General features: G+C 45.6%; 393 protein-coding genes, 7 tRNA genes, 1 other RNA gene, 1 pseudogene and 1 riboswitch (2 of these 403 only partly in view). Of the genes and pseudogenes, 242 read left to right on the forward strand and 160 right to left on the reverse strand.

The annotated features are described in order from the left end of the window. Positions 1-1,141, forward strand: partial view of a proline dehydrogenase family protein gene (locus NIASO_RS02335; protein WP_008583842.1) — the 3' portion only. 92 nt of this gene lie to the left of the window's left edge; the window shows 1,141 of its 1,233 coding nt (coding positions 93-1,233); its start codon lies off the left edge, out of view; the stop codon is at positions 1,139-1,141. Positions 1,142-1,914: 773 nt separating this feature from the next. Continuing rightward, positions 1,915-3,594 (forward strand): GMC oxidoreductase, encoded by a 1,680-nt coding sequence (locus NIASO_RS02345; protein WP_025298639.1) that lies wholly within the window; start codon positions 1,915-1,917, stop codon positions 3,592-3,594. Between the two features lie 12 nt (positions 3,595-3,606). Here NIASO_RS02345 and NIASO_RS02350 read toward each other — a convergent pair whose 3' ends face one another. Together NIASO_RS02350 and NIASO_RS02355 are read right to left on the reverse strand one after the other, a co-directional pair. Then, positions 3,607-4,044, reverse strand: coding sequence for a DUF6526 family protein (locus NIASO_RS02350; protein ID WP_008583839.1), 438 nt, complete (start codon positions 4,042-4,044; stop codon positions 3,607-3,609). A 145-nt stretch (positions 4,045-4,189) separates the two neighbouring features. Continuing rightward, positions 4,190-5,086, reverse strand: coding sequence for a LysR family transcriptional regulator (locus tag NIASO_RS02355; protein ID WP_008583836.1), 897 nt, complete (start codon positions 5,084-5,086; stop codon positions 4,190-4,192). A 100-nt stretch (positions 5,087-5,186) separates the two neighbouring features. On the opposite strand from NIASO_RS02355, the gene NIASO_RS02360 reads away from it, so the two are divergent. The 3 genes from NIASO_RS02360 to NIASO_RS02370 all read left to right on the forward strand — a co-directional run bounded on the left by NIASO_RS02360 (position 5,187) and on the right by NIASO_RS02370 (position 7,417). Next, a complete protein-coding gene (locus NIASO_RS02360) occupies positions 5,187-5,804 on the forward strand; it encodes an NAD(P)H-dependent oxidoreductase (protein ID WP_008583834.1) in 618 nt (205 codons plus the stop codon). Between the two features lie 101 nt (positions 5,805-5,905). After that, positions 5,906-6,892, forward strand: a complete 987-nt coding sequence (locus NIASO_RS02365) for an aldo/keto reductase (RefSeq protein ID WP_008583833.1) — start codon at positions 5,906-5,908, stop codon at positions 6,890-6,892. A gap of 33 nt (positions 6,893-6,925) precedes the next feature. Next, a complete protein-coding gene (locus NIASO_RS02370) occupies positions 6,926-7,417 on the forward strand; it encodes a VOC family protein (protein WP_008583831.1) in 492 nt (163 codons plus the stop codon). 328 nt (positions 7,418-7,745) lie between these two features. Here the strand turns inward: NIASO_RS02370 and NIASO_RS02375 are convergent, their stop codons facing one another. Next, positions 7,746-8,357 (reverse strand): superoxide dismutase family protein, encoded by a 612-nt coding sequence (locus NIASO_RS02375; RefSeq protein WP_008583829.1) that lies wholly within the window; start codon positions 8,355-8,357, stop codon positions 7,746-7,748. A 124-nt stretch (positions 8,358-8,481) separates the two neighbouring features. On the opposite strand from NIASO_RS02375, the gene NIASO_RS02380 reads away from it, so the two are divergent. The 3 genes from NIASO_RS02380 to rlmB all read left to right on the forward strand — a co-directional run bounded on the left by NIASO_RS02380 (position 8,482) and on the right by rlmB (position 10,344). Further along, entirely contained in the window at positions 8,482-9,045 is a 564-nt protein-coding gene (locus tag NIASO_RS02380) for an NUDIX domain-containing protein (protein WP_008583827.1), read from the forward strand. A gap of 10 nt (positions 9,046-9,055) precedes the next feature. Further along, positions 9,056-9,550, forward strand: coding sequence for a DUF4112 domain-containing protein (locus NIASO_RS02385; RefSeq protein ID WP_008583825.1), 495 nt, complete (start codon positions 9,056-9,058; stop codon positions 9,548-9,550). Positions 9,551-9,618: 68 nt separating this feature from the next. Beyond that, positions 9,619-10,344 carry a 23S rRNA (guanosine(2251)-2'-O)-methyltransferase RlmB gene (gene rlmB / locus NIASO_RS02390; protein WP_008583823.1) on the forward strand — a complete coding sequence of 242 codons (726 nt, stop codon included), beginning with the start codon at positions 9,619-9,621 and terminating at the stop codon, positions 10,342-10,344. A 218-nt stretch (positions 10,345-10,562) separates the two neighbouring features. Here rlmB and NIASO_RS02395 read toward each other — a convergent pair whose 3' ends face one another. Continuing rightward, on the reverse strand, positions 10,563-11,168 hold the full coding sequence (locus tag NIASO_RS02395; RefSeq protein WP_025298641.1) for a DNA-3-methyladenine glycosylase family protein: 606 nt from the start codon (positions 11,166-11,168) through the stop codon (positions 10,563-10,565). A gap of 264 nt (positions 11,169-11,432) precedes the next feature. On the opposite strand from NIASO_RS02395, the gene NIASO_RS02400 reads away from it, so the two are divergent. The 3 genes from NIASO_RS02400 to NIASO_RS02410 all read left to right on the forward strand — a co-directional run bounded on the left by NIASO_RS02400 (position 11,433) and on the right by NIASO_RS02410 (position 13,764). After that, positions 11,433-11,807: a hypothetical protein gene (locus tag NIASO_RS02400; protein ID WP_008583817.1), complete on the forward strand. Its 375-nt coding sequence runs from the start codon at positions 11,433-11,435 to the stop codon at positions 11,805-11,807. Between the two features lie 27 nt (positions 11,808-11,834). Then, a complete protein-coding gene (locus tag NIASO_RS02405) occupies positions 11,835-12,830 on the forward strand; it encodes a GSCFA domain-containing protein (RefSeq protein ID WP_245605214.1) in 996 nt (331 codons plus the stop codon). A gap of 94 nt (positions 12,831-12,924) precedes the next feature. Beyond that, on the forward strand, positions 12,925-13,764 hold the full coding sequence (locus NIASO_RS02410; RefSeq protein ID WP_008583812.1) for a mechanosensitive ion channel family protein: 840 nt from the start codon (positions 12,925-12,927) through the stop codon (positions 13,762-13,764). Here the strand turns inward: NIASO_RS02410 and NIASO_RS02415 are convergent. From NIASO_RS02415 to NIASO_RS02440, 6 genes are all read right to left on the reverse strand, one after another. After that, positions 13,761-13,976: a hypothetical protein gene (locus NIASO_RS02415; RefSeq protein WP_008583810.1), complete on the reverse strand. Its 216-nt coding sequence runs from the start codon at positions 13,974-13,976 to the stop codon at positions 13,761-13,763. The two genes, NIASO_RS02410 and NIASO_RS02415, sit on opposite strands and share 4 nt — an antisense overlap. A gap of 99 nt (positions 13,977-14,075) precedes the next feature. Beyond that, the gene (locus tag NIASO_RS02420; RefSeq protein WP_008583808.1) at positions 14,076-14,996 is read right to left on the reverse strand and encodes an NADP-dependent oxidoreductase; all 921 of its coding nucleotides are present in this window, start codon (positions 14,994-14,996) and stop codon (positions 14,076-14,078) included. A 79-nt stretch (positions 14,997-15,075) separates the two neighbouring features. Continuing rightward, positions 15,076-16,311, reverse strand: coding sequence for an RNA polymerase sigma factor (locus tag NIASO_RS02425; RefSeq protein WP_008583807.1), 1,236 nt, complete (start codon positions 16,309-16,311; stop codon positions 15,076-15,078). A 14-nt stretch (positions 16,312-16,325) separates the two neighbouring features. Further along, positions 16,326-16,667, reverse strand: coding sequence for a YciI family protein (locus tag NIASO_RS02430; RefSeq protein WP_008583805.1), 342 nt, complete (start codon positions 16,665-16,667; stop codon positions 16,326-16,328). A 42-nt stretch (positions 16,668-16,709) separates the two neighbouring features. Next, on the reverse strand, positions 16,710-17,171 hold the full coding sequence (locus tag NIASO_RS02435) for a carboxymuconolactone decarboxylase family protein (RefSeq protein WP_008583803.1): 462 nt from the start codon (positions 17,169-17,171) through the stop codon (positions 16,710-16,712). 295 nt (positions 17,172-17,466) lie between these two features. Beyond that, positions 17,467-18,441, reverse strand: coding sequence for a Gfo/Idh/MocA family protein (locus tag NIASO_RS02440; protein WP_008583801.1), 975 nt, complete (start codon positions 18,439-18,441; stop codon positions 17,467-17,469). Positions 18,442-18,613: 172 nt separating this feature from the next. Between NIASO_RS02440 and NIASO_RS20145 the strand changes: the two genes are divergently transcribed. Both NIASO_RS20145 and NIASO_RS02445 read left to right on the forward strand, forming a co-directional pair. Next, complete coding sequence (locus NIASO_RS20145; protein WP_157547181.1) at positions 18,614-18,778, forward strand: hypothetical protein; 165 nt, start codon at positions 18,614-18,616, stop codon at positions 18,776-18,778. Between the two features lie 17 nt (positions 18,779-18,795). Beyond that, entirely contained in the window at positions 18,796-19,182 is a 387-nt protein-coding gene (locus NIASO_RS02445) for a DUF5053 domain-containing protein (RefSeq protein WP_025298642.1), read from the forward strand. Positions 19,183-19,313: 131 nt separating this feature from the next. Here the strand turns inward: NIASO_RS02445 and NIASO_RS02450 are convergent. Further along, a tRNA-Gln gene (locus NIASO_RS02450) sits at positions 19,314-19,384 on the reverse strand. A gap of 193 nt (positions 19,385-19,577) precedes the next feature. On the opposite strand from NIASO_RS02450, the gene mdh reads away from it, so the two are divergent. From mdh to NIASO_RS02465, 3 genes are all read left to right on the forward strand, one after another. Continuing rightward, positions 19,578-20,507 (forward strand): malate dehydrogenase, encoded by a 930-nt coding sequence (mdh, locus tag NIASO_RS02455; protein WP_008583797.1) that lies wholly within the window; start codon positions 19,578-19,580, stop codon positions 20,505-20,507. A 390-nt stretch (positions 20,508-20,897) separates the two neighbouring features. Further along, positions 20,898-21,995, forward strand: coding sequence for a lipase family protein (locus tag NIASO_RS02460; RefSeq protein WP_008583795.1), 1,098 nt, complete (start codon positions 20,898-20,900; stop codon positions 21,993-21,995). Between the two features lie 68 nt (positions 21,996-22,063). Continuing rightward, positions 22,064-22,786 (forward strand): hypothetical protein, encoded by a 723-nt coding sequence (locus tag NIASO_RS02465; protein WP_008583793.1) that lies wholly within the window; start codon positions 22,064-22,066, stop codon positions 22,784-22,786. 47 nt (positions 22,787-22,833) lie between these two features. Here the strand turns inward: NIASO_RS02465 and NIASO_RS02470 are convergent, their stop codons facing one another. Beyond that, positions 22,834-23,778, reverse strand: a complete 945-nt coding sequence (locus NIASO_RS02470) for a class I SAM-dependent methyltransferase (RefSeq protein ID WP_157547184.1) — start codon at positions 23,776-23,778, stop codon at positions 22,834-22,836. A gap of 35 nt (positions 23,779-23,813) precedes the next feature. Between NIASO_RS02470 and NIASO_RS02475 the strand changes: the two genes are divergently transcribed. Together NIASO_RS02475 and NIASO_RS02480 are read left to right on the forward strand one after the other, a co-directional pair. After that, complete coding sequence (locus NIASO_RS02475) at positions 23,814-25,193, forward strand: exonuclease domain-containing protein (RefSeq protein ID WP_008583791.1); 1,380 nt, start codon at positions 23,814-23,816, stop codon at positions 25,191-25,193. A 9-nt stretch (positions 25,194-25,202) separates the two neighbouring features. Then, positions 25,203-25,877 (forward strand): SGNH/GDSL hydrolase family protein, encoded by a 675-nt coding sequence (locus NIASO_RS02480; protein WP_008583790.1) that lies wholly within the window; start codon positions 25,203-25,205, stop codon positions 25,875-25,877. Positions 25,878-26,095: 218 nt separating this feature from the next. On the opposite strand, the gene tyrS is transcribed toward NIASO_RS02480, so the two are convergent. Further along, positions 26,096-27,373, reverse strand: coding sequence for a tyrosine--tRNA ligase (gene tyrS, locus NIASO_RS02485; protein ID WP_008583789.1), 1,278 nt, complete (start codon positions 27,371-27,373; stop codon positions 26,096-26,098). A gap of 180 nt (positions 27,374-27,553) precedes the next feature. After that, positions 27,554-28,144, reverse strand: a complete 591-nt coding sequence (locus NIASO_RS02490; RefSeq protein ID WP_008583788.1) for a riboflavin synthase — start codon at positions 28,142-28,144, stop codon at positions 27,554-27,556. 168 nt (positions 28,145-28,312) lie between these two features. Here NIASO_RS02490 and rpsU point away from each other — a divergent pair, with 168 nt between their 5' ends. The 5 genes from rpsU to NIASO_RS02515 all read left to right on the forward strand — a co-directional run bounded on the left by rpsU (position 28,313) and on the right by NIASO_RS02515 (position 31,523). Next, a complete protein-coding gene (rpsU, locus tag NIASO_RS02495) occupies positions 28,313-28,600 on the forward strand; it encodes a 30S ribosomal protein S21 (protein ID WP_245605215.1) in 288 nt (95 codons plus the stop codon). A 54-nt stretch (positions 28,601-28,654) separates the two neighbouring features. Further along, complete coding sequence (locus NIASO_RS02500) at positions 28,655-29,557, forward strand: tyrosine-type recombinase/integrase (RefSeq protein WP_008583786.1); 903 nt, start codon at positions 28,655-28,657, stop codon at positions 29,555-29,557. A gap of 138 nt (positions 29,558-29,695) precedes the next feature. Next, a complete protein-coding gene (locus tag NIASO_RS02505) occupies positions 29,696-29,995 on the forward strand; it encodes an HPF/RaiA family ribosome-associated protein (protein WP_008583785.1) in 300 nt (99 codons plus the stop codon). 286 nt (positions 29,996-30,281) lie between these two features. Continuing rightward, complete coding sequence (locus NIASO_RS02510) at positions 30,282-30,815, forward strand: glycine zipper family protein (protein ID WP_008583784.1); 534 nt, start codon at positions 30,282-30,284, stop codon at positions 30,813-30,815. Positions 30,816-30,935: 120 nt separating this feature from the next. Then, the gene (locus NIASO_RS02515) at positions 30,936-31,523 is read left to right on the forward strand and encodes a DUF6799 domain-containing protein (RefSeq protein WP_008583783.1); all 588 of its coding nucleotides are present in this window, start codon (positions 30,936-30,938) and stop codon (positions 31,521-31,523) included. A 160-nt stretch (positions 31,524-31,683) separates the two neighbouring features. On the opposite strand, the gene NIASO_RS02520 is transcribed toward NIASO_RS02515, so the two are convergent. Further along, the gene (locus NIASO_RS02520; RefSeq protein ID WP_008583782.1) at positions 31,684-32,673 is read right to left on the reverse strand and encodes a WD40/YVTN/BNR-like repeat-containing protein; all 990 of its coding nucleotides are present in this window, start codon (positions 32,671-32,673) and stop codon (positions 31,684-31,686) included. A gap of 216 nt (positions 32,674-32,889) precedes the next feature. Continuing rightward, positions 32,890-33,588 (reverse strand): outer membrane beta-barrel protein, encoded by a 699-nt coding sequence (locus NIASO_RS02525; protein ID WP_008583781.1) that lies wholly within the window; start codon positions 33,586-33,588, stop codon positions 32,890-32,892. Positions 33,589-33,796: 208 nt separating this feature from the next. On the opposite strand from NIASO_RS02525, the gene thrS reads away from it, so the two are divergent. The 4 genes from thrS (at position 33,797) to NIASO_RS02545 (ending at position 38,089) form a co-directional block, all read left to right on the forward strand. Next, positions 33,797-35,737: a threonine--tRNA ligase gene (gene thrS, locus NIASO_RS02530; RefSeq protein ID WP_008583779.1), complete on the forward strand. Its 1,941-nt coding sequence runs from the start codon at positions 33,797-33,799 to the stop codon at positions 35,735-35,737. A gap of 84 nt (positions 35,738-35,821) precedes the next feature. Further along, the gene (der, locus tag NIASO_RS02535; protein WP_025298644.1) at positions 35,822-37,135 is read left to right on the forward strand and encodes a ribosome biogenesis GTPase Der; all 1,314 of its coding nucleotides are present in this window, start codon (positions 35,822-35,824) and stop codon (positions 37,133-37,135) included. Between the two features lie 54 nt (positions 37,136-37,189). Next, entirely contained in the window at positions 37,190-37,576 is a 387-nt protein-coding gene (locus tag NIASO_RS02540) for a hypothetical protein (protein WP_008583775.1), read from the forward strand. A 129-nt stretch (positions 37,577-37,705) separates the two neighbouring features. Further along, positions 37,706-38,089, forward strand: coding sequence for a hypothetical protein (locus tag NIASO_RS02545; protein ID WP_008583771.1), 384 nt, complete (start codon positions 37,706-37,708; stop codon positions 38,087-38,089). A gap of 96 nt (positions 38,090-38,185) precedes the next feature. On the opposite strand, the gene NIASO_RS02550 is transcribed toward NIASO_RS02545, so the two are convergent. Continuing rightward, positions 38,186-38,470 carry a hypothetical protein gene (locus tag NIASO_RS02550; RefSeq protein ID WP_008583769.1) on the reverse strand — a complete coding sequence of 95 codons (285 nt, stop codon included), beginning with the start codon at positions 38,468-38,470 and terminating at the stop codon, positions 38,186-38,188. 19 nt (positions 38,471-38,489) lie between these two features. Next, positions 38,490-39,584, reverse strand: coding sequence for a M4 family metallopeptidase (locus NIASO_RS02555; RefSeq protein ID WP_008583768.1), 1,095 nt, complete (start codon positions 39,582-39,584; stop codon positions 38,490-38,492). A 592-nt stretch (positions 39,585-40,176) separates the two neighbouring features. Here NIASO_RS02555 and NIASO_RS02560 point away from each other — a divergent pair. Continuing rightward, a complete protein-coding gene (locus NIASO_RS02560) occupies positions 40,177-40,536 on the forward strand; it encodes a transposase (RefSeq protein WP_008583765.1) in 360 nt (119 codons plus the stop codon). An 883-nt stretch (positions 40,537-41,419) separates the two neighbouring features. Here NIASO_RS02560 and NIASO_RS20485 read toward each other — a convergent pair. Continuing rightward, positions 41,420-42,346, reverse strand: a complete 927-nt coding sequence (locus NIASO_RS20485) for an SRPBCC family protein (RefSeq protein ID WP_008583762.1) — start codon at positions 42,344-42,346, stop codon at positions 41,420-41,422. Positions 42,347-42,528: 182 nt separating this feature from the next. On the opposite strand from NIASO_RS20485, the gene NIASO_RS02575 reads away from it, so the two are divergent. From NIASO_RS02575 to NIASO_RS02620, 10 genes are all read left to right on the forward strand, one after another. Beyond that, positions 42,529-44,247, forward strand: coding sequence for a GH39 family glycosyl hydrolase (locus NIASO_RS02575; RefSeq protein ID WP_008583761.1), 1,719 nt, complete (start codon positions 42,529-42,531; stop codon positions 44,245-44,247). A 138-nt stretch (positions 44,248-44,385) separates the two neighbouring features. Then, the gene (locus NIASO_RS02580; protein ID WP_008583758.1) at positions 44,386-45,210 is read left to right on the forward strand and encodes a glycoside hydrolase family 16 protein; all 825 of its coding nucleotides are present in this window, start codon (positions 44,386-44,388) and stop codon (positions 45,208-45,210) included. 140 nt (positions 45,211-45,350) lie between these two features. Further along, positions 45,351-46,571 (forward strand): DUF2264 domain-containing protein, encoded by a 1,221-nt coding sequence (locus NIASO_RS02585; protein ID WP_008583757.1) that lies wholly within the window; start codon positions 45,351-45,353, stop codon positions 46,569-46,571. 108 nt (positions 46,572-46,679) lie between these two features. Beyond that, positions 46,680-48,014 carry a glycoside hydrolase family 27 protein gene (locus NIASO_RS02590; protein ID WP_008583755.1) on the forward strand — a complete coding sequence of 445 codons (1,335 nt, stop codon included), beginning with the start codon at positions 46,680-46,682 and terminating at the stop codon, positions 48,012-48,014. Between the two features lie 130 nt (positions 48,015-48,144). Further along, complete coding sequence (locus tag NIASO_RS02595; RefSeq protein WP_008583753.1) at positions 48,145-50,109, forward strand: alpha-L-arabinofuranosidase C-terminal domain-containing protein; 1,965 nt, start codon at positions 48,145-48,147, stop codon at positions 50,107-50,109. Between the two features lie 14 nt (positions 50,110-50,123). Then, positions 50,124-52,283 (forward strand): family 43 glycosylhydrolase, encoded by a 2,160-nt coding sequence (locus tag NIASO_RS02600; protein WP_008583751.1) that lies wholly within the window; start codon positions 50,124-50,126, stop codon positions 52,281-52,283. Positions 52,284-52,288: 5 nt separating this feature from the next. After that, the gene (locus NIASO_RS02605) at positions 52,289-54,769 is read left to right on the forward strand and encodes an alpha-L-arabinofuranosidase C-terminal domain-containing protein (protein ID WP_008583750.1); all 2,481 of its coding nucleotides are present in this window, start codon (positions 52,289-52,291) and stop codon (positions 54,767-54,769) included. A 124-nt stretch (positions 54,770-54,893) separates the two neighbouring features. Further along, positions 54,894-56,450 carry a DNA recombination protein RmuC gene (rmuC, locus tag NIASO_RS02610; protein ID WP_008583748.1) on the forward strand — a complete coding sequence of 519 codons (1,557 nt, stop codon included), beginning with the start codon at positions 54,894-54,896 and terminating at the stop codon, positions 56,448-56,450. A 227-nt stretch (positions 56,451-56,677) separates the two neighbouring features. Further along, a complete protein-coding gene (locus tag NIASO_RS19565; protein ID WP_008583746.1) occupies positions 56,678-58,624 on the forward strand; it encodes a PAS domain-containing sensor histidine kinase in 1,947 nt (648 codons plus the stop codon). A 5-nt stretch (positions 58,625-58,629) separates the two neighbouring features. After that, entirely contained in the window at positions 58,630-59,010 is a 381-nt protein-coding gene (locus NIASO_RS02620) for a response regulator (RefSeq protein ID WP_008583744.1), read from the forward strand. Positions 59,011-59,092: 82 nt separating this feature from the next. On the opposite strand, the gene NIASO_RS02625 is transcribed toward NIASO_RS02620, so the two are convergent. Next, entirely contained in the window at positions 59,093-59,935 is an 843-nt protein-coding gene (locus NIASO_RS02625; protein ID WP_008583742.1) for a universal stress protein, read from the reverse strand. A gap of 509 nt (positions 59,936-60,444) precedes the next feature. Here NIASO_RS02625 and NIASO_RS02635 point away from each other — a divergent pair. Continuing rightward, positions 60,445-61,473, forward strand: coding sequence for a dipeptide epimerase (locus tag NIASO_RS02635; protein WP_008583739.1), 1,029 nt, complete (start codon positions 60,445-60,447; stop codon positions 61,471-61,473). 153 nt (positions 61,474-61,626) lie between these two features. Beyond that, the gene (locus tag NIASO_RS02640) at positions 61,627-63,561 is read left to right on the forward strand and encodes a menaquinone biosynthesis decarboxylase (RefSeq protein WP_008583736.1); all 1,935 of its coding nucleotides are present in this window, start codon (positions 61,627-61,629) and stop codon (positions 63,559-63,561) included. Between the two features lie 123 nt (positions 63,562-63,684). On the opposite strand, the gene coaE is transcribed toward NIASO_RS02640, so the two are convergent. The 4 genes from coaE to nusB all read right to left on the reverse strand — a co-directional run bounded on the left by coaE (position 63,685) and on the right by nusB (position 66,186). Continuing rightward, positions 63,685-64,278, reverse strand: a complete 594-nt coding sequence (gene coaE / locus NIASO_RS02645; protein WP_008583734.1) for a dephospho-CoA kinase — start codon at positions 64,276-64,278, stop codon at positions 63,685-63,687. Between the two features lie 140 nt (positions 64,279-64,418). Continuing rightward, a complete protein-coding gene (yajC, locus tag NIASO_RS02650; RefSeq protein ID WP_008583732.1) occupies positions 64,419-64,757 on the reverse strand; it encodes a preprotein translocase subunit YajC in 339 nt (112 codons plus the stop codon). Between the two features lie 20 nt (positions 64,758-64,777). Next, positions 64,778-65,224 carry a DUF1573 domain-containing protein gene (locus NIASO_RS02655; protein ID WP_008583731.1) on the reverse strand — a complete coding sequence of 149 codons (447 nt, stop codon included), beginning with the start codon at positions 65,222-65,224 and terminating at the stop codon, positions 64,778-64,780. A gap of 32 nt (positions 65,225-65,256) precedes the next feature. Then, positions 65,257-66,186, reverse strand: coding sequence for a transcription antitermination factor NusB (nusB, locus tag NIASO_RS02660; RefSeq protein WP_025298648.1), 930 nt, complete (start codon positions 66,184-66,186; stop codon positions 65,257-65,259). 237 nt (positions 66,187-66,423) lie between these two features. On the opposite strand from nusB, the gene NIASO_RS02665 reads away from it, so the two are divergent. From NIASO_RS02665 to NIASO_RS02685, 4 genes are all read left to right on the forward strand, one after another. Further along, complete coding sequence (locus NIASO_RS02665; RefSeq protein WP_008583726.1) at positions 66,424-66,705, forward strand: co-chaperone GroES; 282 nt, start codon at positions 66,424-66,426, stop codon at positions 66,703-66,705. A 126-nt stretch (positions 66,706-66,831) separates the two neighbouring features. After that, complete coding sequence (gene groL, locus NIASO_RS02670) at positions 66,832-68,472, forward strand: chaperonin GroEL (RefSeq protein ID WP_008583723.1); 1,641 nt, start codon at positions 66,832-66,834, stop codon at positions 68,470-68,472. An 809-nt stretch (positions 68,473-69,281) separates the two neighbouring features. Beyond that, the gene (locus NIASO_RS02680; protein ID WP_008583721.1) at positions 69,282-70,907 is read left to right on the forward strand and encodes an ABC-F family ATP-binding cassette domain-containing protein; all 1,626 of its coding nucleotides are present in this window, start codon (positions 69,282-69,284) and stop codon (positions 70,905-70,907) included. Positions 70,908-71,191: 284 nt separating this feature from the next. Further along, the gene (locus tag NIASO_RS02685) at positions 71,192-72,391 is read left to right on the forward strand and encodes a C1 family peptidase (protein WP_008583719.1); all 1,200 of its coding nucleotides are present in this window, start codon (positions 71,192-71,194) and stop codon (positions 72,389-72,391) included. Between the two features lie 711 nt (positions 72,392-73,102). On the opposite strand, the gene NIASO_RS19570 is transcribed toward NIASO_RS02685, so the two are convergent. From NIASO_RS19570 to NIASO_RS02695, 3 genes are all read right to left on the reverse strand, one after another. Continuing rightward, the gene (locus NIASO_RS19570; RefSeq protein ID WP_008583717.1) at positions 73,103-73,378 is read right to left on the reverse strand and encodes a hypothetical protein; all 276 of its coding nucleotides are present in this window, start codon (positions 73,376-73,378) and stop codon (positions 73,103-73,105) included. Positions 73,379-73,386: 8 nt separating this feature from the next. Beyond that, complete coding sequence (locus NIASO_RS02690) at positions 73,387-75,480, reverse strand: hypothetical protein (protein ID WP_008583715.1); 2,094 nt, start codon at positions 75,478-75,480, stop codon at positions 73,387-73,389. Between the two features lie 272 nt (positions 75,481-75,752). Continuing rightward, a complete protein-coding gene (locus tag NIASO_RS02695; protein ID WP_008583713.1) occupies positions 75,753-78,149 on the reverse strand; it encodes a hypothetical protein in 2,397 nt (798 codons plus the stop codon). A gap of 201 nt (positions 78,150-78,350) precedes the next feature. Between NIASO_RS02695 and NIASO_RS02700 the strand changes: the two genes are divergently transcribed. From NIASO_RS02700 to NIASO_RS02720, 5 genes are all read left to right on the forward strand, one after another. After that, a complete protein-coding gene (locus NIASO_RS02700; protein WP_008583712.1) occupies positions 78,351-78,905 on the forward strand; it encodes a nucleotide exchange factor GrpE in 555 nt (184 codons plus the stop codon). A gap of 1 nt (position 78,906) precedes the next feature. Continuing rightward, positions 78,907-80,064, forward strand: coding sequence for a molecular chaperone DnaJ (dnaJ, locus tag NIASO_RS02705; protein WP_008583710.1), 1,158 nt, complete (start codon positions 78,907-78,909; stop codon positions 80,062-80,064). Positions 80,065-80,286: 222 nt separating this feature from the next. After that, positions 80,287-81,138, forward strand: a complete 852-nt coding sequence (locus tag NIASO_RS02710; RefSeq protein ID WP_008583708.1) for a DUF1835 domain-containing protein — start codon at positions 80,287-80,289, stop codon at positions 81,136-81,138. 32 nt (positions 81,139-81,170) lie between these two features. Beyond that, positions 81,171-81,539 carry a DUF4260 domain-containing protein gene (locus tag NIASO_RS02715; protein ID WP_008583706.1) on the forward strand — a complete coding sequence of 123 codons (369 nt, stop codon included), beginning with the start codon at positions 81,171-81,173 and terminating at the stop codon, positions 81,537-81,539. Next, positions 81,526-84,051 carry a DNA gyrase/topoisomerase IV subunit A gene (locus NIASO_RS02720; protein WP_008583703.1) on the forward strand — a complete coding sequence of 842 codons (2,526 nt, stop codon included), beginning with the start codon at positions 81,526-81,528 and terminating at the stop codon, positions 84,049-84,051. Before NIASO_RS02715 ends, NIASO_RS02720 begins: the two co-directional genes overlap by 14 nt. Positions 84,052-84,310: 259 nt before the next feature. On the opposite strand, the gene smpB is transcribed toward NIASO_RS02720, so the two are convergent. The 4 genes from smpB to NIASO_RS02740 form a co-directional block, all read right to left on the reverse strand. Continuing rightward, positions 84,311-84,757 (reverse strand): SsrA-binding protein SmpB, encoded by a 447-nt coding sequence (gene smpB, locus NIASO_RS02725; RefSeq protein ID WP_008583701.1) that lies wholly within the window; start codon positions 84,755-84,757, stop codon positions 84,311-84,313. A gap of 92 nt (positions 84,758-84,849) precedes the next feature. After that, the gene (accD, locus tag NIASO_RS02730) at positions 84,850-85,758 is read right to left on the reverse strand and encodes an acetyl-CoA carboxylase, carboxyltransferase subunit beta (RefSeq protein ID WP_008583700.1); all 909 of its coding nucleotides are present in this window, start codon (positions 85,756-85,758) and stop codon (positions 84,850-84,852) included. 113 nt (positions 85,759-85,871) lie between these two features. Then, a complete protein-coding gene (locus NIASO_RS02735) occupies positions 85,872-86,381 on the reverse strand; it encodes a hypothetical protein (RefSeq protein WP_008583698.1) in 510 nt (169 codons plus the stop codon). A gap of 91 nt (positions 86,382-86,472) precedes the next feature. Further along, the gene (locus NIASO_RS02740; protein ID WP_008583696.1) at positions 86,473-87,252 is read right to left on the reverse strand and encodes a (Fe-S)-binding protein; all 780 of its coding nucleotides are present in this window, start codon (positions 87,250-87,252) and stop codon (positions 86,473-86,475) included. A 76-nt stretch (positions 87,253-87,328) separates the two neighbouring features. Between NIASO_RS02740 and NIASO_RS02745 the strand changes: the two genes are divergently transcribed. Further along, entirely contained in the window at positions 87,329-88,372 is a 1,044-nt protein-coding gene (locus NIASO_RS02745; RefSeq protein ID WP_008583694.1) for an ATP-grasp domain-containing protein, read from the forward strand. A gap of 99 nt (positions 88,373-88,471) precedes the next feature. On the opposite strand, the gene NIASO_RS20290 is transcribed toward NIASO_RS02745, so the two are convergent. Genes NIASO_RS20290 through NIASO_RS02755 form a run of 3 tightly spaced genes read right to left on the reverse strand, consistent with a single transcriptional unit; the run spans position 88,472 to position 90,386 of the window. Continuing rightward, a complete protein-coding gene (locus NIASO_RS20290; protein WP_008583692.1) occupies positions 88,472-88,624 on the reverse strand; it encodes a hypothetical protein in 153 nt (50 codons plus the stop codon). 30 nt (positions 88,625-88,654) lie between these two features. Continuing rightward, the gene (locus tag NIASO_RS02750) at positions 88,655-89,119 is read right to left on the reverse strand and encodes a GNAT family N-acetyltransferase (RefSeq protein WP_008583690.1); all 465 of its coding nucleotides are present in this window, start codon (positions 89,117-89,119) and stop codon (positions 88,655-88,657) included. A 40-nt stretch (positions 89,120-89,159) separates the two neighbouring features. Continuing rightward, the gene (locus tag NIASO_RS02755; protein WP_008583687.1) at positions 89,160-90,386 is read right to left on the reverse strand and encodes an ROK family protein; all 1,227 of its coding nucleotides are present in this window, start codon (positions 90,384-90,386) and stop codon (positions 89,160-89,162) included. Between the two features lie 256 nt (positions 90,387-90,642). On the opposite strand from NIASO_RS02755, the gene NIASO_RS02760 reads away from it, so the two are divergent. From NIASO_RS02760 to NIASO_RS02800, 9 genes are all read left to right on the forward strand, one after another. Continuing rightward, positions 90,643-93,921, forward strand: a complete 3,279-nt coding sequence (locus NIASO_RS02760; protein WP_008583685.1) for a SusC/RagA family TonB-linked outer membrane protein — start codon at positions 90,643-90,645, stop codon at positions 93,919-93,921. Positions 93,922-93,956: 35 nt separating this feature from the next. After that, positions 93,957-95,768, forward strand: a complete 1,812-nt coding sequence (locus tag NIASO_RS02765; protein ID WP_008583684.1) for a RagB/SusD family nutrient uptake outer membrane protein — start codon at positions 93,957-93,959, stop codon at positions 95,766-95,768. Between the two features lie 147 nt (positions 95,769-95,915). Continuing rightward, entirely contained in the window at positions 95,916-96,905 is a 990-nt protein-coding gene (locus NIASO_RS02770) for a 3-keto-disaccharide hydrolase (protein ID WP_008583682.1), read from the forward strand. 289 nt (positions 96,906-97,194) lie between these two features. Next, positions 97,195-98,271, forward strand: coding sequence for a Gfo/Idh/MocA family protein (locus NIASO_RS02775; RefSeq protein WP_008583680.1), 1,077 nt, complete (start codon positions 97,195-97,197; stop codon positions 98,269-98,271). A gap of 162 nt (positions 98,272-98,433) precedes the next feature. Continuing rightward, a complete protein-coding gene (locus tag NIASO_RS02780) occupies positions 98,434-98,997 on the forward strand; it encodes a hypothetical protein (RefSeq protein WP_008583679.1) in 564 nt (187 codons plus the stop codon). Positions 98,998-99,122: 125 nt separating this feature from the next. Next, on the forward strand, positions 99,123-99,869 hold the full coding sequence (locus NIASO_RS02785) for a CDP-alcohol phosphatidyltransferase family protein (protein WP_008583677.1): 747 nt from the start codon (positions 99,123-99,125) through the stop codon (positions 99,867-99,869). Beyond that, positions 99,866-100,111, forward strand: coding sequence for a phosphoribosylformylglycinamidine synthase subunit PurS (gene purS / locus NIASO_RS02790; protein ID WP_008583675.1), 246 nt, complete (start codon positions 99,866-99,868; stop codon positions 100,109-100,111). Before NIASO_RS02785 ends, purS begins: the two co-directional genes overlap by 4 nt. 54 nt (positions 100,112-100,165) lie before the next feature. Continuing rightward, the gene (gene rsmI, locus NIASO_RS02795) at positions 100,166-100,852 is read left to right on the forward strand and encodes a 16S rRNA (cytidine(1402)-2'-O)-methyltransferase (protein WP_008583673.1); all 687 of its coding nucleotides are present in this window, start codon (positions 100,166-100,168) and stop codon (positions 100,850-100,852) included. Positions 100,853-101,129: 277 nt separating this feature from the next. Next, positions 101,130-103,952 carry a M16 family metallopeptidase gene (locus tag NIASO_RS02800; RefSeq protein WP_008583671.1) on the forward strand — a complete coding sequence of 941 codons (2,823 nt, stop codon included), beginning with the start codon at positions 101,130-101,132 and terminating at the stop codon, positions 103,950-103,952. A gap of 540 nt (positions 103,953-104,492) precedes the next feature. Here NIASO_RS02800 and NIASO_RS02805 read toward each other — a convergent pair. The 4 genes from NIASO_RS02805 to NIASO_RS02820 all read right to left on the reverse strand — a co-directional run bounded on the left by NIASO_RS02805 (position 104,493) and on the right by NIASO_RS02820 (position 112,036). Further along, positions 104,493-106,322, reverse strand: a complete 1,830-nt coding sequence (locus tag NIASO_RS02805; RefSeq protein ID WP_008583669.1) for a glycoside hydrolase family 2 protein — start codon at positions 106,320-106,322, stop codon at positions 104,493-104,495. A 245-nt stretch (positions 106,323-106,567) separates the two neighbouring features. Beyond that, on the reverse strand, positions 106,568-107,155 hold the full coding sequence (locus NIASO_RS02810) for a rhodanese-like domain-containing protein (RefSeq protein ID WP_008583667.1): 588 nt from the start codon (positions 107,153-107,155) through the stop codon (positions 106,568-106,570). A gap of 123 nt (positions 107,156-107,278) precedes the next feature. Then, positions 107,279-107,833: a GNAT family N-acetyltransferase gene (locus NIASO_RS02815; RefSeq protein WP_008583665.1), complete on the reverse strand. Its 555-nt coding sequence runs from the start codon at positions 107,831-107,833 to the stop codon at positions 107,279-107,281. A 144-nt stretch (positions 107,834-107,977) separates the two neighbouring features. Next, complete coding sequence (locus NIASO_RS02820) at positions 107,978-112,036, reverse strand: hybrid sensor histidine kinase/response regulator transcription factor (protein WP_008583664.1); 4,059 nt, start codon at positions 112,034-112,036, stop codon at positions 107,978-107,980. A 235-nt stretch (positions 112,037-112,271) separates the two neighbouring features. Here NIASO_RS02820 and NIASO_RS02825 point away from each other — a divergent pair, with 235 nt between their 5' ends. From NIASO_RS02825 to NIASO_RS02850, 6 genes are all read left to right on the forward strand, one after another. Next, positions 112,272-115,433 carry a SusC/RagA family TonB-linked outer membrane protein gene (locus NIASO_RS02825; protein ID WP_008583662.1) on the forward strand — a complete coding sequence of 1,054 codons (3,162 nt, stop codon included), beginning with the start codon at positions 112,272-112,274 and terminating at the stop codon, positions 115,431-115,433. Between the two features lie 142 nt (positions 115,434-115,575). After that, positions 115,576-117,312, forward strand: a complete 1,737-nt coding sequence (locus tag NIASO_RS02830) for a RagB/SusD family nutrient uptake outer membrane protein (protein WP_168128480.1) — start codon at positions 115,576-115,578, stop codon at positions 117,310-117,312. A 263-nt stretch (positions 117,313-117,575) separates the two neighbouring features. After that, a complete protein-coding gene (locus tag NIASO_RS02835) occupies positions 117,576-119,495 on the forward strand; it encodes a heparinase II/III domain-containing protein (RefSeq protein ID WP_008583657.1) in 1,920 nt (639 codons plus the stop codon). A gap of 17 nt (positions 119,496-119,512) precedes the next feature. Further along, on the forward strand, positions 119,513-120,769 hold the full coding sequence (locus NIASO_RS02840; protein ID WP_008583655.1) for a glycoside hydrolase family 88 protein: 1,257 nt from the start codon (positions 119,513-119,515) through the stop codon (positions 120,767-120,769). Between the two features lie 150 nt (positions 120,770-120,919). Next, positions 120,920-122,191, forward strand: a complete 1,272-nt coding sequence (locus NIASO_RS02845; RefSeq protein WP_008583654.1) for a DUF2264 domain-containing protein — start codon at positions 120,920-120,922, stop codon at positions 122,189-122,191. A gap of 364 nt (positions 122,192-122,555) precedes the next feature. Then, a riboswitch (Fluoride riboswitch) is annotated at positions 122,556-122,628 on the forward strand. Between the two features lie 34 nt (positions 122,629-122,662). After that, positions 122,663-123,952 (forward strand): voltage-gated chloride channel family protein, encoded by a 1,290-nt coding sequence (locus tag NIASO_RS02850; RefSeq protein ID WP_008583648.1) that lies wholly within the window; start codon positions 122,663-122,665, stop codon positions 123,950-123,952. Between the two features lie 548 nt (positions 123,953-124,500). Here the strand turns inward: NIASO_RS02850 and NIASO_RS02855 are convergent. Further along, positions 124,501-125,733: an isocitrate dehydrogenase (NADP(+)) gene (locus tag NIASO_RS02855; RefSeq protein ID WP_008583645.1), complete on the reverse strand. Its 1,233-nt coding sequence runs from the start codon at positions 125,731-125,733 to the stop codon at positions 124,501-124,503. Positions 125,734-125,851: 118 nt separating this feature from the next. Between NIASO_RS02855 and NIASO_RS02860 the strand changes: the two genes are divergently transcribed. Together NIASO_RS02860 and NIASO_RS02865 are read left to right on the forward strand one after the other, a co-directional pair. Beyond that, a complete protein-coding gene (locus tag NIASO_RS02860) occupies positions 125,852-126,451 on the forward strand; it encodes a Crp/Fnr family transcriptional regulator (protein ID WP_008583644.1) in 600 nt (199 codons plus the stop codon). 398 nt (positions 126,452-126,849) lie between these two features. Beyond that, positions 126,850-127,248, forward strand: coding sequence for a septal ring lytic transglycosylase RlpA family protein (locus tag NIASO_RS02865; protein ID WP_008583642.1), 399 nt, complete (start codon positions 126,850-126,852; stop codon positions 127,246-127,248). 251 nt (positions 127,249-127,499) lie between these two features. On the opposite strand, the gene NIASO_RS02870 is transcribed toward NIASO_RS02865, so the two are convergent. The 6 genes from NIASO_RS02870 to radC form a co-directional block, all read right to left on the reverse strand. Further along, positions 127,500-128,522: an LLM class flavin-dependent oxidoreductase gene (locus NIASO_RS02870; protein WP_008583641.1), complete on the reverse strand. Its 1,023-nt coding sequence runs from the start codon at positions 128,520-128,522 to the stop codon at positions 127,500-127,502. Positions 128,523-128,828: 306 nt separating this feature from the next. Next, positions 128,829-129,899, reverse strand: a complete 1,071-nt coding sequence (gene fbaA, locus NIASO_RS02875) for a class II fructose-bisphosphate aldolase (protein WP_008583639.1) — start codon at positions 129,897-129,899, stop codon at positions 128,829-128,831. A gap of 266 nt (positions 129,900-130,165) precedes the next feature. Beyond that, positions 130,166-131,284, reverse strand: coding sequence for a hypothetical protein (locus tag NIASO_RS02880; RefSeq protein ID WP_008583636.1), 1,119 nt, complete (start codon positions 131,282-131,284; stop codon positions 130,166-130,168). Between the two features lie 256 nt (positions 131,285-131,540). Beyond that, complete coding sequence (locus NIASO_RS02890) at positions 131,541-132,977, reverse strand: DUF4403 family protein (protein ID WP_008583634.1); 1,437 nt, start codon at positions 132,975-132,977, stop codon at positions 131,541-131,543. Positions 132,978-133,206: 229 nt separating this feature from the next. Next, the gene (locus NIASO_RS02895) at positions 133,207-134,868 is read right to left on the reverse strand and encodes an FMN-binding glutamate synthase family protein (RefSeq protein ID WP_008583633.1); all 1,662 of its coding nucleotides are present in this window, start codon (positions 134,866-134,868) and stop codon (positions 133,207-133,209) included. A 236-nt stretch (positions 134,869-135,104) separates the two neighbouring features. Further along, a complete protein-coding gene (gene radC, locus NIASO_RS02900) occupies positions 135,105-135,794 on the reverse strand; it encodes a RadC family protein (protein ID WP_008583631.1) in 690 nt (229 codons plus the stop codon). Between the two features lie 119 nt (positions 135,795-135,913). Between radC and NIASO_RS02905 the strand changes: the two genes are divergently transcribed. The 9 genes from NIASO_RS02905 (at position 135,914) to NIASO_RS02945 (ending at position 144,693) form a co-directional block, all read left to right on the forward strand. Continuing rightward, complete coding sequence (locus NIASO_RS02905) at positions 135,914-136,867, forward strand: ribose-phosphate diphosphokinase (RefSeq protein WP_025298654.1); 954 nt, start codon at positions 135,914-135,916, stop codon at positions 136,865-136,867. Between the two features lie 22 nt (positions 136,868-136,889). Beyond that, positions 136,890-137,465: a 50S ribosomal protein L25 gene (locus NIASO_RS02910; RefSeq protein WP_008583628.1), complete on the forward strand. Its 576-nt coding sequence runs from the start codon at positions 136,890-136,892 to the stop codon at positions 137,463-137,465. 78 nt (positions 137,466-137,543) lie between these two features. Beyond that, complete coding sequence (gene pth, locus NIASO_RS02915) at positions 137,544-138,119, forward strand: aminoacyl-tRNA hydrolase (protein ID WP_008583626.1); 576 nt, start codon at positions 137,544-137,546, stop codon at positions 138,117-138,119. A gap of 27 nt (positions 138,120-138,146) precedes the next feature. Next, positions 138,147-138,758 (forward strand): fumarylacetoacetate hydrolase family protein, encoded by a 612-nt coding sequence (locus tag NIASO_RS02920; protein WP_008583624.1) that lies wholly within the window; start codon positions 138,147-138,149, stop codon positions 138,756-138,758. A 252-nt stretch (positions 138,759-139,010) separates the two neighbouring features. Beyond that, positions 139,011-139,346, forward strand: a complete 336-nt coding sequence (locus NIASO_RS02925; protein ID WP_025298655.1) for a hypothetical protein — start codon at positions 139,011-139,013, stop codon at positions 139,344-139,346. A gap of 73 nt (positions 139,347-139,419) precedes the next feature. Next, positions 139,420-141,807, forward strand: a complete 2,388-nt coding sequence (locus NIASO_RS02930) for a TonB-dependent receptor (RefSeq protein ID WP_044046265.1) — start codon at positions 139,420-139,422, stop codon at positions 141,805-141,807. A gap of 205 nt (positions 141,808-142,012) precedes the next feature. Beyond that, a complete protein-coding gene (locus tag NIASO_RS02935; protein ID WP_008583622.1) occupies positions 142,013-142,507 on the forward strand; it encodes a thioredoxin family protein in 495 nt (164 codons plus the stop codon). An 18-nt stretch (positions 142,508-142,525) separates the two neighbouring features. After that, positions 142,526-143,017: a DUF4442 domain-containing protein gene (locus NIASO_RS02940; RefSeq protein WP_008583621.1), complete on the forward strand. Its 492-nt coding sequence runs from the start codon at positions 142,526-142,528 to the stop codon at positions 143,015-143,017. Positions 143,018-143,289: 272 nt separating this feature from the next. After that, the gene (locus NIASO_RS02945; protein ID WP_008583620.1) at positions 143,290-144,693 is read left to right on the forward strand and encodes an MBL fold metallo-hydrolase RNA specificity domain-containing protein; all 1,404 of its coding nucleotides are present in this window, start codon (positions 143,290-143,292) and stop codon (positions 144,691-144,693) included. A gap of 523 nt (positions 144,694-145,216) precedes the next feature. Here NIASO_RS02945 and NIASO_RS02950 read toward each other — a convergent pair. Together NIASO_RS02950 and NIASO_RS02955 are read right to left on the reverse strand one after the other, a co-directional pair. Beyond that, positions 145,217-148,621, reverse strand: coding sequence for a DUF1080 domain-containing protein (locus NIASO_RS02950; protein WP_008583619.1), 3,405 nt, complete (start codon positions 148,619-148,621; stop codon positions 145,217-145,219). Positions 148,622-148,690: 69 nt separating this feature from the next. Next, positions 148,691-149,944 carry a Gfo/Idh/MocA family oxidoreductase gene (locus NIASO_RS02955; protein WP_008583618.1) on the reverse strand — a complete coding sequence of 418 codons (1,254 nt, stop codon included), beginning with the start codon at positions 149,942-149,944 and terminating at the stop codon, positions 148,691-148,693. Positions 149,945-150,210: 266 nt separating this feature from the next. Here NIASO_RS02955 and NIASO_RS02960 point away from each other — a divergent pair, with 266 nt between their 5' ends. Beyond that, positions 150,211-151,755 carry an alpha-N-arabinofuranosidase gene (locus tag NIASO_RS02960; RefSeq protein ID WP_025298656.1) on the forward strand — a complete coding sequence of 515 codons (1,545 nt, stop codon included), beginning with the start codon at positions 150,211-150,213 and terminating at the stop codon, positions 151,753-151,755. On the opposite strand, the gene NIASO_RS02965 is transcribed toward NIASO_RS02960, so the two are convergent. Further along, a complete protein-coding gene (locus tag NIASO_RS02965) occupies positions 151,756-151,941 on the reverse strand; it encodes a hypothetical protein (protein WP_008583616.1) in 186 nt (61 codons plus the stop codon). A 191-nt stretch (positions 151,942-152,132) separates the two neighbouring features. Here NIASO_RS02965 and NIASO_RS02970 point away from each other — a divergent pair, with 191 nt between their 5' ends. After that, positions 152,133-152,672: a type 1 glutamine amidotransferase domain-containing protein gene (locus NIASO_RS02970; protein WP_008583615.1), complete on the forward strand. Its 540-nt coding sequence runs from the start codon at positions 152,133-152,135 to the stop codon at positions 152,670-152,672. On the opposite strand, the gene NIASO_RS02975 is transcribed toward NIASO_RS02970, so the two are convergent. The 6 genes from NIASO_RS02975 to NIASO_RS03000 form a co-directional block, all read right to left on the reverse strand. After that, on the reverse strand, positions 152,673-154,466 hold the full coding sequence (locus NIASO_RS02975) for a cytochrome c oxidase subunit I (RefSeq protein ID WP_025298657.1): 1,794 nt from the start codon (positions 154,464-154,466) through the stop codon (positions 152,673-152,675). It lies immediately after the preceding gene. Between the two features lie 432 nt (positions 154,467-154,898). After that, positions 154,899-155,081: a hypothetical protein gene (locus NIASO_RS02980; RefSeq protein ID WP_008583612.1), complete on the reverse strand. Its 183-nt coding sequence runs from the start codon at positions 155,079-155,081 to the stop codon at positions 154,899-154,901. A 32-nt stretch (positions 155,082-155,113) separates the two neighbouring features. Beyond that, on the reverse strand, positions 155,114-155,341 hold the full coding sequence (locus NIASO_RS02985; protein WP_008583610.1) for a hypothetical protein: 228 nt from the start codon (positions 155,339-155,341) through the stop codon (positions 155,114-155,116). A gap of 179 nt (positions 155,342-155,520) precedes the next feature. Then, the gene (dinB, locus tag NIASO_RS02990) at positions 155,521-156,594 is read right to left on the reverse strand and encodes a DNA polymerase IV (RefSeq protein ID WP_044046266.1); all 1,074 of its coding nucleotides are present in this window, start codon (positions 156,592-156,594) and stop codon (positions 155,521-155,523) included. A gap of 284 nt (positions 156,595-156,878) precedes the next feature. Further along, complete coding sequence (locus NIASO_RS02995; protein ID WP_008583606.1) at positions 156,879-158,312, reverse strand: arabinose isomerase; 1,434 nt, start codon at positions 158,310-158,312, stop codon at positions 156,879-156,881. 54 nt (positions 158,313-158,366) lie between these two features. Further along, on the reverse strand, positions 158,367-159,887 hold the full coding sequence (locus NIASO_RS03000) for a hypothetical protein (protein ID WP_008583604.1): 1,521 nt from the start codon (positions 159,885-159,887) through the stop codon (positions 158,367-158,369). A 128-nt stretch (positions 159,888-160,015) separates the two neighbouring features. Here NIASO_RS03000 and NIASO_RS03005 point away from each other — a divergent pair, with 128 nt between their 5' ends. The 4 genes from NIASO_RS03005 to NIASO_RS03020 all read left to right on the forward strand — a co-directional run bounded on the left by NIASO_RS03005 (position 160,016) and on the right by NIASO_RS03020 (position 165,034). Further along, positions 160,016-160,897 (forward strand): AraC family transcriptional regulator, encoded by an 882-nt coding sequence (locus NIASO_RS03005; protein WP_008583602.1) that lies wholly within the window; start codon positions 160,016-160,018, stop codon positions 160,895-160,897. Positions 160,898-161,039: 142 nt separating this feature from the next. Then, positions 161,040-162,050, forward strand: a complete 1,011-nt coding sequence (locus NIASO_RS03010) for a hypothetical protein (RefSeq protein ID WP_025298659.1) — start codon at positions 161,040-161,042, stop codon at positions 162,048-162,050. 149 nt (positions 162,051-162,199) lie between these two features. Then, entirely contained in the window at positions 162,200-163,570 is a 1,371-nt protein-coding gene (locus NIASO_RS03015; protein ID WP_008583598.1) for an NAD-dependent succinate-semialdehyde dehydrogenase, read from the forward strand. A 270-nt stretch (positions 163,571-163,840) separates the two neighbouring features. Beyond that, a complete protein-coding gene (locus tag NIASO_RS03020) occupies positions 163,841-165,034 on the forward strand; it encodes a heparan-alpha-glucosaminide N-acetyltransferase domain-containing protein (protein ID WP_008583597.1) in 1,194 nt (397 codons plus the stop codon). Positions 165,035-165,612: 578 nt separating this feature from the next. Here NIASO_RS03020 and NIASO_RS03030 read toward each other — a convergent pair. The 4 genes from NIASO_RS03030 to NIASO_RS20150 all read right to left on the reverse strand — a co-directional run bounded on the left by NIASO_RS03030 (position 165,613) and on the right by NIASO_RS20150 (position 169,963). After that, a complete protein-coding gene (locus tag NIASO_RS03030) occupies positions 165,613-166,305 on the reverse strand; it encodes an SGNH/GDSL hydrolase family protein (RefSeq protein WP_008583594.1) in 693 nt (230 codons plus the stop codon). Positions 166,306-166,357: 52 nt separating this feature from the next. After that, on the reverse strand, positions 166,358-168,484 hold the full coding sequence (locus NIASO_RS03035; protein WP_008583592.1) for a hypothetical protein: 2,127 nt from the start codon (positions 168,482-168,484) through the stop codon (positions 166,358-166,360). A 143-nt stretch (positions 168,485-168,627) separates the two neighbouring features. Further along, entirely contained in the window at positions 168,628-169,479 is an 852-nt protein-coding gene (locus NIASO_RS03040; RefSeq protein WP_025298661.1) for an N-acetylglucosamine kinase, read from the reverse strand. 292 nt (positions 169,480-169,771) lie between these two features. After that, positions 169,772-169,963 (reverse strand): hypothetical protein, encoded by a 192-nt coding sequence (locus NIASO_RS20150; protein ID WP_008583589.1) that lies wholly within the window; start codon positions 169,961-169,963, stop codon positions 169,772-169,774. A gap of 31 nt (positions 169,964-169,994) precedes the next feature. On the opposite strand from NIASO_RS20150, the gene NIASO_RS03045 reads away from it, so the two are divergent. From NIASO_RS03045 to NIASO_RS03055, 3 genes are read left to right on the forward strand one after another with little or no spacing between them, the layout of a single operon-like run. Beyond that, positions 169,995-172,160 (forward strand): PVC-type heme-binding CxxCH protein, encoded by a 2,166-nt coding sequence (locus NIASO_RS03045; protein ID WP_008583588.1) that lies wholly within the window; start codon positions 169,995-169,997, stop codon positions 172,158-172,160. Beyond that, on the forward strand, positions 172,147-174,072 hold the full coding sequence (locus tag NIASO_RS03050; RefSeq protein WP_008583586.1) for a hypothetical protein: 1,926 nt from the start codon (positions 172,147-172,149) through the stop codon (positions 174,070-174,072). The genes NIASO_RS03045 and NIASO_RS03050 overlap by 14 nt, the downstream gene beginning before the upstream one ends. Before the next feature lie 12 nt (positions 174,073-174,084). Continuing rightward, positions 174,085-174,468: a high-potential iron-sulfur protein gene (locus NIASO_RS03055; RefSeq protein WP_008583584.1), complete on the forward strand. Its 384-nt coding sequence runs from the start codon at positions 174,085-174,087 to the stop codon at positions 174,466-174,468. A gap of 5 nt (positions 174,469-174,473) precedes the next feature. Here the strand turns inward: NIASO_RS03055 and NIASO_RS03060 are convergent, their stop codons facing one another. The 13 genes from NIASO_RS03060 to NIASO_RS03120 all read right to left on the reverse strand — a co-directional run bounded on the left by NIASO_RS03060 (position 174,474) and on the right by NIASO_RS03120 (position 189,389). Further along, positions 174,474-175,823, reverse strand: a complete 1,350-nt coding sequence (locus NIASO_RS03060) for an alkaline phosphatase family protein (protein ID WP_008583583.1) — start codon at positions 175,821-175,823, stop codon at positions 174,474-174,476. Positions 175,824-175,825: 2 nt separating this feature from the next. Continuing rightward, positions 175,826-177,037, reverse strand: coding sequence for a metabolite traffic protein EboE (eboE, locus tag NIASO_RS03065; protein ID WP_008583581.1), 1,212 nt, complete (start codon positions 177,035-177,037; stop codon positions 175,826-175,828). Positions 177,038-177,042: 5 nt separating this feature from the next. After that, positions 177,043-178,197, reverse strand: a complete 1,155-nt coding sequence (locus tag NIASO_RS03070) for a 3-dehydroquinate synthase (RefSeq protein WP_008583579.1) — start codon at positions 178,195-178,197, stop codon at positions 177,043-177,045. 8 nt (positions 178,198-178,205) lie between these two features. Next, on the reverse strand, positions 178,206-179,093 hold the full coding sequence (eboC, locus tag NIASO_RS03075) for a UbiA-like protein EboC (protein ID WP_025298662.1): 888 nt from the start codon (positions 179,091-179,093) through the stop codon (positions 178,206-178,208). A 4-nt stretch (positions 179,094-179,097) separates the two neighbouring features. Beyond that, positions 179,098-180,078, reverse strand: a complete 981-nt coding sequence (locus NIASO_RS03080) for a TatD family hydrolase (RefSeq protein WP_008583576.1) — start codon at positions 180,076-180,078, stop codon at positions 179,098-179,100. A gap of 7 nt (positions 180,079-180,085) precedes the next feature. Further along, positions 180,086-180,805 carry an EboA domain-containing protein gene (locus NIASO_RS03085; protein WP_008583574.1) on the reverse strand — a complete coding sequence of 240 codons (720 nt, stop codon included), beginning with the start codon at positions 180,803-180,805 and terminating at the stop codon, positions 180,086-180,088. Between the two features lie 11 nt (positions 180,806-180,816). Continuing rightward, complete coding sequence (locus tag NIASO_RS03090) at positions 180,817-181,185, reverse strand: transmembrane 220 family protein (protein WP_008583572.1); 369 nt, start codon at positions 181,183-181,185, stop codon at positions 180,817-180,819. Between the two features lie 97 nt (positions 181,186-181,282). Continuing rightward, positions 181,283-182,479, reverse strand: coding sequence for a M20 metallopeptidase family protein (locus tag NIASO_RS03095; RefSeq protein WP_008583570.1), 1,197 nt, complete (start codon positions 182,477-182,479; stop codon positions 181,283-181,285). A gap of 13 nt (positions 182,480-182,492) precedes the next feature. Continuing rightward, the gene (locus tag NIASO_RS03100) at positions 182,493-183,473 is read right to left on the reverse strand and encodes an amidohydrolase family protein (protein WP_008583568.1); all 981 of its coding nucleotides are present in this window, start codon (positions 183,471-183,473) and stop codon (positions 182,493-182,495) included. Positions 183,474-183,475: 2 nt separating this feature from the next. Continuing rightward, positions 183,476-184,828 (reverse strand): DegT/DnrJ/EryC1/StrS family aminotransferase, encoded by a 1,353-nt coding sequence (locus NIASO_RS03105; RefSeq protein ID WP_008583567.1) that lies wholly within the window; start codon positions 184,826-184,828, stop codon positions 183,476-183,478. 21 nt (positions 184,829-184,849) lie between these two features. After that, a complete protein-coding gene (locus NIASO_RS03110; RefSeq protein ID WP_008583564.1) occupies positions 184,850-186,586 on the reverse strand; it encodes a hypothetical protein in 1,737 nt (578 codons plus the stop codon). 10 nt (positions 186,587-186,596) lie between these two features. Beyond that, entirely contained in the window at positions 186,597-187,415 is an 819-nt protein-coding gene (locus NIASO_RS03115; RefSeq protein ID WP_008583562.1) for an N-acetylmuramic acid 6-phosphate etherase, read from the reverse strand. 108 nt (positions 187,416-187,523) lie between these two features. Then, complete coding sequence (locus NIASO_RS03120) at positions 187,524-189,389, reverse strand: beta-N-acetylhexosaminidase (protein ID WP_008583561.1); 1,866 nt, start codon at positions 189,387-189,389, stop codon at positions 187,524-187,526. A 176-nt stretch (positions 189,390-189,565) separates the two neighbouring features. On the opposite strand from NIASO_RS03120, the gene NIASO_RS03125 reads away from it, so the two are divergent. The 8 genes from NIASO_RS03125 to NIASO_RS03160 all read left to right on the forward strand — a co-directional run bounded on the left by NIASO_RS03125 (position 189,566) and on the right by NIASO_RS03160 (position 200,728). Continuing rightward, positions 189,566-190,792 carry an Nramp family divalent metal transporter gene (locus NIASO_RS03125; protein WP_008583559.1) on the forward strand — a complete coding sequence of 409 codons (1,227 nt, stop codon included), beginning with the start codon at positions 189,566-189,568 and terminating at the stop codon, positions 190,790-190,792. A gap of 67 nt (positions 190,793-190,859) precedes the next feature. Further along, on the forward strand, positions 190,860-191,876 hold the full coding sequence (locus NIASO_RS03130) for an NAD-dependent epimerase/dehydratase family protein (RefSeq protein WP_008583558.1): 1,017 nt from the start codon (positions 190,860-190,862) through the stop codon (positions 191,874-191,876). Between the two features lie 10 nt (positions 191,877-191,886). Next, on the forward strand, positions 191,887-192,942 hold the full coding sequence (locus tag NIASO_RS03135; protein WP_008583556.1) for a dihydrodipicolinate synthase family protein: 1,056 nt from the start codon (positions 191,887-191,889) through the stop codon (positions 192,940-192,942). 254 nt (positions 192,943-193,196) lie between these two features. Next, positions 193,197-194,579: an enolase-like domain-containing protein gene (locus NIASO_RS03140; protein ID WP_008583553.1), complete on the forward strand. Its 1,383-nt coding sequence runs from the start codon at positions 193,197-193,199 to the stop codon at positions 194,577-194,579. 9 nt (positions 194,580-194,588) lie between these two features. Further along, positions 194,589-195,524, forward strand: coding sequence for an amidohydrolase family protein (locus NIASO_RS03145; RefSeq protein WP_008583552.1), 936 nt, complete (start codon positions 194,589-194,591; stop codon positions 195,522-195,524). Further along, positions 195,514-196,320, forward strand: a complete 807-nt coding sequence (locus NIASO_RS03150) for an amidohydrolase family protein (RefSeq protein WP_008583551.1) — start codon at positions 195,514-195,516, stop codon at positions 196,318-196,320. The genes NIASO_RS03145 and NIASO_RS03150 overlap by 11 nt, the downstream gene beginning before the upstream one ends. A gap of 56 nt (positions 196,321-196,376) precedes the next feature. Next, positions 196,377-199,364 carry a heparinase II/III domain-containing protein gene (locus NIASO_RS03155; RefSeq protein ID WP_052356476.1) on the forward strand — a complete coding sequence of 996 codons (2,988 nt, stop codon included), beginning with the start codon at positions 196,377-196,379 and terminating at the stop codon, positions 199,362-199,364. A gap of 17 nt (positions 199,365-199,381) precedes the next feature. Further along, entirely contained in the window at positions 199,382-200,728 is a 1,347-nt protein-coding gene (locus NIASO_RS03160) for a DegT/DnrJ/EryC1/StrS family aminotransferase (RefSeq protein WP_008583549.1), read from the forward strand. 259 nt (positions 200,729-200,987) lie between these two features. On the opposite strand, the gene tnpA is transcribed toward NIASO_RS03160, so the two are convergent. Both tnpA and NIASO_RS03170 read right to left on the reverse strand, forming a co-directional pair. After that, entirely contained in the window at positions 200,988-201,470 is a 483-nt protein-coding gene (gene tnpA / locus NIASO_RS03165) for an IS200/IS605 family transposase (protein ID WP_008583548.1), read from the reverse strand. A 176-nt stretch (positions 201,471-201,646) separates the two neighbouring features. Further along, entirely contained in the window at positions 201,647-202,396 is a 750-nt protein-coding gene (locus NIASO_RS03170; protein ID WP_008583547.1) for a DeoR/GlpR family DNA-binding transcription regulator, read from the reverse strand. Between the two features lie 424 nt (positions 202,397-202,820). Here NIASO_RS03170 and NIASO_RS03175 point away from each other — a divergent pair, with 424 nt between their 5' ends. The 14 genes from NIASO_RS03175 to NIASO_RS03245 all read left to right on the forward strand — a co-directional run bounded on the left by NIASO_RS03175 (position 202,821) and on the right by NIASO_RS03245 (position 224,742). Further along, positions 202,821-203,411: an RNA polymerase sigma factor gene (locus NIASO_RS03175; protein ID WP_008583546.1), complete on the forward strand. Its 591-nt coding sequence runs from the start codon at positions 202,821-202,823 to the stop codon at positions 203,409-203,411. A gap of 50 nt (positions 203,412-203,461) precedes the next feature. Continuing rightward, complete coding sequence (locus NIASO_RS03180; RefSeq protein ID WP_008583545.1) at positions 203,462-204,655, forward strand: FecR family protein; 1,194 nt, start codon at positions 203,462-203,464, stop codon at positions 204,653-204,655. A gap of 179 nt (positions 204,656-204,834) precedes the next feature. Continuing rightward, entirely contained in the window at positions 204,835-208,233 is a 3,399-nt protein-coding gene (locus tag NIASO_RS03185; RefSeq protein WP_245605216.1) for a TonB-dependent receptor, read from the forward strand. A 22-nt stretch (positions 208,234-208,255) separates the two neighbouring features. Next, positions 208,256-210,241: a RagB/SusD family nutrient uptake outer membrane protein gene (locus tag NIASO_RS03190; protein ID WP_008583543.1), complete on the forward strand. Its 1,986-nt coding sequence runs from the start codon at positions 208,256-208,258 to the stop codon at positions 210,239-210,241. Between the two features lie 41 nt (positions 210,242-210,282). Beyond that, complete coding sequence (locus NIASO_RS03195; protein ID WP_008583542.1) at positions 210,283-211,584, forward strand: DUF4959 domain-containing protein; 1,302 nt, start codon at positions 210,283-210,285, stop codon at positions 211,582-211,584. 135 nt (positions 211,585-211,719) lie between these two features. Beyond that, entirely contained in the window at positions 211,720-213,048 is a 1,329-nt protein-coding gene (locus NIASO_RS03200; RefSeq protein ID WP_245605217.1) for a DUF4998 domain-containing protein, read from the forward strand. 257 nt (positions 213,049-213,305) lie between these two features. After that, entirely contained in the window at positions 213,306-215,219 is a 1,914-nt protein-coding gene (locus NIASO_RS03205; protein ID WP_025298665.1) for an NHL repeat-containing protein, read from the forward strand. 84 nt (positions 215,220-215,303) lie between these two features. Next, the gene (locus tag NIASO_RS03210; protein ID WP_008583539.1) at positions 215,304-216,653 is read left to right on the forward strand and encodes a DegT/DnrJ/EryC1/StrS family aminotransferase; all 1,350 of its coding nucleotides are present in this window, start codon (positions 215,304-215,306) and stop codon (positions 216,651-216,653) included. A 200-nt stretch (positions 216,654-216,853) separates the two neighbouring features. Next, entirely contained in the window at positions 216,854-218,728 is a 1,875-nt protein-coding gene (locus NIASO_RS03215; protein WP_008583538.1) for a carbohydrate-binding protein, read from the forward strand. A gap of 287 nt (positions 218,729-219,015) precedes the next feature. Next, entirely contained in the window at positions 219,016-220,524 is a 1,509-nt protein-coding gene (locus tag NIASO_RS03225) for a hypothetical protein (protein WP_008583537.1), read from the forward strand. A 65-nt stretch (positions 220,525-220,589) separates the two neighbouring features. Then, entirely contained in the window at positions 220,590-221,513 is a 924-nt protein-coding gene (locus NIASO_RS03230; RefSeq protein ID WP_008583536.1) for an amidohydrolase family protein, read from the forward strand. Beyond that, entirely contained in the window at positions 221,503-222,288 is a 786-nt protein-coding gene (locus NIASO_RS03235; RefSeq protein WP_008583535.1) for an amidohydrolase family protein, read from the forward strand. Before NIASO_RS03230 ends, NIASO_RS03235 begins: the two co-directional genes overlap by 11 nt. A 391-nt stretch (positions 222,289-222,679) precedes the next feature. Next, positions 222,680-223,624: an amidohydrolase family protein gene (locus NIASO_RS03240; protein ID WP_008583534.1), complete on the forward strand. Its 945-nt coding sequence runs from the start codon at positions 222,680-222,682 to the stop codon at positions 223,622-223,624. Positions 223,625-223,650: 26 nt separating this feature from the next. Next, positions 223,651-224,742, forward strand: a complete 1,092-nt coding sequence (locus tag NIASO_RS03245) for an alpha/beta hydrolase (protein WP_008583533.1) — start codon at positions 223,651-223,653, stop codon at positions 224,740-224,742. 3 nt (positions 224,743-224,745) lie between these two features. Here NIASO_RS03245 and NIASO_RS03250 read toward each other — a convergent pair whose 3' ends face one another. Further along, a complete protein-coding gene (locus NIASO_RS03250) occupies positions 224,746-225,750 on the reverse strand; it encodes a Gfo/Idh/MocA family protein (RefSeq protein WP_008583532.1) in 1,005 nt (334 codons plus the stop codon). 478 nt (positions 225,751-226,228) lie between these two features. Between NIASO_RS03250 and NIASO_RS03255 the strand changes: the two genes are divergently transcribed. From NIASO_RS03255 to gluP, 6 genes are all read left to right on the forward strand, one after another. Further along, the gene (locus NIASO_RS03255) at positions 226,229-229,384 is read left to right on the forward strand and encodes a SusC/RagA family TonB-linked outer membrane protein (protein WP_008583531.1); all 3,156 of its coding nucleotides are present in this window, start codon (positions 226,229-226,231) and stop codon (positions 229,382-229,384) included. Between the two features lie 19 nt (positions 229,385-229,403). Next, entirely contained in the window at positions 229,404-231,254 is a 1,851-nt protein-coding gene (locus NIASO_RS03260; RefSeq protein WP_008583529.1) for a RagB/SusD family nutrient uptake outer membrane protein, read from the forward strand. A gap of 27 nt (positions 231,255-231,281) precedes the next feature. Next, a complete protein-coding gene (locus tag NIASO_RS03265) occupies positions 231,282-232,364 on the forward strand; it encodes a DUF5017 domain-containing protein (RefSeq protein ID WP_008583527.1) in 1,083 nt (360 codons plus the stop codon). Between the two features lie 230 nt (positions 232,365-232,594). Beyond that, on the forward strand, positions 232,595-234,451 hold the full coding sequence (locus NIASO_RS03270) for an alpha-galactosidase (protein WP_157547186.1): 1,857 nt from the start codon (positions 232,595-232,597) through the stop codon (positions 234,449-234,451). A gap of 108 nt (positions 234,452-234,559) precedes the next feature. Continuing rightward, a complete protein-coding gene (locus NIASO_RS20490) occupies positions 234,560-234,799 on the forward strand; it encodes a hypothetical protein (RefSeq protein WP_008583523.1) in 240 nt (79 codons plus the stop codon). Beyond that, entirely contained in the window at positions 234,787-235,824 is a 1,038-nt protein-coding gene (gene gluP, locus NIASO_RS03275; protein ID WP_008583521.1) for a glucose/galactose MFS transporter, read from the forward strand. The genes NIASO_RS20490 and gluP overlap by 13 nt, the downstream gene beginning before the upstream one ends. A gap of 460 nt (positions 235,825-236,284) precedes the next feature. Here gluP and NIASO_RS03280 read toward each other — a convergent pair. From NIASO_RS03280 to NIASO_RS03300, 5 genes are all read right to left on the reverse strand, one after another. Further along, positions 236,285-236,370 (reverse strand) — tRNA-Leu (locus tag NIASO_RS03280). Positions 236,371-236,472: 102 nt separating this feature from the next. Next, positions 236,473-236,545 (reverse strand) — tRNA-Gly (locus NIASO_RS03285). A gap of 209 nt (positions 236,546-236,754) precedes the next feature. Next, positions 236,755-236,997, reverse strand: a complete 243-nt coding sequence (locus tag NIASO_RS03290; RefSeq protein WP_008583519.1) for a hypothetical protein — start codon at positions 236,995-236,997, stop codon at positions 236,755-236,757. A 31-nt stretch (positions 236,998-237,028) separates the two neighbouring features. After that, entirely contained in the window at positions 237,029-238,084 is a 1,056-nt protein-coding gene (locus NIASO_RS03295) for a glycosyltransferase family 2 protein (protein ID WP_025298667.1), read from the reverse strand. Between the two features lie 39 nt (positions 238,085-238,123). Next, complete coding sequence (locus NIASO_RS03300) at positions 238,124-238,345, reverse strand: hypothetical protein (protein ID WP_008583515.1); 222 nt, start codon at positions 238,343-238,345, stop codon at positions 238,124-238,126. 154 nt (positions 238,346-238,499) lie between these two features. On the opposite strand from NIASO_RS03300, the pseudogene NIASO_RS20615 reads away from it, so the two are divergent. From NIASO_RS20615 to NIASO_RS03315, 4 genes and pseudogenes are all read left to right on the forward strand, one after another. Then, positions 238,500-238,601, forward strand: a pseudogene (locus tag NIASO_RS20615) (SPOR domain-containing protein); the annotation flags it as partial. A 72-nt stretch (positions 238,602-238,673) separates the two neighbouring features. Next, positions 238,674-238,928, forward strand: coding sequence for an SPOR domain-containing protein (locus NIASO_RS20620; protein ID WP_394332356.1), 255 nt, complete (start codon positions 238,674-238,676; stop codon positions 238,926-238,928). Positions 238,929-239,173: 245 nt separating this feature from the next. Further along, on the forward strand, positions 239,174-240,367 hold the full coding sequence (locus NIASO_RS03310; protein ID WP_008583510.1) for a M20 metallopeptidase family protein: 1,194 nt from the start codon (positions 239,174-239,176) through the stop codon (positions 240,365-240,367). A 37-nt stretch (positions 240,368-240,404) separates the two neighbouring features. After that, on the forward strand, positions 240,405-240,716 hold the full coding sequence (locus tag NIASO_RS03315; protein WP_044046269.1) for a hypothetical protein: 312 nt from the start codon (positions 240,405-240,407) through the stop codon (positions 240,714-240,716). 562 nt (positions 240,717-241,278) lie between these two features. Here the strand turns inward: NIASO_RS03315 and NIASO_RS19575 are convergent. Beyond that, complete coding sequence (locus NIASO_RS19575) at positions 241,279-242,952, reverse strand: S41 family peptidase (RefSeq protein ID WP_008583507.1); 1,674 nt, start codon at positions 242,950-242,952, stop codon at positions 241,279-241,281. Between the two features lie 279 nt (positions 242,953-243,231). Between NIASO_RS19575 and rfaE1 the strand changes: the two genes are divergently transcribed. The 3 genes from rfaE1 (at position 243,232) to NIASO_RS03335 (ending at position 245,875) form a co-directional block, all read left to right on the forward strand. Next, complete coding sequence (rfaE1, locus tag NIASO_RS03325) at positions 243,232-244,236, forward strand: D-glycero-beta-D-manno-heptose-7-phosphate kinase (RefSeq protein WP_008583505.1); 1,005 nt, start codon at positions 243,232-243,234, stop codon at positions 244,234-244,236. A gap of 142 nt (positions 244,237-244,378) precedes the next feature. Next, positions 244,379-244,885 (forward strand): D-glycero-beta-D-manno-heptose 1-phosphate adenylyltransferase, encoded by a 507-nt coding sequence (gene rfaE2 / locus NIASO_RS03330; protein ID WP_008583502.1) that lies wholly within the window; start codon positions 244,379-244,381, stop codon positions 244,883-244,885. Continuing rightward, a complete protein-coding gene (locus NIASO_RS03335; protein WP_008583500.1) occupies positions 244,886-245,875 on the forward strand; it encodes a glycosyltransferase family 9 protein in 990 nt (329 codons plus the stop codon). Here the strand turns inward: NIASO_RS03335 and NIASO_RS20395 are convergent. Both NIASO_RS20395 and NIASO_RS20400 read right to left on the reverse strand, forming a co-directional pair. After that, positions 245,868-246,221 carry a LysR substrate-binding domain-containing protein gene (locus tag NIASO_RS20395; protein ID WP_211139927.1) on the reverse strand — a complete coding sequence of 118 codons (354 nt, stop codon included), beginning with the start codon at positions 246,219-246,221 and terminating at the stop codon, positions 245,868-245,870. The two genes, NIASO_RS03335 and NIASO_RS20395, sit on opposite strands and share 8 nt — an antisense overlap. Continuing rightward, positions 246,211-246,762: a LysR family transcriptional regulator gene (locus NIASO_RS20400; RefSeq protein ID WP_008583499.1), complete on the reverse strand. Its 552-nt coding sequence runs from the start codon at positions 246,760-246,762 to the stop codon at positions 246,211-246,213. The genes NIASO_RS20395 and NIASO_RS20400 overlap by 11 nt, the downstream gene beginning before the upstream one ends. A gap of 621 nt (positions 246,763-247,383) precedes the next feature. Between NIASO_RS20400 and NIASO_RS03345 the strand changes: the two genes are divergently transcribed. The 16 genes from NIASO_RS03345 to NIASO_RS03420 all read left to right on the forward strand — a co-directional run bounded on the left by NIASO_RS03345 (position 247,384) and on the right by NIASO_RS03420 (position 260,260). After that, positions 247,384-248,796 carry an FAD-binding oxidoreductase gene (locus NIASO_RS03345; RefSeq protein ID WP_025298670.1) on the forward strand — a complete coding sequence of 471 codons (1,413 nt, stop codon included), beginning with the start codon at positions 247,384-247,386 and terminating at the stop codon, positions 248,794-248,796. Then, the gene (nhaA, locus tag NIASO_RS03350; RefSeq protein WP_008583495.1) at positions 248,793-249,962 is read left to right on the forward strand and encodes a Na+/H+ antiporter NhaA; all 1,170 of its coding nucleotides are present in this window, start codon (positions 248,793-248,795) and stop codon (positions 249,960-249,962) included. The genes NIASO_RS03345 and nhaA overlap by 4 nt, the downstream gene beginning before the upstream one ends. Before the next feature lie 325 nt (positions 249,963-250,287). Then, the gene (locus NIASO_RS03355; RefSeq protein WP_008583492.1) at positions 250,288-250,665 is read left to right on the forward strand and encodes a group III truncated hemoglobin; all 378 of its coding nucleotides are present in this window, start codon (positions 250,288-250,290) and stop codon (positions 250,663-250,665) included. Beyond that, the gene (locus NIASO_RS03360; RefSeq protein ID WP_008581738.1) at positions 250,662-251,357 is read left to right on the forward strand and encodes a type 1 glutamine amidotransferase; all 696 of its coding nucleotides are present in this window, start codon (positions 250,662-250,664) and stop codon (positions 251,355-251,357) included. The genes NIASO_RS03355 and NIASO_RS03360 overlap by 4 nt, the downstream gene beginning before the upstream one ends. Before the next feature lie 888 nt (positions 251,358-252,245). Continuing rightward, complete coding sequence (locus NIASO_RS03365) at positions 252,246-252,941, forward strand: SMUG2 DNA glycosylase family protein (protein WP_008583490.1); 696 nt, start codon at positions 252,246-252,248, stop codon at positions 252,939-252,941. 66 nt (positions 252,942-253,007) lie between these two features. Beyond that, positions 253,008-253,391: a hypothetical protein gene (locus tag NIASO_RS03370; RefSeq protein ID WP_008583489.1), complete on the forward strand. Its 384-nt coding sequence runs from the start codon at positions 253,008-253,010 to the stop codon at positions 253,389-253,391. Between the two features lie 3 nt (positions 253,392-253,394). Then, complete coding sequence (locus tag NIASO_RS03375; RefSeq protein WP_008583488.1) at positions 253,395-254,045, forward strand: sigma-70 family RNA polymerase sigma factor; 651 nt, start codon at positions 253,395-253,397, stop codon at positions 254,043-254,045. Beyond that, positions 254,035-254,700, forward strand: coding sequence for a GTP cyclohydrolase I FolE (gene folE, locus NIASO_RS03380; RefSeq protein WP_008583487.1), 666 nt, complete (start codon positions 254,035-254,037; stop codon positions 254,698-254,700). Before NIASO_RS03375 ends, folE begins: the two co-directional genes overlap by 11 nt. Positions 254,701-254,706: 6 nt before the next feature. Then, a complete protein-coding gene (locus NIASO_RS03385) occupies positions 254,707-255,375 on the forward strand; it encodes an FAD-binding oxidoreductase (RefSeq protein WP_008583486.1) in 669 nt (222 codons plus the stop codon). Between the two features lie 63 nt (positions 255,376-255,438). Continuing rightward, positions 255,439-255,840 (forward strand): Rrf2 family transcriptional regulator, encoded by a 402-nt coding sequence (locus NIASO_RS03390; protein ID WP_008583485.1) that lies wholly within the window; start codon positions 255,439-255,441, stop codon positions 255,838-255,840. A gap of 57 nt (positions 255,841-255,897) precedes the next feature. Beyond that, the gene (locus NIASO_RS03395) at positions 255,898-256,548 is read left to right on the forward strand and encodes an NAD(P)-dependent oxidoreductase (RefSeq protein WP_008583484.1); all 651 of its coding nucleotides are present in this window, start codon (positions 255,898-255,900) and stop codon (positions 256,546-256,548) included. 65 nt (positions 256,549-256,613) lie between these two features. Continuing rightward, positions 256,614-257,573 carry a tetratricopeptide repeat protein gene (locus tag NIASO_RS03400; RefSeq protein ID WP_008583483.1) on the forward strand — a complete coding sequence of 320 codons (960 nt, stop codon included), beginning with the start codon at positions 256,614-256,616 and terminating at the stop codon, positions 257,571-257,573. Between the two features lie 68 nt (positions 257,574-257,641). After that, positions 257,642-258,454 (forward strand): thymidylate synthase, encoded by an 813-nt coding sequence (locus tag NIASO_RS03405; RefSeq protein WP_008583482.1) that lies wholly within the window; start codon positions 257,642-257,644, stop codon positions 258,452-258,454. 210 nt (positions 258,455-258,664) lie between these two features. Next, positions 258,665-258,835, forward strand: coding sequence for a four helix bundle protein (locus NIASO_RS03410; RefSeq protein ID WP_084568265.1), 171 nt, complete (start codon positions 258,665-258,667; stop codon positions 258,833-258,835). 34 nt (positions 258,836-258,869) lie between these two features. Next, positions 258,870-259,361 (forward strand): dihydrofolate reductase, encoded by a 492-nt coding sequence (locus NIASO_RS03415; protein ID WP_008583481.1) that lies wholly within the window; start codon positions 258,870-258,872, stop codon positions 259,359-259,361. A gap of 98 nt (positions 259,362-259,459) precedes the next feature. Continuing rightward, positions 259,460-260,260 (forward strand): O-methyltransferase, encoded by an 801-nt coding sequence (locus NIASO_RS03420; protein ID WP_044046270.1) that lies wholly within the window; start codon positions 259,460-259,462, stop codon positions 260,258-260,260. A 44-nt stretch (positions 260,261-260,304) separates the two neighbouring features. On the opposite strand, the gene NIASO_RS03425 is transcribed toward NIASO_RS03420, so the two are convergent. Continuing rightward, positions 260,305-260,895 (reverse strand): TMEM175 family protein, encoded by a 591-nt coding sequence (locus NIASO_RS03425; protein WP_025298674.1) that lies wholly within the window; start codon positions 260,893-260,895, stop codon positions 260,305-260,307. A 148-nt stretch (positions 260,896-261,043) separates the two neighbouring features. Further along, the gene (gene tpx / locus NIASO_RS03430) at positions 261,044-261,541 is read right to left on the reverse strand and encodes a thiol peroxidase (protein ID WP_008583477.1); all 498 of its coding nucleotides are present in this window, start codon (positions 261,539-261,541) and stop codon (positions 261,044-261,046) included. Between the two features lie 440 nt (positions 261,542-261,981). On the opposite strand from tpx, the gene NIASO_RS03435 reads away from it, so the two are divergent. The 3 genes from NIASO_RS03435 to NIASO_RS03445 are packed head-to-tail and all read left to right on the forward strand — an operon-like array spanning position 261,982 to position 266,278. Beyond that, positions 261,982-263,367, forward strand: coding sequence for a methyltransferase RsmF C-terminal domain-like protein (locus NIASO_RS03435; protein WP_008583476.1), 1,386 nt, complete (start codon positions 261,982-261,984; stop codon positions 263,365-263,367). Between the two features lie 36 nt (positions 263,368-263,403). Next, the gene (locus tag NIASO_RS03440) at positions 263,404-264,495 is read left to right on the forward strand and encodes an AI-2E family transporter (RefSeq protein ID WP_008583474.1); all 1,092 of its coding nucleotides are present in this window, start codon (positions 263,404-263,406) and stop codon (positions 264,493-264,495) included. Between the two features lie 52 nt (positions 264,496-264,547). Next, positions 264,548-266,278, forward strand: a complete 1,731-nt coding sequence (locus tag NIASO_RS03445; RefSeq protein ID WP_008583472.1) for a DUF4091 domain-containing protein — start codon at positions 264,548-264,550, stop codon at positions 266,276-266,278. Positions 266,279-266,656: 378 nt separating this feature from the next. Here NIASO_RS03445 and NIASO_RS03450 read toward each other — a convergent pair whose 3' ends face one another. The 3 genes from NIASO_RS03450 to NIASO_RS03460 form a co-directional block, all read right to left on the reverse strand. After that, a complete protein-coding gene (locus NIASO_RS03450; protein WP_008583470.1) occupies positions 266,657-267,694 on the reverse strand; it encodes a sterol desaturase family protein in 1,038 nt (345 codons plus the stop codon). A 90-nt stretch (positions 267,695-267,784) separates the two neighbouring features. Next, positions 267,785-269,377 (reverse strand): peptide chain release factor 3, encoded by a 1,593-nt coding sequence (locus tag NIASO_RS03455; protein WP_008583469.1) that lies wholly within the window; start codon positions 269,375-269,377, stop codon positions 267,785-267,787. After that, positions 269,374-269,586, reverse strand: coding sequence for a hypothetical protein (locus NIASO_RS03460; RefSeq protein WP_025298675.1), 213 nt, complete (start codon positions 269,584-269,586; stop codon positions 269,374-269,376). The genes NIASO_RS03455 and NIASO_RS03460 overlap by 4 nt, the downstream gene beginning before the upstream one ends. Positions 269,587-269,908: 322 nt before the next feature. Between NIASO_RS03460 and NIASO_RS03470 the strand changes: the two genes are divergently transcribed. The 3 genes from NIASO_RS03470 (at position 269,909) to NIASO_RS03480 (ending at position 270,899) form a co-directional block, all read left to right on the forward strand. Next, positions 269,909-270,325, forward strand: a complete 417-nt coding sequence (locus NIASO_RS03470; protein ID WP_008583467.1) for a helix-turn-helix domain-containing protein — start codon at positions 269,909-269,911, stop codon at positions 270,323-270,325. Beyond that, positions 270,325-270,705, forward strand: a complete 381-nt coding sequence (locus tag NIASO_RS03475; protein WP_008583465.1) for a hypothetical protein — start codon at positions 270,325-270,327, stop codon at positions 270,703-270,705. The genes NIASO_RS03470 and NIASO_RS03475 overlap by 1 nt, the downstream gene beginning before the upstream one ends. Positions 270,706-270,825: 120 nt before the next feature. Then, positions 270,826-270,899 (forward strand) — tRNA-Pro (locus NIASO_RS03480). A 110-nt stretch (positions 270,900-271,009) separates the two neighbouring features. On the opposite strand, the gene NIASO_RS03485 is transcribed toward NIASO_RS03480, so the two are convergent. Continuing rightward, entirely contained in the window at positions 271,010-272,065 is a 1,056-nt protein-coding gene (locus NIASO_RS03485; protein ID WP_008583463.1) for a phosphotransferase enzyme family protein, read from the reverse strand. A 78-nt stretch (positions 272,066-272,143) separates the two neighbouring features. Then, entirely contained in the window at positions 272,144-273,166 is a 1,023-nt protein-coding gene (locus tag NIASO_RS03490) for a LacI family DNA-binding transcriptional regulator (protein ID WP_008583461.1), read from the reverse strand. A gap of 196 nt (positions 273,167-273,362) precedes the next feature. On the opposite strand from NIASO_RS03490, the gene NIASO_RS03495 reads away from it, so the two are divergent. The 8 genes from NIASO_RS03495 to NIASO_RS03530 all read left to right on the forward strand — a co-directional run bounded on the left by NIASO_RS03495 (position 273,363) and on the right by NIASO_RS03530 (position 284,099). After that, positions 273,363-274,196 carry an aminoglycoside phosphotransferase family protein gene (locus NIASO_RS03495; protein WP_008583459.1) on the forward strand — a complete coding sequence of 278 codons (834 nt, stop codon included), beginning with the start codon at positions 273,363-273,365 and terminating at the stop codon, positions 274,194-274,196. 139 nt (positions 274,197-274,335) lie between these two features. After that, complete coding sequence (locus tag NIASO_RS03500; RefSeq protein WP_168128481.1) at positions 274,336-274,980, forward strand: RNA polymerase sigma factor; 645 nt, start codon at positions 274,336-274,338, stop codon at positions 274,978-274,980. A 58-nt stretch (positions 274,981-275,038) separates the two neighbouring features. Then, entirely contained in the window at positions 275,039-276,265 is a 1,227-nt protein-coding gene (locus tag NIASO_RS03505) for a FecR family protein (RefSeq protein WP_008583455.1), read from the forward strand. 422 nt (positions 276,266-276,687) lie between these two features. After that, complete coding sequence (locus tag NIASO_RS03510; protein WP_394332357.1) at positions 276,688-279,957, forward strand: TonB-dependent receptor; 3,270 nt, start codon at positions 276,688-276,690, stop codon at positions 279,955-279,957. 5 nt (positions 279,958-279,962) lie between these two features. After that, complete coding sequence (locus NIASO_RS03515) at positions 279,963-281,477, forward strand: RagB/SusD family nutrient uptake outer membrane protein (protein WP_008583451.1); 1,515 nt, start codon at positions 279,963-279,965, stop codon at positions 281,475-281,477. 35 nt (positions 281,478-281,512) lie between these two features. Beyond that, positions 281,513-282,142 carry a BACON domain-containing protein gene (locus NIASO_RS03520; protein ID WP_008583450.1) on the forward strand — a complete coding sequence of 210 codons (630 nt, stop codon included), beginning with the start codon at positions 281,513-281,515 and terminating at the stop codon, positions 282,140-282,142. Positions 282,143-282,154: 12 nt separating this feature from the next. Beyond that, positions 282,155-283,246: an SGNH/GDSL hydrolase family protein gene (locus tag NIASO_RS03525; protein ID WP_008583448.1), complete on the forward strand. Its 1,092-nt coding sequence runs from the start codon at positions 282,155-282,157 to the stop codon at positions 283,244-283,246. 10 nt (positions 283,247-283,256) lie between these two features. Then, positions 283,257-284,099, forward strand: a complete 843-nt coding sequence (locus NIASO_RS03530; protein WP_008583445.1) for an exonuclease/endonuclease/phosphatase family protein — start codon at positions 283,257-283,259, stop codon at positions 284,097-284,099. Between the two features lie 119 nt (positions 284,100-284,218). Here the strand turns inward: NIASO_RS03530 and NIASO_RS03535 are convergent, their stop codons facing one another. Continuing rightward, positions 284,219-285,553 carry a dihydrolipoamide acetyltransferase family protein gene (locus NIASO_RS03535; RefSeq protein ID WP_008583443.1) on the reverse strand — a complete coding sequence of 445 codons (1,335 nt, stop codon included), beginning with the start codon at positions 285,551-285,553 and terminating at the stop codon, positions 284,219-284,221. A 352-nt stretch (positions 285,554-285,905) separates the two neighbouring features. Between NIASO_RS03535 and NIASO_RS03540 the strand changes: the two genes are divergently transcribed. Then, positions 285,906-286,532: a 4'-phosphopantetheinyl transferase family protein gene (locus tag NIASO_RS03540; RefSeq protein WP_008583441.1), complete on the forward strand. Its 627-nt coding sequence runs from the start codon at positions 285,906-285,908 to the stop codon at positions 286,530-286,532. A gap of 56 nt (positions 286,533-286,588) precedes the next feature. Here the strand turns inward: NIASO_RS03540 and recN are convergent, their stop codons facing one another. The 6 genes from recN to NIASO_RS03570 form a co-directional block, all read right to left on the reverse strand. After that, entirely contained in the window at positions 286,589-288,247 is a 1,659-nt protein-coding gene (gene recN / locus NIASO_RS03545) for a DNA repair protein RecN (RefSeq protein WP_008583439.1), read from the reverse strand. 167 nt (positions 288,248-288,414) lie between these two features. Then, the gene (locus NIASO_RS03550) at positions 288,415-289,170 is read right to left on the reverse strand and encodes a zinc ribbon domain-containing protein (protein ID WP_008583438.1); all 756 of its coding nucleotides are present in this window, start codon (positions 289,168-289,170) and stop codon (positions 288,415-288,417) included. Positions 289,171-289,203: 33 nt separating this feature from the next. Continuing rightward, the gene (locus NIASO_RS03555; RefSeq protein ID WP_008583436.1) at positions 289,204-290,298 is read right to left on the reverse strand and encodes a Nif3-like dinuclear metal center hexameric protein; all 1,095 of its coding nucleotides are present in this window, start codon (positions 290,296-290,298) and stop codon (positions 289,204-289,206) included. Positions 290,299-290,716: 418 nt separating this feature from the next. Beyond that, a complete protein-coding gene (locus NIASO_RS03560; protein ID WP_008583434.1) occupies positions 290,717-291,256 on the reverse strand; it encodes an NADPH-dependent FMN reductase in 540 nt (179 codons plus the stop codon). A gap of 173 nt (positions 291,257-291,429) precedes the next feature. Then, entirely contained in the window at positions 291,430-292,245 is an 816-nt protein-coding gene (locus tag NIASO_RS03565) for a patatin-like phospholipase family protein (RefSeq protein WP_008583432.1), read from the reverse strand. Between the two features lie 38 nt (positions 292,246-292,283). Then, positions 292,284-293,477 carry a hypothetical protein gene (locus tag NIASO_RS03570; RefSeq protein ID WP_008583430.1) on the reverse strand — a complete coding sequence of 398 codons (1,194 nt, stop codon included), beginning with the start codon at positions 293,475-293,477 and terminating at the stop codon, positions 292,284-292,286. A 171-nt stretch (positions 293,478-293,648) separates the two neighbouring features. Here NIASO_RS03570 and NIASO_RS03575 point away from each other — a divergent pair, with 171 nt between their 5' ends. Together NIASO_RS03575 and NIASO_RS03580 are read left to right on the forward strand one after the other, a co-directional pair. Further along, complete coding sequence (locus NIASO_RS03575; protein WP_008583429.1) at positions 293,649-295,493, forward strand: ABC transporter ATP-binding protein; 1,845 nt, start codon at positions 293,649-293,651, stop codon at positions 295,491-295,493. A 147-nt stretch (positions 295,494-295,640) separates the two neighbouring features. Beyond that, on the forward strand, positions 295,641-296,138 hold the full coding sequence (locus NIASO_RS03580; protein ID WP_008583427.1) for a DUF3276 family protein: 498 nt from the start codon (positions 295,641-295,643) through the stop codon (positions 296,136-296,138). A gap of 29 nt (positions 296,139-296,167) precedes the next feature. Here NIASO_RS03580 and NIASO_RS03585 read toward each other — a convergent pair whose 3' ends face one another. The 5 genes from NIASO_RS03585 to NIASO_RS03610 all read right to left on the reverse strand — a co-directional run bounded on the left by NIASO_RS03585 (position 296,168) and on the right by NIASO_RS03610 (position 302,295). After that, positions 296,168-297,844 carry a metallopeptidase TldD-related protein gene (locus NIASO_RS03585; RefSeq protein ID WP_008583425.1) on the reverse strand — a complete coding sequence of 559 codons (1,677 nt, stop codon included), beginning with the start codon at positions 297,842-297,844 and terminating at the stop codon, positions 296,168-296,170. A 160-nt stretch (positions 297,845-298,004) separates the two neighbouring features. Then, a complete protein-coding gene (locus NIASO_RS03590) occupies positions 298,005-299,675 on the reverse strand; it encodes a metallopeptidase TldD-related protein (RefSeq protein WP_008583424.1) in 1,671 nt (556 codons plus the stop codon). A 234-nt stretch (positions 299,676-299,909) separates the two neighbouring features. After that, a complete protein-coding gene (locus NIASO_RS03600) occupies positions 299,910-300,332 on the reverse strand; it encodes a hypothetical protein (protein ID WP_008583420.1) in 423 nt (140 codons plus the stop codon). Positions 300,333-300,495: 163 nt separating this feature from the next. Beyond that, a complete protein-coding gene (locus NIASO_RS03605) occupies positions 300,496-301,458 on the reverse strand; it encodes an electron transfer flavoprotein subunit alpha/FixB family protein (protein ID WP_008583418.1) in 963 nt (320 codons plus the stop codon). A gap of 93 nt (positions 301,459-301,551) precedes the next feature. After that, on the reverse strand, positions 301,552-302,295 hold the full coding sequence (locus NIASO_RS03610; protein ID WP_008583417.1) for an electron transfer flavoprotein subunit beta/FixA family protein: 744 nt from the start codon (positions 302,293-302,295) through the stop codon (positions 301,552-301,554). Between the two features lie 79 nt (positions 302,296-302,374). Here NIASO_RS03610 and NIASO_RS03615 point away from each other — a divergent pair, with 79 nt between their 5' ends. From NIASO_RS03615 to NIASO_RS03630, 4 genes are all read left to right on the forward strand, one after another. Beyond that, a complete protein-coding gene (locus NIASO_RS03615; RefSeq protein WP_008583415.1) occupies positions 302,375-302,686 on the forward strand; it encodes a tetratricopeptide repeat protein in 312 nt (103 codons plus the stop codon). Between the two features lie 299 nt (positions 302,687-302,985). Further along, a complete protein-coding gene (gene tilS / locus NIASO_RS03620; protein WP_008583414.1) occupies positions 302,986-304,314 on the forward strand; it encodes a tRNA lysidine(34) synthetase TilS in 1,329 nt (442 codons plus the stop codon). Between the two features lie 139 nt (positions 304,315-304,453). Continuing rightward, positions 304,454-305,494, forward strand: a complete 1,041-nt coding sequence (mltG, locus tag NIASO_RS03625) for an endolytic transglycosylase MltG (protein ID WP_008583413.1) — start codon at positions 304,454-304,456, stop codon at positions 305,492-305,494. Then, positions 305,491-306,465, forward strand: a complete 975-nt coding sequence (locus NIASO_RS03630; RefSeq protein WP_008583411.1) for a YihY/virulence factor BrkB family protein — start codon at positions 305,491-305,493, stop codon at positions 306,463-306,465. Before mltG ends, NIASO_RS03630 begins: the two co-directional genes overlap by 4 nt. A gap of 123 nt (positions 306,466-306,588) precedes the next feature. Here NIASO_RS03630 and NIASO_RS03635 read toward each other — a convergent pair whose 3' ends face one another. Both NIASO_RS03635 and NIASO_RS03640 read right to left on the reverse strand, forming a co-directional pair. Beyond that, positions 306,589-307,254, reverse strand: coding sequence for a DUF1003 domain-containing protein (locus NIASO_RS03635; protein ID WP_008583409.1), 666 nt, complete (start codon positions 307,252-307,254; stop codon positions 306,589-306,591). 26 nt (positions 307,255-307,280) lie between these two features. Continuing rightward, entirely contained in the window at positions 307,281-308,060 is a 780-nt protein-coding gene (locus NIASO_RS03640) for a phosphatase PAP2 family protein (protein ID WP_025298679.1), read from the reverse strand. Positions 308,061-308,266: 206 nt separating this feature from the next. Here NIASO_RS03640 and NIASO_RS03645 point away from each other — a divergent pair, with 206 nt between their 5' ends. Further along, on the forward strand, positions 308,267-309,304 hold the full coding sequence (locus NIASO_RS03645; protein WP_008583405.1) for an Atu2307/SP_0267 family LLM class monooxygenase: 1,038 nt from the start codon (positions 308,267-308,269) through the stop codon (positions 309,302-309,304). A 115-nt stretch (positions 309,305-309,419) separates the two neighbouring features. Here the strand turns inward: NIASO_RS03645 and secG are convergent, their stop codons facing one another. The 7 genes from secG to NIASO_RS03680 all read right to left on the reverse strand — a co-directional run bounded on the left by secG (position 309,420) and on the right by NIASO_RS03680 (position 315,764). After that, positions 309,420-309,845, reverse strand: a complete 426-nt coding sequence (secG, locus tag NIASO_RS03650) for a preprotein translocase subunit SecG (protein ID WP_008583404.1) — start codon at positions 309,843-309,845, stop codon at positions 309,420-309,422. A 3-nt stretch (positions 309,846-309,848) separates the two neighbouring features. Further along, positions 309,849-310,661: a hypothetical protein gene (locus NIASO_RS03655; protein WP_008583402.1), complete on the reverse strand. Its 813-nt coding sequence runs from the start codon at positions 310,659-310,661 to the stop codon at positions 309,849-309,851. A 5-nt stretch (positions 310,662-310,666) separates the two neighbouring features. Then, the gene (gene lptE, locus NIASO_RS03660; RefSeq protein WP_008583401.1) at positions 310,667-311,194 is read right to left on the reverse strand and encodes an LPS assembly lipoprotein LptE; all 528 of its coding nucleotides are present in this window, start codon (positions 311,192-311,194) and stop codon (positions 310,667-310,669) included. Next, positions 311,175-312,431 carry a sigma-54 interaction domain-containing protein gene (locus NIASO_RS03665; protein WP_008583399.1) on the reverse strand — a complete coding sequence of 419 codons (1,257 nt, stop codon included), beginning with the start codon at positions 312,429-312,431 and terminating at the stop codon, positions 311,175-311,177. The genes lptE and NIASO_RS03665 overlap by 20 nt, the downstream gene beginning before the upstream one ends. Before the next feature lie 107 nt (positions 312,432-312,538). Next, on the reverse strand, positions 312,539-313,969 hold the full coding sequence (gene miaB / locus NIASO_RS03670; protein WP_008583397.1) for a tRNA (N6-isopentenyl adenosine(37)-C2)-methylthiotransferase MiaB: 1,431 nt from the start codon (positions 313,967-313,969) through the stop codon (positions 312,539-312,541). A gap of 178 nt (positions 313,970-314,147) precedes the next feature. After that, positions 314,148-314,825, reverse strand: a complete 678-nt coding sequence (locus tag NIASO_RS03675) for a hypothetical protein (RefSeq protein ID WP_008583395.1) — start codon at positions 314,823-314,825, stop codon at positions 314,148-314,150. 63 nt (positions 314,826-314,888) lie between these two features. Beyond that, positions 314,889-315,764: a 1-aminocyclopropane-1-carboxylate deaminase/D-cysteine desulfhydrase gene (locus NIASO_RS03680; RefSeq protein ID WP_008583393.1), complete on the reverse strand. Its 876-nt coding sequence runs from the start codon at positions 315,762-315,764 to the stop codon at positions 314,889-314,891. A gap of 65 nt (positions 315,765-315,829) precedes the next feature. On the opposite strand from NIASO_RS03680, the gene NIASO_RS03685 reads away from it, so the two are divergent. The 5 genes from NIASO_RS03685 (at position 315,830) to coaD (ending at position 319,018) form a co-directional block, all read left to right on the forward strand. Further along, entirely contained in the window at positions 315,830-316,726 is an 897-nt protein-coding gene (locus tag NIASO_RS03685; protein ID WP_008583392.1) for a nucleotidyltransferase family protein, read from the forward strand. Positions 316,727-316,845: 119 nt separating this feature from the next. Beyond that, positions 316,846-317,268, forward strand: a complete 423-nt coding sequence (locus tag NIASO_RS03690) for a VOC family protein (protein WP_008583390.1) — start codon at positions 316,846-316,848, stop codon at positions 317,266-317,268. A 57-nt stretch (positions 317,269-317,325) separates the two neighbouring features. Continuing rightward, positions 317,326-317,398, forward strand: a tRNA-Gly gene (locus NIASO_RS03695). Positions 317,399-317,602: 204 nt separating this feature from the next. Continuing rightward, positions 317,603-318,529 carry an aspartate carbamoyltransferase catalytic subunit gene (locus NIASO_RS03700; RefSeq protein WP_008583388.1) on the forward strand — a complete coding sequence of 309 codons (927 nt, stop codon included), beginning with the start codon at positions 317,603-317,605 and terminating at the stop codon, positions 318,527-318,529. A 15-nt stretch (positions 318,530-318,544) separates the two neighbouring features. Next, positions 318,545-319,018: a pantetheine-phosphate adenylyltransferase gene (gene coaD / locus NIASO_RS03705; RefSeq protein WP_008583386.1), complete on the forward strand. Its 474-nt coding sequence runs from the start codon at positions 318,545-318,547 to the stop codon at positions 319,016-319,018. A gap of 30 nt (positions 319,019-319,048) precedes the next feature. On the opposite strand, the gene NIASO_RS03710 is transcribed toward coaD, so the two are convergent. From NIASO_RS03710 to ggt, 5 genes are all read right to left on the reverse strand, one after another. Then, positions 319,049-319,312: an acylphosphatase gene (locus NIASO_RS03710; RefSeq protein ID WP_008583384.1), complete on the reverse strand. Its 264-nt coding sequence runs from the start codon at positions 319,310-319,312 to the stop codon at positions 319,049-319,051. A 227-nt stretch (positions 319,313-319,539) separates the two neighbouring features. Beyond that, the gene (locus tag NIASO_RS03715; protein WP_008583383.1) at positions 319,540-319,812 is read right to left on the reverse strand and encodes an acylphosphatase; all 273 of its coding nucleotides are present in this window, start codon (positions 319,810-319,812) and stop codon (positions 319,540-319,542) included. A gap of 20 nt (positions 319,813-319,832) precedes the next feature. After that, the gene (locus tag NIASO_RS03720; RefSeq protein WP_008583381.1) at positions 319,833-320,306 is read right to left on the reverse strand and encodes a GAF domain-containing protein; all 474 of its coding nucleotides are present in this window, start codon (positions 320,304-320,306) and stop codon (positions 319,833-319,835) included. After that, positions 320,306-320,830: a DUF1572 family protein gene (locus tag NIASO_RS03725; protein WP_008583379.1), complete on the reverse strand. Its 525-nt coding sequence runs from the start codon at positions 320,828-320,830 to the stop codon at positions 320,306-320,308. Before NIASO_RS03725 ends, NIASO_RS03720 begins: the two co-directional genes overlap by 1 nt. Positions 320,831-321,035: 205 nt before the next feature. Then, on the reverse strand, positions 321,036-322,751 hold the full coding sequence (ggt, locus tag NIASO_RS03730; RefSeq protein ID WP_008583378.1) for a gamma-glutamyltransferase: 1,716 nt from the start codon (positions 322,749-322,751) through the stop codon (positions 321,036-321,038). A gap of 52 nt (positions 322,752-322,803) precedes the next feature. On the opposite strand from ggt, the gene NIASO_RS03735 reads away from it, so the two are divergent. The 4 genes from NIASO_RS03735 to NIASO_RS20300 all read left to right on the forward strand — a co-directional run bounded on the left by NIASO_RS03735 (position 322,804) and on the right by NIASO_RS20300 (position 328,640). Next, complete coding sequence (locus NIASO_RS03735) at positions 322,804-325,290, forward strand: PIG-L family deacetylase (protein ID WP_008583376.1); 2,487 nt, start codon at positions 322,804-322,806, stop codon at positions 325,288-325,290. Beyond that, positions 325,280-325,456 (forward strand): hypothetical protein, encoded by a 177-nt coding sequence (locus NIASO_RS20295; protein ID WP_008583374.1) that lies wholly within the window; start codon positions 325,280-325,282, stop codon positions 325,454-325,456. Before NIASO_RS03735 ends, NIASO_RS20295 begins: the two co-directional genes overlap by 11 nt. Before the next feature lie 961 nt (positions 325,457-326,417). Next, positions 326,418-328,124, forward strand: a complete 1,707-nt coding sequence (locus NIASO_RS03740) for a sodium:solute symporter (RefSeq protein WP_008583372.1) — start codon at positions 326,418-326,420, stop codon at positions 328,122-328,124. Between the two features lie 294 nt (positions 328,125-328,418). After that, the gene (locus tag NIASO_RS20300) at positions 328,419-328,640 is read left to right on the forward strand and encodes a hypothetical protein (protein WP_168128482.1); all 222 of its coding nucleotides are present in this window, start codon (positions 328,419-328,421) and stop codon (positions 328,638-328,640) included. A 141-nt stretch (positions 328,641-328,781) separates the two neighbouring features. Here NIASO_RS20300 and NIASO_RS03750 read toward each other — a convergent pair whose 3' ends face one another. Continuing rightward, positions 328,782-329,948 carry a multiheme c-type cytochrome gene (locus NIASO_RS03750; RefSeq protein ID WP_008583369.1) on the reverse strand — a complete coding sequence of 389 codons (1,167 nt, stop codon included), beginning with the start codon at positions 329,946-329,948 and terminating at the stop codon, positions 328,782-328,784. A 49-nt stretch (positions 329,949-329,997) separates the two neighbouring features. Continuing rightward, on the reverse strand, positions 329,998-331,284 hold the full coding sequence (locus NIASO_RS03755) for an HAD-IB family phosphatase (protein ID WP_008583368.1): 1,287 nt from the start codon (positions 331,282-331,284) through the stop codon (positions 329,998-330,000). Positions 331,285-331,723: 439 nt separating this feature from the next. On the opposite strand from NIASO_RS03755, the gene NIASO_RS03760 reads away from it, so the two are divergent. From NIASO_RS03760 to NIASO_RS03810, 11 genes are all read left to right on the forward strand, one after another. Then, entirely contained in the window at positions 331,724-332,290 is a 567-nt protein-coding gene (locus NIASO_RS03760) for an RNA polymerase sigma factor (RefSeq protein WP_008583366.1), read from the forward strand. Between the two features lie 45 nt (positions 332,291-332,335). After that, the gene (locus NIASO_RS03765) at positions 332,336-333,370 is read left to right on the forward strand and encodes a FecR family protein (protein WP_008583364.1); all 1,035 of its coding nucleotides are present in this window, start codon (positions 332,336-332,338) and stop codon (positions 333,368-333,370) included. A 25-nt stretch (positions 333,371-333,395) separates the two neighbouring features. Then, entirely contained in the window at positions 333,396-336,764 is a 3,369-nt protein-coding gene (locus tag NIASO_RS03770) for a SusC/RagA family TonB-linked outer membrane protein (RefSeq protein WP_008583362.1), read from the forward strand. A gap of 19 nt (positions 336,765-336,783) precedes the next feature. After that, a complete protein-coding gene (locus NIASO_RS03775) occupies positions 336,784-338,574 on the forward strand; it encodes a RagB/SusD family nutrient uptake outer membrane protein (protein WP_008583361.1) in 1,791 nt (596 codons plus the stop codon). Between the two features lie 21 nt (positions 338,575-338,595). Further along, complete coding sequence (locus NIASO_RS03780) at positions 338,596-341,727, forward strand: glycosyl hydrolase (RefSeq protein ID WP_008583359.1); 3,132 nt, start codon at positions 338,596-338,598, stop codon at positions 341,725-341,727. Between the two features lie 15 nt (positions 341,728-341,742). Next, the gene (locus NIASO_RS03785) at positions 341,743-344,028 is read left to right on the forward strand and encodes an alpha-L-rhamnosidase-related protein (protein ID WP_008583358.1); all 2,286 of its coding nucleotides are present in this window, start codon (positions 341,743-341,745) and stop codon (positions 344,026-344,028) included. A 114-nt stretch (positions 344,029-344,142) separates the two neighbouring features. Next, complete coding sequence (locus NIASO_RS03790) at positions 344,143-345,531, forward strand: sugar porter family MFS transporter (protein ID WP_008583357.1); 1,389 nt, start codon at positions 344,143-344,145, stop codon at positions 345,529-345,531. Positions 345,532-345,537: 6 nt separating this feature from the next. Continuing rightward, positions 345,538-346,572, forward strand: coding sequence for a family 43 glycosylhydrolase (locus NIASO_RS03795; protein WP_211139883.1), 1,035 nt, complete (start codon positions 345,538-345,540; stop codon positions 346,570-346,572). Positions 346,573-346,662: 90 nt separating this feature from the next. Then, entirely contained in the window at positions 346,663-347,157 is a 495-nt protein-coding gene (locus NIASO_RS03800; RefSeq protein ID WP_008583353.1) for a hypothetical protein, read from the forward strand. A 74-nt stretch (positions 347,158-347,231) separates the two neighbouring features. Continuing rightward, the gene (locus NIASO_RS03805; protein ID WP_008583352.1) at positions 347,232-347,906 is read left to right on the forward strand and encodes a response regulator transcription factor; all 675 of its coding nucleotides are present in this window, start codon (positions 347,232-347,234) and stop codon (positions 347,904-347,906) included. Positions 347,907-347,946: 40 nt separating this feature from the next. Then, positions 347,947-348,300: a DNA/RNA non-specific endonuclease gene (locus NIASO_RS03810; RefSeq protein WP_008583350.1), complete on the forward strand. Its 354-nt coding sequence runs from the start codon at positions 347,947-347,949 to the stop codon at positions 348,298-348,300. A gap of 222 nt (positions 348,301-348,522) precedes the next feature. On the opposite strand, the gene NIASO_RS03815 is transcribed toward NIASO_RS03810, so the two are convergent. The 8 genes from NIASO_RS03815 to NIASO_RS03850 are packed head-to-tail and all read right to left on the reverse strand — an operon-like array spanning position 348,523 to position 362,326. Then, a complete protein-coding gene (locus NIASO_RS03815; RefSeq protein WP_025298682.1) occupies positions 348,523-350,448 on the reverse strand; it encodes a beta-N-acetylhexosaminidase in 1,926 nt (641 codons plus the stop codon). Next, on the reverse strand, positions 350,441-351,622 hold the full coding sequence (locus NIASO_RS03820; protein WP_008583348.1) for an AGE family epimerase/isomerase: 1,182 nt from the start codon (positions 351,620-351,622) through the stop codon (positions 350,441-350,443). The genes NIASO_RS03815 and NIASO_RS03820 overlap by 8 nt, the downstream gene beginning before the upstream one ends. Before the next feature lie 6 nt (positions 351,623-351,628). Further along, entirely contained in the window at positions 351,629-353,704 is a 2,076-nt protein-coding gene (locus tag NIASO_RS03825; RefSeq protein WP_008583346.1) for a GDSL-type esterase/lipase family protein, read from the reverse strand. A gap of 12 nt (positions 353,705-353,716) precedes the next feature. Then, positions 353,717-355,270 (reverse strand): sialidase family protein, encoded by a 1,554-nt coding sequence (locus tag NIASO_RS03830; protein ID WP_008583344.1) that lies wholly within the window; start codon positions 355,268-355,270, stop codon positions 353,717-353,719. 17 nt (positions 355,271-355,287) lie between these two features. Continuing rightward, positions 355,288-356,535: an MFS transporter gene (locus NIASO_RS03835; protein WP_025298683.1), complete on the reverse strand. Its 1,248-nt coding sequence runs from the start codon at positions 356,533-356,535 to the stop codon at positions 355,288-355,290. A 6-nt stretch (positions 356,536-356,541) separates the two neighbouring features. After that, positions 356,542-357,468 (reverse strand): dihydrodipicolinate synthase family protein, encoded by a 927-nt coding sequence (locus NIASO_RS03840; protein ID WP_008583340.1) that lies wholly within the window; start codon positions 357,466-357,468, stop codon positions 356,542-356,544. Positions 357,469-357,496: 28 nt separating this feature from the next. After that, entirely contained in the window at positions 357,497-359,029 is a 1,533-nt protein-coding gene (gene nanU, locus NIASO_RS03845) for a SusD family outer membrane lipoprotein NanU (RefSeq protein ID WP_008583338.1), read from the reverse strand. A 27-nt stretch (positions 359,030-359,056) separates the two neighbouring features. Continuing rightward, positions 359,057-362,326: a SusC/RagA family TonB-linked outer membrane protein gene (locus tag NIASO_RS03850; RefSeq protein WP_211139885.1), complete on the reverse strand. Its 3,270-nt coding sequence runs from the start codon at positions 362,324-362,326 to the stop codon at positions 359,057-359,059. A gap of 149 nt (positions 362,327-362,475) precedes the next feature. On the opposite strand from NIASO_RS03850, the gene NIASO_RS03855 reads away from it, so the two are divergent. Further along, positions 362,476-363,168, forward strand: a complete 693-nt coding sequence (locus tag NIASO_RS03855) for a FadR/GntR family transcriptional regulator (protein WP_008583334.1) — start codon at positions 362,476-362,478, stop codon at positions 363,166-363,168. Here the strand turns inward: NIASO_RS03855 and NIASO_RS03860 are convergent. Then, on the reverse strand, positions 363,165-364,358 hold the full coding sequence (locus NIASO_RS03860) for a sialidase family protein (RefSeq protein WP_008583333.1): 1,194 nt from the start codon (positions 364,356-364,358) through the stop codon (positions 363,165-363,167). The two genes, NIASO_RS03855 and NIASO_RS03860, sit on opposite strands and share 4 nt — an antisense overlap. Positions 364,359-364,370: 12 nt before the next feature. Then, positions 364,371-365,123, reverse strand: coding sequence for a FadR/GntR family transcriptional regulator (locus tag NIASO_RS03865; protein ID WP_008583332.1), 753 nt, complete (start codon positions 365,121-365,123; stop codon positions 364,371-364,373). A 179-nt stretch (positions 365,124-365,302) separates the two neighbouring features. Between NIASO_RS03865 and NIASO_RS03870 the strand changes: the two genes are divergently transcribed. The 14 genes from NIASO_RS03870 to NIASO_RS03935 all read left to right on the forward strand — a co-directional run bounded on the left by NIASO_RS03870 (position 365,303) and on the right by NIASO_RS03935 (position 379,110). Continuing rightward, the gene (locus tag NIASO_RS03870) at positions 365,303-366,205 is read left to right on the forward strand and encodes a dihydrodipicolinate synthase family protein (protein ID WP_008583331.1); all 903 of its coding nucleotides are present in this window, start codon (positions 365,303-365,305) and stop codon (positions 366,203-366,205) included. Between the two features lie 105 nt (positions 366,206-366,310). Continuing rightward, positions 366,311-367,405, forward strand: coding sequence for a sialidase family protein (locus NIASO_RS03875; protein ID WP_157547192.1), 1,095 nt, complete (start codon positions 366,311-366,313; stop codon positions 367,403-367,405). An 8-nt stretch (positions 367,406-367,413) separates the two neighbouring features. After that, positions 367,414-368,202 (forward strand): SGNH/GDSL hydrolase family protein, encoded by a 789-nt coding sequence (locus NIASO_RS03880; RefSeq protein WP_008583329.1) that lies wholly within the window; start codon positions 367,414-367,416, stop codon positions 368,200-368,202. Next, complete coding sequence (locus NIASO_RS03885; protein ID WP_025298685.1) at positions 368,183-369,094, forward strand: succinylglutamate desuccinylase/aspartoacylase family protein; 912 nt, start codon at positions 368,183-368,185, stop codon at positions 369,092-369,094. Before NIASO_RS03880 ends, NIASO_RS03885 begins: the two co-directional genes overlap by 20 nt. 14 nt (positions 369,095-369,108) lie before the next feature. Then, positions 369,109-369,924: an SDR family NAD(P)-dependent oxidoreductase gene (locus tag NIASO_RS03890; protein ID WP_008583327.1), complete on the forward strand. Its 816-nt coding sequence runs from the start codon at positions 369,109-369,111 to the stop codon at positions 369,922-369,924. Continuing rightward, positions 369,921-371,039: a pyridoxal-phosphate dependent enzyme gene (locus NIASO_RS03895; protein ID WP_008583326.1), complete on the forward strand. Its 1,119-nt coding sequence runs from the start codon at positions 369,921-369,923 to the stop codon at positions 371,037-371,039. Before NIASO_RS03890 ends, NIASO_RS03895 begins: the two co-directional genes overlap by 4 nt. 2 nt (positions 371,040-371,041) lie before the next feature. Continuing rightward, on the forward strand, positions 371,042-371,416 hold the full coding sequence (locus NIASO_RS03900; protein WP_008583325.1) for a RidA family protein: 375 nt from the start codon (positions 371,042-371,044) through the stop codon (positions 371,414-371,416). Next, positions 371,413-372,885 (forward strand): M81 family metallopeptidase, encoded by a 1,473-nt coding sequence (locus NIASO_RS03905; RefSeq protein WP_008583324.1) that lies wholly within the window; start codon positions 371,413-371,415, stop codon positions 372,883-372,885. Before NIASO_RS03900 ends, NIASO_RS03905 begins: the two co-directional genes overlap by 4 nt. Next, a complete protein-coding gene (locus NIASO_RS03910; protein WP_211139887.1) occupies positions 372,863-373,711 on the forward strand; it encodes an SMP-30/gluconolactonase/LRE family protein in 849 nt (282 codons plus the stop codon). Before NIASO_RS03905 ends, NIASO_RS03910 begins: the two co-directional genes overlap by 23 nt. Continuing rightward, positions 373,708-374,637: an aldo/keto reductase gene (locus NIASO_RS03915; RefSeq protein ID WP_008583322.1), complete on the forward strand. Its 930-nt coding sequence runs from the start codon at positions 373,708-373,710 to the stop codon at positions 374,635-374,637. The genes NIASO_RS03910 and NIASO_RS03915 overlap by 4 nt, the downstream gene beginning before the upstream one ends. Positions 374,638-374,640: 3 nt before the next feature. Then, entirely contained in the window at positions 374,641-375,432 is a 792-nt protein-coding gene (locus NIASO_RS03920; protein ID WP_008583321.1) for an SDR family oxidoreductase, read from the forward strand. A 9-nt stretch (positions 375,433-375,441) separates the two neighbouring features. Then, positions 375,442-376,509: a Kelch repeat-containing protein gene (locus NIASO_RS03925; RefSeq protein WP_025298686.1), complete on the forward strand. Its 1,068-nt coding sequence runs from the start codon at positions 375,442-375,444 to the stop codon at positions 376,507-376,509. Positions 376,510-376,560: 51 nt separating this feature from the next. Then, the gene (locus tag NIASO_RS03930; RefSeq protein WP_008583318.1) at positions 376,561-377,859 is read left to right on the forward strand and encodes an aspartate aminotransferase family protein; all 1,299 of its coding nucleotides are present in this window, start codon (positions 376,561-376,563) and stop codon (positions 377,857-377,859) included. A gap of 30 nt (positions 377,860-377,889) precedes the next feature. Then, a complete protein-coding gene (locus NIASO_RS03935; RefSeq protein WP_044046441.1) occupies positions 377,890-379,110 on the forward strand; it encodes a spinster family MFS transporter in 1,221 nt (406 codons plus the stop codon). 260 nt (positions 379,111-379,370) lie between these two features. Here NIASO_RS03935 and NIASO_RS03940 read toward each other — a convergent pair whose 3' ends face one another. The 6 genes from NIASO_RS03940 to NIASO_RS03965 all read right to left on the reverse strand — a co-directional run bounded on the left by NIASO_RS03940 (position 379,371) and on the right by NIASO_RS03965 (position 384,322). After that, positions 379,371-380,552 carry an alpha/beta hydrolase-fold protein gene (locus NIASO_RS03940; protein WP_008583315.1) on the reverse strand — a complete coding sequence of 394 codons (1,182 nt, stop codon included), beginning with the start codon at positions 380,550-380,552 and terminating at the stop codon, positions 379,371-379,373. A gap of 410 nt (positions 380,553-380,962) precedes the next feature. Further along, positions 380,963-381,262 (reverse strand): GIY-YIG nuclease family protein, encoded by a 300-nt coding sequence (locus NIASO_RS03945; protein WP_008583312.1) that lies wholly within the window; start codon positions 381,260-381,262, stop codon positions 380,963-380,965. Continuing rightward, positions 381,238-381,311 (reverse strand) — tRNA-Met (locus tag NIASO_RS03950). The genes NIASO_RS03945 and NIASO_RS03950 overlap by 25 nt, the downstream gene beginning before the upstream one ends. 154 nt (positions 381,312-381,465) lie before the next feature. Further along, entirely contained in the window at positions 381,466-381,795 is a 330-nt protein-coding gene (gene ytxJ / locus NIASO_RS03955) for a bacillithiol system redox-active protein YtxJ (protein ID WP_008583310.1), read from the reverse strand. Positions 381,796-381,806: 11 nt separating this feature from the next. Then, complete coding sequence (locus NIASO_RS03960) at positions 381,807-382,529, reverse strand: YebC/PmpR family DNA-binding transcriptional regulator (RefSeq protein WP_025298689.1); 723 nt, start codon at positions 382,527-382,529, stop codon at positions 381,807-381,809. Positions 382,530-382,648: 119 nt separating this feature from the next. After that, entirely contained in the window at positions 382,649-384,322 is a 1,674-nt protein-coding gene (locus tag NIASO_RS03965) for an amino acid permease (protein WP_008583306.1), read from the reverse strand. Positions 384,323-384,484: 162 nt separating this feature from the next. Between NIASO_RS03965 and NIASO_RS03970 the strand changes: the two genes are divergently transcribed. Then, entirely contained in the window at positions 384,485-385,954 is a 1,470-nt protein-coding gene (locus NIASO_RS03970) for a dicarboxylate/amino acid:cation symporter (RefSeq protein ID WP_025298690.1), read from the forward strand. Between the two features lie 13 nt (positions 385,955-385,967). Continuing rightward, positions 385,968-386,735, forward strand: coding sequence for a DedA family protein (locus tag NIASO_RS03975; protein ID WP_008583300.1), 768 nt, complete (start codon positions 385,968-385,970; stop codon positions 386,733-386,735). 159 nt (positions 386,736-386,894) lie between these two features. On the opposite strand, the gene NIASO_RS03980 is transcribed toward NIASO_RS03975, so the two are convergent. Both NIASO_RS03980 and panD read right to left on the reverse strand, forming a co-directional pair. After that, on the reverse strand, positions 386,895-387,155 hold the full coding sequence (locus tag NIASO_RS03980) for a hypothetical protein (RefSeq protein WP_008583299.1): 261 nt from the start codon (positions 387,153-387,155) through the stop codon (positions 386,895-386,897). A gap of 385 nt (positions 387,156-387,540) precedes the next feature. Beyond that, positions 387,541-387,885: an aspartate 1-decarboxylase gene (gene panD / locus NIASO_RS03985; protein ID WP_008583298.1), complete on the reverse strand. Its 345-nt coding sequence runs from the start codon at positions 387,883-387,885 to the stop codon at positions 387,541-387,543. A 145-nt stretch (positions 387,886-388,030) separates the two neighbouring features. On the opposite strand from panD, the gene NIASO_RS03990 reads away from it, so the two are divergent. The 3 genes from NIASO_RS03990 (at position 388,031) to NIASO_RS04000 (ending at position 390,847) form a co-directional block, all read left to right on the forward strand. Continuing rightward, positions 388,031-389,860: an SH3 domain-containing protein gene (locus NIASO_RS03990; protein ID WP_008583295.1), complete on the forward strand. Its 1,830-nt coding sequence runs from the start codon at positions 388,031-388,033 to the stop codon at positions 389,858-389,860. A gap of 283 nt (positions 389,861-390,143) precedes the next feature. Continuing rightward, a complete protein-coding gene (locus tag NIASO_RS03995; RefSeq protein WP_008583294.1) occupies positions 390,144-390,404 on the forward strand; it encodes a DUF6364 family protein in 261 nt (86 codons plus the stop codon). Between the two features lie 8 nt (positions 390,405-390,412). After that, positions 390,413-390,847, forward strand: a complete 435-nt coding sequence (locus NIASO_RS04000; RefSeq protein WP_008583292.1) for a type II toxin-antitoxin system VapC family toxin — start codon at positions 390,413-390,415, stop codon at positions 390,845-390,847. Between the two features lie 21 nt (positions 390,848-390,868). Here NIASO_RS04000 and fmt read toward each other — a convergent pair whose 3' ends face one another. Then, a complete protein-coding gene (gene fmt / locus NIASO_RS04005) occupies positions 390,869-391,813 on the reverse strand; it encodes a methionyl-tRNA formyltransferase (protein ID WP_044046444.1) in 945 nt (314 codons plus the stop codon). Between the two features lie 86 nt (positions 391,814-391,899). Here fmt and NIASO_RS04010 point away from each other — a divergent pair, with 86 nt between their 5' ends. The 4 genes from NIASO_RS04010 (at position 391,900) to NIASO_RS04025 (ending at position 395,443) form a co-directional block, all read left to right on the forward strand. After that, a complete protein-coding gene (locus NIASO_RS04010) occupies positions 391,900-392,508 on the forward strand; it encodes a DinB family protein (protein ID WP_008583289.1) in 609 nt (202 codons plus the stop codon). Between the two features lie 64 nt (positions 392,509-392,572). Next, positions 392,573-393,028 carry an FKBP-type peptidyl-prolyl cis-trans isomerase gene (locus tag NIASO_RS04015; RefSeq protein ID WP_008583287.1) on the forward strand — a complete coding sequence of 152 codons (456 nt, stop codon included), beginning with the start codon at positions 392,573-392,575 and terminating at the stop codon, positions 393,026-393,028. Between the two features lie 89 nt (positions 393,029-393,117). Next, the gene (pepT, locus tag NIASO_RS04020) at positions 393,118-394,386 is read left to right on the forward strand and encodes a peptidase T (RefSeq protein WP_008583286.1); all 1,269 of its coding nucleotides are present in this window, start codon (positions 393,118-393,120) and stop codon (positions 394,384-394,386) included. Between the two features lie 109 nt (positions 394,387-394,495). Further along, positions 394,496-395,443, forward strand: a complete 948-nt coding sequence (locus NIASO_RS04025) for an SPFH domain-containing protein (protein WP_008583284.1) — start codon at positions 394,496-394,498, stop codon at positions 395,441-395,443. Positions 395,444-395,478: 35 nt separating this feature from the next. Here the strand turns inward: NIASO_RS04025 and prmC are convergent, their stop codons facing one another. Further along, positions 395,479-396,330 carry a peptide chain release factor N(5)-glutamine methyltransferase gene (prmC, locus tag NIASO_RS04030; protein ID WP_008583282.1) on the reverse strand — a complete coding sequence of 284 codons (852 nt, stop codon included), beginning with the start codon at positions 396,328-396,330 and terminating at the stop codon, positions 395,479-395,481. A 32-nt stretch (positions 396,331-396,362) separates the two neighbouring features. Here prmC and ribD point away from each other — a divergent pair, with 32 nt between their 5' ends. From ribD to NIASO_RS04045, 3 genes are all read left to right on the forward strand, one after another. Next, a complete protein-coding gene (gene ribD, locus NIASO_RS04035) occupies positions 396,363-397,433 on the forward strand; it encodes a bifunctional diaminohydroxyphosphoribosylaminopyrimidine deaminase/5-amino-6-(5-phosphoribosylamino)uracil reductase RibD (RefSeq protein WP_008583281.1) in 1,071 nt (356 codons plus the stop codon). Beyond that, positions 397,426-398,043, forward strand: a complete 618-nt coding sequence (locus NIASO_RS04040; RefSeq protein WP_008583279.1) for an IMPACT family protein — start codon at positions 397,426-397,428, stop codon at positions 398,041-398,043. Before ribD ends, NIASO_RS04040 begins: the two co-directional genes overlap by 8 nt. A 107-nt stretch (positions 398,044-398,150) precedes the next feature. Beyond that, positions 398,151-398,438 carry a hypothetical protein gene (locus NIASO_RS04045; protein ID WP_008583277.1) on the forward strand — a complete coding sequence of 96 codons (288 nt, stop codon included), beginning with the start codon at positions 398,151-398,153 and terminating at the stop codon, positions 398,436-398,438. Positions 398,439-398,451: 13 nt separating this feature from the next. Here NIASO_RS04045 and chrA read toward each other — a convergent pair whose 3' ends face one another. Continuing rightward, a complete protein-coding gene (gene chrA, locus NIASO_RS04050; RefSeq protein ID WP_008583276.1) occupies positions 398,452-399,606 on the reverse strand; it encodes a chromate efflux transporter in 1,155 nt (384 codons plus the stop codon). A 284-nt stretch (positions 399,607-399,890) separates the two neighbouring features. Continuing rightward, positions 399,891-400,982, reverse strand: coding sequence for a flavin monoamine oxidase family protein (locus NIASO_RS04055; RefSeq protein ID WP_008583274.1), 1,092 nt, complete (start codon positions 400,980-400,982; stop codon positions 399,891-399,893). A 65-nt stretch (positions 400,983-401,047) separates the two neighbouring features. On the opposite strand from NIASO_RS04055, the gene NIASO_RS04060 reads away from it, so the two are divergent. After that, positions 401,048-401,974 carry an AraC family transcriptional regulator gene (locus NIASO_RS04060; protein WP_008583272.1) on the forward strand — a complete coding sequence of 309 codons (927 nt, stop codon included), beginning with the start codon at positions 401,048-401,050 and terminating at the stop codon, positions 401,972-401,974. 89 nt (positions 401,975-402,063) lie between these two features. On the opposite strand, the gene NIASO_RS04065 is transcribed toward NIASO_RS04060, so the two are convergent. Beyond that, complete coding sequence (locus tag NIASO_RS04065) at positions 402,064-402,453, reverse strand: VOC family protein (RefSeq protein WP_008583271.1); 390 nt, start codon at positions 402,451-402,453, stop codon at positions 402,064-402,066. Positions 402,454-402,637: 184 nt separating this feature from the next. Between NIASO_RS04065 and NIASO_RS04070 the strand changes: the two genes are divergently transcribed. Continuing rightward, the gene (locus NIASO_RS04070; protein ID WP_008583269.1) at positions 402,638-403,663 is read left to right on the forward strand and encodes a hypothetical protein; all 1,026 of its coding nucleotides are present in this window, start codon (positions 402,638-402,640) and stop codon (positions 403,661-403,663) included. Here NIASO_RS04070 and NIASO_RS04075 read toward each other — a convergent pair whose 3' ends face one another. From NIASO_RS04075 to NIASO_RS04115, 7 genes are all read right to left on the reverse strand, one after another. Next, positions 403,664-404,563, reverse strand: a complete 900-nt coding sequence (locus tag NIASO_RS04075; protein ID WP_008583267.1) for a serine hydrolase — start codon at positions 404,561-404,563, stop codon at positions 403,664-403,666. 399 nt (positions 404,564-404,962) lie between these two features. Further along, positions 404,963-406,003, reverse strand: a complete 1,041-nt coding sequence (gene selD / locus NIASO_RS04085; RefSeq protein WP_008583266.1) for a selenide, water dikinase SelD — start codon at positions 406,001-406,003, stop codon at positions 404,963-404,965. 19 nt (positions 406,004-406,022) lie between these two features. Beyond that, entirely contained in the window at positions 406,023-407,054 is a 1,032-nt protein-coding gene (mnmH, locus tag NIASO_RS04090) for a tRNA 2-selenouridine(34) synthase MnmH (protein ID WP_025298693.1), read from the reverse strand. 917 nt (positions 407,055-407,971) lie between these two features. Then, positions 407,972-408,991, reverse strand: coding sequence for an efflux RND transporter periplasmic adaptor subunit (locus NIASO_RS04100; RefSeq protein WP_008583263.1), 1,020 nt, complete (start codon positions 408,989-408,991; stop codon positions 407,972-407,974). Positions 408,992-409,144: 153 nt separating this feature from the next. Next, positions 409,145-410,335: a TolC family protein gene (locus NIASO_RS04105; RefSeq protein ID WP_008583262.1), complete on the reverse strand. Its 1,191-nt coding sequence runs from the start codon at positions 410,333-410,335 to the stop codon at positions 409,145-409,147. A 116-nt stretch (positions 410,336-410,451) separates the two neighbouring features. Then, a complete protein-coding gene (locus tag NIASO_RS04110; RefSeq protein ID WP_008583260.1) occupies positions 410,452-413,577 on the reverse strand; it encodes an efflux RND transporter permease subunit in 3,126 nt (1,041 codons plus the stop codon). A 75-nt stretch (positions 413,578-413,652) separates the two neighbouring features. Next, the gene (locus NIASO_RS04115) at positions 413,653-413,970 is read right to left on the reverse strand and encodes a DUF6660 family protein (RefSeq protein WP_008583258.1); all 318 of its coding nucleotides are present in this window, start codon (positions 413,968-413,970) and stop codon (positions 413,653-413,655) included. 160 nt (positions 413,971-414,130) lie between these two features. On the opposite strand from NIASO_RS04115, the gene NIASO_RS04120 reads away from it, so the two are divergent. Next, positions 414,131-414,955, forward strand: a complete 825-nt coding sequence (locus tag NIASO_RS04120; protein WP_008583256.1) for an alpha/beta hydrolase — start codon at positions 414,131-414,133, stop codon at positions 414,953-414,955. Positions 414,956-415,033: 78 nt separating this feature from the next. Further along, the gene (locus NIASO_RS04125) at positions 415,034-415,318 is read left to right on the forward strand and encodes a hypothetical protein (RefSeq protein WP_025298695.1); all 285 of its coding nucleotides are present in this window, start codon (positions 415,034-415,036) and stop codon (positions 415,316-415,318) included. Here NIASO_RS04125 and NIASO_RS04130 read toward each other — a convergent pair. Further along, positions 415,315-418,032, reverse strand: coding sequence for a bifunctional YncE family protein/alkaline phosphatase family protein (locus NIASO_RS04130; RefSeq protein ID WP_008583253.1), 2,718 nt, complete (start codon positions 418,030-418,032; stop codon positions 415,315-415,317). The two genes, NIASO_RS04125 and NIASO_RS04130, sit on opposite strands and share 4 nt — an antisense overlap. A gap of 486 nt (positions 418,033-418,518) precedes the next feature. On the opposite strand from NIASO_RS04130, the gene NIASO_RS04135 reads away from it, so the two are divergent. Further along, positions 418,519-418,604 (forward strand) — tRNA-Leu (locus NIASO_RS04135). Positions 418,605-418,677: 73 nt separating this feature from the next. After that, positions 418,678-419,964 carry a bifunctional folylpolyglutamate synthase/dihydrofolate synthase gene (locus NIASO_RS04140; protein ID WP_008583251.1) on the forward strand — a complete coding sequence of 429 codons (1,287 nt, stop codon included), beginning with the start codon at positions 418,678-418,680 and terminating at the stop codon, positions 419,962-419,964. Positions 419,965-420,066: 102 nt separating this feature from the next. On the opposite strand, the gene NIASO_RS04145 is transcribed toward NIASO_RS04140, so the two are convergent. Continuing rightward, entirely contained in the window at positions 420,067-421,254 is a 1,188-nt protein-coding gene (locus NIASO_RS04145) for a sigma-54-dependent transcriptional regulator (RefSeq protein ID WP_008583249.1), read from the reverse strand. Between the two features lie 57 nt (positions 421,255-421,311). Continuing rightward, complete coding sequence (locus NIASO_RS04150; RefSeq protein ID WP_008583247.1) at positions 421,312-422,301, reverse strand: pyruvate dehydrogenase complex E1 component subunit beta; 990 nt, start codon at positions 422,299-422,301, stop codon at positions 421,312-421,314. Between the two features lie 152 nt (positions 422,302-422,453). On the opposite strand from NIASO_RS04150, the gene NIASO_RS04155 reads away from it, so the two are divergent. Both NIASO_RS04155 and NIASO_RS04160 read left to right on the forward strand, forming a co-directional pair. Then, positions 422,454-423,356 carry a cation diffusion facilitator family transporter gene (locus tag NIASO_RS04155; RefSeq protein ID WP_008583245.1) on the forward strand — a complete coding sequence of 301 codons (903 nt, stop codon included), beginning with the start codon at positions 422,454-422,456 and terminating at the stop codon, positions 423,354-423,356. Between the two features lie 147 nt (positions 423,357-423,503). Further along, complete coding sequence (locus tag NIASO_RS04160; RefSeq protein WP_008583244.1) at positions 423,504-424,469, forward strand: YpdA family putative bacillithiol disulfide reductase; 966 nt, start codon at positions 423,504-423,506, stop codon at positions 424,467-424,469. Between the two features lie 198 nt (positions 424,470-424,667). Here NIASO_RS04160 and NIASO_RS04165 read toward each other — a convergent pair whose 3' ends face one another. From NIASO_RS04165 to NIASO_RS20495, 3 genes are all read right to left on the reverse strand, one after another. After that, positions 424,668-425,876, reverse strand: a complete 1,209-nt coding sequence (locus NIASO_RS04165) for an acetyl-CoA C-acyltransferase (protein ID WP_008583243.1) — start codon at positions 425,874-425,876, stop codon at positions 424,668-424,670. Between the two features lie 76 nt (positions 425,877-425,952). After that, a complete protein-coding gene (locus tag NIASO_RS20305) occupies positions 425,953-426,513 on the reverse strand; it encodes a putative polyvalent protein kinase domain-containing protein (RefSeq protein ID WP_316929400.1) in 561 nt (186 codons plus the stop codon). Next, complete coding sequence (locus NIASO_RS20495) at positions 426,477-426,719, reverse strand: hypothetical protein (RefSeq protein ID WP_008583241.1); 243 nt, start codon at positions 426,717-426,719, stop codon at positions 426,477-426,479. Before NIASO_RS20495 ends, NIASO_RS20305 begins: the two co-directional genes overlap by 37 nt. A 217-nt stretch (positions 426,720-426,936) precedes the next feature. Here NIASO_RS20495 and NIASO_RS04180 point away from each other — a divergent pair, with 217 nt between their 5' ends. From NIASO_RS04180 to NIASO_RS04255, 16 genes are all read left to right on the forward strand, one after another. Further along, positions 426,937-428,169 carry an exo-beta-N-acetylmuramidase NamZ family protein gene (locus NIASO_RS04180; protein WP_008583239.1) on the forward strand — a complete coding sequence of 411 codons (1,233 nt, stop codon included), beginning with the start codon at positions 426,937-426,939 and terminating at the stop codon, positions 428,167-428,169. A 276-nt stretch (positions 428,170-428,445) separates the two neighbouring features. After that, a complete protein-coding gene (locus NIASO_RS04185) occupies positions 428,446-429,249 on the forward strand; it encodes a DUF3822 family protein (RefSeq protein WP_008583238.1) in 804 nt (267 codons plus the stop codon). After that, the gene (locus NIASO_RS04190; protein ID WP_008583237.1) at positions 429,237-429,776 is read left to right on the forward strand and encodes an RsmD family RNA methyltransferase; all 540 of its coding nucleotides are present in this window, start codon (positions 429,237-429,239) and stop codon (positions 429,774-429,776) included. The genes NIASO_RS04185 and NIASO_RS04190 overlap by 13 nt, the downstream gene beginning before the upstream one ends. Before the next feature lie 364 nt (positions 429,777-430,140). Next, entirely contained in the window at positions 430,141-430,710 is a 570-nt protein-coding gene (locus NIASO_RS04195) for a 5-formyltetrahydrofolate cyclo-ligase (protein WP_008583236.1), read from the forward strand. Continuing rightward, positions 430,700-431,767, forward strand: a complete 1,068-nt coding sequence (lpxK, locus tag NIASO_RS04200) for a tetraacyldisaccharide 4'-kinase (RefSeq protein ID WP_008583235.1) — start codon at positions 430,700-430,702, stop codon at positions 431,765-431,767. Before NIASO_RS04195 ends, lpxK begins: the two co-directional genes overlap by 11 nt. Positions 431,768-431,775: 8 nt before the next feature. After that, positions 431,776-433,770 (forward strand): ribonuclease R, encoded by a 1,995-nt coding sequence (rnr, locus tag NIASO_RS04205; protein WP_008583234.1) that lies wholly within the window; start codon positions 431,776-431,778, stop codon positions 433,768-433,770. Between the two features lie 245 nt (positions 433,771-434,015). Next, positions 434,016-434,981, forward strand: a complete 966-nt coding sequence (locus NIASO_RS04215; RefSeq protein WP_008583233.1) for a polyprenyl synthetase family protein — start codon at positions 434,016-434,018, stop codon at positions 434,979-434,981. Positions 434,982-435,003: 22 nt separating this feature from the next. Continuing rightward, positions 435,004-436,716 carry an amino acid permease gene (locus tag NIASO_RS04220; protein ID WP_008583232.1) on the forward strand — a complete coding sequence of 571 codons (1,713 nt, stop codon included), beginning with the start codon at positions 435,004-435,006 and terminating at the stop codon, positions 436,714-436,716. Then, a complete protein-coding gene (locus tag NIASO_RS04225) occupies positions 436,694-437,719 on the forward strand; it encodes a Smr/MutS family protein (protein WP_008583231.1) in 1,026 nt (341 codons plus the stop codon). The genes NIASO_RS04220 and NIASO_RS04225 overlap by 23 nt, the downstream gene beginning before the upstream one ends. Before the next feature lie 104 nt (positions 437,720-437,823). Then, an RNA gene (rnpB, locus tag NIASO_RS19850) (RNase P RNA component class A) lies at positions 437,824-438,245 on the forward strand. 270 nt (positions 438,246-438,515) lie between these two features. Beyond that, positions 438,516-439,610 carry an esterase-like activity of phytase family protein gene (locus NIASO_RS04230; RefSeq protein WP_245605220.1) on the forward strand — a complete coding sequence of 365 codons (1,095 nt, stop codon included), beginning with the start codon at positions 438,516-438,518 and terminating at the stop codon, positions 439,608-439,610. A gap of 3 nt (positions 439,611-439,613) precedes the next feature. Further along, positions 439,614-440,438, forward strand: a complete 825-nt coding sequence (locus NIASO_RS04235) for an SGNH/GDSL hydrolase family protein (protein ID WP_008583226.1) — start codon at positions 439,614-439,616, stop codon at positions 440,436-440,438. A gap of 180 nt (positions 440,439-440,618) precedes the next feature. Beyond that, positions 440,619-441,482 (forward strand): SPFH domain-containing protein, encoded by an 864-nt coding sequence (locus NIASO_RS04240; protein WP_008583224.1) that lies wholly within the window; start codon positions 440,619-440,621, stop codon positions 441,480-441,482. Positions 441,483-441,494: 12 nt separating this feature from the next. Next, entirely contained in the window at positions 441,495-441,689 is a 195-nt protein-coding gene (locus NIASO_RS04245) for a hypothetical protein (RefSeq protein WP_008583223.1), read from the forward strand. Between the two features lie 25 nt (positions 441,690-441,714). Further along, entirely contained in the window at positions 441,715-444,165 is a 2,451-nt protein-coding gene (locus NIASO_RS04250; protein ID WP_008583221.1) for a penicillin acylase family protein, read from the forward strand. 114 nt (positions 444,166-444,279) lie between these two features. Beyond that, positions 444,280-444,633: a hypothetical protein gene (locus NIASO_RS04255; protein ID WP_008583220.1), complete on the forward strand. Its 354-nt coding sequence runs from the start codon at positions 444,280-444,282 to the stop codon at positions 444,631-444,633. 1 nt (position 444,634) lies between these two features. Here NIASO_RS04255 and NIASO_RS20500 read toward each other — a convergent pair whose 3' ends face one another. After that, positions 444,635-446,101: a M56 family metallopeptidase gene (locus tag NIASO_RS20500; protein ID WP_008583218.1), complete on the reverse strand. Its 1,467-nt coding sequence runs from the start codon at positions 446,099-446,101 to the stop codon at positions 444,635-444,637. Positions 446,102-446,105: 4 nt separating this feature from the next. Then, positions 446,106-446,477, reverse strand: a complete 372-nt coding sequence (locus NIASO_RS04265) for a BlaI/MecI/CopY family transcriptional regulator (protein ID WP_008583216.1) — start codon at positions 446,475-446,477, stop codon at positions 446,106-446,108. 276 nt (positions 446,478-446,753) lie between these two features. Between NIASO_RS04265 and trhO the strand changes: the two genes are divergently transcribed. Both trhO and NIASO_RS20155 read left to right on the forward strand, forming a co-directional pair. Next, positions 446,754-447,785, forward strand: a complete 1,032-nt coding sequence (gene trhO, locus NIASO_RS04270) for an oxygen-dependent tRNA uridine(34) hydroxylase TrhO (protein ID WP_008583214.1) — start codon at positions 446,754-446,756, stop codon at positions 447,783-447,785. 88 nt (positions 447,786-447,873) lie between these two features. Then, positions 447,874-448,050: a hypothetical protein gene (locus NIASO_RS20155; protein WP_008583213.1), complete on the forward strand. Its 177-nt coding sequence runs from the start codon at positions 447,874-447,876 to the stop codon at positions 448,048-448,050. Between the two features lie 73 nt (positions 448,051-448,123). Here the strand turns inward: NIASO_RS20155 and NIASO_RS04275 are convergent, their stop codons facing one another. Then, entirely contained in the window at positions 448,124-448,540 is a 417-nt protein-coding gene (locus NIASO_RS04275; protein ID WP_008583210.1) for a nucleoside-diphosphate kinase, read from the reverse strand. Between the two features lie 83 nt (positions 448,541-448,623). Between NIASO_RS04275 and NIASO_RS04280 the strand changes: the two genes are divergently transcribed. The 4 genes from NIASO_RS04280 to trxA all read left to right on the forward strand — a co-directional run bounded on the left by NIASO_RS04280 (position 448,624) and on the right by trxA (position 452,067). Next, entirely contained in the window at positions 448,624-449,631 is a 1,008-nt protein-coding gene (locus NIASO_RS04280) for a DHH family phosphoesterase (protein ID WP_025298699.1), read from the forward strand. Positions 449,632-449,654: 23 nt separating this feature from the next. Next, positions 449,655-450,662, forward strand: coding sequence for an FKBP-type peptidyl-prolyl cis-trans isomerase (locus tag NIASO_RS04285; protein WP_008583206.1), 1,008 nt, complete (start codon positions 449,655-449,657; stop codon positions 450,660-450,662). A 6-nt stretch (positions 450,663-450,668) separates the two neighbouring features. Then, complete coding sequence (locus tag NIASO_RS04290) at positions 450,669-451,634, forward strand: FKBP-type peptidyl-prolyl cis-trans isomerase (RefSeq protein ID WP_245605221.1); 966 nt, start codon at positions 450,669-450,671, stop codon at positions 451,632-451,634. Positions 451,635-451,758: 124 nt separating this feature from the next. Continuing rightward, positions 451,759-452,067, forward strand: a complete 309-nt coding sequence (gene trxA, locus NIASO_RS04295; RefSeq protein ID WP_008583202.1) for a thioredoxin — start codon at positions 451,759-451,761, stop codon at positions 452,065-452,067. Positions 452,068-452,207: 140 nt separating this feature from the next. Here trxA and folP read toward each other — a convergent pair whose 3' ends face one another. Further along, entirely contained in the window at positions 452,208-453,029 is an 822-nt protein-coding gene (folP, locus tag NIASO_RS04300) for a dihydropteroate synthase (RefSeq protein ID WP_025298700.1), read from the reverse strand. A 50-nt stretch (positions 453,030-453,079) separates the two neighbouring features. Between folP and NIASO_RS04305 the strand changes: the two genes are divergently transcribed. From NIASO_RS04305 to NIASO_RS04315, 3 genes are read left to right on the forward strand one after another with little or no spacing between them, the layout of a single operon-like run. After that, positions 453,080-453,631 carry a DUF1599 domain-containing protein gene (locus NIASO_RS04305; protein ID WP_008583198.1) on the forward strand — a complete coding sequence of 184 codons (552 nt, stop codon included), beginning with the start codon at positions 453,080-453,082 and terminating at the stop codon, positions 453,629-453,631. 7 nt (positions 453,632-453,638) lie between these two features. After that, a complete protein-coding gene (locus NIASO_RS04310; protein ID WP_008583196.1) occupies positions 453,639-454,820 on the forward strand; it encodes a BT_3928 family protein in 1,182 nt (393 codons plus the stop codon). Positions 454,821-454,826: 6 nt separating this feature from the next. Beyond that, the gene (locus tag NIASO_RS04315) at positions 454,827-455,876 is read left to right on the forward strand and encodes an ABC transporter permease (RefSeq protein ID WP_008583195.1); all 1,050 of its coding nucleotides are present in this window, start codon (positions 454,827-454,829) and stop codon (positions 455,874-455,876) included. 61 nt (positions 455,877-455,937) lie between these two features. On the opposite strand, the gene NIASO_RS04320 is transcribed toward NIASO_RS04315, so the two are convergent. Then, positions 455,938-456,237, reverse strand: a complete 300-nt coding sequence (locus NIASO_RS04320) for a DUF721 domain-containing protein (protein WP_245605222.1) — start codon at positions 456,235-456,237, stop codon at positions 455,938-455,940. A 138-nt stretch (positions 456,238-456,375) separates the two neighbouring features. Here NIASO_RS04320 and NIASO_RS04325 point away from each other — a divergent pair, with 138 nt between their 5' ends. The 4 genes from NIASO_RS04325 to NIASO_RS04340 all read left to right on the forward strand — a co-directional run bounded on the left by NIASO_RS04325 (position 456,376) and on the right by NIASO_RS04340 (position 459,658). Next, positions 456,376-457,731 carry a S41 family peptidase gene (locus NIASO_RS04325; protein WP_044046275.1) on the forward strand — a complete coding sequence of 452 codons (1,356 nt, stop codon included), beginning with the start codon at positions 456,376-456,378 and terminating at the stop codon, positions 457,729-457,731. Positions 457,732-457,848: 117 nt separating this feature from the next. Beyond that, positions 457,849-458,817, forward strand: a complete 969-nt coding sequence (locus tag NIASO_RS04330; protein WP_008583189.1) for a DUF3887 domain-containing protein — start codon at positions 457,849-457,851, stop codon at positions 458,815-458,817. Between the two features lie 253 nt (positions 458,818-459,070). Continuing rightward, positions 459,071-459,370: a type II toxin-antitoxin system RelE/ParE family toxin gene (locus tag NIASO_RS04335; protein WP_025298701.1), complete on the forward strand. Its 300-nt coding sequence runs from the start codon at positions 459,071-459,073 to the stop codon at positions 459,368-459,370. A 3-nt stretch (positions 459,371-459,373) separates the two neighbouring features. Then, on the forward strand, positions 459,374-459,658 hold the full coding sequence (locus tag NIASO_RS04340) for an addiction module antidote protein (protein ID WP_008583186.1): 285 nt from the start codon (positions 459,374-459,376) through the stop codon (positions 459,656-459,658). Positions 459,659-459,696: 38 nt separating this feature from the next. Here the strand turns inward: NIASO_RS04340 and NIASO_RS04345 are convergent, their stop codons facing one another. After that, complete coding sequence (locus tag NIASO_RS04345; RefSeq protein WP_008583184.1) at positions 459,697-460,824, reverse strand: acyltransferase family protein; 1,128 nt, start codon at positions 460,822-460,824, stop codon at positions 459,697-459,699. Positions 460,825-460,880: 56 nt separating this feature from the next. Beyond that, positions 460,881-461,373 carry the final stretch of a DNA replication/repair protein RecF gene (gene recF, locus NIASO_RS04350; protein WP_008583183.1) on the reverse strand. 680 nt of this gene lie beyond the right edge of the window, so only the last 493 of its 1,173 coding nucleotides appear in the window; the start codon falls outside the window, past its right edge; it ends in the stop codon at positions 460,881-460,883.

Genomic DNA, 461,373 nt, shown 5'->3' on the forward strand with positions numbered 1-461,373 from the left:
GTTTGCCCTAATGGGCCAGCCGGCATTGGTGCAGGTGGGTACAAGGTTGACCCCCTGGGCGATAAAAAACAAGCTGCCCATAAAAGGAATGGTACGGAATACCATTTTCAAACAATTTGTTGGCGGCGAAACATTGGAAGAAACTGCAAAAGTGGCTCAAAAACTGGGGCAGTACAACGTAAAAGTAATCCTGGATTATGGCGTGGAAGGTGGGGAAGACGGCGACCGCGAATATGATCATGCGGCAGATGAGTTTATAAAAGTGATCGATTATGCGGCCACACAGCCCAATATCCCTTTTATGAGCGTAAAAGTTACGGGGTTCTCCCGTTTTTCTTTGCTGGAAAAAATTGACCGGGAAATGAATAGGGCTACCGGCACGCTGATCAAACGTTATCTGTATGTGCTGGAACAGTTAAATAAAGAAGAAAAAGAAGAATGGCACAGGGTGCGTTTACGGCTGTTGCGTATTTGCGAACGGGCTGCTGAGAAAAATGTGGGCGTGCTGATCGATGCCGAAGAAACCTGGATCCAGGATCCCGTAGATGCGTTAACGATTCTGATGTCGGATTCTTTTAATAAAACCAAAGCAGTCATTTATAATACAGTGCAATTGTACCGGCACGATCGCCTGCAGTTTTTAAAAGATTGTTATGAGGCCGCAGCGGAGCGGGGCTTTATACTGGCGGTAAAGCTGGTACGAGGTGCTTATATGGAAAAAGAACGCGCGCGCGCACAGGCCCAGGGATATCCCTCACCCATTCAGCCGGATAAACAAACTACGGATAAAGACTATGATACCGGTATAAGATTCTGCCTGGAACGACTGGATCGCATTGCATTGATCGTTGCCAGCCATAATGAAAAAAGTAATCTTGAAGCGGTAATGTTCCTTTATAAAAATAATCTTCCACTGAACCATCCGCACGTACATTTCAGTCAGCTTTATGGCATGAGCGATAACATTACCTTTAATCTCGCTACCGCCGGTTGCAGTGTAAGCAAATACCTGCCTTTCGGACCTATTGATGATGTGGTGCCTTACCTGATGCGGCGCGCGCAGGAAAATACATCTGTTAAAGGACAAACAGGGCGGGAGCTGGGACTGATCCAGACCGAGCTTAAAAGACGGAGAGGATGATTCAAAAAGCTGGCCGGGAAGATTTGCCGGTATATTTCCCGCGGACCTGCGCAGATTCTTTTCTTAGATATCCGTTGATTCCTTTTATTTTGAAGGTAACCCGCGTTATCGGCAACATCTGTACTTAAATAAGTATGCTTATAGTGAACGGGAATCAATTTTATTAAAATACTTGCGATTCTGATTGACAAATGGTATCATTACAGCGTCAATTTATAGGCCGAGCCGCTGGCTCTCCGCTTTTAGTTGCGCACCCTTAACAAGGAACTAAAGTCCCTTGTTGACCCATTAAACCGGGGCTACGCTTCTTCAACGTTCCCCGACTGGAAATTTCTACTGATTCAACACTATGTCAAATGCAACTGAAAGCCAGAGGCTTGCGTTCTTCAGCTAACTTCGGAATTTATTCCGGAGTGATGAGCCAAATATAAAGGATCGAGTATCATCGGTACGACCCATTTCGAAAGCAATCCTGGGGCCTGCAATTCCTCTCAGCTAATGAGCACGTTGCCTGCTTTGATTACGATGAAGCAGCATCGGTAAGTCCATCGTGGTAATTTTGATACCGAGATCATTATTAGAATCGTTAACCGAACGATATAACGGAAAATAAAAGAATCTGTGTAAATCCGGAAAATCTGTGAGAAAATAAAATAGTACCTGCTTTATGTAATCGATTGCATTTGTTTTAAAAAATGGTATATTCGTTTCAAATAACAGCGAATTGTTTGCAACGGCAACATCCCGGCAGTTTTTAAAAAAAATCAATGATTATGGCGGATACTACTTATGATGCAATAGTGATCGGCTCCGGTATCAGTGGCGGATGGGCCGCGAAAGAGCTTTGTGAAAAAGGACTGAAAGTGCTGCTGCTGGAACGCGGCAAGGATATAAAGCATATAACCGATTATGTTAATGCCGGTAAGGGCCCCTGGGAATTTGAGCACCGGGGCAGCATGACCCGGGCGCAAAAAGAACACAACCCCAATCGTATCCGCGGGTTTGGTCCCAGTGAGGTTAATCTCGACTGGTGGGCTAATGACGCAGAAACACCTTACACGGAAATAAAGCAATTCAATTGGTTTCGGGGTTACCAGGTAGGCGGTCGCTCGTTGTTATGGGGCAAACAAACCTATCGCTGGAGCGATATTGATTATGAAGCCAACGCGAAAGAAGGAATTGGCATCGACTGGCCGGTGCGCTATAAGGAAATTGCGCCCTGGTACGATCATGTGGAGCGCTTTATAGGGGTAAGTGGTAGCATGGAAAACTTACCGCAGTTACCGGACGGACAGTTTTTGCCGCCCATGGATATGAATATTGTGGAAAAAGATGTGGCAGCCCGTATTAAGACGGCTTACAACAATCAGCGGCGGATGATCATCGGGCGCTGCGCGCATCTTACAGAAGCATTGCCCGGTCGTAACAAATGCCAGTATCGTAATAAATGCGGATTGGGATGTCCGTATGGCGGCTATTTCAGCACTCAATCGTCCACATTGCCTGCGGCCATAAAAACGGGCAACCTTACCCTGCGTCCCTGGAGTATTGTGACAAAAATTTTGTACGATAAGGATAAGGAACGCGCAACAGGCGTGGAAGTACTGGATGCGGAAACTAATAAAACGTATGAATATAAGTCAAAGATCGTTTTCCTGAACGCCTCCACACTCAATAGTACCTGGGTATTACTGCATTCCGCAACGGAGGTATGGCCGGGCGGGTTAGGCAGCAGCAGCGGTGAGCTGGGGCATAATCTTATGGATCATCATTTGGGATCGGGGGCAGGTGGCCGGATGGAAGGCTACGAAGACAAATATACGTATGGGCGCAGGCCCAACGGCGTGTATATTCCCCGCTACCGGAACCTGAACGGAGAAAAACGGGACTATATCCGCGGTTTTGGTTACCAGGGCGGCGCGGGTCGGGGCCGGGGCACACAGGCGGCGGAGGAATTGGCGGTTGGGGTGGCGCTGAAGGAAGCCCTTTGCGAACCCGGAGGCTGGAACGTTTGGATCGGAGGTTTTGGCGAAGTACTGCCTTATCATGATAACCTGGTAGGCCTGGATAAGAACCGGAAAGATAAATGGGGACTGAATGTACTGGCAATTGATGCGGAATTGAGAGATAATGAATATAAAATGCGCAAGGAGATCATTAGTGACGGAAAGGAAATGCTGGAAAAAGCAGGGGTAAAAGAGGTGTATGGTTTCGACAATGATAGCATAATGGGGCAGGGCATTCATGAAATGGGTACGGCGCGGATGGGGGCTGATCCCAGGACCTCCGTGTTGAACAGGTGGAACCAGGTATGGGACGCTCCGAATGTATTTGTGACCGATGGCTCGTTCATGACATCGGCGGGTTGTGTAAATCCTTCTTTAACCTATATGGCTTTTACAGCCCGTGCAGTGGAGCATGCAGTAAGCGAATTAAAAAAGCAAAATCTGTAGCCGGTAAGGGCCTCAAACCCTCATGGCATCTGCTTTCCAGCGCTGGATAAGCGTTTTGATCGTTCGTGGCGAAAGATGTTCCTGAATAGCTTTTGCAACCAATGCTTCCAGTTCTTCATCGGGTGCAAAACGCAGCGCCGCTATTTGTCCGAATGATATTTTTGCTTCCAGTGGTTCGAAGTCTTTCCCGGTCAATACAAAATATTTGTGCCGCATTTCCAGTCGAACCAGCCGATCCTGCAAGGTTAACGCGTAATGTTGACGCAACATATATGAGAGCCATCCGGTCAAAAGCAATAGAATGGCAATAAAGATCCAGATCTCCCTAAGGGCCACATCAGTAAAAACCCGGTAAACAGCAAAAGATACCAGCACCATCAGCACCGGGTAAAAAATGAAATGATGCGGCGCATAGAAACGGATATGGTTCTTAAAAGATTGAGGTTGCATCTTTCAATTAATTTTTTGATGAACAATTGCTATATTGTTTGCTAAAGATAAATATCTTATAATAAAGCGGTATTCAAAGGCAAAAAGCAGGCATGTAAATTTCCTTGTTAGGGGTTAGCGCTTTTCTAAACGGGTTCATACTAACCTACTTCATCACCTTTCTAAACAAACTTTTGATCAGCTCAATTTCTTTAGCGTGGGTAGTGTTTTTCCGGCAGGCGAAATAAAGCGTATTCTTTAGCTGTTTATGCCCTTTCCATACCAGCTTTACCTGCCCGCTTTCAATTTCTTTATGACATAAAAAGTCCGGGATCACCGCCAGTCCTTTACCGCTGCTCAGGCACCGGACGATGGAGTTCAGATTGGGTACAATATAATTTGGCCGAAAATCAGGCGTGTTGCCAAAGTTGAGTTGCCAGAAACGGAACAGGTGCTCCATGTCGCCCGTAGTGCCATACCATTTTTGTTGTTTTAGCCAGTCTTCCGCCGCCGCATATTTTTTCTGTTTTACCAGTTTTTGAAAAGGAGCATCCTCCAGCTCTTTACCGGCCACCAACACGATTGTTTCCGATGAAAACGGCTGGTGCTCAATTTTTGCAGAACTGCCTTTATGCGGCGTTATGATCAGGTCCAGGATCCCCTTATCCAGGTTGTCCGACATTTCATGATAATCGCCAAAACGGATGATGACATTAAAGTTCAGGGTAGAAATATATTGCTCCAGTGTGATCTGGAAGGTTTCAAAACACATACCGATGCTGATGGTGGGCGTATGTTTTTCGGTACTGCGTTGAAAATTTTTTTCCGCATCCTCCAATGTGGAAAGACTTTCTGATACTGCATTGTACAGGATCTTGCCCCGCTCTGTAGGCACCATTTTACGACCAGCGCGTTCAAACAATTTATACCCTACATAGCTTTCCAGCGAGCTCAGATGCAGGCTCACGCCCGGCTGGGAAATAAACAGGCTCTCCGCTGCTCCGGTAAGCGTGCCGCTTTGATAAATGGCTTTAAAAGTGCGGTACCATTCCAGGTTGACCATAATTAATTATCATTTTTATAATACAAATCTATAAATTATATTATTTCCCTGATAATTATTTCCATAATAATTTTGTGTTGTCAATTTAAAAAAGAGATATATGAAAAAGATATTGATCATTAACGCAGGGCAACATTTCGGGCATTCCGGTGGCCGGTTTAATAATACAGTAACAGCCGAAACCGTGGCATTTTTCAACGATCAATCGGGTGTGGAAGTCCGCCAAACTATAATTGCCGATGGCTATGATCCCGCTGAAGAAGTGGAAAAGTTTGTATGGGCAGATACGATCATTTATCATACGCCCATCTGGTGGTTCCAGTTGCCTCATGGGTTTAAGCAATACATTGATGAAGTGTTTACCGCGGGGCACCGCAAGGGCATTTACCGCAGCGACGGCCGGTCTTCAGAAAATCCGGATATCAATTATGGAACCGGTGGAATGCTGCATGATAAAACTTATATGCTGACCACCAGTTGGAATGCGCCCGAAACGGCGTTTACATTGCCCGGTGAGTTTTTTAAAGAACGCAGCGTAGATGATGGCCCGTTATTTGGATTTCACCGGATGAACGCTTTTGCAGGTATGCAGCCCTTAATAAGCTTTCACTTCCACGACATCGAAAAAAATGCAGACGTGGTGCGGGATATGGAACGTTACAGGGTGCATTTATCAAAAGTATTTGAGACAGTGATAACACCACAAATAGCAGCCTAAGGTTTCCCGCAGAACGGCGCAGACAGAGCATAGAATAGGATCATCCGCGCAAATCAGCGGGAAATAATAAAACCAATTTAAAAATTAAAAACATTCAAATTATGGAATACAGAAAATTAGGAGCAACCGATCTGGAACTCTCCGTTATTGCACACGGCGCCTTTGCCCTTGGCGGTACGATGTGGGGCGGCAATGAAAAACAGGATTCCATCAACTCCATCCACGCTTCCTTAGATCATGGTGTAACCTCAATAGACACGGCACCCTTTTACGGATTTGGATTAAGCGAAGAATTGGTGGGTGAAGCTATTAAAGGAAAAGACCGCTCCAAAATCCAGTTGCTGACAAAATTCGGACTGGTATGGGATGGAAGTAATAAGGGGAAGGGTGAATTTTTCTTTGATGCTGCAGACAATGGAAAGACCATTCCGGTTTATAAATATGCCTCCAGAGAAAATGTAATTAAAGAAATAGAAGAAAGCTTAAAGCGCCTCGGTACAGATTATGTTGACCTGTTGCAACTCCACTGGCCGGATGCCACCACATCCATCAGCGAAACCATGGAAGCCCTGGAACTGCTGATTCAACAGGGGAAAATACGCGCTGCCGGTGTAAGCAATTACAGCGTGGCTCAACTACAGCAAGCTGCTCAAACCCTGAAACCCGCGAGTGACCAGGTGCCCTACAGTATGCTCAATCGCAGCATTGAAAAAGACCTGGTATCTTACGCATCAGCAACGCATACCGGTATTATTGTGTATAGCCCCATGGAGCGCGGTTTGCTTGCCGGCAAATATTTTAAAGAAGGTAGTTTAAAAAGTGACGACCACCGCAATGGTTATTTTACACAATTTAACCTGGACAAAGTAAAAACCCTGCTGCAATCCATCGAGCCCATTGCAACAGACAAAGGGGTCACGTTGGCTCAATTAGTATTACGCTGGACCACGCTGCAACCGGGCATCAGCGTAGTGCTGGCCGGAGCACGCAATGCGGCGCAGGCCATTGCCAATGCAGAGGCCATGAGCCTGGAACTGACCACAGAAGAACTGCAATTTATTAACCTACAGCTTGCAGGTTTGCAATAGTGCAGTACCTGCCGGAAATAAAAAATAAACACAATGGAAAAGAATACGCAAACAAAAGGCTTTAGCCGCGCCAACCATGTAGGGATTACGGTAAAGGATTTGGAGAAATCGATTCAATTCTATGAAGCGTTAACCGGCATCAAAATATCCAACCGGGACGAGATCGGCGGTAAACGAATGGCCCAGGTACAAGGGTTAAAAGATACCCGGATCCGCTACGCCAACCTGCACCTGGATAATTTGAACATGGATATACTGGAGTACGTAATTCCTGAGGCAGAAAAGGCTTCTTACAGAAACAACCAGATCAGCGCCATGCACCTTTGTTTTGAAGTAGATGATATGGAGGCAGCCCTTAAACGCTTAAAAGAGATAGAAGTGGAACCGGAAGGAGAGCCCATCGTATTCCAGGAGGAAGACGGATTAAAATCCGGCTTTGGCACGGCGGTGGTTTATTTCCGGGATCCCGATGGCACTAACCTGGAACTGATCGCTCCACAAGGTCCGTTTAAGCGGAAAGGATAGTAGTAAGGTAGCGTCAATGATGAGCCAGACGCAGCCCGCCCGGACGACGGTCGAACGGGGAGGGCGAAGAGAACTTTTTCACCGAAGGTAAATTTCATCGTTAAAGAACGGGATTGCTCCGATCGCTTCTCCCGGCTTCGCCCCGACAAAAGCCGGGGTTCGTTCCGATAAAACGACGGCACTATTAATGATTGGTTTTCATAATTTAAAAACATACCTCATTGGCTGTATTCAATTTACATTGTAAAATCAATGTGTTATTCGCGCCGCTGGTAATAAAAAAAGGCTGCAATAAATGTTGCAGCCTTTTTTGAAGTTAAATTTCGTCTTACATTTTAGTAATAACCCCACATCCCACACGCGGGCCGCTGTTGCCGCTTGGCTGGGTTTTATAATCATCTGTACCGCCATGCACGATAACCGCTTTGCCGATAATATCTTTGTTACCTGCATCTACGCTCCACAGGTCGGTGGTAACGCTTTTAGTGCCGTGACCGGTGGCGTCTAATTTAATATTGCCGATGTCGCCGGCATGGAAGGAGGCTGAGCCCCATTCGCCATGTTTAGCATTGGTAGGGTTCCAGTGCCCGTGTGAGTTTTCGCCTTTCATACCACAATCTCCATGCTCATGAAAATGCACGGCCACATTGCTGTCTTTTCTTTCCGGCATATTGATTTCTATATCCAGTCTTATTTTGCCGTCTGCCAGTTTGTAAAATTTGGCGGTTCCCAGGTTTTTGGTGCTGTCCGTTGTCGATTGAAGATTGGCCATTGCCACCTGGGTCCCTTCCGCAGCCGGGGCTGCCGCCGGTGTTGCAGTTGAATCAACGGTGGCTGCGGTTGCGGTGGAGTCGGAATTTGCTTTTTCTGATGAACCATTTCCGCAGGAAGCCAACATCATCAGCGAAGCGACGCCTGCAGCGAAGAAAATCTGTTTCATAATTTTTGATTTTAAAGTGTTGCGTACAATCAATATACAAATCTAAACGATTTATCTTTATAAATATTGTATAACTGTTTGTGGAACAATAATTGTTATTTTTATAACACAAAAAAAGTACCAAATGAGTGTTACGGAAAATCCCTGGACGGTTTTGGATAAAAATGAAGTATATGATAATCCATGGATCAAAGTAACCGCCTATAATGTAATTAACCCTTCAGGAGGTAAGGGGATCTATGGTAAAGTGCATTTTAAAAATATTGCGATCGGGATTGTGGCGTTAGATGAGCAGGAGAATACCTATCTGATCGGGCAGTTCCGCTTTGTTATTGATGCATACACCTGGGAGCTGCCCGAAGGAGGCTGTCCGGAAGGAAGTGATCCGTTAGAAAGCGCTAAACGCGAATTGCTGGAAGAGGCCGGACTGGAAGCGGACAACTGGAAGGAATTGCTGCGGATGCATTTGTCCAATTCTGTGTCGGACGAACTGGCAATCGTTTACCTTGCCTCAGGCCTTATACAAAAGATCCCACAGCCGGAAGATACCGAGCAACTGCAGATAAAGAAGCTTCCTTTAAAAGAGGCTTTTAAAATGGTGGAAACAGGGCAGATAACGGATTCTATATCTGTTGCCGCCTTACAAAAAACAGAACTGTTGTTATTGCAAGGTCATCGATTATTCTAAAATGCACGTTATGCCACAACCTCCCGCTTCGCAAAATACCGATCCCCGTTTAAAAACAGTACAGCGTATCAGTAAGCTGATGGACGAGCAGTTTGCGGTGGGCGGATTCCGGTTCGGGCTGGACCCCTTACTGAACCTCATACCGGTAGTAGGCGACATCAGTGGTTATTTTATTTCGATTGGGTTAATAATAACGATGCTGCAATACGGCGCTTCGGGAAAGCTGGTCACGAAAATGATCATCAACGCTTCGCTGGATGCCCTGGTGGGCGCCATACCGGTACTGGGCTGGTTCTTTGATTTTGCTTATAAGGCGAATGTGAAAAATGTTAAGCTGCTTACAGAGCATTATACAGAGGGAAAACATAAGGGAAGCGCTAAATCTGTGATACTACCGGTCTTATTGATAGCGGGAGTTGTGCTGGTACTGGTGATTTTTATTTCTGTAAAAGTCCTTCAGTGGTTTATCCGTTGGGGCGATAATGCTATTGGTGTGAAAATATAGTTAAGTTTCCGTTTCTTTGCTCTGTGAAAGATTTTAGAAAAAAACCACAGCGACCCAAAAAATCAAGTTTGGTTTATGGCAGGACGGCTATTGTAACGGCGCTCAAAGAGGGCGCGGGCCTGGATCGCATTTATATTGATCAGAAAGCGAATGATCCTGCTATAGGCGAGATCAGGCGGTTGGCCGCCACCCGGAATGTACCATTGAATTATGTACCCAAAGCGAAGCTTGATTTTTTTAATGTGGGGGAACACGAAGGAGTGATAGCGCAGAAGTCGCGTATCGTTTATCAGGAGTTACAGGATGTTATTTCTTTTGTTACGGAAACAGGCGCGGTACCCTTATTTTTGATTCTTGACGGCATCACAGATATACGGAACATTGGCGGGATTGCCCGCACCGCCTGGTGCTGCGGGGTACATGCAATCATTATCCCGGATAAAGGAGTGGGGGCGTTGAATGAAGATGCCATATTAACTTCTGCCGGGGCTTTGGAGGAAATACCGGTTTGCAGAGTGAACAGTCTTATGAAAACGGTTGATGAACTGCATTTGAACGGGATCCGGGTTTTTGCGGCGGCCATGGAAGGGGCTAAAAAAGTTTCTGAGGCCGACCTTACGATCCCTACAGCGATTGTAATGGGCAGCGAGGAGAAGGGTATTTATCCGGCGCTGTTGAAAATATGCGATGAAAATATCCGAATAGCCATGAAGAATGATTTTGAGAGTTTGAATGTTTCGGTGGCAACGGGAATGATCCTATACGAGGCGATGGAGCAGCGGAGCAGAGGCTGAATGCTAAACGCAGAACGCGCAATGCAGAACGCTTAATGCTGGCATGAATGGATGTTAAACCTCGTTGGTGAATAGTCAATGGTTAATAGACAGTAACGCGTTAGGGAAAAAACGAAATCTTTGCCGTGAGACGTCAAATATCAAATCTTTCAAACATAGAAAGCGTTTTCAACTGAAGAACGGGATCGAAAATCAGAGATCAGAAATCAAAAATTGATCTATTCCGGTACTGCATCAAGTGAACGCCATAAGTACAAGCAAGCATAGGTACGGTACGGCTTCCAGTTTTCGGCCACGGCGATTATTTTTGCCTCATATTCTTTTTTGTTTGTAAAAGGGATATTGTATAGCTGGCTCACGGCTTTTTGAAGGCCCAGGTCCCCGATCGAAAAAACATCTTCACGCCCCAATGAAAACATCAGCAGCATTTCAGCGGTCCATTTGCCTACTCCTTTTATTTGCGTGATCAGGGCGATAAAGGCGTCATTTTCCATTTCGTGGATCTTTTTGTCGGTGAGTTTATTATCGATAAAAAAACGGCATACATTTTTGATGTATTGCGCCTTTGCGTTGGAGAGCCCGATGCTGCGCAGCGTTTCATGCGGGATGGCCAGGATTTTCCGGGCGGTAGGCTTTTTCCCTTTAAACAATTGCAAAAAACGTCCTTTCAATACAGCGGCCACTTTGGTGCTTAACTGCTGGCCCAGGATGGAAGTACATATTTTCAGCAGGATGTTCTCCTGCAACTCAAGCGTATAATCGCCGTGCCGGCGGATCAGTTGTTTTAATACTTTGTCTTTTGATAAATGCTTTTTATAGTGCATAAAGTTCGTGTATATGACGGTATAAGAACGGCTCACAGAATACACAGAAGGGCTTAAAAATCTGTGTAAATCTGAGGGATCTGTGAGAAAAATACATGATGAGATTTAAGTTGTTTATAAATGGGTCACAGATTGCACGGATCTTCACAGAAGGTTTTAAAAATCTGTGTGGATCTTAGAAAATCTGAGAATACAAAAATATTACACATTCGTTTTAGCGCAATCTCCGCTACTAAATTAATAAAATTGTAATTTTAAAAAAATATGTTTAGCCGCGATTATCTTTTGGCAAAAGTGAGCCTTTTTTTTGAGGCGATCGCTAAAGCAAAAAAAGCTTTGGGGGACAAGCAGTACGAGGTATTGTCGGCCATTCTGAATGAAAACCTTGATGAGCCTGCAATTACAGCGTACATTAATGGGGATGACCGGCAATTGCCTGATGAAGCCTATCAATACCTGTTGTTTCAGGCGGAATTACTTTTTCTGCAACTGCAATTCCTGAAGGCAACAGGAGCCGCGTTTGAAATGACCCAAGAGCGTTACCTGCACTATTCCCTGAAATTATTAAAAGCAGATGCCCGTAATTTTAATTTCGCCTTACATCAGAAAATACTATTGGTGCAGCAAAATGCTTTTTAAATTCCGGATATTTGCAGGATGGATTTTATGGCGCCCATACAGATAGAAAAATTGACTCCCCCTGTAAAATATGGTGATAAGATCTTGTTGATCGGTTCCTGCTTTACAGAACATATTGGCAATGCATTGGCTGATCATAAGTTTGATATCCTCCAAAACCCGCATGGGATCCTGTTTGATCCCGCCAGTGTCTATCATGGTCTGGTCCGGTATATTGAACAAACGCCCTACACTGAAGAGGATCTGTTTTATCTGAATGAGGTCTGGCAATCCTGGCACCATCATTCGCGTTTTTCGGGGATGGATAAGCAGCAGGTATTAACCCAGATGAATGCGGCTTTAAATGAGGCGCACCATTTTTTAAAACAAACGGAATGGGTGATCATTACTCTGGGCTCTTCTTTTTCTTATCGTTTGAACGAAAAAGCTCCAGGGGACCATCAGGCCGGACTAAAAGTAGCCAATTGCCACCGGGCGCCGGGGCAATGGTTTGATAAGAAAATGCTGGAGATTGATGAAACAGTGGCAATGCTGGATAATCTTTACCACCGGCTGCGAATCTTCAATCCTAATGCGAAAATTATTTTTACCATAAGCCCCGTGCGGCATCTGCGTGATGGGGCTGTTGCCAATAACCGCAGCAAAGCACGTTTGCTGGAAGCTGTGCACCATATTGTAAATAAATTCCCCCATCATTATTATTTTCCTGCCTATGAGCTGGTTATTGATGTGCTGCGCGATTACCGTTTTTATGATGTGGATCTGGCGCATCCCAATTATCCGGCTACCGAATTTGTGCTGGAACACTTTACACAGGCCTGTATTGACGAGGCTTCCCGCCAGTTGATGCAGGAGATCCGTTCCGTTGTTATTGCACGCAAGCACAAACCCTTTCATCCTGATACACAGGCGCATCAAACCTTCCTGAGCACACAATATAAAAAAGCGCTGCGCTTATCTCAGCAATATCCGTTTTTGGATCTCAAAGAAGAAATGGCTTTTTTCAAAGACGCCATGACTTAAGAAAATGATAAAATTCCGGCCTTGAGGGGTTCTTTTTTGAGAGTTTATTTATGTTCGCATCGTTGATCATAAATCGAACCCTAAAAGAAAATCTATGTTATTACAGGTTGAAAATGTAGTGGCAACAAGTGCTACATGGCTGTCAAAGATCAGGGATATGGCGCTGGAATATGCACCCAAGCTGATCGGGGCTATTATTTTATATGTTGTGGGAACCTGGGTGATCAATAAGATCGCCGCTTTGTTGAGAAATTTATTTAGCAAACGACACTTTGATAAGTCCCTGCAAACCTTTCTGATCTCGGTGCTGAAAGCCACTTTGTTGCTGTTGCTGTTTCTTGCAATCGTGGGTATGCTGGGTGTGCCGATTACCGGCTTTGCAGCGCTTTTGGCAGGCGCAGGTTTAGCTATTGGTGCGGCTTTAAACGGGTCGCTCGGAAACCTGGCGGGTGGTGTAATGATCATGATCTTTAAACCCTTCAAAGTGGGAGAGGTGATAGAAGCCCAGGGCCATACGGGAAAGGTATTGGAGATTGGTATTTTTAACACTTCTATTTTATCGGGAGAGAATAAAGTGGTTATTTTGCCCAATGGGGGATTATCAACTGGTGTTATTTCCAATTATAATACGCACGGCAATTTGCGGGTGGATATTTTGCTGACGGTTGCAGGCAGCCAGGACATTGAAACCGCGCGGCGGATAGCGCTGGAAACGGTTTCAAAGAATCCTTTGGTGTTAGAAGATCCGGCTCCTGAGGTAAAAGTGCTCAAGATCGATGGCAACGGATTGCAATTGGGGATCAGACCATACACTACCCAGGAAAATTATTGGAAAGTTTATTTTGCCGAAATCGAAAATATAAAAAATGCTTTTGATGCCAATGGCGTTCAATGGCCAGTGCCTACACAGATCAGTATTAACAAATCGGCTTAAGTGCCCATATAATCGTAGAGCCACGCCATCAGCCATAATCCGGCCGACAATATGCCGCCCAGCGCAAGGAATAAAAGCAACCCGAAACCTATGATCCCCGCCCTGGTGCTGGCATTTAGTAATTTGTTATTGAGATAACGATATACGTAAAGCCCGCTTAAGACAGTAAGCGGAAAGATCGCTATGGTGAGGATGATCTGTAAACCTGGCATTACCCTTCTTTTTGAAATTACTTGTGCGAGGTAAGAAGATAAATGTAACCTTTTAAGTTTTCACTTTCGACATATCACGCTTCACTTAACAGGAATAGCTCAGGGGCGCAGCAATATTTTGCCCGAGGGATGCGCCTGTTTTACTGCCTTTAATGCAGCTACGGCATCCGATAAAGCAAATACCCGATCAACCGGAGCTTTTATTTTACCACCGGCAGCATCCAGTAATATTTGTTCAAGCCGGTTGGCATTTGGGCCACCGTAAACTACCTTGGCATGTACTTTATATTGAGTGGCTAACTCTTTCGACGGCGCTTCAATCAGGCTGATCAGGTAACCACCTTCTTTCAGCACCTTAAAAGAATCTGTCTGCATCTTACCGCCAACAGTGTCCAGCACTACATCCACTTCTTTAACAGCAGTTGAAAAATCCTGTTTTGTATAATCGATAAATACATCGGCGCCCAGCGCTTTAACCCGTTGTTCATTTTTTCCTGAACCGGTTGCAATAACATAAGCACCGGCCTGTTTTGCTTCCTGAACCGCCATCCCGCCCACGTTTCCTGAAGCGCCGTGGATGAGTACCTTTTGCCCGGCGGTGAGTTTACCCTCGTCAAAGAGCGCCTTCCACGCTATTAAGGACGCGACCGGGATAGCCGCTGCGGTTTCAAAAGAAAGTGAAGCGGGCTTTTTCGCCATCCAATCCTGATGGGTAGTGATATATTGGGCAAAGCCGCCGCCAAACCGGCCTGGGTTACCGCAGACTGCATCTCCTTCCTTAAATTTTGTTACGCCTTCACCCGTCGCCACCACGACCCCCGAAAGCTCCGAACCGGGGATAACGGGCAGGCTAACGCCGGATTGTTCTTTATAAACCTCAATTACTTTCAGATCGTAGGGGTTGACCGCTGCATTTTCAATTTTTATCAATAATTCCCCGGCGCCTGCTACAGGTACCGGTACTTCTTTGAGCTGGAGATTATCAATGCTACCAAATTGATCCAGAACGATTGCTTTCATTGTATACAAGGTTTATTGAAGACTTTGGTGCATCAAGTTAAAACCTTGCAGCAACAAAAACAATAAAATCTCGTATCCCTTAGTTTTGGACGGTTAGCTGATCGATCTTTTTTTGGATTAAATGCCTGTCAGCGGCTGATTGGGCCAGGATATGAGCCCGTTCAAAACAGGTCTGGGCCGTTTTATTGTCTTTGCCGGTATAAAGCGTTCCCAGCAGTACAAAATAAAAGTGATTGTTCTCAAGCCTGAGCTTTTCAGCCTCAATAATGGCAGCCTCCACGCCGTTGGCTTTGGCCAGTGCAAAGGTCCGGTTCAATGCGGCTACCGGCGAATACTCCAGTAGCAGCAACTGGTTGTATAATTGAAGAATTGCTTCCCATTTTTCTTTGGAGTCACCCGGGTGGGTATGCCAATACGCGATGCCGGCTTCCAGGTGATATTTGGTGAGCAGGGAGCCCTGCGCTGCCTGATTCAGATAGAAACTGCCTTTTTCAATTAATGCCTGATCCCAGAGGGAAACGTCCTGATCGTTGTAAAGCACCAGGTCTTCAGTTTGGTTCGTCCGTGCTTCAAAGCGGGATGCATGGAAACACATCAGTGCCATCAGGGCATTGGTGGCCGGCAGGTTGGTACGTTCATTCTCGAGCAGCAATAAGGTTAGCCGCATTGCCTCACTGCAACATTCCTTTTTTAAAGGGTGTTCACCAGACACCGAATAATAGCCTTCATTAAAAAGAAGGTAAAGAGTTATCAAAACGGACTCCATCCGTCGGGGTAGTATGTCTGCCCCGGGAATGGCGATATCGATTTTTGCTTCTCTTAGTTTTTCCTTTGCACGTTGGATGCGTTTGTAGATAGTGTCTTTGCCGGTCAAAAAGGCTGTCGCAATTTCTTGTACGCCAAAACCACAAAGCAGGTTTAATGCCAGTGCGATCTGTGCTTCTGTGGCAATGAGGGGATCGGATATGGTGAAGATCATCGCCAAAACACTGTCGGCAATGCCGGTTTCCGTAAGGTCTATTTCAGCATTTAAGGAAGCGGTTTGTTTTATTTCAGGTGCAATTTTTTTTGTAAATAAAGTATGCCGCTTCAGGTGATTTTTCGTTTTATTTTTTGCAACCGTGTACAGCCAGGCGGCCGGATTTTCAGGAACACCTTTCAACCCCCACAACTCTGTTGCTGTCAGAAAAGTATCGCTGGCAATATCTTCGGCCGTTTCAATATGATCAATACCAAAATGCGCACAGAGTACAGCAACAATTTTGCTGTACTCTGTACGAAATAAATGGGGAATTAATTCAGTTGCTGATCGCATTCAATACTCTTGGATTACATTTTACTGATTTCCCTTACTTCAACGGATCCCCCGATTGTATAAACCGGGCAGCCTTTGGCTAATGCAACGGCCTCTTCAATAGTATCAACCCTCACCAGTGAATAACCGCCCAGGCTCTCTTTGATCTCGCAGTAGGGGCCATCTGTTACTACATTATTTGGTTTCACCACCCGGCCATCATTTTCCAGGCGATTGCCCGGGTCTGCCAGTTTATTTTGCGCGGCAATGCTGCCGATCCAGTCCATCCATTTTTTGGTGATGGATTGCAATTCCTCAGGGGAGCGCTTTGCATAGGCGCTGTAGTCGGCTCTGTATAAGAATAAAAAATCTTTCATTGTTATTGTTTTAGATATGATTAATAAATGTTGAACGGTAGCTTACTTGAACATGCCAACCTGATAAGTACCTACAGGTGCGCCGAAAGCAATATTAATGCGATTATAGGAATTAATTGCGATTACGCCCATTGTGAGGTCCATTAATTCTTCATCAGTAAACTGTTTTTTTGCTTCTTCGTAAATTTCATCGGGCACCAATGTCGATTTTAGCTTTGTCAGCGCTTCGGCCCAGGCAAGAGCGGCGCGCTCCCGGTCGCTGTAAAAAGGGGCTTCCCTCCAGGCGTCTAACACATAAAGCCGCTGCTCAGTTTCTCCGGCTGCTCTCAGATCCTTCGAGTGCATGTCCAGGCAAAAAGCACAGCCATTGATCTGCGATACCCTGTAATAGATCAGGTGCAGCAGTTGCTGTTCAATAGTGGATTGCGCCAGGTATTTACCCAACGGATAAAGAGATGCTAAAGCTTTTTTTCCTACTTCCTGTACATTTAAACGTGGTTCCATAATTGTTGTTTTTGTCCCCTATTTGCGGGGGTTATTAAATGTTGTTTGCTTTAATAACAACCGACTTCAGGGAAATTGGACAACCGATGAAATTATTTTTAAAAAAAGTAGATATTTTTATCGTGAACTTAATTTCAACTACATAGATTCATAGAAAAAGATGCTTTGATCTACAACGAAAACTTAGTGAAACATAGTGTTTTCATCGTCGATGAAAACCTTTGAGACCCTATTTCTCTGCCTATGCAAAAAAACTATGAGCCTATGTGGTTTAGTCTAAAAATTCAGACAATTACTATGATTTAATGGTTGCGTTCCCGATCTTTTCCAGGATCTGGTGGGCTACGTCCATGGCTTTCAAACCGTCAATTTCAGAAACTACCGTCTGGGTATTGTTAACGATCGCATCCCTGAATTCTTCCAGTTCGCGCTTAATGGCGTTTACTTCAGGGATCAGCGGGTTGGCTACCGCAATGGTCTTTTTGCCTGCAGAGGTATCAATATCAAAAGCAAAAACATTTTCATCGGCAGCTTCCTTTAATTTGATGATCTCCGTTTTTTTATTTAAAAAGTCGATGCCGATATAGGCGTCTTTCTGAAAGAGGCGCATCTTCCGCATTTTCTTCATAGAGATGCGACTGGAAGTAAGGTTGGCCACGCAGCCGTTATCAAACTCGATGCGTACATTGGCGATATCCGGCGTTTCTGTCAATACGGCTACACCGCTTGCAGAGATGCGCTTCACATCGCTCTTGACGATGCTTAAAATAATATCGATGTCGTGGATCATCAGGTCCAGGATCACGCTCACCTCTGTGCCACGGGGATTGAATTGCGCCAGGCGGTGCACTTCAATAAACATGGGTTTTAAGGTAACGTTTTTCAGGGAAAGAAAAGCGGGATTAAACCGTTCCACATGTCCTACCTGCAATTTGATGCTTGATTCTTTGGCGAGCTTTACCAGTTCGCGCGCTTCCTCCATTGTATCGGCAAAGGGCTTTTCCACAAATACATGGCGCCCCATTTTTATGGCTTTTTCGCACCATTGATAATGGTAGGTAGTGGGGGTTACAATATCAATGGCATCGCAGAGGCCCAGGAATGCATCCGCATTGGTAAACCGGCGGATCTTGTATTTTTCAATAACTTCCGCTGCCGTGGCATCGTTCGGTTCGTAAAATCCTACCACTTCCACATTGTCGATTTCCAGCCAGTTATTTAAGTGAAACTTTCCCAGATGGCCTACGCCTACAATCCCTATTTTTAGCATATCAGTATTTAAAAATTCAAAGATAACTATTGAAATCAGGGCAGGCGATTTTTTTTACTATTCTGGCTGTACTCAATAGAATATGAATGGGATAGTCAGGAAGTCGGTTTAATAAACTAAAGTTTATTATCTTTACCCTCGAATAACACCTCAGCCATGGATAAAGATCAAATTGAAAAAAGAATTAGAGGCTGAAAAGCTAAACCTGGCAGCGTTCTTAAAGATGGCTGCGCGTTTTGGCTTATCAGACGATGAAACCGAGATGCAGATTGATTTTTATCTTGAAAAGATCGCTACATTAAAAAAGCAATTAGATAACCAAAATCCTCCCGGATGAGGGCTTAAAGTTTTTGTATGAATAAAGAATTAAATAAATTGATGCAACTGGCCGGAACTGCCCAGTTTGATGCAGCGCTGGACCAGCTGTATGAAAAATATAAAGATGATGCGGCTGCAAAAAGAGCCATTGCGGCCTACATAAAAAAAGGTGTTGCGGCGTCCGGAGAAAGAATAAATGGCGTTGCTGTTAAGATGCAGCTTGCGGAAGTATCAGAGATCATAAGCCTGTCTTATATTGCGAAGACTTACTTTAATAAAACCAAGTCCTGGCTTTCACAACGGGTAAACGGGCACACCGTTAATGGGAAAGCGGCCCTGTTTACATCAGAAGAAATGAAAACACTGAATTTTGCATTAAAGGATGTTGGCAAAAAAATTGGCTCTACCAGCGTGCATCTTTGAGATGCTGTTGAGTGTAGTACAGGTGTGCAAGAGTGCGATCCCGCTTTCGGCGGGACAGGCTCCAAGTAAAGTTGCCATCTGCACTGCAGTTTGGTCCATAAAAAAAGAGCGTTTCAATGAACGCTCTTTTGTTGACCCATAAGGATTCGAACCTTAACTGACTGAACCAAAATCAGTAGTGCTACCGTTACACCATGGGTCAATCCGCCCTTTTTTCTGACCATTGTCAGATTTGGGATTGCAAAAATAGGGAAATCCTTCGTTGTAGCAAAGGCTTTTAAAAATATTTTTGTGATTTTTCAATTTAACGTCCGATTTTGATTTTTGGTTAGTTTGGTGAGTATTAAACAGTTAAATTTGTTACCATTCAATTCATCTTTAAAAACGATTATTCAATGAAAGTTACTGTAGTAGGAGCCGGAGCGGTGGGAGCTACCTGTGCTGACAATATTGCCAGAAAAGAATTAGCATCAGAATTGGTTTTGCTGGATATTAAAGAGGGTGTGGCCGAAGGCAAATCCATCGATATGATGCAGACAGCGGCCCTCCTGGGTTTTGATACAAAAATAAAAGGCGTTACGAACGACTATGCCGCTACTGCGGATTCCGATGTGGTGGTGATCACTTCCGGACTGCCCCGCAAACCGGGGATGACGCGCGAGGAGCTGATAGGGGTGAACGCCGGCATTGTAAAAAGTGTAACGGAAAATATTTTAAAATATTCGCCGGACACGATCCTGATCGTGGTGTCGAACCCGATGGATACGATGAATTACCTCACGCTGCAAACCTCCGGACTGCCGAAGCACCGGGTATTGGGAATGGGTGGTGCGCTGGATTCGGCCCGCTTCCGGTATTACCTGAGCCAGGAACTGGGCTGCTCACCGGCTGATCTGAATGCCGTTGTGGTGGGTGGTCATGGCGATACTACCATGATCCCTTTGATCAAACACGCTACCTGGGGCAGCACACCGGTGACCAATTTTCTGTCGGACGAACAGCAGGCCAAAATTGTTGCCGATACCATGGTGGGCGGCGCTACGTTGACAAAGCTGATCGGTACTTCCGCCTGGTATGCGCCGGGCGCGGGAACGGCGGCGATGGTGGAAAGTATTCTGCGGGATGAAAAGAAAATAATTTCCTGTGGCGTGGCGCTGGATGGGGAATACGGGCAAAAAGATATTTCGCTGGTAGTGCCTGTTACCCTGGGCCGGAAGGGTTGGGAAAAGATCATCGATTTTAAACTGTCGGAGACGGAGCAGGCGGCCTTTAACAAAAGTGCCGATGCCGTGCGCACCATGAACGACGTTTTAAAGACCTTATAATTTTTCATGATTGTTTGTTTTTCCCGGTTCATTGAATGGACCGGGATTTTTATTTCTGCAGCTAGTTTTAACGGAGGACGCTATGCGAAGCGTCCTTGCTTCGCATTTTTATTCCGCTATAAGTTTCCCGCAGATTCGCGCTAATGTGGACAGAAAAAGATCAGCAGAGATCAGCGAGGCAAACTAATTCGAAATAGTTATTCCGCAGGTTTTCGCAGAAAAAAGAAGTGTGATCCGCACTTCGTCAAAGACGAAGATCTGCGCCGATCTGCGGGAAATAATTGAGCATGAAATCGGGAATGAGGCAGGGTTTGTTTTTTTATCGCGATATTCTACAAAGACTTTTTTTACATCAATATAGCTATTTTTGAATATCCTAAATACCAACTTATGAAGCGAAAACTATTTTTTCTTTCCTTTTTTTTGATTGTTGTACAGATTGTTATTGCCCAACAGTTTCAACCCGTTTTTAATCCGAAGGAATACACTGCATTTCTGTCTATGATGCATTTTGAAAGCAGTATTCCGGATAAAGCACAAAGAGGAAAGGAAAAAGACCCCTATCAGCTGGTCTATAAATCACCTGAACTGGGAATGAAAAATCTGTGGTGGTTGTACACCAATGATTATAGTCAGGGAGTAATTGTTATTCGCGGAACGGTTGGGGATAAAGCCAGTTGGCTGGAGAATTATTATTGCCCGATGATACCGGCTACTGGAACCTTACAATTAGATGCCACAACAAAATTTGATTATAAACTGGCGGAACGGAGCGATGCTTATGTGCATGCCGGCTGGACGATCGGGATGGCTTATCTCGTTAGGGATATGCTGCCAAAGATTAAAGAGTTATACCAGAAGGGAGTAAAAGATTTCTTTGTATTTGGCCACAGCCAGGGAGGCGTATTGGCCTACCTGGTCAGCTCTTATTTATATTATCAGCGGCAGGCGGGAAACCTGCCGGCAGACATACGGTTTAAGACCTATACCAGTGCCGCGCCGAAACCGGGCAATGTGCAATATGCTTATGATTTTGAAAGCATCAATAAAGGGGGCTGGACGTATTCAGTAGTGAACAGCGCCGACTGGGTGCCGGAGACGCCCTATACCATTCAGCGGGTATCAGATATGAATGCGGTGAATCCGTTGGTAGATATTCCCAAAGTTTTAAAGAAACAAAAATTCTTGCTGCGGGTAGTGGGCAATCTTTATTACGGCAAGCTGGACCGCAAGACGAGGAAAGCGCAAACTACTTATGCGAATATTTTAGGGCATAAACTATATAAGCTGGCTATTAAAAAAATATTGCCCGGGCTCAAAGAGCCTGCCTATGCGCCTTCTATGAATTATATGCGCGCCGGCACACCCGTGGTGCTAATGCCGGATGCGGAGTATTATAAAAAATTTGGGCTGGATAAGGAAGATAAATTTGCTAATCATCATTTTGAACCGTATTATTATCTGATGCAGCAGCAGTATGGGAAGTAGGGTTTTTTTGTTCAGAAACTTTAATATTGTGCCAGACTGCTTTAAATAAAACTTGCTTAAAACTGTTTATGAATATTCTTCGATTGGCATATCTGGGCGATGGAGCCAGTGGATTGTCTTTTAAGGCGAACCAAATATTCTTCTTCATTTTGATATTGCTAAGTAGTAGTGCAGTGGCCCAAAGAGACTCGGTACAATATTTTAGCAAAGACGTTTATCCCATGAGTTCTTTGTGCTCGAAATCTCTTGTTTTAGACACCAATGGAATGTTTTTTCAGGAACGAGGGTGTGAAGGAAGTTCGACTGTATCTTTTGGAAAATATACGCTTGATAAAAATGGCTTGACCAGTTTTCATTTTATTCCATTTGATTCCGTTCGCCTGGTAAAAACCGTTTTATTCAAACCCGGTAGTACTGATAAGACAATTGATACCGTCAAGTTGGTTACACTGGAAGGCGACACACTTAGGTCCGTTCTTATTGATCTTGGTGGGTTTACAGATTCTGCGTCTAACGAAATGCGGCGATGGTTTTTAAAAATCGGGAATCGCCAGGATACGATTGGTATTAACTATAGTAAGCTGAAAGAATTTTATAAGGAAGAATATTCAAAGGAATTGCAAGGTCTTTACAATGGAAATACAATTATTGTACAAGTAAATATTCCACGAATTTTTTTTTATTATGAACAATGGAGTATTGAGTTACCTGACGATTTTCAACTGGTTCGCCGACCGTTTGGATTATATAGCGAGGATGGGCTGCATCGGGTTTACACACTGATCCACTAATCTGCTCAAAGAAATATGGCAGAGGAGCTGTCTGCGTAATCAGCGGGCTATTTTTCAATCTTATAACACCATCTAAATAACTTCCCTTCAAAATCAAAAGGGGTGGTAGCTTTAGTGATGTCTTTTATTTTATCGGTGTGTATCTTTTCTTTTTCCAGAATAAATTTTCGCGCATTAGTGCTGAAATATAACACACCGCCGGGCGATAACACCCGCAAACATTCATTGATCAGAAAAACATGATCGCGCTGAATATCCAGGATCGCTTCCATTTTTTTGCTGTTGCTAAAAGTGGGCGGGTCCATTATGATCAGGTCGTAACTGTTGGCGGACAGTTCCGCTACATATTGCAGCACATCGGCCTGGACAAAAGTATAACCTGGGGAAGCAAATTTATTTAGTGTCATATTCCGCTTTGCCCATTCGGTATAGGTGTTGGAAAGGTCAACCGTAGTCACAGCAGCTGCCTTCCCGGCAGCGGCGTAAACGGAGAAGGAACCCGTATAGGCAAATAAATTCAGGACCCGTTTTCCTTCGCTTTCCTCCCGAACCATTTTGCGGGTATTACGATGATCTAAGAAAAGTCCGGTATCTAAATAGTCGGCCAGGTTAACAATGAAATGCAGCCCGTTTTCCTGTACCTCAAATTCATTTTTTGTTGAATCGGTTTTCTGGTATTGTCCCTGCCGCCCGGTTTTCCGTTGCCGGAGTTTGGTGTAGATATGGGTTGCGGGAACAGACAATACTTCAGCAATAATAGCGGCCGTCTGCTCCATCCAGCGGTTGTGCTCCGTGTCCTCCATTCCGTGTTTGCGTTTGTATTCCGCCACATATATATGGTCCTCATAACGTTCGATGCAAACAGGAAATTCCGGCAGGTCATGGTCGTAAACCCGGTAACAGGTAATACCGGCGTTGCGGGCCTGCCGCGAGAGGTGCCGGTACACTTTTGTTAAGCGATTGCGGAACATGCTGAATTTTTCTTCGTTCAAGTTTGAATTTTTTGCGAAATTAGCCCTTTGTAAGCATGCAATATGCAATTGTAGATATTGAAACGACCGGATCCTACGCAGCAGCGAGCGGCATTACCGAAATAAGCATCCAGGTATTGGATGCGGAGGGTATTGTGGTGGATCGTTTTGAGAGCCTGGTGAACCCGGTGCAGCAGATTCCTTCTTATATTCAGGCATTGACGGGCATTAGTAATGCCATGGTGGCGGATGCGCCCTTGTTTGAGGCCATTGCGGAACAGGTTTATAAGCTGCTGCAGGATAAAATTTTTGTGGCCCATAGCGTCAATTTCGATTATTCGTTTGTGAAAAGCCAGTTGGCCTATTGCGGCTATGAGCTACATACGAATAAACTGTGCACGGTGCGGTTGAGCAGGAAAATTATTCCCGGGCATGCCTCGTATAGTCTGGGTAAATTATGCGAAGCGCTGGATATTCCTCACGTAAATAAACATAGGGCAGGAGGTGATACTGATGCTACAGTGGCATTGTTTCAACTGCTGCTGCTGAAAGATGCGGACGGGCATATTGCTAAAAGTTTAAAACGCACCTCTAAAGAGCAGGTGCTGCCGCCGAATGTGCCCAAGACCGATTTTGATCAGCTGCCCTACACGCCCGGCGTATATTATTTTCATGATGAAAAAGGGAAGATCGTTTATGTGGGAAAGGCGAAAAACATCCGCTACCGGGTCAGCAGTCACTTTAGCAATAATTCCACCACCCGCCAGCGCCAGAATTTTATGCGCCATATACACCACATCAGTTTTGAAGAATGCGGTACCGAACTGATGGCCGCGGTAAAAGAATCCACAGAAATAAAAAGATTATGGCCCAGATTTAATTCGGCTCAAAAAAGGAGAGAGGAGCTGTACGGGATCATTTCCTATGAAGATCAAAACGGCTACCTGCGGCTGGGGATCGAGAAGATGAGCCGTGGTATGTTGTTGTTAAATTCTTATCATCATCTTGAGGGGGCTAAAGCATCATTACGACAACTGGTGCATGATTTTGATCTTTGCCCGCGGCTCTGTTTTATTGGAGCGGCATTGGTTGATGAAAAAATGCACCGGGTATTGTGCAAAGGCGCCTGCGAAAAAAAGGAACCGGCTGAAAGCTATAACCAGCGGGCGCTGGAGGCGATCCGCCATTTAAAGAACCTGCCTTCTTTTGCCATTATTGACAAAGGAGTGCAGCAGGATGAACGATCCTGTATCCTGGTTTGGAAAGGCAGTTTTTACGGAATGGGATTTATTTCAGAGGAACTGCAACTGGAGCAACCCGAACAGTTTCGCGATTTTGTAACCCCATATAAAGAAAACAGCACCATTACCAATATGCTATTCGCCTATGCAAAACGCTATCCATCAAAAATCATTCAATTCAATCATATCGTTTAAATTAAAATCATGATCAAAAAGTTAGCATTGCTATTTCCATTGGCGGTATTGTTATTTGCTTTTATGCCCGTTAAAAAAAAGAAAGTCATTTTTTTTGGTGATTCTATTACGCAGCAGGGTGCCCAGCCGGGTGGATATATTACGCGTATTGAAGACCTGTGTAAGAAGGACGGCCTCTCGGATCAATTTGATTTTGTTGGGAAAGGAGTTGGCGGAAATAAAGTGACCGATCTTTTTTTGAGATTTCAGCCGGACGTGCTGGATCAGCATCCGGATATCGTTGTGGTTTATGTGGGAATCAATGATGTATGGCATAAGACCTCTTCGGGCACCGGAACGGATTTTGATAAATTCGGAAAATTTTATGATGCGATCATTTCCACATTAAAGAAACAGGGGATCCAGCCCATTATCTGCACCCCATCGGTAATAGGGGAGCGCAACGATTTTACGAACCAGCAGGACGGCGACCTGAACCTGTATGCAAAATGGATCCGCGAGTATGCGGCAAAAAATAATGTGCCGCTGGTGGATCTGCGTAACCTGTTTTTAGACTACCTGCGGCAGAATAATCCTACAAATGCCGAGAAGGGGATCTTAACGGTAGATCGCGTGCATCTGAACGAAAAAGGCAATCAGCTGGTGTCGGAAGCAATGTGGAAAGCGATCAAGCAGTTTAAATAAGCGATCGCCAGCCGGGAAGTCGGGAAAACGGGAAATCTTGGGCCTTACTTCTGGTTTCCGCCTTGCCACAAGGCTATGCGAGGCCCGTCCGTACCGGCCCAGGCGGACGTCCTTCGCCTCGCATCCTTATTTTATCGCCTCCGGCGATTTTGGTGAAAGCGGGAAGGGTTGGTTAATCACTTCCCGCCTTATCGTCTTCCCGGCTACCAAAGGTTCTCTTATAGCGCTTCAATAAGGTAATAATTCTTCTTCCCTTTTTGCAGCAGGATGTATTTTTCGTGTAATAAATGAGCGGTAGTCAACTGTTGCTGTGCCTCATTTATTTTTTCGCGGTTTACACTGATGCCGCCGCCCTGCACCAGTTTGCGGGCTTCGCCTTTGCTGGGCGCAATTTTGGTATCCGCCAGCAGCGTAACAATATCAATCCCTTTTTCCAGCTCTGTTTTTGCAAGGGTTGCTTTCACCACGCCTTCCATTCCCTCCAGGTCTTCAATGCTCATTTCGGAAGCAGGTTTGCTCTGGTTGGCAAAAAGTTTTTCTGTAGTGACGATTGCTTTTTCATACTCGGCAGCGCCATGCACAAAACTGGTGATTTCCTTTGCCAGCGTTTTTTGCAAGAGCCGCTCCGCGGGATTTTGCTGATGTTTTGTAATGAGCTCTTCAATGATGGGCGCCTCTAGGAAGGTGAATATTTTAATCCATGTAACCGCATCTTCATCGCTGGTATTCAGCCAGAACTGGTAGAACTGGTAAGGCGAGGTCTTTTCCGGATCCAGCCAAATATTTCCCTTTTCTGTTTTGCCGAATTTCGCCCCGTCCGCCTTGCGGATCAGCGGGCAGGTAAAGGCAAAAGCTTCTTTTGATGCTTTACGGCGAATAAACTCAGTTCCCGTGGTAATGTTGCCCCACTGGTCGCTGCCGCCCATTTGTAATTTTACATCCTGCTGGGTAAACAGATGATAAAAATCAAAACCCTGCATGAGTTGGTAGGCAAACTCGGTGTAGCTGATGCCCACTTCCCCTTCAAACCGCTTTTTCACACTGTCCTTTGCCATCATATAGTTAACGGTAATATGCTTGCCGGCATCTCTTAAAAACTCCAGGAAACTGATGCCTTTGAACCAGTCATAGTTGTTTACCATTATAGCCCCATTGGAGCGGGAGGGGGTAAAGTCGAGGTATTGTTCCAGTTGTTTTTTTATGCCTGCGATATTTGCGGCCAGGGTGGTTTCGTCCAACAGGTTGCGTTCTTCGCTTTTGCCGCTGGGGTCGCCGATCATGCCGGTAGCACCACCCACGAGCACCACGGGTTTATGTCCCGCCTTTTGCAAATGCACCAATAAGAGAATAGGAACCAAACTGCCAATGTGCAGACTGGTGGCAGTGGGATCAAAACCGATATAGCCGGCGGTCATCTCCTTATTTAGCTGTTCCTCCGTACCCGGAATCATATCCTGGATCATCCCTCTCCAACGCAGTTCTGCAATAACATTCATAGTAAACATTTTTTAAAGGCGGCAAATTTAAGCGATTCCACCCTTTCTCATTTCCAATTTCTTATTTCGGGTTCCTCTTTCCGCCTGCACGAGTTCCCTCCCCAGCTTCGCAGGCGTCGGGATGACGCGTTTTATTAGTTTAATATTCTCTCATTTCCACATCTTCACATTTCCACATTCTCACATTTTCAAATTTGCATTCCTCGAAATATATTTCCCGATCACATCAAACTCCAGATTCACCTTGTCGCCCGTTTTCAGTTGCCGCATATTGGTATGGTCAATAGTGTAGGGGATGATGGCCACGGTAAAAGTAGTTGCTGTAACATTGAATACAGTCAGACTGATCCCGTTCAGGCATATTGATCCTTTTTCAATAACCAGTGGTGCAAATGATTCATCGAACGCAAAGGTAAACTCCGTGCTACCGTTTTTTTCAACAACGGCGGCACAGGTACCGATGCCATCAACATGGCCCTGGACGATATGGCCATCGATCCGCCCATTCAGGATCATGCACCGTTCCAGGTTTACCAGGGTGCCCGGCTGCCAGGCCTCCAGGTTGGTAACGCTCAATGTTTCGGCAATGGCCGTTACCTGGTGCGTACTGCCTGCTATGTTCTCAACGGTCAGGCACACACCATTATGACTAATGCTCTGATCAACTTTTAACTCCTGGGAAATGGCACTTTCGATTTGAAAAGTGACATTAGTTCCATTGGTTTCCCTGCTTTTTACCGTACCCACGGCTTCAATTATACCTGTAAACATGCCCAAATTTCCGTTACGGAAAGCAAGCAGCCAAATATGAGGGCAAATTGTTAGCCGGGAACCCGGAAAAGCAGAAAGCTTTTGTTTTAACGGCTTTTGACTTACCGTCTTTGATTTCTTACCGGCAATTCATCGCGGTGCAGCGTCTTTGCGGTTAAGAAGGAGCCATTGAAGAAAAAAGATATCAGAAAGAATGAATTATATATTTTTCCCGTATCTTTGCAACCTCAAATTCTTAAAGGAGGTATAAATTATTTTATGTTAATTATTGATTCTAAAGACTGCGAAAACATTGACAAGGCTTTAAAGAAGTATAAGAAGAAATTCGAAAAGTCAAAAACTTTGTTGCAATTACGTGAGCGTCAGCATTTTACAAAATCTTCAGTAAAAAGCCGTACACAACGTTTAAAAGCCATTTATCGCCAGCAGATCGCAAGCGGAAAAATAGAATTATAAAATATTTTATATTTTGTATAATATTGTAACCTCAGGTTTTCCTGGGGTTTTTTTATGGATTCAACGCTTTCTGACCATATAAAGGCCTTTGTTGGCTATTTGCAATTCGAAAAACGGTATTCGAAACATACCATTATCGCTTATAATACTGATCTAGAGGAATTTTCGGCTTTCGTTACAAAGGTATTTGATGCGCCTCCGTTAGCAGAAATTACCTACCAGATCGTGCGCAGTTGGCTGGCCGGGTTAATGGACCACGAGATCACCCCACGAACAATTAACCGTAAGATCTCCACTCTTAAATCATTCTTCAAATACCAGATAAAAATGGGGATGATTCGTGAGAATCCTATGTTTAAAGTAGTGGCGCCCAAAGTAAGTAAGCGGTTGCCTTCTTTTATTAATGAGCAGGATATAAGTAATTTGAACGAAACCCTGTCGCACGCCACGGAAGACTGGAAAAGCCTGAATGCCAAAATGCTGATTGAACTGTTTTATGGAACAGGTATGCGTTTAAGCGAACTACTGCAGTTGAAAATGAACCAGGTCGATTTTTCACGCAAACAGGTAAAAGTGCTGGGTAAAGGAAATAAGGAACGGATCATTCCGCTGAACCAAACGCTCCTGGAGGCAATTCTCAATTACGCGGAACTTAAAAAAAAGCATTTTGAAGGCCCGCCGGAAGAGCTGCTGATTACCGAAAAAGGTAAAAAGATGTACCCCAAATATGCATACCTGCTGGTGCGAAAATATCTTTCAACGATCCCAACCCTTGATAAAAAGAGCCCCCATGTGCTGCGGCACAGTTTTGCGACCCATTTGATGAATAACGGCGCCGAAATAAAAGCGGTAAAAGACCTGCTGGGACATGCCAGTCTGGCCGCCACCCAGATTTATACCCATAACAGCATCGAAAAGCTGAAAGATGTATACAAGAATGCTCATCCCAAGGCCTAGCAGGCGGGTTAAAAATATCAACTAAAAATTAGCAAATATTTTTAGGTATCGTTTTCATTTTTGATTAACTTTAATCGGAGTATTTCAGGTCTTTGAAATAGGAAAAATTTAGATTATTCACTTTTAAATTCAACTATCATGAATGTGAACATTCAAACAGTTAATTTTAACGCGGACAGGAAACTGCTGGACGTAATCGACCGTAAAATGGAAAAACTCGGTACGTTTCATGATCGGATTATCGGTTCAGTGGTGTATTTAAAATTAGACAATGTAGTGCATAATATTAAAGACAAGATTGTGGAGATCAGGGTACAGGTACCCCGACATAGTTTCTTCGTTAAAACAACCAGCAAATCCTTTGAAGAATCTTTTGAAAGTGCATTTGATTCTTTAGTTAACCAGGTAAAGCGGCGGAAGGAAAAAATGATAGCGTAACCCAATCAAACAACATATTTATTAAGGCCCCGTCTGTAATGCAGACGGGGCTTTTTTGTGCATTTATCATTCGGCTAACAATGTTTTAACTGATTCTTGGGCCTCTTTGGAGTTGTGTTTGCCGTCTGATATAAGAAGTATGAAATTTCATAGAAAGATTGCAGAAAAGGTTTATTAAAGAAATTTAGAATATAAAGACAGTTTATTTAATACATTTGAACACTTTGGCATAGTTTTATCTGTTATACAATTCAGATTTTTAATTCGAACTTTAAAACGTATGATTATGAAAAAAATAGTACCATTTATTGCGATCGTAGTTATGTTAATTGCCGTTTCATGTCGCAATACAAAAAAAGAAGATACCACGGGTACCATTTCCACTCAGGATACCCTTGGTTTAGCTGAATACCAGAAATGGAAAATGGAAAATGAGGTGCGCAACCGTATACAGCAGGAAGAAATGCAAAATCAGAATGCAGCCGCTTCTGCTCCTGCAGCCACTTCCCGCTCCAGTTCACGCAGCAGTAGCAGCCGTAGCCGCAGTTATAGCAGCGGCGGTGGCTCAGGCTCCAATGGCGGTGGCTATTCATCAGCTCCTGTAGCCCAGGCGCCGGCCCCTGCTCCGCAAAGAAAGAAAATGAGTCATACTGCGAAAGGCGCTATAGTTGGTGCTGCATCCGGTGCTATTATTGGCGCTGTTGCTAACAGGCGTAACCGTTTAGGCGGTGGCGTGGTGGGGGGCATTATTGGTGCGGCTACCGGTGCCGGCGTGGGTGCTATCGTAGATAAAAAACAACGGCAAAACAACGGCTATTAAGCAGTTTGAAAAAGTGTTAAAATAAAAGTGGCAATTATCGCCACTTTTTTTGTTGCAGGCAATACTTGGCAAAGTATTTGATTTTAAGTTACTTATTAAATAATTAAAGAACTTTAAATTATGAAAAAAATTCTAGGTTTAGCTGTGTTGGCCGCGGCTTTTATAGCTTGCAATAGTTCAGAAACAAAGACAGGCGACGCTACCGCGGATTCTGCCGGCACCCCCGCTAACGTTGTCGTGGATTCCACACCTGCTGCTCCGCCCCCCGTCCAATATACAGAGGGTGATATTATAAAAAAGGATGACGGAAAAGTATATGTTTATACCAATGGCAACTGGGTAGTGGCTGATAAAGAAATTAAGCTGGATAACGGAACAGTTATTAAGCCCAATGGGGAAGTAAAGAATAAAGAAGGAAAAACCATTGTATTGGAAGACGGCGAATACGTAAACCGCTCAGGAAACTTTTTTGATAAAACAGGTGCGGCGGTTAGCAATGCCTGGGATAAAACAAAAGAGGGTGTATCCGACGCTGCCACTGCTACCAAAAAAGGAGTAGAAAAAGCGGCTGATAAAACGGGGGAAGCAATTGAAAAAGGAGTGGATGCCACTAAAGACGCTGCTCACAAAACAGGAGAAGCAATTAAGACGGGAGCCAAAAAAGTGGGTGAAAAAACCAAAGATGTTATAAACGATATAAAGAAATAACGGACAATTTTTTGATTATGTTTTGATAATGGGGCCTGGTTTACCGGGTCCCATTTCTTTTACACTGGCCGCGAATCAGGAACGGTTTTACCATCTGACGATTACTTGCCGTTTTATCGCTTTCCCAGCTCCCAAGAATTGTTTATTTCTGCCCCATTTGTCAAAAATCAATACGCCCGACCTTGCCTCTTGGGCCAGCCAGGAACACTATCCGGCGGGGTCTGTCAATACAAAGTGCATTAAAGCCTTCTGTAGAGACCGCCTGCCAGGTTTTGCCGCCATCCTTAGAAATATCCACGCCCGTTAATCCGCAGGTAATCCATGTATTTTCATCGATCGCGCCGACTGCGCTCCGGTAACCGGCGGGCGCTATTTCGGGCAGCTTCCATGTTTTGCCTTCATCTTCGCTGTAAATAAGGGCACTATCCTTCTTTGCCGGCTGCGAAAAATCGCCACCGGCGATCATTATTTTTTTGTTTAAGATGCCCATACCATTGGCACCGGCGGTTGGCGTGCCTTGCGCAATGGGAAGTGCAGTGGTTTTTCCGGCCGCGAATAATCTTGACTGGGTTCCGCCGCTGGCAAGGAGCACCTGCCTGCCTTCAACTGCAATATTGGTTCCGCTTGCGGCAAAAAAAGCTTCTCCTTTTGCTAATGCCGGAAAATTAAATCGATTGGATGCTTCCCAGGAATCGCCTGCATTATGGGTGGCAGCAATAAACAAATGCCCTTTGACCGGGTCGCCTATCACATAACCGTGCTTATTATCTGCAAAAGCCATTGCGTCCAGGAACATGGCAGTGTCTTTATTTTCATAAACTTTTTTCCAGCTTTTGCCGGCGTCTGTTGTTTTTAAAATATAGGCCGGGCTTGCGATCGCCATTATCAGGGCTGTATGCTCATTGAGCACCTGGATATCACGGAAATCGTTGGCTTCATATCCTGGAACCTGCTGCCACTGCCAGGTCGCTCCGTTATCAGCCGACCGGCCGGTATACCCGCTGCTTCCGCTAAGCCAGATCACATTTTTATAAATGCCGATGCCGCGCGGGTTGGTGGAAGTACCTTGCGACAATATTTTAAGGGTTTGACTTTTTGCGGCATAAGTGGAAAAAATAAGGAGCAGCGCGATCGTTACTTGCCGAAACATACATGGGAGGTTTTGATGTAAAGGTACAAGGGTTCAGAGCTATTGGTGGTAGTGATTGTCTCACAGATTCCGCAGCTTTACACAGATTTTAGAAGCCTTCTGTGAAAATCCGTGAGATCTGTGAGCTCCTAACTTTCTAATCGCTACGCCCTTGCGTGAAATTTAACTGCGAAGAGGAGGCAGGCATCTGTTCCAATCCGAGAACGGCTCAATTAATTAATCTCTTCCCATTTTATGATGCTGCATCATTTTATTCTTCCATTTTTTCATAGCCTGTCCGTTGATCTGCATGCCCATACTTAAATAGAGTCCGCGGTTGGTGTAGGAGGGGCTTTCGGTGGCGTTATTAGGCTTTTGTTCCACAAAACCATGGTAGTAATTGACGTCGTTGTTAATATAAAAACCATCACACACCCGTACGCTGAAACCCAGCGAGGCATTGGCTCCGGCATCGATTTTCGTATTCATGGCCTTTTTGGTGTACACTCCGGCAAAAACATCGTCACTGTTCCTTACAAAAGTTTTGCCCCCTACGAGGAATTGGACGGAAGGCCCGATGGTAAACCGTGGACGGACCCTGCTTGCGGCATCTCCAAAAGTAAAATTGGCAAAAACAGGAATTTTAATATAATTGGCGCGTTCTATGACTTTGCTATTATCCTGCAGTTCATAGGTGCCGCCCTGGCTGCTGAAATAGGTGCCGAAGCCAACGCCTGTGTTGTTATTGAAATTATAGGTGGCTGAACGCCCCAATTCATAAGAGAGGTGGAATTTCCGGTCGCTGTTGTCCGGCCGGTTCCCTACCATCCAGCTATGCCCGATCGCGGCACGGTCGCCAATATTCCACCCGTTTTGTGCCCGGGCGGAAAAAACTCCGGTCGTAATTACTATCAATCCCAAAACAATCTTTTTCATTTTAAAATAGTTTAGTATGTATAAAACCCGGCAAAACTATGCCAGAAACCCTTTTTACCTGCAAAATATCCTGCAGGTAACTGCTGTTATAAAAAAACGGGCAAGAATACCCCCTTGGGTCCCAGGATTAAAATGCTCATTTATGCGTTTTGTGTACTGGGGATAGTTTGCTAATTTTGCAACCTTATTTTATTGAATTTTAATGAATATGATTACTATAACCTTCCCGGATGGAGCTAAGCGTACATATGATAGCGGGATAACTGCGTTGGAGATCGCCAAATCGATTTCTGAAGGATTGGCAAGAAAAGTGATTGCTGCAACCGTTAACGGTGAAACCTGGGATGCAACGCGCCCCATCCATGAGGATAGCACTGTGGTTTTACTAACCTGGAATGATGCGGATGGGAAAAAAGCCTTCTGGCATTCTACCGCGCACCTGATGGCAGAAGCGGTAGAAGCGGGTTTTCCCGGCGTAAAATTTTGGGTAGGTCCCCCGCTGGAGACCGGCGGCTTTTATTATGATATGGACCTGGGTGATCGCAAATTGTCTGAAGAGGACCTGAGCGCCCTTGAAAAGAAAATGAATGAACTGGCGAAGCAGAATAATCCTTATGTACGTAAAGAAGTGCCGAAAGCAGAAGCCATTCAATATTTTACAGAAAAAGGCGATGAATACAAGCTGGACCTGCTTAGCAACCTGGAAGACGGTAATATCACTTTTTATACACAAGGTGCGTTTACCGATCTGTGCCGCGGACCACACATCCCGGCTACCGGCATTCTGAAAGCGATTAAGCTGACCAGCGTGGCAGGCGCTTACTGGAAGGGCGATGAAAAGAATAAAATGCTGACCCGCGTGTATGGGATCAGTTTTCCCAGTCAGAAAGAGCTGGATGAATACCTGCAAATGCTGGAAGAAGCGAAGAAACGCGATCACCGGAAATTAGGCAAAGAGCTGGGCATTTTCACTATGGATGATGATGTGGGCCAGGGCCTGCCTTTGTGGTTGCCCAACGGAACCGTTGTTATTGAAGAGCTGGAAAGACTGGCAAAAGAAACGGAAGAAGACGCGGACTATAAAAGAGTGGTGACCCCGCATATTGCAAAAGAAAGCATGTATTTAACCAGCGGGCACCTGCCGTACTATGAAGATAGCATGTACCCGCCGATGATCGTGGACGGACAAAAATATTACCTGAAGGCGATGAACTGTCCGCACCATCATAAAATATTTGCGGCGGAGCCGAAGAGCTATAAGGACCTTCCGTTGCGCCTGGCGGAATATGGTACCTGTTATCGTTATGAGCAGAGCGGTGAACTGTTCGGTTTGATGCGGGTGCGCTGCCTGCATATGAACGATGCGCATATTTATTGCACCAAAGAGCAATTTGCACAGGAGTTCCGCGCGGTAAACGATATGTACCTGAAGTATTTCAAAATATTTGGTATTGACCGTTACGTGATGCGGTTATCGCTGCACGATCCTGAAAAACTGGGCCAGAAATATATTAACGAGCCCGAGCTTTGGTTAGAAACCGAAGCGTTGGTACGTAAGGTATTGGTAGAATCCAATATTCCTTTTGTGGAAGTAAAAGGAGAGGGGGCGTTTTACGGACCCAAGATCGATGTGCAGATCTGGAGCGCCATTGGGCGTGAATTTACACTGGCCACTAACCAGGTGGATTTTGCACAGGGACGGCGGTTTAAGCTTGAATTTACTACAGCCGATAACGGCCATGATGTGCCGCTGATCATTCACCGGGCGCCTTTGGGAACCCACGAGCGTTTTATCGGATTTTTGCTGGAACATTATGCAGGGAAGTTCCCGGTATGGCTGGCGCCGGTGCAGGTGAAGCTGCTGCCCATCAGTGATAAATTTTTCGATTATACAAAGGAAGTGTATAAGGCCTTACGTAAAGCGGGTATCCGCGTGGAGATCGATGAGCGCAATGAAAAAATTGGTAAGAAAATCCGCGATACGGAATTAATGAAAGTGCCTTATATGCTGGTGATCGGTGAAAAAGAAGTGAACGACCGGCGTGTGGCCATCCGCCGCCAGGGCAAAGGAGACGCAGGCATCAAAACCATCGAGGAGTTTATTGCAGGCGTTAAAAATGAAATTGAAAACAGGGCAGACCAACTGTAAGGGCGAAATATTTTTCGCACCTACAATTCGTTTCAATATTACGGGCGAAAATTTTTTCGCCCCGCGATGATATAAAATAAAAAAATGAATTTTACCGTAGCCATAGTAGGAAGGCCCAATGTGGGAAAGAGCACGCTCTTTAATCGTTTGCTGGAGCAGAAGAAAGCCATTGTGGATGATGTGAGCGGCGTTACGCGCGACCGCCAATACGGCATCAGTGAATGGAACGGCAAAACCTTTAACGTGATCGATACCGGCGGGTTTGTGCACGGCAGTGATGATATTTTTGAGAAGGAGATCGCCAAACAAGTATTGGTGGCGGTTGAAGAAGCCAGCGTGATCCTTTTTATGGTGGATGCGGCAACGGGCATTACAGACCTGGATGATTCGATGGCGCGCGTGCTGCGCCGGAGCACCAAACCTGTTTTCCTGGTGGTAAACAAGGTAGATAATAATGAACGCCTGCTGGAAGCTTCCGAGTTTTACAGCATGGGGTTTGACCAGGTGTTTTTCATCGCGTCAGCCAGCGGAAGTGGTACGGGGGAATTGCTGGATGCGGTGACGGAACTGATGACCGAAGACGTTAATATCGACGAGCATATTGCAGGGCTTCCCAAGTTTGCAATTATCGGTCAGCCCAATGTGGGAAAGTCCTCATTGCTGAATGCATTGATCGGCGAAGAGCGTAGCATTGTAAGCGATATTGCCGGCACCACACGTGATACCATTCATACGCATTATAATTTATTTCAGAAAGAATTTGTGTTGATCGATACCGCGGGCATCCGGCGGAAAGCCAAGGTGCATGAGGATCTGGAGTTCTATTCTGTGATCCGCGCTATTAAAGCAATGGATGAGGCGGATGTCTGTTTGCTATTGTTAGATGCAGAAAAAGGCATTACGGCGCAGGACCTGAACATCTTCAGCCTGGCTGCAAAAAAAGGCAAGGGTATTGTATTGCTGGTGAACAAATGGGACCTGGTAAAAAATAAACAAACCAATACGGCCAAAGAATATGAAGATCAGCTAAAGAAACGCCTGGCGCCCTTTAGCGATGTGCCGGTATTATTTATTTCCGCGACGGAAAAAACCAGGATCTTTAAAGCCATTGAGCTGGCGCTGGAAGTATATGAGAACCGTCAGCGTCGAATTCCCACCAGCAAGCTGAATGAGGTAATGCTGAAGGCGGTGGCCACTCATCACGCGCCGGTTGTAAGAGGGCATGCAGTAAAGATCAAGTTTGTAACACAGTTGCCAACAGCCGTTCCTTCCTTTGCTTTTTTCTGTAATTTTCCTGACGATATTAAGACGCCTTACCGGAATTATCTTGAAAATCAGCTTCGGAAAAACTTTAATTTTAGCGGCGTGTCCATGAGGCTCTTTTTTAGAAAAAAATAACGACTGGCTGGGGTTACTTTATCTGTATTGATGCATTATAAATAAAGACTTTATATGAAGAAAATAATTGGAATTTCAGCATTGGGGATGCTCTTGTTTTCGACCTCGTGCGGGTTAAGCTCCGGGGGGGCAAAAACAGATAAGGATTCGCTGACTTCAGACTCGTTAAGTAAGCTAACGGACAGTACTGCAAAAGCTGCATCGGATAGCGTTACTGCAGCAGGGAAAGGGGCAGATAGTTCGCTCCGTAGCCTTGGCGATTCAATAAAAGCCGATCTTAAAGATGCGGCACACAAAGTAAAAGAAGGATCGGAAGCATTAGGAGACAAAGCAAAAGAAAAAGCAACCCAGGGGATTGATGCGGTAAAAGATGGTGCAAAAAAAGTAGGTAATGCGGCTAAGGCGGGTTATGAAGCGGGTAAAGATGCATTAAAAAAATAAGGTTATTTTTTTATTTTCTGTTTGGCATCCGGCATATTATGGCTGGATGTTTTCTTTTGGAACAGATTTTGATCCGCCAGGGTGTTGATAGTAATAAAACGCATTCCGTAATTCTTTAATTGAGGTTTTATGAAAACTTTTTTATTCCCCGCTGCTATTATAGCACTTTTGATACTGGGTTCCTGTACGGGAACGGATACCGGCGCGCGACAAGGCGATGTGGATGCGCAGCGCGCTGATTCTATGTGGAAAGTACATATTGCGGACAGTGTTAACCGTGAACGGAGTGTGGTGAAGGACGTTGTTGCGGATACCGGCTCTGTTGGGGTGGAAGCGGTCACCCGTGAAATGAAAGAAGGATTGAATACGGTACAACGCGGTCTTGATAAAGCAAAGAAGATAACCGAAGCGGGATCTAAAAGTGCCAAAGGGATTGCTGATGGTATCCAAAAAACATCCGATGCTGTTCATAAAACGGTTAATGAGGCTAAAAAAACGATCGAGGGAGAATAAAACATTTTGTTTGAGTTATTGATAGCCAAAAAGGATTTATCCGAATGGATGTAGCGGCGCCAGCAGATTTGCTGCCGGAGGTTCATTCACAAAGAATCAGTAATGCAATTGGGCTTTGAGTTTACTGATCAGTCGCGTAAATTCAATATTATTTTCCAATACCTCCAGGGGAAGCTGCTTATTATCAAATTCAACAAAGTACCGGAATGAGTCGGGGTACGGTACCGGTTTAGCAGGCGAGGACCGATTGGCGGCCTTATCCATGTTTGAAAAAGCGGTTTTAACAAACTGGATTAAAGTTGCCGGATACTTTGACAGATCATCCTCGGCTGTCATGGGCTTTCCTGCAAAACCACCTGCCTGTATTAATTTCAATTTCATAATGCATTACAAGGGGTTACTAAACGCCCACATTTTTCCAGGCATCAGCGATCTCTTTGGTAACACTGTTATCCTTACCAAAAAGAATCCCGGATGTATTGATGGTAGCTTCTTTAAATTGCTCAAAGGTAGCATTAGGAGGAACCAGTTCTTTATTGGTCATTGCCTTATACCAGACCATACCCACCTTCTCCCAGGCGTATCCGCCCACATTATAGGCTGCCAGATAAAAAGCGTGGTTAGGGATGCCTGAATTGAGGTGTACGCCGCCATTGTCCATTGGATCGTCTGTATAATCCTTCATATGGGCCGGCTGCGGATCGCTGCCCAACTGGGGGTGATTCCTGTAAGCTTCGCCCGGAGCCTTCATTGACCGGATGGCATATTGCTCGCCTATCAGCGTATTTTCCCCTATCAGCCAGTCGGAGGTTTTGGCATCCTGCTTTAATGCATATTGCTTTATCATGATCCCAAATACATCCGCAAGCGATTCATTCAGTGCACCGCTCTGATCCCTGTACTCCAGGTTGGTTTCGTATTGTTGTACGCCGTGGGTCAACTCATGCCCGATGACATCAATATCGGATGTGAACGAAGCAAAGATCTTCCCGTCTCCGTCTCCATATACCATTTGTTTCCCGTCCCAAAAAGCATTCTGATAGCTTTTGCCATAGTGAACGGACTGGATCAGTTTCATTCCTTCGTTATCAATGGAATTCCTCCCGAAATGGGAAAAATAAAAAGTCCAGGTATAGCCGGCGCCGTCATAAGCCCTGTTAACGTCCTGATCCGTTGAGCTGGCTGCTCCTTCTTTGCGGACCAACTTGCCCGGAAGGCGCTCCTGGTTGCTTGAAGTGTACACTTCCCGGTAGGGCCTCGTGGCGGCTTGTTTTTTGCGAAAACCTTTCTTTGCGATCGCCATCCGCGCCTTGTTGCTCAGTTTGGAAAAAGCGATCCTTCTGCCTCTTAGCGTTTCATCAATCGTAAATTGATTTGCCTGTGCAGCAAATGTTGTTGCTTCTTTGCCTTCATCGTATGCCTCCATTAACTTCACCCGCATATAAGGCGGTATAATACAATGTTCTGAATGGAAATGCTGTTTGGACTGACACATAGTAACGTGGATTTACAAAATTTGTAAAAAAATAATTGAGGTTTAATGGTACGGGTATAGGCCCGGAAACGGGCTTTTAAAGAAATGACTTCCCCTTTTCAGGGCCAAAAATAATACCAAGATATAAATGCCTGCGGTAAAATATCCTTAATCTTAGCACACCAACGGGGGGCTGGCCTGATAAGAGAATGGTATTGAAAAGAGTAGCTGATAACAGGAAGACTCTTGCCGGGTAAAGTATCCTGAATTTTTAAAAAATGATTGTTTCATTTTGCGCAGGTTACCTGTTTGAATAGGCTGAATAAACACGCGGCCGGAGCCAATCTAACCATGTTCAACCTTGTTATAAACACGATGCTCCTAGCGATGGTATTTGCGTTGAAATTATCGACTCTGGTATCTATGATCGCGCCGTCTGGCGCTATGTGTTTTTAGAAAAAGTATTACATTAGTATTCCGGCTCCAGCGGAGTCGCGTAAACTTTAGACATATGGCTAACACCTTTTCACAAATCTATCTTCAATTTGTATTTGCAGTTCAGGGAAGACTGAATCTGATTCCTCCACGGCATAAAGAGTAGCTACATAAATATATGACTGCGCTTGTACAGGCCCGAAAGGCCAAAATGCTCGCTGTTCACTGTATGCCGGACCATATTCATTTGTTTGTTGGTTTTAAGCCTTCCGTCTTAATATCCGATTTTGTGAGGGAAATTAAAGTACAAAGCAATGAATTCATCCGAAATAAGAAATGGATACGGAGCGCCTTTAACTGGCAGGAAGGGTATGGTGTGTTCTCCTACGGGCACTCGCAGATTGATGCTGTTTGCAAGTATGTGCTGAACCAGGAACAACATCATCAAAGAAAAACTTTCAGAGAAGAGTACCTTGAGGTTTTAGAAAAGTTCGCTATCCCGTTTGAGGAACGTTATTTATTTAACTGGAATGAATAGACACGGGGCGTCCTACGGAGCCCGATCCTCCATGCTAATTTGTGCTATAAACACGATGCTCCTAACGGAGCAATGGTATCCGTGTTGAAATTGCCGACTTGGGTATCAATGATCGGGCTGTTGGTTACAACCTGTTTATCGAAAAATGCTGAATGTATATTCCGGCTTTGCTGGCGCCATTCTGCCTATGTTAAATTATGTTATAAACACAATGTTCCCGACGGTGCAAGGGTGCCTGTGTTGAAATTGCCGACTTGGGTATCAATGATCGGGCTGTTGGTTACAACCTGTTTATCGAAAAATACTGAGCGTATATTCCGGCTTTGCCGGCGCCATTCTGCCTATGTTAAATTATGTTATAAACACAATGTTCCCGACGGTGCAAGGGTGTCCGTGTTGAAATTGGAGACTCTGGTATCAATGATCGGGCTGTTGGTTACAACCTGTTTATCGAAAAATGCTGAATGTATATTCCGGCTTTGCCGGCGCCATTCTGCCTATGCTAAATTATGTTATAAACACAATGTTCCCGACGGTGCAAGGGTGCCTGTGTTGAAATTGCCGACTTGGGTATCAATGATCGGGCTGTTGGTTACAACCTGTTTATCGAAAAATGATGAACGTATATTCTGGCTTTGCTGGCGCCATTCTGCCTATGTTAAATTATGTTATAAACACGATGTTCCCGACGGAGCAATGGTATCCGCATTAAAATTATTGGCGCTATGATCGCGCCGTCAGGCGCTGCGTGTTTATAGGAAAAATGCTACATTAGTATCACGGCTCCTCTGGAGCCGCGTAAATCTTACAGATATGGCTAATGCCTTTTTTCAGATTTATCTTCACTTTGTATTTGTCGTACAGGCGAGCGAAAATACCCTCCTTATTTATTAAAATCAGGGTAAGGAAATCCCTTGCCGGTTTCGCAAAGAAACTTCAGGCTCCGGAAGAAAAGCCCCCAGTCATGGGTGCAGGAAGCGAATTCCGGCGTATATGCTTTCCACCCGTCATGATGAAAGAACAGCACGGTTCCTTTTTTATGAGGTTCTAATTCAAAGGTAAGTGTGGTACCCACCCAATCTTCGAAGGCTTTTAAACAGCGCCACTGAACTTTGCTATAAGGCTCGAGCGTTTCTATTTTCATCTCTTTAAAATAGTCGGGGCCAAAGGCAAATCGCGCAATACTTCCCACCTCAGGTTTTGCTTTTGTATCAGGTGTCCACCATCCTGCAAGGCCTTTTTCTGTTGTAAGCGCTTCATATACTTTTTCCGCCGGCGCTTCAATAAGCAGCCGGTGACAAATACTTTTGGTGGTTGCTGCGTTGAGATCATTTAGCGAGGAAGTGAGAACGGATGCTGCAACGGCCTCTTGAGGCGTGGGCCGGCCTTTGCCCGTTTCAATAAGTTCCTTTAAGCTATCTTGTATGTAATGCGTCCAGGCGTCATGGCACACTTTAAAACACTCGTATTCGGGTACGAGTCCGATGTGTGTAAACCTTATGCCGGTCTTACCCTCTTTTTCAAAAATTTCAAACTGAATATGCGTGTTTTTCCATTCCGTTTTATCGGTGGTAAATTTAAAATAGTTATCCAGCACCTGCCAAACCACTTTTTTACCGGGCACCGATTCAATGATTTTTATTTTTGCGCGATGTACATCCTGGTAATGATATAAGAATGTGCTGTTAAGCTTATCGGTATCGCCGTCGATGTTTTCGGACCACCAGCCCCGCACATTATTAATAGCATCAAAAACCTTTTGAGGGGTGGCGTCAACGAGGATGGTTGTTGTGAAATCTTCTTTTTTCATAAATCTATATTTTTATTAAAAACAAATGCGCCTGTTATTGGCTGTCTTCAGATTCAAAATTACCAATAGCTGCAAATGATGTGCCGGTGTGAAATGGACTTTCTATCTGGGCAATTTAGACAATATAAATACCGGTATATCTGCATTTAAAGAAGTATATTGGCTGATATAATACCGCTGTTATGAACAAACGATGGGACTTGCGTACTAAATTGTTTTTTAGTGTTTGTTTTTTTTGTTGTGCGATGGGAAGTGTTTTGCTTGAGGCGCAGCCGGTCGCTAACCCGGATAAGGCTTCTATAAGTGTAGCGCTTAAAGAAGTCATTGGGCCAATGCGACCGGTATGGGCCTGGTTTGGCTATGATGAACCCAATTACACCTATATGAAAGATGGGAAGCAACTACTCTCCGAACTGGCGGCTTTGTCGCCTGTGCCGGTCTATGTGCGGTGTCATAGTTTGCTGGTGACAGGAGACGGAACTGCTGCATTAAAATGGGGATCAACGAATGCTTATACCGAAGATGCGCGGGGCAACCCGGTTTATCACTGGGCGATCATTGACAGCATTTTTGATACCTATATAAAAAGAGGAATGAGGCCGCTTGCGCAAATTGGTTTTATGCCGGAGGCCTTGTCAATACACCCCGAACCTTACCGGCATCATTGGAAACCCGGAGATCCTTATGAAGACATCATGACCGGCTGGGCCTATCCCCCGAAGGATTACAATAAATGGGAGCAACTGGTGTACGAGTGGGTTAAACATTGTGTTGCCCGTTACGGTGCAAAAGAGGTGGCCTCCTGGTATTGGGAAGTATGGAACGAACCCAATGGTTACTGGAAGGGAACAATGGAAGAGTATTTTAAATTGTATGATTATACTGTTGCGGCGGTGAAACGGGCGTTGCCTGAAGCCAAAATTGGAGGGATAGATATTGCGGGAACAGCCAGTGCCAACGCGCAAAAATGGTTGCAGGCTTTTGTTAAACATTGCCTTTACGAAACAAATTATGCAACAGGAAAAACGGGCACACCTGTTGATGCTATTCTGTTTCACGCAAAAGGAGCGCCAAAGCTGGTGGATGGACATGTGCGGATGAACATGGGCACCCAGTTGCGGGATATTGAAGCGGGATTCAAATTTGTTGCGGCTTACCCACAATTAAGGGGCCTGCCGGTTATAATAGGAGAGTCTGACCCGGAGGGCTGCGCTGCCTGCGGTATGCATACGAACCCCGAGAACGCCTACCGGAACGGCACTATGTATTCAAGCTACACCGCAGCTTCCTTTGCGCGGGAATACCTGCTGGCGGATCTGTATAAAATTAATTTTAAAGGGGCGGTTTCCTGGGCATTCGAGTTTGAGGAGCAGCCCTGGTTCTGGGGATTCCGGGACCTTGCCACCAATGGAGTGGATAAACCCGTATTAAATGTATTCCGGATGTTTGGAATGATGAAGGGGGCACGGGTTGCCGTTAGTTCAGATCATTCCTATAGTTTAAGAACGGCTATCGATTCCAGTTTCAGAAAGACTTACACCGATATTGATGCGCTGGCCTGCAGTAGTGAACGTGAAGCAACGGTGTTAGTATGGAATTATCATGACGATGATATCCGGACGCCTGCAGCAACTGTAACGGTGAAAGTTAAGGGGCTGCCTGCAAAGGGCGTGCGACTGCAACAATATCAGATTGATGACACCCATAGCAACGCTTACGAAGTATGGAAGAAAATAGGAGCGCCGCAACATCCATCACAGGCGCAAATTGCAACGCTTAAGCGTTCGGCCGGCTTGCAGTTATTGAGCCCCGGGCGCTCCGTTCGGGTAACCAATGGGCAGACCGCGGTTGTCTTTCAGCTTCCGCGGCAGGGAGTAGCGCTTCTCAGGTTCGCCTGGTAGGAAAATAATATGAGGGGGTAGAGAATAATTGAAATTTGAACATAATTTTATCCATTAACAATAACGAAAGTGAAATTGAATGTTAAATCCTTTCCGGCCCGGGCATGAAAAACATAGTAGTCTCTTATAAATAAAAAAATGCAAAAATCTATATCTTTTTTTATCGGGGTCCTGGGTTTGTTTCCAGGAATGTTATATGGTCAGCCGGCCGGCTATAGCCTCGTTTGGGCCGATGAATTCAATAAAAATGGCGCACCGGATACCACGGCCTGGCGCTTTGAAAACGGCTTTGAAAGAAATAATGAATTACAATGGTACCAGCCGCAAAACGCCTGGTGCCACAAAGGGTATCTTATCATCGAAGCCCGGAGGGAACGGCGGCCGAATCCACTATATCAGGCAGGAAGCAGCGATTGGCGCAAGCGCCGGAGCACAATAGATTATACGTCGGCAAGCCTTAATACCCGTAATACCCAAAGCTGGAAATATGGCCGGTTTGTAATGCGCGCAAAAATTACAACGGCAGATGGGCTCTGGCCGGCATTTTGGACACTCGGTATTAAAAAAGAGTGGCCCTCTAACGGGGAGATCGATATTATGGAATATTACCGGGGAATGCTGCTGGCGAATATTGCGTGCGGCACCGGCGAACGTTATAAGGCAAAATGGTTTTCTGTAAAGAAACCGTTGGCTTCTTTTGCGGATAAAAACTGGAGCAACCGGTTCCATATCTGGCGGATGGACTGGGATGAAACAGCTATCAAATTATATGTGGACGATAAGTTGCTGGGCCAGGTGCAACTGGATGCATTGACGAACCCGGATGGTTTCAATCCTTTTAAACAGCCGCATTATATTTTACTAAATCTTGCCATCGGCGGTGACAATGGCGGTGATCCTTCAGGGACGCGGTTCCCCCGCCGGTACCTGGTAGATTATGTGCGGGTGTATCAAAAAAAATAATCCTATCTTAACCGCCGGAATGCTTCTGATTGCGGTGCGGAATCCGATCGTTTATTTACCGGATATTTATAATATGCACCATGCATAAAGGCGCTTTGCAATAACACCATCAATAGGTAAAAAAGAACTAAAAATAAAAAATGAAAAGAATAGTTTGCTTCATTGTTTTCGTATTTGTGCTGAACCATTCGTATAGCCAGCCGCAAAGCGATAACGGACGGGCACAATGGGTATCAAGGCTGGATAAGATCGTACGGCCGGTATTTGAAAACCTTTCCCGGAACACCCTGCACAGCAATATGCCGAAAGATATATCACCGGTCAGCGACAATCCCAAAGAAAGAATTAAGGCACAATACCTCGAGGCCCTCGGACGTGCCTTAAGCGGCATAGGACCCTGGCTGAACGGGGAAGGCGGTGCAAAAGAAGAAGTGCGCCTGCGCGATCAATACCGCCAATGGGTGCTGGTGGCAATAAAAAATGCAACCGACAGTACACAGGCAGATTATGTATTATGGAAAGGCGGGCAGCCATTGGTGGACGCTTCTTTTTTCGCCTTAGGATTAATACGGGCTCCCTGGATCTGGCAGCACTTGGATGAATCAACCAAAAAAAATGTGGTTAGTTGCCTGAAACAAACCCGCAACACCGTTCCCGGTTATAATAATTGGATCCTGTTTTCGGGAATGATTGAAGCCTTCTTCCTGAAATATGGATACGATTATAATCCCATGACCATTGAATACGGCGTGCGCACTTTTATGTATCAATGGTATGTGGGCGATGGGATGTTTAGCGATGGCGATCATTTTCATAACGACTATTATAACAGTTATGTGATCCAGCCTTACCTGAAAGAGATCATTGCTATCGCTAATGAGAAAACGGGGCGTTATAAAGCAGAACAGGAACGGCTTGCTAAAATAAACGACCGCTATGCTGAGATCCAGGAGCGCTCGATCAATGCGGATGGAAGTTTCCCAGCCTACGGGCGTTCTATTGTATACCGCTCCGGCGTATTTCATCATTTGGCTAATATGAGTTATAAAGAGCAATTGCCCCGCTCCATAGCCCCGGCACAGGTACGGGAAGCTTTATATGCCGTTATCCAAAAAACATTGGCGCCGGCCGGCACCTATGACAAAAACGGATGGATGGTCATTGGACTCAACGGGAAACAATACGGATTGGCAGACAGCTACAACAACCAGGGCAGCCTGTACCTGTGCACAGAAGTGTTTCTCCCGTTGGGGCTTCCGGCCAGTGCACCGTTCTGGAAAGATGCGCCGAAACCCTGGTCTTCAAAAGCTATATGGAACGGACAGGATTTTCACGGGGATCATGCAGTTGATTTGAAATAATGTAAAACAGAGGGGGCTGATTTCGCAGTAAAATTGTGTATATTCGATAAATAATTGTACAAATTACAATTAAAATATTGCTTGATCGATCATCTAAATTTGCCAACGATGTGCCGGATTTATAAATGGATTGTTGTACTGCTTTGTTTGTCGCACCAGCTCTATGCGCAGTCTTTTAAAAACTGGGCGTTAACACCACCCATGGGATGGAATAGTTGGGATTGTTACGGGCCCACGGTAACAGAACCGGAAGTAAAGGCCAATGCCGATTACATGGCAGCGCACCTGAAATCCTACGGCTGGCAATACATTATTGTTGATATCCGCTGGTATGTTGAAAACGATAAAGCCGGCGGGTATAATCAAACGGATCCGCGCTATGTGCTGGATCAATATGGGAGATACCTGCCTGCAGTTAACAGGTTCCCCTCAGCGGCCAATGGCAAGGGCTTTAAAGCGTTGGCAGATTCTATACACGCAAAGGGACTTAAATTCGGCATCCACATCATGCGGGGTATACCCCGGGAAGCGGTTGCGAAAAAAATGCCGGTGAAAGGAACCTCTGTTACAGCAGACCAGCTCTATACTACTGCGGAGCAATGCCAGTGGCTAAAAGATAATTATACAGTGGCGGCCAACCGGCCGGGCGCCCAGGCGTACTACAATTCATTAATGGAGCTCTATGCCGCCTGGGGCGTGGATTTTATAAAGGTAGATGATCTTTCCCGGCCGTATCACCAGGAGGAGATAGAGCTGATCCGAAAGGCCATTGACCATGCCGGGCGACCAATTGTGTTAAGCACGTCTCCCGGTGAAACACCTATTGATAAAGCCGCTCATGTGCAAACACATGCAAATATGTGGCGTATGGTGGATGATGTATGGGATACCTGGCCGCATTTTACACACCTGATAAAAGTGGCTGCGCAATGGTATCCTTATATAAAACCCGGCGGCTGGCCCGATTGTGATATGATCCCGCTGGGCAGGATCTCGATCCGGGGAGAACGCGGCGCCGACCGGCCAACCCGCCTCACAAAAGATGAACAATATTCTTTAATGACCTTCTTTACCATTTTTCGCTCCCCGTTGATGTTTGGAGGGGATTTGCCCAGTATGGACCTGTTCACCTTAAGTCTGCTGACCAATAAAGCCGTATTAAAAATGCACCGGGAGAGTACCGGCACCCGCCAGTTATTTTCCCGGAATGGGCAGGTAGCTGTAACGGCGCGCAATCCCCGGACGGGCGAACGGTACCTGGCATTGTTCAATCTGTCGGATGACGCGGCCCCGGCGACCATTTCCGTAAACCTCACTGAACTGGGTATAAAAAACGGTGCGGGTATAAAGAATCTATGGACCGGGCAGTTTGAGGGGAAGGTCCGTGGTAATTTTTCCGTCAGTTTACGCCCGCACGCTTCGGGTCTTTATATAATTAAATAGACAAATATTTTTTTTGGGAATCTATAAGGATATATTAAATTTGATTATTAATTGTAGTTATGACAATTAATTGTTGCTCACGACCGTTGTGTGGAAACGAAATTGAAAACAGATTGCTTTTAGCTGGTATATGAAACAAAATGTAACCTTTTTTATTTTTCTTTTATTGTCGCTCGGGGCCATTGCTCAAAACAAAACTTTTGTAGTGGGTGTAAACCGGCCTGGCGCGGCGGTTTCACCCACAATGTACGGTGTTTTTTTTGAGGATATCAATATGGGCGCAGACGGAGGTATTTATGCGGAACTGGTGAAGAATCGGTCTTTTGAGTTTTTTAAACCGCTGATGGGATGGAAAGTGGAACAACACAACTTCCGTGAAGGTGCCGTATTAGTGCTCAATCGCAAAGAAAAGAATACGGCAAACCCACGCTTCCTGCAGATTACCCTGGATCATAACAGCAAAGAAGATCTTTCGCTGACCAATGAAGGGTTCCGGGGGATGGGCATCAAAAAGGGATTACGTTACGACTTTTCTTTTTTGTATGCCACTGCCGCCCCGGGCATTAAGCTTTATGTTGAATTATTGGATCGGGATAATAAAATAATGGGTGCTACGACCGTAACCCTCTCCGCCAGCGGTACTGTATGGAAAAAACGAGCGGTCAGCTTTGTGGCTACGCAAACAGAAGAAAAAGGCCGGCTGCGGATCTCTTTTGAAGGCGATGGGAAAATCGACCTCGATATGATCTCGTTGTTTCCTTCAGATACCTGGAAGGGCCGGAAAGGAGGGATGCGTGCCGATATGGTACAACTACTGGCAGACATGAAACCAGGCTTTATCCGTTTCCCGGGAGGCTGTATCGTGGAGGGATTCGATCTGTCGCAACGCTACCAATGGAAGAAAACAATTGGCCCGGTAGAAGAGCGGCAATTAATTATTAATCGCTGGAATTTCGAATTCCCGCAGCGTGCAGCGCCGGATTATTTTCAAACTTTCGGGTTGGGTTTTTTTGAATATTTTCAACTGGCCGAAGATATCGGCGCCGAGCCGTTACCGATATTGAATTGCGGAATGGCCTGTCAATTCAATTCAGCAGAGCTGGTACCGTTAGATCAGTTAGATCCCTATATCCAGGACGCCCTCGACCTTATTGAATTTGCCAATGGACCGGCTACATCAAAATGGGGAAAAATACGGGCGGATATGGGGCATCCGCAGCCCTTTCATTTAAAAATGATGGGGGTGGGCAACGAGAACTGGGGCCCGCAGTATTTAGCGCGGTTACGACTTTTTCAAAAGGCAATAAAAGCCCGCTACCCGGAATTTAAGATTATCGCCAGTTCGGGAACAGATCCTGATGGCAAGCGGTTTGAATACCTGAATGACAGTCTTCGAAAACTAAAAGTAGATTTTATCGACGAGCACTATTACCGCCCGCCACAATGGTTTTTCAGCAATGCGGCGCGTTATGATCAGTACCCGCGCACCCAAACAAAAGTGTTCGCCGGAGAATATGCCTCGCACCCGAAGGTAGCGCCCGAAAAAAAGAATAACTGGCTGGCAGCCTTGTCTGAAGCGGCCTTCCTTACCGGGCTGGAACGCAATGCCGATGTAGTGGGTATGGCTTCCTATGCGCCTTTATTTGCGCACGTGGATGGCTGGCAATGGGCGCCGGACCTCATTTGGGTAGATAACCTGAATGTTTTTGGCACACCGGATTATTACGTGCAAAAACTGTTTTCATTAAATAAGGGCACAAAAATAATTCCGCTTACAATGGATCATAAACCCGTTACAGGCCAGGATAGTTTGTATGCGTCGGCGGTATGGGATGAACCGGCCAAAGAGCTTGTTATAAAAGTGGTCAATGCCCTACCAAAGACCCAAACGGTTGCCCTCTCGCTGGAAGGATTAAAAAAACAGCGGATCACCGGCAAGGTTACCCGTTTACAAAGTGATGATCTTTATCGGACCAACTCGATAAAAACTCCAAGGGCTGTTTATCCCGTAGAAACGCAATTGGAGCTGTCTGGCAAACAACCGGCATTGCAATTGGCCCCGTATTCATTTAATATAATAAGAATCCCGTATTAACTAAATCGTATTTGATGAAGTGGCTATTGCTTTTACTTGCAGGATTGACGGTCAATAGTGCCGGTAGGCTCCATGCACAAGCCGGAAAGACGGCCGGTATTGTTTCAAAATACAGCGCCTACCTGTTTGTATATTTTACCGGGAATCAAAAAAAAGAAGAAGCCATCCGGTTTGCGTTAAGCAATGACGGCTACCACTTCCGGGCATTAAATAATAATGAACCCGTTATTGCTTCCGAGCAGATCAGTTCCACCGGCGGGGTTCGGGATCCGCATATCCTGCGTGGGGCGGAAGGTAAGACCTTTTATATGGTAGCCACAGATATGGTATCGGCCAACGGTTGGAACTCGAACCGGGCAATGGTATTACTGCAGTCAAAGGACCTCATCCACTGGACGTCAGCCATTGTAAATATCCCCGGGCGATTTAAACAATTTAGGAATGTGAACCGGGTATGGGCGCCGCAAACGATTTATGATCCCACCACAAAAAAATATATGATCTATTGGTCCATGCGCGCGGGTAACGATCCGGATGTAATATACTATGCCTATGCCAATAAAGATTTTACCGGGCTGGAAACCGAACCGAAACAACTTTTTTTTAATCCGGGTGGTACTCCCTGCATAGACGGAGATATTGTTTTCAAAAATGGCCAATATTATCTTTTCTTCAAAACAGAGGGAAATGGCAACGGAATAAAAATTGCCGTTTCAGATAAACTCACGGGAGGATACCAGTTGCGCGACGCGTATGTACAGCAAACCAAAGACCCGGTGGAAGGGGCGGGCACTTTTGCCCTGAACGATGGAAGCGGCTATATTTTAATGTATGATGTGTATACCAAAGGCCGCTATCAGTTTACCAAAACAACGGATCTTAGAAATTTTAAAGTAGTAGATAATGCCGTTTCGATGAATTTTCATCCGCGCCACGGAACCGTGATGCCAGTTACCCGGGAAGAAGCAGCGCGCCTGGTGCGCCAATGGTACACCCCGGAATCGGTTATGACATCGGCTCAATCTGCCCTAATAAAAAAGAACAATATTGTTTTGGATACTGCCGCAAGAAAACTATACCTGCCGGTGCTGCCGGGCACACCGTTAAGAAATTTCGATCCGCAGTTCATTAAATTTCCCGGCGTTACTATTGTGCCGGCGCGAGGTGGCTTTTCCAAAGGACCGGTTTCTTATACCGTAACAGTGAACGGTCATAATCCTGAAACCTTTACTGCTACTGTATTGCAGGATCATAACCCGGTACTTAATGGTTATTACGCTGATCCTGAAATTCTTTATTCAAAAAAAAAGAATCGATTTTATATCTATCCCACCAGCGATGGGTTTAACAACTGGTCGGGAAACTATTTCAAAGTATTTTCATCGCCCGATCTTGTGGGATGGAAGGATGAAGGGGTGATCCTCGATTTACCCAGGCAGGTGCAATGGGCAAATCGCAACGCCTGGGCGCCTGCTATCAGCGAAAAGAAAATTAACGGCCGGTGCAAATATTTTTATTATTTCTGCGCGGCGCAGCGAATAGGAGTGGCCGTGGCCGACAATCCTGCCGGTCCTTTTGTGGATTCCGGAAAGCCCCTGATCGCTGCCAAACCAGAAGGAATAAAGAACGGACAGGAAATTGATCCGGCGGTGTTCACCGATCCGCAAACGCGCAAAAGCTATCTGTATTGGGGAAATAATTATATGGCCGGTGCTGAACTAAATGATGACATGACTTCGCTAAAACCCGGAACAACAAAGCTACTCACTCCGGATAAAACTTTTCGTGAAGGAACCTATGTGTTTTACCGGAAGGGGCGTTATTATTTTATGTGGAGTGAAAATGATACCCGCAGTCCGGACTACCGGGTGCGTTATGGCACTGCAATAACGCCGCTGGGTAAAATAACGGTGCCGGCAAATAATATCGTCATCGAAAAAGATCCGGTCCTGGGCATTTACGGAACGGGGCATAATTCTGTACTACAGATCCCCGGAACCGACGAATGGTATATTGTGTACCACCGGTTTACCTACCCCAATGGAATTAAGATGGGGAGCGCAGCGGGATATAACCGCGAGGTTTGTATTGATAAAATGGAGTTTAATGCAGATGGGAGCATCCGCAAGGTGGCGCCCACCCATGCGGGTATTGCTCCGGTTCAATTAAAATAATTGCCATGAGAAAATATGGGTTATTTATTCTTGCTGTTGTTTTTATTTGTTTTAATGTAAAAGCCGGTACTGTTGACTCTGCGTATCTTTTTGCCTATGCAACAAAAGCAAATGAAGGCAGAAGCGGGTTGCATTTCGCCTGGAGCCGGGATAAAGCGCACTGGCAGGCGATAGGGCAGGAGTACGGCTTTTTAAAATCGGATTATGGCCGCTGGGGAAGCGAAAAACGCATGATCAACCCCGTACTTTTTTTTGATAAGGATCATCGCTGGCATTGTGTATGGAGTCTCAACAATAAAGACGGTGCCATCGCTTATACGGAGTCTGAAGACCTGCTGCATTGGAAGCCTCAGTCTTATTACGTGAATGAAAAGGAGTTGGTATATGTGAGTGCGGGGAAGTTAAAAGTGCAGCGGAGTAAATGGCAACAGGTGACCATCGCAGAAAAGGCTGAAACCGGCAGCCTGGTAAAACTACCCTGGTCGCTTATTGACGGGTTAATCAAACAGGTAGCCTTCTCAAAACACCGTAACCAGCTATGGGCAGAAACTACCGGAGAAGATCCGGTTCGTTTTGCGTCCTTAAAACCGGTTGCGATTACTGTGCATCCGGATTTTTCCAAAACCAAAAAGATCAGTAACCTGCTGTTTGGTGCCTTCTTCGAGGACATTAATTATGCGGCGGACGGCGGGCTGTATGCAGAGTTGATCCAGAACAGGGATTTTGAATATGATCCCGCGGATAAAGAGGGGAAAGATGCCGGCTGGAACAATAAAAAAGCCTGGAGCACTTCAGGAGACGGTATTGGTTTTACAATAGACAGTCTTGCGCCCATTCATCCAAATAACAAACATTACGCCGTACTCAGCATCAGCAAACCCGGCGCCAGCCTGATCAACGGAGGTTTTGATGGTATTGCGTTGAAAGCAGGCGCAAAATATAAGGTGTCTTTATTTGCACGGATACTGACCGGCGGCAAAGGAACTATAACGGTGCGACTTACGGATGGAAGAGGAACCGTTTACGGAGCAGCAGTTATAAACGCGCTCACCACTTCATGGCAAAAATCGGATGCAGTGATAACAGTAAATGAATCGATCTCCAACGCCCGGCTGGAGATCATTCCAATGATCAATGGGGTCCTTGCGCTGGACATGATCTCGCTTTTTCCACAGCAAACATTTAAAGGACGCACCAATGGTATGCGTGCCGATCTGGCGCAAACGATCGCTGAGCTGCATCCGCGGTTTATCCGCTTCCCCGGTGGTTGTGTGGCACATGGCGACGGTATTGGGAATATCTATCACTGGAAAAATACGATCGGTCCGCTGGAGTCCCGCAAACCGCAACGCAATCTTTGGGGCTACCATCAAAGTATGGGATTGGGTTATTATGAGTATTTCCAGTTTTGCGAAGATATAGGCGCTGCGCCGCTTCCGGTAGTAGCTGCAGGCGTGCCCTGTCAGAATTCAGGAAAGCATGGGCATCCCCTGGGCGGCCAGCAGTGTGGTATTCCCTTGTCGGATATGAATGATTACATTCAGGAAATACTGGATTTGGTGGAATGGGCTAATGGCGCGGCTACTACCAAATGGGGCAAACTGAGGGCCGCTGCAGGGCATCCGGAGCCTTTCAGTTTAAAATATATCGGCATTGGTAATGAGGACCTGATCTCTGAGGTGTTTAAAGAGCGGTTCAGGATGATCTATAACGCGGTAAAAAAGAAATACCCGGAGATCACGGTAATCGGAACCGTAGGTCCTTTTTTTGAAGGATCAGATTATAGCGAAGGCTGGAAGTTTGCTACGCAACTAAAAGTGCCGATGGTAGATGAGCATTATTATGTTCCCCCGGGCTGGTTTATTTATAACCAGGATTTTTACGACAAATATGATCGCGCCAAATCGAAAGTATACGTGGGTGAATATGCTGCACATTTGCCCGGAAGACCCAGCAACCTTGAGACGGCTTTGGCTGAGGCGGTGCATCTTACGGCCCTGGAACGCAATGGTGACGTGGTGCATATGTCGTCCTACGCCCCCTTACTGGCTAAAGAAGGGCATACGCAATGGCGGCCCGACCTGATCTATTTCAATAATACGGAGATAAAGCCCACCACGGATTATTATGTGCAGCAACTTTTTGGACAGAACGCAGGAGATGAATACATTCCTGGCAATATCGTCTGCTCCGATAATGATCCCAGGGTGAAAAACAGAATTGCCTTGTCGATCGTCAAAGATTCAGCAACCAATGATGTGGTCATAAAGCTCGTGAACCTGCTGCCCGTAAGGGTTACAGCTTCGCTTGATCTTGATTCTTTCAAAGTTGCTACCAGCGCGGTTACAAAAATAATACTGGCAGGCCGGCCGGACGCCGGTGAGCTGAAACCGGATCGAACACAAGGCTTGTCTTTAAAAGATATTGAAAAAATAATTCTTTCACCGTATTCTTTTACGGTGCTGCGGATAAGCGGGAAAAGATAATGCCCCACGTAATATAAACCATAAAGAAGCTGAGAATATTAAGAAAAAAACAGCGGTGCAGGGCCGTAGCCTGTTATTAAGATTTTCTAAGTAACTTGAATGTTATTTAAGACAGGATATTATTATGACAGGCATTTATATTTTAATTGGAGGAGCGATTGGTGCCCTTGCGGGATATTTTATTGCAAGATGGAATTTGCTGGCGGCCTTTGTTCCCAAACAGGAAACAGACCAGCTAAGGGAACAGATCCGTTTGCTGGAACAGGAAAATGCAGCGCGTTTGCCAAAAGAAGAAATTGAAAGGAACTATGTACACCGGGAGCTTGCCGGACATTATCTTACAAACATACAGGAGCTGCAGGAGCGGTTAAAAGACGCAGAATGGGCCGGGCGGCAGCAGCAGGAAGAACTGCTGCGATTGACGCGCGAGTCGGAACAAAAAGTGCCTAAATCGATAGCAGCGCAAAAGGATCAGGAGCTTTTGCAGCTACAGACGGCACTTACTGCTGCCAATGCAAAAGAAACGGCACTTAATGAAAAGCTGGAATTATTTCATAAGGAGCTGGACAAACTGCACCAGTTTTCGCAGGAACGTTTTAAAACATTGGCCACCGAAATCCTCGAACAAAAAAAGCAGGTCTTTATTAGTGAAAATAAAAAAGAAATAGCTTCGATACTCGACCCCTTAAAGACAGATCTGCACCAGTTTAAAGAAAAAATAGAGGCAACGAGGAAAGAAGATATCCAGGACCTTACCTCGTTAAAAAAAGAAATAGATTCTTTACAGCAGTTAAATGTTCAATTAAGTGATGATGCTAAAAACCTGGCTACCGCTTTAAAGGCGGAAGTGAAAATGCAGGGGAGTTGGGGAGAAGACCGCCTGAATATGATCCTGGAAGCGGAAGGCCTGCAAAAATACATCGATTATACGCGGGAAGAGGTGTTGCTGGACCAGGAGGAAGACCGGGTACGCCGGCCCGATTTTATCTTAAAGCTTCCCAACGGCCGGCACCTTGTTATAGACAGCAAAGTGTCGCTGACTGCCTATGTGAATTATTTCAATGCCGGGGATACAGAACAAAAACAACAGTTTTTAAAACAACATCTCAAAAGTGTTGCAGATCATATCGAACATCTCGCCAGCAAAAATTACCAGTCATTGGCGGGATTAAATACACCCGACTATGTGTTTCTGTTTACACCGGTGGAATCAGCGCTCACGCTGGCATTGAACCAGAGTCCGGATCTGTTCAGTCAGGCATTAAAGAGAAAGATCGTGCTTATAACGCCAACGACGTTGGTTGCTACGCTCAAAATTGTAAAATTGCTTTGGCAAAAAGAACTCCAGGTGAAAAACGTGGAAGAGCTGTTTCGTCAGTGCGGGGAACTCTACGATAAGTTTGCCCGTTTTGTAGATGAAATGGATCGTATGGAAGACGCGCTGCTGCAGGCTTCCCGCGCCCATCGTGATGCCATGAATCACCTGAAGGACGGAGCGAGAAAAGGGCATACGATTATGGGCCGCTTTGAAAAGATCAAAAACCTGGGGGCGCGTACCAACAGGCAGCTTCCTGAAAAATATCTGAAAGAACTGGAAGGGCTTCCCGATGCAGATACAGCACCCGCCCGCACTTCCCCAAACGGTAAAGCAGCACCGGAAGAGGACGATTTAAAAGCCTGATTACCGATAAAAAGCAGTAAGTTTATCTTATGGTTATACTTAAACGATTAAACTGAAGGTTCTCGCCCTCGTTTTCGACACAAAAGTGTAGTATATGAAAAGTAATCTTTCAAAAAGATGCTTTTTGAACCGGATTAATTAATATTGTGACCAGAAATATCAAAACTTAAGGAAAAAGAGTTGTTTAGGAGCCGATAGCTTTAAATAACAATACAATCGATCGTTTTTTGAAAGCTGCCGATATATATAAAGTTATAGTTGAGAATAGCCGCGACGGGATCGCTGTTATTGATAACGCCACTGGATTTTTTATTGAGGCGAACAAGACTTTTTGTGCCATTACCGACAAGGAAAAGAATTTTCTTTTGTCTGGTAAAACTGTTTCCAGTATTCTTCCGGATTCAGTGCCTGAGGCCGATTATAAGGCGTATCAAAAAGTGCTTGCAGGTAACGCGGATCTTTTTTTGCGCTACTATCACTTTCAACAAAGCACCGGTGGCGCATTATATTTAAAAGTGCAGGTAACCCGTGTTGCTGCAAAGGGTGAGGGGTGTTCGGTGCTCCTTTTAGAGGATATTACCGAATCAAGCTATTCGAATAAAAAATGGAAAGAATCAGAGCTGCATTTCCGGCATCTTTTTGAATCTTCCCCGGTGGGATTATGGGAAGAAGACTTTTCGGCAGCGGCAACCTACCTGGAATCGCTAAAGCTGATCGGACTTCCACGGGCCGAAGCCCAAACCTTCCTGGAACAACATCCCGATGTGATACTGCAATGCATGTCCCTCGTAAAAATTGTCGATGTGAATCAGGTAGTGCTGGAACAATACCGGGTTACGGATAAAGCTCATTTTCTGAAGCATGCCTCCGAGATCATTTTTACGGAAGAAAGCGTGGTGGCGGCGAAGAGTTTCCTCGCTGCAATTTGTTCCAATGCGGATGCAGATATGTTTGAAGTGGCGGGAACTGCGGTTACGGGGGAGAAGATTTATTTGCAGTTAAAATGGAATGTGACGCCCGGTACGGGAGAATATAAATATAAACGGGTTATTCTGGCAAGCATTGATATTACAGAAAGTAAGAAGACTCAAAAAGCGCTGGAACAGGCTTCGGCGCGGCTGGAGACCATTGTGGATACGATCGACGGGATCGTTTGGACGGCTCATCCGGAAACGCTTAACCTTAATTTTATCAGTAAAAGTGTGCAGGACATCACCGGTTACTCCAGCGACCAGTTTCTCGGCAGGGAAATGTATAAATTCAACTTTGACTTTTATGCGGATCAGAAACAGATGGACCGTTTCCGCAGGAAAATCATGAAGGGGATTCCGGGGACGCTTGAATATCCCATTAAAACAAAAAGTGGCGAAGAGAAATGGCTCCAGGTTAACGTCAGTTTTATAAAGGAAGGTGAAGCGGTTCAGCTAATACTGGGAATTGTTATTGATATAACGATGCTCAAAAAATCCAAGAATGAGCTGAATCAATCGATGAAGGTCCTTTCTGACCAAAACAAACGACTGCTGAATTTTTCATACATTGTTTCCCATAACCTGCGCTCGCATTCAAGTAATATTCTTTCGCTTTGCGAGCTCATTAACCATACAAAAGACGCGGAGGAAAAGGAAGGGCTTATCCGTTTGCTGGGGGAAGTGGCAAAATTGCTGCATAATACCATGGAGGGATTAAACGAGGTAGCGGGCATCCAGTCATCAGTAGCTATACCAAAGGAAGCGTTAAATTTGCGTGATTATATCGACAATTGCTATTATGTATTATCCGATCGGATCACCCTGAAAAAAATTCGGTTTATAAATAATGTAGCGCCCTCCGTGATGGTAAGTTATAACCGGGCCTACCTTGAAAGTGTCCTTCAAAACGTTATCGCTAATGCTATTAAGTTCAGTCATCCCGACCGGGTTCCCGAAATTAGTCTGGATTTTTATAATACAGGCAAGGAAAAGCTATTGGCAATTACGGACAATGGCATAGGTATTGATCTTAAAAAAAAGGGAAAACGGTTGTTCAGTTTGTTTAAAAATTTTTCGGTGGATGAAAAATCCAGGGGAATTGGGTTGTATATTGTGAAAAACCAGGTGGAAGCGATGGGAGGAAACGTAACCGTGGAAAGTAAACCAGGAGAAGGAAGCTGTTTTAAAATTTTTTTTAAATAAGGCAAATGAAAGTGTTTGTTGTAGATGATGATCCTGTATATAAGCTGATTGTGCAGAGAATGTTCAGCGAGATCGGCAATGGTCTTTCGATAAGTTTTTTCAGCGATGGAAAAGAAGCGATGGACGTGTTGGAAGAAGGGGGCGATGGCGCTTTCCCGGATATTATAATGCTTGATATCGAAATGCCCGAGATGGATGGCTGGGCATTTATGGATGCTTTCCGCAGGTTGCCGGCGGCTGCCAGGGCCACTACGAAAATCTATATCATTACCTCTTCAATAGCAAATGAAGATATCCAAAGAGCCAGTCAGTATCCCGAAATTATTAATTATATCCCCAAGCCGGTAACTCAGAAAATACTGAAGCGCATCATCGGTCAATCGTAAAGCCAGGGACTTATATTCCAATCATTGGCAAGTGCTCATCGGTTGTCAAACCTGTAACCCATAATCCGCAACCAGCATCCGTTTACATATGCAATACCAGCAGGGGAAGGTTGCAGCGCCATGCCAGGCTCTTGGTAACGCTTTTATGAAAAAGGCCGGCAATGAACCCCCGCATTTTGTGAATGGAGATAACAAGGGCAGGCGTGTTGGAATCAGCATAATTATTAATGGCTGTGGGCAGATCCTCCACCTCCTTAATTATATGAACCTGGCAATTATAATTTTGCAACTGTATTTGTAATGCTGTGGCGTTGCGGGATTCCTTTTCATTCAACTCTCCTTTTAAGCAGCGATGGATGGCAGTTACCTTGCCATTAAAACGATGCAAAAATTTATGCAGTTTAATTTGAATGGATTGCGTCAGCGGTTCGCGGAAGGGTGCAGCAAGGATAACATTTTGCGGAACAGCAATGGATACACATTTTGGGAGCAATAATACAGGATAATTGATCTGGTCCACGGCTTTTTGAATGGTGCTTCCCAGGAAAAGCGCTTCCAGGTTGTCCTGGGGCTTAACGCCGATGATCACCATATCAATACCTTCCTCTTTACAAACCTGGTTCACGGCATTGGGCAGGGCATCGTTAATAATAAGCGGAACCAGTGAAGTGGTGTCGTGTAGCTGAACCGAAATACGCTGTTGCAGCAATTTGAAGGATTCAATGCGGGATTGTTCCAGCTCATCTGCTTCCTGCATGGATAATGCCAGTGAACCGGCTTCTCCCGAATCATATACCGGCACATTTTCGTAAGTGTTCAGCAGGAAAAGATGTTCTATATTCAGTTTGTTGGCCAGATTACAGGCATAATCAACCGCGTGATCGGCTATTGCTGAAAAGTCAGTAACAACTAGTACTCTTCTCATATTACACCATTTTATCCTCCGTAATTTACAAAATTTCCGATGGATAATAAAATAAAGTGTTGCCTCCGGTAAGAGCATAAATCTGGTGGCTGCCACAAATCCTCCAGAGGCGGACACAGTTCCATCGTTCTGCATTGCAGCATGATTTAAGGGTACAACCAAACTGATCCCGGCAGATCAGCGGGTCAAAGGTTGCCCGCATTCCGATAAATCGGAAGCAGACTTTCGCAGAAGAAGGAAGTATGATCTGCGCCGCGCCGTCGGCTCCCGATTTATCGGGATGCGTGAATCTGCGGGGCCAAAAAAAACTTTTTTGTAATCTCTTATCCATCTTCCTTAAACGATTAATTTATGCTGTGCCTATATTGCTAAAAATCAGTTCAATCGACTTTGTTGTACAGAATGCACGAATGAGGCATCTTGCCTGACTTTTCAGTGTTTCAGTGGCGGAAAAACAGCGGTTCTCTCATTCAGTCTCTTTGGCTTACATTTGCCAAAATCTTAAAGGAGTGCAGTTTAATTATTACCCGTTTCGTTTAAAATTCAGACATCCTTTTACTATTTCGAAAGGTACCAAAACGCATCAGCCCACGTTAATTGTAGAACTGGAGCATTTTGGTGTTAGGGGTTACGGCGAAGCTCCGGCTATAACGTATTATAATATAACGGTGGAAGAGATGATCCGCGACCTGGAGGCTAAGCGGCCCATGCTGGAAAAATTTGCATTTACAGAGCCGGACCGTTACTGGCATTTTTTGCACCATTTATTGCCCAATAATCCTTTCCTGGTATGTGCGCTGGATATGGCGGCCTGGGATATCTGGGGTAAACTGAACAATAAACCTCTGTACAAAATGTGGAACGGGGATATAACAAAAAACCCGCTGGGCGATTTTACCATCGGTATTGATACCGTTGATAAAATGGTAGCCAAGTTAAATGAGTTTCCCTGGCCCATTTATAAAGTGAAGGTAGGTACGGCGGATGATATTGCGATCGTAAAAGCCCTAAGGGGGGCAACAGACGCCCCCTTGCGGGTAGATGCCAATGCCGGCTGGGAGTTGGAAACGGCCCTGCAGCTTATTCCTCAATTAAAAGAATTAGGAGTGGAGTATGTAGAGCAGCCCCTGGCGAGGGATAACTGGGAGGGGATGCAGGCGCTTTATAAAGAATCGGCATTGCCCCTGTACGCCGATGAGGCCTGCGTATTTGAATCTGATGTGGAAAAATGTGCCGGTTGTTTTCATGGTATCAATATCAAGTTAACCAAATGCAGCGGCATTACGCCGGCATTGCGCATGATCGATAAAGCCCGGGAGCTGGGATTGAAAATTATGGTAGGTTGTATGAATGAAAGCACGGTAGGGTCCGCCGCTATTGCGCAACTGGCGCCGTTTATTGATCACCTGGATGTGGATGGCCCTTTATTACAAACGGAAGATGTGGCTACAGGATTGGGGTTTGATTACGGGAAATTAATTTATAGTAACGAGCCGGGGCTGGGCATTACGTATACCGGTTTGTTTGAGAAAAAGTGAAGGAGCAATGGTGAATGGTGTATTGTGAATAGGAAGTAGGAAGTTGCAAGTAGGGTGCAAACCCGCAAATACTCTGTGAACCGGAAACCTGAAACAGGCATTAAGCATCATGCGTTCAGCATTGAACCACAAACGATAAACGATAAATAAGAGATGGCCTACAAGAATCAACAGGAATTTATACAGGCGATAGAAGCAGCGGGGGAACTGGTGCGGGTAAAAACCTATGTGGATCCTAAGCTGGAAATTGCGGAGATTACGGATAGAATGAGTAAAGAGCCCGGTGGGGGAAAAGCTATTCTTTTTGAAAATACGGGCTATGATTTTCCGGTATTAATGAACGCCTATGGCAGTGAAAAACGCATGTGCCTGGCCTTGGGTGTACAGCAACTGGACGATGTGGCGCGGGATATTGAGGAACTTTTTAAATTGTTGTCTTCTCCTAAAGACGGCATTATTGATAAGCTGAAATTGTTGCCGAAGCTGGGCGCGTTTGCTTCCTGGATGCCGAAAGTAAAAAAGGGCAGAGGGGCCTGCCAGGAGGTGGTTATAACCGACGCGCCTGATATTACCAAGCTCCCTGTGATCACCTGCTGGCCGCAGGATGGAGGCCCTTTTGTAACCCTGCCCATCATCAATACAAAAGATCCCAACACGCATATCCGTAATGTAGGCATGTACCGGATGCAGGTATTTGGCCCGCAGTTAACAGCCATGCACTGGCATAAACATAAAGTATCAGCGAAGCATTTTAATGAGTATAAAAAGCTGAATAAAAGAATGCCGGTGGCGGTGGCATTGGGTGGCGATCCGGCCTATGCTTATTCCGCAACAGCGCCCCTGCCGGAAAATGTAGATGAGTATATGCTCGCTGGTTTCCTCCGTAAAAAGAAAGTGGAATTGGTAAAATGTATTACACAGCCTGATATTGAAGTGCCTGCTGATGCGGATTTTATTATTGAAGGATATGTAGATCCGAATGACGACCTGCTTTGGGAAGGCCCCTTCGGAGACCATACCGGTTATTATTCATTGCCCGATTGGTATCCTAAATTTCATATTACTGCCATCACTCATAAAAAGGATCCGGTTTACCCGGCAACGATTGTGGGCATCCCGCCACAGGAAGATGCCTGGCTGGGTAAGGCAACGGAACGTATTTTCCTGGCCCCGATAAAAATGACACTGGTGCCGGAGATCGAAGATATGGAAATGCCGGTGGAAGGTGTTTTCCATAACCTGGTGAATACGAGGATCCAAAAAGATTATGCCGGCCAGGGACAAAAAGTGATGAACGCCATGTGGGGTGCGGGGCAAATGATGTTTAACAAGATACTGGTGCTGACCTCCCAGACGCGGGAAGAGAAAAAGGTCCCATTAACAGATTATAAAGCAGCGGCAAGGGAAGTGTTTAAAAACCTGAACCCCGCAACAGACGTGTATTTCAGCCAGGGGCCGATGGATGTACTCGACCACAGTTGCAGCAAGCTGGGCTTCGGCGGAAAAATGTGCATCGACGGTACCCTGAAGTTCGAGGAGGAAACAAGGGAAGGGTATCTGTATGAATTGCCGGATGACGGCACGACCCCCGTTGCTGCCATCCGGGAAGGGTTTACAGAAGTACACCAGGTGAATGATCGGTTATTCAATAACGGCATCCCCGTGCTGATTATTTCCATACGGAAGAACCGCAAAGGGCATGTAAAAGCGTTGCACGAGGCCATCGTTCAGTTGCCGGGAATGGAACGGATAAAAATGATTTTGTATGTAGAACATACTGTAAATGCCAACGACCTGCCGCTGGCCCTTTGGCGTTTTTGCAACAACCTGGATCCCGCAAGGGACCATTTGCTGTCCGCCACCTCCAAAGAAGCATATTTCTGCCTCGGACTCGACGGTACGATTAAAACAAAAGCATTTGATGATTTTCAGCGCGACTGGCCGAATATCATTGTTGCTGATGACGCCACTATAAAAAGCGTGGATGAAAAATGGAACGCACTGGGTATAGGCAAATTCATTCCATCGCCTTCCCTGAAATACAAGGATCAGATGTATGGACAGGAGGCGGTGGCCAATGTAGAATAAGGGATATCAGATCACGGCTGCCCGGTAAAAACAGAAAACAGGCGTTTTCGTTATTGAAACGCAGATTGGGTTGTGCGTAGGATCGGAGTTATGCCGAAAGCTTAAAGAAACGACATTAATTGCTCATTTCCCGCCGGCGCGCTCTAAAAGGGCGGTATGAACATTCAGCACTTGTTCTATCAATGAAACTCCGCCATTATTATCAATAACAAAATCACAAAGCGCCATTTTCTCGCCTTCATCCATTTGCTTGCTCATGCGCTCCCGTACCTGGGCCTCGGATAAATGGCTGCGTTCCATCGTGCGCCGGATGCGCAGCGTTTCGGCAGCGGTTACGCCAATCACATAGTCCACAAATTGATCGCTGCCACTTTCAAACAGGATGGCTGCTTCTTTAATAGAGTAGGGCGCCTTTTGTTTTTGGAACCAGGCTTCACTGTGGCGGATAGTTGCCGGATGTACAATGCTGTTGAGCAATTGGCGCCTGGTATCATCGCCAAAGATCTGCGCAGCAATATAAGCCCGGTCCAGCTCTCCTGAAACATAGGCTGCCTCCCCAAACATTTTTATTATCTGGTTGTGAATTGCTGTATCGGTATTCATCAGTTGCTTTGCGGCTGCATCTGCGTCATAAACGGGAATGCCCAGTGTTTTAAAAAGGGAGGCCACCAGTGTTTTGCCACTGCCGATACCGCCGGTTATACCTACTTTCAGCATTTGTATTAAAGTAAAAACACGACAAAGATAGATTTCTGTCGTGTTTATTGTTAAGAGTTACAGGTTACTGGTCTTACGCCTGCCTGACCGGATGGGCAGGTTTGACGTCTCACGGTTCCTATTGCCCATTCACCTCATCATTATTTCGCCGGGGCCGCGGTCCCTTTGTTCAACTGCGTGGTCCAGTCCATGCTGATCGCTGATTTTTCGATCTTAATATAGTTGCCCGGGCTTACTTCGATATTCAGCGTTGCATCTTCATTGATCTGACTTATTTTACCATGGATGCCCGCAATGGTTACAATTTTATCGCCCTTTTGGAGGTCTTCAATAAATTTTTTCTGATTTTTCGCCCTTTTTGCCTGCGGACGAATAAAGAACAGCCAAAATACTACGATCATTCCGATCATAAAAACCATTGTCGTCATGGAACCGAAAGGTCCGGGGGCTGCTTGTGCTTGAAGGAGTACTTGTGTCATTCTGATTGTTTATACTTTAATTAATTAACTACGTTTACTTTAAAATTTAAAACCGTTTCGGTAAAAGGCTTTGTATTAGCGTGAACCACCATATTCTTGGTATGTGCTCCTTCGCTCTGCCCTTCACTGTTAAACTTGGCTACTATTTTACCTTCCTTTCCGGGTAAAACAGGTGCTTCGGGTTTTTCTGCCAGGGTGCATCCGCATCCGGGCTGAACGGAAGCAATAACTAATGGCTTATCGCCCGTATTTTTTACCGTAAAAGGAATTTCAACGATCTGTCCTTTTTTTACGTTGCCAACGTCTTTAAAGGTAGAATCTGCCCAGGCTACGGTGGTGAAATTTGCAGAATCTTTTAATGCGGTTTCTTTTTGCTCGCTTGAAATTTTGTCGCCGGGCCTGCCTGAAGTGCTGTTACAGGCGACAAAAAGAGCCGCAATGATAAAAGGAAACAGTATTTTTTTCATGCTTGTTTATTTGAAGAAGTAAAATTACAGCATCAGGCCTTTTTATAATCAGTTTTCTTAAGGCGGCCTTGTTGTACCAGTTCTTTATGAATATTATCGAGAATACCGTTTACAAAATGCCCGCTTTGAGCCGTACTGTATTCTTTGGCAAGATCGATGTATTCATTAATGGTCACTTTTGGGGGAATCGTTTCAAAATACAGGAATTCTGCCACACCCATCTTCATGATCACCATATCCAGCAAAGCGATCCTTTCGGGATCCCAGTTTTTCAGCCGGGGGGTTATAAATTCCAGCAGGTATTCGTTTTTGTCAATTACAGTAGCCAGCAATTGTTGGGCAAACTGCAATTTATCTGCACTTATGATTTCACTGAACTTCACAGTGCCGGGTTTATAAATATAGTTCTGTAGCAGTTGCGCCACCATTTCCCCGTCATCGTTCCAGTTGGAAAACAGCTCTTCAATATGGGCGATAAAATCTTCATTCCCCAACATATAATCGTTCAGGATAAATTCAAAGATCTTCCGGTCTTCCTGTTTGCTTTGCTGGTTGATTGATATATAATGATGATATTCAGATGTTTTTACAAGTTGATTATATATTTTCTTTACTAATTCTTCATCGATCTGATGCTCCGGTTTATCCTTTTTAAATTGTTCTTCCAACTGCTTGTCTTCCAGCATTTGCCAAAGCAGGTTGCTGCCGGCCAGTTTGGTATTTACATTCAGGTCGGTTGCAGAAGGGATATATTTACTGGCCTTTTTGTGCGCATCTTTTTCTGCATAGCGCGCTACCTGGGTAAGGAAATAGATCTGGTAAACGAATAAGCTCCGGGTCTGACTAAAATGCTGGTCTAAAACTTTTGATGGGGAAGGGATCTTGCTATTTTCCGCGGACTCCGCACTCCAGGCATATAAGGTTTGCATTACCTTTACCCGTATGTTTCTTCTGCTAATCATTGATTGAATGAACTGTTTTTTGCGGGGGCGAAGATAGATGATTTCCGGCGTACTATATAAAAAACAATGGGTAAATGCTATTTTGACATGCCGCGGGCCTATTTTTTTAAAAATGAGCATTAAAACTGAAAAATTTTCACACAGAGGCTGCGTGGCATATTATTTATGCTACATTAGCCGGCCATATTAAAATACATTTTGGCACTTTAAATTAAAAAATTTAAAAACAATACGACTATGTCTAAAAAATCGACCGTTACCCCATTACACGACCGGGTAATTGTAAAACCAGCAGCAGCAGAAGAAAAAACTGCCGGCGGAATTATTATTCCTGATACCGCTAAAGAAAAACCACAACGCGGTACTGTTGTAGCCGCAGGCCCTGGTAAAAAAGATGAACCAGTAAGCGTAAAACCCGGCGATACCGTTTTATATGGTAAATATGCAGGAACTGAGATCCAGATCGGCGGCCAGGACCTGTTAATTATGAGAGAAAGCGATATTCTCGCAATTATTTAACTAATGTGTGAATGTGCTGATGTGAAAAATGACACATCAGTTATCAGACTTTTTAATAAAAATGGAATTATGCTTTAAAAGCATTTTCACATTTCCCACATTTTCAAATTTTCAAATTAAATAAAAATGGCAAAACAACTTTACTTCAACGTTGAAGCAAGAAATAAAATGAAAAAAGGCGTTGACTCTCTGGCCAACGCAGTAAAAGTAACATTAGGTCCCAAAGGTCGTAATGTGGTATTAGAGAAAAAATTTGGCGCACCTGCTATCACTAAAGACGGTGTTACCGTGGCAAAAGAAATTGAGCTGGAAGATGTGGTAGAGAACATGGGCGCACAAATGGTAAAAGAAGTAGCTTCCAAAACTGCAGATATCGCAGGTGATGGTACTACAACGGCTACTGTTTTAGCACAGGCTATTATTGGCGAAGGACTGCGCATGGTTGCTGCAGGCGCGAACCCGATGGATCTGAAACGCGGTATCGATAAAGCAGTTTCTCTGGTAGTGGAAAGCCTGAAGGCGCAAAGCCAGACCGTTGGTAACGACAGCAAAAAAATTAAACAAGTGGCTACTATTTCTGCAAACAATGACGAGCAGATCGGTGACCTGATCGCTCAGGCATTTGGTAAAGTAGGTAAAGAAGGCGTGATCACTGTTGAAGAAGCAAAAGGTACTGATACTACCGTTGATGTGGTAGAAGGAATGCAGTTCGACCGCGGTTATATTTCTCCCTACTTCGTTACCAACAGCGAAAAAATGGAAGCCGAATTACAGAATCCTTACATCCTGATCTACGACAAAAAGATCAGCACCATGAAGGATATCCTGGGCATCCTGGAAAAAGTAGCGCAAAGCGGCCGCCCGCTGGTGATCATTGCTGAAGACCTGGAAGGCGAAGCATTGGCTACATTAGTAGTAAACAAACTGCGTGGCACCCTGAAAGTGGCTGCTGTAAAGGCTCCTGGCTTTGGCGACCGCAGAAAAGAAATGCTGACTGATATCGCTATCTTAACCGGCGGTACCGTAATTTCTGAAGAGCTGGGCCATAAACTGGAAGGTGCTGAACTGAACGCTTTAGGGCAGGCTTCTTCTATCACTATCGACAAAGACAATACTATTGTTGTAGGTGGTAAAGGTAAAAAAGCAGACATTACCGGTCGTGTAAATCAAATTAAAGCACAAATTGAAAATACAACCTCTGACTACGATCGCGAAAAATTACAGGAGCGCCTGGCTAAATTAAGCGGTGGTGTGGCAGTATTGTATGTAGGTGCGGCTACTGAAGTAGAAATGAAAGAAAAGAAAGATCGTGTGGATGACGCGTTACACGCTACAAGAGCAGCCGTTGAAGAAGGTATCGTTCCTGGTGGTGGTGTGGCTTACATTCGCGCAGTAGACAGCCTTGGCGTAAAAGTAAAAGGACAGCTTGAAGACGAAGCAACCGGTATGGCGATCGTAAAACGCGCACTGGAAGCTCCGATCCGCACCCTGACTGACAATGCAGGTATCGATGGTTCTATCGTGGTGCAGAAAATTAAAGAAGGTAAGGCTGATTTCGGTTTCAACGCCAGAACAGAAACCTACGAAAATCTGTTCAAAGCAGGTGTTATCGATCCTACAAAAGTAAGCCGCGTAGCTTTAGAGAACGCCGCTTCTATTGCAGGTATGTTGTTGACAACTGAATGCGTAATTGCCGATAAACCCGAACCCAAAGCTGCGGCTCCTGCTATGCCAGGCGGTCCTGACATGGGTGGCATGGGTTATTAATTCACTGAATAGTCAATGGTCAATAGTTAATCGGTTGGCCGTTCAATAAAAAGGTCCCGCTTCAAAAGAGGCGGGATTTTTTTTATGGACTGTCAGCAGTGGTGCAGGTCCCGGCAGCGGTCCCGGCTATCCGCTGTACCTCCGCTTCGCTCCGCTGCCGCTGCTATCCGGCAGCCCCTGGGCAGCAGGATAGAGCTCCCACAGACGGCGCAGACTTGCGCAGATTCATTCTTACGGCGGAATTACTTTTGAGACAGCTTCACGAATCATCCCACCCCATCGGGGCGGCCGGTCGGTAGGTAACAGATAGTGTAAGAGGGCGCGGCCTGTAGGGCCGCAATGCCAGGCTTAATTTATTAGCTATCGACCTGCCCAGATGGGCAATCGGTTGCGTAAGGATTTGTGCGCTCCGTCAGGAGCAGCCTGTTTATAGTTCTGTTGAATGACACGGATTTTGGGCTCCGTAGGCGCCCCGTGTTTACGCGGCGTCCTACGGAGCCGATCCCTCGGGTTGCACCTATTCTATAAACACGAGGCTCCTTTGGAACCGCTTCGCCACCGGCTAATAACTGCATATTTCACGAAGCTGCAGACGCAGTTGGCATTCGTGCTTGTCCGGCCCCTCCGTTCAATGCCAGCAGCGGCGTTAGGGATTTTCCCGCATCTCCGCCTTCCCGGCGAGCCATTGGTGTTCGACGCTAAAATTTTCAGTGGTTCAGTGCTTCCTGTGGCAAAAAACTCCCTGATTTTAAATTGCTCCACCTGTCAACTTTGCGTTACCTTTGCAGCAATTTTTAAAAGCATATTGCATGATTAGTGTAAAGGATCTGAAGCTGGCCTATGGCAAGCGTGTTTTATTCGAGGAGGTAAACGTAAACTTTACCAAGGGTAATTGTTACGGGGTTATTGGCGCCAACGGAGCCGGTAAATCTACCTTTTTAAAGATATTAAGTGGAGAAATAGAGCCTAATAAAGGTACTATAAGCATTACACCCGGGGAGCGTATGGCCGTGTTAAAGCAGAACCATTTTGAGTTTGATAACGAAACCGTTTTGAATACCGTGCTAATGGGGCATAAGAAAATGTGGGATGTAATGACCAAACGGGATGCCATCTACGCCAATCCGGATGCTACCGAAGACGATTACATGAAGGCCAGCGAACTGGAAGCGGAATATGGGGAGATGGGAGGCTATGAGTCGGAAAGCGATGCGGCGGCTTTTTTAAACGGCCTGGGCGTGCATGATGAAATGCACCAGCTATTAATGAAAGATATTCCTTCCAATATGAAAGTGCGGGTGTTGCTGGCACAGGCGCTTTTTGGAAACCCGGATATCCTGCTGCTGGATGAGCCTACCAACGGATTGGACATAGAAACCATCGGCTGGCTGGAAAATTTCCTTGCCGATTATGAAAATATCGTATTGGTGGTGAGCCACGACCGTCACTTCCTGGATGCGGTTTGTACCCATGTGGCCGACGTGGATCGTCAGAAAATAAAAGTATTTACCGGTAACTATAGCTTCTGGTACGAAAGCTCGCAACTAATGGCGCGCCAGATCTCCGATAAGAACAAGAAAATGGAGGAAAAGCGTAAGGACCTGCTGGACTTTATCGCCCGTTTTAGCGCCAATGCTTCTAAGAGCAAACAGGCTACCAGCCGTAAAAAGGCATTAGAAAAGCTGACCATTGAAGAAATTGAGCCCAGCTACCGTAAATACCCCGGCATTATTTTTCAACCCCTGCGGGAAGTGGGTAACCAGATACTGAATGTTGAGAAGCTGAAAAGCGTAGTAGAAGGGCGTACCCTTTTTGATAATGTTACGTTTAGTGTAAATAAAGGCGATAAGATCGCGGTGGTAAGCAAGGACCCGTTGGCGGTTACCAGTTTCTTTAATATTATTAACGGGGATGCCAAAGCCGATGGCGGAAAATTTGAATGGGGAACAACCGTTACCGCTGCTTATTTGCCCGTTGATAACAGCCGCTTTTTTACACAGGATCTGAACCTGATGGATTGGCTGCGTCAGTTTGTGCCCCCGCATGTTACGGATGTGGACGAGCCCTTCCTGCGGGGCTTCCTGGGTAAAATGTTGTTTAGTGGGGAAGAAGTGCTGAAGAAGACCACGGTATTGAGTGGGGGAGAAAAAGTGCGTTGTATGCTCAGTAAAATGATGCTGCAGAACCCTAATGTTATCGTTTTAGATCAGCCCACGAACCACCTGGACCTGGAAAGTATCCAGAGTTTTAACGAACAGTGTACGGTTTACAACGGCGTGGTATTGCTCACCAGTCATGACCATACCTTTATGCAAACGGTGGCCAACCGGATCATTGAGCTGACTCCTTCCGGCATCATTGACCGCCTGAGTACTTTTGATGAATATCTGGAAGACGAACGGGTAAAAGTGCTGAAAGAGGAGCTGTACGCGTAATGCTCAATGCATAACGCGCAAGGCTCACGCTGCATTGGGATAAACCCCGAACAGTTTGCAGGTATCACAACTATTCAGGGGCTATACGTTCACGCCGGTTAAAAAATATCAAAAAAGCAGGAACACCGAATGTTACTGGAATAAGGCCCCTTTTACATTTCTTATTCAATATTTCTTATTCTACATTCTCCGTGGTAACCGTTCATCAAAAAAATAATGCTAATTACCGTTAGTGTCTTTTCTTTGCAGGGGCATAGTATTGCTTTGTTAAAATTAATATCAAAATGATTAAAAACTATTTTCTTGCAACAGCCCTTGCTGTTGCCTTTGCTAACTGTGGCGTTTTACATGCTCAGGATGATCTTATAAAGAAGATCAGCTCTAATAAAACTGAAGGTAAGGCGGGTTTTACCTTCACCCGCATCATTGACCTCGCAAGCACACCTATCGAAAATCAGGGCTCTTCGGGAACCTGCTGGAGCTATTCGGCTAATTCGTTCCTGGAATCGGAAATGATCAAGGCCGGCAAAAAGCCGTTGCCTTTGGCGAAGATCTTTACGGCCAGGTGCTCTTACATGGATAAGGCTGATAATTTCGTGCGGATGAACGGCGCCGTGAGCTGGGGCGATGGAGGAGAACCGCATGATGTTATCAATATGTATGCAAAATATGGGATACTGCCTGAAGCAAATTATACCGGGCTGATAAATGGCGCTACTAAAAATAACTTCGGCGCCATGCAAAAAAGCCTCAAGGGAATGCTGGATTCCATTATTAAGAATCCCAACGGCGCGCTGGACCTTTCCTGGAAAAAGCATTTTGCCGATACGTTAGATGCTTACCTGGGTACCGTTCCGCCGATGTTTACCTATGATGGCAAACAATACACTCCCAAAAGTTTTGCCAAGGAAGTGGTAGGCTTAAACCCAGATGATTATGTTGAATTTATATCCCAGACCAATACGCCTTACTGGCAAAAAGCAATGATGATGGTGCCGGATAACTGGGCCTTTCAATGGGATTGGAATATTCCTGCAACTGCGTTCACTGAAATTATTGATAACGCGTTAAAAAAAGGCTATACCGTTGCCTGGGGCGCCGATGTTTCAGAGCCTTATTTCAGTTGGCCAAACGGGGTGGCTTTTGTTCCGGAACATCCTGAACAATATAAAAAAGGAGTAACCCTTGAACAGAAAAAAGCGCTGTTTAACGGCCCGAAGCCCGAGCCGGCGATCACACCCGAAATGCGGCAGCAAGCCCTGGAAGATCTATTGACAACCGATGATCATGGAATGCATATTGTAGGGTTGGCAAAAGATCAGAATGGCAAGGAATATTACCTGGTGAAAAATTCCTGGGGCGCCAGCAATGATTACAAAGGTTATTTGTATGTATCCAAAGCCTATGTACAATATAAGACCACCGGGCTGCTGGTAAATAAAAAAGGAGTGCCTAAATCGGTTGCCTCTAAAATAGCATTATAATATCAGCGAAAAAATAGTTCGCATCATTAGTAAAGAGACAGTGTTAAAAGTCGTCTTTTCGAGTTATTTATTTGCGCTGCCTGTTCGATCTGCGATCATTCAAGCCGGCAAAAACAATGAGGCGATGACATAATATTCTTTCGTCACCCTGACCGCAGCGGAGCGGAAGGGTCTCTCTATTCCAGGGCAGTTTGGCATCACAGGGATGCCTCGGTTCCATTGCATTGCGCTCGGCACGACGAAATGCATAATTGGTTTTCAATACATAATGTAATCTGTCATTGGCAGCTCCATCCCGAAAGCCTTCGGGATGGAGCCGAGAAATCTCAACAAATATTTACTATTGATTATGAGATATCTCCTTTCGATGGCTATCGCATGCACGTCAAGCTAAGCACGACATTCAATCTGCCAGAACTGCCACTACACCAGTATTTGAGCTATTTTTGCTCCGTTAGGAGCGTTGTGTTTATAGCAATCGCAATGGTATTTGTTCGGGCTGTTTACACGGTCCCGCTGAGGCGGGAGAGCCGATGCGTTGCGTAGATGATGATGAATACTATAAACACGTGGCGCTTACAGCGCCTGAATCGTGTTCCTTATCTTGACGCATATGCGATTGCTATTGGGGACCACTGGGCCACAGTCGATATGACGACTTTCTTTTTTTGATACAGCGGCTTTTATTTGGCCTCGCTCACCCGGGAATCCCTAATTTCCGGCTTCCACATACCGTTCTATCATCAATAATTTTCCGGTACTGGTAATGCCTTCGGCTACTACTTTAAATTTCTTTGTGCGGTCGTTGTTGTAGAAAGATATGGGCAATACAGGTTTTTTGCCGGAAATAAAGAGCTCGGGTTTCCAATCCAGGGTCAGCCGGTAATCGGTATATTGATTTTCCGCACCGGTAGAATAATCAGGTGCATAGAATTCTTTCAAAATACTGTAGCCTTCATAATCGACCGTCGTTACAGCTGATTCCATAGCGTCATTCAGATCGTTTCCCGTTTGGTATACACCGCAAGCACACCATTGGCGCCACCTCCGGGTGCACCAATGAATGTAGGAAACAACTTCACCAATGCAATATCATTGGGGTTTAGCGATGCAATCATGCCCGGGTCGGTGGGCATTTCATCCAGGTATAGCTGCATAGGCCGCCTTAATCCTCCCTGGCGGTAGTACAATTGGTAATCGCCGAATTGGCCGCCTCTCATTATGGTAAGCCCTGCAACGCGTCCCTGGAGATAGTCAAAAATATTCTGGTTGGGTATAAATTCCCGGGTCAGGTCAATCGTCCTGGCATCGATGCCTCCTGCAAACAGCCCGCTCATATAAATGTCTTCCAGTTGCCGCAGCCGGTTGCGTACGCCCAATACCGTTACACTATCCAGCATCACACCTTCTCCGCGGGTATAGTCGAACCAGGCGTTGTTCATTTTGTTAGCGATGCCGGTATGGGTGAAAGGCTTATAGGGCAACAATAACGGTGGAATGGAAAAGGACTTTATAAGGGAATCGGAATTGAGTTTTACAGTGAGTTGCTTACTCTTTTTCCCATGAATATCGCTAAACAGGATCTTCGCCTTATTAAAAAAGATCAGGGAGTCCATTTTAAAATGACCGACGGCATCTGTTTTTACGGTCTGTAACCGGCGATCGGAATCCGTAGCTACCCAAACCAGTAAATCCTTATCTGCAAAGGATTTACGGGAGCCTGCTATGTTTACTCTGCCCGAAAGACTAATAAAGCCGGGGTCTTTGTGAACGGGAGGCGGTAACCGGTTGGCTACTGCGTCTTTCCATAAAAAACGGCGCCAGCCGTTAGTAAGCATTACTAATTCCACATCTTCAGCCGCGTTCGGACTATCCGAAAAATAATACGCCGGATGATAAACATAGCCGGGAATATCACTGGTAAGCAAAAAAGAGGAATAGATATTTCCCGGGCGATCGGTTGCCGGCTCATAGTCGGCATCAGTAACCGCAACCGAAAAATTCCCAACTATGCTGTCAGCAAATGCAATACTAAAATGATTTTTCTTTCTTGTGCCGGTATTTAACGTGTCTGCCCTGAAGGTAGTGGTCAAGCGATATTCTTTGTTGTCTATAAAGGTAAGTCGTTCCGCCAGCGGCAGTCCGTCTTTATTAAAAATGGTGATCTGTAAAACACCCGATGGCATATTGCCGGTTTGCAACACGCCATTGATAGTACCGTTATTGGGTTTTACCGGCAGCGCCTGTTTAATAAATACCTGATGCTGCATTTGCCCGATAAGGTAGGCGGGTACTTGTTTTTCGCCCCTGTAATTTATGGCGAATGTTTTGCCCTTCTGTGTATTTTTGATCATTAACGCCACACCTTCATTGGTTACCTCGGGAAGGGATGCTTTCTGGTTATTATCCAATAACGCCTGGTAATGACCACCCGTTGCAGGAACAAGGGCAAATTGCCCCATGCCATCGTGCTGTGTTGAAAACGAAGCCACGGTTTTGTTTTCCTGGTCAATGATCCTGCCAGAAACCGTTGCCGGCAGGCCCTGCTGATCCGTTGCTTTGAAAGCAATATTGTTCTTAAAGCCGGTAACGAGGTTACCTCCTTCAGGATAAAAATGGAGGGTAACCGGTGTGGCGGGTATTGCACCGGCTTTTAGCTTATTGTTTCCAAACACCTCAACGCGCCGGGAGAAAAGATAGCTTTTGTCAAAATTCAGCATCAGCGGGGTATAGGCTCGTAGCTGGTACGATCCGGTGGCAAGTGTATTGGGTAAGTCGATCTGGCCGTAGGACAATGCCCCGAAAACCGGCAGTACTTTCTTTATCAGCGGATGCGATTTGTTGTCCAGCAGTTCCACAAACAAAGTGGAGTTGGCAGAAGAGGGCAGAAAATCTGCCATAAAATAAGCTTTGAACCAAATCGTCTGTCCGGCGAAATAGGTGGCCCTGTCTAACTGCAGGTAGGTCTTTTGGATCGGATCCGCTTTGCCCCATTTATCCAGGTTGTTCACAAATTCCTGGCTATGGATCTGATTGATTAAGCACCACATTCCCAGAAACGGGAGCAGAAAGAATTTGTAAATACGCATCGTTCGCACCATTTACTTTAAAGGTTACAAAAAAAACTGCAATTTGTTTTAAATACTGCGGCTTATTTTGAAGATGCACGATCGCTAAAAATTACATAAATGCCACTGAGCTCAGAACCGCTGATGGATCTGCCCCGGTGGAAGATTCGCACAGAAGAACAAAGACTGAGTTCATCCCGTTGCGAGCAAAATCCCGAACGAATAATTAGCCGGGAATCCTGAAAGACGGGAAGGTCTTATTTAATAGTCTTCCGTCTTTCCGGCAAAAAATACTAATTCCCGTTCTCAATTGTTTTTTCCAGCATCAGCATGCGCCCATCGTTAGTAAGCCCTTCCACCACTATTTTGAATCGTTTGGTGCGGTCGTTATTGTAAAATACGATCGGCACCTTGGGATTGATATTAGCAAGATACATATCCGGGGTCCAGGACAGGGTAAGGCGATTGTCTGCTTTTGCGTTGTCGCCGGTTCTTAAATCATAATTCGGCTGATAAAATTGTTTGATTATTGAATAGCCTTTGTAGGTAATGATATCAGTTGATGATTCAATTGCTGCGCTTAAATCGGCGCCTTTTTTTGTATAGATCGCCAGTGCGCCGCCACCGCCGGGTGCTCCCACAAAAGTTCCCATTAGTTTTATGAACGCGATCTGGCTTATGGGTATTCCCTCGATCATCGTGGCATCCGTATGCATTTCATCAAGGTACAGCGACAGTTTGCCATTGCCAAAGCCGCCGTCCCGGTAGCGTACCACATATTGTCCTTCAGTATCCCGGCTAACGGTAACGCCCGGAAGCCGCCCCTGTATATAATCGAATATGTTCGCCGCTACGGGGTTTTCATTTCTGAGGTCCAATATCCGCGAGTTAATGCCGCCTGAAAAAAGCCCACTGGTATATTCGCTTTCCAGTTTTTCCTGATCCGTTTTCTGACGGGCTTTTACCGTTACGTTTGCCAATGTCTTTCCTTCGGCCCTCAGGTAATCATTATAGGCTCCCTGCATTTTGTTTTCAGCAGTCAGGTCCAAAGAGTCATTGACCTGGAAAGGCGACATTTCCATGTGGTAATTACGATTCAGCGAATCCGCATCCATTTTGACGCGGATGAATTTGCTCTTTTTGCCTTTTATATCGGAAAAGAGAATGCGGGTATTGTCATAAAATATCAAAGTGTCCAGGTGGAACCGTCCACTGGAATCCGTTTTTATCATTTTCATCAGGCCGCCCTTGCCCTGGGTCGAATCTACGGGCGTTGTCATAACCAAAAGGTCTTTATTGGCAAAGGGCTTACGGGTGCCTTCGATATTTACCGTTCCTTTTAAATTAATATACAGCGGGTCTATGTATTGCGGCGCAGGAAGCTTATTTTGGACAACATCCTTCCATTTAAACCGGGTCCAGCCATTGGTCATCATCACCAGGTCCAGGTCTTCTTTTACCGCGCTGGCGTCTGAACGGAAGTAATAGGCGGGATCGTTAATATAGCCCTTCAGGTCGCTGCTTAAAAGGAAATAGGAATATATATTCAGCGGGCGATAGTCCGTCGTTTCGTAGTCTGCATCGGTAACAGAAATGCTGAAATGCCCTATGACCGTATCTTTTAAATTAAGCGTGAAACGGTTTTTCTGGTGCGCCGTGTTATTAAACGTATCTACACTGATGGTGCCCGGTAAAATATATTCTTTGCTGTCTACAAACGTAAGCCGTTCCGCCAGGGGCATATCGTCCTTATTAAATACGGTTACCTGCAAAATACCCGATAAAAGATTGGCTGTTTGTATAACCCCCCCCAACTGATCTTTATCCTGTTTCAGCGGCTGTTTAAAAATTACCTGGTTTTGCATTTGCCCGATCATATAAGCAGGGCGGAAGGCTTCGGGCGCGTCAGCGGTGCGCTCTATTTTAAATTGCTTGCCTTTAGCGGAATTCGTAATGCTGAATGTAATCCCTTTGTTAGTAGCTGCCGGCAGGGGGTACTGCTTCGCCGGGTTGTTGTCGAGTGCAACGTAGTATGCTTCTCCTGCCTGTGGCACCAACGCAAAACGTCCCATGCCGTCATGCTTCGATGCCAATGTGGTAATCTCCTCACCTTTACTGTTTTTTAGTTTGCCCGCAATAGTTACCGGGTAACCATTCTGATCAACCGCCTTAAAAGCAACGGTATTCAGCAGGGTGGTAACCAGATTGCCCCCTTCGGGAAAGAACTGTAAATCGATGGACGGGGCTTTCTTTTTGGATGCTTCTTTTGCCGTTGCTCCAAAAACGGTAATCTCCTTATGATACATAAAGCCCGGCTGGTTCAGCATAAGGGGAGAATAAGCTCTTACCTGGTAGGCGCCGGAAGCAAGGGTTTCGGGCAACTCGATCTGGCCCAGGGTGACGCCCAGGTAAGCAGGAAATATTTTTCTGGAAATAAGTTGCGACCTGCTGTTGAGGAGCTCCACATAAATAGTCGAATTATGAGTGCTTATCGTGTAATCAGACATGCAATAAGCTTTCAGCCAAATGGTTTGCCCGGAGATATAAGACTCTCTGTCAAGATGCAGATAGATTTTCTCAATAGGGTTGCGTTGGTTCCAGTTATCCAGTTTTTGTTCAGGCGTTTGGGCGCACATCCATTGCAAGCATAAAATTCCGGCGGTGAGGAGGAATAGTTTTTTCAGAATCATTTGGGTTATATTACTTTTGCGATATGAAGCTACTGATTTTTTGACTGACCAAAGCTCTAAAAGCTTAAAACAGAAGCAGTTTTTCATAAAAAAAGTTTCGGATGGCTGAAAACTGCAGGAATGACCGCCATTTTGTCTTTATAAAGGTATTGGCAGCATTCTTGAAAGCATAAGAATTGCCAACTAAATGAATAAATAGTTATGAATAAAAAACAACATCTTCCTGAAGAAGAGACTAATGGTTTGAATATCAATGCGGATGAAAATGTAAGCGGAACGGAGCACCTGACAGACCCGTTGGAGGAATCTGACCAGGATCAGTTGGAAGCTGAACTTCAGGAAAGTAAGGATAAATATATACGCCTCGCGGCTGAATTTGATAATTTCAGGAAAAGAACGGCTAAAGAACGGGTTGAATTATTCCAGACCGCCGGAAAGGACGTGATCGTTGCTTTGCTGGATGTGCTAGACGATGCAGACAGGGCCCAGGCCGAGCTGGAGAAATCCGAGAACAATGCAGCCTCAAAAGAAGGTATATTACTGGTGTTTAATAAACTCCGGAACACGCTTCAATCCAAAGGATTAAAAGCAATGGAGGCGATCGGTAAAGAATTTGATCCTGATTTATATGATGCGATCACCGAAATCCCTGCCCCTACCGAAGCATTAAAAGGCAAAGTGGTGGACGAAATAACAAAAGGCTACTATCTGAATGATAAACTGATCCGTCACGCAAAAGTTGTAGTAGGAAAATAAAATGTCAAAAAGAGATTATTACGAGGTAATTGGAGTATCCAAATCTGCTTCACAGGAAGAGATAAAGAAGGCTTACCGTAAAGTGGCCATGCAATACCATCCCGACAGAAACCCGGGAGATAAAGCTGCCGAGGAAAAGTTTAAGGAGGCTGCTGAAGCGTATGAGATATTGAGCGATACGGATAAACGCGCGCAATACGATCGTTTCGGGCATGCCGGTATAAGCGGTAATGGACGAGGGTTTGGCGGCGGCATGAACATGGAGGACATCTTCAGTCAGTTTGGAGATGTATTTGGCGATGACCTGTTTGGAAGTTTCTTTGGCGGCGGGCGCTCCACCCGGGGCAGCCAAAGAGCCCGTGGCGCCCGGGGAAGCAACCTGCGCGTGAAGCTGAAACTCAACTATGAAGAGATCGCCAGGGGCGTAACGAAGAATATCAAAGTAAAAAAATACGTTAGCTGCGCTACCTGTAACGGAAGCGGTGCCCGGGATAAAGGCAGTGTGCAAACCTGTGTTACCTGTCAGGGATCCGGCCAGGTAAGGAAAGTACAAAACACTTTTCTGGGCCAGATGCAGACCGTAACCACTTGTCCAACCTGTAATGGTGAAGGAACCACCATTACCGCAAAATGCGGCAGTTGTAAGGGCGAAGGGCGCGTTTATGCGGAAGAGACCATCACTATTGAAGTGCCTGCAGGTGTACAGGCCGGTATGCAGTTAAATGTGAGCGGTAAGGGTAACGCCGGCGAAAGAGGCGGAATGGCAGGTGACCTGATCGTATTAATTGAAGAAGAAACACATAAAGAATTACACCGGGAAGGGCTGAACGTGGCGTATGACCTGCATATTTCCTTTACCGATGCGGTTTTTGGAACCAGCCTTGAAGTGCCTACTATCGATGGACGCGCGAAAATAAAGGTTCCTCCCGGCACTCAAAGCGGTAAAATATTCCGGTTAAAAGGGAAAGGATTTCCTAATGTGCATTCCAGCTACGACCGGGGCGACCAGTTGATACAGGTGAATGTATGGACACCGCAGCAGCTTACGGACGAAGAGAAATCCGCATTGGAGCAACTTGCGGATTCGCCCAACCTGAAACCACAGCCCGAAAAAACGGAAAAGGGCTTTTTTGAAAAGATAAAAGATCTGTTTAGCTAGGTGCTTTCCTATGGGGGACCATCTTTAAGAAATATAGGATGCAGGGTTTCGGCCCTGCATTATTTTTTAGGTATAATGGCATTTCACGCACAAAGGATAATTATCAATATAGCCTATGTGGTTAAAAAGTGTAATGAACGTAAATACCAACACATGTGAAAAACCTGCTTTGCGCATAAAACCGTTTTGTTTTAGATTTGCGATCGCTATAAAATTATAATAATGATTCATATTGTATTTAACCAGGTTGAAGTGGAACTAATGAAAAGGGTGATAGACCTGGATAATGACCTGCAGGGCAGTGTGGTGCAAATAAAAGATGATTTTGCGGTAGGACCTTTGTCGGAGCTGGATACAGAAGAAGGCTGGAACGCAAGGGTAGACTGGTGGAAGCAGATAAGCGCCGGATCCCCTTACTCAATGGATACTGCCGATGGTTTTGATGACCGCAAGATGGTTGCTGCGCTTGTAGAACAACTAAAAAACGATCCCGAAGAATCCATTTGGATCTGGATGGGACAAAACCAGCATGATGTATGCGGCTATTACTGGCTGATTCCGCAATTGAAAGCTTTTCAGGGACGCATAATGGTACTGTACCTTAATAATCTTCCCTTCATTAACGAAAAAGGCCAGATCTTTTACCCTTCCTGGCTTTGGGAAATACAGCCTAAAGAATTTTTAAAAGCAAAGAAACTGGCGCGCCCGGTGACCCTGAGCGAATTTGAAATTGATCCCGATGAATGGAACAAGCTCGTGCAGGAAAATTCATTAGTGCGTATGCTGGAAGGCGGTAAAAAACTGGCAGGAAAAGACGAAACATTTTACGACGCTGAATTATTAAAGAACATTACGGGGGAATGGCAAAAGGCGTCCCGCGTTTTATCCAATACCTTAAACCGGATGAAAATAAAAACAGGTGATGTTTTTATCATGTGGCGGCTGAAAGAACTGATCCGGGCAGGGAAGGTAAGTGCTGAAGGAACGATCGATAGAGACTGGAAGAGTTTTGATGTGAAGAACAACAGTGCAAAAGAAGCGGTGCCCGCGGAGGCAGATGAGATCACAGAATAACTACCGCTGAATAAATTGAATCAATACCCAGGATGAAACGGCTGATCCGTATAGAAGAGTTGGTTATGGCCCTGCTAAGTTGCTTCGGGTTGTACCATTTTCAGGCGCCCTGGTGGTGCTACCTGCTGTTACTGCTGGGGCCAGACATAAGTATGCTGGGATATTTGATCAATAATAAAGCAGGCGCGTTGCTGTATAATTTTTTTCATCATAAAGGTGTTGCAGGCATTATCTTTATGGCCGGTGTATTGATGGAGGAGCGACTGTTGCTGATAACGGGATTGATATGGTTCGGGCATGCTTCCCTGGACCGCGGGTTCGGCTACGGACTGAAATTGAACAAAGGATTTAACTATACTCATTTAGGATTGATCGGAAAGAAAAAATATGAACGACGATAAGAATTTGACGGAAGAATCACTGGAAGGAAATGAAATAACCGGATTGCAGGGCCAGTTTAAAACCTGGTTTTTAGATTATGCTTCCTATGTAATATTAGAACGGGCTGTACCTGCCATCGAGGATGGATTAAAGCCCGTGCAACGCCGCATCCTGCATGCCATGAAGGAAATGGATGACGGCCGTTTTAATAAAGTGGCAAATATTATTGGTCAATCTATGCAATACCATCCGCATGGAGATGCTTCCATTGGGGATGCGTTGGTGAATATGGGGCAGAAGGACCTTTTGATCGAAACACAGGGGAACTGGGGAGATGTACGCACGGGTGATGATGCGGCTGCCGCGCGTTATATTGAAGCGCGCCTGAGCAAATTCGCTCTTGAGGTAGCCTTCAACGCAAAAACAACAGATTGGCAATTGAGTTATGACGGCCGTAAAAACGAACCCATTACGTTGCCGATGAAATTCCCGCTGCTGCTGGCCCAGGGGGCCGATGGTATTGCCGTGGGATTATCGACGAAGATCCTGCCGCATAATTTTATCGAACTGATTGATGCGTCTATTAAATACTTACGAGGTAAAAAATTCGAGCTCTTCCCTGATTTTCAAACAGGGGGCATGATCGATGTGGCGGATTATAACCAGGGAAAGCGTGGCGGTAAAGTAAAAGTGCGTTCGCATATTGAAGAGTTTGATAAAAAGACCCTGTTAATTAAAAGTGTTCCGTACGGCGTTACTACGGAACAGATGATCGAGTCGATTGTAAAAGCGAATGACCAGGGCAAGATCAAGATCAAAAAGGTAACGGATAATACGGCGGCAGATGTGGAGATACAGGTGGACCTGGCGCCCGGTATTTCTCCGGATATCACCATCGACGCCCTGTATAAATTTACTTCCTGTGAAACCTCCATATCGCCCAATGCCTGTGTCATTGTTAACAAGAAACCCCAGTTCTTATCGGTTCAGGAATTACTCAAAATATCCGCCGATAATACCAAGGAATTATTGAAGCGGGAGCTGGAGATAAAGCTGGCTGAGCTAAATGAAAAATGGCACTATACATCCCTTGAAAAAATATTTTTTGAGGAAAAGATCTATAAGGAACTGGAAAAAAAGCATGAGACCTGGGATAAGGTAATTGCGGCTATTGACAAGGCTTTTGTTCCGTTTAAAAAGCAATTGAAACGGGATATTACCCGGGAAGATATTATTAAACTTACGGAGAAACCGGTGCGCCGGATCTATCGTTTGGATATTGACGAACTGAATGCCCAGATCAAAGGTTTGGAAGCAGAGATCAAACAGGTAAAACACGACCTGAACAACCTGGTGGATTATGCGGTGGCGTATTTTGAAAACCTGCTGAAGAAATTTGGCAAGGGCAGAGAACGCAAAACAGAAATTAAACAGTTTGAGATCATTGAAGCGCGCAATGTAATTATTGCAAACACCAAGTTGTATGTAGACCGCTCCGGCGGGTTTGTGGGTACGGGATTAAAGAAAGAAGAGTTTTTGTTCGACTGTTCTGCGCTGGATGATATTATTGTTATTACCAAGCGCGGGGTTATGAAAGTGATCAAGGTTTCTGATAAAACCTTTATCGGCAAAGATATTTTATATGCTGCTGTTTTTCAGAAAAACGACGAACGCACCACTTACAATATGATCTATGTGGATGGTAAATCCGGTGTAAGTTATGCCAAGCGGTTTAACGTAACAGGCATCACGAGAGATAAGGTCTATGATCTTACCAAAGGCGATGAAAAAAGTAAAGTGCATTACCTTACGGTGAACCCGAATGGGGAAGCGGAAATAGTAAAGATCACCCTCAGCCCTAATTCATCTGCACGCATCAAAGATCTGGAATTTTATTTTGAAGAGCTGGCGATCAAAGGCCGCAGCAGCATGGGCAACCAGGTTACCAAATATGCCATCAAATCGGTTAAGTTCAAAGAAGCCGGCCGCGCCACACTCAGCGGGCGCAAGTTATGGTTTGATGATAAATTCGGGCGGTTAAGCGCAGAAGAAAAAGGTCAGTACCTGGGTATGTTTGAGCCGGATGACCGCATCCTGGTCTTGTATACCGACGGCTATTATGAAATTACCGACCAGGAAATGACGCAAAAACTGGATGCAGAAAAAGTGTTGCTGATCGAGCGTTTTGATCCGGAGAAAGTGATCACGGCTGTTTACGTGGATAAAAAATTATTACAGTTCAATGTAAAGCGTTTCAATATAGAAACCTCTACTTTGAAAAATAAGTTCCTGTTTATAAAAGAAGGGGAGGGCAATTATGTAGAATGTGCCACCACTGCGGCAGAGCCGGTGCTAATGGTGCAGAGCGGCAAAGGCGGGCAGGTGCGCAGCGCCAAATTTAAGCTGGCAAGAATGACGGATGTGATGGGTTGGAAAGCAGTGGGGGCCAAGCTTACCGATTATAATAAATCGGTGGTAATGGAATGGCTGGAAAATGAAAAGCCTACGAACCAGCAGGAATTGTTTGAGTAGGAGGTAATGCCCGTAATTAGGGCTGTTGTATAACTTAATTTTACTGCAGCTTGTTAAAGTTTGGTGTGACAGGAGGACTTGGGAGACATTTCAATTTTGTTGTTGGTCGCACCAGTCCTACGTGTCCCACGTTTTTTAAAAGGACTTTTTGATTAGGCTCATTAAATTGAGCCCCGGCGGGGTGCCGGTTGGTAGAAAATAAATTAAGTGAATGGTTGCGGCCCGTAGGGCCACCAGGTGTTAAAAAAGGTTTTTATCTTTATTTCAAATATTTCTTCAGATCCCGCTCCACATCCCGTTTTTTAATGGATTCGCGCTTGTCGTAAAGCTTTTTCCCTTTGGCCAGGCCGATCTCAATTTTTACAAGGTTGCGGTCATTCATATAAATGCGTAACGGAATAAGGGTGTATCCCTTTTCCTTTAGTTTGGCTTCTATTTTTTTGATCTCACGTTTCTGCAATAATAATTTCCGGTCGCGGTCCGGGTCGTGATTGTTGACGGTGCCATGGGAATAGGGAGCAATATGCAGGCTTTTGATCCAGATCTCTCCTTTATGAATAATGCAATAACTATCGTTAAAACTGGCCCTGCCATCACGCAATGATTTTACTTCCGTACCAAGTAATACCAGGCCGGCCTGATAGGTGGCATCTATAAAATATTCATAGTATGCGGAACGGTTCTTTATGGAAAGTTGGTTGGCCAACGGAAGGTTTAAATGTTTTAAAATTTAAATGCCTGTGCGCTGTAAACCTGTGAGGTTTTTAAAACCTCACAGGTTTACAGCCAGGCCAATAATTAATTTCTGAAATGCCGGATGACCACTGCCAGCCGGTGCTTGAGATCGTGCCGGTTTACAATAAAATCCAAAAAGCCGTGCTCCAGTAAAAACTCGCTTCGCTGGAATCCATCCGGCAGATCTTTTTTAATAGTTTCTTTAATGACCCTGGGGCCTGCAAACCCAATAAGGGCGCCGGGTTCAGCAATATTCAGATCGCCCAGCATTCCGAAGGAGGCGGTGATGCCACCAAAAGAGGGATCGGTCAGAAAGGAAATATAAGGGAGCTGTGCATCCGTAAGCTGCGACAGCTTGCCGCTAGTTTTTGCCAACTGCATCAGGGAAAAGGCGCTCTCCATCATACGGGCGCCGCCGCTTTTGCAGATGCACATAAACGGCAGGCGGTGCGCAATAGCATAATCAACGGCGCGGGCAAATTTTTCACCGGCAACGCTGCCGAGGGAACCGCCGATAAAGGCAAAATCCATAGCCGCGATCACCATTCCTTCGCCCTCAATTTGCCCCACTGCCACGCGCATGGAATCATCCATATCCGTTTTGCTCCAAAAATCTTCCAGTCGCTTTTTGTAAGGTTTCAGATCGGTGAAGCCTAAAAAATCTCTTCCGCGAATATTATCAAACAGTTCTGTGTATTCCCCATTGTCAAATATAATTTCGTAATACTGCAAACTGGTGATGCGATGGTGGTACCCACACTTGGGGCAAACATATTGTTGTTCCTTAAGTTCCGTTTGGGTGGATATATAATTGCATTCAGGGCATTTGGTCCACAGTCCTTCCAGGGTTTCCCTTTTTTCAGAAGTTTTTGTGAGAATTCCTTTTTTGATTCTTTTGAACCAACCTGTTTTGTCATCAGTACCAGCGCTACCGCTTAAGTCGGCGTCAAAATCTTCAATTTCCTTGGACATAGATAAATTCCTTGTTTAAAATGTATTTGAGCGACAAATATACGTATTGTTCTTTTTTAACCATTGAATGCGTTGTTCAGTGTAAATTCTATCCTCTTTTGAAAAAACGGATACTAAACCACAATCCCGGCCTTTTTTGCCAGCCAACTGTTCTTTATGGGTATGATCCAGTCGTTTTCCAGTTCGGCCTTATTGAGTACCAGGTTATTGAAATAAAGTGAATCGGGCGTCAGGATATTTCCAGTCAACGCATGTTTTACCTGCTGCAACGGAATGATCTCTATCTTATTCTTTTTAACAAAAGCAAGGTTTTGGCGGTCGAAGAAGTCGACCTTATAATGCTCGCCCAGTTTTTTTATAAAACGAACAGAACTGTCGGTGCTGCATCCGCTTACGGTAACATGAGTTTCATCAGCCATAAGGACCACAAATTGCCCGAAGAATAAATAACCGGCAGCTTTTACTTCATCATTATGACTTACCCAGGCTTTTGCAAAATCCCGGATCAGCTCATCAGCTTCCAGGGCTTCGGACAGGCTCAACAACCGGCTGGATTGGTACACCCAAACCCGGGAGTAGGGGGAGAAGTCGGGATTTAAAAGTTGTTTATATTCTAAATTCATTGTGTTCGATTTTAAAACCCCGCCCGGATGAACCCCTTTCGGACGGGTATCAGAAAGTTAAGGAGTATTAAGGCCTTCTGTCAGTGATTGGCTATTCTATTTCTGCGGCTATGATCTCCGCTATATCCAGCACTTTTACCGAATCCTCTTTTTCAGCATTTTTTACCCCATCCGTCATCATGGTATTGCAAAAAGGACAGGCGGACGCGATCACTTCGGCTCCTGTGTTAAGCGCTTCCCGGCTGCGCTCCAGGTTTACGCGCGTAGTACCTTTTTCTTCTTCCTTAAACATTTGCGCACCACCGGCGCCGCAACACAATCCTTTACTGCGGCAGCGTTTCATTTCTACCAGCTCGGCATCCAGCAACTCCAGTACTTTTCTGGGCGCCTCGTAAATATCATTGGCGCGGCCAAGATAACAACTGTCGTGGTAGGTGATCTTTTTCCCTTTGAAAGAGCCGCCTTCTTTTAATTTTATACGGCCCTCTTCAATTAACTGCTGTAAAAACGTGGTGTGGTGCACCACCTCGTAGTTGCCGCCCAGTGCGGGATATTCATTCTTTAATATATTAAAACAGTGTGGGCAGGCCGTTACAATTTTTTTTATATTGTAGCCGTTCAGGATCTGGATGTTCTGGTAAGCCATCATCTGAAATAAAAACTCATTACCTGCACGACGCGCCGGGTCGCCGGTGCAAAGTTCCTCTTTTCCCAAAATAGCATATTGAATACCCGCTTTGGCGAGCATGGCGGCAAACGCCCGGGTAATCCGCTGTGCACGCTGGTCGAAACTGCCGGCACATCCCACCCAAAAAAGCACTTCAGGGCTTTCGCCTTTCACAAAAAGATCCGCAACGGTTGGTACACTCATAATCCTCTTTTCAATTGCAACGAAGGTATAATAATTCTCTATTATTAAGCCGGGTGATTATATTTGTAACTAACTCATGAGTGTAAAGACGTTTTTTAGCAGGATCGCCAATTGGGAATTATGGAGTTTCAATGTTATCTATGCCCCGATCAGTCCGGTTTGGCTGTGGTATGCTATTCGTAGCCGGGCATTTTGGTTCTTTACTCCCAGCAATCCCACGATTGATTTTGGCGGTTTTGAGGGAGAGGGGAAAAAGGAAATGTACGACCAGTTGCCGGCAGATGTAATCCCCAAAACTATTTACATAAAGAATGACTGGCCCTTTGCAGCAGTGCTGGATGCGATAGGGGCTAATGGTTTTCAATTTCCCTTTATTGTAAAACCGGATGTAGGAATGAAGGGTATCCTGTTTCGTATGATCCAGGACGAAGAACAGTTGGAGAAATACCATCAGCGGATACCCGTGGAATATATCGTTCAGGAAAAAGTTGATTACCCGGTGGAAGTAAGTGTATTTTATTACCGGTACCCCTGGGAGCAAAAAGGTGTGGTGTCCGGGTTTATTCACAAAGAATTATTGCAGGTAGCAGGTGATGGCAGGCGTACGCTGCGGCAACTGATCCAGGCGCATCCCCGTGCAAAATACCGGCTGGAAGAAATGACGCATCGCCATCAGCACCGGTACGACCGTGTTTTGCAGGAGGGTGAGATCTTTTATTTATCCTATGCGGGCAATCATAACAGGGGGGCGAAGTTTACGAACCTGCAGGAACAGATTGACGACGAGCTGCTAACGGTATTTGACCGGTTGAGCCATTATAACGAGAGTTTTTTTTACGGGCGTTATGATATCAAAACAACATCCGTTGAGGATTTGAAGAAAGGAAGAAATTTTCTTATTCTCGAATTTAACGGGGCGGGGGCGGAGCCCAATCATATTTACGATTGCGATATGAGCCTTGCGCAGGCATACAGGATCATATTGCAACATTGGAAAGCGCTTTACCGGATCAGCCGGTACAATAATCAGCAGGGCATTCCCTATTGGGGCTTCAGACGGGGCCGGGCTTTTTTGAAGGCGGCAAGGAAACATTTTAGATTACTGGAGGAATTTGATTAAGAAATCCGCAGATCTATATTGTTTTTCAATTGCCGTTGACTTGCCCTCCTACCGGCCTAAAGAATTCAGGCTTAGCGTACATAGCAACGAAACATTCTGTTAGCTTCCTCTTTGCGAACCCGTGTTTTGCTGTTTGCTTACGAAGCCCGCGCTTTTGGGTTTCTGGATGAACTTGGAGTTGGTGGAATTACCCGCAGTTTTTTGCGCTTTACCTTTTTTATCTTTCTGATTTTTTTGATTCAGTAATGACATGATGGCTTCTATTTTTTTATAAAGATAAGGTTAAATAAGGTTAATCCTGTAGCACAGGAAAGCATCGTCCGGCTGTTGTTGCTCAAAGCCGGTTTGTTCATACAAACGCTGCGCGGTAAAATTGTCGAAAGCCGTCTCCAGTTGAACAAAAGCAGCGCCGTCTTCCCGGGCAAAGTTCATTGCACAGCGGATCAGGGCTGCCCCCGCGCCGTTTTTACGATAAGCAGGATCTACAAACAGATCATTCAATATCCAGTTTTTTGTAGCACGCATAGAAGAGTAGGTTGGATAAAGTTGCGTAAATCCGATTGCTTTTTGTTTTCCGTCCGATTCAATAAAAGCGCCAAAAATTACAGATTCGTTATTGCGCAGCCGCGTTTCGATAAACTGTTCTGCCAGCGCGGGATCGGATGGTTGTTTATAGAACACGCGGTACTCATCAAAAAGAGGGGCGACCTGGGTCGCTTCAGCCGGTTGAATGCGTTTTATATTCATGGAGTAAAAATAGGAAAATGATAAATCAATAAATAAGCTCTTATTTAGTGTGCTCTTCAAAAAAATGGTTAACGCCTTCAACGGCGCAACCCAAAAGATTGGCGCTTATGCCAAGGTCGGACGAAACAATTTCCGTTTTTTCTCTTATTTGCAACATGCAATAAGTGTTAATGGATTGCAGCATGGGAAGGGTTATATATTCCCCGGCTGCGGCAATCCGGCCTTCCATAATGATCAATTCGGGGTTAAATATTTGTATCAGCGTGGAAATGGACTTTCCAATATTGCTTCCAACATTGGAAAGCAATTTAATGGCAAAAAGATCTCCCTTATTTGCCGCTTCAACAATCAACCGCGGTTCAATTTTTTCCAGCTCCTGGTTGCTGAGCTCTTTTAAAATTGAGTGTTGGCCTGCGGCAATACCTTCCTTGGCCATTTTGGCAAGGGCCACACCGGAGGCCACTGTTTCCAGGCATCCATGTTTCCCGCAATAACAAAGCGCGCCATTATCTTCAAAAGGGATATGTCCTATTTCGCCCGAAAAACCGGAAGCGCCCTTGCGCACTTCCCCGTCCATTATGATGCCCAATCCTACTCCCCAGTCCATTAATAATACCAGGGCGTTCTTTTTACCTTTGGCTTTTCCGCAATGTAATTCGCTCAAAGCTGCGGCGTTTACATCATTTTGAATAATTACAGGCACCTTGAAGAAAGCGGCACAGTAATCCCGCAAAGGCCTGGTGTCATTATTGTCCGTTAAATAACCAAAATTTTCCCCGGTTTCAGGATTGGTTAGTCCGGGCAGGCACATGCTAACGCCTGCTAATTTTTCCTGCGGAATATTTGAATTTTTTACCAGCTCCTTTGCCTGTTTTAATACACTTTGAAAAGACTCCCTGTCTTTCGACAAAGAATAGGGGATGGCAACGGTTTTTCCCTGTGGCGCGAGTGTGTTGTCGAAAAGGCTGATATGCACCGTAAACAGTTCTATGTTTATGCATAAAATATAAAACTTGCCGGCGGCCATTCCAAACAGATCGGGCTTTCGTCCGCCGTTTGAATTCCCGAGCCCTTTCTTTTCCACCCAGCTATCGTTTACCAGTTCTGAAAGCAATGCCAGGGTTGTGGGAGCGCTTAACTGTATTGCAGTACACACCTGGTGCACCGAAGCTTTTCCCAGTTTGAATAAATAATGGAGTATGCGTATTTTATTAATTCCTGATTTGCCTTCTTTTTTTATTTTTTTTAATGCGTTGTTTTGGGTCATGGTTTTAGGTTGAGTTAACAGATTTTACTAAAAGTAAGATAATTTATAAAAGATCAATAAAATAATTACAAAAGATTATATCAAATAAATAAAATATTTAATTTATATGGATAGTTTTAAAATTTTTATAGAAAAAATTGTTAATTACAGAAACCTTCTGTTAAATTCGTAAGACCCTTTAAAAAAAATAAGGAATGGTCAAATTCCTTATTAAACAAATTGTATTTGCTGTTTTTCATTTTATAAATTCAAACTAATGAACCTCTACAAAAAGATTGCAAGCCATTTTTGCCCGAAATTCTTTTGCTTGTTACTGATTGTTCTGCCTCTTGCCAAAGTCAACGCGCAAGTGATAACCCTAAAGGGAACAGTAAAGGATACGGCTCAGAACCCTTTGGCGGGTGCTTCAGTGCAAATAAAAGGAGCGAAAAACGGTGTGTTAACTGAATCCTCGGGAAACTTTTCTATTGGGTCGCCGGCCGCTACCGGTACATTGTTAATATCCTACGCGGGGTTTGTTACCCAGGAAGTGCCCTTTTCGGGTAATACTGCAAACCTGGAGATCCAATTAAAGCGCTCCATAGCTTCCATTGATGAAGTAGTGGTGATTGGTTATGGAAAACAACGAAAAGGCGATATTACCGGCGCGGTCTCTACCGTAAGCATGAACAAAATAAATGATGTTCCGATTACGAACTTATCCAATGCCCTGGCGGGAAGAGCGCCCGGAATGACAGTGATAAACAATTCGGGGCTGGCCGGGGCAGCTTCTTCCATAAGCATCAGGGGCAGCTTCAATAACCCTTTGATCGTTATTGATGGGATCGTTAAAGATAAAGCGGCTTTCGACGCATTGGATGCGAATGAAATTGACCAGTTCAGTGTGTTGAAAGATGCTGCGGCCGCCTCCGTTTATGGGGCATCGGCCGGTAGCGGGGTTATTGTTATTACTACCAAAAGAGGAACCATGGGTAAACCGGTATTTTCGGCACAGGTTTCTACTACCACGCAACGCCCCACCCAAACAATGCTGGCAGACCAGGCTACCGCGGAAGACGAGCTTATTTACCAAAACAGGGTAACGCAGTTCAATAATGAGATCAATAAGCAGAATACCGCGTTGCCCAATAGCCAGGCAACGTTAGATTATTTTAAAAACCGTTCCTACAACCTGAACGACTGGATATGGAGAAATCCCGGAGATAAGAAATACATGCTGAGTGTAAGTGGTGGAACGGATAAGATCTCTTATTATAATATGGTTAGCTACACCGATGAAAAAGGATCATATCTGAACCTGGGCTACAAAAAATTCAACCTTCGCTCTAATATTACGGCAAAATTAAGCGATGCCATTTCACTGAATTTAAATATGGCAGCTTTTCAACAAAATACCGACCGGTTTTACTGGCCGTTTAGCAGCAGTGACGATTTAAAGAATTATAATGTATCCGATTTTTACCGCACTACTTTTAACTGGCCGCATTATATTCCTCCTTACCTGGCGGCAGACGGCACTCCGGCAGCTCCCGGCCAGGTAACCCCTTTTCCCACCGCCCCGGATTATGGCGGCTGGCGCGGCTGGAACGTGGCCGATGTGGTGTTAAGCAACCAACGCTATATCAAAGCAAGGGATCGACAGTTTAACCCCACACTAACGCTGGATGTGAAACTGGACCGGTTTGTGAAAGGGCTTTCCACCAAGTTTGTAGGTAACTACGAAGCCAGCGATTTCTTTCAAAAAAGCTGGATGAACTTTTCTAAAAGTTATAACTTCAGCACGGTTCCCGGGCAGCCCATCAATTATCTGCCAGCCGCGCCCAATCCTGCGCAAAGCCAGACGTTTTCTTTTAACACAGGGCTGCTAAATAATTTCGCCCAGTATCCTTTTCTTTCCGAATTGATGAATACGAGTTGGAAATACCAATTGGACTGGTACCTGAATTATGACCGGAAATTTGGCCAGCACAGCGTAAGTGCTATGGCCGTATTTGAACAAACCGAGGGAAAAGATTACTATACTACCGCGCTTGCCAACCAGCCGGTTACCACCATCGACCAGTTTTTTGCTTATTCCCAGGCATCCGGGGCGAGGAACGGGTACGGGAATGAAGTTGTAATGGCTTCCCAGGCATGGATCGGCAGGGTACACTATGATTTTGCCAGCCGGTATATTGCCGAGTTTTCTTTCCGGGAAGATGGCCGTTATGAATTTGCGCCCGGGCATCAATGGGGCTTTTTCCCATCGGCTTCCCTGGCGTGGAGAATATCAAAGGAATCTTTTTTCAAAAACATTGCCTGGGTTAACGATTTAAAACTGCGGGGCTCTTACGGTACTACCGGGAACCTGTATGATGTAAGTAATAACCCGATAAATCCGTTCCAGTACCAAACCTATTATCAGAACACCGGCGGCTATGTATTTGGAAACAATTATAATATAGGCATTGGGCCCACCGCTACACCCAACCCCAATATTACCTGGGCTACCACTATCAACCGGAACGTGGGAATAGATTTCGCATTATTGCGCAGTCGTTTATCAGGATCGCTGGATGTGTTTAGTAATATCATGAAAAATATTTACGGGTCTGCCGGCATTACTTTGCCTACAACCTATGGTCAGGCGCTGGCGCCAACCAATTACGCAAAGCGCGCCTTTCACGGTTGGGAGTACTCCCTGCAATGGCAGGACAGAATCGGTAAAGTGGCCTATGGCATTAATGCCAATATGGGTTTTGCAATAGACAAATGGGAATCGTTTTACCAGGATCCTCAATACCTGCCAGGAGGGGCGCAAAGTTTCCGGAATGCCATTGGCCAGCCGGCAAACAGGATCTTCGGGTACCAGGCAGAAGGGTTGATACGCACACAGGATCAGTTAGATGGGCTGATTGCATCCGGATATAAGTATGCAAGTGGCGGAAAGAATGGGGTTCCCTATCTGGGCGCCATTTTATATAAAGACGTAAGAGGACAAAGTTATGCTGCCACACCCGATAACCGGATAGATGGTAATGATGTAGTGCTGCTGAGCAATAATGGTAAACCCCGTATCAATTATGGTTTTGGGGGAAACCTATCCTGGAACGGATTTACGATAGATGCGCATTTCCAGGGCGTGGCGATGTATGATGTGATGATCAGCAACCAGGACGGCGCGGGTATTCGCCAGTGGGGTGGGGGTACCCGGCTGTATTATCCCATATGGGCAAAAGATGTATGGACGCCGGAAAATCCCAATGGGAAATATCCGCGGGTAACCGGGAGCAACTGGGACGCATCCGGGTCCACCGGCTCCTCTTTCTGGCTGAGAAGCGGCGCTTACCTCCGGTTAAAAAACCTGAATGTTGCCTATAGTCTTCCACATGTATGGGTGCAAAAAGTAGGAATGTCATCCGTGCAGGTGTTTGTAAACGGAACCAATCTTTTAACCTTCTCCAAGCTGAAGGAGTTCCAGGATCCGGAGCAGCAGAACTATGATTCTTATCCCATCATGAAAACGTTTACCGCAGGATTGAACGTCCGGTTCTAAACAGCACAAATTTTATGACAAGTAAAAATGTAAAGATGAAAAAACAATTCTCCTATATTTTCTTAGGGTTGGCGATCGGCACCATTCTGTTGTTCTCAAACTGCTCTAAAACCCTTGATCAGCCTAATTTGGGCAACTACAGCCCTGAACAGGTTTGGAATGATTCTAATCTGGCAAACGCCTATCTGGCAAATTTATACAGCGTGTTTGGAAATTATAGTATAGGAAGCGACCAGATGGGCGACCAGGTGTCCGGTCTTGTCTTTGGTCCTAATGCCATAACCACTACCGTTGCCGGGCCTATAAATCCTTGGACGAACGGCACGAGCGTCACGAACAATGCGTATGTCAGAATCCGTTTAGTGAATCAGGGGATCGCAAGCGTAAAAGGGGGGCAGCTTTCCGAGGGAACCAAGAATGTTATTTTGGGGCAATTGTATTTTTTAAGAGCCTATAATTATTTTCCGCTGATAACCAGTTATGGTGGGGTGCCTTATTTAAAAACAGCCCAATCGTTAACGGACAGTTTGAATGTACCCCGCAATTCAACCAAGGAATGTTTCGAGTTTATGACGCAGGATCTGGATTCGGCGATTGGTTTATTACCTACCCACATAACATCCGGCGATGCCAATTACGGCAGGATCGATCGCAATTTTGGTTTGGCCTTTAAAGCAAAAGTATTATTGTACAAGGCATCCCCTCAATTCAATCCCACCAACCCCTGGGATAATTCCTTTTGGGCAGATGCTTATGCCGCAAACTTAGCAGCCTATAATACGCTGAGCGGTCAGGGCTATCAATTGATCTCCGACTATTCCCAGGTGGCCTTATCTGCAGGAAATAAGGAAGTGGTTTTTTGCGTGATCAATCAATCGCCTGCTAAAGTGGCCGGCTGGGAAAATACGGTGCGGCCTGGTTCGCTGCAACGAAACACGGCAGCGGCATCCCCAACCTGGGAAATGGTAAAAGCCTTTCCTATGCTGGATGGCAAATCCTATAACGATCCAACAGGAGCCTACTACCAGACCGATGCGGCATTTATGCAGAATTACTGGAAGAACAGGGATCCCCGCTTTGCTAAGTCCATTGTATGGAACGCCGATATATACCCGGTAGCAGGCACTCCCGGCGGATACCGGCAGTATACTACTTTAGGAATCGCGGATAAGCTGGATGCATACGGTGTTAATCCCAATGCCGGTGTGCCGGTAGCGGCGAATAATAATAGCTATACCGGTTTTTTTATTTTAAAGAACAGCGACCTGACGCTTACGCAACCCTTGTCGGGCAACTATGCAAAAAACTATAATGTAATGCGCTTTGCAGAGGTAATGCTGAATTATGCCGAAGCGGCTAATGAAACGGGGCATAGCCAGGATGCGCTCAACATGTTGTACCAGATTCGTCAGCGGGCGGGTATACAGGCAGGGGCTGATGGGCATTACGGTATCGCTGCAACAAGCAGAACGGATATCCGGCAGGCTATTATGAGCGAACGGAATGTGGAACTTTGTTTTGAAGGCTTCCGGTTTAATGATTTACGCCGCTGGCGGATGTTCAGTGCCCTGAATGGTGTTTACAAACATGGCCTGGAAGCTATTGCTATTAATCCCGATGGTTCAGAAATGCCGATGGCGCAGGCCAGGGGGCTTGCTGCTAACTATCAGTTAACAGAAGCTAATTTTAAATACAATATGCTGATCTGCCCTTATAGCGGAACGCAGGTGAACACGGTGCCCGACTCGTATTATTTTGTTCCCATCCAGTTATCTGTTTTAGCGGCGCAAAGTCAGTTGCAGCAAAACAAAGACTGGGGCGGTACGTTTGACCCTACGATCCATTAAGCATCTGAGGAACTAGCCGGTAAGGCGGTAAGCTTTGAGTGAATGAGAACAAGGTCTTTCCGTCTTCCCGGCTAAGGATTAGCCCGTGGCTTGGTTGGTGCCAGGCACCTGACGATTACTAAAAACTTCTTAACAATAAAATCTGAAATGAATAAACGTTCTTTCTATACGAAAAAATCCGGCGTACAATTATTTTGCCTGGGCATTGCCTGCTTTGCCTTTTTCCTGTCTCATGCACAGGTTAAAGCCATAACCTCTAACGAGATCAAAGGGGGCGACCTGGTGGGGCGCTGGGATATTAAAGTGCAGGAGGGAAGCCGGACTGCGCCTTCCTGGTTGGAAGTGGAAATCTCAGGGTTCAAAACCCTGGTGGGGCGCTTCGTGGGAAACGGCGGCAGCGCGCGACCCATATCGGAAGTGCATTTTGACAATGGGGCTTTTAACTTTTCCATTCCACCGCAATGGGATGCTACTGATAAAAGTTTATCGCTGCAAGGTAAATTATCAAAAGATCATATTGAAGGCAGCCTGCAATATCCTTCCGGCGAACAATACAGGTTTACGGGAACCCGGGCACCTGATCTTACTGAAAAGAAAAATGTAAAATGGGGAAAGCCGGTACAACTCTTCAATGGCAAAGATCTGAGCGGATGGGAGCCCACAGGTAAAACCAATCAGTGGTATGTTAAAGATGGCGTGCTGATCAGTCCGCATACAGGATCTAATTTGGTTTCAACACGTAAATTCAAAGACTTTAAGCTGCATATAGAATTCAAATACCATAAAGAAAGCAACAGCGGCGTTTATTTGCGCGGGCGATATGAAGTGCAGATTATTGATAATCCTAAAACCGACCATCCCAACAGTCATTTATTCGGTGGCGTATATGGTTTCCTGGTTCCCAACGAAATGGCAGTGAAAGGTCCCGATCAATGGCAAAGTTTCGATATTACGTTAATAGGCCGGATGGTTACCATTGTTGCCAATGGGAAAACGATCATCTGCAACCAGGAAATACCGGGCATTACAGGGGGCGCTTTGGATAGCGATGAAGGCGCACCCGGCCCCATCTATTTCCAGGGAGATCACGGACCGATCATGTACCGGAATATCATCATTACCCCGGTGGCTGAGTAGGGGTAACGGGCATACTATTTATTCTCTGCTGACCTGTTTTGTCTTCACTGACCAAAAGAGAAATATTATTGATGCCGGCTCACTATAAGGCGCCCATAAATTAAGATCCCCGCGGCTTCATGTCTTTGCAATGTCACTTGTTGTAGCGAATGTGCGAATGGTTGGTGAAAAGTTAATAGTGAATATGTCAATGGGAGATTCGTTAAGCATTAAGCGTTCTGCGTTTAGCATCCAGCATCCATTTAACCGTTTTCCTGTAAGTTTGACGTATAAAATCAGGAGTAAAAGAATGGAAAATAGAAAAATAAGAATACTGGTAGCCGGATGCGGGCATATGGGCAGTTCCCACGCGGCGGCTTACCACCAGATGCCGGAGTTTGAGCTGGTGGGTTTGGTTTCCCGGGGAAACAGCAATGCTGAACTGAATCAAAAGCTGGGCGCGGATTATTCATTGTTTTCTGATTATGACGCGGCGCTGGAAGCCACCAAGCCTGATGCGGTATGCATTGCTACCTACCAGGACACACATGAAGCATACGCGATAAAAGCGCTGGAAGCGGGTTGTGATGTGTTTATCGAGAAACCACTGGCTGATTCGGTGGCGGGGGCGGAGCGCGTGGTAGCGGCGGCCCGGCAGCATAACAAAAAATTAGTGATCGGGTATATCCTGAGGCACCATCCTTCCTGGAAAAAATTTATTGAGTTAACAACCGGACTGGGGAAGCCCCTGGTGATGCGCATGAACCTGAACCAGCAAAGCAGCGGTCACGAATGGCAGGTGCACAAAAAGTTCTTATCCAATATGAGCCCGATCGTGGATTGCGGGGTGCATTATATTGATGTGATGTGCCAGATGACCCGCTCCAAACCGCTGCAGGTAACAGCAATAGGGGCAAAACTTACCAATGAGATCCCGGAAGACAATTATAATTACGGTCAGTTGCAGATCCGTTTTGAGGATGGCTCGGTGGGCTGGTATGAAGCAGGCTGGGGGCCGATGATCAGTGAAACGGCTTTTTTTATAAAAGATGTAATGGGGCCAAACGGGGCTGTTTCCATTGTGGCGCGGAATGCAGGAGCGGCGGGGGCCTCTTCTAATATTGATGCCCATACAAAAACCGAATCGATCCTGGTGCATCATGCGGCTACAGATACAACGGATCATTTCACAAAAAAAGATGAGTGGGTTGATATGAAGGATGAACCTGATCATCAGGAATTGTGCAACCGGCAACAACAGTATTTCTATAACGCCATCATAACCAATGAAGATCTTACGGATCATATGGCTGATGCGGTAAACAGCCTGCGGATCGCTTTTGCCTGCGATGAATCGGTGAAGACAGGACAGGTGGTGCGGTTATGATTTAAAGTTCAAGGTTTGAGGTCTAACGTTTCACGCTTATTACAGGCTGAATGGTGAAAGGTCAATAGTCAATAGGAATACGTTGTGTTAAATAACTAATCGCCTGAAACGAGTGACCTGTAACCTGCAACCTTCTTCCCTTAAAAACAGTACATTCGCATCGTGCATGACATAGAACCATATTACAACTGGCAGCATATTTACCTCAGCGAGGAGGACCAGCGGTCTCCCTTTTATGGGGTGGAACATTCCCAGTTTGAGTATACAGACACGGTATACAATTTTTATATCCATCCGCAATGGGATTATTTTGGCAGCAAAACCCTGTATGTAAAAGTACTGATGGCAGATTATGAGGAAGGCTATGCGATCATTGAAATGATTGGTGAGTGGAACGATGCGGTGGAAAACGATATCATGACCCTGAAGCGGGATGTGCTGGAAGTGTTTATGAGTGAAGGTATTTATAAGTTTATTTTAATTGCCGAAAATGTGCTGAATTTTCATAGTGGCGATAAAGATTATTATGAAGAACTGCATGAAGAACTGAGCGATGCGGACGGATGGATCGTTTGTTTGAACATGCCGGTACAAACACAATATGATTTTAAACGGACCCATCTGAATCAATACATTGAACTAATGGAGATTGATAACTGGCGGGTGTATAAACCATATCATCTGTATAAAAAAATTAACGACCAGTTAGCCGCGCGTTTATCCTGATCGAAAGAGTTTATAATCAGCCGGGAATCCGGAAAAACGGGAACGTTTTTTTAGTCTTTTAAAACTAACCGTTCTACTGCCTTGCCGGTCCAAAAATATTTTTCAAAAAAGCCTAAACAACTTCAATGAAGCAAATTCCTAATTTATTTACGCTGTTGAACCTGGTATTCGGTTGCGTGGCTATAAAATTTATCCTGCAACCCGAAACTTCTTTTATCGGCTCCGGCGGAAAAGTGGTTACTTCAGGGATGCTGGTGGGCGGGGCCTTGCTGCTGGCTGCGGCCGTAGTGGATTTCCTGGATGGCTTTGTGGCGCGGCTTTTTAAAGCCACCTCCGCCATGGGCGAACAACTGGATTCGCTGGCGGACGCCATAAGTTTTGGCGTGGCCCCCGGGATGCTATTGTACCGGTTGCTGCAAATAGGGTTTTCAGACAATGCCGCCGCCAGTGAATGGTGGTACCTGCCCGCTGTTATTTTCCCCTGTGCTGCTGTATGGCGCCTGGCGAAATTTAACCTGGATAAAGAGCAACGATACTATTTTAAAGGGATCCCAACGCCGGCCGCCGGCCTTACGGTGGCCGCATTGCCGGCCATTGCGTATTCGGGCTCAGCAGGTATCAATGCAATAGTGTTCTGTCCGCCGGTGCAGTACGCGGTCATTCTCATTATCAGCGGGTTAATGGTAAGCAACCTGCCTATTATCAGTCTCAAATTCAGGAGCTACACGCTCAAAGCTAATGTAGATAAGCTTTTGCTGGTTTTAATCTCGGTCATAGCTGCAATAATTTTTAAATGGGCGGCAGTACCTTTGGTATTTGTAGCTTATGTTATTGTATCTTTGATTTTTAAGCCAAATAAAGAAAAAGTATGAGCTATACAGCGCAGGTGGTTATTATGCCTTTAAAAGAGTTATTGGATCCGCAGGGGAAAGCCGTTCTGGGTGGTTTGGGAAACCTGGGCCTTGGAAAAATAAATGACGTACGTGTTGGTAAAAACATCACGCTGCAGGTGGATGCTGCCTCAAAAGAAGAAGCAAAGACCATTGCGGAGGAGGCGGCAAAAAAGCTGCTGGCCAACGGCGTTATGGAATATTTTGAAGTAACGGTGCTGTAGCAACCCGTTTGCATATTACATTCTAAATTTTACATTCTACATTTTACTTCCGGGATGCTTTATCTTGTTCCCACACCCATAGGAAATTTAAAAGATATCACGCTTCGGGCGCTGGAAGTGCTGAAGGAGGTGGAGGTGATCCTGGCGGAGGATACGCGCAACACCTCGCATCTGCTGAATCATTACCAGATCAGTAAACCCGTAACACCTTATCATCAGCACAACGAACATAAAGTACTCCGGCACCTCGTGGATCAGCTAGCTGCCGGGAAAAAAATGGCGATCGTCACGGATGCCGGCACGCCGGGCATTTCAGATCCGGGGTTCCTGCTGATAAGGGAATGTGTAAAAAATGATATAAAAGTGGAATCCCTGCCCGGGGCTACTGCTTTTGTGCCCGCATTGATCAACAGCGGACTGCCGTCGAACCGCTTTTCTTTCGAAGGGTTTTTGCCCCTCAAAAAAGGAAGACATAGCCTGCTGGAAAGTCTGAGGGCAGACGAGCGCACCCTGATATTCTATGAATCACCCGTGCGGTTAGTAAAAACACTCAACGACCTTGCGGCTTATTTTGGAGCCGACCGCGCCTGTAGCGTCAGCAGGGAGCTCACCAAACTTTTCGAAGAAACCAAAAGAGGCAGTTTGGCCGAAGTGGCCGCTTACTTTTCAGAAAAAACAGTAAAGGGGGAGATTGTGATCGTGGTGAAGGGATATGAAAAAGAAAAAAGAGGGAACGAATAAACGGACAACACAAATTTCGCGCGGCGACACAAAGGAGCAGCGAAGCGGAGATGGCTCTTACGGAAAGCGCACATTTTTTGACTGATCCGTCAACTCTTCGTATCAATCTGATTCTTTTTGCGAAAAACATCCGCAGCTCCGCTATATCACTGCGTGCAATTCAACCATCTCTTGTGCCTTTGCGTGAACCATTAAAAAAATCTTTACCCCAATATCCTTTATCGCTTATTTTTGCTAACAACTGTTTATAAAATCTTTTAAAACTGAATCAATTTATATGAAACACAGACTGTTCTATCTAAAAGGAATGCTGGCCGCTTTCCTTTTACTGGCTAACTTATGCGCGCTGGCCCAATTGAAACTAACCGATTCCATCCCTTTAGATCCCAGGCTAAAAGTTGGAAAACTTTCCAACGGACTAACCTATTATATCCGGCAGAACAAAAAGCCGGAGAATAAGGTAGAACTGCGGCTGGTGGTAAATGCCGGTTCTATCCTGGAAGATGATAACCAGCAGGGGTTGGCCCATATGGCCGAACATATGGCCTTCAATGGTACAAAGAATTTTAAGAAAAACGATATTATAAGCTTCCTCCAAAGCATTGGGGTGGGCTTTGGCAATGATCTGAATGCCTATACCAGTTTTGATGAAACGGTTTATATGCTGCCCATCCCTACCGATAAGCCGGGCAACCTGGAAAAAGGGTTCCAGATACTGGAAGATTGGGCGCATAATGTGACTTATAATACGGATGATATTAATGGTGAGCGTAAAGTGATCCTCGAGGAAAGCCGCATGGGAAAAGGTGCGGAGGACCGTATGTTCCGGCAGATCTATCCGAAACTGTTTGCCGGCAGCAAATACGCCGATCGTATCCCGATCGGTATCGATTCTATTATACGTACCTATAACCCCGACCTGATCCGCAAATTTTACAAGGATTGGTACCGCCCGGATCTGATGGCAGTTATCGTGGTGGGGGATGTGGATCCCGCCACTGCGGAAACAATGGTGAAAAAACATTTCAGCGCTATAGCTGACCCGGCTAACGAGCGCCCGAGGACCTTTGCCGATGTAAAACCCTACTCCTCGAATGAGGGGATGGTGGTTACCGATAAAGAAGCGACCAATTATACCGTAAACGTTGCTTACAGCGCTTTTCCATCAAAAGAAGCGCAAACGGTGGGAGAATATGAAGCGGACCTGATCAAGAATATTTTCACCAGTATGCTGAACCAGCGGCTGCGGGATCTTACCCAGCAAGCCAATCCTCCCTTTTTATACGGGTACACTTATTTGGGGTCCTATGCCCGGAACTATGATCAGTTTAATGCCGGGGCCGGTGTGGCTACCGCCGCTGACGCGCAAAAAGGATTAATGGTGTTGGTGGAAGAAATTGAAAAAGCCAAGCGCTTTGGATTTACACAATCAGAGCTGGGTCGCGTAAAAAAGATGATGGAAGCCAGTATGGAAAAATCTTTTAACGAAAGGGATAAAACGGAGTCCTCCAATTATGTGAATGAATATGTACGTAATTTTTTAACGAATGAACCTACCCCGGGCATTGCAACGGAAAGTGAATATTACAAGGAGCTGCTGCCCCAGATCACGCTGAAAGAGGTAAACAACTTCGCGCAATCCCTGCAAAAGAACCCTAATTATTTTGTAACCCTTACCGGGCCGGCAGCTACGGGTTTGCCAACAACAACCGAACTGGTGAATACGGTGGCTGCAGTAGCTGCCCGGACGGATCTTAAAGCCGATGTGGAAAAAACAATTGCCACCGATCTTTTGACAAAGCAACCCCAACCCGGGAAAATTGTTAAGGAAACGGCAGATGCCAAACTGGGCACCAAAACCTGGGAGCTGAGTAACGGAACCACTGTAACATTTAAAAAGACGGACTTTAAAGACGATGAAATTCAGATGGGGGGGCGCCGTTATGGTGGTACCAATGAATATGGAGTGGCCGATAAATTTAACGCCCAGTATGCATTGTCCGTAGTGGGTGCTATGGGGTATGGTAATTTTTCACCCACCGATCTGCAAAAAGCGCTTGCCGGAAAAACAGTATCCGCGGGGGCTTCTTTTACGGCTATTACCGATGGTTTTTCAGGCAGCTCCAGCAAAAAAGATCTGGAAACCATGCTGCAATTGCTTTATCTGAAAGCCACGGCGCCCAGGATCGATACAGGGTTGTACCGTTCATTTGTTCAAAAAAACAAAGCCGGAGTAGCCTTTATCCTTGCTGACCCCCAGGCCAGTTTTGTAGATACCCTGCTTAAAACGGTTTATCAGAACAATCCACTGGCGCCCACTGCCATACCGCGCCCCGAATATTTTGATCAGATCAATATGAGCCGCGCGATACAGATCTATAAAGAACATTTTGGCGATGCCAGCGGTATGCAGTTTGCTTTTGTAGGAAGCATTGACGAAGCGGTATTAAAACCATTGGTGGAAAAATACATCGGTGGCTTACCGGCTACAAAAAGGAGGTTTGCATTTAAAGATAATGGCGTGCGCCCCGCAAAAGGAAAAGTAGATCTTACCGTTTATAAAGGGGAGGCGGAAAAAAGCCTGATCCTTTCTATGATCTCCGGCCAGGCGCCTTATAGCCCAGATCTGGCATTAAATATGCGGGCGGTAAGCGATGTTTTGAACATCCGTGTTATTGAAGAGCTACGGGAGAAAATACAGGGGATTTATTCAGGGGGAACATCGGCCCGTCTGGATCAATATCCCTATGCGCACTTTACATTCTTTGCGCAGTTGCCAACAGGCCCGGCTGCCGTGGATACCCTGCTAAAGGCGATGACTGAGGAAACTAACAGCATTAAAAATAACGGACCTTCGGCTGAAAACCTGAATAAGGTTAAGCAGCAATGGATTGAGCACAACAAGGTTTCGATGAAACAAAATGGTACCTGGCTGGATTATATCCTTTCCGCGCGCCTGGAGAAAAAAGATCCGGACCGCTTTTTAAATGCAGAAAAATATTTTAACGGCGTAAGCATTCAAAGCGTTAAGAACGCAGCGGGGGTGATCTTCTCCAGCAATAACGTCGTGACGGCTATTTTGCAACCGGCTAAGAAATAGCGTTCTATTAGTTGTAGGGCAGCGTGTGCTATCAAAAGAAGAGAAACGATAAACCTGCGTTACCAGCGTTTATCGTTTCTCTTTTCACATCAGTCCGTCATACGATGAGTCCGCCCAAAGGCCGGCGAAAAGAAATCGCATCGTTAGACAACGTGATTTTGAGAGAATGTAGAATGAGAAATATTTATGGCTATTCACCTTTTCATAAACATAAGATCCCTCGGCAGCTTCGCAGCTCTGCCAATGACAGATTACGTTATGTATTGAAAACCAATTACACTTTTCGTCATGCTGAGCGCAATGCAATGGAGCCGAGGCATCCCTGTGATGCCAAACTGCCTTGGAATTGAGAGACCCTTCCGCTCCGCCCCGAAAGCTTTCGGGACTGCGGTCAGGGTGACGAAAGAATATTATGTCATCGCCTCATTGTTTTTGCCCGCCTGAATGATCGCAGATCGAACAGGCTGCGCAAATAAATAACTCGGGATGACGGTCCTGTTGATAGTTCCACATTCTCACATTTCCACATTTTCAAATTCCTCATTTTACAGCTTTATACAATTGCTGATGCAGTTCGTGCAAGACCTTCGGGTCAATTTTAAAAACCTTTCGATCATAGGTCATCAGCCCGTTGGTCTCAATTTCCACATCGGTTGTCTGGGTGTAAACAGCGGCAGATAAACCCAAGGGGATGAGTTTCGCCAATTGCCCTATCAGCGTGGCATACCGGTCTTTGAGCTCATTTTGATTTTTGAAACTCTGGTAGCCCCAGTTATTCTTTTCCTGCCAGGTATGCCCCTCAAGCGGTAACCCCAATCCTCCAAATTCTCCTAATACCAGTACACGGCTTTCGCCGAATAACTTCGGATCGGGCATTGCAGGAGCGGGATAGTTGTGCAGGTCCATAATATGGCCCACAGGAAAGAAATTACCACCACTGGCGCTGTTGATCAGCCGCGATGGATCGTGCTGCATGGTCCACTCCGTAATTTCCTTTGTTTTAAACTGGCCCCAGGCTTCATTAAAAGGAACCCAAACCACGATGCTTGGGAAATTATAAAGGTTATCCATGATCTCTTTCCATTCAGAACGGTAAATGGCTTCGGATTCCGGGCTTCTTTCTTTATCCAGGTTTCCGCCGGAAAGCTGCCCAGGTCGCGAATCCCATACATTGCCACCCATATCGCCGCTCGGCATATCCTGCCATACCAATACGCCCAGTTCATCGCAATAGTGGTACCACCTTGCCGGCTCTACTTTTACATGCTTGCGGATCATATTAAAGCCCATGTCCTTAGTAGTCTGTATATCAAAACGCAGTGCTTCATCGGTTGGTGCCGTATAAAGTCCGTCCGGCCACCAGCCCTGGTCCAGCGGCCCATACTGGAAAACAAACTGGTTGTTCAGCAGCATGCGTTGTACGCCGTTCTCCTTCTGCATCGAAATTTTTCGCATAGCGAAATAAGAACCGGCAGCATCTATGACTTTTGTCTTGCGCAGTAATTCGATCTTCAATTCATATAAATAAGGATTATCTGGTGTCCACAATTTCATTGCATCTATTGGCAGGGCCGCGGTTGCTCCCGGGTTTACCTGGGTTTCGCTTAACTTCTTTCCTTTATCGAGGGCAATTACCCGCACTTTATCGCCTGGTTGCGCATTGGCGATGTTGGTTTCCACTTTGATCGTTTTCTGGTCAATGTCCGGAGTATTTTTGGTAGCGACGATGTAAGCAGCAGGAACGCCCTCTATCCAAACCGTTTGCCAGATACCCGTTACCGGTGTGTACCAGATTCCATTAGGCTTTTTGACCTGCTTACCCCGTGGTTGCGGACCATCATCTGAAGGATCCCAAACACGTACGGTGATTTCCTGGGCTTTGCCTTTTTTTATGAGTTTTGTAATGTCCAATGTAAAAGCACCATAGCCGCCTTTATGGGTGCCTGCTGGCTGTCCGTTCACGAACACATCGCACTTCCAGTCTACCGCTCCAAAATGTAAGAGCACATTTCCTTTAGTGATTGCTGCGGGCAGTTGGATGGTTTTCCGGTACCAGAGGGCATTGTCTTTGCCTACTGTTTTTTGCACACCCGAAAGCGCGGACTCTACGGGATAGGGGACGAGGATCTTGCCATCGAAAGCTGCAGGGACCGCCTCCGCGGTTGTGGGTTTAATGGCGTAATCCCAGGATCCGTTCAGATTGATCCAGTTGCCCCGCACCAGTTGTGGCCTTGGGTATTCGGGCAACGGTTTTTGCGGATCAACCGCCGCGGCCCATTTTGTTTTAATTGTTGATCTCCCCGCGGGTTGCTGGCTCCAAAGGCTGCAATAAAGTAACAGCAAAGCCGGTAATAAAGCGAATCGTTGCATGGTTAAAAGTTTGGTCTAAAAATAGGTATTTTGGATAACCCGGGTCATTATGATTGTCTCATTTACTAAACAATTTGTCTCAGAAGCTACCTGAAAATAAAATTATTGTGATACAGGTCCTGCAAACCGGCAGCTATCAGGATGTAGATTAAATGATATTATTTCAGCGCAAAGCTGTACCATCAGCGGGAAATACTGCTATATACAAAATGTGGGGACTTTTTTTAAACGTTTTCCCGGAGCAGTTATCTTTTTGTCATTATTACCGCTCCTGTTATGGAGGGCTCGTTCGGATTTACATCGGTGCCTTCATATCTCAGGCGCCCGTCGCTATCGTTAATGAGCTCTGCTAATTCAAAAACATTAGTGTAACCATAACCATACAGGCCAATATAGGTGGGAATATTCAGGGCCAGGGCATAAGGGCTGGTCTTTCCGCGGACGTTTTTAAAACGGATATTGTTTGCAGGAAAATGTTCCGGGTCGCCCTCTATATTGTTGTTACAATAGATCAGCACTCTGGTGTTGGCTGAAGGAATGATCCCGGCCAGGTTGTCCTGGGTAAAATCAGAAAAATCCAGATGTACGGCGCCCGCTATGTGTTTGCGGTCATACATTTCACCCGACCGGGTGTCCAGGATAATGGTTCCTGTTTGTTTGCTCAGCTTTAAAAAAACATCCAGGTTCACCAGTCTTGTTTTGCGATGCAGCTTTACCAGTTTGAGGAGTGTTTCATAACCGTCAAAATCAACTTTTGTTTTGGGTAATTGAGCGGAAGTATTTTTTGCATTTAAAAATACGATCAGCAGCAGTAATAATGCCCCTTTTTTCATAGCAGATATTCTTTATACTATGTAAGATAGTTATTTTCCCGGGTGTGTAAAAAATGAGGCGCCTGGTAGTTTTCTTTTGTTGCAGCAGCAAAGAGATTTTTCAGCGATTTAAGCACTCAGGGGTTAAAACAATTCTAACGGGCGGGCGCTATGACTCTCGTGTTTAAGCATTTTAAACAACAGCAAGGCTTCTGTTTCGCCAGGCAAAAGGATGGTTCCGGAATCTTTTAAGCCCAGTTTTTTCAACAGTCCCTGCGATGCCAGATTCCCAGGCGCTGTAATCGCAAAAATAGCTTCCAGCCCGAAGAGGTTAAATCCCGCTTCCAGCATTTTTTCGGTGGCTTCAAAGGCGTATCCCTTTCCTTCAAAACGCGGTAACAGGGCAAAACCGATATCGATCCCTGGCAGGCCCTTGCGCTCGTACAGTCCGCAGAGCCCTATCTTTTTTTCATCCTCTTTTCGAATGATGGTAAAACTCCCGAAGCCCAGCCGGTCCTGTTGAGGCTTTATCCGTTGTGCTATATAATTACCCGCTTTTTCAAAAGAGGTAATATCGCGGTTGCCGATATACTTTAACCATTTAGCAGAATTCATGAGATAGAACAGCAGCGATGTATCGCTTTCATTGGTAGGCCTGAGCAGCAGCCGTTCTGTTTCAAATGAAATAATGGAACTCATGCAGTTGAACTTTAATTGCTTTTCAAATATAACAAAAGAAACCGAATGTTAATTGCAAAGGCGCATTAGTCTATAGTCAATGGTCAATAGTCAATGGACCGCCGCGTTCAGCATTGAGCGTTCAGCGTTCCGCATTTACATTTCTTATTCTACATTCTCCCTGCCCGCATATTCGCTTGGCGCTACTCCAAAATGTTTTTTAAATTCCTTGCTGAAATATTTGCGGTTGTCATATCCCACGGCAAAGGAAATTTCATTAATCGTCATATTCTTTTGCAGCACCAGTTCAGCAGCCTTTTTAAAGCGTATATTTTTTATGAGTTCGTTCACCGACATATTGGTGAGCGCTCTTAGTTTTTTGTAAAGTACCGGTGTGCTCATGGCCACTTTCCGGGAAAGTTTCTCCACGCCGAAGTCAGGATCTTCCAGGTGCGCTGTGATGATCCCGATTACATGATTAAGAAAATCACTTTCGGTTTTGACCGCCGCATCTTTGTTATCGCCGGTCCTGTTGGCCGCCAGGTGTAGCGTAAACTCTTTGCGCAGCCGCTGCTGCAACTTCTGTTGGGTTTCCAGCAGATTTTGAATCGTTAGCTCAAGCACCTGCGTGCTAAACGGTTTGGTAATATAGGCATCGGCACCTTTCTCCAGGCCCTCTATCTGATCATTTTGTGTACTTTTAGCAGTCAAAAGCAATACGGGAATATGGTTGGTGCGTTCGTCTTCTTTTATTTTCCGGCAAAGTATATCCCCATTCAGCCGGGGCATCATAATATCACTGATAACAAGGTCCGGAATAGACTCCGTTACCATTTCCAGGGCCGCGGCTCCGTCCGGGGCCAGTAGAATATTATAATAATGTTCGAGCTCTTGTTTAAGCAGCGCCCGCAACTCCGGATTATCTTCTGCTATTAAAACAGTATAGGGCTGCCGGTGCGGCCGCCCCGAAATGGCGGGCAAAGGTTCCGGGCGCAGCGGGTGTAGTGGGGCGGCAACACTTTTCTTTGCGGCCGGAGCAACCAGGTGAACCTGGGTATCCGTATTAAAATGGCCGGCGCCGGGTAAAAGCGTTACAGTAAAACAAGTGCTTCCCTCTGTACCTTCCGTTTTTTGTTGCGTACTTTCCACCCGAAGCTTGCCATGGTGCAGCTCCACTATTTTTTTGGCGATCGAAAGCCCCAGCCCATAACCGGTATTTTGCAAGCCGTGATCCTGCACCTGGAAATAATTGGTGAATAGTTTCTGCATATATTTAGGAGCGATCCCGATCCCCGAGTCGAGGACGGTGATCTCTGTTGCCTGTTGCTGGTGATTCACTTTCAGGGCGATCCTTCCGCCTTCAGGAGTAAATTTGAAGGCATTGGCCAACAGGTTAAAGAACACTTTTTCGAGCTGTTTTTTATCAACGAACAGCCAGGCTTCTTTTGTATTGTGCGTATAGGAAATACTGATTTTTTTGGCCAGGGAAAGCTCGCTGAAACTGACATAGATCTGTTGAAGGAACGCGATCAGTTCTGTTTCTTCCACTTGCAAATTCAGATGGTTGGCTTCCGCTTTTCTGAAATCCATCAATTCACTCACCAGGCTCAGCAACCGGTCCGAATTATTTTTTATTTGAGTTAATTGCTGACTGGTGAAATTTTGCTCTTTATTAATGTGCAGCAGTTTTTCAATGGGAGCCATGATAAGCGTAAGGTGGGTTCGTATCTCATGCGAAACATTCGTAAAGAAATTGAGCTTGATCTGGTGTAGCTCGTCTTCTTTTTTTAAAAGGGCCCGCATAAAGAAGAAGCGCACTAGTAAAAAAAGGATTGCGGACAACAGGAGCATATAAATTAAATAAGCCAGGTTGCTGCGCCAGAAGGGAGGAAGCACTGTTATTTTTAGGGCAATCGGTCCTGTCCATACTTCGTCATTATTTGCTCCTTTTACTTCCAGAAGATACTCGCCCGCGGGCAGGTTGGTATAGGTTGCGGAAGGCGCACGCACCTGCTTCCAGTTATTGTCAAAACCAGATAGCTTAATTAAATACTTGTTTTTGTTGCTTTTTATATAATTCAGCAACGCAAAATTTATTGAAAAAAGATTCTGGTCGTGTTTAAAGACGATTGCATTTGTTTGGTCGATATTGTTTTTTAATGGCCCTTTTTTTTCATCGATCCTGACCTCATCATTGTTAAGCAGTAACCCTGTAAATACAAGCGGAGAGCGGTAATTATTTATTACAACCTGTTCCGGGAAAAAATGAGTGATGCCATGATAGCCGCCAAAAAAGAATTCCCCCTTGCTATCGGCCAGAAACGAATTATAGTTAAACTCTTTCCCTGCCAGGCCATCAGCCGTGGTATAAGTGGTGGCGCTTTTCCGCGCCGGATCAAAGCGGATCAGCCCGACGTCGGTGCTCAGCCATAACTGCCCGTTGTGGTCCTTTAGCAGGCCTACAATATTCCGCTGGCCTAAAATATTTTTGTAATCGTAAAATTGTTTTGACCGGATATTGTAAATAGTGGTGGGGCCGTTTCTTTGGGTAAGCCATATATTGCCGTTCCCATCCGGCAAAATACTGTTTACATTAATATTTTTATTGATCACTGTTACCTTGTTGCCGGCAACGCTGTAGAGGCCCGGTGTGCCGCCAAGCCATACAATGCCGGAGGGGTCCTTATAGATAGTGCTGGCCTGCACTTGTTTTAATGCTTCCAGGCCGTTATCAAATGTCAAGGGGGTAAGATGCGTGCCGTTTTTCTGAAATAAATAGATGCCGCTGGTACTGATTACCCAAAAGCGTCCCAGATTATCCGTTGCCATTGCAGAAACTTCCATCCGGGCAGAATGCACCTGGTTGGGGGTGTAGAGGTAATGTTTGAAAACGCCTGATTGGCGGTCCAGCACGTTTAAGCCACCGCCGTGGGTGCCACACCACACATTCTCCTCTGCATCCAGGTAAACGAATTTTACCAGGTTGGAGGCAATGCTGGCGGGGTTGGTAATATCATTTTTATATTCCGTATACCGGTTATTCCGGCGATCGAAAAAATTAAGACCTCCTCCTTCGGTACCGATCCAAAGGTTGCCGTTGTTGTCTTCCACAATACTGCTTACCACATTATTATTAAGGGTATTTCCTTTTCCGTCATTACGGATCACCTTAAAGGGGGTGGAAAACGCATCCACCCGGTTCACCCCACCAAAATAAGTGCCCACCCAAATGGAACCATTGGCATCTTTGAACAGGCTATAGATGGAATTCTGACTGAGGCTTTTAGCATCGTTGCCGTTATTCTGAAAATTAGAAAAAGTTTTCGTTTTAAGATTCAGGACGCTGAGGCCTTCCTGGGTGCCCACCCAAAGTTCATCGTTGTTTTTGGACAGGATACTGCGCACATTATTATGTATGAGGCTATTGGCCTGTCCGTTTTGCTTGGAGAAATGGGTAAAGGTCCGGGTGGCGGGATTATATTCATTGAGGCCGGCATTCAGCGTGCCGATCCAGATATTACCGGCAACATCTTCATAAATAGAAGAAACGGCATTGTTGCTTAATGTATTGGTTTTTAATGGATCATGAATAAAGTTTTCAAAAACGTACCGCCCGTTATTGTTAAAAAGGCGTACCAGCCCCGAATCGGATCCTATCCATATATTCCCTTTATGGTCCTCACGAATACAATTCACCGCTCCTTTTACAACGTTGCTGCCGTTCGCCGTTTTAAATTGTGTAAAACGGCGTTGGCCCGCATTCAAACGGAGAAAAAGCCCTCTGGAAGTGCCTACCCACAATTGATGATTATGATCCTGGAACAAGGCGTTAACGGCAGCTTTTACAGGCAGGCTCACTTGTTCAAACCGGTCTGCTTTTTCATTATACCGGTTCAGGCCGGAACCGGTTCCCGCCCAAAGCACTTTTTCGGCATCGCAGAGCAGGGAAAGGACATCTGCGGTTTGCAATCCGGAGCTACCCTGGTTGTTGGCCATATAGGGCTTTATCTGCCAGCCGTCATAACGGTTCAAACCATTGGAGGTCCCCAGCCAAATAAAACCCTTCCCATCCTGTGCGATGGATAAAACGGAATTATTCGATAATCCGTTTTCGGATGTTAAATGATTAAAAGAAAGCCGTTGTGCTGTTGCCTGGTTGGCAAAAGCGCTTATAAAAAAACAGACCAGCACACCCGCTCTTAACCGGGTAAACCCATTTCTCATGAATAAATAAAAACAATTCTTAAAGCAAAGGTAGCCAAATTCCGAAGTTTTGTTAACCTTTCCTTACAAAATACATGATTGATTATCATTATGTTATGATATTGTTTAAGAAAACACCCCTATTTATTTAAGAATTTCTCCCGGGGTGCTGTAAAAGCTGCCTCATATTGCAGATGTAAAATGAAGCCGCTTATGAGCCGCTTTAAATTTGATCACATTCTAAATGATTGCGCTTATGCCAATTAGTAAGTCTTCCAAAAGGCGTTCCGGTCTCTATTATTGGGCAATAGTAGGGTTCTTTTTAGTTTCGCCGTTTTTATTGCATGCCCAATCCAAAAAGATAAACGGAACGGTAACGGATGCCAACAATGCTCCCGTAGCCGGCGCCTCCGTTCAGGAAAAAGGTACTGCCAACGGGGTCATTACAGACGACGGCGGAAAATTTGTTATTACAGTAAGTAACAGCAAAGCCGTGCTGGTTATTTCGGGGGTAGGTTATACGGCTAGCGAAGTAGCTGCTTCCAAAGTAACAGATGCACCCATTAAATTGGCCAGTAGCCAGCAGGCGCTGGATGAAGTGGTGGTAGTGGGGTACGGAACTCAGAAAAAGACATCTGTAACCGGATCTGTTTCGGTTATCAACAGTAAAGCCATTGCCAACCGGCCCGTAACGAATGCAATAAATGCATTGCAGGGTACGGCTCCGGGGTTGATCATTTCCCGCACCAGCGGTCAGCCTGGTAAAGAAGGCTGGAACATTAATATCAGGGGGCTTGCCTCGCTGAGCGGCTCCAACTCGCCTTTGATCATTATTGACGGGGCGCCGGGAGATCTGAATACGATCAACCCGGATGATATTGCCAACGTGTCGGTATTGGAAGATGCTGCAGCCTCAGCTATTTACGGGGCAAAAGCGGGTGCCGGTGTAGTGCTGGTGACCACCAAAACAGGCGCGGGAAATAAAAAGCCAAAAGTGACACTGTCAAATATTTATACGATTCGCACCCCCTTTGCACGGCCGGATATGATCAGTTCCGGTGAGCAGGCCCGCCTGCAAAATGTGGCATTGAATAATAACGGTCAGGCCCTGGCTTATACTGATCAGCAATTGGCCTGGTTCGATGATCCAAATGTTAATTATGTCTGGAACACGGCTACCAAGGGCTATGATTATTATTACAATTACAACCTGGCAGACATGGTGTTGCGTAAGAGCAGCCCGCAGAATAATACCAATATCTCAATTTCAGGTTCCAATGGCAGGTCTTCCTACCTGGCGTCATTTGGCTATACGGGACAAAGTGGTGTATTTAAATTTGGACCAGATAATTACAAGCGCTACAATGCCCGTTTAAACTATATTACCCAGATCTCTGATAAAATAAGTTTTGATTCGCGCATTGCCTACTCCTATGAAAAAACAGCAACGCCAGCTTACTCTATTGGCGGAGATGGCAGCCTGATGTATGAAATTTACCAGATCCGGAGCTCCCGTAACCCAATATGGACGCCGGGTAGCGACAGTACCAAGTATATGTACCTGGGAACGCTGTCCAGGGCCATACCAACATTAAAGGATGGTGGATATGATAATACCTTTAAACATACTATTAGCGGTGTGTTTACACTGGCTGCAAAAGAACTGGCAAAAGGCCTGCAGCTACGGGCGGTGTATAGTCCTACATTAATAATTAGCAGCGAGGACTTTTTTCAAAAACCAATTCCCCGTTATACCATTGATTCCTCCCTCAACTCGATATTAACACCCACTAACCAGTGGCTTAATTATCCCGGTTATATCAATAAGATGAGGGATATTACCATGAAGCAGGATCTGCAGGGTCTGGCAGATTATGACTGGCGTATAAAAGATGATCATCATTTTCATATACTGGGTGGTTTTGAGTACCAGATGTATAATTTTAACTATACAAAGGCTATGCAAAGAAGCCTGCTGGTTACTTCCTATCCCACCCTGAATTATACCACATTGGCTAACGCCGATCCTACCAATGTAGGAGATAATATCCAGGCATATGCATATGTATCAGAGTTTGGACGCCTGGATTATGACTATAAAAACAAATACTTTTTGCAGGCCAACATCCGTAATGATGGTACATCCAGGGTAGCTCCTGATTTGAGGTATAAGCAATTCTGGGGCATCTCCGGGGGCTGGCGGGTAACTCAGGAAGATTGGATGAAAAACATCTCCTGGCTGGATGAACTAAAATTAAGAGGTTCTTATGGTAGCAATGGTTTGGTGCAGAATGATAATGATAACGCGAATAACTATGATTACCAGGCAACGTTGACTCCCGGCTATTATCCTTTTAACGATAGCCGCACGTCCTACGTGTACCAGGGATCATTGCCTTCCGTAACCAAAGCCTGGGAGGTAATTACTCAAACTGATTTTGGTCTGGATGCTTCGGCATTAAACAGGAGGCTGAGCTTTACGTTTGATTATTATATCCGGCATAACGATAACATCTTTGTACAACAACAATTACCCGCTACACTGGGTATTGCGCCCAGTAGCAAAAACATAGGGGCATTTAAAGTGAACGGCTGGCAGGGAAGCCTGGGCTGGAACGATGTGTTTAAAAATGGTAGCTATTTTGTATCGGTAAACCTGAATGATAACAAAACCATGGTAACGAGGTATGATGGCACTATTGCTATAGCTGCCGGTCTTAATAAAAACCTGCCTGGATACCCGGTAAACTCTATTTTTGGTTATCAGACAGATGGTTATTTCAACACGCAGGCAGAGGTGGATGCTTCTGCTAAAATTGACGCAAAAGTTCACCCTGGTGATATTAAATATGTGGACCAGAATGGTGATGGCCTGATAACACAGGGGAACAATACGCTCCAGAATCATGGAGACCTGGTATATCTTGGCAATACCAACCCGCGTTATACATATGGTATTAACCTGGGCGCTAGCTGGAAGGGTTTTGACATTTCGGCGTTGATCCAGGGAGTGGGCAAAAAATATATGTTGCTTCCAGCCACTTTAGCTATGCCTTATTATAACGGCTGGCAGTTGCCCTGGAAAATCCACGAAGATTACTGGACGCCAACGCACACAGATGCTTTATACCCGGCATACCGGTTTGGGGATCAGACCATCAACTCGCAGGTATCTTCCTTCTTTGTGCAAAAAGCAAACTATATACGCCTGAAGAACCTGCAGGTGGGTTATACCTTCAATAAAAAACAACTGGGCAACGGAGCATTCCAAAGCGTTCGGGTCTTCTTCACCGGGCAGGATATATGGGATAAAACAGGTATGTGGTTTAATTATTTTGATCCGGAGAATACGGACCGGCTCACCTTCCAGTATCCTCTTTGGAGAAGCTATGCATTTGGTATAAATGTGAATTTCTGATAATAGCACTATTTATTAAACAAGTTCAATGAGATTAATAATGAAACGAAGCATGATGATTTTTCTCAAACAGGAGAATGATTATATGCCTAGTTCTCCCGAATGCTTTCAGGGACCATTGAAAACTATAAAAAATAAACGGATGAAATACTTGAAAACAAATATACAGGTAACGGCCATTAGCCTGTTGACGGCCGGGACCTTGCTGATCAGCAGTTGTACGAAGCAGTTGGATCAGTTATCGCAAACGACTTTGGTGGATCAGCAGTTCTGGAACAACTCCAATGACCTGCTTACCGGTACTAACTATCTCTATTCCTCCTTGCCCGGCTTTGAAACACCGCTGGAAGACCGGTATGGCGGGCTGGCTATGGATGTATTTAATGGTACGCTTGATAAGATAAGCGATGGCACCCGCACCGTTCCGGCAAATGACGATAACAACTGGACGAATCCTTATAAACTGATAAGGGCGGCCAACAATATTCTTGAAAAGGCACAGACAATTACTAACGATAACCCGGCGCTCACCACTTATTGCCTGGCGCAGGCACGTTTCTTCAGAGCCCTGGCTTATTACAAACTGGTACGTGCCTATGGCGATGTACCTTACCTGGGCCGCACTGCAAGTGAAACCGATTCACTGATCTTTAGTGCCAGGGTTCCGCGCGAGCAAATTATGGATTCTATTTATGCAGACCTGGATTTTGCCGCTGCCAACAGCCCGCAGGCTGATAAGATTTCTGGAACCACAGCGGTTACGGGGATACCCGGAAGCGAATATGGACGCATTACCCGCGGGGGAGCGCTTGCATTTGAATCGCGTGTGGCATTAATGGCCGGGACCTGGAATAAATTTCACGGTGGAAGCAATGCCGCCAAGCATTTGCAAAAAGCCCTTACTGCCGCCCAAACCGTAATGACAGAAGGAAAATATGCTTTGTATACCGGCGATGGCGCTAATAGTTATATCTCCCAATATGGGTATGGAGCAGAGACCTATTCCCAAAATAAGGAAGTAGTAATGGCGCGCCTTTACGGACAAAGTGCCTCAAATAATGTGAGCTCTCAATCCTTTGCGCGCAACCCTACAACCGACGGTACCTGTGCCGCAACGCGTAAATATGTAATGATGGCATTGTATTCTGATGGATTACCTGCCGGAAAATCGCCGCTGGACTCCAATGGGAAAGAAACGGGTCTGCTTACCGATTACCAGCACCGGGACCCAAGGCTGGTGCTGACGTCTTTTAAAGTAGGTGATCCTTATGTAAGTATTAACAATGCCGTCAACCTTACTTATGGTAATACCTATTATTACCAGCAGAAAAAATATTGGGTTAAAGAAGATTTTACACAAGGCTACGGCTTCCATGATTATTATATCATCCGTTATGCAGAAGTGCTGTTAAACTATGCGGAAGCAACCTTTGAGCTGAATGATGGGAAGATATCCGATGCCGATCTGGATGCTACGATCAATTTATTGAGAAAAAGGGCAACCAACAACGATAATACGAAATTACCTCTTTTAACAAACGCGTTCGTTACCGCTAATGGGTTGGATATGCGTACAGAGATCAGAAGAGAACGCACTATTGAGCTGGCCTTTGAAGGATTTAATTATTGGGATCAGCTACGCTGGAAAACAGCGGAAACAGAGATGCCTCAGGCGATTGTGGAAAGGAAATATTTTTCCGGCCTCAATTATGGCGGCTCAACTCCTCCAAAAAATATCGATGCCAATGGTTATATTATAATGGAAGCGGCAGCCCCGGTACGTAAATTTGATCCTAATAAAGATTACTTATGGCCGATACCATCAGCACAAATCGGGTTAAGTCATAATAACGTGACTCAAAACCCGGGTTGGCAGTAAGACGAGTGTTGTGTTAATTGTAAAGTCGGGGAACGTGAGAGGATAAATGGGCCCCTCTCACGTTTCACTTTTGACGTTTCACGATTAATCTAACGCTGTTTTGAAATGGAATAGGCCCTTATTAAGACCGTCATTTCGATCGATACGCAGTGGAGAGAGCAATCTCGTTAATGATAAAATTTCTCTTCATCCGCCTTTGGCGGACTCGCCGAAATGACGATTTTTGATGTAGCATTCATTTTTATAACCCTCAGATCGTTTCCATGAAAAAACTGTTTTGGCTGGCACTTTTTGCGATAAGCACTAATAGGGTGTTCGCAACACCCGTTCCCCGTAACCTGCTGCAACAACAGGCTTCTGTTCAGCAGATCAAAGAAAAATTATTGCCCCCCGGCCAATGGGTGCCTTACCCGGCTTACCACAACCGGAGCGGATGGAATAAGATGACTGACGGGATAGGGGGGCAGTTGATCGCCCAGGGCGAAAAACAACTGGATTATAAATGGCAGGTCATAACCGCTACGGACTACCTGGAGTATGAACGTAGCGGCAGCCGTGTGATCATGGAACAACCATACAACGAAAATGTAAACGCGCTGGCCCAGTTAATGATCGCAGAATTGGCCGAAGGAAAGGGGCGGTTCATGGACCAGATCGTAAACGGCGTGTGGTCGCTTTGCGATATGCAGTCCTGGGCTTTGTCTGCACACCTGCCCGTTCAAAAAACAAAAAGAAATTTACCCGATCCATCAGAGCAGATTATTGACCTGGTGTCGGGTGATGTGGGCTCGCTGCTTTCCTGGTCGGTTTATTTTTTTAAGGCAGACTGGGATAAGATCAATCCTGTAATTGCAAAGAGAGTGCAATTAAATATCCGGCAGCGTATCCTGGAGCCTTATATGCAGCGCAGTGATTATTGGTGGCAGGCATTTGAAGGCAAGCCGGGGCAATTGGTAAACAATTGGAACCCCTGGTGCAATGCCAATGTGCTGGCCTGTTTTTTATTGGAAGAAAAAAACCAGGACGCCCTTGCAGCAGCAGTGTACCGTACCATGCGCAGCGTGGATCAGTTTTTAAATTATGTAAAAGAAGACGGCGCTTGTGAAGAAGGCCCTTCCTATTGGGGGCATGCAGCGGGTAAGCTATATGATTATTTGCAGTTGCTATACGATGCCACTGGCGGTCGTATCAGCATTTTTAATAAGCCCATGGTCAAAAACATGGGTGAATATATTGCGCGCAGCTATGTAGGCAACGGGTGGGTAGTGAATTTTGCGGATGCGGCTGCTAAGGGAACAGCGGATCCGGGCCTGGTGTATCGCTTCGGAAAGGCCGTGAACAGCCTGGAAATGGAATCTTTTGCAGGGGCATTGCTTGCCGGGCATAAAGAAATCGTGTCCGGGGACCGCGATATGTTCCGGACACTCGAAGGATTAAAAGGATATAAAGAACTGCAAAGCGCACCTGCAGCATTGCCAAAGGCTTCCTTTACCTGGTATCCGCAAACTGAGTTTTGCTATATGCGCAATGACAACGGGATGTTCTTCGCCGGCAAGGCGGGTAACAATAATGAAAGCCATAATCATAATGACGTAGGCTCGTTTAACCTGTACGTTAATGAAACGCCTTTTATTATTGATGTTGGTGTAGGAACCTATACCCGGCAAACGTTCAGCAGCGAGCGCTATAGCATCTGGACCATGCAAAGCAATTATCATAACCTGCCGCTGATAAATGGGCAGCCGCAATTATTCGGCGCACAATACAAAGTCTCGGCTGTGTCTTTTGATCCCAATAAAAAACAATTTACCCTGGATATGGCCGGCGCTTATGGCCCGCTGGCTGCCGTTAAAGAATGGAAACGCACTTATACACTTTCTAAAAATGCCTTGCATCTGGAAGATGTTTTTAAATTGAATACTATAAAAGACACCACAGCACTGCATTTTATGACGTGGAGGCGTCCTGCCGTTACTAAACCTGGTAGCATCCTCATCAAAGAAGGCGCATCCGGTTTGCAGATACAATATGATCCCGCCCGGTTGGACCCCGCTATAGAGGCCATCCCCGTAAAAGATCCGCGCCTTACAAAAGTTTGGGGCGACACCGTGTACCGGCTGGTACTGCGGGTGAAAAAGCAATCACTAAGCGGCAGCTATGCAATAGATTTTATCAAACAATAAACCAATAAAACAAAGGTGTGAAAAAGAAGCTCATTATTTTTATAGCGTTGGTCGTTTCGCTGATCGGCGATGCCGCTTATACTACTGACGGCAACAAACTGGTGGACGAGGATTTTAAATACGCAATGGTTCAGGTAAAAAGAATGCTGCAGGTAACGGACTACAACAGCGGTAAATTTCCCCGGACAACCAACAAAGAAGGCAAACTCGTAACTACCGACATGTACGACTGGACCCCGGGCTTTTTTCCCGGAAGCCTTTGGTATTTGTATGAATATTCAAAAGATGCAACAATAAAAAAGCAGGCGCTGGGGTGGACGGAAAAGCTGGAACCGCTGAAGACCTTTACCCAACATCATGACCTTGGGTTTATGATGTATTGCAGTTATGGGAATGCCTATCGCTTAACCGGCAACCCGGCCTATAAAAATATCCTGGTACAGTCGGCCCGGTCATTAAGCACCCGGTTTAGCCCTGTTACCGGCGCCATTAAATCCTGGAACCGGTTTAACTCCTGGCATGGAAATAAAACCTACTATTACCCCGTGATCATCGATAATATGATGAACCTGGAATTATTGTATTTCGCTTCAAAAGCCACTGGCGACAGCAGTTTCAGACATATTGCCACCACCCATGCCCTTACCACAATGAACAACCAGGTGCGTAAGGACTACAGTCATTATCATGTGGTTTGCTATGATTCAGTTACCGGTAAAGTAGTAGGGCGGGAAACCGCACAAGGCTATGCCGATAACTCTACCTGGTCGCGCGGACAGGCCTGGGGTATTTATGGATTTACGATGGTGTACCGGGAAACACATGATCCCCGGTTCCTGAAAACTGCAATAGGGATGGCTGATTTTTTCCTCAATAATAAAAGACTTCCGAAAGATAAAGTGCCTTACTGGGATTTTAATGCAGGGCAAAAAGGGTATACGCCGGGTATAAATTCTTACGCCAATAAAGTGACCACGCTTTACCGGGATGCTTCCGCCGCCGCTATTACAGCATCAGCATTACTGGAATTGGCGATGTATGCCCCGGCGAAGAAAAAACAATACATCAGTGCAGCGGCCACTATGCTGCAATCCTTAAGCAGTGCCGCTTACAGGGCGCCGGTGGGGACCAATGGTGATTTTCTTTTAATGCATTGTGTAGGCAGCATACCCCACCGGTCAGAGATCGATGAACCCCTGGTATATGCCGACTATTATTTCCTGGAAGCATTAACCCGTTATAATAAACTGATGAAAACCGGCAGGGTGTTTTAATAAAAAAGCGCCGGGAAGGAGGTAAATAGAGGTTGAGACAAAACCTTCCCGCCGCTGCGCCTTCCCGGCTATTGATTTTTTCAGTGCTGCTATGTTTCAGTGGCAAAAGGAAAATAAAAATTAATTTAGCACAACCGCTACAATAGAGCCATGATGAAAAAATATATTTTCTTAGGATGCGCCTTACTGGCCTTGAATCTTCCGGGGGCCTTTGCGCAGAAAAATAAAAAAGGAACTATCGCAAAGCCTGCACAGGCCGCGGGTTTGCTGGACCGTGCGCTTTGGGTAAAAGCCTTATACAAAATAGCGTATCCCGTGGTGCACAATCTGGCGCAGGGCACGCTCAAAAAGAACATGCCGTTGGAACAGGGGGCAAACTATAACCTGGTGGTAACAGACGTTACCTATTTGGAAGCCGTTGGAAGAACGGCCGCCGGTATTGCTCCCTGGCTGGAATTGCCCGATGATAATACCGAAGAAGGTTTACTGCGCGCCAAAATGCGCAAAGAATTCCAGCAGGGATTAAAAAATGCAGCCGACCCCGCAAATCCCGATTACCTTAATTTTCAAAAGCAGGCACAACCTATTGTAGACGCTGCCTACCTGGCCCACGCGTTTTTAAGAGCGCCGAAAGCATTATGGGAGCCTTTGGATTCCATTACAAAGCAACGCTATATTCAAGACTTTAAATCATTGCGCAACCGCAACGGCGCCTATAATAACTGGCTGGTTTTTGCCGGGTTAACGGAAGGGTTTTTAAGATATATCGGGGAGGATTATGATCCGGCCCGGGTAGATTTTGCGCTGAATAAAATGAAGGAATGGTATGCCGGTGATAGCTGGTATAAAGATGGCGACCTGTTTAGTATGGACTATTATAATTCCTATGTTATTCATCCCATGTTGACGGATCTGGTGCGGATACTGCTGGAAAAACGTCCGGGAAAAATGCACGTAACCGAAGCCGATTATGACCTGGTACTGCGCCGCATGGTGCGCCATTCGGAGTTCCTGGAACGGATCATTGCACCCGACGGAACCTACCCGGCTTTTGGACGTTCCGTCACCTATCGCACGGCTGCTTTCCAGGTGCTGGGGCAGGTAGCATTGATGCAAAAACTGCCCTCCTATATTTTGCCGGCACAGGTACGCTGTGGTTTAACAGCGGTGATAGAGAATATGTTTGAGGGCAACCAGAATTTTGATGCCAATGGATGGTTGGTGCTCGGCTTCAATGGCCATCAGCCCATGATCGCGGATGTTTATACCTCTACCGGAAGTTTGTATATGGCCACGCTTGGCTTTTTACCCTTGGGCCTGCCGGCAGATAATCCTTTCTGGACCGGCGCTCCGGCGGATTGGACCAGCAAGAAGGCCTGGAGCGGCCAGCCGGTGAAGAAAGATTATAAAGTGGAGTATTGATGTTTTTTTAATCGGGACGGAATTCACCTTCCGGCGGAAAAAGATTTTTTGCTTACTTTTTTATTCCCGATTGATCCTATCGTGTGGACACAAATCTTGAAAATGATTAAAATATTTTGATATATCCTCAGGATTTAGGTCGTGACGAATCAACCGCGCCGTATCCATCCTAAGAATGCCCGAAGGGCATAATGTGCATAGCCCATGGCGCAGCCAGGGGGTAACAGATGCGTTGAGGGTACGGCCCTGAAAGGGTCGAATGTGTTTGTTGAACGCAGCATTCAATTCCCTATTCACAACAACATTTTCCGCCTTTCCGTCTTCCCGGCTATTCATTAGCTAATATAACCGTATCTTCGCTGCATATTAAACAGGAAATGGTGTCTTCCTGAACCAAACCGTTCCCACTGGCGGGATCTGATGGCGCCTGCAAATAGTAATATTTTATTACACCTTTAATCTATTTGTAGGATGTATCGTTTAAAAACAGATCAGGGAAAAATTTTTAAGCAATTAGTTTACTGGACCGCTCGCATTATACCGGTGTCCGTGGTTACGGGTTCCCTGGTAGCGCTTTTTTTATGGTTGCTGGAGTGGGCTACGGAAACCCGCTGGGCGCATTTGTGGATCATTTTCCTGCTGCCCGTAGCAGGAGTAGGCATTTATCTGCTCTATCGTTTTTTTGGCAAAGATGCTGAAGCCGGTAATAACCTTATAATGGACGAGATTCATGAACCGGGCGGGGGCGTGCCTATACAGATGACACCGCTGGTGCTTGTCAGCACTGTTGTAACCCATTTATTCGGTGGCTCGGCGGGAAGGGAGGGGACCGCAGTGCAAATGGGGGGAAGTATTGCCGCACTTTTTTCAAAATGGTACCAGTTGGCAAAAGAAGAACGTAGTGTATTGTTACTATGTGGTATGGCCGCCGGTTTTGGAGCAGTGTTTGGAACACCCGTTACCGGAGCCATTTTTGCCATGGAAGTACTGTTTATCGGGCGCATCAAATACAATGCGCTCATCCCTTGTCTGATCTCCAGTTTATTGGCTCATGTGGTTTGCAGCGCATACGGCATACACCATACACTCTATTCGATAACTACACGAATACCTGCCGCAATTGTAAAAAAAGGAGGCTGGGAACTGTCGTTCGATTTTGTGCTGTTGACCAAAGTGATCGTCGCCGGCATCTTTTTTGGATTGGCGGGAATGGCCTTTGCCTGGCTGGCGCATACGCTGAAAAAATTATGGAAGCTATTGATAAAATGGGATTGGCTGATACCCGTGGCAGGTGCGGTTGTTATACTCAGCGTAAGTTATTTGCTGGGAACCTTTGACTACCTGGGATTGAGCGTTACTAACCCGGATCAGCAGAATAGTATTGTTAGTGCTTTTAGCTACGGTGGTGTAACGCACTGGAGCTGGTTATGGAAGTTAGTATTAACGGCGGTTACCCTGAGCGCAGGCTTCAAAGGGGGAGAAGTAACCCCCTTGTTCTTTATCGGCGCGGCGTTGGGGAATACGATTGCTGCACTTACCGGGGCGCCAGCAGATCTTTTTGCGGGGTTGGGCTTTATTGCTGTTTTTGCTGCTGCCACGAATACACCGGTTGCCTGTATGATCATGGGAGTAGAGCTTTTTGGTGGCGAAAATATTTTATACTTCGCTATTGCGTGTTTTACTGCTTATTATTTTAGCGGCCACTCGGGCGTCTATAAAGCGCAGCGAATTGATGTGCCGAAAACAACCATTAAGCCTTAAATCATTAAGAAGTTGAGGCCATTAAGGCTTAATAATGAACCGGTATCAAAATTATCCTAATGGACTTATGGATTCTCCTTCATTGTGATCAAAGCAGGCGGGGTGCTCGTTAGCTAAGAGCAATAGCAAGTCTGGGGTTGCTTTCGAAATGGATCGTGCCGATGGCACTCAATTCCCTATATTTGGCTCATTACTTCGGAATAAATTCCGAAGTTACCTAAGGAACACAAGCCTCTGGCTTTCTGTCACATTGAGCATATGATTAAACTTGTTGAAACCTCCAGTCAGTAAACATTTGAAGAGGCGTAGCTTCGGTTTAATGGTTAACAAGGAACTTTAGTTTCTTGTTAAGAGCGCGCAACTAAAAGTAGAGAGCCATCGGCTCGGCCTATAAGCTGATCCTGCAGCGATACCCCATCCGTCAATCAGCATCACAAGTATTTTAATAAAATTGATACCGGTTTATTATAACTAATCTGAACTCCTTAATGGTTCAAAAAAAAAGAGTGCACCTCGCAGCGCACCCTTTTCAAAAAAATCAGGAACGATTAACTCAATTTCTTCTGAAGGTTTTCATCAATCGCTTCCAAAAACTCTTCCGTATATAAATAATCTTTTCCGTGTTCTACTTTATTGCCATGGATACAAACGGCAAGATCCTTGGTCATTTTACCTTCTTCAACGGTTTCGATACAAACTTGTTCCAGTTTGTCGGCAAAATCAATTAAAGGCTGGTTGCCGTCCAGTTTACCGCGGAAGGCCAAACCTCTCGTCCAGGCAAAAATGCTGGCAATGGGGTTGGTGCTGGTGGGTTTGCCCTGCTGGTGCGCCCGGTAGTGACGGGTAACGGTACCATGCGCCGCTTCTGCTTCCAGTGTTTTACCATCGGGCGTTATCAGCACAGAGGTCATTAAACCCAGTGATCCGAAGCCCTGTGCAACGGTATCGCTCTGCACATCGCCATCATAGTTTTTGCAGGCCCAGACAAAGTTACCATGCCATTTTAAGGCACTGGCTACCATGTCATCGATCAGGCGATGCTCATAAGTGATGCCCGCATTTTCAAATGCCGCTTTGAACTCATTATCATAGATTTCCTGGAAGATGTCTTTAAAACGGCCATCATATTTTTTAAGGATGGTGTTTTTTGTAGAAAGATACAGGGGCCATTTTTTGCTTAGTGCCATATTAAAACAGCTTCTGGCAAAGCCCTTAATGCTCTCGTCGGTATTGTACATGGCCATGGCTACACCATCGCCTTTAAAATCGTATACGTCAAAAGTCTGGGGAGCGCTGCCGTCTTCAGGAGTAAAGGTCAGCGTCAGTTTACCTTTCCCTTTTATTACGGTGTCGGTAGCGCGGTACTGATCGCCAAAGGCATGACGGCCAACAATAATAGGAGCCGTCCAGTTGGTTACCAGGCGGGGAATATTGCTGATCACGATCGGCTCGCGAAACACGGTGCCATCAAGAATGTTCCGGATGGTTCCATTAGGGCTTTTCCACATTTGTTTCAGGCTAAATTCCTTTACTCGCGCTTCATCAGGGGTAATCGTGGCACATTTGATCCCCACGCCGTGCTCCTTGATCGCATTGGCTGCATCAATCGTAACCTGGTCATTCGTAGCATCCCGGTGCTCCACACCCAAATCAAAATACTTAATATCGACATCAATATAGGGAAGGATCAGCTTGTCCTTAATGAATTTCCATATAATTCGCGTCATTTCATCACCATCGAGTTCTACTACAGGGTTGGCAACTTTAATTTTTTGAGCCATAATTTTTACTTTAATAATTTAAATTGTGATCGGCGCAAATCTACTGATTTACTGGAATATTTATAAATACATTCGGTTTTCAAATTGATTTCGATCAATTTTCTTTTACTTTTGTGGCATGAATACCAGCTTGATTGACATCGAAGACCTGATACTGTTTTTAAGGCAGTTTGTTGCTATTTCGAATGAGGAGGTGAAGAACATTATTTTGCCGGCCTGCGAGATACGGGAATTTAATAAGCGAGATATCGTTACCAATGCAGGGGAGGTGGAGAACTATATGAACTTTATAAAAAAGGGAACGCTTCGCAAATATTATGTACAGGAAAAAGAAGAGATCATTGCACAGCTTTCTATTGAAGGGCACCTGATTTCCTGCCAAGAATCCTTTTACACAAGAACTCCATCCGAATACTTTATAGATGCAGTGGAGTCCGCAACGCTGATCAGCCTGCACTATGATGCGTTGGAGCAGATCTTTGCTTCCAGCCATAACCTGGAGCGCATGGGCCGGTTGGTGACCCAATACACGATGGTATTAAAAGATAAATGGCAATTTAGTTTGATCCGGTACACGCCCCGCGAGCGCTTTCTGAATTTTGTAGAAAAGCACCCGGAAATCCTGCAGCGGGTTCCCCAAAAATACCTAGCTTCTTACCTTAACATAAAGCCCGAAACCTTTAGCCGGTTCAAGCATCTTACCCGGAAAAAAAGTTGACACGATGTTAATATCAGGCAAAAGATGGAATAATCTTTTCATTCCTGTTAAAAATTAGGAGTGTATATTTTTTATTCATATAATAGGCAGTAACTAATTAGTAAGTAATTAAATGTAAATGGTATATTTGTATTTACCAAGCAGTATAAGGCTTCAAATAGGAACCGGAAAGGAGCTAAATTAACAATTGTTAGTAACTTTTGCTTGGAAGTTTACCCATTTTTTAGTACCTTCGCGCTTTCTTTGCGTTTCTGATTTCTGTAATCAGTTCGTGTAATTCAGTAAAACAGACCACGAGGTTTGTTCAAAAAAAGTTCACGGGTTCAGCAATGAAGCCGCGTTCAAACTTCCACTGAAACAATTTCCCTGGAAGCTATTGTTTAACTTAAACCTGTTACATGAAGAGAGTAATAATCCTGGTGGCCGCAGTTGTCATTTCTTTGACAAGTTTTTCACAAACCAATACTGCAGGGGCCAGCGCTAAAGCAAGTTTTTACAGTAAAAGCTTTAACGGGCGTAAAACGGCTACAGGCGATACTTATTTTGATCATCTCATGACCGCAGCTTCTAATATTTATAAATTAGGAACAAGGCTGCTGGTAGTGAACAAGCACACCGGTAAACAAGTAGAGGTGGTGGTAAATGACCGGATGGCGCCTCATATGAAGGGACGTGTGGATTTGAGCCGGTCGGCTTTCCAGAAAATAGCTTCGCTTGATAAGGGGGTTGTTCCGGTGAAAGTATACGTGCTGAGTGGAAAGACTCCTGATCCGGATGATGACGACAACAGCCTGTAAAAATTTAATTCTCCAAAAGCGGGTCTCTTTACGAGGCCCGTTTTTTTTGCCCGCCCCCATCCATGAGATCCTATAGTGAAATGGATAACTTTATATTAATTAGTATAATAGATTCAAAATGAATGACTAATAACGGTTGCTTACAATTAACCCAAAAGTTGCAAAAGAGGAAAAGGGTTTCTCTTCGCTGTGGAGGCACCGCCTCAGCGTGTTCGCGGCAAAACGCTTTTACAAGCGCAATATTTTAAACCCTAACGCCAGCCCAGGCCAGGTGCCACATGCTTTAAAATAGCAGACAGGACATGCACATTGTAATCAACGCCCAACGTATTGGGTACCGTTAAAAGAAGCGTATCTGCTTCCCGGATCGCTTCGTCTTCCGCCAGTTCTTTTATGAGCTGATCCGGTTCCGCGGCATAACTTCTTCCGAAAATGGCGCGTTTATCTGCCTCGATCATTCCGATCTTATCAACGCGGTCGGCTTCCTGCCCAAAGAAACGGCGGTCCTGATCGGTTACCAACGCGAAAATCGACCGACTTACCGACACTCTCGGTTCGCGCGTATGCCCCGCCTTTTTCCAGGCTTCCTTATATAACCGGATCTGCTCTGCCTGCTGTATATGAAACGGTTTACCACTTTCATCATACTTCAAAGTAGAGCTTTGCAGGTGCATCGCGTTTTCGGCGGCCCAAACGGCAGTAGCGTTGGATGCGGCTCCCCACCAGATGCGCTCCCGCAATCCTTCCGAATGGGGCTCTACACGCAGCAGGCCCGGTGGGTTTGGAAACATCGGGTAGGGATTGGGCCGGGCAAATCCAACGCCTTTTAGCTTATCCAAAAACTCCAGTGCCTTACGGCGTCCCATATCGGCGTCGGTTTCTCCTTTGGCCGGTTCATACCCAAAATAACGCCACCCGTCGATCACCTGTTCCGGCGAGCCCCTGCTGATGCCCAACTGCAGCCGCCCTTCTGAAATTAGATCAGCCGCCCCGGCATCTTCCACCATATACAAGGGATTCTCGTAACGCATGTCGATCACCCCTGTTCCAATCTCTATTTTATTGGTTTTGGCGCCGATGGCAGCAAGCAAAGGAAAAGGTGATCCCAATTGAGCAGCAAAATGATGCACCCGAAAATAGGCGCCATCCAAACCGATTGCCTCGGCGGCAACAGCCAGATCGATCGATTGAAGCAAGGTGTCACTTGCGGTACGGGTTTGGTAGGCGGGATGGTTCGCCCAATGCCCGAATGATAAAAATCCTATTTTCTTCATACGTCCTTTTTTGCTTCTTATATAAATGTAATAAAAAAAAGCGTTTCAAAAGCGATACACGGGCCGGTTCTAATTTGCCTTATAGTAATCAACCAGTATTTTGCTTGAGGGTTGACATCTGAGGTTTATCATTTCACGACAGAACCTCCTTTCTTATTCTCCGTTTCATAATTTTCATATTATCACATTTCCATATTCTCACCCGTCCGTTTTCTATGATACAAGCGGGCATTTGATGCAGCCGCAATAAAAAACCGCCCCGGAATCTCTGCCGGAACGGTCTGTTATTTAAAAGCGTGTAATTGCTTATGCGTTTTTGCCGATACAGTTCAGGTCGTTGAAGGCTTCTTCCAAACGTTTTACAAAAGTCTCTTCCCCTTTGCGCAGCCATACGCGTGGGTCGTAGTATTTTTTGTTGGGTTTGTCTGCCCCTTCAGGATTGCCCAACTGGCCCTGCAGGTAAGCTTCGTTCTTTTTGTAGTAGTCGAATACCCCCTCAGCAAATGCCCACTGCATATCGGTATCCAGGTTCATTTTGATTGCGCCATAGCCGATCGCTTCAGTGATTTTCGCTTTCTCGGAACCGCTACCGCCGTGGAATACAAAGTAAACCGGTTTATCAGAAGCGGTACCAAATTTTTGCTGAATGAATTTCTGGCTGTTATCCAGGATAGTGGGGGTCAGTACCACATTGCCGGGTTTGTAAACGCCGTGTACATTCCCAAATGCTGCAGCAACAGTAAACAGATTGCCTACTTTGCTCAGGGCTTCGTAAGCCTGCGCTACGTCTTCCGGCTGCGTATATAATTTGGAGTTGTCCACGTCAGTATTGTCCACGCCATCTTCTTCGCCACCGGTAACGCCCAGTTCAATTTCAATGCTCATGCCCAGAGGCGCCATGCGCTTGAAGAATTCAACAGAAGTTTCAATATTTTCACCGATAGGTTCTTCGCTCAGATCCAGCATGTGTGAGCTATATAAGGGTTGTCCTTTTTCTTTATGGAATTGCTCGCCGGCATCGATCAGCGCGCTGATCCAGGGCAGCCATTTTTTTGCCGCATGGTCGGTATGCAATACAACCGGAACACCATAATATTTTGCCACATTATGTACGTGCATAGCTCCGCTGATGGCTCCGGAAATATTTGCCTGCAATTTATCATTGGGCATTCCTTTGCCGGCAAAGAATTGTGCCCCGCCATTGCTGAACTGGATCATAACTGGAGAATTTACCTTTGCAGCGGTTTCCAAAACAGCGTTTACGCTATCGGTTCCAACCACATTTACAGCAGGTAATGCAAACTGATTCTCTTTTGCGTCATTATAGAGGTCTTCCAGCTCTTTGCCAAACAAAACCCCGGCTCTGTATTTACTCATTTGATAAAATTTTTTAAAATAACTTATTGTTTGATTTGCGAGGCGCTAAGTTAACTATTCCTGATAAATTATTGGCTATTTTGGAGAATATATTGAAGTTGTTTAAACTTAATTGGGGAAATGTTGATTTTTTTACAAACCAGTGTTATGTTAATCGTGAAACGTCAAAGGTGAAACGCGAGAGGTTTACGTTTATCGCCCGCCTGACCGGACGGGCAGGTTTCACGTTTTCCGATACCGCACGCCGTTTTGCAAATAATATGACGCTAACTCCTTTTCACAGGGCCAAAAACCGGCTTTTTCAGGGACCGGGTTTTTTCCTGGATCAGTTTCAGGTTTTCCCGCAGCATATATTTTAAATGCAGTTTTAGTATCTGCCCCATGGAGTTGCACCGGTTGAAAGCGGCCGTATGAAAATGCTGGTTCAACTGCTCTGCCAATTGCTTTTGTTTTTCCGGAGGGGCAATCTCGTCCCGCGACATAATGTTGAGTAACTCCATTAACCGGAAACGACCGGCTGCCACCCGGAACGCCATCGCAGAGCGTTCTTCGGCTTTATACTGTTCAATCGATTCTTTGTTCAGGTGCGTTAAAACTGTTTGCACAAAACGATTATTCTCTTTGAAAAACTGAGGCATATAAAGGCTTTTGCGGCCTTCATAACTTTGCTGGTCAAAATCGATAGCCCGGATACGATACTGGTATCCCTCAATATCCGGCGTGCTTACAATTACAAAATTATAACTGCGCATATCACCCAGCAGCCGCACAAAACAACGCTCGTTGAATTTTACAAACTCCTTTGCAAATCGGGTTTTATTGGTTTCCGGAAGATCTAAATAATTGTCTACAAAAACATCCCCCGGAAGGCCGGGTATATGCTCTTCCACCAGAGTGCCGCCATCGGTATAAAAGGTGATGCGGTTGGGGGAGAGGATATGCTCCATTTCCAGTCCATAAATGCGGGACGCATCGGTGATCTTCATATAATAATGATCAAAATTGGCATTGAACTTATTAATGATACGGATACGAAAGGGCAGGGAGTTGCCGAAATTGCAAAAGTCGATACGCGCCACATCCAGTTGGTCGGCAAAGGTCATGTCACCTTCGGTTTTGAGGATCGCATAGATCTTCACCAGTCCTTCTTTTAAAAAATCCCATTCCCGTTTATCGTAAATAGCTTTTTCCCAATGGGTGTAGTTGCCTTCGCTGTCTTTAATGGGGACCGACCAGGTAAAATTGAGCAGTTCTTTATGTGATACGGGCAGCTTTACCTCACGCCCCTGGTGTTTCAGATAGGCCGACAATTCCCTGCTAACAGGGTATAACAATTTTTTCCTTGAAGGTTTATCGTTCAACTGGTCAATAAGCGAAGTGTCCATAGGGCAATTTAAAATAAGAGATGAAGAATATCAAATTTTAAAGTGGAAGAGTCTTAGTTGCCGAGCAGAGGGAATCATTCGCTACTGCTTCTTCAATTTCATTTTGTAGGGGTGAGAGACATTTTTTCCCGGAAGCATTCGGGACCAAAACGTAGCGCAAAAGGGGCATAGGGCTATAAAAAGATCCGTAAAGCTTAAGAAAACAACATTGAATGTTGAATTTAAAATTTTGAAATTGGATATTTTGCATTCATCATTATAATTTAAAATCCATCCCCGCCACTTTTAGCAAAAAATCACCACTGCAATAAGCACGAACAGCCAGCCAGTTACTTTGAGGGAAAATTCCTGCAACGGTAATATCCTGAATGCTACCATTTCCTGAAACGCCTTTAATAAAAGAACGGTTCAGTTGCTGGCTGATATTGGTTTTGGCAGTATTAAGTATTGAGGTGAGATCGTATTGCGCCATCGTTTCGATAGTGCTGGTGATCTTTCTGGAAAATAACCAATCGGCCGTTTTCAGCAGGGCGTTTTTTGACTGGAGTTCAAAGTCTACATCCGTAATCCTGAAAGTCCTGGAATCGGCATAGTATAAGGGCTTTCCGGTTACGAAGAAGGAGCCGTTGTTGGTGCCGGTAAAGCGTACCTGTATTACCAGGCGATTATCCGCGCTGCCCACCAGCCTGCATTCCTGAAAAACAAACCGTTTCTTTATAAAAGCCTTGCTGAATACAAATTCTTTTCCTTTGATCTGTTCTGTCAGCAACCGGCTCAGCGAATCGTAGTTCATTACCAGGTCTGCATAAATGCGAAAGCCTTTATCGCGACTGAAATTACCGATATGGGGAACAGGGGTTATAAGGGGCTCAGGCTTTTCGAACCGTATGATGGGCCTGGCGGCCAGGCCAACCCCGATCTGCAACTGATCATTAGCGGCCGTAACATTATTGATGCGTATCCGCTGCGGATTAAGCTGCAGCCAGCCCATATTATTAATATTGTAAGGGGTGTTCATTATATTCCAAAGCTGCTGGAACCGGGGTTTCAGGTCGATGCGCCCATAGCCTTTTTCCAAACCGGCTTTCGACTGATCCAGTTCTTTTTTCAATGCATCAAGTATTGATGTGGTAATGTCCTGCCCCCAAAAGCAGACGGTGCAGCGATCCAATGGTTCGGGTTCCTTGCGTACCACCTGCATTTTTATGCTGTAGTTGGTCATTAAAAAGAGGTGCACCGTTAATCCTACTTTTACCTTCCGCTCGCCTTCTTCAAACCCGCACTGACAGGCCGGCGTCCAGGGGGAAAGCGCTTTCCCGTTTACGCAGGCACGTGTGGAACCGATAATCTTATAATAACCGGTGAAAGCGATATCGATAGTGGTGTTTTTTATGGTAAACTGGAGCGGGCCTCTCCGGAAACTGTATTTATAACGAATGCCGCATCCTTCCTGAACCCAGTCGTCAGGGAAATGGGGTGAAGTAAAAAGTGTATCTACCTGTTTATTTGCCAACGCGAAGAAGGGTGCCAGGTCAATCTGAACGGGGATATCAATGTTGGATTCAGGAACAGTAGCCGCCGGGTAGGCAGGCGCCGACAGTTGCGGGGCAGGAGTGTGGATAGCGGGCTGACAAAAAATGAAGACAGAAGGAATCCAGCAAAAAAGAAAGAGTGTTGTGCAATATTTTGTCATGAAATAAAAGTACCGTTTTCTGGTTAAGGATTTGCGGTGCCCAATCATTTAGGGTCGTCATTGCGATGAGCTCGACGCAGGAGGAAGAAGAGAAGTCTCGCCATTAAAGAACAGGGAGGTGTCAAATGTTGTGCCTGGCCGGGAAAGCGATAAGGCGGTAAATCAGCGCTAATTGAAAAATAATACCTTCCTGTATTTCCGGCTTCCCGGCATTTGATATAGCTCCAGGTTATGCCGGCCTTATTTCAGCATCTGCCACCTTTTTATCACTTTCCGGATCGCCGCTCCAGCCACCCACCGGCACAATGCCCCAATGGTTCTCGTCGGCACAATCAAAATCGATCTTATGTTTTTCGGGGATGGCGCCGTCAACTAAGGACCCTTGTTTTATCGAGGGGAAGATCTCTTCAAAAGTAAACATAGCCGTTAGGGATACCCTCCGGTAAATATGCGACCGGGTGATCGATTTTACATTGTCGAGACCGGCAGCTCCCATCAGTTCCACAAAAGTTGCCACCGTGTGTTTATGAAAATTAGCCACGCGCTGTTTCTTATCGTCCACAACCAACCCTCTCGTGTACTTGGGGTCTTGTGTGGCCACGCCGGTAGGGCAGCGGTTGGTGTTGCAAAGCAATGCCTGTATGCAACCCACGGCCAGCATCATCGCGCGTGCACAATTGCAGGCATCGGCGCCCAGGGCAATCGTACGGGCAATATGGAAGCCTGTGGTGATCTTGCCGGAAGCAATGATCTTTATGTGATGACGGATATTCAGTCCCCTTAAAATATCATCTACAAAGGCCAGCCCGTCCAGGAGCGGGGCGCCCACATAATTGGAGAATTCCTGCGGAGCAGCTCCTGTACCGCCTTCACCGCCATCTACCGTAATAAAATCAGGATAGGTATTGTGGGTGATCATTGCTTTACAGATGGCAATGAATTCGCTTTTATGACCAATACATAGTTTAAATCCGACCGGTTTTCCCCCGGATAATTCCCGCAATTGCCGGATAAATTGAATTAACTCCTTAGGCGAACTGAAAGCCGTATGGTAGGGTGGAGATTCCACCGTTGTGCCGGGAGCTACATGCCGGATCCTTGCAATTTCCGGTGTATTCTTCGCCGCAGGCAAAATACCGCCGTGCCCGGGCTTGGCTCCCTGTGAAATTTTTATTTCGATCATCTTCACATTGGAGATCCGGGCCTTCTCTGCAAACAAAGTGGGTGAGAAATCGCCTTTATCATCCCGGCAACCGAAATAACCTGTTCCAATCTGCCAGATCAGGTCGCCGCCATGTTTCAGGTGATATTCACTTAAACCGCCCTCCCCGGTATTGTGCGCAAAATTCCCGATCCGGGCGCCGGCATTCATGGCCTCAACCGCATTGGAGCTCAGCGATCCGTAACTCATCGCCGAAATGTTCAAAATACTTCCGTTATAAGGCTGCCGGCAATCTTTATTGCCAAATACCACCCTCGGATCATGATTTAAATTGCTGAAATTCTTAGGTGCTATCGAATGGCAGATCCATTCATAACCCGGAGCATATACATCCAGTTGGGTGCCAAAGGGCATAGTGTCATTGTCCTCTTTGGCGCGCTGGTACACTGTGGAGCGATCGATCCGGTTCAACGGGCGTCCGTCAATATCCGATTCAATAAAATATTGATAAATTTTCGGGCGCAATTCTTCCATTACATAACGCAGCCGCCCGAATACGGGGTAAATGCGCCGGATGGTATGTTTGGTCTGAAGCATATCATAATAGCCCATACAGGAAACAACCAGTAAAACCGCAAACACCACATACCAGTTTCTGCTGATATAATACGCCAGAAAAAAGGTGATCAGCAGCGACAGCAGCGATGCAAAAAGAAAAATGCGTCTCATAGAACAAGAATTCAATTAACAGCGAATGTAGGAAGAAAACGGATGCTGAGCGCTCAATGCTGAATGCATAACGCCGAACGCTCAATGCTGAATGCAAAATGCCAGAGATCGGACATGGGTGAATGGTTAGTGGTGAATAGTGAATAGTTTCGGCAGAATGTGATGTTCTTTTAGCGTGAAACGGCAGACGTCTCCAAATATCGGCCGTTGACTATTCACTATTGCCTTTTCTCATTCTAAAGCAGCCCTTCATCGGCAAAACTGTAATATCCCTCGTCGCTCACAATGATATGGTCTATTACTTTTATATCAAAAAAACCGGCGGCTTCTTTTATTTTTTTGGTGAGATATTCATCAGCCCGGCTGGGCGACAAATTGCCGGAAGGGTGATTGTGCGACAGGATGATGCCAACGGCGTTTTTCTCCAGGGCTTTTCTGAGGATGATGCGCGGGTCGGTCACGGTGCCGGTGATACCTCCTTCACTCACCGTTTCATAATGAATGATATTATTGTTCTGGTTGAGGTAGAGCACCACAAACACTTCATGCGAATGATCCTGCAGGATGGTGCGCAGGTAAGCGCCGATCTGCTTGCTGCCGGCCGTAATGGCGCGCCCATTCGGCCGGTCGGCCTGCCTTCGGCGCCCCAGTTCCAGGGCGGCACAGATGGTCACGGCCTTTGCTTCACCAATTCCCTGGATGCGGGTAAGATCAGCAATGGTCATTTTCCCCAGTTCGTTAAGACTATTGTTCCCGAGTTGCAGGATCTCTTTGCCCAGATCCAGGGCCGATTTGCGGGAAGTGCCATTATGAATGAGGATGGCTAATAGTTCTGAATTGCTCAGGCGGCCCGTGCCGTGGAGTATTAATTTCTCCCGCGGGCGATCATCTTTCGCCCAGTCTTTGATGGTGCTTCTAGGTTTCATTCCTGTAAGATACAAAATGATTATAGCTATAAAAAATTTTTAAATGCTTGGGTAATTGTGCCGGTTATTAATATCTTCGCCGCTCATTCGTATTAAACATGGAACTTCCGGTTTTTAACATGCATTCAGCCAAAATTTTTGCCGGCTCGGCATCGAAACAATTAGCAGAAGAAATATGCGGCCGCTACGGCTGTACTTTAGGAGAAGTGCACACCCAGCGCTTTAGCGACGGTGAGATTTATGTGAACTTCCTGGAAAGCGTGCGGGGCGATTATGTGTTCCTGATCCAGAGCACTTATGCCCCTTCTGATAACCTGATGGAGCTGCTGCTGATGATTGACGCGGCAAAAAGAGCATCGGCCTATAAAGTGATCGTGGTAATGCCTTATTATGGGTACGCCCGGCAGGACCGCAAGGACCGGCCGCGGGTGGCAATTGGTAGTAAATTGGTTGCCAATATGTTAACAGCGGCAGGAGCCGATCGCCTGATCACCATGGACCTGCACGCGCCACAGATCCAGGGTTATTTTGACATTCCGGTGGATCATTTGGACAGCCACGCGGTTTTTATCCCTTATGTGGAGCAATTACAGTTGGAAAACCTTACCTTTGCGGCCCCGGACGTAGGAGCAACAAACCGGATACGTGAAATTGCCTCCTATTTTAATGCGGAGATGGTGATCTGCGATAAGCACCGGAAACGGGCAAATGAGATCGCCAGCATGCGGGTAATTGGAGATGTGGAAGGCCGGAACGTGGTTATTATTGATGATATCTGCGATACGGGCGGTACACTGGCAAAAAGCGCCGGGCTGATCATGGAAAAAGGAGCAAAGAGCGTTAGGGCAATGATCACCCACCCTATATTAAGCGGTAAGGCTTACGAAAATATAGCCAACAGCGCTTTACAGGAACTGGTGGTTTGTGATACCATCCCGTTGCGCAAGGAAGGGGACAAGATAAAGGTGATCACCGTGGCGAATCTTTTTGCAGTGGCGATCAAACACGCGTTCGAAAATAAGAGTATCACCAGCCTGTTTGTGCACTCCAATTTAAGAACGTCGAATCCATAGTAAATTAAACAACAACATAAAAATGAAAACAATTACAATCGAAGGACAACTGAGGACCGAGTTTGGCAAAAGAGCCACCCGCCAGATCCGCTCTCAGGGCGCCGTGCCTGCTGTAATTTATGGGGGTGCTAAAGAGATCAACTTCAGTGCACCGGCGGCAGCATTCAAAGGACTGGTTTATACGCCTAACTTTCAGTTGGCGGAAGTAAACCTGGACGGAACTACGTACAGATGTATTCTGAAAGATCTTCAGTTCGATAAAGTAACCGACGAACTGATCCACCTGGATCTGCTGGAATTGACAGACGACAAAAAAGTGATCGCGGCCATTCCCGTTAAATTTACCGGAAGCGCTAAAGGGGTAAAAGATGGCGGACGCTTTGTTTCGAAGATCAAATCCCTGAAAGTAAAAACCCTCCCCAAATACCTGAAAGAGGTGATCGAAGTGCCTATTGATAATTTAGAGATCAATGCAAACATTCGTGTGGAAGATGTAGTGGCCGAGAACATGGAGATCATGAACTCTCCGCGTATTCCTATTGCTTCTATTGTTATGACAAGACAACTGAAGCAGGAAGAAGCTGCAGCTAAGAAATAATTTTTACAAAAAAATAAAAAAAGCCCGCATCCAGCCGATGTGGGCTTTTTTATTTTCAATAAATTTGACATCAGGTATATGAAATATTTAATTGCAGGTTTAGGGAATATTGGAAATGAATATGCGCATACCCGCCATAATATTGGTTTTGATGTTGTAGCGGCTTTTGTTTTTAAGCATGGGGGTGAGTTCAAAAATGACCGGCTGGCCTATCATGCCGAAGTGAAAATAAAAGGAAGAACGGTGGTGTGCGTGTGCCCTACCACTTATATGAACCTTAGTGGAAAAGCGGTTCAATACTGGCTGGGAAAAGAGAAAATACCTTTAGAGCGATCTTTAACGATTTTAGACGATTTAGCCTTACCTTTATCGAAGATGCGGATTAAACCTGCAGGCAGCGATGGCGGCCATAACGGTTTACGAAGCATACAGGCACATTTAAATACTACTGCTTATCCAAAACTACGATTCGGGATCGGGAACGATTTCCCCAAAGGTATGCAGGCTGATTTTGTATTAGGAAAATGGAACAAGGATGAAGAGGCATTGGTAAAGCTAAAAATTGAAAAAGCAACCGAGGCTATCGAAACATTCTTATTTCAGGGCATAGAAGCTGCTATGAATGAAATAAATAACAAAGAATATACGTTGTAACAAGAAGCGAAAAAATCCTACTGAAGTATGAAAATTATTTGTATTGGTCGTAACTATGTTGCCCATGCCAAAGAGTTGGGTAATGAAGTTCCGGAGGAGCCGGTTGTATTTATGAAACCAAAGAGTGCGCTGCTGCGACCGCACCTGCCTTTTTATTATCCTGAATTTACGAACGAACTGCATTACGAGTGTGAACTGGTGCTGCGGATTTCAAAAAACGGGCGCTATATTAATAAACGATATGCACAACAATATTTCGACGCCGTAACGCTGGGTATCGATTTTACAGCAAGAGATATTCAAAACGAATTAAAGAAAAAAGGCCTGCCCTGGGAAAAGGCAAAAGCGTTCGATAACTCGGCCGTTATCGGAAAATGGCGCCCTTTTAGCGATTTTACAAACCCCAAAGCCATCAATTTCGGGCTGTATAAAAATGAAGAACTGGTGCAGCATGGTAACTCATCCAATATGATTCACTCGTTTGAATCGATCCTGGCGCATGTTTCCAAATACTTTACCCTTAATATCGGCGACCTCGTTTTTACGGGCACCCCCGAGGGTGTAGGTGAAGTGGTAACCGGCGATGTGCTGGAAGGGATCCTGGAAGATGAAAGCGTGTTCCAGGTAACAGTTGAATAAAAGCGTAATAGCTATTGTGTGGGTCACAGATTGCACGGTCTCACAGAACGTTTTTTAAAATCTGTGCAAATCTGCGGAATCTGTGAGAAAAAATTCGAAAGCGCAAATGAACTCAGTGCTTCTGTGCTCAGTCGCAAAAACAAAAGGTACCGAAACGCAATAGCCGCAGGCCATCTCAAAAATTAGCAAAAAATTTTAGGAAGAGTTTGAACCGAAATGTTTATTTTTGCAACAAAGTTTCAAAAGTAAACAGTGAGGAAGCATGGTAAAATACAGTATGCGTTAGGGTGGTGCCTGCTAATCGTTTTTACGATAGCCGTTACCCCAAAACTATACCTGCACAATGCGCTCAGCCACCACAAAGACCAGCTATTTGAGCATTCCGGTCAAAAAAGCATTTATAAATACGAATACAGTTGCGGTTTTATAAATATTGAAACCACTGCTCCGTTTGTTGATCCGGAGAAAAAACCGTCCTTTTTAAAACGCATTATTGCCGCGACTATACCGGACCCCAAACCGGTTGCGTTATTCTTTCTTTATCTGACTCCTGCGTACCTCCGAGGTCCGCCTGCATACATTTCCTGATTGAAGAATCTATTTTTTCTAACCACAGGGTTGTAGTTCTCTAACTGCGGCATCCTGTTCATTAAATATATGTATGCTAAAAAAAATCATTGGACTTATGGTCCTTTTCCTGGGTTATAATCTTATCAGTGCTTCAACGGTTGCGCCTGTTTTTGATGAGCTGAACAGTTCAATTGAAGGCGTGGTTACCGATGCGGAAACCAACCAGCCATTAGCTGGGGCAACTGTTTCGCTGCCCGACCTGAAAGTGGCAGTAACAACGGGCCAAAATGGGCATTATGTTATAAAATCGCTTCGGTCCGGATCGTTTACGATTGCCGTCTCTTTTGTAGGGTATAAGTCTTATGTAACCACTGTAGCTGTTAACGGAGCCACCCAGAAAGATTTTAAATTGAGCGTTTCGGTGGTGGAAAACCAGGCAGTAGTGGTCACAGGCGTAGCCTCCTCTACTTTGTCAAAAGCCACGCCAGCGCATGTTTCCATCATATCTGAAAAAGACCTCCAGCGCTCCGGTGGCACTAACCTGATGCAGGCCATCGCCAAAGTGCCGGGAGTTTCCGTTATTACTACGGGACCTGCGATTGCCAAGCCCACCATCCGCGGGCTGAGCTATAACCGCGTGGTGACGCTGAACGACGGCGTGCGGCAGGAAGGGCAGCAATGGGGCGATGAACACGGCGTGGAGATTGACGAGTATAGCGCGCGTAAAGTGGAAGTGCTGCGAGGCCCTGCTTCGCTGATGTATGGCAGTGACGCGCTGGGGGGTGTTATTAATGTATTGACCAATGTTCCGGTTACGAATAATACCATTAAAGCCAATATCGCGGGCAACCTTAATAGTAATAATAATATGCAGGGGGGCTATGCCGATGTGGCGGGCAATATAAACGGGTTTAACTGGAATGCCTACGGTAGTTTAAAAAGCGCCGGGGATTATAAAAATAAATACGACGGCAGCGTTTTGAACAGCCGTTTCAATGAAAAGAATTTTGGTGGTTATATAGGCCTCAACAAAAGCTGGGGATATACGCACCTGCTGTTCTCCAGCTATGACCAACAGGTAGGTATGGTGGATGGCGCACGCGACGATGCGGGTAATTTTATTTTGGAGGGATATGATACGCTCACATCAGCGATGCGGCAAAGTAGGCACCCCCTGATTCCCAATCAGCATATTCAACATTTTAAAGTGGCGCTTGATAATAGCTTTAACCTGGGTGGCGGGGGGCGCATTACAGCCCTGGTAGCCTACCAGCACAACCAGCGCCGGGAGTTTGGCGATGTGGCAACGCCCGACGTTCCTGGTAGTTATTTTGACCTGCAAACGATCAATTACAACCTGGGCTGGCACCTGCCCGTGAAGAATGACTGGAAGACCGCATTTGGTGTAAATGGCATGAGCCAGCAAAACCAGGATAAGGCAGTAGAGGCGCTGATACCGGAGTACGGCCTTTTTGATGTGGGGATCTATGGCGTTACCACAAAAACGATTAACAAAACAATCATTACGGGGGGTGTTCGCTTTGACAACCGGAACATCGATAGTAAACTGACCTATTCGGACGGAGCGCCGCTCTTTCAAGCCTTCAAAAAGAACCTGTCCAGCTTTTCCGGAAGCATTGGTTTGACGCATGATATCAGCGACCAGGTTACGTTAAAAGCCAATGCCAGTAAGGGATTTCGGGCGCCAAATATGGCGGAGCTCGCCGCCAATGGGGTACACGAGGGAACCTTTCGCTACGAAATCGGTAATCAATACCTGAAAAGCGAGGATGCTTACGCGCTGGACCTGGGGTTGGATGTAAATACGCAGCATGTGTCATTGAATGTGTCTCCGTATTTTAATCATATCAACAATTATATATTTCTTCAGAAATTATTAAATACCGCAGGAGCAGATTCTCTTATCAGTAATGTTACGGCATATAAATATGATCAGCAGAGCGCCAATCTTTATGGGGTGGAAGCTTCACTGGATATTCATCCGCACCCGCTGGACTGGCTGCATTTCGAAAATACCTTCAGCTATACCCGGGGAAAGTTTACGAATGCCGTGGATGGTTCAAATAACCTGCCTCTGATAGCGCCCATGCGCCTGTTAACGGAATTGCGGACCGAATTTCCTACACAATTACATGCTTTCAGGAATCTTTATGCCAGGGTGGAAATGAATCATGTATGGGCGCAAAACGATTATTTCTCGGGCTATCAGACAGAAACGCCGGTTCCCGGTTATACCCTTTTTAATGCGGGGATCGGGAGCGATATATATGTCGGCGGAACAAAACGGGCAAGCCTTGTTTTGGCGCTGAACAATATTGGTAATGTTGCCTACCAGGATTTCCTGGGCCGCCTTCGCTATGCACCGGAAAACCCGGCTACCGGAAGGGTGGGCGTTTTTGAAATGGGGAGAAATTTCACCGCCCGGTTGATCATACCGTTTGAATGGAAAGTGCAATAATATCTTTAGTTTAACCGCGAAGGCGCAAGGGCGCGGGGAGGATATATGTTTTCGTCGCGTCTTTGCGTCATTGCGGTTGAATCGGACCGGGAAGCCACAGACGCACTGAATCACAGCGGTTTTAGTGCTTCTGTGCTTCAGTGGCAAAAGTCAATGCAATTATTGAAAATAATGTCATAAATTGACCGAAAATTTTTAACTATAAATGAAAAAGCTTTTACCGTTGCTTTTATTTTTTGCTGTGACCGGCACCCGTGCCCAGGATCTAAAGACCTTTAAAGCCTATGATCCCAATGCCGATGCAGCAGCGGGTATAGCAAAGGCCGTGGCATTGGCGAAAAAAGAAAAGAAACACGTTTTTATATCCGTTGGCGGCAATTGGTGCATCTGGTGTGCACGGTTTGATCACTTTACAAAAGCTGACCCGTCAATAGATTCTGTTGTCAAAAAGGGATATATCGTTTATCATTTAAATTACAGCAAGGAAAATAAAAATCTTCCTGTTTTAGCAGGCTTTGCTTTTCCTCAGCGCTTCGGGTTTCCCGTGTTCCTGATCCTTAATGAAGAGGGGAAGCTGATTCATACCCAAAATTCTTCTTACCTGGAAGAAGGTAAGGGCTATAGTAAAGAAAAAGTAATGGGCTTTTTTGCGGACTGGACGCCGGGGGCGATGGATCCCGGAAAATATAAAGAGCAATAGTTGAAAAACGCAACGCTTATGACTTCCACCTGGTTTATAAAAACAGTAAAACATCCGCTCCGGTTCAGGTTATTTTTATTTTCCAAATTACCGCTGGCATTGCTTGCAGGCTTGCGCATCCGGGAAATGACGGAACAGCGTTGCGTAGTATCTGTGCCTTATAAATGGCTTAATAAAAATCCCTTCCGGTCTGCTTATTTTGCAGTGCTGGCCATGGCTGCGGAGCTAAGCACTGGTATTTTATCTATGGCAAGAGTAATGGATCAGCCGGTGCGGGTAGCGCTTCTGGTAGTGAAAATAGAAGGTGAATTTTTTAAGAAGGCCACAACACGAACTTACTTTACCTGCAACGACGGCGCTGCGCTTTCAGCAATTATTAAAAAAGCGGTAGCGGAAAAACAACCGCAGCAATTCACCGCAACCTCGTATGGCGTTAACGCCGCGGGGGAGGCTATTGCCACGTTCCGTATTACCTGGTCGTTTAAGGCAAAAGGAAGTTTGAACGTTTGAAGTTGGCATACGTTCTAGTAGAGGCCATAAGGGCTCACAGATTCCTCAGATTTTCACGGATTAAAAAATCAGCGCAATCCATCAAGCTCTTAACAGGCAATGATCTTCCGTTGCGCCGTTGCCCCTTTGCGTCCTTGCGTGAGACTTTGGCTGCGAGGGCGTCTGTGCAAATCGGTGTAATCTGTGAGAGAACAAAAAATGTTCTGGCTTCTGTGCGTTTCTTTCCCTATCTTGTTAGTGAAATAAATTCCTATCCTAAAAAATTAAATCATATGAAAGTCGCTTTTCACGGTGCTGCGCAAACAGTAACCGGTTCCAAACATTTGATCACTTTAAAGAATGGTAAGAAACTCTTGCTGGATTGCGGTATGTACCAGGGGCTGGGAGACCAGACGGATAAACTGAACCGGGATTTTGGTTTCATCAGCAGCGAAGTGGATGTGATGATCTTGTCGCACGCGCATGTGGATCATTGCGGGCTGATCCCCAAATTAGTTAAAGAGGGCTATACAGGAAAAATATTTTGTTCTCCTGCAACTAAAGATCTTACTAATATTTTGTTGATGGATAGCGCGGAGATACAGGCAAGCGACGCCCGGTTTCTGGAAAAGAAACGGCAAAAAGTGTCTCCAGAGTTGTTGGAACCATTGTATGATGTGGAAGATGCAAAAAAAGCGATGGAGTTGTTTGAAACAGTGGAATATGGACAGTGGTTTGAGGTTATTGACGGCGTCAAAGCTTCTTTTACAGATGCAGGGCATATTATTGGCAGCCAGTGCGTCCATTTGGTTATTACTGAAGAGGGGAAAGAGACGCGTATCACGTTTAGCGGTGATGTGGGCCGGTATCGTGATGTTATTCTTCGTTCCCCGGAAGTTTTTCCGCAGGCCGATTATATCATTATGGAATCGACCTACGGTAATTCATTACATGATGATATTAAAGATACGCCGCAGCAATTACTGGAATGGGTTAACAAAGTTTGTGTGGAACGAAAGGGAAAACTGATCCTGCCGGCTTTCAGTGTAGGACGTACCCAGGAGATTTTATATGACCTGAACCAACTGGAAGGGCAGGGGGTGCTACCCAAGATCCCGTTTTATGTGGATAGCCCGCTGAGCCTGGAAGCTACAGATGTGATAAAACGGTTCCCGCAATACTTTAATAAAACGATCCAGAACGTATTAAAAAATGACGACGATCCGTTTATGTTCCCGGGCCTGACCTTTATAAAAACGGTGGATGATTCAAAGGCCCTTAATTTCAGGAACGGGCCGATGGTGATCATTTCCGCAAGCGGGATGGCGGATGCAGGAAGAGTAAAACATCATATCAGCAATAATATTGAGAACTCGCGGAATGCGATTGTGATGACCGGTTATTGCGAACCGCATTCCCTGGGCGGACGATTACTTGCCGGCGCTAAGGAGGTAGGGATATTTGGTGTGGAACACCAGGTAAATGCGGAGATCGGGCAGATCCGCAGCATGAGCGCTCATGGTGATTATGAAGACCTGAGCCAATGGTTGGCCTGCCAGGACCCAAAGGCCGTGAAGACGTTATTCTTAGTACATGGGGAACCGGAAGTGCAGTTCGCCTTCAAAAACCGGTTGTTGAAAAAAGGGTTTACGGATGTGATGGTGCCCGAACGCCATTTCGAGATTGGTTTGGGTTAAGGAAAAAACGCCACGAATGGATTTGTTTAACCGCCAGGACGCAGCGGCGGGGAGCATGCATTTTTTTAAGGTGCGCATAATATGCAATTGTACCGTCGTTTCGACGAATATTTCTGAAAGAAATTGAGGGAAATCCCGTTATTAAAGAACCAGATTTTTCACCCTCTCTGTCCGGTCGGGCTGCGGTCGGGCTGCCAATGAAAACCAATTATACTTTTCGTCATGCCGAGCGCAATGCAATGGAGCCGAGGCATCCCTGTGATGCCAAACTGCCCTGGAATTGAGAGACCCTTCCGCTCCGTCCCGAAAGCTTTCGGGACTGCGGTCAGGGTGACGAAAGAATATTATGTCATCGCCTCATTGTTTTTGCCCGCCTGAATGATCGCAGATCGAACAGGCTGCGCAAATAAATAACTCGAAATGACGGTGAGAAGAGTGTTGCGCCCTTGCGGTTAAAAACAAAAAAAGCCACGAATGCACGAATCTATTATTATTCGTGCATTCGTGGCTTTCCTGATTTTATTTATTTCTCTCCCAGATCTTTTATCCGCAGGTTTTTGAATTTAACCACTGAGCCGTGCCCCAGGAATCCGATGTGGCCGGTTTTATTTAACAACCCCGGGTGTTGTTTGTGATCGGCGGGCTCTGTATTATTCTTGCTGGCCTTGGCGATGTCTCCATCCATGATCACTTCACCGTTGAGCACAACGGTAATATGATTGCCAACGGCTCTTACTTCTTCATAGTTCCATTCGCCCACCGGCTTCAGATAGCCTCTTTTGGCAGGGATGATGCCGTATACAGACCCGTGGTACTGATAAGGATGCAGGTCTTTATATACAGGCGCTTCATTATCGAGTATCTGTAATTCCATTCCTACATAAGCGGCATCTCCCTCCAGTGGTGTTCTTATGCCCAATCCGTTATTAGCGGCAGGGGTAAGCTGGAATTCGAAACGCATAATAAAATTGCTGTACTCTTTTTCAGTATACACATTTCTGGTAGTGCCTGCAGTTGCCGTTACTTTCGGATCGCAAACGATCATGCCGTCCCGGGCAAAATAACCGGTGGTATTGCCGGTCCACCCATCCATACTAACACCGTTGAATAATGGAACGAACCCTTCCTTTTTTTCTGCGGCGCTTACCGCGTAGGGCTTCGGCCGTTCCAGCTCCCGTACATAAACATCGCGAAATTCTAGCCGGGTGCCATGTGCCTGCAATTCGATCGCATCCTTGTCGAAAATGGGCAACGCGCGATCCCAGTAATTTTCCAGTGTAACATTGTCTGTTACCAGCTTTCCGTTTAAATAAACGGTTACTTTGTCTCCGATCATTTTGATGCGGAAAGTATTCCATTCATTGATAGGATTATCTGCAAATACAAGTGGAGTGCTCCTGTTTTTCTTGTTATTATAAAGCCCTCCGGATCCTACCTGGGCGCCCACTTCCCGGCGGGAGGAATCCCAGGTTTGCACTTGCGGGGAACCTCTCAAATAAACCCCGCCATCGCCTTTGGGCTCCATCTTCCAGTCTACAAGCAGCTCAAAATCCTGGTACTTCTTCTGTGAGCAAAGATTGTCGAATCCGCTTCCTTCAAAAACAAGGTTTCCTTTTTCAACTTTCCAATCCTTACGCATTTGCTCATCGGCTTTTTGCTGGCCTGCTGCCAATTGTTCCGGGGTCATTTTCGCGCGGGTAATGGGGTTGCCTACGAGTCCTTTCCAGCCGGTAAGATCTTTTCCGTTAAACATAGAAACATAGCCGGGGTCTTTTGGCAGGTTGGCGCGTTGTTTTATCCACGCCGCTTTCTGGTAAGCCGCATCACCATTGGTGTTGGCGGCAATTGCTTTATCCATGATGCCGTCTACCACGCCGCCGTAAAGATCCATATGGTCTAATACAATATTCATGATGGCCTGGATCGCCGTTTGCTGCAACGCGGCATCATCAAGGTATTTTGCTGCAAATACCAGTGAAAGCAGGGAACTGTTATTTCCGATGCCGGACAAGATCATCCTGCGCTGGTTAGCAGTGGCGGCAAGGTCCATAGCATTACGGAACTGCAGCACTTTTTGGTCGGGGGGATTGTCCGACTTATTGATCCCGCTGATATAACTGTTCAGGGCCGTTTCCTTTAATGCGCTGTTGGCCGGATCTTTACTGATGGTATACAAGGCATCCAGGGCTGAGCCATCACTCCAGGCTGCCAGTGCTTTTACCGCAGCTTCTTTTTGTTGGGCATCCGCATTTTTTAATTCATTGGATACTACTTCCATTGCTTCTTTTCCGCCGATGCTGGCTAATACATTATAATAAGCCGTTCTGTTGGCGTCGTTTTTGTTCATCAGTGCTTTTACACTGTTCACCTGCGCTTCTTTTGTTCCCTTGTCTTTAACGGCCGTATAGAGCGCTTTTTGCAGAGCGGTTAGGGCTTCCGGAGCCGAGGTTTTGTTGATCAATGCTGCAATTTTTTCTTCGTCGCCTTGTTTTACCACGTAGGGCAATGCTTTTATTGCTGCGGTGCGGGTAGCAGCGTCAGGATCTGCAGCATAGGTAAATAGCGCTGCGGCCGCTTTTTGGCCACCGCGGCGGCCGGCGATATCAATCAGGCTGGTACGCGCCACACCGGAAGCTGCCGGTAAAGCAGCGAGCGCTTTTTCGGCGAGCGCATCGCTTTTTATCGTAAGTAACGCATCTTTCACTGTTGGGATCATTGTAGCATCGCCTGAGGTCATAAGCTTAATTAACGGATCGATAGCTTCCTGTTGTCCGGCAAGCGCAAGGGCATTGACAGCCGCGGATTTTACCAGGCCATTGTTTGAGCGTAACAACGAGGTAAGTAAGGGCAATGCATTTTTATCTTTCTGTTCTCCGAATATATGCACCAGGGTGGCCTGTTGCCCGGGATCTGTTGTTTTTTTAACCAGTTCCTGGATCTCATTAGAAGTTTGCGCATCATAGTGCTGGCCCAGCAGGTTTAAGGCGCCGGCGCTGTATTTATTGTCGGCTGAAGCCAATGCAGCAAGCAATTCCGGCCGGGCGTTTGATCCGGCTGTTTTGTACAGCAGGGAAAGAGCGGCGCTTTTGAATTGGCCGTCTAATTCAGTTTTGGCAAGCAATGCCCGCGCTTCTTTTTCTGCAAGTTGTTTATCCGCAATGGTGTTCAGGTAGCGCAAATAGGAGTTGGCGCTATTAGTTGGCTCCGGTTTATAACCCGAATTTTGTGCTGCGGTTTTCAGTAAAGAAAGGGAATGAGGATTGCCAATTCTCGCCAAAGCATATAAAGCCACTTTCTTAGCATTGGCTTCGCTCAACTGCGGGTACAATTTTTGGATGGTTGCCGCAGCAGGAGCGTATTGTAAATTCCCCAGTGATTCGATCAGTGTAACCTGTTGTGCACCTTTAGCGGTTGATAAGGCATTACTAAGAGCAGCAGCGGCAAGGGGTGTATTAACGCGTACGAGCACCCGCGCTGCCGGGTCTGCCAGCCGCGCACTTTTCAAATAAGGTTTTACCAGGGGTACGCTTTCGTCACCGGCAATGTATTGCAATTCCTGTAACAAAAAATCTTTTGCTTCATCATTGTTCTTTGTTGCCATAACTTTCGCGAGGGCAAGAGCGGCACTGCGTCTTGCAGTACGGTTGTTGCCTTTTCCCAGGTATTTAGCCATACTGCCGATGGCAAAGCGCTCGGCAACATCTTTGTCCGTTCCGGGCGCCTGAATCCGCTCGGCAATCTTCCGGTAGCCGGGTTCTCCAATTGCCACCAATTCCTGCATGGCCGCATCCAGCGCGGCCGAATTGGGGGCAGGCAATTTCATCAGCAGATCGGCAATCTTTGTTTCGTTGGTTCTAACATCTTTCTTTTGCTGCGCATGGGTTACCTGCCAACAGAAGAGCAATAACAGGGGGAGGATTTTTTTCATTCGTATTTTTTTTCAATGACCGGAAGGCAGCGGGAGGTACCCGGTCCTTTCCTTTATTGTTTTTAAGCATTAGATAGTCCAGGGGCCGCGCATGGGTTGGTTGATCAGGGCATTGGCGGCATCGTCATTTTTAAATTCCAGTTTTACCGGGTCAAAATCAAGAGAACGACCCAGGCGCACGGCCGTAATGGCCAGGTTTACCAGGGTGGATGACCGGAAGCCGTTATCCTCATTCAATGCAAATTTTTGCCGCGTCTTTACCGCCTGCGCAAAATCACCCAGTTGTGGTTCGGGGTCGGGTAACGCCGCTAATTTGCGGTCGAGATCGGGGATCGTGGTTTTGAAACCATTGAATACTTTGCCTTTTGGCCCTTCGATATAAGCAGCGTTCACATCCCTGTTTTCTCCGTCCAGGATGATCTTGCAACCGTCTTCGTACGTCAATTCAATACGCTTCCAGGTACCGGCTGCATCCGGATGTTGTTCCGGTGCATCCACGTCGATGCGAACAGGGCTGGTATGATCTTTTCCGAGGAAGTATTGGACGGGGTCGAGGTAGTGCTGCCCCATATCGCCCAGCCCACCGCCGTCATAATCCCAGTAGCCCCGGAAAGTGCCGTGTACACGATGCGGGTTATAGGGTTTGTAAGGCGCGGGGCCCAGCCAGAAATCATAGTCCAGCTCTGCCGGTACGGGCTGCGGTTCAAGGTGGGTCTTTCCTACCCAGAAGAATTTCCAGTTGAACCCGGTGGCCGCGTTAACCGTAACTTTCAACGGCCAGCCCAGCAAACCGCTTTCCACCAGTTTTTTTATCGGCTTTACCGTGGTGTTCATTCCGTAAAAATTATCGGTAAAACGAAACCAGGTATTCAGCCGGAACATGCGTTCATTCTGCTGGATCACTTCTCTTACGCGCTTTCCTTCACCAATGGTGCGGGTCATCGGTTTTTCGCACCAAACGTCCTTTCCGGCATTGGCCGCATCCACGCTCATAATGCCGTGCCAGTGGGGTGGGGTGGCAATATGTATAATGTCGATGGAGGGGTCCTGCAATAACTCACGGTAATCGTGGTAGGTTTTTGTTCCGGCCGGGCATTTAGTCAATGCTGTCGCCAGGTGTTTTTTGTCCACATCACATATCGCTACCAGCCGGGCATCGGTATAGGCAATATGGTTTTGCCCCATCGATCCTACGCCAATGATGGCCCGCGTCAACTGATCACTTGGGGCTATATGCCGGCGGCCTCCCAAAACATAAGACGGCACAATGGTAAACGCTGCAACGGATGCAGCACTTTGCTGAATAAATTTTCTCCGCTTCATTTAGATTATTATGGCTTTATTAATAGTAAAATCGTTGTAGGGCTAAAGATACATGCAGCCGCTAAATTATCGGATTATCGGGATTACTTTTTTTCATCTTTTTATTAATTGCGGATGTTTAATAAAAATTATTATAAATAGATCTGTTGTTTTTATAAAAAATGCATAAAGAATTACTTTTTTTAGAAGATTTAATTTTTCCCGGATCCGTGGAATTATTGTTATTTTTAATTGTCATTTGGTCAATTAAAAATAGCGATTGTATTATGAAAAGAATTTTCCTTGGCATGTGTTTCGGGATGGTTGCGACAGCAGGATTTAGCCAGCAAGCCGCCCGGATGGAGCTCAATACAGCAGATGCCAAAACAACTATCAGCCGGCATATTTATGGCCAGTTTTCCGAGCATCTTGGTCATTGTATCTATGGCGGGTATTGGGTGGACGAAAAACTGGATGTGCCCAAAAAAGATCGTATACGGCTGGATGTGGTGGAGGCGCTTAAAAAAATACGTATTCCGAATTTACGCTGGCCCGGCGGTTGTTTTGCGGATGAATATCACTGGCGTGATGGGATAGGCGAGCGGAGCAAGCGCCCTAAGATGATCAATACTAACTGGGGCGGCGTAACGGAAGATAATAGTTTTGGTACGCATGAATTTTTGGAGCTGTGCAGTTTGCTGAATACGGAACCTTATATAGCAGGCAATGTAGGCAGCGGAACAGTGGAGGAAATGTCGAAATGGATCGAGTACCTTAACTCAGACGGTGAAAGCCCCATGACACAATTAAGAAAAGCAAACGGCAGAGCACAGCCCTGGAAGGTTCAGTTTTGGGGCGTGGGCAACGAAAGCTGGGGCTGTGGCGGCAATATGACGCCGGAATATTACGCAAACGAATTCCGGAGATATGCCACGTATGCGCGGAATTACAAGGGCGCCCCCTTAAAGAAAATTGCGGCGGGGGCTAATTCCGGAGATTATAACTGGACGGAAGTATGTATGAAGAATATACCCAAACAAATGCTATGGGGCTTAAGCATGCATTACTACACCATTCCGACCGGTAAATGGAACCAAAAAGGCTCTGCCACAAAGTTTGATGAAAAGGAGTACTTCAATACGATGAAAAATTGTATGAAGATGGAAGAGCTGGTAACCCGTCACAGTGCCGTTATGGATAAATATGATCCCGAAAAAAAAGTGGCACTGGTGGTGGATGAATGGGGCATATGGACCGATGTGGAACCAGGCACCAACCCCGGGTTCCTTTATCAGCAGAACAGCCTGCGCGATGCACTGATTGCGGGAACCACGCTGAATATTTTTAATAATCATGCCGACCGGGTGCGGATGGCTAACCTGGCCCAAACCGTAAATGTGCTGCAGGCCCTTGTTCTTACGAAGGATAAAGAAATGGTGCTAACACCTACTTATTATGTTTTTGATTTGTTTAAGGAACATATGGACGCAAAGTTACTGCCGCTGCAACTGTCATCGCCGGATTATATAAATGGCAGCGAAAAAATCCCTGCGGTGAATGCTTCCGCGTCTGTTGACGCAGCCGGCAGGATCCACATCACTTTTGTAAACCTGGACGCGAAAAATGCTATTACTGTAAACACAACTATTGCGGGGCATACAGCCGGAAAAATAAGCGGGCGGATTCTTACATCCGGTAAGTTCACGGATGTAAACAGTTTTGAGCATAAAAATAAAGTGGTGCCGACGGTATTCAAATCGTTTAAAAAGAACGGGGCTGCGTTATCTGTAACCTTGCCGCGCCTGAGTTTGGTCAGTTTGGAACTGGAATAGCTACCACATGTTCTTTACCCTCCTGCGGTCGCTCTTTTTTTCCTTCCGGTTATGGGTGGTGCTGTCCCCTTTGGTGGTCTGCTCTTCGCCCTCCCGGCTGTCTATGACATCTTTATTCTGAGGACGTTTGTGGGCCTGGGTTTGCGGATGCGTCATTTTACTTTTTCCTTCCTGATTGGATTTCATGATTGCAGATTTTTAAATGCTGAAATAAGGTGCTGATCCTGCTCTTACACCAACAAAAACGGAGCCGGCATTTTTAGTGTCAGGACCGGTTGCATTTTTTAATACCATTTACTGCCGCAGGTTTTTTCAGGACTGGTTTTTGAACCGGATAGATTGATAGTTTAATTGATCACTTTAAAATTTGTAAGATCATGAGCAGTAAAAAAGTAGCTATTCTGGCCACTAATGGCTTTGAAGAAAGTGAATTGAAATCGCCCAAAGAAACATTAGAACAGCAGGGATGGGAAACGCATATTGTAAGCCCGGAAGCAGGCACCATCCGGGCATGGAGCGAAAGGAATTGGGGAAAAGAGTACACAGTTGATAAAACATTGAGGGAAGTTTCCGCATCAGATTACGACGCCCTGGTATTACCAGGCGGCGTAATGAATCCTGATAAGTTAAGGACCAATATAGATGCATTGTCATTTGTGCGCGATTTTTTTGATCAGGGTAAGCCGGTGGGGGCTATTTGTCACGGCCCGCAAACAATGATCAATGCCGGCGTTGTTAAAGGCTGGAGGATGACCTCTGTAGAAGCGATCAGCCAGGACCTGATCAATGCGGGTGCAGATTGGGCAGATGAAGAAGTAATAGTAGACGAAGGGCTGGTCACCAGCCGCACACCAAAAGATCTGCCGGCCTTCAATAAAAAAATGGTGGAAGAAATCAATGAAGGAGTACATGCCTGATCAGGCTACCGGTTCCGCTTGGGGGATATGCTCCCTGCCTCCTTTGCTGTAATCATAAGGCCAGCGGTACACTTCAGGTATTTCATCTTCCCAGTTGCCATGCCCCGGCCGTATAGCCGTGGTCCACTCCAGCGTGTTGGCCTGCCAGGGATTCAGCGTTCTTACCCTGCGTCCCTTATAAATGGAATAAAAATAGTTGAACAGGAATAATAGCTGAACGCAAAAAACAATGATCGTTACTACGGTGATCATAGCATCCAGTTGGTGAAACTGACTAAAACTTGCCCAGCCGCTTTTGTCCAGGTACCGGCGCGGCATACCGGCGAGCCCTTCATAATGCATGGGCCAGAAAATAAGATACGCTCCGGATAATGTTACCCAAAAATGAATAAATCCCAGGGTATTGTTCATGAATCGCCCGTACATTTTTGGGAACCAATGGTAGATGCCGGCAAACATTCCGAAAAAAGCTGATACGCCCATTACGATATGAAAATGGGCAATCACAAACATCGTGTCATGCAAATAGATATCGATTGTAGAATTGCCGAGCCAGATACCTGTTAGTCCTCCCGAAATAAATAAACTGACAAAACCGATGGCGAATAGCATAGCCGGAGTAAACCGGATATTGCCCCGCCATAAAGTGGTAAGCCAGTTAAACACTTTAATTGCCGATGGCACGGCGATAAGCAAGGTAAATAATACGAATACCGATCCGATAAATGGATTTAATCCTGTAGTAAACATGTGATGGGCCCATACGAGGAACGATAAAACGCAGATCGCCATCAGTGAAACGACCATTGCCGTATATCCGAAAATGGGCTTGCGCGCGTGGACGGCTATTATTTCAGACACCAGCCCCATGGTGGGCAAAATAATAATATAGACTTCCGGATGCCCCAGGAACCAGAACAGGTGCTGGAACAGGATGGCATTGCCGCCTTCATTGGCAAGGGCCTTGCCCCCAATATAAATATCGCTGAGGTAAAAGCTGGTACCCAGGTGCCGGTCGAATAATAATAGTACCAGGGCCGCCAGTAACACAGGGAAAGCCAGCACGCTTAATATGGCCGTAAATAACAAGGCCCAAATGGTGAGTGGCAACCGTGCCATGCTCATGCCTTTTGTACGCATATTTAAAATGGTGCTGATGTAATTAAGCCCGCCTAAAAGAGAGGACGCAACAAATAAAATCATGGCGATGATCCAATAATCCATTCCTTCCTTAGATCCGGGGGAAGCACTGCTCAACGCGCTTAATGGCGGGTAAACCGTCCACCCGCCGGCGGCTGGCCCTGTTTGAATGAACAAAGAGGAGAGCATTACAACGCTTGCGGCAAAAAAGAACCAGTACGAAAGCATATTCATAAAGGGAGAGGCCATATCGCGGGCGCCTATTTGCAAGGGGATCAAGAGGTTGGCGAATGTGCCGCTTAGCCCTGCAGTGAGCACAAAAAAAATAAGAACGGTGCCGTGCATAGTGGTCAACGCGTAATAAAATTCCGGTTTTATCATTCCACCCGCCGCCCAATGCCCGAACAAGGTTTCAAGAATGGGGAAACGTTCTTCGGGAAAGCCCAGTTGCAAACGAAATAATACGGAAAATAAGCCCCCGATAATAGCCCAGATGATGCCGGTTGTCAAAAACTGTTTAGAGATCATTTTATGATCCTGGCTGAAAATGTATTTGGTAATAAAGGTCTCTTTGTGAGGTACCGATGTAGGAAAGGAATTACGCTGATAACTATTTGATCCGGTTTCAGTCTGCATGTATATACTGTCGCTCATCATTTTTTTAATGATAAGCTTCAATAACAATTCCAGTTTTGTTTTATTGAGGAAAACAATCCTTTTGTTTACAACAGACCGCCGGTTATGCAGATAAAGTTCCGCCAGGCGAATGTTATCCGATGCAAACGGATGTAATTCAAATCCCGTTTGGGGTTGGTTACTGTTTTGGTAGTTTATTCCGAATGCAGAGGAAAAGTCCCTTACCTTTTGATAAGATGCCGCTCCTTCGGAGAGCATACCGATAAAAAAATGAATTAACTTATACGAATCCAGCCTAAAAAAAGTTCCGGTCTTTTGAACCGGAACCAGGAGCTCATTTCTTTCCACCCTTTGTTTTTACTCAATGGGATTTGGATTAATAAAGAAATCATTCGATTGCCTTAAACCCGAAAAAAAACTCCACTTAAGGTAGATAAAAAATCATGCCAGCTATTTTTCTGCATCCTTTTTCTTTTTGGCTTGCTCCTCTGATTCGGAAACATCAAACAATTTCTCCAGATTACGCGTAGGTGTAGATACGGGACCTTTCATTTTCTCCTGAGGATCTGTTGTATGTAAGGTCTCTGCATCCGGTTTGATCGGTTCTGTTTCAGTTTCTTTTTTATCTTTCATAAAATGCTGTTTTTATTGAATAAAGATTTTTGCTAATCCCGTACCGGCTCTTTTTTCAAGAGTTGTTGCTGTAATTTATCAGTAACCACACAATATTGTTCCCCATTTACAATTTCTATATGCCAGACCCAGTCCCTTATATCAAACAAGTCACTTACGCCTGAAAGATAGCTGATAGCATCAGCCGTAAACTTTACGGGTAAAGCACTGATAAGGCTTTCGTCCATAATGGTAAGGCAATTTTTTATCGCGGGTCTCATATAAAATTTTGTTTTTTTACTTGAATAATAGTGCATGGTAAAGGGCGCAATAAGTTAAAAAAACAAAATGTTTGCCAAAGAAAAGGACTGTTTTTCTGCTTCAGTATTAATAGCTTTAATCGGAGGGTTACTATCCGGGTATTTTTTTCTACACTATTTTGGGGAAGATTTTAATCAGCTCAAAACAAATCCAGTTGAATATTGGTGTTTTTTTCATTTTCCGTTTTGAAATTGGAAACACCCAGGCCCAGCAGTCTTACTTTTTTTTCGTCAACGGGGGCCTTATCTAATAGGGTTCTTGTTGCTGCAGAAAGGCTTTCCTGATCGTTCACCAATTCGGGAAGCGACAGGCTGCGTGTAATGATGGTAAAATCATGAAACTTAAATTTTACGGTAACCGTTCGCCCTTTTAAACCATGGCGTTGCAGGCGGTCTGCCAATCGTATAGCCAGTGTTTCCAACTCGGTCCACATGGTTTCCTTTGTTGTCAGATCTGACTGATAGGTGTCTTCAACACTTACGGATTTTGTTTCCCTGTGCGGTTGCACTTCCCGGTTGTCAATACCTCTTACGATCAGGTAATAGAATTTGCCGGGTTTCCCGAACTGTTTGGTTATTTCACTTTCCGATAATTTTTTCAGATCGGCGCCGGTATGTAACCCCATTGTTTTCATTTTTGCTGCCGTTACTTTCCCCACACCGTGAAATTTTCCCACCGGCAATTGCTCCATAAACGCTTCAATGCGCGAAGGGCCGATAAAAGTTAGTCCATCCGGCTTGTTCATGTCGGAGGCAATTTTTGCAACAAATTTATTTATGGAAACGCCTGCAGAGGCGGTTAGTTGTAATTCTTCTTTAATAGCCTGTTTAATCTGCCTGGCGATGTCCAACGCCGAGCCTATGTTTTGTTTGTCTTTTGTTACATCCAGATAGGCTTCGTCTAACGAAAGGGGTTCTATGATGTCTGTGAACCGGTGAAATATTTCGTGAATTTTTTCGGATACTGTTTTGTAGGCATCGAAACGGGGATAAACAAACAAAGCCTGCGGGCAAAGCCGCTGTGCTGTTTTTGACGGCATGGCAGAATGCACTCCAAATTTTCTTGCTTCATAACTGGCAGTAGCCACCACGCCACCGCGCCCTTCCGGAGACCCGCCTACAATCAGGGGTTTGCCCCGGTATTCGGGAAAGTCGCGTTGTTCTACCGCGGCATAGAACGCATCCATGTCGATATGAATGATTTTTCGATGCACGCGTAAAGTTAAGTTTAAAAGAACTACTCGGCCGAGAAACCGGTAAGGCAAGAAGTTAAAGACAATTGAAAAAAATGTCTTCCCGGCTTTTGATAACGCCAATCAATAAATTGCGATATTTCGCCGGTCCCTAAACGGTGTATGACAAATTCACTTTTAATAAAGGATCGTTGTATTCAGATGGAACCCAGTCACCTTCTCATATATTTTCTATAACGCCCCTCCTGACGGAGCTAAAAAGATAAATGTATCATACACCCCTCTAAACAACGCAACATCAAATGTTAGCTCCCCACCTGTATCACCTTCATATTGAGTAATGCGCCCAGCTTTTCAATTTTAGAGGCAATATGGCCAATGCCGATGGCACAATGGTGTGCCGGCCCCTGTGCATTCCAGTTGTTAACAAAATTCCGGGCGCCCGACGCAAACCGGTACCGGCTGTTAGTATTGCCGATCTGTAAGATAGGCCCGGGCACAGACTCAGCTTCCGCTACCAGCAGCAGCAAGCCTCCCTGCTGATTTTCTACTACAGACAGTAAGGTTACCGGCCCATGCTTTACGCTCATTTCAACAGACAACCCTTTGCCTACTTTACCATGATAAACCGTTAACGGCCGAACTTTTATTTTTCCTTCGGCAATAGCAAGATGGCCCGGGCCGTCGTGTCCCATCAGCACTATATCATCTTTGAAATCCATGGCATAGTATTCAGTAAAAGATCCGCCGGCGCCAAAACTATCCATGATCTTCATTGCCTGCGCATTTTTAATTTCATATTCACCTGCAACAGGTACGCCTTTAGCGGTGAGCAGCGAGTTGCCCAAAATAATGGAACTCATCGTGTCTTCATTATCACTATTGCCCGTTCCTTTATAATAGTAGGCAATGGAGCCCAGTTGATAACGTTGCACGAGTTCATCCAGGGCTACGGATGTTTTGGCGGCGCGTTCCAGTTCAGCTTCTGTACAATCCGGTTGCACCTCAAAAATATTTTTAAAGGTATGGACCCGATCCGCAATTTCCCGTTTCAACACTTTTTTCCGGAGCGCGGCAAGCTCATCCACTTCCAGTAATTCAATATGCCCTCCGAAGGCCGCATATTGACGGGTGAGGTCTGTATAAATATCGAGCATACCGCTATAATAGTGCCCTAAACACCCCAGCCGGTTATAGGCCATTGTATGAGCCACTCTCGCTGCTTCAATCCACCCGGTTATTTCCTGCCAGCAGGCATCATCATTGTGCAGCATTCCTGTTACCTGGTGAAATTGTATGCCCGATCGTTTGAACACGTTGGCTATTTCGGGTACAGGACAGGCGGAGCACCAGGATAGCCATTCGCCCGTCATTTGGGTGCGATCATTCAGCGCATTAAAAGCATCATAATCGATCTGCGCGCCCGGCGACAGGTTTAATATAATTACAGGCACTTTTGTTCGCTGCACCGCAGGTAGTACCGTTGCAGAGAGCGCATAGGTGGTCACGTACAAAAAAATAAGGTCTACTTCTTCCCGGCGAAACAGGCTGCCGGCGGCAAATGCTTTATCTACTGTATCGATCATTCCTGCATTCACGATATTTTGATGAACAGCGGTGATCTTCTCTTCAACAACTTTCAGATATCCCTCCAGCCGCTGCCGGAGCCCGTCAAACTGTTCCCAGTAAGCATCAAGGCCAATTCCCATTAGTCCGATCTTTACACCCGTAGACTGCATATGTTTTATATAATTATGATTGATTGCCGGCCTGTTGTAATTTAATGATGCGTATTAATCAACTTTTACAATACTTACGGCAAAGGGCTCCAGGGTAATGGGGGTATTGTTTACCTGTTTTTCAGAAGGGGCGCCGTCCCCGGTATGCACATCAACCGTGTACACTGTTTGCGCGCTGTTGGCTAAGGGAAGACGGAGTATAGTGGTGGCAGCGCGGGTATTGATCAGCAGAATACGTTTTCCTTTTGAAGTTTGATAGGCCTGGGCGATGATGCCATCCGATTTATTATGACTGAAAGAAGTTGCCAACAGCTTATCGCCTTTGCCCAAATGATCATGTATGAGCCGGAGCACCCAGTACCGGGCATTGGGGTTGCCGGTTTCCCAGTTCATCATACTTACATCCGGAAATTGAGTAGGGTAGCCCACCAGTTGTGATTCGCCGGCCACATCAATCTCCATTTTTGTAAGGTTCAAAAATAAATAGGCGTAAGTGGCGCCCGAAAGATTCCAGTATGCTGCCGGGATGGGCTTATTTACCTGCGGTGCGCGCAGGATGCTTCCGAGCTCATTGACGGTTGTAAATACCTGCGGAGCCAGCCGTTTCCTGATATTTTCCACATAACGCACTTTGTCCAGGAAAGCATCTGCCTTTTCAAAGAACGTGTACTGATAATAGGCAATGTCTTCATCCGGGTAGGAGGGTCTTGAATAATGATGGTAGGAGATACCTTCGGGAACAACGCCATATTGATGATGAGCGGGGTTTAGAAAATATTCGAAGTAGTTGGGGTTAGTAATGTAGGCGAGCGATAGGCCGATGAATTTTGTGTCCGGTGCAATTTTTTTCATGGCGCTCACGATTTTATCATAGATCCTTGTGTAGCTTTCGGGTGTAAAGAAATGCTCGATGTCGGGCTCATTAAGCACTTCCCAGTAGGGGATCTTGTAATAATGCCCGGATTTATGAAACTTCCCCAGCTCATCAGTAAAGCCGCCCTTGGTGTACCAGCTAAAAAGTCGCACATAATAATCTGCAAGCTGCTGGCCGGTGGTGTCGTTCAATGTTCTTCCCTGGTTGTACCCCCAGAAAACGGTGTAGGGATCTTCCGGATACACCACTGGTTTTTGGGTCTTCCACATCCAGGCGGGCGTGGTGCTGAAGTTGATTACAACGGAATGCCCTTCTGTTGCTTTCATAAGAGCTTCCATCGTGCTGTCGAGGTAAGTAAAATCCCAGAAGGTTTGCGTTGACGTTGGCGGTTTCAATTCAGCAACGGCCATTTTTGGATAAGGAAACCAGGGAACATATCTTACAAAATCGGCACCCAGCTCCTTTAATGCCCGGAAGGTTTGTTTGTGAATAGGAGAACCGGGCCGCACCATGGGATTTTCTACTAGCTGTAGTGTTGGAGTGGTTTTGGCGGTCATAACAATTTTATCCCAGTTAACTACAAGAGTGTCGGGTTGCTGCTGGGCGAACAGATAGGTGTCGCTGATGGTTATAAAAAAACAGCATAATAAAAACACGCGTACTAAAAAAGAAGCGGTTTTTAATTTAGCAGAATGGTTCATGCTTCAATAATTTTTTGTGAGTGACTGGCAATCCTTTTGAATGAAGTACAAAAGTCCTTTTCCCGGTAGCTAAAGTCAATATCAAAAATGATTTTTCATGTATACTTTTTGATAAATTTGAAGTGTATATGAACAACTATTATAAATACCTCCCTGTAAGTGAAGTGGATAAAAGTTGGGGCTTGTATGTATTGAATGTGGGTTGCACACATATTGAAAAGGCCCAGGTGTACCCGCCCCGCAATCATCCGGCCCATCACTATTTCAAATGGGATGAAGGGCGCGTCTTTGATGAGTTTCAACTGATCTATATCCTGAATGGTGAAGGAATGTTTGAATCAAAAAGTTGTCCGTTAACATCCGTTAAATCCGGCACGTTGCTGATGCTGTATCCTTATGAGTGGCACCGGTTCAAACCCAATGATGAAACGGGGTGGGAGGAATACTGGATCGGTTGTAAAGGAAACATACTGCAGCATATTCACAAACATCATTTTTTTCCTAAAGAGACCCCGGCCTATTACCTGGGGACCCACGAATCTGTTATTAACCTGTTTACCGATATTATCGAACATACCCGGTTAGAAAAAACGGGTTACCAGCAATTGATCTCCGGTATGCTGCTGCATTTGTTTGGAAAAATATTTTCCCTTTCCAAACAGATCCGTTTTGATAAGAAAAACAAGCATGAAGAAGTGATCAATCAGGCCATGTCCCTGATGCAGGCTAATATCAGTTCCAGTTTGTCGTTTGAAAAAATAGCTGGCGACTTCTGTATCAGTTATTCTTTGTTTCGAAAAGAATTTAAATTGTATACGGGCATGTCGCCGCATCAATACTTTTTGCAATTGAAATTAAATAAGGCTAAAATAAGGCTGATGGGCTCGGATGATCCGGTGAAGCAGATTGCCGATGAACTGGGCTTTGAATCGGCTTATGCTTTCTCCAAGATCTTTAAGGCCAAAATGGGCTGCGCTCCCAATCATTTTAAGAAGAAGATCCGTAGGTAGGAAAGACCCGTTCGCCCGCTGGTAAAGTGCATTCCGCCATCAATCCCGGCCAAATACTATTGCATAATTATTGCGGGGTTAACTATTTTTGAAGTGCCGTAAGCAGGAATGATCGAAAAATAGAACGATAAACATGAAATACATGAAACAGTTGATTGTACTGGTCTCCTTTTTTTTCTTGACGCAGTGTTGCGTAGCTCAGTTGGTTGCGGAACCGGATTGGCCGGCTACCGAAATAGGCGGCGAGGCGCATCATAATGCCTTCACGGATCTGCTTGAATATAAAGGGTATGTTTATTGCAGTTTCAGAGAAGGCTCTGGTCATGTGCCAGGATCAAACGGCGTCGGAAAAATATTAAGAACCCGGGATGGAAGGGTATGGGAAGCTTTTACCATCCTGCAAAAAAAAGGAATCGACCTGCGTGATCAGAAATTATCCGTGATGCCTGATGGTCGTATGCTTTGCCTGATGGGCGGTTCTGTTTATGATACTACGCAAAAACCTTCCAAGCTGTTGGGGATGTATCCTCAGGTAGCATTTATGGGCGCCGGTATGCAATTTACCGCTCCGGAAAAAGCAGTGATCGAAAATGCGGGAAACAACTGGATCTGGCGGCTTACCTGGTATAAAGGCGCGGGGTATGGAATCGACTATGGCAATGGCACTACGATTTGGTTAGTAAAAACAACCGATGGTATAACCTTCAAAAAAATAGCGGCGTTGGATATAGGCGGAGCGCCAAATGAATCAACCATACGGTTTGATGCGGGAGGTAAAATGTACATCCTGGTGCGCAGGGAACAGGGCGATAAAATGGGAGTGCTGGCAACAGGCATCGCGCCCTTCACAAACTTTGGTTATCATAAGCTGGATTATCGCCTGGGCGGCCCTGATTTTATTTTTTCACCCGACGGGAGAAAGCTGCTGATAGGAACCCGGTTATATTTACCTGCAGGGGCAAAGACGGGCATCCTTGTAACGGATCTTAACGGTAAGCAGATAAAGAAGCTCATCCTGGAAAGCGGTGGCGATTGTAGTTACCCGGGCCTGCTTATTAAAAACAAACAGTTATGGGTGAGCTATTACTCCTCCCACACCGGAAAAGCAGCGGTTTATTTTACTAAAATTCCGTTGGAGCACCTGTTACAATAACCGAATGGGTTTTCAGGGTCTTATACAAAAAAAGTACCTTTAAGGAGCATAGCCAATCAGGAGGCTATAGTATCGCCGGCATCGGCCGGTACTTATATCAATGAGCGCTATTTTAACGGACAGCGGATCATCCGCTTAAAATAATTTCTATGGCAATTCAATCAATCAACCCGGTAAACGGAAAAATTATAAAATCTTATAAGGAAGACACAGCGGGAAAATGTGCTCAGAAAATAGCATTGGCTGAAAAAGCATGGCTGACCTGGCGCCGCACTTCTTTTGAAAAAAGAGCGCAGCACCTGTTAAAAGCTGCGTCGTTGCTGCGGGCGCGCAAAGAAGCGCTGGCAAAGCTGATGGCCCTGGAAATGGGAAAACCGCTGAGGGATGGCGCCGGGGAAATTGAAAAATGTGCACGGGTTTGCGAATACTATGCAAAGAATGGTGCCGCGCTGCTAAAGGATGAATTGGTAAAAACGGATGCAAAGAAAAGCTTTATTACACTGCAGCCCATTGGTATTGTATTAGCGGTAATGCCCTGGAACTTTCCCTACTGGCAAAGTTTTCGTTTTATTGCCCCGGGTTTAATGGCCGGCAATGTGGGGCTGTTGAAACATGCTTCGAATGTGCCGGGCTGTGCATTATCTATAGAAAAGATCCTCTTGGATGCCGGGTTCCCCAAAGGGGTGTTTCAAACCCTGCTGATCGGAAGCAAACGGGTGCCGCAGGTGATCGAACATCCCTCTGTAAAAGCGGTAACCCTTACGGGGAGTACGGAAGCCGGCAGCCGCGTAGCGGAAAGGGCGGGGGCATTAATAAAGAAAACGGTCCTGGAACTGGGTGGCAGTGATCCCTATATTGTTCTTGAAGATGCAGACCTGGAACTGGCGACAACCATTTGTGCACAAAGCCGGCTGATCAATAACGGTCAAAGCTGTATTGCCGCCAAGCGTTTTATTGTTGTGCGAAAAGTGGAAAAAGAATTTGTAAAGCTGTTTAAGGAAAAAATGAGCAATAAGCGATTGGGGGACCCGATAATGCCGCAAACCGAACTGGGCCCCATGTCGCGCGCCGACTTACGGGATGAGTTGCACCGCCAGGTGCTAAAAAATATTAAGGATGGGGCCACTTGTATTTTGGGAGGCAACATCCCCGATTTTAAAGGCAACCATGCATTTTATTCCCCCACTATTTTAACCGGAGTAAAAAAAGGAATGACCGGTTACAGCGAGGAACTTTTTGGGCCGGTGGCCTGTGTGATCACCGCCCGGAATGAAGCACATGCCATTGAGATAGCCAACGACACTTCTTTCGGGCTCGGTGCTGCAGTGTTTACAAAAGATATTTTAAAGGGTGAGCGAATCGCCCGCGAGGAGCTGCAGGCTGGCGCTTGTTTTGTGAACACTTTTGTAAAGTCGGATCCCCGCGTTCCCTTTGGCGGTGTAAAACAGTCGGGTTATGGCCGCGAGCTCGGCAGCTATGGCATCAAAGAATTTGTGAATATTAAAACGGTTTGGCGTTAAAGATTATATCGCCGGGTTGAAAAAGCTGCATTATGGGATTCCCGGCTTAAGCGAAGTACTTGAAATAAGGGTGTTGCTGAATAACATAAATAAATGGTCAAGTGAAGCAAAATATTAATTAGCGTTTCATTTATCTTATTAATTGCTTGGTCATTCGTGGCTTCTGCAACTGGTCCCGCGCAAAAGTTGAAGGCATTTCCTTAACGCTGGCGCCATTCGATTTTAGTGATCAAAAAGAAACGTATTTTTTTAAGTAAAACCGGCATCGTTATGAAACCTCAGTTTGCTGGCAGGATCCGTTCCATCGATATCATGCGGGGTATTACCTTATGCCTGATGTTGTTTGTAAATGACCTGTACGAGCCGGGCGTGCCACACTGGCTGGTGCATACAAAGGCGGAAACAGACAGTATGGGCCTGGCAGATTGGGTATTCCCGGGCTTCCTGTTTATGGTGGGGCTTTCGATACCCTTTGCGATCGATTCCCGGAGGAGAAAAGGGGATGAGTGGCCGCAACTGGTGTTGCATATCCTCTTCCGGTCGGTTAGTTTGCTGATCATCGGGTTGCTGATGCTGAATGGGGGACGCGTTAACCCTCAGTTGACCGGAATGCCGGTGCTCTTGTGGAAATCGCTGGTATACCTGTGCATCTTCCTGGTGTGGAATACCTATCCCGTTAATAAGCGGATGAAGCCGTTCTTTATATTACTTCAGCTTGCAGGCATTGGAGGATTGCTATATCTGGTATGGATCTTTAAGGCGGGTATCCCGGGAGCTATTAAATGGATGGAAACAGGTTGGTGGGGGATCCTGGGACTGATCGGTTGGGGGTATCTTACAGCAGCGCTTATTTACCTCTGTATACGCGGGCGCCTGGCAGTTGCAGCAGGTTGCTGGTTGTTTTTTGTGCTGCTGAATATTCTTTCACAATTGAAGGTATTGCATATCGGGGGGCTTGCCGGCAATATAACCGGTGTGGTATGGGATGGCAATGTGCCGTCTATTGTATTAGCCGGACTGGTAACGGGAATGCTGCTTTGGAAACATGCAGACGATAAACCAAAATTGTTGCAGGTATTGGCGGTGATGGGGGTAGGCTGTCTGGCCGCAGGGTTTGTGCTGCGACATTGGTTTATCCTTTCTAAAATTCTTGCCACACCCAGTTGGGCCATGGTTTGCAATGGGATCAGCCTGTTGCTTTTTGCAATCATATATTATTTTACAGATGTAAGGGGAAAGATTAAATGGGCCGGCCTGTTCAAGATCGCCGGGCAAAATTCGTTAACCACCTACCTGCTGCCGGATCTTGTTTATTTTGTTTGTTGGGGTTGGAAGATTCCCCTGTTCTTTTACAAACAGAAAGCGCATGCATGGCTGGCGGTGAGCGGTTCAGTAGTATGGGCGGTGCTCATGATCCTGTTTGCCTTCGGACTATCAAAATGGTATGTAAAATTAAAGCTCTGAGGTATTGATCTGGTCGTTGCGAGAAAGATCTCAATAAATCGGGAGAATACCCAAAATTGGTCCCTGACCGGTTTACTCCAGCGCCCCTTTCCCTTCGAAAATAACAAAAGAGGTTATAATAATAATAAAGCTTGCCAGAGCTATCCAAAACGCCCAAACTCCAAACGGAATTCTTTTCCGCGCAAAAAATAGAATTAGTGATAATACCGGTGAAAGCCACAAGCTGTTTATAAAAGCGAAAAAATATATATTCTTTAGAATCGGGTTCTCGATCGGAAGCGTATAGGGCCAAAAAATAGAAAGCCAAATAAAAGAAATGGAGAACAGGAAGCAGGTCACAGCAAGGGTTGTTAAGGTAATGCTTATGAGTTTCAGTATGGTTTTATTCATAGTTCTGAAGGTACGACATGATTCTTAGAAACGAAGGTTATAGATCGCGGTGTTTATTACGACGTGGTTTATTATAGTATTTTATCAAACGAATGGCCGGCCATAAAAGATTCGATCTTCTCCATCGAACGCTAATGTTCCAATGCAAATTTTCCAAGAAATTTGGCAGCGAACCTGATCTGTTTTTGTTAATGGCTGATAATTTGAAATAATGCATTGGCAACAAGCCGGTGCCCTTCATCATTGGGATGAATGCTGTCCGTGAAAAGAGCGTCCAGTTGCAGATGCCGGTCGTTTATATAAGTATAAAAAAGCTGCCAGGAATCAACCAGTGGCAAATGCTTTCTTCTTGCAATCTTCCGGATGGCCTGGGCATATTCTTTTACCCGATCATACCGGTACCGTTCAAACCTGCTCCCCAGCGGGTTGGGGGTTAGCAGGACCACCCGGCCCCCCTGTTTTTGGATCCGGGTGATAAAATAGGTTATATTTTTTTTGTATTGTTTTAACGGGATGCGGGAGGGCGTATGGCGCCCTTTGTCCTGGTACGCGTCATTAAGACCAAAGTTGATGGTTACCCAATCAGGATGATACTTTAAAACAGCCGTATCAAACCGGTCCATTGCATGCACTACTTTTGCAAAACTATTGTCTTTAATAGATCCGGTATGGCTGCTGGGCACGCCCGAGTTGATCACGCGGTTCGCGATGCCGGCGCTGTCCAGTTTTTCATGGAGCCGCTGTGCATACACTTTCTGAACGCCGGATCTCCGCGCTGTGGTTGAATTTCCAAAGGTAACAATCGTTACCGGCCGCCTGGTCTGTGAGTGGCCGGTGATAAAAGATAGTATCAACAGAGTGGCAAGTAAAAGCGTTTTCACGTTGTTTTTTTATGGATGAACGAAAATAAATTCCTGATTCAAAAAAATACTTTTATGCTGACGTATGGGCAGCGGCATAGATGCGGATACCGGAAAGATCCGCTTCCAGTGTTTGAACAGACGATTGCCCCGTAACGGGCACAGGGCGGGCTGTTGCTTCTAACTCAGGGCTTACCAGTTGCAGCGGCCGCAGCGGTAGTTTTTGGCGATCTATTTCAAAACGCAGCCGGTTGTTTTTGATAGTTGATTCAATAGAACGAACGATCGGAAGACCGGAAATATCTTTTATGCTGGCATCCGGAATGGCATTCAGCCGGGTATTCAAAAAATGGAGCACTGGTTGATCTTTGTAAAACCGTACGCGAAGGGCCCAGCCTTTGTCTCCCGCCACTTGCCTTATGGCGGGCCGGAACGTTCCTGCCGCAATAAACTGCTCCAAAGTATTGGTATGGGCCGATGAATCAAATAAATGCAGGTGCCTGTATTTGTTTTGTAATAGTTGATCCGAAAGCGGCCGGGAGCGTAGTTTCCCCGATTCATCATGCGTGCCAAAGGGGAGCGCTAACCATGCGATGCCTCCTTTTTTCAAATAGTCTTCAATCGCTTTGTATTGATGATCAGAAAGACAGGCAACGCTATCCAGGATCAGGGGCTGACGCTCCGCCAAAAGCGCTGCGGCGTCTGCCAGTTCCTGGTAGCGCACAAAACGGTACCCCACATTATTTTCTACTAGCTGTGCCGACCATTTTTTTACCTTATCCCAATGTTCCGTACCATCTGCCTGTCGCCAGCCGTTGATCCGGCAATAATAGTTGTACACCAGGCGCACTTCATAAAAGTCTTTGGCGGTATAATTGTCAAGGTTGCTATGCGCAACCTCCCAGTTGTTTACATCATGGATCATATCCTCCAATTCCATTGCATCCGGCGGATCTTCCTGTAAGCGCTGATGAAAAGTACTGGCCCAGTTGGCTACTCCCCAAAAACGGGCCAGGCTCCATCCAAAATAGCCCCCGTCCTTATAAATGGTGTAGCTTAAAGCGATGGCCGGCGCCTGGCCTCTTTGCCGGGCTATATCTTTTTGCTGCAACGCCTCCGCATCTTTTTCAATCCAGTTTACACTTTTGATATTGGTGCCCACGTTTTCCAGCATAAAAAAATCAAGACGGCCGGCGATCCGTTCCAAATTAAGCGAGATGGCGTTTAATGTAATAGGCCCCGTACTGGAACAGCAGGTGAGCAGGGGTTTATTGCCAATGATCCGTTTTACCATTGCCACATGATCGGCAATAATGTCGTCCTTCATTTTGATCCAATCTCTGAACACCGGATTCTCATAATTGCCCCAGTTCAGCATGGGTTTTGTGGTATCGCCCCAAAAAGCTTTGTTGGAAACCTCCGGAATTTCATGACCGTAATCGCGGCGGAAGCGCTCCCGGCAATATTTACATCCGCAGGAGCGCAGCCCCACATAATCGCACATGTCATCAATTTCATAGCCGTCAAAATCGACTTCGCGGATGATCCGTTCAAGGTATTTGGCGTGCATATCCAAAAAACCGGGGTTGTTGTGGCAGAACGCTTCCATTTGATATTGGCGTGCGTAACCCCTGGTGCCGTCAAAAATATCAAGTTCGCAGATGTCCTGGAAGAAGTGTCCCTCATACTGGGCATGCCTGGCGGCTACCGGGTCATGAAACAATAAAATATGATGCCGCTGATTGCGGTGCAGCTTATTAAACTCTTCGGTGCCTCTCGGCCGCTCCACATGGTTGCAGGAATAGTGCTCAATGAATTTGATATTGTACTGGTGCAACTCATCCCGCACGGCTCTGAAATATTCGTGCAATTGTCCGAAATAATTTGAAAAATCAAAGCGGATATGAAATCCATAATTTACCGCTGTGTCAATCTTTGCCTTTGCAAAACCTGCGGCCCGTCTTTTTACTTTATCCCGGATGGCTTTCTGGTTCCATTGCAAATCCTCCAGGGCATTCCACCAACTGGCCACCCTATTGGGAATAAACGGAATGTCCGGTCCCTGCATTGCCATGGATGAATTTGACCTCGAAGCATACAGTTCCGGCAGGTGTACCAACTTTTTCCCTGCGCTTAACCCAACGCCGCCCACGCCCGATAGTTTTAAAAAATGACGCCTGTTATATGTTTTGTGGTTCATGTTTGTTGCTGTTAGAATCAGAAAATAAAGTATAAAACCTGTCTGTATCAAATGCCGGGAAGTCGGAAATACGGGAGATATTATCTGTGACTTACCGCCTCACCGGTTCCCCGGCCGAATAGTATTCTTGAGACAATCACTGTTCATTGAAAGGGGCGATGATACCGGGTGAGCCCTTCAATGGCGGAGGGGAATATATTGCCGACGGCTACTTCATACCGGGCCGCCACCAGTGTAAAAATATCTTTTAGATAATAGGCTACTGAACCCACGGTATTAATGGAATAATGCCGGTAGCTCTTATAGTGGGTGATCATCTTTTTAAAAAAATCGTCGAAGTTGGTAATAGCCAGTTCCCTGCAATAATCCATATCAATATGGTCTGCTGCGAACCGCGCAAACCGGGCGCAGTATTGGTTGGGGGTCTTTGAGGTATACACTTCGTTGATCAGGCTTTCCGGCGTCAGTTGATAGCGCTGCTCAAAAATTTGCTTAAGCGCTTCGGGCATGTAGCCCCTTATATAATCGATCAGTACCATCTTGCCGAGATAGGCCCCGCTGCCTTCGTCGCCTAATAAGAACCCGCCCGATTCGATGTTGGTGATAATATGGGTTCCGTCATACATTCCGCTGTTGCTGCCTGTGCCCAATATAGCAGCAAAGCCTGCATCTTTTTGTAGCAGGGCCCTGGCGGCGGCCAGCAGATCAGTTTCCAGGAAGATTTCGGCGCCGGGAAATACCGGGGTGATTCCCTCCCTTAACACCGCATCTGTTTCCTTTGAATAACCGGCGCCCGTACTGTAAAAGAAAATTTTTTCTATATCATCACAATGCTCCGCCATAGCGGGCGGTAATGCCTTTTGCAGGGATTGTGCAATGTAGCCGGCGTCTACAAAAAAAGGATGGTAGCCTTCCGTTTCAAAATTAAAAACGGCAGCGTTATTGATGAAACTCCAGGTAGTTTTTGTGGCGCCGCCGTCTGCGATAAGGATCATGGTTGTTATGGAATTTTTGAACGTAAAATTTAGGCGATTTAATTCAATATACAATGACTGCAGTTGCTTAAAAAACGCAAAATTGATTTTTAAATGAAATTCCCGTTATTTGTTTTAGTGACTGCCGGGAAGTGTATATTTTCTATAAATAGTTTATTTTTAAAATGTTAAGCTATTTGCTGCAATAGGGTGCCGCAATCTTCTTGCTTTAATTAAATCGGTTTGTTTGCGTAAAATAAAATAAAAATCCGCAAAAAAACCGCAAAAAAATTATTTTTTATATTTTTTGAAGTTATATTGCGTACTGGTTGGGTTGTGGTACGATTGAAATACTGCGGGATAGATTGATTGCGGCAGCGCCATTGAAATAGTAGAGGTCCTGCTGAATTGTAAACGATGCCGGGTGACTGTTGCGAAAGATACTTCTGTCAATGCGTGAATAGAAATAATTAAAAGAGGGCGTGCACCAAAACGCCGGGGCCATATTGAAAAAATTATACTCAATTTAATATTTTATGAAAAGAAAAGTTAGTGTGTTCTTAACAATTGCATCGGTTGGGCTGGTTGCATTTTTTTCCTGTACCAGTGGGGGCGGGAAGCAGAGCGGCAAACCCCGTTATTCCGAGCCACTTACAACGGATGAAGCACTGAAAAAATTTGAACTGGATCCGAATTTTGAAATACAGGTATTTGCGGCGGAGCCTTATATTACTGATCCGGTTGATCTCACTTTTGATGAGAATGGCGTGGCTTATGCCGTGAGCATGCCCGACTATCCCTATCCGCCAAAACCCGGACAGGAAAAAGGGAACATACGCGTATTGCTGGATCTGAATAAAGACGGCCGCGTGGATTCTTCTGTGGTGTTTGCTGATAAACTGGACGAAGCCACCAGCATGTTGCCCTGGAATGGCGGGCTTATTGTAACAGCGGCGCCTAATATTTTCTTTTTAAAAGATACGAACGGGGATTACAGAGCGGATATAAAAGAGGTATTGTACACCGGGTTTTTTAAAGCAAATTCGGAAGCGCAGATCACCAGCCTTCGCTATTCGGTGGACAACTGGATTTATGCTAACAACCGCGGGCAGGCGGGCGAAGTAAGTTCACCCGAATCGCCTAATGTAACACCACTCAATATGCAGGGCGCCGATTTCAGGTTCCGGTTGGCAGATAAAAAATTTCAACAGGAAACCGGGCCGGGACAGTTTGGGCAGGCAATTAATGATTGGGGGCACCGCTTCTTTACAGAAAATTCGATTCATATACAGGAGTCGGTTATTCCCTGGCGTTATACGCACCGCATCGACTATTTGAAGAACCCGAGGGCGATCATTAATATTTCTGACCACGACCCCATTATGTATCAGAGAACCGAAACGCCTTACTGGCGCCAGGCGCGCACCGACGCGCGCAATGCGGCTTTCAGGAAACAGGGATCGAAGCAAATAGAATATGCCAGGGATCATTTTACCGGATCTTCCGGCGGAACGGTGTACGATGCGGATGCTTTTCCTAAAGAATTTTACGGGAATGTTTTTACAGGCGATGTGGCGGGAAGTCTGGTGCACCGCGATGTATTGAACCTGGATCCGCATAGCCCTGTATACACGGCAAAACGTGCGGCAGGTGAGGAGAAACGGGAGTTTCTGGCCACCACCGATTCGTGGTTTCGCCCGGTAGGCTTTACCGTGGGCCCTGATGGGTATTTATATGTTATTGATTATTACCGGCAGCATATTGAAACCCCGATGTCGATCCCGGACAGTCTTAAAAAAGATATGGATTTTATGCGTGGCAGCAACATGGGAAGGATCTACCGTATTGTGCCCAAAGGGAAAAAAGCGATCACGGAATTTCCAAAATTAGCTGCCATGACTGCAGCGCAACTGTTACCTTATCTGGGTAATGGCAACCAATGGTATCGCCTGCAGGCACAACGGTTAATCATTGCAAAACAGGATCAATCAGTGACCGGGGCATTAAAGAATGTCATTAAAACCAGTACCAACGCATTAGAGCGGCTGCATGCGATCTATACATTAGAAGGATTAAATGCTTTAGATGCCGCTGTTGTAAAACAGGCGCTGGCAGACCCGGTTTCGGGCGTGCGTGAACACGGTGTAATGCTGGCGGAGCGCTACCCCGAGCTGGCGCCGGAAATAGCAAAGATCGCCGTGAATGATTCTTCAGCAAGAACCGCGTTGCAGGCGACCCTGAGCATCGGTAATTCAAAAAATAATGCGTTGGTGATGCAAACCTTAGCGCAGGTTGCTGAAAAATATGCCGGCAGCAATACCTGGTTTAAAACAGCCATATTGAGCAGCCGGGAGGGCAGTTCAACTGGTTTCTTTAAGTCCTTGCTGGATCGTAAAACATTCTTCAACGGATTTAACCCGGATAAAGGATCGTTTGTTGAGGATTATGCGAGCATTATTGCCGCGCGCAATAACGCGGGGGAAATAACAAACTTGTTGAAGCAGGTGGATAAAGCGCCTTTGGCGGATGAGCCGCGCTGGAAATATGCGGTGCTAAAAGGGTTGGGCAAAGTATACAGTACCGGCAAAATAAAAATGGGCGCCGGCACTGTGTCTGAAATCGAAAAACTGAAAACGGGTCCGGCTAAAGATGTTGCAGATACCATTGCTAAATACTTTACTATCCCTAATGCAAAAAAATAAGAACTACCGGAAGGGGCTCCCTGCTATTCGGACGAAAATGAGCGTATTGCTCGGGTGCGTTTGTTTATCGCTCTGTTGCCTGCCGGTATCGGGCTTCGCGCAAAATTTGGGGAACGGCTTTTATGATTACGGCGTTGCCTGTCCGAAAAGTAATGACAGGGGGATCGTAGCCACTACCGGCGCGGGAGGCCGGAATGTAGTCCTGGCCTGGCTGTTTGATCACCGCGGGGGATATGCGTTGTTGTCTATTGATGCGGCTTCCGGCGCCACCCAACAGTTTAGTGTTCCTTTTGCTCCGGGCGATGCGCCGTATGCATCCATTCTATCTTCAAAAAATAAATTTTACGGATATTTCAACAGGAATTTTGCCGAGTTTGACCCTGTGAAGAATGCTTTTACTTTTTCACAAAAAGGGTTTGATCTGACGGCGATGTCTTTTACTGAGGACGATAACGGTCGCATCTGGGCGGCAACCTATCCCAACTGTGGGCTGGTAGCGTACGAGCCCGGTACAAAGGAGCTGGTGAATTATGGTTTTCTGAACAAGGAGCCCTGGATGCAATACCCCCGTGCCCTTGCTGCCGATGCGAAGGGATGGATATACATTGCAGTGGGACCAACGGAAACCCAGATACTGGCGTTTAATCCGCAAACAAAAGAAACCAGGAAACTGTTGAACGGAGCACAACGCCAGAAAGGATGGCCTTCCTTATACAGGGCATTAGATGGAAAGGTGTATGCAACGGCATCAGAGGAATCTGGAAAAAGCATCCGGCTTTTTAATGGGGTTGCCGATTTTACAGAACAGGCTTTTAAAGTGGTTAATGAAAAGCCTTATATAGCCGGATCGCAAAACCTTTTTTATAAAAAGTTTCCGGATGGATCGGCTATTAAAAGTTTAGATTTAGGTGATCGTGAACTGGTAATTAAAAACACCACGGGTGAAAAGAAGCTTAAATTTACCTATACCAGTGAGGGGAGCTTGGTGATGGGGGTGGATGTAACGGCCAGGGGGCAACTGATTGGCGGCGCTACATTCCCGATGCGCTACTTTATATTTGATCCGGCTGCAAATAAATTTGAAGATTACGGAGCTTACGGTCAGTTTAACACTTCTGAAGCTTTTAAAAACTACGTTTATTTTGGCGCTTATCCGCAGGGAGGATTGGTACGATACAATGCAGATCAGGCTATAAGCAAAGGAGCGAACCCTGTGGTGCTGGCTACCGACAAGCAGCATGTGCACCGGCCGCACCGGGTCCTGGTATTGGAACAATTGAATAAAGTGTTATTAACGGGTACCCCTGAGTACGGATATACCGGGGGCGGGATGTTAATTTATAACAACAAAGAGAAAACGGTAAAAACACTAAGTGATAGTTCGTTGATCCCCGATCAGTCAACGATGAGCATGACGGAACTGGATCCTGCAACGGTGTTGGGTGGTACCACAACCGCGCCCGGTACCGGCGGGCTGAAAAAAGCGAAGGAAGCGACCCTTTATCTTTTTGATGCGAAAAATTTAAAGGTGACCTGGAGGGGCAATGTTTTAGCCGGTACGCAAACGTATGACGACCTGTGCAAAATTGGTAAAGTGGTTTATGGAATTGCGGACAGTAAGTGGTTCTTTGTTTTTGACCCTTCCAGTCGGGCGATCATTTATAAAGAAGCAATACCCGATGCGTTTGGCCCGGTTGTAACCGTACAATCGCCACGGGTATTTGTCAGGAGGCCTTCCGGTAATGCCTTGTACGTGATTTGTAAAAAGGGGATTTTAAAAGTAAACGCGTCTTCATTTAAACTGGAAAAGGTAGCCCAGTCTCCGGTTGCTATTGAGGCCGGCGGCACCTATTACAATAACAAAATATATTTCATAAGCGGCTCTCATTTATGCAGCTATCAATTAAATTAAATTAAAATTTTCATGCAAGACAGACGTAAGTTTTTAAGACAGGTGTTTTTTTCCGCAGGCACTGCTATTGCAGGAGCTGCATTGTTACAGGCTTGTGGCAACGATAGCCATACAACGGATAAGCCTGCTGATACCACGGCCTCCGGCAAACCGGCGGCTGTGCCGGAGGCGCCGGCTAATGCTATTATCGACAGCGCCCAGATGACACAGGAAGATTTTGATAAAAGAAAAAACCTGGGGTATGTGGAAAAGACACCGATGGAAGATAAGCATTGTGAAAATTGCGCCCTTTACCTGCGACCCGAAGGGGATAAAAAATATGGCGGATGCCAGTTGCTGCGGGGCCCCATAGCCCCAGGCGGATACTGCACCTACTGGGCCGAGAAGCAGGGCTGATCTTTTTAGGAATGGAGGTGCTGCCAGATAACATCATAAACGGCAGTTGGCGGTACCTCCGGCGCTGCTGAAAAATCTTTCGTAATTAATACAGGTTTGTATGCATCCGTAACAAAAGGACTTCCGTGAGAACCCTTTACCAGAGAGGCATCTAAAGGAATGACGTCCATTACATAACGCATGCCCAGTTTCTTTTTAAGCAACTTGTAAGCCGCCCTTGCTTTGGAGGTCATAAATAGTTCTGCCGGATCGTAACCCGGCTTCTTATGTATGTCCACACATCTTGCATAGTCAGGAGCCAGTTCATCATTGTTCCAGAAATAATAGGTAAACCAACTGTTATTGGCTGCTACTGCCACCAGGTCGCCCGACCGTTCGTGATCGATATGGTAATTTATTTGTTCCGTTTTATCCAATACACGGGCAACGCCATCGGTGTTTTCCAAAAGACTTTTTATTTCGGCTATTAGTGTTTTATCTTCAACGTATACATGCGCTACCTGATGATCCGCTACGGCAAAGGCCTTTGAAGCCCCTGCATCTAACAATTCCAGCCCCCGTTCCTTTCTTATAGCTATATAATCGTTATTACGCAGGATCCTGTTTATGTGTATGGGATTAGATACCGGCGTAATACCATATTCTGATAGCACAATGATCCTTACCTTTTGTTGCTGATAATAATTGATCAGTTGCATTGCCACTTTGTCTATTGCGGCACATTCGCTTTTTATAAGCGTTTCATCGGGACCAAATTTTTGCAGACAATAATCTAAGTGAGGCAAATAGATCAATGTTAACGTAGGATTGTGTAAACGGTCGGTTTCTATGGATGCGTCTGCAATCCATTGTGAGGATTTAATACTGGCGCCCGGCCCCCAGAACTGGAACAAGGGAAATTGTCCCAACTGCTGTTGCAGCGTATCTCTCAGCGATGCGGGATGGGTGTAACAATCCGGTATTTTTCTTCCGTCCGCAAGATAATTGGGGCGCGGCGTGGCGCTGTAGTCAACTGATGAATACATGTTATACCACCAAAACATATTGCTTGCCGTAAAACCGGCATCCGCTTCCTTTGCCGCCTCCCAGATTTTTTTTGCCTGCACCAGTTTGTTCGATTGCTTCCAGAATTTTATTTCACTCTCTGCATGATCATACCAGCCGTTCCCGACTATGCCCGTTTCGGATGGCCATTTCCCTGTAAGGTAGGTAGATTGGACGGGGGTGGTAACGGCGGGAAGCATCGGCGTTATTACGCTAAGGTTATGCCCGGCGGCATGGCGGCTAAGCGATGGGAGCAAATGAAGAATGGATTTTGATAAGCCTACTACATTTAATACAACGGTCTTTTGCATAATTATTTGTTCAGGTGTTTGAGCGCCCATTTTAGTTCCCTGGTTATAGAGCCTCCAATATCTTTTTTTAATGCTTTGGGCAAAACCTCCCAGGTGTAGGTTTCCACTTCCAGGTGCTGTGTGAGCGGCGTATTTTTATGCATGTCCAGGATGTTTATGATATCGTCCTGCGTAGTGGACAGCGGGGGTATTTTTTTTGTAAAAATGGGCACATGATAATGGATGCGCCATTCTTTAACTGATGCGTCACCGCTGTGTTGAAGGGCTTCCGGAAGATCCCGATAGGATACCAATTCGTTGTGCTTGCTTCGGCTGATAACCTGGTGCAGGTAGGTAGGTTCAGCAAATTGCCTGATGGCCTTTGTTAGCGTATTCCGTCCCGTATTATTTTTTTGGAAAATAGCTTTAAGTGCTGCACTGATCTGTATTTTACCAATTTTTATGCCCCGCTTTTGCAATAATTTAATAGTGGTAGTTGGTTGCTCGTAATTAATGGCCGCGTGGCAAATGTCATAACATAATCGTACATATTTTTTTAAAAGGCTGCGGGCTTTTGAAAAAGACAGGTCCAGTTCCTGGCTTAGCTTGCGGGCGCCGGTTTCCAACAATTCACCGGTATACCAATTGATAAAGGAAAGGGTATCCGTTAAAAGCCCATCCGGTTCAGGCTCAATCGCAATAAAAATAGTTTTGCCATATTCCTGCTCCAGTTTTATTAAATGGGTAACGACAGCAATAATGCTGCCGGTGGCTTTTTTTACGGCGCGGTTAGTGGCTGCTTCATTTTTATGCCAATACCGGTAGCTCAACGGCGAGGTGGAGATGCTACCTTCCATCTTGTCCGGAAGCAGCGCGGCCAGTATGCCGGCAAGTTGTTTGGTATAGTTTACCCGTTTAACAGTAGTCCAGTCGGGAGCATGTACCGTGTCTTTTACGGTCGTCTTATGAAAACCGCCATAAGGAAACCCGTTCATGGTGAATACATAGGCATTTTGTTCCCCAAGCCAGTTTTTAAACCGGGCTAATTCTTTTTTTTGGGAAAGCGTTTGCGCTGCAGTGGCTGATAGCCGCAAACCGATGCCCATGGCTGTTTTGGGACTGCATTTCTTTTTTATCTCCGGGAAATATTTTTGCAACTCACTGAAATGTGCGGCCCATGTTTCGCCCGAATGAATATTGCTGCAATAGGTAAGATGTCCATAATTTGTTCTCATGATGCTTATACTAAAGAGATCGCGGGAGAGGCGGTAGCTAATTTTTTTGCTGCCTGGTACATGACGGGTTCGTCGATGGTGTATACATTAAAAGCCGTGCCAATGTTTTTTAATAACGGTATGGTTAGTACACCGCCTAAATGTTCCCTGAACTCCGTTAGTCCCTGCAGGAGTTCTTCCGTTTGGCTCAACAGGAGGTCGTTCGTGGGAAGGTTTAATTGCCACAACAAGTTGAATATTCTGTTCAACGCCGCTGTATTTAAATAGCCTTTCAGATGCGCATAAGTACAGTCCAGCGCAATTCCGATGGCGACGGCTTCTCCATGTAACAACCGGTAGCCAGACATACGCTCCAATTTGTGGGCGCTCCAATGTCCAAAGTCAAGGGGCCTGGAAGAGCCGCTTTCAAACGGATCGCCATTAGCAATATGCTGCAGGTGCAATTTTGCGCATTCTATAATAGTTTCCTGCATTGCGGTTTCGTCCCCTGCATGGAGCGCAGGGGCCAATTGTTCAATCCGCTCAAAGAAGGCGGCGTCTTTTATTAATGCTACTTTGATGGCTTCTGCCAGCCCTGCAATCCACGTTTTGTACGGTAATGTTCTTAAAAAACGGCTGTCGTTGATTACTGCTACCGGGGTGGCAAATGTTCCTAAAAAATTTTTTTTACCAAATGCGTTAATGCCATTTTTTACGCCAATGGCGGCATCGTTTTGCGCCAAAGTTGTGGTTGGAATGCGAATTAATTTTATTCCCCTGTGGGCTACTGCGGCTGCAAACCCTGTTACATCGCATACGGCACCGCCGCCGATGGCAACAACAAAAGAATGACGATCGATTTTAAATTGATGAATGGCATTAAGGATGGACTGGTAGGCCTGATCATTTTCCTTGGCTTTTTCACCACCGGGGATTATAAGCACATTAATGAACCGGCTGCCAATAGCGTAATGGCTTATGTAACGGCTTATTTCCGATTGCAATTCAGGATGAACGGCTGCCACGTTGCTGTCGATGATAAATAACAGGGAAGGGGTAAACCTATTATTAGAATGACTGTATATTATATCACTGAACGTAGTATTCTGAGTAGTAAAAATATCCTCCGTAAAGTGAATCCTGTACTGGTATTTTATTGTAAACTGCTGCTCAATAATCATGCTTAAAATTAAGTAATAGCAAAGTATTTACCTAGCAAAATAGAAAATGGTAAAAAACAAAGGATCAATCCGCAAAGAAGGACCTGCTGATGAATCGCCGCCCAGGCGGCATCTAAAAAAATAATGCTGAGCACTCCCGCTTTTACAGCTTTAACAATGTTTTTTGCATAAGGTGCTTGCCAGGCGTTGTATAGCGGTGTCATTACGGCGATACAAAAAGGTAATACTATCCAAAGCCCGGCGTATACGCCCGTATGCCTGCAGACCATGTATAAAATAAAAAAGACGAGTAAATAGAGAATGAAAGCTGTTGCCAGGTTCTTTCTTTTACCGCCATGTACTTCATCCCTGCTGATGGTGGTTACCGCAAAAATGTAAATAACCGGTACAATAGCTAAATAAAAATTTTGCTTTAGTACTGCAGGCATCAGGGAAATGCCCAGCAATAAATTGCATCCCCTGCAAAGCCCCATATTTAATGGGCCTGCCAGGCTATGGTGCTTGCTTTTAGAATCGTATAACAAAGCCAGTACAACAATAGTACAGGCCACTACAAAGGATGTTATACTAACCAGGGCACTACTTATGAGTGCAATAATAAATAAAATGCAGCCATATCGTTTGGCAGCTTTTTCCGTTATAATGCCGCTTGGGATCATACGCTCAGGTCGTTCAACCCGGTCCAGCCCGGCATCAAAAACATCATTGAATACAATGCCCCCTGCGTATAACCCTGCGGTGGAAGTAAGCAATAGTATGCTTTTGTAATAGAAATTACTGTTTTCGTATGAACTGCTATAGAACAATACAATGCTGACGCCCGCCAGCACATCTGCCATTGCGGTTATTACATTGGCAGGCCGGCAAAGCGTTATGTAATAAAATATCCTGCGCACCCTTTTATTTAATGATAATGGAGCTCTTGTCGATACGAGGTTGTTGTCCGCCACGTAAAACAGAGTTGTTTTCAAATTTTTCTGACTGGTTGATCATAAAGCCGTTCTCAAAATCGGTTGTATCTATTTGCCCGCTTTGACCAAAAGCTGTAATGGCGTTGGTATACGTAACGGCTTTAATTACGGCATCGCTGATGCCCTTTTGCTTCATCAGCAGGGCTGTTTTAGGAACAGCCAGGGGATCGCTGATGCCCCAGTCGGCGGCGGAATTGACCATGATCCGCTCGGCGCCATATTTTTTTACGATTTCCACCATTCGCTCATTTCCCATTTTTGTAAAGGGGTAAATGGTGAAAGCCGCCCAAAATCCCCGGTTTAACACCTCTTCCACGGTTTCTTCATTATTATGATCAATGATAACCATCGACGGATCCATGCCCTCTTCAACCGCTATATCCATGCTGCGCTGCGTGCCTTTCTTCTTGTCGCGATGCGGCGTATGCACCTGTACGGGCAAGGCGGCGTCTTTTGCCATCTGTAGCTGCAGGCGATAGTATTTTTCTTCTAATGCAGTTTGGTCGTCAAAGCCTATTTCACCAATTCCTACCACGCCTTCTTTGTAAATAAATTTTGGCAGCAGGGCCATTACTTCCTCTGCCAGCGCCTCATTGTTGGCTTCTCTTGAATTAAGCCCGATGGTACAATAATGTTTTATGCCAAACTGCCCGGAACGAAAGCGCTCCCAGCCCAGCAGCGAACTGTAATAATCAGTAAAAGTGCCCGCATTGGTACGGGGCTGGCCCAGCCAGAAAGAAGGCTCGATGAGTGCCACAATCCCCGCGTCAGCCATTGCCTGATAGTCGTCGGTAGTGCGCGAGGTCATGTGCACATGAGGATCAAAAAAAAGCATACCCTTTATAAGCTCGCTGTCTATAGCTTCCGGCAACACCGCCCGGTTTTCAATTGCTTTATTTCCACAGCACATACTTGTTCTATTTTTCTTGTAAAAATCGTTGTTGCAGTACTCCTGTTTTTTCAGGGTAAAATACCCTTGTAAGGGCCCAGATGGCGGCATCAATGCTCCTGCCCGCTGCTAATCGTTCTTCCGCGTAGTCTAGTAAAGAAGCCGCCAGCGCAGCGTTATTTCGTTCTTCAAGCCCGTAGATCCGGGCCAGGTCTTTATCAGTAAAAATCGCTTTTAAGATCAGTTGGTTCCACGCGGCATCCGGCAAATAAACGGAAGGGTAGTTGTTTTCATACATGATGGCTTCCAATACGGTGCCCATATTGCTCCGGATCCCCTCAGTACACCGACTTTTCCATGCTTCCTCATAAGCGAAGTATGGAAGCGCTTTGTACAAAATAGTGAGTTCCCCTAAATCGGCCTCATTAAATAAGCTTTCAATCGTGGCAATATATTCCTGTTCGTTTGCCGCATTTAATTGTAGTAACAGATAAAGCCTTGCTAAATCGAGCGGCGCCCAGCTATGCCAATTTGTATGTTGGAATTTTTCTGAAAGATGAATATAGAACGCCGAAGAAGCCGCAGGCTTTTGTTTGGAGAACTTTCTGCTTGCGAAAGAAAAATCCCGATTTATATTTTGCGGGAGAACCGGCAGCGCCATAAGCCATGCAAAGCTTTCTGCATTACTTTCTTTTTTAAGAACAGTTGCTATTGCGGTGCGCAATATTTCGAAAGTAGAAGCAAACATCCAATTTGCTGTTAACGGATTACAAAATAGTTGATCAGTAGTACTGCTACCACTATTAATAAGCCAAAAAATTCCCTCGCTTTTTCGATATAAGGCTTGTCCGCCTTCATAGATTCTACCAGGCTGGGCGCTTTATATTTTAACATCCAGTCCTTTACTCCATCTTTTGAAAAAAAGATACTGATGGAATAACAGAAGCACAGCAGGGCGAAGATCAGGTATATTTTTGGGAAATAGATCTTGAATACCGCCAGTCCGCAAAGTAGGGCAGGGATGCCATAAATACTTACCCAAAGCCAGGCATCATTATCATCAAAATTTACCCAGGCAAACCCAATAAAGGCAATGCAAAACAAGATATTAAAGATCAGTAAAAACATATTGATTGAATAACTGCTTACAAGATAAGATTTGACAGGCCCGTTTCCAAAATAACTGCTTTTTTATTTTTTGTTATGCGAACGGGTTGTTGAAAATTTAGCCAGCACTTTCGTTAAGCAGGTGTATGGTTAAATAAGCCATCAGGCCGGTATTTAGTTGCAGTGCCTTTTCATCGATGTCAAATCTTGATGTATGGAGCGATGGGGCACTGCTTTTTTGAGGGTCGGCGATGCCCAACAAATAAAAACAGGAAGGTATTAACTGGGAATAGCTTGCAAAATCTTCAGATGCCATCCAGGCATCTACTTCTAAAACCTTATCCCCGCTTAAATATTCTTTTGCTAATGCCGCAGTGTTGCGGGCAACGCCGGGGTTATTGTATAGCACCGGGTATCCTTTGTTTATCGTTATGTCGCAACGCCCTCCCATAGCTGCTGCCGATTCTGTTGCGATCTTTTTTATGAGCAAATGCGCTTCTTGCCGCCATTTTTCATCCATTGTCCGGAACGTGCCTTCAAGCGTTACTTTGTCCGGGATAATATTGATGGCCCCACGGCCTTCAATTTTTCCAAAGGAAAGTACGGTAGGCGTTAAAGGGTTTGCCCTGCGGCTTACAATTTGCTGTAACTGCATCAATAGGGCCGCCGTTATCATTACGGGGTCAATATTGTCCTGCGGTTGCGCAGCGTGACCACCGCGGCCGTGTACCGTTACAAATAATTCGTCCATAGAGGCCATAAAATTACCACTTCGTATGCCTATGGTTCCTGCGGGCAGGTAGGGCGAAACATGCTGGCCTAAAATGATATCCGGCTTTGGGTTTTCTAATGCGCCATCCCTGATTAAAAGACTGGCGCCGCCCGGCAATACTTCCTCCCCTGGTTGAAAAAGGAGTTTCACCGTGCCGCCGAAATCAGCTTCCAGTGTCTTTAAAATCGTGGCGGTGCCCAGCAGGGAGGCCATGTGCACATCGTGCCCGCAGGCGTGCATTACCCCGGGATTTGTGGAAACGTACGTCGTATCATTTTCTTCCGTTATGGGCAGGGCGTCCATATCTGTACGGATCGCGATCACGCGGGTACCCTCTTTTTTGCCTTTAATAATAGCCACTATACCAGTACCACCGGCTTCGTGAAAGGGTATTTCAAGCGCTTTTAATTTTTCTTTGAGAAAAGCGGATGTGTTAAACTCTTTAAAAGACAACTCGGGGTGGGCATGCAAATATCTCCGGCATTCGATGATGTCACGATGAATGGCAGCGGCACGTTCTTTTATTTTTTCCTTTATATTCAAAATTGACGCGCCTTTATAATTTTAGCCGGAACAAAGCGTTGGCGTTGTTGAAAAATATTTTTCGTTCTGCATTCTTGTCGGGCGCCAGTTTTTTTATCGCCTGGATGGCCTGCCAGCCGGTACAGGCGCTTCCTGTTCCAACCGCATCGGCACAATCACTGCCATATAAAAGTTTATCCTGGTGCCGCCTTAAAAAGGAGGTTGTAAACGCTTCATCTCTTGTAAGCGCATTCAGCCCGGATCCGGCAGACAGGTCGCCATATACATTGTCGTATTTGGTAAGCAGCATGTCTGTGAGGCCCCCCGGAGTGATCTTACCATTGGGATAAAGCACGTTTTGATCCGAATAATTTTTGTCAATATTGGCCCACCAGGTTTGCGCATGGCCAATGAATTTTACTTTTTTGTATCGGGTAAGCATGTTGTGCAAACGATCCAGCCCCCAGGTGTACATTTTGTACTGGAAGTGCATCAATACCGGTACATCATACTCTTGCGCCAGCCGGTAAATTGCCTGCATTTCCGGAGCATCGCAGTCAATATTATATTTTATTTCGCCAATTACACAAGCGCCCAGTTTCAGGTATTTTTCAATTTCCTTGGTGGCGCCCGGGGCGTCCACTACTTCATTAGCACCAAAGAAATAAGTTCCCTTGTGTTGTTGCGCCAACTGGTAACAAGCCTCATTGGGCGTTGCTTTTGCCTGCAGGCCGTTTGAAACGCCATAGTGGGTGGTACCACGGCTCATAGGGTGGCCCGAGGGGAGCAGGATGGTGTGGGTTACGCCCATTGTTTTTTGATGGGCCAGTAAGGCATCATCGCTGCGGTCTATATAATTTGTGTGCTGATGAATATCGATGATCCGTTCATCCGCAACGCTGCTGAAAATCGGTCTTAACACATCGGCTTTTACTGAAGTCATTGCTAAAAAGCCCGTTCCCAGCAGGGATGAGGTTTTAATAAAATCGCGGCGGTTCGATTTCGCTTTTGCCATAGTTAAGATAGGTTGTTTCTGTTTGTATAGATTTTTTCCAATGCGTTTATAATATCATCCATGTCGGCCTTTGAGCCAAGTAAAATTGCTCCGCCGCTGATTACAATAACGGTGTCCGATACTTTGTCGCAATTGGGCAACTGCAGGCTGTCTTTAAAAAATTGTAATTGCTGTTTGGAATAATTCTTTTTATAGGTATCCAACTGCAAAATATGATCTGTCCACAAGTCATGCTGCATACCTTTGATGTAGCCGCCTGCCGGTATTCCTTCGGCACCTAAGGCTTTTAGAAATAACGCGCGATCTGCATTGTTAAAGTGCTTTTTATCATAGGTAAACGAATACAGGTAATAGCCTGAACTGTTGCTGCCTTCATACTGCAACTGCGGTGTAAGGCCGGGAATGTTTTTGATTTTGCTGCTCAGGTATCTGGCATTTTCATTGCGCTTTTCGAAGCGTTCCACAGCATGCTCCAATTGCGAAAGTAAAATACTGCCCTCAAATTCATTCATGCGCATTTTTTGGCCGATGGTAATATTCTGCCCCTTCTTGTTGGTGCCGTGGTTTTGTATGGTATATACCCTGTCCATTAATACATCGTCATTTCCTATAACGGCGCCACCTTCTCCGGCCGCTATTTGCTTGCTGCCCTGAAAGCTAAAACAGCCTAATTTACCGATCGTTCCTAATTGCTGCCCCTTATATTTGGCAAAGTTGGCCTGGCAGGCATCTTCTATTACCGGAATGTTTTTTTTGTTTGCAACGGCCATTATTGCGTCCATATTACAGGCCGATCCCATGATGTGAACCGGCATGATCGCTTTGGTGTTGGGTGAAATTTTCTTTTCAATTGCCGCGGCATCTATCTGGTAGCTTTTGTAATCCAGGTCTGCCAATATCGGAAGGGCTCTGGCGGAAAGTATTGACGAAATGGTGCCAAAATCGGTATAAGGAGAGGTAATGACTTCATCTCCCGGTTGTATGCCCAGGGCATCCACGCAAACGCCCAATGCCTGGGTTCCGGACCCGGTGCCTACACAATATTTTGCCCCGGTAAGCGCAGCATATTTTTTTTCAAAGCTTGCTACGGTTCCGTTAACGGGATTATTGATTCTGCTCCAGGCGCCGCTTTTTGTAGTAGCGGTTATATTGGCCAGCATAGCGTCGTCAACAATCATAGCCGGCCATTGCGGCCAGGGTTGCGTTCGCACAGGCGCGCCGCCGCTTATTGCCAGTTTTGCAGCGCTCCAATTCCGCTGCTGGCCGGCTGCTGCAGTTAATGGCAGGGCAAGGGCTGCTGAGCCCGCGGATAATACTGAAATAAATTTTCTGCGTGTGTAGTTTTTTTTCTTCATGGCAATGGAAAATTATTAATGTTATCTGTTATTTTCTCTGACTTTGTTGACAACGGTGCTCATGATACTGGTTGGGGGTAACGCGGGTTGCCCGTACCAAAAGAAAGAATCATACCCCTCATAAAACTTTTTCTCAATATGCCAGTCGTTGGGGAGGTAGCTGGGAACATCATTGCAATACCCCGCTACCATTACTTTTTTCTGCGGCCATAATTGCCGGATTGCCGTGCCATATTCATTGACCACTTCCCTTGACAAACCTACTATTTTTAAATCACCAATATTGATGGTTTGTACATATATTTTCATATTGTCGGACAACGGGCTTTTTGATTGAAGCATTAAATCGGCCCAACGGATATTTCTGTCCTCTACTATCGAGGTATCTTGGACGGTATTGTCCGTTTTAAATTTTTGGATGCTGTCCCGGCTCCAGGGGGTGGTATGTACGTTGACGGCATCCAGGTAGTAGGATAGGGCACCGGGCGCCACATTGCCTAAACCTTTTGCCAGCGTTTTTTGTATATCCGTTGCCAGATCAGTTCCCGCTTTTTTAAAATCAAGATCCACCGGGTTTATGTCGCCACCGCAGCCCTGTATAAATAATGCATTTTTGTAACCGGATTTTATCAGGAGCTCTCTGGTGACGCCGGGATAATTCGCGCTAAGGATATATATAGAAGGCTCTGTGCCTGTGAAAACCGCATGACACCCCGTAAGAAATAAGATATTTTTTTCCTTTGTGCGAATGCTTTGTGTTTCCAACAGGTCTACTGTATTATCGTAGGGGCGTATTATTTCCTTTGTATTCCTTCTGTTAAACCCGATAGCGGTGGTGCCCACCCCAAATTTAAGCGTAGCCGGTTGCATGGAGTCCATCGCGGCAGCTACACAATTCAAAAGTGCATTTTTAAGCGTAGTGTTCAGGTAGGAGCTGTCAGGGTATTGATAAAAAGGCTCCCAGGTGCTCCAGCCTCTGGTAACCGGTGCAAAATGTGTATGGGAGGCATTTACCAGAATTGCCGCCGCCGGTATTTTGTATTTTGCTGAAATGATATTTTTTACGGTATTAATATAACTGAGCGCAAAGCCGGTAAGATCAGTGCCAATGAGTAAAATTTTTTTCTTTTCAAAACCAATGGCCATTGCCGTTACCGAAAGGGTATGATCTGTAGCATGTATGGCTTTATAAACAATGCCGGCTCCTGTTACTCCGAAAAGCTGGTTGTTATGGCAGGCAATTGCCTCCAGGTGCATATTATACGTTGCATTATTGTTTCTCCCGATCAACTGCCAGGGATTATTGGTAATAGCCGGATTGAATCTCCAGATACTGTCGTTACTGTTTAAGGCATACAGGTTCTCGGCATCGGCCGTAATGCTTACCAGTTTCCCTTTTTGTTCGGTGGCAATTTTTATGGGTGCCGCTGCTGCAACGCGGGTATTTCTTTTAAAAAGATTTCCATCGGCATCCGTATAATAGTTGTATCCTTTGTAAGGGTGCACCGGGAGGGCATGCGGGCCTGTCTTTTTTGTTGCAAGCGCTGCAACAACAGTCTTTTCCGGTGCATGAACCGCTTCCCAGGTAAGGGAAAACCGCCCTTCCTTGGGGGCCGCAAATCCTGAAAGCGAAAGGGAATAAGGTGGCGCTTTGGGGTCAATGCTCCGGGTTGCTGCTCCAACCAGATAATGCTCCTGTGCAACAGTCATTTTTAATAAGGAGAACATCAATATCGTTACAACAGCTATTTTTTTCATTGAAGCTTTTTTAGTATTTACCGTTTGAAGAGGTTAAGGCATTTTGTACGCTGCCATGCTGAAACAATAACTCCTTTGCCGTATCATAGTCATTGATATTGCTCAGGCCCATAAGCATTTTTACCGCGCGGTCTGTAATCTTCTCATTGATGAGCTTCACGTTTACCATTTGGTTGTCAATAATGCGCCCCAACCGTATCATAGTGGTGGTACTGATCATATCAAAGATCATTTTGTGCGCAGTACCGCATTTCATGCGGGTGCTGCCGGTAATAAATTCGGGCCCGGTAATTACTTCAACAGGATATAACGCCTGTGCGGCGATAAGGCTGCCGGGGTTACTTACAATACAGCCTGTATCAATGCCTTCGTTTCTGCATTTGGAAAGTGCCGCCAGTACAAACGGCGTGGTTCCGCTTGCTGAAATACCTACGACCAAATCTTTTTGGCTGATCCCTTTTTTGAGTAATTGCTCCCAGGCTTCATTTTTGTCATCCTCCATTTCTTCCCTGGCTTCCGCAAGCCGATCGACGCCTCCTGCTAAAATTACCTGAAATAATTCAGGATCAGCGCCATAAGTGGTAGGCAATTCGATCACATCCAAAACAGACAAGCGGCCGCTGCTGCCGGCGCCGACATAAAATAGCCGGCCGCCGTTTTTAATTTTTGTTACAATAATTTCAATAAGTGCATTTATCTGGGGTAAAACCAGCTCAATAGCCAGTGCTATTTTTTTGTCTTCGGTGTTTATATAGCGCGTTATTTCCTGAACACTCTTGGTTTCAAGATGCCGGTATGCAGAGGGTTGTTCGGTTATTCTTGTTTGCATAGAAATATTTTTCACTTACGAAAGTGCGGTTTTGATGCGTTATTTATTTGCGAATATACGCAAAATTGTATTGTAAATTTTTTTTGCCTTTTTTTATTCAATAGAAAATTATTTACGGAGTAACGGAGAGGGCGTTGCATTTACATAAGTAGTCCTGCTGATGGCGCTGCGCCGGCCGGAGGCGGTAATCACAATCGTCTTTAATATTCTTTTTTCTCCATCGGGAACTTTTATAACAATTGGTTTTTCATAGAGATAATCGGTTTCCCGTGGATTAACGTCGTCCAGCGTATAAAAAATACGCGCGCCTTTTACGGTGGGCTTTAAAGTTACCGTAAAGGTTTTTCCATGAAATGCCCGGTCGTCTTCCGCGCCAATAGCCATCGGAACAAAGAAATGCGTATCATTTTTCTGATCGATTGCTCCCAGGTGCAGTGGCAGCCTGTTTTCAAGAAAGGACTGGTACTGTTTCTCCGCCAGCGGGGTCCAGCAATCTTCTGCAAATGCCAGCATCCGGGGCAGAATCATATATTCGACCTTTGCAGGGGTTGCCATATATTCGGTCCACACACAGGCTTCAGCGCCTATTATATATTTTTTTTGATCTTCTGTTAATTTATCTGAGGCGGGGTTGTATCCATATACTTTGCTCAAGGGGTTAAAGCCTTTGAATGCCAAGGGTTCCTGCTCGGGCTTCGCCTGGTAGTGGTCAAAATAAATATAGTCGTTAGGCGCCATGATCACCTGGTGCTTTTGTTGTGCCGCCGCAATACCTCCGGCTTCTCCGCGCCAGCTCATCACCACTGCGTTGGGCGCCAGTCCGCCCTCGAGGATCTCGTCCCAGCCAATAATGGTGCGGCCTCTGCTGTTTACAAATTTCTCAATACGTTGTATAAAATAGCTTTGCAGTTCATGCTCGTCTTTCAGGTGATGGTCTTTAATGCGTTGCTGGCAATATTTGCAGGTTTTCCATCGGGTTTTGGGCACTTCATCGCCCCCGATATGGATATATTTTGAGGGGAAAAGGTCCATTACCTCGCTTAAAACATTTTCAAGAAAAGTAAAGGTGGATTCTTTGCCGGCGCAAAATACATCTTCATAAATGCCCCAGCTTTCAATCGTTTTAAACGGGCCGGGATGATCGCCGCAGGCAAGTTCCGGGTAAGCCGCCAATGCCGATATACAATGCCCGGGCATTTCTATCTCGGGAATAATATTGATATAGCGGTCTGCTGCATATTGCACCAGTTCCTTCACCTGTTTTTGTGTATAAAAACCGCCGTGCGGAATGCTGTCATAGCCCATGGGATTGTCCTGCGCGCTTCCCAGTATCGTTTGTGCGCGCCAGGCGCCTTTCTCCGTGAGCAGTGGATATTTTTTTATTTCGATGCGCCAGCCCTGGTCTTCTGTTAAGTGCCAGTGAAACGTATTTAATTTATAGGTAGCCATCAGGTCAATAAATTTTTTAAGAAACCCGATAGAAAACATATGCAGGGCTACATCCAGATGCATCCCTCTGTACCCGAATCGTGGCGCATCTTTTATCGTTCCTGCCGGGATCTGAATGGCTTTGCCGCCGGTGAACTTTGACAACTGTATGAGGCTTTGCAGGGCGTAAAAAGCCCCGGCACCATTGCCGGTTACCGTTATATTTTTCGGACTGATCTGCATTTCATACGCTTCTGATTTTTCACCTGCGTTGGTTATGATAATAGCGTTGCTGCTGTTGCGGCCGGTTCCTTTTTTTATTATTAAGCGGATGCCTTTCGCCTGTTTTAGAAAATCATTGTAAAGGCCTGCAAGGCGTTTTGATTCTTCGGTGTCATAGATCAATACCGTTTTATCGGTTACCGAAAATTGTCCTTTGCCGGCGACTACTGATGCGGGGTAAGGAATGATGTCGGTAAAGTGGCTGGTTTGGGAATGGGCGGGGATTGCAAAAAAGAGCAGGAGAATACTGGAAAATAGTTTCATATTTCGGCTTTTGCGTTGTTTGTTTTTACGTTTTGAGGCCTGGTTGCGTTTTGTTTGCGGTTTTAAAAAATAAAATTACGCAAAAAATGCTCAAAATCTCAAATCATTTTTTATATTCGTTACCTAAAGATTGAAAAACGATTAGAAAATACAAAGCCATTGAAATCGGATTCGGTATGAGGAATACAGAAAAAAATAAAAATTCAAAACTTGCCAGAGTATTGCATGTAATAGGGCCCGGGATCATTACTGCGGCGTTGGTGTTTGGGCCCAGTAAAATGACGATCACTACCAAACTGGGCGCTGCTTATGGGTATGATTTGTTATGGGCGGTGGTGGCTGCCATTTTTTTTATGGCAGTGTTCACCAACATGTCATCCAGGATAGCGCTGGCTGCAGACCGTTCTTTTTTATCCTTGTTAAAGGAGCGCTGGGGCAAGCCTGCGGCCATATTGGTGGGGATCGGCGTTTTTTTGGTTACGGCTTCATTCCAGGCGGGCAACTCTACCGGCGTGGGTATTTCATTAGCCGAAACAACGGGTATCAGCGCCAAAGTATGGATCGTGCTGGCAAATGGCATCGGTGTGCTGCTGTTATTTTTTAAGGGATTCTACAAGATCCTGGAAAAAATAATGACCCTGCTGATCGTGATCATGCTGGGCTCTTTTATTATTACCTTCTTTCTCGCAAAACCGTCTGTGAACGGTATTGCCGGCGGCCTGGTTCCCACCTTGCCAAAGGGAGCCCTGGGGTTGGTGATTGCTTTATTTGCTTCGGCGTTTTCAATAGTGGGCGCTTTATACCAGTCGTATATGGTTCAGGAACGGCGCCGGTTGTCTCCGGACTTACAACAAAAACCTGCGGATAGTTTGCCCGGTATTCTGATACTGGGTGTTATGGCCAGTATTGTTTTAATATGCGCTGCGTCGGTCTTACATCCGGCAGGCGTAGTGGTAACCAAAGCCACGGATATGTCAAAAACATTGGAGCCTTTATTTGGCAAATATGCGGCCTATCTTTTTCTCATTGGTTTATTTGGGGCCTCTTTTTCTTCACTTATTGGCAACGCATCAGTAGGGGGCACCCTTTTAGGAGATGCACTGGGCTATAAGGGGCAACTGAGTTCCAATGCGGTACGTATGCTGATCGCTTTGGTAATGACCATCGGCGCTTTTGTGGCCTTACGGTTTGATAAAGCGCCATTAGAACTTATTGTGTTGGCGCAAAGCGTTACCATATTGGTGGTGCCGTTTATCGGCATTGCCATGTTTATTATTTCCAACGACCGCAAAATAATGGGGCGGTATGTGAATACGCCCCTTACAACCGTTATAGCGGGCATCGGGCTGCTGCTGCTGCTGCTGCTGGCTGTTATTAATGTGAAAGAATTATTCTTCAAATAAGAAAAGCATTTAAAGGTGGGAACAGATGCGTCCGCAGTACGAGTTTTAAAAAGAAAAAAAATACGCAATGAATGAATTACAATTAATAGAAGATGAATTATACCAGCCGTCGGCCGCTCTGCTGCAGGATATGAAAGCATTAGACGGCGATATTATTTTTTTGGGCGCTGGCGGCAAAATGGGCCCGGGCATGATAAAGCTGGCTTGTGTAGCGCTAAAAAAGGGCGGCATATCAAAGAGGCTGATTGCGGTATCGCGCTTTAGCGATGCAAATGCCCGCAAAGAGCTGGAGGATTTAGGTGTGGAAGTAATAGCGGCAGATTTACTGGATGATGCGCAACTGCAGGCGCTCCCGGAGGTTAAAAATGTAATGTACCTGGCAGGAACAAAATTTGGCACCAAGGATAAAGAGCCTTTTACCTGGGCAATGAACGCCTATTTGCCGGGGCGCGTGGCAGCAAAATATAAAAATTCAAGAATCGTTGCTTTTTCTACAGGTAATGTGTACCCCTTTTCAAAGTTGAGCGACGGAGGATTTTCGGAAGATACAAAACCCAACCCCGTTGGCGAATACGGACAGTCCTGTTTAGGGCGCGAGCGTATCTTTCAATATTTTGCCGAGGTAAATAAAACACCGGTGCTGATCTATCGGCTGAATTACGCTATAGACCTGCGCTACGGCGTTTTGCTGGAAGTAGGTAAGGCTGTTTACAACGGAACGCCGATCGATATTTCAACCGGTGCGGTAAATGTCATCTGGCAGGGGGATGCCAATGAAATAGCCTTAAGAAGTTTTTTGCATTGCAGCACTCCGGCAAAGTTGTTAAACGTTACGGGGCCGGAAACGATCAGCCTGACCTGGCTGGCTGCTCAATTTGGGGCGGTATTTGGTAAAGAACCGTTTTTTACCGGAGCCGTGCAGGACACTGCATTGCTTAGTAATGCCTCAGAAGCGCATCGCCTTTTTGGTTACCCGCGCGTGCCCCTGAAGCAAATGATTAGCCTGGTGGCGGACTGGATCAGCCTGGGCGGAAAACAAATTAATAAGCCTACTCATTTTCAGGAACGGCAGGGACAATTTTAACAATACCACTATGAATTTGTCTGAAGTCATAAAAAATAGTTTGCAGGAAGGCATTGCCATACCGGCGCATCCCCTGGCGCTTACGGCGGCGCGGGAATTTGATGAAGCCACGCAACGCCGGTTAACCCGTTATTATTTATCCAGCGGCGCCGGAGGAGTAGCGGTTGCGGTGCACTCTACTCAATTTGAAATACGGGATCCTGCTATTAATTTATTAGAAAAAGTGCTTTATACTGCTGCCGATGAAATTGACCGGAGTGGCAATACCGGTTTTGTAAAAGTGGCGGGTATCTGCGGGCCAACGGAACAGGCGATAGCGGAGGCCCGGCTGGCCGTGAAATACGGATACCATCTTGGTTTGCTTAGTATGGGCGGACTGCAGCAGGCGACGGAAACCGAGCTGATTGAACGTACAAAGGCGGTTGCGGCTATTATACCGGTGTTTGGCTTTTACCTGCAGCCGGCGGTGGGGGGCAGAATTTTGAGCTTTGATTTTTGGAAAAAATTTGCCGATATACCCAATGTGCACGCGATAAAAATCGCAGCCTTTAACCGCTATCAAACATTGGATGTTGTGAGAGCCGTTTGTTATTCCGGCCGAAGAGATGAGATAGCCTTGTATACGGGAAACGATGATAATATTATTGCCGATCTGTTAACCCCTTATCAGTTTACGATTAATGGCGAGCAGGTGCAAAAAGATTTCAGGGGCGGTTTGCTGGGCCACTGGGCGGTATGGACGCATAAAGCGGCTGCTTTGTTGCAGGAGATAAAAAAATATAAAGCAGGCCATGGTGCGGCTATTGCTGCGTGGTTATCAAAAAATATAGCCGTAACGGATATGAATGCTGCTGTTTTTGATCCTGCTCATCAGTTTCACGGTTGCATACCCGGTATACATGAGGTGCTGCGCCGGCAGGGTTTACTAAAAGGGACCTGGTGCTTAAATCCGGACGAGGTATTGTCTCCCGGGCAGCCGGATGAAATAACCCGGGTGGCACAGGCCTATCCGGAACTGATTGATGATGATTTTGTAAAAACATTTTTGCAGAATGATAAAGGATAGTTCACAGAAAGCACAGATTTACACAGAATAAAAAATATCGGGCAAAACTTCTGCGCAAATCTGAGACTGTGACAGAATCGAATATCTTATAAAAAGATAACAATGAAGTTGTTTAGACTTTTGTATTTCCCGCAGATCAAACCAGATTTTCGCAAACAACAATCTGCGAATATCAGCGATGTATTAGATCTGCCTAAAATCAGCGGGAAAGCCGTATGCAACATTGTTTCTATAAAAGTTTAAACAACTTCAAAATGAAAAGAAGGTCTTTTATTAAAAAAACAACAGCATTGTCTTTATTGCCGTTGGTAAAACCATTGGGGAATTTTTCAACTCAGTCCGAAAATATGAAAATCAAAATAGATCAAATTGCGTCTGATTTTGAAAGACAGCCGCTGGTGCGGCCTTTTGGGTTTAAAGGAGGGTATTTAACCGAGTTATGGCAGGCCGTTTCTTTAATGAAAACCGCGGCAGGCACGCCCAAAATCAGCCTGGCTACGCAAAGCGTTTTGTATGGAGACCCCGCTGTTTTTTCCGCACATAGTGAAAGCGCCGGTAATGCACTGATGTATGCTTTGTCTGAAAGGGCCTTACAGTTGACAAAAACAACGCCGTTCAATACCCCGGTTGACCTGCTCGAAAATATTTTGCCGGAAGTAAAGCGTTATGCGGTTGCCCTTACGGGTTCAGATGACGTGAACCTTAACTTTATTTACAATGCATTGGTAAGTGTAGATAATGCCGCGTGGCTCGTTTATGCATCAGAAAACAGGTTGGAAAATTTTGATGCAATGATACCCGCCCTTTATAAGAAGCCGCTTAGCACGCACAATACTAAAGTTGCTGTAATGTATCAGATCCCTTATGGGATGCCGATAGATGATATACTGAAAGCGGCTGCAGCCGGCTATTTTGTGTTTAAAATAAAAACAGGAATGCCGGGTAGCCAGGAACAAATGCTGCAGGCAGATATAGAGCGGCTCACCCGGGTGCATAATGCGCTTAAAGATTTAAGGACGCTCCACACAAAGGACGGGAAGCTCGTTTACACGCTTGATGCAAACCAGCGCTACCAAAAAAAGGAAACTGTATTAAAATATCTGGATCATGCCAGGAAAATTGGTGCATTTGACCAGATCAAATTATTTGAAGAGCCTTTCCCCGAATCCAACAATGACGATGTCAGGGATTTAGGAATAGTTATCGGCGCCGATGAAAGTGTACATACCGAAGCCGATGCATTAAAAAGGATTGCACAGGGCTATAGAACATTGGTATTGAAAGGCATTGCAAAAACCCTGAGTCTGAGCATGAAGATCGCAAAGGTAGCGCAGGATAATAATGTGGCTTGTATCTGCGCCGACCTGACGGTGAACCCGCTGTTGCTAGACTGGCATAAAAACCTGGTGGCACGTTTGCATCCTTTTCCGGGTGTGGGGATGCCGATGATTGAAACCAACGGGGATATGAACTATAAGAATTGGAGCACCATGAAAACCTGGCATCCGGTTCAAAATGCTTCCTGGCAACAGGTGCGGCAGGGTGTATTTGAATTGAATGATGATTTTTATAAAAGAAGTGGGGGGATATTTATGGATATACCCCATTATGAAAATATGTTTACACGGCATCATTAAATTCCGGCAATGAACAGAAGGAATTTTATATCAAGCACAGGACTGGCAACCGCCGGATGGTTAAGCACGGTTAATAGCGGGAAACCAACTCGTGCGCTATCAAAACAGGGGCAGGTTGATGGCGCCGGCAGCGGTTACGATCTTATGAGGGAAGTGGCCCGATACCGGAAGCTGGATGCGCATTGCCATGTAAACCTTTTTGACGGCCCGCCGGAGAGCAATATTGATTTTGCAGATAGATTGCATATTGATAAAATGGTGGTTTCCCGGCCCATATTCGATGGGAAAGGCACTCCGGCCGATTTCATCCGGTATAATGATCTTGTGTTACAAGCGATGAAAAAGTACCCTACGCACTTTTTAGGACAGTTTACCGTGAACCCGCTGTATCAGAAAGAATCATTGGAGGAAATAGACCGGCGTGCGGGCCAGGGAATGGTAGGCCTTAAAGTATATACCCAGGTAAAAATCAGCGATCCGCTGTTTTACCCCATTGTAGAAAAGATGATCAAATATAAAATGATCACGCACATGCACTCGAACTGTCAGTTGGGACTGGGAGGATACCGGATGAAATATGATACTGGTGTCCGGCCTCAAACCTCCATACCTGAAGATTTTGTGGCCATTGCCACACGGTATCCGGAAGCCCTGTTTCAATATGCGCATATTGGCGGCGGCGGTGATTGGGAATATGCCTGCAAAATGCTGGCCGGTTGTAAAAACGTATACGTGGATACGTCGGGCAGCAACAATTCCGGACATATGGTAGATTTTGCCGTACAGCAACTGGGCATTCACCGGGTGTTTTACGGAACGGATAATTGTTACTATCAAAGTATTGGGAAAATACTGGCATCCAATCTATCAGACGAACAAAGAAAGATGGTGTTTTTTGATAATTATAAAAATATGCTTTTAAAATCGGGTAATCATGTTAATTGATTGTAATGCGTATGTTGGCCACTGGCCATTTTTGCAGCTACAGTATAATCGCTGCGAAGGACTATTGTCTAAAATGAACAGCTACGGAGTAGACCTTTCCGTTATCAGTAACCTGAATGGTATCTTTTATGCCAACACGCAGCCAGGCAATGAAGAGCTGCATCAGGAGCTAAAATCCCGCAAATCATTTCAGGACCGGTTCATCCCCTTTGCCGTTATTAATCCCATCTATGCGGGATGGAGGAGGGACTTTAAAACCTGCATGCAGCAGTGGGGCATGAAGGGGGTGCGCCTCTATCCCAAATATCATGATTATACTATTACAGACGCCAATTGTGTAGAACTGGTAAAGATGGCCCGTGATGCGAATGTACCGGTGTGCTTTAACATGCGAATGGTAGACAGCAGAGCACGTTCCTGGATGGATATTGACTATGTGACCGGCACAAAAAAACCGGAATGGAATATAAAAAATATTTTGCCTATAGTGGAATTGGTTCCTGATGCAAAATATATTGTTTTAAATTATGCGAATCCTGTAGCACTCTCCGATAAGGAAAAGCAGCTTATCCAAAATGCCCATCTTTTAATAGATACATCGGGCAGGGGGTTGACGCATATGGGCGAGGCTATAAATAGTTTTGGCGTACAAAAATTTGCTTTTGGTACACATGCGCCGATACTGGATTATTTAACCGGGCAACTGCGTATTGAATCGTTGCGGCCATCCGAGGCAACGGAGAACGATAAAGAAAAGATCCGTAGCGGAAATATTAAGAAAATGCTTGCGGTATAATTATGATGTTTCGCTTTCTTATACCAATAAAATGTGCAGGGCTTATACTGACGCTCATGGGCCTCAGTTATCAATCCGTTGCGCAACGTATTTACGGCGGTTTTTACACGGCAGATAAATTAAAAAACAGTATTGAGAATTGCAGGAAATATGACTGGGCCATACAGTTAAAAAATAGTACGCTGCAAAAAGCGGCGGTTTGGAAAAATAAAACAGATGATGCTTTATGGGCAATGGTTCCGGCCCAGGACGTGCCCAGAACAATAGACGTTACCTTAAACCGTGCAGCCCGTGAGCCCAAAGTGTCTGGTTGCCTAAACTGCGGGAATGATTTATCGGCCTTTGGCAATTACCCGTATATTGTAACGGTTGAAAAACATCCCTGGAAAATAGAATGCCCGGTTTGTCATGCCCTGTTTCCTACAAATGATTTTGAAAAGTATTATAAAAGCGGCATCAATAAGAAGGGGGTCTTTGATTCATCCATTGCCGACAAAAAACTACTGTTCAATACGGCGCATCCCGACGTGCAGGATCCGCTGCATCAATTTGGTGTGGATGACGGATGGGGATACAATCTTACAAAGGATAAAGTATACCGCTTTGTGGGCTATTATAACTGGAAGCAGTGGAACTATATTATTGATGGACTGAGCCTATTGTCCGATGCATGGCTGTATTCAGGCGATACGGTTTATGCGCATAAAGCCGCGATTCTTTTAGACCGCATTGCAGATGTATATCCTGATATGGATTGGGCACCGTATGCTAAAAAAGGCTGGTATCATTCTGATGGCGGCGGGGGCAAAGGAAAGATCGGCGGCTCCATATGGGAAACGGGTTTGGTCACTACCATGGCGCTAAGCTACGACAAAATACTCAGCGGAACCCTGAACGACGCAGCGCTGTTTGCCTTTTTAAGCAAAAAAGCGAAGGCGTTTCAGCTTCCTTCAAAAAAGGGAAGCCGCGAACTATGGGTGCATAATATTGATCAAAATATTTTGCTGACAATTTTTGACGCAGTGATGAAAGAAGATATTCGCGGCAACCAGGGGATGCATCAGTTGAGTGTGGCCGCCGCTGCTATAGCGTTGAATACGCAGCCCGAAACCAATAAATGGCTCAACTGGCTGTTTGAACCCCTGGGAGGCGCCATTCCCGGAATTATGCTCACCCGTTTTAACCACGACGGCACTTCCGACGAAGGAGCGCCGGGTTACGCACTAATGTTGTCCGGACTAATAACGCAAACTGCTGCATTACTCCATGGCTACAACGGGTACACGGCGCATGATATACTCATGGAATTTCCCCAGTTAAGAGCAGGCTTTATGGTTGCCTGCAACATGCTGGTAGCCGGTAAATCAATTCCCAACCAGGGCGATTCCGGAGCTACGGGCCTGGTATCTTCATCGGGCTGTAACCCGGCATTTGTTGCTTTGGGATTTTGGCTTTATAAGGATGCAGAGCTGGGATTGCTGGCCTATACAGCCAATGGTAACAAGGGCAAGGGGCTGCATGCTCCTGTTTACACCAGCAATCCTGAAGCCTTAAGCAGTGAAATAGAAGCAATCGGGAAAAAAAATCATCATGTGTCTGTTGCCAGCCGGCTGTTAAGCGGTCATGGATATGCTATATTAGAAACAGGCGGAAAGAAAAATCCTACAGGGTTGATTATGAACTATGGCCGTTCCATCAATCACGCACATCCGGACCAGTTGAATATCGATCTTTTCAGTTTCGGAAAATGGCTGGCGCCGGATCATGGTTATCCGGAGTATGCCACCAAATGGCCTTCTAACGAAGAATGGACCGGCACTACACTATCACATAATCTTGTACTGGTAAATCAAAAACCACAAAAGGAAAACTGGACCGGCCATACAAAACTATTTCAATCCGTGGATGGGTTTTCAGCAGTAACCGTAAGCGCGCCGGACGCTTATCCCGGCATAGAAAAGTATGAACGCACGTTGCTTTTAATCGGCGGCACTAAAACAGATACCAATAGTTATGTGGTTGATTTTTTTAACGTAAAAGGCGGCAACGACCATTTGCTTAGTTTTCATGGCCCGCCGGGCACAATGACGACTACGGGGCTTCAACTACGGCAGGAGCCGGGAACCTATGCGGGGCCTGATGTGCCGAAAGGTGCATGGGCAAAAGGATTCCCTGTCGGATACTCCCATTTGTATGCAGTACAGAAAGATAGCAGCCCCGCCAAAATGTTCACCATTAACTGGCGGGTCAGTGATCAGTACCGGCCCGTAAAAGATCCACGACCGGTTCAGTTGAAACTACACGTTTTAACACCGGTGAACGATGTGGCGGTTGCAAAGGGAGATCCGCCTCAAAATAAGGCCGGCAATCCCAAAAATCTGGATTATATACTCCTTCATAAAAACGGAAAAGATCTTAACTCGGTTTTTGTAAGTATACTGGAACCGTACGTCGCTGCTCCTTTTATTAAAAATGCCCGCCAGATTGCCGTTGATAGCAGTGAGGTAACTATTTTAGAAATAGAAAATGAAAACGGAACTATAGATTATATTATCAAAAATAATGTTGGTGGTCATGTCAGCACAAAAGAAATTCAGTTGGAGGGCACTATAGCCTGGCTGCACACCCGAAAAGGTAAATTGCTGCGGGCTGTTTTGATAGATATGCCTTATCTGAAGTATAAGGGTTTTTCCCTGAAAGGCTTGCCGTCCCTGACGGGGAAGGTATTGGATATGAATAAAAAAACGAGCGGCGAGGGTTGGATTCTGGTGGACCGGCCACTGCCTGAAAGCGTTACCGGGCAGTATATTTTGATTAATAATAAAACAAACAGGGACGCTGCCTATTTAATCAAGGAAGTAGCACCACAAGGGAAAAATACGAGACTGAATTTTGGACCGTTGAATTTTGTCAGCGGATTTAAAGGTCCGGAGGTAAATGTGCGAAAAACGCGGGTGCCGCAGACCTACGATTTAGGGTATGAGTATGAGTTCGGGATCGGTGATGCGTTCGAAATCAGCCAGGTTCGGGAAATAAAAAAGTAACAAAAAAATTAATAATCATGAATCAAAAAAATGGCCGCCGGATTTTTATAAGGAATGCTTCCGTTATTGGGCTGGGGGCAACTGTAAATTTTGGAAAAATAGCCCCCGTACTTTTAACAAACAATGAAAAGCCGGCCATTCTGGGGGGTGTGCCTTTGTTTCATACACCCTGGCCCAAATGGCCGATGTGGAATAAGGAAACGGATGAGCCGTTGGTGCTGGAAGTATTACGCAGCGGCGTGTGGTCGCGGGCCAAGACAGTGGATTTATTTGAAAAGAAATGGACCGCCGTTATTGGCACAAAGCGCGCTTTAACCACTGTAAATGGTACCAATGCGTTGATTACCTCGGTAATACAGTCAGATATTGGTGGCGGTGATGAAGTGATATTAACGCCTTATACTTTTATAGCAACACTTACTGCGGTGCTGGCTTCCGGCGCAATGCCGGTATTTGCAGACGTTAACCCGGACACCTTCCAGATAGATCCTGAAGCTATTAAGAAAAAAATTACCAGCCGTACAAGAGCCATTTTGCCCGTGCATATTTGCGGCCTGCCTGCCGATATGGAAAACATAATGCCCATTGCGCAGCAGCATAATTTACTGGTTATTGAAGACGCCTGCCAGGCCTGGCTGGCAGAAATCAATAATAAAAAAGTGGGCACTTTTGGCCATGCGGGCTGTTTTAGTTTTCAAAATTCCAAGCATTTGCCTATGGGAGAGGGCGGCGCCATTGTAAGTGATGATGATACATTTATGGACCGGTGTGTTTCATTTCATAACCTGGGGTTACCCTATGGTACTGCTGGCGCAAGACCGGGCAGCAAACTCCGGCTTACGGAATACCAGGCGGCCATCGGACTGGCACAATTAGCAAGGCTTTCCGGGCAAACGGATACCCGAAATGTCAACGCCAATTATTTACGCGGACAAATGAAAGATATAAAAGGCATTACCCCGCATGTTTTAAACAAAGGCGTTACAAAAGCGGCTTATCATTTATTTCCTTTCAGGTATGACAAGCGTCATTTTGCCAACCTGTCGAGAGAGCTGTTTATAAAAGCACTACAGGCCGAAGGTATTCCCTGTTCGGGCGGCTATACACCCTTAAATGCCGTTCATAACCTGGGCAATACTTTTGAAACAAAAAATTACAAAAAGATGTATGCGGCGGCAGAGCTGAGTTATGAAAAATTTAAGGAAAACAACCAGTGTCCTAAAAATGAAGCGCTGTGCCTGGAAGCAGTATGGTTGCCACAAAATGTATTATTAACAGACAAGGAGAGCATGGACGCTATTGTTGATGCCATCCGCAAAATACAAAAAAATGCGCCGGCAATAAGCAAAACGGCAGTAAAGTAAAGCCGGTTTATAAGATAAAAGATAAAACCACCCGAGTTGTTTAGTTAAGAGGTTTAATCAGCCCCACAGGGCCAGCCGGCAGACAGCTAAATAGCCCGGTACGATTATTACGCCCCGGCCGGCCTATCGTGTGGACACAACTGATCTTTCCGTAGTTGGTGCTAAAGTGCCCGGAGGGCATAATGTACATAGCCCGCAGCGTTAGCTGTGGGAAAAGAAATGCGTAGAAGACGCGGCCCCGAAGGGGTCGAATAATAGCTCACAATAAATATTTTTCATCAAATGCAACACCATTCTCAATTAGCAACCGCTTATATTCATCGTAAAACGGCTCAATTTTATGATGCTCTTTTTGATTTTTGACATAGCTGGTAATGGTACTCCTTTCTTTTATTGAATAGGTGAAGGCACCGTAACTTTCCTGCCATCCACGAAATTCTGGAAACCGACTATTGTTTTTCATCCATATACTGCTGGATGCTTTTATATCCCTGATATAATCAGCAAGTGATATTGAGGGATGAAGGTCTGAAAAAATATGTATATGATCTTCTGTGCCGTTGATGCGATAGAGCTTACATTTTTTATTCTTTATAATACCCCAGATGTATTTGTAAAGTTCCTCACAATGCGCTTCTGTAATGGTTTTACAGCGATTTTTAGTAGCAAATATAATCTGGTAAAAAATCTGGCGGTAACTCATGACATTTATTCCATAGGTTATAGAATACCGTTCTGTCAACTGTAAGGTACGTTTAATTTTAGAAACTTCAACCCGCGTTCATTACATTCGACCCCTGCGGGGCCGCCTGTTCTACACATCTCTCACCCCGGGCTAAAGCCCGGAGTTATTCACATTACGCCCTCCGGGCTATGCCTGCTTTATTTCAGTAAGTATTCTCTATTAAGTGCCCGGAATTAAAGTAAAGTGAGGTTGGTGTCCTGGTACTTTAGTAAACGATCGTCGCTGGCCTCTAATTCAGTAATAAGATAATTGACCTGGTTTACATCACAGATCTTAATGGTTTGGATGGAGTTTAGTTTTTCAGAAATAGTGAGCACTGCCACTTTTTTAGCAGAGCGTATCAGGGCCTTTTTCGCCTGAACCACTTCCCAGTCAAGATCGGTTAACCCTTCTTCCACCGAAAAAGCGTTGGCACCCAGCAGGCAAAGGTCGGCTCTTATTTCCGATAGCTGATTGATCATGCCCGAACCTACGTGAAGGTTGGCATTTTTTAGCAATCTTCCGCCGATAGTAATCACTTCAATATTGTCAAATTCAGAGAGCGTAATGGCAATTTGAGGACTGATGGTAAAAAAGGTGGCTTTCATGTTTTTGGGGATCATTTTAGCCAGTTCAAGTATGGTAGTTCCTCCTTCCGTAAGTACGGTTGAATTATTTTTGATCAGCCGCAGCGCTTTTTCTGCAATGATCTTTTTTAATTCAAGAGCATATACTTCGTTTTGCCCGCTAAAAGGAGAAATAAAGGAAGTGCCAACGGCGCCCCCATGCACTTTTACTACTTTGCCTATTTCCGCCAGCTCAATAATATCCCGCCTGATGGTATCGTCGGAAACTTTTAGCTGCACACTCAAATCCGCGCACAATACTTTATTGTGGAGGTTGATTTCTTTTAATATAAATTTTTGTCTTTCGTCTTTGCGCATGACAATCATTTAGTTAAAGTTGATCCCTTTTAACAATCCGTTGCTGTAAATTGTTCAGTTTGCCTGATTTAGCGGTAAATATATCCATATATAATAATTCGGGGTTATTTATTTTAAAAGGACAGGGCCTCTGAAAAAGCTGCCCGGAAAAAGAGATAAAAAACCCGGTTTATTGGTCCTATGTTTGGCTGGCATCTTATAAAAGTAAAAATACCGCAAAAAAACCGCTAAAAAAAATTCAATATTACGGTTTTTGCAGTTATATTGCGTTAAATATCGATTGCAAATCTGCTAAAAGTATGCAAAATGTTGATCGATTATTGATTCGCTGCTTTTCATTTTATTAATAAAGATCCGTTACCAGGTACCTTCTGCGGGCAATATTATTTAATTCTTCTATTGTAAACTTTTTATTTTTATCTGAATGCTACCAGACGACGAATTGCTTATACAGTTGAAAAATGGCGAAACAAAAGCGTTTACGGCCATCTACAACAAATACCATCAGCAGCTTTATGCTTATATCCTGTATTTCATAAAGGATCGTCAGTTTGCCGAAGATGTATTGCAGGAAGTATTTGTAAAAATATGGAAGCACCGGGACCGTATCAATCCCCGGTTATCTTTCAACAGCTACATTTACCGTATTGCAAGGAACGCAGTGTTAAACCGTATGCGGAGCATGGCCTTTGAAAGAGTAATTGAATATGCCGGCGATGAGCAATTCTCGTATAACAATAATGAAGACGCTGTTTTATGGAAACAATACAGCGCGCTGTTCAGGGAAGCGGTGGAGCATCTTTCCGAACAACGGAAAAAAGTCTTTCAGCTTTGCAGGGAAGAAAAAAGAACCTATGCAAATGTTTCGCAGGAGTTGGGCATTGCCACCAGCACCGTGCAGGATCATATGGTAAAGGCCATCCGGTTTATCAGGGACTATGTTACTAAACGAACCGGCCTTCAGTTAGACCTCTTTATTTTGATATTGTTGAAGCATCTTACTTTTTTTTCGTAAAGAACCCACCGGCCGTTTGTTTTTGGGGTATTATAGATTGACGATGCTATATGATATCAAAATCAACCGCATATTATAACGGATTAATAGAAGGGTATCTGAACGGACAATGCACGCCTGAGCAGGAGAAAGAGCTTTGGATGTACCTGAGCAGCTCCCGCTCCAATAAAACGATCCTGGATCAGTTGCAAAAAAAATTCGACCTGGACGCAGTTGCCCCGCAATTGCTGGACGGCGGAAACAGCAAGCGGATTTTCAATAAGATCACTGAAGCGATGGGCCGGCCCGGAAGGATCCCCAAACAGGGGTATATAAAATGGCTGGGCATAGCAGCGATGCTGGTAGTGTTGGCCGGAACAATTATCCTGTTTGTAAGCCGCGCACCGGGTGGGGGCAGCGCTCCCCAAAAGCTGGTGAAAGGCGATGTGCCTCCCGGAGGCAACCGGGGCGTTATGGTGCTTGCCGGTGGCGCCCGGATCGATTTTGAAAAGATAACGATCGGAGATAGTGTTAAAGAGAGCGGTTTGGTTATAGCAAAGACCGGTGAAGGAGAAGTGCGCATGCGTACTGCCGGAAATGCAGTAGACACCGGCGAACAGCCGCAAATGAATACGATACAAACACCAGTTGGCGGCCAGTATAAAGTAACCTTGTCTGATGGTACCACCGTATGGATGAATGCGGGGTCCGTATTAAAATTCCCTGTCACTTTTACGGATACAGAACGTTCAGTTCAGGCCGAAGGCGAATTATATTTTGAAGTGGCAAAAGATGCGGCACATCCCTTTAAAGTGAAGACAGGAGAACAGGTAGCAGAGGTACTGGGCACTCATTTTTCCGTAAAATCCAACGCCAATAACGCCATTGTAAAAACAACGTTGCTGGAAGGCCGCATCCGTATCTCGGGGGGAACGGCTCAGCCCCGCATCCTGGAACCAGGGGAGGCCTCGGAATTTAAAGCCAAAACGAGCGAGCTGAAAGTAACCGTAAATAAAAATCCGGAGGAGGTTACGGCCTGGAAGAACGGATACTTTTTATTTGACAGTACCAACTTTAGCACCGTGCAGGAGCAGCTTGAAAAATGGTATGATGTTACGTTTCTATACGCCGAAGTGCCGCAAATGCAATTCTTTGGCAAAGTGCCACGAAACGTACCATTGTCGCACGTGCTGAAGCTGATGGAAATGGTTGGCGCAATAAAATTTAAAATACGGGGGAGAGAAGTATATGTAACAAACGGATAAAAAAACCGGAAGTGCTCGAACACTCCCGGCGAAACAAGGTTAACAAAAACTGATAGAACCATTCATTAACCCAATAGAACAAAGTTATGCACTTTGACGTAAATGGCATGCAATCATGTGCCCGCAAATTATGGAAGGGACGGTCTGCCTGCAAAATTGATCCCGACTTATTGTTAAGTATGAAATTGACTTTAGTATTTATTGTCGTCGCCTGCCTGCATGCCGGGGCGGCGGTACATTCGCAGCAAATAACGCTGAAGGTCAGCCATGCGCCGTTTAAAAGCGTAATTGAACGGATCGGTACCCAAAGCGGGTATGCTGTTTTTGCCAATGCCGGGGAGATCTCGATGGCGAAAACGGTAACGCTGGATCTGAAGCAGGCTACGTTAAAACAGGCGCTGGACGCTTGTTTCAGCGATCAGCCGCTTTCCTGGGAGATCGTAGATCAATCCATCGTGATCCGGAAAAAGAAAGCCCTGGCCCCTGCGCCCAGGGATCCCTTACGGCCCTGGCGCGATAGTGTGGTGACCGGCCGGATCGTAGATGAAATTGGCGTGGGCATCATTGGAGCCAGCGTTACGATCAAAGGAACCAATACAGGCACGAACACTGATATGGCGGGTAAGTTTCAATTAAGCCTTCCGGCTACGGGAGACGTGGTGCTGCTGGTAACGTCTGTGGGCTATGAGCCCAAAGAAGTGCCTGTTTTGTTTCCAAAAACCCGGGGGCTGGAAATTGGGATGAAGGCTTCTGTAAAAAGTGAAAATGATGTGGTGGTGGTGGCTTATGGAAAGCAGAAAAAAGAAAGTGTGGTAAGTGCTATCACTACTATTACCCCGTCCAGTTTAAAAGTGCCGTCGAGCAACCTTACAACCGCTTTTGCGGGGAGGCTGGCCGGTGTTATCGCCTACCAGCGGTCGGGGGAGCCGGGGCTGGACAATGCGTCCTTTTTTATCCGCGGGATCACCACTTTCAGCACGGCCGGTAAAATAGATCCGTTGATCCTGATTGACGGCATTGAAATGAGCACGAACGACCTGGCGCGGATCAATGTGGATGATATTGCTTCCTTTTCTATTATGAAAGATGCCAATGCTGCGGCCTTATATGGTTCCAGGGGCGCGAACGGTGTTATTCTGGTAACCACCAAGGAAGGCAGAATAGATAAATTAATGATCAATGTGCGGGCGGAACAATCCAGTTCCTATAACTCCCAGTTGGTGCAATTGGCAGACCCCGTTACTTATATGAAATTACAAAACGAAGCCGTTAGAACCCGTGATCCGATGCTGCCCCTTCCGTACTCCCAGTCAAAAATACTGGGAACGGAACAGGGCGGCGACCCGCTTCAGTTCCCTTCTGTGGATTGGTACCACTATTTGTTGAACAACAAAGCCACCAACCGGCGGGTGAACCTGAACATAACCGGTGGCGGCCAGTCGGTGCAATATTATCTGGCCGCAAACTATCAGAACGACCAGGGTATATTAAAGGAAAGCAAAGAGAACCTGTTCAATAATAATATTAATATCAACCGTTTCCAGTTGCGTTCCAACGTTACCATAAAGTTTACGCCTTCTACCACAGGTATCGTAAGAGCCTACGGGTCGTTTGACGATGGTAGCGGACCGTACCAGGGAGGTGCATCTGTATTTAAGTCTGCCCGTAACGCCAACCCGGCAATGTTTTTACCCTACTACCCGGCAGATTCAGCAAACCTGTATACCAATCACATACTGTTTGGGTCAGGGCCGGAATTAGGCGCCTATGATAACCCGCTGGCGGACGTTATAAGCGCCTACAAACAATCAAAGCAATCCATGATGATGATGCAGTTGGAAATGGAGCATAAATTTAATGGAGAGCTGAAGGGTCTTTCTGCCAGGGGTATTTATAATGTGATGCGGAAATCCTATTATGATCAGTACAGGGCCTATTCGCCATTTTATTATACACCGGCCACAACTTCCGACGGATCTTACCAGTTGGTTGCATTAAACCCGAATAGCGGAACCGAATACCTCAGCTATGTGCCGGGGGGGAGAGTGGTAGATGCGATCCAATACGGGGAGGCGCGTTTGGGCTACAACCGGACTTTTAATAAAGTACATGATATCAATGTTACATTGGTGGGAACGATCCGTTCCGCTACGGGTACCCTTAATACCACTGATTCGGCTTACAAAATGGGTATGGAGCTCCAGGCATCGCTGCCCCTGCGTAACCTGTCTACTGCGGGAAGGGTGGCCTATGGATATGATTCCCGCTATTTCTTTGAATTCAATTTTGGATATAACGGCAGCGAGCGCTTTGCACCAAAAGATCGCTGGGGGTTTTTTCCGTCGGTAGGCGCGGGGTGGATGGTGAGCAATGAAGACTTTATGCAGAATGTAAAAGATGTGATCAGCACGCTCAAACTTTCTGCTACATATGGTAAGGTAGGTAATGATCAGATCGGCTCCAATTATGACCGCTTTTTTTACCTGTCCCAGGTAAACATGAATGGGGCCGGCTATTGGTTTGGATATAACCGGAACTACGAAAACGGCATAACGATTCTTCGCTATGCCAATGACCTGGTGGCCTGGGAGGTTGCCAAAAAAACCAACCTGCGATTAGAATTAGGTTTGTTTCATGATTTTTCCCTTATTACCGATTTCTTCCAGGAAAACCGAACGCATATTTTGCAAACCCGTGCTGATATTCCTACAAGCGTTGGTTTAAGGGCCATTCCCCAGGCAAATTTGGGTGCGGCGCAGGGCAAGGGATTTGAAACGGAACTGAAGTATCAGAAAAACTTTAAAAAAGACCTTTGGCTGTTGGTAAACGGAACTTTTACTTATGCTACTGCCAGGTTCACCAATTATGATGAGCCGGATTATAGCGATGTGCCCTGGAAATCACATGTTGGCACAAAGATCAGCCAGCCATTTGGATATATAGCCGAGCGCCTGTTTATTGACGATGCAGATGTAAAAAACTCGCCGCTGCAGAATTTTGGGGTTTATGGAGCGGGTGATATTAAGTATAAGGATATTAACAACGATGGTAAAATTGACGCGAATGATATGGTGCCGATCGGGTATCCTACCACGCCTGAAATTATCTATGGCGCAGGGTTTAGCGTAGGGTACAAGTCCTTTGACCTGTCGTTGTTTTTTCAGGGGTCCGGCCGCTCTTCGTTTTTTATCAGCCCGGGTGACATCACGCCTTTTATCAACAATGGACAAAGAGGGTTACTGCAATATATTGCAGACGATCACTGGGCTGAAGATAACCGGAACATCAATGCTTTTTGGCCACGTTTATCTACTTATGCTGTCAGTAATAATAACCAAACCAGTACCTGGTGGCTGCGCGATGGTTCTTTCGTGCGGTTGAAATCGGCAGAAGCCGGGTATACCTTGCCCCTGCGTTTAACGAAAAAATATCATATCAATACCCTGCGTTTTTATGTGAACGGTACTAACCTGTTGCTGTGGTCTAAATTTAAAATGTGGGACCCGGAAATGGCGGGCAATGGCCTGGGCTACCCCGTGCAGCGTGTTGTCAACATTGGTTTGAATGTTAGTTTTTAAATGATTGCTAAATATAAATTCCATGAAATTTTTTAATCATAAATTTTTGATGATCCTGGCGCTGTTGGTTGTATTGACCGGTATCGGGGGCTGCAAAAAGTTTTTAGATGTGGTTCCAAACGACGCCCCCTCATTAGAAAGCGCCTTTTCCAACCGTTCCGTGATGGAGAAGTTCCTGCGGACCTGTTATTCTCACTTACCGGATCCTACGGATCCCTTTTATTACCCGGCTTATTTTACCAGTTGGGATGAATTTGACGTGCGACGGGATTCCCGCAGCAATAATTCTATTGCAGGTCTGATCGCCCAGGGCCTTCAAAACAGCAATGCACCTTACCAGGATTACTGGTCGGGAACAGGCGGCGGCCATCCTATGTATGTGGCGCTGCGCGACTGTAATATTTTCCTGGAAAATGCACATATCCCCCGTGATATAGATGAAACGGAACGGACAAGATGGATCTCCGAAGTAAAATTCCTTAAGGCTTACTATCATTTCTTTTTATTGCAATTATATGGGCCTATTATACTGGTAAAAGAGAATCACCCCGTTTCGGCAAAAGGAGAAGATTTCTGGGACTACCGCGAGCCCGTGGATTCCTGTGTGAATTATATTGTACAATTAATTGATGAGGCCCTGCCCGGGCTGCCGCCCACTTTGCCGGACCCTACCACAGAGCAGGGACGTATCTCGCAGGTGATTGCGCTGGCAGTAAAGGCAAAAGTGCTGGCAACAGCGGCCAGTCCCCTGTTTAATGGGAATACCGATTATGCCGGCTGGAAGGACAACCGGGGCGTACAGTTAATATCCAGTGTTTATGATCCGGCTAAGTGGCAGCGGGCGGCAACAGCCATCAAAGAAGCGATTGATGCAGCGGAAGGCAACGGGTATCATTTATACCAGTTTAATAAGTATAGCGGCGGCGCCGGTACTTATGCCATGAGTGATTCCCTGGTACAGCTAATGACCATTCGCAAAGCGATCACCGAAAGCGTGGATAAGAACCCGGGCGTCATCTGGTCTACACAACAACAATTTGCCGATGGAAAAGGAGGCTCCACGGGCGCCAGCTTTAATTTTGGAGTATTGGGAAATATGCTCAAGACACTCTTCCCGGCAATGTATTCCCAGGATCAAACATCATATGTGGGCTACCTGACGGCATCCTGGCAAATGGCGGAGTTGTTTTATTCTAACAACGGGGTACCCATTAATGAAGACCGTTTTTTTGATTATGCCAACCGCTACAAGCCGCGCCGGGCCACGATTAACGATAATGTTGGTGCTTATATCCCCACGGGCGAAGTTACCGCTTCGATGCATTTTTTCCGGGAGCCGCGTTTTTATGCGGACCTGGGTTTTGACCGGGGGTATTTTGAGCTGGCCACTACTACTATTGATGGCGGCGCCACATTTGGCGTGTATTTAAAGAGCCGTCCGGGGGAAATGTCCGGCGCCCCTTCCTGTTACGCGCCCAAAAAAATTATTGCATTTGAAACCTCTTGTAGTAAAGGATTGGCTAATACAACCTATACCGCAAGCAATTACCAGTTTCCTTTGCTGCGTTTGTCTGACCTGTACCTGTTGTACAGTGAAGCGTTAAACGAAGTAAAAGGGCAGCCGGATGGTGAAGTGTACCAGTGGATCGACAAAGTGCGGGCCGCAGCAGGTTTAAATGGTGTGGTGCAATCCTGGCAGATCGCTTCCAACAATCCTAATGCTCCGGCTACTAAAGATGGCATGCGCAGGATTATACAACGGGAACGACTCATTGAACTCGCTTTTGAAGGGCAGCGCTTCTGGGATGTGCGGCGCTGGAAACGCGCGAATGAATTCTGGACCTTGCAGCCCACCACCTGGAGCCTTACTGCTACTCAGCCCGATCAGTTTTATGTGCCGGTAACAGGAACGCAATCACGTGTGGTCACCTTCAGGGATTACCTGTACCCCATCCGCCAGTCAGATGTGAGGGTGAATCCGAACCTGGTGCAAACCTATGGCTGGTAGTAAAAAATCAAGTTGGCAAAACAAAAAATAAAAGTAAACGGATGAATAAGTATAGTTTATTAGCTGCAATAATAATCACCGGATTTTTATTTTCCTGCCGGAAAAAGGACCAGGAACCGTCACAGGGCGGTGTATGGAACTCCGGACCGGTGGAAGTGGGCACCGTAACACCCATTAACGGTGGCGCTACCATTGCATACAAAGTGCCTGATGATAATGATCTGCTGTATGTAATGGCCGAATATAAACGCAATGGAAAAATGTTTACGGACAAATCTTCCGTATATAATAATTCCCTCACCATTGAGGGGTTTGATACCATCGGTACGGTTGCTGCCAGGATCTATAAAGTGAACAAAGCCGGGCAAAGATCTGCGGGTGCTGATGTAACGTTTACGCCCTTGCAGTCACTGGTGAGCATTGCGCAAAATTCGCTGAAATTAGAACCGGGATTCGGCGGGGTAGTGGCTTCCTGGAACAATCCCAAAAGTACCCCGCTCGGCGTCCGGTTTATGTATTTGGATTCCACCAATAAATTAACCACCAACCAGATGTACTTTACTACGGTGCCTCAGGAGCTTCATGCTTTCAGAGGGTTTGCGCCCAATCCTACCAAATTTGCAGTAAGCTTTGAAGATAAATGGGGCAATTCGTCGGACACCACTTATTATAACACCACACCTTTCTTTGAAACGCTGGTACCCAAGCCCTATGCCGATTACAGGGCTAATATTCCTTATGATAACACATCGAACCTGTCCGGACGCTCTATGCCTGCGCTTTGGGATAATATTGTCAATACATCGGGGAGCGGATGGTTAACCAACCCCGGGGCTCCTGGTTTGTCTATTACGATTGATCTGAAGCAGGTAGTAAAACTGAGCCGCATCATTATCTGGGGTTACCATATAAACAGTCCCTATGGCCAGGCCAATTTTACACAATTTGAATTATGGGGCGTCAATAAAATTGATCCGGCGCTTTTTGCTAATAAACCCTATTGGCTGGATTCTATGTCGGTGGTGAACGGAGCGCTTTCTCCTGCGCCGGCAAATATTAACCCTACTACCGTGCTTCCGGACGTAACTTTTAAAAACGACTGGCAATACCTGGGTTGGTATGCCATCACCCGTTACGATAAAATGGTGCCGGTAGATCAGCAGGCGATACTGAACCTCTCGCAAAACGGGATGGAGTATACCATGCCGTTAGATGCCAAGCCGGTACGTTATCTAAGGCTTTTTGTACGCGAAATTACCGGTACCATGCCGCCACCGGCGAATAACTATTTCTCCTGTGGCGAAATTTCGGTGTACGGGGATAATACCGTTCCCCAGCAATAGCTCATGGCTGTTTTTTGAAGAAGAACAGATGTTTGAATCAATTGTTAATATGAATTTTTTAATAAAATGAACAGGATAACGAATTTGTTTTTTGCCGCTGCCTTTCTTGCTTTGATATTATCCTCTTGTGATAAAATGAATGATATACAGAAAAAGTATGCGGACAAGGCCGAGCAGGTGTACCTGGGACGGGTGGACTCTGTACAATGTTTTCCCGGCGTTGGACGTGCCAAGATGGTATGGTACATGAACGCCGATCCCAAAATTGAGCGTACGATTATTTACTGGAACAGTCGCCAGGATTCTTTGGTGGTGCCTTTTAACCGCACCGCACTGGGCGGCCAGCGGGATTCGGTTTATCTGGACAGTTTGCCTGAAGGCTCCACGCTGCTTGAATTTAAGAATGTAAACAGCAAAGGCGAAACCTCGCTCATTACCATTGCAGGAGCAACGGTATGGGGCGAACATTTTGCGGGAAGCCTGACGGCCCGCATCATAAATGCCTTTGACTACGATTATACTCAATCCCGTTACAACCTGTCCTTGCTCAAAACATTTCCGGGGGATAGCGTGGTCTATTCGCAGATCAGCTATACTACAAATTCTAACACCGTTCAAACCCTAACGATTAACAGGGGCGATAGCGCTGTCGCATTGACGGATTTTCCGCCCGGTGGCAGTTTTCAGTTGCGCACCATATTTTTCCCACCTCAGGGTATTGATACGGTCCGGAGCGATTATCAGACATTTAAAGCCCCGACTGTTGTTGCGAACAGGGGTGTGAAGATTGCGCTGGCCGGTAATATTAACAGCAAGTATTTTAATTATAATGGCGATCTGTGCGAGTGGACAACCACGGGTAATCTGAATGTATACACCGTAAATGACGACGGAAGTCTGACCCTGAAAATGAACTACCCCGCGCTTGTTTCCCGTACCACCTTCCGTGAGTTCTTCTTCTACGACGGAGACCGGTTCATCGGTATTCAAACCAACAATAACGTTTATATGTACCGGATCGTAAATGGGGTTTTAACAATCGTGAAGACACCGTCGGGGGCCGACAATATGGGATCGGGTTTTACCTTCCTGAAATACGCTCCTGCAAGAGGCTTCTTTTATTCCATTGCTGAAACAACAGGCGAAATGAAGTACTGGCCAGCCCTGCCCACTGCAACCTGGGGGGCATCCAATGGAAGCGTTATGGGTACCGGCTTTACTTATGTACCTTACGGGCTCTTTAATTATCAAACGCTGTTGGGAGTAGACGCTACCGGGTATTTATGGACGGTTCCGGTATACGCCACCGGAGCGATTGGCTCCAAAAGCCGCATGGGGCTGGGATGGACCCGCTTCAAAAAAATAATTTGTGTAGGCACCACACTGTATGGTATGGAAAGCAATGGGGATCTTTATGTGTTTAACAATTTTGATGCAACTGGGTCGTACTGGATTGTAAATTAGAGATTGGATACTTAATGTACAGAACCACCTTTTTAATGAACTTGTTTAGACTTTTTAAGTTTAACCACATAGGTACATAGAATTATGATAGCAGAAAAAGGAAACATAAAAACACATAAGCTATGCTCCCCGCCGCGGCGGGGAATCTATGCAACCTTAAACACTATGATTGCTACGGTATCTATCCCACCGTGCGGGACAAGTTGTGGTTTAGAATTAGTATAAACAACCTCAATTATAAATACACTAAAATCGAAATGGGAATAACAAAATTTTTTTTGATTGCTACAACCTTTCTGATACCTGTTTTTTTATCGGCGCAGCCACAACAGAAAGAAACGGTAAATGCTGCGTTTACCGACCATGGTCCGGCTTCTCCCTATAGTACAACCCGGGGCACAGTGGCTGCTCTTGATGGTGAAGGCCGGAAGGTAGTGTTATCCTGGCTCTTTGATGTAAGAGGCGGGTATGCATTATTAATGATAGATGCGGCAACAGGGAAGAGCGAAGTATTTCCTATGCCGTTTAATCCGGGAGGTGATTGCCCTTATGCCTCGCTCTTTTCTTCCCGGGGGAAATTATATACGCTTTTTAATAGCAATTTCGTAGAGTTCGATCTCGGAAAGCGGGCGTTTACCTTCCACCATAAAACCGCTCCGCAAATGGCTATGGGAATGACGGAGGACGATAAGGGCAAAATATGGGCGGTGACCTACCCTAACAGCGGTGTTGTATGTTTTGATCCTGCAACGGCTGCTTTTACCGATTATGGATTTATTAATAAAGAGAACTGGGCACAGTATCAGCGATACATGGCTACGGACGACCGGGGCTGGGTCTATGTTGGCCTGGGCAATACCAATAGCCAGCTTATTGCATTTAACCCGGAATCCCGGCAGGTAAACAAACTCTTACAGCCCGATGAAAGAAAAAGAGGAATGGCCTACCTGTACCGCAATAAGAATGGTAAAGTATACGGGCAGGCGCTTGCAGACAAAAAGGGTGCCTGGTATGAATTGTATAACGGGGCTATAAAAGCCATCGGTACCGGGCATCAGCCAGAGGAAAAGCCGGTCATTACCGGTTCGCAGGCATTGCGGTATCTGTCGTTCCCCGACGGAAGCAAGGTCACCCGGCTGGATCTTATTAATAAAGTAATGACCACAGAGGATGCTCGGGGCAAAAAAAATACGGTAAATTTCGATTATCCTTCTGAAGGTTCATGGGTAATGGGTGTAGGAACATCGCCCGACCAGCGGTCTGTTATTGGCGGAGGATCTTTTCCCATGCGGCAGTTCAATTATTCCGTTTCTGACGATAAATGGAGCACGATTGGCGCATTGGGACAATACAACGCATTAACCACCAGCGGTCAGTATGTGTTTTTTGGATCGTATCCCAGCGGAGATCTCGTTATATGGGATACCAAAAAGCCCTTTAAAGCAAACGGTGCGGATGCAAAAGACAATAACCCGCGGGTATTGTTTAAGTGCACTCCTGTTATACACCGTCCGCATCGCGTGTTGGTGCATCCTGATGGTAAAACGGTTATTTTAGGGGGTACGCCTGAATATGGTTATACGGGCGGAGGTTTATTGTTTTACGATATTTCAACCAACGAACATGTGCTGCTCACGGATAATGATATTGAAAAAGACCAGTCAACAATGAGCCTCACTAATATCGCCAGCGGGAAAGTTCTGGGAGGCACTACGGTGGCGCCAGGAACCGGCGGGGAACGAAAAGCAAACCTCGCATTGCTGTATATTATCGATCCGGTTTCTAAAAAAGTGGAATGGAAAGCCCCCGTGATCCCTGGTGCACAGTCTTATACAGATCTGACAACCCGGAAGGATGGAAAGGTATATGGGGTTGCCGACCGGAAAACGTTCTTCCTGTTTGACCCCGCAACGAAAAAGATCATTTTTCAAAAAGATGTCCAAAAAGACTACGGATATTCGGTTTCAGATCAATCGCCCCGGGTTTTTATAAATGGTAAACAGGATGATCTTTATATGCTTTTTGAACATGCGATCGCCCAGGTTGATCAAAAATCCGGAGACATCCGGATATTATCAAGAACACCACAGGCCATAAGAGCCGGCGGGTGTTTTCTTAAGGGCCGGATTTATTATGTTAGCGGCTCTCATTTATTTAGTTACGAATTGTAACTTGAAAGCCCGGATTTCATATTGGTGTTCAGCATCGTGTGGCGGCCGGCAATTTTTTCTATCGAATCTAAAAAAATATCTATCATGAGTAGCCCTTTCAATCGCAGAAAATTTATCAGCAGTGCAGCAATTATCGGCACGGGGTTAGCCGTTGGCGTCCCGCACATCGTATCCGCCGGTACCCCTACTGCCCGACCCGCTATTCTGGGTGGGCCCAAGGCGCATTCAGGCACCTTTCCTTCCTGGCCGGTGGAAGAGGCTATTGAGGAAAATGGATTAACGGAAGTGTTAAGAAGTAAAAAATGGGGCCGGCTGGATGGCGTCCGGATGGCGAAATTTGAAACAGCATACAGCAAATTGCTGGGGGTTAAACACAGCCTGGGTGTTTCCAGCGGAACCAGCGCCCTTACCACTATTTTGGGCGCATTGGATATAGGACCGGGCGATGAAGTGGTAATACCTGTATACACTTTTGTGGCAACATATAATGTAGTCGTATTAAATTACGCATTGCCGATACTGGTAGATACGGATATCGAATCATTCCAGATAGATGCAGCCAAAGCAAAGGCCGCCCTTACTGCGCAAACCAAAGTTATCATGCCGGTACATATTGGTGGGTCTCCGGTAGACCTGGATGCCTTTGTGGCAATGGGCAAACAACATAATATACCGGTAGTTGAAGATGCCTGCCAGGCGCATCTGGCAGAATGGAAGGGGGTTAAGGTTGGCAATTACGGTTTGGCAGGAGCCTTTAGTTTTCAGTCTTCCAAGAACCTGAATTGTGCAGAAGGGGGCGCCGTTACAACCAATAGCGATGACTTTATTACCAACTGTTACACGTTCCATAACCAGGGGCAGGGAGGGCGATCTACTTCCTTTTCCACGGGGGTAGGTACCCGCGGTACCAACCTCCGGCTGACAGAGTTTCAGGGGAGTTTGTTATTGTCTCAAATGACGCGGGTTGTGGAGCAAAGCAACCGCCGCTGGGAAAACGCGCAATACCTCTCCCGCTTGCTGCAAGAAATACCGGGAATTACTCCGGCAAAATTATATCCCGGCACTACAAAAAGCGCGTATCATTTATATATGTTCCGGTATGATAAAAGCAGGTTTGCCGGTTTGAGCCGCGAAAAATTCTTACGGGCGCTAAGCGCTGAAGGCGTACCTAATTCTGCAGGGTATGGGCAAATGAACAAAAGTGCCTACGTAACAGCTTTGGCAACCAATAAACACTATCTGAAGATATATGGCGAAAAAACAATGAAGGAGTGGCTGGAAAGAAATCAATGTCCCCAGAATGATGTTTTGACTTCAACCCAGTCGGTGTGGTTCTTCCAGAACATGCTGCTGGGGACGAAGAACGATATGGAGCAGATCGCTGAAGCCATAGGTAAGATACAGAAATACGCGGCGGAGATCGCCCGGAAATAGAAGCTAGCTAATATTGAAGTTGCATTAATAGTATGCTCTGTTGGTCTGGAACAATATGCCAGAGAGCAGATTGTTTTATTCTTTTTTGATAATGATTTATTATAAGAAAATAGTATACACAAATAAATATGCCTGGCGATGATCAGCAGGCAAAACCGTTTGGAATTGAAATTACTGGTTAAAAAAGTCTTTATAAAATAATGCATAATTTATTCAATAATAACCTCATGAAGTTTACGCGCATCATTTCCATGGCATCTAAATATACTCCTGTGCGCTGCATCGCATTGGTATGGGCTGCCTTGTTGCTGCCAGGAGTTGCTGCCTTTTCTCAACAAAAACCCCGAGGCCAGGCAACCATTGCAGCGGGTGTTGCCAGTGCTGATATTACACCTCAGTTTCCCATTCGTATGGCAGGGTATGCAGCACGGCTCAGTACGGATGCAGACAGCGTGCTGCAGCCGATAGCGGCCAGGGCGCTGGTGTTGGGCAGTGATGAGCAGCACCCAACCCTGATGATCACCGTAGACCTGGTAGGCATTCCCTGGCGCATTACGAAAAACGTTACCGATTTTTTAGTAAAGGAAAAAGGAATGGACCCTGCCCAAATTGCCATTTATGCTTCTCATACGCACGGCGGACCAGAGCCGGGCAACCTGATCAATATCCTGCAATACCGAAACGGGCACTTTAGCGATTCATTGCTGGCCTTACCACAACTTATAGAAATTACCCGCTACACCGAACTACTCACCCAAAAACTGAAAGACTTGGCAGTAGCCGCCTTGAACAATCGTAAACCCTGCCTCGTATCATGGGGGCAGGGACAGGCACAATTTGCAAGCAACCGGCGTACAAAAGACGGTCCTGTTGACCTGGCGCTTCCTATGCTGAAAATAGCGGATCTGAACGGCGCGCTGAAAGCCGTTTTTCTGAGTTACGCCTGTCACGGTACAACCCTGGGAGGCGATGTACATAAAATTCATGGCGACTGGATTGCCGAGGCGCGCCGGGTAATAGAGGCAAGACATACCGGAACGACCGCCCTTATTGCGCTGGGTTGTGCCGGAGATGCTAACCCTGCGCCACGCGGAAGCATGGAAAATGTTCAACAGCATGGTAAAGAAATTGCCGATAATATAGACAAACTTTTAACCGCTCAATTGCAGCCCCTTAATACGGCGCCATCCGGGACAATGAAATGGATCCGATTACCCTTTTCAAAAGTGCCTACCGCCGCCGAACTGATTGAATGGACAAAAGACAAAACGGTAAAAGGCTACTATGCGCGCCTTGCCCTTGAACGATTGGAAAGAGGAGACTCCATTCCCAGCGCAGTTAACTATCCCATACAGGTATGGAATTTTGATAACAAAATGGCAATGGTAAACCTTGCCGGCGAAGTGGTGGTTGATTATTCGCTGCGGCTTAAAAACACTTATGGCGCAGAACGGCTTTGGGTAAATGCTTATGCCAACGATGGTCCTTCCTATATAGCATCGCGCCGCGTTATCGGCGAAGGCGGCTATGAAGCCGAAAGCAGTATGTACTGGTACAATAAACCCTCTCCCTTTGTACCCGAAGTGGAAGACAGGATCGTAAATGCTGTAGACGAATTAATGCCCGCAGCATTTAAAGATAAAAGACCTGCAGCCAACCATCAGGAGTTGGTTCAGCCGGAAGCCGATGGATCGTATCGTTTATCTTCATGGCTGGCCGGCACCGCGGGCAGTCGCATTAAATATATGCCGGAATGGAAAGCCTTTGGCTGGTTTGATGCAAAAGATAAAGCCATCTGGCAGGTGAATATAGTAAAAGCGGGCAAGTACAATGTTTGGCTTGATTGGGCTGTTTCCGATGCCAAAGCGGGAAAATCATTTGAAGTAACGGCCGGTAATAAAAAAATAAAAGGCAAGGTAGATAAAACAGGGTCATGGTTTACCTTTCGCACAAAAAAGGCAGGGGTGATGCAGTTGCCACAAGGTACAATAACTATAGAATTGAAATCGGGCAATGCAAAAGAGCAGGACTCTATGTTTGATCTAAGGGAAATGCGATTAGTGCCGGCAAAGTAAACAATCTATATAATATGAATCTTCCGCTGTTGTATTTAGGTGTATGAAAAATTTATCTTTAATAAAGAAACGTTGAATTCAGAGAGAGTGGCTATGGCTCCAGGGGAGCCCGGTGTTTGTAGCGTTGCCGTGATGAAGCCCATCGGCTCTCCCGCCTCAGCGGGACCGCGTAAATACGAGACTCCTAGGGAGTCCAATCGCCCCTCTCATATTTTCTATAAACATGCCGCTCCGGCCGGAGCGGAAAATATAAGTTTGTCGTACACCTTTCTGTTTAAAGATAAAATATGAATAAGCTAATAATTTTTCCTATAGCATTCCTGCTTTCATTTGCATTTGCTCAACCGGTTTTAGCGCAGCAAAAAACTATCTTTTCAAAAAATGGGGAAATTCATGATCAGGTCATAGCTGCATGGGAAAGCCAGTTTCGTAGCTATTATACTACTGAAATTCAAAAAAGACTATTTGGTGAAGGGGACGTTTATGTTTTGTACGATGTACAGATTGGAGGATTGCAGGCTTTTACAGAGATGACGCGAAGATGTAAAGATACCCGGCAGATTGCAGAAATCGCAAACCTTTTAAATCCCGTCTTCGCTGCATTAAAGCCGATACCCGGAAGCAATAATAGCAACGGCTGGATCTGTTCGGGCGGACCCATATGTACCGCTTATGGTTTTATCGGCAAAGAGGTGCCGCTTTGCAGTGTGCAGTTCCTGGGCCTGTTGGGAGCGCTTGCTACCAGTATATCCGAAAATATCCCGGCCCGTCAGCAGACGGCGGAACTGAAAGCTTTTGTAAAAGCCGCTTTCAATACCATGGCTGTTCAACTGGATCGCTGGCTGACTTCTGGCTATTTTTCCTATGTTAATAAAAGACTTCCGGTAACGGTTGAAGCTATAAAAGCTAAAAATTCAAATTACTTTTTTACTGACGTGGATCTCTGGCACCTGACGGTGCTTTCTGACTTGTCTGAATTATACGAATTTGGCGTGCAGGCTGCTACCGCAGAAGGGGCAAAGGCTTTTGAATCGTTGCAAAATAAAAAAGATAACATTCACAAAATATTCGACCTGTTTTTAGCCCGCACCTTTCTTATCAAATCCCGTAATGGTGTAAGGGCAGCAATAGATAAAGGGTTTTGGAAGTGTCATTTTGATAACCGGTATGCCGGCTATACGGACACGCTCCCCCCCGTCAGTTGGGTGCCAGACAACAAAGGCGGATGGAAAATGAAAACGGCCGTTCCCTGGGATAGTTCCTATATTGCCCGGGATGCAGGATGGGACATTAGTCATTCAAGAAGACTGGTGCCTGCCCTGGAAACATTCGTTAGAAACCAGGAAAATATAAAAAAAGTCTGGGGCTACAGTAACCCGGCCTTTGACCCTGTAGCGATCCGTAAGGCTTACGCCAATCAGATTGTCGAAAAGCTTTGGAATGGTAATCTCCGTTTTCCGTTGTTTTCAAATTTGTGGAGTGGGGATAATGGCTGGTACCGCGTGGCGTATGCCAATCAAACGGGAAGGCAATTTGCCGGCTATCCTCCTTATGGACTAACTTCGTCTATACCCGATGGAGGGTACGTCGTTTGGGGAGCGTTCGATCCAACCCTGAATACCATTTTTAGAAATATTTTTGAATTGTCGGAAACAGACGAAGCAGAGTCGAAATTGTTTAGGGCGCGGTATTATCCGGGCCTTTCCTATAACAAAGCAAAAAGATTATCCATTAATCGCTTTGCTTTCTTATCGGATATGGTAGGGCTTCCCTTGTTAAGCACAGGTAAGCGGTAAAATTTGAATTAATCAACAATTATAAAACGCGAAATAGATTTATAAATTATTGCTATACATTGAAAATGAATCGTAGAAAATTTGTGACCAATACGGCTAGCTCCGGCGCAGGTTTAATGCTGGGCAGTCTCCTGGCGGGTGCTTCCTATAAACAGAAGCCTTCTTTTGATGGCGGCGGGCCCCGGCGCAATTTCATGCAGGAGGTGTTGAAATACCGTAAGATTGATACACATGCCCATGCCGATGAAAACCAGTATAAAACGGAGGTTAACCTCGATTTTGCAGACCGGCTCGGTATCAGCAAGCTGATGATCTCAAATTTTATACGACCTTTCAGTGAAGGAACGCCCGATGATTTCCGGTCTAAAAACAACTTTATAATAAAGTGCATGAAAGCGCACCCGGACCGGTTTATCGGTACCGTGGCCCTCAACCCGGCATTTAAGAAAGAATCGCTTGAAGAGATCGACCGTTGCAGGGATGCCGGCATGACGGGGTTGGGAGAATTGTACAACCAGGTAAAAATTGATGATCCGCTTTATTACCCGATCATTGAAAAATGCATTGACCTCAACTGGAACATTATGATGCATTCCCCGGTGGGCTATTCGCGTGTAAAATTATACCCCGCTGAACCAAAGAATATTTCACTACCGGAGGATTTTGCAAGCATTGCAAAAAGGTATCCGGAAGCCCTGTTCCAGTTTGCTCATATCGGCGGCGGCATCGACTGGGAGTATGCCTGTAAAGTGCTGAAAGAATCGCCCAATGTCTTTATTGAAGTATCGGGGAGCAACAATGCAGCCGGTATGATCGATTTTGCACTGAAATGTGTGGGAGAAGACCGGCTGGTATTCGGGTGCGATTATAGTTTTTACCAGGGAGTGGGTCATCTTTTTTCTGCCAACCTTACAGACGCACAACGAAAAAAGATCTTTTTTGAAAATATTGCGAAACGGTTAAAAAAAGCAGGTGTCTATGTTAATTGACAGCAATGCCTATATCGGCCACTGGCCCTTTCTGAAATTGGACTACAATACACCGGAGACCCTCCAGGGAAGAATGAAGGAATTTGGGACAGACGTTTCGGTGATCAGCAATCTTAACGGCATTTTTTATAAGAACACGCAGCATGCCAATGACGAATTATTTGATGCCCTCCGCAGCAAAAGCACGTACCGCGACCGGCTGATCCCCTTCGCAGTTATCAATCCGGTATATGGTGGCTGGCGCGATGATTTTAAGATATGCACCACCACAATGGGAATGAAGGGAGTACGGCTCTATCCTCAATATCATGGTTATGATATAGCGGCTGCACCTTGTATAGAACTGGTAAAAATGTGCCGCGATAAAGGCCTGCCCGTTGCCTTCTGCCTGAGAATGGTCGACAGCCGCACCAGCTCCTGGATGGATCTCGACAAGGAATGGACTTTAAAAGATATAGTGCCCATTGTAAAAGCCGTTCCGGATGCAAGGTACCTTATCGTAAATGTAGCCAACAGCACGGCGCTTAATGAGGAAGAACTAAACCTTTTCCGAAAGGCCGATCTGCTGATCGATACATCGGGTAGGAATATAACGAACTGGAGCGGGTTGTTTAAACAGTTCGGAACAAACAAATTTTGTTTTGGTACGCATTCGCCCATCCTGGATTATTTTTCCGGATTATTGCGGATTGAATCCCTGAGGGAAAAGGAAGCCGATGAAAAAACAAAAGAAGGGTTGCGGTCAGGCAATATAAAAAAATGGTTGGGATTATAAAAAGCTGTTTAAAAATGGAATTATGGCATTAAGAATAGAATAGTAGTGTTAAGCAAAGTCCATAATATCTGTTGCCACGAATCCTCCGGAGGCGGACACAGTTCCATCGTTCTGTTTTGCAGGATGATTTAAGGATACAATGAAACTGGTCCCGGCAGCTCTGCGGTCAAAAAGGTTTCCCGCGTTCCGATAAATCGGAAGCAGACTTTCGCAGAAGGAGGAAGTATGATCTGCGCCGCGCCATCGGCGCGGGTCTGGGTAATCTGCGGGCCAAAAAATTAGTTTGAACGGCTTTGTTGTACAGAAGACACGAAAGCACAAAGAATGATGGCTTAGTGTCTTTGCGCCTTTGTGGCCTAAGAAGTAATTATACTAATAATAACGCACGAATATGAATCGAAGAAAATTTGTTACCCGGGGAACGGCTGGCATGGCCGCAATGCTGGTGAGCAGCGCCTCAATTGGAAAATCAGCCCCGGGCATCCGGGAAGCAGCGGCGCCCGTCACATCCGGGCCGCAGCGATACGATCTGATGAAGGAGGTGATGAAATACCGGAAAATAGATACGCACGCCCATATTTACTGGACAGACGATAGTCCGGAAACACAGCTCGACTACGGGAGGAGATTGGGGATTGAGAAGCAGGTTATTTCCAGGTACCTGGATGTGATGCCCGGCACGCCCGACCAGTTCAGGAAGTTCAATGATCTTACCATAAAAGCCATTAAAAAATATCCGGATCACCTCCTGGGCGGCTTCGTTCTGAATCCTGTTTACAAACAGGAATCCCTGGATGAGATCAAAAGGTGCACCGACGCCGGGATGATCGGCACGGGAGAACTTTACTACCAGGTAAAGATCAATGACCCAAAATATTTTCCGATCATTGAAAAACTGATCGACCTGAAGATGATCATCCATTCCCATGGAGAATGCCAGCTTGGTGTAGGCGGATATCGGATGAAATACAATGGCTATAAACAGCCCAATACCTCCATCCCCGAGGATTTTGTGGATATCGCCCGGCGTTACCCGGAAGGCATATTTCAATACGCTCATATTGGTATGGGCGGCGATTGGGAATATGAATGTAAATTGTTTAGGGATTACCCGAATATTTATGTAGACACTTCCGGGAGTAACAATGCTGAAAACATGATCGACTTTGCGGTGTCACACCTTGGCGAAGACCGCTTGTTTTTTGCGTCGGACAACTCCTATTACCAAAGTGTGGGCAAGATACTGGCAGCCAACCTGACCGAACGTCAGAAACAGAAAATCTTTTTTGATAATTACAATAATCTTTTAAAAAAGGGAGGTAGAGGTGTTGATTGACAGTAACGCCTATAAAATAAAAGCAGATGCGAACTCTTATACACTTCAGGTTTATTGCGGTAATCGCTATTGTACTCTTCGCCGGCGCCTGCGGGCTTAGCAGGAACAGCCATGCAGGCAAAGTCTTCCTGGTGTACAAAGGCAGGAAAATAACAACGGTTGAACAGTGGAACAAAAAGCGAAAAACTATTTTAGCCCATATGCAGGAAGCAATGGGTCCCTTGCCTGACCTGAAAAGAAACCCGCCGTTTAATGTTCATGTTTTAGACAGCACAACCGGTACGGGGTATAAGCGATATACAATCCGGTTTACCGTTGCAAAAGGAGAGGACCTGCCGGCTTTGTTGTACCTGCCACTTGAACCAACAGCCCGTAAAAAGATCCCGGCTGTAATTGCCTTGCATGGAACCGATAATCTGGGAAAATTATCCGTAGCGGGATACAGTGCGCTGGCCAACAGGGATTATGCAAAAAAACTGGCGGAGCGGGGTTATGTAGTACTGGCGCCGGATTACCCGAGTTTCGGTGATCTGAAGAATTATGATTTTGATAACGACCGGTACCAATCGGGTACTATGAAGGGCATCTTTGATCATATGCGCTGCGTGGACTATCTACAGTCGCTGCCCATGGTAGATGCTTCAAAAATTGCGGTGATCGGACATTCGCTCGGAGGGCACAATGCCCTATTCCTGGGCGCGTTTGATCAAAGAGTAAAAGTGGTAATCGCCAGTTGCGGCTGGAGGCTGTTCCCCTATTATGACCTGGGGCCGGCAATGGAAAAACAATACGGCGGAAAGCTGGGCCCCTGGGCGCAAAAAAGATACATGCCCTTACTTAAAGAGAAATACCAGTTACAGCCCGGGCGTATTCCTTTCGATTTTGATGACATTATTGCTACAATAGCACCGCGTGTATTCTTCACCAACTCCCCGCTGCGGGATGCAAATTTCAGTGTAGCAGGGGTAAGGGCCGGATTGAAAAACATAAGTGCGGTGTATGGCCTCTATAACGCCTCGGGAGCTTTGTATACCTGTTTCCCTGATGCCGCGCACGACTTTCCGGAGGCTGCTACAAAAGCAGCTTTTCATGTGCTGGACAGCGTCTTTAAAAAATAAAGATTATAAAACTATTTTTTGCAGGGTAACCCTTTGCCCTTTATTCATTTTGCTTTTGGCTGCAGCATCCATAAAGGCGTAGATTTCTAAAGTTTCAGCAGCAGCAACCGGTGCAATGCCGGTTTCAAAAAATTTAATGATCTCTTTTAGCAAAGGGTCGTACCCGTCATACTTATCAATATATACGGTAGCTTTCTCTGCGTGCACAATGCCTCCGTAATCATGTTTGCCATTGCGTGTGCCGCGAAAGACGCCAATCCGGCCATCATCCCAGGTGCCTACCACTACATCTGTATCGGCAGTAGAGGTTTGCTGCACGCTTACGCATCCTGTGCCCATTATCGTATAAAGCAACTCCACTCCATGTATGCCATACCAGAACAGATCCGTATGGGAAGCGTCAATTGTTGCCGGGCTAAAGGCGCAGGCGCCTAAAACGGCCCCATAGCTATGAGCCCGCACCTGTTGTGCTTTTTCAATATAACGTAAGGAAGACGCGGAAAACATCGGGGTATTGTATTTTTTTGCAAGCTGGTAGATGCTGATAACATCCTTCATTTGAGCGGCAACCGGTTTGTCGATAAAAACTTTTTTCCCGCTTTTGAAAACTTTTGTAGCCTGCTCCAGGTGCAGGTTGCCGTCGTTGGTTTCCAGTAACACCACATCACAATTGTTGAGCAACTCATCAATAGAGCCGGCGATTGTTACGCCGTTTTCTTTTGCCATTTGGGTAAATTGATCGATGCGGCTGTAGCTGCTTTTGATCTTTTTACTGCCATAGGGATAAGCAATGGAAACGTAATAGGAGTTGTAGGTTGCTGTGTCTTTCGCCTTGTTTAATGATTTTATAAACTCAACGCTATGCGAGGTGTCCAGGCCAATAATGCCTACCCTGCGCAATGCCGCCTGGGAGGGTACGATGCGGGTGAACCCCGGTCCCAATGCTGCATACAACCCAGCAACACCTGCTGTTTTAATAAAGTTTCTCCGGCCTGTTTTAGTGCTCATGCAAAATAATTTGGATTGAATTAATAGTTAAAAATAATCGTTTCATGGCGCGAATCGAAATTTTAGTTTACAATATACTCGGTTTTTTTGCGTAAAAAAAATAAAAATACCGCAAAAAAGACGCAAAATAGTTTGTTATTTTCAGTTTTGCTGTTATATTGCGTGTAATATTAGGAAAAGATCCTGAAAACTGCAAAATGATGATTGCTGATTTAATATAAAGTTTCCGGGGTTTTGATGGCGCAGTAAAAAACGATCCCGCTTCACTTATACTGATGGTTGTTTTTTAGCTGCCCCGGATCCGGGAATGAAATAGTGATTTTGAATAAGTGCCGCCTATAAAATAAAGTTGCTTGCCTGAGTTTGCCCGGAGCCGTTAACTATTCAAAGGATAACGGTCGATGAGCGATTGTTTGGGTTACGGGCCACCTCCTGTTTCGTAAAATTTTTAGTTTTTAATATTAAAAAATGCCTGTTTATGTGTACTCGATTTGTAAAATTACTTTTCTGTACCGCTGTAGGGATGCTGGGGCTTTTTTCCGCGCAGGGGCAGGGGATCAGCGGGGTGGTTCGCGCTAATACGGATAACCGGCCGTTACAGGGAGTTACGGTTCAAATTGCCGGCAAACCGGGGATGGTAACCGCCACCAATGTAGACGGCAGCTATCAGTTGGGCGTAGGCGGTGCAACCGATTCCGTGCGGTTCTCTCACGTCGGTTTTGAACCCCTTACTCTTGCCATTGCCGGCCGTTCAAAAATTAATGTGTCGCTGACGCCCGCGAATGCTTCGCTGGACCAGGTGGTGATCATCGGTTACGGATCGGTGCGCAAGCTGGACCTGACCGGCTCCGTGGGAACCGTTAATGTAGAAGATATGAAGAAAGCGCCCGTGGCCTCTTTTGCACAAGCCCTTGCCGGAAGGGTGGCCGGCGTACAGGTAAACAGTACGGACGGACAACCGGGAGGCGGCATGAATATTATGATACGGGGAGCCGGCTCCCTTACGCAAAGCACAACGCCCCTGTATGTGGTGGATGGGTTCCCTATCGAAAACCTGGACCCCAACACCCTTAATATGGATGATATAGCATCCGTATCCATCCTGAAAGATGCTTCGTCTACGGCTATTTATGGTTCAAGGGGAGCAAACGGGGTGGTACTGATCCAAACCAAAAGAGGCAAACAGGGAAAGCCGGAGGTTTCTCTCGGGGCAACCATGGGTTACCAGTTAAAGCCACCATTGATTCCGGTAATGAGCCCCTACGATTTTGTAAAATATCAAATGGAGCTGAACCCGAATACCTTTAATACACCGGCTTATACGGCATTGGGCAAAACGCTGGACAGTTACAAAAATGTACCCGGCATCAACTGGCAGGACGAGATCATGCAGACAGGAGTATACCAGAATTACAACCTGGGTATCCGCGGCGGATCGGAGCAGACAAAATATTCGCTGTCCGGATCTGTATTTAACCAGAAAGGAGTAATTATTAATACCGGGATGAAACGTTATACCGGAAGGCTTTCACTGGATCAGACCCTCTCGGATAAATTTAAAGTTGGAACCAATGTAGCCATTACACAAACTGATATTTACGGACAGCAGATCCGGTCTATTTATGGAGGCGGTAATGCCACTTCTCCTGCGCTGATCCGGGCATGGATGTACCGCCCGGTATCTGCCCTTGAAGGGGAAGACCTGTTAAACGAAGACGCCGATCAGCAGGCGGTTAACGCAAGTGATTTTCGTATTAACCCGGTTACGGATCTGCAAAACCAATTCCAGCATACCATTAACAACCAGGTGGAATCGGATGCGTATGTTAGCTTTGCCATTACACCGAAGCTGACGCTTAAATCCACCGGCGGCTTAATGCAGACACGCGTGCGCAACGAACAGTTTTACAATTCTAAAACATCGCAGGGAAGTCCGCTGAACCCGTCAAACAAAAATGGGGTATGGGGGAGTTTGAGCAATACTACTACCAATAGTTATTTCAATGAAAATACGCTGAATTATAAAACCACTATCGGAACGGATCATTCCATCAATGGTTTATTGTTGTTTGGGGTAAACCGGTACAAAACATCTTATTCGTTTTTTACCGGTACGCAGCTTCCCAATGAACAAAAAGGAATTGATGGGCTGGATGAATCTCCCGGCGGAACATTTAACTCGCCAAGCATTTATAGCACGCTGAATACAATGGTTTCCTACGCGGCCAGGATCGATTATAATTTCAGATCGAAATACCTGCTTACCGTGAACTTCAGGGCCGACGGTTCTTCCAAATTCTTAAACCCCTGGGGCTATTTTCCCGGAGGCGCCATTGCCTGGAACATGGGGCAGGAAGATTTTTTTCGTAAGGCGCTCCCGTTCATTACCAATTCCAAACTGCGGGCCAGCTATGGGCAGAACGGAAATAACAGGGTAGGCGATTTTGACGAGTTTGCAAAACTTACCTTAAATAACACCGGGCAGGGATATTCGTTTAATAAACAGGCGCCTATACCGGCAGCTTATTTATCCACTTTGGGAAATCCGCAATTGCAGTGGGAAAAATCGGAGCAGATAGATGTGGGGTATGAAATCGGGATATTGGACAACCGGATCGGACTAGAAGTAGATTGGTATCGCCGCACCGCTTCCAACCTGCTGCTGAACACTGATCTGCCACAGAGCTCGGGCTTTGGTTCGGCACAGGTTAATATTGGAAGGCTGCGCAACACGGGCTGGGAGTTCACCCTTAATACAACTAATATAAAAACAAAGGACCTGAACTGGACCAGCAGCTTCAACATCAGCTTTAATAAAAATAAAATTATATCGCTTGCGAATGGGCAAACGGCATTGAGCAGGGTTCCCACTTATTTATCCCAGTTTGGGCAACCGCTTTACCTGGCGGAAGTGGGCAAGCCGGTGGGGATGATGATCGGCTACATCTGGGATGGGAATTACCAGTACACCGATTTTGATAATCCGGCTCCGGGAGTATATATTCTTAAAAAGAGCGTTGCTGCCAGTGGCACGGCGCGGAATACCATTCAGCCCGGCGATATTAAGCTCCGGGATTTGAATGGAGATGGCACTGTTAATGCCGCCGACATGACCGTTATCGGACGGGGACAGCCCGTGCATATTGGTGGATTTTCAAATAATATAAGCTACAAAAATTTTTCGCTGAATGTTTTTTTCCAATGGTCTTACGGCAATAATCTTTACAATGCCAACCGGCTGTTGCTGGAAGGGAATAGTAATGGTTTCGCCAATATCAATCAGTACGCCACTTACGCCAACCGCTGGTCTCCCACCAATCCCACTAACGAAAATTATCGCACCAGGGGCCAGGGGTTCATCGGTTATTTTTCATCAAAGAATGTAGAGGACGGGTCTTATTTGAGGTTGAAAACATTGTCGCTAGCCTATTCGCTTCCGTCCAGGCTGATCCGGAAGGCATACCTGAGAAATCTTTCTGTAGATCTTTCTGCCCAAAACCTGTTTACCTGGACTAAATATTCGGGTCTGGATCCCGAAGTGTCCACCGCAGATAACGTGTTGATGCCGGGGTATGATTTTTCAGCATATCCTAATGTGCGCACTATTGTATTTGGTTTGAAAGCAACTTTTTAATCACCTTATTTTTAAGACGATGAAACGAAAATATTATTTGCCGGTATTATTTCTTTCTATTGTTGGAATGGGCTCCTGTAAAAAATTTCTGCAACCCCATCCCACAGATTTCCTCACCACTGCCACTTATTACCAAACGGAGCAGCAATTGAATTCCGCGTTGTCCGGCGTCTACAATACGGTAGGCAGCGGAGGCCTTTGGGGCAGTATTGCCAATTATCTGCTGGATTGGGATGCAGATATATCTTATATGAACCGGCTTACCCTGAACGGCCCCTTTAATTTTAATTACTCAGCGTCTGATCCATTTATGACATCGCTCTGGACCACATTATGGGATGGTATCAACCGGGCCAATGTATTACTGGAGAATGTAGATAAGAATACCGGGATCCTGCAGGCTACAAGAGACCGGGTAAGAGGAGAAACCTTGTTTTTAAGAGGATACTATTATTTTCTACTGGTACAATATTGGGGAGGAGTGCCGCTTAAGTTAAAGTCTACGCAATCTCCATCTGATGTGTCGATAGCCCGGGCATCTGTAAAAGACGTGTACACACAGATCCTGTCAGACATGACAACGGCGGAGCCGCTGGTGCGCAACATTCAGGATCTCGGTTATTCCGGCGCCGTAAATAAGTCTGCTGTGCGCGGGATGCTGGCAAAGGTTTGTCTTACAATGGCCGGCGAACCACTGAAAGATGCCACTAAATACCAGGATGCAAAAGCGTGGGCTAAAAAAGTAATGGATGATACGGGGGCCGGGCATAGCCTCAACCCCAGCTATTCCAATATCTTTATTGCACTTGCACAAGACAAGTATAATATTAAAGAAAATTTATGGGAAGCAGAGTTTTATGGCAATAATTCGGACCCTTCCACATTGGCCTTTGGGGAGTGGACCAATATCGGGTATATCAATGGGCCGCCTTCTGCAGCGGGTTCTGCCACCGGAACCGGGACTGCCTATATGAATATCACTGCGAAATTCTATAATTCTTTTGACGACGGGGATCTCAGGAAATGGTGGAGCGTCGCACTCTTTACCTATGTAAATTCTCCCGTAAACGGACAAAAAACATTAAACGCGCTGCCGGCAACAGAAAGGGATAAATGGTATCTGTATCCTGCAAAATGGCGGCGTGAATACGAAGCTATTCCCAGGTTAACCGCCACGACCTCTTCCACGAACATGCCTATTATAAGGTACTCCGACGTGCTGCTGCTATTTGCGGAGGCGGATAATGAAATTAACGGCGCTCCCACGGCGGATGCCATCGCGGCTGTAAACCTGGTAAGAAGGCGTGCCTGGTCCACCGGTGTTAAATCGATCGCGGTTACTAACGGGGGAAGTGGTTACACAAGCGCGCCAACGGTAACCATTTCATCAGGCAATGGAAGCACCGCCACAGCAACGGCGGTAGTGCAGGGAGGCGCGGTGGTAGCGATCAACCTGAACCGGGATTCTACAGGAGTTCAATTCTTCCAGGCGGGCAGTTACAGCAGTGTTCCGTCGGTAACGATTTCCGGTGGAGGCGGCTCAGGGGCAACAGCCGCCGCAACCCTTTATAAAGCTACCGATGGAGATGTTCCCGCATCAGCGTTGGCTTCTAAAGCGGCTTTTCTCTCTTTTATTCAGGATGAGCGCATGCGGGAGTTTAATATGGAAGGCAGCCGGAAAGCCGATCTGCTCCGGTGGGGGATTTTCCTTAAAGTGAATCAGGATATGGGAAATGAGGCGCAGCAGGATGTACCGGGCGCTGGTTTTGTACTTTCTTTTTCACGTGCTTCAGCCAGAGATGTGTTGATGCCGATACCGGATAAAGAGATGATCAATAATTTAAAAATGACTCAAAATCCTGGCTGGTAACTCATTCCTGATCCAAAAAAAGTAGTTATGAAAATTAAAAATCTGATATGGTTGGCGGGAATATTTTTTATGTCCTGCCAGAAAAAACTGGCCGTGGTAACCGCCCCCGATTTTGATGTAACCACAACCACGGTAACGGTTAAAGCTGGTGTGCCGGCTGTGTTTAAATTTTCGGGAATAGCAACGACGGTTTCGTTTTACCCGGGAGAAATTTATAAAGACTATAATTATAAAGACGGCAGAAGTGTTGCTGTAGCAGGCAAAGGCTTGGCGCTGAGTTTTTCCAATGGAGTAGCTGCCGGTACACCCGCAGGTACACAAGCCAATCAATTCTCCATTTTACTTTCCACAGATTTTAATGGCAATTATAAGGACCTTGCCAGTGTAAAGGCGGCCACCTGGGTAAACATAACCGATAGCTTTACACTGGCCACTTCGGCAACTATGGTGGCGACGCGGTCTGTTAACCTTTCAAGATTTGTTCAGGCCGGCAAGCCGGTTTACTTTGCCCTGCGTTATATTAACCGGCCTCAGGTCGCCAATGGTTTTGTCCGGCAATGGCTGGTCGAAAACTTCCTGTTGAAAAGCGTGGATACGGTGCTGAATGGCGCTGTTGTTACTATTGCCGATCAGGCGCTTGCAGGATTCAGGATCGTAGATCAGAACCCCGTAAATGCTCCCGCACGTTCTACCGTTACCAATACAAGGGTAACCTTATATGGGCCCATATATAAAAACCCGGCGGATCCCATCTATAATCCCAATAACCCGGTGTTTGATCCCAAAAATCCGATATATGATCCTAAAAGCCCGCAGTATAATCCTAATGCGGTACTGCCGGTATATGTGGCATATGACCCTAATAGCCCCTATAATGACCCCGCCAGCGAAAACTGGGCTGTTTCAACAGCCATCACCCTGGATTCGGTTAGTTTGGGAAAAGATTGGTCCATTCCGGTTCGGACTTCCATTTATGGGGCAATGCCTGTTGCCTATAGCTATACCTATAGTGTGCCCGGGCAATATACCGCCTATTTTGTGGCAGCTAATAATACTATTGAGCACTCTGCAGCCACAGTGAAAAAGGTAGTGGTTATGGTAACGCCTTAATAAAAAAAGAAGACGGTAAACTATGTTAACAATCAAAAAAAGAAACGCATGATCAGGAGAAGGCCGGGGTTCCTGGCGTTGGCGGCGGTTCTTTCATATTGTTGCGCCTGGTGCCAGGAAAAAACGTATAAAGATTGTTATGCGGTTTTGAAAAAAGACACCCTGCTGCTTTCAAATAAAAAGATTGAAAAAAATGGATCTGGCGTTCCGGGAATATCTATCCCTTTTCTTTGTATAATAAAGTGTCCGGGAAAACAGTATACTTTCCCGGGCAGGAGCCGGAATTCCGTTTGCCGGACAGGAAATTCACGGGAAACATTTCAGTCAATTGCTCAATCCTTGCGAATGATGCATCGGGGATTCCTCCCTGCCTGGCGGTTACGCTGCATAACCGGTATGAGGACGTGGAAGTGAAACAGGTGTTCAGAATTTTTTCTGAGACACCCGCTATAACAACGGATTATTATTTGAAATATGATGGTTTTTTAAACAGCCCCGCAAAAGATCGGGGTTTTACAGTCGCCGCTGATTCAACCGGAAAAGGGTATAGCTTTTTTATGCCTGCATGGAACAAACAGCTAATGGTTCGTGCCATTAAATTCGAGGATAAAACAGATGGGACTGATAATTTGGTCAGCGAGGAATCGCTGATTCCCTGCAATGCTCCGCGCAGGGTTTTGGGCAATATTATTTTGGCGAACGATCTTATAACCGGATTTAATTTCTTCCTGCTTAAAGAAGCGCCGCTTAATAATAGCCAGATAGGGTACCCTGGTTTCGATTTTTCAATATCGAACCGGTCCGTTGCGGTTCCTTTTTCCGGATTTTCACCCGGCCCGTTTTTTCAGGATTGGGTAAAAGGATATTCAATAACCCTGGGTGTTGCAAACGATGCGGCGGAGAACCTGATTGCATTGCGTACTTATTTAAAAAATTCTGTAAAGTACGATCCGGAAAGGTATGATATGATCCTTCTGAATACCTGGGGCGATAGGAATAAAGGAGAAAATATTAAAAGAGCCTTTATTTTAAAAGATCTGGATGCGGCGGCAAAATTGGGTGTTACGCATTACCAGGTGGATTATGGATGGCAGGAGGGAACTTCCGGTTTGGGTATTAATGAGAGCGCTGGAAATGCCGAAAGCGAAATGACTTACTGGGGGTTTCATAAAAAGCGCTTTCCTGGCGGATTTGAGGAGATGGTAAGGGCCGCTAAAAAGAATGGGATTCAGCTAGGGTTATGGTTCGATCCCAATAAAGCCGATAGCTATAAGCTTTGGCAAACCGATGCGGAAATTATCCATGCTATCTATAAAAAATATGGGATTAAATATTTTAAAATAGATGATGTACGGTTAAAAGACAAGCTGTCCGAAATAAATTTCTCTCATTTTTTAGATGAAGTAAAAAGATTGACCAACGGAAATGTATTATTGAATCTTGATATAACGGCTGATGTACGGGGCGGCTATTTTATGTACCGGAACATGGGCAATATTTTTATAGAAAACCGGTATACCGATTTTGGTAATTATTATCCCTTTCATACATTAAGAAATCTTTGGATGCTTGCCCGGTATTACCCGCCCGAATTGTTGCAGGTTGAATTTTTAAACAAATGGCGCAATGAAGTTAAGTATGCTCAGGAAGATAGCTTTGCTCCCCGGAACTATTCGTTTGACTACCTCTTTGCTATTACGATGATGGCGCAACCGCTTGCCTGGTTTGAGGCATCGGGGCTGCCGCCGCAAGCATATTCGCTTTCAAAGCTGATTGAGAAATATAACGCGGTTAAACGGCAGTTGCATAGCGGGTATATCTTTCCTATCGGTGAAATGCCGGATGGCAGGTCCTGGACCGGATTTCAATCCTGTGGCGCAAAAGATGGATTTGTACTTGTTTTCAGGGAATTGAACGGTCGCAGCAAAGCGTCCATCAGGCTATTCAAACCTTTGGGCGCAAATGTGCAATTTACCAGGATACTGGGCGCGGACGACGCCAGAATGGAGCGTGACGGTGCGTTCATTAAAGTGGAGCTGCCCGCGGAGAATTCTTTCGCGCTTTTTAAATACACCCTGGCGCAGTAATGCCAACAAGGATCTCCGGATGGCCCGGTGTCTTCTGATAATTTTGCTGGCTGGGAAACGGTATGAAAGTATTATTTTTAGTTGATCAATAGTGATAAAAAAAATCAAATGAGCGTACACTATCGGAAGGCGATCGTAAGCATCGGCCTGTTGTTTTTTGTTTTTGGATTTATTACCTGGTTGTGTTCTATTTTAATCCCTTATCTGCAACTGGCTTGCGAGCTTAATAATTTTCAGGCGCAGTTGGTCTCCTTTGCCTTTTACATTTCCTATTTTGTTATGGCAATACCTGCTGGAAAAGTATTAAAAAAACCGGGTTTAAAAACGGGATCGCTTTGGGTTTGCTGATCATGGCGTTGGGGTCCCTGCTATTTATCCCGGGCGCGTTTACCCGGCAGTACTGGATCTTTTTAACCGGCCTGTTCATTCAGGGCGTCGGATTAGCAATTTTGCAAACTGCTTCCAACCCCTATGTGGCAATATTAGGGCCCAGGGAGAGCGCCGCCCGGCGTATGAGCATTATGGGGATCTGCAATGGAGTGGCGGGGATATTGGCTCCCCTTATATTGGGGCGGTTGGTACTGGCGGATGCGGATGCCACAAAAATAAAATTGGAACAATTGGGGCCGGCAGAGCGATTGGTTGCACTGGAAAATCTTGCAACCCGTGTTATTAATCCGTACCTGGTGATATTTGCCGGTTTGTTATTGCTAAGCATTTGGTTTTTTAGGATTTCATTGCCCGAGCCGGGAGAGGAAGTGGACGACGCAGCTACCGGATCAGCAACAACGATGCCGGCGTCGCTATTGTCCTATCCGCATCTGATCCTGGGGGTGCTGACTTTATTTGTTTATGTAGGAGTAGAGGTTATTGCAGGAAACACCATCATTGGTTATGCCTCTTCTGTTGGAATGCCAATGACCCAAGCCCAGTTTTTTACGTCGGCGACCCTGTTATGTATGCTTCTGGGTTACCTCATCGGGATTATTTGTATCCCAAAGATCTTTTCTCAAACGCAGGCGCTGAAAGCTTCTGCTGTATTGGGGATCTTATTTGCCGGCGCCGCTATTGGCACGCACGGCACCCTTTCGGTAATTTTTATAGCATTATTGGGACTGGCCAATTCTTTAATGTGGCCATCCATCTGGCCGCTTGCAATTGCTGATCTGGGAAGTTATACCAAAAACGGATCGGCGCTGCTCGTTATGGCCATTGCCGGCGGCGCTATTATTCCGCTCCTGTATGGCAAACTTTCTGATTTCTGGAGCCCCGCAACGGCATACTGGATTGTATTGCCGTGCTACCTGATGATCGCTTTCTATGGTTGGTACGGACATAAGATCAGGAAAAACCTGAAAACCGATACGAGATAGTGGAGTGGGTGAGCATGTAGATATTTGGAAAACCGGCACCAAACAACGTTGCCGGTTTTCTTTATTCAGCCGGGTCACTTCGGCAAGCACATTTTTCCTGTTCAGGCTGCATAGCTTTCTAATAGTCTTGCTTTGAGTGAGGCTGTCTGGATCTGGCAGGAACTGCGCAGTTGGCATTCATTCAAAAAAAGAATGTATCCCAATATTTTGGAATTAATGAAAAATGGCACGTCAGTAAGAGTTTCCTTTGAAATATTTGATAAATGAGAAGATATGCTTACCGGTATCTGGCTAAGAGAATCTCAATCTTCCAAAGAAACCTTTCCCGCCAACTTTTGACAGAACAGCCTTATAAATGATGATGCCTTTAAATTCTGAGCAATTTACCAGGAGGACCCCAAATATCTCTAAAACAAAAAAGGCTCACTTGCGTGAACCTTTCTGTCTGATTGATTATCAGTGCCCCAGGCGGGACTTGAACCCGCACGGACATTGCTGCCCACAGGATTTTAAGTCCTGCGTGTCTACCAATTCCACCACCAGGGCAATAATTTTAAGAACTGCGCCATCAGGCAAAGATCGTTCGATGCCCTGAGCATGAGGGATGCCTCAAAAAAAATCCTCTCCGGGGAGAGGACCTTTTACGTGAGCGGAAGACCGGGCTCGAACCGGCCACCCCGACCTTGGCAAGGTCGTGCTCTACCAAATGAGCTACTTCCGCATTTAAAGTTTATTTAGTATTGCATAATCAGGAGGGCTCTCGAACCGGCCGCCCCGACCTTGATCCCGATAACTATCGGAACGGGATGCTCTACTAAATGAGCTACTTCCGCATTGTTAAGAACTTTTACTTTTAGTAACCAATCAGTTACTTAAGGGGTTGCAAATATAAGCGATTTATTTTTCCGACAAAAAAAATCGGAGAAAATTTTATTTATATTTTGGCGTGTACAAAGTGCTTTCCTGAATAGTAACATTCGGCTTTTCAAATCTTTTGGTATAAAGACGGTAACAGCCACCCCAGGTAAACAGGACCATACAGGCAATGATCAGGTAAAACAAATAACGGGAACTGGAAACCCAGCTAAATTTAAAATCTTTATTCTCGGCTTGCTTTAATTCTTCCTGGTATTCCTGCTCTTTGATATGCTCTGCGTCAAAATTATGTTCCATTCTTTCAGTTTTGTGTGGCAAAAATAAGGATCTATCGACTAATTTTAACTTCTTTATCAACAATTTCCGAGAACTTTTTTTTGCCTTTTACAAAATGCAGCCAGGCAATATTCTTTTTTAATAAACCTTCCGGCCTCCGTTTTTTATCCCGATGGCTATAGGGATTGGGAAAGACACTTTTGCGCTGATCTTTTAAAATCCATTTAATAAAAGACAAATGAGCGCTGGCTACCGCTACAAAATAACCGCTGTCGCCGGCAAGCAGGCTTTTAAAGGCGGAAATGGCATCCAGCAAGGCTCTTACAACCATTACATAATATTTTCTCCAGCCATACAGGTTCTTGAATAGCATGATATGGTTATTGCGGAAATTCAAATAGGTTTTCAAAGAATTTCCTTTTGGTAATGTGCCGCCGCCAACATGGTAAACGACTGATTGGGGGCAGGAGCTTATCTGGTGCCCCGCCAGTTGTATGCGCCAGCAAAGATCGATCTCTTCCTGGTGGGCAAAGAAATAGGGATCAAATCCCCCCACTTCATGAAATACTTTTGAACGGATGAACAGGGCCGCGCCACTGGCCCAAAATACCAGGGCCGCGTCATCGTACTGCCCCTCATCGGTTTCGCTGAAATCAAACACACGCCCTTTAGCAAACGGATAACCAAAATGATCCATCCAGCCCCCCGCAGCGCCGGCATACTCAAAATAGTGCGGATGATGAAAGGATAAAATTTTTGGCTGACAGGCGGCAATAGATGGATTTGCCTCCAGAAGATTTACCAATGGGTCCAGGAAATGACCGGTCACCTGAACATCCGAGTTCAGCAAAAGATAATAATCGGCCGTAACCTGTTCCAGCGCCAGATTATAGCCTTTGGCAAAACCATGGTTCTCCTCAAACCGGATCACTGTAACCTCAGGAAAATGCTGTTGCAGAAACGCAACGGAATCATCAGTTGAGCCATTGTCTGCCACCACTACTTTCAGATTGCCGTAGTTGCTTCGCACTACCGCAGGCAGAAATTGCTGCAAATAGTGCTGTCCGTTCCAGTTTAATATAACAATAGCGATGGATGGTATCGACATGGGCTGCAAAGATTCAAAAATATTGCAAATCAATCCCCTTTATGACGTTTTTTTTAACAAAAGATGGTAAAGCTGGATGGAACCCACCAACCCGTTTGAAATAATAATGGGCCAGGCCCAGCCTAAAAGAATGCCATACGCAACAAAAAAGAAGCAGCTTGCCAAATTAATGATTCTTACTGTTTTTAGCTGTTTTGGTACAAATGAAACAACCAGCAAAGCCATTGCCAGATAGCCAACGCATTCCGATGTACTGATCATAATTAATAATTTAAATGCCTGTCCTGGCATTAAAAACGCAGCAGCGTGGTTGAAGCAGGGAGCAATATAAAGATATTTATTTGTAGCATTATATTTGCATATAGTGATCCATTGATAATTATTTTATTTTAATCTGCAGAAAAATATGAAGTTCCTGATTCCCGCTGTTTTATTATTGGTAGCAACCGGCTTGCATGCACAGTCAGACAATGGATCGGTAACGGTTCATAAAGATCCGCGGGCCGACCTGTTATTAAAAAAGCAGGCCGATGTAAATGATGCCTCTACCCGTAATTCGACCAAAAGAAGAACCGCTTCCGGATACCGGTTGCTCGTTATCAGCACTAATAGTAAACAAGAAGCCATTGCTGCCCGTACAAAGATCTATTCTTCTTTCCCCGAATTAAAACCCTATATGTGGCACCAGTCGCCTTATTATAAAGTAAAAGCCGGAAATTTTACTTCCCGTAAAGAAGCCCAGGCCTATCAGAAAAAGCTGGCGCCTTATTTTCCCGCCGGCGTTTTCCTGATAAACGATGTGGTGGAAGTAAATCCGGAGGACAACAATTCCTCGGAAGACTAATTCATGCGCGATATTTTTTCTCACACAGATTCTTAAAAACCCTTCTGTGATAATCCGCGTAATCTGTGAGCCATATAACCTACGCGGCTTGTGCTCATTTACTTTCTCTTTTTTCTCACAGATGCCACAGATCTGCACAGATTCTAAAGGCTTTCTGTGATAATCCGCTCAATCTGTGAGCCCCTTTTATATTCCTGGAATAACTTGAATTTTCGATTCATTTGAAGATCAGTTATTTTTGTGGAATGATTGAAAAAATACAGGCGTTGGCGAAACAGCTCGCACCGGAGTTTATTGCAGTACGGCAGCATTTGCACCAGCATCCCGAATTGAGCTACCAGGAGTTCGAAACGTCCGCTTATATACAGGATCAGCTACGTCAATTAAATATTCCTTTTGAAATAAAAGCTACAACCGGGGTGATCGGGTTGTTAAAAGGCAGGAACCCGGAATCGAGGATACTGGCGCTGCGCGCCGATATTGATGCCCTGCCAATTGAAGAATTAAATACTATACCGTATAAATCTGTCAATAATAATGTGATGCATGCCTGCGGGCACGATGTGCATACCGCCTGTTTGCTGGGAGCGGCTAAGATACTGGCTGCAACTCAGAACGAATGGGAGGGGACCGTTAAACTGATCTTTCAGCCAGGTGAAGAAAAAAATCCCGGGGGGGCCAGCCTTTTGATCAAAGAGGGAGTATTAGAGCACCCGGCGCCGGCGGCCATTTTTGGATTGCACGTGCACCCGGGGCTGGAAGTGGGACGGTTGAGTTTCAGGGGCGGGAAAGTAATGGCCAGCGCGGATGAGCTCTATTTCACCATAAAAGGGAAAGGGGGCCATGCGGCTGCGCCCGACCTGTGTATCGACCCGATATTGATCGCATCGCACCTGGTAGTGGCCTTACAACAAGTGATCAGCCGCAGGAACAACCCCCAAAACCCGACAGTATTATCTATAACCGCCTTCAACGGAGGAACTACCACTAACGTGATTCCGGGAGAAGTGAAACTAAAAGGCACCTTCCGCGCGTTGAATGAAAACTGGCGTTTTGAGGCGCATGAGATCATGCGGAATATTTCGGAGAACCTGGTGAGGGGCATGGGCGGGGAGCTGGACCTGCATATTGACGTGGGGTATCCCAGTGTTTACAATAATGAAATCCTGACGGATGAAGCCACCGCCCTCGCAAAAGCTTATTGGGGCAATGATCGTGTTGAAGAAACCGAAATTCGCATGGGTGCGGAAGATTTCGGGTATTATACCCAAAAGATCCCCGGTTGCTTTTACCGGCTCGGGGTAATGAATAAAACCAAAGGAATTACCTCCGGCGTGCATACACCCACTTTTAATATCGACGAAAATGCTATTGAAACCGGCATGGGCATGATGGCATGGCTGGCCATGTCTGCAGATTTAACAAAATTAAAACGGTAAAGTACCTGCCCGCTGCATCCTTATAAAAACAATGGTAATGAAAGCATTTTTTGTATTCGTTTTATTGAGTGTGTTTTCTATAAGCGGGTTCGCACAATCCGGCAGCGAGGTGATAAAAAAACAGGCAGAAAAACGCAGGAATAGCCCGGATTATATCGATAACAGGAAAATGATCACTAACTCACAGCAATTACAGCAAAAAGACAGCACCGCAAAAAAACACAAATGCATCTTTCATAAAAGAAACCATCAAAAGCCGGCTGCAAAAGATGTATTAAAAGACAGAAATACAAAAGACCCTAAACTGGAAAACAGACCCCCAAAAGTGGAACTGCAGGGCGGGAATTAGTTTTTTTAAACGCACAATGCACAGTGCTTAACGCAGAGTGCTGAATCAATTTCGTTCCTTTAAGAAAATGCAACTGTTGTGCTCAGCAGTGGCGAGTATAAAGAGCAGCCCGATGAAATGAGAAGATAGATTACAAGAAGTTTTTGTTAGAAGGCTGTTCGCAAATCAGCGAAAGAAAAAAGCAAGCGGAATGGCGTTTCGCCGCAGGCGGAACAAAGCCTGTAGCGTAGGTTTTTTCGTTCCTGCCGGACTGGTCAGGCCCTGATTCGATTGGCGATGATGAGGCGGGATTCGCCTTTTTGCGAACAAGATTTTTTGCCCACTTTTTTATCGACTGAAAAAAGTGGGAGAGGAAATAAAACAAAATGAAGTTGTCGATAGAAATGAAAAAGACGGTATTAATAATCAGGTTTTTGAGGGACTGTTATCGACAATAAATGCAATTCCAGGGGTCATGGACAGAACGTCAATAAAAACTTAAGGAAATGACATTGGGTGCCGAAAACTTAATGCTGGCTTGCGTTTCGCGTTATGCATTGTGCATGCTGCTTTATCAGTTACCTTATTTCGCTACCCTGACCATATTAAATATTTTCGTCGGGGCGCCTACGGGCAATCCCCGGGGATTATTATCTGCAGTAGTATTGATAGAGATACCACCTAAACTGCGCGGGGATGCGGAGAGGGGCTGATAAGAGTTATTGCCGGTGATCAGTCGTATTGCCTGGAGAAAACAATTCTCATGAGGATCGCCGAAATCATACCGGATATCATCATTTACATAAGTATCGGTGGCCATTCCCTGGTAATAGCCGCCCTGGTTGTTCTTATTTTGCGATTCAAAATTGGACATATAAACACTGTATTTCCCAATCCTTATTTCAAAAAAACCTACCGGCTTTCCATAGGTATGCGTTTGGTCATCGGAGGAACTGAAGGGCGCATTGATAAGGTACACCTTGCTGAAATAGGGTTTTAGGCTGTTGATAAGCAATTCGCTGGCAGAAGCAGTATTGCTACTTACAATAAAGTATATCGAAGTTATATTGGCCGCTGCGTTAAAGGGCCCCTGTTTTCGTATATAGGTTGTATTGCCATTTGTAGAATAATCAACATCGTAATAAGTGTAATTCAGTTTAACATTATTGGCATCATATACCGGTTGTTTTTTTAATAGCGTGGCTTGTTTATTCTGCATGGTTTGATTATAGATCTCTTTAAACAGCACACTGTTAGCGGCGCTTTGCGGTAATATGGATTCAGCAAAATATTCAGCCGTATTCACATACCCACCGCCGTTATAGCGCAGGTCAATAACCAGATCTGTTGCTTTTGCATCGTTGAATTTTTGGAACGCCGCACTTAATACTGGCATGGAGCTTTTTGCGGAATCAGTAAAAGATTTATAAGCGATATACGCGATTGTTTTGCTGCCGATTGTAATAACCGTGTCTTTGTATATCGGGTTAAAAGTATATAAGGCTTTCGAAAAGGGAACGTCGGTATATTTTTTTGTTGCCGGATCATATTTAGTAAGCGTTATGCTATTTCCGTCTAGGGCATTGGATATTTGGGTCAGGTTATTATTATAAGTCCATGCATTGCCGTTTATCTTTGCTATAATATCGCCCCGCCGGATGCCGGCATTCCAGGCTGGCGACCCGTTGGTTACTATTCTTATCAAACCAATAAGGCTGTCGTTAACATAATGTATTGCCCGCGGAGTGCCATTTAGTTTGGACACGGGTATAAAACCCATGGTAAAGCCCAATTCGTTTTCCTGGCCATCCAGCGTCATCTTTATATTTTTAACCTGCTCCTGGTTGCTGACAATGGTTGAGCTGGCGCCGCCTCCGTACAGGTCCGATGTTTTTTCTATGAAAGAATATTTACTGGTGGTAACGGTACCTCCCTGGCTGTTGGCGTATTGATAAAATTCATAAGGCTTGCCGGTAGCAGCATTGATGGGGATCTGCGTAATGGCGAATAATTCGCTTTGCAAACCGTTCAACGTGTCTGTTTTTGCATAACTTCTGGGGTTAAAAGAGGCCGAGTCGGGTAGCGCTGTGTTCCAGTAATAGATCTGTTTTGCGTATAGGAATAAAGAATCCGCCAGCAATTGCTGGTAGGTGCCGGTGGGAGCAGGCGGTGTAATGCTGCCACCACCGTTATCAGCTTTTCTGCACGAAACCAGTATAATAGCGAATAAAAATATTGCTACAAAACTTTTTATCATCGGGTACGGTTTGTTAAATAATTATTTTAAGGATAAAGCCTTTAACCAATGCTCCATTTCAGGGCTCTTTTGGGGTGAAAAGTTAGCGATTAATGAACGGCTGGTAAAATATTTTTCGTGACTTCGCGATTAAAGAGTTGCACCGAACGTGCGAAGAGGAGCTGTTCTGTTTTTGAAGTGCCATTGAAGCGGGGAAGCATTGAAAATTGCGGTGATTCTTTGGCGTTGTGGTATTAATAATACGTTTTAACCGTTACTTTGCCTAAATTACAAATAGTTATGGGGGTAAAAGAAGCAGTAAACGGGTTGCGCAAATCAAAAAAACGCCCTTCCATCCTGGTGGCGGGCGATTTAATGATGGATCATTATATCTGGGGATCCGCGAAAAGACTTTCGCCGGAGGCGCCCGTTCCGGTACTGAATGCCGCCAGTGAAACGGTTACACCCGGAGGCGCCGGAAACGTGGTGCAAAACCTGTTTGCCCTGGGCGCTACTATTACCATTGGCGGACTGACGGGCGACGATGCCGCAGGGCGGGAGCTGGTGCGGCAGTTGAATAATGAAAAGGTGAATACCTCAAATGTATTGATCGATCCTTCCCGGCCCACAACGATGAAGTCGCGTATGATGGCAGGCAACCATCAACTGCTGCGGGTGGATAAAGAACTTCTGACGAATATAAATAGTAAACTGGAGCAGCAGTTGCTGGCGGGTTTGGAAAAAGAACTGGCCGCTGCGGATATTGTGTTGTTATCTGATTATAACAAGGGGGTATTGTCGCCTTCGTTTACACAACAACTGATCCGCCTCTGCGCCAAAAAAAAGAAAAGGGTTTTGGTAGATCCCAAGGGGCTGCATTATCAAAAATATTCCGGGGCTTATTTAATTAAACCCAATAAAAGAGAACTGGCGGAAGCCGCGGTGGTAGAAGGGATCCCGAACGACAAAGAATTGATAAAAACGGCGCGTAAACTACTTTCAAAAGTAAAATGCGATTACCTGGTGGTTACAAAATCAGAAGAGGGGCTGGATCTTGTTTCAAAAACAGCTTACTATAATTTCCCGGTAAAGGCAAACGAGGTGTTTGATGTAACCGGCGCGGGGGATACGGTATTTGCATCACTGGGGTATTTTCTGGCGGCCGGGTTGGATATACAGTTGGCCTGCGAACTGGCGAATTATGCCGCAGCCGTTGCGGTGAGCAAAGTGGGAAGCGTGGCGGTTACCTTTGATGAGATCCTGCAGGCAGCCGCTCAATATAAGCCCAATGCTAGCGGGAAATAGTTCGGAAACGGTTCATTCAAAGTTTTTTTTCAGCGAAAATCAGCGCTAAAAATCTGCGCAGATCCGCGGGAAAATAGAATAGTATTTCAAGAAGGGAACAACTTCTGTTTTTATTATGAAATTACAAGCGATATAGAAAATAATGGATGTATTATCAGCAAAAGAAAAGAAGATCAGCGGTAAAATAATTTCCGCGCCGGAAGCGTTAGCGCAGCGGGAAAAATGGCGTGCTGCCGGGGAAAAGGTGGTCTTTACCAACGGCGTCTTCGATATACTCCACGCCGGGCATGTACGCTCTCTTGCCCAGGCAGCTTCTTGCGGCGACCGGTTGATCATCGGTCTGAATACGGATCACTCCGTAAAAAAACTAAAAGGCCCGCAACGACCCATCATCAGTGAGCAGGACCGGGCTTATTTGCTGGCGGCACTGTTCTTTGTGGATGCTGTTGTTTTTTTTGAGGACGATACACCGCTGGAGCTCATTACATCTTTAATGCCGGACGTGCTGGTAAAGTCTGCCGATTATACTATAGAACAAATTGCCGGAGCAAAAGAAGTATTGGCAAACGGCGGAAAAGTGGAACTGATGCCACTGGTGCCGGGAATTTCGAGCACCACTATTATTGATAAAATTCGCAGCGCTCCATAAATGCAACTACCCAAAAAAATACTGGTCATCCGTTTCAGCTCTATGGGCGATATCATTTATACCACGCCGGTAGTACGCTGCCTGAAGCAGCAATTGCCGGGAGTGGAGGTTCATTTTTTAACCAAACCTGCCTTCCGGTATATTTATGAAGGCAATCCTTATGTAGATAAACTGTTGCTGTTAAAAGATACCCTGGATGCAACAATAAAAGAGATTAAAAACGAAGGATATGATTGCCTGGTAGACCTGCACAGCAACCTGCGCACCGCGATCATTAAATTCAGAACCGGCATTCGATCTTATACCTACGATAAACAAACCATAAAAAAATGGCTGAGTTTAAAACTGCGGAAGCAATTGTTGCCGCCGGTGCACCTGGTGGACCGGTACCTGAAAGCAGTGGCGCCATTGGGAATAAAAAATGATAATAAACCCATTGACTATTTTTTAAAGCATAACTATTCGTTAACTGACCTGTTGCCCGCAACGCATCAGGATGGCTATATCGGTTTTATTATAGGCGCCGCGCATTTTACCAAGCGGATGCCGAATGAAAAAATTGTTTCCATTTGCAGGCAACTCAACAAACCCGTGGTTTTGCTGGGGGGGAAGGATGTAAAGGATAATGGCGTTTTTGTAGCAGAACAGGCGGGTGATCTGGTTTATAATGCCTGCGGAATGACTTCACTGGATGAATCGGTATTCCTGGTTTCCAAAGCGAAGGCTATTATTGGTTTTGATACAGGATTGACGCATATTGCAGAAGCCTTTAATGTGCCCATTGCGTCCATTTGGGGTAGTACGATCCCGGAATTGCTCGGCGTACAGCCCTATAAAATTGATCACTCGTTGGTAGCCGGTGTTTCCATCAGTTGCCGCCCCTGTTCCAAATACGGACTGGCAGCCTGTCCGAAGGGACATTTTAAATGTATGCGGGAAATTGATGAACGGCAGATCGTTGATTTTGTTGGGGAACGGCAGGCTATCTGAATTTATATTGTTGGATAAATTTCATAAAGAACCCTGGAATCGCCGCAGTGCCGCTATGCAGTTGAATAAAAAGAAAGTCGCGTTCAATATCCAGCCCCTGCACATCAATAATTGTTAGCGCCCCTGTATTCAATTCTTTTAATACCGTATGGATGGAAAGAAACGAAACGGCATTGGAATGACTAATATAGGACTTGATGCTTTCGGAACTTTCTAATTGTATTTCACGATGGAGCTGCGCCAACCGGATGCCCTTTGCTTTTAGTGCCTTGCTCACAATCTCCAGCGTTCCTGACCCCGGCTCTCTTAAAACAAAGGGCAGCGTTTGCAGTTCTTTAAGAGTGATCCGTTGTTTTTTGGTGAGGGGGTTTTTTAGCGGAAGCTACCAGTACCAGTTCATCTTTTGTAAAAGGAATATTTTTATAAAGATTGTTCTTGGGCTGCCCTTCGATCATTCCGAAATCGATCTCATTTTTTTGCAGCAACTGTTCAATATGTTCGGTGTTACCGCTGGTGAGGCTTATTGATAGATCTTTAAAATTTTTTTTAAAGCCGGCCAGGGCGGGAGGCAGAATATATTCAGCAATGGTAGTGCTGGCGCCGATCCGGAGCTTTCCTTTATACTGCCCTGAGAAAGCGCTGAGTTCCAGTTCCATTTTCCGGTACAGGGCAAACAACTCTTCCGTATACTGCAATAATAAAGCGCCCGAAGGCGTCAGCGTTATTTTACTGCCGTTTCGTTCAAACAACTTGGCCTTAAAATGATGTTCTGTTTCCTGAATGTGTTTGGTTACTGCCGGTTGCGAAATAAATAGTTCTTCCGCGGCTCTTGTAAAATTGAGCCGCCGGGCAACTGTGTGAAATACCTGTAGCCGGAAGTCGAACATAAGTATGCAAAGATAGGAGATGCGCGTGTGATATTTTTAACCGCAAAGGCGCGGTGGGCTTTTATGATTTTACGTCTATTGCCTATAAATCTCCCGCTGATCTCTCAGGCTGCTGCGGAACATGAACTGAGTTCATCTGCGCCTCGCCACCGGCTCCCGATTGCTATTGCATGCGCGTCAAACTAAGCACGACATTCAATCTGCCAGAACTGCGGCTACACCAGTATTTGAGCCATTTCCGCTCCGTTAGGAGCGTTGTGTTTGTAGCAATCGCAATGGGATTTGTTTGGGCTCCATAGGACGCCCCCTGTTTACGCGGCACCTGACGGAGCCGATGCGCGGCGTAGATGATCATGAATACTATAAACAGGCGGCGCTTACAGCGCCTAAATCGTGCTCTTTATTTTGACGCGCACACGATGGCTATCGGGCTGCGCATTCCGATAGCCAATAGTCACCTTCAGGCTTCACCAGCCAAAAAATACTTTTAATCGCTTCCGACGTGACTGTTAATGGAATTCCGTTTTTAGATTTATGAAGCGTCCTCGCGCCCAGGCGGCTTTGCGGTTAAGTCAAATTTGCGTCCTCGCGGTTAACCAAAATTACCTATCTTGTACACCTATGAATCAACAATACGCCCGCAAAGAATTTTTGAAACTGACCGCACTCGCTAACGCGGCGCTCCTCGCAAAACCATTGACCCTGCTGGCAAACACCAGCATTCCTGATCAGGCAAATGTACTTTTCTATAAAAAAGGTGCAGCAGCATATGAAGTGTTAAGAAAGGGTTTTAACAAACGGATCAATAAATTCCCTCAGGTGATTGCTCTTGCAAAGAATACAGCAGGTGTGGTGGAAGCAGTCCAATACGCCGCAAAAAATAATTTGCCTGTGACCATAAAAAGTGGAGGGCATAGTATGGAGGGGTTTTCCTGCAATAATGGGGGAATGGTCATCAATCTTTCGAAAATGAAAGCAACGAGCTGGGGCGCTAACGGACAGTTGAGGGTGCAGCCCGGTTGTACATTGGCAGAATTATACAATGCGCTCTTCTCCAAAAAACGATACCTGCCCGGCGGTTCCTGCGGCAGCGTGGGTATTGGTGGACTTACGCTGGGCGGCGGTTATGGGTTATTGTCGAGAAAGTACGGGCTTACCTGTGACAGTCTTTTGGAAGTAACGATGGTAGATGGCCGGGGCAATATCGTTAATTCAGCCCCTGACCCCGAATTGTTATGGGCCTGCCGTGGTGGGGGCAATGGTAATTTTGGCGTGATCACAGAAATGAAATTCAGAACTTACGCAGCGCCGGCAACGATGCAAAGTTTCCGTTTCCGGGCGTTTAAAACAGACCCGGCCCGGATGAGAAATATTACGGAGCAATGGTTCGGGATTACACAGGACCTGCCGCCGGCCTGCTTTTCAGCATTGGTGCTGAGTGCAAAGACGGCCTATATTCTGCTGACCAACGTTGCAGCGCATACGGCTGAAGTAACAAAAGCGGTACAACAATTTACCCGGCTTACCGATAAACAAACAGCATCGAAAGCCGTTTCCCTGGCGCAGGCATTAAAAGTTTTTTATGCCGAAGATCAGCCCCTGTTTTTTAAAAACGCTTCCGCTGGCCTGTACAAAAGTTTTGACGATATAAGCGGGTATATCAATAAGGTACTGGAGATCACCAGGAACACACCCGGTATGATCTACCAGGTTAATACGCTGGGGGGGAATATACAAAACCCCGAAGCGGAAAAAGGTTCCGCCTTTCCGCACCGGGCCTATGGTTATTTTTCAGAACTGCAAACCTATTGGGAAACGGAAACACAGGGCAACCGGCTGCTGCAGCGGTTTCAGGCCGTGCAGGATATCTTTGCCCAAAACAATATAAGTGCGCAATACCGGAATTACCCCGATAGCAATTTTAAGAACTGGGAGCATTTGTATTACGGAGCTAATTATGAGCGGTTGCAGCAGGTGAAGAAAAAATACGATCCCGATAACAGGATACAACAGGAACAAAGTGTACGCATATGATCCGGAGATTTAATTTAAAATTATTCAAAGATTTTTTCAGCTCCAGTGCGGTAGGCGGCTTTATATTGCTTAGCTGCGTGGTGCTGTCCTTATTAATAGCAAACACATCCGCGGGAGCGGGATTTGAAAACTTTCTTAATAAAACGGTTGGCTGGGAAAATGGGGCTGTCATGCTGAAGCTTTCCATATTGCACTGGATCAACGACGGGCTGATGGCCGTGTTTTTTTTACTGGTGGGTCTGGAGATCAAAAGGGAGATTGTAGAAGGCGAATTGTCTTCGTTTCAAAAAGCCGCATTGCCGGTGGTGGCGGCATTTGGCGGGGCACTGTTGCCTGCGGCGATCTTTTATTGTATTAACCGGAATGGCCCTGCCGCCCCGGGCTGGGGCATCCCAATGGCTACGGATATTGCCTTTGCCCTGGCGGCACTATCCGTTTTAGGAAAAAGAGTGCCGGCAAGTCTGAAAGTGTTTTTAGCAGCGCTGGCTATTGTTGACGACCTGATTGCCATCCTGGTGATCGCCCTGTTTTATTCTTCGGGATTGCATTGGGGGTATCTGTTGATGGCTGCAACTTTGTTGCTGCTATTATTTGTGTTTAATAAACTGAAAATTGAAAATCTTTGGTGGTATATACTGCCGGGAATTTTGATCTGGTACCTCATCCATCATTCAGGTATACATGCTACCATTGCCGGGGTGTTGGTGGCAATGGCGATCCCTGTAAGAAAGGGCAGGAAAGGAGTGCCGCTGGAAAAACTGGAGCATGCCCTGACCCGCCCGGTTAATTTAATTATTGTTCCGCTGTTTGCCCTTGCGAATACCAATATCCGGTTTGAGCCGGCGATGGTCAGCGGAATTGCCGAACCGTTGAGCATAGGAATTATTATAGGGTTGATGATCGGAAAGCCTGCAGGCATCCTGTTGTCAACTAAACTGGCGGTTCGCCTGAAGTTCGGCAAATTGCCGCACGGCGCGGGTTGGCGGCATATAGCAGGCCTTGGAATGCTGGCCGGTATTGGGTTTACGATGTCCATCTTTATTAGTTTATTATCGTTCGATGTGCCGCAACGCATCGCGCAGGCAAAGATGGCAATACTGATAGCATCTGTTTTATCCGCCATGGCGGGTTGTTTATTTCTTGCCGCTATAAAACCGAAGAAATAGGCAGGGAAGCGGGTTACCAGTATATAGTTCTGTGTTGCTGAATCCCTGTGGCTCATTCTTGCCATTGAATACTTTTTAAATTTTCTAAGGCAGCCTACGGAGCACGTGGGTCCTGGATTTTACATAGGAGATTTTACGGATTCTCACAGAAAAAATCAGAAGCTGAGCAAAAAATAAAGATCTTCTGTGCCAATCTGAGAAATCTGTGAGCCCCTATATTTGCCTGCTGTTTAAATGTATTTAAAAACATTAGGTGCCCGTAAAACGTTAAGAAAGCACGTGTAAGATTAACTGTTTTATCTTTGTAAGGCATTATAACAATAATATGGAACGAACGGACATTGCAAGCAGAGCAGATGTGGAACGGCTGGTGAACAGTTTTTACGACCGGGTGCGATCGAATGCTGTTATAGGCCCGATTTTTAATGATATTGCCCGAATAGACTGGGAACATCATTTGCCAAAAATGTATTCCTTTTGGTCCAGCATTTTATTGGGAGAACAATCGTACTCGGGAAACCCCATGGTGCGTCATATTGAACTAAGCAGGATGACTGCAATGACGGAAACCGAGTTCTCAGAATGGTTGCGTTTGTTTAACGAGACCATTGACGCGCTCTTTGAAGGGCCCAAAGCGGAAGAAGCAAAAACAAGGGCGGCAAATATTGCCCGCCTGATGTTGTTTAAAATACAAACCATATGAGGATCCATTACCTGCAGCATGTATCCTTTGAAGGATTGGGATATATGGAAGCCTGGCTGCAGGAGTGGCATTACAAACTTTCTGCCACCCGGTTTTATGAGCCGGGCTACAAATTCCCGGCTGTTGCTGATGTTGACGCATTGATTATCATGGGCGGGCCAATGGGTGTGTATGATGAGGAACAATACCCCTGGCTTCAGGAAGAAAAAGTATTTATCAAAGCCTGTGTTTTATCCGGGAAAAAAGTATTGGGCATTTGCCTGGGCGCCCAGTTAGTGGCGGCCTGCCTGAATGCAAAAGTGGATAGGGCGGTACATAAAGAGATCGGTTGGTTTCCGGTGCAGCCTGCAACAGAGTGTCAACAGTTCTCTTGGTTTTATGAGCTGTTTAAAAACAATCCCGTTGTTTTTCACTGGCATGGAGACCGGTTTGGTATTCCTGGCAATAGTAAGAATTTACTGATGTCTGAAGCCAACACCAACCAGGCGTTTTGTTATGGTAAAAATGTTATTGGTTTGCAATTTCATTTGGAAGTAACAGAATTATCAATGAAACAAATGCTGGCCAACGGCGCAGCCGATCTGGAGCCGGCACGGTATGTTCAATCTGAACAGGCGATTAGCGAGGGAATGGTGCATATGAGTCATTGCAACCAAATAATGGCGGAGGTATTGCAGCGTTGGTTAGGCTGATTGCTCGCTTATAAACCGTCATTCCGGGTTATCTATTTGCGTTGCCTGCCCAATCTGCAATCATTCAGGCGGGCAAAAATAATGCGGCGATGACACATTAAGGCAACGTCACTTCGGTGAGCCAGACGCAGCCCTGACGACGGTCGGGCGAAGAGAAATCGCATTGTTAAAGAACGAGATTGCTCCGATCATTTCTCCCGACCTTCGCCCCGACAAAAGTCGGGGTTCGTTCCGTTCCAATGACAGATTACAGTATGTATTGAAAACCAATTACTCTTTTCGTCGTGCCGAGCGCAATACAATGGAGCCGGGGCATCCCTGTGATACCAAACTGCCCTGGAATTGAGACCTCCTTCCGCTCCGTCCTGAAAGCCTTCGAATGCGCGTCAAGCTAAGCACGACATTCGATCTGCCAGAACTGCAACTACACCGTTATTTGAGCCATTTCCGCTCCGTTAGGAGCGTTGTGTTTATAGCAATCGCGATGGTATTTGTTCGGGCTCCATAGGATGCCCCGTGTTTACGCGGCACCTGACGGAGCCGATGCGTTGCGTAGATGATCATGAATACTATAAACACGCGGCGCTTACAGCGCCTGAATCGTGTTCCTTATCTTGACGCATATGTGAAAGCCTTCGGGACTGCGGTCAGGGTGATGAAAGAATAGTATGTCATCGATGCATTAATTCGGCCCACTAATACAAAGTCGAAACGACGACAATAGTAATGATTGGTTTTTATAACTTAAAAACATATGTCATTGGAAACAAAGAGGAGGGAGGGATCTCATGCTTAAAGCAAGGGATTGCTTGCTCCCCTAGCAGTCGCGGGACGGCGAAATGACGCGCCGGTTGTATATTACACCAAATTATTTTATAGCTTTACCTCATGACAACATTTGCGGATAAAGTTATTGACTTCAACCGGAACCTGCATTATACCGGAAAACTGCCCGATGGGTTCCGGGTACTCAATCCTTATTTAGACAACCCCGAAACCATGGAGGTGATGGGGCAATTTTATCATAAATATTATAATGATAACCGGCAACGGAAATTCATCATCGGCATCAATCCCAGTCGCCACGGGGCGGGCGTTACCGGTGTACCTTTTACAGACACCAAAAGACTGGAAAAAGTTTGCGGCATCAAAATGGAATCGGCCTATACTCATGAAGTGTCTTCCGTATTTATGTATGACATGATCACCGCCTGGGGTGGTGCGCGAAGCTTTTACAAAAACTTTTATATAAACTCTCCCTTCCCCCTGGCCATTATCCGGCGGGCAAATGAAGGCAAATGGCTCAATGCAAATTATTACGACGATCCAAAATTATTTGAGATGGTAAAGCCTTTTATGATCGCCTCCCTGGAAAAACATATCAGCCTGGGATTGGATACTTCCGAAGTGTTTATTTTAGGGAAGAAGAACGCTACGTTTATTAACCAACTGAATGCCACTGCCGGTTTGTTCAGCAAAGCCACTGTATTGGAGCACCCCCGGTATATCGAGCAATACAAATCAAAGGAAAAACAACTGTATATTGATAAATATATACTGGAGCTGGGCAAATCGATAAACTAAGGCTCTTTTTGTAACCTTTCCGTTGCTCCGTTACTCTAATAAGTATAAGTATCTAAAATAACGGAAATGGAAAATAAAAATACAGAACAGTCGCTGATACTACCCTTCAGGCTGTTAAAATACACTTTTGTAATTGTGCCCATCGTTGCGGGGGCCGATAAGTTTACAAACCTGCTCGCTCATTGGGAGCAATACCTTGACCCTTCACTGGCAGCTATGTTGCCGCTCCCGGGCGCAACATTTATGAAGATCGTGGGGGTTATTGAAATAATTGCCGGCATTATTGTACTTAAAAAGCCACAGGCCGGAGGTTATATCGTAGCCGCCTGGCTTACGCTAATTGCCTTAACTTTATTGGTAGGATTTGAGTATGTGGATGTGGCAGTACGTGATCTTGTAATGGCTGTTTCGGCCTTTGTTATGGCGAGGATAGCCAAAATTGTTTCATAAATTATGGTTCAGACTGATAAATTGACCGAAATAGAAATTATTAGGCGCATCGTCTCCGGCGGGGAAAAATCGCTTTATGAAATCATCGTAAGACGCTTTAATCCTTATTTGTACAAAACAGGCAGGTCGTACAATTATGATCATGAAAGCACGCTGGATTTAATGCAGGAAACCTTTGTGGATGCCTACAGGCACCTGGCACAGTTCGAAGGCCGTTCCGATTTTAAAACATGGATCATCCGCATCATGCTGAACCATTGTTACCATAGAAAGCAGGCGGCCGCATTCAAAAATGAAATTACAACCGACGTGAACGACAATTCAAAGCCAATGTTTACTTCCTCCAATTATGATACGGGTAAAACGGTTCAAAATAAGGAACTGGGACATATTATTGAAGCGGCGCTCGGCAGGATACCCCTTAATTACCGGCTTGTATTTTCATTAAGGGAAATAAACGGGTTTAGCGTAGCGGAAACTGCCGGACTGATGAACATCAGTGAAGACAATGTGAAAGTGCGGCTGAACAGGGCAAAGGCATTTCTAAGAACGGAAATAGAAAAAACATACACGGCCACAGAACTGTTTGAATTTAATTTGATCTACTGTGATGCGATGGTAGAAAATGTAATGAAAAAAATAAATGAATACTGATCACCTTATTCAGGAAACAAATGACGTTCTCCCCGGCAAAACCTTAGCGGAAAGCCCCGTGCGGGCCAATGCCTTCGAGCTCAGCACTGACGAAAAAATACGCAGGATCAAATATCACTTTGCAAAAATAATGGACACGCTGGGGCTTGATCTGGAGGACGACAGTTTAAAAGATACACCCGGACGGGTGGCGAAAATGTACGTAAACGAGCTCTTTAGCGGGCTGAACCCCGATAACAAACCCCGGATCTCACTGTTTGAAAATAAGTATGGTTACAAAAAGATGCTGGTTGAAAAAGACATTACTTTCTATTCCAGTTGTGAACATCATTTTGTGCCCATCATTGGCAGGGCGCATGTTGCCTATATTCCCGGCAAACAGGTGGTAGGGCTGTCAAAAATAAACCGGCTGGTGCACTATTATGCCCGGAGGCCGCAGGTGCAGGAGCGGCTGACGATCCAGATTGCGGAAGCTTTGAAAGAAATATTGCGGCATAATGATGTGGCAGTAGTGATTGAGGCGGAGCATTTGTGCGTGGCATCCAGGGGTATAAAAGATACGGCCGCCACAACAGTAACCGCCAGTTATTCCGGGCAATTTGAAAATGAAACTATAAAACAGGAACTGTTAGCCTATATTTATAGTAAAAAATAAACAATCATGTCTCAGATAGTTGAAATCCAATCTATAGAGCCGGTTACACATGATGTGCTACATATTACGGCTGAAAAACCGGCGTCATTGTCTTATGTGCCAGGCCAGGCAGTTGACGTATCTGTTAATAAACCGGGCTGGGAAAATGAATTAAGGCCCTTTACCTTCACTTCCCTGCCGGAGGATAAGTATATAGAGTTTACGATTAAAACCTACCCCGATCATAATGGCGTTACCAACGAGTTGCGTTCTTTAAGCAAGGGCGATAGCCTTATTATTCATGATGTTTTTGGAACCATAGCATATAAAGGCGAAGGTGTTTTTATTGCCGGCGGGGCAGGGGTTACTCCATTTATCGCTATTTTTAAACAACTGAACAAGCAGCAGGCAATCGGGAGCAACAAACTTATTTTTGCCAACAAAACCAGGGAGGATATCATTTTGGAAGATTCCTTCAATGCGCTGCTGGGGCCTAATTTCATTAATATTCTGTCCGCTGAGGAGCGGGCGGGTTATGAGCACGGATATATTTCAGCATCCCTTATAAAAAAGCATACAGATAGCAGCACTCACTATTTTTATCTCTGCGGGCCGGATCCTATGATGGAGGCAGTGGAAAAAGAGTTGTTGTCCTTAGGTGTTGCTGAAAACTTTATTGTAAAAGAAGCCTTTTAAAAAAATTGATCCGTTAAAGATATTTCTTCTATCTTTGTACTGTAATAATAAATATTACATAATATGATCAACGGGCGTTTCGCAACGGCAATACATATATTAACACTCCTGGGCAGGGAGGAAGGTATTTCATCCGGTTATATCGCTTCCAGCATTAATATTAACCCGGTTTTAGTGCGCAAGGAGATCGGCGTGTTAAAAGAGGCAGGGTGGATCGAAACAAAAGAAGGCCGGTCGGGTGGAAATGCCCTGGCCGTGCCGCCCGAAAAGATCCGCCTATCGGCTATTTACAAAGCCATTTATAGCGACGGACTATTTGCACATTCCAAAAACCTTCCCAATCAGCATTGCCCCGTGGGCAAAAAGATAAGCCATATTATGGATGCCATTAATACCGAAGCGGAAAAAGTGCTATTACAGCGCTTTCATTCCATGACGGTTAAAGACCTGCTGGAACAAGTGTGATTTTTTTTGATTATAACTGTAATAATAAATAATACATAATATATAAATTTTACAAAAATGAAAATTGCAATTATCGGCGCTACCGGGTTTGTTGGCAGCGCAATTTTAAAAGAAGCTTTACAAAGAGGGCACGAAGTTTTGGCACTAGCACGGAGCACTTCATCGATCACGGAAAAAAATCCCTTGCTGGCCCTGCTTAATATTGATGTAGCAAATACAGATGAACTAACGGCGGCCATTAAAGGAAGCGATGTGGTGATCAGCGCTTTTAATGCGGGGTGGACCAATCCCAATCTGTATAATGATTTCCTTTCCGGATCAAAAGAAATTGAAAAAGCGGTTGCTGCTGCCCGCATAAAACGCCTTATCGTTATGGGTGGTGCCGGAAGTCTTTATATCGACGGGATACAGCTTGTAGACGGTCCTGATTTTCCTGAGGCCTATAAGCAAGGCGCGGCGGCTGCAAGGGACTATCTGAACCTGCTGAATGAAAATAAGCAACTGGACTGGGCCTTCTTCAGCCCGGCAATAGAAATGAACCCCGGCGTTACCACAGGACGTACCGGTAAGTATCGTACCGGGACAGACGCTCCTGTATTCAATGCGGAAGGAAGAAGTATTTTATCCGTAGAGGACCTTGCAGTGGCCGTGATGGACGAAGCGGAGGAGCCCCGGCATATTCGCCGGAGATTTACGGCCGCCTATTAAAAAATAATGGGCCGGCTATTTTTATAAATGCCCGGATTCAGGCGTAAATTTGAGCCAAATCTTCCATGATGAGGGGCTCACTGCTTATTGTGTCACTGCTGTTTCTTGCAAAAGGATATGGACAGGATTCCAGCTATATCCGGGATTTGATCAGCGAAGGTGTGGAGTTGCATGACCAGGGAAGGTTCGACGAGGCCGTTAAAAAATATGACGCCGTATTGGCGATCGCCCCGGGCTTCCTTCCTGCCCAGTTTGAGAAGTCCTACGCGCTGATGGCAGGCAGAAGGTTTAAAGAGGCTATAAACCTGAGCCAACAGATCATAAAAAATAACAAGGCGGATGTTACTATGATCGGTAATGCATACAGTACCTGGGGTACCGCATTGGATAAAGGGGGGCGTCCGAAAAAAGCGTTAAAAGTATACAAACAGGGAATTAAAAAAGCTCCCGGTTATGGCCTGCTCAACTATAACGAGGCGCTGAGCTATTTTAGGCTGAACGCGTTAAAGAAGGGAATGGCCGCCTTAGAAATATCATTATTGAAAGATCCACATTACGCGCCGGCACATTACCTGATGGCCCGGGTGCAGCTTCATGACGACCATAAAACGGAAGCGCTGCTTTCGTATATGGTTTATCTGTTGTTCGACAATAGAAGTCCACGTGCTGCCGACGCATTAGCGACTATTCGCGCACTCATTCCTGCGGATGCTGCCATTTTATTGCAGACAAAAGACCTGCTGCCCGGCGACCGGTTCGCTTATCTGGTGGCTAAAATGATCGAAACGCGGGTGCCCGGGACGGGTGCCGCCTATACCGGCTTCTGGGAAAAGTTTTATATCCCTTTTTTTCGGGCATTGCGGGAGCGCAATTATTGCGAAAGCTTTGCACATCAGTTGTTTCTGCCTTCAGAAAATGTTATGAATGAGGCCTGGCTGCAGGATCATCAGCAGCAGCTCAGTGCGCTTTTGACCTGGTTTGAAAACTATCCCTGGCCGCGTATGGGGGCGATTGCAGACCGGTAAATGCACAGGTTTCACACAGTATGAACGGGCGATTTTAACATTGCCCGTATAATTGTTATCTTGCACGCATGCAACAATACCTTAATCTTCTTCAGCATATTCTGGATTCCGGCGTGGAAAAAACAGACCGTACCGGAACGGGAACCACCAGCACATTTGGCTATCAAATGCGTTTTGACCTGCAAAAAGGATTCCCGGTCGTTACTACAAAAAAACTGCATTTAAAAAGCATTATTCACGAATTGTTGTGGTTTTTAAAGGGCGAAACCAATATTCAATACCTGAAGGAGCATGGCGTGCGTATTTGGGATGAGTGGGCAGATGAAAACGGGGATCTTGGTCCTGTTTATGGTAAACAATGGCGCAGTTGGGAAGGCAAAGATGGCAAAGTAGTAGACCAGATCAGCGATCTGATCCAGCAGATAAAAAAGAACCCGGACAGCCGGAGGCTGATCGTAAGCGCATGGAATGTAGGCGAACTGCCGGAAATGGCGTTAATGCCCTGTCATACTCTATTCCAGTTTTATGTGGCGGCGCCAAAGGAAGGAGGGAAGCCCCGGCTGAGCTGCCAGTTGTACCAACGCTCTGCCGACGTGTTTCTGGGTGTTCCCTTTAATATTGCCTCTTACGCGTTACTCACGCTGATGATCGCACAGGTTTGTGATCTGGAACCAGGAGAATTTATCCATAGTTTCGGAGATGTGCATATTTACAATAACCACCTGGAGCAGGTAAAGCTACAGCTTAGCCGCGCACCCTTCTCTTTACCGCAAATAAAGCTCAATCCGGCTGTAAAAAGCATTTTCGATTTTGTTTATGAAGATTTTGAACTGGTTAATTATGAAGCGCATCCGGGGATAAAAGGAACGGTGGCGGTTTAGAAATGTAAAATATCACCTTTTAATAAAGAAGTTGTTTAGATGCTCAGATTTCTTTGCATTTCCCGCAGATCATCGCCGATTTTTTTGCGCAGATTTTCGCAGAAAATCAATCTGCGGATATCAGCGGTGTATTAAATCTGCCTAAAATCAGCGGGAAAGCCAAAAGGAGAAGGTCAGGCGGCAGAATCTCAGGCCGATTTTATTCATAAAATGCAATGCGCTCTAAAAGAGTTACGGGAAACAAGAATTAACTTAAGGATTATTAAAGAAAAACCGATATTGCTGCACGAATCAGTAGAGATTGCGGTGAATGAATGCAATGAATTAATTGCGATTTTTTCGGCAAGTGTGGTAACCGCAAAACGGAATCGCGGTAAATAATTTTACATTGAATATTTAATATTTTACATTCATTATGATCATATCCCTCGTCGCAGCAGCATCCGGCAATAACGTTATCGGTAAGGACAATAAATTACTTTGGTCCCTGCCCAATGACATGAAGCATTTCAAAAATGTAACCTGGGGTATGCCGGTGGTTATGGGGCGCAAAACCTTTGAATCTTTTAGACAGCCACTGGCGGGCCGAAAGAATATTGTGCTGAGCACCAATAAAAATCTGAAGATCGATAATGCCGTTGTAGCGCACAGTATGCAGGATGTGGAACTGCTGGTACGGGCAATGGACGTAAAAGAACTGATGGTGATCGGCGGTGGGGAAATTTATAAATTGTATTTGCCCAAGGCCAACCGCATTTACCTCACCCGCGTGGATACGGTGCTGGAAGGAGATGCGTTCTTCCCTGTTTTTGATCAGCGCGAGTGGACCCTGGAAAGCAAAGTGGATAACAAGGCAGATGATAAACATTTATATAACTACAGTTATGAACTCTGGGAACGGAAATGAGTCGAACGCTCAATGCTCAATGCTGAACGCTTAATGCTTAACGCAAAAGGGAGCAGGTTTTACATTCCTTATTTTACATTTATTATTTTACATTTCCCATGATTTATTCTCCGTTAATCGCCGCAAAAAAATATTTTCAATATTATATTCACGCATCCAATAGTAAGGGGCATGGCATGCATTCGCCGTTTGTATTCGATTTTATTACCCATGTGATGAATGATTTTACAGATTACGCTGCGTATGATAAAATTGAAACTATAAGAAAAAAACTTTTAAAGGACCAAACTTCCGTTACTTTAAAAGATTTTGGTGCAGGGTCTGCTATAACGAAATCAAATACACGCAAGATTGCGTCCATTGCTAAAAATTCTGCAAAACCGCGCAAATACGGACAGTTAATGTATCGCATGGCAAAACATTACCAATGCAAAAATATTCTGGAACTGGGCACTTCACTGGGAATAACGACGGCTTACCTGGCTTCGGCCGACCCGGAGGCGACGGTAATTACCATGGAAGGTGCAGACGCAGTAGCAGATATCGCGCAGCGCAACTTTAATGAAGTGGGGTTGAAGAATATTGAAATTGTTCGCGGCAATTTTGATGAAACCCTGCGGGGAGTTTTGCAAAAGATGCCGGCAATTGACCTTGCTTTTATAGATGGGAATCACCAGCAGGAACCCACCGAACGTTATTTTGAACAATTATTGCCTCATATACACAATAATACCTTACTGATTTTTGATGATATTCACTGGAGCTCTGGCATGGAAGCCGCATGGAAGAATATCATAGCGCAGGAGTCGGTGGTATGCGATATCGATCTTTTCTATATCGGTATCGTCAGCTTCAGAAAAGAGTTTAAGGAAAAACAGGCATTTTCTATCCGGTTTTAGATTTTTATTTCCCGCAGATTGCCGTCCATTTATCCGGGAAAAATCTAAATCTCGTGCTCGCCGTTAATTATTTTCTCAATACGTTTATCGGGTATAAACCAGATAAATGCCACAAGCGTATAAACAGTGATCCCGATCGGGGGCGAAAGAAAGCTGCCGCCAATGCCCGCCAGGTACAACATCCATGATGCCTTTCCCTTTGCATCCGTGCCCACTGCCTTCGCCAGTTTGCAGTTTGGTCCGCCGGCTTTTATCAAAGCATTTTGAAGCAACACGTAGGCAATACCTGCCATCAATAACACTACCCCATAAGTCACCACCGGCGCGGTTTGATCGTAGTGCTTATCCATCCAGGAGGTTGTAAAGGGGATCAACGACAACCAAAACAGGAGGTTGAGATTTTTCCACAAAACAGCGCCATTCACTTTGTCAACCATCTGCAGCATATGATGATGATTGTTCCAGTAGATACCCACGTAAATAAAGCTCAGCAGGTAGCTGAGGAAAGTGGGGATCATGGGAATCAGCGCCTTAAAAGTATAGCCTTCTTCCGGCACCTTTATTTCCAGCACCATGATCGTAATGATGATCGCTAAAACCCCGTCACTGAATGCTTCTAATCTGGATTTTGTCATAAAAAAAATAACAGGTGTGAATTTAAGAAATACGCTCACACCTGTCAAAAAGAATATTCTTTAATTGATTGCAAGGTTAATCGGTGAAACGCTCGTTTATCGTTTCACCTCTCACGATAATAAGCACTGCTTCACATATGAGTTGACACTAATTCAACGCTTCCAAAGCCGCATCATAATTGGGTTCCGTTGTAATTTCCGGAACCTGCTCTGTATAAACAACTTCCCCGTTACTATTAGCCACAATCACCGCGCGGCTCAACAGTCCCTTCATGGGTGAGTCGGCGATGACAACCCCATATTCATCACCAAAATGACCTCTGAAATCCGACAGGGGCTCCACATTGGCAATGCCTTCCGCGGCGCAGAAACGGTTCAATGCAAAGGGGAGGTCCTTTGAAACCGTTAATACGACAGTATTATCCAGCGCTGCTGCTTTTTCATTAAATTTTCTTACGGAGGTGGCGCAAACCCCTGTATCAATACTGGGAAAAATATTCAGTACGATCTTTTTTCCTGCATAATCCGACAATTGTTTTTCCTGCAGTCCTGCATTTACCAATGCAAAGTCTTTCAGTTTACTTCCTTTTTCCGGAAGGCTGCCCGTTGTGTGTACAGCATTCCCTTTAAGTTTGATTTCAGCCATAAAATAAAATTTATACCAAAGGCGTAATTGCCTTTTATGCAAATAAAACAAATTTTGCCGGGTATGGAGAAATTCGGTGGTAAATACAATAAAAATAACATTGTATTTGAATCAGCTATCGCTCTACGCAGCACTCATTTGGCGCGACACATCAGTCAACAACTGCCACCAATGCACGAATGAATATATTGTTTTACAGTCAAAGGAGATAAGCACGAATCTAACGCGCCTGCGGCGCTCATAGCTTCTTTACCTTTCGTTGTATCCCTAAAGCATGCTGCAACGCAGAACGATGGAACAGTGTCCGCCTCCGGAGGATTCGTGGCGTTGGACTATGCGCTGTATTCGTAACAAATGGAGTAGTAGATAATTTTATGTGTTCGCTATAAACGGCATATGAAATTACACGAAATATTTTCCCTTTTCTCTATTTTTGCCCGGTGCAATTACCTTCTGCCTTTATCCATTCTTTACAGGGCCTCACGGGCTTTGACGAGGAAGCTTTTGTGGATATACATAATGCAGCAGTTCCGGTTACTTCGGTGCGCTTAAACCCGATAAAGATTGATGAGACCGCCAGGGTTATTACAGGCGCCGGTGTTAAAAAAAGCCCGGTTCCCTGGTGCGCAAACGGATATTACTTATCGCGGCGGCCTTCGTTTACTTTCGATCCGCTATTTCATGCGGGTTGTTATTACGTGCAGGAAGCGAGCAGCATGTTCCTGGAACAGGCATTGATGCAAACGACGGAACTGTCAAATGACCTGAAAATATTGGACCTTTGCGCCGCACCCGGTGGAAAATCCACTCATATTCAATCGTTGCTTTCAAACCAAAGCGTATTGGTGAGCAACGAAATTATAAAGGCCCGGGCCGGGATTTTGCGCGATAATATTGTTAAGTGGGGCGGAGCGAATGTTGTGGTGACCAATAATGACCCGAGAGATTTTGAACGGCTTCCCGGTTTTTTTGATGTTATTGTTGTAGACGCTCCCTGCAGCGGCAGCGGCTTGTTTCGCAGGGACGAAATGGCCGTTGAAGAGTGGAGCGAGCAGGCCGTAACCCTTTGCAGTCAGCGTCAGCAGCGTATCCTGGCTGATGTATTGCCGGCGCTCAGAGAGGAAGGCATATTAATCTATTCTACCTGTTCCTATTCACAACAGGAAGACGAAGTAATTCTGGAATGGCTTATAGCCTCATTTGATTTGGAATCCGTGCCGCTGAAACTTCAGCCCGAATGGAACATCACGGAAGTGAGCGCTGCTTCCGGATCAGGCTACCGCTTCTGGCCCTACCGGGTAAAGGGGGAGGGCTTCTTTATGAGCGTATTCCGGAAAAAGAACGCAACAGGAAATCCGGAAAAATACCGTCCAAAAACAAAGGCATTACCGGCTAGAGAGGCGGCGGCACTGGGGCGATGGATGGATATTTCTGACCGCCGTTTTGTGAGTTTCGGGGATAAAATTTACAGTTGGCCCGCGGTAAATTTTGAGGTGTTTGACTTTTTGGCGCAGCGTTTAAAGGTGATCTATTCTGGTGTACTGACCGGTGCATTGGTGCGCGATAAACTGATCCCGGATCACGCCCTGGCAATGAGCAGGATCCTGAATGAAGCGGTAGTAACAAAAACGGCATTGTCATTGGAGCAGGCTGTATGCTACCTGCAACGCAAGGATTTTAGCGTGGATAATGCGGGAAAAGGATGGCAACTGGCGGGTTTTGATGGATTTCCTCTGGGCTGGATGAATGTTTTGCCGAACCGGATCAATAATTATTATCCCAAAGAATTACGGATCTTAAAAGAGCGCATTCCCGACTGGAGCTGAATAAAAAACAATAAAACCTGTTTAATCCGGAAATATATGAATAAACCACTTCCTTTCCTGGTGAAATTGGCCCTGGTGCTCTTTTCTATGATCAGTTTGGGGTATCTGCTCATGCTTGGGAAAACCTTATTTGCCCCGATGTTTTTCTCCTTCCTGATAGCGTTGCTGTTATTGCCTTTTGCGAAATTTTTCGAAAAAAGATGTCGCTTTAAGAGAAGTCTTGCCACGGTTACATCGGTATTGCTGATGCTGATCATCTGTTCCGCGGTTATTGCTTTTTTCAGTAACCAGGTAAAATCATTTACTAATGACTGGCCGCTGTTGCAACAGCAGGGACAGTTGGCCTTTCATAATGCTCAGGAATGGGTTGCGCAAAAGTTCCACATCAACTTTTCAAAACAGTGGAATTATATTAACCAGGGGATCGACAAATTGTTTTCAACCAGCGCCACTATTGTAGGTACTACACTTTCGACGGTTTCCTCCACCTTTATATTTTTGACGTTTACGCTGCTATTTACTTTTTTTATTTTAAACTACCGGAGGGTATTGTATGCGTTTCTGATCTCCGTATTTAGTGATGATCATAAGGAGCGTGTGGAAGAGATCGTTAATAATGTAAAATCGATCATCAAGAAATATATCACCGGGCTGTTAATTGAAATGTTGATTGTTTCCCTGGCGCTGATCATCATTCTTTCCCTGCTGGGAGTAAAATACTCGGTGTTGCTGGGGTTCATGGGAGGCGTATTCAATGTGATTCCCTACCTGGGCATCTTTACTGCTTTATTGCTGAGTAGCCTGGTAACCTTTGCTACTGTTGGCAGCGGAAAAGTATTACTGGTGGTCATTGCATTTATTGTGGTGCATGCCATCGACAGCAACCTGGTGATGCCGCTTGTGGTAGGATCAAAAGTAAAATTGAACCCGATGATCGCATTTATAGGGATCATTGTGGGCGAAATGCTTTGGGGGATCTCCGGCATGTTTCTTTGCATTCCTTTTCTTGCTATCATAAAAATAATCTTTGACCGGGTCCCGGGGCTTCACGCATGGGGAATATTAATGGGAGAGGAAGGGGCGCTGGAAGGCGGCAAACAACGGCTTCCTGTAACAAAAAAACAATAGCGTTTTCTGTTTCCCGATAATATTCTATTATTGCCATAATAAAAAGTTTAGCATGCGATATATTTTAGTAGCGGTTGCGGTAATATGTGTAATTACTTCCCGGGCACAGGATGTGAGTCTGGCGTTGCAGCAGGAGCCTCCCATGACCGAAAAACAAAAGCTGGCCCAATGGGATCAGTTGCAAGGGAGCGTTCATGTTAGTTTTGCCAACAGCAACCGGCGGTATGCATCCGATCGCGTGCCTTCGATATCAGTAAAGAATGAAGAAACATTGGTTGCCTGGAAAGGCGAAAAAGTGCATACGCAGGTAGCAATATGGGCGGCTGCACCGGTTAATGCGACGGTTCGTGTAAGTGATCTTAAAGAAAAGAACGGGGCTGTTATTCCCAAAACTATTATCAGCACGGGCTTTGAGGAGTTTGTGATTACAGACGAGTTCCGCAATGGTTGCGGTTACCGCAAACCGGAGGATTTTGATTCCTCCCTTGTTGCCGACGCGATCCATTTTGATAAGCAGTTGGGCGTTATTCTTAAAAACCAGGTACAACCGGTATGGGTAAGCGTGCAGGTCCCCGCAACCGCAAAGGCAGGTAGTTATGAAGGAACACTTACCATAACCGCTGGGAAAACTTATAGGCTAAAGCTGAAAGTAAACGTATTGGATCGTGTATTGCCGCCACCGTCCCAATGGAACTTTAATCTCGATTTGTGGCAACATCCGGCGGCCATAGCTCGGGTGCATAAAGTGCCGCTTTGGAGCGAAGCGCATTTTACTCAGATGCGCCGGTATTATACAATGCTGGCCAATGCCGGACAAAAATGCATTACGGCCAGCATCGTGGATGAGCCCTGGGGACACCAGACCTATGACGATTACCCGAGCCTGATCCGGTGGACGCGTAAGAATGATGGCAGTTGGCGGTTTGACTATAGCCTGTTTGATAAATATATTTCCTTTGTGATGAGCACCGGTATCAAAGAGCGCATCAATTGTTATAGCATGGTGCCCTGGAAAGTGGCTTTCCGGTATTATGACGAACAACTGGGGCGGGATACGGTATTTACGGGCAAGATCGGGTCCGATGCGTATAATGCTTTCTGGACGCCCATGCTGAAAGATTTTACCCAACACCTCAGGCAAAAAGGCTGGTTTGACAAAACAACCATCGCCATGGACGAGCGGCCTATGGAGGCGATGCAGGCGGTGATCCGTTTGTTAAAAGGCATCGACAAAGACTGGAAGATCGCCCTGGCAGGGGAATATCACGCGGAGATCGAAAAGGATATTTATGATTATTGTATTGCCTCAAAGCATCAGTTCCCGGACAACATTTTAAAAGAGCGGCAGCAACAGGGTAAATTAAGTACCTGGTATACCTGTTGCACGGAAAAATATCCGAATGGATTTACCTTTTCGCCTCCGGCAGAGCATGTATGGATCGGCTGGTACACCGCTGCTAAAAATATGAATGGTTACCTCCGGTGGGCCTACAACAGTTGGGTGGAACATCCGGAAACCGACAGCCGGTTCCGTTCCTGGCCGGCGGGCGATACCTACCAGGTATATCCCGGGCCGGCAAGCTCCATCCGTTTTGAAAAGCTGATAGAAGGCATCCAGGACTTCGAAAAAATAACGGTTCTAAGAAAAGCGTATACCCAAAAAGGTGCAATGGGAAAATTGAATCAACTGGAAGCAGCGTTAAAATCCTTCGAAATTAAGAAGCTGGAAAAACAACCGGCTGAAGAAATGGTGCTGAGCGTAAAACGGTTGGTGAATGAGTGAGCTATAAAGGCCACGAATCCTCCGGAGGCGGACACAGTTCCATCGTTCTGCGTTGCAGCATGATTTAAGGATACAACGAAATTTTTTAAACCATAACTTGTCCCGCACAGCGGGATAGATACATAGGATATATAGATAACAGGAGACATAAAACACATCAGCGATGTTCCCCGCGGCGGCGGCGGGATTCTATGCCGCCTTAAATGCCATGATTTCTACTGTGCCTATGTGTCCGCCCGGATGAACTCCGTTCGGACGGAGTTTAAAATCAGTCTAAACGATTAACACCGCCAGGGCGCGAAGCCGCGAGGATTTTAATTTATTGTCGCCTTAGCGTTCTGGCGGTTAAATAACTTTTTCTGTGGGAACTACGATCTTCTATGAAAACTGTTCTTGCTGAATAGGAGGGGGCTCGGCGAGCGGCTGTTTTTCACCTTCTTCCGTTAAAAATTCTTCCCGTGCAAGTTTTGCTGTTTTATGCGCACCGGTATGGCTCCACCCGGGAGGCATCAGGCAATAAAGGATTTTATTTTTCAGGCCGGGCGCTTTGTAAACATCTTTAGCCAGACAAACGATCTCGCCAAAATACGCATCCAGTACATTGTGCGGGTTCATTTGCCGGGTAATGCCATATTCAATTTTAATGTCGGTACGCTCATCCTGGTAGGTTTTAAAAACCTTATCCCAAATGTTCAGCAGGTTGCAGAAATTGGTATCCATATATAACGGATTTTTGGCATGGTGCACCCGGTGATGAGAAGGCGTTAAAATAATTTTGTTCAGGAACCCGAGGCGACCATTCTTCAACCCATTTTCGCCAAGATGAATAAAGGATCCCCAGAATCCGTCAATAAACATGATAAAAAATAACAGGCCTGGATTTACGCCCATTAGAATGCAGATCGACGTACGGATCACATCTGCATAAGGGGCCTCCAAAAAGAAATGCGCAAAATTAACAAACAGGTTCATATGCTGCGGCGCATGGTGCGTGGAATGCAGGCACCATAAGATCCGTACTTTATGCGCCAGGTAGTGGTAAATAAAATGCGAGAATTCCCATACGATATAGCCATAGATCAGCCAGTACCAGGTAAAGGTTGTTTTGAAAATAGCAAAGCGTTCAAACAAACCAATACAAAAAGCAACGGCGGCAATAGAAATAAATCTTGAGATAAAACGATTCAGCACAAACACCAGAAAGGGCATGCTGTAATCCTCAATTTTAAAACGCTTGTAAAACGCTGCGCGGATGATCTCCAATAATAACAGCAGCGGAATGATGGGGTAGATCAGTTTTTGTATTCCGCCCAAAGTGGCCAGGGAGCTGTAATCACCTTTTTTAACAATTTCAATAATACCGCTCAAGCCAAAAAAACGAATAATTTCACTATACAATGTATCCCATATACCCATAACGGCTCCTGTTTTTATATTACAATCGTGTGCACATAAAAATAACCATTTTAATGTAAAATGGTTATTAAAATAGGATAGGGCCTGCTTTTAGTCTTGTTTATGGATCTCGCTGCTGTAATGGAATTCAATATCCGGGTTATTGGTGATTTCTGTATTCAGAAACCATTCGCTTTGAGCCAGGTACACCACATTGCCGTCTTTATCCTCGCCGCTGTTGGCCAGTTTGAATTTTGTAAACTCCTCCAGTTTTTTGGGATCCTTGCTGGTGAGCCAGCAGGCTTTATAAAAAGGCAGCGCCCTGAATTCAACCGAAGCCCCATATTCATGCAGCAAACGGTACTGGATCACTTCAAATTGCAGTTCACCCACACAGCCAATTATTTTTTTTGTACCGCCAAACTGAGTAAAAAGCTGGGCGACTCCTTCATCCGTCAGTTGCAACAGTCCCTTTTCTAATTGTTTGGTTTTTAGTGGATCCTTATTGATCACCTCTTTAAATATTTCAGGAGAAAAGGAAGGGATACCGGTAAAATAAAAATCTTCCCCTTCGGTTAGCGTATCACCAATTTTGAAATTCCCCGTATCAAACAAACCCACCACATCGCCGGCATATGCATCCTGGATGATGCTTTTATCGCGTGCCATAAAAGAGTAGGGGTTGCTAAAACGCACTTCCTTATCCAACCTTACATGGTGGTAATACTTGTTGCGTTCAAATCTTCCGGAGCAGACCCTGAAAAAGGCGATCCGGTCGCGGTGTTTCGGGTCCAGGTTGGCATGGATCTTAAAAATAAAGCCGCTCAGCTTTTCTTCTTCCACATCCACTTTCCGTTGGGTGGTTTCCCGGCTTAAGGGGACGGGTGCAATGCGGATGAAAGTGTCCAGCATTTCCTTTACTCCAAAATTATTAATGGCGCTGCCAAAAAATACCGGCGATACTTTTGCTGCAAGATAGTCTGCCACATTCAGTGCACCGTTCACGCCGTCCACGAGCTCCACATCTTCGCGCAGGGTAGCAGCATCCTGGGTTCCCAGGCGGGTTTCCAAAACCGGGTCATTAATGTCGGTAATATTTAAGGTGTCTTCCTCATCGGCCTTTGTATTGGCGGCGAACAGGCGCAGATTCTTATCAGATAAATTATAAACACCTTTAAAATCCTTGCCGCTGTTGATAGGCCAAGTCATGGGGTGCAGGGAGATGTTCAGTTCCTTTTCTATTTCTTCCAAAAGATCAAAACGGTTCTTCCCGTCGCGGTCCATTTTATTAATGAAAACAATTACCGGCGTATCGCGCATGCGGCATACTTCCATCAGGCGGCGGGTTTGTTCCTCCACGCCATTTACGCTGTCCACTACCAGGATAACGCTGTCTACCGCGGTCAGCGTACGAAAGGTATCTTCAGCAAAGTCCTTGTGACCCGGCGTATCCAGCAGGTTGATCAGTATGTCCTGGTATTCAAAGCTCATTACAGAAGTGGCAACGGAAATACCGCGCTGCCGCTCAATCTCCATAAAATCCGATGTGGCAGATTTTTTTATTTTATTGCTCTTCACTGCACCGGCCACCTGTATCGCTCCTCCGAACAACAGGAATTTTTCCGTCAGCGTCGTCTTTCCCGCATCCGGGTGACTGATGATCGCAAACGTGCGCCGGTGCGTGATTTCGTCATGATATTTCATAAGGGCGCGAAGATAAGAAGGTTTCCCTGTTTATTGGAGAGAACTCCCTTTGGCAACTGTTTTTTATCGGGTCCGGCAGCAGTAGTACCAGCCGCTTCCCTGGAGCCGCAAGCGGGATCGCACTCGTCGGCTGCAGTACTGCTATGAACGGGCACTAAAACATGCCCGGCATTGGTTTGCTGGTGGGACACAGAAGACTGAGGCGACATGCAGTAGAATTGTACTATTCCTGTCACACAAGCCTCCCGGTCGCCAGAAAACCGACAAAGAAGTAAACGTATAAAATGATGCAGGTAAAAAGAAAATGTTATGCGCCCGGCAGAAATAATAAACTTCACATGTTGGGAAGTTTTCGTAGCTTTGTAGCAACCATGAAAATAACCAATAAGGATAAGCTGGATGCTTTTGTTTCAATACTCACGGACGCTATTGGGGCGGTAGACCGATTTTGTTGGCGGTTTAATGGATATAAGATTTTGCGGCACCCACGCTCAATACGATAAAATAAAAGACATTGAAAATATTTGAGTTATGAAAAAACAATTTGAAGATCTTACAGAAATAACAGATAAAAAGACCTTTGAGAATGCGAGAGTTTATTTTGAAGAACTGATACAATATGCTACTAAAAACGGGTATTTGGCTGAATTGGATGCCGATAATAAGTATACCCGTGAAATGGGGCGTATAGGCGGAATGATTGCTGATTATGAAAGCCTTTACATGAAGTTTAAACATCTTAAGGTCAAAAACCCACTCATCATCAGCATTGAAAAACAGATGCAGAAAAAGGATCTGAACCAGCGGCAAACGGCTGCATTGTTGGAGGTTAAAGAAAACACGCTTAGCCAAATAATGAGCGGCAAACGCGGCGTTTCCATGCAGATGGCCAAACGCCTGTATAGTGTGCTGAAAATAGACCCCAAAACGATTATTGAATTTGCGTAATGATGAGTAGAAAAGGTGTCTGGAATAGTATTGCTTTTTTAATTTTATTATTGTTGGTAATCGCATTTATTGTTGCCAGGAATAGAACTCAAAGGGAATTAAAGAGCAAAGGTATTGTTGTAAATACAACAATTACGACTGCCGTCACCGGCGGAAGAACAGAAGGCGGATTTAGATGCGCGTTCAATTATAAAGGTGAAAGAATTGAGTTGTTTACCCCCTCATCAGTTAAAAGGGGACGTTTCAATTTAGTTGGCAAAACGTTTCCCGCGATGTATCTTCCGAATACTTCAACTATTGAAATTCTTATCAAGCCTCAGGATTTTGAAAAATTCAATATCCCTTATCCTGATAGTTTAAAAAGATTTCTTGACTACTAAATTATTTCTAATACGGCTGCCCAGTTTTTTTTGACAGTATTTGAATGATTTTTATATTTTTTTCCTTACTTTTGCACCCGCTTCAGAAACTGAAAAGCTTCTGGACTATAAAACCGGATTCGGGAAGTAGCGCAGGCCGGTAGCGCACCTGGTTTGGGACCAGGGGGTCGCAGGTTCGAATCCTGTCTTCCCGACAAAAAGGTCACTGATACATTTCAGTGGCCTTTTTCGTTTTTGGGGTTCGGCTCCTTATGGGTCAACTGATTATTTTTAATACCCTAATCGGGCACCTCGAAATCTGGATTTATACCTTATAAGATGCCGGTAAAACAGCTAGGCTCTTTTCTTTTTCAAGCAGTCTTTTGAGCAAAACGGCCTGGTTTTGTGCCCGCACCAGGTTATGCCCTTCGTATTTAGCGCCATAATACCGGTCGTTATTCAAATGATCGGTAAGAAAACGCAGCGCCTGCATATAGATCATAAATAATCCCGAATAGAAAAAATGCTCTTTCTCTACCTGGGTCAATTCATCATTCATCTGCTCGAGATAGCCCTGCACAATAGCTTTATAATAAGCATCCCGTACCTCTATCTTATCAAAATCTTTTTCCTCCTCGCTTACAGGGCTTAAATACGTACGCATCATATCGCCCACATCACTTATAAAATAACCGGGCATAACGGTATCCAGGTCAATCACACAAATCCCTTTGTTATTTTTGTCAAACAGCACGTTACTGATCTTGGTATCATGATGGGTAACTCTTTTTTTAAATCCCGGGTCTTGTTTGATCGCTTCAAACCGGTCTGCTATGCCCGAATGACTTTTTAGCTCGCTGATCAACGCTGCAGCGGCGGTTATCCGCTCCCCGTTGCCCGTTTCCAGTGCCTCCAGGAATTGCCGGTACCGCAGGGAAAGATCATGAAAAGAGGGTAACGTTATTTTTAAACGATCCACGTCAATGCCCGAAAGTACTTTTGTAAACAATCCAAATTGCTTTGCAGCTTCCAGGGCCTGGTCCGCATCCCCGACTACGTCAATAGAATGACTGCCGGCAACAAAGGGGAACAACCGGTAATAGCCATCTCCATCAATAAGCAACAGCGTTGAACCGTCTGTAGTTCTGACCGGTGCTACAAAAAAATAATTTTGACCTGTTTGGGTTAAGTAGTTTTCAATGAGATCCAAATTCGAGGCAATATCTTCCGGATGGGTAAAAACGTTATTGTTTACTTTCTGCAAAATAAAATCTCCGGCTGCATTTCGTAGTATCCACGTATGATTGATAAGCCCGTTGCCAAAAGGCGTTAAAGAGCATTCGGACATTTTTAACCCGAAACCGGCAAGTATTCTATCCATAAATAGGTTTCAAAAAGATAAATGTATAAAAGAATGTTTAGAAAAAAATGTGAAAAGACGTGCAAACGATTGACCTGGTTAATTAAAAACAAGCACCGCTTCCATCTGCATGTTTTGGAAAACGGGAGTGGGGAGCTCGGCCGCTTCATTTTTATGATTGAGGATATGCATCATCATCTTCATGGCGGCTTCGCCCTGTTTGTAGGGGAATTGATCAACAGACACCACCGGTGGGAAAGCAGTATGTTTATTCACAGAAATATTAGCGTAGCTGGCAAACAAAATTTCTTCATTTATTTTAATGCCGTTGCTTAATGCACATTTGACCGCATCCATATGCACATAGTCGTTAAAACTTATAATAGCATCAGGTGGTTTTTTAAGAGACAGCAAACGGGTGATAGCCTGGTGCGTACCCAGCTCAGAAAAATCCGTTTGCTCCACCATTTGCATGTCTACCTTCAGTTTCCTGCGGGAGATCCCTTCTATATAGCCATCCAACCGTTCTTTGGAAGCAATCAGCGCTGCGGGCCCATTGATAAAGGCAATTCTTTTGCGCCCCTTTTTAAACAGCCATTCAATCATATTCACTGTGCCCTCAAAAAGGTTGCTGTATACTTTATTTACATTGGCAGTAGAAGGCACCCGGTCAAAATAAACAATGGGAATATTATAAGCGTCCAGCACTTTTAAATGATCATTTTTATTGGTTTCTTTTGATAAGGATATGATCAGCCCATCAACCCGCTGGCTTTTCATGGCGTCCACTACCTGTTTTTCCTTGTCAATGCTATCATAGCTTTGCCCAAATAAAATGGTATAGCCGTTGTCCATTGCGATGGCTTCAATGCCGCTGATCCCTTTTGAGAAAAAATCTTCGTAGATCAACGGAACGATCACGCCAATAACATAACTTTTTTTCTGTTTGAAAAAAATAGCTTTTGAATTAGGCTCATAATGCAGCGCTTTTGCCAGTTCTTTAACTGCCTCCTTCGTTTTTTCACTGATCCGGGGATGATCGCTCAGCGCCCTTGAAACCGTGGACACCGACACGTTGAGTCGTTTTGCTATTTCTTTTATGGTGGGAATGGACGCGCTCACTTTTAAAAATACTTATTTTTTATGCTCCTCCCAACAAATCTATTAATTTTTAGACAAGTGGCGGTTTATTAGTTTAAAATAAGGCATGGTTGGCTTCATCAGGCCCTTTCGGTGAAATAATTCGCTACTTTTAGGGCACTTCTGTTGAAGCGGTTGTTGCAAAAAACGATTTGTTGCAGTAGCATTTATTTTGAATATGTTTTGGACAAAAGATAAAGAAGCGCGGTCATTCCAATTGCTTACACACTATATGCGGCAATGGCAGTTGAAAGCTAATGGTGCTTATTTTTTTTCTTATGCCAGCCTGCTGCAGCCTGCGTGGTATAGTGGGCAAAAAGCGCTGCTGAAAATATCCCTGGAGGAAGAGGAGCAATTGGGCGGATTGTTAATGCAATGGTGGAAGGGTAATGGCGCGGCCCGGGTATTGCAATATAGCGGGGAGGCCTTACTGCTTGAATGGGTTGACGGCGGGCGCTCACTGAAACAGATGGCCGAGAACGGGCAGGATAATGAAGCAACGCGGATCATCTGCCAGACAGCCAACCTATTACATGCGAAACGCACGGAACCCTTGCCTCAATTGATCGATTTAAATGATTGGTTTTATACGTTATTCCATTCCCGCGAAAAATACGGCGACCAGTTTGCTGCAAGTATGCAAATAGCCAGGCAGCTTTTACAGTCGGCAACCGCTAAAAAAGTATTACATGGCGACCTGCACCATGAAAATATTTTATACAGCGAAGAGCGGGGCTGGTTGGCTATTGACCCCAAACGATTATATGGCGAAGCGGGTTTTGACTATGCCAATTTATTTTGCAATCCCACCAAAGCGGTGGCCCTGGCTCCCGGCAGGCTGGAGCAGCAATTAAAGATCGTTTGCAGCGAGGCTCCCATTACACAGCAGCGGATGCTGCAATGGATCGTAGCATGGACAGCTCTTTCGGGCTTATGGCTGCTGGATGTTGGCGAAGACGCCTTTGTAACACTAACCGTTAATCAAATAGCGCTGACCCTCTTAAGCCCTTGAAAATATTTTGCGATTATGCCTGGCAGATCCGCAAGATCCATGTATCACAAAGCGTTCTTCCTGCCATTGGGGCGAATAGGCGCGTCTGCAAGGACGTTACACAGACTTAATGCGGGTTTTAAAACTTGTGTATTTATATTTGAGCCGGAATCTTTATCTTAACTCTCGTTCCGGGATGGTAAGCACTTATTCATATAATGAACCCGAATTATTGAGGCGTATAGCGCAGGGAGATGAACGTGCGTTTGCCCGGGTGGTTGATAAATATACGCCTGTCGTTTATCCGCATCTGTTGTCCTATCTTAAAAACACGGAAAAAGCGGAAGAAATAGCGCAGGATGTTTTTCTGAGGGTTTGGAAAAACCGGCAGAAGTTGGACCAAATAGAGAATTTTCCGGGATATGTTTATATCATTACGCGCAACCGGGCGAAATCAGCCTTAAAAGAGCTCCTTTCTGATCCGCGCCAGACTCCGATTGATCCGCTCCAGGATCTTTTTGCCCATCCTCAATCGGTTTCCGTGGAAGTGAAAGAATTATCAAACGTACTAGGGAAAGCAATCGAAGCGCTTCCCTGCCGCCGGAAAGAAGTTTTTATGCTAAGCAGGATGGGGCATTTTACCTATGAAGAAATTGCAGACCAACTGGGCATTTCAAGAAGTGCCGTGCGGCAACATATGGTTCAGGCGCTGGTGTTTCTGAGAAGCTATCTGAAAGAGGCGCTGGGAATAATCGTTTCACATGCCGGATGGATCATATTGCTCTGCGATTTGCTGCTGCGTTAAAAAAAATCATAAGCGACCTGTCCTCTGAATTAAAAACGGGGTTATATATAATGAACGCATGAAAGAACGTACGCTTGAATATTATATTGAACGCCACATGCAGGGAACGATTACCCCGCAGGAGCGGGCTGAACTGTTGCGTTTACTGGAGGATCCTGCCGGAGATGAACAATTGAATGGGATCATGAACGAACAATTAGACCAATGGCAACAAAGCGGTCTTTTGTTTGAAGAAGTAAGTAAAAGAATACAGCAAGCGCTTTTAACCAAAATTGCAACTGAAGCCAGTCCCGTTCGCCCACGAACAAGCGTAAGGATTTTGAAGCGGCAATATTGGCTGGCGGCTTGCCTTATAGCTTTGCTGGGCCTGGGGTTCTATTTTTACAGGAAAACTGTTAATAAGCCCCTGCTAACTGCTGTACATACTCCAAAAGATATACAGGCGCCTGCTGTCAACCGTGCGGCAATAACGCTGTCGGACGGGCGTCGGATCTTTTTGGATAGTGCCGGCAACGGGCAGTTGGCACAGCAGGGCAATACTGCTTTAATAAAACTGGCCAATGGTCAGATCGCTTACCAGGGCACCGATAAGAACTTATCAAAGCAAATGCAGTACAATACCCTCACCAATCCCAGGGGGAGTAAAGTAATTGATATGCAATTGGCCGATGGCTCGCATGTATGGCTCAATGCAGGCTCTTCTATTACTTTCCCCGTTGCATTTGCTGGTGACGCACGTAAAGTAGCGTTAAAAGGAGAGGGCTATTTTGAAATAGCCAAAGTATTGATTTCCGGGGCTCCTGCTTCGGGGAGGGCGCACGAGGGAAAGCGGCTGCCATTTATTGTTGAAGCCAATGGCATAACAACAGAAGTATTGGGTACACACTTTAATGTAAATGCCTATGAAGACGAGCCGGAAACAAAGGTAACGTTGCTGGAGGGGCAGGTTCGTGTAATGCATAACACCCAAAGCATCATGCTAAAGCCCGGTCAGCAGGGTATTGCCAGTGCTTCGGCATTAAGCCTCCAGCCTTCGGCTGATCTTGCGCAGGTGATGGCCTGGAAGAGCGGTTATTTTTATCTGGATAATGCCCCTTTTGAGGAAGTGATGCGGCAGTTGAGCGCCTGGTATGATATAACGGTAGCCTATCCTTCGGGTGTTCCAAAAGTGGAGCTGTTTGGCAAGATGGGGCGTGATCTGAGTTTGATAGAAGTATTGCAGAACTTTAAAGAGGCAGGCATTCAATGGAAGTTGGACGGTAGAAAATTGATCATTCAAAAATAAGTTTAAAAACAACAGTATGAGAGAGAAAACCTGACAGGTACCGGGGCAACAAAAAGCCGGAAGTGCTACCAACACCCCCGGCATGTACTTGAGTTGACCCCAGCTAGAATTTTTGCGGATTCCATTTGTTTTTCATCAACCCAAAAACCTGTCCGCCGGTTAGGCGGACGCATTACGAAATTATGCAATTGTTTGCAAATTGGAGGGCATTGCCCCATTGTTGGCAAAGGGACCTTCGATCATTAAAACTAACGGCGCCTGCCGTCACCGGCAAAAGCGCCGGCTTTCAATGCCGGGAAATGAGCCGGCAACTAATAAAGATAATCTTAATCATGAAGCTTACCGCGCTGCTAATATTAGTCGGTTGTTTACAAGTAAGTGCCCGTGTTCATTCCCAAACGATAAATTACTCGGGGCAAAATGTGCTTTTGCGCGATGTTTTTGCAACTATCGAGAAGCAAACGGGATACATGATCTCCGGCGATACAAGGGCGCTTAAAAATACAGGGCGGGTTAGTATCGTCGCCCGTAATGAAACGCTGGTACAATTCCTGGACCGGCTGTTAAGAGAAACGCCGGTACAGTATTCTATAAGTAAAAAAACAATTTTTTTATTCCGCCGGCCGGGTTTTGAAAAAAAAGAAGACAAACGTATCCCTTCTGTAGCGCCCCCCGCATTTATACTCATCCATGGTATGGTTACAGATAGCGCCGGTGCGCCTTTGAACGGCGCCACCATTACCGTTAAGGGAACCGCCAGGTCTACCAAAACCAATATCAGCGGGCAGTTTTCCATTGAAGCCGCCACGGGGGATATACTGCAGGTATCCTTTGTGGGATATGTAGCCAAAGAGCAGCCGGTTACAGGAGATATGATCACTATCCGTTTATCACGTGCGCAATCCGAACTGGACCAGATAGTGGTAATTGGTTACGGTAGTGTAAAGAAGAAAGATCTTACCGGCGCTGTGTCTGTAGTAAAAACGGAAGATCTTCAGAATATTCCCGTTCCGCGCGTAGATCAGATGCTTGCAGGTAGAATTGCCGGCGCCGAATTTGTATCTACCGATGGCCAGCCGGGTTCAGGTACCTCTGTGCGTATCCGCGGTTCCCGGTCTATTACAGCCAGCAACGAACCCCTGTATATCGTAGATGGGGTAATGGACGGTATCAATAATCTGAATGACCTGAATCCTTCCGATATTGCCAGCATCAGCGTATTAAAAGACGCATCCTCCACAGCCATTTACGGTTCCCGCGGCGCCAATGGCGTAATTATTATTACAACCAAAAGCGGTATAGATCGCGGCGGCAAAGCGGATCTTAACTTAAGGGTAAGTCATGGTTTTGCAGAAATGGCCAGTTACCTGGACCTGATGAACGCCACTGAATTTGCCCAGTTGCTAAACGACCGGTTTTATTTCCAGAGTACCGCAAATCAAAGCCTGCCCTTATCTGCCTACCCTTACCCCGACCCGCTTTCATTGGGAAAGGGCACCGACTGGCAACGCACGGTAACGCACCATGCTCCGTTTTCTAATTATGCACTGTCGGCCTCGGGAGGAAATAAAAATTCGCAGTATTATTTTTCCGGTAATTATGATGATATCGGTGGTGTTATAATCAACAGCGGGATGAAGCGGTACCAGGCGCGTCTGAACATGGATCAAACAATAAGCAAATACGTAAAGGCCGGGCTGCGTTTAAGCTATTCCGCTACGCGGAGAGACCAGCCCATGACTTACACCGGTGCGTATGCCAACTGGAGCAGTACCTATATCATGATTGCTCCCATCGTTCCGGCTTATGGCGCAGATGGTAACCTGAACAACTGGAATTCACAACAGTATTCCGGGGGGATCTACGATTCTCCGCTGGCCCAGGTACTGTTGAGAAAGAATACCACCAATGACGGAAGCCTGAGCTCTATGTTCTACATGGAAGTAAGGCCCATAAAAGATGTATTACTGCGTTCCACCATTTCCTACTCGAACTATCTTATGAATGGCGATGCGGAAATACCCTCTACCATGCCCACCCGGGCGGCAAATGGCAGCGGCGCGCTTATTGCCAAAAGCGAGAGTAGAAATACCGGTCTTTTAAATGAGAATACCATTGGGTACAAACATAATTTCGGATCAGACCATCACTTCGATGCTTTATACGGGTTCACCATACAAAAACAGAAATTCAATAGCATGAACGTTGGCGGCAGCGGCTATTTTATTGATGAAACCGCGTTGAATGATATAGGATCCATTCCCGACAAGAATAACCTGACAGTTGGTTCATCGGTGCAGATCCAAACCCGCATGTCGCACCTGGCGCGTGTTAATTATAACTATGCCGAAAAATATTACCTTACAGCTACGATGCGGAAAGACGGCGCTTCTAACTTCGCATCCGGTAATAAATGGGGTTATTTCCCCTCGGCCGGATTCCGCTGGAATGTACTGAAAGAGGGTTTTATGAAAAACAGCAATATCGATGAATTTGGTATCCGCCTCAGCGCCGGTATGGCAGGTAATGATGCCATCGCCCGCTATCAATCACTGAACCGGCTCAGCTCCACTACCTCCGGATATTTGTTTGGAGGCGCGCAGCCCGTGGCTTATTACCCAACAAGCATCTCTAATGACGGCCTTAAGTGGGAGAAGACCACTACCTATAATGCCGGTGCTGACCTTTCATTTTTTCACAAACGACTCAATATTACCCTGGATGCTTACCAAAGTAAAACCTCCGATCTGCTGCTGACCGTGCAGTTGCCTACACAGACCGGTTTTTCTACAAGGTTGATGAATTTTGGTAAAACATCAAACAAGGGGGTTGAGCTTACCGTTAGTTATGATAATATCCGCTCCCGCAATTTTAATTGGTCCACGTCTTTCACCATCGCACACAACTCCCAGCAAGTGGACGATGTAGGGTTATTAGGCCGGGTGGTAACCAATACCTACACCTATGGTGCGCAATACATGATCAATGGTTATGAAAAGGGAATGCCGCTAAACGCTATCTATGGCTTTCAATATGCCGGTGTTTGGAAAAACCAGGCGGAAATTGATCAAAATAAAATCGATAAGAAATATGTGTCTGCTTCTACAGGATTTTATACGCCTGGAAGACAGCGCTACATTGATCAGAACCATGATGGCGTGCTGAATACAGACGATGAGGTGTACTTAGGCAATTCGGATCCTATTGTGTATGGCGGGCTTCAGAATACCTTCCGTTATAAAAAAGCGTTTCTTTCCGTTTACTTTAATTATTCCTGGGGGGGAGACCTGTATAATCCTGTTGAAATGTTTATGGGAACGGGTACCTACCTGAATAACCAGTTCCGTTATATGGTGAACGCCTGGAACCCCGTGCGCAATCCGGATTCCGATATCCCAAGAGCCGATTCAAAAGATGATATTCCTAATGACCGTTTTGTACATAACGCGTCCTTCCTGCGTCTGAAGGCTGTATCATTGGGCTATACTTTTGACCTTTCACGCATTACCGCCCAAAAACTGAAATCAATAGCGCTTTCGGTAAATGGCAGCAACCTGTTCCTGTTGAAATATTATAACGGTTTCGATCCTGAAGTTTCCACACAAAGCGGCGGTTCCACGCTGCGCCGCATCGACAACGGCGCCTATCCTCCGAACCGGACGATAACTTTTACCGCTGAAATTAAATTCTGATAAACATGAAAAAGATAAATATATATATTCTCATCGCGCTCGCTGTTTTTTCTTTGTGCGGCAGCAGTTGCAGTAAGTTTTTGGAGGAACAACCCCAGAGCTTTACAAATTCCGGGTCCTTTTATCAAACAAAAGCCGAGGCACTTGCGGGGGTGAATGCCTGCTACATCAAGCTCTACAATGTGTTTAATGAAAACCTGATGGCTGCAACGGAATTTACTACCGACCTTACCTACCTCGATAACGGCGGCGTGGATATGACGTTTGGAATATCTCCGTCAAATCCCGGAGTAGGAGATGATATTTGGACTGCAGCCTACAACGGTATAATGATCTGCAATGCTACTATTGCCGGTATTCAGCGCTCGCCGCTCGCCGATTCCACCAAACCTGCTTTAATAGGCGAAGCCGCTACCATGCGGGCCTTGTATTATTATGTACTCACCAGTATGTTTGGAGATGTGCCTTATTATACCAGCGATGCCAGCGCCAATTTTGACGGGTTGATACAGGTAGCGCAGATGGGGAGAATGCCTGCGGCAGCCACCAGGGACAGTTTGATCGCCGACCTGAAGAAATGGGCACCGGCAATGCCTCAAACGCGGAGCTCCTCTATCGCCAATAACCGGGTGGGGGCTGCAACAGCCTATATGCTTATTGGCAAAATGGCGCTCTGGAATAAGGAATGGGATGAATGTATTGCAGCCATGCAGCAGTTAAAGAATATCTATGGCGCTTTGTCGCAATATTCATTAACAGATACCTGGTTCCGCAACAAGAACAAAGCCGAATCTATTTTTGAAGTGCAATACACATATGCGGCAACCGGTATTGCGAAGGTTTCCCATGTTGCCTGCCAGTTAACACCTACCAGGGCTACGGGCAAAGACGTTTATGACGGGGTTAGTATTCCGGAACTGGGTACTACTGCTACGGTTTATACTTCAGCAACGCCTACGAAATATTTTATGTCCCTCTACGATACTACCGATCCGCGCAGAAATATGATCCTGGCGTATACGTATAACAGTACCTGGTTCAACCGGCCAAAATCCGGTAACTATACCGGTAAACCATGGATGGGCCCAAAATTCTGGTGCCCGAATATGGCTACCGCCAACGACGGAAATAACCAGAAAGTTTTTCGTTATGCCGATGCGTTGTTAATGCTGGCAGAAGCATCCAATGAAAAGGGCGATGCCGTAACAGCCATGGCGGCGCTCAACGAGGTAAAAGCCAGGGCCAAAGCCAGTTTTGTACTTACAAGCTATCCGGGTAAAGATGCTTTTCTGGAAGAAGTGAAAAAGGAACGCGCCCGGGAGTTGACGGGGGAATATATGCGCAGATGGGATCTGGCGCGCTGGGGCACGTTTTTCACCGCCGTGGAAACGACCGCGGCAGCCGAACTGGCAGTAATTAAAACCAATTTGCGGCCTTATCATGAATTTTACCCAATACCCCAGGCAGAAGTGGATCGCTCAAAAGGAGTTTTAACCAATGACGCCTACAATAAACAATAAACAGTATTTTCTCCTGTTACGAAAAAAATGAAATTATGACTCGGATAATATTTTTTGTGGTTGGGCTATTGGCAGTGGCTGGTTGCACAAAAGAAGCAGCCTTCCATACAGACCTGGCAATGGATCAACGCGTTATTATAGCACCCGCCACCGCTGATACAGTGAATATGGTCGTATATTCCAGCAGTAGCTGGACAATGGAAGCGATTGACACCGCGCCCTGGGCTACTATTTCAAAAGGCTCGGGAAGCGGAAAAACATATGCAACGGTTATTACAACAGACAATAGCGCCAACCTGCCCCGCAGCGCGAGGTTCGTGGTAAAATCAGGCGCAAAAGCCGATACCGTTCAGTTGGGGCAAAAAGGCATTGTGCCTGCAATAGCTATTACGGCAACTTCGGTAGCGGCTCCCGCCGCCGGAGGCGCCATCCAGACTGCCATCAACACGAATCTTCCATTGAATATAATGAACGTAAGTTATACTTATGATGCCAATGGCAGCGACTGGATCTCGGGATTACAGATTGCTAACAATAGTTTGTCATTTAATGTGGCGGCAAATGGAACAACGGTGGCCCGCACGGCTACTATCTTGCTTAGCTACCTGGACGCGATCGGCAGCACCGCTAAAGATTCGGTAAAGGTGACCCAGCCCAAGCCATAAATATAATTACACATGAAAAAATTATTAACTACAGCACTGAGTACCTGTTTGGCAGCGTTCCTGTACGCCCAGCAGCCCCCGAAGCCGCCGGTGAGCTACACGGATGCCTTGTCTCTCAACCTGATCGGGCAGGTGTTCCCTTTAAAGAAAAGCTATCACCGGATTGATACGGCTGTTTATGCTGACTTTTCTGCGGGTATTAAAAGACTGCTCACCAACGGGGCGGGCCTTGCAATAAGTTTTAAGACAAATAGTCCCCGAATTACTGCTAAATGGTGTGTGACCAATGCCCGGCCGCACAATAATATGACGCCTATTGCCGATAAGGGATTGGACCTTTATATCAAACGGAATGGTAAATGGGAATTTGCCGGTGTGGGCAGGGCCGATGCGGTATGCAATGAATTTGTGATCGTGCAAAATATGGATCGGACCGAAAAAGAGTGCCTGCTTTATTTACCCTTGTATGATGAAGTCAGAAGCCTGTCGGTTGGGGTGGATAGCGGGTACCAGCTAACGCCGGGCGAAGATCCTTTTCCCAAAAGGGTAGTGGTTTATGGCTCCAGTGTTACACAGGGCGCATCAGCCAGCAGGCCCGGGATGGCTTATCCCGCAAGGCTTTCGAGAGAGATGGGCGTTCATTTTTTAAATCTTGGTTTGAGTGGAAGCGGCAAAATGGAACGCAATGTGGCCGATATGCTGGCAACTGCTAAAGCAGATGCTTTTGTGCTCGATTGCTTTGCGAACCCGAGCCCGGAACAGATCAAAGAGCGGACGGCCTACCTGGTGAAAACAATCAGGAAGATGCATCCCGACGCACCGATTGTGATGATCCAGAGCATCATACGGCAATCAGGGAATTTTGACTCAACGGTAAGAAGATTGGTAGAACGGCAAAATGAAAATACGCTGAAGCAATATGAACAGTTGAAGAAGGACGGCATACAGCGTCTTTACCTGATCCGGGGAGAAGATCTTTTGGGTAACGACCATGAGGGAGCAACAGACGGCATCCACCCTAATGACCTGGGCTTCGACCGGATGCTACAAGTGATCAGGCCGGAGATGATTCGTATACTTAAATCAAATCAGGTAATAAAATAATAGTCAATAGATGAAAAAAAGGATCATTGCCCTTCTCACGGCATTCATATGCATAGGAAATGCGGGCGCACAATCTGTAAATAATGCGCCTGTAAAATTGAGAGTGGCTACTTATAATGTGGGCCATTTTAACCAGGGGATGAAGGGCGGACTGGAAGTACGAGGAAAAAATTACTACCCAGATAACAAAGCCGTAACGGGTAACTATATTAAGCAGGAATTATTGGCCTGGAGAAAATGGATAGGGGAGCAAAGCCTGGATCTTTTTTGCGTGCAGGAATGGAACCGGTACTTCGACCAGGACAGCACTTTTATTGCCGAAAATGAACTGTTAAAACCCTATTATAATAATATTTATTTTGGCGACCAGCATCCCTGGATCTACAACGGCATTGCCACAAATTACCGCTTAACCAACCTCCACCAGAAATACTGGTTCCAGGATTATTATGCGTTGATCGGCGACCTGCAGATCGGCAACAAAATCATTAAGATTATTTCTACGCATATTCCCTGGAAAAAAGAGGGCCATAAACCTGCATTGGATTCCATAATTGCTGAGCTGAAAAAGTATGACCATTTTATCTGTTTTGGAGATACCAACTCTTCAGACGAAGAATTGCTGCAATTCAGCAACGCAGGCTTTAATATTGCCAATGGCGGCTACCAGGGATGGTTTATGACCACTCCGGGTAATGTTAGTTTAGCGGGTATGAAAGATGGTCCCAATCGGCATATAGATGAAATTATCACCAGTAAGAATATTAAGATCATGAAGGTTTCAGCGCCCTACACCCGTTTAAATGATATGGATCATTTGCCGTTGATCGCAGATGTAATTATCACTCCGTAATAAGGCTGCCCGGCTAAAGAAAGGGGAAAATCAAACCACATAGCTTATGTGCCTATGTGGTTTTACTATTCTCACGCTATTGTTTGCTTATAGGGTGCAATGCGGCAGAGCCAGGCGGGCTAAAACTCCATCCCCTTAAAACTTTCCAGTTCTTTTGCAACTGCTGAAAGAAAGGTAGCGCCTAATGCGCCGTCTACTACCCGGTGGTCATAACTCATGCTCAATACCATTATATGCCGGATGGCAATGCTGTCGCCCTGGGGCGTTTCAATAACAACGGGCCGCTTTTTAATAGCGCCCACAGCAAGGATGGCCACCTGCGGCTGGTTAATGATAGGAGTGCCGGAGATACTTCCAAAAGTACCCACATTCGTTAAGGTGAAGGTGCCGCCCTGGGTGTCCTCCGCTTTTAGTTTATTGTTGCGTGCAGCATCGGCCAAACCATTTACCCGTTTGGCAAGCCCGGTAAGGTTTAACTGGTCTGCATTTTTGATCACCGGTACAATCAGGTTGCCACTGGGAAGTGCCGTGGCCATACCAATATTAATATCCTTCCTGATAATAATTTTATCACCTTCAATCGAGCTGTTGATCAAGGGGAAGCGCTTGATGCATTTGGTGATCGCTTCTATAAATAGCGGAGTGAACGTGATCTTAGTACCTTCTCTCTTCTCAAAGTCCTTTTTCACTTTTTCGCGCCATAACACCATATTGGTGACATCAGCCTCCGAAAAACTGGTTACATGCGGGCTGGTGTGCTTGCTGCGCACCATATGTTCCGCAATCAGCTTACGCATGCGATCCATTTCCACGATCTCTACATTATCCCCGTATTTTGCTAAATCGGCCGGCGCTGCTTCGGCGCGGGTAATGGCGGGAACCGTGTTGGTTGCCGCCGGTTGCGACGAACCGCCGGCTCCTGCCTTCGATCGGGTTGCCACATAACTCAGGATATCATTTTTTGTAACCCGCCCCTCTTTACCGGTACCGGCAATCTGTTCCAGTTCCGACAATGGAACGCCCTCACTGGCTGCAATCGTCAATACCAGCGGCGAATAAAATTTACTGAGGCTGCCGCCGGCTGTTCCCACACCGGGGGCAACTTTTATTTCCGACGAAACGATCTCAAAGTCCTGTTCTTTCTCCGGTTCGGCTACCACAGTTTGCCGGGGGGGTGGGGTGGCAATTGCCGCCGTTTCATGCGCTGCATCAACTGTTGTTCTTATCCGGGCAATAACGGTACCAATGGGTACCACATCATTCTCCTTAAACAAAATAGCTTCAATGACCCCCGCCGCGGTGCTGGGCACTTCGCTGTCTACCTTATCAGTGGCAATTTCTAAAACGGTCTCGTCCATTTCAACAGGATCGCCCACCTGTTTCAGCCATTTCAAAACAGTAGCCTCCATAATACTTTCGCCCAGTTTGGGCATTACCAGATCCTCTAAAGCCATAGCACTTGTTTATTAGGTAAAGTTATTTAAAAAACTGCGCGACAAAAATAGGAATTTGAATGCTAACTTTTGTTAGTTTATGCGCTTGCGAAAACTATTGGGGGTAATTATTGGGTTCCTGGCTTTAGTACTACTATAAACTTTTGTTGCGTCGCACTCTTGTGCTGCTGTATTACTATCGGCAGGCACTGCTGGCAAAGTGGTAAATGACCGCCATTAAACCCTTTTCTTAATGCGCTTAATCTTAATGATTCAAAAAAATTTGTTGAGGGCTGTCTAAAACATAAAAGTATAGCGCTACAAAAATTGGCACAATATTTTTTTAAATACTTAACTTGCTCATAAAAGCAGTATGCCTTTAATTTTTCAGGAAGCAATTAATAATTTTACACGATTAGCCATTTGGAAAATTGAAGAGGACGAAGCCTTTTTTAAAGAAAAAGTTCCGTTGCATCGTCAGGTTACACATTGGCATAAGATGTTACAGCACCTGGCGGGGCGGTATTTATTGCAGCATTTATTTCCCGGATTCCCCCTTCATTTAATACAAATTGCTGATACCAGGAAACCGTATATAGCGGATGATGCTTTTCATTTTTCTATCTCGCATTGTGGTGATTTTGCCGCGGCAATTGCGAGCACGCAGGAGCGTGTAGGCATCGATATTGAACTGCCGGTTAACAAGATATTACGTATTCAGCATAAATTTATTAGTCCTTCCGAAAAAGATATTTTAAACCCGCTGTTGTTGGAGGAATATACCCGGATATGGTCGGCCAAAGAAGCCGTTTTTAAATGGTATGGTGCCGGTGGTGTTGATTTCAGAGAGGATATCCGGCTTACGGATTATGATGATGCCCGCACCTGCTTTCGGTGTCATTTTATAAAAACAAACGATTGGCTCAATGTGCATCTGAAGCAGTTGAATGGCTTGTGTTTGAGTTATGTGGTAACGGGACAGGCAAATGTTCATAGTTAATAGATCATGGTTCATGGTGTGCCATCAACTATGATCTATGAACCATAAACCATGAACTATGAACTAACGACCATTTCCTTCGCATTTTCCAACGCTGCTGCGGTGGGCTTTTCCCCGCTCAGCATTTTGGCAACGGCAATGATGCGCTCATCGGTATCCAGTTGCCGGATCCCCGTTCTTACCTGGCTGCCGGCTGCTTCTTTGTAAACAAAATAATGCGCGTCCGCCCGGCCTGCGATCTGTGGCTGGTGTGTAATGCAAATGACCTGCCGGCTGGCAGCAAGTTCCTTCATTATAATGCCTACCTGTTTGGCGGCTTCGCCGGAAATGCCGGTATCAATTTCATCGAATATAAGGGTAGGAAGGTTCATCCGCTCTGCTACCAGGCTTTTAATACAAAGCATTAAACGGCTTAATTCACCCCCACTGGCTACTTTATTTACGGGCTTGAAGGAGCCGCTTTTATTGGCGTCAAATAGAAAATCAACAGCATCCGCACCGTTCATACCCGGCGGCTTTTTCTCAAAAGATACTTTTAGCAAAGCATTGGGCATGCCTACCTGGGTCAGCAAAACGGCTACTTTTTTTTCAAAAGGAGCGACCTGTTTTTTACGCGCTGCAGCAATAGTCTCCGCCAGCGTTTCAACTGCTTTCAATTGCTGTAGGGTGGTCGCTTCCAGGGCGTCTATATCTTCCTGTATATGCAGCACTTCCTGCAGCTTTTCTTCCAGCGCTTTTTGAATGGTCAGCAGTTCATTGGTAGACTGAACCCCATGCTTTTTTTGCAGCTTGTAACCCAGCGACAATCGTTCATTCAGCGTTTCTATTTTTTCAGGGTCGTAGTGGATCGTGCTGCTCAAATGTTCCAACTCGGCTGCTATATCCCGAAGCTCTGCCTGGGCGCTGAAGAGGCGGTTGATCAATTCCGGAAGACTTGTATGATAATTGCTGTAATTGTTAAGGGTGTTAAGGATACTTTTTAATTGTTGCACCAGGGGTTGTTCCCCTTCTTCCAGTTCGTTATAAGCCCGGGCCAGAGCAGATTTGATCCCTTCGGAATTTTCCAGCAGCTTTAGTGTGGCATCCGTTTCTTCCAGTTCATTTTCTTTAAAGCCGGCCTCGTTTAATTCATCATATTGAAACTGGTGATAGTCGCTCTCTTTATTGAACTGTGCCTGCTGTTCTTTTAATTGCTCCAGTTGCCGTTTGTTTTGCTGCCAGCCGGCAAAAGCGGCCTGGTATTGTATCAGCAGTTTTCCATTACCGGCAAGCGCATCCAGCACATGTACCTGGAAATCGGTATCGCCGAGTTGTAACGTATCAAATTGTTGATGCAGATCTACCAAAAGAGAGCTTAATTGCTGCAGTTGCGGCAGGTTCACCGGTGTATCGTTAATAAAAGCGCGGCTTTTTCCATTGGCAGTAATCTCCCGCCGTATGGTGATTTCAGACAGGCGGTCCAGATCATTGGAATTTAAAAAACTATCGATCTCCTTTACTGTTCCGGGAGCGAAAATACCTTCAATAACGCATTTCTTTTCTTTGTTTACCAGGGAGCCGGAATCAGCACGGGCACCAAGGATCAGGTTCAGGGCGCCTAAAATAATTGACTTGCCCGCACCGGTTTCCCCGGTTACGATATTCATCCCCCCGGAAAAATCAATTTCCAGGGTCTCAATAATTACATAATTCTTTATATCTAACCGTTTCAGCATCGCAAGGCAAATTAAGGAAAAATTCAGGAGCCTGATTAAAAAGAAGCGGGACGGAAAGGCGGGGATGTTCTATTCGCTTCCCGTTTCACCGCCTTCCCGGCCCCGGGCTTCAATAAAAACCCCCACTCTTACAAGTGGGGGAAAATAAAAAAGAAAAAATAATTCAATTATTTTGCTTCAACATTGTTGTTCAGCTCTTCATCAACCAGGATGCGGCCGCAGTTTTCGCAGGCAATGATTTTTTTGTGCTGTTTGATCTCGCTTTGTTTTTGAGGAGGAATGGAATAAAAGCATCCACCGCAGGCATCACGTTCTACCGGTACCACAGCCAACCCATTGCGGAAATTACCGCGGATCTTTTCATAGCTGGCCAGCAAGCGGGGCTCTACATTCTCCTTGGCTTCTTTGGAAAGTTTCTGGTATTCTTTTTCTTCTTTTTCATTGGCGGAAATGATTTTTTCCAGCTCTGCTTTTTTCACTTCCAGTACACCTTCTTTTGCTCCCAGGTTCTTTTTAGCCTTTTCCAGCAAGATCACTTTATCAGCAATCTCTTCATTTGCATCCTTGATATGCTTTTCAGCCAGTTTGATCTCGAGTTGCTGCATCTCAATTTCTTTATTGATGGCTTCAAACTCGCGGTTGTTCTTTACATTTTCGCTGTCTTTTTCGTATTTCTTAATCAGTTCTTCAGCTTCTTTGATGGCGTTTTTACGCTCTTCAATGAACTCTGTAACCCCGTTAATTTCTTCTTCAATTCGCGTTTGGCGGGAGCGTAAGCCCTGGATCTCATCTTCGAGATCAGCTACTTCCATAGGAAGTTCCCCTTTTAAGATTTTAATCTCATCCAGTTTACTGTCGATCTTTTGTAAGTGGATCAATGAACTCAACTTTTCTTCGATTGAAAACTCTTTAACTTGCGGCATATCTAATTAACTGTTTGACTATTTTAAAATTCCTTAAAAGTACTGAACAGGATTGGTATTCACTGTTGTTTTAAGGACGGCAAAGTTAGGGAATTTTTCCTGTAAAATGTTGCACAACAGCTCAATGGTAAATTGCTCACTTTCGTAATGCCCGATGTCTGCAATTATAATTTGCCCGCCGGCATCAAAGAACTCATGATATTTTATATCTGATGTAATATATATATCTGATCCTGAATTGATTGCGTTTTTTATTAAAAAGCTTCCGGCACCCCCGCAAACACTTATTTTTTTGATTTTTTTACCCATGAGCGCTGTATGTTTCACTACAGACAGGCCAAAAGCCGTTTTTAATTTTTGTAAAAAATCAATTGCTTCCATTGCTTCAGGGAGCTCGCCGGTAATTCCGGAGCCTATTTCCTGGTGGGGATTTTTAACGGGAATCAATTCGTAGGCCACCTCTTCATAGGGGTGATTTTGTTTTAAAACAGCTACCATTTTATTGCGCAGCCAGGCCGGGTACAACAGCTCGATTTTTAATTCTTCACCTTCATGCCGGCTACCAACAACACCGGAATAGGGGTTGGCTTTTGCACCAGGAAAAAACGTGCCTTTACCCAAAACACTAAAGCTGCATTCTTTGTAGTTGCCGATAGTGCCACCGCCGGCATCAAAAAGCGCATCCAATACTTTGTCCGCTGCTTCGGCCGGAACAAAAAAGAACAGCTTTTCTAACAATCCTTCTTTCGGGGCCAGGACCTTTAAATTGACAAGGCCCAGTTTTGCCGCGATCTGTGCATTTACGCCTTCGATCACATTATCAAGGTTCGTGTGAATAGCATAAAGTGCGATGTCATTTTTTATGGCTTTAATAACGGCGCGTTCTACATAATTGTTTCCGTTTATTTTTTTTAGCCCCGAGAAAATTATGGGGTGATGCGCTACCACAAGATTGCACCGTTTTTCGATCGCTTCCTCCAACACCGCTTCTGTGGCATCCAGGCAACAAAGGATGCCGGTACAAGCCTGCGTTGCCTGCCCGGTTAAAAGGCCGGCATTATCATAATTTTCCTGCAAAGCAGGCGGCGCAAAAGATTCCAGCACCTGTATAACAGAACCAATGGTCATTGTTTTTAGATTAAAGATAAGGAATGAAGGGCGAGTACCATTGCGCAATTTCGAGCTGCCAGTCAAAAAATAGCCGGAAAATCGGGAAGGCGGGAAACCCTGGTTTTATCGCCGTTACCTTATAAGCTAACCACCTTACCAACCTAAAAAATATTTTTGATTATTTTCATAATAGCCTACTTGCACAGTTGCGAATATTATAAAAAGAATGCCCGCCCTATCGGGGCATAATATTGGTAGCATAACGGTGTCCCCGATTTAAAAGCGCGTAGCGGCAACAGATTTGTTCGACAATTAATGTGTTCAGATTACAGATCGTTTGCGATGGGTGCATAACCTTTTTCCGATTCGTGAGGACACGAATCGGGGCGGGCAGCCGTGGCGTGTGTCCTCACGCGCCACGCCAGAAATAAAAATGTTATGCACCCCTTGCTATCAATGCATCAAACGCAAGCGAAAAATTCCGCAAATTTTCTTTAAGCCCCGGATCGCGCAAAGAACCGCCGTCATTAATTTTTCCTTTAATGCCCTGCACCAGCAGGCAGGTCTCCGGCGTAAACCGGGCATCGAGGGTTCGCATAATGAGCTGTAGTTCGGCATGCCCTTTACTGCCGTTGGCAGAGGCGGTGATAATACCCAACGGTTTTTGTGAGAACACGGTTGTGGCCACGCACCATTCCAGCATATTTTTGAGCCGTGCAGGAATACTGAAAATATATTCCGGGGTTGAAATGATGACGCCGGCGGCAGCGGAAATCGCATCTCTTAATGCTACGACCTGCGGTGGCGGCGTTTCGATGGTTTGTTCAGGATCAAAATGCGGTAACACTGCAAGATCTTCCCAAAGGGCAAATTGCCAGCTTGGATTGAGCTCTTGCAGATATTGTATTAAAAAAAGATTAGAAGAGTTGCGGCTGGCACTGCCGACGATTGCTAAAATGCGGGGAGTATCCGTCATATCTTTTATGAATTATCGCATCTGCGAGACTTAAAAATAAGTTTTTTATGATTATTCACTATTGCCACAGAGCACTGAAAAACGCTGTGGCTTTCTACCCCGATTAAAAAACATCAAGAAGAACAAACACTGAAGGTTAATGAAGCAATGCCCATTTTCAAATTTCCACATTTTCAAATTTTCAAATTTGAGTTTGCTGCGGGCCTTTGGTATCCTTTTTCTTCCAATAATTTTACGGCATAGTTGTACACCCGGTCCAGCATATCTGGCACCCCTTTTTTATCAAAAAGGGAGTATTGTGTCATGCCATCGGGATTAAAGAAAATATCGCAGGCGCGCCCTTTCTTATCGATGGTACTTCCGATTGCCAGGTGAATGACCCTGTCGAAAACCTTACGGGCGCTGATCTTGCGCATATCGTCGTATACCAGTGCATTCATGTGTGAACCGATCAGGAAATCGCATTTATTATAGATCGGTTCAATGGGCAGGTTGTTTAAAATGCCGCCATCCATATAGACCTTACTCCCAATGCGGATCGGCGGAAAAATATAGGGAATGCTGGAAGAGGCCAGCAGCGCCTGGAATAACTTGCCGTCCGAAAAATATTCCAGGCGGCCATGCGTGATCTCCGTAGAAGCAACGTAAAGCGGAATTTTAAGAACGCTGAAATTGTCTTCAGAAAAATATTGAGCAAACAATTTTATTAAAAAGCTTGGGTTGAAAATACCGGTGGTGCCCAGCCGGAATGAGGAACGGGAAAAAAAAGTAGCCTGCTCTACGATCGTGCGCATTTTATCCGGTGTGTAGCCGGCAGAATAAAAAGCGCCGATAATAGCCCCGGCGCTGGTTCCTGACAAGATCTGAGGACGTAATCCAAACTCTTCCAGGGCTTTTAAAATAGCAATATGCGCCACCCCGCGCATGCCACCGCCGGAAAGTGTCAGTCCGATTACGGGTTGCTTCTTTTTAAAGGAAAACCAGGTCATTGCGAAATGTAAAATAAGAAATAAAAAATGTAAAAGGGTTATTGCTCAAAAAGGGCAAAGCTGCCTCCGGTCCAGGTTTTGTCTTTATTAAAACGCACGCCGATCATTTTTCCTTTGCTCAGGCGCGCCAGGTTATTGCTAGGCCGGGGCCGGGGGGCGCCATCCTCCCAAAAATAAAAAATCCGGATCTCTGATTTTGCCGGTTCATCCGGTGTTTTTATAACGGCAGCATAATTTACTTTCTTTTGAAGGATCCAGTTCTCAGGATCCGGGATTTGCTGTATGTCCGCCCGAGTAACATCAATCACCACGCCCTGGCCCGCAAAGGAAAACAAGGGCTTTAGCACATAGTTTTCAAGGTCAGAAGGAATGGTAGTTATCTCATTCAGATAACGGGTTTCCGGGATGTTGGGGTGCTGGATCAGCGGCAGCGTAAATTTGCTGATCCGGTAAAACCAGTTGGGGTGCGTTACCCATTCCACCTCAAGCTCATCAAAAAGAATTTTTGCCTTATCCCGGACCTCCGGCGCCTGTTGTTGCAGCTCATCAAAAATAATACGGTTATATATCCTTTTGATAAGGGTTTCTTTCCCTTTATTGAGGTAATAAAGCTGCTGCCCTTTTTTTATCAGCTCGGTTACGCAAACCATTTTAACGTCCAGGTATTCCTCCGTACAGTAAAAATCAATATTTGTTTTTTGCTGTTGCGGGAAGATCTCCAACAGGATCACATTTTCCGGCTGTTCATTGCCCAGGATGATCTTTCTCAAAAGGGATAAATAGGTCTCGCGGTTTAATCCGCCTAAATAACTCGAATAATGTTCCGGGATCTTAAAATGTTTATCATATACATCGTCCAGGAATACTTCATAAGCAAAAAGGCTGGGGAATCCCTGCATTTCGATCAGTTGCGGTTCCAGTATACCTTCGGCGTTCTCGCAGATGCCAAAATCGAAAGCAATAAAATGAGGGTAGCTGTTCTCGTTCTTTACTGCATAATTTTCAGGGATGGCCCGGTCGGTCTGTTCTTTAAAACCGGGTTGCAGGATCACATCCACAATGCTTTCGCAGGCATCAAAAATTTTTCTTGAAAAATCTTTAGGCACAAAAACCGGCGTTTCCGCCATGCGGAATTGCAAGGGCTGGTATTTACTATTCAGATCATGTAAATAACTATCAAATTTTTCCTGGGTAAAAGCAGCGTTGTATGCGGCTCTGAGCGCTGGAACCATAATTATAATTTATAATAACAATATACAGTATTATTGTCAGACGTAGTTACTTTTCAGTAATTAACCTATTGGTTTCAGGTTTCAGGATCTCGCGTTCAGCATTATGCGTTCTGCATTACGCATTAAGCATTCAGCCCTTTTTGATATCTAAATTCATCTTAACTTGCGCGCATGAAGCATTTAAGTGCCCTGGGCAAATATTTCTGGAAGTACCGGGTGCGATTAGGAGCAGGTATTCTGTTTGTGGCATTGTCCAACTATTTTAACGTGTTATCGCCACAGCTAATGCGTTTTATTATTAATTATGTGGACGCTTCTCTTTCGTTAACGGGCAGGCAGGGTACCGGTGAAACAAAAGGGTATGCCATTCTTGTAAAAAAAATCATTGCAGCTATCACGGGGTATAATAGTATTACCCGGGTGGTTTTGATTGCCAGCATTATTATTTTACTGCTGGCATTGCTGCGTGGATTCTTTATGTTCCTGATGCGGCAAACCATTATTGTCATGAGCCGCCACATCGAATACGACCAGAAGAACGAAGTATATACCAAATACCAGCAATTGGACAGCCGCTTTTTTAAAGCACATACTACAGGCGACCTGATGAACCGCATAGCAGAAGACGTAAGCCGGGTGCGCATTTTTACCGGGCCGGCGATCATGTATGTAGTCAACCTGCTCACCACTATTGTGCTGAGTGTTTTTTTTATGCTGCAGAGTAGTGTGGAGTTGACTATTTATGTACTGGCACCGCTTCCCGTATTGGCCGTGATCATCTATTTTGTAAACAGCAATATTCATAAGAAAAGCGAAAAAATTCAGGCAGCCTTATCGGACCTGACGACCAACGCCCAGGAATCATATTCCGGCATCCGGGTGATCAAATCGTTTGTGCAGGAAAAAGCCATGTATCATTTCTTTGCAAGGAACAGTGAAAAATACCGGCAGAACGCAATCGCCCTGGCACGCGTGGAAGCCGTTTATTTCCCGTCCATCCAGCTATTGATCGGTATCAGCACTTTGTTTACGATCATGATCGGCGGACTATATTACATTAGTCATGAGCACGGCGTTACCCTCGGCACCATTGTTGAATTTATCGTGTATGTAAATATGCTCACCTTCCCGGTAAGCGCTATAGGGCTTACTGCGAGCATGATACAGCGGGCAGCCGCTTCACAAAAACGGTTAAATGAATTTTTAGATATTGAACCGGAGATCAAAAATAAACCCGGAGCCCGCTCTGTTGAGCTTGAAGGGAATGTTCAGTTCGGCGATGTCAGCTTCACCTATCCGGATACGGGTATAAAAGCATTACAGCGGTTTGACCTGAAAATAAGAAAGGGAGAAAAAATTGCTATAACCGGCCGAACCGGCAGCGGAAAGACTACGGTGGCGCAGCTTTTGCTGCGGTTGTTTGATGCCGATAGCGGCGCCGTTTTGGTTGATGAGCATAATATAAAGGATATTGATCTTTATTCTTTGCGGGAACAGATCAGTTATGTTCCCCAGGATGTATTTTTATTTAGTGATACCGTCGAAAACAATATCCGTTTTGGAAAACCGGAGGCCAGCAGGGACGCTGTAATTGCTGCGGCAGCAATTGCCGGAGTGGCGGGGGAAATTAATGGTTTTGAAAAAGGATATGACACCCTGATTGGTGAAAGAGGCGTAACGCTGAGTGGTGGCCAGAAACAGCGCATCTCTATAGCGCGGGCCTTAATAAAACAATCGGCGATTGTTATTTTTGACGATTGCCTGAGCGCTGTTGATGCAAAAACGGAGCAGGAAATTATGGGACGCCTGAATGAATTCCTGAGCGGCCGCACTTCCATCATTATTACACACCGGGTGTTCTCCCTGCTGGGTTTTGACCGGATCATTGTATTGGATGAAGGAAAAATAGCCGAACAGGGCACACACGAAGAGCTAATGAAGATACCTGAAGGCTTCTATGCCCGCTTATATAACCGCCAGCAAATGGGAATAGAAGAGGAAGATGCAGAGAATTAGCGCGTTAGAAGCGTTGAAAGTTTTTTTTCTAAAATAGATAAATTGTTAAAAAAATATTCCCAAAACTTGTATATATTTAGCTTTTATTAAAAACATACATATATTTGTTTGTGTTAAAAACTATTTGACTTAACAAAAAAGAAACACGTGGAGAACGAGCATAACGATAGAAAACTGGAGAGCATCTATAGTAAGAGGTTGCGCGCAGGAAAAAGACGGACTTATTTTTTTGACGTAAGGGCAACCAAGGGTAACGACTACTATCTTACTATTACCGAAAGCCGGAAGCGGTTTGACGATAATGGATACGACCGGCATAAAGTATTTCTCTACAAAGAAGATTTTAATAAATTTTTGAAAGCATTGAATGAGGCTATTGATTTCGTAAAAACGGATCTGATGCCTGATTTTAATTTTGATGCGTTCAATCATGAAGATTATGATGAAGACGGTGTGAACGATGGTAGTCATTCGCAGGCTGCAGTTGTAGCGCCCCTGGCTCCGGAGCCCGTAGCTATTGTTACTCCTGCTGTGGAGGAACCAGTAGCACCTGATGTTGAAGAAAAGATCCCAGATAATATTGAATCCAATCCTTCAGAAAATACAGCGTCTTCCCAGGGGCATGAAGAGGTGGAAAAATGGTAATAAGAATATTTATTCAGAATTGGAGCGCTTCATTTTCGAGGCGCTTTTTTTATTTTATTTTTTCCGTTGTTCCCAGGAATATCCAGCAGCGGATTGGAAACAATGATCGGCTTGGCTTTTACCACATTGTTTTCTGCTTCTAATTCTATTTCCCCGATGATGATACTTTGAGGGCATATTACCGAGTAGAGTAAATTATTTTTTAATTGCAGCTCCTGCGAAGCCATGATAAATCTTCTCAGGCTACGCATGTTCAGGTTAGTAAATTTTACACCGGTAAGCATTTCTTCCTTCAGCGTAGCGGTATCAACCCGGTACAGGTAGGCGGCCTGTCCGTAGCTCAACGACACATTTTTTGCAATATAAGCGTAGGGTAAGCCCTCTTCCTTTGCTGCCTTTACCAGTTGTTTTTTCATCTGCTCCTGTATAACTGCGGTATCGGAGGTTAATTGTAACACGCCGGCGCTATAGCTTCTTTCACCCGAAGCAAAACCACGGGAAACCGGGAATTTTTCTGTGGGCGTTCGGCCGTTTAAAAGGCTTTTTAAAATGCCATTTTTTATCAGGACCAGCGAGTCCGGCGGCGTTACTCCGTCGTAGTCCGCAAAAAAGGACCCGGTAGTCGGTTGACCGTTATAGCTTTTCAGGTGCGGCAGGGCTGTAAGTGTAAGCGGGGAGGCGATCAATTTTTGTCCTAATTTATCTTCGTAAAAAGTAGTGCTGTTGTCGGGGTAAAGGATCGACTTCCGGTTTACGGCTAACCCATACCTGAAAAAACTGGTGACAAGATCCGTCAGCGCATCCCCCTCAAACAATACCGGGCCTAAATAAGATCCTTCAAAACGGGGCGCTTTTTCGCGGGCTTCCATTCGTTGGATTATCTCTTTTATTTGTATTTCCAGGTTTTTATAATCCGGAAGCTGGTGGATGTCTGTCACATATTCCGTGTGCAATTCGCTGATGGTGTTTCCATTGGTTGCGGGCATAGATGCTGCAATGGTCAGTACGGTTTGCGCAACGGGTTTCCGGTTTATAACGCCTTCGCTGGAAACAAAGTACTCTTCCGCGTTATTGATCGTTAAATAGCAGGCCGATGTGGTTATTTTTGGATAAGGAATAAACAGCGCGGAAAGTTGCTGCAGCAGCGGTTTCCAGCGGTCAATAGTTGCTGCCGGGATCTTTTGAATAGAGCCGTAATCTTTTATTACGGGTGTTATTTTGGAAAAATCATCGAGGGCTAATTCTTTTTGATCAACCGTTACCCGCTTCAATGCAGCGGCAGCCGCATTATATTGCTGCGCGGTATTCTTATAAACACGATCGGTTTCGAGCCAAAGCAGCCGCCGGATCTCATCTGCATTGTCTTCTTCAGGCAAGGCAATATAGGACCCGTTATTAAATAGATAATCAAAATTGCGATGATAATCACCCACCAACAATTTGACGGAGGCCGTACGGGATTGATCAACAGCAGAAAAGGGCGTAACAATATGCCCTCTTTCGGCCCTCAACGTTTGCGAAAGCGTATTGCGCAGTTTGTAGCTGATAAAAAAAGGCTTCCCCAGGTTGGGTAATTGCAGTTTTTTTATATTACGATCCAACTCTTCCGACAGCACTTTTACATAAAAATTATCTTTCAGCTCCTGCGCGAAAGGTGCCGATATAATAGAGAAAAAACAAGCAGACAGCAATATTCTTTTTATCATTAGACGGTTCTTGTTGTTAAGTGATGCGCTTATACCGATGTGATATCCGTAATAGACCTTCCAATAAATCGGAATCATTGGCCTAAACGGCTATCATTCCGATAGCTATCGGAAGCATTATACGGGAAAGTATAGGTCTCCATTATAATTCATTTTCGTATTATTTATCCAGGTCGGGCCGTGGCAATACTGGCAGGCGCTCATTAGACTTGCTCTTTTTCTGGGTTTCGATCAGGTCTACGAAAATAGAGGGCGCTGTTGCTGAAACCGGCACCCAGCCTGATCCGGAGCCGCACATGCCATTAAAGGTTGCCGTTTCGTTGTCGGCCGCTATGATCCTCCGGAACATCGATAGGGGCGTTCCGATCAGATCCACACCCCGCACCAGTTCATCGGGTCTGCCATCTGCATACACCCGGTACACTTCTGTTGGCATTACGTTAAAAGCATTAGGGGTGGTGCGTCCAATGCTGGTGAAGCCGCCCTGCACATCTTCAAAATAATAGCCATAGGCTTTGCCCTGCCTTTTTATTTCAGCACGCAGCAGGTCCTTTAGTTCCGCCGCGGTTTTGGGAGCGGTACTGGTTACGATCAGGTTGCTTTGCCGGCTTTCCGGCGTGCCTCCGGGCGCCGTCCGGGCATGGCCGTTCGATCCGGTAACACCGTTTATGGGCGTCCGCGTCATCAGGAAGCCGCGTAAAATACCCTCCTGGACTACGTCCACCTTTTGCGCTTCTACGCCTTCATCATCAAACCGGTAAAACCCGTTTACTGTAGCGGCGCCTACTTTTTTAACAGTAGGATCAAGGGTGATGCTCAGGAAGGAGGGAAGCACTTCTGTGCCGACCTTATTTTTAAAAGTATGGCCGTCAAAATCGCTTTTCATTCTTTTTCCTTCCAGCCGGTGCCCGAAAATTTCATGAAAGAATACGCCGGCGGCGCGGCCTGAAAGAATGGCGGGGCCAACAAAGGGATCTGCTACCGGTGCGGTGCGCAAAGCGGAAAGCTTAGCACTCATGGCCTTTATGTCTTTCAGTACGCTGTCTCTTGCCGGAAGTTCTTTAGGGTTATAGGCGAAATACATGCGGAACAAGGGAAGCTCCATCCCATCATTCGCTTTCGTATAGCTGTAAACAGATTGCCAGGCGCTGGTGGCGTTTTCTATAATAGATGAACCTTCTGTGTCGGTAAAATACTTTCGGGTGATCTTAAATTCCAGTATCGCCGCCCCGGCAAGCAGATCGGGATTCTGTTTTAGGAGACCGGAATAGGCAACGAGGTTTTGTTTTATGGCTTCGATATCCGGTCGTAACTGATCGTAGTTGACCGGCTTATCATAATAGGATACTTTTTTGGCGATCGAAAAATCGGCTGCCGTATCTTCCTCTGCTACTTTGATCTTTTTATTGGTGATCACCTGTTCGTACACCTGAACGGCATTCTTATAGGCGTTATCGGTATTTTTCCAAAGTGCCAACGTAACAATGTCGGCATCGTCAGATAGGGGAACGCTGCCCGGGAACTGATTGAAGGAGCTGTTATGCGTATTATCCAGTTGGTAGCTTCCCAGGCGTAGGGCAGGAGTAAAGATGCGATACCGGGTAGAATCAATATTCAGCACTGCTCCAAAAGAAGTACGTATGGTGTAGGTGGTAATATCATCAACCCGGTAGCTCATATAATACAATCGTTCATCAGCGGCTTTTAATTGGGCAAACTCCCGGGCGAGTTCCTTTGAAAGCAGGCCCATTAATTTATCCTGCCCCCGGGCAACGGAGGAACAATACGTTATTATGATGAATATAGAAAACAGGCGCAGGTAAAGACTCATGATAATTGGTTCTGATTATTCAGCGATCGGTATACGGCTTTTGGTTGAAGATACTATAATTAGTATGAACTTTCTCTGGAAGTTGTGCTAATAATATATTAAATATAAATGCATTACACCAAAAGAAGAACCGGTTGCCGGGAAGCATATCGTGAAATAAAAGGCTGCCCGCTACTATACGAATGGCGCCCGCAGGTTTTGTGTATAGCATCTCAATTTTTTACCACTGAGGGGCTAATAATTGGTTTTATTGATCATAAGGCCGGGACCTTTTTTATAATTGAACTTTTTATATAAACCAGTTGAATCAGGCAGGGGATAGGTCCTGCGCCGGTTGTTTGGCCGGATAAACTTAACGGAGTCGATGGAAGGTTTTTCCCAGAAATTGGGCATGTTTTCCGGAGGGCGCACCGCGCGGCCGGGATTAGGCATGGTCTTTTTAGTGCCATAAGGCAGCAATACAGGCATATTATCCAGCTTTGCGTTGCCTATATAAAATTTGTCGTTAAGCTTTTTAATACTTGCAGTATCAATAACATCAGGGTTTGGGCTGGTGGGAAATTTATAAGAAGGTGAATTTAAAAGCAGGACAGGCGTCTGTCCAAATGAAAACTGACTGTTGCCGGCAAGCAGGATTACAAAAACCAGGTATTTCATATTCTGTTTTCGGAGAAGATGCTATAAACCGGCTTATTACATAAAAAAATTGCATCTTCAACAGAAAAGTTTGGGGCCGGAAAGGCATTAAGGCGGTAAATCAGCAGGGGCGATTGAAAACATTATCTTTCCGCATTTCCGGCTTCCCGGCGCTTATTTTTACCTACCCTTTCAATTGCTTTACGGCTTCAGTAAGTTTCGGAACTACTTCAAAAAGATCGCCTACAATGCCATAGTCGGCGGCTTTGAAAAAAGGCGCTTCAGGATCCTTATTGATAACAACAATGGTTTTACTGCGGTTGACCCCGGCCAGGTGTTGTATGGCACCAGAAATACCCACCGCAAGGTAAAGATTAGGGGCAATAGCGCCACCGGTTTGCCCCACGTGTTCATTATGCGGACGCCAGTGCGCATCTGCTACGGGACGGCTGCAAGCCAATGCTGCATCTAAGGCTTTGGCCAGATCTTCCAGGATGCCCCAGTTTTCAGGCCCTTTCATTCCACGCCCTCCGCTTACTACGCGTTCGGCTTCCGCCAACGGCACTTCCGAAGTCTGGCGCTGCACGCTGGTAACTTTTATTTTGGGAGCGTTTACTGTAACATCGGTTGGAACTACTGCTGCAGCCCCTTCGCCGGCTTCAGCCGTAAAGGAATTAGGACTTACACTGATGATCTTTACAGGAGTAGTGATTTTTACGTTTGCAAATGCTTTACCGGAAAAAACTGATTTTTTCACTATAAAATCGCCACTGGTTTCAGGCAATGCTGCTGCCCCGGAAACCAGACCCGCTTTCAGGCGTGCTGAAAGTCTTGGGGCAATTGCCTTGCCATCCGTATTATTTGAAAACACGATTACGTTTGCGGCCGCTTTTTCGGCAACCTGTGCCAATGCTGCGGTGTAAACCTGTGCATCAAAATGGGCTAATGCTTCATTGGCCACCTGGTAAACTTTTGTAACGCCGTATTTCCCGAGCGCCGCCAGGTCGTCTTTAGCCGGAGCCAGTACCACGCCTTCCGCCGGTACGCCCAGTTGCTGCGCCAGCTTCGCTCCATAGGTTAACACCTCGAAAGATGTTTTCTTTACTGAACCTTCTTCATTTATATCGATAAATATTAGAACAGACATTTTTAATTTATTGTTTCTTGTTTGTCGTTTATCATTTATCGTTTGTCGGTACGACTAAAAACCATAAACCATAAACTATAAATTATTATTTGCTTAGATCACTTTTGCTTCTTCATGCAGCAGGCGTACCAATTCCTGCACATTATCCGGGTCTACCAATTTTACACCTGCTTTTGCGGGGGGCAGACTAAACGCTTCGATAACGGTGAGGGGATCGTTTGCCACCGGCTCTACTACTTTTAAAGGCTTGGTGCGTGCCGCCATGATGCCGCGCATATTGGGGATGCGTTGCTCCGCCATTCCTTTATTACAGCTTACCACAACGGGAAGCGTTACTTCATTTACTTCTTCGCCGCCTTCAATTTCCCGGGTAATGGTTGCAGTAGTTCCGTTCAGTTCAAATTTTGTCGCCAATGAAACATAGGGGAGATCCAGTAGTTCGGCCACCATGCCCCCAACAGAGCTGCCGTTATAATCGATCGTTTCTTTTCCTAAAAATATAAGATCATAGTTTCCCTCTCTTGCATTATGTGCGATCTGTGAGGCAATGCCAAAGCTGTCGAGGTTGTCTGCGTTTACACGAATCGCCTCATCACCGCCCAGGGCTAACGCTTTGCGAATGATAGCGTCCGAATCAGCGCTGCCCACATTAATAAGGTGAATGACGGTAGCGGGATCCGCTTCTTTTAACTCAATGGCTCTTACCAGGGCGTAATATTCGTCATTGGGATTAATGATCCACTGCACGCCTGCTGCATCAAATTTCGTATTATTATCTGTGAAAGCTATTTTTGCCGTTGTATCTGGCGTTTTACTTATACAAACTAAAATCTTCATGCTCGAATTACTTTTTAAAAGTTGTTTATGCAACTAAATAAAGATGACAGGGGCAAGATAATTAAAAAAATGAATCAAAATGAACCGGATCGTCAAATTAGAGGAATTATTGAAGGAAAATCCGGGAGATGCTTTTATGAATCATGCGCTGGCATTAGAATATGTGAAGCTGGGGGAAGACGTCAGGGCAGAAGCGCTGTTCAGAAGCATTTTATCCACCACGCCGGATTATGTCGGAAGCTATTATCATCTGGGCAAATTATTGGAACGAAAAAGCGACGAGGCAGGAGCAGTACTTATTTATAAAAAAGGGATGGAAGCGGCAAAAAAAGCGGGAGATACTCATGCTTATGGTGAATTAAGGTCGGCGGCCGAATGGCTCGAATTCTGATGTTGTTTTTTTAGTTGCCACTAATGCACGAATATTATCCCATAATACGCTCTGATTTTTTTAATAGTTCATTCGTGTATTTGTGGCATTAATATCCATGAAGTTGTTTAGACTTTCAGAATTTTTGCATTTCCCTAAGATAACGCCGATTTTTTTGCGCTCCCGATAGCCATCGGGAGCGCAGAAAATCAATCTGCGGATATCAGCGGTGTATTAGATCTGCTTGAAATCAGCGGGAAAGCCAGATGCAACATTGTTTCTATAAAGAGTTTAAACAACTTCTATAATAAAAATTATTAATGGACTTATTCAGTCAATTTATAAGAAATATAAAGGATCGCTATCTTTTTACAAAGAACGACCGGCTGCTGCTGGCCGTAAGCGGGGGGATTGATTCGGTGGTACTGACGGCTCTTTGCCGGAAGGCAGGATTTGATTTTGCGATAGCGCATTGCAACTTTCAGTTGAGAGGCGCGGCCAGCGATGCGGATGAATCATTTGTAAAAACCCTGGCAGACCAATTTGAAATACCCTGCTTCGGGATCCGTTTCAACACAAAGGATTTTGCACTGGAAAATAAATTATCCACCCAGGAAGCCGCACGGGAACTGCGTTACCGCTGGTTTGAGGATATCCGTAAGGTGGAGGGGTTTGATTATATCCTGACAGCCCATCATGCTAACGATAACGTTGAAACGGTGCTGATGAATTTTTTCAGGGGAACCGGAATAAACGGACTGACGGGCATTAAAGAAAAAAACGGTGCTATTATACGCCCTTTATTATTCGCAAAGCGGAAGGAGCTGGAGGATTTTTTGGAAAAAGAAGGGTTGGCTTTTGTACAGGATGAAAGTAACCTGAAAAACGATTATACCCGCAATTTTATACGCAATGCAATGTTTCCCCAGATGGCTGCCATTTATCCGGAAGTAGAAAATAACCTGATAGCAAACATCGGGCGGTTTAAAGAGGTGGACCGGCTATACGGGGAGGCAATCAACCGGCACAAGAAAAAACTGGCACTGCAAAAAGGAGCGGAAATTCATATCCCGGTGTTGTTGCTTCAAAGATCCGTTGCGCCATCTACTATTTTATTTGAGGTGATTAAAGGATATGGATTCGGTGCCGGGCAATTGCCGGAAGTGCAGTGTCTGCTGGAGTCGGAATCGGGGCATTACGTCAGCTCCGAAACACACCGGGTTATCCGCGACCGCAAACACCTGGTGCTGGCACCTTTGCAACCTGCTGAAAAAACGCGGATAGTGATTGATGGGGCAGGGCGGTATGATTTTGATGGTGGGCATTTAATGATACGGACGGCTGCTTATGAGGGTGGAAAAATCCCGCAGGAGTTGGACCGGGCCTGGCTGGACGCAAAAGAGATCCATTTCCCATTGATCCTGCGCCCCTGGAAAACGGGCGACTATTTTTACCCGCTGGGAATGGAAAAGAAGAAGAAAGTATCCCGCTTCCTGATCGATACCAAACGTTCCCTTACTGAAAAAGAAAATACTTGGGTGGTGGAAATGAACAAAAAAATAATCTGGATAGTGGGGCAGCGCATTGATAACCGGTTCCGGATCACCGGTCACACAAAGAATATTATGGAGATCAGTTGTAATGAATGAGTAAAACCCGTTATTTTGGGGCTGATCAAAAAAAGTCGCCGGTAAGGCGGTGAAACGGTAAGTCTGAAGTAATAGAAAAATAAAGTATTCCCGTCTTTCCGGCTAAGTATTCGGGAAAAAAAATGAATGATAATTCAGCATGACAAAAAAGAAAAAAAGCTCGTTTTATATAGTGGTTGTTTTAGGGTTGATCCTGTTGTTTACCGTATTTCAATTTTTTGGACCGGTAACACATAAAACAGAAAAAGAGTTTTTGCTGGTGAAAACCGGCACCACCCTGGGGCAGTTACAACAACAATTGGTTGGGGAAAAATTCCTTTCCGGGCTTACCTGGTTTAAGCTGGCATCAAAAGCAGTGGGCTTTACGAATGTGAAACCCGGCCGGTATAAAGTGCCCGCGGGCACCAGTATTGTAAACCTGGTACGCCGGTTAAAAAACGGAAGTCAGACCCCCGTAGAATTTATAGTAACCAAACTGCGTACTAAAGAAGGCCTTGCGGGGCGGATGGGTAAATCATTCGAATATGATTCGCTGCAGGCGATCCGCTTTTTAACCAATAGCGATTCATTGAGGGTTTATGGCCTGGACAGCAACACCGTTATGGCGGCTGTTCTGCCTATGAACTATGAGGTAAAATGGAACACCAGGCCGCGCGTGCTTTTTGATAAATTTTATGCGGCCTATAAAAATTTCTGGAATGATACGCGTTTGAAAAAGGCCGAAGCACAGGGGCTTACACCGCTGCAGGTGGTAACCCTTGCTTCCATTGTAGAAGAAGAAACAAATGTACCTGCCGATAAACCAAAAATCGCGCGGGTATATATGAACCGGTTGATAAAAGGAATGCCGCTGCAGGCGGATCCTACGGTAAAATTTGCGTTGAAAGATTTTGGATTGAAGCGCATTCTGTTTCAGCACCTGAGCGTTGCTTCTCCTTACAATACCTATAAAAACAAGGGGCTGCCACCGGGACCGATCTGCACGCCGCAATTAGCGACGGTTGAGGCGGTGCTGGATGCGCCGCAGGCCGATTATATTTATTTTGTTGCCAACAGTAACTTTGACGGAACCAGCGTGTTCACTTCAAGTTATCAGGAACATATGAAAAATGCAAAAATGTATCAACAAGCCCTGGATGCACAGATTAGGAAACGGGATAGCCTGAACGCACTGAAATGAGCTGGATCCGCACTATAAAAAATAAAAGCAGCAAATCGGGACCTGTAAAATGGCTGGTAAAGAAGAGTAAAACCGCTTCGTTGCCGGGGTTTGATGAAGTGCCACCGTCTGATGTGTTCAAAAAATTTATTGAACAGTTAAGAGATGATAATATTATTGAGCGGGCCTCGGCAATTTCCTATAATTTTTTTATGGCGATACCGCCGACCTTAATATTCTTGTTTACATTGGTGCCGGTTATTATTAGCTTGTTGCCGTTCAATATTGATTTTGAATGGCAGGTCACCCAGTTGATCAAAGGGATTGTTCCCGCTGAAAAATATAATGGGCCTATTCTGGAATTTGTAGATACGATTATAAACGGCACCCGGCCCGATCTGTTGTCGATCGGTATCTTTTTATCGCTTTTCTTTTCGTCAAATGCCATCATGGGGCTGATGCGCTCTTTTGACAAAAGACTGCCGGGGTTTGTAAAACGCAAGGGGTTTCAAAAAAGAGGAAATGCGTTGAAAGTGACACTGGTGCTGGATTTCCTGTTTATTCTCTGCATTGCTTTGCTGGCGGCACAGAAAAGTGTTTTGGATTGGATCGGGATCGAGCAGGAATGGTTAAAGAACCTCATCAGCAGCACGCGGTGGTTACTGATCCTCTTTTTATTCCTCACCATCGTATCCTATATTTACCGCGCTGTGCCTTCGGTAAATAAAAAATGGCCCTGGATTACGCCGGGATCTGTGTTTGCAACCTTCTTTATGGTGATCCTTGCCTTAGGCTTTTCTTTATGGGTAAACAGCTTTGGAAAGTTCAATAAATTATACGGATCATTGGGCGCCGTGTTGCTGGTGCTCGTTTATATTTTTATCAACTCCCTTATTCTTTTGATCGGGTTCGAGATCAATGTAAGTATTCATTCAAACGCGTTAAACCGGGATACTGAAAAGGAAAATGAGGTCATTGACGTGTTGTTGTGAATGTTTAATATATCCGCCCCGACGGCGCAATCGGATGGGTTGAATGTTTGAGGTTTGACGTTTGACGTTTCACATCTCACGGTTAACAATTGACTTTAATGCTGACGGTGCAATCTTTACCTGTCATTCAGAATTCCCGTTGCCTTTTTTAATGTGATTCATGATCTCATCATGGTTGGCCAATACCTGGTCCAGCTTTTCATGAAGGATGCGCACTTCCAGTTCCGATTTCAGGTTTACCATATAATCCATTTTTGAACGGGCGCGGTCTTTTTCCTCCTGCCGGTTCTGGCTCATCATAATGACCGGCGCCTGTAAAGCCGCTATGCATGATAAAAAGAGATTGAGTAAAATAAAGGGATAGGGATCAAATCCTTTATTGTGCAGCCAATAGATATTTATAACCACCCAGGCAAATAACAAAATAATAAACAAAATAATAAACGTCCAGCTTCCCCCAAAACCAGAAACTTTGTCTGCAAGCCGCTGGCCAAGGGTTAGCTTATTATCGCCGTCCTCGTCAATCATATCCGATATGATCGTTTGATTGGTCATGGAAGAGATCACATTGTTCTCCAGTTCGGACAACTGGTGAATGTCGCGCAACAGGTATTTGGAAATATATTTGAGTTTGTATTCGTTTAGCTCGTTTGCCGAAATAGTATCGGAGCGCTTCAGGTCAGGCCGTTCCAGTTTAATGTATTCAAAGAGGGAACGCCGCAGGCTGTTGCAAGAGACCGCTTCCTTGTTATTTGTGTTGTTGGAGCTGCTAAATACAGAGTCGTTCATTCCAATAGTTTCTATAAAACTACGGATTAAAGCCTTTTTGTGAGGTAAAAACCATAGAAGTTATCGCCGACAGCGGGAAGAATAAAAGTGGTCGCGTTCTTTTTCCTCGCCGAGTGTTTTTTTATTTTGTCATAAACCCAATAGGCAGTAGTGGTGGAAGCGATGCCGATGCCGGCGCCCGCACAAACATCCGATTCCCAATGGGCGTTCCGCGCCACCCGGATGATGGCCGTGGCCGTGGCCGCCGCGTAACCGCCAACGGTGTACCAGACGGATTGATCGCCATATTCTCTTCTTAGGAATTCAGCGGAAACAAAGGCGATCGCTGCATGGGAGGAAGGGAAGGATTGAAAATCGGTCTTATCGGGCCGTAATACTTTTGTGTTTGATTTCAAGGGATAAACAATTGCCGAAGAAAGCCCGGCGGATACGGCGTACAGTAATGCCTGCTCTGCGGGTTTATGCTTCCCTTTAATGCCCAGGAAATCCAGCGCCGCGACGGTGGCGGCAGGTGCAAAGGCCGTATAATTTTCCGGCTGCAAAAAAATGGAGGGCTCTTTGTGAGCCGTATTCAGGAGGGGATTGCTATTATTGTTTTTATGCTCCCGGATAATGGTGGCAACGGTGCCTGCTCCCACCAGCGCTGCGGGGAGGATATAGGATTTATACGTGATCTTTTTGGGACTGAAGGCGGGTGGATGGCCGCTGGAAATAACACTATCTGCCTGGCCATAACCCGGGTGGCTTACCAATAAAAAAGCAGGGCTTAAAAAAAACAAGGCTGCGCGCTTTAGAAATTTTGTCAAAATGAGATTGTTTAACAGGATGGATTGTAATAGGGTATTGGGTGCGCAATTTAATGAAATTATTATCGGCCCGCCGATCTTTTCATGCTGCCATTCGCTGATCCGCGAATCTATAGGCTATTCTCGCTGCAGGGTTTCAATTAATCTATGTTAAGTGCCAGCCCCGCCAGCCGAATTATCTTTGTGCTCTAATAAATAATAATAATATGGAATTAGGAATCAGCATGTTTGGGGATCTGCATTTTGATCCTGCCACTAATAAAATCCAGGCGCCGGGTGAGCGTTTAAAGGAGCTCATTGAAGAAATAAAACTGATGGATGATGTAGGGCTGGACTATTTCGGTATTGGTGAGCATCATCGGCCGGACTATGCCGTTCCGTCACCGGAAATTGTGCTGGCCGCTGCCGCTACGGCAACAAAAAATATAAAACTGGGCAGCGCCGTTTCGGTTTTAAGCTCCTCTGATCCTGTAAAGCTGTATCAGAACTTTGCTATGGTGGACCTCTTGTCTGATGGCCGAGCCGAGATCATGGCCGGGCGGGGCAGTTTTATAGAATCATTCCCCTTGTTTGGTTATGATCTGAAAGATTATGATTCGTTATTTGAAGAAAAACTGGAGCTTTTATTAAAGATCAATACCGAACCTATAGTTTCCTGGAAAGGCAGGCATCGCGCGGCATTGAAGGAGCAGATGGTATTGCCAAGAGCTACGGCACCCATCCCTGTCTGGATCGCGGTAGGTGGCACGCCTGCATCGGTGGAACGGGCCGGAAGGTTGGGACTGCCATTGATGATCGCGATCATCGGCGGGTCGCCGGCACAATTTCAGCCTTTTTTTGAATTGTATAAGAAAACCTATCAACAATATGGGCATGATATGAATAAGTACCAGGTTGGTATTCATGTGCACGGATTTTACGGCGCGGATAGTGCCGCCCTGAGTGATATGTATTACCCTTTATATGCAGCACAAATGGACCGGATCGGCCGTACCCGGGGCTGGCCGCCCTACCGGAGGAACCAGTTTGACTTTGGGAAAACCAAAAACGGAGCCCTGGTCATTGGCGAGCCCAATGAAGTGATCGATAAGATCCTGTATTTGCAGGAACTCTTTGGTCTTACCCGTTTCGCCACACATATGGATACCGGTGCCCCGCTGCATAAAGACATTATGAAATCGATCGAGATCTACGGAACGAAGATTGCGCCGAAGGTAAGAGAGGCGTTAAGGAATAATAAATAATAAATAATAAATGTAGAAGGGCGGTGTGCTATTACAGGTTTCCTTCCCGTTTAGTACCAGGCATAAAAAAACCGGCTCGCGTGAGCCGGCTTTTTTTATGGTTTGTTGAAATTACCTATTTCTTTTGGGTGGCACCCGGTTGTGTTGAAGAGGGAAGCGGCGCTGTTTGTGCAGGAGCCGTTTGTGCGCCGGGCTGCGCTTGCGTACCGTTGTTAAAGGGCGCTGCAGGAGCACCTTGTTGCGGTTGTGGCAATGCCTGTTGTACCGGCTGCGTGCTGATGTCCTGTAATCTTCCGTCATTAGCGGATTTTGGTCCACCAATAAAAAAAGTAGCAAACAGGCTCAATAAGCCGATTATTGCTGCAAAGATCCAGGTTCCCTTTTCCAGGATGTCATTCGTTTGTTTTACCCCCATGAACTGGCTGCTTACACCACCAAAGGTTCCGGCCAAACCGCCCCCTTTTGGATTTTGTATCAAAACAAAAAATCCCAGAACAACGGCGGCTATTATTAATAATATTACAAAAAGCGTTACTAACATGTTTTATTTCTTTAAATGTTCAATTTTGGCTGCAAAATAAGCCTTTTTAGAGGGATTTTGCAAACTTAATTTTTGATAAATCTCTATGGCTTTTTGCCTGTTTCCCTGTTTGGCCCAAACTTCAGCCATAGCAGCGGTTTCTTCATTTTGTCCGTCCAGCGAGTTTTCCGCCATCTTTTCAATAGCAGCTTCGCCGGTAGCATTTGATTTCATTCCACCTGTTGCATCCGGGAGCCGGCGCATGTCCCTCAACCAGGAAGTAAAGCTTTTTAACTGGCTCCCAAAGCGGTCGCCCGCCGGCACTTCTTCATTCAATTTGATCCCCTGCGATGCAAAATAATCCACCGTATAATAAGGTGTGAAGAGCATATCGGCTTTAGCCGCTTCTAAAGGTTCAAATTTTAAACCCGGAATATTGATTGGGGTAACACTTTGCTGCGCGGGAGTTGTAACGGTTGCCGGATGAGTTATTTCCTCTTCCTGCGAAGGGTTTGCTATCTCCGCTTCATGAAAATGCTCCTCATCAGCACCAGGGGTTGCCTCCGGAGTGGCGGCGCGCGCATGGGTTGTGATACCGTTATTATAGATGGAAAACTGGTGCTGTAACAGCAGCGGATCGTTAAAATAAAGCAAGGTTTTTTGCCAATGCTTTTTTAATGACGGATCATTGGTTTCCTGCAAACGGGCGGCTAATAATAATTGTAATGCGGCGGAGTAGGGATGCTCTTCGGCCAGGCTTTTCATTTCAAATACTGACGAAGAAAAGTACTGTTCCGGCAATACGGCTTCTGCGATGGAATTAATAAAATTGTTCATAATGGCTACCAGTTTGAAAAGATCCTGTTGAAAATATCATCCGACAGGCTTCGAAGCATTTCGCTTTCGAGACTTTGTTCTGCCTGTTGCAATGCCATGGACCCGCTGTAATCAAAGCTTCTTGACACATCGTATTTATGCACTTTTTGAGCGCGTTTGTCATCAATGTCGATATGTACTCCCACGCTCAGACGGTTGGTATTTACCCGCTGGTTCGAAATACCAGAAGTGGAGAAGGAGTAAGTGGTAATGGTGCAGTTGATCTCCCAATCGGCATTATCGCCATTGGTCTGCGTCATTTTTGTCTGGCTTACGATCTTTTGCTTTAATGCCTCGGTAAGTTTGGGCGCCAGGCTTGGATTAACGTAAGAGGCTTTGTTCTGTATGATGTTCACCTTAACCACTTTGATGGTATCCGGGATACTTACGTCTTTGAAACGATAGACCCCGCAACCTGTTTGAATGAAAGCTGTAATCACCATCAGCAGCGATGCCACCAGGAAAAAGAACCCTTTATAATTCTTCAATATCATATTCTTTTAGTTTTCTGTACAGGGTACGTTCGCTAATGCCCAGGTCCATAGAAGCATCTTTCCTTTTGCCCCGGTGCTTCTTAAGCGCTTTGATGATCAGCTCTTTTTCTTTTTCCATTATATTGAGACTTTCATCCACCTCTTCGTGCTCGTCGATTGCCTGATCAATAAGAACAGGGGCTGCAGGCTGCTGCGTAATGGCCAGCGGCATCGGCTGATAAGCTGTTGGAACGGGTAGATAGCTGGAATCATGCCCGTTACCCAGGTCTTTTAATTCGTTAATGAGCGCGGGGTTCTGAGCAGCTACTGATGGGTTTTGCAATACCTCCAGGAACATGCGTTTTAGCTCGTTTACATCTTTTTTCATATCAAAAAAGAGCTTGTACAAGATCTCTCTTTCGTTTTGAAATTCATTTGGGTGCGGAGCGGTAGACAACGCCGGCAAGCGGTTGTTGGAATAGGGCTGCAGGTAGCGGCTCAGTTCTTTTGCGGAAACCTGTTTGTTTTCGGAAAGTACAGAGATCTGCTCTGCGATATTCTTTAGTTCGCGGATATTGCCGGGCCAGGGATATTCCAGCAGCAGGGCACGGGCCTCTTCGTCCAGTTGAACGGATTGGGTTTTATATTTATCGGCAAAATCGGCTGCAAATTTCCGGAACAAGAGCACGATGTCTTCTTTCCGCCCGGAGAGCGCAGGAACCCTGATCGGTACGGTACTTAAGCGATAGTAAAGATCTTCCCGGAATTTATTCTGTTCTACCAGTTTGAGCAGGTCCTTATTAGTAGCAGCTATCACCCGTACATCCGTCTTCTGCACCTTGCTTGATCCCACCCGGATATATTCGCCGGCCTCCAAAACCCGCAGCAGGCGGGCCTGTGTGCCCAACGGCATTTCGCCAATCTCATCCAGGAAAATGGTACCGCCGTTTACGGTTTCAAAATAACCTTTACGGGCATCTACCGCGCCGGTAAACGAGCCCTTTTCATGGCCAAATAATTCTGAGTCGATGGTGCCTTCCGGTATGGCGCCGCAGTTTACCGCAATAAACGGGTTGTGCTTACGCGAGGAGAGCGAATGGATGATGGATGAAAAAGCTTCCTTTCCCACACCGCTGTCGCCAATGATCAATACCGTAAGATCTGTATTGGCCACCTGTACGGCTACCTGTAATGCATAGTTTAATTCCGGGGAGTTCCCGATGATATTAAACCTGTTTTTTATTGATTGTAGATCCATTATTTGTTTATTAGCTCCAGGCTTCTTTTAAAGTAGCGGAAACGCTTGTTCAATTTATTTATACTCCGGGCAATCCTAACATTTAAGTCAGAAGTCCGAAATGTTTGCTATTGCACAATACTCCCAAACAACGTAGCCTGTGTGCAATCATTAATTGCTACCGAAACATAATCCCCTTTTTTATGCGCCGCTCCGGCTGCTTTGGGAAATATGACCACTTTATTCTGGGAGGTTCTTCCTACCCAGTCTTCCGCGCTCCGCTTGCTGTCGCCATCGATCAGCACTTTATAGGTCTGACCAATATCCTTTGTATAATTCTCCAAAGAAAGCCGGTTTTGTGTTTCGATGACCTCCTGCAGGCGTCGTTTCTTTACTTCCAGGGGCACGTCATCCTTATACCGGCGCTGCGCCAGGGTTCCGGGCCGCTCGCTGTAGAAAAACATATAGCTGAGGTCGTACCGGCTGTATTCCATAATAGAGAGGGTCTCCTGGTGATCTGTTTCCTCTTCCGAGCAAAAGCCTGCAATAATATCAGCGGTAATGCTGCAACCGGGTAACAGTTCCCGGATCCGGTCTACTTTACCTTTGTACCACTCCCGGGTATACGTACGGTTCATCAATTGTAATACACGCGTAGAGCCGCTTTGAACGGGCAGGTGAATACACTTGCAAATATTTTCATAAGCCGCCATGGTGTGCAGCACGTCATCTGTAATATCCTTCGGGTGCGAGGTAGAGAACCGTACCCGCAGGTCGGGCGAAATTAAAGCAACCTTTTCCAGGAGATTTGCAAAACTTACGGCATCCTGCTCCGTTCCATTTTCGGGGATATAATGGTAAGAATCCACGTTCTGCCCCAGCAAGGTTACTTCTCTATATCCTTTTTCGAAAAGATCAGTGCACTCTGCAATAATACTGACCGCGTCGCGGCTGCGTTCCCGGCCCCTGGTAAAAGGAACCACGCAAAAGGAGCACATATTGTTGCATCCGCGCATAATGCTCACAAAGGCACTTACGCCATTGCTGTTTAACCGAACGGGAGCAATATCCGCATAGGTTTCCTCACGGCTCAGCAGAACATTAACGGTTTTCTGGCCACTGCTGGCTTCATCCACCAATCTGGGCAGGCTACGGTAGGCATCCGGGCCTACTACGATATCCACCAGTTTTTCCTCTTCTAAAAATTTGGATTTTAGTCGCTCTGCCATGCAGCCCAACACGCCCACCAGCATTCCGGGCTTTTCCGCTTTCAGCTTTTTAAAATCGGTGAGCCGTTTGCGGACAGTCTGCTCTGCTTTTTCGCGAATGGAACAGGTATTGATAAAGATCAGATCAGCTTCCTCCATATTGCGGGTCGCTCCAAATCCTTCCTTATTTAAAATAGCTGCAACTACCTCACTATCAGCAAAATTCATCGCGCAACCATAACTTTCAATGTAGAATTGTTTCTGATAGGTGTTAGGGTCGCTTTTAAACGGTGCGAAAGATTCTCCCTGCCGCTGCTCATCATGTATCTTTGTTATCGCTAAATCTAACATAGTTCTGTCAATTAAAAATAAGGCAGCAAAGATAGGCAAATTCACTGGTTATATGACAGGATGTCAGTGGAAAAACCGCGTGTGCTGAGTGAATCGTGAAACATCAAAGGTCATCCGGATAGCTATCGGGAATCAAAAGCTCACGTTTGTCGTTTCACAAACCATAAAAAATATACTCTTACAGGTCTTTAGGAAGATAAAATTTATATTTTTCGAGCGGCTTCCCGTCTGCGTAGAGCTCAAAGTTGATGTATCCCGCTTTATAGAAATAGGAACGATCCAGTTTAAAGCGTCTTTCTTTTACGTCTTTCAATTCCAGGATGGGCTGATAATTCTCATTAAAGAATTTTATATCGTATTTCCGCTTATCCATGGGCAGTTCTACCCGCACATATTTATCGGGGGTAACGAAGATGTATTTGGACTGAACGAATCCTGAAGGCAGAAAGTCTGCGGATTTTGGCGGGGGAGCGCTGTTTACATTTACATCTTTATAAGCGCCGGCTACTCCTGAAGTATCAACCATCGGCTGTTTGGCCTTGGTCATTATATAACGCGAACCATCTATAAGCGCATACACGCGGTAGTACATACTGTCGTTGGGCGGATTGGGATCCGATACCCCGTTATCTTTAAGATTAGGATCGGGAGGAGAGCCAATAGACTGGAAGCCCCGGCTGCTGTCGAACGAGCGCTGCACGGAAATCATTTTTACCGAAGGGAAATTATGAGTCCATGAAACAATAACGCGTTTGCCGACCTTAAATACGGAAAAATCTTTAGGGAGGTCTTCCTGACCAAAAGAAAAATTAATAAAAGCAACGCCGGTCAATAGTAACAATAATATTTTTTTCATATCCTGAGCTCTATAATCTTCAATTTATGTACCAAACAAAGATAGGGTGGCTGTGTTTAAAAGTTAAAAAATTAACGTTCCTTTTGGCAGCGACCGGTTGCCCTGCAGACCGCCGCTGTGGATAAGGAGCAGATTTTGGCTGGTTTTAAACGCAGAAGCCAGCAAGGCCTTAGCGCCGTAAAAAAGTTTTGCTGTGTACACAAAGTCGGTTGGAATGGCGGTTGCTTCGAACAGCTCATTCATAAAACGAATTAATTCATCCGTATATTTTGCATAACCGCCAAAATGAAAATCGTTATTGATGAAACTGTTTCCGGGAAAGGGCCGCTGCAAAAGCGTTTCAATTTCTGCTGTTAAGCTTTTATGATTTTTTAAAACGCTGAAGCCGGCAATGCTGGTAGCTGCGGCGGTGTGCTGTAGTAATCCGGCCATCATAGTTCCCGTTCCACAAGCGCAGCAAACGGTATCAAAAAATGCAGGTGGATAGGGGATGGTAGCTGCTCCCCGCATACCCTGTTCACCATAGCCGCCTTCAGGGATAACATAAATATTTTCGCCGGACAGGGGCTCCGGTATCTGTCGCTCCTTATAAGCCATTCGGGAAACAAAATGTAACTCCATGCCCTGCGCCGCAGCGTCCGTAAGGGTTGGCGCGTAATGCTCCGGCTCCTCACCGCGAATAATACCGGCGCATTGCAATCCATATAATTTACAGGCGGCCGCTGTTGCAAGGATATGATTGGAGTAAGCACCCCCAAACGTGACTACTTTTTGCCCGGATGCTTTGGCCGCTTCCAGGTAATACCGCAATTTGTACCATTTATTGCCACTGATGAGGGGGTGAATCTGATCCAGTCGCAGTACATACACATTCGTGTTTTCTGTGCACAGCCATTTTACCTGGCTCAGTTCTGCTAAATCTTCCCGGATCTGTTGCATTGCTTTTAAGAGTTGGCTAATTTACCTATTTTTGGCATCTGACAGTTAATTAATCAAGTTGTAATATGAAACCAACATTAGTGATCCTGGCCGCTGGAATGGCCTCCCGTTATGGAAGTATGAAACAGGTGGAAGCCTTTGGCCCTGCCGGCGAAACAATTATGGATTATTCCATCGCGGATGCAGTTAAAGCCGGGTTCGGAAAAATTGTGTTCCTTATCCGGAAACAATTTGAGTCCAATTTCCGGGAATTGTTTGCTTCCAAGCTGGATGGTAAAGTAAATTATGAATTTGCTTTCCAGGAGCTCGACATGTTTCTGGACGGCGCTGAAATTCCCGGGGAGCGGACCAAACCCTGGGGCACGGGCCATGCGGTGCTCAGTACAAAAGGCATCGTAAACGAGCCATTTGCAGTGATCAATGCGGATGATTTTTACGGAGCAGATTCTTTTAAAAAAGCTTATGAGTTTTTGACCACCGATTGCAATGAAAGGACCTATGCGGTTGTGGGATATAATATCATGAACACTTTATCTGATCATGGCACGGTGAACCGCGGTGTTTGCGGGCTGGACGAAAAAGGTAATCTGAAAAGTGTGGTAGAGCGGTATAATATTGCCGAGAAAGGCGATGTGGTAGTTGCCGATGATGCTTTTGAGCCTAAGGAACTGGGAAAAGATACCACTGTTTCAATGAACTTCTGGTGCTTTCATCCTTCGGTTTTTAAATTATATGAAGAGCAGTTTAAAGAATTTATTAAAGAGAACCGGACCGTTCCCAAGTCGGAGTTTTTAATTCCTTCTGTAGTGGACCATTTTATAAAAGAAGGCGGCGCGGTAAAAGTGATCAAAACTTCATCCCCGTGGTTTGGCGTTACCTATAAAGAAGATGCGCCGGCGGTACAAAAGCAACTGAACGACCTGATCGCGAAGGGGGAGTATAGCAATGATCTTTGGGGATAACGGACGGCGGATACTTGTTACTGGGTGCTTGATACCGGATACATCCAGTATCCGGTATCAAGAATCGAGAATCCGGTATCACGGACATATTATTTAGAACTATAGATAATTTTAAGTGAATGTTACACTGTACACCATTCCTTTTATTTGACGGCAATTGCGCCGAGGCGATGACCTTTTACCAGGAATGTTTGGGCGGGACGCTGCGGCTTACTCAATTGAGGGATACGCCGATGAAAGATATGTTTCCTCCCGAAAAGCATGGCCGGATCATCAATGCTTATCTGAAAAGCGAAGCGATTGAGATTTCGGCAACAGACTGGATGGCATCGCCTGATTTTGAGCCGGTGCTGGGAAATACATTTGCGCTATTTGTTACAGGCGAAACCCATGACGAGTTAAAAACTATTTTTGATAAACTCAGGGACGGAGAACATAATAGCAGGTTGCAGGAGTTACATGAAATGCCTTTTGGAATATACGGGCAGTTTTATGACCGGTATGGCATCCAATGGATTTTTAGAGGGGCGCGGAAGGAATAAACGCAGAGATAGGCGCTGTTTTTTCACAATATCAATTATATTTACCTCTTGTAGAACGCGGAAGTAGCTCATCTGGTAGAGCGACAGCTTCCCAAGCTGTAGGTGGCGGGTTCGAGTCCCGTCTTCCGCTCATAATCGATTTCTTAATGTTCTGAGTGATAATCCGCAGTGAAAAATAAATTGATTTTATTGTGAATGCCCGATTTTAGATACTAGATGCTGGTTACTCGATATTGACGCGCGCTGAGAATCGAGCATCAATTGAATCAAGTATCGAGCAACCACAGAAAACTGATTTTTCATTTCTCCCGGGGCCCCTTATCTTTGCTTTTTAATGAAGCTTTCCACCAATCATTTACTCGGGATCAGGGACCTTACAAAAGGTGACATTTCCCTTTTTTTAGATACAGCAGCTCAGTTTAAAGAAGTTTTACAACGGCCGGTAAAGAAAGTGCCTTCGTTGCGTGATGTCACGATCGTGAATCTTTTTTATGAGAATTCTACCCGCACGCGTATTTCTTTTGAGCTGGCCGAAAAACGTTTATCGGCAGATACGATCAATTTTACAGCTTCGGATTCTTCCGTTTCCAAAGGAGAAACCCTGCTGGATACGGTGAATAATATTTTGTCGATGAAAGTGGATATGGTGGTGATGCGGCACAGCGCTACAGGAGCCCCACACTTCCTGGCGAAACACATTCCTGCCGCTATCGTAAATGCCGGTGATGGTATTAATGAACATCCTACGCAAGGCTTGCTGGACGCATTTTCTATAAAGGAAAAGATCGGCACCCTCCAGGGAACAAAAGTGGCCATCATCGGTGATATTATGCACAGCCGTGTGGCAATGAGCAATATGTATCTTTTAACCAAGATGGGCGCCAAGGTAACGGTTTGCGGCCCGCCCACGCTGGTGCCCAAATATATTGAAGAAGCCTTTGGCGTTACCGTAAATTATAACCTGGAAGAAACGTTGAACTGGTGTGATGTGGCCAACGTGCTGCGGATACAGTTGGAGCGGCAGAACCAGGTATTGTTCTCTTCGCTGCGCGAATACAACCTTTCCTATGGTATCAGCCGTAAACTTTTAGAGCGACTGAATAAAGATATCGTGGTGATGCACCCGGGGCCGATCAACCGGGGGGTGGAGCTGGACAGTGATGTGGCCGATAGCGGACAATCCATTATTCTGCAACAGGTGGAAAATGGTGTGGCCGTACGAATGGCTGTATTATATTTGCTTTCCAATAAGAATCAATAATACAAAAAACGTCTTATGGCAAGAATCTGCCTGTTTCCCGGAACCTTTGACCCTATAACGCTTGGCCACGTGGATATTATCAACCGTGCAATGCCGTTGTTTGATAAGATCGTAGTGGGCATTGGTATTAATACCACTAAGAGCCCGATGTTCAGTGCGGAAAAACGATTGAGCTGGATCAAAGCGATCTACCCGGACAGCAGCCGTATTGAAGGGCGCATTTATGAAGGGCTTACGGTAAATTTTTGCAAGGAGATCGGCGCTCATTTTATATTACGGGGTATCCGCTATGTGAGCGATTTTGAATATGAAAAGACCATCGCCGACGCCAACCGTACTTTAGACCCAACAATAGAAACCATCTTTTTAACCGGCGAGCCCAAGTATACCTCCGTTGCATCTACTATCGTAAGAGATATCCTGAAGAACAATGGCGATGCCAGTCCGTTTTTGCCGGAGGCGGTGTATTCGTCGCTCGAAGACCTGTGAGGTTTTTAAAATCTCACAGGTCTTTCGGTCTTACGAAACCGAAAACTTATAAAAGGCTTTAAAGGCGATATTTTTAACTTCCGGCCGGAAGCCCTGTTGCCTGCTGAGATTTTCAAACCAGTTGACGTAATTGGTAACGTCGGCTTCTGTTCCTGATGAAAGGAGTACCGACGTTCCATCGGAGTTCCGGGTGAGCGTGCCGGTTATGCTTAACTCCCTTGCTTTTTGTTCCAACTGTTCCAGGATAGCTGCATGTACCGGAGCACCTTTAATACTAATCTCTATTGTAATCATGAGTATGTATTTTGATGTTTTCAAAAACCGTTGCCGGTTGAAGGTAGGCAAAACGGGTTAGAAGGGTTAGGGTGGAAATGTTAAAAAAACTGGAGTCAATAATTAGCCGGGAATCCGGAAAGACGGGAGGGTTTGTTTTTCGGTCTTTTAAAGTTTACCTTCTTGCCGCTTTGCCGGCAATTCCAATCTTAGCCAAATCTATCCCCTCTGTAGTTTATTTTAAAAATCTATCCCAGGATTTCAAACCAGCGGTACTCCTGTGTTTCAGGCACATCTGTTACTTCTACCTGTGTAACGGTTGCGTTTGCAGGGCCTTTCCGGCACCAGTCTGTAAAGCGCTGCAACGGCTCCTCATCGCCAGCAGCATAGATCAATACGGAGCCATCGGATTGATTTTCTGCGGTGCCTAAAATGCCCATGATGTCGGCCTGCTCTTTGGCAGACTTCCGGAAAAAAACACCTTGTACTTTTCCGGTAATAACAATCTTTTTTGTTTTCATGTAAACAAATTTACACTGTTTTAAAAAGAAAGAAGCTTGACTAGTTGTTCCAGGTAATATTGATCCGTTTCATCAAAATGATTCAGATGTTCGCTATCCACATCCAAAACTGCCATCACGCTATTGTCCCGGATTATGGGAACGACAATCTCAGATTTTGATAAACTGCTGCAGGCAATATGCCCGGGAAATTGTTCCACGTCCGGAACGACCAGGGTTTGTGCCTGTTCCCAGGCACTCCCACAAACGCCTCTGCCTTTTTTGATCCGGGTGCACGCAACCGGTCCCTGGAACGGCCCCAATACCAGTTCGTCATTTTTCACCAGGTAAAAACCCACCCACCACCAGTTGAATTGCTCTTTTAATGCCGCTGCGCTGTTCGACAGGTTGGCAATCAGATCCGGCTCTCCTTCAATGAGGGCGGCGATCTGCGGCAACAGTGCCTGGTACTGCTCTTCTTTTGTTCCTTTGTTTATCAAAAGATCTTCCGCCATTATTTTTGTATCAATTGTTCATTAAACTGTTTGGAACCGCCTTTGGGAACAGACAGGCCCTGCCATTGGTCTCCTTTAATATGCTTACCGATAAATACGATCTGCCCCACGTGGTAGGAGTAGTGCGTTAACTGGCGCTGTACCGCTTCCAGAACGGTCAATGGTTTGGTTCTGATATAAATTGTCTTGTCAAGATCCTCCGGATGTAAAGATTCCAGCGCATTAAACAAACAGGTCCAGCCGGCTTCCCAAAGTTGTAGCAGTTGTTCCTGGTTCAGGTTTTGTTCTTCGAATTCTTCATCGCGCCTGCGCCATTCTTTTTCCCCGTCTTTGGCAAGAAAATCCGTCCAGCGACTGAGCATATTCCCATGCATATGGGTGATATTTACGGCCAGGTTGTTATTGACCTTGTCGGGGTTATAATGAAAGTCTTTGTCCTCTAATTGCGCAAACGTCTTTTCTGCCAGCAGTTTATAATCCTTAAACTGCTGAATAGCGCTTTTTAAAAAAATGGTTCCGTTCATTGTTGTGTTATTAGTTGCTGGATACTGGATGCTTGTTTCTCGGCGATATCTGGAATCAAGTATCAAGTATTCAGCATCATTCTACATTTAATATTTTACATTTCCACGAGAACGAGATCCTTCGCTGCGCTCAGGATGCCGCGTCTTATTAATTTGATATGCTTCATTTACACATTTACAAATTCTCAAATTTTCAAATTCTCCATCACCAACCTGCCGCCGCATCATCTCCACGATGATCTGCTACGACGTTCATTTTTCCGTTGGGCAATACTTTAATAACTTCTGTACGGCCGATTTGTTTACGGGTATACAATTTATAACCCATATCCTCCAGTTTTTTTGCGGTCGTGTCCGGAAAGCCCGCTTCAATGTCAATGCGATCCGGCAGCCACTGGTGATGAAATTTAGGTTTATTAACCGCATCATTGGGTGTCATATTAAAATCGATAATATCTACTATGGTCTGAAAAACGGAAGTGGGGATGGTTGTTCCTCCCGGAGTACCTACTACTAAGAAAGGGTTGTTGTTTTTTAAGACAACAGTAGGGGTCATGGCGCTCAGCATGCGCTTGCCTGCCTGGATGGCGTTCGCTTTTCCTCCAACGGCGCCATAAAGATTTGGAGAGCCCGGTTTGGCGCTGAAGTCGTCCATTTCATCATTCAGGATAAACCCCGCGTCTCCAATAACGGTCCGGCTTCCATAGCTGTTATTCAGCGTGGTGGTAACGGCAACGGCGTTGCCCTCATTGTCCAATACGCTCAGGTGCGTCGTTTCTTCGCTTTCGTATCCGGGAATGTTTCCGGGTTTTACCAGTGTACTATTGCCCGCTTTTCCCGGAACATAGTCCTTCATTCTTTCTTTAAGGTATGAGTCACTTCTTAATTCATTCACCGGCACTTTTACAAAATCTTCATCACCCATATATTTGGCGCGGTCGGCATAGGCACGGCGTTCCGCCTCTGTCATTAACTGCACCGAAGCCGGCGTTTCAAACCCCATGGCGCCGATGTTAAACGGTTCGATCATCTTCAATAGCTGGTTCAGCAATAGCCCGCCGCTGCTGGGCATGGGCATGCTTATGACATGATACCCCCTGTAGTCAAACTCGATAGGGGTGCGAAATTTAGCTTTATAATTTTTCAGGTCTTCCAATGAGATCAGGCCCTTGCCCCGCTGCATCTCATCAACGATCAACTGCGCTGTTTTCCCCTGGTAAAACCCTTTTTCCCCTTCATCACGAATGCGCAGTAGCGTTTGCGCCAATTCTTTCTGCACGAGGGTATCGCCAGCCTTCCATTCGGTTGCCTTTACAAAAGCAGTGGGGCGGGTGCTGTACTTTTTAAAATCATCGCGGTTATTATTCAGACCGTGCGCTTCATTGGCGGATATTTTAAAACCGTGTCCGGCCAGGTCGATCGCCGGCTGAATTAAAACGCGCATGGGTAACCTGGCATATTGATGTGCTGCAAACAGCCCGGCAACGGTTCCCGGGACGCCGCCGGAAAGATGACCGTTCAGGCTTTTCTCCCCAACGGCATTACCGGCAGCATCCAGGTACATATCTTTGTGCGCCTTTCCCGGCGCCATTTCCCGATAGTCTAACGCGATCCGTTTATCGTTTGCCAAACGCGCCACCATAAAGCCACCGCCGCCAATGTTGCCCGCCCCCGGGTAAACCACGGCCAACGCCCATTGCGTGGCAATAGCGGCATCTACGGCATTACCGCCTTTTTTCAGTATTTCCAATCCCACCTGGCTTGCCAGCGGATGGGCCGACACCACTGCGCCTTTTGTAGCGGTGATTTCTTTTGTAGCGGTATAAGAATAAGCGCTGTTGCTGTTTTGAGACCAGACCGCTGATGTATTAAAACTTCCTATGACAAGCAATAGCCAACCGACTAAAAAAGATTTGTGCATTCCAATAAATTTGGGACAAGGTAAGAAAGATTTTGAATTGTATATTCGTAACATGAAGCGGATTATTTTTAGTTGCTTTTTAATGAGTTGGCACTGGCTGGTTGCCGCCCAGGCGCCGCATAATTTGTCGGGTATCCGGATCCTCCGGGAGATCAGGAAATTAAATGTATTAGGCTCGGTCTTGTACCTTGCAGCCCATCCGGATGATGAAAATACGCGGCTGATCGCGTACCTGGCAAATGATAAATTATACCGGACCGGCTACTTGTCGCTTACCCGTGGTGATGGTGGGCAGAATTTGATCGGGGAAGAGCAGGGGGTAGAGCTGGGTTTGATCCGCACCCAGGAATTACTGTCGGCCCGAAGGATCGATGGCGGTGAACAATTTTTTTCGCGGGCTTTTGATTTTGGATTTTCGAAGAACCCTGAAGAAACGTTTTCCATCTGGAACCGCAACCTGGTGTTAAGCGACGTGGTCTGGATCATCCGGAAATTTCAACCGGATGTGATCATTACCCGTTTTCCCACCACAGGAGAAGGCGGCCACGGTCATCATACGGCATCAGCTATCCTGGCGAATGAAGCCTTCAAATTAGCGGCCGATCCCAAACAGTTTCCGGAACAATTAAAATACGTGCAACCCTGGCAGGCCAAACGTATTTTATGGAATACGTTCAACTTTGGCGGACGCAATACCACGGATCCCTCCCAGTTTAAAATTGATGCAGGAGGCTACAATGCCGCGCTGGGACAGAGTTACGGCGAAATTGCCGCTTTGAGTCGCAGCCAGCATAAAAGTCAGGGTTTTGGCTCGATGGCTACCCGCGGGCAGAGCTGGGAATTTTTTAAAACAACCGGAGGCGATGCACCGGCCAAAGAATTAATGGACGGCATTGACCTGACCTGGAGCCGCGTGGGAAGCGGTGGGAAAAAAATTGAGGAAGCCATTAACAAAATAGAAAAAGATTTTATGCCGGATCATCCTGCCGCATCCGTAACAGCACTGGCACAGGTATATAAGTTAATAGACCAGCTCCCCGCTTCTTATTGGCGGGATAAGAAAAAAAGCGAGGTTGAAGGCCTTATTGAACAATGCAGCGGTATTTTTATAAAAGCAACCAGCTCCGTACCAACGGCTTTACAGTCGGGGTCGGTAACGGTCAATGCCAGTATTATCAGTCGGACCGCTGCTCCGGTTTTGCTAAAGAGTATTGCTATCGGAGATAAAACGACGCCGGTAAATAAAAACCTTGAGGACGATATTTTGTTTAATCTGCCGGTAACGATCACCGTTCCGGGAACCAAGCCTGTGACCCAGCCTTACTGGCTCAAAGAAAAAATGGCGCCGGCTAATTACACCGTCAGTGATCAGTTGGAGATTGGTCAACCGGATGTGGCGCCCGCTTATACTGCTGTTTTTGACATAACGATTGACGGGAGCGATTTCTCATTTACCCAACCGGTTCAATACAATTTTGCAGACCCTGTAAAAGGGGAATTGTACGAGCCAATGATCGTGACGCCGCAGGCTACGGTTCAGTTATCTCCCAGGATCGTATTGTTTCAAAAAGGAACACCAGCAACGAAAAACCTGCGGCTGAACTTCATTTCAGGCAATTTAAAACCGGACCAGGTCTCGTTTGGCCTAAAGGGCTTGCCCGATGATAAGGTGCGCGCTGTGGCAGATACGGGCGCGGATGTATTGATCCCGGTATCCAGCAAAATGCTTGACCGTGAGGTGACAACGGTTAGCGGATATGCCCGCGATCAAAAAGGCAATCTTTATGATCAGGCATTAAAGGCGATCCACTATGATCATATACCATACATCAACTATTTCTTTGAAGATTCGGTGAAGTTGCTGAACATAGACCTGAAAACGGCTGGCCGGCTTATCGGCTATATTCCCGGTGCGGGTGATAAGGTGCCGGATGTACTGACGGCGATGGGATATGATGTGGTAGTCCTCGATAGAAATCGGCTGGCTTCGGAAGATCTTTCAAAATTTGATGCGATCGTTACCGGTGTACGTGCCTATAATATTCACGAGTGGCTGAATGATGAGTACGACCGGCTGATGGCGTATATAAAAAACGGAGGTAACTTAATTGTGCAGTACAATACCAATAATAATATCGGGCCTGTAAAGGCAAAGATCGGGCCTTATGATTTTTCCATTTCCCGGAACCGTATTACAGACGAGCATGCTGCCGTTCAGTTTATTGATCCGGCTGCGCCGGTTTTGAATGTTCCCAACAAGATCAGTCAAAAGGACTTTGAAGGCTGGGTGCAGGAACGGAGCACCTATCATGGAGCCGGGTGGGAGGCGCATTTGAAGCCGGTATTAAAAATGCACGACCCCGGCGAAGCCGATGATGAAGGAGCTTTGTTGATCGGGAAGTATGGTAAAGGGTATTTTACCTATTCGGGCATCGCCTTTTTCCGGCAACTGCCGGCGGCCGTTCCGGGCGCTATCCGGCTGTTTGCAAACATTATTGCCCTAAATTCGCAACCTACAACAACTACTAATGGCAGATAAGAACAAGGAAATTATGGGTATTGGGAGAGGAGAAATGTCTTTTTTGATAGCGATCGTTATCGGGTTGCTTATTGGAGTATTTATAAAGCGGGTACGTATCGGATTGATGCTGGGATTGATTTTGGGCGTGGGGATCGTTTTTATGAAGGGATTGCGGAAGCGGTAGTGAATTTCAAGGCAAACGCATCTAAATCATTTTATGAAAAAAAACAATTTGTAAGTTGGCATTGCTACAATAGTTGTGCATTTAGTCACAGAAAGGCCTGTTCAACTACGAAAATGCGGTTTGCAACATTCAGATGTGTTACGCCTGTAATAAAATCTTAGCTATTTTGCGGGATGTATGACAAATTCGCCTTTTTCAGCTCCGGCTGGAGCGACATGTTTATAGAAAATATACGAGGAAGGGATCGGGCTCCGGTAGGTGCCCCGTGTTTACGCGGTCCCGCTGAGGCGGGAGAGCCGATGCGCTCTATAATAACAATGCTATAAACACGGGGCGCTCTTGGAGCCTTAGCCCGCTTATTGATAATTATTTTTTTCGTGCCACCGCTTGTGATCTTCCGAGTTTCAAGATCATATTTTTGAAGACCTGCACAATGAGAATGTGCTCTCAAAAAATGGCGTTCTGTTTTTATTGATACCGTATTTTATCTCCTTGATAGCTTTCACCGTTAATTTATCATTCGAAGCTATTCCCCGATTTTCGAACAGAATGTTCAAATTCGAAAATATCAATTAAGCAGACTATATTTGATTGATCCTAGTGAGGTAACTTTTATTGTGGATAGTAATACCATAGCTGAAGTGTGTTCCGATAGCTATCGGAACAACAATGCTTCATAGTAGCACTGAAGCCGGGTTGCCAATAATGATAATGTGAAGAATTTATTAAAACCATTAAGTTATTAAGAATAGTTATGTAGCTTTCTTAATTTTCTTAACTCCTGAATGGTTGATCAGGTTTGCTGTCTTTGAATTATTCTTTCTAAAATGGATAATGAAGCTCAAAATAGTAACGACGAAAAAGCTCCCGTGTTCAGGTCCTGGACGGGGTGTTATATAGGAGTGCTTGCAGTTCTTATACTACTGATCGTATTGTTTTACCTGCTTACAAAAAAATATTCATGAGGCTGCTGGATTGGATCATACTGGTTGTGACCCTGGTCGGCATTATCCTCTATGGAGTGTATAAAAGCCGATCCTCAAAAAACCTTGACGGCTATTTTTTATCCAACCGCAGTATGCCCTGGTACCTGGTGCTACTGAGCATTATGGGCACACAGGCGAGCGCTATTACCTTCCTGGCGGCTCCGGGGCAGGCTTATATGGACGGGATGCGTTTTGTGCAGAATTATTTTGGATTGCCCCTGGCAGCCATCGTGATCTGTATTTCGTTTGTGCCGGTATTTAGCAAGTTAAAAGTATTTACCGCCTATGAATTCCTGGAGAAACGGTTTGATATCAAAACAAGATCGCTGACTGCGTTTCTTTTTCTATTACAACGCGGCTTGTCCACCGGGATCAGCATTTATGCACCTTCTATTATCCTTTCGGTTTTGCTGGACTGGAATATCTATGTTACCAATTTATTTATGGGGGGATTGCTGATCATTTATACGGTAACCGGTGGCGCCAGGGCCGTTGCGTACACGCAAACGTTTCAGTTTATTATCATCATGTCTGCGATGTTCCTTGCGGGATATTATATAATAAAGGATCTGCCGGAGGGTATCGGTTTTTCAGACGCGTTGCAGATCGGGGGTAAGTTGGGTAAAATGAATGTTATTACCAACGGAGTTGATAAGGGGCATTTTGACTGGGGCGACCGGTATAATATTTTCAGTGGTATTATCGGCGGCTTTTTTTTGCAGCTCTCTTATTTCGGAGCAGACCAATCACAGGTGGGGCGGTACCTCACGGCTAAAAACTTAAAGGAAAGCCGGCTGGGGCTTTTGATGAATGGTATCGTGAAAATTCCCATGCAATTCTTTATCTTACTGATCGGGGTGCTTATCCTGACCTTCTATCAATTTAACCAAACGCCGGTTTTTTTTAATGAATATGAGATCCACCGGCTGGAACAATCTGTGCATAGCGATTCATTGAATCACCTGCGGCAGCAATTACAAAGGATACAGCAGGAAAAGGGATCGGTTTTAGCCCAGTATCAACAGCAGCCTGGTCCGGCGCTGCAACGGCTGAATACCTTACAGATGCGCACGGACGATATCCGAAAAGAGGTTAAGGGACTTGTGAAGGTCAATGGCGGATCGGAAAATGACACCAACTATGTTTTCCTGCGCTTTGTAATGGATCATCTTCCTGTGGGCCTGGTAGGGTTGATCATTGCAATCATTTTTTTAGCTAGCTGGGGCAGTATCGCCGCCGCGTTGAATTCTTTAGCTTCCAGTACAATGATCGATTTTCACAAACGCTTCAGTCGCAAAGAAAGTGATGATATCAAAGATTTTAGAACGTCCCGGCTATATACTTTCTCGTGGGGTGTTTTTTGTATGGCGGTAGCTATGTTCGTTTCCGGTTGGGCCAGCAGCTTAATAGAAGTGGTAAATATCCTGGGCTCTCTTTTTTATGGAACCATACTCGGCATTTTCCTGGTAGCGTTTTATTCAAAATCAGTAAAAGGGAATGCCATATTTTGGTCGGCCCTGATTTCGGAAGTGTTTGTAGTACTCTTGTTTTTTCTGAATGAGTACCAGGTGATCCGGCTGGGCTTTCTTTGGCTGAACGCCATTGGGGCGCTATTGGTATGGGGGATCAGTTTGCTGTTACAATGGACCGGTTCCTTAAGGGGCGCGGGTTCGGCCGGGTAACATTTTCTGTAACTGAATTACCCCCGGGATAATTTATATAAAAACAAAATGAAATATTTGCCGCTGTTGATTTGCGCATTGGTACTTTTTGTGACCGGGAAACTGCTATTTGCTCCCCTGATGAGCTCTCTGGAACCAAAGATTGACGGTATCCTGTTTCAGATAACCGAACACAAGGCCTTCATAAGGAACTCAACACTATTTTCCCTGACATTGGTTCTAATTCCGGTTCTGGCAGTCCTCACCTGGCGCCGCGGCCGGATAACAGCGCACGGAAGTAAAATCATTTCAATATTGCTTATCTTATTTTTTATTGCCCTCGGTGCTTTTGCGCGACATCAGGAGGTGAGACGCTATTTTATAAAAGTAGTAAGGCCGGCCTTACTGACCAATGGAACGACCCGTTTTGTTTACCCGATCGATCCGGTGAATTTTGTGTATTATATTTTGGGCGGCCTTGTGGCCGGATGTTTCTTCTCTTTCGTATTGCTCAGAAAAAGAAAAATAAATAGTTAGGTAACCTGCAGAGTAGCGCGTGGCATTGTGATCAATGCAACGATGGTCGTGAGCTCCTCACGCGTCACGCCGGATAGATTCTGCCGGGGTGACATTTTACGGTAAACTTAACACTGGTGCATTATAATGCGCCAGTGACTTTTATTTCTCCTGTGCTTGGGGGTAAACTGCAATGCGATGGGTTCTTAAGCTGTATTTGATATTGCTCTGTTCGGCGCTGTTTCCAAAATCCAGCGCTTTTGAAGCCTGCAAAGGCATATGGCAGTTGATACAATAATTATTCATCTGCTGCATGGCTACTGCATGATCCGATTTTGTGTGACAAGACATGCACCGCTGCACAAACACCTGCTGATTGTTGCGTTCGCTGGCGTGCGCATCATGGCAGCTCATACAGGTAAGGTTGCTTTGCTGGAAGCATTTGCTTAGCATCAGGGACTGCATTTGCATGCCATGGGCATCGGGCTTTGCTTCAGCCCCGGGATAATACATATAATACTGTGATAAGCTATCTCCGGGCACGAACGCAAAAATAGATTTAAGCGTTACCGCATCGCCGGAATGACAGGTAGCGCAAAGATCTAACTGCTGCTGCCGGCCCAAAGATCTTATGGAAGTCATGAATTTTGCCGTTTTTGCCTGCGGATTTTCCAAATGAAAGGCCACATGCTGTGCCGCCGGCCCGTGGCAACGTTCGCAGTCGATACCATAAATAATCGTTGCTGCATTTATTTTTTCAGCATAACGCCCCCCTTGCTCCAGGCTCTTTTCAACCGCGGCATAGGAGGCATGGCATTCCATACAACGGCCCACAATAAGGCGTGAATAGTTGGGGCGTTCCGCCGGAAAGCCCGGGCTGTTGGTCCAGCGTTTTATAGCCGTCAAATAGGTGAGGGGTAACTCATATAATTCTTCGCCTTTCCAGTAGCCAAAAGTCCATGCTTTTTCGCCGGAGCCAAAAGCGAGGTCCATACTTTCACTACCCACATTATTCCCGTTTAAAATATACGATTGTGCTATTTTGTTGTGCAGGGTTTCCAGCCGAACCATCTGACCGTTCGGAAAGTGGACGGTATCATTTGATGCGGTAACCAGTGTTTTGAATTTCTCAAAATCAACTTTTGATGACGTGTTGTAATGGTTGGCATGCATATAATTATTTACGATATCCTTGTGGCATTGCATGCAACTGGCGGCGCCCGCATATTGCTCTCCCCTGGGATCGTCTGTGTGCGTATGCCTGCCGGTGCATTTTAACAGACAAATGGCAACGCTGATCAGCAAAAGTGAAGCAATAATTATTTTCATACAGGCATTTTGTATAAAACGAAAATAACACTTTATTCTTTGCCTGCCTTTAATAAAGTACCCTGGTCTTTATAGTATGTTCCGTTTTCTTTAGTTCCTTTAATAACTGCCTGTCGTAGTCCTTGTCAATGTCGATAATGGCATAACCCGCTAATTCGTTGGTCATTAAAAACTGCGACCGGATGTTGATCTGGTGCTGCGCCAGCAGCAGGTTCACCCCGGCAATGGCACCCGGCAGGTTTTTATGAATATGGATAATGCGATGCGTACTTTTTACTTCCGGAAGCTGGAGTTTGGGGAAGTTGTAGCTGTCGCTGATGGAACCCTTATTGATAAAATCAATCATCCGTTGTATAGTTTGGGCGGTTGTTTTGCCATTGCCAAAAACAACGATCCCCAGCTCTGTGTAAAGCGACGTTGGGATAATATTTTTTGCTTTCCCGGGCAGCCCAATCGTTTTTAAGCGCGCCGCTTTTTTTATTTTTTGAGCGTCGATAATGGCGTCGGGGGCCAACAGTAACATACTTGCCTGCCGGAATATTTTTTCATCAATCTCCTTTTCAAGATGTACCGTGAATCCCTCGTCCAGGAAGGGTTGCAGCTCTTTTGAAGAAACGCTCCCGATCACAACACAATGGATCCGGTTCTTGGGATAGGAAATAGCGCCGGGCAATTTGTTGAGGTAGAGGAACTCGTCAAAACTGGGCGTAACATGGTCCGCTTTGGCGGTAACACTTTTCCTTGAAATGTTCTCGGTATAGGCAAAGAATTTTTTAATCAATCCGCTCTCCCGAAGCTGAAAATCGGAATAGCCATCGCCGATGCCATAAAGGTTGCCCTGTAAATTCAGGTCCCGGATCAGGATCACTTTTCCGCCTTCTTTGCTCAGAGGGTTGGTAGCATCATAACCGATGATTTTTCCATCGGCATTGAATACAAAAGTGTTGGCGTAAATGTTTTCCTTTTTTATATGAAATTTCTTTACTACCGGCGTTATAAACTCTTTAAACCCCCCGGAAACAATCAGTACCTCGTCTGCGTGTTTTTTAAAAAAAGCCGCATTTCTGGAGAACGATTTCGACACCTTTTTCTTAAGATGTGTTACCAGTTTTTTCAAATGGGTTTTATCTGCTTCCAGTAATTTAACCCGTGCGGCAAGACTGTCAGAAAAAGACATACTGCCGTTCATTGCCTGGTTCGTAAAGCCTTCTATTTGTTCATAAACAGCTTCTCTTTTGGGATTATCTTTTAAGGATATCCGGGCCAGTTCATCCAATGCCTCCACCTGGGTAAAAGTGCTGTCAAAATCTATAATGTAGTAATTCTTTTGTTTCATTGCGCTGCAAAAGTAGGGCTATTTATCAGCTGCAGGCGTATTGAATATCGTTTTTTAGGTTTTTCAATAAGCCGGCAACAGATTGGCTTGAAGCAAACGCGAATGGATGGGCCGCGCGGTCACTCCATCCTGTTATTTGAGAATTGTCAAATATATAGTGCTGCCGGAACCGGTCAATTAAGGAAATAGCGCCTGAGAGTAAGGAGGAGTGCTAAGACCCTGACGCTGTATTTTGAGCGAAAGGGAGGCCGGAAGCGGCATCCAATGGAATCCGAATGGGCATTTTATAAACGCTGACTATGGTAATATGACCATGACACCGCAGGATGGTTTCAAAGATAGTATCCTCTATATTTGAAATAACAATGTATTTTGTAAAATTGACTGTGGGAATCAGGGCTTCTGGTTTTGCGATAGTCAGCGTTAATTGTATAAAAGATTGGAGATTTCCTGGACAGGTATTGCGATTGGGGATAAAGACGCCTATTCAAATGCGTACAGGAAGCTGTATGAGCGATTTTATAATTATGGTGTAAAACTGGTTCAGGACAGCGGATTGGTGGAAGATGTGATCCAGGAGGTTTTGATGATGCTATGGACAAACCGGGAAGGACTGCCTTCTATAAAAAACCCTGATGGCTACTATTATGTGCTTTTCAGAAGAGCACTAAGCAAGCGGGCAGAGGCGCTGGCAAAAACCAGGTCGCTCGACACCGCCGGTTTCGATCCTGAATTCCCGGCAGACGTTTTTATGATCCGGCGGGAGACCGACACCGCGGTCCGTGAAAAACTCATTACAGCCATTAATACCCTTTCGCCCCGGCAACGGGAAGCGCTGTTTCTCCGTTTTTACGAAGGCTTTTCCTATGAAGAAACGGCCGCTATCTTAGGCATTTCGGTAAAAGCTACGTACAAGCTTATGGCAAGGAGCTTACTCACCTTGCGGGATAAAGTTTCTGTACCGCTCGTCTACATTTTTTTCTTGTTGAAAGAAAATTTTTGCTAACGGGTGGGGTAATTTTTTGTTTTTCCTACTCATTTATATCAGGATATGAAAAAAACAGGCAACTACAGTCAATATGTGCTTAATGATTTTTTATGCGATGCCGGTTTTCAGGATTGGATATTAAAACCGGATGAAGAAAAGAATGCTTTTTGGGAAAAATGGCTGGAGGCCCATCCCTATAAGAAAAAAGAGGTGGCCGCAGCGAAAAGCATTTTGTCAGAGATCGGTTTTAAGATTAGCCGGCCCGATCTTTTAAAAATAGAAACGGCGTTAAGCCAGGCATTGGAGGCTATCGGGGAATCAGAACAACGCCGTAGTTTTTGGATGACCGCCCGGCGTTGGAGGGCAGCGGCGGTCTTTATTCCACTGCTCGCCATCGGTGCGCTAATTTTCTGGTGGGTGAAACCTCCCGCTCTGCGTGCGGTAACAACGGAATACGGAAAAATCTCCCGCGTGGTTTTGCCGGATAGTTCGGTCGTGGTGCTGAATGCACACTCCTCTATAAAATATGAGCCCAAATGGGATAAAGAAAAACCAAGAGAATTATGGCTGAACGGGGAAGCTTTTTTTGATGTAAAGCATTTGGATAAGGATCATAAAATAGAAGCCCATGAACGGTTTATTGTGCATACAGAAAATACTATTGTTGAGGTATTGGGTACGGCGTTCGATATCCGGGAAAGGAGGGGCAGAACAGAAATTTCTCTGCAAAGAGGTTTGATCCGGGTAAGCTTTATCAAAGGAGGAAGACAGCCGGTAATAATGAAGCCAGGAGATATCTTGCTCGTAGATACTGCAAATGTCGTACAGCGTACTTCAAGTACCGAGCATGCATTTAACGCCTCTTCCTGGAAGGAAAAAAAACTGATGCTTTCTAATCCTTCCCTGTCGGAGATATTTGAGTACCTGGAAGATACTTACGGTAAGTCATTTATTCTGGAAGATCCGGCGCTGGGCAGAAAAAGACTGAACGGCCCGATATTAATAGATTCATTGGATGATGCGCTTTTTGTGATGTCCACTGCTTTAAATATATCATTCACTAACGAGGGTGATAGCATAAGAGTAAACTTCAAATAGTTTTTCACTTATAATAAATGTCCATATGTTAAAAAAACGGTTATTGTTAATTGCATCTCTATGCCTGTTGGGGTGCTTATATTACTGCCCCGCTGCAAGGGCACAGGCCGGAGGTAAAAAGGTTTCCATTGAAGAAGCCTTAAGCCAGGTAAAAAAACAGTACGGTACACAGTTCGTGTATGATCCGGATCTGCTAAAAGGTAAAACCACTACTTACTCCCTCGACCCGATAAAAGCAAAGGATGTGGAGGAACTGCTTAAAGGGATCTTATACCCGAACAACCTGGTTTTCCTGTATGTAAAAAAGAATTATTATACCATCGTTCCAAGAGAACGGCTGGGCGAGCTGCGGCCGGAAAAAGCACCCGTTACCGAAAGGGAAAAGGAGCGGGAGCTGGCGCCTGCAATGGATTCCAGAACGCTTACGGGGGCCGTGCTGTCTGATGCAGGCACTCCTGTTGCAGGAGCCAGTATCACTTCCCGGAATACGGGTAAAGGAACGGCCGCCGACGCAAAAGGAGCATTCTCTATTAATGTAAGCGGCCGGAATGATGTACTCACCATTTCTAATGTCGGGTTTAAAACAGCAGAAATACCTGTTGGTAACCAGTCGGTGATAAACGTGAGTTTAGTGGCGGCGACCGCACAGTTGGATGAAGTGGTAGTGATCGGTTATGGTACGGCAAAACGCAAGGATTTTACCGGTGCCGTTGCTTCTGTAAAAGTGGAAGATGCTCCCGTAGCCATGCTGCCCAACTCAAGCCCACTGGATGTACTGAGAGGAAATGTTTCCGGCTTGAATATAGGCATAACCAACGCAGCGGGCAGCCAGCCATCAATGCTTATAAGAGGGCAGAATTCTGTATATGGGAATACCAATCCGCTGATCGTATTGGACGGTGTTATTTTCCTGGGCAGCCTTAATGATATTAATCCGAATGATATTGCTACTGTTGATGTGCTGAAAGATGCGGTGTCTGCATCTGTATATGGATCAAGATCCGCCAACGGCGTTATCGCTATCACAACCAAAAAAGGTAAAAGAGGCAAGGCCTCTATTAACCTGAATGCCTCTTACGGAGCGCAGACCTGGCAGAACAAGCCGGCAATGATGAGCGGAGAACAATGGATAAAATCAGTAAATGATCGCAATAAATACACCGCCGGCTCCACCAACTGGCTGAAGACAGGGGAGCTCGAAAATTATAAAAATGGCAAAGAAACCAACTGGCTGGATGCCATTACGCATACTGGTACTTTTGAGAACTACCAAGCCGCTGTTTCAGGCGCTTCAGAAAATGTAAATTATTATCTGTCTTCTTCATATAACAATAATAAAGGTATCATAGTAGGCGACCGGTACGACCGGATTTCCGTTTTGAGCAAGATCAATGCGAAAGTGACCAACTGGCTGGAACTGGGCCTGGACGGGGCTTATAACGTATTGGATTATTCGGGCATGTCTGCAAATGTGCTTGCTGCAGAGCAGATGTCGCCCTATGGCGTCATGTTCAGGGACGATCAGGGTCACCTGGAAAAGTATCCCTATACCCAATCGGCGGTAAATCCCCTTTGGGGCGTTCAGGATGGTACAACCGATAACCTGGACCGGCGGCAAAATTTCAGGTTAAATACCTACGCCGTAGTTTCGGCGCCCTGGGTAAAAGGGTTAAGCTACCGCTTAAATTATTCGGCCAATCTGGATAAAAATGAATCCGGGGCTTTTTATCATGAAAATTATTATATAGCAGAAGGAGAAGGTTTAGAACGATACAGCACCTCTACTGTTAACGGGCTTCTTGCCAAAGCAAATGGGAACCTGCAAAATGTCACCAACTTCAACTATGTTATTGACAATATCCTGAATTATAAGAACCGGTTTGGCCAACATAGTGTTGATCTGACAGCAGTAGCCACAAGAGACTTTACCCGCAATGAAACGGCCAATATCATTGGTTCCGATTTTGCAGCAAACGGTAACTCCCTGTTGGGCTACTGGGGCCTGTCCAAAGCCACCGTGCAACAAAATGCGCAGAATGTAGTACAAAGAGCCAATATCGGATACCTTGCGCGCCTCAACTATGAATATGCCGGCAAATACATGTTGAATGCGTCCATCAGGAGAGATGGGGCGTCTGTGTTCGGATCTAATACAAAATGGGGAAATTTTGGAGCCGTAGGCATGGCCTGGCGCCTTTCAGGCGAAGAGTTCATGAAGAACATTGCGCTGATCAATGATCTGAAACTAAAACTTTCCTGGGGGAAGAACGGAAACCAGGGAATAGACCCCTATGGGACCCTGGCAACAGTTGTGAATGGACAGTCCGGCGGCTACCGGTACGAATTTTCCAATACCGGAAGCAATATCCTGTATGGGCTGGCACAGTCGGCAATGGGCAACAACGACCTGGGTTGGGAAACCACTGCGGCATGGAACTTTGGCATAGAGGCGGCTTTGTTGCAGCGAAGGATTTTTGTAGATATCAACCTGTATACTTCAAAAACAACGGATCAGTTGTTTGTGCGGGAAATCCCCATCATGACGGGCTTTAAATCCATTAATGCGTCAATGGGTGAAGTGGACAACAAAGGCCTGGAACTTTCCGTTACTTCCGTAAATATTCAGCAAAAAGATTTCAACTGGAGCAGCACTTTAAACTATTGGATCAACCGGAATAAAGTAGTGCATCTTTACGGTACCGATAGCAATGGAGATGGAAAGGAAGATGATGATCTTGCTAACGGTCTTTTTATAGGCAAATCATTGGGAGCGATTTATGGCTACGAACAGATCGGGATCGTGCAGACAACAGATAAAGACTATATAGCGCAGAATGGCGCAGCTCCCGGTGATCCTAAATATAACGACATCGACGGGGTGGCCGGTATTTCGGTAAACGACCGCAAAATACTGGGTTATAAAAAGGAGAATTTCAGGATGAGCCTTAGTAATACGTTTTCTTACAAAAACTTTGAGCTATACGCATTAGTATCGGGTATTTTTGGGGGAAATAATTATTATCTGAATAGCAATACAGGGGCTTACCTGTCGAGGACCAACCGGTTCAATGACAATTCTATCTATGTTCCTTACTGGACAACAGACAACCCCAGCAACGTATATCCCGCGGCCACATATTCCGCCGACTCAAGATTTTTGGGACTGCAATCGAGGGGCTTTGTCCGGTTACAGGACGTGGTACTTTCTTATACTTTCCGGCAACCCTGGATGCAGCGCGTGCATGTATCTAATTTGCGGGTATTTTTCTCAGGAAAAAACCTCGCAACGCTTACCAATTGGGAAGGAGGCGATCCGGAGTTGGGCAACACGGTGAAAGATAATACGATCCCTGTGCCCACGACTTATTCCTTTGGGTTCACCGCAAGATTTTAATTTATTTAAACTGATTACCATGAAACGGTTATTCCATATTTTAACAGCATTATTTATTTGTTCCTTATGGCAGTCCTGCAAGTCGGATAAGGCTTTTCTTACAGAAAAACCCGAAACCTTCTATACTGTTGACAATGCTTTTTCCAGTTCAGCGCAGGTAGACCAGGTACTGATCGGTATTTACTCCAATATCCGGGAAGCCTGGACCAATCCGAATGAACAGGGCTGGATGTTTATTTTTAAAGGGAACGGAACGGATGAATTTGATGTGCCCAGTATCAGGAGGGGCAGCACCTTTAATAACTATGCAAACATTAATCCTGACAATGCCAATTTTTATAATATCTATAGTTTTTGGTATGATCTGATCAGTAAAGCCAACCTGGCCATTTATGCAGCCAACCTGCCGCAGGTGAAATGGAGCACAGATGCAGATAAAAATTATGCCCTGGCGCAGGCACGTTTTTTCAGGGCCTTTGCTTACCGGAACCTAGGCGAAGAATTTGGTGGAGTGCCCATTGTTACTGAAGTGCTGACCACACCTAAATACGATTTCAAACGCACTACCCGGATTGAGACTTACGATTTTGCTATTACAGAAATGGAGGCCATACTTAATGATGTGCCCGCTACCACAGTGGCCGGCGGACGCCTGGTGAAAGGAGCCGTTCAGCATAATCTCTGTGAACTGTACCTTGCCAAAGGCATAGAACTGGAGGCGGCATCTAAAACCGCAGACGCTCAAAGTGCTTATAATAAATCTGTGCAGTATGGAAATGATGTAATAGACGGAGGCGTTTATTCATTAATGCAGAGCCGGTTCGGAAAACGTGCCGGTGAGGCTACGATCGGCATTTCAGTGTACAAGAGCGGTGTGTACAATACCGCAAATATTGTAGACACCGTTCAGCAGACCACCAATGTTTTCTGGGATCTGTTCCAGGAAGGAAATGTGAATTACCAGGATGGGAATAAAGAATGTATCTGGGCTGCTCAAATTGATTATGCCGCGTATAAAGCGGGAGACGGAGAATCGAAGCTTCCATACTCCAGGACTTACGGGCCCGTATTCAGGGACGGGGCAACGGGCAATTTAACCGGTACCAACGAAGATGTGGGTGGCCGCGGGATTTCACAGATCATGCCCACCTTTTATACGAGGGATGAAATATTCAGCTCCAAATGGAGTGAAGATCTGCGCAACAGCGACGCGGTATTCCGCCGCCGCTTTAAGGGTAATGTGGCTGCTTCGGCCTGGTATCGAAAAGATATTCCCTGGACCGTTTTATATAATGGCAGTGCAGACAATACGACCAACATTAATAACCGCAGTCTTTGCTACCCGGTTTCCTGCAAAATCGCCACCGATAAATATACGGGTGTGGCCGATGGAGAAAATATGAGCAACCTGTTTCGCGACGACTATATCATCCGTCTTCCCGAAACGATCCTGTTGAGAGCAGAAGCCAAACAGCGGAGCGGCGATAAAGCAGGAGCTGCCAGCGATATTAACCTGCTCCGAACCCGCGCCCAATGTACCTACAAGGTTACCGCTGCAGATATGGATGATAATTTCAATCTGATCCTCGATGAGCGTGCCCGGGAGCTGATATACGAAGAATGCCGGTGGAACACCCTTCTGAGGATGGGTAAAACCATCGCAGTGGATCGCATTAAAAAATATGCCTACTGGCCGGAAGCACAAGCTACTTTAACCTTTAACTTTAACCTTTGGCCTATTCCGCAAAAGGTTATTGAAACCAATAAAGATGCTGTAATAGCGCAAAATCCGGATTGGATAAATAAATAAGAAACTGTATAATTCTATAGAATGGGTTTAATAAAAAAGAGGATCGCCGTCCTGGGGATTTGTTTGATCACCGGAATGCAATTGCTGAACGGGCAAACGAACCGTTATGATCTACATACCAGTAAAAGTGAATCGGTTGATCAGATCAGTAAGGGGTTTGTTGCTCCGCCTTCCGAAGCAAAATTGCGCTGTTACTGGTGGTGGTTGAATAGCATGGCCACTAAAGCATCCATTACAAGAGACCTGGAAGCAATGAAGAAAATGGGTTATGGCGGCGCTTCTCTTGTAGATGCCGGCAGCTCTAATTATCAGCAGGCATTAAAAACAGCCGCCGGCCCGGTTTTCATGACGCCGGCATGGATGGAATTGTATCAGCATGCAGTGAAAGAGGCCGACCGGATCGGTATTGAATTAAGCGTTAATATACAAAGTGGCTGGAACCCGGGCGGGCCTTTTGTAACACCGGAATACGCTTTAAAAAAAATAGTAACGGCCGATACGGTTATCAGCGGCGGAAAAATGATAACGGTATCCCTGCCGCATCCGCCGGAAAAACTCCTCTACCGCGATGTACTGGTACAGGCCATTCCGCGCCCGCATCAACAGTTGCCCTTAAAGGACAGTGCTATTTCCGACTGGTCGCTAAAAACCTTTAACCAGTCCATGGGAGGAGGGGGCATCTATCCATTGTATAAATTCAAATCGGGTTTTGATACGGCTACGATGGTCAATAAGATCCGGCAGGATCAGATCATTGATCTTACCCGCTTTTTTGACGGGCGGCAACTCAAATGGAAGGCGCCTCCCGGCGACTGGATCATTATTCGTTATGGATGGACCAATACCGGGGTAACGACCTCAACAACAAGCGATGGATGGAACGGCTTGTCCCTGGATCATATGAGCCCTGCCGCCTTTAACTTATTCGATCAACAGGTGATCAGCCCGCTGATCCTTGCCGCAAAGTCGGCCGGCAACAGTGTTCGCTATCTTCAAACAGATAGCTGGGAAATGGGCGTCATTAACTGGACGCAAAACTTCCCGCAGGAGTTTGTCCGGCTCCGGGGATATGATATCCGGCCTTTCATGCCGGTGCTGGCAGGCTATGTGGTGGAAAGCCAGCAGGTCACCAACCGCTTTTTATACGATTTCAGAAAAACAGTGGGCGATTGTATCCTGCAAAATCACTACCAGTTGCTTTATAATAGGGCGCATAAGAACGGCATGGGAATTCATCCGGAATCCGGCGGACCTCACTCGGCTCCCATCGATGCATTGCAGGTAATGGGCATCAATGATTTTCCCCAGGGCGAGTTTTGGGCTATGTCCAATACCCACAGGGTAACGGATGCCGCCCGCTTAATTGTAAAACAGAGCGCCTGCGTGGCCCACACCAACGGCAAGCGGTTTGTGGCGGCAGAAGGGCCTACAAGTATTGGCCCGCAATGGGAGCGTTCTCCCCGGGAACTGAAGAGCAATATCGATCGTATATTTTGCTCGGGCGTGAACCGTATTGTGTGGCATACGTTTACTTCTTCACCAAAAGAATACGGTTTGCCGGGTAATGAATATTTTGCCGGCACCCATATGAATCCCAATGTAACCTGGTGGCCGGAAGCCGGGGCCTTCATCCATTATTTAAACCGCTGCAGTTACCTGTTGCAGCAGGGCCTATTTACTGCAGACGTGCTTTATTATTACGGGGATGATGTGCCCAATTTTGTATTCCTGAAGGACGAGTTCCCTCAATTGCATTTTGGGTACGACTGGGATAAATGCTCCCGTGATGTAGTGCTGAAACGGCTTGCAGTGCAAAACGGGAAGATCGTATTGCCGGACGGCATGCAATATCGTTTACTGGTGATACCTCCAGACAAGGCGATTAGTCTCGCTGTTTTGAAAAAAATAGAAGCCCTGGTAAAAGAAGGACTTATTCTTTACGGACCGCGGCCCAAAGAAGCAACCGGACTAACCGGCTATCCTCAAAGCGACCGCGAGTTGCGATTGATCACAGATCGTTTGTGGGGGGCCATTGACGGTGCTGCGGTTACGGAAAAGATTACGGGGAAAGGGAAAGTGATCTGGGGCAGGGATATTAATGAAGTGCTGGCATCAATGAAAGTGCTGCCCGATTTTAGCTTTACAAGCGATAACCCCCAGGCCTCTTTTGATTATATTCACCGGAATACCAATGATGCTGATATTTATTTCCTGTCGAACCGCTTTGAATACCGGCAGTACAGCGATTTTGCGTACCGGTATTTGCCTGTAGCTCCTGATCGCTATGAACAGATCGATGCCCGTTTTCGTGTTACCGGCTGTCAGCCCCAGCTATGGGACCCAATGACCGGTACCATTACCGATATCGCAGACTACCGGGAAGAAAACGGTACCACGGTAATTCCCCTGCATTTTGAACCGGGCGGATCTAAGTTTATCGTTTTTAAGAAAAAGGCAACCCCGGTGAGGCATATCGTAAATATAGTGAAGGGGGAAGTGGATCCTAACAGGACTATGCCCCTGAAAACCGCGTCAGTAGCGCTTGTAAGAGAAGGTGGCGTGGTGAAAGCGCAGGTTTTTCAAAAAGGGCAGTATACTTTAAACTGGTCTGATGGAACAGAAAGTCGTTTACATAGTAATGGGGCAATCCTGCAACCCGTTTCTGGTAAATGGCAGTTAAAGCTGGACCCCTATTGGGGCACTGATCGCCAATTGACACTTGATTCCCTGAAGTCCTGGACTGATTTTGACGATCCAAAAGTGAAATATTATTCGGGGAAGGGCCACTATACCACGCGTTTTATGCTAGCGTCACCAGCGCTAAAGGGAATGCGCGTATATCTTGACCTGGGAAATGTACAGGATCTTGCAGTGGTCCGCGTCAATGACAGCCAACCGCAAACCCTTTGGTATTTCCCGTTCCGGCTCGATATTACCGACCTGGTAAAACCAGGAGCCAACCAGTTGTCCGTTGATGTGGTGAACCTGTGGGCAAATCGTTTGATCGGGGATCGCGGGCTTCCGGCTGGCAAGAGGCTTACCCAAACCAATATTGTAAAGTTTGAAAAAGAAGCAATGGAACCGGCACTCCGGGTGTCTGGTTTGCTGGGGCCGGTACAATTAATACTGGTGCCCGAAGTTGTTATAAAATAGACCTGATTTTAGTTTATGATCTTTCAGCGTATAATATATTTTGGAATTGCACTGCTGCTGGCCATAAACGCAGTTGCCCAGGGCTTTGCCCCAACTGCATTGCGGGTGGATCTGATCCTGAATGCAGACAGGGTATGGCAAAACGGTTTTGCGGTGAACGGGACGCTGGAACAAGCCAGGACAGAAAAAGGTCGTTTCCAGTCAGCACGTATCGGCAGTTTGCATCCCCGGTTTTCCTGGGTGGTGAACAGTGAAGGGCATGGTGTTTATCAAACGGCTTACCAGGTGCTGGTGGCTACTTCGACTCAGAAACTTCAGGCGGGTGATGGCGATGTATGGAATTCAGGAAAGGTCACTTCCTGCCAACAATTAGATATTGAGTATAATGGAAGAGTGCTTCAGCCCAATACGGTGTATTATTGGAAGGTGAAAGTATGGTATCAGAAGGGAGTGTCTACGGAGTTTTCAAAGCCGGCAGCTTTTTTGACGGATAGCATATTGACGGCCTACCAAACACCTTACACGCCATTAGTAAAAACAATGGAGCATCCAAAAGCTCAGAGAAAACTGAATAATGATAATGATTGTTATGATTTTGGGAATGATGCGTTTGGTCAGTTGCAATTGATGATACGTGCAACCGGCAACAGGGATACCCTGCGTATTCATATAGGTGAAGCAGTAAGAGCGAATGGAGCTGTTGAAAGAAATCCCAAAGGTACGATCCGGTACCGGTTGCTGGTGCTACCCTTACAAAAGGGGGCGCATTTGTATACTCCGGCGTTTGTGCCAGACAAGCGGAACACCGGACCTAAGGCGATACATATGCCGGATTATATTGGCGAAGTGCTGCCGTTTCGCTATGTGGAAATGGAAAAGAATACGCCGGGCATAACGGTTATGAAAACGGAACGCGCAGCGGTCAATTATATATTTGATGACACAGCGGCTACATTTGAAAGCTCCGATACCTTGCTGAACCGGATTTGGGAGCTTTGTAAACATACCATGAAAGCCACCAGCTTTACCGGGCTCTATGTGGATGGCGACCGGGAGCGCATTCCCTATGAAGCTGATGCGCTTATTAACCAGCTTTCTCATTATGCGACGGATGCGGAATTCAATATGGCCAAACGATCTTTGGAATATCTTATTTATAATGCGACCTGGCCTACCGAATGGTCCCTGCAAAACCTGCAGATTGCCTGGAACGATTATCAGTATTCCGGTGATATCCGCACGGTAAAAAGAATATACCAGGAGCTGAAACCGAAGCTGCTGCTGGCGTTGGCCCGGGCCGACGGACTGATCAGTACCCGGACGGGCAAGCAGGATAGTGTCTTTACAAGGTCGATCCACCTGACCAGCTTTGACGGGAAGACTGTATTGAAGGATATTGTAGACTGGCCGCAAAAAGGGGGCTTTGGCCTGCCGGCCGATTCCCCGGGGGAATCCGATAGTTTTGTGTTTACGGATTATAATTCCGTAGTCAATGCCTTTCATTACGAGGCCCTGGTTTGTATGAAAAAACTGGCGCAGGCGTTGGACGAAAAAACAGATGTGGCATTTTATGAAGCCCGCGCGGCCAGAGTGAAAAAAGCATTCGTGCAAAGTTTTATCGAGCCGCAATCGGGAATTGTAAAAGACGGGGAAACCACGCTCCACCATTCCCTGCATGCCAATATGCTGGCACTGGCTTTTGACCTGGTGCCGCTGCAAAATAAAGCCGCTGTGCTTTCTTATATCCGTACAAAAGGAATGGCTTGTAGCGTCTACGGTGCGCAATTTTTGCTCAGCGCCTTATATGATGCGGGTCAGGCCGACTATGGGCTGGAACTGCTAACGGCGAGGGGGAAACGCAGTTGGTATAATATGCTGCATACAGGAGCCACTATGACAACGGAAGCATGGGATACCGAATATAAAAATAACCAGGACTGGAATCATGCCTGGGGTAGTGCGCCCGCTAATATTATTGTAAGCAAACTGATGGGCGTTACGCCTTTGACGCCTGCATTCGGTACCATAGAAATAAAACCAAGACCAGGCCCACTGCAACAGGCCGTATTAAAGCTTCCTACTTTAAGGGGCACCATAGAAGTTTCGTTTAAAAAAGGGGCAGGGGCTTTTCAAATGGAGACCTGCCTGCCTGCAAACACCCGTGGGGTGGTCTGTTTACCCAAACAGTCCGATTCAGACCTGCTTTTTAAAAACGGCAAAAGGATCACGGCTAAAGCAGAAGGGGATTACTGGGTTATTAAAGATGTAGTCTGCGGAAGCACAAGCTGGCGGGTACAATAAAGCATTGTCTGTTTCTTTGTTGTAATGGGTATAAGCATGTTGGTACGAAAAATTATATTAACTTCCCAAATGGTTTGAACAATAACGATCTACTTACAATGAAAAAAAATAATAATGCAAATACAAACGAATGGTGTTGAAAGTGCAGCGAAAGGAGGGGTGAGCCTGTTTGGGATCTCTGTTATTGCAGCATTGGCGGGTTTTATTTTCGGCTTCGATACGGTAGTTATTTCAGGGGCCAATTTGCCCATCCGGGAACTGTGGCATACTTCACCCTGGTTTCATGGTTTCTTTATTATGTCTATGGCATTGTGGGGCACGGTGATCGGCGCCATTTTTGGAGGAATGCCTACGGAAAAGTACGGACGAAAAAAAATACTGTTATGGGTGGGTATTCTTTTCAGCATTTCATCAATAGGCTCTGCGTTAGCGCAAGGCCCATATTTGTTCTCCTTTTTCCGGTTTATCGGTGGTGTGGGCATTGGCGTGTCTTCCGTTGCGGCGCCCACTTATATATCGGAAATATCAACACCCAAAACCCGGGGGCGGCTGGTGGCTATGTACCAGTTTAATATTGTATTTGGGATCCTGATCGCCTTTCTTTCTAATTATTTCTTAAAGGGGGTGGGCGGTGTCAATGACTGGCGCTGGATGCTGGGCGTAATGGCCATCCCGTCGCTGGTATATACGCTGCTCGTATTCTCTATCCCTGAAAGCCCGCGCTGGCTGATCGCCCGTAAAGGCGATGATATTATTGCCCGGAAAGTATTGCAGCAATTAGGTATTCAAAATGTTTCGGAGGAAATAAACAGCATCAAAAGCAGCGCTGCGGAAGAACAACAAAACGGCAGCACTAATTTCTTAAATAAAAAATACCGGCGCATTGTATGGCTGGCTTTTTTTGTGGCTTTTTTCAATCAGTGGTCGGGCATCAATTTTATTTTATACTACGCGCCTGAAATTTTAGAAAGAGCCGGGCTGGCATCAAAAGACTCTTTGCTGAACTCTATTGCCATTGGTGGCACCAATCTTATTTTCACCTTTGTGGGGCTGTACCTTATCGACCGGGTGGGTCGCAAAACCCTGCTGGTATGGGGCTCTATCGGTTATATTATCAGTTTGGGAATGGTGGCCTATGCTTTTTACACCCATGCCGCGCCAGGGTTCCTGCTCTCCTTTTTGCTTTTGTTTATTGCGTCGCATGCAATAGGGCAGGGGGCAGTGATCTGGGTATTTATTTCAGAAATATTCCCTAACAATATCCGTGCACTGGGGCAATCCTTTGGTGCCAGTGTGCATTGGGTTTTTGCCGCGATAATAACATTGATCACACCCGTTTTCCTGGATGCGGAAAACGGGATCTTTAAAGACAATCCCTGGCCGATCTTTGCATTCTTTGCGTTTATGATGTTTTTGCAATTGGTATGGGTGCTCACCAAAGTGCCCGAGACCAAAGGCGTATCCCTGGAGGCGATTGAAAAGAAATTAGTAAAAGAAGCCTGATATATCATGATCAAAATTGAGAAATTGGCTGGCTATATGCGGGAAAAATACCGCTTTGGGTGGATGGGTTGTATCTGTATATTTAGTGTTTGCTTTCAGGTGCAGGCGCAAAAAGCGGGTATAATCCATCCCGGAGCCGCGTGGCCGGACCAGAAGGGCAACCCTATCCAGGCCCATGGAGGCGGCATTATTAAAATCGGAAAAAACTATTACTGGTATGGGGAAGAAAGGCGGCAGGGATTAGATAGTAATTATCGTTATGTTAGTTGTTACAGCTCCGCAGATCTGGTGAACTGGAAATTTGAAGGCGATGTATTGCAACTATCCGATCCTGAAAACCTTGGCCGGCATTGGGTTCTGGAGCGCCCTAAGGTTTTTTACAACAGGCAAACGAAAAAATATGTCATGTATTTTCACCTGGACGATGCCCGGTACAAACTGGCGCGCGTTGGTATAGCAGTGAGCAATACGGCAACCGGTAATTTTAAATATGTAAAAAGTTTCAGGCCGCTCGGACATGAAAGTCGTGATATAGGCCAGTTTATTGATGACGATGGAGCAGCCTACCTGGTGTTTGAAGATCGCCCTAATGGATTCCATATTGCCAAACTTTCGGCTGACTATATGGATGTGGAGCGGGATATGAGCCTGATACCCCAGCACATGGAAGGCGGAGCCATTGTGCATTATAAAGGTTTGTACTATGCTATTGGCTCGGCATTGACGGGCTGGAATCCCAATCCCAACAAATATGCCATTGCAAAAAAACTGGAAGGACCCTGGAGCCCGTTTGAAGATATAGCCCCACCCGCAGTAAAAACCTACGGGGCGCAATCTACCATGCTTTTAAAAATAACGGGATCTAAAACAACCACGGTTTTATTTATGGGCGATCAGTGGAAACCCAAAGCCCAATGGGATTCCCGTTATTTATGGATGCCGCTGGAAATAGGTAATGGGAAATTATGGCTGCCCGAACCCCGCTCTTTTTCGTTAAATGTAAAAACCGGCGAAGCGGTGCTTCAAAAAGACAGGGAGTGAAAAGCTCCTGATATTTTCACATATGCCCTGATTTGGATCGATTATTGTACTGCTTTGTATTCCAAATAGTTCCTAACAAAATCTATTGCCATGAAGTATTGGTTATTATTGATTACGGCAATACCGTTTTGGGCCTGCAATGCCCCGGATCAAAATACTGCGTCCTTACAACGGCAGATAGATAGTTTGCAAGCCCGGATAAATAAGGCCTATAAGCCGGGATTTGGTGAGTTTATGAGCGGCATCCAGGTGCATCACAACAAACTTTGGTTTGCGGGAATCAATCAAAACTGGGCACTGGCTGATTTTGAAATTAACGAGATAAAAGAGAGCCTGGACGATATCAGAACCTATTGTACCGACCGGCCGGAAACCAAATCTATCGGGATGATTGATGCGCCACTTCAAAATATTGCTAATGCGATTCAACAAAAAAATGACACCGGGTTTAAAAGTGCTTTTAAGGTTTTAACCGCCACCTGTAATACCTGTCACCAGGCAACGCAGCATGGCTTTAATGTAATTATAATCCCCTCCCTGCCTCCGTTCTCCAATCAGGAGTTCCGCTTGCAGGACAAAAAATAAATAGTATTAATGAAAAACCGGTTCTGCCAGAATTTCTCCAAATTTTGCCATTAGCTTCGCATTTAAATAGTCGTATGAAACTGCTGATAGTGGAAGATGAACCGGATCTGTTGCAAAGCATCCTGGAGTACTTTACCCAGGAAGACTTCTTATGTGAGGGAGTGGCTACTTATTTTGAAGCAATTGCTAAAATTGAGGATTTTGACTATGATTGTATTATCCTGGACATTAACCTGCCGGATGGTAGTGGCTTGAAGCTGCTGAAATACCTCCGGGAGGACAAAAAGCAAGACGGCGTAATAATCATCTCTGCCCGCAATTACATCGATGACAAAATTGAAGGACTGAATCTTGGAGCGGATGATTATTTAACCAAGCCCTTTCATCTTTCAGAATTATATGCGCGGGTAAAAGCGCTCATGCGCAGAAAATATGGGCAGGGGGCTAGTCAATTGGAATTGGGCAATCTTCAACTGAATCTTTCTTCCCGGTGTGTTGCCTGTCATCAGCAGCCTTTAATGCTCACCCGAAATGAATATGATCTGTTGGCCTTTTTACTAAATAATAAAAACCGGGTAGTGAGCCGGCAGGCAATAGCAGAACATATCTACGGCGACCGCACGAATCGAATGCCCTCATTTGATTTTGTGTATTCACAAATAAAAAATCTCAAACGCAAACTAAAAGAGGGAGAGTGTGATGATCTTATTCAAACAGTTTACGGATTGGGGTATAAAATTTCGATATGAGCAAACCTCTCTTACACCGTAATTCAAGAGCATTGCTGATATGGCTGCCAATATGATCCCGCAGGCGCCTCAAAACAACCAGCGCACCTGGAATGATTTGGAAACATATATCAGGAGCCAGGTGACGGCGGGGCAGGAGGTCTATATTATTACGGGCAGCTATGGCCGCCTGGGTACCATTGATGCCGGACATATTGTAATACCCTCGAATATTTGGAAAGTAGTGGTCTTTCTTAAAAACGGGAATAATGACCTGAAGCGGATCAATGCGGGCACAAGAGTGCTGGCGGTAAATACCCCAATACAAAAACAATTAATGCCGATTGGAAAAAATATATTACTACCGTTAGCGTCATTGAAAAAAATACGGGCTACAAGCTGTTATCGAACCTGAATAACCGTACCCGGCAAATTCTCAGAACGAAAAAAGATACAGCTTTATGACACGGGAGCCTGTTTCATTTTTGACTCCCGGCAATGGAAGAAGCCTGGTGTGTAGCAACGGTACAACAACAAAATTGCAGTTTATTCGATCCGGTTTTAATTTCCCGTAAAAGCGCATTAATGAAATAAAGATCAGGAAGCGTAACTGCCGGCAGAACAAGGCTCTTTTTATTTACTTATCTACTTGTATAAAAGTGAACATCCATTTTACCGGGTTTTCCCAGTTTTTCCCTTTAAAGCTACCTGCCGGAGCTTTAATTAAGATATGGTTCCACCCCTTTTTTAAATGTATTAAGGTAGGCAGCCGGTAGGAATAGCCTTCATCAATCAAAGGGGTTTCAGGATTGCCTTTTGCGCCGCCCCGTTTCCAATGGGGTGGTGCAATGGGTTGGCCATTGACCCAAACCCGGCTTTCCCTGGTATCCCATTTCCCAATGGGTGGGCTGTCTGTGGCCGGAGAACGAGATATGTCGTTGAACCCAATCCAGAATTTTTTGATCCCTGCCGCATTGCACCAGATCCTGGTAGTGGCATACACTGTGGTGCTGTCTTTGGGATGATCGATAGCTCCTTCTATCAGGGGCGCCCACCAGTGTCTCAAAATAATGGTGCCACCCACCATCTGTTTAAATGGATGCGGCAGCTTTACTGATAACTCCGGTTCAAACTTTTCTGAAAGTTGACCGTTATTGTCGTATGGCCCGTAAAGATCCCAGATGCTGTTAGCCTGTTTCACATAGGGGAAAGGCTTGTTTGAAAAATAAAAAGCCTTATGCGCCAGTAAAATGGTCTCAAACCTGGCAAAGGACGCTGTTCTTTTTTCTCCGGGAGAACCTATATTGGATTGCCAGTTTTTAATGCCGCCTCCGTTCCAGGTACGTTCCGCGAAGGCCAGCATTCCGGGATAAACCGCGTTCATTTTAAAGGCATCGTTTTCGTTTTCCAGTCTCCTGTCTGGCCAAAGGCAGAGTGTTGCCCCTTTTATATTTTTATCTTCTTTAGGAATATCCCCGATCTCCCTGTAAAAAATAGTAGTAACGGTTTCCAGCGGATCCATATGATTCAGGTAGAGATGCCGGGAGTCGATAAATCGGAATCCCCGGGTAGTATCCAGAGGCTCCCGCATCCACATTTGCCGGATGGTACGGTCTCCGATATTGCCTCCGGGGCTCCATCCCACTGTTTTAATTCCTTTCTGTTCCAGCAACGCTGTTATCTCGGGAAGGAAATTTTTGTTCGTGATCTTTACTTCATCACCGCCAATATGCAAATATTCAGGGTGATAAGTAGCTATAAACTCGTTAAGTAATTCTTTTACAATTTTTGTTCCGCTTTCTGATTGCATGGTGGTGTGGAAGACCCGGGTGAAGGCCGCGCTATGCCCCGGCATGTCTATTTCAGGAAGGAAGAGGATATTTCGTTCGCTGCAATACTGCATGAGCTCTTTTATTGCGGCCTCAGAGTAAAATTTGCCAGGATTACGGGTCATATTCGTTGCGGCGTTCAATTGTGGATATTTTTTACTTTCGAAACGCCAGGCAATATCTTCGGTTGCATGAAAATGAAAAACATTTAGTTTATAGCGGGCCATCACATCGATCTGTTCTTTTAATTTGTCTATCGACTGATAATTCCGCCCCACATCCACCATATACCCTCTGAAAGAAAACGCCGGTGAATCTTTAATGGAACAATAGGGCAGCGGGTGATTCAAATCGATCAATTGTAAGAGTGTCTGTATCCCGTAAAAGAATCCGGGGTTTGCACTGGCCACTATCCGAACGCCATGAAGGTCAATGGTTAAACGGTATGCTTCCTTGTTTAAAAGGGTTGCGTCTTTTATGAAAAGAATTCCTTTTTCTTTTGAAGCAGTATTGGTTAAAGCTATTTTCCTTTTTGCAAATTGTGTTACGGTATAATCACACAATGCTTTCTGATCACCTGTCGTAACGCGAACAGTTTTTAATTGGTGTACGTCCAAATGGCCCTGCTGAATGCTGATCTGCCGGGGTTCCGGAATAATGTTTAAAGAGGATTGCGCCGCAACTGCCAGGAAAAGCAATACAATCGGAACAATCAACATCAATCTTTTAATCATTTTTGAGGTATTTTTTGAGCAGTAAATGACAATACCATTCCTGTCGGGGCAGGTGAAAAGGCCCTTTGAAGAGATTTCCTTTAGCCGTTTGCGCGATGCTCCCGTTGCGGTGCAGGTAGCCAAACCACTCTCCATGCGCCGTATCTAAAAAATGATCGTAGGCGTAATGATGCACCAGCTCATGCCATTCCCGGTATTTTTCATTGCCGGTAACCACATAGGCCAGCAAAGTGGCAATAATGGCTTCATTGTGCGGCCACCAGAATTTCATGTCCTGCCAATATTCCTGTACCGGCTTATTATAAACATCTCTGAAATAGAAAATGCCGCCCTCTTGTTTATCCCAGCCACGTTCCCACATATAATCGAGCATGCGGCAACCCAGATTGATCAGTTTTGGGTCATTGTTCCGGTAGGCTGCTTCGTGTAAAATGAACCAGGCGCCTTCAATCGCGTGCCCCGGGTTCAGGGTTCTGCCGTCGATATGATCAATAACAGTGCCATCAGGTGCTACCTGTTCCATTACACAACGGATATCATCTTTCACAAAACAGGTCTCGATTTCTTTGATGCATTGATCGATATACGCATTACAGCGGTCATCCCCAATGGTTTCCCGGAGTTGCTGCGCGGTGTTCATCAGGATCATGGGAACGCCAATGCCTTTGGCCGGGCGGGTATTTTCAAATTTAGGTGACAATTGTTTTTCACCTGATGCATACTGCATACAAATGCCGAAAAGCTCACGGGCTTTGGCTGCAATCGCTTCATCGCCGGAGGCTTTTGCATAAGCAGCAAAAGCAATAACAGCAAACGTTTCTGAAAAAAAATAACGACGCTTGCGCAGGGGCCGCCCCTCGCGGGTTACATGAAAAAACATGCGTCCGTCTGCATCGAAACAATGCTCTAAAAGAAAGTCGATGCCTGCCTTGGCTCCCTGCAGCCACTCTTCTCTTTTTTCTAAGGTATTATAAAGCGTACTGAGCAGCCAGGCAGCCCGTCCCTGGATCCAAACGGCTTTGTCGTCATCAATAAGCGAACCATCGGCATCGCGCATCAGCAGGTACCCGCCATATTCCGCGTCAACCGACCGGGGAAACCAGAAGGGGAGGGTATTGTTTAAAAGCTGCCGCCCGTAAAAGGATTTCAGCGTTTCCAAATATTTAGTATTCATTATTTTTTATTTAAAATATTCTAAAAAGGTACTGGCGGGTAATTGCTCTTTATTGACCAAATTGGCTCTGGTAAAGGGCTCCCAGCCATAGGCAATGGCGATGGCTTTCAGGTGACGGGGAATACTGATGTAAATTTTATCCTGGTGCGCACGTGCTTGCGTGGGTACAAAAACCCCCTCATTCGTGAGTATTTTAAAACCGGTAATGTCTTTATTATTGGATGCATGCAAACCGTTTGCATACCGGAAGCTGATCTCAACTGTATTGTTTATTCTTTTCATGGTTTGAAAAAGCGGGCCTGCAGGCAACCCGTCACGATGGTAGGTTTGGGTTAATGCCAGCCTTGCCAAACGGAGCCCCACCGGTATTTTGTTTTTATAATGTACGTCTGAACTGTCTCCCAGATCGCTGGAGACCGCCATGCCGGCGTTTGGAATTACATTTAATGATTTTCGCTGTACATCCCTGAAGTAATTCCAGGAGGGCCGGTTGATGCTGGAAAGTTGTACATAATAAAAAGGGAGATTTTGACGCCACCACGCCCGCCAATCGGCTACAAATACGGGGAATAGCTTCTCGTACAGCGCTGCATTTTCTGCATCACTTTCGCCCTGGTACCACAGTATACCTTTTACCGGAAAAGGGGACAGCTTTTCAATTGCCGCTTCAAAATTATACGCCGGTTCATAGGGATGCCGCTGCAGTTTGTTTTGAGCATTGGCAAGGTTTACATTCGCCCGTTCCCGGCACCATTGCATAATATAATCCGACTGCCGCCAGTTGTTCAATGCCGGTTCAAACAAAGGATTGTTTTGAAGGGCATTGCGACTTACCCATGAAATCAACGGCGATCCTCCAACGGCTATTTCGATAATACCAACGGGAACCTTTTCTTCCTGCTGTATTTTTTGGGCAAACACATAGCCCACGGCTGAAAAAGAAGCTACTGCTTCTGAACGATGCGGCTGCCAGCTACCGGAAAAAAAATCAAGCGAATTTGCTTTACTGAGCTCGGATGCGGTCCAGGAGCGATTGTTGGTTTCTGCAAAAGGCGTTAACTTCAGTAAGCGTAAGGGCTGCGTACTGTCTGCTTTGCGGATCAGGCTGTCGCCGCCCGTAGATTCCCTAACGGAAAAATACATATTCGACTGGCCGGAGCAAAGCCAGACATCGCCTATTAATATATTTTTTAGCAGGATTGAGCGGTGGGTACTTTTGATTTCAATGATTTCGGGTCGGGTGCTGGCTTTTCTCGCAGAGAAGATAAGTTGCCACTTTCCGTTAAACCCGGCTCTGGTAGTTTTTAGCTGGTGGCCAAAACGGACGCTTACGGTTTGAAATGCATTTGCGATCCCCCAAAACCTGATGGGTTGTTCCTGCTGCAATACCATATTGTCGGTAAATGCAAGGGGCAATTGCAATCCGCCAAAGTTGCCGCTGATATGTTTATAAACGGTTTGTGCCAGCATTGCGGCGCCTTCCACATTGGGGTGCAACGTGGCGACGTCGGGGAACAGATCGGGCCGGTTGTGCAGCGGTTCATTTAAATCCAGCAAAGGCAGCTTACGAACAGCGGCTACTTGTTCTATTTTTTTTTGTAAGTCATTATACCATTCGTTGGTGCTGGAAAGGAACCGGGAGTGCCCGGTGAAGATGGGTGTAAGCCTGCAAATAAAGATCTTTATTTGGGGGTTTTGTTTTTTAAGCGTATCAATCAACCAGTTGTAATCGGGTATAAAATCGTCCCGATAATTGGGGTAGTTCCTGGGATCTGTATCATTCAACCCTAAATGGATGATAGCGATTTGGGGGCGGAAGGAAAGAAGTTGCTGAAATGCAGCCGTTCTATAATAAGGATTGTGGCCTTTTTTCAGCAGCGTGGCGCCGCTGTGCCCGAAATTTTTTACTGCATAACCGTTGCCGAGTAAATGTTGCAATTGTGCCGGATAAGATTCCTGACCGGGGTTTTGCAATCCCCATCCGGCTGTTACAGAGTTGCCCACACAGGCCACTTTTATTACCTGCTGTGCCGGAAGGGTGCCCCAAAAAAATAACATCAAAAAGAAGAACAGGGGTTTCATGCTGCGTGGGTATTATTGCCGGATGATATCCTTAACCGGAACGGTTACAAAATTAAGTGTTCGGATCCCCTCGTATAAAATGCCAATGGTTTGCTCATCCACTTTTACCAGTGAAGAGTAACCAAAAGTTTTTCGCTCATCTAGCAGTAACTGATGGGCGGGGGGCCATGTTTCACCCATATCGAGACTGGCTTTGATAGTTAAATGGTCCCGTGCATCACTATTGTTCATATTGCTAAAGAATAACACCTCTTTAAGAACGCCGTTTACGCGCACCCTTGCTTTGATGAGGGAACCCATACAAATGGGGTCCTGCAACGCCTTTCCGGAAGTGGGGTGCTCCAACCAGGTACTGCCCAGGTCTTTTGTAGTAGCGATGCTCCGGAAACGGCCCCGGTTGTCGCGCATATTGAGCATTAATGTTCCCGGTGTGGTTTCCACTACCTGGGCTTCTGTGGTATTGGGTTTGGCACCGCGCCCCGATTTCCAGGTATTGCCATGGTCCGTGCTGTAAATAATGGATGCGTGGGGCAGGCCCGGTTTTTTACTTTCATCCCAATATTGTGAGGGAAATACCAGGGTGCCGTTTTGCATCGCTATTCCATTTCCCGGACCCTGAAAATAAAGATGCCAGATGGGGTTTTTAACCTGAGCCGTAATATTTATGGGGGCAGACCATGTTTTGCCATCATCATCACTGGAGGCTAAAATAAATTGACCCGAAACATCCGGAGACAGGCCGGGCCCCGAACCAGCGATGGAGTGGTTGCCTTTGCTCCACAATGCGGCTACCCATATTTTTTTTGTAACAGGATCAAAAAGGATAGAAGGGTCGCCCACGCCACCGCTGCCCATTTTTATGATTACTTTCATAGGCTCCCATGTTTTGCCCCTGTCGGTACTCCTGCTCATACCCACATCAATATCCGCCGGAAGATCGCCGCTCTGTTTGTAGCGGATATCATAAACAGCGATCAATGTATTCTTATCCGTTTCCGTAATGCCCGGTATGCGATAAGTGTGAACGCCATCATCCCCCGGCTGCCGGATGGTATTGCCAGTGTACCATCCCCCTGGTAAGGTGTTTACAGGATGTAGTGTTAATGTGGTGCCGTTTGAAAGGGATACAGCCGTGGTGTGTAAATTTATTTTTTTACCGGGGGCTATATTATCGTTTAACCGTACACTCACCCATAAATAGTTGATTCCCGGATTTAATGAACTATTTACCGGAATGGTATTTCTTATTTTGACAGCGCTAAGGGATGCTACTTTTTTTTCGTCAGAAAAATCCGATTCGATACCTGTTTCAAAAACTTCAATGCTTGCGAGGGCGGTTACACTTGCCGCGTCAACATTCAGGACAAGCTGCCGGGTTGCCATTCCCCCTTTGGTGGTATAAATCCTGATCCTTTGTATCGGATTGTTTTTTGATTTTTTTAAAACAGGAATGGAATAGTTTAAAATCTCAGCGCTTGTCCCGGCTGTCTGGGCAACGCAAAGAAAGGAAGCGTTGAAAAACAGCGCAAACAATAAAGTGGTGAACAACGTTTTTTGTTTAATCATGACCCTCTTTTGTAAAGCTAATCGGAAAAATTATTTGTTTTTGGCTTCAAAACAACCAATTGTAGTAGTACTGCCACAAAAACGATTATGGACATTAACGCAAAATCTTTTCCAAGATTTCCGGCGTCCGTTGCCTTCCCCAGGAGATCAGTAACAAATGCCCCGGCAAATACGCCTGTCATATTCATCAGGCCATAGGCGGTGGCTCTGTATTTAACGGAAACGAACTGGCAAAGTATAGGCATGTTGTTGGCGTCAAACATGCCAAAGCCCATACCAAAGAGAAAAGTAGCTGCGAGAATACTGAATAGCGAACTGCTGAAGCCGAGCAACAACAAGGCGGGAATCGTCAGGCTGAGCCCGGCAGCGCTGGTATAAATACGGCCTTTAAGATTTTTCTGAACCCATTTGTCGGAACAGGTTCCTCCAATGAGCACTCCAATAAAGGAAGCAATTGCAGTCGTGATGGTTGCAAGCGGCCCGGCTTTATCCATATCCAGGTGAAGGGTATGTGCAAATAAAGTGGGGAGCCAGTTTTTAGCGGCCCATCCAGGCAGACTTGGTATGGCAAAATAGAACAGGATCACCCAAAAGGCGATATTGGTAAATAAGATACCCAAACCTTTAAAAACTGATGGCCTTTTTTCGTTGCGTAACAGGGGAGTGGTCGCTGCTTTTGACACTTGCCTTTTTGATTTTAAAAAAATCAGCAACACCATAGCATAAATAATACCAATAACGCCGAACCAATGAAAAGTTTGCTGCCATGAAAAACTTCGGGCAACGGTGGCTCCAAACCCGCCCAACGCTTGTCCCATATATAAGCCGGTCATGTGAATGCCAATAGCCAGGGATCTTGTTTTGGATTCATGGTATTCCGTTATTAACGCCAGACCTGCCGGAATATAGAGGGCCTCACTTACGCCCATGGTAGCTCTTAAAAAATAAAGCTGTTGAAAGGTGGTGGCATGGCCCATCAGGTAGGTTACGCCCGACCATACGAACAGGCTTCCTACAATCAGCCATTTCTTATTGAGCTTATCGGCAATAATGCCGGAAACAGGGCTCATGAAGCCGTAGATCCAAAGAAATACGGCCATAAGTATTCCAAAATTCTCTGCGCGCTGCAATTCTTTTATATCATGCTGCATGGAGTCGCGCATCGTGGAAAGCATCTGGCGGTCGAGGTAGTTTAACAGGGCTACGAACCATAAGAGCCCTACAACTACCCAGGGGTAATAATTTTTTTTTACCGGCGCGATCATTGAATATTATTTGGAGCAGAAATCCGAAAACCCTAACGCGGCCGCCTCTTTTTGAAAGGCTTCAAAGGATGCAGCGCTCATGTTTTTAACCGGCAAACGAAAGGCCCCGCAGTCTAGTCCTACCAGTTTCATATAAGCCTTGCCGGTAGCAATACCGCCGTATTTGCCCAGTAGCCGGATCATATCAATTGCTTTTTGCTGCAGCTCCCTGGCCTTACCCAACGCTCCTGTTTTAAAGGCTGCTATCATCTCATGATACAGCGGGGCTGCATAGTTATAGGTGCTGCCCACGGCACCACGGCTGCCTAAAGCCAATGCAGAGAGCATATTCTCGTCTCTGCCCCAAAGCATGTCATACCGGCCGTTCTCAACATACATACAGGAAAGAAAATCCATAAAATCTTCATGGGTGTATTTGATACCGGCGAAGTTGGGAATGGAACCATTTATGGCAAGCAGCAGATCATACATCGGGATATTGCACCCCGTAAGTACCGGAATATGATAATAGTAAAAAGCCGTTTTGGGTGCTGCGGCAGCAACCTTTTTGCAGCAGGCTGCCAGTGTCTCTGCATCGCCCGGTTTGAAATAAAAAGGGGCGGTAAAGGAAACGGCGTAGAGCCCAAGGCGTTCCGCAAATGCGGCCAACGCTTCACAATCGTTAAGAGCAGTGCCTCCTACGAGGCTGATTACTTTAAAAGCCTCATCGCCTTTGGTGGCGGCAGCCCAGGCTTCCATAACCTGCTTTTTTTCCTCTGTGGTTTGAGAAACGCCTTCGCCTGTGGAACCATTGATGAATGCACCCGATACGCCATTGTTCTTAAGGAGCCGGTAGTAAGCGGGCACCAGTTCCAGGTTTAGTTCACCGGCGGCGTTCATGGGGGTAAAGGGGGCTGCTATCAGCCCCGTAAGTTTTTTATATGATAGATTCATGTATTCGAAAAATACGTTTATTCTTTTATTAATATTGGCTGTAACCGGGGGTTTGCGTCAGGAGCCTGTTGTTGGTTAGCGTATTTCTGTCAATTGGCCAGAGTAATTTGTAGGAGTCGCCGGGCAATATATTTGTGTGCGCATATACGTATGGATCGCCCATTCTTCTGAGGTCATACCATCTTTTCCCTTCCAGGATAAATTCATAAAAGCGCTCCTGAAGAATAGCTTCTTTGGGAGTAGCATCTATGGGCTGATTGGGGTAGCCCATCGTGCCTGCATTATAATTGGTGCCAAAGGCTCTGCTCCTTACTGCATTTATTTCGTTGGCCGGATTTTCTCCTAACGCAAGTTTCGCTTCGGCCAGCAATAACAATAAATCAGCATAGCGGTAAATCGGGAAGTCATTAGTGAACTGACGCACACCGGCACTCTGTTCGCCCTGGTATTTGTTAACAAAGGCGCCTGCCAGTTGATAAACGCTTCCAACCCGGTTATAAGCGCCTTGTATGCTGGCCCATTTCCTGGAGTCCAGATTACTGAAGGCGCGGTAGGTAGCGATTTTGGTGGGAACCCGGAGCAGTCCTCCCCAGTTGTCTGTTGTTACATTAAATTTCCGGTTGCCCAATGAGTCGTAAAAATTGGCCAGCAGACCTGATTGGGGAAAAAAGCTGTTGGCAAAGGGAAGCTGTGCTTCATCCAGTTTGTTTTTTAATACAAAGATGATTTCGCTATTGGCTTTGTTAGATGGGGCGAATACATTTGCATAATTTGATTGTAAAGCCAGTGAGGGAATGTTCGTCTGGATATCCAGCAACGCATTTTTTGCAGTAGTGGCATCAGCAGCTCCGCCCCCGCGGTAACTGGTCCATAAATATACTTCCGCTTTTAACATCTGGGTGGCCGCCTTAGACCACAGCCCTTTATCATTTTTGAAGGAATAGTCTGTTCCGTAACTGGATAGTGAACTTTCGATATCTGACTTTATCAAGGCCATTACCGAATCCGTGCCGGAGGCGGGTTTCGCTAATGCACTGATATCGATATTTACCGTCGGCTCCGTCTGAATAATTACTTTGCCCCAGGTGCGCAAAAGATGAAAGTAATAAAAAGCCCGCATCCCGTATGCGATACCAAGATAGTAGGCCTTTGTGGCAGGGACCATTGAGGAAACGGTTTCTATTTTATTGATCAGCAAATTGAGCTGATTGATATTGTAGTAAAAGTTGCCGTACCCTGAGACGCCTGAATTATCCAGGTCCAGGTTGTTGGTCCAGAGTCGCTCCAGGCCCTGGGACGACTCACCCGTGAAGGCGGCACCGGAACCCGGATCGGTTCCAAATATATCGGCCCGCATTTCTCCCAGAGTGACCAATTGGGTAGTTGTGGCGCGCAGATTTATATGAATGCCGGTAACGAATACATCTACCTGCTCAGGCGATTTCCAGAAGCTGGCATCGCTATAGGAACTCACGGGCGAAAGCTCGAGGTTTTTATTGCATGCATTGAAGGAAATTAGAATAATGCAGGCGCCTATTATGGAGAAGAAATTTTTTTTCATATTTAAAAGATTAAATAGTCGCTTTGTTTAGAATGTTAACTGAATGCCAAACGTATAGGATTTGGGAGTGGGGTAGGTGCCGGTGTAGACCCCTGTGATGGTATTGGTTCCGGGAGTAACCGGAGGCTCAGGCGATGGCCCTGTAAATTTAGTGAAATACACAAGGTTGTTTCCCGATAAAAATATTCTGCCGGCGGTGAAAAAATGAGTTTTAGACAACAGGGACTGGTTAAAATCATAAGACAGGGTAATCTCTCTTAAGGCCAGGTAATCTCCTTTTTCGTAAAAACGGGAGTTGTTGCTGTTTAAGGCTACATTGGCATTGTTGCTCCTGGTGTAATTTTTCTTTCCTGTGGGTGCCGCCACCTGGTCGGCATAATATACTTTTGGGATATCTGTTGAAGTATTTGTTGGCGACCATGCCTGTTTTTGCAGATCAAAGTAGTTGAATGTTCCCTGGTAATTTCCAAGGGTACGCGCTACTAGGTCATTATAAATGGTGTGTCCCAGGGCAAACTCGAACCTGCTGTAGATGGAGAATCCTTTGTAGTTCGCGGAGGCCCAGAAGCCGCCGGTCCATTTAGGATAAATATTCCCGATACGCACCTGATCGCGGGAGTCGATAGTGTCGTTTTTGTCAACGTCTAGCCAGTTAACGTCGCCGGGTGTAATTTTGCCGGTGCCATAGTTAACACCAGGACCGCTGATGCCGGCAATCAGATCTTTCCTGTTGTTTGCCACCTGCGTGATCTCGTTCGCATCTTTAAAAATGGACACTTGTTTAAAGGCATAAATCTCTCCCAGGGTTCCGCCTTCCTGGTAGCCACCCACCCAGATAACCTGTTTTGAAACGGGGTCATAAACCTGCATGCCCCCCTGGCGATTGTTCGCGTTTCCGTTATAGGGTAATTTTATGATTTTATTTTTTACAAAGGAGGCGTTGGCGCCTACATCAACCTTTAAACCACTGGGGCTGTTCAGTACATTGGCTGTCAGCGAAAATTCATATCCCCTGTTCTGGAACTGGCCTAAGTTGGTTCTGAAACTATTAAAGCCGGTATAGCTGGGCAGGTTAAGCTGCGTTAGCAGGTCGCTGGTGTTACGTACATAATAATCAAACAGGAGATTCACCCGGTTTTTGAAAAGCCCCATGTCAAACCCGACATCAGCGGTTTTACTTTTCTCCCAGCGAAGATCATTGTTTACTAATCCGGTGTAGGAGAAGCCCGCATTACCGTTATAAAGCCCCTGAGAGCTGTAAACCCCCTGCACTTCGTAGCGACCTAAACCTGCAACGTTCCCGTTGATACCATAGCTAAAGCGCGGTTTAAAGGTGGAAATAACTTTGGACAGGCCACTGTTTGCAAAAAAGGATTCGTTATGAAGGTTCCATCCCGCAGACATACCGGGGAAAAAACCGAACTGATGCCCTTCCGCAAGACTGGAAACGCCATCCTGGCGAAAAACGAGCTGTAACAGATACTTGTTGGCATAGTCATAATTCAGACGGCCAAAGGCGGAGATAACTCTGTACTCCGACCGGGTGGTATAGTTGGGGCCGGCGGCGAAAGCCGTTGCCGCATTTACGGTTGTTATATCGTCTGTAGGCGATTTTGTTCCGGATACCTGCATGTCAAAATTCCGGATTCCGTAATATTCGGCGCCCAGCATAGGATTGACGGTATGTTTGCCAAATGTTTTATTATAGTTGAGCAACGCATTATATTGTTGCTGAAAATAATTGGATTGGTTAGCATAAGAAGGCCGGGCGGTGCTGCTGTACGTTGGAGTAGGCAGAAAAATATTTGCGTAGGTTTGAGTGGCTTTGGTAAAGCCTTCATTTAACGATTGATATAAATAGCCCGATCCGCTTACTTTAAGATACAGGTCCTTAATGATGTCCCATTTAACGGCGGCATTGGCGGTGATCCGCGTTACCTGGTTGTTGCGGACGCTTTTCTGCAGCCAGTAAAGCGGGTTGCCATCCGATGCGCTGTTGCCCGGGTTCGGCAATGTTTTGGCACTATCGATCCAGGGGTTAAAAGTAGGCCAGATGGCCATACTTCTATATAAGGTATTTACATCGCCCGCAATAGCTCCATACTGGGAGGAGGTTGAAAAAGTAGAACCGGTAGTCACTTCCAGGTTAGGTTTGATCTTGTAGGAACCGTTCAGATCCAAAGAGTATCTTTTATAATCAGATCCAACAATGATCCCATCCTCATTATAATAATCGAAGGCCGCAAAAAATTTGCCGCGGTCATTACCGGCCATTACATTAATATAATGATCGTTGGTATGGGTATTCCGGAAAACAATATCTTCTATTTCACCGGAATGGTCTTTAAAAATAATGGTTCCGCCATAGGGGTCGCCAACGGTATCCCAACCTTTGGCGAGGAGAGAAGCAGTGCTTGAATTATACTGGCGTATGTCAAATGAAGACAGGTTGGCACTATCGGTAAACAAACCATAGCCCCTGCTTTGATTAGCCTGCGTCAATGTTCTGCCGGAATTCAGGTTGCCCAGGCGGTTGTAATAAATAAAATCTTTTGCATTCATATAATTATATAAGTCGCGGCGTTTATTATACCCGCCGGTATATTTATACGTAACCTCGGCTCTTCCCGTCTTTCCCTGTTTGGTGGTGATCAGGATCACTCCATTGTTGGCCCGGGCTCCATAAATAGCCGTTGCGGCGGCATCTTTCAATAATTCAATGGATTCAATGTTCTGGGCAGGAATGTCATTATAATCCCGGATAACACCATCCACTACCACCAGGGGGCTTCCGGGGCTATTAATAGAAGCGCCGCCGCGCAGCATCACCATCGGGGTTGCGCCGGGTTGCCCGGTGGCATTCACTACCTGTAGCCCCGGAACCGTTCCCTGCAGAGCGCTGGCTATGTTGGAGCGGGGCGCTGTTTGCAGCACTTTGTTATCCAGTTTGGAGATGGCGCTGGTCACATTTCTTCTGCTTTGGGTGCCATAACCCACTACCACCACTTCATCCATCTTTGATGCGGCACCGGGGCTTAAGGTGATGGTGGGAGCTGTGGTCCCGGAAACCCGCCATTCTGATGGGGCATACCCGGCATAACTCACTTCCAGGATTTGATTTTGCTCGGCAGTGATTTCAAATGCTCCCGCTGCATTGGTTACGGTTGCCCGTTTCATCCCTTTAACCGAAACGGTTGCACCTGCCAGCGGCAAATTAGTGGCCTCATCTAAAACTTTGCCTGTTACGGAGCGGGACTGGGCAAAAGCATTGATGACGGTAAATGTGATAAAAAACAATAGAATTGTTTTTTGGCAAACAATACGCATAAGTCGTTTAAATTTTTATTTTAGTATTATGTAATACATAATAAAATTAATGCTTATTTTTAAACCGCCAAATTTTTTTATATTTTAGAGTCTATTTTTGTTCATTCAAAAAAATATCTGTGGATAACGTTTTTAAATCAATTGAAAATTTCAGCCTGGTGGACCGGGTGGAAGCCAATATTATCGATTTGTTACATCACCGGAAATTAAAAGTAGGCGACAGTATTCCGAAAGAAGTAGACCTGGCTACCAGCCTGGGCGTCAGCCGGACTGTTATTCGGGAAGCGCTGATGCGGTTACGGATTATGGGGCTGATTGACACCCGGAAGAAGAAGGGCGCCGTTATCACCAGCCCGGATTTATTCAGCAACCTTGCCAAAAGCCTCAATCCCTACGTATTAAGCGATGATACGCTAAAGGAAATTTTTGAGATCCGGTTGGTGCTCGAGATCGGTATGGCCGACCTGTTATTCCGGAGAATCACAGAAGAGGATATTAAAGAGCTGAAGCAGATCGTTAAAAATGAGCCTTCGTCAACAAAGAGTTTTATGTTCAATGCTTCTTATGAAATTGCGTTCCATGGAAAGCTGTATGCCATTTCTCAGAATGAAACCTTGAAGCGTTTTCAAAACCTGTTGCTTCCGGTTTTTGATTATGTTCAAAAAAGCTCTTTGGTGAACCAGAATGTAAGCCCCAAGAAGTTTGTTTCACATAAGCAACTTATCTCCATTCTGGAAAAAGGCACTCCCGAAGAATTCCGGAACGGCATGCGCAGTCATTTAGAAAATCATTTTAACCGGCTGATGGATTAGTATCTCCCAAAAGGCGCTTTCCCCCGGTTGCTGCAATCAGATTCTTTAATGCTGATTTTCAATCCGCCCTGCATCGTAGTGATCCAAAGGAGGCCGGGCTCAGGTTCCAACACGAAAGGGTAGGCAATCCAGGAGGCCATTTTATCCTGGTTGGGATATTGCAGGTTTTTGGCTATGACTTTAGGAACACTCCAGCTTTTCCCATCATCATCTGAAAGGGATACTGATAATTCTTCTCTGTGATTGATTACGGCAACTTCACTGAACCGGCTGCCGTTACCGCCCCGCATCGGGTAGGTGTTTCCCCCCGAAGGAAATCTTCTGTTCCATAAAAGTATCAAACGCCCGCTGGATAAACGTTTTACCATTGCGGGTGCGGAGCTGGCATCAATCGTACTCGTACTGATATCGGTCCAGGTTAGCCCCTCATCTTTCGAATAGGCCTGCCATAAACATCCCCAGTTAGTGCGAATAAGCTGCCAGAGCCGCCCATCGTTTAATTGAACGATACAGGATTCGGTGACGCCGCTGTGGTCTCCCCGGCCACCCAGGTCAATGATATTGGAACGGGTCCAGTCCTTTCCATCGTTAAAAGAAGTGTACGTCAGCACCGTGTGGTGGCAAGGGTTATGGCGCATCATCATGCTCGTAAATACCACTGCGCCACTTCTTGTTTCTATGATCGAACGGTTGGCTCCTGTCCAGGAGTTGTGCAGCTTTTGGGGCGTTTCCCAGGTACGGCCTCCATCGAGGCTCCTGGTGACATAGGTAGGCAAAATAGCTTCCTTGAAATCAAATGCAACGCTATCCCATATTAAATGGGACGCTTCCCGTAAATTGCTGAAAGCAAGGATCAGCATGCCCCGGCTGGTTTCCAGCAGTACATGTTCTCCCCCTATTTTGAAAGAGGAGGAATTGGCGAAAATACCTGTTTGCTTCCATGTTTTTCCTTTGTCGGAACTGGTAAAACAAGAAGAGCTGTCAACCGTCAGCAAAATGCCATTGTGCAATTGGATATAAGGCCCTGCATTGGGAAGCTTTTGCAACGGTTGGGCCTCCCGTGGAATCCAGGTATGGTTATCAATAATACTCCCGGTGTGTTTGTCAAATGCAGGTTGCACCTGCCCGCATACAGATACAGAAATAAAAAAGCTCAAAAATATAAACAGCAGCAGTTGCAAAGCCTTCATCGTTTCAGCGTTTTAAGAATTTAATTTTTTGAAATATACAAGGAGGTGCTGTCGCATTTGTCTTCTGAATTGCTCCAGCGTACCGCGCTTCAGGGTTTTGAGCAGGTCCTGGTGCGTAACAGGTTTCTTTTCGTCTGCAAGGTTGCTGGGGTAGGGCATAGAGGCATCTTTCAGTTTTAAATAAACATGCTCAAATATGGGCAATAATATTTTCTGGAAACGCGCGATGGTATCATTGCCGGAAAGCCGGTATAAGGCGGAATGAAACTCCATATCGCATTTCAGTCTCTCAATGCTGGATTTCGCTTTTTTTTCTTTTTCAATAATAGCTTCCAGTTGTTTGAAATCGGCCTGTTGGCGGCTCCGGAATAACAGGTCGCCCAGGCCTACTTCAATAACCAGGCGCATTTCAAATAATTCATTCAGCGTTTCATCGTCCAGTAACTGCGGATCCAATACCCGCTCCATATTTACAAACAGGTCGGGTTTGGCAAGGATCATGCCCCGGTTTTTTCGTGATTCGATGATCCCCAGTGTCCGGAAGCGGGAGAGTGCTTCACGGATCGCTGTACGGCTTACGCCCATTGCTTTTGCTAATTCAATTTCTTTGGGCAGGGGGTCTCCCGGCTGATAATTCTCGGCTTTCAGAAATTCCTGCAAACTCATTTCAATCTTATCAACCTGCGTTAAATTCTCTACGGGTCTTAATTTGTGTAGCGGCATAGCGCAAATATAGAAAAAGGAAATAATAAATATGTCTGACATTTTAAAATTTATTTTGGAATATCGATGGCGTGCATTAAGTTTGTAAATATGTACGACATATGACTTTTGAATTTGTATGTCTGACATGATAAGAACGGGTTGTTTGTTTTCAGTGAACGATACAGAATAGATGACCACAAAATTGCCATCATTTACTATTGATTATAACGCGATACAATATGAATTTTCAGTTTAGCGGCTTATGGTCGGCCATGTTTACGCCAACGGACGCAACCGGCGCACCCGAAATGGAACAGTTGGAACGGTTAACGGAATTGTTAATAACGCAGGGGCAGGACGGTCTTTATATCCTGGGTTCCACTGGGCAGGGTGTATTATTTACGGAAGAGCAGCGGAAAGCCGTGCTGAAGAAAGTAACGCAGGTGGTGGCGGGCCGTTTGCCGGTAATGGTTCAGGTAGGTGCGCTTACTACTGCCGAGTCTGTAAGGCTTGCGCAGCACGCTGCCACGCATGGAGCAGACGCAATTTCCTCGGTAGGCCCTATTTACTTTACAGGTTCTGCCGAAAACGCATTACAGCACTACAATGCTATCGCCCGTGCAACAGCGCTTCCTTTTTTCCCTTATCAGTTAGGCAGCAATACCATGGGGGATATTTCTGTTTTTATTGATAAGTTATTATCGATCCCCAATGTAGCCGGGATGAAGCTGACTACCGGGCAGCTCATGGAAATCAGTTCCATCCACCTGAAAGCAGGGGAACGTCTGCGGCTGTTCAGCGGAGCAGATGAGCTGATGTGCCATGCAAGCCTTTGTGGCGCCGTGGGAGCCATAGGGTCCTTTTATAATTTATGGGGACAAGCCTGCCAAAAAGTGTTGCAGTCCTTTAAGAACGGGAATTATGAGCTGGGTAAATCATTCATGCTGGAATTTCAAAAAACTATTTTATACGTGCTGCCCAATATATGGACTTTTTTCAGGAAGGCGATGCATCTGAAATATGGAATTGATATTGGCCCTGCCAAAGCGCCGCTGGGAACCAGTCAGAAGGAATGGAGCGATGAAGAGGTACTTGCGATTTCAAATAAAATAGAATCGGTTGCCGGGCTGGTAACGGTTTAAGAAAGCTTGTATTTAATTTAATAATTGTAAAATCATATGAACAGCTTTTTGTTTAACAGGCATCAGCGCCGCGGTTTGCTTGTCCACTGTGCAATTGTTTTTTTGATGCTATTGCCCGTCGCCTCTTCTGCGCAAAAGGCAACGCCGGCAGTTAATGAAGTGATCCATCATGTGGTGTTGCAGCTCCCTCCGGGGCCCGATAATCCACGCAATAGTGAGGGCTCTTTTGTAACCCTGAAAGATGGACGCATTTTATTTGTGTACTCCCACTATACGGGGAATAATTCGGGCGATCATGCTCCTGCTTACCTGGCGGGCAGGTATTCTTCAGACGGGGGAAAAACATGGACCGCGCAGGATGTGAAAATTATAGACCGCGAAGGCGGCATGAATGTAATGTCTGTTTCACTGCTGCGTTTGCGCAACGGAACGATCGCTTTGTTTTATTTAAGAAAGAATTCCACCGTCGATTGCATTCCCGTGGTCCGGTTTTCGAACGACGAGGCAAAGACATGGAGCGCACCGGTGGATTGTATCACCGATCAGCAGGGCTATTTTGTGTTGAACAACGACCGGGTGATTCAACTGTCTGACGGAAGGCTATTACTGGCCGTTGCAAAACATTCCAGTCCGGCTGACACAAAATGGCAGGAGAAAGGCGCTTTGTTTGCTTATTATTCTGATGATAACGGTAAGACCTGGACGGCCGGAAAACAAGTGCCAACACCGGCAACTATTATTACACAAGAACCGGGGTTGGTTGCCCTGAAGGATGGGCGGATACTGATGTATATAAGGGCCAGTGGCGGTTCGCAGTATGCGTCCTACTCAAAAGATCGCGGGGCTACCTGGAGCGATGCACTTCCATTTACGTTGAAATCGCCGATCGCCCCGGCCACTATCGAACGCATTCCCTCCACAGGAGACCTGCTTGCTGTCTGGAACAACAACGACGGCTCCATTGCTACCATCAAAGGAAAGCGAACGCCTTTAACGGTGGCTATTTCAAAAGATGATGGAATATCCTGGATCCATATTAAAAACCTGGAAGCAGATCCGGATGGCTGGTACTGCTATACGGCCATTCATTTTTATAAGAACAGTGTATTGCTTTCGTATTGCGCAGGCAGTCAGCAGGCAAAAACATATTTATCTGTTACGGATATCTCCCGTATCGTATTAACCGATTTGTATAAATAGTGAAAACGATGAACCGCAGATATTTTCTCGGAAATGTTTGGGTAGCAACCGCAGGAACTTCAATGCTGACAAAAACCGGCTGGGCGTTGCCGGGCCTTGCAGCACAAAACCGGGATGACCGCGGGCAACTGGCGCAGCTATTAAAGGCCGGAACGCCGAATAAGTGGCTTTTTACGGGAGATAGTATTACTGCCGGTGTAAAACATACGCACGGCATGCGTTCCTATGTTGAGCTCTTTTCCGAACGGATCAGATGGGAATTGGGCAGGGGAAGGGATGCTGTTATTAATACTGCCGTTAGTGGAAATACCAGCAAAGACCTCGTGAACGATATTCAATGGCGCATACTGCAATACCAGCCGCAGGCAGTATTCATTATGTTAGGCACCAATGATGCTGCGGTGCAAAAACAGGTATCTCCCGAACTGTTTAAAAACAATATCGAAACAATAATAAAAAGGGTGCGCAATATAAATGCCGTGCCGGTATTGCTGAGCCCCAATCCCATTGTGGAGACAAAGGCGCCGGAGCGCAGCGCACTGAAAGATTATGTTAAGCTTCTGAAGGAAATAGCGGGGTCAGGGTCGCTCGTTTTTGTTGATGTGTGGAAGGAGTGGAATACCACACTGAGAAAAAAATATAATGGCAGGCAGGATGATCAATTGCTTAACGATCCGTTGCATCCGAATGGTTTGGGTCATAAGGAGATTGCCCAATTGCTTTTTAAGGCACTTTCTATTTTTAATGAAAAAGACCCTACTTGCGGGGGAGCTTATTATGAAAACAAGAACTGGTGAATATATAACAGCAATACAAAGTGGCACTACCGGCCCGCGCGTATTGATCGTTGCCGGAGTACACGGTGATGAGTATGAGCCTATGCTTGCGGTTATGAATTTACGCAAGGAAATTCAGGAGATCCTGGGCCGCGGAACGGTTACGCTCATCGCAGTAGCCAATGGATCAGCCTATCGGGCGGGAACACGAACGGGTAGCGATGCACGGGATCTGGCGCGGACCTGTCCCGGGAAACAGAACGGTACAGAAACAGAGGTGGCAGCCTTTCTTCTTTCGAATTACATCCGGGAATGCGATTATCTGATTGATCTGCATACCGGGGGGACGCTGTTTGAATTATTCCCTTTATGCGGGTACATGCTGCACCCGGACAAGGAGATCCTTAAAGCGCAGCGCCTGATGGCGGCGGCATTTAACCTTCCCCTGGTTTGGGGTACGGATGCCCGGCCCGAAGGAAGAACCTTATCAGTGGCCAGAGATAGCGGTATCCCGGCTATTTATGCTGAATACGGAGGCGGGAATGAGGTGCGTGATTCTATCGTTGATGCTTATGTTAAAGGCTGTTTGGGGGTGCTGGCGCATCTCAATATGCTGAAAGTTGATGTCTTTAATGCCAGCAACAGTGAAGTGGTGTACCGGGTGGAAGATGACCAGCCCGATAGCGGCTTTTTGCAGGGAAAGATGTTGTCGGCCTTTGAAGGAATATTTATTCCCCGGGTAAAAGTAGGGGCAACGGTTGAGGAAGGAGCGGAATGGGGTACTGTTTTTGACCCGGTAAAGGGCGGCGAACATCCGGTTTTTGCAAAGGCATCCGGGCTGGTACTGTTTGTTAGAAAACATCCGAAAGTAGCTGTGGGCGAGTCTTTGGGCGGCATATTAAAAATAAAATAATTTAACGATCAGACATGAATGATTTTGCAGGGGTATTCCTATTGACCGGTGCTGCTGGCGGCATTGGCCGGGCTACAGCAGTAAAGTTTGCCTGTGAAGGGTTTGCGCTCGCACTGGTGGATCTGGACGGTGATGGGCTGCAGGAAACTGCCGGATTGATTCGCTCTTATAATTGTGAATTTCTTTTATTACAAGGCGATTTGCAGGATATGGAATTTATCGGGGAGATCGTTGATCGTTGTCTGTTAAAGTGGGGCCGCATAGATGTTTTGGTAAATAATGCGGTATGGCGTTCTGTTGAAACGATAGATACTATTTCACCCGAAAATTGGGAAAAAGCGATCCGGGTCAATCTTACTGCCCCGGCCTTCCTGTCAAGGACCGTCGCGAATGCAATCGTATCCTCGGGAAAAACGGGTACGATCATAAACGTGTCCAGTATAATGGCTGATTTTGTTGGAGGCTATGCGCCAGCCTATACGGTTTGCAAAGGGGCGCTTGAAAGTCTTACATACGAACTGGCGGTCTTGTATGGCCCTAAAGGGATCCGGGTGGTTGCCATCAGACCGGGCAATGTGACCACTTCGCTGAGCAATGATTATACAACTGAGCAGGGGCAAAATATAAGTGATGCTATTGAAAAGGAAATTAATGACAGAACGCCCCTGGGCAGGGCAGCAACGCCGGAAGAAATTGCAGATTTTATTTTTTTAGTCAGTTCCCCCGCCGCATCCTATCTGACAGGCACTACCATTACTGTGGATGGGGGGCTGTCGAGAAATTTTAATTCTTATACCATTAAAAAACAGCTAAAACCTGACGCATTTTGAAAGGTATCTGGAAATATAAAGCCTTGCTGCCGGAAGTCAGTTCCAGGCACCGGATCACACTGGGAGAAGGGAATACCCCTTTGATCCGGTCGCGCAATATTGGGAAGCTTCTGGGGTTGGAAGAACTGTATTTTAAACTGGAAAATCTGAACCCTACCGGTTCTTATAAAGACCGGTTCGCCGCGCTGGCGGTTGGAAACCTGCTTATGCGAAAAGCAAAGTTCTTTCTGGCAACCTCAAGTGGCAATACGGGTGCTGCTTTGGCTGCATACGGCGCCGCATCAGATATCCGCTGCTTTTTGTCTGTTGTAGATGGAGCGCCGGTTGGCAAGGTGGAGCAGATGGGCATTTACGGGGCTGATATTTTCATGATAAAGAATTTTGGGATCTCCCGGACTGTTACGGAAAATGTCATGCGTACGCTTCAGGATCTGGCAAAACAATCCGGTACTAATGTTGAAATAAGTGCTTATTGCTATTCTCCTATTGGTATGGCAGGGGTGGAAACGATCGCTTTTGAAATAGCCGAAGCATTGGCGCAGGTACGGCATGTGTTTGTTCCTGCAGGTGGTGGCGGGCTTACGCTTGCCATTATAAAAGGATTCGAAAAATGGAGAAAGCTGCATGCGGGGTTTAATAAGCCCTCTGTTTTTTGTGTACAGCCTGATGGGAATAATACCATTGCCGGTGCGTTGGAGGCAGACCGGTCTTTAATAAAAGGATTGGCAAAAAGCACAACTACGATCAGCGGACTACAAGTGCCCAACATACTGGATGGGAACAGCATTATTTCAAAGGCCCGGTCCGGCAAAGTAAAAGGAGCCCTGGTCCCGGATGCGGCGGTATATGAATGCCAGCAACAACTGGCGCAATTAGAAGGGATCTACTGTGAGCCGGCGGGAGCCGTGGCATTGACGGGTTTGAAAAAGGCATTAAGCACAGGGGGGATCAGGCGGAAGGATAAAATAGTGTGTTTGGTTACAGGCCATGGATTTAAAGACCCTCGTTCGGCAAGCCGTATTTTCTCCGGCGATGCCTGCAGGTATTTTAATAAGGCAATCGAATCCATCGCTCATGTTAAAAACAGTATTTCAGATATTAAAAATTTTGTATAGCAATGAAAGAAGTGGTAGCCGGGGATGCAATTCCTCAAAGTCATTTACCGTTTTCGCCGGCCATCCGGAGCGGTGATTTTTTATTTATTTCCGGACAGGCCTCTGTAGATATGGAAGGGAAAATTATAAACGGGAGCTTTGAAGAAGAGTGCCGGCGCTCCTTCGATAATTTAAAGTGCATTATAAAAGGAGCGGGCCTATCGATGGAAGACGTAGTGCAGGTGCGCAACTATGTGGCCCGCCAGGAAGATCTGGCTGCCTTCAACACGATCTACAAAGAATATTTTAGTGCGCCTTTTCCTGCAAGAACCACGCTGATCGGGTGTTTGGGTACTGTATTGAAATTTGAAGTGGATGCAATTGCACGTTACAAATGAAAAAAAAGATCGCAATAATAGGTATTTATCACGAGTCCAATACGTTTAATAAACGGCCGACGGTTTATGCTGATTTCGAAAACGGTCATTTATTAAAAGGGGACGCTATTGTTGCGCACTATAAAGAGGCTCATCATGAAATAGGCGGGTTTATTCAGGCAATGGATCATGAACAGGTGGAACTGGTGCCGGTTTTATATGCTGAAGCGACTCCGGGAGGATCCATTGCAACGGAAACTTACCTGCGCCTGAAAGCGGAGCTTGGAGCCCTGTTGCAATCAGTATTGCCCGTGGATGCTGTATTGGTGGCACCGCATGGTGCGGGGGTCTGTGATGCTTACCCTGATATGGACGGGGACTGGCTTTCCTTTGTGCGGACGTTGGTGGGTGTGGAAGTGCCAATTGTTGGAACGCTGGACCCTCATGCCAATGTGAGCCCGCTAATGATTGCCGCAACGAACGCGCTCTTTGCCTATGCGACGAATCCGCATTTAGATCAGCGGGCAACTGGCATCAGGGCGGCCCAATTGTTGAACCAAATGCTTTTTGAGAACATGGCAGTGCAGCAGCAACTTATTCAGTTGCCACTTTCCATCAGTATAGAACAGCAAAATACCGGTAATGAGCCTTGTATTTCCCTTTACCGGCAAGTGCAACAAATTGCGGCAGATGCCGGCGTGTTACATGCAAGTATCATCCTGGGTTTCCCGTATGCCGACGTCCGGGAAATGGGCACCTCCCTGGTGGTGATAACTACAAAGGCGCCTGCTTCTGAAAACCTGATTATGGAATTGAGGTCCTGCTTCCTTAGCCGGTTGCAGCAATTTACCGGCGCGAAAGTCCGGCTGCAAACAATTTTACCCGATGCTGCTTCATTACAAAAACCGGTGCTGTTGCTGGATATGGGGGATAACGTGGGTGGTGGTTCCGCCGGTACAAGTATGTACCTGATGGATCTGTTGGAAGCTGCGGAGCAAACCCGGGCCTGTATCTGCATTACGCATGCGCCAACAGTAGCATGGATTTCGCGCTTGGAAAAAGGCGCCCGTTTTGACATTTCTTTTGAACAAATAGATGCGGTAAACAGCCCAGCGTCTTACGCTGTTACACTGGTTGGATTACAGGACGGTTTTTTTACCGAGCCGGATCCAAGACATGGCGGGCAAACGCAATTCAATATGGGAAAAGTGGCGGTACTGCACACAGACCATCAGAATATCATCATTATTGCATCACTTAAGATACCTCCGTTCAGCAGCAGACAGTTAACCAGTTTGGGGATAGTAGTGGAGGAACTGAACTGGGTTATAGCAAAAGGAGTGAATGCTCCCATAGCGGCCTTTAAGGATACCTGTGCAACAATTTTGCAGGTGGATACGCCGGGGGAAACCCGTGCGGACGTTACCACCTTTATTTTTAAAAACAGAAGAGTGCCGTTATATCCATTTGAAGCGATCAACAATGTATAAAGATCATATTTTTCAGGAATTTAAGGGAAGAGCCATTACGCTTCCGCAACCTTTTTATACCGAAGGCCCGGTAATAGACAGGGAGGGCAATTTGTTTGTCACAAATCTGAAAGGAGGCCAAATCCTGAAAATTGACAAAAACGGGGCTGCCACAGAATGGGCACGGACCACTTGTCCGAACGGGCAGATGATTAATGAAAAGGGAGATCACCTGGTTTGTGATAGTCTGGAAGGGGCTATAAAACAATTTGATAAAAGCGGGAGGCTGGATAAAATAGCGGTGAGGGGCTTAATTTCCGGCTATAGGATCAGTTGCCCCAACGATCTGATCAGCGATACTAACGGGGGATTCTTTTTTACCGATTCGGTCCGGCATTGCGGTATTGTCGGACATGTGGATCGCACCGGCACAGCAAGGATCATCGCCAAAGAATTGGACTACCCTAACGGACTTGCGATCAACCCGGTCCGGGGCCAATTATATATTGCGGAAAGCTACAAAAACAGAATTCTGGTGGCCGACCTGCGACTGCCCGGAAGCACTCCGGAAGTTTTTTGCGATTTGCCGGTCAATCCTTCCGGGAAAAAAAGTGGCAACCTGCCGGATGGCCTGGCTGTGGATTGCTTTTACAATCTTTGGGTGGCACATTATGGAATGTCCTGCTTATGGGTTTTAAATGACAGGGGTATGTGCATTGGTAAATATGAAACGGGCATCCCCCTTACCTCTAATGTTTTTATGAATGATAACTGGTTATTGGTTACAGGAGGAACAGGCGAGCCCGGTCCGGGGATGATAAAAATTGTAAAAATGCGCAGAAGATGACGAGTAATTTTGAAATTTCCCCATTAACACTCGGAACGGTTTCGCTGGGGCTTAACTACGGCGTTTTTGAAGGGCAGCGTCAGCCGGATAAGCGAACGGCGGTGCATTTGATCGATACCGCAATAAAAAACGGGATCACCTGTTTTGATACCGCCCGGGAATATGGAACAGCGGAAACACTGTTGGGCGAGCTGCTATCGGGGACTTCCGTGGGGCAGGTTTCGATTGTAACAAAGTTTAAAATATCGAAAGAGGCTGTAGGGGATTTTTCACTGGCGAAAGAACAGGCGCGCAGCAGTGTTTTAGCATCGCTTCAACAATTGAAGCTTGCCCGGCTGCCCTTTTGTTTATTTCATATGGTTTCAGATTATAACACAGATGTAGTTGCCGAAATGCTTCCGGGCCTTTTCGTTTCACTGAAGCAGGAGGGGCTGATCGGTTCCGGCGGTATTTCAATTGATAATCTGTCCGAGTTGCCGCGGCTGGCATTCCTTCCGGAAGTCAGCGTACTGCAACTGCCGCTTAATATTTTTGATCAGCGCTTCCCCGAAGATCATCCGGTTTGGGAGCAACTCGAAAAGGAAAATAAAATTGTTTTTGCACGGAGCGTCTTCTTAAAAGGACTGCTCCTCAGGAACCCCTCAGCACTTACCGGGAATTTACAGCCGGCTGCTTTTTACCTGGAAGGGCTAGCTGCTTTTGCAAAAAGATGCAAGATGAGCATTGCTCAATTCTGTTTTTCCTATGTACGGAATTTTAAAGCGATTGACAGTATCGTTGTGGGCGCCGATAATGAAGCCCAGCTCCTGGAGAATATTGGCTTAATGCGCACGCCCCCGATTCCGCAGCAAATTTTAGAAGAGGCGAAATTTTTTTTTAAGGATGTTCCGGAGCAGTTGCTTATTCCTAAAAATTGGAAATTGTAAAAAATGAATCATTTGTTTAGTCTTGAAGATAAAGTAGTGCTGATCACCGGCGGAACCGGTTTGTTTGGGAAACCGATGTCGCTGGCCCTGGCAGAAGCCGGGGCGCAGGTGATCATTGCTTCCCGGAATATGGAAGCCTGTACGCGTTATGCGAAGGAGTTGAAAGGATTGGGTTTCAAAGCGGCCGCCTTGCCGTTAGATCTTAAAGAGGAATCCTCAATTACTGATTGTGTTGCCGCAATACTCAATACCTATAAAAAGATTGACATATTGGTTAACAATGCGGTTTCAAGAGAAGGCTTTAAGAACCTGGCTGATCTGCAAAAAGAAGAATGGGAAAATGCACAGGCGGTAAATGCAACAGGGCTTATGCTGTTGACAAAAGCAGTGTTAGCGCATATGTGTTCCCGCCGCCGGGGCAATATTATAAATATAGGATCGATACAGGGAGCGGTCGGGCCTAATTTTCCGGTCTACGGCACAACCGGCATGACGAGCCCGGTTAATTATACTTATGATAAATGGGCGCTGGTCGGATTTACAAAATGGATTGCCAATTATTATGGGAAATTTAATATCCGCTGCAATTGTCTTAGCCCCGGAGGGTATGGCCCCGGTGTTAACGAAACTTATGGAGAGACGGCCTTTACGACGAATTATAAACAATTAACTCCACTGGGCAGATTCGCTAACGACAATGATATCAAAGGTCCGATCGTGTTCCTGGCTTCCGAAGCGTCTGCTTATATTACAGGGCACAATCTTTTGGTGGACGGGGGCTGGACAAGCTGGTAATGATTGTATATGGAAAAGAAAATGTTTTTTATTTGTATGTTATCCATGCTGTTAATGAACAAGGGCATTGCCCAGGTCCGGTTGAGCTATAATTTAGTGCCTTCGATTCCGGACAGGGAAGGCTTTGCAGGGATGTTCGCGGGCGTAAGCAATGGTTTTGTTGTAGCAGCGGGAGGCGCTAATTTTCCGGATAAGATGCCCTGGGAAGGAGGTAGTAAAATGTGGTATAACGACCTGTTCCTTTTTAATAAACAAACCGGCCAATGGGGAAGAAGCCCTGTTTCGCTTCCAGGAAAGCGCGCCTATGGAGTTACCGCCTCTTATAATGAAAAAGTAATTTTAGTGGGAGGGAGCGATGAAAAAAAACATTACAGTGAAGTTTATTCCATTAAAGTCGAGAATAGTGGGATAGTACTGGATTCGATGGCGTCGATGCCCGTTGCGCTGGCCAATATGACGGGTGCTCTTGCCGGCGATTTTTTGTTCGTTGCCGGGGGAACGTTTGGCCCTGATGGCGGTCCCGTTACTACTTTTTTAGCTCTGGATCTGAAAAAAAATAAGTGGGTCCAATTGCCATCCTGGCCGGGACCGGAACGTATGAACGCCGTGTCTGCGGGGGTAGGCAACCGTTTTTTTATTTTCAGTGGTATACAAACCGAAAATTCAAAAGAGGGTGTTAAGCGGAATGTTCTGGATGATGGATATTGTTTTTCGCCCATCCTTAAAAACGGTGAATTAGTGGGCGGTAATTGGCATAAAATTGAAAAGATCCCATGGGGCATTGCGGCGGGGCCTGGTCCGGCTCCGGTGGTTCAAGATCGCTTTGTGATCTTCCCCGGTGGGTTGGATAATGCCACGGCCCAGCATAAAGACCCGCTTACGCATCCGGGGTTTATTTCAGATATATTATCATATGACACAAAATTAAACAGGTGGAGTACAATTGGCCATCTTCCAAAAACGGAAATGCGGCTAACGGCGCCCGTTGTTGCGTATGACGGATCTTTTTGGATCATCAACGGAGAAGTAAAGCCTGGAAAGCGCACCCCTACGGTACTTTCGATAAAAATTAAATAAAAGAACAGTATAAGTATTGTTCGCATTAAATGATCTTGTAAAAGCTATAAAATGACCAGGTATCAGCAGTCGAAACAATTATTGGAGCGTGCGGGTAAAGTGCTTGCAGGAGGCGTTTCCTCAGAGTTTAGAAAATATAATCATCCTCATGCCTTGTTTTATTTATCCGCAAAAGGCAGCCGTATTGTGGATGTTGATAACAATGAATATTTAGATTTTACATTAAGCCAGGGACCGATGATCCTGGGACATTCCCATCCCGAAGTGCTGGAAGCCGTCGCCAATTATTCGGTCCGGGGGCAACTTTATGCTGGTCAGCATTTACAGGAATTGGAGCTTGCGGAGAAAATCGCGGAGCTCATCCCTTCTGCGGAACGGATCCGTTTTTGCCTCGACGGGTCGGAGGCTGTGCAAACGGCCTTGCGGGTGGCAAGAGCAAAAACAGGGAAAAATAAATTTTTAAGATTTGAGGGACATTATCACGGGTGGCTGGATAATGTGGCCTGGGGCATATCCGCACCAGATCCGGAAGCACTGGGAGCGGTGAACGATCCTGTTGCCTTCCCCTGGTCGCAGGGGATCGTTCCGTCCACAAGGGACGAGTTCTTTATTTGTTCCTGGAATAACCTGAAGTTGCTTGAAGAGCAATTGGAACGCCATCATCACGAGATTGCGGCGATCATTACCGAGCCGGTTATGTGTAACAACGGTTGTATAGAGCCTGAAGACGGCTTTCTCAAAGGAATGAGGAAGTTGTGCGATCAATATGGGATTGCCTTAATTTTTGATGAAGTGATTACCGGTTTCAGGCTGGGTTTGGGCGGGGCGCAGTCTTTTTATAATATCGTTCCTGATCTGTCTGTTTTTGCAAAAGCGATGGGGAGCGGCTATCCTATAAGCGCCATTGTAGGTAAATATGAATGGATGGAGCTGATCGAAAAATCGATCGTAATACATGCGGGTACGATGAACTCCAGTTGCCCGATGATAGCAGCCTCGCTGGCTACATTGCGGGTATTGGAGCGGGACAATCCCTATCCGCAACTATTTGCTTTAGGCCAGCGCCTGATGGACGGACTGCGGAATGCGGCAAAACAATCAGGACAAAACCTGATCGTTACCGGCCCGGGCCCTATGTTTGTAACCGCTTTTGGAGGAGGGGAGATGATGCGGAATTACCGGGATACGCTAAAAACGGACCGGCTCAAATTGTCGCGGTTTATAGCAGCGATGCACGATCGAAATATCCGGATCATCGGAAGAGGACTTTGGTATATCAGTGCAGCACATACAGAAGAGGATATTGATCATGCCATTAAAATAGCCACTGAGGTATTATCGGGCTTATAAATGTTGGGGAGAAGTATTATGATACCGGAAATGAGCATAGGGAATAATAGGAAGAGGGCCTGGATGGTTGTGGGGCTCCTGTTTGTAATTGCCCTGCTGAATTATATCGACCGCACGATGATTACAACCATGCGCACTTCTATTGTAACGGCTATCCCAATGACCGATGCAGAGTTTGGATTGCTGACGGCAGTGTTTCTGTGGGTATATGGTGCCTTTAGCCCCATTGCGGGTTTTCTTGCAGATCGGTTTAGCAGAAGTAAAGTAATACTGCTGAGCTTGTTGATCTGGTCGGTTGTCACCTGGATGACTGCCTATGCAAGTTCCTATCATGAGTTGTTGCTGACGCGGGCTTTAATGGGGCTAAGTGAAGCCTGTTATATGCCGGCAGCCCTGGCGCTGATCATGGATTATCATAAAGGAAATACCCGGTCGTTGGCGACAGGTATCCATATGGCAGGGATTATGACTGGGCAAAGTTTAGGTTTTTTAGGCGGCTGGATTGCTGAAAGTCATCGCTGGAATACTGCTTTTTTTGTATTCGGCAGCTTTGGTGTTACCTATACCATATTGTTGTTCTTTATTTTGAAGGATGCGCCAACACAATTAAAAACTGATAAGGCGCCGGAGGAAACAAAGGCGAATTTCTTGCAGGCGCTGAAAACACTTTTTGGGAAACGATCTTATATGCTGCTGGTTGTATTTTTTGCCCTGGTAAGTGTGATGGCCTGGCTGGTAGTAGGTTGGCTACCTACTTATTTCCAGGAAAAATTTCATCTTTCTCAAACGGAAGCCGGGGTATACGCAACGGGTTGTGTTTCTGCTGCAGCCATAGTGGGGGTGCTCGCGGGCGGAGTATTAGCTGATCTGTGGAGCCGGCGTAACAGGAGGGCCCGCATATGGGTGCCGGCAATTGGTCTGGCTATCGCGGCTCCGGCGGTATTCCTGGCAAGTTACGCAACGGCGTTGGCCGTTGCGGTGGTTTGTTTTGTAGTGTACGCATTTACAAAATCTTTTACAGATACGAATACGATGCCCATATTAAGTATGATTGTTGATGACCGGTATCGTGCCACAGGATACGGTATTCTGAATTTCTGCGGCACGCTGGTGGGTGGGCTTGGATTATATTTTGGAGGCGCCTTACGCGATGCGCATATTCCGCTGGGCACTATTTATCAAAGTGCTGCAGTCTTAATTGTACTGGCGGCACTGGCCGTCATAAGTATTAAGGGAAAAGCTACAGAATAGTTCAGGGACTCATTAGTTTTTTGCTTGTTCATTTAAAATAAATGCCGGTTGAAAAGTTCGTTGTGCTGCTGGTTGCCAGGATATTGGGTAATGAGTAATCAAGACCGCTTACCAATAAATGTATTCCTGCGTAAACATTGCTGGCATTATAGATATGAAAGTAGTCCGACGCCAGGGAGAATTAGAATAGACCCGATATTTTTGCAATACTCTGAGGAGCAAAACCAGGGCCTGATCATTTCTGATAATTACAGCTATTGCTATTTTTCATTTTTCAATTCCGTTAATATTTTTTTGCCAGCTTCATTATTAGGATTCAACGTAATAGATCTTTCGTAATTCTTTATTGCTAAGCGCTTTTCTCCTTTTTTCAAATAGGCTTCTCCCATACTATCAAATGCATTCCATGAATTTGGGAAATTGATGAGATTTTTCCTGAATATTTCTATTGCAGCATCAATATTCCCGGTATTAAGTTGTTTATACCCTGCGTTGTTCATGAGCTCTTCGGTAGGGTAAATTGTGTAGCCAAATTCTCTCGATAACCTGGCAAAATGCAATTCTATGTCTTTGTAAGATAGCTTTGTTGTATCGTAGTTATCAATAAACCAATCCTGGTAAATAAATTTAAGTGCATCATACATACTTTTATAAGTAACGGAAAAATGGTTTTCTTCTTTATATTGCCGAAATTGCCATGCCAAGGTCTTGGGTGCATACATTTTTATCTGGCTGATAAGTGTATCTACTGTTTGCATGTTTTCATTGCCGATTGATATAAATATTTTTCCCGAAAGATTTTGATGCCTTTGCAGAAATGGCTTGAACCGGCGAAGTATTTCGCTGTTACCTCCGTAAATAGCAGGGCTCATAAGAATCATTGATTTAAACAGATTAGGAGCGGCTTCCTTGGCATATGCACCAAAAGTTCCGCCCAAAGAGTGCGCTGCGAGAATGCGATAAGGTTGCACTCTAAAATTGCTGTCTACAAAAGGAACAACTTCGGTTTGAATAAATTGCAAAAATTTGGCGCCACCACCGGTTGTTCTCATCAACGTGCTGTCGACTTTTCCTCCAAAAAGCAAAGAATGAATTGGCGTAAAATCTCTTGTACGATCAATATTCAGAATAGCAACTACTATCATTTGGGGAATCCTGTTTCTGTCATAGCTTGAAAGATAATCTACAAGTTCAGAAACATACCTAAAATGTCCTTCGCCATCAAGCAGGTATAACGTGGGGTATGTCTGTGTGGTTGCGTAATAGCCTTCTGGTAAATGTACCCAAATACTGCGCTGCTCGTTAAGCGTTTTAGAATTTATTAAAAAGGCTTTGTTGTCGCTTGCCGGAATGGTATCTAATTGTGCTTTAGCCGCATTTATAAATATCATACAGAAAATAAATACGCCCAGGAAATTAAAAGATCTAATTGCTGCTTTCATGATTGTAATTGATTGTATAACGCACCGCGAAATCTTTGACACCTCAAATATATATGAAAGACGGATTTTATGTAAATCGAATAAACTAATCGATGTTTACTTACGGGTTTACTCAGTCCCCTCCGTTGCTGAGAAAATTTATTAATGGCGTTGAAAATGTTTCAAAACTTGCATTGCACCGATTGAAAGTAAACGGGTCCTTTCTTGTAGCCTACAATCTGTTAAGGAGATATGAAGAAAAGAAAAAAGAGGTTTCGTTCTTTTAATGAAAACGCCCATCTGTGTTGTGGCGCAAACAAAATATAAACGGTGTAGATCATAACATAAAAAAAGCTCCCTTTCAGGAGCTGTGTAGCGAGGATGGGAATTGAACCCAACTCCGCCGCGGCGGATATGAATCCTGCGCGCCGTTAATGGGGAAGCGTTTTAACGAAGTCGCGTCCCACACCGGTTTTTAACCACTTTTCAAAGGCCATTGCCAAAGCTTTAGTGTCAAATTCTTTTGTATAGATCAGTTTCCAGGGCCGGTATCGGGCGGTCCAGTCTTTTCCAAATTCGTTGTGCGATTTTAATCTTAATTCCAGGTCAGTAGTAAAGCCGGTGTAATGCTTGTTATATTGTGGCGCAAACAAAATATAAACGGTGTAGATCATAACATAAAAAAAGCTCCCTTTCAGGAGCTGTGTAGCGAGGATGGGAATTGAACCCATCACCTCAGGGTTATGAATCCTGCGCTCTAACCAACTGAGCTACCTCGCCATCGCCGAACCAGAAACCAGAAACCAGAAACCAGAAACCAGAAACCAGAAACCAGAAACCAGAAACCAGAAACCAGAAACCGATTATCGGGCCGCAAAAATAGCTATTCCCGTCGGAATTAGGAAATCATTTTGCGTTTTTTCACAAAAATGTTTTAGCCGGCAGCATCCAGGATGTCTTCCATGTAAACAGCGCTATGACTTTCGTTATAAACGCATTTCCCGTCTTTTATCAGCAATACCTGCGGCGATTCATGCCGGATCCCGTATTTTTCCGCTATTTGATTTGAAACCGCACGATAGGCGATGAGATCCAGGAAATAAAAATCGATTCCCGCTGGCAATTCGCCTTTGTTTAGCCGGTTTTTGATAACCGAGCTTATCGAACAACGGGTGCTGTGCTTGAAAATTAATTGTGGCCTTTCAAAAGAAAGGGCATCAATTGCTGCTAATTGTTCTTCATTTTCCAGGTTGATCCATTCCATTATTCAGAGCCTTATTGCATGTTATGAAAAACCTTCTGCACATCATCATCCTGCTCCAGGCGCTCAATCAGTTTACTTACTTCCTCCGCCTGTTCGTCCGTTACCGGTACCGTAGTGGAAGGGATCCATTCTACTTCCGCGCTGATAGGCGTAATGTTTCTTTCTTCCAGCGCTTTTTGCATATTGCCGAAATCATTAAAGGCCACACGCGCTACCAGTATATCTTTGCCGTTTTCATCGGTGCTTTCTCCCAGTTCTTCCAATCCGGCATCAATCAGTTCCAGCTCCAGGTCTTCGGCATTCAGGCCTGCGGGATTTAATTTAAATACACCCATCTTGTTGAACTGGAATGCCACGCTGCCGCTGTTTCCAAGGGTACCGCCGCCTTTGTTAAAATGCGATTTTACATTGGCTACTGTCCGCACATGATTATCTGTAGCGGTTTCTACCAAAACAGCCACGCCGTGCGGTCCGTATCCTTCATAAAGGATCTCATCAAAATTCTCCATTTCCTTTCCCTGAGCCCGCTTGATCGCCGCTTCCACGCGGTCCTTGGGCATATTCACGCTTTTCGCATTCTGCATACAGCGGCGCAATGCGGCGTTGGTATGCGGATCGGGCCCACCCGCTTTTACGGCAATAGCGATCTCCTTGCCAATACGTGTAAACTGCTTTGCCATCCGATCGTAGCGGGCAAACATGGTAGCTTTACGAACTTCAAATATCCTTCCCATATAAAATACTTGGTCTAAAAAATTAATTGAGGTGCGAATTTACGGCTTCTTGCACGAAGTATAAAAAAACAGCCCGCCGAAAACGGGCAGGCTGTAGCATAAATAGTATTAATAGTTGATCAGGCTGTTTGTGCCTTTCCGGAACGGTTGACAAAAAATATCACCAGATGGAGCAGGGCAAAGCCAAGGGAGAAGTAAAACAGGCCCGTATCCGCAACTTCGGCGCTATAATGATGCGCAAAAGCGACGACGGCCAGAATAATGGCCATTACGATACCGGTGCTGCTCACTACCCGGTAACTTTTGCTTTCGGTTTTACCCTGGTTCAGTAAACTGTTTTTCATGCCAAAGAACAGGTATACGTCCATACCTACCAACATCCATACGATCAGCCGGATCCAGGTATCGAAAGGAAGAAATGCCATCATTCCAAAACATACGATCACGCCCAGTACCGGCACCAGCGGCACCATTGGCGTTTTAAAGGCGCGGGGCGCATCCGGATTCGATTTTCTTAATATAATTACCCCGATGCATACCAGGATAAACGCAAATAAAGTTCCGATGCTGGTCATTTCGCCTACCACTCTGCCGGGAATAAAGGCGGCAAATAAGCTTACAAACAGCATAAAGAAAAGGTTGGAACGTGCGGGGGTCCTGTATTTAGGGTGCACACTCGAGAAGAAGCGTGGCAACAGCCCATCCTTGCTCATAGAGTAAAATACCCGGCTTTGTCCTAACAACATCACCAGTATTACAGAAGAATAACCCAATAAAATGGCAACAATGATGGTGTTATTCAACCAGGGGTAAGCAGGATGAATAACACCGCTGGCGTCCGCGGTGCCCATATGCTCAATGGCAATTGCAACCGGAGCCAGGTGATCGCTGGCATTTCCTTTACCAAACTCGGTATAATTGACTACGCCTACCATTACGTAAGCAAAAATGATATATAATATGGTACAGATCAAAAGGGAGCCCATGATGCCAATAGGCATCGCCTTTTTTGGATTTTTTGTTTCCTGGGCTGCCGTGGAAACCGCGTCAAATCCTATATAAGCAAAAAACACGATTGCCGCTGCGCGGATAATGCCCGACCATCCGAACTTTCCGAAAGATCCCTGGTTTTCGGGAATGAGTGGTTGCAGGTTTTCAGGTTTTACATATTTAAATCCAACGGCAATAAATGCTATTACGATACCTACTTTTAATATTACGATGATCGCATTTACAAGAGCTGATTCACTGGTGCCTTTGATTAGTACCAACGACATTACCACTACGATAAATACTGCGGGAAGGTTCATGATACCATGCGATCCATCGGCGGCCGTATCAAAAGGTGTCATCATAAGCGCCTGGGGCAGCGCAACGCCAAAGGAGGCAAATAATTTTGAAAGATACCCGGACCAGCTTGAAGCCACCGTAGCCGCGCCCACAGCATATTCCAGAACCAGGTCCCATCCAATAATCCAGGCAATAAATTCACCCATGGTGGCATAACTATAGGTGTAAGCACTTCCCGCAACAGGGATCATGGAGGCAAACTCCGCATAGCATAAACCCGCGAAAGCGCATCCCAAAGCTGCAACAATAAAGGATACCATAATACCGGGCCCGGCATGATTGGCGGCGGCCATGCCAGTGATGGAAAAAAGACCAGCGCCAATGATGGCTCCAATCCCTAATGCCACCAATGATCCTGCAGTTAACGTTTTTTTCAGCCCCTTTTCTGATTCTTCAGCTTCGGCAAGCAACGTATTTAATGGTTTCTTTACAAACAATCCCATAAGTTCAATTCTTTAATGAGTAGAATTTTATTTAAAAAAGTGGATATAATCGTGAAAAGTAAGTAATAATCCGCTTCGCGATACATTCTGATTATATTTTTTTTAAAATTTGTTGGAACCGGAACAGCAAAACCTTTAGTTTTGGCAAATATCCACTCGACTATGAATAAGAGAAAAGCCGGGTTGCTTTCCGTTTTATTATTTACACTGGTTGCTGCTTTGCATTTAATACATGAAGAGCTGACGCCTGTGCCCCATTCAATCCTTTTCGCTGCGCGATGGATCCTGTTGGGCAGTTTTGTTCTGCTGGGCTGTTACAAACGGTCACTGACCACCTGGATATTTATTTCCATGGCGATAGGGATCGAGATCGGGGTGGATTTTCCCGCCTTTTCTCAAAACCTTAAATTCCTGAGCACCATTTTTCTGCGCCTCATCAAAACGATTGTGGCACCCCTGCTCTTTTCAACACTGGTGGTGGGCATTGCCAGCCATAGTAACCTGAAGCAGGTGGGCAGGATGGGATGGAAGTCTATACTTTATTTTGAGGTAGTAACCAGTTTTGCATTGATTATAGGGCTGGCATTTATTAACTTAACCAATGCCGGTAAAGGCATCCATATTCCGCCGGCGCTGCTTCACGAATTACCCCATTCCCAGGAGAAAGTATTGCAGGAAAAAGTGATCGGTATCTTAGACAGTGCGGGAGTGCAGGTGCCCCCGAAGCTGATCGACCGCCTGCCGGATCCCTCGGCCAAAACCTGGCAGGATCATATCGTAGATATCTTTCCCGAAAATATCATCAAATCTATTTATGAAGGCAATGTTTTACCTATAGTTTTATTTAGTCTGGTCTTTGGTATCTCGTTGGCAATGTTGTCTGAAGCAAAGAAGAAACCGTTGATAAACTTTACGGAGAGCCTCTCGGAAACCATGTTCAAATTCACCAATATTATCATGAACTTTGCGCCTTTTGGCGTGGGAGCGGCGATAGCGGTAACGGTGGGGCACCTGGGGATCGATATTTTAAAGAACCTGGGGATGTTGCTGATTACGCTTTACCTGGCACTTTTTACTTTTATTCTTTTTGTACTCTTACCCATCGCGCTTTTTATAGCTAAAGTGCCTTTAAAACAGTTCATAAAGGCGGTGCGGGAGCCGGTTTCCATCGCTTTTGCCACAACGAGTTCCGATTCTGCACTTCCTAAAGCGCTGGAAAACATGGAACAATTCGGCGTACCTCAAAAAATAGTTTCCTTTGTTATTCCTACCGGTTATACCTTTAACCTGGATGGTACCACTCTGTATCTTTCTTTAGCGTCGATATTCGTAGCGCAGGCAGCCGGTATGCATCTTTCTTTTGGAGAGCAGTTGCTCATCGGGCTATCGCTGATGCTGAGCAGCAAAGGGGTGGCGGCAGTGCCCCGGGCCTCCCTGGTCATCCTGGTGGCAACGGCGCATACCTTTAAGCTGCCTTTATGGCCCATCATGGCAATTTATGGTATCGATGAGCTGATGGATATGGCGCGTACATCTGTTAATGTTTTGGGAAACATGCTGGCAAGTTGTGTTATAGCCCGGTGGGAAAATGAATTTGATGAACAAAAGGCGTTGAATTTTGTAGAGGAATAGTTAAACCAAAAAAATGATTGAACTTTTAAGCAGCTTTAGCTGGACGCAGTTATTACAACCGCAGTGGTATATTGAAAATGGGGGCTTGTGGCTGCTGCTCTTCGTGGTGTTTGCAGAAACGGGTTTGTTTGCCGGGTTTTTCCTGCCCGGCGATACGCTTTTATTTGTTGCCGGTATCTATGCTCATAAGATTGGTGAAGGCCCTGCAGCCGAACCGGGATTGGCTTACCAGTTCCTGAAGCATTTTAACCTGGGGCATTTGCAGAGTGAATGGGTAGATCTTATTATATTATGGTTGCTTATTTCTATATGCGGTGTTCTGGGCAATATGATAGGCTATTGGACCGGCAGAAAAGTAGGGCCGTCCATGTATCATTGGAAAGAGAATTTTTTCTTCAAACGGCGCTACCTGGAACAGGCGCATGACTTTTATGAAAAACACGGCGGCGGCGCTATTATTGTTGCCCGCTTTCTTCCTTTCATCAGAACTTTTGCGCCTATTGTGGCGGGCATCGTTGGGATGAATAAAGCCAAATTTACTTTTTACAATATTCTGGGGTGTGTTGCCTGGGTTTTTGCTATGCTGTTTGCGGGGCACTTTCTGCAAAAATGGCTGATGGCTTCCTTTGGGTTTGATCTGAAGCAGCATCTGGAATATATTGTATTGGGCATTGTGGTAATTACAACGGCTCCCGTTATTATAAAACTGGCGGGCGGGAAGAAGAAGGTCAAAGAGAATGCGGCAACGGGAGCAGGCGTTACTCCGGAAAATATAGATTAATAGCTGGCCTTAGTTGACGGGAAGTAGTGTTGCTGTTAAGCAGTTTACCATCTTGCCCGCGCGAAGCGGCTGAACCCATATGAGGGACACTACCTGATGTTTGGCGTTTCACCAATCACTATTGCTCTGCTCGTTTTCCCGGCTGTTTTGTGCAGTATGCTAACGGAAAACAAATAAATAAATCAGGATGATAGCCGCTGTATGAATAGCCGCTATAATATAAAAATCCTTTTTTATTATAATGCCCTTAATGAAATTGATAATAACAAGCAATGTGATCATGGTAATAAAAAACAGGAATATATTGCTGCCCAGGCCAGGGGTGCCATCATCGGCATCAGGACTTAGTTTTACGAATGCATAAACGATAAGTGAGGCAATCAGGTAAAACAGGGCTGTTAAGACATACTTCTCTTTCATACCAGTAGTCTTTTAGTGAATAATTGAGAGGAGTCCTGCGGGGCTGACCCAAAAGCCCGTTGAGAACACGTTTTCGTTCTGAACTTCTATTGAAAATCACTCTTAAGTTTAGATGCCGGATCATCCCAATGGTTATCGGAAGGCATGACAATAAGGGCTTTTTAGTCAGCCCCAATAGCACATCCGGAACGGCTGTGATACAGTATATCAGCGTTGATGGAAAAGAATATCTTTTCCGTATTTCCGGCTATTGATGCGCTACCGGCTTTTGTTAGGGTCACATTTTAAAATGCGCCTGCCGTTCAGCAGCTCATTAACATTATTGAGGCCGCAAAAACTATTCCAGCCCTGCCGGATTGTTTTCTTCCAGCGTTACCCTTAACCATTACAGCTTATTGCCTTCTTTTGGAAAAATGATCGTTGGCTGATGTTTTTTAGCCTCTTCAAAATTCATAAGCGCATAAGAGATAATGATAACGGAATCTCCCACCTGGGCTTTGCGGGCAGCAGGCCCGTTAAGGCAAATAGTGCCCGAGCCCCGTCTCCCTTTGATCACATAGGTTTCCAGCCGTTCGCCGTTGTTAATATTTACGACCTGTACCTTCTCGTTTTCAATAAGGTTGGCGGCATCCATAAGATCTTCATCTATGGTAATACTACCCATATAATGCAAAAAAGCCTCGGTAACCGTTGCCCGGTGTATTTTTGATTTAAATACTTCTATGAACATAGGGGTGCAAAATTACAGTTTTTCAAAGTATCTGTTCTTTCTTTAAGAAAAGTATTAGAGTTAACAATTGCCGAAGGGCAATAGTTGCGAATATTATTGTAAATTCGTGCATTATTGGAATTATTTTAAGACCCATTTTAATACCATGAAATCGTTTATTGTTACGACCGGATTTGTTCTGTTATTGACCGCTGCGCAGGGTCAGAAAAAATTAACTGCATTGAACTCCTCCAGGGGAACTGTTGTAGAACACACTGTTACGTCTGGGGAATCGCTGAATTATCTAAGTAAAAAATACGATGTATCGCAGGCCTCGCTGGCAAAGGCCAACGGGATAAAGGCTTCTCAAAACCTCAAAATAGGGCAGGTGATTAAAGTACCGGTCACGGCCTCGAACCTGACGGAGATCCGGAAAAATAATATTCCCGTTTATTATGAAGCAGGGGCAAAGGATAATCTTTCCACGATCAGCCGGAAGTTTAACGGCGTATCTGTTAAAACGTTGAGGTCCTGGAATAAAATTAAAAAAGATGTTGTTGCCAAAGGCGATGAGCTTCTGGTTGGCTATATGGTAAATAAGCATCCAGAAAAAGATGCGGAAGACAGGGGCGATGAAAAACCGGCAAAGCAACGCAATGAAGCGACAAAGGGCGGAAAACAAATAAAAGTGGGCACTGCGATCAATATCCGTAAAGGGCCTGGAACCGATAAGCCGATCGTTGGCAGGATAGAAAAAGATGAAACGGTTACTGTTTTGAAAAAAGTAAATGATGAGTGGACCACGGTGCGTACCAGTGATGGAAAAACAGGCTATGCTGCCTCTCAGTACCTGGTACCTGCTGATTCAGAAAACAACGATGAACCGGTAAAAGCCACCGGAAAAGAGATAAAACTTGGTACGGCGCTCAACATTCGTAAAGGTCCGGGCACCGATAAAGCAGTAGTAGCACGGCTTCAGAAAGATGCCGCGCTTACGGTGCTCAAAAAAGTAAATGATGAATGGTCTGCTGTACGCACCAGCGACGGCATAGAAGGGTATGCTGCTTCCCAATACCTTGAACCGGCCGCAAATAAGGAGGCTCCGGTAAAGGAATACGGTAAAAAAATACAATTGACCACGGCGTTGAATATCCGGAAAGGCCCCGGAACCGATAAACCCATAGTGACAAGGGCAGAAAACGGCGCAACGCTTACCGTGTTGAAGAAGGTTAACGACGAATGGTCCGCAGTGCGTACCAGTGACGGAATGGATGGGTATGCCGCTACAAAATACCTGGAGCCGGGAACTGAAACACCCGTAGTTGCCTCAAACGACCGCAATGCAAAAACAAAGGAAGAACAGGCAAAAGTGAATGTAGAAACCACGATCAATATACGCAAGGGGCCGGGTACGGACCAACCAGTTGTGGGTAGTGCCCAGAAAGATGAAATTGTTACCGTTACCCACCATGTGAACAAAGAATGGGCGGCTGTTCGTACCAATGGCGGCGTGGAGGGTTTTATGGCCACACAATTTCTTGGGCCGCTGGATGCTATTGCGCCCATTGCCACAGACAAAGCAGTAGCGGTTACTAAAAAACCGGAACCGCAAAAACGCCCGGTGGAACAGGAAAAAGTTTCTTCCGCACCGGTAGCCGATGTAGCGGCCAATACCGATCAGAGTGGCTTCTTTAAAGCGGCTTACACAACACAAAATGGTGGCGCTGCCGGAAAAGATCAATCGGTTCATTCCGGGATCTTTAAAACCGACAAAGGCTGGGCGGATGGGAAATATTATGCGCTTATTGATGGCATACCCGCGGGAACCATCGTTAAATTATCGAATCCCGGTAATAATGCGATCGTTTATGCAAAAGTGTTGGGCGATGTAAAAAGCCTGAAGGAAAAAAGCAACTTAAATGCCCGGATCAGTGAAGCCGCAGCAACGGCATTGCGTATTAATGATGCTGATTTTGATTTAAAGGTTACGCATTGATATTGAACCAGAACGTAAATAGCTGTTTATTATAATATTATACAAAGTGTATTATAATAAAAGTTACATTAAATAGCGTAATTTATTCGGAAGGTTTCTGGATTAATAAAGCCCTGCGCGCGCTGCATCAAAGCTTTTAATTCATTTGTATATTGATGGTCATTATAAATTTACCAATCGCGCCGCTCCGGCGCCGTTAACCTATTAATTTTTAACGCAAGTTGTACGTATAAAAAAAATATCTTTGTAGTATAAAATATTTTTTCATTTAAACCACCTGTGTATGGATGCAAAAGTTACTTTAAGTTTTAATGCTTCAGTAATTGAAAAAGCAAAGGCGTATGCTGCATCAGAGGGGTTGAGCCTTTCCCGCCTTGTTGAGCTTTTACTGCAAAAGGTGATAGCAACCGGCCAGCATAGTGTTAACATCGAGCATATACCCATTGAGGAATGGGTGAGCGTTGTTGCTGAAGGTCCTGCTGTTTATAATACAAAATCGCTTAGCAAAAGCCAAAAGAAGGATTTTTATGAAAGCCGTAAATAAGTGCATTCATGAAGATCTTTATCGACGCTAATATCCTGGTAGCTGTAGTAAACAAAGAATATCCTTTATATACTTATGCAGCGCGGGTACTGAGTTGGGCAACAGCACAGCGCTATCAACTGGTTACTACTTCTGTTTGCTTCGCGATTACTTTTTATTTTGCCGAAAAAAAACATGGTAATAAAATTGCAAAGGAACGCATAGCGCTGCTCGCCAATCATTTTATCATTGCGGATTGCGGGAGTGAAGAAGTACAGCAGGCCGCCGCCGATAAAAGCATTAACGATTTTGAAGACGGGCTTCAATATTTTGCTGCTGTCAGGGCCGGATGCAGTTGCATTGTAACAGAAAATGTAAGCGATTTTTATTTCTCAACCATAGAAGTGCTTACCGCAATTGGTTTTTTGAAAAGCTATTACCCCATGGGGAAACGGTTGAAATAAAACGAATAACCCGGGGAGCTGCTACTTAAATTGATATCCCCTTAAAAAATCTTCAATCGCCATTTTTTTCTTTCCTTCCAGTTGAACTTCTTTCAGGTCGAGCAGACCATCAGCACAGGCAACCGACAAAAAGGTTTTGCCATCGGTCTGGTATTCGCCCACCGGTACGTTTGGTATAGTGTATTGAGCTGTGGCTTTGAAGATCTTTAGTTTTTTCCCGTTTAAAAAAGTAAAGGCCCCGGGGTAGGGCGCCAGACCGCGTACGAGGTCGTGTACGGCTTTGACGGGATTATCAAAATGGATCAAACAGGTCTCCGTAAATATTTTTGGCGCATGATGGATCGTTTCGTTTGGCGCGATGGTTTGGGGCGTTTCGGTGATGGTACCGGTTGCCAATCCATCAACCGTTTTTACCAAAAGACGGGCGCCGATTGCTTTCATCGTATCGTGCACAATGCCCGCAGTGTCGTCCGCTCCAACCGGAAATGATTCCTGTAATAAAATATTCCCTGTATCAATTGCGTGCTGCAATTTAAACGTGGTAACCCCCGTTTCTTTTTCGCCATTGATCACTGCCCAGTTTATCGGGGCGGCACCACGGTATTGCGGCAGCAGCGAACCATGTAAGTTTATGGTACCCATCGGCGGCATATTCCATACGGTCTCCGGCAACATTCTGAAGGCAACACAGATCTGCAGATCGGCGTTTAACTGACGCAGCTTCTCCTGGAAAACCGGGTCTTTTAATTTTTCCGGCTGTAAAACCCGCAATCCATTATCCACAGCGTATTTCTTTACCGCGCTTTGCTGTAATTCCATCCCCCGGCCGGCCGGTTTGTCCGGCGCCGTAATCACTCCTGCAATCGTTGCGCCTGCTTTCAAAAGGGCATCCAGGCTCGCTACGGCAAATTCAGGTGTGCCCATAAATACGATACGTAATTGCTTTGCAGCGTCACTAAAAATCATCCCGCGAAAATAATAACATAATATCGAAAATACCGGAATTGAAGTACCTTTAGAATGGTATTGTTTGTTAAAAAAAATCATTTTTTATGAAAAAAATTTTACTGGGCCTGGTAGTACTTATTGCAAGTGGTTTTCTTGCGCCCAAAACAAAAGAGCTGACTCCCGAAGACAGGAAGTTTGCGGTTGATTATTTTATAAAAACCAGAGAGCGGCTGTTAAAGGATGTGGAGCGGCTGAGCCCTGCACAATTAAATTATAAACCGGATAGTACCCGCTGGTCTGTAGCGCAATGCGTTGAGCACATTACACTGGCAGAAGGTGAATTGTGGCAATGGTGCATGATGGGATTAAAAAATGACACTTCTTCCCTGAAGAAGCCGGAAAAGCAAATTACTAATGAACAATTGGTTGCCGGGGTTACAGACCGCACCAAAAAAGCCCAGGCCCCTGAAGCGCTGCGCCCCAAAAATACGTTCTCCAACACCCAGGCTGCCTTAAAGGTGTTTCTTTCAAAACGAGATTCAACTATTGCCTACCTGAAAACAACCCAGGATCCGCTAAGAGAGCGTTTTATGCAAACGCCCATTGGTCTATTAGATGTATACCAGGGCTTGTTATTGCTGGCGGCACACAGCGAACGGCATACCTTACAGCTTGAAGAAGTGATGAAAAGCTCTGGTTTCCCTAAAAAATAAGCGGTATGCTTAAAAAAGACTACCTTCCCCGCTTAAAACGTTTATAAATTTTTAAATTCAACTGATGCAACAAGCAAAAAAGGGCGATAAGGTAAAAGTACACTATCATGGTAAACTGACTACCGGGGAGACGTTTGATTCTTCTGAGGGAAGGGATCCGCTTCCATTTGAGATCGGAGGCGGAATGGTGATCAAAGGGTTTGATGATGGGGTAACCGGTATGACAGTGGGTGAAAAAAAGACCATCACTATTCCGGCGGATGAGGCATACGGACCTGTAAATCCGGATATGGTTATTGAAATGCCTAAAGAACGCCTGCCCCAGGATATGGAAGTGGAAGTAGGAATGCCGTTGGTAATGAGCGATCCGCAGGGGCAGCAGTTCCAGGTGGTTGTAAAGGAAATAACAGACGACAAAATCGTACTGGACGCCAACCATCCACTGGCGGGAAAAGACCTGGTGTTTGATCTGGAGCTGGTGGAAATAGAAGGCGGAAGCCCGCTGATCATTATGCCCTGATCTGGTTTGAATATAATTTTTAAAGCAGCTTGAAAAAGCTGCTTTTGTATTTATTTCGCTGTTGTTTTTGCAAAAATTTAAAGTCATTTATGAATGCTAATTATGAATTTACTGTTGCGGAGCGGTTTTTAAGATATGCAACGATCGACACGCAAAGTGATCCGTACTCACAAACAGTTCCTTCTACTGAAAAGCAAAAGGATTTGAGCCGGGTCCTGGTGGAAGAATTGCGATCTATTGGAATTGCGGATGCAGCGCTGGATGAAAAGGGATATGTGTATGCCACCATTCCGGCTACCACAGATAAAACGGTTCCGGTGATCTGTTTCTGCAGTCATGTGGATACTTCTTCGGATTGCCCGGGGTATAATGTAAAGCCAATTGTGCACCGGAATTATGACGGCAAAAATATTGTGTTACCAGATGATCCGAATCAGATCATCCGCCCGCCGGATCATCCCTATTTAAAAACAAAAAAGGGAGAAGATATTATAACCGCTTCGGGAACCACCTTGTTGGGCGCAGACGATAAGGCAGGCGTTGCCATTATCATGGACCTGACAAATTATCTGGTACAGCACCCGGAAATAAAACATGGCGTTATTAAGATCCTGTTTACCCCCGATGAAGAAATTGGCCGTGGGGTGGACCATGTAGACCTGGCGCGCCTGGGCGCGGATTTTGGTTATACGCTGGATGGCGGCCCACGGGGCGGTTACACCGGTGAAACTTTTAGTGCAAATGGTGTAACGGTAACCTTTCTGGGTAACAGTATTCATCCGGGGTATGCAAAGAACAAACTGGTAAACGCGATAAAGATCGCGGCGGCATTTATTGATCTGTTGCCCAGGGATTCTTTTAGTCCGGAAACGACGGAGGAGCGGGAAGGATTTGTACACCCCGTACATATGGACGGAACCGCTGAAAAAGCAACCGTTAGTTTTATTATCCGCGATTTTGATACAAAGCGGTTGAAATTACATGAAACCCGCCTGGAAGAATTTGCCAAGCAGGCCGTGGGAAAATTCTCCGGCAGCAGTTATACATTTGAAAGCAGCGAGCAATACCGCAACATGAAGGAGATCGTGGATCAATATCCAGAAATTGAGACCTGTGCTAAGATCGCGATGGAGCGGAGCGGCGTTGTTTTTCAAAAGTATAGTGCCAGGGGCGGTACGGACGGTTCCCGTTTATCCTTTATGGGCGTACCTTTCCCGGATATCTTCACCGGGGAAATGGCCTTTCATGGCAAGCACGAATATGTAAGTATCCAGGATATGCAAAAGTCTGTGGAAACGCTTGTGAACCTGGTGCAGGTGTGGGAAGAGCGATCCGGTGAGCAAAGAACCGGAGGGTGAAGAGTGTCCCGATGGCCATCGGGACAACAAAGCTGCCAGCAGTACTGCTGCCGGGTACATAAAAGTTAAAAATAATTGCCTCTATTATTATAATTAAAATTCAAAGCTAATGGAATTCAATTTTATTTACGTGGTACTGGGATTGGTTGTGTTGGCGATCCTCAGTGGTTTGTTTACGATCAACCAGGGATACATTGGAGTGATTACCCTGTTTGGCGGCTACCGGCGCATTGTAGGTCCGGGCCTGCATTTGAAGATCCCGTTTTTTGAAAAGGTAATGAAAAGAATATCGATTCAGAACCGTTCTGTGGAACTGGAATTTCAGGCGGTAACGCAGGATCAGGCCAATGTGTATTTTAAGGCGATGCTTTTATATGCTGTTCAGAATGAAACCGAAGACACAATTAAAAAAGTAGCTTTTAAATTTATTGGCGACCGGGATCTGATGCAGGCGCTGGTGCGTACTATCGAAGGAAACATTCGTGCATTTGTGGCTACAAAAAAACAAGCCGAAGTGCTGGGCCTGCGTCGGGAAATTGTGCAATATGTAAAAGTGGAAATCGATCATACCCTGGAAGAGTGGGGCTATCATCTGCTGGACCTGCAGATCAACGATATTACGTTTGACAAAATGATCCTGGATTCAATGAGCAAGGTGGTGGCCAGTAATAACCTGAAGGCGGCTGCGGAAAACGAAGGACAGGCCTTGCTGATCACCAAAACAAAATCGGCGGAGGCCGAAGGAAACGCAATCAAGATCAGCGCCGAGGCGGAGCGTGAAGCAGCAAAACTAAGAGGACAGGGAATTGCGCTGTTCCGCGAAGAAGTGGCAAGAGGGCTGTCTTCCGCTGCAGTGGAATTGCGCCAGGCGAACCTCGATACCAATTTTATTTTATTTAGCATGTGGACAGAAGCAATTAAGAATTTTGCCGAATACGGAAAAGGAAATGTGATTTTCCTGGACGGAAGTACCGAAGGAATGGAACATACGATGAAACAGTTTCAGGCAATGATGATGCGGAACGAGGCGATCCAGGATGGCAATACAGCGAGTTGATTTTTTGAACCATTAAGAGCCTAATTCCTAATGGCTTATTGTTTATCGTTTATCGTTTCCCGTTTGGTAGCTTTTACAAACCGTTCTTTGCCCTGCATATCGGTTTGAACAATTGTTGTGAAGCCACTGGCATTAAAAAGCGCATTGGTAGCGGCGCCCAGGCTTTCGTGAATTTCAACATAAATGGCGCCACCGGTGTTCAACAGTTGTTTCGCCGCGGCGGCTATCTTCCGGTAAAAGAGCAGCGGATCCTGATCCGGAACAAATAATGCCAGTGCCGGTTCGTAATCCACCACGTTAGGATTCATGGTGTACTTATCTTTTTCAGGAATATAAGGCGGATTGCTGATGAGGATATCTGCCTTCGGTAATAGCGACCAGCCGATTTCATTTAAAAAATCCAGTTGTATAAAATTGATCATTGCATTGTGGGTGCTTGCGTTCCTTTGGGCCACGACCAATGCCCCCGCGCTGATATCACAACTGGTAATAAGCGCCTGGGTTAGTTTCCGTTTCAAAATAATCGGGATGCAACCGCTGCCGGTGCCGATATCCAATATATTTAATGCCGGCTTTGTATTGTGCTCGCGGATGACCCAATGCACCAGTTCTTCCGTCTCGGGCCGTGGGATCAACACATTTTCATCAACATAAAAGGGGATATCATAAAACCAGGCCTCGTTTAAAATATATTGTATGGGCTCCTCCTGCAACAATCGTTTACTGATGTTTTCAAGGAATATTGCCTTGTTGGAAGGAAAAGCAGCATCGGCTTGATGATCGTTGCAATAATGAACGAGAAGGTTCCAGATATTCGCCGCTTCCTGTTTTTCATAGACGGCGCTTATTGTATCAATAAATTTATCTTTAAAACGATGCAGCTCCATTCTGCAAACTTAATTCATTTACATTTGTAAAAATGGAGCATACTGTCCATAGCAATTATTTACGGCGTTGTTTTCAGTTGGCACAATTGGGAGCAGGAAACGTAGCGCCCAATCCGATGGTGGGCGCTGTATTGGTGTTTGATGACAAAATTATAGGCGAAGGCTATCATCAGCGCTATGGAGAAGCGCATGCCGAAGTGCATTGTATTAACAATGCGTTGAAAAGCCATCCTGACCTGATCTGTCACTCCACTTTATATGTATCGTTGGAACCTTGTTCACATTTTGGCAAAACGCCGCCCTGTGCTGATCTGATCATCCAACACCGGATACCCAAAGTCGTCATCGGCTGCAGGGATAGCTTTGAGGCCGTGAACGGAAGGGGCGTAGAGCGATTGCGGAATGCGGGAGTAGCAGTCGTTGAACATATCCTGGAGCAGGAAGCGATGGCGTTGAATAAACGTTTTTTTACGTTTCATCAGTTAAAGCGTCCTTATATTATTTTAAAATGGGCGCAGACAAAAAATAATGTTATCGGTTCCAATGACGATGAGCGGTTGCTGATCACTTCTGCAGTTACCAATCGCCTCGTGCATCAATGGCGGACAGAAGAAGCGGCAATAATGGTTGGCGCCAAAACCGCAGTTAAAGACGATCCTTTGCTGGACAACAGGAACTGGTATGGGAACCCTCCTGTGAAAATTATTGTTTCCGCTTCCGGAAACCTGCCCGGTCATCTGAAGTTATTTCAATCGGGGGCACCCGTGCTTGTATTTACTACTCAGCAAGGTAAAGATGAGGGCCAAAAGCGTTTTATAAAAGTTGCTGCATCTGATTTTTTGGATGCAATGCTGCGTGAATTGCATCAATTGCAATTACAGAGCGTCCTGGTAGAAGGCGGCGCCCAATTGTTAAAATCCTTTATCGACGCAGGTTTGTGGGATGAGGCACGCGTTATAACCCATACCACCATGGTCGCAGCAAGTGGTGTGCAGGCCCCAAGGCTCCATAATGAGGCATTGCTGCAAACGGAAATTTTCTTAACGGATGAAGTAGCCATTTATAAAAATAATACAAATCATTTTATAGGATCTGATGGATAAAATGCATTATTACCAAACTATTGAAACCGGCGCCCAGGCTGAATATAAAGATAGAGGCAGCCGGTTTATTGCTTATACCTACCCGCTTAAAAACACAGACGAGTTTAAAAAGATCATTGCAGCCGTAAAGAAAGAGCACCCTAAAGCCAACCACCATTGTTTTGCCTACCGGTTGGGAACGGATGGTACGCAGTTCCGGGCAAGTGATGCAGGAGAACCTTCGGGAACGGCCGGCCGACCGATATTGGGTCAGATCGACAGCCGGAATGTAACAGACATTCTTATTGTGGTGGTTCGTTATTTTGGTGGAACCTTATTGGGCGTTCCCGGTTTGATCAATGCCTACAAAACGGCTGCAGCACTGGCTTTGCAGGTAACGCCGGTTGTGCGTAAGCCCATCCTGGATAAATTTAACCTGCAGTTTGATTATACACAGTTAAACCCTGTTATGACCATTGTGAAACAGTTTGATTGCAGTGTGCTCAAACAGGATGTTCAGTTGTTTTGCTCGCTGGATATCGGTATTCCTAAAAACAGGGTAACCGAGGCGATGCATCGATTGGGAGATATAGCAAATATTGCCATAAAGCCTTTGGAAGAAATTAAATAAACGCCCGACGGTGCTGCCCGCCTCTTAAATCTACCATTTGTTTTCCTTTCTGTCCATTGTTAATAAACAGGCGGCAAGGGAACTTTGCTGTAATAAAACAATAATTTATGGCAAAGGCATATTTAGAGATCACCCTTCAAATTGAAGCGGCAAACCGCGCAAATGCTGCGGCCGTTTATAGCAAGTATAAGGCTCCTTTCCTGGAAACGATTAAAGGCGCACTATCCAAAGAATTACTGATACATCCGGGGGATGTACAGGTACTGCATGGATTTGATGCTGCAACCCATGCACAGGAATATCTATTGAGCCCGCTTTTTAACGACGAAGTAGTGGTGGCGCTTAAACCTTATCTCAAGGGGCAACCGGACATTAAAATTTATGAAGTAGTCTGACTTTAGGGCGCCATTAAATCTTGAGTAATAAAAACCCAACAATACTGCCCGTCAATATAATTACAACCGTGTTTAGTCTTTTGGTAAACAGTGTGAAGGCAAGGCATAGCGCCAATACGGCGGCTCCCTGCCATTGGCGTATGGCCGCCGTAAAAAGGTGTACGCCCACAACAGCAATGATTGAAATGGAAGCAGCGCTTAGCCCGTCTAAAAATACCCGCAGCCTCTGACTTTTCCGGGCAGATGAAAGCAGTTTATGCAAGAAAAGGGAAATGAAAAAAGAAGGAAGAAAAATACCTGCAGTGGCGATCACTCCGCCCATGGTTCCCCCAACAAGATAACCGGCAAATGTGGCGCTCGATAGTATGGGGCCGGGTGTTATTTGACCGACTGCAATCGCATCCATTAATTGCTGGCGGCTGAGCCAGTGGTTATGACGCACCAGCGATTCATCCATATAGGCAAAGAGCACATAGCCGCTGCCATACAATACCGCGCCAATTTTAAAAAAGATAAAAAACAGCTTGCTCTCCGAAAACCGTGTGTTCAGTTGTAGCAGTAGCGGCGTAAACAATAAACCGGTAAAGACGGGTAATTTATTTTTTGTACTATAAATAAAATAGTTGACAAGGCCGGCAGCAATGATCAGCAATACTTCGTTCAAACCGTACAGCGAACCTGCAAAAACCAGAAGACATAGCAGGATAAGGACGGTATTATTTTTCAACGTCTTTTGCGACAACCGGAAAACCGTACCAATAACCAGCGCCGTTGTTGCTGGTCGTAGCCCGAAAATAAAACCCTGCACGTTGGGCAACGCGCTGTAATGCTGATAAAAATAGCCAAAAAGCAAACAGATCAGCATGGCTGGTAGTATATAACAAACGCCTGCTACTACCAGTCCCAATCTTCCGCCGCGTTCCTTTCCACAGTGCATGACTACTTCCACCGCGTTGGGTCCCGGAATGATATAAGACGCGCTCAGCACATCCATAAAATGCTGATGATCGATCCACTTTCTTCTGACTACCATTTCATTCTCTATGGTGGCCACCATGCCTGCAATGCCCCCGAACCCAATGCTGCCCAGCTTCAGACAGGAAACGGCGATCTCCTTTAATTGCTGCGCTTTGCTTTCTGTGTTATTTTCCTGAATGGGCAACGACATATATAAGATTCAAAGATAGACAGTGAAGGGTGAAATAAACTCCTGAATCGTAACGTAATTCAATTCATCGTCATGTTGATTTTTATTTGCGTTTAGAAAGCAATGAGGCGGTGACCGGTTATTATTTGTGGCGTCACCTCGGGTGAAGCGCAGCAGAACCGGGCGTCTCGAACCCTTTACAGGCATTACCTTCGATGAAATAGTTGCTCCGCTCGTTTTGCTTTGGGGCAAAACTTCGGTCGGAATGGCGTCCCCATATAAAGATTCATTTTTTAACCAAAAAGTTACAGCTTGCCCGCAACTGATTTAGCTGCAATAACGGCGCCCTCCATATAGCCGGGAAATGCCGAGGCTGTTTCTGTGCTGCAAAAGTATAGCCGGTCATTCATGTAAGACTCCAAAAATACCGGATGCCCATTGTTTTGGTGCGGGCGTAAAATAACCGGATCTCCTTCTATAATAAATTCGTCGTTCCATACTTTATCAAAATAGGAGACAGGGATTGCCATTTCCAGCCCCAGCAATTCACTAAGCTGTTGCAGCACCAATTCTTTGCGTATGTCCTGACTGTAGGATGCCGCGCCACTGTTTAAAAAGCCTGTGAAACCATATCGCTCGCCTGAAAAATTGGTATGATCATACATTTCTGTAACAATCCCGGCATGACTGTACAACATTCCGGAGTAACCTTTGTTTCTCCAAAAGGGCTCGGCATACTCCAACGTGAATTTTAAAGCACCGGCCATCCAGGTCTGAACCGTAGGGAGTACCTGCGCTACGGAATCCGGCAAGCCGGGTGAGAACCGGATCGCCGCTGCCGCTAATTGAGGTGGGATGCAGATCACCACGTGGTCCGTCTCGAAAGAACCATCAATTGTTGTCACTACAATAGTATTGGCGGTTTGATCAATGGCTGTCACCTTTTTATTAAAATGGCTGTTTTCAGGGTTGAGTTGCTGCGCTAATGCTTCAATGAGCATTTGTGTTCCCCCAGCTATCCGGTAAGAAGGGCTGGTGGCCCCGGGAACAAAAAATTCCTGTGGCGGCTCGAACGACTTGGTTTGAAAAAGACTAACGCCTTCCGAATGTTGGGGGTATTTTGCCAAGCCCAACTCATCCATTAACTCCAGTAAATTGCTATGTACGTCTGAGAACCAGGTGGCGCCCAGTTCTAAAGGAGTTTCCAAAGTGCCGGTAATCGTGTGTATCCGGCCGCCCAGGCGATCCGAGGCCTCCAGGATGGTGGCGTTAATATTTTTTTTTGAAGAAAAAATGCCAGCGCCAGACCACTCAGTCCGCCCCCGATTATAACTACACTCTTTTCCATTATGCGAAAATGCTTCTTTTGATCGATTATTTATTGGATAAACCAGCATTTTTATGGTAGAACTCAGCAAGAGAAAAAAACCGGCACATTAGGTTTTTGTAAATTAGCTGTTCAATGGCAAAAGAAAAAAACGATATTAATGAATATCATCTCAACAGGAATCAACCTGGCCTGTCGCAATTTGCGATTCATGATTTAAATAATTATCTAAAAGACCACGGGGGAGATACCAGGCGTCCGCATATTCATAGTTTTTACCAGATCATCTGGTTCAAAAGGGGAAGGGGAAAACATTTTGTTGATTTTAAAGCGTACGACGTTTTTAAGGATGCGTTGTTCTTTATTGCTAAAAATCAGGTGCATTATTTTGATGAGCATACGCATTATACAGGTGTTTTGATCCATTTTAATGAAACCTTTTTTGCGCAAAATGATAGTGAAACGGATTTCTTTTTGAAATGCAATATTTTCAATAACCCTTATCAGCAGCCATTTTGCCATGTTGACAATAAGATGCGTTTGGTGCTGGAAGAATATTTAAAGCAACTGTCAAGAGAATTGCAGCATCAGGATGTTTTTGGAAAAGAAGAATTATTAAGAGTCTATTTGAAGGCTTTTTTAATACAGGTGCAGCGGATAAAAAATAAGTTTGATAAAAATGAAAACAAGGGCTCGTTTGTTTTGGATGACAAAAAAGTACAGCTAGTAAAGTTTGTAAATCTTATTGAGGCGCATTACACCAAAGGGCTGAGTATATCAGAATATGCGGGGCTGCTTCATGTATCGCCGCGGACTTTGACTGACCTTACCAAACAGGCGCTTAACAAAACACCCTCACAATTGATACAGGAACGCATTATCCTGGAAGCGCAGCGTTTGTTGTTACATTCCAATCTTAATGTGAACCAAATCGGCTACCGGATTGGGTTTGACGATGCTTCTTATTTTGTAAAGTATTTTAAAAAGCACACCGGGACCGCACCGTTAGCGTTCCGGAAGTCTGTTTTGCCCGCAGATGGCATTGATTTACGCAAAGGCTGACCAAAACCTATCTTGCAATAAATGAATATTGGTGTGTGCTCTGTAAGGATAGGTTCAGAAAAGATCAGCGGGAAACGGATGTTCCGGTCTTACATATAAAACACATTAAACCGGTGCCCGTCCGGATCAGCAAAAACAAAACCATAATATGCTTTCCCAAATGTTTCCGGCTGGGAGATCAAATTTCCTCCTGCAGCTTCCACTTCTTTTGCCCAGGTATCCACATCGTCTTTGTTTGCAGCACCCAGCGTAAATATGATTTCGTTTGCGGTATGCGCATCGGCAATTACGCCTTTCATGCCGTCCCCGAGTACCTCTTTTAAGAAAAAGTGTATGACAAATTCATTTTCTCCAAAAAGAAAACTGGTCAGTTGCTCATTAGGAGCGCCATTGGGGGTAAAGCCCAGGTCGGTGTAAAACTTTGTTGTCCGCTTTAAATCCGTTACGGCCAGGTTGGCCCATATCTTTGTTGGATGCATAGCATTGTATTTCTGCAAAGCTATTGTTTAAGGCCGGTATTTTCGTATTGCAAAAGCGACATTATAAGGATGTATTTGAGACAGTTTTAGTTAAGTGAGCGGGTGTTTATCTTCCCGCAGATCAGCGCTGATGATTTCGCCGATTGACGCAGAATTTGATCAATTTGCCTAACTTCAGATATATATGAATTCAAAAAACGATGCATTCTCAATTCTTGAAAGGCATGTGCCGGATTACCTGCTTAGGGACTATACCGATGGCGTGCTCAGCCCGGAAAAGAATAAACTGTATGGGTTTGCTCTTACTGAAATTGTTCCCGATCAGGATGATCAATATTCGTATATTAACGAGTTTAGCTTTTATTCTACAATGGGATCAGAGCCCGAAAAAGAAAAAACATATAGCGATGATGGAAACACTTATCAATTTAAAGATAAGGAATTGTGTTTGCGGGAGGGTGTCTATAAATTCCTTGCAATAACTTTTTTTGGATGCCTGTATCAAGGACAATGGTATGTTTTTAAGGGGCTTCGTTTCTACGGTGCTTTGATCGGTAAAGAAGATATATTGAGCAGCTTGGCCACGGGTATAACCGACGGCAACGTTTTTGACAACACTGTTTATCGCCCTTTAGAGGAGTATTACTCATGTGGGCAACCAACGGATAACCCAGTTCGGAGGGGAATCGAGTTCCTTGAATTTGTTGGGATGCCGGAGTTGGCAGCCTATCATAAACAAGAAGCAAAACAGGATTTGCTGGCCGCGCATAAGGCCTATCTCAGGTTAGCAGTGTTTAAACCTTTTATGAATCGGTTACGGGCTGATAACTTTGAAGTGTTTAATAAATTTACCATACTGCATGGCTGGAATCTGTCTTTGATTTTTTCTTCCTCACGGGATTATGTTTTGATGCCCGTGGTTGTCATGAATGAAAAAAAAGAACACCACCTTTATTATTTTCTCTGGCACACGGAGGAGAAAAAGATGTACCGGTGGAATTATTTTAGTCTTAAAAATGTCGGCGAACGATGTCATTATGCAAATAAGATTATCGAAGACCTGTCGCAAATCAGTTATTGGGATCATGAAAATTACCTGGACTCCGACACTTGCACGTTAGACGATAATTATTTTTGGACACACTATGTTCTGGGAAAAGATAATGACCATTATCGCTACCTGATGCACATGGAATTTGAATCCTTATAACTAATCGATTCGCTCAAAAGCCGTAAAATGATGCCGGGGCTCAAAGTGGTTCCAGATAATACTGGCCAGCTTGCGTGTCAACACTTCCGCTTCGTTATTGTCTGTCCAGCTACGGTCTTTATTATTCTTGGTCAGAATACAAAATACAAAATCCCCCCCCGGCGCATTCACCAACACTACCTCGCCCCGGGCATCGTCTATCGATCCGGTTTTGCAAATGGTGCTCACGGTGGCTGGAAGCTGGGATAAAGAGCGGCCATTGTAAAATTGATTTTTTAAATAGCGGTACATTTTATCGGAGTAGCGGGCATCAATCACTTTTCCTTGCCGGATCAACGTAAACAACTGCGCCATTTCTTTGGGTGTGGTTTGTCCCCAGCCGTATTTTTTCCAGATATCCTCCCGGCCCGCCGTGCGCGAGTTTACTTTTGTATGGGGCAGCCCCAATTGATCCATCAATGGATTTACAGTTGCGCCGCCACCCGCCAGTTCCTGCAGCCAGATGGCTGCCACATTATCGCTGTAGGTCAACATCAAAGAGATCATGGTCGACAGATCCGTACGCGCACTGTCCTTATAAAACTGCATTAGTCCCGAACCACCATAGGCGCGTTTGGCATTATATACAAACTCCTGCGATAATTTTAAATCACCTTTAGCTATCTTTTGAAACACACCCGCCAGCAAGGGCACTTTCACGATACTGGCGGTGGGAAATATAGTATCAGCATTTATTGCTACCGATTTATTCTTTTTCAAATGATGCACATACACTCCCACGTCGCCGTGGAAGCCGCTGATGGCGCTTTCAATTAATGCTTTTAATTTTTTATCTTCTTTTTGAGCGTGGCTCAGGGTGTGTATAAACACCACACTGGCAAGCAGGATATATTTTAGCATGAATAAACAGGTTTTCACAAATATAAGAAAAGCTGTTGCAATATTTTGGGCGTGCCCCTGGTATAGGACAGGAGGGGATTATCTGAAAGATGGAGTTTTGCAGTGCCCATACCAGGGTCGGGTTATTCGCTGCAAGTCCGCCGCAGAGCTGTCGCACGAAAGCTTCAGCGGGCTTTCCGCTGCTACCCCTCACGCGGCACTTCGTTGAAAATGATGAGCTGTTTTTAAAAGAAGATTATAACAGGCGGTCAACCAAATGAGTTGCTTAAGGCCCGCCGGGCCTGCCGGTTGGTAGTCCCAAAGTAAACGAATGTTTATGCCCCGTCAGGGACGTTTGGTGAAAGGCGACAGTTATTACGTTTGTTTAAGAGTATCCTGTTCAATAAAAAGCATTTATCCTCACACCACGCTGATCAAAGGCCCGTCAGTCCTCGCTTGCAGCCTGCCTATAGGTTTTAAAGTATAACCCTGCTCCTGCATCAATTGCTCAAAAGTATCCATTCCGGATTCTTTAACGGCCACCAGCAGTCCGCCGCTGGTTTGCGGGTCGGCAAGAATTTGTTGCTGCCGTTCCGTCACCGGCCCGATCTTACTGCCATAACTGTTCCAGTTGCGGGTGGTGCCGCCGGGAATACAGCCCAGGTCCAGGTAATAGGGGATCGATGGGATCACCGGAACCTTTTCAAATTCAATTATAGCGGAAAGCCCGCTGCCTTCGCACATTTCAGATAAATGCCCTAACAGGCCAAAACCTGTAACATCCGTTAACGCCGTCACCGCATCCAGTTTACCCAGGCGTTCGCCGGGTTGGTTCAGGGTGGTCATGCTTTTTAGGGCGATGGCGGCATCTCCCGGTTTTAATACCCCCCGTTTTTGAGCGGTAGATAATACGCCCACGCCCAAAGCTTTTGTAAGATATAGCCGGCAGCCGGCAGTAGCCGTTGCATTCCGCTTCAGATCGGTTGTAGCCACCAGTCCGTTTACTGCCAGGCCAAATACGGGCTCCGGGCAATCAATGCTATGCCCGCCAGCCAGCGTAATTCCGGCTGCGGCACATACCGCCCGGGCGCCATCCAGCACCTGGCCTGCAACTTCCGGCGGCAGTTTATCAATCGGCCAGCCCAGGATCGCGATGGCCAATACCGGCTTTCCGCCCATGGCATATACATCGCTGATGGCATTGGTGGCCGCAATGCGCCCAAAATCATACGCATCATCCACGATCGGCATAAAAAAATCGGTAGTAGAAATAAGGGCCATGCCATTGCCCAGGTCCAGCACCGCGGCATCGTCGCGCTTATCATTACCCACCAGCAAACGGGGATCAGGCAGGGTCGCAGCGGTTGCCGTATGTAATATTTTATCCAGCAATGCCGGACTGATCTTGCAGCCGCAACCAGCGCCGTGAGAGTATTGCGTAAGTTTAACTGTTGTTTCCATTCAATAAATCAAAACCTGTTTATGCAGGCAGGGTGGTTATAAAATTGATTAATTTTCGACTATCGGCCTCGGGGTCATCGCCGGCCGCATCCAATGGAAATACATGGTCAGCCGCGCGAAGGCTCAATCCCTTGCGATAGGCCTTGTCGTAATAAACCAATGCGATCCGGATAAAATCAGCCATCCGCCCCTCATGGATAGCAGTAATAGCCTGCGTTGTTTGTAAGGGACCCAGCCGTTTTTGAATGCGCCCGGTGCTCTCAGCCAGAAAATCGGGATCCAGGTTACCATAATCTTGCAACAGTGTTTGCACGCGCTGTTCCACCGGAACCTGCAGGTCAATCAGTACAGCGCTGCGCATTTGTTGCCATAGCGGTCCTGGAATGCAGCGCCGGCCGATCTTCTGGCATTCGTCCTCCAGCCAGAGTGGTGCGAGGGGATCCAGGTCTTTCAATTGCCAGGCCAGATCATTTTCAAATTGCTCCTGTGTGGGTTGCACCATTTTGTTCAGACTGCCATAGGCAGAGCCCTGATGTTGCGCAAGGGCTTCCAGGTCTATTGCCTGCTGCCCATGTGTGTTCATATATTGCAACAAGCGGGTTTTGCCGGAGCCGGTCATGCCTCCCAGGATGCGCAAATGATAGCTTCGTTCAAACTGGTCGTGCGCCCAGCGCCGGTAGGCCTTATAACCACCGGAGACCTGATACACTTCAAATCCGTATAAACTGAGGGCCCAGGCCATGGAGCCGCTGCGCATGCCGCCCCGCCAGCAATGTACGGCAATGCGTTTATCCGGGGCTATTTCGAGGCAACTGCGGATAAAGCCCGACCATTTGGAACCGGTTAGGTCAAAACCCAGCAGTATCGCTGCTTCGCGACCTACCTGCTTGTAAGTGGTGCCTACCTGCACGCGCTCTTCATTGCTGAACAGGGGTATATTGAAGGCCCCGGGCACGTGACCTTGTGCAAATTCCGCAGGGGTGCGCACATCTGCCAGCGGCAGCGCAGTGGCCTGCCCGATCCAATCGGCTATGGTAATGGATTGTGTCATTTTTTCCGGGGGCAAAGGTAGCGTATTTAGGATGTACGGGAAGGATTTAACCGCGAAAACTGCCATCCCGATAGCGATCGCATGCGCGTCAGGCTAAGCGCGACGTTCAATCTGCTGGAACTGCAACTACACCAGCATTTGGGCCATTTCAGCTCCAGTTAGGAGCGTTGTGTTTATAGCAATCGCAATGGTATTTGTGCGGGCTCCGGTAGGACGCCCCGTATTTACGAGGCACCTGACGGAGCCGATACGTTGTGTAGATGGTCATAAATACTATAAACACGCGGCGCTTACAGCGCCTGAATCGTGTTCCTTACCTTGACGCGCATGCGATAGCCATCGGGACACGAATGAATAATTTATCGTACTGTTCTCAAAGAAAATAAACACGAATCTGGGGCTGATCAAAAGCCTCCAATTGATGCTTAGCAAGGAATCTGGTAAAGAAGATTTTTCCGATTTTATCCCATTAACAACAAATTTCCCGCGGACTTCGCAGAGGAAAGAGCGGTAATCCAAGCCCCGCCGTCAGCGAGGGTCTGCGCCAATCTACGAACTTAGAAATACCTTTTAATCGCCACATTCGTGCATTCTGTACAACAAAGTCGTTTAAACTGATTTTTAACCACATAGATACAGTAGAAATCATAGCGTTCAAGGCGGCATAGATTCCCCGCCGCGGCGGGAAACATAGCTAATGTGTTTTTATGTTCCCTGTTATCTATATACCCTATGTATCTATCCCGCTGTGCGGGACAAGTTATGGTTTAAAAAATTCTGTTGTATCCTTAAATCATGCTGCAACGCAGAACGATGGAACTGTGTCCGCCTCTGGAGGATTCGTGGCATTAATCAATCCCATTGTAAACAATAAAACCTCGCGCCATCGCGCCTTTGCGGTTTAATATAGTTTCAATCTAGTGTTCATCGCCCGTATTGGTCATTTTGGCCAGGATAAAGAAAGCGCCTTTGGTTACTACCGGGGCGCCGGGCGGTATGGCTACAAGTAAGGTTATCTGTGTATACCCAACATCAGTAACACCCTTCGCTACAGGGATCATTTTAAAATATACTTCTTTTTTATCGGCATCCTTCTTTGGTTCATCCACAATAAAAATATAATCCTTTCCCTGGTAATTAATGATAGCGTCATTAGGGATAGCGGGAGCGGTTTGTTGGCTCAGACTTACGGTAGCTGTTACGCCCATGCCGTCTATTAATCCGGTTTTATTACCGGTTACGGAAGCATGAATGGGAATGGATTTTGTGTCGCCCTCAAAAGCGGTACCAATAGAAAAAACAGTAGCATCATATTCTTTGCCCGGATTGTTCGTTAAAGTAAAATGTATGGTTTGACCTTTTTGTATATGGGGCAGATCTTTTTCGTACACGCTTAGGTCAAGATGCAGTTGCGAATTATTGACTACTTCGGCAATGGGGCTGGTTACATCTACATTGCTGCCAATTTGAACGGTGATCTTGCTGACGGTGCCGCTGATAGGTGTACGTACGGGTAACACCGCAGAAAACTGCCGTGAACCGCCCACCAGGCTTAGCTGCTGCTGAATGCCGGCGCGCTGGCTTTTCAAAGTCTTCAACTCGGTTTCCGCGCGCTGGTAGTTTTTAAGCGGCGCGGCGTTCCCTTTATACAGGTCTTCCTGGCGCTTGGTTTCTATTGTTGCCAATTGGATCTGGGCGTTCAACTGCTGCAATTGCTGTTGCAGCGGAATAAGCCCCGGGTTTGTTACAGTAGCCAGCACCTGCCCTTTGGTCACAAAGCTTCCCGGGCGTACCGTAAGGGTACGTACCACACCGCCGGAGAGGGGCGTAATAAAAGCTTTATTCTCATTAGGCACCGTAAGCATACCGGTGGCTTTTATGGTATTGGTTAATTCTTTATTCTCAATGCTGCCCAACTGCATCCCGATAGCCTGCATCTGGCTTTCCGTAAGGGAGAGCCCTTCCTCCTCATGATTGGTTGCTGTTGCGGCGGCCTCTGGCTCGCTGTTATTTTTTTATTATTGGTACAGGACAACAATACCGTTAATGCCAGGAAAAATATAGAGATCGGTTTAAACATCGTTGTTGGTTTATAAGTTGATAAAATAGAGGTATTGAATAACTGCCTGGTTATACTTATTCAACGCGTCCAGGTAGCTTTTTTGCATATCAGTAGCCTGGTTCAGGTATTGCGTCAATTCCATAAAACTCAGCTCACCGCCCTTGTATCCCAGCACAGCGGCTTTTATAATTTCCCCGGCCTGCTTTAAGCCATTGGATTCATAATATTGTACCATGGCATCCGCCTGTGCAATAGCGGTTTGCGCCTGTTTCTTTTGGCTGCTTATGCGTTGTTCCTGCAGCTCGCCTTTTTTTTGTTGCAGCTCCAGGTCGGCTTTAGCTACATTTATTTTTTGCCTGTTAGCCCCCGCATTAAACAAGGGAATGCCCACGGATACCGAAAAGCCGCTGTAGGGTTCCCTTATACCGTACAATGCCTGTGAAAAAAAACGCCCGGAAAGTTCCGGCCGGTTCTCGTTTTTTTGCACCATTATACCTGATGCAGCGATGTTGAGCTGCTGTTGCTGCAATGCCAGCAGGGGATGCGCCGTAACTGTATCCCCGGCCTCCAGCGTTATTTTTTGCAACGGGCTGTTCAACGGCAGCACGGACTGTTGCGTATTCAACAAAAGCATCAACTGTTGCTGCTGAAGGATCCTTTCGTTTATAATTTCCTGCTGCTGTGCCTGTAATTCCTTAAAGCGTACGTCGGCCGCGATCTTTTCAATGCCGGCCGCTTCGCCCTTATTATAACGTAAGGTTGCTGCCTGTAACAATGATTTGTAAATGCTATCCATCTGCTGATATAACCCGGACCGGTTCTGTAAATACCATAGTTGATAATAAGCCATACGCACTTCTTTCTTTAGCTGGGCATCAATAGCCGCCCGGTTCAGCTCATAATATTTTGCCTGCTCCTTCAGATAAATCCGCCTGGCCTTATAAACACCGGGCCAGGCTACCGATTGTGATACACCTATTTTCAGGATGCCTTTGGAGTTGCCCGCCTGCAGGTCTTCATTCTCTGCAAATACGCCGGTATTGGGCACCGCGGCTGCCGTTCCCACTGCAGCCCGCGATTTTTTTATTTCGGCATCATTCACTTTGAACTCAAGATTCCCGTTTTGGGCAAGCTGCAATGCTTCGTCAATACTAACCCGCTGGGCAAAGACAGGCAGCGTGCCGGTTGTAAAAAATAATAATAAAATATATCGGTTCATTTTTTTTATTTCTATGCTTTTTAATAAACAGAGTATTAGGCTCCAGGCTTTAGCGCCACTATGGACTTTACCTGCCCCGATACCTATCGGGGCTCACTTGTACTTTAGCACTACTATCAACTGTTGGACTCTTTTTCATTTTTACGGGCGAATAAAATGTACAAACAGGGAAGGACGATTAAAGTAAGCGCCGTGGCAGATACCAGCCCGCCAATTACAACGGTAGCCAGCGGTCGTTGTACTTCCGCACCGGCACCCCGGCTTAAGGCCATCGGCAAAAAGCCCAAAGAGGCCACTGCAGCCGTCATTAACACGGGACGCAGGCGGATCATGGCTCCTTTGATCACTCTTTGATAAATATCCGCTTCCCCCGCTTTCTTTAAAGTATTGAAGGTGCCTATCAAAACAATACCGTTTAATACTGCCACGCCGAATAACGCAATAAAACCAACACCTGCTGAAATACTGAAATTCATGCCGCGTAGTAATAAGGCGGCTATGCCCCCGATAGCACTTAAGGGAATGGCGGTAAAAATAAGCAGGGCTTGTTTTGTCGAATGAAATGTAAAATACAACAAGGCAAAAATTAAGAGCAAAGCAACAGGTACGGCGATCTGCAGCCGTGCAGATGCGTCCTGCAGGTTTTGAAAGGAACCTCCGAAAGTAGTATAATAGCCCGGGGGCAGTTTAAACCTGGGTGTTGCTAATAACTTTTGAATGTCCTTTACAACCGTTTCCACATCGCGGTTGCGCACACTAAAACCGATCACGATCCTGCGTTTGGCATCTTCCCTTGTTATTTGTGCTGGCCCTTCTTTAAAAGCAACAGTGGCCATTTCAGACAACGGCACCTGTCGCCCGTTGGGCAGGGGCACAAAAAGCGCTGCAACGGATGCTAATGAGCTTCGGTAAGCACTGTCTACCCGCACCACCAGGTCAAACCTGCGTTCATTTTCGAAAATAACCCCTGCCGATTGGCCGGCGAATGCTGCCGTAACCACCTGGTTGATCGCTTCAATATTTAAGCCATAGCTTGCAATTTTGGGACGGTCGTATTCGATGGTGATTTGCGGCAATCCGGCAATGCGCTCTATCTGGGGAGAAGATACCCCGTTTACTTTTTTGATCGCCTGGGTTATCTTTTGTGCCTGTTCCAACAGCGTATCCAGATTTTCTCCAAAGATCTTAATAGCCACATCCTGCTTTACGCCCGTCATCAGTTCATTAAAACGCATTTGTATGGGCTGGCTTGGTTCGGCAATTACCCCGGGAAGCGTTTCCAGCTTTTCTTTCATCAGGGCCGCGAGTTCATTATAGTCGCGGGTCGTTTGCCATTCTTTTTTATCTTTTAACACAACGATCAGGTCGGTGGCATTCATCGGCATGGGGTCGGTTGCCACATCCGCCGATCCGGTTTTACCAACGACCATTTTTACTTCGGGAAAACTGCGTAACAATTTTTCGCCCTGCATTACGGTTTCAACGGTTTGGGCCAGCGATGTTCCCTGGGGTAGCACAAATTCTATTGCGTAATCGCCTTCCTCCAGACTGGGAATAAATTCGCCGCCTGTTTTTGTAAAAAGGAATACGCTTATCGCAAATAATCCGAATGTTACCCATACGATCCCTTTTCGTATTGCCAGCGCTTTCAGTAAAACGGGCCGGTAAAACCGCTGCAGTGCCTGCATCATCCGGTCGGAAAGAGTGGCCGTGTGCCCGGGCTTCTTTGATAAAAATAATGCACTTACCATGGGGATATAGGTTAAAGAAAGTACTAGCGCGCCCAGTATCGCGAAACTTACGGTCTGTGCCATGGGCCGGAACATTTTCCCTTCAATACCCGCCAGGGTCAGGATGGGCAGGTATACGATCAGGATGATCACTTCCCCAAATGCCGCGCTGGATCGTATTTGTGAGGCTGAATTATATACTTCAAGATCCATTTCCGCCTGCGTGCGCTTCCGGTTGAATTTACCGCTGTAAAGATGATGGAGCGTTGCTTCTACAATAATAACCGCCCCGTCTACGATCAGTCCGAAATCGATGGCCCCCAGGCTCATAAGGTTGGCGCTTACCCCAAACAGGTTCATCATACCCAGCGCAAACAAAAGCGAAAGCGGAATAGCGGAAGCTACGATCAGGCCGGCACGCAGGTTGCCCAAAAACAAGAGCAGTACAAAGATGACGATAAGCGCGCCTTCGATCAGGTTCTTCTCAACCGTACCAATGGCCTTTTTTACCAGTTGGCTCCGGTCCAGAAAAGGCTCTACCACAATATCTTCCGGCAGTGATTTTTGAATAGCTGCCATACGCTCTTTTACGCGGTTCACCACTTCGTTACTGTTGGCGCCTTTTAGCATTAGTACAATGCCCCCCACCACTTCTTTTTCTCCATTGTAGGTGAGGGCCCCATAACGGGGCGGCGATCCGAAGCCCACCGTGGCTACGTCGCGGATCAATACAGGGGTGCCGTTACTTGCGGTCTTTACCAGTATATTTTCAATATCCCTGAAATCCTTCGCCATGCCAATGCCCCTGATGAAATAGGCATTGGGTTTTTTATCGATGTAAGCGCCGCCGGTGTTCTGATTATTCTTTTCCAGCGCCGCAAGCACTTCGGGCAGTGTTACGTTCATGGCCTGCAGGCGATCAGGGTTCAAACTTACTTCATATTGTTTGGTCTGCCCGCCAAATCCGCTGATCTCCGCCACGCCTTCAACACCCGCCAGTTGGCGGCTTACGATCCAGTCCTGCAACGTGCGCAGGTCCATAGGTGTGTATTTTTGTTCACTCCCTTTCTTTGGATGCAACATATACTGATATATCTCCCCCAGTCCGGTAGTTACAGGGGCTATGGACGGACTTCCCATACCAGCGGGAATTTCTTTCTCCGCGTCTTTCAGTTTTTCGCCGATTAATTGCCGTGCAAAATATATGTTCACTTTGTCTTTGAAAACAAGCGTAATGACGCTTAATCCGAAACGGGAAAAAGAACGCATCTCTACCATGTCGGGAAGGTTGGCCATCACCCGTTCAATAGGGCTGGTGACAAATTGCTCCACCTCCTGCGCCGCCAATGTTGGGGATTGGGTAATAATTTGCACCTGGTTATTCGTTATATCCGGTAACGCATCAATCGGGAGGCGGCTAGCGCTCCATACTCCCCAAACGATCAGCATTAGTGTACCTGCACTAATGATCAGTTTGTTTTTGATGCTGAAGAAAATAATTCTGTTCAGCACGTAAACTAAAATTTATGTAAAAAATAGTATTAAAAGGCATTCAAATAGTTTTGAATGCATAGCTGTAAATAAAGATTAGCTCAGCCGGGGTGGCTGCCAGATATGATCTTTAAACTCGTCCAGTTGTTTGTTTGTGTAAAAACCAACAATATGTTCACTCAATAAAACAGGCTTTTCATAAGTAAAGGCGCTTGCAGGCACTACGGTAGTAATCGTATAGCAACAACTGCAAATACAAAATGGAGTGCAGGCTTTTGCATGGCTATGGTTATGACCCTGTTGGGCAGCAGTTATCACTGGCTGGGCTTGTCCGGTTGCGGTCCTGCCATCGGGGCAAGGTAGCACCATCAGTGATAACAGATAAAAACTAAACAGGAACAAAAATCCTTTCATAACAAGACAAAACTAATCGATCTGAAGAGCGTGAACAAATAATTGGCTAACGATTAATGTAACGATAGTGCAGAATAACGTCCCATGGCAGCGTTACCGGTGGGCATTGCCGGAAAAAATGTATCTTGTTTTTCATTCAATCTGTTTAAAAATGATGCATATGAAACAATTTATTGTCCTTTTATTTTTATCAGTAACTGTTATTAATACAAAAGCACAAACCAATTATACAACTGAGAAAGACATCAGTTATTATCCTTCAACAAGGATAAGGCAGGATCCTTATATGGCAAGTCAATGCCGGCTGGATATTTATTATCCAAAAGACCGGAAGAACTTTGCAACGATTATCTGGTTCCACGGAGGCGGTCTTAAGGCCGGAAAGAAAGAAATCCCCGCGGCTTTAACAAGCAAAGGGTTTGCAGTGATTGGTGTAGGATACCGCTTTTCTCCAAAAGTGAAAGCGCCGCAATATATTGAAGACGCCGCAGCGGCCGTTGCCTGGGCGTTTCAGCACATTGCAGCGTATGGTGGCGACCGGAATAAAATTATTTTGTCGGGTCACTCGGCAGGAGGCTACCTGGACCTGATGTTAACACTTGACAAAAAATATTTACAGCATTACAATATAGACGCAGACAGCTTGCTCTGCGTGGTTCCTTTCAGTGCGCAGTGCATTACGCATTTTACCGTTCGGGAGGAGCGGGGCATCAATCCCCTGCAACCGATCATTGATTCACTGGCGCCGCTGTATCATGTACGCAAAACAGTACCCCCCATTCTGTTGCTCACCGGCGACCGTGAAAAAGAGCTTTATGGCCGGTATGAAGAAAATGCCTACCTGCTGCGTATGCTAAAGCTGGCGGGCAATACACAGGTTGGGCTTTATGAACTACAAGGATATGATCATGGAGGTATGGCACAACCAGGATTTCCTTTGTTAGTACAAAAGACAAGGCAGCTTACGGAACAAAAACAGGAATAGCCGTAGTCAGCACCTTCTTGGTTCCGGTTGCTATCGGCGGCATTATGCCGGGATCAGCGGGCGCGCGCTTATCTTGAAATGAACTGTGCACATTGCCACCGCGCTTCCGGCGATGCTTCCCATACAGGGCTTTTCCTGGACTATGACCAAAAGAATCTGTACCATATAGGTGTTATGAAAGAGCCGGTATCAGCAGGCGGATTGAATTATGACATTGTTCCCGGTAACCCGGCGCGTTCTATTTTTGTGTACCGGATGAACAGCGCGGAACCCAATATCACAATGCCCGAACTGGGCCGCTCCTTGATCCATAGGGAAGGCGTTGCCCTTATTACGGAGTGGATCAAAAGCATGAAACATTAATCATCATCGTCTTTCACCTGTTTACCTGCCAGGTGTGCGGGATATCTTTGATTGCCCTTACTGGCAAACCAGAGAATTCTATTTAATATATCATCATTCCCCCCGTCAACATGGTCATATTCTTTGCGCATCGATTGTATTGCAAAATTCAGGGCGTTGCCTTTTAATGCGGCTAATGGCTTATTCATTTCATCTAACGGTACCCGATTGGTTCGGGCAACAAACAGAGCCGGGTTGGGTGTACTGGTAAAACATTCAAACATCGGGCGTGCAGTGGCATCCAGCAGGTTCATAGGTGGAATGCCCAATATCTGCTCAATGGAACGCACCATACTGGTCTGATTATAATTCACAGAGATCGTTTTCCCTGTATGCGTATACGGGCTAACTACAAAACCTGTGGTGCGATAGGCCGACACGTGATCCCAGCCGGCCTGCGAATCATCTTCGGTCACAAATACTACCGTGTTTTTCCAAAAGCGGCTTTTACTCAGCGCTTCAATAATACGACCCAACGCAAGGTCATTATCGGCAACCATAGCCCGCGGCGTAGGCATTCCCGGCCGGGTACCCACCGTATGGTCGGTCGACAAAGCCATCACCATCAGTTCTGGTAATGAATCCCCGGGCATCGCTTCATATTCTTTCAGCTCTCTGATAAAAGCATCGGCACGATATTGATCAGTGATCTTTAATTCATCAGAAGCAGGGTAGTTGGGCGACAGCCAGGGGCGCACTCTTGATATGGTGGTTACGTTTTTAAATTGCAGCGGCTCGCCTTTTTTGTATTTTGCATAGATGTCCGTCCAGGTAAGTTTTTTATCCATATCAGGCATAGCGGTTTCGCCATAGATACGCACTTTTTTTCCGTGATCGGCAGCGTTGTTCCAGATAAATCCTTTTTGGTTATATACCATGGCATCTGTTTGCACATGCGGATAACTGCGGAACCAGGCGCGCACATTTTTTTCGATATAATCCGTTACCATAGCGGCATCCGTCCATTGGTGCCCTTCGGCAGAACATTTGCCGGAAGCATGATAATTGTCCAGCAATACATAATCGGCGGCCAGTTTATGCTGATTGGGCGTTACACTATCGCCGTATAAGCAAAGCGCTTTAGCCCCGTTGCCTTTAGACAGGTCGCCCAACACCTGGTCGTAAGTCCGGTTTTCTTTAATCACATATAATACATGTTTAAATACCGATGGCTCGCCAATACGTTCAGGCATGGGCCGCGCGGGTTGCCCCTTACGGGGGTTAAGGCGCGATAGTTCCGTCCGGAATAACAGCATCAGTTTTTTAACGTCCGCCGTGTATTGTTGCAGTTTTTGATCATCGGGCACGGGAATGAAAGACAGCGTAGCTTTTTCATAGTGCGAATTGTAAGCCGCCCCGGGATAGGCGCCTGTTTCTTTATCCTGCTTTGTTATTTCTTTGCTGCTGATGCGGGAGCCTTCCCCTTCCAGGTTGGTTACCACCAGTTGGCTGTCGATTATGCGCACGCCACCGGGATACGATTCCGTAGGGATATATCCTTTTACATGACCCGACCCTTTACCCAGGTTGATCACCGCAAGTGCGTTGTCCATGCCATTGGCTACATACAAAGTTTTTCCGTCAGGGGAAACATCCAGCGCGTTAGGCGAATCGCCGATAAAGCCAGACGTATGTCCGTCTATTTTTACAAGGATCGTTGCTGCAACAGATAACGTGTTCGTATTAATTACCGTAATATCATCGGAATTGCCATTGGCCACATATACAAATTGTCCATCCGGACTGGCCACCAGATCGTTTGGATGCAGGCCGGCCGGTACTTCTTTGATCAAAGCCCCTTTGGTGTCAAAAACGGAAACCGATCCGCCCGAAGCGGCGCCCGTAACGGGATCAATAAACATCTTACCATAGGGCACGCCGGCCGTTTCTGCAGTTGCACCCGCATTGGGTAGGGTACCCCCCCAGTTGCTTACATAAATGCGGCTGTTTACAACAGTAATGCCGTAGGGTGCCACGCCAGTGGACGCGCTCCATACCCGTTGCTTAGTGTTGAGGTTTATTTTTTCAAGCGTGTTATTCCCGTTTAGTACCACATATAAGTAAGGGGTACCCCCTTCATTATGCACGGCTACTTCGTTGGGTAAAGCCAGCGGGGCAGGAGCTACCGCGGTAAAACGGATGGTATCGGTTATTTTAAGATCGTTGCCATTCCATGCTGCTTCAAAAACGACTGATTGCCGTTCGCCGCCACTCTGCGCCGCACTCCAGAAAATACGGGTGTTGTTGCCGCTTCTCAATACTTCGATACCCGAATAAGTGCTCATAAATCCTTTGTAAGCGGAACCCGTAAAGCTCCAACTGGCCGTGATCTTTCGCTGCTGATAATCGACTACAGCAATGCCATAACGGTCCTCTACCGCAAGCAGGGTAGTGCCGGGAATCCGCTTCAGATCAAGACTGTGGTTTTCAAGATTAAGATCACCATAACGCAATACCGTTCCCGCCGGGCGAATAATACGGTTATGCGGCATCAGTACCGGCAGTTCACTGCGGGTGAGCGTGCTGTTGTCATAGGCAGTATAATACGGATCGGTAGCGGTTTGCTTTGCCGGTGCCACCACCTGGGCGGTTACCTGATCCGTTAACAGGCAGGCAATGCACATTATTGCCATAAAATAAAAACGGTTAATTTTTTTCAGATGAAAGAAGCGCATAAATGAAGCGATTTGGTATAGAATCTGTTTAGTTTTTTTTAAATTTCAACACATAGATACATAGCATTATAATAGCAGAAAAAGAAACATACAAACATACCAGTTATGTTCGGCCTTTGGCGGGATCTATGTAGTCTTAAATACTATGATTGCTGCTGTAATACCCTGCAAGGTAAAAAGAAACAGAACGTGCCGGGCAGTGCCCCGGGTTTATTTTCATTAATTTATTTTCAACAGTGCAACAGTTTGTTCATTTATTATTTGTTCTCCTATCTGCGCGACTGCATTATTCGGGCAGGGATTTCGCAGACTTGCACAGACTATAAAACCTTTCTGCGATCCATGTAATAATGAGCTATTCGATAATCATTGAATGCGGGACGCTGAAGAACCATTGACGGTTTGAGGATTTATATATTCGCTGTAAAGAATGTTGTTACAATGAAATTATTTACTATTTTCGCACTCCTTATCAAAAAATGGTAAGCCCGGGTGGCGAAATTGGTAGACGCACCACCTTGAGGTGGTGGCGCTGGTAACACGGCGTGCTGGTTCGAATCCAGTCCCGGGCACGAGGCCTTCCGACGAATAGTCGGGAGGCTTTTTTATTCCCTCAGTAACTCATGGTATATTTGTAATTATATTATGACATACCAACAAACGCTCGACTATATTTATACCCGCTTGCCCATGTTCAGTAATATTGGCGCTACGGCTATTAAAAGTGGGTTCGACAATATATATGCGCTTTGCAATTACCTGGACAATCCCCAGCACAAAACAAAATTTATTCATGTGGCCGGCACCAATGGCAAAGGTTCCGTGAGCCATATGCTTGCTGCTGTTTTTCAAACACAGGGGTATAAAACCGGCTTATATACTTCACCGCATCTGAAGGATTTCAGGGAGCGGATAAAGATCGACGGGAAAATGATTTCGGAAACAGAGGTGGTCGAATTTATTGATCGGATAGCCCCCGAAATAGAACGGATCAACCCCAGCTTTTTTGAAATTACCGTTGCATTGGCATTTGATCATTTTGCGAAACATGAGGTGGCCTATGCAATAATGGAAACCGGACTGGGCGGCCGTTTAGACAGTACCAATATTATTCATCCGGAGCTATCCGTGATCACCAACATCGGTTTTGATCATGTGCAGCTATTAGGAGATACTTTAGTGAAAATTGCGGGCGAAAAAGCGGGGATCATAAAGCAGCAGGTTCCGGTTGTTATTGGCGAATCTCATATGGAGACGGCGCCGGTGTTTACAGCAAAAGCCGCCGCTTGCGAAGCTCCGGTCAGCTTTGCCGACAAAGAATTTCATTTGGAGAACTGGTTTTATGATGAGGAGACGCTTGTGATTGAAGTCTCAAAAAATGACGCGGTAGACCATTGGAAATACCGGCTGGATCTCAGTGGTGTTTACCAGGCAAAGAATCTTTTAACCGTTTTGGAATCCTGCCGGCAGTTGAATCATTCAGGTATTGTTTTGGATGAAGCGAACATTGCCAAAGGCATCGCGCATACAAAACATTTAAACGGATTGCACGGAAGATGGGAAACCATTCAGCAAAAGCCCCGTATTATTTTAGATGTGGCGCATAATGTAGAGGGGATTGAACAGGTATTGCGACAATTGGAATTGATTCCTTTTCGCAAACTGCACCTGGTCCTGGGCTTTGTAAAAGATAAAGATGTCAATAAGATCCTGGGGCTGCTGCCGGCAACCGCCCAATATTATTTTACCAATGCGCACTTACCCCGGGCACTTGCTGCTTCCGAGTTACAGGCACTTGCAACGGCCTACGATCTGGAAGGAAGCACTTTTCCTGATGTAAATCAAGCGCTGGCTCAGGCTAAAAATATAGCCCATGAAGATGATCTTATTATTATCTGCGGAAGCGTATTCCTTGTGGGAGAGGTAGCCTGACAATTAAACGTCAAAGCGATTTTTCTCTTTGAGCTGGCCAAGGCATTAAGCCGGGCATATACATTCGATAATTGTAAATTGTATCAAAGCCAATGAATGAAACTAGTTCATCGCCACATAGCTTTTTACATCGTTAGGGGTAATGGTTTTTCCGCTCAGGATAACCAGCCGTTCCACCACGTTTCTTAGTTCGCGGATATTGCCCGTCCAGTTGTATTCCTGTAGTAAGTCGATGGCTTTGTCCTCAATGCCTTTTTTACTGATACCATAGTCTTTACAAATATCATCGAGGAACTGATCTACCAATAATGGAATATCGTCTTTTCTTTCATTGAGTGAAGGAACGTTAATGAGGATCACGCTCAAACGATGGTATAAGTCAAGCCGGAAATTTTTTTCTTCCACTTCCTGGAGCAGATCTTTATTGGTTGCGGCTATCACCCGAACATCCACATTAATATCTTTATCTGCACCCACCCGGGTGATCTTTCCTTCCTGCAAGGCCCGTAATACCTTAGCCTGCGCATTCAGGCTCATGTCGCCAATCTCATCCAGGAAAAGTGTGCCGCCATTGGCTTGCTCAAATTTTCCAATGCGCTGTTTTATAGCTGAAGTAAAAGATCCCTTTTCGTGTCCGAAAAGCTCAGATTCAATAAGTTCTGTTGGTATTGCTGCGCAATTCACCTCAACCAGAGGGCTATTGGAGCGACTGCTCAACTCGTGTATCCAGCGGGCCACCAGTTCTTTTCCCACGCCATTTTCCCCTGTAACCAGCACCCGCGCTTCCGTGGGCGCAACCTTTTCAATAGTGTCTTTTATTTTCTGAATAGGGGCAGAACCGCCTACAATTTCCTGAACCTTGGATACTTTCTTCTTTAATACTTTGGTTTCTGTAACAAGCGTGGTTCTTTCCAGCGCGTTGCGAAGGGTGATCAGCAAACGGTTCAGATCGGGCGGTTTTGAAATAAAATCATAAGCTCCTTTTTTAACCGCTTCCACAGCCGTTTCGATGGTGCCGTGCCCGGTGATCATAATAATGGGAACATCAGGAGCGATGGTGGTAGCTTTTTCCAAAAACTCCATCCCGTCCAGCTTAGGCATTTTAATATCGCATAAAACCGTATTAAAGGTCTTTTCTGAGAAAAGCTTCAGGCCTTCCTCGCCATCAACCGCTTCTGTAATTTTATATCCCTCAAAAGAAAGGATTTCAGAAAGCGTCTTTCTTATCGAAGCCTCGTCGTCAATGATCAGGATTTCCTGTTGGCTATCGCTATTTTTATTCTTTGGCACAATTTCATTTTGAGTTCAATAATAAAATACGGATCGCCTGCGTCTTCCGGCGCGAAACTATTTTTTCATATACAGCACTTCTTTCACCAGTTTTACCGTTCTGGGTACATCCGGTAAAGCGGCTGCTACAAGATTAGCCGCATAGTGCAGGGGCGCATCGGCTGCTGTAATCCTTCTGACCGGTGCATCCAGGTAATCAAAAGCATCTTTCTGTACGCGGTAGGAGATCTCTGAAGAAACGGAAGCAAAAGGCCATTGTTCTTCTACAATTACCAGGCGATTTGTTTTCTTTACACTCTTCAGAATCGTTTCCATATCCAGCGGGCGGATCGTGCGCAGATCGATCACTTCAGCGCTGATACCTTCTTTTTCGAGCTCGCTAGCGGCAGCCAGGGCCACTTTCATCATCTTATTAAAGGATACAATCGTTACATCGGTACCTTCTTTTTTTACGTCGGCCTTACCTAATTCTATATAGTATTCTTCTTCCGGCACTTCCATTTTGTCGCCGTACATCTGCTCACTTTCCATAAACATCACCGGGTCTTCTTCAAAACGGATTGCCTGCTTTAAAAGCCCTTTGGCGTCATAGGGGTTGCTTGGGGAAACTACTTTAATGCCGGGAATATTAGCATACATGGCTTCAAAAGCCGTAGAGTGCTGCGCACCCAACTGGCCTGCAGAGCCGTTACCACCGCGAAAAACAATAGGACAGGATATTTGCCCACCACTCATTGCCAACATCTTAGACGCCGTATTTAAAATTTGATCTAATGCCAGTACTGCGAAATTCCAGGTCATGAACTCAACAACGGGGCGCAGACCGTTCTGGGCGGCGCCTACACCAACTGCGGCAAAACCCAGCTCAGAAATAGGGGTATCGATCACTCTTTTTTCACCAAATTCTGCCAGCATACCCTGGCTTACTTTATAGGCCCCGTTATATTCAGCTACTTCCTCACCCATAAGAAAAACGCGCTCGTCCCTTCTCATTTCCTCGGTCATTGCCTCTCTCAGGGCTTCTCTGAAAGCTATAATCCTTGCCATATATTGTTTTATAATTTTTTGGAGAGGCAAATTTAAGTGAGAAGCGCCATAATACCAAAGATTACTGCTGCAGGATGACCCGCCCATGGCCGCGTAATCGCAGCAGCCTTTTGGAGGGAAATTGATAACTTGCCCTTTAAATAAACCGGCCGATGGCACACGAGCACATAGTACAACGCTCCACTAATGCGCAGCATCAAAAAAAGCTGAAAATTGTATTGAGCATGACGTTATTGTACCTCATTGCGGAAGTGGTTGGCGGTATCTTTACTAAAAGCCTGGCCCTGCTGGCTGATGCCGGTCATATGCTGACGGATGCCGGCGGGCTGGTATTGGCATTGCTGGCGATTCATTATGCCGGGCGGCAGCCGGACTCAAAAAATACATTTGGATATTATCGCGCAGAAATATTGGCGGCGCTCGCCAATGCCGTGGTGCTAATTGTTATATCGGTTTTTATATTGTACGGGGCTTACGAACGGTTGCTGCACCCGCATAAAGTGGAAACGGGGAATATGATGCTGATTGCGGTAGTAGGCCTGTTCGTAAATGCTGCAGGGGTCCTGGTATTGCGAAAAGATTCAGGAACCAGCCTCAACATGAGGGGGGCTTATTTTGAAGTGTTGTCCGATGCGCTCACCTCCGTTGCCGTAATTGTTGCGGGCCTGATTATGCGGTACACGGGTTGGTATTTTATTGATCCGATCTTATCGGCAGGTATCGGTTTATTTATTCTTCCCCGGACCTGGGGATTGCTGAAAGCATCCGTGAATGTATTGCTGGAAGGCGTTCCGGCTGAGGTAGACCTGCAGCAATTGCGCTATGATCTGCTGCAAATAAAAGGAGTGGCCGGTTTACACGATCTTCATGTATGGACGTTAACTTCCGGCGTCAATTTATTAAGCGCCCATATCGTGCACCTGCCGGCGGCTGATCCCATGCAGCTTTTAAGAGAAGTGCAGGAATTGCTGGCCCACCGGCATCAGATCACGCATACGACCATTCAAACGGAAGTGGAAGGAGCGGAGCTGAATGAAATATACGTTCACGAATAAAACCGGGATGTATGCTGTTTGACGTCTGACGTTTCACGTTTAACGACAGAGTTGATTGGGTTTTAGCAACGAAAGTTTTTAATCTAATGCGTATTCCTTTCTCATTTCTTATTTCTTATTGGTTATTTCTTATTTTACATTTGCGGTATGCAACATATTCCATTGATCATCATCGGCGGCGGGCCCATTGGTTTGGCTTGTGCCATTGAAGCAAAAAAAGCGGGGATCGATTATGTGATCATTGAAAAATCCGCCCTGGTGAATTCGCTGTACCACTACCCGGTGAATATGACTTTTTTTTCAACCTCAGAACGGTTGGAGATTGGCGGCGTGCCTTTTGTTTCCAATAATCCGAAACCTAAGCGGGATGAGGCTTTGGAGTATTACCGCCGTGTGGTTGCCTCCTTTGATTTGCATATAAAATTATTTGAAGAGGTGCAGCAGGTAACCAAGGTGGTGAACCTGTTTGAGGTTATTACTTCAAAAGATACTTATACAGCAGATAATATAATTATAGCCACGGGGTTCTACGATATTCCTTATTTATTAGATGTTCCCGGTGAAGACCTGCCCAAGGTGACCCATTATTATAACGATCCGCACTATTATGCCTTCCGGGACGTGATCGTAGTGGGCGCAATGAACTCTGGTGTGGATGCGGCTTTGGAAACCTGGCGCAAAGGCGCGCGGGTAACCCTGGTGATCCGGGGGGCGGAGATCGGCACCCGGGTAAAATACTGGGTGCGACCCGATATTGAAAACCGGATCAAAGAGGGATCGATAAAAGCTTATTTTAATTCTACAATTAAACAGATCCGGGAAAACGAGGTGGATATTAATACACCCGAAGGCCTTGTAACAATAAAGAATGATTTTGTTATTGCGGCAACGGGGTATCAACCCAACCTGCAGTTCCTGAAACAAATGGGGGTCCGGCTCAGTAATGATGCCGTGGAAGCGCCTGTTTTAGACCCGGATACTCATGAAACCAGTGTAAAAGGAATTTACCTTGCCGGAGTGATCTGCGGGGGAATGAACACCCATCGGCTGTTTATTGAAAATTCAAGAGAACACGCGGTGAAGATCATTGATGCAATCAGGAAGCAAATGTGAAAATGTGAAAATGTGAGAATTTGAAAATGGCGAGTGATTCGTGACGCATTGCGGATCGTCGTTGCTGAACCTGAGACGGCAATCCTCAATCTGTAACCTGAAACTAAAATGAGTCAGGGCAGAACGCTTAACGCGCAATGCCGAACGCAAACCAACCTTGAACCTTAAACTTTAAATTCCGAAACCTGTAACCTCAGACTACAAACTTTCTATGACCATCGCGCTGGCACCACCGCCGCCATTGCAGATGCCCGCCGCACCGTATTTTGCATGGTTTTGTTTTAGTATGTTAATTAGCGTAACAATAATGCGCGCACCGCTGGCCCCCAAAGGATGACCTATGGACACCGCGCCGCCATTGGCGTTCACCCTGTCGGGGTCCAGTTGCATCCGGCGGGTATTTTCGATGCCTACCACACTGAAGGCTTCGTTCAGCTCCCAGTAGCTGATATCTTCCATTTTCAAACCCGCCTTTTTCACGGCTTTTGGAACGGCGAGCGACGGGGTAGTGGTAAACCATTCCGGGGCTTGTTCCGCGTCAGCATACGAAAGGATTTTTGCAATAGGTTTCAGCCCCAGGGCTATTGCTTTTTCTTTGCTCATCAGCACCAATGCGGCCGCACCGTCATTCATCGTACTGGCATTGGCCGCCGTTACCGTTCCCTCCTTTTTAAAAGCGGGGTTCAACCCGGCGATTTTGTCAAACTTTACATTGAACGGTTCCTCATCTTTTGCGATGATCACTGGGTCTCCCTTGCGGGAAGGCAGTTCCACCGGCACCACTTCTTCAGCAAACTTTCCCGCTTCCCATGCAGCCTGGCTGCGCTGGTAACTTTTTATAGCAAACGCATCCTGTGCTTCGCGGGAAATGCCACATTCCGCAGCGCATAATTCGGCCGCCATGCCCATTGCCTGGCCGTCATATACATCCGTAAGCCCATCTTTAGCCAACCCGTCAATGGTAGCAGCGTTACCATATTTATTGCCCCAGCGCATTTTATCCAGATAGAACGGCACATTGCTCATGCTTTCCATTCCGCCGGCAATAACAATATCCGCATCCCCCAAAGCAATACTTTGCGCTGCACTGGCAATTGCCTTCATACCGCTGGCGCATACTTTATTGATGGTAGTACAATTCACTTTATCCGGAAGCCCTGCAAATTTTGCGGCCTGCCGCGCGGGCGCTTGCCCCAGGTTGGCCTGCAATACGCATCCCATAAGCACATCATCCACCATATCAGCCGCTACACCTGCTTTTTTCAATGCCGCTTTAATGGCAATAGCACCCAGTTGCGTTGCACTAAGATCTTTCAATGCTCCGTCAAAACTTCCAATGGGCGTACGCACTGCTGCAATGATGTATACTTCTTTTCGCAACAAAACGTTTACTTCTTTGAACTCCATAGTATCTAAATTTTGGCAAAGGTAATCAATAAAATCATTATATTAACAGTCGTTAGTGTTTGATAGGCGCCGGCCTTTAAACCGGGACCTTACAAACTTTGCCATCTCCGTATGCTCTTGTTCCGCCGTAACCCAAAGCAGGCGTATTTAAAAAAGGTACGGTGTCAATAAAGCGGTAGTTTCCCTGGCCGGTCAGCATTATATTGTCAACATGCATATCTTTAATAATATAATCCTTACCCGTATATAAAGCAGGCGCCGCCCAGTTGGTAAAACCTGCGTGTATCAACTCATTTTGAAAGGCATCCACCTCCAAATAAGATAAGACATGGCCTTTGACATATTTTTGTTTGAACACAGACGCGAAAGCTGCTTCGTTTTGCGCGACGGTGTTATAGATGCCGGTAAAACCAACTAATTCAAGCGGGGTATCCGGAAACAGGTAATTATGCAAAGAGATTTTGTTATCAAAAAAATCAATCGGTGTTTCGTAGAATTTCAGATAATTGTAACCAATTTTTAAAACGTTTTCATCATTAAAATATACCCGGTTTTCCTGGCCGGATTTGATGAAATTCCATTGTTCAATGACTATCGGTTCTATCCAGATACCGGCATGTTTTGCGTAGGCTTCCAGGAGTTGTTCCTGTTCAGCTCTTCCTGCTCTTTCCGGCGCATTTCCTCGTCTCTTTTTACCTGTTCCAGCGCCTGCTCGTAGGAGTAGGGATGCTTCGACATTTCTTCTGCCTCCTCTAATGCGGCCAATCTCCTCTGCCAGTGATAGGGTGTTAAGGTATCGTCATCCGTTAAGAACGGTAGTTGTTTGTCTTTTAAGTTCTTCATAATTAATTGTTCCGTTTGGGTTAACAATATTCACGGTGTTTTCAGTATTAAAGTTAGCAAAATAAAACCAGCCCGGCACAGTTATCATCCGCCACCGGCTTTAACAAAAATACACCGGTTTCGAGCACAAATTGCATTTGTGGAAAAACAAACCCGTTATTAAGAAATTCTCTGCCTTTTTTCTTTACAATATCCAATCCCTTTGTATTTTAGTCAGATGAAAAGAAGTACTACAAAATGGTTGCTTATTGCGGGACTGCTATCCTGTTCTTTTATTAAAGTGCCGGCAAATAAAAATGAGGCACCACATCCACCCCGCGGACATGCGATTAAAACCGGTGCGGATCAAACAGAAAAATATGTGCCCTATCTGAAAGGAAAGCGCGTAGCGGTGATGGGCAACCCTACATCTATAATAGGAAAGCGACACCTGGTAGATAGTCTTAAAAGCCTGGGTATAAACATTGTAAAAGTATTTGGCCCCGAACATGGTTTCAGAGGCAATGCCAGCGCCGGCGCTAAAGTTAAAGACGAGGTCGATCCGGCCACCGGCATTCCCATCATTTCATTATATGGGCCTAAAAACAAGCCCAGTAAGGAGGATATGGCCGATATAGACATTTTGGTTTATGACCTGCAGGACGTGGGCGTGCGTTTCTATACCAATATTAATGCACTGGCGCGACTGATGGAAGCCTGCGCGGAAAGTGACAAAGAAATGCTGATCCTTGACCGGCCCAATCCTAATGGGTATCTTATTGACGGACCGGTGCTGGATATGAAATACAAATCGGGCATCGGGATGTTTCCCATTCCCATGTCGCATGGGTTAACCGTAGCTGAGTTTGCACAGATGGCGAATGGGGAAGGATGGCTGGCGAATAAAGAAAAGTGTAAGTTGAAAATCATAAAGGTTGCCAATTATGATCACAACATGCCTTATACCTTACCCGTAAAGCCTTCGCCCAATCTGAATACACAGCAGGCGGTTTTATTGTATCCGTCCACCTGCATGTTTGAGGGCACTTATATTAATCTGGGCAGAGGCACACAGTTTCCCTTTACTGTATTGGGCAGTCCTGAATTAAAAGGAAAATATACTTTTAGTTTTACGCCTGTGTCTATAAAAGGAATGGCGGAGACGCCTTTATTTATGAACCAGGTGTGTTATGGTCTGGATCTGCGCAACTACGACGTGGCAAAATTGCGCAAAAGCGGAAAGATCAATCTGCAATGGATCATTGAATTATATAATGCTTCACCTCATAAAGAAAAATTCTTCGACTCCAAATTGAGTAAAGAAATGGGGAAGATCGAAAACCTCATCGGCAGCGGTTTATTCCGTCAGCAGATCATTGATAGCAAGTCAGAAGCGGTAATTCGTGCTTCCTGGGAACCGGGCCTTTCCAACTATAAAATAATGAGGAAGAAATATTTGTTGTATCCGTAAGTTGAATGCCATCCCGATAGAATCATCGGGACACGAATAGGTACCGGCTGTGCATGGATTTTGTGTTTCATTTACCTTGAAAAAAGTGCAATAGACAATTAATTCTAATTTGTGTATTTGTGGCAACTTTGAAATTTATGTGTTCAGCCTGCTCAATGTCTTTCCCTATCGCTAATAGAAAACAGCTTTAATATCGGTTTAATATTAGTGGCTGATTACTCAATTAACATTCCCGTTTCATTTTATTTATGTACGTTTGTCCACTATAATTCAACAATGCAGGCACGATTTGAAATAAGCGGTGAAAACTTTATTGATCCTGATAACAGCGTACTGGTGGCCCAAACCGGCCCGGGATATTTTGCCTACGCTTTTTGTGATACTACGGGCTCCAGGCTTGGAGAACTGAAATGGTTTGATACCAATAATACAACGCTTTCGGCAATAACCGGAGGGCTGCCTGCCTTAAAAAATTCCTGTCAGAAGAAACGGATCATTTTTGATTATCCTGTTTATTCCCTTCTTCCTGTGGAGTTAAACCACGGAGACAACAGTGCTTTATTGCATCTTGCGGGTGGAAATATCCAGGATCACATTCTTACTGAAATTGTCGGCAAGCAAATAGCGCTTAATTATTCAGTGCCTTTTGCACTGCTGAACCAGTGCATTGCCGATCTGCCGGGAGCTTCCTACTGGCATTTGCAAAGTGTGCGGATCACAGAAGCCCTGCACCAGAAGGACAGTGCCGCGATCTATGTAAATATTGTCGATAATAATTGCTCCGTTGTTGTAACAAAGGAGGGGAAACTATTGCTGGCACAATATTATACTTACCGGGCTCCGGAAGACCTGTTGTTTTATTTATTAAAAATTGCTGAGGTGCATGACCTGTCTCAACAAGAAGCCCAGTTGCAGATATCCGGATTGGTTGAAGCCGACTCAAAATTATATCGATTGTTATACGACTATTTTTTGAATATTCATTTGCAAAATGCCGGTTGGGCCACCAATGAACAATCGATGCCGGTTCCCGCACATTATTTTACTACCTTAAAACAGGCCGCTGCATGCGCATTATAGCAGGATCCCTGGGAGGCAGAAAAATTAATCCGCCGTCAAAAATGCCTTATACCCGCCCCACAACAGATGTGGCAAAAGAAGGGCTATTTAATGTATTACAGCACCGTATTGATTTTGAAGGGATGAAAACACTGGATATTTTTGGCGGCACCGGCAGCATCAGTTATGAGCTGGCCAGCCGGGGTGCCGGCGACCTTACCATTGTTGAAAAGGACAATCAAATGTTCGATTTTATTAAAAAGACGGCCACTGCCCTTAAAATTGAGAACATGAAATTTGTCAAAATGGACGTTTTCAAATACCTGGAATCCTGCAACACCACCTATGATTTTATTTTTGCCGGCCCGCCCTATGCGTTGACCACTATTGATGAACTGCCCAGGATCATTATCGAAAAAAAATTGCTGAACGAGGAGGGCTGGTTTGTGCTGGAACACACGCCCCGTAATGATTACAAGCAATTTGAAAAATACAGTTTCGAGAAAAATTACGGCACTACTATCTTTTCGGTTTTTATTAATGGTTAAAAATAGGGTTGACCTGAAATCTCAAACTGATAATCAGCCTGGAATCAGATAAGGAAGCTTTTTCTGATTTTGCATAATCGGAATAAATTTCCCGCTGATTTTCGCGGATCGACACTGTATGAACGATCTGCGCAGATCAGCGAGCCCAAAAGAATTTTAAAACAGATATCGCAGATTTCCACAGAAGGAACAAGTGTAATCCGCGCGTTGCCCTGGCAAAGATCTGCGAGAATCTGCGGGCCAAAAAAATTCTTTTGGCCGGTCTGACTAATGATTAAAAATAGCCCCACAGGCGATAAAATAATGAAGGGAGGCTATAAACCTCGCATAGCAGTTAGTAAACCTCTTTTCATTATTTTTACCAATGCTAAAAACGGAAATCAGGAAAATATATCTCCAAAAGCGCACAGCAATTGACCCAAAAGATCAAAGGATCTGGGATGACCTGTTGTTAATTCAATTTCAGCAACTGGCACTGCCACCCGTTCATTCCGTGCTCACTTATGCTGCAATTGAAAGCAGAAAAGAGATCAGTACCGATGCGCTGCTGGGTTACCTGGAGTTCCGCAACCCCGGGCTGGAGATCGCTTACCCCGTCTTTGATCATAGGAACAGCATAATGAACGCCGTATGGGTTACAGACAATACTTTTTTTGAAGTAAATAGCTTAGGCATCAGCGAACCCGAAAACGGCGCGGCAGCGGCTCCGGAAAACTTTGACCTGGTTTTGGTTCCGCTGCTGAGCTTTGATAAAGCCGGATTCCGGGTGGGATATGGCAAGGGGGTATACGATAAATACCTGAAACAGGTGCGGCCAGATGCGATTAAAGTAGGGTTAAGTTATTTTGAACCGCTATCAAAAATTGATGACACTGATGAATTTGACATACCTTTAAACTATTGTATCACTCCGCAGGGGATTTATGAGTTTTAAGAACGTTATCAAAAAGAAGAATAAACTGTTACTACCCGTTTCCTGGCTTTACCTCACCGGCGTCCGGTTTTTTAATTTTCTATATGATTCGGGAATAAAAAAGTCAACTACTTTTTCACTCCCGGTTATTTGTATCGGAAATCTTTCCGTAGGAGGAACGGGTAAGTCACCCATGGTGGAATACCTGGTACGTTTGTTAAAAGATCATTATAAGGTGGCCGTGGTCAGTCGCGGTTACGGTAGAAAAACCAAAGGAGTGCTTGTGGCCGGCAGCAATAGCACCGCAGCCGATCTGGGTGATGAGCCGATGCAGTTCCACCGCAAATTTCCGGATATTACGATCGCTGTGGGAGAACGCCGCGTACAGGCGGTACAGGCAATTTTGCCCCACCAAAAACCAGAAGTAATTATTCTGGATGACGCTTTTCAGCATCGTGCGATTACAGCAGGATATAATATCCTGCTTACTGAATATTCCAATTTATTTACCGGTGATTATTATTTACCCGCCGGGCAACTGCGTGACCTGCGCTCGAACTACACCCGGGCCCAATGCATCGTGGTGACCAAATGCCCGGAGCAACTAACACCAGGGGAAGCGCATGAGGTAACCAGATCAATCCACCTAAAAGAACATCAGGTGGTATTTTTCGCAACATTGGCTTATGAAGCGCCGACGCCTGTTTTTGACGGGGCTGCACTGAATCTGGCATCTGTTGAAACCCTGTTGCTGGTTACCGGCATTGCCAATCCGCAGCCCCTGCAAAAAGAACTGGAAAAGTACGGGAAAGCTATCCAGCCTTTTTATTTTGACGATCATTACGATTTTAAGGAATCCGATATTGATCGTGTCCTGCAAGCCTGCAAGGCGCTGCCAGCCGGTACCGTTGCGATTATTACAACGGAGAAAGACAGCGCGCGTTTGCAAAAATTTAAAGCGCAATTAGCAGCTTTTCCTGTGTATGCCCTGCCGGTGAGGCATCGCTTTTTGTTTGACGGCAAGGAAAAATTCAATATCTTGATTACTGATTTTATCAAAAAGTTTGAAAAACCTTAGAGAGCAGTATGGCAAAAAAAGTTAAAAAAAGAAAACCTAAATCTTCTTCCGGCAGTGAACAGTTGTTGAAAGGAGTGCTGGAAGTTACCAAGTCGGGGCGGGGATTCGTGATAGTGCCCAACCTGGAAGAAGATATTATGGTGCGCCCGGAAGACCTGCGCAATGCGATGGATGGAGATACGGTTCGGGTAAAGCTTACCTCTGGGTATGATACTAAACTGAAAGGCAAAATTACGGAAGTGGTGCAGCGGGGCAGAACCGAATTTATCGGCTCACTGCAAATGAATAAAGGATTTGGCTTTGTTTTGGGTGACCGGGAAAAAGGGTTGCCCGACATTTATATACCAGAGGAAAACCTGAATGGGGCATTGAACGGTCAAAAAGTGGTGGCCAAAATGCTGCGCTGGGAAAAAGAAGATAAACGGCCGGTGGGAACGATCCTCTCGGTACTGGATGAAGCGCAAGCCGGTGATATAGCGATGAAGGAAACCCTGTTGGAAAAAGGATTCCCTTTGTCCTTTTCCGATGAGGCTATGGAAGTGGCCAACCGTATCCCCGACCGGATCACCAAAGATGATCTTGCCAAGCGCAAGGATGTGCGGGGCATTTTGACCTTTACCATCGATCCCGAAGATGCCAAGGATTTTGATGATGCTATTTCCTTCCGTGTTTTAAAAAACGGCAATTACGAAGTAGGCGTACACATTGCAGATGTGAGTCATTATGTAACGCCGGGAACGGCATTGGATGACGAGGCTTACCAGCGCGCTACTTCTGTTTATTTGCCCGACCGGGTAAACCCGATGTTGCCGGAACATATATCCAATGTGCTGTGCTCCTTACGGCCTAATGAGGATAAGCTGACCTTTTCTGCAATCTTTCAATTGAACGATAAAGCGGAAGTAAAACAATATTGGCTGGGCAAAACGGTTATCCATTCTAACCGCAGGTACACCTATGAAGATGCCCAACAGATCATAGAAACAGGAGCCGGCGATAATGCTGCAGCATTGCTTACGGTGCATAAACTATCGCAACGGCTGCGCCAGAACCGTTTCGATGAAGGAGCGATCAACTTTAACTCGACCGAAGTGCGGTTTAAGCTGGACGAAAACGGTGTGCCGGTAGGGATCACGCTCAAAGTAAGCAAAGAGGCGAACCAACTGATAGAGGAACTGATGCTGCTGGCGAACAAGTATGTGGCGGAGTCGGCATCCAAAGTAAAGATCAATAATAAAACCCTGCCGTTCCCATACCGGATACACGATACGCCGGATGAAGAAAAACTGCTGCCTTTTGTGGCATTTACCAATAAGTTTGGCTATAAATTTGATATTTCCAGTGCCGAATCGATTGCTGCTTCTTTTGATAAATTGCTGAAAGATATAAAAGGGAGACCTGAAGAAGCGGTACTCCAGCAATTGGGCATCCGTACTATGGCAAAGGCCAAATACACTTCTTCCAACATCGGGCATTATGGCCTGGGGTTTGAGAATTATTGTCATTTCACCTCGCCGATACGCCGTTACCCGGACATCATGGTGCATCGTATTCTTGAAGAGATCCTGGAAGACCGTGCACGCGCCGATAAAAAACTGGAAGAAAAATGCAAGCATTGCAGTGAACGGGAGCGCGCAGCCATGGAGGCGGAGCGCAGCGCCAATAAGTACAAGCAGGTAGAATACATGCAACAGTTTGTGGGCGAAACTTTTGATGCGATCGTGAGCGGTGTTTCCAAATTTGGTTTCTGGGCAGAAACGGTGGACCATTTATGTGAAGGGATGGTAAGCATGGCCAGCCTTGCCGAATATGATTCCTTTAAACATTCGGAGGCTGATTATGCGTTAATAGGGATGCGCACAGGTACGAAGTTCACGATGGGCGATAAGGTTCGGATACAGGTGGTAGCCGCAAATATTGAAAAAAGATACCTGGATTACCATTGGGTAAAACCCGAAGCGCCGGCTACGCCGAAAAAGACAAAAGGCCGGAAGAAAAGCTGAGCCGGAAAGCCGTTGTGTCGTTTAATCGCCTCAAACTTCCCGGCCAAAAATATTTTTTAGCAAGTTCTGCAACTTTAACACTTGCTGATAGTAATTCCATCGCTGACGGGCTGCACCGCTTAGCCGGATATCCTCCCGCCAAAAGCGGGAGATAGGAGGCGGGCGGTGAGCTGAAGTCAGGGAACAATCCTGCAGCCCAAAGCCCAAAAGGGCAATAATTGATGAAGAACCATTATTTTTGAGGCATGCATACATTTGAAGAATTATCGGCATTGTTCTCAGAGAAGTTTGACAAATCGCATTTTCCAGACACCCCCCGGACCTTATATGAACCTAATGATTACTTTTTATCGTTAGGTGGAAAAAGACTGCGCCCCATTCTGTGTTTAATGGCCAATGAATTGTTTGGGAAAATCAGTTCCGATGCCTGGCAGGTAGCCGCGGCAATAGAGCTGTTTCACAATTTTACACTGATCCATGATGACATTATGGACAAGGCCCCGTTAAGAAGGGGAAAACCAACCGTTCATACAAAATATAATGAAAGCACGGCGCTCCTGGCGGGGGATGTGATGCTGATAAGGGCGTACCAATATATCGGCACTATCGATGTAACGTTGATCCAGCGCATCCTGCATCTTTTTAGCCATACGGCGGCTGAAGTTTGTGAAGGGCAGCAGTTGGATATGGATTTTGAGCAAAGAGCCGATGTTACCTTCGACGAATATCTGACGATGATCACTCAAAAGACTTCAGTGCTGCTGGCGGCCAGCCTGCAACTGGGTGGTATACTTGGTGGCGGCAGCCTGGGGAACCTTGACCTGCTGTACCAGGCGGGGAAAAAAATAGGCCTGGCCTTCCAGATGCAGGACGATTACCTGGACGCTTTTGGCAACCCGGAGAAATTTGGTAAACAAGCCGGCGGGGATATTTTGGCTAATAAAAAAACGTTCCTGCTGCTACGGGCGCTGGAAACAGCAACACGAGGGCAGAAAGAAGAACTGGATCATTTGCTGAGGGGAAATGAGCCGGAAAAAGTAAATAAAGTTTTAAAGATCTACCGCGATTGTAAGGTGGATGAATGGGCGCTGGAATTAAAAAGCCGGTTCCTGAGCGAGGCGCTGCAACATTTTGACGATATGGCCGTGGTTTCAAAAAGAAAGGCGCCATTAATAGAATTGGCGCAGCAATTAGTAAAAAGAGAACACTAAATAAATTAAAGGCAATTATTCTATGCCCAATCCACTACTGCGTAAAAAGTCGGTACAATTAATATTGAGAGAGGCGGAAAGCGGCCTTACGGACGCGCATAGTTCCGGGCTGAAGCGGGTATTGGGGGTAAAGGATCTTACCGCGCTAGGCGTGGCTGCCGTCATCGGGGCGGGGGTATTCAGCAGTATCGGAAAAGCTTCAGCAGAAGGGGGGCCGGGCGTGGTGTTCCTGTATATTTTTACGGCAATTGCCTGTGGCTTTGCTGCATTATGCTATGCGCAGTTCGCCTCCACGGTGCCGGTTTCGGGCAGCGCCTACACCTATTCTTATGTTGCTTTCGGGGAGATCTTTGCCTGGATCATTGGCTGGGATCTGTTGATGGAATATGCGATCGGTAATATTGCCGTTGCTATTTCCTGGAGCGATTATTTCACCCACCTCACGGATAAAATAGGTATTCATATCCCGGACTGGCTCACGATGGATTATATCACCGCAAAGCGGGGTTTCGCAGAAGCAGCGGCTAGTGGCCTGCACCAGGTAGCGCCGGGGATGGACGCGGCCCTTGCGGAAAAAGTAGCCGCCTGGATCAATGCCCCTCAGATCGCTGGCTTGCGGATCATTATGGATCTGCCGGCATTGTTTATTGTGGTGGTGATCACCTATATTGTTTTTGTTGGGGTAAAAGAATCCAGGAATGCAAGCAACTTTATGGTAGGCCTGAAGCTGGCGGTTATATTTGTGGTGATTGTACTGGGTGCTTTTTATGTAAACCCGGATAACTGGTCGCCTTTTACACCTACCGGCATCGGCGGTATTTTAAAGGGCGTATCGGCCGTATTCTTTGCCTATATTGGGTTTGATGCTATTTCTACTACTGCAGAAGAATGTAAGGACCCGCAGACAGATCTGCCCAAAGGCATGATCTACTCACTGATCATTTGTACCATTTTATATGTATTGTTAGCATTGGTGCTTACAGGAATGGTGCCCTATACCCGGCTGAATGTAGGCGACCCGCTGGCAATGGTGTTTGATATGCGCGGGCTGAAATTCATTTCCGCCGTAGTGGCAGTAAGCGCCATCTTTGCAACGGCAAGCGTATTATTGGTATTCCAGATGGGGCAGCCCCGGATATGGATGAGCATGAGCCGGGATGGATTGTTGCCTAAAGCTTTTTCGAGGATCCACCCGAAGTATAAAACGCCTTCCTTTGCCACTATTATTACAGGCCTGGTCGTTGCCGTTCCTGCCTTGTTTTTAAACCTGGATACGGTGCTGGCGCTTACAAGCATCGGTACGCTGTTTGCTTTTGTGCTCGTTTGTGGCGGAATATTGGTGTTAGACAAACAGCCCGAAAAGGCGGCTTCCCGGTTTAAAGTACCCTATATAAACGGGCGCTATATTATTCCGGTATTGTTTGTGGTGGTGGTTGCTGTAATCATTGTGAAGATACCAACCTATTTTAAAGATATAGTAGCAATAGAAACCTTCCCGATGGTGTTGTTTTGGCTGGTGCTGGCTGTTATTGTTGTATTATCTTACATGAAAAAATTCTCTTTAATACCGGTGCTGGGCATGATCAGTTGCTTTTACCTGATGGCCCAGGAAAGTCATACCAACTGGCTCCGGTTCTTAATATGGCTGGCGGTAGGACTGGTGGTATATTTCAGCTACAGCCGCTTTAACAGTAAACTGGCACCTGTAGAAAATGAAATACCAGATAGGCGATAAAGTATTAATACTGCATTCGGAAGAAGAAGGAACCATCATCGACTTTATAAATGATAAAATGGTAATGGTAGACGTACGGGGGGTGAAATTTCCCGTCTATTTAGACCAGATCGATTTTCCTTATTTCCGCAATTTTACCCAAAAGAAAAAACAGCAGCCGGCAAAGCCCCGGACGTTTATCGACGATATTAAGAAGGAGAAAAAAACGCAGGAACCCCGCAAGGAAGATGGGGTATGGCTGAATTTTCTTCCCGTTTCTGATACGGATGAATTTGGCGATGAAGTAGTGGAGTTGCTGAAAGTGCATTTGGTGAATAATACCAATACTGCTTATAATTTTAAGTACACGCTTGGTTTTTTTGGCGAGCCGGAATTTGAATTAAAAAATAATGTCCTCCCGTTTCAACATTTTTATCTGCATGATGTGCCCTTTGCGGATATGAGCGACAGCCCTTCCTTTGATTTTGAATTTTCTCTTCAAAAGCCGGACAAAGCAAAGGCTACGCATTATGAAACTTCGGTAAAACTGAAACCTAAACAGCTATTTGAAAAAATTGAAACGCTTCGAAAAAGAAATGAAGCTAGTTTTTCGCAAAAGCTGTTTGACGTTTATCCCGAAAAACAGCCGGAGGAAAGTCCGATGGATATTTCCCTGAGCCAACTCAGCCAGAAATTTAAAGTGTATAATGCAAAAGAGGCGCGCAAACACCTGGAACCGGCGCGGAGCGTTGTGGACCTGCATATTGAGAAACTAACGGATAATGCTTCCCGGATGAATAATTTCGAAATGCTGACCCTGCAGTTGGATACTTTTGAAAAATTTTATAACCTCGCCGTAGCCCATATGCAGCCCATGCTTACGATCATACATGGCGTAGGCACCGGCAAGCTGCGCGATGAGATACATGATGCGTTGCGCCTGAAAAAAGAAGTGAGCTATTTTGTAAACCAATACCATCCTTCTTATGGTTACGGCGCCACGGAGATACATTTTAAATACTGAATACTGAATGTAGAATGAAAAATTATGAATGGCGCCGTCATTCATAAAACAACGTATTACATTAAAAATACTACATTTTACATTTTACATTCTACATTTGCACCGTTACAAGCCGGGTTATCGCTTCCTGCTAAAGTGGGAGGAGGAAAGTCCGGACAGCATAGGGCAATGCACCGGTGAACAGCCGGGTGTTCCGCTGTAAGCGGAACAACAGAGAGTGCCACAGAAAATAACTGTCTCGCCGCAAGGCGGGATGAGGGTGAAAACGTGAGGTAAGAGCTCACGGCGTCCCGTAGTAATACAGGATGCGGGTAAACCTTGTATGCTGAAATGCCATGTAAACCCTGCTTTTGACCAGGCAACTGGGAAAAGGTGAGCGGCCCGTTCACTATCTCGCCCCGGCGGATGGCAGGAAGGGTAGGCAGATTGATTCATTGAGGTAACTCTTTGAACAGATAAATGATAACCGCTTTGTCATGCTGAGCTTGACGAAGCACAGAATCCGGCTTACAGGCTTGTAACATTTTTTAAAACTTCTTTTGATCGCGCTGTTAATACATCTGGCCCTATACTGTTTGAAGATTTCGAAGATACACACAGACGTTTTATTTGTGCTGATCATATCTGTGTTAATCTGTGCCTTCTGCGGGAAAAATGCCACAGACTTATAGAAACGCCATTATTTAAAAACTTAGATTTGCTGATTGTATAATTATATAAGCAATACAATCTGATGCGATTTAAACTATTTCCGGTAATAGCACTATTACTCTTTGGGTGCAGCGCGCCGCAAAAAATGCGTTCGTCAACATCCGGCAATGCAGTCCCCACCGCTATTTCAGCGTTAAAGTTTCTGGATGAATACGAGATCCCTTTTGGTTTGAAATATAGTAATACCTGGGTGGGCGGCTTATCAGGCATCGACTACGACCGGAAAAATAACCGGTATTATATCATCTGTGATGAGCGTTCCGCAACCTCACCTTCCCGTTTTTACACAGCGGCTATTCGCATTAAGGGCAACAAAATTGATACCGTTCAATTTACCGGGGTGCATACGATGAGAATGCAGAATGGTAAAGCCTTTCCATCACTCAAAGAAGGCGCGCAGGAAGCGGCTGATCCCGAATCCATCCGTTTTAATCCTAAAACCAACAGATTAGTCTGGTCCAGTGAAGGTGATCGCGCGGAACGCAATGGCAGGGTCAATATCAAAGACCCCTGGATATGGGAAATGGACCTGAACGGGCATTACCTGGACAGCTTTGCTCTTCCGCGAAATATGCATGTGCAAACCATCGAAAAAGGGCCACGGGTAAACGGCGTTTTTGAAGGACTGGGATTTGCAGATAATTATAAAACACTTTTCGTTAGTGTGGAAGAGCCTTTATATGAGGACGGACCAAGGGCTGATGTAGAATATGCCGGTGCCCCGGTGCGTATTATTAAATATGATGTTTCCACAAAAAAGCCGCTGGCGGAATATGCTTATCTGCTGGATGCGGTGGCGCACCAACCCGTTCCGGACAATGGCTTCCGGGTTAACGGTATTTCAGAAATACTGGCGATAAATAATAACCGGCTGCTGGTTATCGAACGCTCGTTCTCCATTGGCAATGCGCATTGCACTATAAAAATTTATCGGGCAGATCTGAGGGATGCTACCGATGTTACTGCAATGAGTGGATTAAATAAAAACAAAACCTACCGCCCGATATCAAAAAAACTGTTGCTGAATTTAGATTCGCTTAACCGGTATATTGATAATATAGAAGGAATAACTATCGGGCCCCGGTTGCCCGATGGGAATTTTTCCCTGCTTCTGATTGCTGATAATAATTTTAGTAAAGAAGAAAAAACTCAGGTTTTTTTATTTGAAATAATTCCATAAGAAATGAAACGGATCCTGCCCATTTTATTGGTGATATTAGTTGTTGTTTTGGGTTTTAAACCAAAAGAGATCCGATGGGTGGCCATTGGCGACAGCATTACTTATCTGAACGATCATTTGAATGAAACCGGCAACCGCGTTACAAAAGGGTATATGACCCGTGTATCGGAACAATTGCCTTTTGTTCATTATATCAATAAAGGATATAATGGCTGGACGGCTGTTAAAATTGCCCAGCAATTTGATTCGCTGCATATACCTGAAGCAGATGTGTATACAGTTTTTCTGGGAACCAATGACTGGTGGCAGGGAAAGCCCATAGGTGCTTTCACAGATTACAAAATGAATACAGGCACTCAAACGATCTACGGCTCGTTCCGCATTATCATCGAAAAGATCCACAAACTCAATGCTGCTGCGCGTATTATACTGATAACGCCATTGCGGCGTTCCGATTTTGTTTACCTGTTCAACAAGAAAAACAACGCCTGGGGTTCCTATAAAGAAAAGAACGGACAGTCGCTCAAAGCGGTAGCGGCTGCCGTGAACGATATTGGCCGCAGGGAACATATTGAAGTGATCGATCTGTATAACGATCCCGAACTGAAAGAAAAAGACCTGGTCCGTTTTAGACGTCTCAGGGATCCTCAAACAGGGGCTTATAAAAACTATCCTTACCCCGCTTTTCATAACATTCCTTTTAATCCCGAAACGGACGAATATCCTTATCCTGTCGAAGCGGTCAACCTCACTTACGACGGGCTGCATCCTTCTGATAAGGGCAATGCCATTATTGCCAGCCGGATCGCAGGCTTGCTGAAAAAATAATCATTTATATATTTTTTCCACAAAAACACAGAGATTTTCTGGGCCTCTGCTGTTCTTTTATATTAGCCGGAACGGGTATAGAACGGGTTCATGGCTAAAAAGCCGTATGCCAAAATTTATTTTTTTTAGAGTAAAACAGTTTATATCTTTATGATATCATTTTAATATCAAATTAAAACTATGGAAAAAATTTTAAGGCCCATATCGGGCTATCTTGCTTTAGTGATCGCCATTGCACTGATTGCAATAGGCGTATACCTGTTCATCAACGCTGAGCAGCGGGTAGGGTTTGTTGTTCTGGGCGTGATCTGTGTTGTGCTGAGTTTTTTCTTTATAAAAGGGTTAATGATCATTCAGCCCAATCATTCCCGCGTATTGAACTTTTTTGGTAAATACGTCGGCTCCGTAAAAGAGAACGGGCTGTTTTTTGTAAACCCGCTCTATTCGAGCTACAATATTAGTCTGCGTTATCAGAACTTCCAGGGGCAAACCCTGAAGGTGAATGATAAAATGGGCAACCCGATTGAAATTGGAGCCGTGATCGTCTGGAAAGTAGGGGACACCTATAAAGCGGCCTACCAGGTGGCCAATTATATCGACTATGTACGCACCCAGAGCGAGGCGGCTATCCGCCACCTTGCCGTGAGTTTTGCTTATGACAGTATTGAAGATGAGAACGCCGATATGACCTTAAGAGATGGCGGCGACCGGGTTAATAAGATACTGGAACAAGAGTTGACTGACCGGCTGGAGCCCGCGGGTATCCTCATCCAGGAAGCTCGTATCAGCCACCTGGCCTATGCCCCTGAAATTGCCGGGGCCATGTTGCAACGTCAGCAGGCAACGGCTATTGTTGCCGCGCGTACCAAGATTGTAGAAGGCGCCGTAGGCATGGTGGATCTGGCATTAAAAAAATTATCAGAAGAAAATATTGTTGTGTTGGATGATGAACGCAAGGCAGCAATGGTAAGCAACCTGATGGTAGTGCTCTGCGGCGAAAAAGCGGCCACACCCGTATTAAATGCAGGAACGCTTTATCAATAAAGGGAGGCGATTTTGAAGGAAAAGAAAAGCTTTATATTAAGAATTGATCAGGCGACCTTTAATCTGCTGGAAAAATGGGCTTCAGACGAGTTCCGTAGCGTAAACGGCCAGATAGAATACCTGTTACAGCAATCATTGATCGAATCGGGAAGAAAAAAAATAAAAGGTATTGATGATGCACCGGCTGCTTTAAAAAAGAAATTGTAGTATATTGCCTGTACAAGGTTTATCTATGAGAATAATTCCTTTTTTAATTACAGCAACCATTACTGTTGCATTAACCGTACTGTTGAATCGCCCGTTGGGTGATAAAGTTCCGATGCCTGTCGGCAATTTTTTAAGTCCGCAATCCGGATTCTGGCAGAATGCAGAGGACACCTCGGCAACCTTTAATGCAGATCTTTCCTTTCCGGGATTGAAGGGAAAAGTTCAGGTGTATTTTGATGCCCGTCTCGTGCCCCACGTGTTTGCGGAAAACGATGAAGACCTTTATTTTGTTCAGGGTTATTTGCATGCAAAGTTCCGGCTGTTTCAAATGGATCTGCAAACGAAGGCTGCCGAAGGAAGGGTAAGCGAAATAGCAGGCCCCAAGGCAATCAACTATGATAGAGAACAACGCCGGCTGGGGATGAAATACGCGGCGGAGAACTCGCTGGCAGTAATGGAAAAAGATCCAAAAGCCCGCGCAATATACACGGCTTATACAGCAGGCGTAAATGCCTATATTCACTCGCTGACGGTAAAAGACCTTCCGCTTGAATATAAAATATTGAATTTTGCACCGGAAGAATGGACCAATCTGCGCACCGCATTACTGTTGAAAATGATGGCTAAAATGCTGGCTTCCGGAACGGAAAAAGATATGGCGTTGACGCGTCTGCATTCTATTTTTACCACCGATCAGCTCAATGCCCTGTATCCGCAAATTCCTGATTCATTAAAACCAATTGTTCCACCGGGAACCGTTTTTGAAAAACCGGCGCTCGACCTAAAAGTCCCGGCAGGAGCAGATACGGCTTATTTTAAGGAACCCCATAAAGTAACGGCCTTTGAAGAACATACGCCGGATGTGGATAACGGGAGTAATAACTGGGTGGTGGCAGGCAGTAAAACGGCGAATAAGGCGCCAATCCTTTGTAATGATCCGCATCTGGAGTTATCGCTTCCTTCCATCTGGTACGAAATGCAATTGAGCACGCCTCAAAGCAAAGTGTATGGCGCCACACTCCCCGGCAGCCCGTATGTGATCATTGGTTTCAACGACAGCATCGCCTGGGGAGTGACCAACGCCCAGCGCGATGTGAAGGATTATTATGCTATAAAATTCAGGGATAATACCCGTACTTCCTATTGGTTCAACAACCAATGGGAACCGGCGCAACAGCGGATTGAAGCCATAAAAGTGAAGGGGCAGCCTACCGTTTACGATACCGTTTCCTACACGGCTTTTGGCCCGGTTATGTATGATGCCAGTTTCAGGGATACGCTCAATCATAATAATGGCCTCGCCGTAAAATGGATGGCGCATCACACCGGCGATGATGGCGGCGCTTTTTATTTTTTAAATCGCGCTAAGAATTATGACGATTATGCCAACGCGATAAAGTCTTTTGAGTGCCCGGGGCAGAATTTTGCTTTTGCCTCAAAATCAGGAACGATTGCGCTTTGGCAGCAGGGAAAATTTCCCGCCAGGTGGAACAACCAGGGGCTATATATAATGCCGGGAACCGATAGCAGCTACGATTGGCAGGGATACATTCCGCAAACAGAAAATCCGCACGCAGTGAATCCGGAACGGGGGTATTTGTTTAGTGCGAACCAACGCCCGGCCGATGCGGCTTATCCATACTTTATTCCAGGTGCTTATATTACGCCACGGGCAAGGGCGATTGACTGGTATCTGAGCCGGGACAATAATATCACCGTCCAAACAATGATGGATCTGCAGAACAATTATTTTAATATTACGGCAAGGGATATGGTATCCCTGCTAATCCGGTACACAGATCCGGAAAAGCTGACTCCTGAAGCGCAAAAGTATTTTGAAATGGTAAAGGGATGGGATCTTTTTGCCGGGCCGGCTTCATTGGGACAAACAATTTATCAGTGCTGGATGGATTCGTTGTCTACCGGCATCTGGCAGGATGACATAGACAAGGCAGGGTTCAAGGCTGAATTACCGGCCGAAGAGACCTTGATGGAACTCTTAAAGAAGGATTCTACTGTTTTGGGCTTTGTTGATAATGTAAATGCACCGGAACGGCAAACGATTCATACCGTAGTTACAGATGCTTTAAATAAGACCGCAGTAGTTATGACACGGGCCGAAAAAGAAGGCCGGTTGCAATGGGCGAAATTCAAAGGGGTAACGATCTATCATTTACTTAAAGACGCCTTATTGCCTTTTGCGCGCACGGAGCTTAATGTAGGCGGTTGGGGCAATACCATCAATGCTGTTAAAAAAAGTCATGGTCCCAGTTGGCGGATGATCGTACAACTGAGCACGCCTACGGAAGCATATGGCGTCTACCCGGGCGGACAGAGCGGCAATCCCGGAAGCCGGTTTTATGACAACGCGGTAGATACCTGGGCTTCCGGACAATATTACCAGCTTTGGCTAATGAGCCAGGAGGAGCGGGGAGATGCGCGCGTCAAATGGATCATGAATTTTTCAAAAGGTTAGGTTATTATCATCATTCCGACCGGAGTTTTGCCAAAAGCAAAACGGGCGGAGGATTCTCCTGCTGGTGGAACGAAAAAATAATAGCCTGTCAATAAACAGTGAAACGAATATAAAATGAAATTTTTCGCAAGTATCCTGCTTATCGCTTTGTTATCCTATATCAGTGGTGTATATTTTCCCTGGTGGACGATCGCCATCGTTGGGTTTCTTGTTATATTGTTATTGCCACAACCGCCTGTCAGTGCTTTTCTTTCCGGGTTTATTGCCGTGTTTTTATTATGGACGGTTTTGGCTGCCCTGATCAATACTGCAAACGGCGGCATACTGGCCGGCCGCATTGGCCTGTTATTGGGAATTGGAAAAAGCCCGGTAGCCTTAGCGCTTATTACCGGGGTAATAGGCGGGTTGGTTACCGGGCTTGCTGCTTTGAGTGCCGCTTATTTAAGACAGACACCCATTCAGAAATAAGTTATTGAGTTACCTGGAAGGTTATCGGCTGCTTTCTATAAGCTTTTACCTTACGGTGGTTTTGTTCGGCAGGGTTCCATTTGCCGGAAAGTTTGATTACCCGTATGGCTTCCTGGGCAATGCCAAATCCCGGATCTTTAATGCACTTAATATCACTTACAGAACCATTCCTGGAAACAACGAATTGAACTACCGCTTGATAATTTCCAGGTTGGGCGCCATTATTTTTAGGTACAGCCCCGTTGAGATTGCTCATTAAAAACCTGGCCCATTCTCCCGGGTAAAAGGCCTCCTTCTCCACTTTTGTAAAAATCTCCGGTTCTGTTTTTGCTGCGGGAACTGTATCGGCGGGAGATGGCATAGCTATCTGGCGTATGTTTTCCAGGCCGGGTACCTGGATTTTTATTTCTCTCTCGGGCAAATTGGTTATTACCGATGGTTGCTTATCTTTTGGTTTGGGTTTTACTGTATTAAGCTCACGGGCCGCTAATACAGTAGCCGTTGGTTGTGGCGGGTTCTCGTTTTCATTATTTAGGATAGTGTTGTGGCTGTCGGCTGCAACTGTTTTTGTTATTGCGGCAATCGAATGTTCCAGGTAGGTGAACGAAAACAGCAGGGTGGCAACGGCCAGGAGGGGCAATACCATTAGCTTTCTAAGGTATTGAAATGCGGGTTTGTTGTTTTTTGTAAGCATGGTTATTCTTCTTTTTAATTGGTTGGTGAAAAAAGGATTGATTAATTTACGGGAGTGGCCGGCGCTCATAGCATGGCGCACCAGCAACTCTGCATATTGATATTTATTATTCTTTTGGGCTGCGTATTGATCGGCTAGGAATTCATGGGTAGTCCTTAATTCTTTTCTTACCAGGTAAAACACGGGATTAAACCATAGCAATGCGATAACGGTTTCAATAAAAAGCAAATCCAGGCTATGCCGGTGCCTGACATGATACGCTTCGTGATCGAATAACTGTTTCCCGGTGTCGGTATGTACATCTGTTCCCGGATCCCAGAAGATCCATTTGAAAAAGGAGAAGGGCACATCGGCATTCCTGCATTCGATAAGCAGCAAGCCATCTGTTTTTTTTACAGCATGATGCCGCCTTAACCGTACAATGGTACCCAATGCTATTGCGATCCTTATGAGAAAAACCAGAACGATCAACCCATATAAAAAGGATCCCGCATAACGGCCGGTAAACCCCACGCGCTGGCGACTGGTAACAACCACCTCCGGAAGGGTAACCGAAAACTGATTTAATCTATGAAAAGAGCTGGCGATACTTAGCGCCAGTTCATTCTGCAGCGGCAGCGTAAACCGCAGCAAAGGCAGTAAAAAACTCAGGGGAACAAGTGCCAGCAGGTAAAAGCGGTTATATTGATGAAACCGCTCATTCCTTAAGATCAAATGGTAATAGCTGTAAAGCAGCACGGAACAGCCCGTTACCTGGAGGATATAGGCAAGCATAACTTTAATTTTTGGATTGTTGCTGATTTTTTATTTGTTGCAGTAACGCTTCCAGCTCACTAACACTTAAATTGTTCTCCTTTACCATAAAAGAAACCACGTTACTAAAAGAACCGTCGAAATATCCTTTTACCATCTGTTTGATCGTTCTTTTCGAATACGCATCCTTGCTTACAGCGGCTACATATTGGTGTTGGCGGCCAAATACGTTTACCGTTACAAATTCTTTTTCCACCAGGATCTTTAAAATGGTGGCCACAGTATTCTGATGTGGCTTGGGCAAAGGCAGTACCTCCAGCAACTCCCTCAAAAACATCGGCCCGTTCTGCCAGAGCGCCTGCATGATCTGTTCTTCGGCTTTTGTCAGTTGTTTCATACTATTTTTTTTTAACTATACCAGCAAGGTAAAACTAATTATTTAGTTTAACAACTATTTTTTTAGTTATACTTTTTGGCTAATGGCCTGGTCTCACGGATGCGACAGATTTGCACGGAAGTTTAGGGCCGTTTCGGTGACAAAACTCACCCTCAGCTCCTCCATTTGGCCATTCATTAACAATCACTTACCTTAGCAGCGAAATTTGGTGCAGCCTGCAACTGTCCAATTAATTTTAATTTTCACGTACCGCGTGAATCAAATTTCAGAAAACTAATGACATTACATAATCGTATTTCACGAAGGGAACTTAAGGAGCGCATTTTAAATGACCCAACTCCGCGTACCACCATTTCCTTCTATCGTTATTTTAAAGTGACTGATCCAGGGGCTTTTCGCAATGCCCTTTATAAGTCTTTTGAAAAGATTGGAGTGTTGGGGCGTATTTATATAGCGTCAGAAGGCATTAATGCTCAAATAAGTGTTCCATCGCACAACCTGGACCTGTTAAAAGGCGTCTTGGGTGAGATGGAGGGCCTGAAAGCGCTGCGGTTAAATATTGCCGTGGATGACGATGGCAAATCGTTTTATGTGCTCGACATAAAAGTGCGTGAAAAAATAGTTGCGGATGGAATAAACGACCCTGATTTCGATATGTCAAACAACGGAAAGTATGTAAATGCTGCCGAGTTTAATGATTTAACAAACCATTCAGATACGATCGTTATTGATATGCGGAATCACTATGAATATGAAGTGGGGCATTTTGAAAACGCGCTTGAAATACCGAGTGACACCTTTCGCGATCAGTTGCCCATGGCTGTGGATATGATGCAGGAACATATGGATAAAAATATCATCATGTACTGCACCGGCGGCATCCGTTGTGAAAAAGCATCTGCCTACCTGCTGCATAAAGGATTCAGGAATGTGTATCATTTGGAGGGTGGTATCATCAATTATGTACGGCAGGCAAAAGCCCGGGGGATCGAAAATAAATTTCGTGGCAAAAATTTTGTGTTTGATCAGCGGTTAGGGGAACGGGTTACCGATGAAATAATCGCTCACTGCCACCAATGTGGCAAACCTGCCGATACGCATGTGAACTGTGTAAATGACGCCTGTCACCTGTTATTTATTCAGTGCGAGGAATGCAGGAAAACGTATGATGGATGTTGCAGTGAGGAATGCCGCGATTTTATTCATCTTCCGGAAGCTGAGCAAAAAGAGCAACGAAAAGGGGTCGACCTGGGGAGAAATGTCTTCAATAAGTCACGGTCCCGTTTGAAAAACTTGACTAAATCATAATACTCATTTAAACCGGATAAAATATTTTTTTATTCATTTGTTACGAAAACGCTAAAACCTACGTCAGAAATATTCAAAAACGTTTTTTATGAAACGAATACTCTCTATCCTTTTACTGGTTTTTCTTGCAGCTATACCATCCATGCTATTTTTAGCATCACATCAGGTTAATGAACAAAACAGGACCATTGTTTTAAAGCGCAATCACGTTAAAGAGCGGCTTTCGCCAGGCATTATCTTATCTTCCAACCTGATGTCGGAATAAAGATTACTCAATTATACCAAAAAAAACCGGCCATGCTGACCGGTTACTGATATTCCTGAATAAACTGCTGCTGTTAAATCCGCTCCAGGCCATTAAAGAAAAAATCTCCTTCAATTTTTGCGTTTTCATCGCTGTCGCTGCCATGTACAGCATTCTCACCTAAAGAAGTTGCGTACAATTTACGGATAGTGCCTTCCGCCGCCTTAGCGGGATCTGTAGCGCCGATCAATTCTCTGAAGGCTGTAACTGCATTATCTTTTTCGAGGATAGCAGCAATAATAGGGCCGCTGCTCATAAAGGCAACCAGTTCTCCGTAAAAAGGTCTTTCTTTATGTACCGCATAAAACTCGCCCGCTTTTTCTGCAGAAAGCCTGGTAGCTTTCAGGGCTACGATCCGGTATCCTTCTTTAATAAACCGATCAATAATTACCCCTGCGTGGCCGTTTTTCATTGCGTCAGGTTTGATCATGGTAAAAGTACGATTGCTCATATTTGCTTTAAATTTAATTTGGGGTGCAAATTTAGGAAAAATCGACTAGTTCAAATCACAGATTTACCTATTTTTGCGCCTCATTGAAATCAATAGCAGATATATTTCCATTATTAGAACGGCCGGCAGCAGTGGTTATTACCATGCACCAGAAGCCGGATGCCGATGCGATGGGTTCATCGCTGGCGTTAAAAGGCTACCTGGAAAAGCTGGGGCATACGGTAACCGTGGTGTCGCCAACTAACTGGGCCAACTGGCTGAACTGGATGCCGGGTGTGGCAACAGTGCTCAATTATGATAAAGAAAAAGAAAAAGCCCAGGCAGCTTTAGCAACTGCAGGTTATCTTTTTTGCCTGGATTTCAATATTTTTCACCGCACCAAGAATTTCGCGCAGGATCTTTATAATGCTACCTGTAAAAAGGTTTTGATTGACCACCACCAGGAGCCCGATGTACATTCTTTCGATTTTGGGATCAGTAATGTAAAGAAAAGCTCTACCTGCGAAATGATTTACGATTTTATTGTTGCCGCCGGGCATATGGAGCTACTGGATACAGATATCAGCTCCTGTTTATATGCAGGCGTGGTTGCCGATACGGGTTCATTCCGTTTTGAGGCCACAACGCCGGGGGTGCACCGGATGGTGGCCAATCTGATGGAAAAGGGAATTAATCATCCGAAGATATTCAGTCAGTTGTATGATAATTTCCTTGAAAACCGGCTGCGTTTTATGGGGAATATGTTTAGCCACCGGCTGGAATTTTTTTATGAGTATAACACGGCGCTGATTGTTATACCTAAATATGATTTGTTAAAATATGAAATAAAGACCGGCGATACGGAAGGTCTTGTTAATTTTCCACTTTCCGTACAGGGGATCAAATTAGCTGCTATCGTAATTGACCGGGAGGAAGAACGCAAGTGGAGTTTCAGAAGTAAGGATACTTTTGACTGCAACAGTTTTGCCCGGAAATATTTTAATGGCGGCGGGCATTTCAACGCGTCGGGGGGAGGTACAAAAGATTCATTGCAGGAAACCGTCGAAAAATTTAGAAACGCATTAAAAGAGAACAAAGATTTATTACAATAAAAAAATAACAACAAACACAAACAATGAAACAATTAAAAACGTTGAGCCTGATCATACTTGCTGTTACGGCTTTTACAGCTTGCAAAAATGCAGACTATCAGAAGTCGCCGGGCGGACTGATGTATAAACTTGTTAGGGGAGAGGGGAAAGACTCTTTAAAACAGGGCGATATAATGAAGTTATATGTTACGCAAAAAATATCCGGTTCGAAAGATACTTTGCTGATGGACAATTATTCCACCATGCCTCAGTATATGCCGTTTCAGGCTGTAATGCCGGGCCAGGGCGATTATAACCCGATGGAGCTGGTAGCTAAAATGCACAAAGGAGACAGCCTTATTTTATTTGTATACGTTGATTCACTGATAAAAAAAGGCATCTTCCAGGAAGCGCAATTGCCTCCGTTTATTAAAAAAGGCGACCGTTATTTTATGACCTTTAAACTGGCAGATATATTTAAGAACGACAGCCTTGCACGTCTTGACCAGCAGAAAGAAGGGGAAGCTTACCAGAAAAGAGAAATTGAAAAGAACCGTGCAGATTCTATAGCTTTTGAAAAATCCGGAGCTAAAGAAAAACAGATCAGCCAGGTGCAGGATTACCTGAAAAGCAAAAATATTACTGCTATTAAAACCCCGATGGGCACTTTTGTAAAAGTGGATAAGCCCGGAGACGGCGCACCGGTGACAGACGGCAAATTTGCTACCGTTACTTATAATGGTAAGCATCTGTTAACCGACAGTTCTTTCCAGGCAAGCAGCTTTACTGTGCCCATTGGCCAGGGAGGTAGCATACCTGGTTTTGAAGATGGATTAAAACAATTTAAGAAAGGCGGCAAAGGGGTTATTTATATTCCGGGCTTCCTGGGATATGGTAAAAATCCTCCTCCCGGATCTCCGTTTAAAGAATATGAACCGCTTTATTTCGAAGTGGAAGTAACAAATGTTACCGATACGATGCCACAGCAGCGTCCTCCCGTTGTTGCGGCACCCAACCCGGCACAAAACGAAGCGAAAAAAACAAAGAAATAATAAGTAATGGAAGCAAAAATGAAAAGTATAAAAGGAATCGGTTTCTTTCTGTTTGTAGCAATCATTTTTGCTTCCTGTAAGAATGCAGGCTTTAAAACAACGCCCGCGGGTGTTCAATACCGGCTTTTTGACGGCGGAAGCAAAGACTCAACAAAGATTGGTGAAGTGCTCAAAATGAATCAAACGATTCGTGTTTCCGGATCCGGCGATTCATTGCTGCACAGTACTTATGGCGGGATGCCTTTTTTTACACAGGTTCAGGCATTGCCTTCCATGCCGGCAATTTACGCTCCTGATGCCATCTACGCCCTTTTGAAAAAAGGAGACAGTGCCGTGGTTATCCTTTCGGTAGACTCGCTTTTAAAAAGAGGCCAGCTCCAGGAAGCGCAATTGCCTCCTTTTGTAAAAAAATCGGATGAGTTGGTTTATACTTTTAAAGTGCTGGACGTTATAAAAGATGAAAAGGCAGCCCGGCAGGCGTTTCAAAACGAATTAGGGGCGGAAGGAGAAAGGCAGATTGAGCAACAGGAGTCAAACTCCGCTGCGTTTGAGAAGTCGGGAGAAAAACAAAAGCAAATTGCCGTAGTAGCAGATTATCTGAAGAAGAAAAGCATCTCCGCCACGAGGACTCCAATGGGAGTATTTGTAAAAATGGATAACCCGGGAAGCGGTGCACAGGTAGCTACAGGAAAAGAAGTAACCGTTAAATATACCGGCAGAACTTTAAACGGAGACCGGCCTTTTGATAGCAATATCATTACGGCAGAGATCAGCACTGACGGCGGCGACATCCCCGGGCTCGAAGAGGGATTGAAGCAGTTTAAACAAGGGGGAAAAGGGGTTATTTATATCCCGGGCTTTCTTGCCTATACGCACGATGTTCCGTCCAATGCTCCTTTCAAAGCTTTCGAGCCGTTGTATTTTGAAGTTGAAATTCAAAAAGTAGCGGATGCTGCAAAAAGTGGCAAATAATTTATCATCTTTGAATAAAATAATAAATGGCTGTCTGAATAAGACGGCCATTTTTATATTTAACAATAATCGTTTTGTATGCCCCCGATTGTTGGTTATATTTACTACAATAAAAGCATTTAAAATGGCAGCGACCTTTCAATCATTGATAAACGGAGATAAACCGGTGCTGGTAGATTTTACAGCAACCTGGTGCGGCCCTTGTAAAATGATGGCCCCTGTATTGCATGAGTTGAAAACAAAAGTAGGCGAAACGCTTTCCGTTATTAAGGTAGATATCGACCAAAGCCCGCAGGCGGCAGCCGCGTATCAGGTGCAAAGTGTGCCCACCTTTATACTGTTTAAAAATGGTAAGGTTTTATGGAGACAAAGTGGCGCGATGCCATTAGCCCAACTGGAGCAAAACCTGAATACCGCCGGGGCGTTTGTTTAGCAGACGTCGATCTTCTGTGAGCCATAAAATAAATGCTCTTCATTTATTTATAACTCATTCTACTCTCACAGATTCCGCAGATTTACACAGATTATAAAGGGAGAGCACCGGGTAAATACGAGGCCCTAAGGGAGCATCTTTCAATAATGTTCGCATAATTTTATTACTTCCACGGCCTCCCTTACATCGTGTACCCGCAAAAGGTTTGCGCCATTAAGTACCCCCATCGTGTGCAGCACCGTAGTACCGTTAAGCGCTTCTTCGGCGGTAATGCCCAGGGTTCTGTAAATAGATCCTTTGCGGCTCACACCCAGCAGAACCGGGCGCCGGAGCAAAGAAAAGACGTGGAGGTTTTTTAACAATGTAAAATTATGGACCGTTGTTTTGCCAAAGCCAAACCCTGGATCAACAAGAATATCGTTTACGCCTGCTTGTTGTAATAAAGCGATTTTTTTTAACAGAAAATCCAATACCTCGGTTACCACATCTTTATATTCGGGCTCTTGTTGCATGGTTTGCGGATTTCCCTGCATATGCATCAATACATAAGGCACCTGTAATGCAGCAACCGTAGCAAACATAGTTGCATCGAGCGTGCCGGCACTAATATCATTAACCATTGCAGCTCCGGCAGCAACTGCTTCTTTGGCAACGGAGGCATAAAAAGTATCTACAGAAATAACGGCATCAGGGAAGGCCTGGCAGATGGCAGTAATGGCCGGAATAACCGCCGCAGCTTCTTCGGCTGCAGTCAGCTTTTTGCTTCCCGGGCGGGTGCTTTGTCCGCCTACATCCAGTATCGCCGCTCCGGAGCGCAGCATAGCCTCCGCTGTATGCAATAAGGTATTATTTATTTGGTGCCGGCTACCCGCGTAAAAGGAATCTTCTGTAATGTTTAAAATGCCCATCACCACCGGCTTTTGAAGCGATAATAACTTTCCGCGACAATTAAGGGTGTACATCAGCATTTGTTTGTTATTTTTGGGAGCGAAGATAAGAAGTTGTAAAATATATGAACAGAACCATTCAGCAATACGATGCGGTAATTGTGACCTGTAAAGAGGTTTTTTTAAAGAAGAACAAGGACTATGGTACCTCCTGGCGGGTATTGCGTACGATTTCCGTTGTGGACCAGCTTTATATTAAGGCGCAACGCATCCGCACGATACAGCAACTGAAACAACAAAAAGTAGAAGATGATATCGCCGGCGAATTTAAGGGCATCATCAATTATGCGGTGATCGGACTGATACAACTGGAGTTGCCTGAAGATGGGGCTGACGATCTTTCGGAAGATGAAGTTACCATTTTGTACGATACTTATGCAGAGAAAGCGCGCAGCCTGATGCAGGATAAAAACCACGATTATGGTGAAGCCTGGCGTAGTATGAGCCAGGAGAGCTTTGTTGACCTGATCCTGGTGAAACTAAGGCGTATCCGGCAGATACTGAGCAATGACCAGCAAACGCTGATCAGTGAAGGCATCGACGCCAATTATAATGATATTCTCAATTACGCTGTTTTTGCGCTGATCCTTCAGGGAGAACAGTCAATGGCAAAATAGAACAGACATGAAATTTTTAATAAATATTTGTCGCTTCCTGGTGGGCGTACTCTTTATTTTTTCAGGGTTGATTAAGGCGAATGACCCCATTGGCCTTAGTTATAAAATGCAGGAGTTTTTTGACCTTTGGAAAATGAGCGCCCTGGACGGTATTGCGCTGACCTTATCGATTGCAATGATCGCTTTTGAAATTATTGCCGGCGTGGCTCTTTTACTGGGATGGCAAAAAAAGCTGATCAGTTGGTTGTTGCTATTGTTGATCGTGTTTTTTACTTTTTTGACCGGGTATGCTTATTTGTCGGGCAAGTTCAGCAACTGTGGTTGTTTTGGCGATTGTATTCCCATCAGTTCCAAAGCATCCTTCCTTAAAGACGTTGCGTTATTGGTCCTGATCCTGTTGTTGTTTTTTAACCGGAAGCATATCCAGCCAGTATTTGCAACGCGAACGACGCGTCTTTTATTATTGATATCGGCCGTGCTCTCATTGGGCATCCAATGGTACACGCTGCATTATTTACCTGTATTGGATTGTCTGCCATTTAAAGTGGGCAGTTATATTCCCGATAAGCTGAAAGTGCCCGCCAATGCAATCCCCGACAGTACGGAGATCACTTTTGTTTATGAGAAAGCCGGCAAGAAAATGGAATTCAATGCAGATCATTTTCCTGATGATTTTAATGACAGTACGTATAAATTTATTGACCGGTATGATAAAGTGATACGAAAAGGAACCAACGCCATTCCTGAGATCCGGGGTTTTGATTTTCAGAATAGCGCCGGTACAACCATTACACAGGATATCCTGGATGTGGGCTATGCGGTGCTCTTGTTTCACGAGGATCGGTCAATAGCGCTGAATAAGTGGGAAAAAGGATTTGAGGGGATTTACCAGTCTGCCACCGGAAAAAATATTCCGGTATATATCATCAGCAGCCTGGCGCCGTTGGTAAAACAGGAAATAGCTACTACGGGTTTTAAAGATCTGGAAGTATTGGCCGGCGACCGGGTGATGATCCGCATGGCGGCCCGTACCAATCCTACGGTATACCTGTTTAAAAAAGGCACTGTTATAGGCAAGTGGAGTTATAAAAATTTTGATGCGGCGCTCAGCACCGTAAAGCAATTGCCTGCAGTTGCTGCAACGACGCCAAAGGATACAACAGTCATTGATTCCCTGTTAAAAAAATAGCTATCATTGATACAGTATGTATTAAAAAAAATAGGGTATAGCATACTGGTAATGGCCGGTGTGGTATTGCTGGTGTTCTTCCTCTTCCAGGGTTTTGGGGATCCGTCCCGCCTGGTAATGGGACAAACAGGCGATAAAAAAACACAGGAAAATATCAGGAGGGAGTTGTACCTGGATCAGCCCAAATGGAAACAGTTTGTTTTATATCTTAATGATGTGTCGCCTATTGCGATCCATAGCGCGGCCGATATCAAAAGCAAACAACTGAAAGGCATTTTTATTGGCGGCGACACTAAGTTTGCCATCAAACTTCCCTACCTGCGCCGTTCCTACCAAACAAAAAGATCTGTCAGCAGCATGCTCATGGAGGCATTGCCCGGAACCATGTTGCTGGCCATTGCAGCCATGGCGCTGGCGATTGCTATTGGTATTCCGTTGGGTGTGGTATCGGCGGTAAAACAAAATTCCTGGCTGGATACGACGGCTATTTTTTCAAGTATCATCGGCATTTCAGCACCTTCTTTTTTTACGGGAATTATTATTGCTTATATATTCGGATTTGTGCTAACCCACTATACTGGTTTGCATATAACCGGCAACTGGTTTGAAATAGACGCCCTGACGGGTCAGCGTCGGCTCACCCTAAAAAACCTGATCTTACCTGCCATTACCCTGGGAGTGCGCCCGTTGGCGATCATTACCCAGTTAACGCGCAGCGCGATGCTGGATGTGCTGGACCAGGATTATATACGCACGGCCTATGCAAAAGGGCTGAAGAAACGAACCGTTATCTGGAAACATGCGCTAAAGAATGCATTAAACCCTGTAATAACGGCTGTAACAGGGTGGTTTGCCGAATTACTGGCCGGTGCTTTTTTTGTGGAATATATTTTTGGCTGGCAGGGGATCGGCAAGGTTACCGTGGATGCACTGGAAAAACTGGACTACCCGGTAGTGATGGGCGCTGTATTAATTTCCGCTGCTTTTTTTGTGCTGATGAATATTGTTGCGGATATTTTGTACGGAGTGTTTGATCCGAGAGTGCGAAATGCTTAATGCTAAACGCCGAATGCTTAATGCCAGAAGCTGAATACTGATTACTAAATACTAAGTACTACTATTTTACAATTATCTCTTTAATCACTTTTTGTCCGAGGGCTTCGTTCACCCGCTGAATGATCTTTTCCCGCTGGTAGATCAGTTCATTTTTTAAGGGAGCAACGGTGGTGGCAATGATCAGTTTGTCGCCGATGATCTGTAATTTATCGGTATAACGGGCAACGGTTTTGCCCATAATGTTTTCCCACACCGCATCGATACGCAGGGCCTGGATATCGCCCTTCATCCGGCTTTTGTTTAAAAACTCATTTAATGCTTCGCCTAATGAATATTCCGCCACGGGTAGTTGTTTTGACAAAGGTAGGACTAAATTGCTGTTTAAGCCGATACCGAAGAAAGGAACGTGGAGAGATTTCCGACCTTTCTGCGGTTTTTTAGGAGCTGATGTTTGTGTTCAATAACAGAGCCGGATGAGTAAGTTGTGTAAATTTGAGAGGTGAGCAAAACATTATATACCAAAATGAATAATTCTAACTACGCGATCCTTTTTCTGGGGTTATTTTTTACGATAAATTTTGCAGCTTGTGGACAGCCCCCAAAAAATGCTGCTAACAACAGATATTTATCCAGAGGAGAAATTGAAAGTGACTTTGCACAATTAACGAAGATTATTGAAACGAATGTGCCTGTTCCATTTTACAACTGCTCCAGGGCTGTATATGATTCAGTTAAAAAAGGCATTGCTTCGGCCATTCCCGGTTCTGCCGGCGTACAAGATGTGTACAGAATCTTTTACCCATTGATCCAAATTTTGAATGACGCTCATTTTTCGATCCACTTGCCAAATGATTTTTTTTCTGACACGATGCGATATTTTCCGTTTAAAGTAATTATTCAGGGAAATAAACTATTTGTAAAAGAAAACTTAAGCACGAACAGCATTCGGAAAAGAGACGAGATCATTGCAATAAATTCTATTCCTGTAAAGGAAATTATTGCTAAAATGCGTTCCTGCAATTTCAAATCACCGGGCGAAGAGCTGTTTTTTGAAAAATGGAATGAGGGTGTCTTCTATAAAAGGCTGGCAGCATTATTCAATTTAAATAGCTGGTTTGATATTGAACTTGCGAACGGCGGGCATTTTAAAGTACAGGGAGTAAGAGAAGCTCTTTTAAAAGAGTTATTAGAGAATAATGAGCTTTCATTTAAAATTTTAGAGGACACAATTGGCTATTTAAAAATTCCTTCGCTGGCATGGAATAAGCAAGACGACAGAAAGAATTTTGATAATAGGATTGACAGCGCTTTTACTTTTTTTCAATCAAAAGGAGTAGGTAATCTTATCATTGACATACGGGGCAATATGGGAGGCAGTACCATTCTGGCAAGGGATGTTTTAGATTATATTTATTTTAAACCTTACACGCTGGGACAGGGAGAAGTATATATTGAAAACGGCGTATCTAAAGAAAATAATCATGCAAGTCTTCACACCCCAACAGCGCATTCAAATTGCTTTAAAGGAAAAACTATTCTTTTAAATGACGTTTTAACCTATTCGAGTGCGCACATGATGCAGGTGGGATTTCAATATTATAATATGGGACACACTATTGGAGAAATAAGTTCTGAGCCTTTGTTCATAACCGGCGAAGTAAATACGGTCTTTTTGAAAAATTCCAGTCTGCAATTTTATTATGGCACATCTAATTTTATATTACCCGGGTTTAAAAAAGATAAAAAGACTTTTTACACTCCAAACTTAACCTATACACCAACACTTACTGAAAGACTAAATGGGATGGATGTGATTCTGGAAAAAGCAAAAAGTAGTATTGCCCAGGGAAAATAAAAGGCTTGGCGATCAATTTTTCCGGACAGGTTACTGGTATTTGCATTGCGGCAAAAGGATAAAATGTGCAAGTTACGTATATTTGAGAGCCAGTAGAAATTATACGGGCGCCCTGCTATGCATAAACTATTCTTCACCATTGTTCTCTTTTCGATAATGACCAATCTTTCCGGACAAACAGAAAAAGCAAACTATAAAGCAGTTGCCGACAAAGTGGAAAAATTTTATAATGCCGCACAGTTTGACAGCATCTTTGCTATGTTTTCAGACGACATGCAAAGAGCGCTTCCGCCTGACAAGACAACTGCTTTTTTTACAGGACTTAATGCTCAGGCAGGAAAGATTACCGGGCGACAATTCGCAAAGTACCAGGAGACCTATGCCTCTTACAAAACAAGTTTTGAAAAGGCTTTGTTTTCGCTCAATATATCTATTGACGGGAATTCAAAAATTAATGGGTTATTGGTCAAGCCATTTACTGACGAAAGTCTGCCAAAAATGGAAAGAAACAAATCAAAATTGCAGCTGCCGTTTAAAGGTGAATGGACCGTAGTTTGGGGCGGCGATACAAAAGAATTGAATTATCATGTTGAAAGTGAAGCACAGAAAAATGCCCTTGATATTGTAATTACCGATGACAAAGGAAAATCTTTTAAAACGGATGGAAAAACGAATGAAGATTACTTTGCTTTTAACAAAGAACTTGATGCACCCTGTGACGGTGAAGTCGTTTTAGTAGTTGATGGCGTTAAGGATAACAAGCCAGGTGTATTAAACCCCATTTATGTTCCTGGAAATACAGTAGTCATAAAGACAAGCAACAATGAGTATTTGTTCTTTGCTCATTTCAAACAACATTCTATAAAAGTTGCAGAAGGACAAAAAGTAAAACAGGGACAACTTTTAGGGCTTTGCGGCAATTCAGGAAACTCATCAGAGCCGCATTTGCATTTTCACATTCAAAATGTCGAAGACATGAATATTGCGACAGGTGTAAGATGTTTTTTTGACGCCATTATTGTAAATGGACTTCAAAAGCAGGGTTACTCACCGATCAAGGGCGACAAAATAAAGAATGACAAATAACTTCAACCGACATTTGATTTGGCAATATGGCCGGGGGACGGTCTCCCAATTTTGCGAAGTTATTGTTTGCAATATCTGTGGGCCGATCCTACAACTGTACTAAATATTTCCGTTTATAAAGAAAGTACCCTACCAGCCAGCATATCAGCATAAAACTCATCGACTATAATAAAGTGGGATAATGCCTGGAAAAGAAAATCTTGATTAACAGTATTTTTATTAACTTTGTATCCAAGTGAATACATATTCTAAAATGTACTTTATTGAAAAAACCATAGAATTTGACAAATGGCTGAGGAAATTGAGGGACTTACGTGCAAAAGCAAAAATTTTGTTTAGAATTCAAAAATTGGAAAATGAAGAACATTTTGGCGATTGTAAATCTGTTGGAAATGGAATTAATGAATTGAAAATTAACTATTCGAAAGGTTATAGAATCTATTTCAAAGAAACAAATGGGAAAATTATCATTTTGCTCATCGGAGGAGACAAATCGAGCCAGCAGAAAGACATTGAAAAAGCAAAAGAAATTTGGGAAAAATTGAAGAAATAAAAAATGGAAACCTCAAAATTTGATATTGCAGATTATTTAGATAGCAATGAGACGATTGCTGAATATCTTAATGTACTTTTAGAAGAAGGAAACGAGTCTGAAATAATTGCAGGAATCGGGCATATCGCAAAAGCGATAGGAATGACTAAAATTGCTGAAGAAACAGGGCTTAGCCGGCCAAGCTTATACAAAGCCTTATCTGAAGGTGCCAGGCCTCAGTTTTCAACAATAATGAAAATTTTGAAAGCCGTAGGCGGGCAAATCAGAATAGCTCCCATATCTGCTTAAGAAGATTGTAGAATAAGATGCTTTCAAAAGAAAGCCCTCTACAATCTAATAAATACCTTCCTCCTATAAAGAAAATACCCCACCAGCCAGCATATCAACATAAAACTTACGGACCACAATAAAGAGGGAATATGTCCCGTTCCTAACTGGCCGAAGCTTCCGTCGTACAGTACTTTAAAAAAAGTGCGCTTGTCCGGGACATGCCAGGCAGACAGCAATATCGGTACCACTTCGCTGAACAGGTAAATGAATAGCGCATTTTTCCCGAATACCTCGAAAAAGAAAACGCCTGTCCGTTTTTCTTTAAAATCGATGAAATACAGGATAGTGGCAATAATCAGGCAATCGAGTCCCGTGGTCAGACAAACAAAACTGCTGGTCCATAGTTTTTTATTAACCGGGAAAGCGAGGTTCCACAAATAACCCAGCGCCACTAATAAAAATCCGGCGACTGCTAACCGGGCCAGCATCTCATAGCTTTTCGGATTCTTGCGAATATGAATCCCCGCCAGGTACCCAATCAATACATTTACAATGGCAGGGAAGGTGCTTAAAAATCCCTCCGGATCAAAAGCGCGCGCAGGATCTTTTATATATAAGTGATCCCTGGTAAATAATAGTATATCCAGTTTGGTTTCGGCAGCGCCATTTACGGTGTAGTCGCCAAAAGCCATCATAATAAACCAATAGCCCAGCAACAGGCAAATACTCGTAATGATGATCGTTCTCGCGGATGCGAAACGAATGATCAGTGCGCCAATCCCATAACAAAGCGCAATGCGTTGTAATACGCCAAAGATCCGGGTTTCACCGATGGGGAAGGGGCGTATATTGTTTTGCGCATCTATTTTTACAAAAGGCAGCCAGTACATCAGGTAGCCGATCAAAAACAGCAGACAGGTCCTTTTAATTATTTTAGTAAGTACTTCTTTATTGGATTGCTGATCCCATTTTGATTTTGAAAAAGCTATGGCATTACCCACCGCGAATAAAAAAGAGGGAAATACCAGGTCGGTTAAAGTAAACCCGTTCCATTGTGCGTGCCTTAATTCAGGGAAGGGGTTGGGGCCGCCCGTATTTACAATGATCATAAAGCAGATGGTCATTCCCCGGAAAATATCAAGGGCCAGGAACCGGCCCGGTTTAGCCACAATCGGATTGTTCATTTGTTTTAAATTGACGTACCTAAAATAAAATGAAACGGTGGCTTGTCCAAAAAAAATTACAATTCGATCAAATGGAAATCGATGCCCAGCGCCTGCATGTGCCGGGTAATGCGCTCCTTATTGGTGTCGGTTATAAAAACCTGGCCATCGTTTTCAACGCAGACCTTTGCCAATAGATTACTGATCCGCTCTTCATCCAGCTTTTCAAAAACATCATCCAGTAAAAGAATGGGCGAAAATTTTTTCTCGGATGCCAGTAGTTCTAGCTCGGTTATTTTTAAAGCAAATAACAGGCTCTTGCGCTGCCCCTGTGAAGCTATATTTTTAAAGGGTTGCACGCCTAATTGAATATTGATATCATCCCGGTGTATGCCAACCGTGGTGCGGCCCAGTATGCCATCTTTCTGCCGGGATGCCTGCAACAGCTCCCCAAATTCCGTTTCCAGCAACCGGCTTTCGTACAACAGGGAAAGATATTCTTCCTGTTGAGCAATTTCGGTATACAGGCGCTTTACTTTTGGAAGAAAGCTCATTAGCGCGTCGCGGCGT

The organism is Niabella soli DSM 19437 (assembly GCF_000243115.2).
Lineage (GTDB): Bacteria > Bacteroidota > Bacteroidia > Chitinophagales > Chitinophagaceae > Niabella > Niabella soli.

Coding starts and splice junctions, on each gene's coding strand:
- NIASO_RS02345 (WP_025298639.1), top strand. CDS start 1,915: ATGGCGGATACTACTTATGATGCAATAGTGATCGGCTCCGGTATCAGT.
- NIASO_RS02350 (WP_008583839.1), bottom strand. CDS start 4,044: ATGCAACCTCAATCTTTTAAGAACCATATCCGTTTCTATGCGCCGCAT.
- NIASO_RS02355 (WP_008583836.1), bottom strand. CDS start 5,086: ATGGTCAACCTGGAATGGTACCGCACTTTTAAAGCCATTTATCAAAGC.
- NIASO_RS02360 (WP_008583834.1), top strand. CDS start 5,187: ATGAAAAAGATATTGATCATTAACGCAGGGCAACATTTCGGGCATTCC.
- NIASO_RS02365 (WP_008583833.1), top strand. CDS start 5,906: ATGGAATACAGAAAATTAGGAGCAACCGATCTGGAACTCTCCGTTATT.
- NIASO_RS02370 (WP_008583831.1), top strand. CDS start 6,926: ATGGAAAAGAATACGCAAACAAAAGGCTTTAGCCGCGCCAACCATGTA.
- NIASO_RS02375 (WP_008583829.1), bottom strand. CDS start 8,357: ATGAAACAGATTTTCTTCGCTGCAGGCGTCGCTTCGCTGATGATGTTG.
- NIASO_RS02380 (WP_008583827.1), top strand. CDS start 8,482: ATGAGTGTTACGGAAAATCCCTGGACGGTTTTGGATAAAAATGAAGTA.
- NIASO_RS02385 (WP_008583825.1), top strand. CDS start 9,056: ATGCCACAACCTCCCGCTTCGCAAAATACCGATCCCCGTTTAAAAACA.
- NIASO_RS02395 (WP_025298641.1), bottom strand. CDS start 11,168: ATGCACTATAAAAAGCATTTATCAAAAGACAAAGTATTAAAACAACTG.
- NIASO_RS02400 (WP_008583817.1), top strand. CDS start 11,433: ATGTTTAGCCGCGATTATCTTTTGGCAAAAGTGAGCCTTTTTTTTGAG.
- NIASO_RS02405 (WP_245605214.1), top strand. CDS start 11,835: ATGGCGCCCATACAGATAGAAAAATTGACTCCCCCTGTAAAATATGGT.
- NIASO_RS02410 (WP_008583812.1), top strand. CDS start 12,925: ATGTTATTACAGGTTGAAAATGTAGTGGCAACAAGTGCTACATGGCTG.
- NIASO_RS02415 (WP_008583810.1), bottom strand. CDS start 13,976: ATGCCAGGTTTACAGATCATCCTCACCATAGCGATCTTTCCGCTTACT.
- NIASO_RS02420 (WP_008583808.1), bottom strand. CDS start 14,996: ATGAAAGCAATCGTTCTGGATCAATTTGGTAGCATTGATAATCTCCAG.
- NIASO_RS02425 (WP_008583807.1), bottom strand. CDS start 16,311: ATGCGATCAGCAACTGAATTAATTCCCCATTTATTTCGTACAGAGTAC.
- NIASO_RS02430 (WP_008583805.1), bottom strand. CDS start 16,667: ATGAAAGATTTTTTATTCTTATACAGAGCCGACTACAGCGCCTATGCA.
- NIASO_RS02435 (WP_008583803.1), bottom strand. CDS start 17,171: ATGGAACCACGTTTAAATGTACAGGAAGTAGGAAAAAAAGCTTTAGCA.
- NIASO_RS02440 (WP_008583801.1), bottom strand. CDS start 18,441: ATGCTAAAAATAGGGATTGTAGGCGTAGGCCATCTGGGAAAGTTTCAC.
- NIASO_RS02445 (WP_025298642.1), top strand. CDS start 18,796: ATGAATAAAGAATTAAATAAATTGATGCAACTGGCCGGAACTGCCCAG.
- mdh (WP_008583797.1), top strand. CDS start 19,578: ATGAAAGTTACTGTAGTAGGAGCCGGAGCGGTGGGAGCTACCTGTGCT.
- NIASO_RS02460 (WP_008583795.1), top strand. CDS start 20,898: ATGAAGCGAAAACTATTTTTTCTTTCCTTTTTTTTGATTGTTGTACAG.
- NIASO_RS02465 (WP_008583793.1), top strand. CDS start 22,064: ATGAATATTCTTCGATTGGCATATCTGGGCGATGGAGCCAGTGGATTG.
- NIASO_RS02475 (WP_008583791.1), top strand. CDS start 23,814: ATGCAATATGCAATTGTAGATATTGAAACGACCGGATCCTACGCAGCA.
- NIASO_RS02480 (WP_008583790.1), top strand. CDS start 25,203: ATGATCAAAAAGTTAGCATTGCTATTTCCATTGGCGGTATTGTTATTT.
- tyrS (WP_008583789.1), bottom strand. CDS start 27,373: ATGAATGTTATTGCAGAACTGCGTTGGAGAGGGATGATCCAGGATATG.
- NIASO_RS02490 (WP_008583788.1), bottom strand. CDS start 28,144: ATGTTTACAGGTATAATTGAAGCCGTGGGTACGGTAAAAAGCAGGGAA.
- NIASO_RS02500 (WP_008583786.1), top strand. CDS start 28,655: ATGGATTCAACGCTTTCTGACCATATAAAGGCCTTTGTTGGCTATTTG.
- NIASO_RS02505 (WP_008583785.1), top strand. CDS start 29,696: ATGAATGTGAACATTCAAACAGTTAATTTTAACGCGGACAGGAAACTG.
- NIASO_RS02510 (WP_008583784.1), top strand. CDS start 30,282: ATGAAAAAAATAGTACCATTTATTGCGATCGTAGTTATGTTAATTGCC.
- NIASO_RS02515 (WP_008583783.1), top strand. CDS start 30,936: ATGAAAAAAATTCTAGGTTTAGCTGTGTTGGCCGCGGCTTTTATAGCT.
- NIASO_RS02520 (WP_008583782.1), bottom strand. CDS start 32,673: ATGTTTCGGCAAGTAACGATCGCGCTGCTCCTTATTTTTTCCACTTAT.
- NIASO_RS02525 (WP_008583781.1), bottom strand. CDS start 33,588: ATGAAAAAGATTGTTTTGGGATTGATAGTAATTACGACCGGAGTTTTT.
- thrS (WP_008583779.1), top strand. CDS start 33,797: ATGATTACTATAACCTTCCCGGATGGAGCTAAGCGTACATATGATAGC.
- der (WP_025298644.1), top strand. CDS start 35,822: ATGAATTTTACCGTAGCCATAGTAGGAAGGCCCAATGTGGGAAAGAGC.
- NIASO_RS02540 (WP_008583775.1), top strand. CDS start 37,190: ATGAAGAAAATAATTGGAATTTCAGCATTGGGGATGCTCTTGTTTTCG.
- NIASO_RS02545 (WP_008583771.1), top strand. CDS start 37,706: ATGAAAACTTTTTTATTCCCCGCTGCTATTATAGCACTTTTGATACTG.
- NIASO_RS02550 (WP_008583769.1), bottom strand. CDS start 38,470: ATGAAATTGAAATTAATACAGGCAGGTGGTTTTGCAGGAAAGCCCATG.
- NIASO_RS02555 (WP_008583768.1), bottom strand. CDS start 39,584: ATGTGTCAGTCCAAACAGCATTTCCATTCAGAACATTGTATTATACCG.
- NIASO_RS02560 (WP_008583765.1), top strand. CDS start 40,177: ATGACTGCGCTTGTACAGGCCCGAAAGGCCAAAATGCTCGCTGTTCAC.
- NIASO_RS20485 (WP_008583762.1), bottom strand. CDS start 42,346: ATGAAAAAAGAAGATTTCACAACAACCATCCTCGTTGACGCCACCCCT.
- NIASO_RS02575 (WP_008583761.1), top strand. CDS start 42,529: ATGAACAAACGATGGGACTTGCGTACTAAATTGTTTTTTAGTGTTTGT.
- NIASO_RS02580 (WP_008583758.1), top strand. CDS start 44,386: ATGCAAAAATCTATATCTTTTTTTATCGGGGTCCTGGGTTTGTTTCCA.
- NIASO_RS02585 (WP_008583757.1), top strand. CDS start 45,351: ATGAAAAGAATAGTTTGCTTCATTGTTTTCGTATTTGTGCTGAACCAT.
- NIASO_RS02590 (WP_008583755.1), top strand. CDS start 46,680: ATGTGCCGGATTTATAAATGGATTGTTGTACTGCTTTGTTTGTCGCAC.
- NIASO_RS02595 (WP_008583753.1), top strand. CDS start 48,145: ATGAAACAAAATGTAACCTTTTTTATTTTTCTTTTATTGTCGCTCGGG.
- NIASO_RS02600 (WP_008583751.1), top strand. CDS start 50,124: ATGAAGTGGCTATTGCTTTTACTTGCAGGATTGACGGTCAATAGTGCC.
- NIASO_RS02605 (WP_008583750.1), top strand. CDS start 52,289: ATGAGAAAATATGGGTTATTTATTCTTGCTGTTGTTTTTATTTGTTTT.
- rmuC (WP_008583748.1), top strand. CDS start 54,894: ATGACAGGCATTTATATTTTAATTGGAGGAGCGATTGGTGCCCTTGCG.
- NIASO_RS02620 (WP_008583744.1), top strand. CDS start 58,630: ATGAAAGTGTTTGTTGTAGATGATGATCCTGTATATAAGCTGATTGTG.
- NIASO_RS02625 (WP_008583742.1), bottom strand. CDS start 59,935: ATGAGAAGAGTACTAGTTGTTACTGACTTTTCAGCAATAGCCGATCAC.
- NIASO_RS02640 (WP_008583736.1), top strand. CDS start 61,627: ATGGCCTACAAGAATCAACAGGAATTTATACAGGCGATAGAAGCAGCG.
- coaE (WP_008583734.1), bottom strand. CDS start 64,278: ATGCTGAAAGTAGGTATAACCGGCGGTATCGGCAGTGGCAAAACACTG.
- yajC (WP_008583732.1), bottom strand. CDS start 64,757: ATGACACAAGTACTCCTTCAAGCACAAGCAGCCCCCGGACCTTTCGGT.
- NIASO_RS02655 (WP_008583731.1), bottom strand. CDS start 65,224: ATGAAAAAAATACTGTTTCCTTTTATCATTGCGGCTCTTTTTGTCGCC.
- nusB (WP_025298648.1), bottom strand. CDS start 66,186: ATGATTAGCAGAAGAAACATACGGGTAAAGGTAATGCAAACCTTATAT.
- NIASO_RS02665 (WP_008583726.1), top strand. CDS start 66,424: ATGTCTAAAAAATCGACCGTTACCCCATTACACGACCGGGTAATTGTA.
- groL (WP_008583723.1), top strand. CDS start 66,832: ATGGCAAAACAACTTTACTTCAACGTTGAAGCAAGAAATAAAATGAAA.
- NIASO_RS02680 (WP_008583721.1), top strand. CDS start 69,282: ATGATTAGTGTAAAGGATCTGAAGCTGGCCTATGGCAAGCGTGTTTTA.
- NIASO_RS02685 (WP_008583719.1), top strand. CDS start 71,192: ATGATTAAAAACTATTTTCTTGCAACAGCCCTTGCTGTTGCCTTTGCT.
- NIASO_RS19570 (WP_008583717.1), bottom strand. CDS start 73,378: ATGGAATCAGCTGTAACGACGGTCGATTATGAAGGCTACAGTATTTTG.
- NIASO_RS02690 (WP_008583715.1), bottom strand. CDS start 75,480: ATGCGTATTTACAAATTCTTTCTGCTCCCGTTTCTGGGAATGTGGTGC.
- NIASO_RS02695 (WP_008583713.1), bottom strand. CDS start 78,149: ATGATTCTGAAAAAACTATTCCTCCTCACCGCCGGAATTTTATGCTTG.
- NIASO_RS02700 (WP_008583712.1), top strand. CDS start 78,351: ATGAATAAAAAACAACATCTTCCTGAAGAAGAGACTAATGGTTTGAAT.
- dnaJ (WP_008583710.1), top strand. CDS start 78,907: ATGTCAAAAAGAGATTATTACGAGGTAATTGGAGTATCCAAATCTGCT.
- NIASO_RS02710 (WP_008583708.1), top strand. CDS start 80,287: ATGATTCATATTGTATTTAACCAGGTTGAAGTGGAACTAATGAAAAGG.
- NIASO_RS02715 (WP_008583706.1), top strand. CDS start 81,171: ATGAAACGGCTGATCCGTATAGAAGAGTTGGTTATGGCCCTGCTAAGT.
- NIASO_RS02720 (WP_008583703.1), top strand. CDS start 81,526: ATGAACGACGATAAGAATTTGACGGAAGAATCACTGGAAGGAAATGAA.
- accD (WP_008583700.1), bottom strand. CDS start 85,758: ATGTCCAAGGAAATTGAAGATTTTGACGCCGACTTAAGCGGTAGCGCT.
- NIASO_RS02735 (WP_008583698.1), bottom strand. CDS start 86,381: ATGAATTTAGAATATAAACAACTTTTAAATCCCGACTTCTCCCCCTAC.
- NIASO_RS02740 (WP_008583696.1), bottom strand. CDS start 87,252: ATGAGTGTACCAACCGTTGCGGATCTTTTTGTGAAAGGCGAAAGCCCT.
- NIASO_RS02745 (WP_008583694.1), top strand. CDS start 87,329: ATGAGTGTAAAGACGTTTTTTAGCAGGATCGCCAATTGGGAATTATGG.
- NIASO_RS20290 (WP_008583692.1), bottom strand. CDS start 88,624: ATGTCATTACTGAATCAAAAAAATCAGAAAGATAAAAAAGGTAAAGCG.
- NIASO_RS02750 (WP_008583690.1), bottom strand. CDS start 89,119: ATGAATATAAAACGCATTCAACCGGCTGAAGCGACCCAGGTCGCCCCT.
- NIASO_RS02755 (WP_008583687.1), bottom strand. CDS start 90,386: ATGACCCAAAACAACGCATTAAAAAAAATAAAAAAAGAAGGCAAATCA.
- NIASO_RS02760 (WP_008583685.1), top strand. CDS start 90,643: ATGAACCTCTACAAAAAGATTGCAAGCCATTTTTGCCCGAAATTCTTT.
- NIASO_RS02765 (WP_008583684.1), top strand. CDS start 93,957: ATGAAAAAACAATTCTCCTATATTTTCTTAGGGTTGGCGATCGGCACC.
- NIASO_RS02770 (WP_008583682.1), top strand. CDS start 95,916: ATGAATAAACGTTCTTTCTATACGAAAAAATCCGGCGTACAATTATTT.
- NIASO_RS02775 (WP_008583680.1), top strand. CDS start 97,195: ATGGAAAATAGAAAAATAAGAATACTGGTAGCCGGATGCGGGCATATG.
- NIASO_RS02785 (WP_008583677.1), top strand. CDS start 99,123: ATGAAGCAAATTCCTAATTTATTTACGCTGTTGAACCTGGTATTCGGT.
- purS (WP_008583675.1), top strand. CDS start 99,866: ATGAGCTATACAGCGCAGGTGGTTATTATGCCTTTAAAAGAGTTATTG.
- rsmI (WP_008583673.1), top strand. CDS start 100,166: ATGCTTTATCTTGTTCCCACACCCATAGGAAATTTAAAAGATATCACG.
- NIASO_RS02800 (WP_008583671.1), top strand. CDS start 101,130: ATGAAACACAGACTGTTCTATCTAAAAGGAATGCTGGCCGCTTTCCTT.
- NIASO_RS02805 (WP_008583669.1), bottom strand. CDS start 106,322: ATGCAACGATTCGCTTTATTACCGGCTTTGCTGTTACTTTATTGCAGC.
- NIASO_RS02810 (WP_008583667.1), bottom strand. CDS start 107,155: ATGAAAAAAGGGGCATTATTACTGCTGCTGATCGTATTTTTAAATGCA.
- NIASO_RS02815 (WP_008583665.1), bottom strand. CDS start 107,833: ATGAGTTCCATTATTTCATTTGAAACAGAACGGCTGCTGCTCAGGCCT.
- NIASO_RS02820 (WP_008583664.1), bottom strand. CDS start 112,036: ATGAGAAATGGGTTTACCCGGTTAAGAGCGGGTGTGCTGGTCTGTTTT.
- NIASO_RS02825 (WP_008583662.1), top strand. CDS start 112,272: ATGCCAATTAGTAAGTCTTCCAAAAGGCGTTCCGGTCTCTATTATTGG.
- NIASO_RS02830 (WP_168128480.1), top strand. CDS start 115,576: ATGAAATACTTGAAAACAAATATACAGGTAACGGCCATTAGCCTGTTG.
- NIASO_RS02835 (WP_008583657.1), top strand. CDS start 117,576: ATGAAAAAACTGTTTTGGCTGGCACTTTTTGCGATAAGCACTAATAGG.
- NIASO_RS02845 (WP_008583654.1), top strand. CDS start 120,920: ATGATGAAAAAATATATTTTCTTAGGATGCGCCTTACTGGCCTTGAAT.
- NIASO_RS02850 (WP_008583648.1), top strand. CDS start 122,663: ATGTATCGTTTAAAAACAGATCAGGGAAAAATTTTTAAGCAATTAGTT.
- NIASO_RS02855 (WP_008583645.1), bottom strand. CDS start 125,733: ATGGCTCAAAAAATTAAAGTTGCCAACCCTGTAGTAGAACTCGATGGT.
- NIASO_RS02860 (WP_008583644.1), top strand. CDS start 125,852: ATGAATACCAGCTTGATTGACATCGAAGACCTGATACTGTTTTTAAGG.
- NIASO_RS02865 (WP_008583642.1), top strand. CDS start 126,850: ATGAAGAGAGTAATAATCCTGGTGGCCGCAGTTGTCATTTCTTTGACA.
- NIASO_RS02870 (WP_008583641.1), bottom strand. CDS start 128,522: ATGAAGAAAATAGGATTTTTATCATTCGGGCATTGGGCGAACCATCCC.
- fbaA (WP_008583639.1), bottom strand. CDS start 129,899: ATGAGTAAATACAGAGCCGGGGTTTTGTTTGGCAAAGAGCTGGAAGAC.
- NIASO_RS02880 (WP_008583636.1), bottom strand. CDS start 131,284: ATGGACACTTCGCTTATTGACCAGTTGAACGATAAACCTTCAAGGAAA.
- NIASO_RS02890 (WP_008583634.1), bottom strand. CDS start 132,977: ATGACAAAATATTGCACAACACTCTTTCTTTTTTGCTGGATTCCTTCT.
- NIASO_RS02895 (WP_008583633.1), bottom strand. CDS start 134,868: ATGAGACGCATTTTTCTTTTTGCATCGCTGCTGTCGCTGCTGATCACC.
- radC (WP_008583631.1), bottom strand. CDS start 135,794: ATGAAACCTAGAAGCACCATCAAAGACTGGGCGAAAGATGATCGCCCG.
- NIASO_RS02905 (WP_025298654.1), top strand. CDS start 135,914: ATGCATTCAGCCAAAATTTTTGCCGGCTCGGCATCGAAACAATTAGCA.
- NIASO_RS02910 (WP_008583628.1), top strand. CDS start 136,890: ATGAAAACAATTACAATCGAAGGACAACTGAGGACCGAGTTTGGCAAA.
- pth (WP_008583626.1), top strand. CDS start 137,544: ATGAAATATTTAATTGCAGGTTTAGGGAATATTGGAAATGAATATGCG.
- NIASO_RS02920 (WP_008583624.1), top strand. CDS start 138,147: ATGAAAATTATTTGTATTGGTCGTAACTATGTTGCCCATGCCAAAGAG.
- NIASO_RS02930 (WP_044046265.1), top strand. CDS start 139,420: ATGCTAAAAAAAATCATTGGACTTATGGTCCTTTTCCTGGGTTATAAT.
- NIASO_RS02935 (WP_008583622.1), top strand. CDS start 142,013: ATGAAAAAGCTTTTACCGTTGCTTTTATTTTTTGCTGTGACCGGCACC.
- NIASO_RS02940 (WP_008583621.1), top strand. CDS start 142,526: ATGACTTCCACCTGGTTTATAAAAACAGTAAAACATCCGCTCCGGTTC.
- NIASO_RS02945 (WP_008583620.1), top strand. CDS start 143,290: ATGAAAGTCGCTTTTCACGGTGCTGCGCAAACAGTAACCGGTTCCAAA.
- NIASO_RS02950 (WP_008583619.1), bottom strand. CDS start 148,621: ATGAAAAAAATCCTCCCCCTGTTATTGCTCTTCTGTTGGCAGGTAACC.
- NIASO_RS02955 (WP_008583618.1), bottom strand. CDS start 149,944: ATGAAGCGGAGAAAATTTATTCAGCAAAGTGCTGCATCCGTTGCAGCG.
- NIASO_RS02960 (WP_025298656.1), top strand. CDS start 150,211: ATGAAAAGAATTTTCCTTGGCATGTGTTTCGGGATGGTTGCGACAGCA.
- NIASO_RS02965 (WP_008583616.1), bottom strand. CDS start 151,941: ATGAAATCCAATCAGGAAGGAAAAAGTAAAATGACGCATCCGCAAACC.
- NIASO_RS02970 (WP_008583615.1), top strand. CDS start 152,133: ATGAGCAGTAAAAAAGTAGCTATTCTGGCCACTAATGGCTTTGAAGAA.
- NIASO_RS02975 (WP_025298657.1), bottom strand. CDS start 154,466: ATGAGCGACAGTATATACATGCAGACTGAAACCGGATCAAATAGTTAT.
- NIASO_RS02980 (WP_008583612.1), bottom strand. CDS start 155,081: ATGAAAGATAAAAAAGAAACTGAAACAGAACCGATCAAACCGGATGCA.
- NIASO_RS02985 (WP_008583610.1), bottom strand. CDS start 155,341: ATGAGACCCGCGATAAAAAATTGCCTTACCATTATGGACGAAAGCCTT.
- NIASO_RS02995 (WP_008583606.1), bottom strand. CDS start 158,312: ATGCAGTCTACGGGTGTAAAGATCGGACTAATGGGAATTGGCCTTGAT.
- NIASO_RS03000 (WP_008583604.1), bottom strand. CDS start 159,887: ATGAACCATTCTGCTAAATTAAAAACCGCTTCTTTTTTAGTACGCGTG.
- NIASO_RS03005 (WP_008583602.1), top strand. CDS start 160,016: ATGAACAACTATTATAAATACCTCCCTGTAAGTGAAGTGGATAAAAGT.
- NIASO_RS03010 (WP_025298659.1), top strand. CDS start 161,040: ATGAAACAGTTGATTGTACTGGTCTCCTTTTTTTTCTTGACGCAGTGT.
- NIASO_RS03015 (WP_008583598.1), top strand. CDS start 162,200: ATGGCAATTCAATCAATCAACCCGGTAAACGGAAAAATTATAAAATCT.
- NIASO_RS03020 (WP_008583597.1), top strand. CDS start 163,841: ATGAAACCTCAGTTTGCTGGCAGGATCCGTTCCATCGATATCATGCGG.
- NIASO_RS03035 (WP_008583592.1), bottom strand. CDS start 168,484: ATGAACCACAAAACATATAACAGGCGTCATTTTTTAAAACTATCGGGC.
- NIASO_RS03040 (WP_025298661.1), bottom strand. CDS start 169,479: ATGATCCTTATCGCAGACGGCGGCGCCACAAAAACTACCTGGAGTTTC.
- NIASO_RS20150 (WP_008583589.1), bottom strand. CDS start 169,963: ATGGCCCCGGCGTTTTGGTGCACGCCCTCTTTTAATTATTTCTATTCA.
- NIASO_RS03045 (WP_008583588.1), top strand. CDS start 169,995: ATGAAAAGAAAAGTTAGTGTGTTCTTAACAATTGCATCGGTTGGGCTG.
- NIASO_RS03050 (WP_008583586.1), top strand. CDS start 172,147: ATGCAAAAAAATAAGAACTACCGGAAGGGGCTCCCTGCTATTCGGACG.
- NIASO_RS03055 (WP_008583584.1), top strand. CDS start 174,085: ATGCAAGACAGACGTAAGTTTTTAAGACAGGTGTTTTTTTCCGCAGGC.
- NIASO_RS03060 (WP_008583583.1), bottom strand. CDS start 175,823: ATGCAAAAGACCGTTGTATTAAATGTAGTAGGCTTATCAAAATCCATT.
- eboE (WP_008583581.1), bottom strand. CDS start 177,037: ATGAGAACAAATTATGGACATCTTACCTATTGCAGCAATATTCATTCG.
- NIASO_RS03070 (WP_008583579.1), bottom strand. CDS start 178,197: ATGATTATTGAGCAGCAGTTTACAATAAAATACCAGTACAGGATTCAC.
- NIASO_RS03080 (WP_008583576.1), bottom strand. CDS start 180,078: ATGTGCTGTGGAAATAAAGCAATTGAAAACCGGGCGGTGTTGCCGGAA.
- NIASO_RS03085 (WP_008583574.1), bottom strand. CDS start 180,805: ATGTTTGCTTCTACTTTCGAAATATTGCGCACCGCAATAGCAACTGTT.
- NIASO_RS03090 (WP_008583572.1), bottom strand. CDS start 181,185: ATGTTTTTACTGATCTTTAATATCTTGTTTTGCATTGCCTTTATTGGG.
- NIASO_RS03100 (WP_008583568.1), bottom strand. CDS start 183,473: ATGGCAAAAGCGAAATCGAACCGCCGCGATTTTATTAAAACCTCATCC.
- NIASO_RS03105 (WP_008583567.1), bottom strand. CDS start 184,828: ATGAAGAAAAAAAACTACACACGCAGAAAATTTATTTCAGTATTATCC.
- NIASO_RS03110 (WP_008583564.1), bottom strand. CDS start 186,586: ATGAAAAAAATAGCTGTTGTAACGATATTGATGTTCTCCTTATTAAAA.
- NIASO_RS03115 (WP_008583562.1), bottom strand. CDS start 187,415: ATGCAAACAAGAATAACCGAACAACCCTCTGCATACCGGCATCTTGAA.
- NIASO_RS03120 (WP_008583561.1), bottom strand. CDS start 189,389: ATGAAACTATTTTCCAGTATTCTCCTGCTCTTTTTTGCAATCCCCGCC.
- NIASO_RS03125 (WP_008583559.1), top strand. CDS start 189,566: ATGAGGAATACAGAAAAAAATAAAAATTCAAAACTTGCCAGAGTATTG.
- NIASO_RS03130 (WP_008583558.1), top strand. CDS start 190,860: ATGAATGAATTACAATTAATAGAAGATGAATTATACCAGCCGTCGGCC.
- NIASO_RS03135 (WP_008583556.1), top strand. CDS start 191,887: ATGAATTTGTCTGAAGTCATAAAAAATAGTTTGCAGGAAGGCATTGCC.
- NIASO_RS03140 (WP_008583553.1), top strand. CDS start 193,197: ATGAAAAGAAGGTCTTTTATTAAAAAAACAACAGCATTGTCTTTATTG.
- NIASO_RS03145 (WP_008583552.1), top strand. CDS start 194,589: ATGAACAGAAGGAATTTTATATCAAGCACAGGACTGGCAACCGCCGGA.
- NIASO_RS03150 (WP_008583551.1), top strand. CDS start 195,514: ATGTTAATTGATTGTAATGCGTATGTTGGCCACTGGCCATTTTTGCAG.
- NIASO_RS03155 (WP_052356476.1), top strand. CDS start 196,377: ATGGGCCTCAGTTATCAATCCGTTGCGCAACGTATTTACGGCGGTTTT.
- NIASO_RS03160 (WP_008583549.1), top strand. CDS start 199,382: ATGAATCAAAAAAATGGCCGCCGGATTTTTATAAGGAATGCTTCCGTT.
- NIASO_RS03170 (WP_008583547.1), bottom strand. CDS start 202,396: ATGCGCAAAGACGAAAGACAAAAATTTATATTAAAAGAAATCAACCTC.
- NIASO_RS03175 (WP_008583546.1), top strand. CDS start 202,821: ATGCTACCAGACGACGAATTGCTTATACAGTTGAAAAATGGCGAAACA.
- NIASO_RS03180 (WP_008583545.1), top strand. CDS start 203,462: ATGATATCAAAATCAACCGCATATTATAACGGATTAATAGAAGGGTAT.
- NIASO_RS03185 (WP_245605216.1), top strand. CDS start 204,835: ATGAAATTGACTTTAGTATTTATTGTCGTCGCCTGCCTGCATGCCGGG.
- NIASO_RS03190 (WP_008583543.1), top strand. CDS start 208,256: ATGAAATTTTTTAATCATAAATTTTTGATGATCCTGGCGCTGTTGGTT.
- NIASO_RS03195 (WP_008583542.1), top strand. CDS start 210,283: ATGAATAAGTATAGTTTATTAGCTGCAATAATAATCACCGGATTTTTA.
- NIASO_RS03200 (WP_245605217.1), top strand. CDS start 211,720: ATGAATGATATACAGAAAAAGTATGCGGACAAGGCCGAGCAGGTGTAC.
- NIASO_RS03205 (WP_025298665.1), top strand. CDS start 213,306: ATGGGAATAACAAAATTTTTTTTGATTGCTACAACCTTTCTGATACCT.
- NIASO_RS03210 (WP_008583539.1), top strand. CDS start 215,304: ATGAGTAGCCCTTTCAATCGCAGAAAATTTATCAGCAGTGCAGCAATT.
- NIASO_RS03215 (WP_008583538.1), top strand. CDS start 216,854: ATGCATAATTTATTCAATAATAACCTCATGAAGTTTACGCGCATCATT.
- NIASO_RS03225 (WP_008583537.1), top strand. CDS start 219,016: ATGAATAAGCTAATAATTTTTCCTATAGCATTCCTGCTTTCATTTGCA.
- NIASO_RS03230 (WP_008583536.1), top strand. CDS start 220,590: ATGAATCGTAGAAAATTTGTGACCAATACGGCTAGCTCCGGCGCAGGT.
- NIASO_RS03235 (WP_008583535.1), top strand. CDS start 221,503: ATGTTAATTGACAGCAATGCCTATATCGGCCACTGGCCCTTTCTGAAA.
- NIASO_RS03240 (WP_008583534.1), top strand. CDS start 222,680: ATGAATCGAAGAAAATTTGTTACCCGGGGAACGGCTGGCATGGCCGCA.
- NIASO_RS03245 (WP_008583533.1), top strand. CDS start 223,651: ATGCGAACTCTTATACACTTCAGGTTTATTGCGGTAATCGCTATTGTA.
- NIASO_RS03250 (WP_008583532.1), bottom strand. CDS start 225,750: ATGAGCACTAAAACAGGCCGGAGAAACTTTATTAAAACAGCAGGTGTT.
- NIASO_RS03255 (WP_008583531.1), top strand. CDS start 226,229: ATGTGTACTCGATTTGTAAAATTACTTTTCTGTACCGCTGTAGGGATG.
- NIASO_RS03260 (WP_008583529.1), top strand. CDS start 229,404: ATGAAACGAAAATATTATTTGCCGGTATTATTTCTTTCTATTGTTGGA.
- NIASO_RS03265 (WP_008583527.1), top strand. CDS start 231,282: ATGAAAATTAAAAATCTGATATGGTTGGCGGGAATATTTTTTATGTCC.
- NIASO_RS20490 (WP_008583523.1), top strand. CDS start 234,560: ATGAGCGTACACTATCGGAAGGCGATCGTAAGCATCGGCCTGTTGTTT.
- NIASO_RS03290 (WP_008583519.1), bottom strand. CDS start 236,997: ATGGAACATAATTTTGACGCAGAGCATATCAAAGAGCAGGAATACCAG.
- NIASO_RS03295 (WP_025298667.1), bottom strand. CDS start 238,084: ATGTCGATACCATCCATCGCTATTGTTATATTAAACTGGAACGGACAG.
- NIASO_RS03300 (WP_008583515.1), bottom strand. CDS start 238,345: ATGATCAGTACATCGGAATGCGTTGGCTATCTGGCAATGGCTTTGCTG.
- NIASO_RS03310 (WP_008583510.1), top strand. CDS start 239,174: ATGATTGAAAAAATACAGGCGTTGGCGAAACAGCTCGCACCGGAGTTT.
- NIASO_RS03315 (WP_044046269.1), top strand. CDS start 240,405: ATGAAAGCATTTTTTGTATTCGTTTTATTGAGTGTGTTTTCTATAAGC.
- NIASO_RS19575 (WP_008583507.1), bottom strand. CDS start 242,952: ATGATAAAAAGTTTTGTAGCAATATTTTTATTCGCTATTATACTGGTT.
- rfaE1 (WP_008583505.1), top strand. CDS start 243,232: ATGGGGGTAAAAGAAGCAGTAAACGGGTTGCGCAAATCAAAAAAACGC.
- rfaE2 (WP_008583502.1), top strand. CDS start 244,379: ATGGATGTATTATCAGCAAAAGAAAAGAAGATCAGCGGTAAAATAATT.
- NIASO_RS03335 (WP_008583500.1), top strand. CDS start 244,886: ATGCAACTACCCAAAAAAATACTGGTCATCCGTTTCAGCTCTATGGGC.
- NIASO_RS20400 (WP_008583499.1), bottom strand. CDS start 246,762: ATGTTCGACTTCCGGCTACAGGTATTTCACACAGTTGCCCGGCGGCTC.
- NIASO_RS03345 (WP_025298670.1), top strand. CDS start 247,384: ATGAATCAACAATACGCCCGCAAAGAATTTTTGAAACTGACCGCACTC.
- nhaA (WP_008583495.1), top strand. CDS start 248,793: ATGATCCGGAGATTTAATTTAAAATTATTCAAAGATTTTTTCAGCTCC.
- NIASO_RS03355 (WP_008583492.1), top strand. CDS start 250,288: ATGGAACGAACGGACATTGCAAGCAGAGCAGATGTGGAACGGCTGGTG.
- NIASO_RS03360 (WP_008581738.1), top strand. CDS start 250,662: ATGAGGATCCATTACCTGCAGCATGTATCCTTTGAAGGATTGGGATAT.
- NIASO_RS03365 (WP_008583490.1), top strand. CDS start 252,246: ATGACAACATTTGCGGATAAAGTTATTGACTTCAACCGGAACCTGCAT.
- NIASO_RS03370 (WP_008583489.1), top strand. CDS start 253,008: ATGGAAAATAAAAATACAGAACAGTCGCTGATACTACCCTTCAGGCTG.
- NIASO_RS03375 (WP_008583488.1), top strand. CDS start 253,395: ATGGTTCAGACTGATAAATTGACCGAAATAGAAATTATTAGGCGCATC.
- folE (WP_008583487.1), top strand. CDS start 254,035: ATGAATACTGATCACCTTATTCAGGAAACAAATGACGTTCTCCCCGGC.
- NIASO_RS03385 (WP_008583486.1), top strand. CDS start 254,707: ATGTCTCAGATAGTTGAAATCCAATCTATAGAGCCGGTTACACATGAT.
- NIASO_RS03390 (WP_008583485.1), top strand. CDS start 255,439: ATGATCAACGGGCGTTTCGCAACGGCAATACATATATTAACACTCCTG.
- NIASO_RS03395 (WP_008583484.1), top strand. CDS start 255,898: ATGAAAATTGCAATTATCGGCGCTACCGGGTTTGTTGGCAGCGCAATT.
- NIASO_RS03400 (WP_008583483.1), top strand. CDS start 256,614: ATGATGAGGGGCTCACTGCTTATTGTGTCACTGCTGTTTCTTGCAAAA.
- NIASO_RS03405 (WP_008583482.1), top strand. CDS start 257,642: ATGCAACAATACCTTAATCTTCTTCAGCATATTCTGGATTCCGGCGTG.
- NIASO_RS03410 (WP_084568265.1), top strand. CDS start 258,665: ATGCAATGCGCTCTAAAAGAGTTACGGGAAACAAGAATTAACTTAAGG.
- NIASO_RS03415 (WP_008583481.1), top strand. CDS start 258,870: ATGATCATATCCCTCGTCGCAGCAGCATCCGGCAATAACGTTATCGGT.
- NIASO_RS03420 (WP_044046270.1), top strand. CDS start 259,460: ATGATTTATTCTCCGTTAATCGCCGCAAAAAAATATTTTCAATATTAT.
- NIASO_RS03425 (WP_025298674.1), bottom strand. CDS start 260,895: ATGACAAAATCCAGATTAGAAGCATTCAGTGACGGGGTTTTAGCGATC.
- tpx (WP_008583477.1), bottom strand. CDS start 261,541: ATGGCTGAAATCAAACTTAAAGGGAATGCTGTACACACAACGGGCAGC.
- NIASO_RS03440 (WP_008583474.1), top strand. CDS start 263,404: ATGAATAAACCACTTCCTTTCCTGGTGAAATTGGCCCTGGTGCTCTTT.
- NIASO_RS03445 (WP_008583472.1), top strand. CDS start 264,548: ATGCGATATATTTTAGTAGCGGTTGCGGTAATATGTGTAATTACTTCC.
- NIASO_RS03450 (WP_008583470.1), bottom strand. CDS start 267,694: ATGGGTATATGGGATACATTGTATAGTGAAATTATTCGTTTTTTTGGC.
- NIASO_RS03455 (WP_008583469.1), bottom strand. CDS start 269,377: ATGAAATATCATGACGAAATCACGCACCGGCGCACGTTTGCGATCATC.
- NIASO_RS03460 (WP_025298675.1), bottom strand. CDS start 269,586: ATGTCGCCTCAGTCTTCTGTGTCCCACCAGCAAACCAATGCCGGGCAT.
- NIASO_RS03470 (WP_008583467.1), top strand. CDS start 269,909: ATGAAAAAACAATTTGAAGATCTTACAGAAATAACAGATAAAAAGACC.
- NIASO_RS03475 (WP_008583465.1), top strand. CDS start 270,325: ATGATGAGTAGAAAAGGTGTCTGGAATAGTATTGCTTTTTTAATTTTA.
- NIASO_RS03485 (WP_008583463.1), bottom strand. CDS start 272,065: ATGGATAGAATACTTGCCGGTTTCGGGTTAAAAATGTCCGAATGCTCT.
- NIASO_RS03495 (WP_008583459.1), top strand. CDS start 273,363: ATGTTTTGGACAAAAGATAAAGAAGCGCGGTCATTCCAATTGCTTACA.
- NIASO_RS03505 (WP_008583455.1), top strand. CDS start 275,039: ATGAAAGAACGTACGCTTGAATATTATATTGAACGCCACATGCAGGGA.
- NIASO_RS03515 (WP_008583451.1), top strand. CDS start 279,963: ATGAAAAAGATAAATATATATATTCTCATCGCGCTCGCTGTTTTTTCT.
- NIASO_RS03520 (WP_008583450.1), top strand. CDS start 281,513: ATGACTCGGATAATATTTTTTGTGGTTGGGCTATTGGCAGTGGCTGGT.
- NIASO_RS03525 (WP_008583448.1), top strand. CDS start 282,155: ATGAAAAAATTATTAACTACAGCACTGAGTACCTGTTTGGCAGCGTTC.
- NIASO_RS03530 (WP_008583445.1), top strand. CDS start 283,257: ATGAAAAAAAGGATCATTGCCCTTCTCACGGCATTCATATGCATAGGA.
- NIASO_RS03535 (WP_008583443.1), bottom strand. CDS start 285,553: ATGGCTTTAGAGGATCTGGTAATGCCCAAACTGGGCGAAAGTATTATG.
- NIASO_RS03540 (WP_008583441.1), top strand. CDS start 285,906: ATGCCTTTAATTTTTCAGGAAGCAATTAATAATTTTACACGATTAGCC.
- recN (WP_008583439.1), bottom strand. CDS start 288,247: ATGCTGAAACGGTTAGATATAAAGAATTATGTAATTATTGAGACCCTG.
- NIASO_RS03550 (WP_008583438.1), bottom strand. CDS start 289,170: ATGCCGCAAGTTAAAGAGTTTTCAATCGAAGAAAAGTTGAGTTCATTG.
- NIASO_RS03555 (WP_008583436.1), bottom strand. CDS start 290,298: ATGACCATTGGTTCTGTTATACAGGTGCTGGAATCTTTTGCGCCGCCT.
- NIASO_RS03560 (WP_008583434.1), bottom strand. CDS start 291,256: ATGACGGATACTCCCCGCATTTTAGCAATCGTCGGCAGTGCCAGCCGC.
- NIASO_RS03565 (WP_008583432.1), bottom strand. CDS start 292,245: ATGACCTGGTTTTCCTTTAAAAAGAAGCAACCCGTAATCGGACTGACA.
- NIASO_RS03570 (WP_008583430.1), bottom strand. CDS start 293,477: ATGGTTCCAGCGCTCAGAGCCGCATACAACGCTGCTTTTACCCAGGAA.
- NIASO_RS03575 (WP_008583429.1), top strand. CDS start 293,649: ATGAAGCATTTAAGTGCCCTGGGCAAATATTTCTGGAAGTACCGGGTG.
- NIASO_RS03585 (WP_008583425.1), bottom strand. CDS start 297,844: ATGATAAAAAGAATATTGCTGTCTGCTTGTTTTTTCTCTATTATATCG.
- NIASO_RS03590 (WP_008583424.1), bottom strand. CDS start 299,675: ATGAGTCTTTACCTGCGCCTGTTTTCTATATTCATCATAATAACGTAT.
- NIASO_RS03600 (WP_008583420.1), bottom strand. CDS start 300,332: ATGAAATACCTGGTTTTTGTAATCCTGCTTGCCGGCAACAGTCAGTTT.
- NIASO_RS03605 (WP_008583418.1), bottom strand. CDS start 301,458: ATGTCTGTTCTAATATTTATCGATATAAATGAAGAAGGTTCAGTAAAG.
- NIASO_RS03610 (WP_008583417.1), bottom strand. CDS start 302,295: ATGAAGATTTTAGTTTGTATAAGTAAAACGCCAGATACAACGGCAAAA.
- NIASO_RS03615 (WP_008583415.1), top strand. CDS start 302,375: ATGAACCGGATCGTCAAATTAGAGGAATTATTGAAGGAAAATCCGGGA.
- tilS (WP_008583414.1), top strand. CDS start 302,986: ATGGACTTATTCAGTCAATTTATAAGAAATATAAAGGATCGCTATCTT.
- mltG (WP_008583413.1), top strand. CDS start 304,454: ATGACAAAAAAGAAAAAAAGCTCGTTTTATATAGTGGTTGTTTTAGGG.
- NIASO_RS03630 (WP_008583411.1), top strand. CDS start 305,491: ATGAGCTGGATCCGCACTATAAAAAATAAAAGCAGCAAATCGGGACCT.
- NIASO_RS03635 (WP_008583409.1), bottom strand. CDS start 307,254: ATGAACGACTCTGTATTTAGCAGCTCCAACAACACAAATAACAAGGAA.
- NIASO_RS03645 (WP_008583405.1), top strand. CDS start 308,267: ATGGAATTAGGAATCAGCATGTTTGGGGATCTGCATTTTGATCCTGCC.
- secG (WP_008583404.1), bottom strand. CDS start 309,845: ATGTTAGTAACGCTTTTTGTAATATTATTAATAATAGCCGCCGTTGTT.
- NIASO_RS03655 (WP_008583402.1), bottom strand. CDS start 310,661: ATGAACAATTTTATTAATTCCATCGCAGAAGCCGTATTGCCGGAACAG.
- lptE (WP_008583401.1), bottom strand. CDS start 311,194: ATGATATTGAAGAATTATAAAGGGTTCTTTTTCCTGGTGGCATCGCTG.
- NIASO_RS03665 (WP_008583399.1), bottom strand. CDS start 312,431: ATGGATCTACAATCAATAAAAAACAGGTTTAATATCATCGGGAACTCC.
- miaB (WP_008583397.1), bottom strand. CDS start 313,969: ATGTTAGATTTAGCGATAACAAAGATACATGATGAGCAGCGGCAGGGA.
- NIASO_RS03675 (WP_008583395.1), bottom strand. CDS start 314,825: ATGAAAAAAATATTATTGTTACTATTGACCGGCGTTGCTTTTATTAAT.
- NIASO_RS03680 (WP_008583393.1), bottom strand. CDS start 315,764: ATGCAACAGATCCGGGAAGATTTAGCAGAACTGAGCCAGGTAAAATGG.
- NIASO_RS03685 (WP_008583392.1), top strand. CDS start 315,830: ATGAAACCAACATTAGTGATCCTGGCCGCTGGAATGGCCTCCCGTTAT.
- NIASO_RS03690 (WP_008583390.1), top strand. CDS start 316,846: ATGTTACACTGTACACCATTCCTTTTATTTGACGGCAATTGCGCCGAG.
- NIASO_RS03700 (WP_008583388.1), top strand. CDS start 317,603: ATGAAGCTTTCCACCAATCATTTACTCGGGATCAGGGACCTTACAAAA.
- coaD (WP_008583386.1), top strand. CDS start 318,545: ATGGCAAGAATCTGCCTGTTTCCCGGAACCTTTGACCCTATAACGCTT.
- NIASO_RS03710 (WP_008583384.1), bottom strand. CDS start 319,312: ATGATTACAATAGAGATTAGTATTAAAGGTGCTCCGGTACATGCAGCT.
- NIASO_RS03715 (WP_008583383.1), bottom strand. CDS start 319,812: ATGAAAACAAAAAAGATTGTTATTACCGGAAAAGTACAAGGTGTTTTT.
- NIASO_RS03720 (WP_008583381.1), bottom strand. CDS start 320,306: ATGGCGGAAGATCTTTTGATAAACAAAGGAACAAAAGAAGAGCAGTAC.
- NIASO_RS03725 (WP_008583379.1), bottom strand. CDS start 320,830: ATGAACGGAACCATTTTTTTAAAAAGCGCTATTCAGCAGTTTAAGGAT.
- ggt (WP_008583378.1), bottom strand. CDS start 322,751: ATGCACAAATCTTTTTTAGTCGGTTGGCTATTGCTTGTCATAGGAAGT.
- NIASO_RS03735 (WP_008583376.1), top strand. CDS start 322,804: ATGAAGCGGATTATTTTTAGTTGCTTTTTAATGAGTTGGCACTGGCTG.
- NIASO_RS20295 (WP_008583374.1), top strand. CDS start 325,280: ATGGCAGATAAGAACAAGGAAATTATGGGTATTGGGAGAGGAGAAATG.
- NIASO_RS03740 (WP_008583372.1), top strand. CDS start 326,418: ATGAGGCTGCTGGATTGGATCATACTGGTTGTGACCCTGGTCGGCATT.
- NIASO_RS03750 (WP_008583369.1), bottom strand. CDS start 329,948: ATGAAAATAATTATTGCTTCACTTTTGCTGATCAGCGTTGCCATTTGT.
- NIASO_RS03755 (WP_008583368.1), bottom strand. CDS start 331,284: ATGAAACAAAAGAATTACTACATTATAGATTTTGACAGCACTTTTACC.
- NIASO_RS03765 (WP_008583364.1), top strand. CDS start 332,336: ATGAAAAAAACAGGCAACTACAGTCAATATGTGCTTAATGATTTTTTA.
- NIASO_RS03770 (WP_008583362.1), top strand. CDS start 333,396: ATGTTAAAAAAACGGTTATTGTTAATTGCATCTCTATGCCTGTTGGGG.
- NIASO_RS03775 (WP_008583361.1), top strand. CDS start 336,784: ATGAAACGGTTATTCCATATTTTAACAGCATTATTTATTTGTTCCTTA.
- NIASO_RS03780 (WP_008583359.1), top strand. CDS start 338,596: ATGGGTTTAATAAAAAAGAGGATCGCCGTCCTGGGGATTTGTTTGATC.
- NIASO_RS03785 (WP_008583358.1), top strand. CDS start 341,743: ATGATCTTTCAGCGTATAATATATTTTGGAATTGCACTGCTGCTGGCC.
- NIASO_RS03790 (WP_008583357.1), top strand. CDS start 344,143: ATGCAAATACAAACGAATGGTGTTGAAAGTGCAGCGAAAGGAGGGGTG.
- NIASO_RS03795 (WP_211139883.1), top strand. CDS start 345,538: ATGATCAAAATTGAGAAATTGGCTGGCTATATGCGGGAAAAATACCGC.
- NIASO_RS03800 (WP_008583353.1), top strand. CDS start 346,663: ATGAAGTATTGGTTATTATTGATTACGGCAATACCGTTTTGGGCCTGC.
- NIASO_RS03805 (WP_008583352.1), top strand. CDS start 347,232: ATGAAACTGCTGATAGTGGAAGATGAACCGGATCTGTTGCAAAGCATC.
- NIASO_RS03810 (WP_008583350.1), top strand. CDS start 347,947: ATGGCTGCCAATATGATCCCGCAGGCGCCTCAAAACAACCAGCGCACC.
- NIASO_RS03815 (WP_025298682.1), bottom strand. CDS start 350,448: ATGATTAAAAGATTGATGTTGATTGTTCCGATTGTATTGCTTTTCCTG.
- NIASO_RS03820 (WP_008583348.1), bottom strand. CDS start 351,622: ATGAATACTAAATATTTGGAAACGCTGAAATCCTTTTACGGGCGGCAG.
- NIASO_RS03825 (WP_008583346.1), bottom strand. CDS start 353,704: ATGAAACCCCTGTTCTTCTTTTTGATGTTATTTTTTTGGGGCACCCTT.
- NIASO_RS03830 (WP_008583344.1), bottom strand. CDS start 355,270: ATGATTAAACAAAAAACGTTGTTCACCACTTTATTGTTTGCGCTGTTT.
- NIASO_RS03835 (WP_025298683.1), bottom strand. CDS start 356,535: ATGATCGCGCCGGTAAAAAAAAATTATTACCCCTGGGTAGTTGTAGGG.
- NIASO_RS03840 (WP_008583340.1), bottom strand. CDS start 357,468: ATGAATCTATCATATAAAAAACTTACGGGGCTGATAGCAGCCCCCTTT.
- nanU (WP_008583338.1), bottom strand. CDS start 359,029: ATGAAAAAAAATTTCTTCTCCATAATAGGCGCCTGCATTATTCTAATT.
- NIASO_RS03860 (WP_008583333.1), bottom strand. CDS start 364,358: ATGAAGGCTTTGCAACTGCTGCTGTTTATATTTTTGAGCTTTTTTATT.
- NIASO_RS03865 (WP_008583332.1), bottom strand. CDS start 365,123: ATGTCAGACATATTTATTATTTCCTTTTTCTATATTTGCGCTATGCCG.
- NIASO_RS03870 (WP_008583331.1), top strand. CDS start 365,303: ATGAATTTTCAGTTTAGCGGCTTATGGTCGGCCATGTTTACGCCAACG.
- NIASO_RS03875 (WP_157547192.1), top strand. CDS start 366,311: ATGCTATTGCCCGTCGCCTCTTCTGCGCAAAAGGCAACGCCGGCAGTT.
- NIASO_RS03880 (WP_008583329.1), top strand. CDS start 367,414: ATGAACCGCAGATATTTTCTCGGAAATGTTTGGGTAGCAACCGCAGGA.
- NIASO_RS03885 (WP_025298685.1), top strand. CDS start 368,183: ATGAAAACAAGAACTGGTGAATATATAACAGCAATACAAAGTGGCACT.
- NIASO_RS03890 (WP_008583327.1), top strand. CDS start 369,109: ATGAATGATTTTGCAGGGGTATTCCTATTGACCGGTGCTGCTGGCGGC.
- NIASO_RS03900 (WP_008583325.1), top strand. CDS start 371,042: ATGAAAGAAGTGGTAGCCGGGGATGCAATTCCTCAAAGTCATTTACCG.
- NIASO_RS03905 (WP_008583324.1), top strand. CDS start 371,413: ATGAAAAAAAAGATCGCAATAATAGGTATTTATCACGAGTCCAATACG.
- NIASO_RS03915 (WP_008583322.1), top strand. CDS start 373,708: ATGACGAGTAATTTTGAAATTTCCCCATTAACACTCGGAACGGTTTCG.
- NIASO_RS03920 (WP_008583321.1), top strand. CDS start 374,641: ATGAATCATTTGTTTAGTCTTGAAGATAAAGTAGTGCTGATCACCGGC.
- NIASO_RS03925 (WP_025298686.1), top strand. CDS start 375,442: ATGGAAAAGAAAATGTTTTTTATTTGTATGTTATCCATGCTGTTAATG.
- NIASO_RS03930 (WP_008583318.1), top strand. CDS start 376,561: ATGACCAGGTATCAGCAGTCGAAACAATTATTGGAGCGTGCGGGTAAA.
- NIASO_RS03935 (WP_044046441.1), top strand. CDS start 377,890: ATGAGCATAGGGAATAATAGGAAGAGGGCCTGGATGGTTGTGGGGCTC.
- NIASO_RS03940 (WP_008583315.1), bottom strand. CDS start 380,552: ATGAAAGCAGCAATTAGATCTTTTAATTTCCTGGGCGTATTTATTTTC.
- NIASO_RS03945 (WP_008583312.1), bottom strand. CDS start 381,262: ATGGGTTCAATTCCCATCCTCGCTACACAGCTCCTGAAAGGGAGCTTT.
- ytxJ (WP_008583310.1), bottom strand. CDS start 381,795: ATGGAATGGATCAACCTGGAAAATGAAGAACAATTAGCAGCAATTGAT.
- NIASO_RS03960 (WP_025298689.1), bottom strand. CDS start 382,529: ATGGGAAGGATATTTGAAGTTCGTAAAGCTACCATGTTTGCCCGCTAC.
- NIASO_RS03965 (WP_008583306.1), bottom strand. CDS start 384,322: ATGGGATTGTTTGTAAAGAAACCATTAAATACGTTGCTTGCCGAAGCT.
- NIASO_RS03970 (WP_025298690.1), top strand. CDS start 384,485: ATGAATAAGAGAAAAGCCGGGTTGCTTTCCGTTTTATTATTTACACTG.
- NIASO_RS03975 (WP_008583300.1), top strand. CDS start 385,968: ATGATTGAACTTTTAAGCAGCTTTAGCTGGACGCAGTTATTACAACCG.
- NIASO_RS03980 (WP_008583299.1), bottom strand. CDS start 387,155: ATGAAAGAGAAGTATGTCTTAACAGCCCTGTTTTACCTGATTGCCTCA.
- panD (WP_008583298.1), bottom strand. CDS start 387,885: ATGTTCATAGAAGTATTTAAATCAAAAATACACCGGGCAACGGTTACC.
- NIASO_RS03990 (WP_008583295.1), top strand. CDS start 388,031: ATGAAATCGTTTATTGTTACGACCGGATTTGTTCTGTTATTGACCGCT.
- NIASO_RS03995 (WP_008583294.1), top strand. CDS start 390,144: ATGGATGCAAAAGTTACTTTAAGTTTTAATGCTTCAGTAATTGAAAAA.
- NIASO_RS04000 (WP_008583292.1), top strand. CDS start 390,413: ATGAAGATCTTTATCGACGCTAATATCCTGGTAGCTGTAGTAAACAAA.
- fmt (WP_044046444.1), bottom strand. CDS start 391,813: ATGATTTTTAGTGACGCTGCAAAGCAATTACGTATCGTATTTATGGGC.
- NIASO_RS04010 (WP_008583289.1), top strand. CDS start 391,900: ATGAAAAAAATTTTACTGGGCCTGGTAGTACTTATTGCAAGTGGTTTT.
- NIASO_RS04015 (WP_008583287.1), top strand. CDS start 392,573: ATGCAACAAGCAAAAAAGGGCGATAAGGTAAAAGTACACTATCATGGT.
- pepT (WP_008583286.1), top strand. CDS start 393,118: ATGAATGCTAATTATGAATTTACTGTTGCGGAGCGGTTTTTAAGATAT.
- NIASO_RS04025 (WP_008583284.1), top strand. CDS start 394,496: ATGGAATTCAATTTTATTTACGTGGTACTGGGATTGGTTGTGTTGGCG.
- prmC (WP_008583282.1), bottom strand. CDS start 396,330: ATGGAGCTGCATCGTTTTAAAGATAAATTTATTGATACAATAAGCGCC.
- ribD (WP_008583281.1), top strand. CDS start 396,363: ATGGAGCATACTGTCCATAGCAATTATTTACGGCGTTGTTTTCAGTTG.
- NIASO_RS04040 (WP_008583279.1), top strand. CDS start 397,426: ATGGATAAAATGCATTATTACCAAACTATTGAAACCGGCGCCCAGGCT.
- NIASO_RS04045 (WP_008583277.1), top strand. CDS start 398,151: ATGGCAAAGGCATATTTAGAGATCACCCTTCAAATTGAAGCGGCAAAC.
- chrA (WP_008583276.1), bottom strand. CDS start 399,606: ATGTCGTTGCCCATTCAGGAAAATAACACAGAAAGCAAAGCGCAGCAA.
- NIASO_RS04055 (WP_008583274.1), bottom strand. CDS start 400,982: ATGCTGGTTTATCCAATAAATAATCGATCAAAAGAAGCATTTTCGCAT.
- NIASO_RS04060 (WP_008583272.1), top strand. CDS start 401,048: ATGGCAAAAGAAAAAAACGATATTAATGAATATCATCTCAACAGGAAT.
- NIASO_RS04065 (WP_008583271.1), bottom strand. CDS start 402,453: ATGCATCCAACAAAGATATGGGCCAACCTGGCCGTAACGGATTTAAAG.
- NIASO_RS04070 (WP_008583269.1), top strand. CDS start 402,638: ATGAATTCAAAAAACGATGCATTCTCAATTCTTGAAAGGCATGTGCCG.
- NIASO_RS04075 (WP_008583267.1), bottom strand. CDS start 404,563: ATGCTAAAATATATCCTGCTTGCCAGTGTGGTGTTTATACACACCCTG.
- selD (WP_008583266.1), bottom strand. CDS start 406,003: ATGGAAACAACAGTTAAACTTACGCAATACTCTCACGGCGCTGGTTGC.
- mnmH (WP_025298693.1), bottom strand. CDS start 407,054: ATGACACAATCCATTACCATAGCCGATTGGATCGGGCAGGCCACTGCG.
- NIASO_RS04100 (WP_008583263.1), bottom strand. CDS start 408,991: ATGCAGGCTATCGGGATGCAGTTGGGCAGCATTGAGAATAAAGAATTA.
- NIASO_RS04105 (WP_008583262.1), bottom strand. CDS start 410,335: ATGAACCGATATATTTTATTATTATTTTTTACAACCGGCACGCTGCCT.
- NIASO_RS04115 (WP_008583258.1), bottom strand. CDS start 413,970: ATGAAAGGATTTTTGTTCCTGTTTAGTTTTTATCTGTTATCACTGATG.
- NIASO_RS04120 (WP_008583256.1), top strand. CDS start 414,131: ATGAAACAATTTATTGTCCTTTTATTTTTATCAGTAACTGTTATTAAT.
- NIASO_RS04125 (WP_025298695.1), top strand. CDS start 415,034: ATGAACTGTGCACATTGCCACCGCGCTTCCGGCGATGCTTCCCATACA.
- NIASO_RS04130 (WP_008583253.1), bottom strand. CDS start 418,032: ATGCGCTTCTTTCATCTGAAAAAAATTAACCGTTTTTATTTTATGGCA.
- NIASO_RS04140 (WP_008583251.1), top strand. CDS start 418,678: ATGACATACCAACAAACGCTCGACTATATTTATACCCGCTTGCCCATG.
- NIASO_RS04150 (WP_008583247.1), bottom strand. CDS start 422,301: ATGGCAAGGATTATAGCTTTCAGAGAAGCCCTGAGAGAGGCAATGACC.
- NIASO_RS04155 (WP_008583245.1), top strand. CDS start 422,454: ATGGCACACGAGCACATAGTACAACGCTCCACTAATGCGCAGCATCAA.
- NIASO_RS04160 (WP_008583244.1), top strand. CDS start 423,504: ATGCAACATATTCCATTGATCATCATCGGCGGCGGGCCCATTGGTTTG.
- NIASO_RS04165 (WP_008583243.1), bottom strand. CDS start 425,876: ATGGAGTTCAAAGAAGTAAACGTTTTGTTGCGAAAAGAAGTATACATC.
- NIASO_RS20495 (WP_008583241.1), bottom strand. CDS start 426,719: ATGAAGAACTTAAAAGACAAACAACTACCGTTCTTAACGGATGACGAT.
- NIASO_RS04180 (WP_008583239.1), top strand. CDS start 426,937: ATGAAAAGAAGTACTACAAAATGGTTGCTTATTGCGGGACTGCTATCC.
- NIASO_RS04185 (WP_008583238.1), top strand. CDS start 428,446: ATGCAGGCACGATTTGAAATAAGCGGTGAAAACTTTATTGATCCTGAT.
- NIASO_RS04190 (WP_008583237.1), top strand. CDS start 429,237: ATGCGCATTATAGCAGGATCCCTGGGAGGCAGAAAAATTAATCCGCCG.
- NIASO_RS04195 (WP_008583236.1), top strand. CDS start 430,141: ATGCTAAAAACGGAAATCAGGAAAATATATCTCCAAAAGCGCACAGCA.
- lpxK (WP_008583235.1), top strand. CDS start 430,700: ATGAGTTTTAAGAACGTTATCAAAAAGAAGAATAAACTGTTACTACCC.
- rnr (WP_008583234.1), top strand. CDS start 431,776: ATGGCAAAAAAAGTTAAAAAAAGAAAACCTAAATCTTCTTCCGGCAGT.
- NIASO_RS04215 (WP_008583233.1), top strand. CDS start 434,016: ATGCATACATTTGAAGAATTATCGGCATTGTTCTCAGAGAAGTTTGAC.
- NIASO_RS04220 (WP_008583232.1), top strand. CDS start 435,004: ATGCCCAATCCACTACTGCGTAAAAAGTCGGTACAATTAATATTGAGA.
- NIASO_RS04225 (WP_008583231.1), top strand. CDS start 436,694: ATGAAATACCAGATAGGCGATAAAGTATTAATACTGCATTCGGAAGAA.
- NIASO_RS04230 (WP_245605220.1), top strand. CDS start 438,516: ATGCGTTCGTCAACATCCGGCAATGCAGTCCCCACCGCTATTTCAGCG.
- NIASO_RS04235 (WP_008583226.1), top strand. CDS start 439,614: ATGAAACGGATCCTGCCCATTTTATTGGTGATATTAGTTGTTGTTTTG.
- NIASO_RS04240 (WP_008583224.1), top strand. CDS start 440,619: ATGGAAAAAATTTTAAGGCCCATATCGGGCTATCTTGCTTTAGTGATC.
- NIASO_RS04250 (WP_008583221.1), top strand. CDS start 441,715: ATGAGAATAATTCCTTTTTTAATTACAGCAACCATTACTGTTGCATTA.
- NIASO_RS04255 (WP_008583220.1), top strand. CDS start 444,280: ATGAAATTTTTCGCAAGTATCCTGCTTATCGCTTTGTTATCCTATATC.
- NIASO_RS20500 (WP_008583218.1), bottom strand. CDS start 446,101: ATGCTTGCCTATATCCTCCAGGTAACGGGCTGTTCCGTGCTGCTTTAC.
- NIASO_RS04265 (WP_008583216.1), bottom strand. CDS start 446,477: ATGAAACAACTGACAAAAGCCGAAGAACAGATCATGCAGGCGCTCTGG.
- trhO (WP_008583214.1), top strand. CDS start 446,754: ATGACATTACATAATCGTATTTCACGAAGGGAACTTAAGGAGCGCATT.
- NIASO_RS20155 (WP_008583213.1), top strand. CDS start 447,874: ATGAAACGAATACTCTCTATCCTTTTACTGGTTTTTCTTGCAGCTATA.
- NIASO_RS04275 (WP_008583210.1), bottom strand. CDS start 448,540: ATGAGCAATCGTACTTTTACCATGATCAAACCTGACGCAATGAAAAAC.
- NIASO_RS04285 (WP_008583206.1), top strand. CDS start 449,655: ATGAAACAATTAAAAACGTTGAGCCTGATCATACTTGCTGTTACGGCT.
- NIASO_RS04290 (WP_245605221.1), top strand. CDS start 450,669: ATGGAAGCAAAAATGAAAAGTATAAAAGGAATCGGTTTCTTTCTGTTT.
- trxA (WP_008583202.1), top strand. CDS start 451,759: ATGGCAGCGACCTTTCAATCATTGATAAACGGAGATAAACCGGTGCTG.
- folP (WP_025298700.1), bottom strand. CDS start 453,029: ATGTACACCCTTAATTGTCGCGGAAAGTTATTATCGCTTCAAAAGCCG.
- NIASO_RS04305 (WP_008583198.1), top strand. CDS start 453,080: ATGAACAGAACCATTCAGCAATACGATGCGGTAATTGTGACCTGTAAA.
- NIASO_RS04310 (WP_008583196.1), top strand. CDS start 453,639: ATGAAATTTTTAATAAATATTTGTCGCTTCCTGGTGGGCGTACTCTTT.
- NIASO_RS04330 (WP_008583189.1), top strand. CDS start 457,849: ATGCATAAACTATTCTTCACCATTGTTCTCTTTTCGATAATGACCAAT.
- NIASO_RS04335 (WP_025298701.1), top strand. CDS start 459,071: ATGTACTTTATTGAAAAAACCATAGAATTTGACAAATGGCTGAGGAAA.
- NIASO_RS04340 (WP_008583186.1), top strand. CDS start 459,374: ATGGAAACCTCAAAATTTGATATTGCAGATTATTTAGATAGCAATGAG.
- NIASO_RS04345 (WP_008583184.1), bottom strand. CDS start 460,824: ATGAACAATCCGATTGTGGCTAAACCGGGCCGGTTCCTGGCCCTTGAT.